A 461,373-nucleotide genomic window follows, 5' to 3' on the forward strand; every position below is an offset into this window, starting at 1 on the left:
CAGATCGAGTTCCCGATCGTCTACGCCTGCGCCCGCGACGGGCAGGCCTCCTTGGAGCGCCCCGCCGACGGGACCCCGCCGGACAACGGCAACCTCGTCCCGATGTTCCACACCCTGCTCGACACGGTGCCGGCCCCGGAGTACACCCCCGGCGCCCCGTTGCAGGCCCACGTCACCAACCTGGACGCGTCGCCGTTCCTGGGCCGCCTGGCGCTGTGCCGGGTGCACCAGGGCGAGATCCGCAAGGGCCAGCAGGTCGCCTGGATCAAGGGCGACGGCACCACGCAGAACGTGCGCATCACCGAGATGCTGATGACCGAGTCGATGGAGCGCAAGCCCGTCGACAAGGCCGGCCCCGGCGACATCATCGCGATCGCCGGAATCCCCGACATCATGATCGGCGAGACCCTCGCCGACCCCCAGGACCCGCACCCGCTGCCGCTGATCACCGTGGACGAGCCGGCCATCTCCATGACCATCGGCACCAACACGTCGCCGCTGGTGGGCAGGGTCAAGGGCGCCAAGGTCACCGCGCGGCTCGTCAAGGACCGGCTCGACCGCGAGCTGGTCGGCAACGTCAGCCTGCGGGTGCTGCCCACCGAGCGCCCCGACACCTGGGAGGTCCAGGGCCGGGGCGAGCTCGCGCTGGCGATCCTGGTCGAGCAGATGCGCCGCGAGGGCTACGAGCTGACCGTCGGCAAGCCGCAGGTGGTCACCCGCGAGATCGACGGCAAGCTGCACGAGCCGGTCGAGCGGCTCACCGTCGACGCGCCCGAGGACTACCTGGGCGCCATCACCCAGCTGCTCAGCGTCCGCAAGGGCCGCATGGAGCACATGACCAACCACGGCACCGGCTGGGTGCGCATGGACTGGCTGGTGCCTTCGCGCGGCCTGATCGGGTTCCGCACCGAGTTCCTCACCGAGACCCGCGGAACCGGCATCGCCCACCACGTCTTCGAGGGCTTCGAGCCGTGGTTCGGCGACCTGCGCACCCGCCCCACCGGTGCGCTCGTGGCCGACCGCACCGGCAAGGCCATGACCTTCGCGATGTTCAACCTGCAGGAGCGCGGCGTGCTGTTCGTCGACCCCGGCACCGAGGTCTACGAAGGCATGATCGTGGGCGAGAACTCCCGCGCCGACGACATGGACGTCAACATCACCAAGGAGAAGAAGCTCACCAACGTCCGCTCGGCCTCGGGCGAAGAGCTGGAGCGGCTGGTGCCGCCGCGCCGGCTGTCGCTGGAGCAGGCCCTGGAGTTCTGCAGCGAGGACGAGTGCGTCGAGGTGACGCCGGAGTCGGTGCGTATCCGCAAGACGGTGCTCGACTCCAAGGAGCGCGGCCGTATGGCCCACAAGAAGCGCGGCTGAGCGACGGGGCCGCTCCGCCCCGGTACCGCGTGCCGGACCCGGCCGCCCGGTCGGTTACGGCACGCGGCTCCGGAGTCCGGGGCTGGAGCGGGCCGGGCGGCCCCGCGAGCAGGGCCGCCGCACCCGGGCGTCCACAGGATCGGGCATTCCGTAGCGCCGCCGGGCCGTCGGCTCTAGCCTTGGAACCGACCACGGTTCCGCGCAGGCCCGGCCTCGGGACCGCAGGCGCGATTCCCGGAGGGGCGAGCCCATGGCACAGCCGCACGCCGTCGTCGTCGGAGGCGGAATCGGCGGCTTGGCCGCGGCGCTGGCCCTGCACCGCGACGGCTGGGCGGCCACCGTCTGCGAGCGCGCCCCCGGGATCGACCCCGCCGAGGTCGCCCTGGCGCTGGCCCCCAACGCCCTGCGCGCCCTCGACACCCTCGACCTCGGCGAAGACGTCCGCAAACGCTCCCCGCACCAGGGAATCGCCGCGATCCGCCGCAGCGACGGCCGATGGATCCTGCGCGTGTCGGCCGAGCGCACCCGCGAACGGTTCGGCGACGCCGTGTGCGTGCTGCGCCGCAGCGAACTGTGCACCATGCTGCTGGATCGGCTGCCCCCCGACGCCGTGCGTACGGGTGCCACGGTCACCGCGGTCGAGCCCGGCGACACCCGCCGCCCGGCCCGCGTGGTGACGAGCGCGGGCGAGCACACCGCCGACCTCGTCGTGCTGGCCGACGGTGCGCGTTCCGCGCTGCGCACCGAACTGTTCCTGGAACACCCCGGCGCCGTCTACGCGGGCTTCGCCTGCTGGAGCGCGGTCGTGCCGCGGCCCGATCCGGCCATGGCCTTCGGCGAGACCTGGGGCCGCGGCGGAACGGCCGGGATCCTGCCGCTCAGCGGCGACCGGGTGTTCTGCTACGCCACCGGAAACGCCCCTGCCGGCGGCAGCAGCACCGACGAACGCGCCGAGCTCGCGGCGCGGGTGGAGGGGTGGCACGACCCGCTGCCGCGCCTGGCCGGGGCCGCGAGCCCCGAATCGGTGGTGCGCTCGGACGTGTGGCACGTCGACACCCCGCTGCCCGCCTTCCACAAGGGCCGTGTGGCGCTGGTGGGTGACACCGCACACGCCATGACCCCCAACCTCGCCCAGGGGGGAGGCCAGGCGCTGGAGGACGCGGTCGTGCTGGCCCACCACATCAGCGGCTCGGTCGCCTACGTCCCCACCGCGCTGCAGCCCTACTCCGACACCCGGCTGCCGCGCACGACCGCCCTGGTGCAGCGCTCGGCCCAGTTGGCCGAGGCGGTGCAGAGCCCGTCGCCGCTGGCCGCCCGCGTGCGCGACACGGCGGCGGCCGCGGTCGGCGCCGCCGCACCCGCACTGCTGGCCCGCTACACCCGCCCCGTCGACGACTGGCAGCCGCCGGGAGTCCGGTAGCGGTCGCGGTAGACGGCCCCGCCGCAGGGTACGCGGCCGGACCCGGCCACCGGGCGTTACCGAGTTGTGTTTCCGCTCGGGGAACCTGGAAGCATCCCCGAACGCCTGAATCGCGAGGTCTGCGGCGAATGGCCGCCGACCGATCCGTCCCCCGACTGGAGAACCGTGCGCAGATGAGCCCGTCGATGCTGTTCGTCGTGATGCTGGCCGCCGTGATCGTCGCCGCGGCCGCGGTCGTAGTGCTCCGCGCGAGGCGCCGCGCCGCGCGGACGCAGGCCCCGTCGTCCCGTCCGGCCGACCCCTTCGCCGACATCGGCGAGACCGAAGGCGACCCGCTGCGCCTCAAAGCCGGGGACATGCTCGATTTCGGCGCCGAGCGCACCTGGATCCGGGGCTCGCTGCGGCTGTCCGAGGGCGGTGCCGTATGGGCCGAGCACTTCCTGGAGGTCGAGGGCGAACGGCGGTGGCTGTCCGTCGAGCAGGACCCGGACCTGCAGATGGCGCTGTGGACCGGCCGGCCCGACCTGGAACTCACCCCCCACGGCCGCGAAGTCGAACTCGAAGGCGTGCGCTACCGGCTCAGCGAGCGCGGCAGCGCCTCCTACCGCTCCGAAGGCACCACCGGGCTGCGCGCCGAGGGCGGCATGGACTACGCCGACTACGAGGCCGCCGACGGCAGCCTGCTGTCGTTCGAGCGGTTCGACCACGGCCGGTGGGAGCCCTGCACCGGAACGCCGGTGGGCCGCGCGGCCTTCACCGTCTACCCCTCCGGGAGCTGACCCGTGCCGACCGCGCTGTCCGCGCCCTTCGTCGACACCAAGGCCGCGGACCTGACCTGGACCCTGGACGCGCCCGCGGCGCCCGCGCTGCTCACCCGCACCCGCCGGCTGGCGGGCTACCGGGTGGAGCTGCGCGTGCTCGGCGCCTCCCACCAAGTGGCGCTGTCCGACGGCGCAGCGGTGCTGACCGAGACCGTGGCCTGCCTGCCGGGCGTCGACGCCGATCTCCCGGTCCGGGCCCGGCCCGCGGTGGCGGGGCTGGACTCCTACGAATTCACCAGCAGTGTGGCCGTACTGGATCGCGCGGCTTTCGCCGAACAGGTGGAGGGCGTGCGCGCGCGGGTCGAACGCGACCCGTGCGGCGTGGCCGCGGCCTTCCCCGGCGATCCACACGCCGTCACGGCGCTGCTGCCGCAGGCCGCCGGAACCGGTGTGCGGTGGCGGACCTGGCACGCCTACCCGCAGACGGCCGAGCTGGTGACCACCACGACCATCTGTGAACGGCCCGTCGGGCGTCACCAACCCGGAAAGGACGCGTGAGTGCCATGTCCGAAGACGGCAGCGCAGCCAAAGTAGGAAAGTACATCCTGATCGTCGGCCTCTTCGTGGGCGTGCTCGTGGTGGCGTTCGCGCTCCCCTCGTCCGGCTCGTCCTGCGGTGACTGGGACGAGGCGGACATCGGGGACCGCCTTGAAGGCGACCGCATCGAGGAGGGCAACGACGGCCGGTCCTACGAGTACGAACCCGACGACGGCGAGTACCGCAAGACCGGCCCCGGAGAGTTCGAGTACGTCGGCTGCTCCGACGGCTCCAGCCACTACAGCGGCTCCAGCAGCTCCAGCAGCTCCAGCGGGTCCAGCGGGTCCAGCGGGTCCGGAGGCCTCTTCCGCGGCGGAGGCCCGGGATCGGGCAAGTGAGCCCGCACCCGCTGCCGCCGTCCGCGCGACCGACTTACCACCACCCCCGACCGTCGCAGTAGACAAGGAATCAGCATGTCCGTCCTCCTCTACGAATCGGGCGCCAGCCTGGCCTACGGTGTCCTCGGCATCGTGCTCATGGTGCTCGGCTACCTGATCGTCGATGTCCTGACCCCCGGCAAGCTGCACGAACTCGTGTGGGTGCAGCGCAACCGCAACGCCGCACTGCTGGTGGCCTCCAACCTGCTGGGTGTGGCCGTCGTCGTGGCCACGGCCATCTACATCAGCACCGGCGCCCTGGCGATCGGCCTGGCGAGCGCCGCCGCCTACGGCATCGTCGGCCTCGTCCTGATGGCGCTGTCGTTCGTGCTGATCGACATGTTGACGCCGGGCAAGCTCGGCGAGGTGCTCACCAGCAGCGAGTCCCACCCCGCGGTGTGGGTCAACGCCTCCGCCCATCTGGCCATCGCACTCATGGTCGCCGCGGCCATCTCCTGATGACCGCCGTGGACGATTCCGCGGCCCCGATCGACAGCGGCCCCCGGCTGCCGGTGCGGCCCCGGCTGGCGCGCCTACTGGTGCTGTTCGCGGTGTTCGTGTGCGCCGCGTGCGGCCTCGTCTACGAGCTCGCCCTGGTCGCGCTCGGCAGCTACCTGCTGGGCGATACCGTCGTGCAGGCCTCGGTCGTGCTGTCGGTGATGGTGTTCGCGATGGGCGTCGGCTCGGTGCTGTCCAAGCGGCTCACCGACCGCCCGGCGTTCTGGTTCGCCATCATCGAGGGGACGCTGTCGCTCGTCGGCGGGCTGTCGGTGCTGGTGCTGTACTCCGCCTTCGCCTGGTTCTCGCTGTACCAGCCGGCGATGGTACTGCTGGCCTCGCTCATCGGCGCGCTCATCGGCGCGGAGATCCCGCTGCTGATGACGCTGATCCAGCGCATCCGCCGCCAGGAGGCCGCCGACGCGGCGGCGGACATGTTCGCCGCCGACTACGTGGGCGGCCTCCTGGGCGGCCTGGCGTTCCCGTTCGCGCTGCTGCCCGTGTTCGGGCTGCTCAAGGGCGCGCTGGTGGTGGGAGCGCTGAACGCCGTGGTGGGCGTGTGGGTAGTGCTGTGGCTGTTCCGCGGGTCGCTGTCGCCGCGCGGCCGGATTCTGCCCGCCGTCGGCCTGGTCGTGGTCCTGGCGGTGCTGGCGGCGTCGTTCGCGCTGTCCGGCCGGTTCGAGGTGAGCGCCCGTCAGGCGCTCTACCGCGACCCGGTCGTGCACGCGCAGCGGTCGGAGTACCAGCAGATCGTGGTCACGCAGAAGGTCTCGGGCGCCGACACCCGGCTGTTCCTCAACGGGGACCTGCAGTTCAGCTCGCTGGACGAGTACCGCTACCACGAGTCGCTGGTCCACCCGGCGATGAACGGCCCGCACGGCGACGTGCTCGTTCTGGGCGGCGGCGACGGGCTGGGGGTGCGCGAACTCGCCGGCTACAGCGACGTCGAGTCCGTCACCCTCGTCGACCTCGACCCCGCGGTGACCCGGCTGGCGCGCACGATGCCCGAGCTCCGCGAGCTCAACGACGACGCTCTGGCCGACCGGCGCGTCGACGTCGTCAACGCCGACGCCTTCACCTGGCTGCGGGACAACGCCCGCCGCTTCGACGTCGTCCTGGTCGACATGCCCGACCCCGACGACACCGGGACGGCCAAGCTGTACTCCACCGAGTTCTACACGCTGGCCCGGCGCGCCCTGGCCGAGGACGGCCGCATGGCCGTGCAGGCCGGGTCGCCGTACTTCGCGCCGGAGGCCTATTGGGGCGTGCGCGCCGGGCTGCGCGAGGCGGGCTGGAGCACCGCCGGCTACCACGTGGACGTGCCGAGCTTCGGCGACTGGGGGTTCTTCCTGGCCGTCCCCGACGAGCGCGGGAAACCCGACGTGGCGCTTCCCGAGGACCATCCGCCGCTGCGGTTCCTCGACGGCGCCACGCTGCGCGCCGCCCAGTCCTTCCCGAAGGACCGCCGACCCACCGGATCGGAACCTTCCACGCTGCTGCGGCCCCGCATGCTGGACTACGAGCGCGGCGCCTGGGAGGGCTACTAGGGCGCAGGGCCGGGGGAGCGGACCGCCGCCCGGAGACCGGACCTCGGAGACCGGAACCCGGCGCCCCGCCCCGGAGCCGCCCCTGCGCGGGGCGGCCCCGGGCCGCTTACCGCTCCGGAGCCGACGCGGGGGTGCGGGTGTTGGGCGGGAGAGGCGTGTCGGCGCCGGTGCGCAGGCCGATCTTGGACCCCAGCCACACCACCGGGTCGTACTGGCGGTCGGCCACGCGCTCCTTGAGCGGGATGAGCGCGTTGTCGGTGATGGCGATGTTCTCCGGGCAGACGTCGGTGCAGCACTTGGTGATGTTGCAGTAGCCCAGACCGAACTCCTCCTGGGCGATGCTGCGGCGGTCGGCGGTGTCCTCGGGGTGCAGCTCCAGCTCCGCGGCGCGCATCAGGTACCGGGGACCGGAGAACGCCTCCTTGTTCTCCTCGTGGTCGCGGATGACGTGGCACACGTCCTGGCACAGGAAGCACTCGATGCACTTGCGGAACTCCTGGGAGCGCTGCACATCGGCCTGGGACATCCGGAAGTCGCCGGGTTCGGAGCCCTCGGGCGGGGTGAACGAGGGGATCTCGCGCGCCTTCTGGTAATTGAAGGACACGTCGCACACCAGGTCGCGGATCACCGGGAAGGTGCGCATGGGGGTGACCGTGATGCTCTGGTCCGGTTCGAAGCTGCTCATCCGGGCCATGCAGGACAGCTGCGGGCGGCCGTTGATCTCCATCGAGCACGAGCCGCACTTGCCGGCCTTGCAGTTCCAGCGCACGGCCAGGTCGGGACACTGGGTGGCCTGGAGGCGGTGCAGGACGTCGAGAACGACCTCGCCTTCGTTGGCTTCGACCTCGTATCGGGTCAGGCCGCCGTCGTCGCCGCCGCCGCGCCACACGTGGAACGTCCGCTTGGTCATCAGTTGTCGTCCTCCTTCGCGGTGTCGGGGCCGTCGGACCGGTTCGCCGGCGGCAGCTCCTCCTCGGTGAGGTATTTGCCGAGCTCGTCGCGGTCGAACAGCTCCATCAGGTCCGGGCGCAGCGGGTCGAGCGGCCGGCGGTCCAGACGGATGCGCCCCTCCCGCAGCGAAACGACCAGGTTCACCCGCCGCCACTCGGCCGACATCGCGGGGAAGTCGTCGCGGGTGTGGCCGCCGCGCGACTCCTCGCGTTCCAGGGCGGCCTTGGCGACGGCCTCGGAGACCAGCAGCATGTTGCGCAGATCCAAGCTCAGGTGCCAGCCGGGGTTGTAGATCGTGCCGCCCTCCGCGCGCACCTCGGCGACACGTTCGCGCAGCTTGTCCAGTGCCTCCAGCGCCTGCTCGATCTCGGTGCCGCGCCGGATGATCCCGACGAGGTCGTTCATGATCTGCTGGATCTCCTGCTGGAGCCCGTAGGGGTTCTCGCCCGCCTTGCGCTCGAACGGGGCGGCGGCTTCGCGCCCCAGCCGGTCGATCACGGCGGGGTCGGTGGCGGGCCGCTCGTCGCCGAGCCCGTCCAGGTAGGCGGCGGCGCCGAGGCCGCAGCGTCGGCCGAACACCAGCAGGTCCGACAGCGAGTTGCCGCCCAACCGGTTGGAGCCGTGCATGCCGCCGGCCACCTCGCCCGAGGCGAACAGTCCGGGCACGGCCGAGGCGCCGGTGTCGGGGTCGACGTCGACGCCGCCCATCACGTAGTGGCAGGTGGGCCCGACCTCCATCGGCCCGGCCGTGATGTCGACGTCGGCCAGTTCCTTGAACTGGTGGTGCATCGACGGCAGCCGCCGCATGATCTCCTCGGCGGGAAGCCGGGTGGACACGTCCAGGAAGACCCCGCCGTGCGGAGAGCCGCGCCCTTCCTTGACCTCGTTGTTGATGGCCCGCGCCACTTCGTCGCGGGGCAGCAGCTCGGGCGGGCGCCGGTGCCCGGCGGGGTCGGCGTACCAGCCGTCGGCCTCGTCCTCGGTCTGGGCGTAGTGTTCGCGGAACACGTCGGGCACGTAGTCGAACATGAACCTCCGGCCCTCGGAGTTGCGCAGCACACCGCCGTCGCCGCGCACCGACTCGGTGACCAGGATGCCGTTCACCGACGGCGGCCAGACCATGCCGGTCGGGTGGAACTGCACGAACTCCATGTTCAGCAGCCTCGCCCCGGCCCGCAGCGCCAGGGCGTGGCCGTCGCCGGTGTACTCCCAGGAGTTGGAGGTGACCTTGAAGGAGCGGCCGATGCCGCCGGTGGCGAGGACGACAGCGGGGGCCTCGAACACCAGCAGGTCCCCGGTTTCGCGGACGTAGCCGTAGGCGCCGGAGACGCAGCTGCCCTCCTGGCCGGGTTCGCCTTCCAGCAGCAGTTCGGTGACGGTGGTCTCGGCGAAGACCCGCAGCATGGCCTCGGGGTGGCCGTATTCGGCGGCGTCGGCCTGCTGCAGCTGCACCACGCGCTGCTGCAGGGTGCGGATCATCTCCAGGCCGGTGCGGTCGCCGACGTGGGCCAAGCGCGGGTACTCGTGCCCGCCGAAGTTGCGCTGGCTGATGCGGCCCTGGGCCGTGCGGTCGAACAGCGCGCCCCAGTACTCCAGCTCCTTGATGCGGTGCGGCGCTTCCTGGGCGTGCAGCTCGGCCATGCGGGGGCTGTTCATGAACTTGCCGCCGCGGACGGTGTCGCGGAAGTGCGTCTGCCAGCTGTCGCTGCTGTTGACGTTGCCCAGCGACGCGGCGGCGCCGCCTTCGGCCATGACGGTGTGGGCCTTGCCGAACAGCGATTTCGAGATGACGGCGGTCTTCTTGCCCTGTTCGCGCGCCTCGATCGCGGCGCGCAGGCCGGCGCCGCCGGCCCCGATCACGACGACGTCGTAGCTGTGCCGTGTTGTCTCGGACATCTTCCTGACTTTCGGTTGCGCCGGTACCGGATTCCGCCGTGTGCGGTGCGGTGCGCCGGGTACCCGCGGTGGGGGTGCTTGCTGCGGTGCGGTGCCGCCGGGCCTAGTTGAAGATCCGCGGGTCGGCGATGGTGCCGCCGGCCACCAGCGCGACGTAGAGGTCGGTCAGCACGAGCGTGCCCAGCGTGATCCAGGCCCACAGCATGTGGCGGGTGTTGAGCCTGCTGATCCGCGTCCACAGCCAGTAGCGCACGGGCCGGCCGCCGAAGCTCTTGAGCCGGCCGCCGAAGACGTGCCGGCAGGAGTGGCAGCTGAGCGTGTAGAGCCACAGCAGCACGACGTTGGTGAACAGGACGAGGTTGCCGAGCCCGAGTCCGAAACCGCCGTCGCTGCCGTGGAACAGCGCGAGCACCGCGTCGTAGGTGTTGACGAGCGAGATGGCCACGGCGGCGTAGAAGAAGTAGCGGTGCAGGTTCTGCCCGATCATCGGGAATCGGGCCTCGCCGGTGTAGCGCCCGTGGGGCTCGCGTACGGCGCAGGCGGTGGGGGCCTGCCAGAACGACCGGTAATAGGCCTTGCGGTAGTAGTAGCAGGTGAACCGGAACAGCAGCAGGAACGGCAGGCTGAACAGCGCATAGGGCAGGAACCAGGGGAACTCCCAGGGCAGGGTGCCGAAATGCGCCGATTCCGGAATGCACGAGGCCGATACGCACGGCGAGTAGAACGGTGTCAGGTATCCGTAGTCGGCCACCCAGTAGTGGTCCTGCTGCAGTACGCGTACAAGGCCGTAGACCAGGAAGGCCGTCAGGCCCAGCACGGTCCACGCCGGTCCGGACCACCAGCGGTCGGTGCGCAGGGTCCGGGCCCGGATACGGGGGCGCGCGAGCCCGGCCGGCTCCGGCGGGGGAAGCGTCGATGTCATGTCGCAGGGTCTCCATCTCGGCGCGGGCGGCCCCGGCGATGGCGGAGCGCGGGGCGCGCGGGCCGCTCCCGCAGCCGTTTGCTCAGGCAGTGCGGACGGGTCAGGGGTGCCACATTAGGTGGCGTCGATCACAAATTCAGCTCGGAAATTGCGCGAATTGAATGTGAAAAATGCCACTGACTCGTTCAGTGTCCGAGCTTTTGTGCGGGAATGCGATGGAATGAGGTGTATGGGGTTTATGTTCCCATCGGGGTAAATGAAGATTTATGCCCGCTATGACTGTTATGCGAAACTAAGTCGAGCCTTCATGAAGACAACTTATCGAATTGTCGGGGTGGTGCGGTTCGCCGGGGCCGCCGGGGTCCGCCGCGTCAGTCGTCGTGCAGCGACGCGATGACCTCCAGGTCCTCACCCAGCTCGTCGCGCGTGAGGTGGGTCAGGTAGGCCATGAGGTGGCGGCGGAACGCCCGCGCCGTGTGCGTGGGGTCGACGTCCTTGCGGTGGGCCAGCGCGATCGTGCGCAGGAGCCGCGGCTGTGCCAGCGGGGTGCCGCGCAGGCCGGGCCGGTTCTTCAGCACCATGCTGGGCACCACCGCGATGCCCAGGCCGGCTTCGACGAAGCGCAGCACCGCGTCCATCTCGCCGCCCTCCACGGCCAGCCGGGGCTCGAAGCCTGCGGTACGGCAGGCGTGCAGGGTCGCTTCGCGGACGTCGTAGCCGTGCCGGAACATCACCAGCGGCCGGTCGCGCAGCTCGGTCATGCGCATCGACGCGCCCTGGGTGGGCGGCGGCGCGTCGGCCGCGTGCACCACCACCAGGTTCTCCCGCAGGATCGGCGTGGTCGCGAACGCGGGGTCGCTGCTCTGCAGGGGCAGGATGATCAGCGCCAGATCCAGTTCGCCACGGCCCAGCGCGCGGATGAGGTCGCGCGATCCGCTCTCCTCGACCTGGAGGTGGACCCCGGGGAAGCGGTCGTGGAAGCCCGCCAGCGCCTCGGCGAGCAGCCCCGCGCACAGCGAGGGCGTGGCGCCCAGCCGCAGCCGCCCTCGGCGCATGCCGGCCAGTTCCTGCACCTCGTGGCGCGCCGTCTCCATGTCGGCGACGATCCGCTGGGCCAGCGGCAGCAGCGCCTCGCCGGCGGGTGTGAGTGTGATATTTCCCCTGGCCCGGCTGAACAGCGACGCGCCGAGCTCCTCTTCCAGGTTGCGGATCTGTCGGCTCAGACTCGGCTGTGCGACGTGTGCAACCTCGGCTGCGCGGGTGAAATGGCGCGTCTCGGCCACCGCGAGGAAGTACTCCAGCTGCTGAAACTGCATGGCCATAGCGTAGGGCTATCGACACCAGCACTCTGATGACTTAGACGTTCTTCTTTATCAAGACTTAAAGTGACGAGCTGTGGCGAACAGTACCCTGACCAGACAGCGATCGGAGGCACTCGGCTCCACGGTGGCCCTCAAGTCCGCGATGGCGGTCACCGGTGTGATCCTCGTGCTCTTCCTGATCGCGCACATGTACGGCAACTTGAACGCGTTCGCGGGCCAGGAGGCCTTCGACACCTACTCCCACCACCTGCGTGAGCTGGGCGAACCCATGCTGCCCCACGGCGGCTTCCTGTGGATCATGCGCGTCGTGCTGCTGGCGAGCGTCCTCATCCACATCTACGCGGCGGTCGCGCTGTGGCGGCGGGCCGCCCGTGCCCGCCCGGTTCGCTACCAGGTGACCAAGCGTGTGCAGCGGAGCTACTCCTCCTACACCATGCGGTACGGCGGGATCCTGATCGCGCTGTTCACGGTGTTCCACGTGCTGCATCTGACGACCAACACCATCCACCCCGGCGGGCGCTCCGAGAGCCCCTACGAGCGGATGGTCACCGGCTTCCAGCCGGAGTTCTGGTACGTCACCCTCTTCTACGTCGCCGCCGTCATCGCCGTGGGCTTCCACCTGCGGCACGGCATCTGGAGCGCGCTGACGACGCTGGGGGCCAATCGGCAGAGCCGGCAGCGCTCGCTGAACATCATCGCGACGGTGATCGCGGCGGCCCTGACGATCGGCTTCCTGCTCACGCCGCTCTCTGTGACTTTCGGGCTGGTGACTTAAATGAAGGACCTCTACATCGAAGGCGACGAGATCCGCGACGAGAAGGCGCCCGCGGGGCCCGTCGCCGAGCGGTGGGACAAGCGCCGCTTCTCCGCGAAGCTCGTCAACCCCGCCAACCGCCGCAAGCTGTCGGTCATCGTCGTCGGTACCGGCCTGGCCGGAGCCTCGGCCGCGGCCACCATGGGCGAAGCCGGCTACCAGGTGAAGTCCTTCTGCTACCAGGACAGCCCGCGGCGCGCCCACAGCATCGCGGCCCAGGGCGGCATCAACGCCGCCAAGAACTACCGCAACGACGGCGACAGCATCCACCGGCTGTTCTACGACACGGTCAAGGGCGGCGACTTCCGCTCGCGCGAGTCCAACGTCTACCGGCTCTCCCAGGTCAGCGTCGAGATCATCGACCAGTGCGTGGCCCAGGGCGTGCCGTTCGCGCGCGAGTACGGCGGGCTGCTCGACAACCGCTCCTTCGGCGGCGTCCAGGTCTCGCGCACCTTCTACGCCCGCGGCCAGACCGGCCAGCAGCTGCTCATCGGCGCCTACCAGGCTCTGGAGCGCCAGGTGCAGGCCGGCACCGTGGAGATGAACACCCGGCACGAGATGCTGGAGCTGATCGTCGTCGACGGCCGCGCGCGGGGCATCGTCGCCCGCGACATGGTCACCGGCGAGATCGAGACCCACTTCGCCGACGCCGTGGTGCTCTCCTCCGGCGGGTACGGCAACGTCTTCTACCTGTCGACCAACGCCATGGGGTGCAACGTCACCGCGACCTGGCGGGCCCACCGCAAGGGCGCGCACTTCGCCAACCCCTGCTACACCCAGATCCACCCCACCTGCATCCCCGTCAGCGGCGACTACCAGTCCAAGCTGACGCTGATGAGCGAGTCGCTGCGCAACGACGGCCGCATCTGGGTGCCCAACGATGCCGGCGACAGCCGCGACCCGCGCGAGATCCCCGAGGGAGAGCGCGACTACTACCTGGAGCGCATCTACCCCGCTTTCGGCAACCTGGTGCCGCGCGACATCGCCTCGCGCGCCGCCAAGAACGTCTGCGACGAAGGGCGTGGCGTCGGCCCCGGCGGGCTCGGCGTCTACCTGGACTTCGCCGACGCGATCAAGCGCCTGGGCCGCCCCGCCGTCGAGGCCAAGTACGGCAACCTCTTCGACATGTACCAGCGCATCACCGGCGAGAACCCCTACGAGGTTCCGATGCGCATCTACCCCGCCGTGCACTACACGATGGGCGGGCTGTGGGTCGACTACGACCTGCAGAGCTCCATTCCGGGGCTGTTCGTGACCGGCGAAGCCAACTTCTCCGACCACGGCGCCAACCGCCTGGGCGCCAGCGCCCTCATGCAGGGCCTGGCCGACGGCTACTTCGTGCTGCCCAACACCATCAACGACTACCTCTCCGCCGGCCCCTTCGACGAGGTCGACGAGAACACGCCCGAGGCCAAGGAGGCGGCCGAAGCGGTGCGCGCGCGCATCGACAAGCTGCTGTCCATCAACGGCGACCGCACCGTGGACTCCTTCCACAAGGAGCTCGGCCACATCATGTGGGACTACTGCGGCATGGAGCGCAACGAAGAGGGCCTGCGCAAGGCCGTCGAGCGCATCCGCGAGCTGCGCGAGGAGTTCTGGCAGAACGTCCGCGTGCTGGGCGCGAACGAGGAGCTGAACCAGTCGCTGGAGAAGGCCGGACGCGTGGCCGACTTCTTCGAGCTGGCCGAACTGATGTGCATCGACGCACTCCACCGCAGGGAGTCCTGCGGCGGCCACTTCCGCTCCGAGAGCCAGACCGAGGACGGCGAGGCGCTCCGCCACGACGACGAGTTCGCCTACGTCGCCGCATGGGAGTTCGGCGGGACGGGCGAGCCGCCCGTCCTGCGCAAGGAGCCCCTGGAGTACGAATACGTCGAGATGAAGCAGCGGAGCTACAAGTGAACATCACCCTGCGCGTGTGGCGCCAGAAGGGCCCCGACGACAAGGGTCGGATGGTCACCTACAAGGTGGAGGACGTGTCGCCGGACATGTCCTTCCTGGAGATGCTCGACGTCCTCAACGAGAACCTCATCCTCGAGGGCGAGGAGCCGGTGGCCTTCGACCACGACTGCCGCGAGGGCATCTGCGGCGCCTGCGGCGTGGTCATCGACGGCGAGGCCCACGGTCCCGAGACCACCACCACCTGCCAGCTGCATATGCGCAGCTTCTCCGACGGCGACACCATCACCGTGGAGCCGTGGCGGGCCAAGGCGTTCCCGGTGATCAAGGACCTGGTCGTGGACCGCGGTTCCTTCGACCGGATCATCCAGGCCGGCGGCTACATCAGCGCGCCGACCGGCACCGCGCCCGACGCCCACGCCAGCCCGGTGCCCAAGGCCGACGCCGACCGCGCCTTCGACGCCGCCACCTGCATCGGCTGCGGCGCGTGCGTGGCCGCCTGCCCCAACGCCTCGGGCATGCTGTTCACCGCGGCGAAGGTCACCCACCTGGGCATGGTCCCGCAGGGCCAGCCCGAGCGGGAGGCCCGCGTCATCCAGATGGTGAACCAGCACGACGAGGAGGACTTCGGCGGCTGCACCAACATCGGCGAGTGCGCCGCGGTCTGCCCCAAGGGCATCCCGCTGGACACGATCTCCCAGCTCAACCGCGACCTTCTGGGCTCGCTGTCCAGCGGTTCGGCCGAGTAGCGGAGTAGCCGGACGACCGGCGGCCGGTGGTCCGGCGGCCGGGCGGGCGAACCGTCGGCACCGCCGGGCCGGCGGATCCGGTGTCCACCGTCAGGGCCGTCCCGTACCGCGGGGCGGCCCTGAGGCGTTTCCGGGGGCGGGGCGCGTGCGGTCGCGCGTCAGGGGCGCTGGTGGAAGACGTGGGCGCGGATCCAGGCGTGCATGGCGACGGCGGCCGCCGCTCCCGCGTTGATCGACCGGGTGGAGCCGTACTGCCCGATGGACAGCACCGGTTCGCACACCGCCCGGACCTCGTCGGACAGCCCCGGCCCCTCTTGGCCGAAGACCAGCACGCACGCGCGCGGCAGGGGGCAGGTCTCCAGCGGCACCGCCCCGGGAAGGTTGTCGATCCCGATCAGCGGGAGACCGCGCTCCTGGGCCCAGGCGACCAGGCCGGCACTGTCGGGGTGGTGGTGCACGTGCTGGTAGCGCTCGGTGACCATGGCCCCGCGGCGGTTCCAGCGGCGCCGCCCCACCACGTGCACGGCCTCGGCGGCGAAGGCGTTGGCCGTGCGCACCACGGATCCGATGTTGAAGTCGTGGTCCCAGTTCTCCACGGCCACGTGGAAGGGGTGCCGCGTGGTGTCGAGGTCGGCGACGATGGCGTCGCGCCGCCAGTACCGGTAGCGGTCGACGACGTTGCGCCGGTCGCCTTCGGCCAGCAGTTCGGGGTCGTAGTGCTCGCCCTCGGGCCAGGGGCCCTGCCACGGGCCCACGCCGACCCGGCCGCGGTCGGCGGATCCGTCTGCGGAGGCGGGGGCCGACGGGTCGGGCGTCGACGGGTCGGGAAGGGCCTGGTCGGTCACGCCCCCAGCTTAGAGGCGCACCGGGTCCGCCCGTCCCAGGGGTTTCAGGCGCGCGACCGGACGCCGCCCACCATGCGCTTGGCCTTGCGGCGCACGCGCTGGACGGTGGTGCGGGGCGACGCGACCCGGCGGTACTCGGCCATCCGCTGGCCGCGGGGGTGGCCCCAGTCGCCGATGTTGCGGAATTTCCAGCCGGCCACGTTGGCCGCCCACTCCATCTCGTAGGGCCGGTACTGGAACGGGTCCTGCTCCGGGTAGCGCTTCTTGAACGGCTTGTCGAACGGCTCGTCGGCGGGGGCCTCGAAGTAGGTGGCGAAGAACCGTCCGCCGGGCGGCATGACCTTGGCGACGCGGAACAGGCACAGCCGGATGTGGTTCAGCGGCAGGTGCGTGAACACCGACTGGGCGAGGGCGAAGTCGAACTTCACGCCGAAGTCGGCGTTGAACCGCGTGGTGACGCGCAGGTTCTCCTCGGGCAGGCGGTCGCTCAGCCCCGCGGAGGGCAGCTCGTACTCCAGGCCGGCCTTCACCAGCGCCGGGTCGACGTCGACGCCGTAGTAGTTGCCCTGGTCCAGGTAGCGGATGAAGTGGATCCCGCCGCGCAGCGATCCGCAGCCCACGTCGAGAAGCGTGGATCCGGGCGTGAGGCCCTGCTTGACCAGGAAGTCGAACTGGAGCTTCCCGATCTCGTCCCAGTAGGCCCCGACGCGCTTGCGGTGCGCGCCGGCGGCGATGTCTTCCGGGGTGTACTCCTCCAGGTGGCCGTACTTGTTGATGGCGCCGGTCGGTTTGGGCATCGGATACCTCTCCCGGTCGTCGATGTGCCAGCGTTTCGCGTCCGCGGCGGCGGATCGGCCGTGGACCCGCGGGACCGGTCCCATGTACGGATTCGGAACGACCGGAGGCGAAACCTGTGAGGACCCTGTGTATATCCTGAGTATAGCCTGAACGTCCAGTCGCTGGGGCGAGTTCCCGACGACGAACCGGTGTCGCGCGGCTTCGTCGGCGCGTCGGCGGGTGCAACCGGGGCGGGCGCGTATACCGGGTTCACGGAAGACGGCTCGCCGGGGCGGGCGCCGTCCTGACATGCCGGGGGTCCTCCCGTCGGCCGTGCCGGGGAGACCGGAAGGCCGGGGAGCCGAACGGAGGAGCCGCTTGCCCTACTCGGCCGCGGCGCGCCGGCGCGCCGCGGCGAGCAGTGCGAGACCGCGCCAGCCCAGCAGCGTGACGCCCAGGAAGGCCGCCGTCACGAGGAAGAACGCGAACGGGGTGCCGTCGCCTGCGGCGTCGCGCAGTTGCATCCCTCCGCAGACCGTTACCAACCACACGATCCAGCCGGTCGTCAGTAGGTTCTTCGGCGTGCGCCACGGCCGCCACGGAAGCGTCGCCAGCCATCCCCCGACGAGCGCGGCGGCGAAGGGCCAGAGGGTGAGTGCCACCCCGGCCGGCGTCAGCCCCTCCGCGTGGTCGGCGCGTCCGATCACCACGAAGGCGAGGACGCAGACGGCATCGGCGAGGAACGCGGAGAGGGCGAAGCGCATGGTCACAGTCTAGGAACGGAGCGCTGCGCTGCGGCCGGGGCGCGGCGGCGCGGAGCGGGTCGCTATACCCCTCGGGGGAGCCGGCCGGCGTTCTCGGGGAATGGATGCGGATGGGAGACGCCGGCCGGCCTCGCGCACCCGGGCGTAGCGATGCGCGAGACTCCGACGCCCTTGTCGGCGCCGGAGTGCTGGTGGAGCCGCCGGAGGGAAGGCGGATGCCGCGCGACCACCGGATGCGGTGCTCTCTGCGGCGCGTCCGCGACAATTCGGGCCGTTCCCGGCTTTCGTTGCATACCGACGAGCTTCAGCGGCAGCCTAGCCGCTAGGGAGGGCCGAGCCGAACCCCGGTGGCGACCGGATCGGCGAAGCCGCGGGGGTTCTCGCGTTTCGCGGGGGAGCGCTCGTCCGGGGTCGCGGCGCCCGCCGGCCCGGTGCTGCCGGACTCCGGGCGGTCGTCGGCGACGGAACCGGCGAGGCGGATGCGGAGCGGAGCGGCGTGCGGGACCGGTTCCGGAGCGGGAGCCGGGGACCGGGCCGTATCGGAACCCCTCGGCGGCGCCGCGGCCGCGGAACCGGCGCCTCCTGCGGACTCCGCGGAGACGACGATGTCTTGGGGTACGGCGGTGTTCTGGGCGGTCGACGCGGCGCCGCCGAGGACCAGTCCTACGGCGACGGCCGCGGTGCCGAGTGCCCAGGTGCAGAAGGATTGGCGCACTGCTGCTCTTTCAGGCTCGCGGAAGAAGGCGGGTCCCCGCCGAAGAGCGGGGGCTCAGCGGGGACCCGGCCATCGGCCGGCGGCCGCACGCAAAGGAGAGGGACACAGGGCCGCCGCGCCTGCTCACCGACCGTCGGTGAGCGTCGGGAAACCATAGGTCATCGGCGCCCGGTGCGACAGGTCGCCCCGGCGGTCGCGGCATCACCCGGCGTCGCGAACGGCGCCGCGGCGTAGGGGCCTCCGCGTGTCCCGGGGGCCGGTGAACGGGCCGGACGCGCCCCGTGGCCGCGGAACCCTGCGGTTGCGGGGGCCTGCCAGGACCGGTCGCACACCGTAGCTTGCGGCCGCGTGAGTGGCCGGATCCGGTCACCATTGTATGTCAACCGAAGTCGGTCCCATGCGACGTTCGCGATCCCTATGGCGGCCGCCGGCCGTCCGGTGCCGGCGCCGCGCCTGCGGCCGGCTCCCGCCCGTACGGCGGGTGCCGGCCCCGTCACCCCTCGGACCGGTGCGCCCCCAGCGACCGGTGCAGGAACTCCACCTGGAGCAGGAGGAGATTCTCGGCCGTCGTCTCCTCCGAAGCCATGTGGGTGATGCCCGACAGCGGCAGCACCGAGTGCGGACGCCCTGCCGCCAGCAGCGCCGAGGACAGCCGCTGGGTGTGGGCGAACACGACGTTGTCGTCGGCCAGACCGTGGATGAGCATCAGCGGCCGCGCGGGATCGGCCCAGCCCTCCAGCGCCGAGGAGCGGACGTAGGCGTCGGGCCGCTGCTGCGGGGTGCCCAGGTAGCGCTCGGTGTAGTGCGTGTCGTACAGGTGCCAGTCGGTGACCGGAGCCCCCGCCACCGCCGCGTGGAAGACCTCGGGGCGGCGCAGCACGGCCAGAGCCGCCAGGAAGCCGCCGAAGGACCAGCCGCGGATCGCCACCCGGTCCAGATCCAGGCATCCGAAGCGCGCCGCCGCGTCGTGCAGCGCCGCGACCTGGTCCTCCAGCACCGGAGCCGCCAGGTCGCCGTGGACCGCCCGCTCCCACTCGACGCCGACGCCGGGCGTGCCGCGCCCGTCGGCGATCAGCACCGCGAACCCCTGGTCGGCGAACCACTGCGAGGTCGAATACGCCGAACGGCTCCGCACTACGCGCTGGGCGTGCGGACCGCCGTAGGGGTCCATCAGCACCGGCAGGCGCACATGCGAATCGGGGTCGTACCAGGACGGCAGCACCAGCGCCGCGGGGATCCGCCGCTCGCCCGCCGCCCAGAACCGGACGTCGGGACGGGGGAGGTCGGGCACCTGTGCGTAGCTGTCGACGCCGCCGGACTCCTCGGCCGCCACGGTGCCGCCGTCGGCGCCGACGCCGACACCGGTGAGCACCACGGTGCGCACGCCGTAGCTGTCCATGTCGCGGCGCTGCAGCACCAGGGTGCCGCCGCGGAGCCGGCCCGCGACCACACCGCCCCCGGACCCGCCCCCGGCCGTCTCCGGCGCGTCGACACGCGCGGTTGCGCCTGTTCGGGTGTCCAGCAGCCACAAGCCGACCTCGCCGGGCGAACCGGCCGGCGAGGCCGAGTAGAGCACCCGGTCGCCGTCGACGTCGGCGACCGACCGCAGGTAGCAGCCGTCGGCGGGGCCCGCCTCGCGGCCGCCGACCAGCAGCACGCGGTGGGCGTCCCGCTCGCCGCCGCCGATCCACACCGTCTCGCCGCCGGCGGTGAAGGCGGGAACCCCCGGCATGATCTCGACCCAGGCGGGGTCGGTCTCGGTGCGCTCCCGCCGCACCCGCCCGGTGCCCGCGTCGGCGCGCATCAGAACGAGCGTGCGCTGGTCGCGGCTCTGGGCGGTGAATACCACCTCCGGCGCACCGGAGTCCTCGGCCGACCCGGCCGCACCGCCGCCCCCGGTCCAGCCCGCACGGGCCAGGTAGGGCAGCGCCGCGCGGTCCCAATCGATCCAGCGCGGCTCGGCCGCTCCGTCGCCGTCCAGGCTGAGCACCGCCAGACGCACGTCGGCGTCGCCGGTGCCCGCCGCGGGGTAGGCCGTGGTCTGCGCAGCGGCGCCGGGGTTGGCGGGGTCGCTGATGGTCCACCGGTCGACGGGTGCGTCGTCCACGCGCGCCGCGAGCAGCGCCGAACCGTCGGGGGCCCACCACAGCCCCCGGTACCGGCTCATCTCCTCGGCGGCGATGAACTCCGCCAGGCCCCAGGTGACGTCGTCGCCGTCCGGTTCGGCCAGTACGCGGTCGCCGCCGCCGTCCAATCCGACGACGTGCAGCGCACCGCCGCTGACGTAGGCCGCCGCCCCGCCCTGCGGCGAGATCGCGGGGTCGACCACGGGCGCGACCGCGTCGGCGACCTCGCGCGGCGCGCCGCCGGCGTTCAGGTCGACCGTGTACAGCCGTCCCGACAGCGTGAAAGCGGCGCGGGAGAACGCGGCGTCGACCGTGTAGGAGACGATGCCGCCGCCGGTCTCGCGCAGCCGTTCGCGGCGGGCGCGCTCCTCGGCGGGCAGGTCCTCGTCGCCGGTTCCGACGGTGCGCGGGTCGGCCGCGACGCGCTCGTGCCCGCTGTCGGCGTCGCGTATCCACAAGCAGGTCGCGGCGTCTTCGCCGTCCCTGCCGCGCAGGAACGCCATGCGCCGGCCGTCCGGGGAGATCTGGAACGCGCGCGGGACACCGATGGTGAACCGCCGAGTGCGGGCCTGTTGCCGGGGAAAACTCATAGGTCGATTGTGGCGTATCGGCCGCGCCTGCCGCGGACGCCGCCGAGGACGCCCGGCGTCGCGGCCGGGGCGGCGCGCGATGCCGTGTCCGCAGACCCGGCCGGGGTATCGTCCCCACCATGAAAGATCGGCGATTGCTGCTGGTGCACGCCCATCCCGACGACGAGAGCATCGTCACCGGCGCCACCATGGCCAAATACGCCGCCGAGGGCGCCGAGGTCACCCTGGTGACCTGCACGCGCGGCGACGAGGGCGAGATCATCCCGCCCGGGCTCGCGCACCTGGGGTCCGACCGCGACGACACGCTCGGTGCGCACCGGATCGGCGAGCTCGACAAGGCCTGCCTGGCGCTGGGGGTGCGCGACCACCGATTCCTCGGCGGTCCGGGCCGCTACCGCGACTCCGGGATGATGGGCGCGGCCACCAACGACCACCCCGGCTGCTTCTGGCAGGCCGACGTCGAGGATGCGGCGCACCTGCTCGCGTCGACGATCCGCGAGGTGCGCCCGCACGTCGTCGTCACCTACGACGACAACGGCGGGTACGGCCACCCCGACCACGTCCAGGCCCACCGCGTGACCGTGCGCGCATTCGAGAAGGCCGCCGAGCGCGCCCTTCCGGGAACGCCGTGGCAGACCCGCAAGCTCTACGCGATCGCCCAGCCCCGGTCGGTGCTGGAGGAGTCGGTCGAGCGCCTGCAGCGCGGCCCCGGGCCCTTCACCGCGCCGCAGGAGACCGGCGACATCGCGCCGGGCACGCCCGACGGACTCGTCACGGCCCGCATCGACGCGTCGGCGCACTGGGCGGCGAAGGCCCTGGCGATGCGCGCACACGCCACCCAGATCAGCGTCGAGGGCGAGCTGTTCGCGCTGTCCAACGGCGTCGCCCAGGAGATCCGGGCGGTCGAGTACTTCACCCAGATCGGGGGAGCCGCGGCGCGGCGGCGCGGACCCGAGGGCGTCGAGACCGACCTGTTCGCCTGAAGCCCCGCCGCCCCGGAGACGCGACGCGCGTCCGGCGGAGCCGGCGCGGCCGCAGCCCGCCGGAATCCGCGACCGCCCCGCGTCCGCCGCCCCCACGACACCGGAAGGAAGCACCGCCGTGTCCCCACCTCAGCATCCGCCTCCCCCGCCGCAGGCGCCGGCGGCCGCCGGCGGACCCCCGCGCCGCGCGTCGGCGGCCGCCCGCTTCGCCGATCCCGTCGTCACCGCTCTGGGGTATGCGGTGCTGCTCGCCGCCGGGGTCGCCGCCGGACTCGGCGGCACGGTCGCGGCCGGGTGGCTGTCCTATCTGTGGCGCGCGGGCGCGGCAGGGCAGGCGGTGGCCGCGGTCGCGCTGCCGGTCCTGCTGGCCGTGCTCTTCACCGGATGCCGGGCGGCGGGCTGGGGGATGGGTTCGCGGTTGGGGGCGGGCCTGCCGGCGATCGGCTGGGGCGGATCGGTGTTCGCCCTCATCGCGGTGACCTCCGGCGGAGACATGGTGCTGACCTCGACCGCGATCGACTACTGCTACCTCTTCGGCGGCCTCACCGCGGTAGGCGTCGCCGTCGTCCTGACTGAGCCCGGCTGACCGGGGCCCGCACGCTCCGGCCGCCGGGTCACGATGCCCAGAACCGCAGCAGTACCTCGCCGAATCCGACGTCGATCTGCGGCATCCCCAGTCCGGCGAACACCTGCATCAGCACCCCGGGCACCTCGACGTTGACCTGCGGAACCCACAGCAGGGCGAAGACCGCGATGACGCCGAACACGCCCCACGGGCGCATGCGCTTCTCCGCGTCGCCCGGAAGGTGCGGCGCGATGACGCCGAACCCGTCCAGGCCGGGGATCGGCAGCACGTTGACCAGCGCCGCCGTGACGTTGAGGTAGCACAGGTACATCAGTCCGCCGAGCATCCAGTTGTCGGTGTACATGTCGGCGGGAACCAGGACCGCGACGGTTGCGGCGGTGGCCGCGGCCACCGCCAGGTTGACGGCGATTCCGGCGGCGGCCACGAGGCTGCGCCGGCCCCTGCCCGGTACGGCGGAGGGGTCCAGGTAGGTGGCCGGTCCGGTCAGGCCGACTCCGCCCAGGAGGACGAAGGCCACCGGCATCAGCAGACCCGCGAACAGCTCCCGGAAACCGAACGGGTTGAGCCGCAGGTAGGCGCTGCCGCGCAGGGACCGGTCGCCGAAGCGGTAGGCGAGCACGGCGTGGCCGTACTCGTGCAGGGCCAGCGAGACGATCCACCCGGCGAGGATGAATACGAACGGCAGGTAGACGGTGGAGTCGTCACCGGTCCAGTCGACCTCGGCCCGGGTCCAGGAGAACCAGCCCGCCAGCCCGGCGATCCCCAGTAGCAGCACGAAGAACGGGCTGGGCATCAGGTCGGCGATGCCGCGGGCCGTCCCCCGGCCGCCGGAGTCCCCCGCGGCGTCGGGCCCCTGCGCGGCCGCTTCGTCCCGGTCGGTGGGTTCAGGCGCGGACATGGTGCTCCAGCTCGTGGGAAGACGGGTCACAGCATCCGTATCCGTGCGCACCCGCGGTGCGCGGGGGATCGGCGGCGGCGTCCCCAGGCTATGGGCACTCGGCGCGGACCGTGCACCGGCCCCGTCCGCTCCGGACGCGGCCCGCGGGGGACCCGCGCCGGGTGCGCCCGGGCTCGTGTCTACAGCGAGGTCGGGGGAGTGGTCGCCGACAGGTGCATGGAGGTCAGTGAGAACGCGTGGCCGGCCTTGGTCAACTGGCGGCTGCCGCCTTCGCCCAGCAGGTCGCCGCCGACGACCAAGCCCAGGGTCTCCAACAGCCAGGTGACGGTGATCAGCACCGAGCCGACCTGCTGGGTGTCGGGCAGTCGGCCGTCGCTGCCCCATCCGGCGTCGGCCAGCACCAGGCGGGCCTCCTCGGCGATGTCGGTGCAGGTGTCGCGGGCGTGGTTGCCCGTCGAGCGCGACGACAGCGACAGCAGCAGCCCCAGCAGGGTCTCGGTGGCGGCCTGGGCGAAACCGTCGGTGTCCAGCACGCTTTCGGCGACGGCGCGCCACAGCGCCTCGGTGTCGCCGTGCAGCCGCCGCCCGCGCCGCGTGAGTACCAGTCGGCGGCCCGACCGGCGTACCGCCCGCATGGTGCGCAGCAGCTTGTGCAGCGCGATGAGCTGAGTGGAGTCGGTTTCGCTGCGGGGCGGCGACGGCGAGGTCTCCCAGTCGAACTCCGCGCACAGCTCGCGCACCACGCTGGGCGAGATGTAGCCGATCTGGGTGAGCCCGATGCCGTCGTCGGCATAGTCGAGCAGCCGCACCACCGGCGCCAGCACGGCGGCGGCGTCAGGCGGGGTCTCGGCGCCGCTGATCAGTTGGCCCAGCAGCGGCCACAGCCGCTGGCGGTGGGGGTGGGAGGGCGAGGAGAGCCACGCGCGTACACGCTCCTCGCGGACCCGGTCGAGCCTGCTGCGGCCCTGGGAGTCGGGCTGGGTCAGAAACGCCCGGGTCTGCTGCTGCTGGGCGTTGCGCCAGGACGGGGTGCCCGGCCGCAGTTCGTCCAGCGCGACGGCCAGCTCCAGCGACGCGGCGGTGGCCTGGTACGCGGAGATCTCGGCGGAGCCCAGTGTGCTGCCCCAGGTCAGCTCGGGAAGGTCGGGCGGTTCGACACCCGAGGCGCGCATCGCCCGGCGGTAGGCCTGGCGGCCGGAGTCGTGGCTGACCCGGTGGTTCTCCAGGATCTCGCGGGTGACGCCGGAGGTGCAGATGGCGGCGTAGCGGTCCAACCCCAGCAGGCTGAACAGCCGGCCCAGCGACCGCGCCGCGAAGTGGTGCTCGGCGGAGTCGGTGGAGAAGCGCGCCGGCAGCACGAACCAGCAGAACTCCTGGACGGAGTGCTGGGTGAGCGCTTCGAGGTTGCGGCCGTCGGTCAGGGTCGACAGTGCGGTCTCGGCGATCCGGGCCGCGCGGGAGTCCGCGCGGGCGAGCTGGGCGAGGGCGGAAGCGACGGTCTCCTGCATGGCGTGAACTCGCCACCTCCCCCTTCGACATCAGCGGCGGGCGCTTAGCCGTCCGTCGGCGGCCTGCCGGACCCGCGCCTGCGTGTGGGTGGTTGCTGCGGCACGATACGGCTCCCCGCGACGTCGTCGGCAGTGACTTCAGTCACACTCCCGTCGCGCCGGCGGAGCCGCAGCAGGCCGTCCTGCCAGGACTCCAGGACTCCGACGATATCCTGGAATCCCCCGCCGGGGAGCCGTAGGCGCACGTTGGCGCGCCGCCCGACGTCGTGGGGAGTCAGCTCGGCACTCAAGCGCGGTGCGGAGTCCACGGGATCGACCCCCAATTACGTAAGAACGCTCGGTAGACGCAATACTGGATAGTGCGAATCGTGTGTCAGATGCCCGGCGGTTCCGCTCCGGGCTCTCCGGCATCGCCCAGGCTATGTGACAGCGAAGACACTTACACGCGGTCAACGTGGCGAAGACCGAGGAGGAGTACGACGTGACTTACGTCATCGCGCAGCCCTGCGTCGATGTGCTCGACAAGGGGTGCATCGAGGAATGCCCCGTCGACTGCATCTACGAGGGCAAGCGCATGCTCTACATCCACCCGGACGAGTGCGTCGACTGCGGCGCCTGCGAGCCGGTGTGCCCTGTGGAGGCCATCTACTACGAGGACGACCTGCCCGAGCAGTGGTCGGAGTACTACAAGGCCAACGTCGAGTTCTTCGACGAGATCGGCTCGCCGGGAGGCGCGTCCAAGGTCGGCCAGCTCGACACCGACCACTCGGTGGTCGCCAAGCTGCCTCCGCAAGCCGAATAAGGCGCGGACCGAGGCCGTGCGCGCGCTCGCGACCGGGGTGGCGCGCACGGCGGGTCCGCCGCCGGGGCGGACGCTCAAAGCGGCTTCAGCCGGTGAGCCCGCACTCCCGGCCCGTCGGCGGGTTCCGCCGGCGGCGAGACACCAGCCGCGCCGCGGCGGCCGAACCTGCCGCGTACCCGGTGCCGGACCGTGCCGCGCACCGGCCGAGACCGAGGAATGGACACGATGGCCGACCGCAGGCGCGTGGCGGACCGACTGCCGACTTTCCCGTGGGACCGGCTGGCCCCGCACAAGGCGACCGCCGCCGCCCATCCCGACGGTCCGGTGGACCTCTCGGTAGGCACGCCCGTCGACTCCGTGCCCGAACGCGTGCGCCAGGCCCTGGCCGCGGCTTCCGACAGCCCCGGCTACCCCGCCACCTACGGCACCCCCGAACTTCGTGCGGCGGCCTCCGACTGGCTGGCGCGCAGCCACGGTGTCACCGTCGAGCCCTCGGCGGTTCTGCCGTCGGTGGGCTCCAAAGAATTCGTCGCCTGGCTGCCCACGCTGCTGGGCGTGGGAGCCGGCGACACCGTCGTCTACCCCGAACTCGCCTACCCCACCTACGACGTCGGCATCCGCATGGCCGGCGCCGACCCCGTGGCCGCAGACGGGCTGACCGCCCTCGGGCCGGCGCCCGTGCGGCTGGTGTGGATCAACTCCCCGGCCAACCCCACCGGCCGCGTCCTGGGAGTGGAGCACCTGCGCAAGGTCGTCTCCTGGGCGCGCGAACGCGGAGCCGTCGTCGCCTCCGACGAGTGCTACATCGGCCTCGGCTGGGAGGGCGAGGAACCGGTCTCGGTGCTGCACCCCGACGTGTGCGGCGGCTCCCACGACGGCCTGATCGCCCTGCACTCGCTGTCCAAGCGCTCCAACCTCGCCGGCTACCGCGCGGCGTTCGCCGCCGGCGACCAGGCGCTGATCGACGAGCTGCTGGCGGTGCGCAAGCACGCCGGCATGATCGTGCCGGCGCCCGTCCAGGCCGCGATGCGCGCCGCCCTGGACGACGACGGCCACGCCGACGAGCAGAAGGCCCGCTACGGCGCCCGGCGCACGGCGCTGCGCGGTGCTCTGGAGGCCGCCGGCTGGGAGATCACCCACTCCCGGGCCGGGCTGTACCTGTGGGCGGCCCACCCCGATCGCGACGCGTGGGGGTCGGTGGAGCTGCTCGCCGAGCACGGTGTCCTCGTCGCGCCGGGAGAGTTCTACGGCCCGGCGGGGGCCGGCCACGTGCGGGTGGCCTTCACCGCGCCCGACGAGCGCGTCGACGCGGCGGTGAAGCGGCTGCGCGCCCTTTCCTGAGGCGCGGTGGACCCGCCTTCGCGCCCGAGCCGGCCCGCGGGAACCCGCGGCGCCCGCCCGGGACGCGGCCGTCCTGGCCATCCGGGCCGCCCGGTGTGCCGGACGCGCCCCGCCGGCGCCCTAGTTCAGCACGACCTCTCCGCGCGGTGCGGCGTCGGCCTCGGGAATCGTCGTCCAGCCCTTCTGACCCGCGGCGGCGCGCCAGCGCTGGTCCTGGTGGGTCACCGATCCGATGCCGTACTCCTTGGCGTTGGCCACCGCCCACTGCGCCATCGCCCAGCCCAGGTCGCCGGTGGCGTAGGACCCGCCGGGCGGCACCGCGCCGGGGTCGGCGCCGAAGATCCGGGCCATCTCCGCGCGGGCGCCCTCCAAGTCGGACTCGCCCACCCCGTCGGGCAGCACGCACGACACCGTCGGGCCCGAAGCGCCGGTGAACGCCTCGGCCATCTGCCGCGACACCGGCTCGTGCTGGTCGTAGGCGAAGCCGTCGGCGCTGCGCTGCACCGCCTGGGCCGCTTCGTAGACCGGCATGTCGTTGTAGTCCGTGATCTCGATCAGCTTGGCGTAGAAGGCCTCGGAGGCGTAGACGGGGTCTGTCAGCTCGTCGGGTTCGCCCCACTCCTGCGAGGGGCGCTGCTGGAACAACCCGACCGAGTCGCGGTCGCCGTACTCGATGTTGTAGAACTTCGACTCCTGCCAGACCGTCGCGTAGGCGATGACCACCGCCTCGCGCGGCAGGTCCCGGGCGAAGGCCACGCCGCCGATGGTCGCGGCGTTGCCGGCCTGGGCGGGATCGAGGGAGTCGGTGTCGCCGTCGGCGGTGAACGTGCAGGCTTCGACGGGGTCGGGTTCGCTGACCTCCAACGGTTGTACCGAGGTCAGCACGTAGTACCCGCCGGCGAGCAGTGCGCCGCAGATCAGCGTCAACACGACGAGGATCTTGAAGAATGCGGAGACTTTCCGGGGTTTTCCAGGCACAGGCAGACCGTAGGGGTTGGGGCGCGGGCGGAGCGCGCCTCGGCTGACAGGAGCGGTCTCGCGCGGTATCCGGCCGGGGGAGGCCGCCGCGCTGATCCGGGAAGGGGATCTGCACGCATAGTAAGGCGTAGCGGAAACCGGAGCCCGACGGCCGCGTGCAGCGGTGGTCCCGGTGCGCTCCGCCGGGCGCGGCCCCACGAGGCAGGGCGGAACCGGCGGCGCGGCGGGTGGACGGGAAACCGTCCGCACGGCGTTGCGGAGCGCCGCGCGGGCCGGGTTGGGGCGCACGGCGCCCGGCGGTAGGCTCCGGATCCATGACCACCGCGTTCACGAGCCCGCTTCCCGAGGATATCGACACCCTCTGGGAGCGCCGATCCGAACTGACCCCCGACCACACCGAAGCGCGCGACGTGATCGTCGGCGCGGTCGACGAGCTGGACACCGGCAAAGCCCGGGTCGCCTTCGTCGACGAGTCCACCGACGAGGTCGTCGTCGACGAGCGCGCCAAGCGCTCCATCCTGCTGAGCTTCCGCGTCCTGGCGATGGAGGAAGCCGAGGTGGGCGGCTTCCATTACCACGACCGCATCCCGCTCAAGACCCGCTTCGACGGCGTGCGCGTGGTACCCGGCGCCGTCGCCCGCTGGGGCTCCTACCTGGCGCCGGGCGTGGTGCTGATGCCCTCCTTCACCAACTTCGGCGCCTGGGTGGGATCGGGCACCATGGTCGACACCTGGGCGACCGTGGGATCGTGCGCCCAGGTCGGCGAGAACGTGCACCTTTCCGGCGGCGCCGGCGTCGGCGGCGTCCTGGAACCCCCGCAGGCCTCGCCCGTCGTCATCGAGGACGGCGCTTTCCTCGGTTCGCGCAGCATGGTCGTGGAGGGCGCCCGGGTGCGCCGCGGCGCCAAACTCGGCGCCGGCACCATCCTGACCTCCTCCACCCGCGTCTTCGACGCCGAGTCCGGCGACGAGTTGCCGCGCGGCGAGGCGCCCGCGTGGTCGGTGTGCGTCACCGCCAACCGCGTCAAGAGCTTCCCCGGCGGCGACTTCGGTATGCCGTGCCTGCTGGTGCTCAAGCGTCTGGAAGCCGGTGAGGAGCACGACAAGCTCGCTCTGAACGACCTGCTGCGGGAGCACGGCGTCAACGCCTGAGCCCGCCGCGGTCCGCCCCCGAGCCCGTCCCCGCCCGGCCGCCGGGCGGGGACGGCTCCGGCGGCACACGGGCGCGGCGCGCACCCGGGGCCCGACTCGGGCGTGCCGCGGACGCCGTGCCCCGACCGGCGCAGTCCCGACCCGCCACGAGACCCGCCCCGACCCGAAGGCAGCCGAAATGCTGGATCCGACTTCCGACGTCCGCACGCTCACGGCCGACCTCGTCGACACCGAGTCCGTCAGCGGCGGCGAACGCCCGCTCGCCGACGCCGTCGAGAGCGCCCTGAGCCGACTGCCGCACCTGACCGTCGAGCGCGACGGAGACGCGGTCATCGCCCGGACCGAGCTGGGCCGGCAGCGCCGGGTGGTCCTCGCCGGGCACATCGACACCGTGCCCGTCGTCGGCAACGTGCCCTCCCGCACCGAGGACGGGCGGCTCTACGGCTGCGGCGCCTCCGACATGAAAAGCGGCGTGGCGGTGCAGCTGCGCCTCGCCGCCTCGGTGCCGGAACCGGCGCACGATGCGACCTACGTGTTCTACGACTGCGAGGAGGTCGACGCCGAGCGCAACGGGCTGCGCCGGCTGGCCCGCAACCGCCCGGAGCGGCTGCTGGGCGACTTCGCGGTACTCCTGGAGCCCACCGGCGGCGTCATCGAAGGCGGCTGCCAGGGGACCATGCGCGTCGAGGTCATCTCCCGCGGCGAGCGTGCGCACAGCGCCCGGTCCTGGATGGGGTCCAACGCGATCCACGGCGCCGGGCCCGTCCTGGACGTGCTGCGGGCGTACGCTCCGCGCCGTCCGGTCGTCGACGGCCTGGAGTACCGCGAGGGCCTCAACGCGGTGTTCGTCGACGGCGGCGTGGCCGGCAACGTCATACCCGACGCGTGCACCGTGACCGTCAACTACCGGTTCGCGCCGGACATGACGCCCGTGGACGCCGAGCAGCACCTGCGCGACCTGTTCCAGGGATTCGACGTTCGGGTGACCGACTCCGCGGCGCCGGCGCGCCCGGGACTGGACGACCCCGCGGCGGCCGAGTTCGTCTCGGCCGTGGGCGGCGGCGACGTCCGCGCCAAGCTCGGCTGGACCGACGTCGCGCGGATGGCGGAGCTGGGGGTGCCCGCGGTCAACTACGGGCCCGGCGAACCCACGCTGGCCCACACCCGCGACGAGTGGGTCTCGCTGGACGCCGTCGCCGACGCCGAGGCCCGCATGACCGCCTGGCTCACCGGCGCGGCCTGATCCGCGGCGCGTACGGGTACACGTCCGATTGTGGTCGCGTGCGTGTGGCCTGGGATTCAGCATGCGGCAGCCCGAATCCGGATAGCGTTGCGGTATGACGGATTCTCGTAAAACCCGGAGTGCGGGACCGCTCACCTACCGAGGCGACGCGATCCCCGATACGACGACCGACCAGCGCCTCCTGGACCGCCGCGGTCCGGCCGACTGGGTGCACACCGACCCCTGGCGGGTACTGCGCATCCAGTCCGAGTTCGTCGAAGGCTTCGGCTTGCTCTCGGAGGTCGGCCACGCGGTCAGCGTCTTCGGATCGGCCCGCACCAAGCCCGGCACCCCCTATTACGAGACCGGCCAGGAGATCGGGACGAAACTGGCCTCGTCCGGCTACGCCGTGATCACCGGCGGCGGCCCCGGGGTCATGGAGGCGGCCAACCGCGGTGCGCAGAACGCGGGCGGATCCTCGATCGGCCTCGGTATCGAGCTGCCGTTCGAGCAGAGCCTGAACGACTACATCGACTTCGGCGTCACCTTCCGCTACTTCTTCGTGCGCAAGACGATGTTCGTGAAGTACTCGCAGGCGTTCGTCGTGCTGCCCGGCGGCTTCGGGACGATGGACGAGCTGTTCGAGGCCATCACCCTGGTGCAGACCGGCAAGGTCACCCGGTTCCCGGTGGTGCTGGTCGGCACCCGGTTCTGGTCGGGCCTGCGCGACTGGATCCGCGACACCCTCCTCGAAGAGGGGACGATCTCCGAGGGCGACCCGGAGCTGGTGCACCTGACCGACGACCCCGACGAAGTCGTCGAGATCATCCGCAAGTCCCACATCGATCTGGCCCGTCGCGAGTTCGAGGCGCAGCGCGTGGCCGACGAGGCGTCCGACCTGCACGCGGCCGAGGAAGCCTCCGAGTCCTCCTGACCCCGCAGAACCGCGTTCCCGGCGACCACGGGGTCCGCCCCGGCCGGGGGTTCCCGGGGCCCGGGGGTCACGCCAGGCCGCGGCGGGCCAGGGCAGGGGGCCTGCGGCCGCGGACCGAGGCGACCAGCGCCAGAGCCTGGCGCACCGCTTCCGGATGGGCGGTGGCGAAGACCCGCGCCCCGAGCCAGGCGTAGACCGATGCCACAGCCACCTCGGCCGCCTCGGCGGCGTGTGCGCCCCCGGCCCCCTCCGGCCCGGAGCCGCTGCCGGAGCCGTCCGGGGCCGTGCATCGGACGAGGACCGTGCTGCCGCGTTCGGCGCGTTCGCGCACCCGATCGGGGGCGGGGCGGTAACCGAGGTCCTCGGCACCCTCGACGATCGCCCCGGGTTCCACCACCCGGCCGTATTCGGTCTCCTCCGGCACCATGGCCCCCCGATCGCTGCGCGGTGTGCTGTCCGGCCGCCCCGCCCGCATGCCCGGCGCCGGCGGTGTCGGCCGCGGTGGCGCCGTCCGGGCGTGTGGCACCATTGAGGTTAATGTCTCCGATCATCGTCGCCCTGATCGCCCTTGCCGCGGTGGCCGTGCTCGCCGGCGTGGCGTACGTGGTCATGGGGAAGGGCGGCGAGCTGGCGCGTTTCGAAGCCGACCACCCGCCGTTGGAGCTGCCTTCCGGCCGGCCGTTGTCCGGTCCCGACGTGAGCCGGGTCCTGCTGCCGCTGGCTCTGTGGGGCTACCACGTGCGCGCGGTCGACGACGTGCTGCGCCGCGTCGTGGGCGCGCTGTCGGAGCGCGACGCCCGGATCGCCGACCTGGAGCGGCGCTTGGCCGAGGCCGGGCGGCCGGTTCCGCCCGACTCGGCGCCGGGGAGCGGTGCCGGTGCCGCGGGGGGAGACACCGGGCCCACCGCCGCCTTCCGTGCGGGCTCGCATCCGGGCGCAGGGACCGGCGCCGATCTCCGGGAATCCGGTCGTTCGGGCCCGAACGCCGGTGCCGCCGGGCCGTCCCGATCCCCCGCCGACTCCTCCGACTCCGCCGGCGCCTTCTCCGGTGCGGACGGTTCCGCCGAGGCCGGAAGCGCTTCCGGCGGCGGCCGGGAATCCGCAGCGGCCGCGCCGCAGCGGCCGCGCGCGTCATGAGCGTCGACGAAGCGACGGCCCGCCCCGGCCCCGACGGCCGGCGCCGGTGCCACTGGGCGCTGGGCGACGAGGCGCTGCTGCACTACCACGACACCGAGTGGGGCCTGGAGATCACCGGTGACGGCGCCATGTTCGAACGGATCTGCCTGGAGGGCTTCCAAGCGGGCTTGTCGTGGCTGACGGTTCTGCGCAAGCGCCCCGCTCTGCGGGAGGCCTTCGCCGGGTTCGCCCCCGAGGCCGTGGCCGACTTCGGTGCGGCCGACGTCGAGCGGCTGCTGGGCGACGCCCGCCTGATCCGCAGCAGGGCCAAGATCGAGGCCGTCATCCGCAACGCGCGGGCGGCACTGGAACTGCCCGGCGGTCTGGCCGCGCTGGTGCGGGGATATGCACCCGAGCGCCACCCGGCGCCCGAACGTGTCACGGACGTTCCCGCCTCCACGCCCGAGAGCGCCGCGCTGGCCAAGGCGCTCAAGCGGCACGGGTTCTCCTTCGTCGGGCCGACGACCGCATACGCGGCGATGCAGGCGACCGGTGTCGTCGACGACCATCTCACCGGGTGCTTCCGCCGGGGGCGGTCGGCGCGTCCCTAGCGAGGAGCCGATCACGCCCGCGGGCGTTGTAGGCTCCGGCTACAGGCGGATCCGCCGTCCGCGCGCCGCGTCCGCCGACGCGGCGCGCGGCCCGCCGATACGGCGCGGTCCGGTCCGCACCGCACGTCATCCCGTCCCTCTCCGCGGTCCGCCGCGCGCAGCGGGCGGCGACATGTCCGGCATCGGTATTTTCACCCAGTGTGCTCCACATCACCCCATGTCGGAGGCGGTGTCGGGATCTGTCGCTTATTCTCTGTCGCTATAGCCGCGAGCGGACGACGCCTGAGCCCGTACGCTTTGGAGGTCCACGCCATGATCACAGCCAACACCCCCGCCCCGGTGCGCCCCGGGAGCCCGCGGTGAGCGGCCTTTCCAGCGCGGACGCCAAGGGAGACGCCGACGAGAAGGGCGGCTCGCCCGTCCGGCACATCTCGCTGTGGCCGCCGCCGCGTTCCTCCCGGCACAGCGCCAAGCGCCGCCGGAACCTCGTCCTCGGGCTGGCCGCGGTCCTCGTCGTGGGGTCGGGCGTCGGTTCGGCCGCCGTGTGGGTGATGCAGCGCGACGGCTCCGCCGGCGGATCGGCCGTGCCGGAGTCGTATGCGGGCACCTGGCGGGGCGAGATGAGCCAGGTGAACGAGAACGGCCGGCATGTCGCCGACTGGGGCGCCGAGGTCAAGCTGGAGCGCGGCGAGGAGCGCGGCGTATCGGAGTGGTACACCTTCGACTGCCGCGGCAGCCTCACCCTGACCGAGCGCTCCGGCGACCGCCTCGCCTTCGACTACGTCGAGACCTACGACCCCGAGGAGCGCTGCGTGGACGAGTCCGACCTCGTTCTGGAACGCGGCGGATCCGCGGGCACGCTCGACGCCCGCTGGACCGCCGTCTCCCACAACGGCGTCCCGATGACCTCCACGGGGACTCTCCGTTAGGGTGGTCGCCGCTGAGGTCCGCGCGCCCGCCGCGCGCGGGACAGGGCCCCTGGAGGGAATATGACCGGCACCCGGCCCTTGGCCGATGACGATCCCGCGAGCATCGGCGGCTACACGCTGACCGCACGTCTGGGGCAGGGCGGCCAAGGCGTGGTCTATCTCGGCCGCGACGGCTCCGACGGCGCGACCGTGGCGGTCAAAACCCTGCACTCCGACGGCATCGACGCGGCGGGACTGCGCCGCCAGCTCTCCGAGGAGGTCGAGACCGCGCGCAAGGTCGCGCGGTTCTGCACCGCCCAGGTGCTGGCCGCCGACATCGACGCCGATCCGCCCTACGTCGTCAGCGAGTACATCGAGGGCCCGACGCTGCGCGAGGTGGTCCTGCGCGACGGCCCGCTGCGCGGCTCCTCCCTGGAGCGGCTGGCCGTGGGCTCGCTGACCGCCTTGGCCGCCATCCACCAGGCGGGCATCGTGCACCGCGACTTCAAGCCCGGAAACGTCCTCCTCGGCCCCGACGGTCCGCGGGTGATCGACTTCGGCATCGCCCGCGCGCTTGAGGGCACCGCCGTCCTCACCAGCCAGATCGCCGGCACCCCCGCCTATATGGCCCCCGAGCAGATCGCCGGAGAGGCGCTGGGCCCCGAGGTCGACCTGTTCTCGTGGGCGTCGACCATCGTCTTCGCGGCCAACGGGCGCAGCCCGTTCGGGCAGGACTCGCTGCGGGAGGTGCTGCACAGCGTCGCCGACGAGCAGCCGGAGCTGGGAGAGCTGGACGGGCGGCTGCGCGGGATCGCCGAGCGCTGCCTGGCCAAGGCTCCGAGCGAGCGGCCCACCGCGGCCGAGACCCTGATGGGCGTCCTCGGCGTGGCCATGTCCGGTCCCGCGGCCGCGGGCGCCGTGGAATCCGACGAGTCCGATGACTCCGGCGGGTCCGGTGCGGTACCCGTCCAGACGCTGGCGGCCGGCGCTGTAGCCGCCGCGGCGCCGGAGATGCGCGAGCACACGGCCGCCGGACTGCGCGACAGCCTGCCGCAGGACGCCGGGAGCGTGATCGACGCGGACGGTCTCTTCCGGTCCTTCCCGCCCGCGCCGTCGACCGGATCGGGACCGCAGCACCCGCACGGGCGGCAGTCCGCTCCCGCCCCGCCGAGCGGGCCGCAGACGCCGCCGGGGGCGCCGGCTCCGCCCCGCGGCGACTGGCGCGCGCCCGGTTCGGGTGCTCCGACCGGCACCCCGCCCGCGTCGGGCCCGCAGGGGCCCTACGGGGAGCCGCCCGCCGCGATGCCGCCGACCGGCGGTCAGCGGCCCTACGGCTACGGTCCGCCGCAGTCGGCTCCCGTGTCGGGACCGCAGCCGCCGCAGGCCTCCGGACCCGGCGGACCGGGCCACGGCCGGCAGCCCTACGGCCCGGAAGGCGCGGTACCGCCGCCCGGACCCTACGGTCCGGGAGCCGCGCCGTCCCCGACCGGGGGACAGCCTCCGCAGGGCCGGCCCGGTTCCGGGCAGCCGCCTGCGGGTCCCGGGCCCCGCGGTCCGGGTCCGGCGGCTCCCGCGTCGGGACCGCAGCCGCCCTACGGGCCGAGCGCTTCCGGCGGGCAGCCGCCGGCGCCGTCGGGCCCCCAAGCCGCCTACGCCCCGGGGCAGGGCGCTCCCGGCTGGGGGCCGCAACCGCCGTCGCCCTACGGGCCCGGCGGCTCCGCACCCGGACCGTCCTCGGGCGGCAGCGGAGCCGGCGTGATCGTCGGCGTCGTGGCCGGGGCGTCGCTGCTGGTGGTGATCGGGGTAGTGGTCCTCATCATCACGATCGTCGCCTGAACCGCCCTCGGAATCCGCCGGCTAATGGCCCTCGAACTCCGGCCGCTCCTTGTTCAGGAAGGCCACGGTGGCGTTGATGTGGTCGCGCGTCTCGGCGCACTGGTCCTGCAGGCTCGCCTCCATCTCCAAGGCGTTGGCCAAGTCCAGCCCCGAGCCGAAGGTGAGCTCGGCCTTGACGGCCGCGTAGGCCACCGTCGGGCCGCCGGCCAGGCGTTCGGCGAGCCGGCGTGCCGACGCCTCCAGTTCGTCGTCCGGAACCACCTTGCTCACCAGCCCGATGTCCAGGGCGCGCGTGGCGGGGACCGGCTCGGCCAGCATCAGCATCTCCATCGCGCGGGCGTGGCCCACCAGGCGCGGCAGCGTCCACGACGCGCCCGAGTCCGAGCCCAGGCCCACGTTGGCGAAGGCCATCAGGAACGATGCGTGCTCGGAGGCGATACGCAGGTCGCAGGCGAAGGCCAGGGACGCGCCGGCGCCCGCGGCCGTGCCGTTCACCGCCGCTACGACCGGCTTGGGCATGCGCGCCAGACCCAGCACGATGGGGTTGTAGTGGTCGCGGACGGTGCCGTTGAGGCCGTGCCCCTCGTTGAGGTTCTCGGCGTGCTCGCGCAGGTCCTGCCCGGCGCAGAACGCCTTGCCGCTGCCGGTGAGCAGCACCGCACGCGCCTCGGTGTCGTTCTTGGCGCGCTCGATCGCGGCCAGCAGGGCCTGTTTGGTCTGCAGCGTCAGCGAGTTCATCGCGTCGGGGCGGTTCAGGCGGATCGTCGCGACGCCGTCGGTGAGGTCGTAGCTGACAGGGGTGTCGCCGGTGTCGTCGGCACCGCCGCCCCCGCTGACTGTTTCGTCGTGATTGTCGGTGGTGTCGGCAGTGTCTGATTCGGACAAGCGGATCTCCCGATCTGGTCTGCTACTGGCGCGGTCCCCGAGACCGCGAAAGTGCCCTGCGGCTATAACCTTACTGTCCGGATTCTTCGGGGCCGATGGTCCCGGCACAGTCCGATCGTTCCCAATCGGTTCCCAAAACCGAGATAATGGAAGAACAGTGATTCGTTCCCTGAGTCACGCGGATGCGGCACGTCCCCGGACCGGCCGCCCCGAGGCAGGGGCACCTCCGCCGGAGCGGCCCATTCACCCGCGAGAGTTTCCTATGAAAGGGGATACGGCATGGCGGCGATGAAGCCGAGGACCGGTGATGGTCCGATGGAGGTCACCAAGGAGGGCCGCGGCATCATCATGCGGGTCCCGCTTGAGGGCGGCGGGCGACTCGTCGTCGAGCTCACGCCGGACGAAGCCGCCGAACTCAAGGAGGCTCTCGACGGCGTCGTCGGCTGACCGGCCGAGCCCCGCCCGGCGGCCGCACCGGCAGCCGCCGCACGTGTGCCGCAGCTACCGCAGGCCTGCGAGCCGCGGCCCTACCGAGAGCCCACCCCACGATTGCGAGCATCCGTGCCGATCGCTACGGAGATCCGCCCGGTTCCGGGCACCCTGATCGACTCCGCCGCCGACCTGGTGGCGATTCCCGTCGTGCGCGGCGGCGCGGCGCCGACCGCCCTGGCGGCGGGCGCGGGCGTCGAACCCGCCGAGCTGGACGCGCGGCTGCCGGCTCCGGCGGCCGCGCTGGTCGCGCACTACGAGCTGACCGGCAAACCCGGTGAGATCGCGCAGTTCCCCGCGGACCTCGGTTCGGGCCTGGTACGCGTCGTATTGCTCGGCGTCGGCGAGGGGGCACCCGCCGACCTGCGCACGGCCGGCGCCGCACTGGCCCGGGCGGCCAAGGGGCACGGCACGGCGGCGAGCACCGTCGCACTCCTGGAGCCGGTGGCCGACGGCGGCGCCGGCGCCGTGGAGGCGTTCGCCGAAGGGGCGCTGCTGGCCTCCTACCGGTTCAGCCTGGCCTCGGAGCAGAAGGGAGCCGCGCCGCTGGAGACACTCCTCCTGGTCGGCGCGGACTCCGCGGAAGCCGCCTCGGCACTGGGCCGCGGCGAGGCCCTGGCGCGAGCGACGGCGCTGGCGCGCGACCTGATCAACACCCCGTCGTCGGAGAAGGACCCGGCGTGGCTGGCCGCCCGGGCCGGCGTGGTCGCCGCCGAGTCCGGCCTGCACGCCGAGGTGTGGGACGAGGACCGGCTCGTACGCGACGGCTTCGGCGCGATCCTGGCCGTAGGCGCCGGCTCCGACCGCCCGCCCCGAATGGTGCGACTGGACTACCGCCCGCAGAACCCCGCGGCCCACATCGTGCTGGTGGGCAAGGGCATCACCTTCGACAGCGGCGGGTTGTCGCTGAAGCCCAACGACAACATGAAGCTCATGAAGACGGACATGAGCGGCGCGGCGGTGGTACTCGGCGTGATGTCGGCACTGGCGGGGCTGGGCAGCCGGGTCGCCGTCACCGGTCTGCTGCCCGTCGCCGAGAACGCCTTCTCCGGATCCGCGCTGCGTCCCGGCGACGTGATCCCCGCCTACGACGGGCGCACGATCGAGGTGCTCAACACCGACGCCGAAGGCCGGCTGGTCATGGCCGACGCTCTCGGCTACGCGGTGGCCCGGCTGGAGCCGGACGCTCTCGTGGACGTCGCCACCCTCACCGGCGCGGCCAAGGTGGCGCTGGGTACCGGGACGGGGGCCCTGTTCAGCGGCGACGACGCCCTCGCCGCGGCACTGGCCGAGGCCGGCGAAGCGTCGGGCGAACCGGTATGGCGGATGCCGCTGACCGAGGAGTACCGCGACGCGCTCCAGTCCCGGGTGGCCGACCTGGCCAACGTCGGCGACGGCGGATACGGGAGCCCCGGGGCCGCCGAGGCCGGGCTGTTCCTGCGGGAGTTCACCGGAGGCCTGCCGTGGGCGCACCTGGACATCGCCGGCCCCGGGCGCTCGGTGAGCGACGAGGGCGTGCTGAGCAAGGGCGGCACCGCGTTCTCCACCCGGCTGCTGCTGCGCTGGCTGTCCGCCGACGGTCCGGCCGCGGGACCGGGCGGAGCGTCGGGATAGGCCCGCTTTCCGGAAGGGACGCGTCCGCCGGAGAGGCACGTCCGGGGCGCGTCCCGACTATCGGGGCCCGGTCCGGCGGGCGCGGGCGCTTCGGCGTCCCTGCGGGGCCGATCCGCCGCTCCCGGGCCCGTTCCCGGAGCCCGTTCCCGAGGCCTCGGCGGCGGCCGTTCGGCGGCGGGTCCGGTGCGCTCGGCCGGCGCCGAACGGCTCTCAGGCGCTGTCGCGGGGCGCCTCGCGGATCGCCGCCAGGAGGCCCTCGCCGATGGGCAGCAGCAGCGGGATCAGGTCCTCGTCGTCGCGCACCTGGCGGGCGACCTCGCGTACCGCCGCAGTGCCCGGATCCGGAGCGCTCAACGGCCCGTCGGCGCTCGTGGCGGCCTCCAGCGCGTTGTTGAACACGACGATCCCGCCGGGGCGCAGCAGCCGCAGCGCCTCGGTGAGGTAGTCGGCGTAGGCGGCCTGCTCGGCGTCGACGAAGACCATGTCGTAGGCGCCGTCGGTCAGCCGCGGCAGCACGTGCAGCCCCCGCCCCAGGATCAGCCGCACGCGTCCGGCGGCGAAGCCCGCCCGTCGGTAGGCCGACCGCGCGAGCTCCTGGTACTCGGGTTCGATGTCGACGCTGGTCAGCACCGATTCGTCGCGCATGCCCCGCAGCAGCCAGATGCCGGAGCTGCCGCAGCCGGTGCCCACCTCCACGACGGAACGGGCGCCGATCGAGGCGGTCAAAAAGCGCAGGGCCGCGCCCCCGGAGGCGCTGACGGGCGGGGACTCGGCGCGCTGGCCGGCCTCGCGCGCCGAGGTCAGAGGGGCGTCCTCGACGGCGTACTGATCGATGTGGGCCAGTGTGTGGGCCAGTGTGTCGTCTCGGCTGGCGATGGCGGCCTCCCCGCGTGTGGTCTGACATGTCCCCGAGCCGGGCGGCCCCGTCGCGGGACCTGGCTCGGCCGGATGGCGGGACGCGGCGTGCGCCGGCTTGCCCGGACCGCGGCGCTCCGGGCGAACACCCGGTCACACTGCGTGCCGGTGCGCTCACCCCCAGGCCGGGTCCAGGGCACAGACTAGCCTGCCGAGGGCCTCTGAGGACGTGTTGGCGGCGCAGGGAACTTAATCACCGTCTCGCGACGTTGCAAACCGGGTAGGGACGGTTCCGTATCCGAACCGTCGGTGCCGGCCCCGGCACGACCGGCTTGACGACGCAGGGGCGGTGCGCCCGGACCCCGCGGGCGAACGCGAACCGAAGGGAGAGGCGGTGGCAGACTCCGACGCTGCCGTGGACTTCGAGCAGTGGGAGCCGCCGAGCTGGGACGAGGTCGTCCGCGACCACTCGGCGCGCGTGTACCGGCTGGCCTACCGCCTGACCGGGAACAAGCACGACGCCGAAGACCTCACCCAGGAGGTCTTCATCCGGGTGTTCCGGTCGCTGGCCAGCTATACCCCGGGCACGTTCGAAGGCTGGCTGCACCGCATCACCACGAACCTCTTCCTCGATACGGCGCGGCGCAAGCAGCGCATCCGGTTCGAGGGGTTCTCCGACAACGCCGACGACCGCCTCCAGGGCCGCGAGCCCTCGCCGGCGCAGTCGTTCGACGACCGCCACTTCGACGCCGACGTCCAGGCCGCACTCGACGACCTGCCCGCGGAGTTCCGCGCCCCGGTGGTGCTCTGCGACATCGAAGGCCTGTCGTACGAGGAGATCGCCGCCACCCTCGGTGTGAAGCTGGGGACGGTGCGCAGCAGGATCCACCGGGGCCGCGCGCAGTTGCGCAAAGCGCTCGAACACCGGCGGCGCCTGGCAGCCGCCCGCGAAGCCGAGCTCCGGGGCGGCGCCGATCGTGGTATCGGGGAGGTGGAGTGACCATGGACCATCCGGAAGAGCGCCTGTCCGCTCTCGTCGACGGCGAGCTCGGCCACTCCGAGCGCGACCGTATTCTGCGGCACCTGGCCGACTGCGAGGACTGCCGGTTCGAGGCCGAGACGCTGCGCGGCCTCAAGCGCCGCCTGCACGGTCTGGATGCGCCCGAGCCCTCCACCGACTTCCTGGGGCGCCTGACGTCGCTGAGCGGGCCGTCGGCCGACCCGCCGGAACGTCCGCAGGGACCGCCCGGGGGCATGTTCGGATCCGCGCCTCCGGGATCCGGCCGGCCGATCGGCGGCGGTCCCTCGGCGGCTGCGGTCGAATCGCCCCCCGCCGCACCGGCGCCCGAGCGCGCCCGCCGCCCGGCCGCCCGCCCCCGGCCGATGACGGTGCTGCGGCCGCGCTGGGAGCGCACGCGCTTCGCCGTCGCCGGCGCCTCGGTGCTGGCCGTCGCGCTGGGCACCGCCTTCGTCGCCGGCGGCGACTCCGCGGACGCGCCGGTGGTCACCCCGCCCGTGGAGGACTACATCGTCGAGCATGCCGTGACCTCCCGCGACCTCCCGGTGCCCGGAATCGAGAACGCGCGTTCCCAAGTGAGTACGGCGGTCGAGACCGGCGCGCCGACGTCCGCACCGCGGTGACCGGCGCGGGCCGCCCCTGAGCGGGCGCGCCCGTCGGCCGCCTCCCTCGAAGGCGACGCTGCGCGTCGTCCACCGCCGCCCACCGGAGACGCTCCGCGTCGGAGGAAGTCCCATGCGGATCCCGCTCGTCCTGCTGTCGCTGTCGCTGGCCGTCCTCGTGCTGCTGCCGTCCTCGGTGGCGGCCGACGCGGAGGAGGTCCCGGCACCGGGCGGGGACGACGCCTTGGAGCTGCTTCGCCGGACCGCCCAGTCCCTGCGCGAGGTCTCGTTCGAAGGCGTGCAGTCGGTGACCGCTCCCGGCGCCGGAACCGGCACCGTCGACGTGGTGCACCGCGCCGGCGAGGGCACCGACTACCGCTACGAGGCGAGCGTGCTCCCGGGCCGGGGACGCGACGTCATGGTCGGCGCGACCTCGCCCCTGCTGAAGTCCGACCGTGTGCTCCTGGACCAGCTGGCCGAGGTCTACCGGGTGACCCGTACCGGTCGCGGCCGGATGTGCGACCGGCCGGCCGCCGTGCTCGACGCGCTGCGCGCCGACGGCAGCGTCGCCGGCCGGATCTGGGTCGACGAGGCCACCGGGATACCGCTGCGCAGGGAGATCCGCGACGCCTCCGGCCGGATCGTGCACGCGGTCGAGTTCGTCGAGGTCAGTATGGGCGGCGAGCCCGATCGGCCGGAGGGTTCCGGCGTGCGGGCGCGCCCCTGGTCCGACGAGCTCTCGGAGGCGCAGCTGGCGCGGCTGCGCGCGGACGGCTGGAGCGTCCCCGAGCGCCCCGCCTGGAACCTGCGGTTGATCCGGGCGTGGACCACGGACACCGACAGCGGCCGCGCGGTCCACCTGGCGTACTCCGACGGGCTCTCCGTCGTGTCGGTGTTCGCTCAGCGCGGTCGCCTGCCCGGCGAATCGGAAGGAACCGGATCGGGGGCCGCGAAGGTCGTACCGGTGGACGGCGACGGCATGTCGGGCGTCGCGCAGCAGCGGATATGGGACTCCGGCGGTTTCGTCTACACAGCGGTGGGCCAGGCGCCCCCGGGACTGTTCGGCGCGGCGGCCGACGGCTTCACGGTTCCGGAGCCGCCCCGGTTCTGGAAGCGGATCCTGCGGGGGTTCGACCACCTCTCGGCGGCCGTTACCGACTGAACAGGGACGATGGTGGACCGGTCAGGTCCGTCATGGGGCGTTTTCGCCCTGCGAAGCGCGCATCCGGGGCATAGGATCCGCCGGTGGCGCTTCCCCCGACAGGCCACCTAACGGCCGGTTTATCCGAGCTGCTCCACGATTGGGGCGGCCGCGACAGACGGAGAGTTGGATGACCGACGACACCGGACCCCCCACCCCCGACAGCGGAGCGGACCAGAGCCGGGCGAATCCGCACGCGCCGGAGGAAGGGCGGACGGAGGCCGCGCAGGATCCCGCAGATCCGTCCCCGGCGGCCCCGCAGGGCGAGCCCGCGTCCGGGCACAGCGGCGACGCACCGGCCCCGCAGCAGCCCCGCCCCGGCGACCCCGGGAAGCAGCTCTCCGGGCCCCACAGCGCGCCTCACGCGCCGCAGAGCGGGCCCGTGCCCGGGATGCCGGGGGGACCTGCGAGTGCGCCCCAGGCGGGGCCGCGGGCGCAGCCGCCCCGCGCCCCCGCCGCCGGAAGCGGCCGGCGGCCGCCGCAGAGCACGGACGGTCCGGCGCCCGACCCGCCCCACTACGCGGGCCAGGGCGGCCCCGGCATGGCCGCCCCATCGGCGGGCGGCCCCGGCGGCCCTCCGCAGCCCGGCGGCCCCGGCGGCCCTCCGCAGCCCGGCGGCCCCGGGGGTCCCGCCGGAACGGGCGGCCCCGGCTTCCCCCCGGGCCCCGCGGGCGCCGGGGGACCTGCCGGCCCGGGCGGCCCCGCAGGGCCCGGACCCTACGGTCCGCCCGGCTTCCCGCAGCCCCCGCCCCGCCCGCCCAAGCGGCGCCGCGGCATGCCGCTGTGGGCCGTGCTGGTCCTCGTGGCCGTCGTGGCGGTCGGCTCCGCCGGCGGCGGCGGCCTGCTCGGCGGATCGCTGGGGGCGCACAGCACCGATCCGCCCGAACCCACCGACTCGCCGCGGCTCAACACCGACTTGCCTTCCGACGCCCCCAGTCGCGCCCCCGACACCGTGGCGGGCGTCGCCCAGCGGGTCAGTCCCAGCGTGGTCTCCATCCAAGACGGCGGCACGACGATGAGCGGCAACGGCTCGGGCTTCGCCATCGAGAACGACCACGTGGTCACCAACAACCACGTCGCTTCGGCGCTGGAGAGCGGCGAGCTGGAAGTCGCCTACAGCAACGGCCGCACCAGCGGCGCCGACGTCGTCGGAACCGAGCCCGACTCCGACCTGGCCGTGCTGCGGCTGGAGGACCCGCTCGACGTGCAGCCACTGGCGTTCGGCGGTTCCGGCGAGGTGACCGTCGGAGACGAGGTCGTGGCCATCGGCGCGCCGCTGGGACTGGCGGGCACCGTCACCTCCGGCATCATCAGCGCCGTCGACCGCCCCGTGCGCTTGGGCGAAGGCACTGCGGGCCAGGGGACCTCCATCAGCGCGCTGCAGACCGACGCCGCGATCAACCCGGGCAACTCCGGCGGTCCGCTGGTCGACGCGCAAGGGCGGGTGATCGGCGTCAACACCGCCATCGCGACCATGGGCGGGACCGCGGGCGAGCAGAGCGGCAGCATCGGCCTCGGCTTCGCCATCCCTTCGGACGAGGCCGAAGGCATCGTCGCCGACATCCTCAGCGGCGCCGGCGAGGACGGATCCGAGCCCGCCGACGAGGACCGGCCCCGGATCGGCGTCGCCTTGGACGGGGACTACGACCAGGGCGCGCTCATCGCGGCCGAGGAGGACGCCGGCGGCGACGCCGTCGAGCCCGGCGGCCCCGCCGACGAGGCCGGACTGCGGTCGGGCGACGTCATCGTCCGCTTCGACGGCCGCGACATCTCCGACGCCGACACGCTGATCCGGCTGATCGGCGACTACGAGTCCGGCGACCGGGTGGAGGTCGTCTTCGAGCGCGACGGCCGGCGCAACACCACCGACCTCACCGTGGGATCGGGCCCGGACTGACGCCGCCGGGATCCGGCGGCTCCGCTCACTCCGCGGCGCCGGAGCCGATGTCCTCGTGCCACAGCTCGGGGCGCGCTCGGACGAACGCGTCCATCATGGCGGCGCAGCCGGGGTCGTCGAGCACGACGACCTCGACGCCGTGCTCGGCCAGCCAGTCGTGCCCCCCGGAGTAGGTGCGCGCTTCGCCGACCACCACCCGCGGGATCCCGAATTGCCGCACCAGCCCGCTGCAGTACCAGCACGGCGAGAGCGTGGTGACCATGGTCGTGCCGGCGTAGCCGCGTTGGCGCCCGGCGGCGCGGAACGCCGCGGTCTCGGCGTGGGCGGACGGGTCGCCGTCCTGCACGCGCCGGTTGCGGCCGCGTCCCAGGACCCGCCCGTCGCCGCCGATCAGGGCGGCGCCGATGGGTACGCCGCCCTCGTCGCGGCCGGCGCGCGCCTCCTCGGCGGCCGCGGTGAGCCACTGCCGGTAGCGGTCGGTGTCCTCGGACGCGGGCAACGGTTCCTCCGGGGTCGCGGTGTCTGCGGTGCCGGCGCCCCGCCGGGGCGCGGCGGCGGGCTCCGAGGATACCGCCGGGCGCGCCGCGGCGGCCGGAACGCGGCCGTGCGCCGCCCGCGCCGCGTCCTGCGGACCGTATGCCGGCGCCGTGATCCGGCATACGAAGGGGCCGCCGTCGCCGACGGCGGCCCCTTGGAGCCCGGTTGCCCGGTGGTCGGTACCGGGTGTTACCGGCCGCCGCCGACCGGCGTGACCCCGAGCTGCATCCCCGACAGGCCCCGCGGCTTGCCGACGAGGTCGCCGGCGATCCCGCTGAGCACCTGCGAGGCGTCGGTGCTGGGCTCGCTGAGCACGAGCGGCTGGCCCTCGTCGCTGCTCTCGCGCAGGCGCATGTCCAGCGGAACCTGGCCCAGCATCGGAACCTCGGCGCCCAGGGACTTGGTCAGGCCGTCGGCCACGGTCTGGCCGCCGCCCTCACCGAAGAGGTAGGTGCGCTCATCGCTCCCCGGCGCGACGTAGTAGGACATGTTCTCGATGACGCCGGCGACGCGCTGGTGCGTCTGCCCGGAGATGGCGCCCGCCCGCTCGGCGACCTCGGCCGCGGCCTGCTGCGGAGTGGTCACGACCAGGATCTCGGCGCTGGGCAGCAGTTGGGCGACCGAGATGGCGATGTCGCCGGTGCCCGGGGGAAGGTCCATCAGCAGGATGTCCAGGTCGCCCCAGAAGACGTCGGACAGGAACTGCTGCAGGGCGCGGTGCAGCATCGGGCCGCGCCACACCACGGGCTGGTTGCCCTGGGTGAACATGCCTACGGAGATGACCTTGATGCCGTGCGACGTGGGCGGCATGATCATGTCCTCGACCTTGGTCGGGTGGTCGGAGACACCGAGCATCCGCGGCACCGAATGCCCGTAGATGTCGGCGTCGACCACGCCGACCTTGTGCCCGAGGTCGGCCAGCGCCGCCGCGAGGTTCACGGTCACCGACGACTTGCCCACGCCTCCCTTGCCGGAGGCGACGGCGTAGACCTTGGTGAGCGAGTTGGGCTTGGCGAAGGGGATCTCCTTGTCTTCCTGACCGCCCTTCAGCTTCGTCTGCAGTGCCTTGCGCTGCTCGTCGCTCATGACGTCGAGTTCGACGTTCACCCGGGTGACGCCTTCGACCTTGGTGACGGCGGTGGTGATGTCGCTTTCGATTCGCCCCTTCATGGGACAACCGGCCACCGTGAGGTAGATGCCGACGTTCACGACACCGCCGTCGGCGATCTCGACGCTCTTGACCATGTCGAGATCGGTGATGGGGCGGTGGATCTCGGGGTCCTGGACGGTCGCCAGAGCCGCGTTCACCTGCTCGGTGGTGGGTGTGGAGGACATACCCCCATGGTATGCAAGGAGGTCGCGCTACCCCGACGACCGCAGAGCGGGAGATTTCCCGGCGCCGGACGCGGCGCTCGGCCCGGGCTGCGCGGCGGGCGGATCAGGGCCGCACACGGCGCTGCACAGCTGAAACCGCGCCATGAATGTGAGGAGAATCACAATGGCCTCGCCTGGCGTACCGGCCGGTAACGATACTCGCGGCCAGGGGGCCGCCCGTCGGCGGAGCGTCGCCGTGCACCGCGCGCCGCGGCCGGAGCCGGCAGGAGCCGACGGTGTAGCGGCGCGGATGCGGTGCGTTCTTAACGCGGGCAATACAACCGCGAACGGTAATCTCGGCAACCGATGAGAAATCCGCCGCCGCCATCAGGCTCGTCCTGGTCGTCCGAACCGCAGGGGCCCGTCGGCCCGGAGCGGTCGGCCCACCAGCACGAGCAGGTCTGGGCGTGGCCGCCGGCGGCGGCAGCCCAGCACGCCCCCGCATGGGCGTGGCCTCCGCCGGCCGGACCGCGCCGCCCGGTCGGAACCGCCCGGCCCCCGGCCGGCGCTCCGTACCACCGCCTGGCCCGCACCCGCCGCCACCGCTGGTGGCGGCCGCCGCTGGCCGTCGGCACCGCCGTGGCGACCGTCGTGCTCGTCCAGGTGATCATCGCGACCGCCGCCGTGGTGGCCGCGATCGTCGCCGGCGTCGACGGGACCGGCGACGACATCTTCCGCTCGCCGCTGGCCAACGTCGTGCTGCAACTCGTCGTCATCGCGACGATGGCGCCGATCGTCCTCGCCGCCGCCTGGCTGATCCAGCGCCGGACCGTGGGGTCGGTGTTCTCGGTGGCCGGGCGGCTGCGTGTGCGGTGGCTGCTGCGGTGCCTGCTGCCGGCCCTGTCCGCGCTGGTGGTCTCTTTCGGGGTGCTGCTCGGCCTGCACCGGCTCTCCTCGCCCGATGCGCCCTTCGTCGGCGAGTACGCCGGAGGGCCCGGATTCGCCCTGACCATCGGGTTGTTCGTGCTGCTCGTGCCCTTCCAGGCCTCCGCCGAGGAGATCGCCCTGCGCGGCTTCTTGATGCAGGCCGTCGGCTCGATCGGGGCCGGGCCCGCCGAGTCCCGCGGAGCGAGACCGGTCTCCCGGTTCCTGCGCACCCCGGTCCTGGGCATCGTGATCAGCGGGACCGTATTCACCCTGCTGCACGACTACTCGGACTGGGGCCTGCTCGACGTCGCGGTGTTCGGCGTCGCTATGGCCTGGCTGACCTGGTACACCGGCGGGCTGGAGGCGGCACTGGGCCTGCACGTCCTGCACAACCTCCTGGCGTTCTCCATCACCGCCTACGAAGGCGGCCTCGACCGCGTCGCCTCCGGCAGCGGTTCGTGGCAGGGGGTCGTCAGCACCACGGTCGAGGTCGCCGTCTACTGCGCGCTGGTGGTGTGGACGGCCCGCCGCTCGGGTCTGAGCCGGTTCGCCCCCGAGGACGAGCCGGACGGGGACGCGCCGGGGGACACCGGAGCGCCCGACCAGGGTGTTCCTGCGCAGTGGCTGGAGCCGCGCGCCGACCGGCCCGGCGGCCCCGATGACGCTCCCGGCGCGTGGTACTCCGCGTCCGGGCATCCGCCCGGCTCTGCCGGCGTCCGGTACCGAGGACCGTCCGGCGGCTCCGGCGGGTCCGAGTGGACCGCGCCGGGATCGGGGGGTTAGCCGGGGAAGCGCTCGTCGGAGAGCGCGACCCCGGGACGGCGGTTCCCATGCCGCCGGTTCGGGGCCGCCGCCATCCGGGGCGGCTCCGGGACCGGCGGCGACAGCGGCGCCATCGCTTCGCCCCGATCGCGTTTCCGCACCGCAGGGACGGGTATCTTCCCGAAAATCATGAGGTCCGATCCTTCGTGTCCACGCTGCGGGCGCGCCGTCCACGCACCGGGATTGTGGTCGAGTGCGTGGCAGTGCGGCGCTCACGGCCCTGTCGCACCGCTCAATCCGGTGCGCGCACCCAACGCGGCTTCACTGGAGCTGGTTCTCGCGTCCACCCGGGTGCCCGTCTGGCTTCCGTGGCCGCTGCCGACCGGCTGGCTGGTGACCGGTTTCGCCGATGCCGGCGACGATCGCAGCGGAGCGCTCGGCACCGCCGTCGCGCTCTCGGGACCGGCGCCGCTGGGCGGCGTCGGCGAGATGGCGCTGGTGGCCGAGGATCCCGGCATCGGCCTGGGCGCGCGGTTGGCCGGGCTCGACGGCCCCGACCCCGGCAGCGGGTTCGGCGCCGGACCGCCCGACTCCAAGCTCCGCTACGACGGCCACGACATCGCGCTGTGGAGCGTCGAGACCGGGAGCGGGCGCGCGGCGTATGCCGGCGAGGCCTTCGCCGACTGGTTCTGGATCGTCTTCAGCGCCGCCGACACCGCCGTTCTCGTGGCCGAACTGGGCGACGTGCGCGACCTGCGCGACCGCCACGACGGCGGTGCGGCCCTGGAACCGCCCTTCGGCGCGCCCTCCCCGTTCCTCGCCTCGGCGTTGCAGCCCGCGTCCTGACGTGCTGCCGACCGGCGGTACGCGGGATCGTGGAATGATCGGCGCATGCGCATCGACTTGCACGCCCACAGCTCGGTCTCCGACGGCACCGAGCCGCCCGCCGACGTCGTCCGGCGCGCGGCGGCGGCCGGTCTGGACGTCCTCGCGCTGACCGACCACGACACCGTCGCAGGCGTCCCCGAAGCGACCGCCGCCCTGCCCGCCGGGACCACCCTGGTCCCGGGCATGGAGCTGTCATGCCTGCACGAGGGCGCGAGCGTGCACCTGCTCGCCTACCTCTTCTCCGCCGATCACCCCGAACTCGCCGCCGAGCTGCGGCGGATCCGCGACGACCGCGCCGTCCGGGCCCGCACCATGGTCGAGCGCCTGCAGACCGCCGGCGTCGAGGTCGCGTGGGAGCGGGTCCGCGCGCTGGCGGGGGTCCCCGACACACCCGCCGCCGGCGAGACCGGGCAGGCCGGCGGGGCCGGCAGCAGCGTCGTCGGGCGCCCGCACATCGCACAGGCGATCGTCGAAGCGGGCGCGGCCGCCGACGTGCCCGAGGCCTTCGACCGCTGGATCGGCGCGGGACGCCCCGGCTACGTCGCCCGCTACGCGCTCGACGCGCTGCGGGCGGTCGAGCTGGTGCGCGCCGCGGGCGGTGTCTGCGCCGTCGCCCACCCCGCCCGCGGCGAGTCCGCCCCCGACGGAGCGGTGCCGATGCGGCTGATCGAGGAGATGGCCGAAGCCGGGCTCGGCGGCGTCGAAGCCGACCACCCGGCGCACGACGACGATGAGGCCGCCTACTGGCGCGGTGCGGCCAAGCGGCTCGAACTGGCGGTCACCGGCTCCAGCGACGACCACGGCGATCTGACCGGCCACCGGCTCGGTTGCCGGACGACCGCCTTCGAGGAGTACGCTCGCCTGACCGAACCGGCGACCGGATCCGCGCCCGTCACCGCCGAATAGGGCGGGTCGAGCGGCGCGAATGCCGCGGCCGGGGGGCTTATCGGCGGTTTAGCCGCCGAACGGGACACTCGTCAGTCGCCTGGCCGGGTACCCGTACCGCCTGCGGGGCGGTGACAATGGTCCCGACAACCACCAGTGCTCGAAACGGACAGCGAAGGGTCGGCACCGTGTTCTGGAAGCGGAAGGGCAAGAAGAAGGACGGCGATGAGGCCGAGGGCTCCGGTGCGGAGTCGGCGGTGACGACCACGAGCACCGACACCGAGGACGCCGAAGCCGCCGGGAACGAGCGCGAGGAGGAGTCCGGCGCGGACGCTGCGGAGAGCGCGGACGCCGCCGGGAAGGGCGGCGCCGACGCCGACGACGGCGAGCCCGCGACCACCGGGTCCGACGTCGCTGAGGCCGACGCCGACGAACACGACGACGACGGGGACGACGAGGAGTCCGCCCCGGCCGCGGCCCCGCAGAAGGGCGCGTTCGCCGACGACGGCGAGCCCGAGACCGCCGGCGCTTCGGAGGTCGACGACGAGGGCGTGCAGCGCCTGCGCTCCGTCGGCGTACTCAAGGCCGAAGACCAGGAGGTCGACGTCGTCAGCAACACCTGGATCGTCGACGTCGACGACGAGGGCGTCGTGGTGATCGACCCGGCGCACGACGCCGAGGCCGTCATGGAAGCCGTGGGCGAGCGCGAGGTCTACCTCGTGGCCTGCACGAACGGCTACAACACCCACATCGCCGCCGCCGTGGAGGTGGCCGAGCGCGACGAAGCCCCCGTCGCTCTGCACCGGCGCGAGGTCCGCGCCTGGCGGCGGGTGCACGGCGCCGAGCGCCGGCCCGACCTGGAGATCGAGGGCGGCGGCGCGCTCAAGGCCGGCGACGTCGAGATCGACATCCTGCCGATCCCCGGCACCTCCAACGGCAGCGTCGCCTTCTACATCTCCGAGAAGGGAGTCGTGTTCACCGGCGACTCCCTGCGCAAGGACGAGGTCGGCACCGTCGCGGGCGGCTACATCGACTTCACCCAGCAGCTGCACTCCATCGGCGAGATGATCCTGACTCTGCCGCCGGACACCCGCGTGCTGGCGGACAGCGGCCCGGAGACGACGGTCGGCGAGGCGTCGGAGAACTTCGACAGCTGGGTCGCCACCAGGTAGAGGACGTCCGAGACGGCGCACGTACCGGCGGGTCCGGGCTCGCGCCCGGCCCGCGGGTACAGCGCCCGCCGCGGCCGGGCGGCCGGGCGCCGCCATAGCCGGGGACCGGGGGCCCGCGGTCGCTCGCGGCGGCGGGTCCCGCCGGAGATCCCGGCGTGCGCTCTGCGGCGGGGCGCTCGTTCGGCCGGTCGGGCGCCGCTACGCGCCGCCGCGCTCGTCGGCCTCGACCTGGTTCCAGAAGGCGGTCAGCGCTTCGGCCGTGGTCTCGGGCGCCTCGACGTTGGGGGAGTGGGCCGCCCCCGGGATGACGACCCGTTCGGCGGCCAGGTGGTCGGCCATCGCGGACTGGGCCTCGGGCGGCCAGGCGTCGTCGTTCTCGCCGTAGAGCACGAGCATGGGCAGCTCGGAGCGGGCCAGCTCGGGGGTGCGGTCGGCGGCGTCGAGCAGCTCCTCCGCCATGCGGACGAGCGCGTCGGGGTGGTTGGCGACCATGCGTTCACGCAGGAACGCGTGGATTTCGGGGGCGACGCCGCTGGCCCTGGTGGGGGCGTCGAAGTGTTCGGCCCAGATCTGCTCCAGGCGGTCACGCGTGCGCGTGTGGCCGATGGCCGCCACGAGCCTGCGGGCGTCGGCGGCACGGGTGCCGCCGATGGCCGAGGGGCCCGAGCTCATCAGGGTCGACGACAGCAGCGGAACCGTCGCCGAGATGACGGTTTCGCGGGTGACCAGCCCGCCGAAGGAGTGGCCCAGCAGGTGCACGGGGCCGTCGTCCAGTGTCAGTGCGACTTCGCCGACGATACGGCCCAGCCCGACGCGGGTGTACTCCCCGGGGTCGACGAAACCGGGGGACTGGTACTGCCCCGGCATGTCCACGGCCGTTACCGCGCGCCCCGCCGACGCCAGCGTCTGCAGTAGCGCGATGAAGTCCTCTTTGCTGCCGGTGTAGCCGGGCACCAGCAGCGCCGGTTGCCGTTCGCAGCCGCCGGCGGCCGGAGTGGCCTGCAGGGCGGCGACGTCGCCCATAGGGGTGCGGATGGTGGTGTGCCGGACACCGGGCGGCAGGCCCAGGAATCGAGGAGTACTCACGTCGGATCACTATATGCGTCGTATCGGACCTGGGGCGCGCCAGCGTGCGCCTGCGGAGCCGGGCGACGGGGCCGGTGCCCGCCCGCGGCGGCGGGGCCCCGCCGGCGGTCCTGTTCCCGCACGCTCCGGCCGCGGCTCGCGGTTCGCGACCGGTGCCGGTTCCGCCCGATCCGCCGCGGTGGCGTCCGGGCGGTCGCTGTCTACTGCCGGGGGCTTAGCGGTCCTGGTCCTTGCCGGGCTGCTCGACACCGCTGCGGGTGCGCCGCCGGCGGCGCCGCCGGGGAGCGGGCGACTCGCCCGACCCGCCGCTCTGGGCCTGGGCCGCGGCACCGGAGCCGGTGTCGGCGCCGGCAGTGTCGCCGGAGGATCCCTTGGTCGCCGTACCTCCGCCGGTCGAACTGCGGGTGCGCCGGCGGTTGCGGGAGCGTCCGCTCTTGGCGCCGCCCTCTTCGCGTCCGCCCTTGCCGGCGCCCTTGCCGCCCTTGCCGCTGCGCTCGCCCCGCTGCCCGGTGTCGCCGATGTCTTCGACTTCCTCGGCCTCCAGACCTGCGCGCTTACGCAGATCGGCCGCCAGCCGCCCCTTGCTGCCCGCCGGGATCCCCATCTCCTCGAAGAAGTGCGGGGAGGTGGAGTAGGTCTCGGCGGGGTCGGAGTGGGCCAGCTCCAGTGCGGTGTTGATCAGCTTCCACCGCGCGACCTCCTGCCAACTGATGAAGGTCACCGCGGTGCCCGAACGCCCGGCCCGGCCGGTGCGGCCGGTGCGGTGGGTGTAGGTCTTCTCGTCGTCGGGGCACTCGTAGTTGACCACGTGGGTGACGTCGTCGACGTCGAGGCCGCGTGCGGCGACGTCGGTGGCCACGAGCACGTCGATCTTGCCGCCGCGGAACGCCCGCAGGGCGCGTTCGCGCTGGCTCTGGCCGAGGTCGCCGTGCACGGCGGCGGCCGCGAAACCGCGGTCCTTGAGGTCGGCGGCGACCTTGTCGCAGGCCCGCTTGGTCTGGCAGAAGACCATGGTCAGTCCGCGCCCCTCGGCCTGGAGCAGGCGTCCGAGCATCTCGGGCTTGTCCATGGGGTGGGTGCGGAAGACGTGCTGGTCGACGTGGCTGATACGGGCCTGGCTGGGATCGTCGTCGTCGCCGGCGCGCACGTGTGTGGGCTGGCGAAGGTAGTTGCGCGACAGGGAGACGATCTCGCTCGGCATGGTGGCCGAGAACAGCATCACCTGGCGCTCGTCGGGGATCTTGGTGAGGATCTTCTTGATGTCGGGCAGGAAGCCGAGGTCGAGCATCTTGTCGGCCTCGTCCAGCACGACCGCCGACACGTCGCGCAGGTTCAGGTGCTTCTGATTCTCCAGGTCGAGCAACCGCCCGGGGGTTCCCACGACGACGTCGACGCCGTCCTTGAGCCCTTCGATCTGCGGCTCATAGGCGCGGCCGCCGTAGACGGTGACGATCCGTGCTCCGATGCGCTTGCCGGCCGTGCTGAGGTCGGCGGCGACCTGGATGGCGAGTTCGCGGGTCGGGACGACCACCAGCGCTCCCGGGCGCTTCGCCGATCCCGGCACCTGCTGCACGCGCTGCAGCAGCGGCAGCCCGAACGCGAGCGTCTTGCCGGTGCCGGTGCGGGCCTGGCCGATGATGTCGGAGGCGGAAAGGGCGAGCGGGAGGGCGAGGGTCTGGATGGGGAACGGTTCGACGATGCCTTCGGCTTCGAGTGCGTCGGCGATGTCGGGGGCGACACCGAGTCCGCGGAAGGTTCGTCGTTCTTCGTTGATTTCTGCGCTTGTCAGGGCTCATGCCTCCTCTGGGCGGGCCGCTTCTGCGTTCGTGGCCGTGGTGTATGGCGGACGGGCCCGGAGCGGCCGGGCCGGGTGATTCGCGCGGGGGCCCGATGGACGGGCCCGGCCGGCGCGGCTCGGGGGTCGGCTAGGACCTCCGGCGCGGCCCGGCGGCGCGGGTCGATAGCTTTCTTGTGGCCGTCCGCCGCCTGTCGTGGCGTCAGCGGGGACCGGTAGGCGGGCGGGCGCGTGTGCGCGGAATTGCTGCACTGCACGCTCCTTGCCTGCCGTGGTCCCGGCAGTCCCGGCACGTTAGGCGGTCGACGCTGACGCTCGCTTCGCGTTCGCGGCGCCGATGACGGTCGTTGTCACGGTTGGCCGCGGCGCCCACCGCACGGCGGCGGGCGCAGAGGGCCGCGCGGTGACCCCCGCGCGGGACCGTGCAGCAGCCCGCCCGCGCCTTCCGGCGAACGGTGCGGCTGCGGCGGGGGTGCCGCGCGATGGCCGACTCGCGGCGGCCACTGCGACCGATTCTAACCTGCCGTTCCTCTGCTGGATATGCCGCTTTCGGGCACGGAGCGGAAGAACGGTGTCACGCTCGCGAAAAGCCGTCCTCGCGCTACAACACGCGCCCGCCGGGGAAAAGTCCCGATCGGCCGCGGCCCGCGGGGTCCGCGCGGGGCGATAACCTGGCCGCCATGACCAAGCGTGCTCGCAACCGAGGGGAGCCGACGGCCCGGGCCGTTCGCGCCGGGGCCGGGACGGGCGGTGCACGGTGAGCGAGGAGTGCGGCGCGGCCCCGGGGGCGGCCGCCCCCTCCGCCGCCGGCCCGGGCGTGATCGACCTGCTGGGTCTGCTGGCCTATGCGCGCCTGGTCGCCTTCTTCCGGCTGGCCGGCGACGCCGAGTTCGCGCCGACGCTGGCCAGCAAGGGCGCGCTCGCCGACCTCGCCGGCGCCGAGCACGCGAATTACCGGCGGCTGCACGACCGCCTCGCCGAATTGGGTGTGCAGCCGGAGTCGGCCATGGAGCCCTTCACGGCCCCTCTGGACGCCTGGCACGCGCGCACCGAGCCGCAGGGCTGGGTGGAGAGCCTGGTCAAGGTCTACGTGGGCGACGGCATCGCCGACGACTTCTACAGCAAGCTCGCCGAGCTGTGCGACGAGCAGACCCACGCGCTGGTGCGTGGAACCCTGGTGGAGTCGGGGCGCGCCGAGTTCGTCGTCGCCCGGGTGCGCAGCGCTGTCGCCGAGGAACCCGCGCTGGCCGGGAGGCTGTCGCTGTGGGCGCGGCGGCTCGTGGGCGAGGCGCTGAGCCAGGCGCAGAGTGTGGCCGCACAGCGGCCCGAGCTGGCGGCACTGCTGGCTTCGGGTGTGGGCAAGGTCGCACCGGGGGCCGGAGCCGACGGATCCGGGCAGGACGAGGGAGCGTCCGCAGCGGGGGCGGAGGCGACCGATCTGGCGACGGTCGGCCGCGTGTTCGCCGATCTCACCGAGAGCCACACGGCGCGGTTGGAGGCCTTGGGCCTGAGCACGTGACCGGACCCGCCGCACGAGTGCCCAGCGCCTGCATTGTCGGCTTTGTAGCGCTGTGTCCAGCGGTGTCAGGTCTGTGCCCTCTGAAATGGAGCGTCACGATTTGCTCTTGGTTTCGTATATAGTCGGTCGCGTTCTTGTTTCGTCCCCTGTCTGAGGTAGCTCTCCATGCGTCCTGGGTACTTCGCCGAAGGTCCGCTGGCCCGGCTGACTCGTGAGTTCGGACTGTTCGGCCCGCTGGGCGACTCCACAGAACCCTGGATGACCGCTGAGCTGGACCAGCACGCCGCTGCGGTGCGCGATTCGATCGGTGCCGACGGCGACAGGCTGACCGGCCAGGGCCTGTCCCGCTACCTCGACGGCTTCATGGACGGCTGCCGCGAACGCGGCTGGCACTCCTCCTGCGACGGTTACGACTGGGAGACCCTGCGCGTGCTCGCGGTGCTGAGGCTGGCGAAGGAACACGGCTTCGTCCGCTAGGTTTGGTCCCACTCTCACCCGAACCCGGGGACGGGTCCCGGCGCAGCGGCGCCGCGGACCGCGAAGTACCCCGCGGACGCGGTGACTGAGCGTAGGCTTGACCCTCCGGGGGTGGCCACGCGGCTCTCTGCAGAGGCGCATGCGAACCGGAGCGGTGATCGTTCCGGTGCCGCGGCGCCGGCCCGCAGCGGCGCGCGAGGGACCGCACTCCGGGACGAGTACGCGCGGTGCCGGGCACCGCAAGAAAGGAAGAGCGCATGGGGAGCGGCCGGCATGGTGCGGCGCGACCGCCGATCGGCGTCCTGGTTCAGCAGGAGCGCGTCGAATTCTCGCTGTTCACCTCGATCATCGTGACCGCCTTGGCGGTAATGGTGCTCATCGGCATCGGCTGGGCGGGCACGGCCTTCTGGCTCGCCGTCGTCCCGGTCGTGATCGCCGGGGTGCTGATCGTCCGCCGCATCAGCCGGCTCGCTCGCGACGAACTCGGCAACGACGAGCTGCTCTGATCCCGCCCGCCGCGCCGGCGGGCGGGAACAAGCAGAGGGGGCGGGGCCGTCGGACGGCCCCGCCCCCTTCGCGTGCGTGGGATCGGATCGCCGGCGCACGCGGCGCCGGCGCCGCGCTCACCGCTCGGGCGAGTGCGGCGGCTGATCACCGCCGGGGCGGCTGCCCTGCGCGGGGCCGCCCATGGTCGCGGTGTCCCGTGCGCCGGATTCGCGCGGCGCCTGCTGCGGAGCGCCCTGAGGGCCCTGTTGCATGGCGTCGGAACGTCCGGCGCGGTAGGAGTCCTCGCGCATCCGCCCGGTCTCCTGTTCGGCGAGCTGGAGCCAGTTGCTCCAGCGCTCCTGCATCGGCCGGACCAGGCCTCCGCCGACACCGACGATGACGACACCGGCGACGGTGGCCAGCACGGCGATCAGCACCGGCTGGGTGACGGTGGTGGCCACGCCGATCTGGTTCAGCGCGGCGATCACCCCGAGGCCCATGATGAAGACCCCGGCGATGTTGCCCAGCAAGCGGCCGTAGCTCACACCGGCCAGAGCGTTGGAGACGATGTCGCGCGCCGCTTTCGCGATCATTCCGGCCACCACGACGATGACCAGCGCGACGATGGCGAGCGGAATCCACGCGACCACGTCGTTCAGCAGCTGCGTGATCGGGTTGTTCGGCCCGAAGACGCTGAACGCGAACTGCAGTGTGACCAGCAGCAGGACGTAGTAGACGATCTTGCCGCACAGTTGGCTCGCGCTGTAGCGGCTGCGTTGGAAGTACTCGCCCACGCCGCTGCGGTCCAGCCCGCGGTCGAGTCCGACCTTGCCCAGTCCTTTGCCCACCAGCCGACCGGCGATCTTCGAGATGATCCAACCGAGGACCAGGATCACGAGGAATCCGGCCAGCAGTGGAACGAAGGAGGCGACGGCGCTCCAGGCGTCCGTTAGCCCTTGCTGGATGTTCATGCGATTTCACCCCCATGGCGCCCCGCCGGTACCCGGGTTTCGCCCCGCGTCCGCCCGGCGAAACCGAGACGACTCATACTCACAACGCCGATTACCCGGTTATGGACACGCCGAATCACCGGAGGGTGACTGGTGAACACATAAAGTAACTTTTTGCCGCTCCTTGGTCGGAATTTGACCAACCGCCACCGACGGTGCGGATGTGCCGCCGGCCGTGCGCAAGCGGCGCGGAGCCCGGAGCGGACGGCGGGAGGAGCCGCGGACGCGGCTCCGGGAGGCGACGGCGAGGGGGAGGCGGGGCGCGGAGGCCCCGGCCCCGGGCCGCGCGTCAGCCGCGGGTGAGGTCCCAACCGCTGATCCCGCGCCAGGCCAGCCGGGCGATCAGCTGCTCGGCGGCCTCCTGCGGGATGCTGCCCTCGTTGTTGAGCCAGTACCGGGCGCTGGTCTCGGCCATGCCCACCAGCCCGATGCTGAGAAGGTGGGCCTCCTCGTCGGAGATGCTGGTGTCCTGGCGGATGACGTCGCTGATCAGCTCGGCGCAGCGCTGCAGCGTCTGCTCGGTCTTCTCGCGCACCGCGGCGACGTTGCGCAAGTCGGACTCGAACACCAGCCGGAACGCTTCGCCCTCGCCGGCGACGAATTCGAAGTAGGCGCGGAAACTGGCGGCCACCCGTTGGCGGTTGTCGTCGGTGCTCTGCAGCGCCTCGCGCTGCTTGTCGATCAGCGCCTCGGAGTGCTGCTCCAGCAGCGCCAGGTACAGCTCCAGCTTTCCGGGGAAGTGCTGGTAGAGCACGGGCTTGCTGACGCCCGCGCGCTCGGCGATCTCGTCCATCGCCGCGGCGTGGTAGCCGTGGGCGACGAACACCTCCTGCGCGGCGGCCAGCAGTTGGCGCCGGCGGGCCATCCGGGGCAGGCGGGTGCCGCGCGGACGGGCGTCTGAAGGAGCTGTCACAGCAACACCCTCCGAACTCCTCGCGGCCTGGAGCCTGCCGCGCTCGACGACCTTGCCTGGAACGCCCGTTCGCTTCCGGATACCTTCGGCCTCGACCCGGCGTACCGCCACTATCTTACTCGCCCGTAGGTTCGCCCCCGCCAACGGCCCGGCCGCGCCCTCGGCGGGGCCGCCGCACCGACCCGTCCGCGGCGGCCCGCGCGGCGCCGTCCTAGCGGTATTCGTCTTCGTCGATCTCGACCTCGCGCAGCTGCTCGACGGCGTCGGCCTCGGACACCTCGTCCTCGGCGTCGAGCCGGCCGCGGCGCGTCCAATCCGCCTCCTCGGAGGAGACCTCGGCGTTCTGCTCGCTGAAATCGGCGTCGCCGGTCTCGATGGGGCGCTCGGCGTCGTCCTGAGGCTGGGACACAGCTTCCCCCTGCGTGGTCGGTTGGTGCCAACGGTACTCGCTCTGCGCCGCGCCCTCCCGGTTTCCGGGGCACGCCGACGCGGGCCTGCAGGCGCCCCTACCCGGCCTTGCACACCTACGCACGCGTTGTGGAGCATAGAGGTGCGGGCGGCAGCGCCCCGCGCCCGCATGACGAACGGCGAAACCCGCACGCCGGCGATCCGCAGGAGGCCGCACCATGGCCGAGCCCATCGACCTCTGGCCCGGCGAGCCGCTCGACCTGGGCGGAGGACGGCGGGTATTCGTCCGCCGCGACCGCGCCCCCGCACACGGCCGAGCCCGCCCCCGCGCCGTCTACGTCCACGGGCTCGGCGGCGACTCCACCAACTGGACCGACCTGATGGGCATCCTGCACACCGAATGGGCCGGCGAAGCGCTCGACCTGCCCGGTTTCGGGCACTCGCCGCCCCCGCCGGGCGGCGACTACACCGTCGACGGCCACGCCGGCGCCGTCGCCCGGCTGATCCGCTCCGGCGAGGAACCGGTCCACCTGATCGGCAACTCCATGGGCGGCTCCGCGGCCGTGCGCCTGGCCGCCGAGCACCCGGACCTCGTGAAGTCGCTGACCCTGATCGCGCCGGCGATGCCGGACCTGCGGCCGCGCCCGGTGCCGTACCAGATGGCCGCGTCGGTGATCCCGGTCCTGGGTCCGGCCGCCTACGGGCTGATGCAGCGCCGCCCGCCCGAGGTCCGCGTACAGGACATGTTCGCCACCACCTACCACGACCCCTCCTCGGCGCCGACACGGCGCGTCATGGAGGCGCTGGAGGCCGCGCGCGAACGCGACACCCACCCCCACGCCGAGACCGCGGTCCTGCGTTCGCTGCGCGGGATGGTCGCCGAGTACGTGCGGCGCGGGCGCCGCAGCCTCTGGCGGCAGGCCGCGCAGGTGCGGTGCCCGGTACTGCTCGTCTACGCGACCGCTGACAAGTTCGTCGACCCGCGGATGGCCGCCCGGGCCGCGCGCACCTTCCGCCGCAGCCGGCTGGTGCTGATGCCCGAGGCCGGCCACGTCGCGATGATGGAGTTCCCCGAGCGGGTCGGGCGCGAGGTCGCAACGTTCCTGCGCGGTGTCGGCAGCGGCGGACCCGGCCGGACGGAGGCCGCACCGGCCGCCGCGGCCTCCGCCGGCGGCGTCCCCCGCCGACCGTGACGTAGGCGGCGCGAACGCTCGGGCCGGGGCGGGAATGCGAAAGCCCACCCCGTAGGTTGGCTATGAGTGCAAGCTCGTCACGTGCCCGTACGCCCCCGCGTCCACCGGCGACGCCCCGGGGACGTGACACCGAAGAGGAATGCTGAGGAGCTGCTGTGTCGCTGCCGCCGCTGGTCGAACCGGCCGACGAGCTCACCGTCGACGAGGTTCGCCGCTACTCCCGCCACCTGATCATCCCCGACGTGGGCATGGACGGCCAGAAGCGCCTGAAGAACGCCAAGGTTCTTGTGGTGGGCGCCGGCGGGCTCGGCTCGCCCGCGCTGCTGTACCTGGCCGCCGCCGGCGTCGGCACCTTGGGCGTCATCGACTTCGACGAAGTCGACGAGTCCAACCTCCAGCGCCAGGTCATCCACGGGCAGAGCGACGTCGGCAAGCCCAAGGCCGAGTCGGCGCGCGAAAGCATCGAGGAGATCAACCCGAACACGAAGGTCGTCCTGCACCAGGACCACCTCGACTCCGACAACGCGCTGGAGATCTTCGAGGGCTACGACCTCGTTCTCGACGGGACCGACAACTTCGCGACCCGCTATCTGGTCAACGACGCCTGCGTGCTGCTGAACAAGCCCTACGTGTGGGGTTCGATCTTCCGCTTCGACGGCCAGGTCAGCGTCTTCTGGAACGAGTACGGCCCGCAGTACCGGGACCTCTACCCCGAGCCCCCGCCGCCCGGGATGGTCCCCTCCTGCGCCGAGGGCGGCGTGCTGGGCGTGCTGTGCGCCTCGATCGGCTCGATCATGGTCAACGAGGCCATCAAGCTGATCTGCGGAATCGGCGACCCGCTGGTCGGCCGCCTGATGATCTACGACGCCCTGGAGATGACCTGGAAGACGGTCAAGGTCCGCAAGGACCCCGAGGGCGAGCCGGTCACCGAGCTCATCGACTACGAGGCGTTCTGCGGCCAGGTCTCCGACGAGGCCGAGCGGGCCGCCCAGGGGGCGACGATCACCGCCCCCGAGCTCAAGGACATGATGGACAAGGACGAGGACTTCTACCTCGTCGACGTCCGGGAGCAGCACGAGTACGAGATCGTCAACATCCCCGGCGCCGTCCTCATCCCCAAGGGCGAGTTCCTCAACGGCGAGGCGTTCGGCAAACTGCCCCAGGACAAGCGCATCGTCCTGCACTGCAAGTCGGGTGCGCGCTCGGCCGAGGCGCTCGGCGCGCTCAAGGGCGCCGGCTTCGACAGCGCCGTCCACGTCGGCGGCGGTGTGCTGGCCTGGGTCAACCAGGTCGACCCGAGCCTGCCCGCCTACTGAGGTACCGGCTCCCGGCACCGCTCCGTCTCCGGGCCGCCGCGGCACCGCGCCGCGGCGGCCCGTACGCGTGTCGGGCGCCGGTGCTCCGGCGGTGCCGCGTGGCGGTCCGCCGGTTCCGCGGGCCGCGCGGCGGGTAGGTGCGCGCAGACGACATCCGACGAGCATGGAGGTGCGGCGATATGCGAAGCGCCAGAACATGGGCGGACTGGCTGGCCCTTCTCGCGGGTAGCGCCGTTTCCGTGAGCCACATCTGGCACGGCCTGCTGGGAGTCGGGATGGCGGGGCTGTTCCTGCTCGGCGTGCTTCTGGTGTTCCTGTCCTGCCTGGCCGTCATCCACCCGGAGCTGTTCGTCGTCGAAGCGGCCACGGTCGTGACGGGCCTGCTCCTGATCGCGGCGCCGTGGCTGCTGGGCTTCTCCGGTACCGCCTCGGCGGCGCTGACCGCGTGGATCGCCGGCGCTGTCGCGGTGGTCACGGGCCTGGCCACCCTGCCGGGATCCGTCGCGCTGTACCGCCGCATCGTCCCGCCGCAGCCCACGGAGCACCTGCTGAGCGGTTAGACCGCGCTCCTGCGCCGCCGCCGGGGTGACCGCCCCCGCGCCCGGCGGTACTACGATCGGGCCATGCCGCACGCGTTCACTCGTCACACCGCTTATGTGGAGCGGGTCCTGGAGGTCGCCGAGGCGATCCCGGTCGGCATGGTCATGGGCTACGGCGACATCGCCGAGTACCTGGGTGAGGGCGGTCCCCGCCAGGTGGGCTCGGTGATGTCGGCGTGGGGCGGCGCCGTCTGCTGGTGGCGCGTCATCCGGTCCGACGGCAGGCCGCCGCCCGGTCACGAGGTCGAAGCTCTGCAGCATTACGCGGCCGAAGCCACCCCCATGCGCCCGGCCGGCGACCGGGTCGACATGCGCCGCGCCCGCTGGGACGGCGCAGCCCCGCCGGAGCACACGGACGTCCGGCCGGAGGGCCGCACATAGGTCCGCTTCCCGGCCCCTTTTTCCCGGGCACCCGGGCCCCGCGCTCCGGGAACGCCCCGGATCACGCCCGGTCGGCCGATGCAGGCCTACCGCTCCGATTCCATTCCGCGGGAGACGCCTGTTGCATTCGAGGCGCATAGGTGTCGGGACATAGGTTCGTCGGTTCTTTCTTCCGCGGCGCATGCGGCGGTGCATCCCGGCAAACCCGTCGGGGGTTTCCGATAGCGGCCGGAAGATTTCCGGTGCTCATGTGAACCGCAAAGACGTACGGGAGTCGGTGCCCCGTCCCCTCCGGTTCCGGTCAGCAGTTCCGTGTTTTCACTGAAGTGTTCGGGGAAGCACTGCTACATTCGTATTCGAACCTGCACGCTAGTCGCGCACAGCGCCGGTTCCGGGCCCGCGGACGGGCAGCACCCTCATCCCCCCGAATTTCCCTCGGACGCACACGCATTCGGATCGGCGTTCCCCGGTTCGCCCGTCACTCTCTCGGGCGCCGGTCCATCGGGCGGGGAGCCGGGCTCCGGTCCACGACACCGGGCGCGGTGGAGGGAGTCTGAGTGCTTACCGAAAGCACCGGCCGGATCCACGGCCGCAACGAAGCGGTCGAGGACCTCAGAAACCATATGAGACGCGCAGTCCCGGCGGAAAAGCGGCCCGGTCTGCTGCTGTACACCGGGACCGGCGGAAGCGGAAAGTCGGCCCTCCTCGGCAAGTTCGAGGATGAACTCCGTCAGATCGTTCCCTATGCGGCTTTCGATTTCGCCCGTGCCGGAAACGACTTCGGCCTCCCGGAGGTGCTTTCGGTTCTGGCGTTCCAACTGGGCCAGCGGTGCCCGGGGTACGGCCGCTTGCGGTTCCACCGGCTCGTGATGGGTCGGCTGGCGATGAAAGAGAAGGTCGACTTCACCGACCATGCGGGTGCGCGGCGCCACGTCCTCCACGTGCTGCGCAACTACCGCGGGAAAGGCCGGGTCTACGACGCCGTATGGGCGTTCACCCGCGAGAGCGCCGGCGGTCTGGCGGGGGCGGCCGGTCTCCCGGAGCCGCTGAAGTCCTCCGTCGGCGCGGTCGCGGCACGGGGAATCGACTTCATCGGATCCCGCGAATCGAGCGGTTCCTTCCTGCTGGGCGAGTCCTTCCGCTGGTACGAGCACCGCGGCCGGGGGGACACCGGAAAGCCGCTGGACTCCCTGGTCAAGCTCAGCGCCTACGCGGGAAATCTCGCCGACCCGGCGAAGCGCGAGTTCGTCGACACGACCCTGATCGAGGCGTTCCTGGCCGACCTCCGGGCGGCCTTCAGCCGCGGCCTGCGCGCCAAGCCGGGCATGTACGACTGCGTACTCCTGCTGGACAACATCGACAAGGAACTCGGCCAGGAATTCCGGTCCCGGTTCCTGGCGGCGGTCAAGAGGGAAGCCAACACCGCCCTGTCCCCGGCTCCGCTGGTGGTGGCGGCCACCAGCCGCAGGCCGAGCGTGGCGGAGACGAACGAGAGCCGGGTACGCGTGCACCCGCTGCGGGACCTCACCGCCGACGAAGCGGCCGACCTGGCACCCACCGCTATGCCCGGCGACGTCCACCGCAGGTTCCCCGGCCTGGTGCACCGCCTCACAGGCGGCCATCCGGGTGCGACGGCGCTGCTGTTCGAGACCGCGGCGGCCTGGCCGACGGCCGCCGAAGGCGGGTTGGCCAAGCTGCTGGCCCAGCAGCACCCCCGAGACGACGGTGACGGAAACGCGCAGGCGACCGTCGAGGAGCGCCTGCGGGACGACCTCGTGCGCGGCCTGTCCGGAGTCCCCGCAGCCGCGGACGTGGACCGCGGGATGCTGGCGACGCTGGCGGCCTTCGCCGCCGCGCGCAGCGACGAGGACGCCGCCTGGATCGTCTCCGAGTACCTCGGAGGCTCGCTGACCGGATTCATCGGAGCCGAGTCGCTGTGGCGGTCGTGCCTGTGGCACGAGGGCGCCACCACCGGCGACCGGGTGCTGCTGCGGCGACTGCTGTTGCGCTGGTCGTCCCAGCAGGGCGACGACCCCGTCCCGCGGCTGCGCGGCCGGCTGCGCGAGCGCTGCCGCACCGGCGGCGACACGGTCGGCGAGCTGTACCACGCCCTGGGCGCCGGCGACGTCGCCGCGTGCTCGCGCGGGCTGGCCGAGAAGCTGCCGGAGACGGGCGAGGAGACCGACTGGGTCGGGCTGCTGCACGCGGTCACCGCGGTACCGCGGGTGGCCGATGCGACCGGTCCGGCGCCGTCCGACCCGCAGACGGAACCGGCGGGCCGGGTGGGGGACACGTGCGACCACCTGGCCGCGGTCGCCCGCGTCGCCGTCGGCCTGTGGCGCGTCGGCGACCCCTTCACCGTCGACGGCCGCTGGTTCCTGCACAAGCGGATCGCCCGGGACCTACAGGAACTGGCCAACCACGCGGGCAACCCGATGGCCCTGTACCAGGAGGCCGAGCGACACGGCGAACTCGCTCGGGACTGGGAGGAGTAGCCGGCCGCACCCCCGTTCGGCGGACGGCAGAACCGAGGAGGATACGTGTCGCAGGAGAATTCGGCCGAGTCCACCGGAGACGACTCCGGCAACGAAGGAGCCATCCCGCGCCCATGGCCCGTGCGGCTCTGGGAGCAACGGCGCCGCATCCTGGCCTGGGGAGCGGCGGCCACGGCGCTCGTGCTCGTCGCGGGCGCCCTGTGGTGGGGCGTGCCCCGCCTGCGCTGCGGCGGGCTGGGCAACGGGGTCAGCCACGTCGACGGGGAATGCGTCGGAGTCACCGACGGCTCGTTCGTCTTCGCCGAGGAGGAGCTGGGGGAGGTCCAGCGCAACATCGACGCCGAGAACCGATGGGCCGCATCCCGGGCCGAGCAGACCGGCGTGCCGCTGGTCAAGGTCGCGCTGCTGGCGCCCCTGACCCCCGAACCCAACGGCGCGATCACCCCCGGCCAGGTGCGCAGCGCCTTGGAAGGCGCCTACGTGGCCCTGCGCCGGGCCAACCGCAGCGGGTTTCCGCGCGGCGACGATCCGCTGATCCAGCTCCGCCTCGCCAACGAGGGCAGCCGCCAAGCACAGTGGCGCACGACCGTGTCCCGAATCGAGGAGATGACCGAAGACGACGTCCCGCTGGTCGCGGTGCTGGGGCAGGCGCTGAGCACCACGCGCACGCGCCGGGCCGCCGAGCGGCTCTCGGACCGGGGGATCCCGATGGTCACCGGCGCCACCACGGCCGACGGCCTCGACCACGCCGAGATCCCCGGCCTGATCCGGGCGGCGCCCAGCAATACGGATTTCGCCGCGGCGCTGGACGGCTACGTCGACGGCCGCGACGACCTCGAAACGGCGGTAATGGTCTTCGACCGGGTCTCCGACGACCTGTTCGTCAACACGCTGCGCACGGCCTACGAGGAGAAACTCGGCGACCACATCGCCTTCCCCGACCAGCCGTTCTCGGGACGGGCGATCGCCGACGAAGGCACGAACGTCTTCTACCCCATCACCCAGAACATCTGCTCGGCCGAGCCGGACATGGTGTTCTTCGCCGGGCGGGCGACCGACATGCGGCTGTTCATCGACGCGCTGGCCAGCAGCGCGGGCGTGTGCACCGAGCCGCTGTCGGTGCTCTTCGCCGAGGTGGGCATGTATCCGTGGGACGACGAGGCCCTGGACACCCTGCACGACCGGGACATCACCATCCTCAACGCGTCGGGTTTCGACCCCCGCTGGGCCGAGGGCGGCGGGCAGGACCCGCCCGACGGGTTCGCCGCCTTCCGCGACCACTTCGGCGACCTGGTGGACCGCTCTCCCGAGGCGCTCGACAACGGTTACGCCGCGACCTATCACGACGCCATGGCGGTCACGGTGAACGCGATCCGCATCACCGACCCGCGGAACGAGGACGCTCCTCCGCCCGCGCCCCAGGACATCCGCGACCGGCTGCTGCTGCTCAACGAGCAGCACGACGTCCAGGGCGCGACCGGAACCCTGAGTTTCACCCAGGACCGCTCGGGCAACCCGGTGGGCAAGCACGTCCCGGTGGTGCCCGTCCCGTTCTCGGAGGAGGCCGGCGACAGCGCCACCTACGTCACCGGCTCGTAGCGCCCAGCGGCGGCGGGCCGCCCGGTTCCCGGAGTCCGGGCGGCCCCCGGCGGATTCCGCGCGCGGTACGTGGGGGTGATGCCCCGATTCTCCGGTAGCGCACAGTGATCGAGTGCTACCTTTCCGGTGAATCCGCGCGCGGCTCGCGCAGCGCGGCGGCTCCGGCCGCCCCCGACACCGGCGCACCGCCGGTCCCCTCGTTCCCACCGGACTTCCCGGCCGCGCCCCAGGATCCGGCCTCCTCGGAACACGGCACCGATCCGGGACGCCGGGCGGCGCCCGACCCGGCGGAACCCGGGCGACGACCCCCCGATACCCCAGCACTCCCAGAAGGAAGGTGAGGACGCCTGTGACACCGCACGCGACTCCGCACCGCGCGCCGCCCGGCTCCGCGGGCGGCGCGTTCCCCCCGCCGAAGCCGGTCTCCCTCTTCCGGTTCCTGATGCGGATCCTGGGCCTCGTCGCGGCCGGTGCGGCACTGGCGCTGGTCGCGTCCTCCGCCTGGTGGGCGGTGCCGGCCCTGCGGTGCGGCGGCCCCGTGGGCGCGATCCGGTCCGTGGACGGCCAGTGCGTCGGTGTCACCGACGGCTCCTTCGAGTTCTCGGACGACTTCGCCGGAATCCAGGACGACATCCGCGCCGAGAACGAGCGGGTCGCGCGGATGGTGGCCGAGGAGGGCGCCGCCGCCGTCAAGGTCGCCCTGCTGGCGCCGCTGACCCCCGTCGAGTCCGGGCCGATCTCGCCGGGTCAGGTCCGCAGCCTGCTCGAAGGCGCCTACGTCGGGGTGTACCGGGCCAACCGCACGAACGAGTTCGGAGACAAGAAGCCGCTCATCCAGCTCTACCTGGCCAACGAGGGCAGCCGGCAGCTCCAGTGGCGCTACCCCGTTTCCCGGATCGAGGACATGACCGACGACGACATCCCGCTCGTGGCGGTGATGGGCCAGGCCCTGAGCACGACGCGCACGCAGCAGGCGGCCGAGCGGCTCTCGGACCGGGGGATCGCCATGGTCACCGCCACAGCGACCGGGGACGGGCTCGACCACGGCGGCGTCCCCGGCCTGCTGCGCGCCTCGCCGAGCAACACCGACTTCGCCGCGGCGCTGGACCGCTACCTCACGGGCCGCGACGATCTGGAGTCGGGGATCATGGTCTACGACCGGGTCCAGGAGGACCTCTTCGTGTCCACGCTGCGCGCCGCCTACCAGCGGCGCCTGGGTGATCACTTCGATTTCCCGCACCAGGGGTTCTCCGGCGCCTCGGTCGTCGACGGCGGGGCCGACGTCTTCTTCCCCATCAGGCAGACCATCTGCACGGCCCGGCCCGACATGGTCGCCTTCGCGGGGCGCGCGACGGACCTGCGGACGTTTCTGAACGTGCTGAGCGAGCGGGTCTGCAACGCAGACCCCGTATCGGTCCTGTTCGCCGAGACCGGCCGCTACCCCTGGAGCGACGAGGACCTGGCGATGCTGCAGGAGGGCAACATCACCATCCTCAACGCCACCTCCGCCGATCCCCGGTGGGCCGAGCCGGGCGACCAGGGCGAGCCGGCGGGCTACGCCGACTTCCACGAGCGCTATCGCGGCCTGGTCAGCCGGGATCCGCAGAAGCTGGAGAACGGCTACGCCGTCGCGTTCCACGACGCCATGGCGGTCACGGTCCGGGCCGTGCGCATCGCCGACCCCTTCGGGGACGGTCCGCCGACCCTGCGCGAAGTCCGCGACCACCTGCTGCTGCTGAACGAGCGGCACACGGTCCGGGCGGCCACCGGGACCCTGAGCTTCAGCTCCGAGCGGGACGGCAACCCCGGCGGCAAACACGTCCCGGTGGTGCCCGTCCCGTTCTCGGAGGAGGCCGCCGACGACGCCCCCTACGTCACCGCCGACCCGTCGTAGGACCGCCCGGCGGCGGGGCGGCTTCGGCACGGTCTGAGCGCCTGTCGGGCGGGTCCGCCGGAAACGATCTCGGGGGTTGCACCGTTCTCCGGCGCCGCGCCGGTAACAACCCCGCGCTCGGCGGGACCGGGGCCGGGCCGCATCCCGGCGCCGCCCGCGCCGCCGGTCCGTGTGCTGGCACAATGTTGCGGTGACCCAATCCGATTCCTCCGGCGATGCGCGCCTGCTCACGCCCGGCGACGTGCGGCGGCTCGCCGAACGCACGGGGCTGCGGCCGACCAAGACGCTCGGGCAGAACTTCGTCGTCGACGGCGGGACCGTGCGGCGCATCGTGCGCACGGCCGAGGTCGGTGGCGACGACGCGGTGCTGGAGGTCGGCCCCGGGCTCGGGTCGCTGACCCTCGCGCTGCTGCCCCACGTCCGCGCCGTCACGGCCGTGGAAGTCGACCCGCGCCTGGCCGAGACGCTGCCGCAGACGGCGGCGGAGTTCTGCCCCGCCTACGCCCGCCGACTACGCGTGGTCACCGCCGACGCGGTGCGCGTCACCGCGATCCCGGGACCCGCCCCTACGGCGCTGGTCGCCAACCTGCCCTACAACGTCGCCGTCCCGGTACTGCTGCACCTGCTGGAACTGCTGCCGAGCTTGGAGCGCGTGCTCGTCATGGTCCAGGCCGAGGTCGCCGACCGGCTCGCCGCCGCTCCGGGCAGTCGGACCTACGGCGCGCCCTCGGCCAAGGCGGCCTGGTACGCCGAGGTGCGCAGGGCGGGGTCGGTCGGACGCGGCGTTTTCTGGCCGGTGCCCAACGTCGGGTCCGGGCTCGTCGCGCTGCGGCGCAGGAGCGCACCGCCCACCGGCGCCGACGGGGCGCGGCCCGACCGCCGCGCGGTGTTCGCGGTCGTCGACGCCGCCTTCGCGCAGCGGCGCAAGACCCTGCGTGCGGCGCTGGCCGGCTGGGCGGGCTCGGCGGCGGCGGCCGAACGAGTGCTGCGGGCCGCCGGAATCGACCCGGGCGCCCGCGGGGAGTCGCTGGACATCGCGGCATTCGCCGGGATCGCCGCGCACGCCGACCGCGCCGCCGACCCCGGCGAAGCCGGGAACGGGAGCGGCTGAACCGCGGGAGCGCGGCCCTGCGGGCCTCAGCCCGCCCGGGTGACGTCGGCGACGTCGACCACGGCGGGCGAACCGCCGTCGCCGCTGCTCAGGTGCAGCGTTGCGGTGGCGACGTCGTTCTCGTCGGAGACGATGAACACCAGCCGGCCCTCGGCCCGCTCCCCGCTCGGCACGGGATGCCACAGGGGAGCGCGGGCCTCGGTGCCCAGCGGCTCCGACGCCGGCAGGACCTCCTGGCGCCCCTCCAGCCGCTGCCGCTCGTGGTCCAGCGAGACGCGCTCGGGGCCGGTGTTGTGCACCGACAGCGCGAAGACGCAGTAGGTGCCGCGGTGCACCGTGGAGCGGCCCTCGATCTCGGCGGAGCACTCGTACTCCTGCACCGTGAACACCATGCGGCCGTCGCCGGCGGTGTCGGGCGCCGCCGTCGCGTCGGCGGCGCCCTCGTCCTCGCCCTCGTCCTCGGCGTCGGGAGCGGCTTGCGCACCGCCGCCGTCGTCGTCCTCGGACCGGCCGTCGGAGTCCTCCGCCCCCGACGCCGACCCCGACCCGATCAGGTTCTGCATCCCCAGCAGCGTGAGCGTGGTGAACAGCAGTACGACCAGGACCACGGCGGCCACCGCGGTGACGGCCACCCAACGGCGCCGCCTGCCCGGCTGCACGGGTCGGTGCGGCGGCAGCGAGGCGGGCGGCACGTACGGCTGAGCGCGCGGGCGTGCGTTGGCCCCGGGGCCGTGCTCGTGGCCGGGAGGCGGCCCCGTCTGGTTCGGTGCGGCCGCGGGGAACTGGCCGGTCTGGTGCCCCTGTGGCCCTTGGTGCTGCTGCGGTCCCGGGCCCTGCGGTGCGCCCGGCCCGCCCGGCCCCGGCCCCTGCGGGGGGCCCGGGCCGGGCTGCGGGGGAGCGGGCGCCTGCGCCGCCTGGGGACCCTGGGGCCCTATGCCCGCCGGGCGCTGCACGGGTTGGCTGTGGTGGTTGGGCTGCGCCGGCATCGGTGCCTGCTGGGGCGGTCCCGGGTAGGGCTGGCCGCCGCCGGGGGGCGGGCCGCCCGGCCCCGGCTGGGGCGGATGGGGCATGCCGGTGGCGGTCTGGTGCGGGTTGGGCGGCGGCCCCGGCGGGGGCATGGGCCCCGCGGGCGGCAGGTTGGGCCGCCACGAGTTGTGCAGCGCATGGCTGACCATCTCGTTGGCGTCGTCGCCGCCGCTGCCGCCCTCGTCGCCGCCGGCCAGCTCCAGCAGCAGGTCCTGGGCCTTGGGCCGGCGATCGGGCTCCTTGGCCAGAGTCTGCGCCACCAGGCGGTCCAGCGGACTGTCGAGCGCGCCGATCTGCGGGTCGGCGAACAGCACCCGCTTGCCCAGCGTCATGGCGTCGCCGTTGCCGAACGGGTGGACGCCGCTGCCCGCGAACGCCACCAGGCACCCCCAGGCGAAGATGTCGGCCGAGGTGGTGACGTTCTCCTCCAGCAGCTGCTCCGGCGCCATCCAGCCGGGGCTGCCCATGACGATGCCGGTCTGGGTGTGGTTGGTCGAGGTGTTCATCGCCCGAGCGATGCCGAAGTCGATCACGCGCGGCCCCGACAGCGACAGCAGCACGTTGGCCGGTTTCAGGTCGCGGTGCACCAGGCCGGTGCGGTGGATGGCCGCCAGCGCGGCGGCGATCCCCAGCGCGAAGCCGTGCAGGGTGCTGGAGTCCAGCGCGCCGTGCTCGGAGACGTGCTCGGCCAGCGCGGTGCCCGCGATGTACTCGGTGACCATGTACGGGCGGCCCTCGAAGGTCCCGTGGTCGAGCACTTTGGCCGTGCAGAAGGATGCGACCCTGCGGGCGTTCTCCATCTCGTCGCGGAAGCGCGCCCGCGTGGGCTCGTCGAAAGCGAGCTCGGGACGGATCACCTTGATCGCGACGTGGGCGCCCTTCTCGGGGGTGCGGCCGAGGTAGACCGACCCCATTCCACCGCTGCCCAGGCGACCGGACAGCACATAGGGGCCGATGGTCGCCGGATCTCCGGCGGCCAGCGGTTCCAGGTTCTTCGGGAGCCCATCCGACGGCAAGCGACCCTCCCCGACGGTGTCCAAACTCCGACGGTCCCCAAGGTAGCGGTGTTCGCGCCCAGATACCCACCCGGGCAGGCCACGGCGCCCGCATCCGGACGACCGGGATCCCGGGGCGGGCGGGAGCCCGCCGGCGAACCGCCCGCCGCCATCATGCGGCCGCGCCCGGGGCAGGGGCGACCGACATCGCGGTTGGGGGGTTCACGGGGGCGGGGATTCCTTTACGATCTAGGACTCGTGACCACTACGACCGCCGTGACCGTTCGGGTCCCCGCAAAGGTGAACCTTCAGCTGGCGGTGGGGCCGGCGCGCGAAGATGGATACCACGATCTGGTCAATGTCTTCCACGCAGTAGCGCTGTTCGACGAGGTTACCGTCACCGGCGCCCGAACGCGCGCAACAGGGGGCCCGGCGGAGCTGACGGCCGAGGACGCGAGCGGGGGCGCACTGGCCGCGCACGTGGCCCGCGTGCCGCTCGATTCCACGAACCTGGCCTGGCGCGCCGCCGAACTGCTCGCACACGAGGCCGGTGCGCGGCAGCCGGTGCGCCTGCACGTGCGCAAGGCGATCCCGGTCGCCGGCGGAATGGCCGGCGGCAGTGCCGACGCCGCTGCCGCTCTGGTGGCCTGCGACGCCTTCTGGGGAACCGGGCTGGATCGCGGCCGGCTGCTGGAGCTGGCCGCTCGGCTGGGCAGCGACGTCGCGTTCCCGCTGGTCGGCGGCACGGCCGTGGGTACCGGCCGCGGCGAGGTGCTCGCCCCCGCCCGCTGCGCAACGCGGCTGCACTGGGCCTTCGCGCTGTCCGAGGGCGGGCTGTCCACACCCGGGGTTTTCGGCGCCTACGATCGCCTGCGGCCCGACGCGCCACGGCCCCGGGCGGATCCGGCGCTGATGGCGGCGTTGGAGGCGGGTGACGCCGCCGGCGTCGGCGCCGCCCTGAGCAACGACCTGCAGCCCGCCGCCGTGTCGCTGCGCCCGGTGCTGGCGGAGTCTCTGGAGGCCGGCCGGGCGGCGGGGGCGCTGGGCGCGTTCGTCTCCGGATCCGGTCCGACGTGTGCGTTCCTGGCGGAATCCGCCGAGCACGCCGAGCGGGTCGCCGCGGCGGTGCGCACCGCCTCCGACTGCACGCACGCCGTCACCGCCTATGGGGACGTGCCGGGAGCGGTGATCCGCTGAGCGGCCCGCGGCGCTCCGGTCGGCCGCTGCCCCGGAAGGCCCCCGCACCGGAGCGCTCCGCAGCCCCTGCGCTGCCCGGAGGGGCGCGCGGCGCACCGGATTCGCGCGGGCGGCCGCCCGGGCCTTGACCTCACGTTCGGTTCAGGTATGAGACTGGCGCCATGCCTACCGCACCAGCGTTCACCAGGTACGCCGACCTTCCCGCGCTGTCGGGGCTGATGACCGGCGACGAGAAGCACCGCAGCGCCGCCGAGTCCACCCGCGAGGTCCTGTGGGTGCTCTACGACCGCGTCCTCGACGTTTCGCCGGAGACCGCCGACGACCCCGACCGCGACCGGTTCCTGCTGTCCAAGGGACACGGACCCGTGCCCTACTACGCGGTCCTGGCCGCGAAGGGCTTCATCGACCTGGCGACGCTGCGCCGCTGGGCCGAATTCGACTCCCCGCTGGGGCACCACCCCGACCGGACCCGGATCCCCGGTGTCGAGATCAGCAGCGGCTCCCTCGGCCACGGACTGGGACTGGGCGTGGGCACCGCGCTGGGACTGCGCGCTCAGGGCCGCACCCGCCCCCGCGTCGTCGTCCTCATGGGCGACGGCGAATTCGACGAGGGCAGCAACCACGAGGCCGTCGCCGCCGCCGGCCGCCTGGGCCTCGACAACCTCACCGCCGTCGTCGTCGACAACAGCTCGGCCACCCACGGCTGGCCCGGCGGCATCGGCACGCGCTTCTCCGCCGAAGGCTGGCAGACCCGCTCCGCCCCCGGCCGCGACCGGTCCGCCCTCGACGACGCCCTGACGCGGCCGCACCGCGGCCGGCCGCTCGCCGTCGTCGCCCGCGTCCGCCCGAAAGGATGACCGCCATGACCGCAGCACCGCCCGCACCGGCCCCGGCAGTGACCGCCCAGCCGATGCGCGACGTCTTCGCCGAGACCGCCGCCGCCGCGCTGGACGCCGACCCGCGGCCGGTCGTCGTCCTCGCCGACGTCTCCGCCGACCGCTTCACCGACGCGGCCCGGCGCCACCCCGACCGCGTCGTCAACCTGGGGATCCGGGAGCAGTCGATGATCGGCGTCGCCGGCGGCCTGGCGCTCACCGGCATGCGGCCGATCGTCCACACGTTCGCGCCGTTCCTGGTGGAGCGGCCGTTCGAGCAGGTCAAGCTCGACCTCGGCCACCAGGGGGTCGGTGCGGTCCTGGTCAGCTCGGGCGCCTCCTACGACGGCGCCCACTACGGCAGGACGCATATGGCGCCCGGCGACGTCGCGCTCCTGGACTCGCTGCCCGAGTGGACCGTGCACGTCCCCGGGCACGCCGCCGAGGTGCCGCCGATCCTGGAATCGGCGCTGCGCGGGGACGGCAACGTCTACGTCCGCCTCAGCGAGCGCGGCAACGCCGCCGCCCGCCCCGCCGGCCCGGGCACGCACCCGATCCGGTCGGGCTCGGGGCGCTCCAGCGGGACCGTGCTCGCGGTCGGCCCCATGCTGGACCGCGTGCTGGCCGCCACCGAGGACCTGGACGTCACCGTCGCCTACACCGCCACCGTGCGCCCCTTCGACCGTGAGGGGCTGAACCGCATCGCGGCGCGGGCCGGGCAGGCCGACGTGCTCGTGGTCGAGCCCTATCTGGAGGGCACGTCGGCCCACGAGGTCGCCGCCGCGCTGTCCGACCGCCGCCACCGGCAGCTTTCGCTGGGTGTGCGCCGCGACACCGAAGTCCGCGGCTACGGCACGCCGGCCGACCACGACCGGGCCCACGGCCTCGACACCGCCGGGATCGCCGAGCGGGCCCGTGCGTTCTTCCTGCTGTGACCGCCCTCCCGGGACCGCGCCACCCGCCTCCGCCGCGCCCGGGACCGTGGTCACGGGCACCCGCCAGGGCCACCACAATGGGAAGCACGATGACGAATCTGGTGAACCTGCAAGACGTGTCCCTGGCATACGGGCCGCTCGTACTCCTCGACCGGGTCTCCCTCGGTGTCGACGAAGGCGACCGCATCGGCGTGGTCGGGCGCAACGGCGGCGGCAAGTCCACTCTGGTCTCGGTCATGGCGGGCCGCACCGAGCCCGCCTCCGGGCGCATCGTGCACAGCCGCGGCCTGCGTATCGGCTTCCTCCAGCAGAGCGACACCTTCCCCGACACGACCGTCGGCGGGTTCGTCCTGGGCGACCTCGCCGAGCACGAATGGGCCGGCAGCGCCCGAGTGCGCGACGTGCTGCGGGGCCTGCTCAGCGGGTGGGACCTCGACGCCCCCATGGCCACGCTCTCCGGCGGCGAGCGCCGCCGCACCGCCTTGGCGCGGCTGCTGATCGACAGCCACGACCTCGTCATCCTCGACGAGCCCACCAACCATCTCGACCTCGAAGCCATCGCGTGGCTGGCCGAGCACCTGCGCGGGCGCCGCGAGGCGCTTGCGGTCGTCACCCACGACCGCTGGTTCCTCGACGCCGTCACCAACCGCACCTGGGAGGTCGTCGACGGCCGCGTCGAACGCTACGAGGGCGGATACGCCGCCTACGTGCTCGCCAAAGCCGAGCGCGAGCGGCTGGCGGCAGCGGCCGAGGAGCGGCGGCAGAACCTCATGCGCAAGGAGCTGGCGTGGCTGCGCCGCGGGCCGCCCGCCCGCACCTCCAAGCCCAAGTTCCGCGTCGAGGCCGCCAACGCCCTGATCGCGGGCGAGCCGCCGCCGCGCAACACCGTCGAGCTGGTGCGCTTCGCCAGCTCCCGCCTGGGCAAGTCGGTCATCGACACCGAGAACCTCACCCTCAACGCCGACAGCACCGTCCTGCTCGACCGGCTGGACTGGCAGCTGGGGCCGGGCGACCGCATCGGCCTGGTGGGGATCAACGGGTCGGGCAAGACCTCGCTGCTGCGGGCGCTGTCGGGCGAGCGCGACCCCGACGGCGGGAAGGTGCGCCACGGCAAGACCGTGAACCTCGCCCACTTGTCGCAGACCCTGGCCGAGCTGGCCCCCGAAAAGCGTCCGCTCGAAGCGGTCGAAGAGGTCCGCCGGCACATCACCTTCGGCGGCAAGGAGGTCACCGCCAGCCAGATGCTGGAGCGGTTCGGATTCCGCGGCGAACGCCAGTGGACCCCGATCGGCGACCTCTCCGGCGGCGAGCGGCGGCGCCTGCAGCTGCTGCGGCTGCTGATGAACGAGCCCAACGTCCTGCTGATGGACGAGCCCACCAACGACCTCGACATCGAGACGCTCACCGAGCTGGAAGACCTTCTCGACGGCTGGCCGGGAACCCTGGTGGTGGTCAGCCACGACCGGTGGTTCCTGGAGCGGGTCTCCGACCGCGTGATGGCGCTGATGGGCGACGGCGGCCTGCTGTTCCTTCCGGGGGGCGTCGACGAGTACCTGCAGCGCCGCGCCCGCCAGACCGACGCCGGCGCCGGCGTCCCGGGGCACCGCCCCGAGTCCGGCACCGAAGGCGCGGCCGCTGCCGCTCCGGACGCGGCCCCCAGGCTGTCGGCGGCCGAGCGCCGCTCCGTGCAGAAGGAGGCCCAGCGCATCGAGCGCCGTCTCGACCGCATCGGCACTCGCGAGTCCGAACTCCACGAGCAGATGGCCCAGGCGGCCGACGACTACACGCGCCTGGCCGAGCTCGACTCCGAACTCAAGACCCTCCGGTCCGAGAAGGAGGAGCTTGAGGAGCTCTGGCTCACCGAAGCGGAGAAGATGAGCGACTGACGGCGCGGGCCGGCGGGCGCCCGGATCGCCGGCCCGCACCGCACCACCGCCTGTCGCGCGGATCCCGCTGTGCGGGCGCTGTGCGCGGTGGGAATCGACCGCTGGATCGACGCCGCTCCGGCGGGTCCGTCACTCGTCGAGGGGCGCGAGCACCGACCGCAGCAGCGACGCCAGGGCTCGGCGGTCCTCGCGGGGCAGGCCGGACAGCAGCGACTCCTCGTAGTCGAGCAGGGCCGCCAGCGCCCCGTCGACGCGCTCGCGCCCTTCGGGGGCCAAGCGCACCAGGACGCCGCGCTTGTCGGCGGGGTCGGGGCCGCGCTGCACCAGCCCGGCGGCGGCGAGGCGGTCGATGCGGTTGGTCATGGTGCCGGAGGTGACCAGTGTGGCGCGCAGCAGCCTGCCGGGGCTGAGCTCGTAGGGCGGGCCCGACCGGCGCAGCTCGGCCAGGACGTCGAACTCCCAGGGCTCCAGGCCGTGTTCGGTGAAGACTGCGCGCCTGGCGCGGTCCAGGAGCCGCGCCAGGCGGGACACCCGGCTGAACACCTGGAGTGGCTCGATGTCGAGGTCCGGGCGCTCGGCACGCCAGGCCTCGACCAGACCGTCGACCTCATCACGCATGCCGACAGCCTATCTCTTGATATCAAGATAGTGGTGGTCCGGCGGGCGGTACGGCGCACCGGCGTCCGAGCGGCGCGGCAGGGACTCAGGGCCGGCCCTGCCCGCGCCTGGGGCCGCCGTGGTCCAGCTGCGGCCGGGTCTCCAGATTGGACAGTCCGTTCCACGCCAGGTTGACCAGGTGCGCGGCCACGATCTCGCGCTTGGGCTTGCGGACCTCCAGCCACCACTGCCCGGTCATCGCCACCATGCCCACCAGCGACTGCGCGTACATCGGCGCGAGCTTGGGATCGTAGCCCCGGCTGCTGAACTCCTCGGCGAGGATGTGCTCGACCTGGGTGGCTATGTCGCTGATCAGGCTGGCGAAGCTGCCCGTGCCCGAAGCGGCGTGGGAGTCGCGCGCCAGGATGCGGAAACCCTGGCTGTACTCCTCGACGTAGCCCAGCAGCGCCAGCGCGGCGTTCTCGATCTGGCCGCGCGGGGTGTCAGCGGTCAGCGAGTCGGCGATCATGCCCAGCAGCGTCTGCATCTCGCGGTCGACCACAACCGCATAGACCCCTTCCTTGCCGCCGAAGTGCTCGTAGACGACGGGCTTGGACACGCCGGCCCGGGCTGCGATCTCCTCGACCGACGTGGCGTCGAACCCGCGCTCGGCGAAGAGCTCGCGCCCGATCTGAAGGAGCTGCTCCCGGCGCTGCTTTCCGGTCATACGCCTGCGGCGCGACCGCGGTTGCTGCTCGCTCTCACTGACCGCTGCCATGGGGACCCACTTTAGCTCTCGGCGCTGACGCGCTTGGCGGAAAGCCGGTCGGCGTTGGGCCACCGGACTTTGCTCGCCCATCCGAGTTTCTCAAACACACGGATGACGCGTGCGGAAATGTCCACCTGGCCCTTGAGTACGCCGTGGCGGGCGCACGTGGGGTCGGCGTGGTGCAGGTTGTGCCAGGACTCGCCGAAGGACGGGATGGCCAGCCACCACACGTTGCGCGAGCGGTCGCGGACCTCGAAGTTCTCCTCGCCGATGGTGTGGCAGATGGAGTTGATCGACCAGGTGACGTGGTGCAGCAGGGCGACACGGACGAGGCCGGCCCAGAAGAACGCCGTGAGCGCACCCCACCAGGACATGGTGACCAGTCCGCCGACGATCCCCGGGCCCACCAGCGACAGCAGTACGATCGGGCCGAACCAGCGGTCGACGCGGCGGATGTCGGCGTCCTTGAGCAGGTCCGGCGCGAACCGCTTGGGCGAGGTCTTCTCCTCGTCCAGGTAGAGCCAGGCCATGTGCGCGTAGTACAGGCCCTTGGCCACCGAGCGCCAGTCGTCGCCGAAGCGCCACGGCGAGTGCGGGTCGCCGTCCTGGTCGGCGTACTTGTGGTGGCGCCGGTGGTCGGCGACCCACTTGATGACCGAGCCCTGGATTGCCAGGCTGCCGGCCACGGCCAGCGCGATGCGCAGCGGGCGGTTGGCCTTGAACGAGCCGTGGGTGAAGTGCCGGTGGTAGCCGACCGTGATGCCCAGGCCGCTGACGAGGTAGAACACCGCGCCGATCACGATGTCGGTCAGGGTGAGCCCCCAGCCCCATGCGAAGGGCACTGCGGCGGCCAGAGCCAGGAGCGGGATGAAGACGAAGGCGAAGACGGTGTAGCGCTCCAGCTTGCCCCGGCCTTCCGGGTCGATTTCGGGTTCGCGCTCGCGCTTGTTCCCCTGCGCGGGCGCGGCCTCGTCGGGTGCTGCGGTCATATGTCCACCTTGTTCGTGGGCCGGGTCGCGGAACCGGTGCGCAGCGGCGACTCCGCTCGCTCGTCCGCTGCCCGGTATTCAAGAACCTATACCTACGTAACCGTAACCTACGGTCTCGTAAGTTCCAAGCGGCGGGGACACCCGGGGCCGGATCGCCCGAGGCCGGAGGGTGCGGTGAGCGGGTACGGATGTGCCGACACCCGGGCGGAGCCGCTATCGTTGGCGTGCGGACCGGAAGCGCAGCCCCGCAGCGGGCCCGGACCGTTCTTCCCGGGTGGTCTAAGGGCAGGACACAGGCTTTTGGTGCCTTGAGGTGAGGGTTCGAATCCTTCCCCGGGAGCCCCTACGACACGCGGTGGGCCCCAGTCGGCCCATCGGGTATGTCACAGCGCGCCCGCCGCCCGGTGGGGCCCCGGCAGCAGCGCGGTGCGCCGCGCGTTCGTCCGCCGCGCCGCTCCCGCCGCACACCCGGCCCTGCACAGGCCGGCCGCCGCGGTACGCGCTCCGCCGCATCGGCGCCGTGCGCGGCGGTCGCAGCCTCGTCTGGCAAAGGCCGCATGTATCCTGCCCATGTCGGCCCTGAGCGGTCTGTCCGCCTTCGACGTCAGACTGCTCCCTCAGGCGCCGTCAGCCGTACGGACGCGTCGCGCCGGCCCGTGCTCGCCCGCGGGGACCGCGCCGTGCCGCGTCCGGGACACCCCGCCCGCGCAAGCGCGGGGATCATCCGCATCCGCCAGCGACATGAGGAGTCTCCGCCAGTGAGCGTGAGCCGCCCGGCTGCCGTCATCGTCCTTGCGGCGGGCGAGGGCACCCGAATGAAGTCCAGGCGTCCCAAGGTCCTGCACGAGATCTGCGGCCGCAGCATGCTCGGCCATGTACTGGCCGCGACCGACGAGCTCCGCCCCGAGCGCACCGTCGTCGTGGTCGGCCACGCCCGCGAGCGCGTGGTCGCCCACCTCGAAGACACCGCACCCGACGTGTCCACCGCCGTCCAGGAGACGCAGAACGGCACCGGCCACGCCGTGCGCATGGCCGTGGAGGAGCTGGAAGCCCAGGGCGCGTCCCTCTCCGGGACCGTGGTCCTGGCCTACGGCGACACCCCGCTGCTGCGCGGGCGCACCCTGTCCGACCTCGTCGCGGCCCACGAGAGCGCCGGCAACGCCGTCACCGTCCTCTCCGCCGAGGTTCCCGACCCCGCCGGCTACGGCCGGGTCGTCCGCGACGCCTCCGGGGGCTTCGCCTCCATCGTCGAGCACGCCGACGCCACCGACGAGCAGCGTGCCGTCAGCGAGATCAACTCCGGAATGTACGCCTTCGACGGCGCGCAGCTGTCCGCGGTCGTACGGCGCCTGTCCACCGACAACGCCAAAGGCGAGGAGTACATCACCGACGCCGCCGCGATCCTGCGCGGCGACGGCCGCCCCGTCGGCGCCTCCGTCGCCCGCGAATGGACCGAGATCCAGGGCGTCAACGACCGCGTGCAGCTGGCCGAGGCCCGCCGGCTGCTCAACGACCGCCTGCTGGCCGAGCACATGCGCTCCGGCGCGACCATCGTCGACCCCGCCTCCACATGGGTCGACGCCCAAGTCGAACTCGGCCCCGACACCGTCGTGGAACCCCAGACCCAGCTGCTGGGCCGCACCGTCGTCGACGAGGGCGCCGTGGTGGGACCGGGCTGCCGCCTGAACGCCACCCGCGTCGGTGCCGAAGCCGTCGTGCGCCACGTCTTCGCCGACGCCGCCGACATCGGCCCCGCCGCCGGCATCGGCCCCTACTCCTACCTGCGCCCCGGGACCGTCATCGCGTCCGGCGCCAAGATCGGCGCTTTCGTCGAAGTCAAGAACTCCGCCGTCGGCGAAGGTTCAAAGGTCCCGCACCTGACCTACGTCGGCGATGCCGACATCGGCGTGGGCGTCAACATCGGCGCCTCGTCGGTGTTCGTCAACTACGACGGCGTCGACAAGAACCGCACCACCGTCGGCGACCACGCCCGCACCGGCAGCGACAACACCTTCGTCGCACCCGTGCACGTGGGCGACGGCGCCTACACCGGCGCCGGAACCGTGGTCCGCGAAGACGTCCCGCCCGGTGCGCTGGCGGTTTCGGCCGGAAAGCAGCGCAACATCGAGGGCTGGGTCGGGCGCAAACGTGCCGGAACGGCGGCCGCCGAGGCGGCCGAGCAGGCGCAGGGCGGACGGTCCGAGTCCGCCGAGGAGCGCCGGGATGAAGATTGACTGCGTCAGTGTCTGTGGGGGATCTCTGAAGTGACCGGCATGAAGGCCGCGGGTCAGAAGAAGCTCATGCTGTTCGGGGGGCGTACGCACCCCGAACTGGCGGAGCAGGTGGCCGATCAGCTCGGCATCGAGGTCGCGCCGACGAAGTTCCAGGACTTCGCCAACGGCGAGATCTTCGTTCGCTACCTGGAGTCGGTGCGCGGGTGCGACGCCTTCGTGCTGCAGTGCCACTCCGATCCGATCAACGAGTCGATCATGGAGCAGATGATCATGGTCGACGCTCTCAAGCGGGCCTCGGCCAAGCGCATCACGGTGGTGACGCCGTTCCTGGGGTATGCGCGCCAGGACAAGAAGCACCGGGGCCGCGAGCCCATATCGGCGCGGCTGATGACCGACCTGTTCCGGACCGCGGGCGCGGACCGGCTGATGTCGATCGACCTGCACACCGACCAGATCCAGGGCTTCTTCGACGGCCCGGTGGACCACCTCTTCGCGCTTCCGCTGCTGGCCGACTACGTGCAGTCGCGCGTCGGCTCCCCCGACGAGGCCACGGTCGTCTCGCCCGACTCCGGGCGCGTGCGCACCGCCGACCGCTGGGCCGACCGCCTGGGATCGCCACTGGCGATCATCCACAAGCGGCGCGACCCCGACGTCGCCAACCAGGTCAAGGTGCACGAGGTCGTGGGCGAGGTCAGCGGCCGCACCTGTGTGCTGGTCGACGACATGATCGACACCGCCGGCACCATCGTGAAGGCGGCCGACGCCCTGTTCGAGCAGGGCGCGCGCGAGGTCATCACCGCGGCCACCCACGGCGTGCTCTCGGGGCCGGCGGCCGAGCGGCTGCAGAATTCGCGGATCTCCGAGGTGGTCATCACCGATTCGCTGCCCATCCCCAAGGACCGCCGGTTCGAGAAACTGACCCAGGTGTCGATCGCCCCGCTGCTGGCGCGGGCCGTCAGCGAGGTCTTCAGCGACGGATCCGTCACGAGCCTGTTCGACGGTTGACCGGAGCCGGCGATCGGTCCGGTTCCGGAGCCGGTCCCCGGGCCGGTTCCGGACCGGCGGCCGCGGCCGCCGGGCGGGGTGCGTGTTCGAGGGGACCGGTAGAGCCATTAGACTTGGCCGAGTGTCCCCAGCTCCCGCGGGGACGCGTTGGGCGCTGAACAGGAACGTGGCCGCACCGCCGCGGCCGGTGCGGCGCCGTCGGCGAGTGCTCGCGCCCGATGCGGGTGTGTTTCACGCGGCGCGGTCCGTTCCCGTCGTCGGAAGGCAGCGGACCTCGGCCCCTGAGGACGTCGCGCAAGCGAACCTTGCGCTCCCGCCTGACAGGGGGAACAGCACAACACGGGTACCGGTGGTCGATCGGGATCCCGGGGAACGCTCCCCGAATGCCTGCGGAGGCGGTGTGAGACCGCCCGGCCACGGCCGGGGGCAGTCGCCGGTGAAACAGGAAGTCTCCGCCGCGAGGCGGAGAATCCCCTTCCTTCAGGGAGGGGAGTAGTCAAGTAAAGTCGTGTTCCCCGCGGTTTCGCGGGGACGATCCCGAGGAGTTTTGTCGTGTCCGAGGTACGCATCGCTGCCGAGCCGCGCACGGAATTCGGCAAGGGCGCCGCACGGCGCGTCCGCCGCGCGGGTAAGGTGCCGGCCGTCCTCTACGGCCACGGCACCGACCCTCGCCATATCGCTCTGCCGGGCCACGAGATGATGCTGGCCCTGAAGACCCCGAACGTGCTCCTGCGCGTCGACGGCCTCGTCGGCACCGACAACCTCGTTCTGCCCCGGGCCGTCCAGCGCGACCCCATCAAGGGCTTCCTCGAGCACATCGACCTGCTCGTGGTGAAGAAGGGCGAGAAGGTCACCGTCGAGATCTCGGTGAACCTGACGGGCGAGATCGAGGCGGGCGGCGTCCTGACTCAGGAGCTGGTCACCGTCGAGGTCGAGACCGAGGCGACCCGCATCCCCGAGGGTGTCGAGTACAGCGTCGAGGGCCTGGGCTCGGACGCCCACGTCACCGCGGGCGACCTCGACCTGCCCCAGGGCACCAGCCTGGTGACCGACCCCGAAACCATGGTGCTGGCGATCTCCAACGAGCGCGGCGACGCCGACGCCGAGGAGGCTTCGGAGGAAGCCGGCGCCGAGGGCGAGAGCGAGGCGTCCGAGGAAGACGGCGAGGCCGCCGCGTCCTCCGCGGGCGAGTCGGCCGGCTCCGCCTGACGAATCAGCGTTCGGCACCGGTCCGGGGACCGCTCCGCGCGGGTGCCCCGGCCGTGCCCCCCTGTGCCGCCGGCCGTCGCGGCCGCGCGGCGCGCGCAGCACACGAGGGACGAAACGGCGGACGGCGATGCGCACTCTCCTGCAGCGGATACTGCGGGGCGGTGCGCCGCCGTCCTCCGGTGCGGCAGTGGACTCCGCCGCCGCACCGGCCGAGGAGCGGAGCGGTGACGTGGCCCCGGTCGAGACCGAGCGGTGGCTGGTGGCGGGGCTGGGCAACCCGGGTCCCTCCTACGCCGGCAACCGGCACAACGTCGGCTTCATGGTCGCCGAAGCGCTGGCCGAGCGCACCGGACAGCGGTTCAAGGCGCACAAGTCCCGTGCCGACGTCGCCGAGGCCCGCATCCGCGGGGTTCCCGCCGTGCTGGCCAAGCCCCGTTCCTACATGAACCTCTCCGGAGGGCCCGTGGCGGCGCTGAGCCGCTTCTACAAGGTTCCCCTGGAACGCATCCTCGTCGTCCACGACGAGCTCGACGTCGACTTCGGCGCGCTGCGGCTCAAGCGCGGCGGCGGCGCCGGCGGGCACAACGGTCTGCGCTCGCTCACCGAATCCCTGTCCGGGCCCGGCTACCTGCGCGTGCGCGTGGGCGTGGGCCGCCCGCCCGGCCGGATGGACCCGGCCGCCTATGTGCTCAAAGACTTCTCGGCGGCCGAGCGCACGGAGCTCGGCGTGATCGTCGAGCGCGCCGCCGACGCCGCCGAGACGGTCCTCACCGACGGCCTGGAGAAGGCGCAGAACCTCTACCACACCCAGGCCTGAGCAGGCCTGAGCAGGCCTGAGCAGGCCTGAGCGGAGCGTGCCCGGCGGCCCCGAACGGGTCCGGTCCGGCGTCGCCGCGGGGAGTTCCCGACCCCGTCGGGCGCCGTGCGGTCGCCGGGTGTACCGGGGCCCTGGCGGGGCCGTCCGGTCGGGCGGGCGGACGCGTGGACACGGCGGCCCGGGGAAAGCATCGGACGCGCAGGGCCGCCGGGAGGCTTATTCGGCCACGGGCCGTTACGGTACGCGACTGCGTCATCGCATTTAGCTAGTATCGCTGGCGTACGTTCGCGATTCCGCACCCCTTTCACCGCGTACCGCGGTCAGCCGTATCCGACGTCCGGAGGCCGATGCGGGCCGCCGGATCCGTGCGCCGGCCCGTGCCGCGCATCGTGGACGGGGGCTGTGCCGAGGTGGGGGTTTATGGTCGTCATCGAACGGGTCCCGGCGCAGGCCGCAGGCGCGCCGACCGTCCGCACACGGCCCGGGTGGATGCGTTCCTACGTGCACACGCTGCGGTGGATCGACGCCGCATCCGGGGCGCTCGCCGGGGTGTCGGCGCTGCAGATCCGTTTCGCCCATCCGCTGGATGCGGCGTCGGGCCCCTGGTATCCGCTGTTCTCGCTGGTGCTTCCCGCGGTCTGGGTGCTGGCGGTGGCGTCGGCGGGCGGCTACGCCCACCGGTTCGTCGGGCAGGGCACCGAGGAGTTCCGCCGCGTACTGACCGCGGGCCTGGTCCTCACCGCGGCGGTGGCCATATGCGCCTACGCCGCCCGGATCGACGTGGCCCGCGGGTATGTGCTGCTGGCACTGCCGACGGCGGTGGCAGCCAGCCTGGTGATGCGCTACGCCTGGCGCAAGCGGCTGCACCGGCTGCGTGCCCGGGGGCGGTGCATGCGCGGGGTGGTGGCCGTGGGACACCGGGAGTCGGCCCGCGACCTGGTGCACCGGTTCCGCCGCGAGCCCTACCACGGCATGCGGGTCATCGGCCTGTGTCTGCCCGGCGCCCAGCGGTGGCACGCCGCCCGCGACGACGTGGACGGCTGCCCGGTGCTGGGGTCGTTCGACGACGCCGCCGAAGCCGCCGAACGGGTCGGTGCCGACACGGTGGCGGTGCTGGCGTGCCCGGAGATGGACGGAACCCGGTTGCGCCGGCTGGCCTGGCGGTTGGAGAAGAGCGGAACCGACCTGACCGTGGCGCCCGCGCTGATGGACGTGGCCGGCCCGCGTACGACCATCCGCCCGGTGGCGGGGCTGCCGCTGCTGCACGTGGAGCATCCCGAGCTGGCGGGGGCCAGACGCGCGGTCAAGGGCCTGTTCGACCGGGCGGCCGCAGCGCTGGCCCTCGTGGCACTGGGGCCGCTTCTGCTGGCGCTGGCCGTGCTGATCCGCGCGCGCGACCGCGGGCCGGCCCTGTTCCACCAGACGCGGGTGGGCAAGGACGGAGTACAATTCACCCTCTACAAGTTCCGTACCATGGTGGCCGGGGCGGAGGACCTCAAAGGAGGGCTGCGCCCTGCCGACGAGCACGACGGCGTATTGTTCAAGATGCGCCGCGACCCCCGGGTCACCGCGTTCGGCGGCTGGCTTCGCCGCTACTCGCTGGACGAACTCCCGCAGCTGCTCAACGTGGTGCGGGGAGATATGTCACTCGTGGGGCCGCGGCCCCCGCTGCCCGAAGAGGTGGCGCGGTACGGCCGCGACGTTCGGCGGCGCCTGGTCGTCAAGCCGGGCATGACAGGGCTGTGGCAGGTCAGCGGTCGCTCGGACCTCTCCTGGGAGGAGTCCGTCCGACTGGACCTGCGATACGTGGAAAACTGGTCGTTGACCCTGGACGTCCAGATCCTGTGGAAGACATGGTCAGCAGTTGTCCGCGGAGCGGGAGCGTACTAAGGCCGGTGAGCAGCATCCGAAACGATCATGAAGTCGCGCGCGACCTGGCGAGCGAGGCGGGGCAGCAGTTGCTCCGGCTGCGGGCCCGGCAGGGGTTCGAGGAGCCCGAGGTCCTGCGCACGCTCGGCGACCGCACGTCGCACGAGTTCCTCTTCTCCAGCCTGGGACGCCTGCGCCCCAGCGACGCCGTGCTCTCCGAGGAGGGCATCGACGACCAGGCGCGGCTGACCGCCCGGCGGGTGTGGATCATCGATCCGCTCGACGGCACCCGCGAGTACTCCGAGTCGGGCCGCACCGACTGGGCCGTGCACGTCGCGCTGTGGGAGGACGGCGAGCTCGCGGCGGGCGCGGTGTCGCTGCCCGCTCAGGGCACCACCGTCTCCACGGTCGACCCGCCGTGGCTGCCCGACGAGCGCCCCGCCGAACAGCGGCTGCGCATCACCACCAGCCGCACGCGCCCCCCGGAGTTCGTGCAGCGCCTGGCCACCCAGATGGGCGCCGAGATCGTCCCCATGGGCTCGGCCGGAGCCAAGATCTGCGCCGTCCTGCTGGGGATCGCCGACATCTACGTGCACGCGGGCGGCCAGTACGAGTGGGACAGCGCCGCACCGGTGGCGGTCGCGCGCGCGGCCGGTCTCCATACGTCGCGTATCGACGGCAGCGAGCTCTCCTATAACAGGAAGGACCCCTCACTGCCGGATATTCTTGTCTGTCGACCGGAATTGTCGAATATGTTGTTGGCCAGCATCCGCGGCGTCGCCGAGCGCGACGACGCGGATCCGCACGCGGCGGGATGAATGCACAGCCGCAACCACCCATCGTGTGTGTCATAGGAGCGTGAGGCGGGTTCATGAGTCAGGCCAGTACGGCACCGCTCGGCAGGTACCAGCTGTCCCAGCTGGACTTCCTGGAGGCCGAGGCGATCTACATCATGCGCGAGGTTGCCGCCGAGTTCGAGCGGCCGGTTCTGCTCTTCTCGGGCGGTAAGGACTCCCTCGTCATGCTGCGGCTCGCCGAGAAGGCCTTTTGGCCGGGGGCGATCCCCTTCCCGGTGATGCACGTCGACACCGGACACAACTTCCCCGAGGTGATGGAGTTCCGCGACCGCCGCCTGGAGCAGGCCGGGGTCAGGCTCGTCGTCGCCTCGGTGCAGGAGCAGATCGACGCAGGCAAGGTCGTCGAGCCCACCGGCCGCCTGGCCAGCCGCAACCGGCTGCAGACGGCGGCGCTTCTGGAGGGGCTCGAAACCCACGGCTTCGACGCCGCGTTCGGCGGCGCGCGGCGCGACGAGGAGAAGGCCCGCGCCAAGGAGCGCGTCTTCTCCTTCCGCGACGAGTTCGGACAGTGGGACCCCAAGCAGCAGCGTCCCGAGCTGTGGAACATCTTCAACACCCGGATCAACCCGGGTGAGAACATGCGGGTGTTCCCGCTGTCCAACTGGACCGAGCTGGACGTGTGGGGCTACATCGCCCGCGAGCGGATCGAGCTGCCGCCGATCTACTACTCGCACCGGCGCACGGTGTTCGAGCGCGACGGGATCCTGCTCTCCGACGGTCCCTACATCACCCGCGGCGAGGACGAAGAGCTGTTCGAGGCCACCGTCCGCTACCGCACGGTGGGCGACATGACCTGCACCGGTGCGGTGCGCTCCTCGGCCACGAGCTTGGAGGAGATCATGGCCGAGATCGCCGCCACCCGGGTCACCGAGCGCGGCCAGACCCGCGCCGACGACCGCTCCAGCGAGGCGGCCATGGAAGACCGCAAGCGCGAGGGCTACTTCTAACGGCCCGGCGCCCTCTCCCCACCCACTTGGAACGCGTGCATATGAGTACAGACATTCTGCGGTTCGCCACGGCCGGCTCGGTCGACGACGGAAAGTCCACCCTGATCGGCCGCCTCCTGTTCGACTCCAAGTCGATCTTCGAGGACCAGCTCGACGCCGTGGAGCGCACCAGCCGCGGCCGCGGCGAAGAGCAGACCAATCTGGCGCTGCTCACCGACGGCCTGCGCGCCGAGCGCGAGCAAGGCATCACCATCGACGTCGCCTACCGCTATTTCGCGACGCCGCGGCGCACCTTCATCATCGCCGACACCCCCGGCCACATCCAGTACACCCGCAACATGGTCACCGGGGCCTCGACCTCCGACCTGGCGATCATCCTGGTCGACGCGCGCAAGGGCCTGCAGGAGCAGAGCCGCCGCCACGCCTTCCTCACCACCCTGCTGCAGGTGCCGCACGTGGTCGTGGCGATCAACAAGATGGACCTCGTCGACTACTCCCAGGAGCGGTTCGACGAGATCAAGGACGAGTTCACGGCGTTCGCCACCAAGCTCGACGTCAACGACCTCACCTTCGTCCCGATCTCCGCGCTGCACGGCGACAACGTGGTCGACCGGTCCATCAACATGCCGTGGTACGACGGCTCCTCGCTGCTGCACCACCTGGAGCACGTCCACATCGCCTCCGACCGGAACCTGATCGACGCGCGGTTCCCCGTGCAGAACGTCATCCGGCCGCAGCGCGCCGCCGACCCCGAGCTGCACGACTACCGCGGCTACGCCGGGATGGTGTCCGGCGGGGTGTTCAAGGCCGGCGACGAGATCATGCACCTTCCCTCGGGGCTGACCAGCCGGATCGCCAAGATCCTCACCGCCGACGGCGAGCTGGACGAGGCGTTCCCGCCCCTGTCGGTGACGATGCTGCTCGAAGACGACATCGACATCTCGCGCGGCGACATGCTGTGCCGGCCCAACAACCAGCCCGAGGCCTCCCAGGACATCGAGGCGATGGTCTGCTGGATGGCCGAGAGCCGCAAGCTCACGCCGCGCTCCAAGCTGGTCATCAAGCACACGACCCGCACCGCCAAGGTCATGGTGCGCGACGTCCGCTACCGGCTGGACGTCAACAGCCTGCACCGCGACGAAGAGGCGGAGGATCTCTCGCTGAACGAGATCGGGCGGGTCAGCATGCGCGCCACCCAGCCGCTGTTCGCCGACGAGTACAAGGACAACCGGCTGACCGGAGGGTTCGTCCTCATCGAGGAAGGCACCAACACCACGGTCGGCGCCGGGATGATCGTCCGGGCCGAGTGATCGGAACCGGGGTCGGACCGGTCGCCGGCGGCGCGCCCGGGAGGCCCCGGATTCCCGGATGCGTATCGTAGCCGTTCGGATGCGCACGGTACTAGTCTGCGCCTGTGGACGATTTCCGACTGCTCTACGTCGGCGGCATGGGGCGCTCCGGTTCCACCCTCGTCGAACGGCTGCTGGGTGAACTGCCCGGCGTCTGCTCGCTGGGCGAAGCGGTGCACATGTGGCGCCGGGCGCTGGTCGACGGCGAGCCCTGCGGCTGCGGCGCCCCGTTCGGCGAATGCGGATTCTGGCGGGACGTCGGCGAGGCGGCGTTCGGCGGCTGGGACCGGATCGACGCGGCGGAGGTCCTGGCGCTGAAGGCTTCCGTCGACCGCACCCGCTTCGTTCCGTCGCTGCTGGGCGCCCGCCCCCCGGCGCGTATGGCCCGGCGGCTGGCGGACTACACCGCCCTGTACCACCGGGTCTACGCCGCCGCCGCGCAGGTCAGCGGATGCCGGGTGATCGTCGACTCCAGCAAGCACGCCTCCCTGGCGGCCTGCCTGCGCCACCGCTACGGGCCGCGCCTGCACCTGGTCCACATGCTGCGCGACCCGCAGGCCGTCGCCCGCGCCTGGGGCAAGCGGGTGCCGCGGCCCGACGCCACCGCGACCAGTCCCGAGCAGGAGATGGCCCGCTATTCGCCCGGCCGCGCAGCGGTGCAGTGGGCGGTGCAGAACGAGGTGCTGGCGCGCGTGAGCCGACTGGGCGTACCGACGCTGCGGGTGCGCTACGAGGACTTCGTAGCCGATCCCGCCGGCGAGTTCGCGGCTCTGGCGGAGTTCGCCGGGCACGCCGGCGAGCTGCCCGTCGACGCGGCCGGAACCGCGCGGCTGTCGCCCGCCCACACGGTCTCCGGCAATCCGATGCGCTTCGACTCGGGCACCGTCCGGGTGTCCGCGGGCGCCGCTCCGAGCGGCGCCGTGCGGGCTCCGGGCCGGATCGCGGTATCCGTCCTGACCCGCCCCAGCCGGCCGAGGTTCGGCTACTGAGGCGCCTGGCCCCTCCGGCCGCGCCGCGCCGTGTCGGATTTATCGGGGATGCGGCGCGCCGATGGATTGTGACGTGATGTGACGATCCGTATTCGGGTGATAACTGTTGGACCATGAGGGAGCTGCGGAAGGGGGAAGGAGCCCGCCCGAGCAGCCGCGGCACTCGGCGGGCCCACGGGATCGGAACGCCCGGGCGCTGCGGCGGTACCGCGCTCGCGGTGGCGGTCGCGGTGACGGCGTGCGCCCCCGCCGGGGCGTTCACCTCCGCCCTCGCGCCTCCGGCGGACTCCGCAGGCGCCGTACCCGCCGGCCTCCCCGAAGAGAGCGCCGGCACCCTGCGCCCGTCGTCCGGCGCCTCCGGACCCGCGCCGCCCGACACGGCTTCCGGGTACGCGGCGCCGACGGGATCCGCCGAGGCGGAGTCGGCGCCGCCGCCGTCCGCGTCCCGGCCGCCGTCCGCCTCGCCGTCCCCGCCGCACCCCTCGGCCGACGCCTCCGCTCCGCCTGCGGGCGAGCCCTCCGGTCCCGAACCCGGCCCCGCGGTGCCGCCGCCGGGCGGGGACGCCGCCGACGGCGCCGATCCCGCCCCGCCGGCCACGGGATTCCCCTCGCATTCGGCGAGCGCGGAGCCGGAGCAGACCGCCCAGCCCTCGCCGGACTACCCCGGATACCCCGGCTATCCCGGCCCTGCACCCACCCCCGGGCCGTCGCCCGCGCCCACGCCGGCACCGTCCCCGCCGCCGTCGCCCGAGTGCACCGTCACCGCCCTCGTGGAACCGACCTGCGGCGTGTGGTGGGGAGCGAGCCCGTACCGCGGCGACGTGGAACCGCTGGAGACCGCGGTCGGCCGCCGGCTGGACATCGTCTACACCTGGCACGGCGTCGACCAGAGCCGTGTGCCAACGGACGAGGAGCGCAAGCTCGCCGAAGAGGGCCGCTTCGTCCACGCCAACATCGAAGCCAAGCGGTTCAACGCCGACGGGCACCCCGCGCAGAGCTACAGCGACATCGTCGACGGCCGTTTCGACGACGCGCTGCGGGGCCAAGCGCGCCGCATCGCCGATCTCGGCACGCCGTTCTTCGTCACCTTCGACCACGAAGCCGACGCCGACAAGCGCTACAACACCCGGGGCACACCCGAGGAGTTCGTCGGCGCCTGGCGGCACATCGTCGACCTCTACCGCGACAGCGGCGCCGGAAACGCCGTCTTCGTGTGGAACGTGACCGGCTGGCCGGCCAACCTCGACCGGCTGCCCGGGTTGTGGCCGGGCAACGGCTACGTCGACTGGATCAGCTGGGAGGCCTACAACATGACCGGGTGCCGGCTCCAGCCCGACTGGGACCACGTCGACACCTTCGAGGAGGCGCTGCGTCCGGCCTACGAGTGGATCCAGAACGAAGGACCCGAGCACGGAATCGCCCCGGAGAAGCCGGTGATGATCGGTGAGATGGGGACCGTCCCCATTCCGGGCGATCCCGAAGCCACCCGGGAGTGGTACGCCGACGTCCCCGGAGTGCTGGAGGACTACGAGCGCATCCGCGCCGTCAAGCTGTGGGACGGGATCACCGCGCCCACCTGCGACTTCCGGGTCCTGCAGGACCGCCACGCCACCCGCGGCTACCTTCAGGCCTCCGACCACGCCTACGTCGACGTCCCCCGCCGCGCCCGCGAGGCCGTCGGCGACGCCGTGGAGCTGGCCGACCGGGCGCGTCGGCCCGGCGATCCCGGCGCGCGGTGAGCGGCGACCGGGATCCCGGTGCCGTGCGCCGCGGGCGGGTCCGACCTCCGCGGCCGGCCGCCCGTCCGTCAGACCCCCCGGCCGCGCCTGTTCACAGCGCTCAGCACCGCGCCCGGCGGCAGCCCGCAGGCCACGGCCGCGGCCAGGACGGCGCGCGGTTCGCTCCACCTGGCCCGCAGCGCGGCCGCGGACCACCGCAGGGCGGCGCCGCGCCGGCCCGCTGCGGCCTCGGCGAAGGCGATCTGCCCGGCGACGCGCGCATAGCCGCGCGGGACCAGCCGGAACTCCGGGTAGGCGGTGAGCAGCCAGCGCAGCGCGGTGGCGATCGTCTGCCACCGGCCGCCGAAATAGGACCGCCGGTGCCACAGCACCCGCACGAGCGGCTCGCCCACGTTGCGGATCGGAGCGCGCCGGGACAGCCGCAGCAGCAGTTCGTAGTCCTCGCCGTACCCGCCGGGGATCCCCTCGTCGACGGTGCCGCACCCGCCGATCAGAGCGCTGCGCCGCAGCAGGAACGTCGAAGGGTGCAACTCGGTCAGCCGGGAGCGCAGCAGGTCGGCGAAGCCCACCGCGGTTCGCGGCAGCACCCGGTCGGACTCGGCGCCGTCGTAGGCGACGCGGATACCGCAGCAGACCACTTCGGTGTCGGGCTCGGCACCCAGCACCGCGGCCTGGGCGCGCAGTTTGCCGGGCAGCCAGAGATCGTCGTCGTCGCAGAAGGCCACCATTTCGGTTCCGGCGGCCAGGATGCCGGTGTTGCGGGCGCCGGCCAGCCCCGGCGCCGCCGTGCTGGCCAGCACGCGCACCGGCCGCCCGCCGTCGTCGCGCTCCAGCGAGCGGTCGGGGTCGGCGCCGTCGAAGACCACGAGGGTGTGCACCGTGCCCGGGTAGTCCTGTGCGCGGATGTGATCGAGGGTCTGCCGCAGCAGTTCGGGACGATCGCGGGTCGGTACGACCGCGGTGATAGCGGGCCACTGCTCGTGCGCGTGGGCGTCCGGACGCGGGAGCGGCAGGTCGGGGCGCGGGCGGTGGGCGCCGGTGAGCAGGTCGATGAGGCCGCCCGCCCGGTGGGCGGCGGCCGCGGTGCCGGCGCCCGCGCCGTCCGGCAGCCGGAAGTCGTCGGGCTGGGTCAGCGCCTTGTCGAGGGTGGAGCGGAACTGCTGGTAGCTGGAGCAGGCGCGCACCAGCCCGGCCGCGTCGAGGCGGCCGACGAAGCGCAGTTGGTGGTCGTCGACGTGCTCGCGCAACTCGGGGTCGCGTGCGACGGCGACGGGAAGGTGCCCGGCGTCGCGCGCTTCGGCGACGGTGGCGGGTCCGCCGTGGGTGACCACGGCCGCGGCCCCCGTCATGGCGGCGGCGAGGCCGCCTGGCTCGAAGTAGGCGGTGCCCGCGGCGGACGCGGGTGCGGCCGAGGCCCCGTGCTGGACCAGGACCTCTACGTCCGGCCGGTCGAGCGCGTAGGAGTCGGACCAGTCGATCAACCGGGTGAAGGGGTGGTGGTCGGTGCCCACGGCCACCAGCACCAGCGGACGGCGGCCTGCGTCCGGATCCGCATGCCGCTCCGCTGCGGCGTCGGCGGGGCCGGCGGCGTCGGCGGGGCCGCGCCCGTGCGGGCCCGCGCCGGTCACAGCAGCGGCCCCACGGTCACGGCGCTGGGAAGGAACGCGCGCTGCTCCTCCCACTGGGCGAGGTACAGCCGGGTGAAGGGGCGGCACAGCCGCGTCGTCAGCGGCGGCGTGTCGATGCGGTCGTAGACCTCGATGTAGACGGTGGGAATGCGCAGCAGCCACGCAAGTGCGAAGAACGGCAGCGCGACCCCGGCCCCGGTGGAGACCACGGCCGCGGGGCGGACGCGGGCCAGCGTGCGTACCGCGAGCACCGTGTTGCGCAGCAGGTTGCCCGGATGGCGGGTTGTGGGGTGGTGCGCCGGGCGGACGTCCTCGCCGTCGAGTCGCTGGAGCGCGTCGGCGGTGGGGAAGGTGACCCAGATCCGGCGGTGGCGGATCCACCAGGGCCGCAGTGACCACAACTGGGCGAGGTGGCCGCCGCTCGACGCGACGAAGAGGATCGGGGAGGTCGGCATGGCACCATCATTACACAGCGAAGAGTAATCAATTAATAGCTCAGAGTCATGTCGCGGGTCGGGGAGGGGCGCACCCGCCGATCAGCCGGCGGCGCCGACGGGGGCCCCGCCGCGCCGCAGCAGCAGATCCAGCTCCAGCGGGCCGCGCAGGAGCCACAGCGTCGCCGCGAATCCCGCCGATCCCGCGGCCAGCGCGGCGGCCAGCGACCCCGGCCCCGTCCCCAGCGCCGCGGCCGACAGCGCCGGGACCGCGCCGAACCACACCAGGCAGCTGCCCGTGGCCAGCGCCCATCGCCGGTCGAAGGGGTGTATCCCGGGCGAGCGCACCAGCTGGACCAGGGGGAGCGACTTGCGGACGGCGATCGCACCCGCCCACGCGGCCGCTGCGCCGCTCGCTCCGGCGGCCGGAACCAGGAGCAGGCACAGCGCGACGTCGGCGGCCAGCGCAAGCAGATTGTTGACCAGGTTCGACCGGGTCCGCCCGGTCATGGTCAGCACCAGGTCGCCCATCCCCAGCCCGGAAGCCAGCAGCTGCGCCAGGCACACCACGACGAGCGCCCGCGATCCTGCGGCGTAGTCCGGCCCGAACAGCTCCATCAGCAGCGGCGCGTAGACCATCGCGGGGAGGAACAGCGGCCAGGTCAGGCAGATCAGCCACGCGGTGCTCGCGCGGAACAGGGTCGAGGCGCCGCGGCGGTCTCCGGCCGCCAGCAGCTCGGCCAGCCGCGGCTCGGCCGCGAACTGCAGCGCCTGGGCGGCGAACTGGCCGACCACCGGGAAACGCGAGGCCGCCGTGAACACCGCCGCTTCGGCGGCTCCGGCCAATGCAGCCGTGAACACCACGCCCGCGCGTTGGATGCCCAGCTGGGCGATCCCGGCCGCCGAGCGGGGCAGCGAGAACGCCCAGAACGCGCGGGGCGATACCTGCTCCCCGGCACCGTCGGACGGCTCACCCGCCCCGGCCGTCCCCGGCGAGCCGGGGGAGACCGGAAGCACTGCGGGGCCGGGTGGTGCCTCCGGACGGTGCGCGCCGACGACACGGCGCATCCACCACCACGCCAGCACCGCCGCCGGCAGATACGGCCCCGCCCAGGCCACCGCCAGCAGGCCGGCGGACCCGGTCGCCGCCGCCGTGCAGACGAGGGCCAGCTGGCCCAGCGGGCGGCCGAGCTTGTCCAGCAGCACCCCCGCCCGCATCACGTGGTAAGCCCGGGTTGCCGCGAGCGCTGCTTCGGTGACCACCGCGAAAGGCAGGAAGACGGCCAGCAGCCGCAGGTAGGTCGCCGCGTCCGGCTCGCCGATGAGTCCGGCCAGGTCGTCGGCGAGTACCGCCATCGCGGCCGCGGCCCCCAGCGATGCGGCCACCGCCGGGCCCAGGGCGGTGCGCAGCACCCGCGCAGCCGCGTGCCCGGTACCGCGGGCCTGCATCCGGGACAGGAAGTAGACCAGGCCGCTGGGAGTGCCCAGGCCGGCCACGGCGGAGCCGATCAGGAACACCGAGGTCGCCGCGAACAGCACCCCCGCCGTATCCGGGGAGAACCCGCGAGTGATCGCGACGACGAGCCCCAGGTTCAGCAGAGCGCCGCCGGCGGCGCCGGCCATGTTCAACGCGCCGCCGCGGGCGACCCGGCCCAGTCCCGTCCGGTCGCGCGCCGCGGTGCTCACTCCCGCCATACCGGAGCCCGCCCCCACCACACGGCGAGCTCCCGGTCGGGACCGGCGAAATACGCGTCCAGCCGGGCGCGCATCCCGGCGGGCATCCCCTCGCGGGGGCGCGCGTTGCGCCGGCCGAACCGGATGCGTTCGCAGTGGGTGATGCCCAGGAAGTCCTCGACGCCGGCGAAGACGCGTTCGGGATCGGCGAAGAACGCCTCGCTCTCGACGAGGTGAATCCGGTGGCGCCCCAGGTGCCGCTCCAGCCGCTGCAGCTGCTCGGCGTAGCGGCCGCGCGCCAGGTAGGCGTGGTGCTGGTGGGAGTGCGAATGCGCCGCCGGGTCGGTGCGCAACCGCTCCTCCTCGCCGTTCAGCCGATCGGCCTCCAGCTCCAGCGCGCGCTCGAACGGCTCCGTCTCGAACCCGCGCGCGAGTTCGTGGCTGTGCGCCGAGTAGGCGCGCTCGGCCGGGTCGCGGAGCATGACCACCGCCTTCACCCCCGGCAGGTCGCGCGCCAGCCGCTCGGCCGCCAGCGGATGGAACAGGTAGTACGGGCTGGACTCGCCCACCTCGATGCGCGGGCGCCCGCTGCCCGGGCGGACCAGGACGCGCAGCGGGAAGTGCCCGCGGTACCAGTCCAGCCCGTGGTGGTAGCCGGTGTCGAAGTAGTGCACCCCCTTGCGCAGCGGCGGGCCCGCGACCTGGGGATGCTGGGCCAGGGATCGGAACAGCGACGTGGTGCCGCACCGCTGCGCGCCGGCCACGACGAACGTGGGCAGGGTGCGTACGCCGCGCGTCGCCTGCCCGAGCGCTGCGTGCACCGAGCGCACCGAATACTTGACGGGTTCCGGCAGCGGCAGCCGGCCGGTGGTGGTGTCGGGCATCGGGGACCTTCCCGTGGACCGTGCGTGGGGCCGGTGCCGCCCGCGGGCCGGAGCCGGTGCGGGCGGGCGGCCGGGCTCATCCGGCGTCGTGGATCTCGCGGGCGGCGCGGTCCTGCAGGCCGGCCAGCGCCGGAAGCAGCCAGTCGTCGACCGCAGCCATGCGCGAACCCGCCTCGGCCTGCCGGTCGTGCAAATACCGCGTCGCCAGGTCGATCAGGTACAGGGCCATGACCGTCGCCTCCGTGCCCGGGGCGACGCCGGCCGCGGACAGGAGCGGATCGCGCAGCAGGCGCGCACCGGTGTCCAGCCAGCGGTGCACACCCGGATGCACCCCGTGCTGCACGCACTCGTTGAGTTCGTAGTGCAGCGCGTCGAATCCCACGGGCACGCCGAAGGCGAGCCGCTCCCAGTCCCACACGAACGCGCGCCGCGGGGTGGCGGCGACGTTCCACCTGGTCAGGTCGCCGTGCCAGGCGCCGAACGGAAGGTGGGCGTCGGGCAGCCGGTCCAGGCACGCGCGCAGCGGAGCGGTCTCGGGACGCTCGCCCAGCGCCGCGATCCGCTCGGCCAGCGACGCGCGGTAGGGGCTCTGCGACAGCGGCAGCACCCGAACCGGCTCCAAGGCGCTGATCTGCACTACGCAGCGCAGCAGCTGGCGCGGGGTGGGCCGGTCGGTCTGGGAGCCGACCGGCAGCGCGTCCTGCACCAGCAGCGGACGGCCGTTCCATTCGCCCTCGTGCAGCAGCCGCGGCACGGTGATCTCCGGCAGGCGCGCGTGCGTCAGCCGCTCCAGCGCGCGGGTCTCCGAACGCACCAGGCGCGAGGTCAGCTCGTCGACCCCGATCTTCGCGTAGCCCACGGTGCGCCCCGCCGGAGTGAGCAGCAGCAGGACGGGCTTGCGGTTGGCCCGCGGCGGCCCGACATGGACCGCGATGACCACGCGGCGGTCCAGCGCCGCCGACAGCGCGTGCTCGACGGTGCGGCCGGGTCCCACGTGCAGTCGGTCGCGCAGCAGCAGCGGCGCCAGACCGCTGGCGAAAGCCAGCGTGAGTGCTGTCGCGCGCAGCCGCTCCCGGAGCGAGTGGCACTGGGAGAAGGCGGCGATCGCGCGGGTGGCGGCGTAGCGGTCGGCCACCGGCAGGATCACCCGCGGATCGTGTGCCGAGGGCACCGGAAGGTACGCGCGGGTCCCCGCGTGCGGCGAGCCGCCGCGGGTCCTCCGCGGCTCTCCGCGCCCCAGCAGCCCGCCGCACGGCCACAGCACCTCGGCCAGGCCGGTCAGATACGTCGTCTCGCCGTTCACCGCGCACCTCCCGGCACGGCCGAGGCGCCGCCGGCCCCGGCCGAGCGCCGCCACAGCAGGGCGACGCCGATCATCGTGACGGCCAGCGGCGCCGCGAGCGCGACGTAGAAGAACATGTACCAGAGCAGCAGCAGGATCGACAGCAGCGCCGCCGAACCCGTCACGGAGGTCGCGTGGCGGTAGCGCCACAGCGCCTGGGCGAAGAACGCGAGGAACAGCGCGGCGCCCACCCATCCGTTGGCCACCAGCAGCAGCCAGAACTGGCCGTTGTTGCCGATGGTGTGGTTGCCGCAGTCGGGGCAGTCCGGCGAGGGCCCGATCGCGATCGACTGCGGACTGCCCGCCATGTCCCGCGTCGTCCCCCAGCCCACCACCGGCGAAGCGTTGGCGGCCCGCACGGCCGCGGCGCTGCTCGCGGCACGGCCGCCGTCGCTGTGCGGACTGTCGAGCCGCTCGTGGACCACGTCCGTCAGCGGCGACAGCAGTACGGCCAGCAGCGCGGCGGCCGCGGCGGCGCCCGTGGCCGCCACCGCCGCGGCGTTGCCCCGCCGCAGCAGCTGGAGCAGCACGAAGGCCGAGGACAGCGCCAGGCCCGCCCACACCGCCCGGTTCAGCGAGTAGACGACCGGGACGGCCGCCGCCGCGATCGCCGCGACCGCGATGCAGACCCGCACCCGGTCGGCGCGGGAGCGCCGCGCCGCTCCCGCCCGGCCGGCCGCCGGCTCCCGGGCCCCCATCCAGCCCGCCACCAGCCACACCAGCAGCAGCGACAGCATGTTGCCCCAGGTGTTGGTGTACTCCCACGGGGCCTTCGGACGCGCGGACTCATAGCCGAGAACCTCCATGACCTGGGATGAAGCGGGGTGGATGAGGTCCTGCACGTAGGGGTGGGCGGCCAGCCCGGCCGGAAGCAGCAGTTCCATCGGCGACGTGAACTCGAAACGCGGAGCCGCCAGGCCCAGCAACCCGCCGGCGACGGTCGCCAGGCACAGCCACCCCAGCGCTCGCGCTACGTCCGTATCGCTCAGCTCGCGGCGGCCGAGGTTGCCGACGTAGAGGAGCAGGACGGTCAGCGCGAGATACCCGGCCAGCCGCGCCAACGCCCCCGCCGGGCCGCCGCTGCCGGGAACCGTGCCCGCAGGCGTGGCGCCGACGAGGGTGAGCCCGGCGGCGCACCACAGCAGGAACAGCGCCCACAGCCCGAACCCGGGCGGCAGCCGGAGGCCGACGGTCCGGTGGCGCCGCACCAGTGCGACGGCCATCGGTACGGCGAACACGACGAACGCGAACCGGCCCAGTCCCAGCGCCCACCACAGCGGGTACCCGGCCAGCAGCCACAGCACCGGCCATCCGGGGCGCAGCAGGCGGTGCAGCAGACGCGCCGGCGCGCTCTCCGCGGCACCGGCCGGATCGGGCCGTGCGGGAGAGGCGCCCGCGGCGGCCGCCGTGCCGCCGCCGGCCGGCGGGCGCCCGCCGGTGCGCACGGGGGACAGGTCGTCGGACATCGGGATCAGCGCTTCAGGGCAAGGTCGGCACGGTCCCGGTCGGCGGCGCCGTCCGGCGGCGCGGCGGACCCGTCGGCCGCGCCGCGTTCCCCGCTCCGGCGGTGGCGCTGTGCGCCGGACTCCTCCCGGTGCGGGTCGGCCGCACGCTCCGCCGTTCCGCCGCGCCTGCGCGCCGGCCCCCGCGTCGCCCGGGAGCGGCGAAGGGCCGCCACGGTTCCGGCCACGGGGGCGTCCACGCCCGCGAAGGCGGCCAGCGCCGAACGCAGGTCTTCGGCGCGGGTCGCGCCCAGCTCGACCACCGGGACGACGGCGTCGGCGCCGCGGGCCAGCGCGCAGGCGTCGGCGCGCTCGCCGGTGGGCGCGGTGGCGACGACGACGTAGTCGGCCTGCGTCCGCAGGCGGTCCAGCAATCGCGCCATGGCCGGGCGCTGCAGCATGCCGGCGGCGTCCGCGCCGCCGTAGTCGAGGATGCGCAGTCCGGGCGCGTCGGCGGTGCGCCGCTCCAGTTCGGCGGGCTCGGCTCCGCCGAGCAGCGCGTCGGCCAGCCCGGCGCCGTCGGCCGCGGCCGACGCGGCGGGGTCGGCGCGCACCAGCAGTACGTCGGCGCCCACGCGCGCCAGGGCGGCGGCGATGCGGGTCGCCGCGGCTCCGGAGTCGGTGCCGGGGGACACGCCCGGAACGAGTACGACGGCGCCGCCGCTGCGGTGCGTGCCGCGGTCGCCGATCCCGGCGGCCAGTCCCAGAGCGGCCCGGTTGGCCTCCTGCGCCTCCCGCTCGGTCTCCGGTGCGGCAGCCGGGCCGTCGGCGCGCTCCGCGCAGCGCGAGGGGCCGAGCAGTACCGCGGTGCCGGCGGCCCGCTCGGTGCCGCCCACGGTCCGCAGCCGGGGATCGCGCCGGTCCGCTCCCACGGCCGCCGCGAGTCCGGCGGCCAGCCCCAACACGCCGCCGGCGGCCGCCCACAGCTCCGGAACGGGAGCGGACGCCTCATCGGGCAGGGTGGCCGGGGTGATGATCCTGCCGGGCACGACCGAGGACCGCAGTGCGGCCAGGGGGCGGATCTCCTTGTTCAGCTCGGCGATCTCGCCCTGCACGGCGGCGGCGCGCCCTTGCCCGGCCGCGCCGCCGCCGTCGGCGATCCCGTCCAGCTCCGTGTAGCGGGCGTCGGCTTCGTCCCGCAGCGAGGACAGGACACGGCCGATCTTCTGGTCGGTCCGGTCCCGGCGGTAGGAGAGGTAGGCGTCGGCGAACGCGGCCGAGATGCGCCGGGCCGCCTGCGGAGAAGAGCCGGGATAGGAGATCTCCAGCACGCTGCTGTTGGGCGGCACGCCGACGTCGACCCTGCGCCGCAGTTCGGCGGGATCGGCGCCGGATCCGAGCCGGTCCGCGACCGCATCCGAGACCTCGGCCGACCGCACGATCTGCGCCTCGGTGTCGAGGTTGACCTCGCCGTCGGAGCGCCCGGAGAGTTCGCCGGTGAGTTCGGGTACGCCGGTGGGGTGGACGTGCACCGACGCGGTCGAGGTGTAGGTTCGCGGCGCCACCGCCAGGGCGGCCGCCGCGAGCGCCAGCCCGGCGGCGGTACACGCGGCCACCACGCGCCACCGGCGGCGCAGAGCGGCCGCCGTTTCAGCGAGGTCTCCTCCGGCGGAGGTGTCCATACCGGCCCGATCCTTTCCCCGGATACCACTTTCGGTGCTGCAACAAACACCAAGAGTAGTTGTTTTACGGTCACGTGCCGGTGATCCACACGCGCGTCCGGGAAATGGAGCCGGCCACTACAGAGGTTGCGGCAAGCCGGCTTGCTCGCTGGGCGAGCTGCGCCCCATTGCCGCAGCCGTTGTGGTGGCCGGTTCTATGTGGTTCCCGGAGGGTGCCTCTCCAGCCGCAGGCGCCCGGTGGGGGTCAGTGGCGCGTTACCGTGGCACACGAGGGCCTCCTGAGCATCGGTGCAGACGTGACATCCACACCGGGATCAGAAGGCCCTCTTCTTGTTCAACCGCTGTTCGAGGCGTGTCGGCTGTTACCAACGTGCCAGGACATCACATCAGGACGACGCCGGCGCCTCCCGTTTGCCGGGTTCGAAGACCGCCTCGACGAGTTCGCGGCACCACGTGAGCAGTTCCAGGTCGCGCAGCTGGCGGCCGCCCAGGCCGCCGGCCTTGGGGGCCGGGACCAGGAGGGTCTGGGCGGGTTCCTTGTACACGGCCTTCGGGTGCAGCCGCTTGAGCCGCAGGCGCTGGGACTCGCGCAGCTCGACCGGGGCGAACCGGATCTGGCTGCCCTGCAGCACGACGTCGCTGAGCCCGGCGCTCTTGGCCAGCACCCGGAACCGGGCGACCTCCATCAGGTTGCCCACGGCTTCGGGCAGCGGGCCGTAGCGGTCGACCAGCTCCTCCCGGGCCGCGGCGATGTCGTCCTCGCCGGTGACGCCGGCGATGCGCTTGTAGGCCTGCAGCCGCAGCCGCTCCCCGGGCACGTAGTCGTGCGGGATGTGGGCGTCGATGGGCAGCTCGACCCGGGTCTCGGTCTCGTCCTCGCTCGCGCTCGCGTCGCCCTTGAGCTCACGCACGGCTTCGCCGACCATACGCACGTACAGGTCGAACCCGACCCCGGCGATGCTGCCGGACTGCTCGGCGCCCAGGATGTTGCCCGCGCCCCGGATCTCCAGGTCCTTCATCGCCACGTACATGCCCGCGCCGGTCTCGGTGTGCTGGGCGACCGTGGCCAGCCGCTCGTGGGCGGTCTCGCTCAGCGGCCGCTCCGGCGGGTACAGGAAGTAGGCGTAGGCCCGCTCGCGCCCGCGTCCGACGCGGCCGCGCAGCTGGTGCAGCTGCGCCAGCCCGTAGGTGTCGGCGCGGTCGACGATCAGCGTATTGGCGTTGGGTACGTCCAGTCCGGACTCGACGATCGTCGTGGACACCAGGACGTCGTAGTTCTTCTCCCAGAAGTCGATCATCACCCGTTCGAGCTGCTGCTCGTTCATCTGCCCGTGGGCATAGGCGACCCGCGCCTCGGGCACCAGCCGGCTGATCGACGACGCGACCTTGTCGATCGACGCCACCCGGTTGTGCACGAAGAACACCTGGCCTTCGCGCATCAGCTCCCGCCGGACGGCCGCGGCGATCTGCTTCTCCTCGTAGGGCCCGACGAAGGTGAGTACGGGATGCCGTTCCTCGGGAGGGGTGAGGATGGTGGTCATCTCGCGGATGCCGGTCATGCCCATCTCCAGGGTGCGCGGGATGGGGGTGGCCGACATCGCCAGCACGTCGACCTGGGTGCGCAGCCGCTTCAGGGCCTCCTTGTGCTCGACCCCGAAGCGCTGCTCCTCGTCGATGATGATCAGACCGAGGTTCTTCATCTTGGTTTCGCTGGACAGCAGCCGGTGCGTCCCGATCACGACGTCGATGGCGCCCGTGCGCAGCCCCTCGCGCGTGGCCTCGACCTCGCCCTCGGTCTGGAAGCGCGACATCGCCCGTACCGTCACCGGGAACGAGGCGTAGCGCTCGGTGAACGTGGACATGTGCTGCTGGACCAGCAGGGTGGTGGGCACCAGCACCGCCACCTGTTTGCCGTCCTGCACCGCCTTGAACGCGGCGCGCACGGCGACCTCGGTCTTGCCGTAGCCGACGTCGCCGCAGATGAGCCGGTCCATCGGAACCGGCTTCTCCATGTCCCGCTTGACTTCCTCGATCGCCGCGAGCTGGTCGGGGGTCTCGACGTAGGGGAAGGCGTCCTCCAGCTCGGCCTGCCAGGGCGTGTCGGCTTCGAAGGCGTGTCCGGGGGAGGCCTGGCGGGCGCTGTAGAGGCGGATCAGGTCGCCGGCGATCTCGCGGACGGCCTTGCGCGCACGGCTCTTGGTCTTGGACCAGTCGGCGCCGCCCATCTTGGACAGGGTGGGCGCTTCGCCGCCGACGTGGCGCGTGACCTCGTCGAGCTGGTCGGTGGGGACGAACAGCCGGTCGCCGGGTTGGCCGCGCTTGCTGGCGGCGTACTCGATGACCAGGTAGTCGCGGGTGGCGCCCTGGATGCTGCGGCTGACCATCTCGATGAAGCGGCCCACGCCGTGCTGCTCGTGGACGACGTAGTCGCCCGACTTGAGCTGCAGCGGGTCGACGGTGCCGCGGCGCCGGCTGGGCATGCGGCGCATGTCGCGGGTGGAGGACCGCTGGCCGGCGAGGTCGGTTTCGGTCAGTACCACCAGGCGCACCGACCGCCACACGAACCCGTGCTCGATCATGCCGGTGGCGACCGTGGCCACCGCCGGTTCGGGCGGGGTGTCGACCTCCGAGCGCAGCCGGGCCCCGAGCCCGGCGTCGTGCAGCATGGACACGAGCCGCTCGGCGGGGCCGTGCCCGGGTGTCAGCAGTACGACGCTCCAGCTGTCGTGCAGCCACGACTTCACGTCGGCCAGAGCGCGCTCGGTATCGCCGCGGTAGGTGTCGGCGGCCGCCGCGCCCAGCTCCAAGCCGCCGTCGCCGCCGCCGTCGTCCTCGCCGGCCGCGTCCTGCGGCGCCTCGGCGACGCCGCCGGAGTCGAACGGCGAGATCGACCACCAGGCCAGCCCGCGCGCATCGGCGTCGGAGCGGACCTCGGCGATGGACTTGTAGACCGATCCGCCCAGGTCGATGGGGGCCTCGCCGCCGGAGGCGGCGTTGATCCAGGAGGCGTCGAGGAACTCCCGGCTGGTGGCCTCCAGCTCCAGTGCGCGACTGCGGATGCGCTCGGGGTCGCAGCCGACGATGTGGGCACCCTTAGGCAGGTAGTCGAACAGCGGTTCCATGCGGTCGGCCAGCACGGAGGCGAACGCTTCCATGCCTTCGACGGTCACGCCGTCGGCGAGCTTGTCCAGCACCTCCGAAACCGCCGGGTACTGCGCGGACAGCGCGCGGGCGCGCTCCCGCACCCGCGGGGTCAGCAGCAGTTCCCGGCACGGCGGCGCGAACAGTCCGGACTCGGCCTCGGCCCGGGCGTCCTCGCTGAGCGAGCGCTGGTCGGCGACCTGGAAGTAGCGGATCTCCTCGACCTGGTCGCCCCAGAACTCCAGGCGCAGCGGGTGTTCCTCGGTGGGCGGAAACACGTCCAGGATCCCGCCCCGAACCGCGATGTCGCCGCGCTTCTCGACCAGGTCGGTCCGGGCGTAGCCGGCGTCGACCAGCGACTGGACCAGATCCTCCAGGCCGACTTCGTCGCCTTGGCGGACGCGTACCGGGGTGAGGTCGCCCAGCCCGCCCACCAGCGGCTGCAGGACGCTGCGCACCGGTGCGACCACGACGCGCAGCGGAGCCGTGAGCGGGTCGGCCGGGTCCGGGTGGGCCAGGCGCCGCAGCACGGCCAGCCGCTGGCCGACCGTGTCGGAGCGGGGCGAGAGGCGCTCGTGCGGCAGCGTCTCCCACGCCGGGAAGTCGGCGACCGAGTTCTCCGGAAGCAGCGATTTCAGCGCCTCGGTGAGGTCGCCCGCCTCGCGCTCGGTCGCGGTGACGGCCAGCACCGGGCGCTCGGCGCCCACGGGAGCGTCGGCGGCCAGCGCCGCGATCACGAACGGGCGCAGCGATGCCGGCGCCACGAGGTCGAGGCGGGGGTCCCCGCCGGTACGGGCGGTCTCGACCGCCCGGCTGAGGGCGGGGTCGTCGGAGACCACGGAAAGGAGCCCGGTGAGCGGGCGCTGTGCGTCACCGTTGTGGGCGGTGGACGATTGCGAGGGCGTCATATCACCAGAGAGAAGACTGTGACAGGGATTGGGCCGTGCTGCGCTCCGCGGCGCGCGATCGGGGGAGCGGTTGCCCGGGACGTGCGGCTGCCGGGTGCGGCGCACCGGACGTGCTCCGCGGCGGATCGGTGCCCGGCCCTCGGCGGGGCGACGGGCTCCCCGTAGGCCAGCCTACGCCGCCCGGTGCCCGCGGGTGCACGGAGTCGCGCATCCGCGGCGTTTCCCAGGTCATGCCCCCTCCTTGGCTCCGTGTCGCGCACGCGGCGCCGCACCCGCGTGTGCGGCCCGGGCGAAGCGCTCGGATCGGGATCGGGATCGGGTGCGCCGGGCGGCGCATCGACGGCCGCGCGGCGCACATGTCCGCCGGTCCGATGCGTCGGGTCGCGGTCGGCGACCCGGTCGGCACCGGTCCGCTGCCCTGGCGCGACAGGAACCGGTCGCGCCGGGGCGGAGCGTATGGCACGTGCACTGATCACCAGGCACAACACCTGACCCGCCCGAGGTGTTCCCATGCGCGCGGCGTCGTGCTTCGGCGAGGGCGGCGGGCGGGCGTGCCGCCGACGCACCGGCGCGAATACGCTGTTGCGCAGAAGCCGCAGCGGAGACGATCAGGGAGGCCGGGTTGAGCGACAGTGGTGACCGCAGCGGAGGCGAGGCGGCGGCACAGGATTTCGCGCCCGATCCGGCGAGTCTGGCCCACCTGGAGCTGATCCTCAGCGGGGCGTATCCCCTGGCCGGGTTCATGACCCGCGAAGAGGCCGACTCGGTCACCAAGCACGGTCGGCTGCCCGACGGGAGCGCGTGGCCGGTACCGGTCACCCTCCCGGTGCCCGACGCGCTGGCCGACGCCGAGCGGCTGACCCTGACCGACCCCGAGGGCGCGCCTCTGGCGGAGCTGCGGGTCCGTGAGCGCTGGTGGTCCGGTGCGGAGGACCCGCAGGACGGCGACGGCGCGCCCGGCCACCGGCTGGCCGGCGAGGTGCGCTTCTGCCAGCCGCCCGTCTACGGCGCCCTGCGCCACCTGCGCAGCTCGCCCGAGCAGGTCCGCGGCCGGCGCGAGCTCGCCGGGGACGGGGGGATCCCGGTACTGGCCGTGGTTACCGACCGCCCGCTGCACCACCGTGAACTCCACCGGATCCGCGCCGCCGCCGACGATACGGGCGGCGGCGCCCGCGCGGAGGTGCTGGTGATCATCGACGCCCCGCTGGAGAGTGCGGGAACGGCGCCGGTGGTGCTGGCCGCCGAACCGCTGCTGCCGGCCCCCGCCCGCTTCGTCGTGGCGACGCTTCCCCGCGCCGGTGCCGGCGGTTCGGCCGCGTCCGAGCGCCGCGAACTGCTCCGGGCTCACGTCGCCGCCGCTTACGGCGCCACGCGGCTGCTGGCGCTCGGCGACCCGGTGCCCGCCGGCGACGAGCTGCCCGTACCGGCGGTGCGCGCGCCCGATCTGGCCTACGACACCGCACAGGCGCAGTGGCGGCCGGCCGGCGAGGTGGAGCCCGGGGCCGCCGCGCGGCTGCCGGACGAAGCCGAGGTCGAGGAGACGCTGGCTCTGGGCCGCGAGCTGCCCGCCTGGTTCACCCCCGCGCGGGTGGCCGCCGAACTGGCACGCATCCGCCCGCCGCGCACCGAGCGCGGGCTCACGGTGTTCTTCACCGGGCTGTCGGGGTCGGGCAAGTCCACGATCGCCCGCGGGGTGGCCGAGGGCATCCGCAAGTCGGGGCGCACGCTGACCCTGCTCGACGGGGACGTCGTACGCCGGATGCTGTCGGCGGGCCTGACCTTCTCGCGCGCCGACCGCGATATGAACGTGCGGCGGATCGGCTATGTGGCGTCCGAGGTCGCCCGCCACGGCGGTGTCGCCGTCTGCGCCCCCATCGCGCCCTACGCCGCCACGCGCGCCGAGGTGCGGGCGATGGTCGAAGAGGTGGGCGACTTCTTCCTCGTGCACGTGGCCACCCCGCTGGAGGTGTGCGAGGAGCGCGACCGCAAGGGCCTCTACGCCAAGGCCCGTGCCGGCGAGATCCCCGAGTTCACCGGGATATCCGACCCGTATGAGGAGCCGGAGGACGCCGAGCTGGTGCTCGGCACCGAGGGCCGTACCGTCGGCGAGTCGGTCGCCGAGGCGCTCGACGCCCTGCGCGCGGGCGGGTGGCTGCCGACCGAGCAGGACCGCGGCGCGGAGAACCGGGACGCGGACGAGCCGCCGACGCCGCAGGAGGCGTGATGAGCACCGAGACCGGCGGATCCGCGGAGAGCGGCGGCACTGCGCGCGGCGGCCGCGTGCTGGAACTGGTCGCCGTGATGGACGTGCTGCGGCGGGAGTGCCCCTGGGACGCCGCCCAGACCCATTCCTCGCTGGCCAAGTACCTCATCGAAGAGGCCTACGAGACGCTGGAGACCATCGAGCAGGGCGATCTGGCGACGCTGCGCGAGGAGCTGGGCGACGTGCTGCTGCAGGTCGTGTTCCACGCCCGGGTCGCCGAAGACCGCGGTGCGGAGGGCTTCACCGTCGACGACGTCGCCGCCGGCATCGTGGACAAGCTCACGCGGCGCCATCCGCACGTGTTCGGCGGCGCCGAGGTCGAGAGTGCCGACGACGTGCGCGCGAACTGGGAGACCATCAAGGCCGCCGAGCGCGTGGAGAAGGGCCGCGGGGATTCCGTGCTGGAGGGCGTCCCCTTCGGCCAGCCCGCTGCCCTGTTGGCCTACGAGCTGCAGAAGCGGGCCGTGCGCAACGGGGTGCCGGAGGAGCTGGTCGACGACGACGGCGACGGCGGTGGCGCGCTGTTCGCGGGCGTGGCCGAGGAGCGCCGCAGCGGCGCCGACCCCGAGATCGACTTGCGGTCGGCGGCGCGCCGCTTCGACGCCCGGGTGCGCGCCGCCGAAGGCCGCGCGCGGGCCGACGGGCTCGACCCGCGTTCGCTGACCCGCGAGCAGTGGCGCTCCTACTGGCGGTGAGGCCCGTTCACGGGGCTCGGAAGAGTGCCCGGGTCGGTTGCGGGCCCGCGTCGGGCATGCCGGCGGAGTCGCGGGCGGGGGCGGCCGAGCTCGGCCGGCGCGCGGTGTCGCTGAGTCGCAGCCACAACCCCAGGATCAGCCACGTCGACACCAGCGACGACCCTCCGGCCGACAGCAGCGGCGTGGTCATGCCGGTCATCGGGATGAGCCGCGTCACGCCGCCCAGCACCACGAACACCTGGAAGGACAGCAGGAACGCGCTTCCGGACGCGGTGAGCTTGGCGAAGACGTCGCGCGAAACCAGGGCGGTACGGTAGCCGCGCTCGGTCAGCAGGAGCAGTGTCACGAGCACGGCCGTCAGCCCTGCCAGCCCGAACTTCTCCCCGACGGAGATGAGGATCAGGTCGCTGTCGGAGGCGAAGAGCGCGGCGGTGCGCCCGTGCCCGAACCCGGTGCCCGTCAGGCCGCCGCCGGCCAGCGCGAACAGGCCCTGCACCAGCTGGCCGCTGCCGGCGGCGGAGCCGTAGAGCTCCGGGTCGAACGGGTCGATCCAGATTTCGACCCGCCGGCGCACGTGCCAGAAGACCGCCCAGGTCGCCGCGGCGCCGGCGAGGAACAGGACCAGGCCGATCCCCACCCAGGATTTGCGGCGGGTGGCGGTGTAGAGCATCGCCAGAAAGACTGTGAACAGCACGAGCGAGGTGCCGAGGTCGCGGGTGCCGGCCAGGAGCAGCAGGGCCACCGCCCAGGCCGCGATCATCGGTCCCAGGTCGCGCATGCGCGGGAGGCTGAAGATCTTCACGGGGCCCGCCCGCAGCTGGCGGGCGGTCAGCGCGAGGACGTCGCGCTTGTGGCCGAGGTAGCCGGCCAGGAAGACGACCAGCAGGATGCGGGCGAACTCCGAGGGCTGCACGGTGTAGCCGCCGAAGCCGATCCAGCGCCGCGCGCCGAACACCTCGATGCCGATGCCCGGCAGCATCGGCAGCACGATCAGCGCGAGACCGCCGGCGAGGGTGACGTAGCGGTAGCGCTGCAGGAACGCGGGCCGGCGCACCGCGGCGAGCACCGCGACGCAGCCGGCCATGCCCAGTGCGGTCCACAGCAGCTGCCGGTCGGACTCGGACGGTCCGGCCCCGGAGGCGGCGTGCAGCCCCCAGATCACGGTCAGTCCGATGCCGTTGAGCGCGGTCGCCAGCGGCAGGATCAGCGGGTCGGCCCAGGGAGCGAGGAAGCGCACCGCGATGTGGGCGGTGGCGGCCAGACCGCCGAACGCGCACGTGTAGAAGGGGAAGCGGGCGGGGACGCGGTCGTCGATCTGCAGCCCGGCCAGGCACAGGCACAGCGCGGACAGCCCCACCGCGATGAGGGTCAGCACCAGTTCGGCGTCGCGCCGCCGGGCCGGGGTGTTCGGCGGCGGCGCGCTTGCGCCCGTTGCTGGTGTGGCCATTCCGCCTCGCCTCGGGGCGCCGGTCTCTCCCGCGCCCCGCGCGGTGCGCGGCCGCCGTGGGGCGGGGCACCGGGGGCGCGAGGGGACGGACGCCGGTCGCGGTGGGTGGTTCGGGCAACTATAGGCGCGCGTGTGCGGCTTCCACCTTAGGCGCGACCGAAAACGCCGTTTCGGCGCCGGTCGCCGGACGCAGCGGTGTCCGGAAAAGGGGGGTCAGTCCGCGGTGGCCACCTGCTCGGCGGCCGTGGCGGCGGTCCGCCGCTCGATGCGGTGGGCACGCAGCGACCAGGCCACGGCGGCCGCCCAGGCGAGGGCGACGCCGACGTAGACGGCCGCCGTTACGCCGGGGGAGGCGTCGACGGCGTCGCTGGCCAGCAGCACTCGGGTGTTGGTGAAGACGATCAGCCCGCCCACCAGTGATCCGAGCATGCGCGGGGGTACGTGGCTGGCCAGCCACGCGGCGATGGGCGCGGCCAGCAGCCCGCCCAGCAGCAGCACGGCCACCCAGGTGATGTTGATGCCGGTGAATCCCAGACCGACGGCGAACCCGACACTGCCGGCGACCACGACCGCCGACTCGCCCACGCTGATCGATCCCACGACCTTGCGGGGCTCCAGCCGCCCGCTGGCCAGCAGCGCCGAGGTCCCCACGGGGCCCCAGCCGCCGCCTCCGGTGGAGTTCATGAATCCGGCGAACAGCCCGACGGGGGCGAGGAACCCGGCGCGCAGCGGCCGGCTGAGGTCGGGCCGGGGCAGATCGCGGAAGGTGAAGCGGGCGAGCAGGTAGGTGCCGAGGGCGAGCAGGATCGTCGACATCAGCGGGCCGGCCGCCTCGGTGGACAGCCGGCTGAGGAAGACCGCGCCGACGAAGGAGCCCGCGGCGCCGGGTACGGCGATGCGCCAGACCACCGCCCAGTCGACGTTGCCGAACCTCCAGTGGGCGAATCCGGAGGCGAATTGCGAGCCCACCTGGGAGAGGTTGACGGTGGCCGAGGCCAGCGCCGGGCTGGTGCCGATGACCAGCAGGGCGCTGGTGGTGCTGATCCCGTAGCCCATACCGAGGCTGCCGTTGATGAGCTGCCCGAGAAGGCCGACGAAACCCAGAAGCACGAGGGTCTGCATAGCGGGCGGCCTTCCGTGCCGGGTGTCGAAGCAACACCTCTATTTATACCTCTTTAGTAGGGATAGACGCCATGCGCCGGTGCCGGACCTCCCGCAACCGTCCCGCCCCCCGCTGCGGCCGGGATTTCGCCCGCTGTCCACCCCCGGACGCGAAACCGCGCGGCCGGTCCGGACGGCGGTGTGCCGGGCGTGTCGCGCGCAGCCCGCGGTCCGGACCCCGCCGAGCAGGGATCGCGGGCGGCGGCGCGGCGGACGCCCGGTGTGGACTAGACCAATTTCGGGCGGCCCGGGAGACCGCGCCGGCCGCCGATCGCTAGGGTGTCGGGTGGATGGGCGCTGGACGCGCCGCACACCGCGGGCGCCCGTCGGCGCGGGCGGCCGGCGGCCCGGCGGGCGCCCGCCGCATACGCCCGTGGCTCGGGGCGGATCGCACAGGGTGCGGGAGGGGCGTGTTCCACGCGGCCCGCCCGTCGGGTCCCGTCCGCGCATGCGCCCGAGCCGCGTCCGCACGCGAAGCTAAGGAGTTGCAACGTTGTCGTCGATCGAGGCAGTGCAGGCGAGGGAGATCCTCGACTCCCGCGGTAACCCGACGGTCGAAGTCGAGGTCCTGCTCGACGAAGGGACCACCGCCCGCGCGGCGGTCCCCAGCGGCGCGTCCACCGGGCAGTTCGAGGCGGTGGAGCTGCGCGACGGCGGCGACCGCTTCGGCGGCAAGGGCGTCGAGAACGCGGTGACCGCCGTCAATGACGACATCGCCGATGAGCTCGTCGGTTTCGCCCCCGAAGAGCAGCGGCTCATCGACCGCTCCATGATCGAACTGGACGGCACCCCCGGAAAGTCCCGGCTGGGCGCCAACGCCGTCCTCGGCGCGTCCCTGGCCACGGCCCACGCCGCGGCCGACAGCGCGGGCCTGCCCCTGTTCCGCTACATCGGCGGCCCCAACGCCCACGTGCTGCCGGTGCCGATGATGAACATCCTCAACGGCGGGGCCCACGCCGACACCAACGTCGCCATCCAGGAGTTCATGATCGCGCCCATCGGCGCGGGGAGTTTCCGCGAGGCGGTGCGCTGGGGCGCCGAGGTGTACCAGGCGCTGAAGTCGGTGCTCAAGTCACACGGCCTGGGCACCGGCGTGGGCGACGAGGGCGGGTTCGCGCCCGACCTCGCCGACAACCGCGCCGCCCTGGACCTGATCATCGAGGCGGTCCAGAAGGCCGGTTACACCCCGGGCCGCGACATCGCGCTGGCCCTGGACGTGGCCGCCACGGAGTTCTGCACCGACGGCGTGTACGACTTCGAGGGCGAATCCCGCAGCGCGGAGGACATGGCCGCCTACTACGGCGAGCTCGCCGACGCCTACCCGCTGGTCTCCATCGAGGACCCGCTGGACGAGGAGGACTGGGCCGGTTGGGCGCACCTGACGTCCACACTCGGCTCGCGCCTGCAGATCGTGGGCGACGACCTGTTCGTCACCAACCCCGACCGCCTCCGGCGCGGCATCTCCGAGGGCGCCGCCAACTCGCTGCTGGTCAAGGTCAACCAGATCGGCACGCTCACCGAGACCCTCGAAGCCGTCTCCATGGCGCAGCGCGGCGGGTACACCGCGATGATCTCCCACCGGTCCGGCGAGACCGAGGACACCACCATCGCCGACATCGCGGTGGCCACCAACGCCGGCCAGATCAAGACCGGCGCCCCGGCCCGCAGCGAGCGTGTGGCCAAGTACAACCAGCTGCTGCGCATCGAGGAGGAGCTCGACGACGCGGCGCTGTACGCCGGCGTGTCGGCCTTCCCGCGCTTCCGCAGTCAGGACTAGTCTGCCCGCTCATGCCCGAGGTGCCGGAGGAGCCGAAGCGGCCGCGCCCCGCGAAGGCGCGGCCGCCGGCCTCTGGTGCCTCGGGTGCGGCCGCCGGCGGCACGAAGAGCGGTACCGGAAAGAGCGGTACCGGAAAGGGCGCGAAGTCCTCCAGGGCCGCCGGCGCCACCGGGGGCGCGTCCGGCACGGGCGGGAGCTCCTCCGGATCGGCGAAGACCGGCGGCGGCGCCCCGACCGGCAAGCGCGGTAGAACCGCCACGACCACAACGGCCGGGAGCGGCGGCGCGAAGAGTGCGGCCGCCGCCTCGGGCACGAAGTCGGCGCGGAAGTCGGACGCGAAGCCGGCGCGGAAGCCGGACGCGAATCCGGCGCGGGCTTCGGGCTCTACGCCGAGCACGGCCGCGGGCGGCAAGAAGGGCGCGTCCGGCTCGAAAGTCGTGCCGATCGACGCCGCGCCTTCGTCCAAGGACCGCGGCGGCACGGCGAAGGAAGGCGCCCGCGGCGGGAACGGCGGCTCCGCCGCCGGGTCGGCCCGCGGCGGCGGGGGCGGCTCCGGTCCGCGCTCTCCCGGGCCGCGCAACGGCGGTCCGTCCGGCTCCGGCGGCGGGAAGCCCAGACCTGCCCTGACCAGCCGCGCCGCGATCCTCGCCCTGGTGATCTGCATGATCGCGCTCAGTCTGGCCTACCCGCTGCGCGAGTACCTGGCACAGCGGGCGCGCATCGCCGAACTGCGCGAAGAGAAGGCCCAGACTGAGCAGGCCGTCGGCGAGCTGCGAGAACGCCGCGAACACCTGCGGGACCCCGCCTACATCGAGCGCGAGGCCCGCACCCGGTTGCACTACCACTACCCCGATGAGCGCGCCTACGTCGTCGTCTCCGACGAGGACGAGCAGGACGCCGCCGACGACACCGGTTCCGGCGATCCGTGGTTCACCCGGCTGTGGAAGTCCGTGCTGGAGGCCGACGATCCGCAGCGGGAGCAGGGGATCCCCGAGGCCGAACCGACCGGCTGACACGCGGTCACAGCCGTGCGGCACCGTGCGGTCCCCTAGCCCGGGAGTACGGTCGGGGGGAAGGGCGGACCCCGTGCGCGCGCCGCGCGGCGGCCTCTGCGCGGCGCAGGTCGTGCGCGGGGAGGGGCCGCCGGGAGCTAGGCTGAGTGCGCGATGGATTCCGCCGACCGCAGCACAGCCGCCTCCGACCGCGTCTCCGACACCGACGCGGCGACCGTGCAGCGCCAACTGGGGCGCCCGCCGCGCGGCCTGCGGGCGGTGGCCCACCGCTGCCCGTGCGGGCTTCCCGACGTGGTGCGCACCGCGCCGCGCCTGGAGGACGGCACCCCGTTCCCCACGCTCTACTACCTCACCTGCCCGCGCGCGGCTTCGGCCATCGGCACCCTGGAGGCCGGCGGGACGATGCGCCGGATGCAGGAGCGCCTGGCCGAGGACCCCGAACTGCGGGAGGCCTACGAGCGGGCGCACCGCGACTACCTGGGCGAGCGCACCGAGCAGACCCGGCGCGACGGTTCCGCGCCGCTGCCCGAGGGGATGCAGAGTACCGGGGGCATGCCCGAGCGGGTGAAGTGCCTGCACGCGCTGGTCGCCCACGAGCTGGCGCGGCCGGGCTCCAACCCCTTCGGCCGCGAGGCGCTGGACGCGCTGCCCGAGTGGTGGGCCGACGGGCCCTGCGTGTGCGCCGGCGGGGACGGCGGCGACGGCGCAGCCGAAAGCGCGGCGGGGCATCCGCACGCGGACGACGACATCGAGGGGACGACCAGGTGACCACCGTGGCCGCCGTGGACTGCGGCACCAATTCCATCCGGCTGCTCATCTCGGCGCTGATCGGGATGGAGGACGAGGAAGTCGGGCTCGTCGATCTCGAACGGCGCATGGAGGTGGTCCGCCTGGGCCAGGGCGTCGATCGTACCGGCGAGTTCACGCCCGAGGCGCTGGAGCGGACGTTCGCCGCGCTGCGCGGGTACGCCGACCTGATGCGCGAGAACGGTGTGGAGCCGGGACCGGAGTCGGTGCGCATGGTGGCCACCAGCGCCACCCGCGACGTGCGCAACCGCGACGAGTTCGTCGAGGGTGTGCGCGGGATCATCGGCGTCGAGCCCGAGGTGGTCACGGGTGACGAGGAGGCGGAGCTGTCCTTCGTCGGCGCGACCGCCGAGCTGGAGGACGACGACGCCGGATTCGCCCCTCCGTTCCTGATCGTCGACATCGGGGGCGGCTCCACCGAGTTCGTGCTCGGCCGGCCCGACCCCGGCGACATTCCCGACGGCGAGGGCGCGGTACGCGCGGCCCGCTCGGTCGACGTCGGCTGTGTGCGCCTCGCCGAGCGCCACCTCGCCGCCGACCCGCCCACCGCCGAGCAGATCGCCGCGGCCACGGCCGACGTCGACGCCGCGCTGGACGAGGCCGCCGAGTCGGTGGCGCTGAAGGAGGCCGCCTCGCTGGTGTGCGTGGCCGGCACCGCCACGACGGTCGCGGGCATCGCCATGGAGCTGCCCGAGTACGACGCCGAGCGGATCCACCACAGTTGGGTCCCGGCTGCGCGGGTGCACGAGATCGCCGAGGAACTGCTGGCGATGGACCACGACCAGCGGGCCGCGATCGGTGTCATGCACCCGGGCCGGGTCGACGTGATCGGTGCGGGTGCACTCGTCCTCTCCCGCGTGGTGGCGCGTACCGGCGCGAGCGGGTTCGTGGCCAGCGAGCACGACATCCTCGACGGAATCGCCTGGGGCCTGTGCCTGGACGATACGGACGAGGCGGACGAGACGCCGCAGGGCGCCGCCGGCGAGTGAGCCCGGGCCGCAGGCCCCCGGCGGGACCGTCCCCGGCCGCCGCGGGGCCGCGCCCCAGTGCCGCGGCCTTCGCGGAGCCCGCCCCCGTGGCTCCCGGTGAGACGCGTCACGCGCGAACTGACGCGTGAATCCGTTCACAAGGTCGCTGACCTGCACGGATGGACGTCAATGCAGGCATATCATGGTCTAAACCTGTACTACTCCTCGCTTTAATGTTACGCGGGGCTTGTGAAAGAATGCACAAGCAAGGCGAGGGAGAGATCCTCGGCTCCCTTGGCAAAGAAGAGCATTCTTTCCTTCGAAAGCCGAACGGGAACATGCCAGTCAACGAAGACTTACCGATCTTTGCGTCCTGGACGAGGGGCGTAGAACGGGACTCAGGGGCGGATGCGCGATGACCGAAGGCAGGAACTACCGCCTGGTGCACGGCGGCGGTGACGATGAGAAGATCCCGCATGTACTCGTCGTCGGCGGCGGGTACCTGGGGATGTACACCGCTAGGCGGCTGGAGAAGCAGCTGGGGCCGGGCGAAGCCCGCATCACGATCGTCGACCCCAACTCCTACATGACCTACCAGCCGTTCCTCCCCGAGATCGCTGCGGGCAGCATCTCCCCGCGCCACGTCGTCGTGCCGCTGCGCAAGGTCTTCGAGCGGGTGCGGGTGCTCACCGGGCGCGTCATCCACGTGGACCACGAGAACCGCTCGGTCGACTTCGAGCCCGTGGTCGGCGAGCCGCGCGCGATCGGCTACGACTACATCGTGATGGCCGCCGGCGCCGTGTCCCGCACGCTGCCGATCCCCGGGCTGGCCGAGTGGGGGATCGGGATCAAGACGGTCGAGGAAGCCGTGTTCCTGCGCAACCATGTGCTGGACCAGTTGAACATCGCCGACTCCACCGACGACCCCGAGATCCGGCGCAAGGCGCTCAACTTCGTCTTCGTCGGCGGCGGTTTCGCCGGCGCCGAGGCGATCGCCGAACTGGAGGACCTGGCCCGCGACGCCACGTCCATGTACGCCTCCATCGACGTCGACGACCTGAACTTCTACCTGGTCGAGGCTGCCGACAAGATCCTTCCCGAGGTCGGCCCCGACGTCGGCGAGCGGACCCTGAACCAGCTCAAGCGCCGCGGCATCGACATGCGGCTGTCGACGTTCCTGGAATCGGCCGTCGACCAGCGCATCAAGCTCAGCGACGGCGCCGAGTTCGACGCGGGCACGCTGGTGTGGACCGCCGGTGTCAAGCCGAGCCCGGTCGTGCAGGCCGGTGACCTGCCGCTGGGCCCCAAGGGCCATATCGATACCAGCGACTACCTCACCGTCAACGGTGTGGACAACGCCTTCGCCGGCGGCGACAACGCGCAGGTGCCCGACGGCAAGGGCGGCTTCTACCCGCCCAACGCCCAGAACGCGGTGCGCCAGGCCCCGGTGCTGGCCGACAACGTCATCGCCGCCCTGCGCGGCCGGGAGATGACCCGTTACGCGCACGGCAACCTGGGCGCCGTCGCGGGCCTGGGGCTGCACAAGGGCGCCGCCCAGCTGTTCGGCAGGATCAAGCTGACCGGCCGGCTCGCCTGGTACGCGCACCGGGCCTACCACCTCTACGCGGTGCCGACCTTCAACCGGAAGGCCCGTGTCCTCGCGGACTGGATCGTCGGCTTCGTTCTGCGGCGCGACTACGCCGCGCTTCCGGAGATGGACGAGCCGCGCCAGGCCTTCGAGGAAGCGGCCACACCGCAGGTGGAGAACGGCCAGCTGCTGCGCCGGGTCAGCTGATGCTCCGGCGCCGCAGGCGCCACGAACGTCGGCCGGTCCCCGAAAGGGGGCCGGCCGCTTTTGTCGGGTGCGGTTCCGCCTGTGCCGCGGCGCGGTCCTCCGCGGTTGCGGACCTGTCGGTTCGCAGGCCGTGGCGCGCCGAAATCGGCGACGAGTACGGCGCAGAGCGGCCGTTTCCTCCGTCGCCAGGCCGAAGCCGCGCGAATCCCGCTGAATCGACCATCCCCGGTATGATGGTGCCGCCCTCGTAGCCCAATGGTAGAGGCAGGCCCCCTAAAAGGGTCACAAGTGTCGGTTCGAGTCCGACCGGGGGTACGACGCTGCGCGCGCCGGCGGCGGCGCGCGCACCAGTGACCGCACCGCGAACTCCGGGAGCGGCATCGGCTTCAGGGCGCGGCAGAACACGCGGCCGCGGGGAGACCGGCGGGACCTGTGCCCCGTCCCGATCCGGCGCCGACCGGGCTCGTGGCGGGGCAGCGGCCGGATCCGGCCGCGCGCGGGACTCGGGCGGGCGTTGACAGCCGTGCGCGCGTGGGGTTGGGTATCCCGTGTGCCGACCGCCGCCGGGGACGGATGCGGCGTGTGGGCGGCACCCTGAGCGTCCGAGGGGGATGATGTCGTGAGTATCCGATTCACCGGTGCCGCCTGACCCTCTGCGAAGCCGCGCGTCGTCCCCGCTTCCCGCGGTGCCCCGCACCGCCTGAGGCGTCCCGCGTGTCGCCGCCCTCGACGGCGGCGCCGTGCGCCGTGCCTCCGCCTCTCGGCACACCGCCCGCACCCCTCCGAGCCCGACGCAGCCGAGCGCCGGGACGCTCCGGTGCGCTCCAGCCCTGGTCCCGCCGCGATTACGGCCGGTGAGCAGCGTCGACGCGCCTTCGCCGAACCACCGATCGACGAGTGCCCGCGCACCCGTCCCGCTTTCCTGCCGAGCGGACCGTGCGCGCTGCCGCCGGACCCGGTGCCGCGGCAGCCGATCACATTGTTTGGAGCGACACACCGCATGACCGATGAGCACACCCCTGGCCACGCCGACGCCGCCGATTTCAACACGGCGGTCATCGAGGAGTTCCGCGCCAACAACGGCCGCGTCGGCGGCATGTTCGAGGGCGCCCGCCTCGCGCTGCTGACCACCACCGGAGCACGCTCCGGCGAGCCCCGCACCGTTCCCGTCGCCTATCTGCCCGACGGTGGGCGCAGCGTCGTCATCGCCTCCGCCGGCGGCGGCCCCCGCCACCCGGCCTGGTTCCACAACCTGCGTGCCGATCCGCGCGTCACCGTCGAGAACGGGGTCTTCACCGTCGAATGCGACGCCGTCGTACTCGAAGGCGAGGAGCGCGACGCCGTGTTCGCCCGCGCCGTCGAAGCCGACCCCGGTTGGGCCGAATACCAGGCCATGACCGAGCGCACCATCCCCGTCGTCGCCCTCGAACCCGTCGGCGGCGAGGCCGTCGAGCAGCGCCCGGGCCAAGGGCTGCTCGCCGTCCACGACGCGTTCCGCCGCGAACTGGCCATCGTCCGCGACGAGATCGCCCGCTCGGGTCCGGGACTGGGCGCCCAGCTGCGCATCAACTGCCTGACCGTCTGCCAAGGGCTGGCCCACCACCACACGATGGAGGACACCGGCATGTTCCCGGTCATCGCCCAAGCCCGCCCCGAGCTCGCCGGCGTCGTCGCCCGCCTCGGCGAGGAGCACAAGCGCGTCGACACCCTGCTGGAGCAGCTGCGCTCCCAGCTCGACGGCACCGCACCGGATCCGGCCGCCGTCCAGGCGGAGGTCGAGCGGCTCACCGCCGAGCTGGAGGCCCACCTCGCCTACGAGGAGGAGCAGTTGGTCCCGATCCTCGACACCATGACGCCGTGAGCACCGGAGCCGGGCGGAAGGCGCGCCCTACCGCCCGGCGGCCACGGCGCCGCGGCGCCGATGCGCCGATGCGCCGATGCGCCGCAGATCCCTGAAGCCCGGTGCGGCCGAGCACGAAACGCAGTCGAAGCTTCCGGCGCTGGTGCGCCGAAGCGGAGGAAGCGAAGATCTCGCACGGGGCACGGTGCAGTCCCTCAGCAGGGTGCTCACGGCATGAGCGAGCCCCGGGGCCGGCTACGGGTTTACGGTCTGTCGGGTGGTTTGCGGTATCAGCGGCCGCGCGCGTTCGCGGCGTGTCATGTTCCCCGCTCCATCAGCAGCTGCAGGTGGGTGAACAGCCGCTGGGTCGGATCGGACAGGTCGATGCCGCTGACCGACTCGGCCCGGCGGACCCGGTAGCGCAGGGTGTTGGGGTGGATGTGCAGCCGGGAGGCTGCGGTGCGGACGTCGCCGAAGTCCTCCAGATAGGTCAGCAGCGACGCCACCAGGTCCGACCCCTGCGCGGTGTCGTGCTCGGCCAGGGCGCTGACCCGCGGATCGCGCAGGGCCGGCGTCCCGCGCAGGTAGGCCAGGGTCTCGCTGATGAGCACGTGGGTGCGTACGTCCGACATCGTCGCGACGTCCAAGGCGAGGTCGCGGCCCATGGCGTCCAGGATCCGGTCGGCTTCGGCGCGGGAGCCGGGGACGGCGGCCAGGGACTCCACCGGCGAACCCACCGCGCCCTGCACCGTGACCCCCAGGGTGGAGCGGGCCGCCTCCACCGTCTTGCGGGTCAGCGCCAGCACCGCCGACTCCGCGGAACTGCGGGCCGCTTCGCCCGCGGAGTCCGTGCCGCCCGGGCCCGCGCGGGACAGGTCGGGCATGAGCACGTAGATCCGCCCGCCCACGAGCGTGACCAGCGACGTGCGGCGGTAGGCGGCGGTGTGCACGGTGATCAGGTCCACCAGCCGCCGCCGGTTCAGCTCCCGGCCGGATCGGTCGGTCTCCTCGGCGCCGGCGGAATCGCCCCGTGCGTCGGTGCCCGACGCCAGCGCGAACGCCGCCACCAGCGCGGGCCGGTCGCGGCCGACCTCGATGGTGTCGGCCAGTGCCGCGGCCTCGACGCCCCCTTCCAGCAGGCTCGCGAGGAGGTCGTCGCGCAGCCGCAGCCCCACCGTCGCCTCGGTGCGGTGGCGCACCATGTGCAGCGCCGCCATCCGGGCCGCGCCCAGCAGCGCTTCCTCGGCGTCCCCGGCGAACGGGGCGGAACCCTCCTGCACCCAGATCGTGCCCAGCGGCTGGGTCCCCGCGTGGATGCCCGCCGCGAGGCGCCGCCGGATGCCGAACTCGGGGTGCTCGTCGATGCGCACCACCTCCTCGCCGGCGCGCAACCGGGAGAACACCCCCCACTCGCGCAGCAGGGCGAGGTACTGCTCGGGGCCGCGGCGGCCCAGTACCGACAGCCGCCGCAGCTCGTCGGCCTCCTCGCCGCTGGAATGGGCCAGGACCCGGCTCGCGGCGTCCTCGATGGTCACCAGTCCGCCGGTCAGCGCCGAGATCGTCTGCGCCAGCGAGTACAGGTCGCCCGTAGACTCGCCCAGGTCGGCATCGGCGGTCAGCCGGGCGTCGTCGAGCACGCTGCGGCACAGCGACTGCAGCTGGTCCCAGCGCACCTCGGGGCGCACCCCCAGCAGCGCCACGCCGGCGTCGCCGGCCTCGCTGCGCAGCAGAGCGGTCTCGTCGCCCCCGCGGCGCGCCTTCGAAGCGGCCGCCCAACCCTGCGGCGGGGGGTAGGCGGGTTCGTCGGAATGCACCTTGACCGCCACGGCGGCGGCGCCGCGCCGCGCGGCAGCGCGCACCAGGTGGCGGGCGGCGCTGCCCCGCGCCCCGATCAGCAGCACCAGGTCGCCGGCGAACGCCTCGGCCTCGTCCTCGGGGTCGACGATGACGACGTTGTCCACTCGCACATCCAGCCCGGCCGGCGCCGCCAGCACGTCCACGAGCGGGTCGCCCACCGCCAGCAGCAGCCTGCGCAGGGGGATACCCGCGCCCTCGCCTGCGGCGTCGGCCGCGGCGGAGGTTCCGTAGGGATCTGAGGGAACGTTCATGGCGGTCCATTGTGGACCATCGCGCTTTGTCTCATCGGCCAAACGCACTCGGTGAATCGTGGCTTTCGCGACAAGGTGGACCGATGGGTGGGTCTTCTAGTTTTGTCCGGTTCCACCGATGAATCGAGGGAGGGCCCATGGACGCCGTGACCAACGTCCCGACGCCGGTCAACGAGCCGGTACTGAGCTACGCGCCCGGGAGCCCGGAGCGGGACGAACTGACCGCTGCGCTGGCCGAGCTGGCCGAGGAACCCGTCGATTTGACCATGACGGTCGACGGCGAGCGCCGCATGGGCGGCGGGGAGCGCGTGGACGTCGTGCAGCCGCACAACCACGCTCACGTCCTGGGCACCCTCGGCACCGCCACCACCGACGACGCCCGCCGGGCCGTCGCCGCGGCCAAGCGGGCGGCGCCGGCGTGGCGCGACATGCCCTTCGACGAGCGCGCCGCGGTCCTGCTGCGCGCCGCCGACCTGCTGGCCGGCCCATGGCGCCAGACCATCAACGCGGCCACCATGCTCGGCCAGTCCAAGACCGCCGTCCAAGCCGAGCTCGACTCCGCCTGCGAACTGATCGACTTCTGGCGCTTCAACGTCTCCTACGCCCGCACGCTGATGGCCGAGCAGCCCTACAGCCCCGCCGGGCAGTGGAACCGCGTCGAGCAGCGCCCGCTGGAGGGCTTCGTCTACGCGGTGACCCCGTTCAACTTCACCGCCATCGCCGGCAACCTGCCCACCGCCCCGGCGCTGATGGGCAACGTCGTGGTGTGGAAGCCCGCCGTCACCCAGCAGTTCGCCGCCCACCTGCTGATGCGGCTGCTGGAGGAAGCGGGCATGCCCCCCGGCGTCATCAACATGGTCACCGGCGACGGCGCGGACGTATCCGAGGTCGTGATGGCCGACCCGGACCTGGCCGGCGTCCACTTCACCGGATCCACCCGCGTGTTCCGCCGGTTCTGGCGCACCGTCGGCGAGAACATCGACACCTACCGCTCCTACCCGCGCATCGTCGGCGAGACCGGCGGCAAGGACTTCATCGTCGCCCACTCCTCGGCCGACCCCGACGTGGTGCGCACGGCCGTCGTCCGCGGCGCTTTCGAGTTCCAGGGCCAGAAGTGCTCGGCCGCCTCGCGCGCCTTCATCGCGCGCTCGGTGTGGGAGCGGATCCGCGACGACCTGGTCGCCGAGGTCGAGGCGCTGCCCATGGGCGACGTCACCGACCTGGGCAACTTCCTCGGTGCCGTCATCGACCGCCGGTCCTTCGACACGCTGTCGGGCGTCCTGCGGCGGGCGCACGACGACGAGACGCTGGAGATCATCGCCGGCGGCTCCTGCGACGACTCCACCGGCTACTTCGTGCGGCCCACGGTCATGGTCGGCACCGATCCCGACAACGACGTGTTCCGCACCGAGTACTTCGGGCCGGTGATCGCCGTGCACGTCTACGAGGACCACGACTACGAGCGCATCCTCTCCGTCGTCGACCAGGGCTCGGCCTATGCGCTGACCGGCGGGATCATCGCCGACGACCGCAAGGCGGTCGAGACCGCGCAGCACGCGCTGCGCTTCGCCGCGGGCAACTTCTACGTCAACGACAAGCCGACCGGATCGGTCGTGGGCCAGCAGCCCTTCGGCGGCGCCCGCGCCTCCGGCACCAACGACAAGGCCGGAAGCGCCCAGAACCTCGCCCGCTGGGCCAGTCCGCGCTCGATCAAGGAGAACTTCGTCCCGCCGAAGGCCTCGTCCTACCCCCACCAGAGGTAGGGCGCGCCCCGCCGGGGCCGCGGCCCGACCGGCCGCGGTCCCGGCGGGCACCAGCTGAGCAGCGCCGCCGGTCCGCGATCGGGCCGGCGGGCACGACGAGAACGAGGTCACACATGCTTCGTACGACACTGCTGGCCGCGGCGCGGTCGCGTGCCTGCCGCACGCTCGTGGAGCGCGCGCCCGTCACCCGCGGGCTGGTGTCCAAGTACGTCGCCGGCTCCGGGCTGGAGCGGGCGCTGCCGGTCGTCGAGCAGCTCACCGCGGACCGCCTCGTCACCCTGGACCACCTGGGTGAGGACACCACCGACACCTCCCGGGCGCGCGACACCGTCGAGGCCTACACCCGGCTCCTGGCCGAGCTGGACGCCGCCGGCGTCGCCGGGCGCGCGGAGGTCTCGGTGAAGCTGTCGGCGGTGGGGCAGTTCCTGCCGCAGGACGGCGAGAAGATCGCGCTGGACAACGCCCGGCGGATCTGCGACGCCGCCGCGCGGGCGGGTACCACCGTCACCCTGGACATGGAGGACCACACCACCGTGGACTCCACGCTGTCCATCCTGCGCGAGCTGCGCGTGGACTTCCCGTGGGCGGGGGCGGTGCTGCAGGCCTACCTGCGCCGCACCGAGGGCGACTGCCGCGATCTCGCCGGCGCCGGTTCGCGGGTGCGGTTGTGCAAGGGCGCCTACGACGAGCCCGCGTCGGTCGCCTACCGCGACAAGGGCGAGGTCGACCGCTCCTACGTGCGGTGCCTGCGTGTGCTGATGGAGGGGGAGGGCTATCCGATGGCGGCTTCGCACGATCCCCGGCTGGTGTCGATCGCCGGGGTACTCGCCGACTCCAGCGGCCGCGGCCCCGACGACTACGAGCATCAGATGCTCTACGGGATCCGGGAGAACGAGCAGCGCCGGATCGCCGCCGACGGGCGGCGGATGCGCGTCTACGTGCCCTACGGCGACCAGTGGTACGGCTACTTCATGCGCCGGCTCGCCGAACGCCCGGCCAACGCGGCCTTCTTCGCCCGCTCGCTGCTCACCCGGGGCTGACCCCCGCCGGGGCCGCCCGGCGGCCCCGCCGTCCGCCCGCGGGCGGACGGCGGGGAGCTGTGCCGAGTTCCTTCTCACCGCCGCAATCGGCGGATCCGACCCGGTCCGGGGCGCCCCGGGCGTGTCCGCGCCGCGCGCCGGAGTTCGCCGCAGCCGAGCTGTGACCGCCGCCGGGAACCCGGCAGGGGCCCCGTACGTTACGTTGGCGGCAGACACGTCACGCCCCTGGAAAGGCTTACTCAGACATGGCGATGAGGAGTTCGAACCCCGCTCTCCAGCGGGCGATGCGGTCCGGCAAGGCCGGATACGGTCAGGCGCCGTATGGCCAGGGCGCCCCGTATCAGGCCGGGCACCCGTCGCCCCAGCCCGGATACGGCCACCCCCAGGGGGGCTCCCCCCGCCCCGGCTACGCGCCCGAGTCCCCCTCCTCCGCGGACCGCATGACCATCGACGACGTCGTGGTGCGCACCGCGATGTCGCTGGGCCTGGTCGTGCTGACCGCGGCGCCCACCTACTTCCTGGCCGTGTCGGGCAGCGCCCTCGGCATGGGCCTGGCGCTGATCGGAGCCCTGGGCGGACTGGTCCTGGGCTTGGTGATCGCGTTCAAGCAGTCCACCAATCCGGCGCTGATCCTGACCTACGCCGCCCTCGAAGGCCTGCTCGTCGGCGGCCTCAGCGGCATCTTCGAGATGTCGCTGATGGCCCAGAACGGCATGGCCATGGGCGCGCTGGTGACCCAGGCGGTCATCGGCACGCTGTTCGCCGCCGGATCGGTGCTGGCCGTCTACAAGCTCCGGATCATCCGGGTGACCGGCACCTTCGTCAAGGTCGTCACGGCCGCCACCATGGGCCTCGTCCTGCTGCTGATGGTCAACTTCGTGGCGGCGATGTTCATGGGCGGCGGCGGTCTCGGTCTGCGCGAGCCCTCCTGGCTGGGCCTGGGCATTTCGCTGCTGGCGGTCACTCTGGCCGCGGCCATGCTGATGATCGAGTTCCGCCAGGTCGAGGACGCGCTGAACGCGGGGCTGCCGCGCACGTACTCCTGGCAGCTCGCCTTCGGCCTGACGGTCACTCTCGTCTGGCTCTACATCGAGATCCTGCGCCTGCTGTGGATTCTGAAGTCGCTCTTCAGCGAGTAGTCGGCGGGTAGTTCGACGGGAAGGGCCGCCCCGCCCGACCCCGCCCCCGCGCAGCGGGTACCGAAACACCGACGCCCCGCCCGGTCGGACCGGGCGGGGCGTCGCCGTGCTCACAGTGCCGGCGCGGGCGCGGGGTGCGGGAATCATCGGCTGCTGCTGCCGGTGCGCTGGTCGGGGACGGGCATGCGGTTGCGGCGGCGCCGGTCGTGCTCCTGGACGATCGCCTGTGCGTAGCCGTGACTGAGGCCGTACTCGTCGGCGAGCCAGTTGGTGCGTTCCAGGCAGCGGGTGAGACCGGGGCCCTTCTCCAGGGTGTCGAACCACTCGCTGAGTTCGCGGCCGGTGACGGTCGGGATCCTTTCGATCAAGCGCGCGTGCAGCTCCGGCGAGTGGGTTACCGACATTGGCACCTCCGTAGGTGAGTGGCACTTACCTGCGACACTGCACCAGCATCACGGTTCGGACAAGACCTCCGGGCGGTCTTTTACCCGGTGGATTCGTCGGACCCGCGTCCCGTCCCGATCACCCTCCGTTCGCCTCGGCGACACGTTCGCGCGCATCGCCCGTGTCGCCGGGCCTGCCGCGGCCGGAGGCGGGAGCCGTCCCCGCCGCCCCGGCCGCGGCTGCCGGTCGTGCCGGTCGGGTCAGTTGAGGCGCTCGAAGACGGCGGCCATCCCCTGGCCGCCGCCCACGCACATGGTCTCCAGCCCGAAGGTCGCGTCGTGGAAGTCCAAGCCGTTGAGCAGCGTTCCGGTGATGCGGGCGCCGGTCATGCCGAAGGGGTGGCCGACGGCGATCGCACCGCCGTTGACGTTGAGCTGGGAGTCGATGTCGATGCCCAGTTCGTCGGCGGCGGGCAGCACCTGCGCGGCGAAGGCCTCGTTGATCTCGACGAGGTCGATGTCGCCGACGCTCATGTTCGCCCGGGCCAGCGCCTGGCGCGAGGCCTCGACCGGGCCCAGGCCCATGATCTCCGGGGACAGGCCGCTCACCCCGGTGGAGACGATGCGCGCGATGGGCGTCAAGCCGAGCTGGGCGGCCTTGGTGTCGCTCATGACGACCAGCGCGGCGGCGCCGTCGTTGAGCGGGCAGGCGTTGCCGGCCGTCACGGTGCCGTCGGGACGGAAGACCGGCTCCAGCTGGGAGACCTTTTCGTAGGTGGTGCCCCGGCGCGGCCCGTCGTCGGTGTCGGCGACCGTTCCGTCGGGCGTGGTCACCGGGGTGATCTCGCGGCCCCAGAACCCGTTGTCGATGGAGCGCTCGGCCAGGTTCTGCGAACGCACGCCGAACTCGTCCTGGCGCTGCCGCGAGACGCCGCGGATCTGGGAGACGTTCTCGGCGGTCTGGCCCATCGAGGTGTAGACGTCGGGCAGCCGGTCGTCCTCGCGGGGGTCGTGCCAGGTCTCGGCGCCGCCCTCGGCGCGCTTGGCGGTGCGCTCTTCGGCGTCGGCGAACACCGGGTTCTTGGTCTCGGGCAGGGAGTCGCTGTTGCCCTTGGTGAAGCGGCTGACCATCTCCACGCCGGCCGAGACGAACACGTCGCCCTCGCCGGCCTTGATGGCGTGGTAGGCCATCCGGGTGGTCTGCAGCGACGAGGAGCAGTAGCGCGTCAGCGTGGTTCCGGGCACGGTGTCCAGGCCGAGCTGCACGGCGACGACGCGGGCGAGGTTGTTGCCCTGTTCGCCGCCGGGCAGTCCGCAGCCCAGCATGAGGTCGTCGATGGAGTTCGGGTCCAGCTGCGGGACCTGGGCGAGCGCGGCGGAGACGATCTGGGCGGTGATGTCGTCGGGGCGCAGGTCTTTGAGGGAGCCTTTGAACGCGCGTCCGATCGGCGAACGGGCGGTTGCGACGATGACGGCTTCGGGCATGTCCGCGGCCTTTCTGGTACGGGACGGTTACCGACCAGTAGGTCGGTCGGTGTGGTACCCGACGTTAGCCTGTCGCGGAGCCTTCGCTCATCTCCGGGGCCGGATAGCCGGGCGCATCCCGACCGCTACCCCCCGCCGCGGCGGCGCTATCCCCGCCGGTGCCCTCGGCGTCCGCCGCACGGGCCCCGCCGCGATCCGCACCCGCGGTGCGGGGCCGCCGGACGAGCGCCGCCCACCGGCGTCCCCGCGGCGCCTGCCCGCGGTCGTCGGCGCCGGCCCGGCTGACTTCGCTGCCGCCCGCCTCGGCGGCCTCGGTCGCGGCCCGGTCCACCGGCAGCGGAGACTCCCGGATCCCGGCGGCGGGCCCGGCGGTCTCGGGCAGCAGTTCCAGTGCCGCACACGCTGAGGGCAGCACCGCCGCCGCGGCGTAGGCGTAGCCCTTCGCGGACGGGTGGAAACGGTCCGGACCGAAAAACTCCTCCGGCTGAGCCAGAAAGTCGGACGCCAGGAGGTCGCTCAGGGACACCGCCCGGCCGCCCTCCTCGACGACCGCGATCGTCTGGGCGGCGGCCAGCTGGCGTGAGGCGCGGCGCGCGAGGGACCGCAGCGGTTGCCCGATCGGCTGGACCGTGCCCAGGTCCGGGCAGGTACCCACCACGACCGCGGTGCCGGCGCCGACCAGCTCGCGCACGACACCGCGCAGCTGCGCCACCGCCTCGGTCGGGCGCTGCCGGCGGATGACGTCGTTGGCGCCGATGAAGATCACCGCGAGGTCGGGCGGATGGTCGCGCAGCTTGTCCAGTTGGACGGGAAGGTGCGCTGAGACGGCGCCCGTACGGGCCAGGCGGCGCAGCCGCACCGGGCGGTCGGCGACGGCGGCGATGCCCGACGCCAGCATGCTTCCCGGCGTCCGGTCGGCCTCGGCGACGGCGAACCCCGCCGCGGTGGAGTCGCCCATCATCGCGAACCGGATCGGCCGGCCCCCGCCGTGCCCGTAGACGCCGTTGACCCGGGGCGCCTGCCACCGGGTGGATCCCACCGTCTTCACCGCATGGCGGGCCTGCACGTACAGCAGACCGACGGTCGACGCCCCCAGCAGAGTCAGACCGCCGCCGCCGAACGCGGTGGCCGTCGCGATCCGCCGGGCACGTGCGGCGCGCAGCATCATGTCCGCCTCCCTGCTAAGCGCGGTCGGTCCTCGCGGCCCGCCCGAGCGGTGCGGGCGACGGTTCCCGTGCAGGACCGCACCCGCTGGAACGGCGTTCCGACCGTCGGTGTTCCCGCACGCGCGACGGTTCACGTGCCCGGCGCCGCCGCGACTGCGAAGTGTCACCGCCGAGTCAGCCGGGTAGACCCGATGGTCCGCGCAAGGGGGCGGCGAAGCCGTTGGGATTCCCTGCTCGTGCGGGGAGCGCGGCGGAGTGCCTCCGGTTTAGAGTCGGGTCAGCGGCGGCCCGCCCCCGATCGGGCGCGGGCGGCCTTCAGCAACGGCGCTGAACGTGAGAGGGGCACAGCAATGCGGGTGCACAACACCCTGATCGACCTCGTAGGGGACACCCCCCTGCTCCAGATGAACAAGGTCACCAGTGGGCTCGCCCCGACCGTTCTGGCCAAGGTCGAATACTTCAACCCCGGCGGATCGGTCAAGGACCGCATCGCCCTGCGCATGGTCGAGGAAGCCGAGAAGAGCGGCGCGCTGCGCCCCGGCGGGACCATCGTCGAACCCACCTCGGGCAACACCGGTGTCGGCCTGGCGATCGTGGCCGCCGAAAAGGGCTACCGCTGCGTGTTCGTCTGCCCGGACAAAGTCGGCAACGACAAGCTGTCGGTCCTGCGGGCCTACGGCGCCGAAGTCGTGGTCTGCCCGACCACCGTCGCTCCCGACCACCCCGACTCCTACTACTCGGTCTCCGAGCGCATGGCCGAAACCGTCCCCGGAGCGTGGCGGCCCAACCAGTACGCCAACCAGGCCAACCCCGACTCGCACTACCACTCCACCGGCCCGGAGATCTGGGAGCAGACCGGCGGCCGCATCACCCACTTCGTATGCGGCATCGGCACCGGCGGCACCGTCACCGGGGCCGGGCGCTACCTCAAGGAGGTCTCCGACGGCCGGGTGAGCGTCATCGGCGCTGACGCGGAGGGATCGGTCTACTCCGGCGGCAGCGGGCGGCCCTACCTCGTCGAAGGCGTGGGCGAGGACATCTGGCCCGAGACCTACGACCCCTCGGTCTGCGACGAGGTCATCCCGGTCAGCGACAAGGAGTCGTTCCTGATGACCCGCCGCCTGGCCCGCGACGAGACGCTGCTCGTGGGCGGCTCCTGCGGGCTCGCGGTGGTCGCCGCCCTGCGTGTGGCCGAGCGGGCCGGCCCCGACGACGTCATCGTGGTGCTGCTGCCCGACGGCGGCCGCGGCTACCTGAGCAAGATCTTCAACGACGAGTGGATGGCCGACTTCGGTTTCCTCGCCGAGGAGACCGGCGAACCCGCCGCCGGCGACGTCCTCGCGGCCAAGGGCAGCGAACTGCCGGAGTTCGTGCACATCCACCCCCACGAGAGCGTCGGGACCGCGGTGTCGGTGATGCGCGAATACAGCGTCTCCCAAGTGCCGGTGATGAAGGAGGAGCCGCCCGTCATGGCCGCCGAGGTCGTAGGCGCCCTCGCCGAGCGCGACGTGCTGGACGCGCTGTTCAGCCAGCGGGCGCAACTGGAGGATCCGGTCGAGCGGCACATGGGCCCGCCGCTGCCGGTGGTCGGCTCCGGCGAGCCGGTCAGCCGCTGCGTGGAGCTGCTGCGCCAGGCCGGGGCGGTCGTGGTGCTGCGCGACGGCAAACCTTCGGGCGTGGTGACCCGCCAGGACGTGCTCAAACACCTGTCGGGCTGAGCCGGAGGCCGGCGGACCGGTGCCCGCGCGGCGCCGCTCCGCCGGCGCGGTCCCGTCCGGCGCCGCCGTGCCCGGCGTCCGGCGGCGCAATGCCAGAATGGCGGTTTCAGCGCAGGTCTCCCACCGCCGGACACGGCGGGATCCGCGATCACGAGGAGTACGGGTGGGTTTGTTCGACCAGGGCGGCGACGCAGCGGGCGGAGCGGAGCAGCCGCAGGACACGTCGCAGCTGCTGGAACGGGCGGCCGCGGCCTTCGACGCCGGGGACTACGCCGCCGCGGAGCCCCTGTTCGCCGAGGCGGTCCGGGTGCTGAGCGATCAGCCCGCCCACGGCCCCGAAGAGGGGGCCGAGCTCACCTTCCAGGTGATCGCCGTGTGCATGATGCTCGCCCGGGCCCGCGAGCACCTCGGCGACGACAGCGGGGCGCAGAGCGCCGCCACGACCGCCGAGTCGGCGGTGCGCGACCTCGTCGACGTGGACCGGCTGGACGAGATCGCCCGGCGCGCGCCCGATCTCGCGCGCGAGTACCTGTCCATCGCCGACTTCCTGGCGGCTCTGGCGGTCAAGTCGATGTTCGCGCGCATGGACGACGAGTCCCTGGACGAGCCCGAGCTGGAGGGCTACCTGGGGTGGACCGGCAACGCGGTGGGCGCGTTCGTGCTGGCGGCCCGGGGGGACCCGCGGCCCGAGGTGTGCACCGGACTGGGCCGGGTGCTGGTGCGGCACGCCCTGGTGGCGCTGACCGTCAACCGCCTGGACGAGGCCCTGGACCACCTCGACCAGGCGATGGGGCTCATGCCCGACTACGAGCCGCAGCAGTGGTGGTTCGGCACGGTCCGCGAGGCCCTCGACTCGATCGAGGCGGTCCAGCCCGGCGTTCTCGACCGCCTGGCAGCCGACTCCGACCTCGCCCGCTTCCGCCGCGGCGAGGTGACCGAACCCGGGCGGGACTGACGGGGCGCGTCGCCCTACCGGGGCGGCCGTCGCCGGCGCCGAGGGCGGCCACGGGTACGCGGTCGCCGGGGCACCGGCCGTAAACTGGGCATCTCCTCATTACCGACCAGTAGATTTGGGGATGCGGGTGTCACGACTGGTGTCCTGGATCCTGCGCCGACTGTGGGCGTGGGCGCGGAGCCATGCCGATATCCGTTCCGGCTCGCGCGCGGCGCGCCGCTTCGCCGCCTACGGGACGGGGACCTCGATCGCCTTTCCGCCCGCGACCGTCTTCGGTGAACCGTGGATCGCGCTGGGCGCCCACACGCTGGTGGGCGCCGATATGACCCTGACCGCGGGCATGGTGCCCGGCCAGGAGCTGGGTTCCGGCGGGCCGCTGATCCGCATCGGCGACGGGTGCACGATCGGTCGCGGCTCGCACCTGGTCGCCCACCGCTCGATCGAACTGGGCGACGACGTCTTCACCGGGCCCTACGTCTACATCACCGACCAGAACCACGTCTACGCCGACGTCGACGTGCCGGTGGGCCGGCAGTGGCCCGCCGACGACCCGGTGCGCGTCGGCGACGGCACCTGGATCGGTGCCCACGCCGTCGTACTGCCCGGCGTGCGGCTGGGTCGCAACTGCGTCGTGGCGGCCGGATCCGTGGTGCGGCCGGGCGCCTACCCCGACCACAGCGTCGTCGCGGGCGTCCCCGGGAAGGTCGTGCGCCGCTACGATCCCGAGTCCGGCTGGGTGCCGCCGCTGCGCAGCGACGCGGCCGACGGCGGCGGGAGCGACGGTGCGCCGGTGGACGGCGCGGACATGGCGCAGCCGGAGGTGTAGGACCCGGCGCGCCCCTCCGAGAGCCGTTCCGGGCCGGGGCCACCGCCCCGAGGGTTCGGCGCTCGGCCGAGCGTGCGGGCTCAACCGGCGGACGCGTCGCCCCGCCCGCCGCCGGCCTCCGCCCCGCCCGCCGGGGGAGGGGCGGGACGCGGTCCGGCGGCCGAGCGGGTGACCGCCAGCGCGCCGCCGGCCCACACCAGGTCGGCGGCGGTCATGGACAGGCGGGACAGTGCTGCCACCACCAGCGCGGATCCGGGGTCGAGCACCGGCGCCAGGCACACCACCAGCACCAGTTCGCGCACGCCCAGCCCGGCGGGGGCGACGACCACCAGCAGTCCCAGTGTCCAGGCCAGCGCATAGGCGCCGGCGGCGACCGGTAGGGCGCGGACGTCGGCCCCGCCGCCCGCGGCGGCGACGAGCACCCACACGTGCACCGACAGCGGGACCCACGCGGCCAGCGACCAGCCCAGCGCTCCGGCCATGCCGCGGCCGGACGCGCGTTCCAGCTCTGCGGCCGCCGGCAGCGAGCCGCTCCCGGTTCCGTCCCGCGGCCCCCGGATCCGGCGCACGAGCCGCAGGACCGCGTTGATCAGCCCCGTCACCACCCGCGGATGGAGCAGGGCGAGCAGGAACGGCGCCAGCGCCAGCAGCCACCACCAGCGGCGCGCCGCATCGGTGCTGACGAACGGCAGGGTTCCGGCGGCCACCGCGAGGTTCACGGTCAGTGTCGCCGCCACCGCCAGCACGGTCGCGGCGGCCCCGCGCTGCCGCGCGACATCGTGGTCGCGGGCCAACTCGACCTGGGCCACGAACGCCCACACCGACCCCGGAAGATACTTGCCGAGCTGCCCCAGGAACATCACCCGCGCAGCCGTGCCGACCGGCAGCCGGGACCCCAGACCCGCGAGGATCGCCCGCCAGGCCAGCATCTGCGCGCCGAGCGCGGCCAGCGCCGCCGGCAGCGACGCGGCCACCGCCCACGGCGACAGCGCCGCCAGCGCTTCGCGCGCCTCCTCCCAGCGGCTGTACAGCGCGAACCCGGCGCACGCCAGCACGACCACGACGACGGCCAGGCGCACCCACCGGTTGCTGCGAAGGCGGTTCAGCACCCCGCCAGCCTAGTCCCGCCGGCGTCCGGGAAAGCGGTTGTAGGGGCCGGGGCCGCGACGGCGGCCGCGGCCCCCTACCCCGATGCGGGGCCGGTGAGGAAGGACTCGATCGCGTCCGCGACCGCTTCCGGCCGGGTCATGTGGGCCGGGTACGGCGCGGCGAGCCGCTGGGCGCTGCGGTTGGCCCGCGGCGGGGCGGCGAGTTCGCCGGCGGCCCGGGCGGCGAGGACCTCGCGGAGGAGGGCGGGGGCGCCGGGAATCGGCGGGAAGGCTCCGTCGCCGACCACCGCCAGCGTGGGGACCCGCGGGTCGGCGGCCGGCCCGTCGGTTTCACGGGCGTCGAGGTCGGCCGACATCGCCCGTACGGCGCGCGGGCCCGGGCGCAGCGAAACGAGGCGGTCCTCGCGCACCGACGCCCGCAGCGCCGTGGCCTCCGCCACCGCGCCGGGCACTTCCCAGACGCCGGTGCGGTAACCGGCCACCAGCCGGTCGAACACCTCGGCGGGCATCGGCGAGCAGGCGGCGGCCAGCTGGTCCACCAGGAACGCGCGGACCGTCGCCGCGGCGGCTGCGGCCCGCTCGACGGCGATACCGAGGTGCGCGGCGACGACGTCTGCGTCCGGCCGGGCGAAGCCGTCGATGCTCACCGCCGCCGTGAGGTCGGCGCGCCGGGCGGCGAACAGGGCGGTCACCGCGCCGCCGAGGCCGTATCCCGCCACCGCCGGTGCGCGGAGCCCGAACCGCTCGATCACGCGGGCCAGGTCGTCGACACAGCCGTCGACCGTCCAATCGCCGTCGGCTGAGCGTCCGTGGCCGCGCAGATCGTAGGTGTAGACGGGGTGCCGCGGCGCGAGCAGCCCCGCAACCGGATCCCACTCCTCCAGGGTGCCGCCCAGCCCGTGCAGCAGGACCACGGGCGCCCCGGGGCCGTCGCGCCCCCGGACCGCGAGGCTCGGGGAGTGCGGCCCGCCCTCGACGAGGGCCTCCCAGGGCGGCGCCGTCGCCATCGTGCACCACCTCCCGTTTCGCGTCCGCTCCGAGGCGGCCGTCGGACGCAAACGCTAACCGCCGCCGCTGCCGCCGCCCTGACAGATCGCTGATGCGGGGCGTGCAGGTCTTCCGCGTTCCGCGGGAACCTCCCGCGGTGCCGGGGATCCCGTACCGTAGGCTGTGGCGCGTGGGAATGCCTGACGTCGTCGCCTTCGCCGGTAACCAGGTCCATGTCTGCCGCTACCGCGAGGCCACTACACTGTTGCGCTGGTTGGGGCCGGACCTGCGCGGCCAGACCGTGCTGGACGTCGCCGGGGGCGACGGATACTGGGCCGGCCGGGCCCGGCGCCGCGGGGCCGATGCGGTATCCGTGGACCTGGCGCGCGCCAAGATGGAGCGCGGCGCCAAGCTGCGCCATGCGCCGGAGCTCGTGGAGGGCGACGCGCTGCGCATGCCGCTGCGCGACGCGTCGGTGGACAAGGTGCTGTCCATCTGCGCCATCGAGCACTTCGACGACGGCCCGGCGGCGCTGGGCGAAATGGCGCGGGTGCTCAAACCGGGGGGCGAACTGGTGATGTCGGCCGACTGCCTGTCCCGCCGCGAGCGCTGGCCGCACCTGTTCGCCGCGCACAGCACCCGCTACCGCGTCAAGCGGACCTACACCCACGAGTCGCTCGCCGGCCTGCTCGACGAGCAGGGCCTGGAGGTGCTCGACCACAGCTACCAGTTCCGCGGTCCGCTGGCCGAGCGCACCTACCTGTCGGTCTCGGCCAAGGGCGGCCGCGTCGGATTCAACGCCGCCGCCCCGCTGGTGCCCCTGATCGCCCTGGGCGACGCCAGGAGCCCCAACACCCGCGGCAGCATCGTGCTGATCCGCGCGCGGAAGAGGTCAGGCACCCCTGCCTGACCGGTGCCGGATGCCCGGTTCAGCCCCCTTCGTCGCCATGTTCCTTCCGTCGATCTTGTAGCTACGGTGCGTGAAAGCGATTTCCCGTGACGGTAGCTACAAGATCGACGACCACCGGCGGGCGGGGGTCGGCGGGCGTCGGGACGGAACCGGCACCGACCGCCGTCCCCCCGTGCGTTCGCGCACACGTGCCGGCCCCCGGCGGGGCGGGATGGGGAGCGCGCGGGCCCCGCCGTATCGTGCCGACCATGACTCGTGCCGGACATCGGAACAGCGAACCCGACGAATCCGCCCCCGCTCCCTCGTCCATGCGCCGCGCGCTGGCCCGGGCCCGTGACGGAAAGACCCTCGACCCCGCCGAAGCCGAGGTCCTGCTGCACGCGCGCGGCGACGACCTCGACGCACTCCTCGGCCACGCCGGCCGTGTCCGCGACGCCGGGCTGGAAGCCGCGGGCCGCCCCGACACCATCACCTACAGCCGCAAAGTGTTCATCCCGCTCACCCGGCTGTGCCGCGACCGCTGCCACTACTGCACCTTCGCCACCGCCCCCGGCCACCTCGACGCCCCCTTCCTGTCGCCCGACGAGGTGCTGGAGACCGCCCGCCAAGGCGCCGCCATGGGCTGCAAGGAGGCGCTGTTCACCCTCGGCGACCGCCCCGAGGACCGCTGGCGGCAGGCCTCGCAGTGGCTGGACGAACGCGGCTACGAGGACACGCTCTCCTACGTCCGCGCGATGGCGATCATGGTCATGGAGGAGACCGGCCTGCTGCCCCACCTCAACCCCGGGGTGCTGAGCTGGTCGGACTTCCAGCGGCTCAAGCCGGTCGCGCCCTCCATGGGGATGATGCTGGAGACCACCTCCGAGCGGCTGCACACCGAACGCGGGCAGCCGCACTACGGCAGCCCCGACAAGGACCCTGCGGTGCGGCTGCGTGTGCTGGAGGACGCCGGCCGCTGCACCGTCCCCTTCACCACCGGCATGCTCATCGGTATCGGTGAGACCACGGCCGAACGCGCCGACACGATCTTCGCGATGCGCCGGGCGGCCCGCGAGTACGGGGCGGTCCAAGAGGTCATCGTGCAGAACTTCCGGGCCAAGCCCGACACCGCGATGATGCACCGCCCCGACGCCGAACTCGCCGAACTGGCGGCCACCATCGCCGTCACCCGCCTGGTGATGGGCGCCAAAGCGCGTATCCAGGCTCCGCCCAACCTCATCGGCGACGAGTACGCGCTCATGGTGCGCGCGGGCATCGACGACTGGGGCGGCGTCTCGCCGCTCACGCCCGACCACGTGAACCCCGAGCGCCCGTGGCCCCAGATCGAGGAACTGTCCGAGCGCACCGGACAGGCGGGATTCCGGCTGCACGAGCGGCTGACCGTCTACCCCGAGTACGTCCGGCAGGGGGAGCCGTGGCTGGACCCGCGCGTGCTGGGCCACGTCGCCGCACTCGCGGATCCCGAAACCGGTCTGGCCCGCGAGGACGCCGAGGTGGTGGGCCGCCCCTGGCAGGAGCCCGAACCCCAGCACACGTCGAGCGGACGCACCGACCTGCACACCGCGATCGACTCCCAAGGCCGCACCGCCGAGCGCCGCGGCGACTTCGACGCCGTCTACGGCGACTGGGACGAACTGCGCGAGCGCATGCCCCGCCCCGAACCGGGTGCCGGCGCGCCGCGCCGGTTCGACCCCGAGATCCGCGACGCCCTCAAGCACGCCGAACGCGACCCCGCCGGGCTCGACGACGAGGAGTCGCTGGCGCTGCTGCACGCCGACGGACCCGAGTTGGAGGAACTGACCGGCCTGGCCGACCGGGTGCGGCGCGACACGGTCGGCGACGACGTCACCTTCGTCGTCACGCGCAACATCAACTTCACCAACGTCTGCTACACCGGCTGCCGCTTCTGCGCCTTCGCGCAGCGCCGCAACGACGCCGACGCCTTCACCCTTTCGCTGGATGCGGTCGCCGACCGCGCCGCCGAAGCGTGGGAGGCCGGCGCCGGTGAAGTGTGCATGCAGGGCGGCATCCACCCCGACCTTCCGGGAAGCGCCTACTTCGACCTCGCCCGCGCGGTCAAGGAACGCGTGCCCGGCATGCACGTGCACGCGTACAGCCCGATGGAGGTGGTCAACGGCGCCGCCCGCACCGACTCTTCGGTGCGGGCGTGGCTGGAGCGGGCGCGTGAGGCCGGCGTCGACTCGCTGCCCGGCACCGCCGCCGAGATCCTCGACGACGACGTGCGCTGGGTGCTGACCAAGGGCAAACTGCCCGCCTCGGCGTGGATCGACGTCGTCACCACCGCCCACGACCTCGGCATCCCGACCACGTCGACGATGATGTACGGCCACGTGGACTCTCCCGGGCACTGGGTGGCCCACATCAAGCTGCTGCGGTCGCTGCAGCAGCGGTCGCTGGAGCGCAACGGCCGCCCGGGCTTCACCGAGTTCGTTCCGCTGCCGTTCGTGCACACCGGCGCGCCGATCTACCTCGCCGGGCTGGCGCGCACCGGGCCGACCGTGCGGGAGAACCGCGCGGTGCACGCGCTGGCGCGCCTGCTGCTGCACGGCAGTATCGACAACATCCAGTGCTCGTGGGTGAAGATGGCCGAGGACACCTGCCGCGAGCTGCTGGCGGGCGGTGTCAACGACGTTGGCGGCACGCTGATGGAGGAGACCATCAGCCGCATGGCCGGTTCCGACAACGGCTCGTTCAAGACGATCAGCGACATCCGGGCGCTGGTCGGCCCCACCGGCCGCCCGCTGCGCCAGCGCACCACCCTCTACGGGGAGGTTCCTCCCGAGCGCCGCGAGGCCGCCGAGGCCAGCGACGGCGTGGCCGCGAGCATCCGGGGGGTCGGCCTGCCGGTGGTCTGAGGCCGCCGGTCCGATCAGCCGGTACCGCCTCGGGGCGGTCGCCGCCGGCGGTGTGCGGGACAGCCCGGTTCCGCACGCCGCCGGCCCGGCGCCCTCCGGCCTGCCCGACGGTCCGCGGGGGACGCCGCGTCGGAGGGCCGCACCCGGATCGATCTGACCGGCGACGACGACGCGCTCGTCATCGAGGACGTCGTTCCGGCTCAGGGGATGCGGCACCGGCCGACGTTCCTGCCCGTCGGGGGCGAGCCCCCGGCGTGCGACCCGGTCCCCTACGGCGCACACCGCGACGTCGGCGCGTAGCCGCCGGCCGGGGACGCGACCGCCGGGAGCGGCGGCGGTCCGGCCGCGGTGGGGGTCCGGCCGCGGTGGGGGTATGCCGCGGCCGGGCCGCCGCCTGGAGGGACGGTTGCGAACGCTACGCCCGCGCTGTCCGCGGCGGCGCGCGATGCGGCCGGTCGGCTGTGGCCGCTGTGCGGATCAACCGGTCCCCAGCCGGGCGCCGACCGTGTCGGCGAAGGCGTAGCCGTTCGTTGCGTCCCAGTTGATCGACCACGTCATCGCGCCGCCCATCGGCCCGTAGGGCTCGCTGGGGCGAAGGAGCCGCAGTCGCGCCCCTCTTCGAGGCAGTTCAGGGCGCGGACGACGTCGCCGGCCGGCTGGTGGCCGCCGCCCGCGGCGTCGGGGGTGGCGGGCAGCCCCAGTCCCACCTGGTCGGGGCGCAGCCCCAGCTCCACCTGGATGCAGGCCTGGGCGGTCAGGAAGTCGACCGTGCCCTGCGCGTGGACCTGGTCGTCGCAGCCCAGCATGGTCCCGGAGTTGTAGTACTGCATGTTGACGATGGTCAGGATGTCGCCGATGTTCTCTGCGAGTTGGTAATAGGCGAAGCTGGGCGCCTGGAAGTCGATGGTCTGCGGCGCCATCGTGATGATGAGATCGGAGCCGGCGTCGGCCCGCAGCGACCGCAGCGCCTCTTCCATGTAATGGGCGTTCATGCCGTGTTCGAGGTCGATGTCGATGCCGTCGAACCCGTACTCCTGCATCAGTGCGTAGGCGGAGTCGGCGAAGTTGGCGGCTTCGGCGGCGTCGGTGACGTCGACGTGGCCGTTCTGGCCCCCGACGGACAGGACGACCTTCCGGCCCTCGGCCTGGACCGCGGCCACGTCGTCCTTGAACTGCCGGTCGGTGTATCCGTCCAGCTCTCCTTCGGCGACGTCGAAGGTGATGCCGCCGGGGGAGGAGGCGTTGCCCGCGAAGGCCACCGCGATCATGTTGTAGGCGGAGGGGACCTCGCTGATCGGCAGCGTGGTAGAGCCGTTGTCGAAGTTGTGCCAGTACCCGGTGAGCCACTGGCCTTCTGCCGCCGCGGCGGGGGCGGCTGAGGCGGGGGCGGGGCCGTCGAGCAGGGCGGGAGCGGCGGCCGCGGCGACGCCGAGCGTGGCCAGTGCGGCGGCGCCCGCCAGGGTCGCGGAGAGCCGCGGGAAGCGGGCGAAGGGGCCGGCGGGGCGGCCGCTACGGCGGGTGTGCCGGGGAGGTCGGGGAGCGTTCACGAGGGGGGCTCCTTCCAGTGTCCGTGCGTCCGTGAGCGGGGAATGGGCGGGAATCCGGGGGTATTCCGACGGATTCGCCCTGAGTGATCGGATCCGCACGTGAAGTGTCAAGAAACCTAAGAGTTCTCGTGCTGCCCCGTCAACAGATCAGGAAGGATTATTTCCAAAAACATCGGGTGTCCGGTGGCGGCGCCGTCCGTGGGCGCACCCTTCGGGCAGGGCGAGCGGCGAGCGGGCCGCCGGCGGGATGTAGGCAACCTTCGGGGGAGGCGGGGCCGGGGAAGACTTCCTTTTACCTGCGGGTAACTGGTTCCCGGCGCCGCATCGGCGGGAACGCCGATGCTATGGACCTCCCCACCCAAGCCCGGGCGCACCGCTTAGCCGCAAGCGGCCGCGGCCCCGCCGGCGACGAACGTGCGCACGCCGGCCTCACCCCTTCCACAGCCCGGTTCCGGAAGTCGAGCTACTCCTTCCGGGAGAACTGCGTCGAAGTCGCGAACGATCCCCGAACCGGCGTCGCCGTCCGCGACTCCGCGCACGCCGCCGCCGCGCACCTGACGTTCGCCCGGCCCGCATGGACCGCGCTGCTGGGGCTGGTGAAGGCGGGGCGGCTCTAGGCGGCGCGGTGGCCCGGTCCGCAGGCCGGCGGCCGGGCCGCCTGCTCAGCGTTGTGTCCTGCCCCGGGCATTCCCGGAGGCAGGACCGCTGCCGGATGCGCAGATCCGTTGAGTCCGAGCAGGCTCGGCGCCTCAGCTCAGGACCGCGCGGACCTCGTCGGACACGTCGTCGTCGGTCACGAATGAGGTATGGCCCACGCAACCGGCGTAGCGGTTGTCGGCGCCCGTGATGGTGACGTTGTAGGAGGGGCGGACGATGAGGTCGCACAGGGAGCGGAACGTGGTGTAAGAGACGTCACCGGGGGTGGGGTCGCCGGAGTTGAGCTGCGTCAGGAAGGACGATCCTTCGACCACTTCCTGGCACGACGGCTCGGTCTGCACGCACGGCAGTTCCACCGAGGAGCCCTCGTTGGGCCCGGCCAGTGAGACCCAGTCGCCGACGTGTGCGTCGCCGCCGAGGAACTTCAGGTACCAGCGGGAGGACAGCGACCCCATGGAATGGGCGACGATGTCCACTTCGGAGGCTCCCGACTCGGCGCGGAGGGCGTCCGCCTCGTCGGCGATGAGCTGGGCGGTCTCGACGTTGGAGGCGTTGTAGTCGTAGCTGATCGGATGCAGGTCCGCGGCCGGCCAGCCGTCGGCGACGAAGTCGGCGACCATCGAGTCCCAGTTGCCGGCGTCGCCGCCGTAGCCGTGGACGAACAGCACGGGAGTGCGCTCCTGGGCGTGGGCCGAAGCCGGCGCCAGGACGAGGGCGGCCAGCACCAGCCCGGACAGCACGGGGGTCAAAAGACGCATCGGGGGCTCCTTTCGCTAGGGCCCCGAGCTTCCACCACGTACGTCACGCGGCGCATCCGTCGAATCACGGGTCGTCGCACCCGGCTGGGCGACCGGTTCCGCGGCGTCCGGCGGGCCCGGGTCAGCCGCGGAAAGGAACGTGCAGCCACGGGCTCTGCGGGTGCGACATCATCAGGTGGTGCACGTCGAGCGGCGTCGTGTACCAGTGGCCGAACTCGCCGTTGTCGAAGTGCAGGCACCGGCCCAGGATGTAGCTCGCGGAGAACTCCGCCCATGTGGCGTAGTGCCGGCGGGCCTGCTCGCTCGCGTGCACCGCATACGTCTGCGACGTGTGCATGTCCGAGTAGCCGCATTGCACGCCCCACCGCGCCATGTTCGCGCCCCGGCCGAAATCCCAGGCCTTGATCGAGGGGACGATCGCGCCGGGCGGCAGCAGGCCGTCGGCCGTGAAGCGCTCCTCGTAGCTCAGGATCAGCCGGGCCAGGTCCACCCACTGCCGGTAGGAGGCTTCGTCGATCCCGTGCTGCCAGCACATGTGGGCGATGCCGTCGCGCCAGACCCCCGGGTCGATCGGTTGTCCGACCGCCTGTGACGACACCCGGCGCAGCTCCAGCAGGACACTCGCGGCGAAGTTGCTGTCCCGGTCGCCGATCAGCGACTCGGTCTGCCGCCGCCAGTCGTCGGGAGAACCGATTCCCCAGTCCTCGTACAGTCCGGCCCGCTTCTGCTCGGGTCCGCAGCAGGCGCAGCCGACCGGATTGTTCCACTCGCCGCCGCCGGCGACCTGGATGTGCGCGCCGCACGCGTAGGCGTGGGCGAGCGGGCCGTGGAAAGGTCCGTGGGGGTCCGCGTTCAACCCGAGTCCGCCGTGCTGCACCGTGGCACCCTGCCAATCCGCCGCCGCACCCGGCACGCCGGCACGCGTATCGATCGCGGCCCCGGTATACCACGCCGCACGCCGCGGAGCAGCCAGGCCGCCGAGCGTGGCCGGCCGACTCCCCGCTGCGGCCTCAGCACTCGATGACGTTGACCGCCAGGCCGCCCCTGCTGGTCTCCTTGTACTTGTCCATCATGTCGCGGCCGGTGTCGCGCATGGTCTGGATGGCTTTGTCGAGGGAGACGAAGTGGCTGCCGTCGCCGCGGACGGCGATGCGGGCCGCGCTGATCGCCTTGATCGACGCCAGGGCGTTGCGCTCGATGCACGGGACCTGAACGAGCCCGCCGATGGGGTCGCAGGTCAGGCCGAGGTTGTGCTCCATGGCGATTTCGGCGGCGTTCTCGATCTGGGCCGGGGTGGCGCCCCAGGCCTCGGCGAGGCCCGCCGCGGCCATCGACGACGCCGAGCCGACCTCGCCCTGGCAGCCGACCTCGGCGCCGGAGATCGAGGCGTTGTGCTTGTAGAGGATGCCCACCGCCCCCGCCGCGAGCAGGAACCGGACCGCGCCCTCGTCGTCGGCGCCCGGGGTGAAGTGCGCGTAGTAGTGCAGCACCGCCGGGATGATGCCGGCCGCGCCGTTGGTGGGGGCGGTGACCACGCGGCCGCCGGCGGCGTTCTCCTCGTTGACCGCCAGGGCGTAGAGCGTGATCCAGTCGGTGCCGCGCATCGGGTCGCCCGGGTCGCTGTGGTCGGGCCCGGACAGGCCCGCGGCCTCGCAGTGGCCGCCGAGCTGGCGGTACAGGCGCGGCGCCCGCCGGGTGACCTTCAGACCGCCGGGCAGGGTGCCCTCGGTGGTGACGCCCCGGCGCACGCACGCGCGCATGGCGCGCCAGATCTCCAGTAGCCCTTCGCGGATCGCGGCGTCGGAGCGGCCGAACGCCCGCTCGTTGGCGAGCATGACCGCGCTGATGGACATCCCCGTCTCGCGGCAGATCTGCAGCAGCTCGGCGGCGCTGGCGAAGGGGTAGGGCTGGTCGGTGTCGTCGGCCGTGATCCTGTCGGCGCCCACCGCTTCGTCGTCGACGACGAAGCCGCCGCCCACCGAGTAGTAGGTGTGCGCCCGGAACTCGCCGCCGCCGGAGTCCGCGGCGACGAAACGCATCCCGTTGGGATGGCCCGGCAGCGTCTCGGTGCGGCGGAACTCCAGGTCGGTGTCGGGATCGAACACCGCCTCGTGCCGCCCGCCGCCCAGCGCCAGCCGGTGCCGGGAGCGCACGTCCGCCACCAGTGCCGGTGCCGCGTCGATGTCGACGTCCTCGGGCGTCCGGCCGAGCAGGCCGAGGACGACGGCGCGGTCGCTGCCGTGGCCCTTGCCGGTCAGCGCGAGCGAGCCGTAGAGCTCGACGCGCACCGCGGCGGTGTGCTCCACCAGCCCGGACGCGTCCAGCCCGTCGGCGAACCGGCGGGCGGCCCGCATCGGTCCGACGGTGTGCGAACTCGACGGCCCGATACCGATGGTGAACAGGTCGAAAACGCTGATTGCCATGGTCCTGCCCTCCTTGCGGGCGCAGGAACGATAGTGGTGTTCGGCACGGCCGGGACGCAACGCCGACGCGCCCCGGCCGCACCAGGAGGGCAGGCTGCGCCCCCCTACAGCTCCGGGTAGAGCGGGTGCTTGCGCACCAGTGCCTCCACGCGGCTGTGCAGCGCGGCGGCGTCGTACTCGGGCTTGAGCGCCTCGGCGATGACGTCGGAGACCTCGGCGAAGTCCTCGTCGCCGAACCCGCGCGTGGCCAGCGCGGGGGTGCCGACCCGCAGGCCCGAGGTCACCATGGGCGGCCGCGGGTCGTCGGGCACGGCGTTGCGGTTGACGGTGATGCCGATCTCGTGCAGCCGGTCCTCGGCTTCCTTGCCGTTGAGCCGGCAGTTCACCAGGTCGACGAGTACGAGGTGGACGTCGGTTCCGCCGCTGAGCACCCGGACGCCGTTGTCCACCGCGTCCTGGCGCATGAGCCGCTCGGCCAGGATCTTCGCGCCGGAGACGGTGCGGCGCTGCCGGTCGGCGAAGTCGTCGCCGGCGGCCATCTTCAACGCGACGGCCTTGCCCGCGATCACGTGCTCCAGCGGCCCGCCCTGCATACCGGGGAAGACGGCGGAGTTGATCTTCTTGCCGAACTCCTCCTTGCTCAGGATGAGTCCGCCGCGCGGACCGCCGAGGGTCTTGTGCGTGGTGGTGGTCACCACGTCGGCGTGCGGCATCGGGCTGGGGTGCAGCCCGGCGGCCACCAGACCGGCGAAGTGCGCCATGTCCACCATGAACAGCGCGTCGATCTCGTCGGCGATCCGGCGGAAGCGCTCGAAGTCGAGCTCGCGCGGGTAGGCCGACCACCCGGCGACGATCATCTTCGGCCGGTGCTCCTTGGCCAGCGCCTCGACCTCGTCGTAGTCGACGGTGCCGTCCTCGGGGCGGACGTGGTAGGCGACCGCGTTGAGGATCTTGCCGGAGTAGTTCAGCTTCATGCCGTGGGTCAGGTGCCCGCCGTGGGCCAGGTCCAGGCCCAGGATGGTGTCGCCCGGCTTGAGCAGTGAGAAGTACACCGCCGTGTTGGCCTGGGCGCCCGAGTGCGGCTGGACGTTGGCGTGCTCGGCGCCGAACAGTTCCTTGGCCCGGTCGATCGCGAGCTGCTCGATCACGTCGACGTGCTCGCAGCCGCCGTAGTAGCGCTTGCCGGGGTAGCCCTCGGCGTACTTGTTGGTGAGGACCGTGCCCTGGGCCTCCAGCACCGCCTGCGGAGCGAAGTTCTCCGAGGCGATCATCTCCAGGGTGTCGCGCTGCCGGCCGAGCTCGGCGTCGACGGCTGCGGCCACCTCGGGATCGAGCTGGTCGAGGGACTGATCGAGCAGATTCCGCTGAGAGGGCATGTGATCAACCTTCGCCTTCGGTCAACTGCGTGTACTGCTCCGGAGAGAGCAGGTCGGACGGTTCTTCGGCGACCTCCACCTTGAAGAGCCACCCTTGGCCGTAGGGATCGGTCCCGATGACCTCGGGATTGTCCACCGCCGCCTGGTTGACGTCGACGACCTCGCCGTTGACCGGCGCGTACAGGTCGCTGACGGACTTGGTGGACTCCACCTCCCCGCAGGTCTCGCCGGGGGCGACGGTGGCGCCCGTCTCCGGCGGCTCGACGTAGACGATGTCGCCGAGCGCTTCGGCGGCGAAGGCGGTGATGCCGATCGTGGCGACACCGTCGTTGATCGCCACCCACTCGTGCTCGCTCGTGTAGTTCAGCTCTGCGGGAACGCTCAATTCAACTCTCCAGGAGGTCGTCGTTGTCCGGGTATGGCGCGGCGCCGTGCGCGCAGGGCCGTCCGGCCCGGTCGGCGCGTGGACCGCCGGCGGTCGGGCTTTCGCCGAATTCTGCCGCCTCGGCCTGCGGCCCCGCACGCGGTGTGCGCGGTTTCGGCCCGCTGAAGCTCAGCGGTCCCGCTGGTAGAAGGGCAGGTCGACGACGTCGACGGCCTCGGCGCGGCCGCGCACGTCCACCGTGGTCTCGCCGGCGGACGGGTCGGCCCCGCTGTCGATGTAGGCCATGGCGACGGGCGTGCCCAGGGTGGGCGAGGGAGCCCCGCTGGTGACCGTGCCCACGGGTTCGCCGTCGAGCAGGACGGGGTTGTCCTTGCGCAGCGGACGGCGGCCGCGGGCCACCAGGCCGACCAGGCGGCGCCGCGGGCCGGAGTCCGCGACACGCTGCAGCGCGTCCCGGCCCACGAAATCACCCGGCTTGTCCAGTTTGACGACGCGGCCCAGATTGGCGTCGAAGGGGGTGGTCCCCGTGCCGAGTTCGTTGCCGTAGAGGGGCATACCGGCTTCCAGCCGCAGCGTGTCGCGTGCCGACAGCCCGGCGGGGACGAGGCCGTGCGGCTCGCCGGACTCCAGCAGGGCCGCCCACACGTCGGGCGCGGCGTCACCGGGCGTGAGGAAGATCTCGAAGCCGTCCTCGCCGGTGTAGCCGGTGCGGGCCAGCAGCGCCGGGTGCCCGGCGACGTCGTAGGAGTAGCCCGCGAAGTACCTGATGGTGCTCAGGTCGGCGTCGGTGAGGGGGGCGAGGATGTCGGCGGCGGCCGGCCCCTGCACGGCGACCAGGGCGTAGTCCGGGGAGCGGTCCTCGACCAGGCAGGCGAAGCCCGCCGCGCGCTCGCTGAGCGCGGTCACGACGGTCTCGGCGTTGGCGGCGTTGGCCACCACCATGTACTCGTCCTCGGCCAACCGGTAGACGATCAGGTCGTCGAGGACGCCGCCGTCGGCGTCGGTGATCATGGTGTAGCGGGCGCGGCCCGGCGTGACCTTGGACAGGTGCCCCGCCAAGGAGTAGTCCAGCATGTCGGCGGCCTGCGGCCCGCTGACGGTGATCTCCCCCATGTGGGACAGGTCGAAGAGTCCCGCGGTCTCGCGCACCGCCGCGTGCTCGGCGCGCTCGCCGCTGTAGCGCAGCGGCATCTCCCACCCGGCGAAATCGACCAGGGTGGCCCCGGCCTGTTCGTGGACGGCGTGCAGCGGTGTCGTTCGCAGTGCCGATCCCTGGTCCGGCGCAGTCATTCTCACTCCCGAGAGGATGGACGTCGTTTCGTCACAGGCGTTGCCATCCTCCCCCTCTGTCATGATGCCTGAGAGCTTCGCCGCGCGGACGCGGCTTGCACCTTCGGCGAGGGACCGAACGCCCCTGCTTTCCAGAGTGGTCTCGACCGTACGGTCCGTCGCGCCTGAGAGGTTCACTGGGGAGGAATTGCTCCTTCGGCGGCCCGTGCCGGCTGCACGGACTCTCTCCCGTACGGATTCAACGACCGGTTCCAGGCTAACAGCGCCCCTTTCGGACGAACAGTTAAGGGCACGCGAAGCGCCCCGGTCAGCGTGCCGACCAGCGCGAACGCGGGACGGAGTCGACGCGGGGCGCAACAGCGGAACCGGGGACGGCCCGACCGGTGGCGGGGCGCCGGCCGGAGCCCCGCTGACCGGTCCGGCCGGTGCTGCGGGAGGCCGCGGCAGGGCCCGGCGGATCCCGGGACAGGCGGCGCCGCCCGGACGCGGCGGTCCTGCGGAGCGGGGCTCAGGCCGAGCGGCGCTTGCGCACCGCCTCGGCCAGCCCGCCCAGCACGTCCGCGGTGGTGGCCCAGTCCATGCACGAGTCGGTGATGGAGCGTCCGTAGGTCAGGTCGGCGGGGTCGCCCAGCTTCTGGGCGCCGTCCTCGATGAAGCTCTCCAGCATCACGCCGACGATGCCGCGCTGGCCCTCGGCCACCTGGGCGGCGATCGCTTCGGCGACCCCGGGCTGGCGGGTGTGGTCTTTGCCGCTGTTGGCGTGGCTGGCGTCGATCATCAGCCGCCGCGGGAGCCCGGACGCCTCGACCGTGTCCAGCGCCGAAGACACACTCGCGGCGTCGTAGTTCGGGCCGGGCCGGCCCCCGCGCAGGATGACGTGGCAGTCGGGGTTGCCCTCGGTGACGACGACCGACCCCGCGCCGGCGGGGTCGACGCCGAAGAACGTGTGCGAAGCCGCCGAGGCGCCGCAGGCGTCCACGGCCGCCTGGACGTCGCCGTCGGTGCTGTTCTTGAAGCCCACCGGCATGCTCAGGCCGCTGCCGAGCTGGCGGTGCACCTGGCTCTCGGTGGTACGGGCGCCGATGGCGCCCCAGGCGACCGCGTCGGCGATGTACTGCGGTGTGATGGGGTCGAGGAATTCGGTACCGGCCGCGACGCCGATGGAGCCGATGTCCAGCAGCAGCTTGCGGGCGGTGCGCAGGCCGCGGTGCACGTCGTAGCTCTCGTCCAGGCCCGGGTCGTTGATCAGGCCTTTCCAGCCCAGCGTCGTACGCGGCTTCTCGAAGTAGACGCGCATCACCACGCACAGGTCGTCGCCGACCGAGGGGATCAGTTCCTTCAGCCGCTGGGCGTAGTCCAGCGCGGCCTCGGGGTCGTGCACCGAGCAGGGCCCCGCGATGACCAGCAGGCGGTCGTCGGTTCCGTCGAGCACCCGCGTGACCTCGGAGCGGGCGTCCTCGACCAGGGCCGCGCGCTCGGGCCCCATCGGGAGCTCGGCGAGGAGGTCCTTGGGCGCGATCAGCGGCTGGTAGCTGGCGACGCGTGTGTCGTTCGTGTTGGGCATGCCTCTGTGTCCCTCTTCCGTTTCCCCTGCGACCCACGGAAACACTAACGCGACACGTGCCCGCGCACGCCTCCGGCGCCGGTGCGCGGCGCTGCGCGCGCGGACACCGGCGCCGATCCGGCGGCGGGGCACGTCCCGGGCCATGCGGGGGATGTGACCCTGATCACTTCCGCAATGCGGCGGGTGCGGCCCCGGAGCGGTGCCGCCCGGAACGGGCGCCGCCGAGCCCGGCCGCCCCCGCATACCGGGCCGCGGACGTGCTGCCGTGCCCAGGAGGGAATCGGGGGCGCCGGCGGTGCGGGTTCGCCCGATCCCGGGACTGCGGGCGGTTCCGGCGCACGGCGGCGCGCCCGGAGGCGGCGGGGAACGGCTCCGCGGCCGACGCTCCCGGTTCTAGGATTGACGCGGCCACATCTGCGACGAAGGACGCCTCACCCATGCGCACGCTGTATCCGTCCATCGAACCCTACGACTCCGGCATGCTCGACGTGGGCGACGGACACCGGATCTACTGGGAACTGTGCGGGAACCCGGCGGGCAAACCGGCGGTGTTCCTGCACGGAGGACCGGGGGCCGGGTGCAGCCCCGACCACCGGCGGCTGTTCGATCCCGAGCGCTACCGGGTGCTGCTGTTCGACCAGCGCAACTGCGGCCGCAGCACCCCCCACGCCAGCGGCGCGGACGTCGATCTCGACACCAACACGACCTGGTCGCTGCTGGAGGACATCGAGCGGCTGCGGGTCATGGCCGGAGTCGACAGGTGGCAGGTCTTCGGCGGCTCGTGGGGCAGCGCCCTGGCGCTGGCCTACGCCCAGGAGCACCCCCGCCGGGTCAGCGAACTCGTGCTGCGCGGCATCTTCACCCTGCGCAACGAAGAGCTGCTGTGGTTCTACCAGAGCGGCGCCTCCTACCTCTTCCCCGACCTGTGGGAGAACTACCTGGCGCCCATCCCCGAGGACGAGCGCGACGACCTCATCGGGGCCTACGCGCGCCGGCTGAACTCGCCCGACCCCGAGGAGCGGTTGGCCGCCGCCCGCGCGTGGAGCACGTGGGAGGGTTCGACGATCACGCTGCTGCCGAACGAAGAGATCCGGGCCCACCACGCCGAAGCCGACTACGCGCTGGCGTTCGCCCGTATCGAGAACCACTACTTCGCCCACGGCGGGTTCTTCACTCCGGGCCAACTCGTCAACAACGCCGGCCGCCTGCGCGGCATCCCCGGCGTGATCGTGCAGGGGCGCTACGACGTGTGCACACCCGCCAAGACCGCCTTCGACCTCGGCCGCGCCTGGCCGGAGGCGCAGTTCCACCTGGTCGACGACGCCGGCCACGCCTTCAGCGAGCCCGGCATCCTGCACCACCTCATCGAAGCGACCGACGCCTTCGCCCGCACCTGAGACCGCGGCCGGCCGGGTGCGGCGGGCCCGTGCGCGCGAACGCCCGCCGCGCCCGGCGTTAGGCTCGGGTGCGAATCAGCGGGCAGCGAGCGCAGAGCGAGGAGAACCATGCGGGTGAGCGTCGACTTCGACCAGTGCGAGAGCAACGCGGTGTGCATGGGCGTCGTGCCGGAGGTCTTCGAGGTGGACGAAGACGACTTCCTCAACGTCCTGCAGGAGGAGCCCCCCGAAGACCTGCGGGCCGAGGTCACCGAGGCCGCCCGCATGTGCCCCAAGCAGGCGATCACGGTCGAGGGCTGACCGCGGCCATCGCGTCCTGCCACGTGGTGGGCTCGCTCAGCAGGCGGCGGTAGCGCATCACCTTCGGGGTGGAGCGCAGCCCCAGCACGCCCACCAGCATCCCGGCCCGGCCGAGGAACGCCACGAATTTGCGGTCCTCGGCCGATCCGTGCACGATCTCGGCGGTGTCGGCGGGTGCCGCCTGCCCCAGCAGCTGGATCTTCATCCCGTACTGGTCGGACCAGAAGTAGGGGACCGGTGTGTACGGGGTTCCCGCGCCGTCGCCCGCAAGGAGGTTGGCCACCGCGGCGGCCGCCTGCTCGCCGGCGTTCGTCCAGTGCTCCAAGCGCATCAGGCCGCCGTAGCGCCGGTACGGCCAGGCCGCGACGTCGCCCGCCGCGTACACGCCGGGAACCGCGGTGCGGCAGTACTCGTCGCAGAGCACCCCGCCGGTGTCGGCGGCGAGATCCACGCCCGACCCCTCCAGCCAGCCCGTTTCGGGAACCGCGCCCAGACCCGCTACCACCAGCGGCGTCTCGATCGCCGTGCCGTCGCCGAGCCGGACGCGCTCGACGTGCCCGTCGCCCTCGAACCCGGCCACTCCCACGCCCAGCCGGACGTCGACGCCCTGGTCCCGGTGCAGCTCGGTGAACACGCCGCCGACGCGCGGGTCGACCACGCGGGTCAGCGGGGTGGCGGCGGCCTCGACCAGTACGACGTCCAGCCCGGCGGTGCGTGCACTTGCGGCGACTTCGGCGCCGATGAATCCGGCTCCCACGACCACGACGCGTTCGGCGGTGGCGAACGCGTCGCGCACCGCTTCGGCGTCGTCGACGGTGCGCAGCACGTGGACTCCGGACAGTGCCGTCGAGGGGCGGCGTGCGCGGGATCCGGTGGCCACGACCACGCGGTCGGCGGTCACCGCGGAGCCGTCGTCGAGCTCGACGGCGCGTTCGTGCGGGCGCAGCAGCCGTGCCCGCCGCCCCAGCCGCAGGTCGAGGTCCAGAGCCTCGAACGCGGACTCCTCGCGCAGGTCCACGCCGGCGGGCCCGCCCTTGCCGGTGAGGAACTCTTTCGACAGCGGCGGGCGCGAGTAGGGCCGGTGCCGCTCCTCACCGATCATCGTGATGCGGCCTTCGAACCCGGATTCGCGCAGGGACTCGGCCGTGTGCAGCCCGGCCATTCCCGCCCCGGCGATCGCGACGTCGCCGATCTCGCCCATCTGCCGCCCTTCGTCGAACGTGTCCCGTGCGGGGCCGCGGGCGCGGTCCCGCACGGTGACAACGCGGCCCGAAGCGCCCCGATTCCGCGTGCGGCGCCGGTTCCCGCGCCGCCGGGGCGGCGGTCACACCGACCGGAGGCGCCCCACCGGTTCGTCACCGCCGCGGATTTCCGATTCGGCGAGGTCGCGTACCGCGTCGACGTCGGCGCCGGCGGCCTCCAGTGCGTCGAGGACCGCCATGGTGCGGGCCCGGAACCAGGGGTCGCCGTCGCTCAGCTTGACCGCCGCGGCCTCGCCGGTGGGTGCGGTCACGGCCAGGACCCCTTCGGCGCCCATCTTGGCGGCCGCGCCCGGCAGCCGCCGCATCAGCAGGGTGTCGATCCGGCCCTCCCCGGCGACGTTCGCGGGGAACTCCCGCATGGCGTCCAGCACCCGGGCCTCGGGAGAGGAGTCCGGCGCGAACGCCATGGCCCGCAGCCCGCGCGCCAGCCCGGCCAGGGAGACGGCCAGTTGCGGCGCTCCGCACCCGTCCACGGCGGTGTGGGCGACGCGCTCGCCGCACGCCTCTTCGATCACCTGGCGCACCAGCTCCTGCACCGGGTGGCCGGGTTCGAGGTAGTCGCCGGTGCTCCATCCGCCGGCGACGCAGGCGGCGAGCATGGCGGCGTGTTTGCCGGAGCAGTTCATCAGCAGCCGGGTGGGGGCGCCGCCGGCCCGCAGCAGCCGGTCGCGTTCGCCGCCGTCCAGCGGCCAGTCGGCGGGACAGCGCAGCGCATCGGTGTCCAGCCCGGCGTCGGCCAGCATGCCCACCACGGTTTTGACGTGGTGGGGTTCGCCGCTGTGGCTGCCGGCGGCGAGCGCGGTCTGGGCGGGTTCGAGCCGGGCTCCGGCGCGCAGCGCGGCCGCCGCCTGGAACGGCTTGGCCGAGGAGCGCGGCAGCATGGGTGCGCGGACGTCGCCCCGCGTGTAGCCGATCTCACCCTGGCGCGTCAGCCCCACGGCCGTGCCGAAGTGCACCCCCTCGCCGAATCCCGATCGGACCACTTCGACCAGCGGGACGTAGTGCGGCTGCGGATTTCGGGGCATGGGAACTCCTCGGTCAGGGGAAGCTCGGGTCTTCGGGGCGCGCCCGCAGGGACGCGGGGGAGCGGCCGGTGGTTCAACGTCTCCGGGGGCGTCGCTCTTCCCCGCGTGTCGTAGTGTCGGCCCGCGGGAGGTGCCGCGATGACGATCGGACGGGGGCTGGACGAAGTGCTGGACGCCGAACCCGACGCGGGGCGGATGGTCCGGATGGGGTCTGTGACCCGCCGCCGGAGCTCCGCCCGCAGCGCACGCGAGCTTGAGTACGCCGTTGTGGACGTGGAGACCACCGGTCTCTACCCCGGCGAGGGCGCCCGGATCTGCGAGATCGCGGTGGTGCGCATGCGCGGCGACGGAACCCTGCTGCGCGAGTTCAGCACGCTGGTCGACCCGGGCCGCGCCATCAGCGGCCAGGAGTTCCACGGCATCGGCGCCAGCGACGTCGTCGGCGCGCCCAAGGCCGCCGAGCTGGTGGGCGTGCTGCGGGGGTTGTTCTCCGGCGCGGTGCTGGTGGGCCACAAACTCGACTTCGAAGGCCGCTTCCTGGCCTCGGAGCTGCTGCCGGCAGGGTTGCCGGGCGGGCTCCCGGGGCTGTGCACACTGCTGGCGCTGCGGTCGCAGGTCGACCTTCCCCGCTATTCGCTGCCGCGGGCCTGCCACACCCTCAGCGGGCACTGGCCCACCGGCCAGCACACCGCGCTGGGTGACGCCCGCGCCTGCGCCCAGCTGCTGGCCGAGTTGCTGGCCAACGCCCCGGGAACGCTGCGTTACACCGGCCCCGACCCGGTCGAGTCGGATTCGGGCGAACCGGATCCCGGCCCGCTCAAGTCGCGCTCCTCGTATGCGTCCACGCCCGGGGCCGTCGCGCTGCGCGGTCACCCTGAGCGCCCGCCGGCGGTGTGGCCGCGCCGCTGGCGCAGGCTGGAGCTCGACCCGCGCGACTGCGTGGGCCGCTTCACCGCCGAGCAGCGCGCGGCCGCCCAGCGCGAAGCGGAGTACCGCAGCGCCGCACGTGAGGCGGCGGCCGCTTCGGCGGCGCTGACCGCGACCGCGGCCGCCACCGGTGCCGCGCGCCTGCTGGGGCGCCGACTGCGTGCGCTGCTGTCCTGAGTCGCGGCGCGTCGCCGGAGCCGCCCGCCGCGGCCCTGCGCCGGTGCGGGATCAGACGCCCGACAGCGCCAGGAAGAAGGCGATGATCAGCGCGCTGCCGCCCACGGCGGTCAGTGCGGCCCGGCCCGCTTCGGTCAACCGGGCCCGGACCAGGTGAGGTGCGCGGCCGGCCGGAATCCGCGGGACGCGGTTGGACATCGCGACGGCGACCAGGACGGCACCGGCCAGGATCAGCAGCAGGGACACCGGGGTCCTCCGGGGGCGGGGGCTGGGCGATGCCCGATTCTGCCGCACCCCGCGGATCGCTGCGCGACCGGAGACCGGCCGCGACCGGGTTCCGGGCCCGCCGCTAAAACCCGGCGTGTGCAAGCCCCTACACGGTGTCGCCGACAGCGCCGGCCGCGGCCGGACTCAGCGCACGCAGCGTGAAGTCCGACACCAGCCGCGCGGCGTCGGCGGCGGTGGTCTCGCCGTGCAGCAGCGGCACGCGCTGTGCGCCCAGCATCGCCAGCACGAGCCGCGCGACCGGCTCCACCGGTGCCGCGGCGAACTCGCCGTCGGCGACGCCTTGGCGCAGGATGCCGGTCAGCAGACGCTGCATCGGCGCGACGTGGTCGGCCAGCGCCTGGTAAGCGGCGGGCCCGAGGCTGGCGCCCAACTCGGCGGCGGCGGGGTGGGGGTGTTCGGCCAGTGCCTCGACCTGGAGGCGGACGAAGGACTCCAGCCGCTGGGCGGCGCCGGCGCTGTCGGGGAGTTCGCGCTGGAAGCGGTCGACGAACCCGGCGGTGGCCTGCTCGGTGAAGGCCAGCAGCAGTGCCGGCTTGTCGGGGAAGTAGTTGTAGAGGACGGTGCGGGTGATTCCCGCTGCGGCCGCCACATCGGTCATGGAGATCTCGTCGATGCCCTGATCCCGTGTGAGAACGGCCACCGCTTCCAGGATGCGCTCGCGGGTCTGGGCGCGGTGCGCGGCGATGGTGGGCGCCGAGATCTTGGGCATGGCTCCATGGTGGCACGCGCGGTCGCGGGCGCGGAGCCGTATTCGGCGGCCCTGCCGGTGTGCGGCCGCCGGGTGCGCCCGCGGGTCAGGCGGCGGTTTCGGGGGCGAACTCGGCGCCGAGGCCGGCCAGTACCGCCACGTTGAGCCGGTAAGCCAGCCGGGTCTCGTCCACGACGCGGCGGCGGGCCGCGGCGTCCAGATCCAGCACGTCGAGCTGTGCGCGGTAGCGCGCCTTGAACCGCGGCAGGCTTCCCAGGGCGGAGAAGTCGTAGAAGGAGGTACCGCGGTGCTCGTCCAGGCCGTAGGCGCGTTCCGCGGCCGTGCGGACGAACTGCCCGCCGGAGAGGTCGCCGAGGTAGCGGGTGTAGTGGTGGGCCACATAGCGGGCGGGGTCCTCGGCGGTGCCTTCGATGCGGGCGGTGTAGGCGCGCGTGGCGGCGGTGGGGGCGATGCGCCTGCGCCAGCCGGTGCCGTACAGGGCGGCCAGGTCGCGCTCCAGGGCCGTGACCCGGAACAGGGCGGGGTCGACGACGCGGCCGGCGACGGGGTCGGCGGCCAGCGAACGGCCGACCTCCTCCAGCGCGACGTAGGCGAAGTAGTGCTGGGCGACCATCGCCGCGTAGCCTTCGCGGGGAAGCGCGCCCTGCAGAAGGGCGCGGCTGAATCCGTGCTGCTCGGCGTCGTCGTGCGCCGACCGGGTGGCCTGTTTCAGCTGTTCGGAGAACGGCGGTCGGACCGCCGCGCCGGTGCGGCGGGGGGCGGGGGCGGGATCCTCGGTGGGGTGGCGGCCGGCTTCAGCGGGCACGTGCCCTCCTTCGTCGCCTGTCGTCCCGAGCGGGATGCTGACATGATGTCAGCACATCCGGGGGTGTTCAAGGGTGAGATGACACGGTGTCGACAAAGCACGCTCGCGGAGGGCGGGTAGCCTGGGGCCGCACGCAGGTGCGATCGAGCGCACCGAAGGAGCGGTGCCCCAGCAGCCGCCACCGATGTTCTCCCGTGCAATCCCGCTAGCGACAACACGTGCAGGGCGACTATCGTTTGACTGCCACAACGGCTGACGACGTGCACCGCGCACCGGTCGACGTAGAGGCGATGTGTGGATACCAGGAAACCAGGACACGATCCCGTGACCATGACCGATACCGAGCGAACGTGGCCGGCCGACGCCGGCCGCGCTGCTGAGGCCGTCATGGAGCGGCAGTCCCCCTCGACCGCCGAGGCGGTCGACGTCCTCCTCGTGGAGGACGACACCCAAGACGCGTTCCTGGTCGAGGAACTCCTCGCCGACGCCGCGCTGGACACTCGCATCACCTGGGTGAGCAGCCTCGCCCAGGCCCGGGAGCACTTCGCCGGGTTCCGCGGCTGCGTCCTGCTCGACCTCAACCTCCCCGACGCTCGGGGCATGGAGCTGCTGCGCGAGGTCCTGACCACCGCGTCCGCGGCGGCCGTGGTGGTGCTGACCGGCTTCAACGACGAGCACGAGGGTATCGCCGCCGTCGCCGCCGGAGCCCAGGACTACCTGGTCAAGGGCCAGGTCGACGGCTCCTTGCTGGCGCGCAGCCTGCGCTACTCCGTCGAGCGCCAGCGTGCCGATGAGAACGCGCGCCAACTGCGCGAGGCCGAGCTCTACGCCCGCGAGAACATGCGCCTGGAGCGCGGCCTGCTGCCCCAGGTGCTGCTGGACAGCTCCCCGCTGAGCCACCGCTCCTTCTACCGGCCCGGCCGCAAGCGCGCCCTGGTCGGCGGCGACTTCTACGACGCGGTGCAGAAGGGCGGCACCACCCACGTCCTCTGCGGCGACGTCAGCGGCCACGGCCCCGACGAAGCCGCGCTCGGCGTCAGCCTGCGCATCGCCTGGCGCGCCCTGGTCATGGGCGGTGTGGCCGAAGAGGAGCTGTTGCCCGCCCTGGAGGGGATCCTCATCAGCGAGCGGGCCCAAGAGGAGATGTACGCCACCCTGTGCCAGGTCAGCCTCGACGCCGGAAGCGAGGACGCCAGGATCCGGCTGTTCGGGCACCCGCCGCCGCTGGTCCTGCAGGACGGCGGCGTCGAGGAGGTCTCCGTCGCGCCCCGCCCGCCGCTCGGCGTCTTCCCCGACCGCGAAACCGAGGTCGAGGACTTCCGGCTGCCCCGCGGCGCCACCCTGATGCTCTACACCGACGGCCTGGTGGACGCCTACGACGGCAGCCCCCCGAACCGCCTGGAGGTCGGCGGCCTGCGCCGCATGGTCGGTGACGTGCTGGCGCGCGGCACCTCCATCGTCGATCTGCCCGAGCACCTGGTCGACGAGGCCGAGCACTACAACGGCGGCCCGCTGCAGGACGACGTCGCCATGCTGCTGATCACCCATGAGGACCGGCCGTGAGAAGGTGGCCGCTGCGCCGCCGTGTGACCGTCCTGCTCGCCTCGGTGGCGGTGGTGCTGGTCGCGTCGGTCTCGACGATCACCCTCGCCGCCTTCGACGCCCGCGAGTCCCTGAACCGGCAGGTCGACGAGCTGACGCCGGCCCAAAGCGCCGTGCGCCAGACCATGGCGGCCTACCTCAACATGGACAACGGCATCCGCGGCTACGCCCTCACCGACGACCTCGACTTCCTCGCGCCCTACCAGCAGGGCAAGGAGGACCTCGGTGAGAGCCTGCCGCAGCTGCGGTCCGTGGCCGAGCGGAACGGCGACGTCGACGGCTACATCAACCGGCTCCTCAAGGCCGGCGAGGCCTGGCAGGAGGACTACGCCGACCCCACTCTGGAGAAGGCCTACGCCGACGAGGAGATCTCCTCCGAGGACTACCGCTTGGGCCGTGAGCGCTTCGACGACCTGCGCGCGGCGGGCGCCCGCGCCGAGCAGCGCATCGACGAGGAGCTGGAGCAGGCCCGCGACGGACTGACCCTGGCCACTCAGCAGGTCGTGGCGCTGCTCGTCCTGGTCGGCGCGGTCGTGGTGGTGCTGTGCTGCTTCCTGTGGGTCATGCTGCAGAGCTGGGTTCTGCGGCCGCTGGACGAACTCGGCAGGCACTTGGTCCAAGTCTCCGAGGGCTACTACGCCCACCGCATCGAATTGCACGGCCCGCCCGAGATCGAGCGCGTCGGCCGCGACGTCGACGCCATGCGCGAACGCATCGTGCACGACCTCGACGAGGTCGGCACCGCCCGCAGGACCCTGCAGGAGCAGTCGGAGCTGCTGGAGCGCCAGACCGACGAATTGCGCCGCTCCAACCTGGAGTTGGAGCAGTTCGCCTACGTCGCCTCCCACGACCTGCAGGAGCCGCTGCGCAAAGTGGCCAGCTTCTGCCAGCTGCTGCAGCGGCGCTACCAGGGCCGGCTCGACGAGCGCGCCGACGCCTACATCGACTACGCGGTCGAGGGCGCCAAGCGGATGCAGACCCTCATCAACGACCTGCTGGCGTTCTCGCGCGTGGGCCGGACGAAGGACGACGCGCCGGTCGATCTGGGCGAGGCGCTCGGCGACGCGCTGAGCAGTCTGGAGACCCGGCTGGAAGAGGCCGGGGCGACCGTCACCGCCGACGACATGCCCACGGTCCGCGGTGACCGCACCCTGCTCACGCAGGTCTTCTTCAACCTGGTCGGCAACGCCGTGAAGTTCCGCGGCGAAGCCCCGCCGCGGGTGCACGTCAGCGCTCGCCGCCAGGGCGAGGAGTGGGTGTTCTGCTGCACCGACAACGGCATCGGGATCGAGTCGCAGTACGCCGAGCGCGTTTTCGTGATCTTCCAGCGGCTGCACACCCGCGACAGGTACGGCGGTACCGGCATCGGCCTGGCGATGTGCAAGAAGATCGTGGACTTCCACAACGGCCGCATGTGGCTGGACACGGCTCCCGGCGCGGATGACGGCGAGTGCGGCGGCGAAGGCGGCGAGTGCTGCGACGACGGCGAACGGTCGCAGGGAACGCGCATCTGCTGGTCGCTGCCCGTCGACGACACCGCCGCCGTCGAGGCGGCCGCCGTCGCCGCCGGGGACGGGAGCGCGGGGACCGGCGAGGACGCGGGCGAAACCGCGTCCGGAACCGGCGGTGAGGAGCAGGAGCGGGGCCCGGGTGCTGCCGCGGGAGGGGGCGCCGGCGGAGGCGCTTCCGCCGGCGGCGAGCCTTCCGGATCCGGGCCCGCGACCTCCGGGGCCCGGCCGGGCGGCGGTCCGGGCGGCGCGGATGCCGCGAGTGGACGAGACGGCGCGCCCCCGGGCGCCTCCGACGACGATGCGGGGCAGGGCGGACGAGAATGAGCGAGGACAACGTGGTGCACGCCATAGAGGTGCTGCTGGTCGAGGACGACCCCGGAGACGTCCTGATGACCAAGGAGGCCTTCCAGGAGCACAAGGTGGGAAACCGCCTGCACGTGGTCTCCGACGGCGTCGAGGCGCTGCGCTTCCTCCGGCGCGAAGGCGAGTACTCCGACGCGCCCAAGCCGCACCTGGTGCTGCTCGACCTCAACCTGCCCCGCAAGGACGGCCGCGAGGTGCTGGAGGAGGTCAAACGCGACGAGGAGCTCTCCCACATCCCCGTCGTCGTGCTGACCACCTCCGAGGCCGAAGAGGACATACTGCGCAGCTACCGCCTGCACGCCAACGCCTACGTCGCCAAGCCCGTCGACTTCGAGCAGTTCATCCGGGTGGTCCGGCAGATCGACGACTTCTTCGTCACCGTGGTGCGCCTGCCCAACGGGTGAATCCGGCCCGGCCGCGGTCCGGCGGGGCACCGCCGTCCTGGGCTAACGTGGGGACCATGAGCCTGCCGGATCCCCTCGCCCCCACAGGTCCCTACCGCGTCTCGGTGGTGTGCCTGGGCAACATCTGCCGCTCGCCGATCGCCGAAAAGGTCCTCACCGCCGAGCTCGAACGCGCCGGCGTCGCCGACGCGGTCGCCGTGGACAGTTCCGGCACCGGCGGCTGGCACATCGGATCGGGCATGGACCCCCGGGCCGCCGCGGTCCTGCGGGTGCACGGCTACCCGACCCACCACTCCGCGCGCAGGTTCGACCCCGCCTGGTTCGGCGACCGCGACCTGATCCTCGCGATGGACCTGGACAACCTGGACGAACTCGTGCACCTCGCCCCCGACCCGGCGATGGAGGGGGAGCGGCTGCGGCTGTTCCGCACCTTCGCGCCCGACGCCGGCCCCGGCCCCGAGGTCCCCGACCCCTACTACGGAGGCGACGACGGGTTCACCACCGTGCTGGGCATGATCGAGGCCGCCGCGGCCGGCCTGGCCGCCGAGCTCGCCGCCCGCTTCGGCCCCGGCGCTGCGCGCTGATCAGCCCCGGGACAGGCGTTCCGGCACCGCGCGCGTGCCGAGCATCGACATGCTGGTCAGGGGTTCACGCACCGGCGTGTCCGGCTTCCAGGGCCAGGAGCGCGCGCTTCGCTTCGACGCCTCCCGAGTACGGCCCGAGGGCGTCGGGGTAGCCGTCGGCCACCACGCGGTGGCAGGGCAGGAACAGGCACAGCGGGTTCTCGGCGAGCGTGCTGGCGACGGCGCGGCGGGCGTTGGGGCGGCCGATGCGCGCTGCCAGTTCGCCCGGCGTGATCGTGGACCCGTAGGGCACGTCCAGCAGCGACCGCAGCACCACGCGTCCGAAGTCGCCGGTCAGCCGCAGGTCCAGGGGGACGTCGAAGGCGGATCTCCGACCGGCGAAGTAGGCGTTGATCTCGCGGCGCACCGGTTCGAGGCCGGCGTCGTGCGGCACGACGTCGGGCGAGACCGCCCGTTCGAGCCGGTCGATCACGGTCTCTTCGGGGGCGAACGAGCACGCGGCCAACCCGGCGTCGGTCAACGCGCAGAACAGGAAGCCCACCGGGGTCTCCGCCACTCCGGTGACGACGTCGAAGGGGACGCCGCGCGCCTCCACGGGTGTCGCGGCGGGTTCGGGGAGCGCGCCCCCGCGGCCCTGCCCGGACCCCGGCGACGTGGCGCGGACCAGCGCGTCGATGTCGTCCGCGCCGGCCCTGAACCCGTCGGTGCCGTCGGAACCGGGGTAACGGTCGCCATGCCACATGCCGGACGTGATCCTCCCGCGTCTCGCGTGTCCGGACCGAGGATGCCACGGCGGGCCCGCGGCTGTCGGCGAGGCGGGCCGGGCACCGCGGATTCCGGCGACGCGTCGGCGGGGAAGGGCCGCGGCCCCTACAGCCGCTGCTGTGCACGCACCGGTCCGGACCTCCGGCGGCGCCGGATGCGGCCGAACGGTTTGGCGGCCGGCAGCACGGTGACCCCGACCAGTACCGACAGCGCCACCGACAGCGCCACGACGAGGCTGAGGCGGTCGGCGCAGGCCGGCAGCACCGTGCCGCCGCGGGTCGCCTCGGACATCCCGGCGGCCACCGGCGTGCCCGCCGAGCCAGCCCGCCGAGGCGACGGCATGCGTGCTCACCGGAGTCGTGCGGGGGAGTCCCGGCCGCACGCTCACGTGCGGCCGCCGCTGCGTTCGCCCGGCGTCCAGTTCAGCGCGCTGGCGCGCTCCAGGAACTCGTCGACGGTGACGTCGCCGCGGGCGAGGCGCTCGGCGAGTACCGCGCGGGCGGCGCGTTCGGGCGGCTCGGCCGCCGGCGCCCACGGCGGGCGGCGGCCCGTGGACCGCGAGATCCACAGGTAGGCGAGCAGACCCGGCAGAACCAGTACGAGGAGCATGGCGGCTCCGATCATCGGCGGGAACGGCGGCGGGTGGTGGAAGCGGTCGGCGGGTCCGGCCGCGAGGACGGTTTCGGCGGCAGCGTCGGCCGCCGCCGTCAGCGCTGTGGTCATGCCTCCAGCGTGCGGCGCCGCACGCCCGCGGCGCGTCGGCCGTGCAGCGGCGGTCGCACTACGCACTGCGCCGTACGCCGCCTGCGCCTCCGGGCCGACGACTCCGGTCGGCGGCACCCGCTACCGTCGTGCCGATGAGCCAACGCACCGCGCGCGTCCTCGCCGCGGACGTCCCGATCGCCCTCGCCGTGACCGCCGTCTCGCTGGTCGACGCGCACGTGCGGAGCGCTATGCCCCGGTCCCCGTCCGGAAACCCGTGGGGGCCCGACGGCCCGGACTCCGGGCAGCCGCCCTGGGCCGGCGGGGCGCCCTTCGCCGCCGGCGCCGAGACGCTGCCGCCGGCCGCCTACCTGTGCATCGCGGCGGTGGCCGTCTGCCTCGCCGCGCGCCGCTTCTACCCCCGCTCGGCCTTCGCCGGCGCGATGGCCGCCGTCGCCGCCTTCTACGCCCTCGGTCCCGACAGCGGCCTGCTCCGGCTGGGGCCCATGGTGCTGGCCTACACCATGGCGGTACGGCTGCCGCTGCGGAAGTGGGCCGCCCTGACGGCGCTCGCCGTTCCGGTGCTCCTGGCTACGCGCGCCGACCTGCCCTACTTCGGGCTGCTCTACCCCGGAGCCGCCGGCGCGATCGTGGCCGCACTGGCGGTCCTGCTGGTGCCGGCGGCGCTGGGTGCCATCGTCCGCTCGCGCCGCGAGAACGCTCGCCGGGAACGCGACGGCGAACTGCGCCGCTCCGTCTACGAGGAACGGTTGCGCATCGCCCGGGAAGTGCACGACGTCGTGGGCCACAGCCTGTCGGTCATCAACATGCAGGCGGGGGTGGCGCTGCACGTCCTGGACCAGCGCCCCGAGCAGGCCGAGCCCGCGCTGCAGGCGATCCGCCAGACCAGCAAGGACGCGCTGGAGGAGTTGCGCGGTACGCTCGCGGTGTTCCGCGAACCCGGCGGTGCGGAACCCGGCGGGGCTGGAGGGGACGGCGCGACCCGCACACCCGGCGACGCCGGAAGCCGGGCCGGCGGCGGCGCGGAGCCCGCGGGTTCCGGCCGCGAACCCGTCCCCGGGCTGGACCGTATCGACGAGCTCGCAGCGGGTATCGACCCTACGGGGCGGCGCGTGGCGGTGCACACGCATGGGGAGCGCGCCGCGCCGCCGGCCGCCGTCGACCACGCCGCCTACCGCATCGTCCAGGAAGCGCTGACCAACGCGGTCCGGCACGGCGGCGGCGCCGCGACCGTCGTCATCGGATACCACCCCGAGGAGCTGACCGTGGAGATCACCGACAGCGCATCCGCCCGACCCCGCCGCGAGTACGCGGAAGGCAGCGGGATCGCCGGCATGCGCGAACGCGCACGTGCCGTCGGGGGCCGCCTGGAAGCCGGTCCGCGCACCGAGGGCGGGTTCCGGGTGCGCGCGGACCTGCCGCTGGGGCAGCGGTGAGCGCGCTCCGGGTCGCCCTCGCCGACGACCAGGCCCTGGTGCGCATGGGCCTGCGCGTGCTGATCGACGCCGAGGACGACATGGAGCCCGCCGGCGAGGCCGCAGACGGCCGCGAAGCGGTCGACGTCGTGCGCCGCGAACACCCCGACGTGATCCTGATGGACGTGCGCATGCCCGGCATGGACGGCATCGCCGCGCTGCGCGAGATCGCGGCCGACGACGCCATGGCGGGCACCCGTGTCGTCGTTCTGACGACCTTCGAGCTGGACGAATACGTGTTCGACGCCTTGCGCGCCGGCGCCGCCGGGTTCCTGATCAAGGACAGCGACCCCGGCGAGCTGCTGCGGGCGATCCGGCTGGCGGCGGCGGGGGAGTCGCTGCTGTCGCCCTCGGTCACCTGCAGCGTCATCGCCTCTTTCGCCTCGCGCGCCCCCTCCGGGGGCCCGCGCCCGGATCTGAGCGAACTGACCGAGCGCGAGCAGGAGGTCCTGGCCCTGGTCGGTGAGGGCCTGTCCAACGCCGAGATCGCCGAGCGGCTGGTCGTCAGCCCCGCCACGGCGCGCACCCACGTCAGCCGCGCGATGGTCAAACTGCACGCCCGCGATCGCGCACAGCTGGTGGTGACCGCCTACCGGGCGGGGCTGGCGGGATGAAACGGGGCAGTCGAACCGAGGTCGACGGTATTTTCCCAGGTCAACGACTTGCAGGATCGATCGCCCACAGCGAACACAGAAGGGGGAACAAAACGGGGCTCTTCTTTATTGAGTGATAGTGACTCAACAAGGAGGGTCTGATGACTGAAGCGCAGTCCAACACGACGTTCCCCGTGCTTCCCCTCGACGACGAGGTCGTGCTCCCCGGCATGGTCGTGCCGGTGGACATCTCCGACTCCGAGGTGCGCGCCGCCGTCGACGCCGCGCGTGCCGTGAGCGAGGGCGCGGCCGAGGCTCCAGGGAGCCACTCCGGCTCCTCGGCCAAGCCGCGAGTGCTGATCATCCCCCGGCTCGACGGCAACTACGCCGCGGTCGGGAGCGTCGCCGTCATCGAACAGATCGGACGCACCCCCGAGGGGGAGCCGGCCGCGGTCCTGCGGGGAACCGCGCGCGCCCGTGTCGGCAGCGGAACCACCGGGCCCGGAGCCGCCCTGTGGGTCTCGGCCGACGTCCACGACGAAGAACCGCCCGAAGGCGGCTACCCCGGCAGGGTCGACGAGCAGGCCCGGGACTACAAGGCGCTGCTGACCACCTACCTGCAAAAGCGCGGCGCCTGGCAGATCCTGGACGGGATCCAGCAGCTGGAGGACGCCGGCAGCCTCGCCGACCGCGGCGGATACTCCCCCTTCCTCAAGACCGCGCAGAAGCTGCAGCTCCTGGAGACCTACGACGTCGCCGAGCGGCTCCGGCTGCTGAGCGAGTGGACCCGCGAGTACCTGGCCGAGCTCGACGTCGCCGAGACCATCGACCAGGACGTGCAGAAGGGCGTCGACAAGCAGCAGCGCGAGTTCCTGCTGCGGCGCCAGCTGGACGCCATCCGCACGGAGCTCAACGAGCTCTCCGGCCGCCCCGGCAGCGAGGAGGACGACTACCGCGAGCGCGTGGAGTCGGCCGAACTGCCCGACCACGTCCGCACGGCGGCGCTGGAGGAGGTCGACAAGCTGGAGCGGGCCGGCGACTCCTCGCCGGAGTCGGGGTGGATCCGCACCTGGCTCGACACGATCCTGGACATGCCCTGGAACACCCGGACCGAGGACGCCTACGACATCCCCGGCGCACGCGAGATCCTCGACGCCGACCACGCCGGCCTCGACGACGTCAAGGAGCGCATCGTCGAGTACCTGGCGGTGCGCAAGCGCCGCGAGGAGAAGGGCCAGGGCGTGGTCGGCGGTCGGCGCAGCGGCGCCGTGCTGGCACTGGTCGGCCCGCCCGGCGTGGGCAAGACGTCGCTGGGCGAGTCGGTGGCGCGCTCCATGGGCCGCACGTTCACCCGCGTGGCCCTGGGCGGCGTGCGCGACGAGGCCGAGATCCGCGGCCACCGGCGCACCTACGTCGGCGCGCTGCCGGGGCGCATCGTCCGCGCCGTCAAGGAGTCGGGGTCGATGAACCCGGTCGTGCTGCTCGACGAGATCGACAAGGTCGGCAGCGACTTCCGCGGCGACCCCACCTCGGCGCTGCTGGAGGTGCTCGACCCGGAGCAGAACCACACGTTCCGCGACCACTACCTCGAAGTCGACCTCGACCTGTCCGACGTCGTCTTCCTGGCCACCGCCAACGCGCTGGAGACCGTTCCCGCCCCGCTGCTGGACCGCATGGAGGTGGTGCAGCTGGACGGCTACACCGAGGACGAGAAGGTCACCATCGCCCGCGACCACCTGCTGCCGCGCCAGCTGGAGCGGGCGGGTTTGGAGCCCGGCGAGGCCGAGCTCGGCGACGGCGCGCTGCGCCGGATCGCGGCCGAGTACACCCGCGAGGCCGGTGTCCGGGAGCTGGAGCGCACCGTCGCGCGGGTGCTGCGCAAGGCGGCCTCGGGCGTGGCGCTGGGCGAGCGCGAGCTGCCGCTGTCGGTCGGCGCCGACGACCTGACCGGCTTCATCGGGCGGCCCAAGCACACCCCGGAGACGGCCGAGCGCACATCGGTTCCGGGGGTGGCCACCGGACTGGCGGTCACCGGTACCGGCGGCGACGTGCTCTTCGTCGAAGCGTCGCTGGCCGACCCGGAGTCCGGCGCCGACGGACTGACTCTGACCGGCCAGCTCGGCGACGTGATGAAGGAGTCCGCCCGGATCGCGCTGTCCTACCTCCGCTCGCGCGGGGCGGAACTGGAGCTGCCGGTGGGCGACCTCAAGGAGCGCGGCATCCACCTGCACGTGCCCGCGGGGTCGATCCCCAAGGACGGGCCCAGCGCCGGGGTCACCATGACCACGGCCCTGGCTTCGCTGCTGTCGGGCCGCTCCGCGCGCTCCGACGTGGCCATGACCGGCGAGGTCTCCCTCACCGGCCGGGTGCTGCCGATCGGCGGCGTCAAGCAGAAGCTGCTGGCTGCGCACCGGGCGGGGATCACCACGGTGCTCATCCCCGCGCGCAACGAGCCCGACCTGGACGACGTCCCCGACGACGTCCGTGAACAGCTCACGGTTCACCCGGTCAGCGACGTCCGCGAGGTCCTCGACCTGGCCCTCAGCCCGGCCGAGGCCCCGCAGCCGCTGGCGGCGTAGTTCCGGGCAGACCGAGACGCGATGGGGTTGTCGGCCGCGACCGACAACCCCATCAAGCTGATCAGCTGATCACGGGTCCGTGCAGACCGAGTGGTCGCCGATCCGGCGCCAGACCATGAGCGGTTCTCCTCGAGGTCGAACGACTCAGCAGCGCAGGAGGGATTCGTCCCCCTGCGTGTCCGGATTTTCCTTCGACTGCCGGCGGACGGTTCCTCCGCCCGCGCCTCGACCGGTTCCGCGCCTGGACCTGGCTACCGTGGGGGCATGACCTCTGCGAACGACGCTGAACGAGAACTGCGGGTCGCCGTCATCGGCTACGGCAAGGGCGGCGAGGTGTTCCACGCGCCGCTGGTCGACGCGACCGCCGGGTTGCGGCTCGCGGCGGTGGTGACCGGCAACCCCGAGCGGCAGGCGGCCGCGCGGGAACGCTATCCCGGAGTCGAGGTGATCCCCTCGGCCGACGAGCTGTGGAAGCGCTCCGGGGACATCGACATCGCGGTGGTCACCACGCCCAACGAGACGCACGTGCCGCTGGCGAGGGCCGCGATGGAGTCCGGGTTCGCCGCGGTGGTGGACAAGCCCTTCGCGCTGACCGCGGACGAAGGGCGCGCGCTGGCCGAGGAGTCCCGCCGGTCGGGGCAGGTGCTGACCGTCTACCAGAACCGCCGCTGGGACTCCGATTTCCTGACGCTGTGGCACCTGGTGGAGGATCGCGCTCTGGGCCGGGTGCACCGGTTCGAGTCGCGGTTCGAGCGCTGGCGCCCCGAGGCCAAGGACACCTGGCGCGACAGCGGCGATCCCGGAGCGGGCGCGGGGATCCTCTACGACCTCGGTCCGCACCTGATCGACCAGGCCGTGAACCTGTTCGGGCCGGTCGATTCGGTCTACGCCGAGCTCGACGCACGGCGCGGGGCGGCCGCCGACGACGACGCGTTCGTCGCGCTGACCCACACCGGCGGGGTGCGCTCGCACCTGTGGATGAGCGCCGTGGCCGCGCGACCGGGGCCGCGCTTCCGGGTGCTGGGCGACCGCGCCGCGTTCACGATCGACGGGCTGGACTCCCAGGAAGGGCGCTTGGAGCAGGGCGAGCGGCCCGACGCCCCCGACTGGGGCGTCGAGCCGGAGTCGGCATGGGGCCGGCTGGGCACCGTCGACGAATCGCGCCGGGTGCGCAGCGAGCGCGGCGCCTACCCGGCGTTCTACGAGGGCGTGCGCGACGCGGTCGGCGAAGGCGAGCCGCTTCCGGTCGAGCTGCACGAGGTCGTGCACGGGCTGGAAGTCATCGAGGCGGCCCGCCGCAGCGCCGGCGCCGGTCGGGTGGTGGCGGTGGGACCGGCCTGACGGCGGCCCCGGACACGGTCCGGTGAACCGGATCCAACCGAAAGGTTGATTCCGGGTGGCCGGAGGCGTCCTTCGGGCGGCTCCGGTCACTGCCGGCCGCCGTCGCCGGCGGATGTGTGGGCCGCGCCCCGCACCGCCGCGTCGGCCATGGCGACGACGTGCGCCCGAAGGTCGGCCGAGCCCTGGGCGGTGAGCACCCGCGGGCCGACGACCAGGCGTGTCATCTGCGGCATCGCGGACGGCCACGCCCCCATTCCGACCAGCGCGAGCAGGGTCATCGCCGCCGCGCCGTCGGGTTCGATCCCCAAGCTGTCGGCCAGGGCCAGCACCTTGGCGGCGTAGACGTCGGAGCGGGACTCGTCCGTGGGCAGCGGGCGGTCCTCGAAGTACAGCGCCTCCCACATCATGAGCCGCACCATCGTGCGGTTGGCGGCGTGGGCGTCGTAGAGGCGGCCCACCCATTCGCCCGCGTTCTCGCCCGGCTGGGGCAGCGACGCGGCGTGCTCGGCCTTGACCGCCTCCAGGACCGCCTGGAACAGCTTCTCCTTGCTTCCGAAGTGGCCGTAGACCCGCTCCTTGTTCACGCCGGCGCACTCGGCGATGCGGTCGATGCGCCCGCCCGCGATCCCGTGCTCGGCGAACTCCTCGCGCCCGGCCTCCAGCAGCTTGCGCCGGGTGGCCGCACTGTCCCTCGGTGCCATGTCACAAGCATATCCGATTGACACCCAACTAGTTGGTTGGTTTCCATGGTGGCATGCTCAAGCAGACCTCCGATCCCCCGGCCTCCGGCTCGCTCCCGTCGACGGACCGTGCACCGCGCCTGACCGCGCAGATCCTGGTCGTCTCCGCCGCCGCACTCGTCGTGACCGGGCAGCTGTATCTGGCCCTGCCGCTGCTCTCCCCGATCGCCGACTCCACCGGCGCGACCGTCGACCAGGCCAGCTGGTCCGTCACCGCGTTCGGCGCCGCCTACGCGCTGGGATTTCTGGCCGTGGGCCCGCTCGGCCCGCGCGTGGGCTACCGCCGACTCATCGTCGGCGGCGTGGCCGCCACCGCCCTGTTCGCCTGGGTCACGGCGTTCATGCCCACCGTCGAGGCGGTCATCGCGGCGCGCGCCCTGCAGGGCTGTGCCGCGGCGGCGTTCGCTCCCACCGCCATCGCCTACCTGGCGCACAACATCCCGCCGCACCGCAGGCCGCTCGCCTTCACCGCGCTGACCAGCTCCTTCCTGGCCGCCGCGGTCGTCGCCCAGGTCGCCGCCCAGCTCATCACCGCCCGTTGGGACTGGCCGGCGGTGTTCCTGGCCTCGGGCGCGGCAACCGCCGCAGTCGCGGTCCTGGCCCGCTACCTGCTGGTGCCCGACGCCCCCGAGCGGGCCGTATCGCCCGGCGCGGCGTACCGCAATCTCGCCGCCTCCGTCGCGCGACCGCGCCTGCTGCCCTTCTACGGGATCGCGCTGACCCTGCTCTTCGGCTTCGTCGGACTCTACGCGGCGATCCGGCTCGCCGACCCGCTCGGTGTCGCCGCCGACGACGGCGCCCTGCTCGTGCTGCGCGCCAGCGGTCTGCCCGCCATCCTGCTCGCCCCCTTCGTGACGCCGCTGCTCTCCCGGCTCTCGGCGCTTCACCGGCTCGCGGCGGGCCTGACGGCCGCGGCCGCCCTCATCGCGGCCGCCGGGCTGTCCGTGCCGCTCGTGGGATCGGTCGGCCTGTTCATCCTGCTGCTGGCGGGCTACGTGCTGGCCACGGCCGTGGCCCTGCCCGCCGCGATGCAGGCCTCGCAGGCCGCCGCGGGCGAGTTGTCCGCCGCGGTCGGCGCGATGTACGGCTTCTGGCTCTACATCGGATCAAGCATGGCGGCGCCCGTCGTCGCCGCCGCCTCCGGACTCGGATTCGCGGTCCTGAGCGCGCTGTTCGCCGGAGCTCTGCTGGTCGGCACGGCGCTCGCCCTCCTCACCGCCGCGAATCAGCGCCGCCCGCCGGCGGCGGAGAGCCGCTGAGCGTTCAGCCGCCGCGAACGGACCGGAACCGCCGCGCGCGGGCGCCGGCGAGCGGGGTGCTCGGGCCTGCGGAACGGTTCGCACCGCCGTCGGGCCCCGGCCACCGCCGATGCGGCCCGGTGCTCGCCGAGCGCGTCCCACCGCCGCCGCCGGCGGCGGGGTTAACGTCGGACGGGTGGATGACGGGACAGCCGTGAGCGGCCACAGCGGCCACCGGGCCGGCAGCAGCGGGTACCGGCGCATCGTCGCGGCGATGACCGCCGCCGGCGTCGCCACCTTCGCCCAGCTGTACGCGGTCCAGGCGGTGCTGCCGGGCCTGGCCGACAGCTTCGCCGCGTCGGCCTCGGGCGTGGCGCTCAGCGTCTCCTTCGCCACCGGCGGCTTGGCCGCGTTCGTGCTGGTGTGGAGCGGAATCGCCGATCGCGTCGGCCGGGTCCGCGTGATGGCGGCCGCGCTGACCGTCTCCACCGCGCTGGGGCTCGCCGCACCCTTCGCCCCCGAGCTGTGGGCCCTGCTGGTGCTGCGCGGCCTGCAGGGGGCCGCGCTGGGCGGGGTGCCGGCCGTCGCCATGGCCTACCTCGCCGAGGAGGTCCACCCCGCGCACCTCTCCCGTGTAGCGGGGATCTACATCGCGGGCAACACCGTCGGCGGGATGAGCGGCCGCCTGGTCGCCGGCGCCGTCGCCGACCTCGGCGGGTGGCGCTGGGGCGTGGGGGCCGACTCGCTGCTGGCACTGGCTGCGCTGGTCGTGTTCGCCGCGACCGTGCCGGGCACCCGCGGCTTCGTCCCCCGGCCCCGCGGTGCGTCCGGCCCGGGCCTGCTGCGGCGGGTGGGTGCGGCCGTGGCCGACCCCGGGCTGATCGCGCTCTACTGCCAAGCGCTGTTCCTCATGGGCGCCTTCGTCACCGTCTACAACTACCTTGCGTTCCGGATGACCGGTCCGCCCTTCGGGTTCTCCCAGACCGTGGCGGCGTTCCTGTTCGTCGCCTACCTCGCCGGCACCGCCGGGTCGGCCGCCGCCGGGCGCCTGGCGGAGCGGCTGGGGCGGCGCGCCGTGCTGCTGTCCGGGGTGGGCGCCATGGCGGCCTCCGCCGCGGTGCTGCTGCTTCCCGCCCTGAGCGCGGTCGTCGCCGGGCTGCTGGTGTTCACCTTCGGGTTCTTCGCCGCCCACGCCACCGCGTCGGCCTGGGTGGGCCACCGGGCCACGGCCTCCCGCGCCCAGGCGGCGGCGCTCTACACCCTGGCCTACTATCTGGGCTCCAGCATGTTCGGCTGGCTCGGCGGCGTCTTCTACGACGACGCCGGATGGCCCGCCGTCGTGGGCTACGTCCTGGCGCTGTGCGCCGCCGCGGTCCTGGCCGGAGCGGCGCTGCGCGAACGCACGGGATGAGAGGGTCGGAGCACGCGGACGGCGTCGCCCCGGGCGCGGCCGAGCCGCTGCCGACACGCGCCCGCCGGGACCGCGCGTCATCCGCGCATCCGGCACAGCGCAGAAGGAAGGGAAGGAAGCCGTGGCCCAGGTTCTCGTCGTCGCCGACGACCTCACCGGCGCCAACGCCACCGGTGCCCGCTTCGCGCGCGCCGGCATGCGGGTCGCGACCGTCACCCCCGAACATGTCAGCTCCGTCGCCGAAGAGTACGACGCGGTGGTGGCCAACCTCGACAGCCGCTACGCCTCCGCCGAGCAGGCCGCCGACCTGGTGGCCGACGTCGTCGAGGCCATCTGGCCGGTCGGACTGGTCGTCAAACGCCTCGACAGCACCCTGCGCGGCAACGTCGGAGCCGAGCTGGAGGCCGCCTGGCGGGCCGTGCGCGAACGGGTGAACTCCCGCTACGCGGTGCGCGCCCTGGTCGTGCCCGCCTTCCCCACCGGAGGCCGCACCACCGTCGACGGCGTGCAGCTGCTGGGCGGGCGCCCCTTGGGCGAGACCGAGCTCGCCCGCGACCCCTTCTGCCCGATGGACACCGGCGACGTCGCCGGGATCATCGCCCGCCAGTCCGGGCTGTCCGTGCGCCGCCTGCCCGACCGGCCCGTCACCGAGACCATGCTCTCCGCCGACCTGCGCACCGGCGACGAACCCGTGCTGGTCTGCGACGCGTCGGACGAGCAGCGTATCGAGAGCCTCGCGCGCGCCGCCGCCGAGGTGCACCGCGAAGACGGCACCGTATGGGTGGCCGCCGACCCCGGACCCAGCGGCGCGCTGCTGGCCTATGCGCTGCGGTTGGGCGGTCAGACCGGTGCGCCGGGGCCGCTGCTGGCCGTCGACGGCAGCGCCACCGAGCTCGCCCGCCGCCAGTTCGGCGCGCTCGCGCGTTCGGGGCCCGGCCATTTCGTCGACGCCGACCCGCTGCTTTTGGGCAGCGGCGACCGCGAACACGCCCGCGAGGTCGTGCGCCGACTCGTCGACCGGCTCACCACCGCCGTCTTCCCCGACCTCGTGGTTCTGCGGTTGCTCGAACCCGAGTCGGAGCCGACGCGGGCGGCCGAGCGCGCGCTGCCCGCGCGCATGGCCGAGCTGCTCGCCGAGGTGGTCTCCCGGGTGGAGGAGGACGCCGGCAGCCACGCGCTGCCCAGCGGGCTGTTCATCACCGGCGGCGACACCACCTCCAGCGCGTTCGACGCCCTGGGCGTGCACGGCTTCGACGTCGCCGGCGAGGTACTGCCCCTGGCCGTGCTCGGCACACTCGGCGGCGGCCTGCTGGAGGGGGTGCCCGCGGTGGTCAAGGGCGGGCACGTCGGCGACGAGTCGGCCGCGGTGGAATGCCTCGGCCGGTTGCGCCGCGCCGCGCGGGCCCGTCTGCAGCAGGTGCATTCGGAGGTCTCCGAGCACGTCCTGCCGCCGGCGGACCCGTCGCCGCCGCTCGGGGCCGGCTGAAGCGCCGTCGCCGTCGGCGGTAGCCGCCCCTCCGGGGGTGCGGACGCTCCGGTGCGGCGGGTCCGCGCCGTGGTGGGCAGTGGGCGGCGTCACCCCGGGGCGCGCCTCCCGCGCGCGAGAGTGCCGGTCTAGACTGCCGGGAAATTTATCCGGATGAGGGCGCTCGCCTTCAGCGACCGGAGACACGACCGCACCGAGGAGGACGATGACACCACTGGACCGCGATACCGTCCGGCACCTGCCCAAGGTGCTGCTGCACGACCACCTCGTCGGCGGGCTGCGCCCGGAGACCGTGCTGGATCTGGCCGCCCGCACCGGCGCCGCCGACCTGCCCGCCGCAGATCCCGAACGGCTGCGCGCATGGTTCCGCGCCGCGGCAGCCACGCCCGAGGAGCGGGGCCGGCGCCTCGCCCCGGTCGTCGCGCTGCTCCAGGACGCCGAGTCGCTGACCCGGGCCGCCGCCGAATGCGTCCAGGACCTCGCCGCGGACGGCGTCGTCTACGCCGAAGTCAAGCTCGCTCCCGAGCAGCACACCGAGGGCGGTCTGACCCGCGGGCAGGCCGTCGACGCCGTGCTGGAAGGGCTGCGGGTGGGCCGGGCCAAAGCCCGCCTGTTCGGCGGCGACGTCGACGTGCGGCTGCTGCTGACGGCGATGCGCCAGGCTGCGGACTCGCTGGAGATCGCCGACCTCGCGGTGCGTTACCGCCACCGCGGCGTGGCGGGCTTCGACATCGCCGGCCCGGAAGCCGGCTACCCGCCCACGCGTCACATCTCCGCCTGCGAACACGCCAAGCGCGCCAACTTCCACGTGACCCTGCACGCCGGCGAGGGGTTCGGGCTCTCCTCCATCTGGGAGGCGATCCAGTGGTGCGGCGCCGACCGGATCGGCCAGGGCGTGCGCATCGCCGACGACATCGCGGTCGCCGAGGACGGATCGGCCAAGCTGGGCGAGCTCGCCGCCTACATCCGTGATAAGCGGATCCCGCTGGAGCTGTGCCCCACGTCCAACGTCAACACCGGGGTGCTGCCGTCGCTGTCCGCGCACCCCGTGGACACGCTGCGGCGGCTGCGGTTCCGTGTCACCGTCAACACCGACAACCGGCTGTTGGACAGTTCCGGCCTCACCGAGGAGCTGGCGCGGTTGAGCGCGGAGTTCGGCTATACCCCCCAGACACTGCGCTGGCTGACGGTCAACGCGATGAAGTCGGCCTTCATCGGCCACGACGAGCGGTTGGCGCTCATCGACCGGGTGATCAAGCCCGGCTACGCCGAACTGGAGAACCGTCGGGCCGGTGCGGCGTTCTTCCGCCGAGAGGACCCCTGGTAACCGCGACCGACCGGGTCCGCGGCGCGGCTGCGGCCGGTGCGGCCGCCGGAATCATGCGCACCGCGCGCCCCGCGCTCGCTGCGGAGCGCGGGACGCATCGGCGCGTGCCGGAAGCGGACGGTCCCCTCATGTCTGATCCGCCTCCGGACGGCATTCAGTCGTCGGGCGCCACCTGCGGCACCGCGAACGGCGGGGTCCCGGTGCCGACGATGCGGTAGCCGCCCCACACGTTGGTCTCGGTGAGCTTGCCCTCGGCTGCGTAGCCGTCGGGCGTCCGGACCACGGCCGCGGTATCGCCGGCCGCGTAGGCGGCGTCGACCGCCGGGTCGGCGCTGATGCGGCCCACCCACCGGTAGCCGCCCACCAGCGGATCGAAATGCCCGGAAACGTGCACCTCGACCGCGGCCTCCGCGCCGCCGGCGACCACGGTCGCCGGGCCGTGGTACTCCTCCTCGTCGTCGCCCATACCGCTCACGGCGACCTCCTTTCGGCTTCCGGATCCGGCCGGCGGCCCTTCGGCCGGGCCCGATCTCACCCCTGCGCGGGCTGTGCGCCGACCGCGTGCTCGGCTGCGTCGGGCCGGCTGCGTGCGCGCCCGGAGCCGGGGGCCGTGCGCAGGTGGTAGTTGCCGGGGTCGAAGCGTCTGGTGCGCAGCTTGTAGTCCCAGGTGAATCCGGGCCACAGGGTGGTGTTGCGGCCCTGGTCGTTGAGGTACCAGCTGTCGCAGCCGCCGCTGACCCACACGGTGCCTTCCATCTTCTTCTGGACCCACCGGGTGTAGGCCTCCTGCGCCTCGGCGCGCGGTTCCAGCCGGTCGGCGCCGCGGTCGTGGGCGTAGCGCAGTGCGGCCATGGTGTAGCCGATCTGGGCTTCGAGCATGAACAGCTGGGAGGTGTGGCCCAGCCCGGTGTTGGGGCCGGCCAGTACGAACAGGTTGGGGTAGCCGGACACTGTGGTGCCCCGGTGCGCGCTCATGCCCGCACCGCTGTTCCAGCGGTCGGCCAGCAGCACACCCTCGGCGTCGCGGATCCGGTGGGCGATGGGGCTGTCGGTGACGTGGAAGCCGGTGCCGAAGATCAGCGTGTCCACCTCGTGGCGGGTGCCGTCGGCGGTGACGACGGCGTCGGCCTGGACCTCGGAGATGGAGTCGGTGACCACGTCGACGTTGGGCGCGGCGAGCGCCGGATAGTAGTCGTTGGACAGCAGGATGCGCTTGCAGCCGATGGTGTAGTCGGGGATCAGCTTGCGGCGCAGCTCGGGGTCCTGCACACCGCGCCGCAGGTTGGCCAGCGCGAGCTTCTCGACGAGCTTGAGCAGCCGCGTGTTCTTGGCGAAGCCGAAGATGTAGTTCTCCCGGCCCCAGTAGATGAGGGTGCGGGCCAAGCGCTGGACCGCAGGAACGGCGTTGTAGATCCGCTGCTCGACGGCGGTGATGTCGCGGTCGTGGCGCGGGATCACCCACGCCGGGGTGCGCTGGAACACCCGCATCGTGTCGACGTCGGGCTGGATCTCGGGGACGAACTGGATCGCCGAGGCGCCCGTGCCGACCACACCGACCTTGCGGCCGGTGAGGTCGTGGCCGTGGTTCCAGGTCGCGGAGTGGAAGACCTCGCCTTCGAAGGCGTCGAGCCCGGGCAGGTCCGGGATGGCGGGATCGGCCAGTGGGCCGCAGCCGGTGACCAGGAACTGGGCGGTGACGGTGCCGCCGGTGGTGTGCACCCGCCACCGGTTGCCTTCGGGTTCCCAGCGGGCCTCGGTCACGTCGTGGCCGAAGCGGATGTGGCGTACGACGTCGTAGTCCTTGGCCACCCGGCGCAGGTAGTCCCAGATCTCGGGTTGCGGCGAGAAGCTGCGGCTCCAGTCCGGATTGGGGGCGAAGGAGAAGGAGTACAGGTGCGAAGGGACGTCGCACGCGGCACCGGGGTAGGTGTTGTCGCGCCAGGTGCCGCCGACGTCCTCGGCGCGCTCCAGCAGCACGATGTCGTCGAGCCCGGCCTGTTTGAGCCGGACGGCCGTTCCGATTCCGGCGAACCCGGTGCCGATGACGGCGACCCGGTAATGGGGAGTCGCCGCCTCCCGGGTGTCGGTCGCATCCTGTGCTTGGGTCACGTCAGCCGATCCTTTCCGGCCGGTCGAGCGGGCGGTCGGCCCGCCGGGCCCGCGTGCAGCGCAGCGGGTCCCGGCGGGGCGGCCGGCGGGGGAGCCGGCCCGGTCGCTCAGGCGCGTTGAGCTTCCGGGCCGGCGGTCGTGGGGGCGGATGCGCCGCGGCGGCCCAGCAGTCCGGCCTTGCGCCAGAAGTACCTGCCGGGGCCCGAGATGGCGCCCGCGCGGTCGAGGGTGTCCACGACCTTGCGGGCCGCCCAGGTCTTGGTGTCGATCCAGTGCGGGTTGCGGCGGGCCGCCTTGCGGGCTTCCCGGGGATCGAGGCCGACGCGCTTATAGACCGCGGGGTTGATCAGCCGGGTCGCCGAGTAGTACACGACCAGGCTCAGCATGATCCTGCTGTAGTGCTGGACGACGGGGCCGCGCTTGTTCCAGTCGCGCGCGAACTCCTCGCGGGCGTAGCGCATGTGCCGCGCCTCTTCCACGACGTGGATGCGCGAGACCGCCCGGGTGAGGGGCTCCAGTTCCTCGTCGGCCATGATCTCGCGCTGGAGCTGGTCGAGGATCTCCTCGACGAACAGGGCGCCGCTGAAGGTCAGGGGGCCGTTGGAGATGGTCTTGAAGACCTTGCCCAGGAAGTGGGCGACGGGATCGAGCCGGTAGTAGGGGGCGTCGAGCTTGCCCAGCAGCTTGGCGAACATGACCGAGTGGCGGCATTCGTCGGCCACTTCGGTGTAGGCGTACTGCACGTGGTTGCTGGTGGGGTCGCGGTCGTAGGCGTGGCGCACGAGCATCTGCATCAGGATCGTTTCGAACCAGATCCCGATGCTGGCGACGCTGGCGATCTCCTGGCGGCTGAGCTCCTTGCGCTGTTCCTCGGTGAGCGACTCCCACAGTTCGGTCCCGTAGAGGGAGATCCGCTCGGGCCGGATGGCGTAGCGGTCCGGGTCGACGGGGGCGTCCCAGTCGATCTCGACGAGGGGGTCGAAGGACGCCTTGGCCGACGAGCGCAGCAGGCGTTTGGCGATGTCTTCGCGGTCGGTCGTGCGGGTCTGCGGCTCAACGGTCAACGTCGGTCCTCCTTGTCCTCATCCGGCGGCGGCCCGGCGGCTGCCGACGGCGGTGGACCCGGTGGGTTCGCCGCCGGACCGCGCCCTGAGGGGCGGATGTGATCTCGTCCACACCGTGGATGCCGAAACATTACAACGGCCATTGTCACAATTCAAGCGGTAAGCCGAATCGGGAGGAAGCGGCGCTACACGGGCGGCCGTGTCGGAGCCCGCGCGTTTCCCCGCGGCCGCCGGATCCCGCCCGCGACGCCCTAGGCTTGGGGCATGGCCGAATACCGCATCGACGAGTTGGCGCGGCTCGCGGGTACGACGGTGCGTAACGTCCGCGTCTACCAGGACCGGGGGCTGCTCTCCCCGCCCCGCCGCGAAGGGCGTGTGGGCATCTACACCGAGTCCCACCTGGCGCGGCTGCGGCTGATCGGCCAGTTGCTCAAGCGGGGCTACACCTTCGCCAACATCAGCGAGCTCGTCACCGTCTGGGAACGCGGCGGCGACCTGCACGACATCCTCGGATTCGAGTCGGCCGTGGGCGATCCGTGGTCGGACGAGATTCCCGGATACATCACCATGTCCGAACTGCGCGACACGTTCCCCGGGCAACTCAGCGCGCCGAACATCACCCGGTCGCTGCGGCTGGGCCTGATCGAGCGCGAAGGGCTGCGCTTCCGGGTGCCCAGCCCCCGGCTGCTCAACGCCGGCGCGGAGCTGGTGGCGGCGGGCATGGAACTCAGCACCGTCCTGGACATCTCCGAGCGGCTGAAGGAGCGCGTGGGCGACCTCGCCGGCGAGCTGGTGCGCTCGGTCGCCGACCACATCCTCGCCCAGCACGCCCCGCAGGGGATCCTGCAGGGCGAGGAGATCGCCGAGACCGCCACGCTGGTACGCCGGCTGCGGCCCCTGGCCCAGACCGCGGTCGACGCCATGCTCGCCGACGCCATGGCCCGCAACCTCCAGGAGGTGCTGGGCGAGCACTTCGCCGAGGTGCTCGAACACATCAACGAGCGCAAAAGCACCGCGGAGGCGATCGAGGCGGCGGACGGAGCCGGACGGGGGGACGACGGGTCGGACGGAGCGGACGGCGCAGTCGCCGACGGGTCGGACGGCGCCGCCGGAGGCGCGGTCGGCGGGACCCCGGCCGCGGAGCGGCCCTCGGCCTGACCCACGGCGCCCGTGGGCCCTCCCACTCCCGCGCACGCACCGCTCCGCCGCCCGCGGCCCCGGGGGACGAGGGGACGCGGGCCGCGGAGCGGACCGGGTCAGGTCCGGCGGGCGGCGCCTTCGGACTCGCCGGCGGTCTCGCCCGGTCCGGCCACGCTCAGCGGCAGCGGTGCGGTGAAGCGCAGCTCGGCCATCGCCCCGGCCGGGACCGCCGGATCGTTCGGGAACACCGGGGTGATGCGCCGATAGGCCTCGCCGGCCGCGGGCCGGGGGTCGTCCTCGCCCTTGTTGGGCCAGTACGACATCGCCCGCTCCGCCTGAGCGGTGATGGTCAGCGACGGGTTCACGCCGAGGTTCGCCGAGACCGCCGAGCCGTCGACCACGTGCACACCGGGGTGCCCGTAGAGCCGGTGATAGGGATCGACGACCCCCTCTTCGGGGGACGCGCCGATGGGGCACCCGCCCAGGAAGTGCGCCGTGAGCGGGATGTCCAGCACTTCGCCGATCGTGCCGCCGGCGTGTCCGCCGATCTCGTCGGCCAGGCGGGTCATCACCTCCTGGCCCTGGGGGATCCAGGTGGGGTTGGGCTCGCCGTGGCCCTGGCGCGAGGTCAGCACCCGGTTGCCCAGCGCCCCCCGCTTGGTGAACGTCGTCAGGGAGTTGTCCAGGGACTGCATGACCAGGCCGATGATCGTGCGCTCGGAGAAGCGGCGCACCGAGAGGCTGCGGGCGAAGACGCGGGGCCGGCGCGCGGCGATCCCCAGGAACCGCAGCCACCGCGGGATGCGTCCGCCGCCGGGCACCTGCACGGTGGCCAGCAGGCCCATCGCGTTGGAGCCCTTGCCGTAGCGGACCGGCTCCACGTGAGTGCGGGAGTCGGGATGCATCGACGAGGTGATCGCCACCCCTCGGGAGAAGTCCTCGGCGGGTGCGGCGTCCTTGTCCATCGCCCCGGCCAGCGACTCGGAGTTCGTCCGCGTCAGCGTGCCCAGCCGAGCGGAGATCCGCGCCAGTGCGCCGGTCTCGCGCATGCGGTGCAGCAGCGTCTGGGTGCCGTAGGTGCCGGCGGCGACCACCACATGGCGGGCCGTGAAGGTGCGTGCGTTGGCGCGCTTGCGCGGAGCGCCGGTGGAAAGGGCGTCGACCGCGTAGCCGGTTCCGCCGGTGCCCTCGCCGGGCAGTTCGCGCAGCCGCTCGACGGTGGTCATGGGGTGGATCACCGCGCCGTCGCGCTCGGCGAAGTACAGGTAGTTCTCGGTGAGCGTGTTCTTGGCGCCGTGACGGCAGCCGGTCATGCACGCGCCGCACTCGATGCAGGCTTTGCGGTCGGGTCCGGCGCCGCCGAAGTAGGGGTCGCCGCCGTCCTCGCCCGGTGCCGCGCGGTGCTCGCCGTCGCCGTCGTCGGCGTCGCCGAAGTAGACGCCCACCGGCGCCATGTGGAAGCTCGCGCCCACCCCCATGTCGTCGGCGACCTTCCTCAGGTGCGCGTCCGAGGGGGTCACGGTCGGGTTGGTGCGCACGCCGAGCATGCGGCGGGCCTGGTCGTAGTGGGGCGCGAGCTCCGAGCGCCAGTCGGTGATGCCGCGCCACTGGGGGTCGTCGTAGAAGTCGTCGAGCGGCGTATAGAGCGTGTTGGCGTAGTTCAGGGAACCGCCGCCGACGCCGGCCCCCGCCAGGATCATGACGTCGCGCAGCAGGTGGATGCGCTGGATGCCGTACATGCCGAGGCGGGGCGCCCATATGAAGTTCTTCACATCCCACGAGGTCTCGGGGAGGGTCTCGGGGGTGAAGCGCCGCCCGGCTTCGAGGACGCCGACGCGGTAGCCCTTTTCGGTCAGTCTTAGGGCGCTTACGGCACCGCCGAAACCAGAGCCGATGACAACGACGTCGTAGTCGAAGTCGCCGGAGCGGGGGGCCGCCTCGGGGTGCTTCTCGGGTGCTGTGCTTGCGCTGTGCGTTGCCACGGCCTCGCCTTCCTGTGCCGTCCATGCTGCTGAGGGTCGTCCTCGCGGCGAATTCGCACGTGAGGCAGACGGTTGGAAATGTGACATCAACTATTGTAATGTTCATCACCTACCCGCGGGTAAGGTGGCCTGATCAACACAAGGGCGCACATACCTCACACCCCCTCGCCCCCATCGCGGACACCGGCTGATCGATGTCCGTAAAGGAGGAAGTTCAATGGCAGAGGAGACGGCTGCGGAAGCCCCCCGGGCGTCCGGCGGCACCGCCTGGAAGCGGTTCGCTCTCACCTTCATCCCGGCGCTGGGCGCCGCGGGAATCCTCGTCGGCCTGACCGCCCAGGGCACCCTCGCCGCTTCGTTCGCGGTCTCGGGCGAGAGCTTCAAGGTCTCGGCCGACCAGCTCAGCGGAGACGGCTTCGCGCAGTTCCCCGAGACCGCGACCTCCGCCGACGGCACGGAGCACCCCGTCGCCCTCTCCGTCATCGACCATGCAGAGCTGAGCAACCTCTGCCAGTCGGTGCTGATGGACACCGGGGTCGGCGAGGTGACCCTGCTCGTCAAGGCCGGCCAGGGCGACCAGCCCGCGGTCGCCGAGAACATGGTCATCGACGTCGAGCAGCTCTCCGGCGACGCCGAGTTCACCCAGATGGAGATCGGCCGCGACGCCAGCACCCTGGAGAACGCCAGCGGCGAGAGCGGCGAGGTCGGCGCCTTCGGCCAGCAGGCCGACACCATCACCGTCGACGGGCTCCGGCAGACGGCATGGTCCGTCAACGCCGGCACCTTCAGCCTCACCGGTCTGAAGCTGAACGTGAAGCCCGGTAATCACGAGTGCTACTGATCCCATGACCCGAAACGGCACCTCACGCAGGTGGCAGACCGCCCGCGCGGCGTTTCGGCAGTGGCGCGGCAGCCGCCCCTTCTGGGGCGGTCTGCTGATCGTGCTGTCCGGAGCCGTCATCGTCGCCGCGCCCGCGCTGAACCCCCTCGACCTGATCGTCAAGCAGGGCGTCGCGGGCATCTCCGGCTACTTCGCCGGACTGCTGCTGATGGCGGTCGGCGTGCTGGCGTGGCTGCAACCGCCGCAACGCTTCTTCTACGGCATCGCGGCGATGCTCCTCGCCCTCGTCTCCTTCGTCACCTCGAACTTCGGCGGCTTCGTCTTCGGGATGCTCTTCGGCCTGGTCGGCGGTGCGCTGACCGCCTCCTGGGTTCCCGACCGCGCCCGCGCAGCCGCGTCGCCGGGCACGTCCGCGCCGGGCCGCACCCGCCTGGCCGGGCTGCGCGGCCGCCGCACGGGACGGGGCGGCGGGGCCGCGGCGGCGGAGACCGCGGTCCAGCCTGCTGACGCGGACGCCGCGGACGAGTCGGACACCGGATCCCGGGACACCTCCGCAGCCGGGACCGGGCCGGCCGGTGCCGGGACGGATCCCGCGCAGGGGCCCGACGCCCCTGCGCAGGACTCCGCCCGCGACGCCCCGGACACGGACTCCGGCGAGCCCCGGGCCGACGGTGCCACCTACTTCACGTCGCCCGGTTCCCCGTCCGGCGACACCGCGGCCGGGCGGCGCCGGCGGACCGGTGACGGTCCCGCGCCGGGCGACAGCCCGGGGGGCGGCCGGATGCACTCGCTGGCCGCGGTCGCCGCGGCGCTGGTCGTCGCGGTCCCCGCCCCCGCTACCGTCACCTGGCCCTGGGACGACTGGTTCGGCGGCGACGAAAGCGGCGAGGAGACCTCCGAGCCCGACCCGTCGCCGACTCCGACCGCCTCTCCGACGACACCCGCGCCCTCCGGCGGCCCGGACGGCGGAGGCGGGGGCGACGGAGGGGGCGACGGAGAGGCCGCGGGCGGACAGGACGGTTCCGCTGAGGACGACGGCGAGGACGAGGGCGACGAGGAGTCCGAGACCGCCGAGGAGTGCTCGGTCCAGGAAGGCTCCTCCTCGATGGGCGAGGACGAGTACCGCGCCCTGCTCGAAGCCTGCCGCCAGGCCAAGGAGGACGGCCAGGATCCCGAATTCGAGGTCCGGCAGGGCGACGCTCCGGAAGGCGACGGGCCCTGGCTCGCCCACACCGACCCCTCCGGGCTCGACGCCGACTCCCTCAGCATGAGCGGTGCGGCCTTCGAAGGCGTGGTCGAATACCCCGTCCACGGCGGCACCGTGCGCTACCTGAAGCTGTCCATGGACACCGCGGAGCTCAGCGGCGCCCGGCAGTGGGCGGAGCACGACGGGACGACCACGTCGCTGGGGATCCCGGAGATGACCATGTCCGGTGACGTCGTCATGCACGTCACCCGGATGAAGGTGCGGATTCTGGGCATCCCGCTGGAGTTCACGCCGGACTTCCCGCCTCCGCTGCTGCTCCCGTCGATGACGGTCACCGATCTGGAGGCCGACCAGCCGCTGGCCCGGGCCCAGACGGTCACCATCGCCGGGCTCGACGAGCAGGTGGGGGACTGACCGGAGGGCGGCGGCACTCCGGCGGAGGCGGAGTCCGGTCGGCAGCCGTCCGGGCGTGCCGAAGCGGTGATCGGGGCCCGGCCGCGGGCACCCGCGGTGGGGCGGTCCGCTGACCGGCCCACCGCGGCGCCGTACCGGCCCGTGCCGCGGCCCGGTTCAGGTTCCGGACAGGGCTCCGGCGGACGCCCGCGGACCGGCCTGCGATCCGGGGCCGGCGATCTGGGGAAGCAGTCGGCTGGGCGTGCCGACGTAGGAGACGTACAGAGCGTCGCGGGCGCGGGTGCAGGCGACGAACAGCAGGTTGCGCTCCTGCTGGTACACCTGATCCAGCGCGACGGGGTCGCCCTCGGCGGAGTCGACGGCGGCCTGGGGCGGCAGCAGCGGCTCGCTCATGCCCACGATCGCCAGGCAGCGGAACTCCTGGCCCTTGAGCCGGTGCAGCGTGCCCACCCGCACGGCGCTGACGTCCTCGGCGGAGTCCACGGCGGCGGTGGGCACCCCGCGGGCCTGCAACTCCTTGGTGATGGTGCGGACGACCCAGTGGTTGCGGCCGGCCACGGCGATCGAGGCCGGGTCGACGCCCGCCTCCAGCCAGACGCGCACCCACGCGCCCACCGCGGTGCGCTCCACGGACCGCGAGGGGCATTCGCGCACGACGGGTTCGGGGCCGTGCAGCAGCGAGCGGTATCCGGAGGGCGTGTCGGCGGCGCCGTCCGGACCCGCCGACGCGTGGCCGGCCAGCATCGGTTCGGCCCAGTCGAGGATCTCCTGGGTGACCCGGTAACTGACGCGCAACCGGTGGCTGCGCCCGCGTACGTCGATCCCGATCGAGGCCAGCGACACCCGGGGGTCGTGGATGCGCTGATGCGGGTCGCCGGCGACGAACAGGTCGTCGGGCCCGCCGGGCACGGCGGCGCGCAGCATCCGCCACTGCGCCGGGTGCAGGTCCTGGGCCTCGTCGACGACGACGTGCCGGTAGAGCGGCCCGGAGCGTGCCAGGGCCCGGGACGCCTCCAGCGCGACCTGCGGGTAGCTCCACTCGGCGGCGACCTCCATCGCGCCGGTGTAGCGCTGGAGCGCCTCCCAGACGTGGGTGCGGTGCTCGGGGGCGAGGTGCAGAACGCGGCCGCTGCGCTCGCAGCGGATGTAGTCGGACAGGCGGGTGATGTTCTGCGCGAGGATCACCTGCTCCCATTCGTCGACGAGGAACCGCCCGGAGAAGGGCAGCCCTTCGGCGCGGGCGGCGTCTCGCCAGCGTTCGCTCAGCTCGTCGCGACCGAGCGTCTGGGGGCGGTGCCCGGTCCGCTCCTGGGCCAGGGAGCGCGCGAGGCTGTCGGCGGTGGCGACCTCGACGCGGTCGCGCAGGTCGGGGTCGGGCAGGATGCGGTCCAGCCGCTGGGCCAGATTCCGGGCGAGGACGCGGCTGAAGGTGGTGAGCAGGACGCTGCGGCGGCCGTCGTGAGGGTGGCGGTCGGCGTCGCGGCGGGCGAGGTGCGCGGCCCGGTGCAGGGCGAGCACGGTCTTGCCGGTTCCAGGGCCGCCGGTCACCTGGGCCGACCCGGCGTAGTGCGCCTCGGCGAGGCGGCGCTGCCGGGGGTGCAGGGTGATCTGCCAGTCGGCGAAGGACCGGTCCAGCTCGGCGGCGAGTTCCCGCGGGCCGGCGACATGCGGGGGCTCGCTGCGGGGAGCGGGGACGGGGCCGCCGCCCCGGACGGCTCCCGACGAGCCGGGCCCGGCACCGGCTGCGGTGGTGTGCGCGGACGGCCCGGCGGCCGGGAGGCCGCGGGCGAAGGACGCGGCCTCTTCGTGCGGGCGGACCGCGATCAGCCACGCGGAGCCCTCGGAGTCGGGGGTGACGACCCCGGCCCAGGCCGGCCCGAGGCGCAGCAGGCGGATCCGGGGATCGGCGGCCCCGGCGACGGCCTCGATCCGGGCGTCGCCGCCCGACATGTACTGCTGCACGGCCGCGAGCGCGGCGTCCTGGATCCCTTGGTCGAGTCGGGAGAATTCAGCGAGGAACGTCGGGGAAATGGCGATCTTGGGCACGTCTGCGTATTCCTCCGGTCGCATTCCGGGCGCGGTACGCCGTGGACAGGGGGGAAGGGTGCGGGGCGAATCGTCTGCCGGCCGGTGCGGTCACCCGCAGTCATACTCGTGCCTGAATTTGGGCAAACGCGGCCGACTGCCCGATTCCGGGACCGGTTCGGCGCATGGTGCTCGCGATCGAATATGCAGGTCAAACGTACTGTTTCGGAGGTGTATTCGAACGCGGGCCTGCTGGTGTCCCCACTCCGCGAGGAGAAGGGTGTTGTGTCGGGGAGTACGGAGCCCGTAATCCCTGATCCGGACTGTCCTAAACCAGGATCCCGGCCTCGGGAAGGGCGCTTGCAACGGCGAAAGCTGCGTGCGATGCACGGGCCGGGCGGGCGCCCCGCTTCGGGCGGGGCTCACACCCGCCGTTGCACGCCCTGTGCGGTGGCCGTCAGTTCGGACTCGGGAAACCGCGCGGTGTCGAGCCGGACCTCGGCCGCGGTTCCCGGATCCACCAGCCAGAACGCCAGGACACCGGCGCGGTGCCCGGGTGCGTCGCCGTGCTGGAAGGGGTGCAGTCGCCAGGTGTCGGGGTCGTGCTCGTGGTACTCGGCGAGGAACGCCCGCAGCGCCGGCAGGTCCGCGAGGCGCTCGCCCCGCAGGATGTTGATCTTCAGGTCGACGCTGTAGCCGCCTTCGGGCAGCTCGCGTTCCCACACCCGGGAGGCGAAGGCGACGCCGCCCCACTCGGTGCGGAAATCCGCTACCTCCGCGCCGATCCCTTCGGGCAGGTGACCGACGGTGAATCCCGACAATTCGCTCATTCCGGCCTCCTCGGTCACGACACCGGCCGCCGGCGGCGACAGCGGACCGGTACCGACAGCGAGCACGGCGAAGACGAGCACAGTGAACACAGCACGGGAGGTCGAACCCATGGCGCACCTTTCGGAGAGGCCGCCGGGCACCCCCTGCGGATGCCCGGTCGACTTCCATACTCGAAAGCGCACCGCCCGGCCCGCCAGCGGGATTGTTCCCCTGTGGAAAAGCGGCGCCCGCGCGGGCGCCGGCCCCGTCTTCGCGCCGCCGCGCCCGCGGACCGGCCGACCCGGGGCATCCACCGGTCGCCCCTACCCCGCGGACCGGCTGTTCAGACGCGCAGAGCGCGCGCGTACCAGCCGTCCCGCTGCGCCAACTGCGCATGGGTGCCGTGCTCGACGATCCCGCCCTCGGCGACCACGTAGATGTCGTCGACCCGGTCCAGACCCGCCAGATCGTGGGTGATCAGCAGGGTGGAGTATCCCCGGGCCGCCGCCAGCAGGTCCGCCGTCACCGCGTCGCGGGTGCCGGGGTCCAGGTGCGCCGTCGGCTCGTCCAGCACCAGCACCCGCGGGGCCGCCAGTACCGCCCGCGCCAGGGCGAGCCGACGGCGCATGCCGCCGCTCAGCTTCATCCCGTGCGAGCCCGCATCGGTGCCGAGCCCGTGGGGCATCGCCCGTACGTCGGCGGCCAGGCGCGCCCGCTCCAACGCCTCCCACAGCCGGTCGTCGTCGGCGCCCGGAGCGGCCAGGCGCAGGTTCTCGCGCACCGTGCTCGCGAACACGTGCGGGTCCTGCGGTACCCCGGCGACCGCGGCGCGGATCTCGTCGGCGGGGAAGGCGGTGATGTCGGCGCCGCCGAGCTCCACCGTCCCTTCGTCGGGGTCGCGGAACCGCAGCAGCACTTCGGCCAGCGTGCTCTTGCCGGCCCCGCTGGGGCCGACCAGCGCGACGGTGCTCCCCGGTGCGACGTCGAGGTCGACTCCGCGCAGCGCCCACGGCTCGTCGGGGGCGTAGCGCACGCTCAGCGACCGCACCCGCAGCGCCTCCGCCGGTGCCGCCTCCGCACCGGCGGTACCGCCCGCACCGGCGTCGGCGGGCAGGCGGCGCTGCGGATCCGTCGGCGGCGCGACCGCCGGCGGCGCGTCCAGAATCCCGAACAGCCGCTCGCCCCCCGCACGGATCGCGCCGAGCCGCCCCGCGACGGCGGGCAGCGGGGACACGATCTCGAACGCCGCGAGAGCCGTCAGCACCAGCACGGCCAGCGGCACCGCGCCGAGCGAGCCGCCCTCCACCGCGGCCACGCCGAGCAGCAGCGTGCCCCAGACCGTCAGACCGGTGATCAGCGCCGAAGCGCCGGCCCCGAAGCCCAGCACCGCGGCGTCGCGCCGCGCGACACGGGTCAGCTCGGCGTCCGCGTCGTTCACCCGCTGCACCGCGCGGTCCATGGCGCCGTACGCCACCAGGTCGGGAGCGCCGTAGAGCGTGTCGACCAGGGCCGTGGCCAACTCGCCCCGCGCGGCCGCCTGGCGCCGCCCCGGCCCGCGCCCCAGGGCCGCTGAGATCAGCGGCACCGCCAACCCGGCCGCAAGCAGGCCCGCGCCGAGCAGGAGCCCTCCGGGAACCAGCAGGGCCGTGCACAGCGCTACGGCCGCGCTGCCGGTGAGCAGCGCGGCCAGCGGCGGCGTCAACCCGCGCACCAGCAGGTCCTGGGTGGCGTCGGTGTCGCTGACCAGCCGCGAAACCAGGTCGCCGGAGCGGAAGCGGCGCACCGGCTCGGTGCGGGCCAGGCGTTCGTAGACGCGCACACGCACGTCCGCGAGCGTGCGGAACGCGGCGTCGTGGGTCACCAGCCGCTCCAGGTAGCGGGTGAGGCCCCGCGTGATCCCCAGGGCCCGTGTGGCGACCACGGCCACGCTCAGTGCCGTGATGGGGGGATGCTCCGCCGCACGTGCGATGAGCCACGCTGCGACGCTCAGCAGCGCCACGCCCGACCCAGCTGCGAGGGCACCCAGTGCCACGCCGAGTAGGAATCGGGCGCTGCGCGGCCGCGCGAGCGCGATCATCCGCCACAGCGGGTCCCGGCCCGCACCGGCAGGGGCGTCGGCGTCCGCGGCGCGGTCCGGCCCCCGGCCCCGTTCCGGGTCCGCGGTCTCGTCGCTCATCGGGCGTCCTCCGCTTCGACGCGTCCGTCGCGCACCGGGACCACCGCGTCTACGGCGTCGGACCAGCGCGTGTCGTGGGCGACCACGACACCCGTGCGGCCGGCGAGCAGCCGGGTGACCGCCGTGCGTACGGCCGCGGCGTTGTCGGGGTCGAGGTGGGCGGTGGGCTCGTCCAGCAGCACGATGGGGGCGTCGAGCAGGAACGCCCGGGCGAGGGCGATGCGCTGCCGCTGCCCCGCGGACAGGCGGGCGCCGCGCTCGCCGAGGCGCGTGGCGTAGCCCTCGGGAAGGGCGCGGACGAACGTGTCGGCTTCGGCACGCTCTGCCGCCAGCCGGACCTCGTCCATACCGGCCTCGGGCGCGCCCAGCCGGATGTTGCCGGCGACGGTGTCGTCGAACAGGTAGGGCGACTGCGGCACCCACGCGATGCGCCTGCGCCACTCGTCCACGGGGACGCCGTCCAACGGCACCCACTCCGCCTCCGCTCCGGAGCCCGCGGCGCCGGCCTCGGCGTCGCGCACCCGGATGCGCCCCGCCACGGGATCGGCGAACCGCAGTAGCAGCGACAGCAGCGAACTCTTGCCGGATCCGCTCGGGCCTGCGAGGAGCACCGAGCGGCCGGGTTCGATCAGCAGATTCGCCCCGTCGAGCGCGGGAGCCTCCCGGCCCGGATAGACGAGCCGGACATCCTCCAGCTCGATCCACGCGGCACCGGAGGACCCGATGCGCGGGCGCTGCTTGTCGGCGGTGCGGTCGGCATCGCCCACTCCGCTCGCTCGTCGCCTCTCCAACTCGGTGTTGTCTGGGAGTGTTCGGCTTCTCGCTCGGCTGCGCGGGCGCTGCTTGTCGGCGGTGCGGTCGGCATCGTCCACTCCGCTCGCTCGTCGCCTCTCCAACTCGGTGTTGTCTGGGAGTGTTCGGCTTCTCGCTCGGCTGCGCGGGCGCTGCTTGTCGGCGGTGCGGTCGGCATCGCCCACTCCGCTCGCTCGTCGCCTCTCCAACTCGGTGAACACCTGCTCGGCGGCGGCTACCCCTTCCATGCTGGCGTGGAAGCGGGATCCCACCTCGCGCAGCGGGAGGTAGGCCTCCGGCGCGAGGATCAGCACCAGCAGAGCGGTCTGGTAGTCCAACACCCCGTACATCAGACGGATGCCGATCTCCACCGCCACCAGGGCCACCGCCAGGGTCGAGAGCAGCTCCAGCACGAACGCCGACAAGAAGGCCACCCGCAGTGTCGCCATGGTGGTGCGCCGGTGCTCGTCGGTGATCCGCCGGATGATGGCGGCCTGGGCCTTGGCGCGGCGGAAGATCGCCAGTGTGGGCAGCCCTTCCACCACGTCCAGGAAATGGCCGCCCAGCCGGTTGAGCAACTGCCACTGGCGCCGGGTGCGCGCCTGGGTGTGCCATCCCACCAAGGCCATGAACAGCGGGATCAGGGGAAGCGTCACCGCGATGACGGCGGCCGAGATCCAGTCCGCGCCCGCTACGACGACGAGGACCGCGCAGGGGACGAGCACCGCCAGCACCAGCTGCGGGAGATACCGGGCGAAGTAGTCATCCAGCGCGTCCAGGCCACGTGTGGCGAGCGTGACCAGTTCGCCGGCGCGCGGCGTGCCCGTCCCCTCGTCGGAACCGGCCTGCCCTGACAACCAGACCGCTTCCGCCCCCGACGGCCCTGCGGGCCGGGGGGAGTCTTCCGATTCCCCGTCCTGTCCGTCTTCGCCGCCCGTTCCCGTCACATGCGCCACCAGGCGCCGGCGCAGCTGGGACTTGGCCCGGGCCGCCGAGCGCAGTGCCGCGGTCTCCTGGGCGTAGGCCGTGGCCGCACGCGCGAGGGCCACGGCGGCGACGGCGCTGATCGCCCAGCCCAGTTCGGCCGTGCCGGCGCCCTCCGCCGCTCCGGAGATCACGTGTGCCAGCAGCCAGGCCTGGGCGAGGACGAATCCGGTCACGAGCGCGCCGGCGACCACGGTGACGGCCACGTGCACGCGCACGGCGCGCGCCGCGCGCACGAGGCGGGGGTCGAGCGGCTTCATCGGCTGATCCCTCCGGATGGTCAGGCGTCGGCCGGGCCGGGCGGCGGTGCCTGCTGCGCCGCCGCGGCGCCTGTTCCGCCCGCCCCCGCGGAGCCGCCCGTGCCGCCCGCTGCAGAGTCACCATAGGCGGGTGCGGGGTCGATCTGCTCACGGCTCACGCGCCTGCGGAACACCCAGTAGCTCCACGCCTGGTAGGCCACGACGATCGGCAGGAAGACCACGGCCACCCAGGAGATCACCGTGAGCGCGTAGGGAGCCGAGGACGCGGAGGCCACGGTCAGATCGAACGCGGGGTCGGTGGTCGAGGGCAGCACGGCCGGATACAGCGCCCCGAACAGGGTGACGGCCGTCGCGCCGATCGCGGCCATCGTCGCGGCGAACGACCACCCTTCGCGCCCGGCCGCGGCCAGCCGCGCGCCGACGGGCAGCGCCGCCGCGGCCGCCGCGGCGACGGGCAGCGTCCACCCGGCGCCGTACGCGTACTGCGTCCACGCCAGGAACACGGCGCCCGCCGGGACCGCGACCGCCGACGCGCGCAGTGCGGCGGTGCGGGCGCGTGTCCGCACGGGACCGGAGGTCTTGAGGGTCAGGAAGACCGCGCCGTGCAGCGTGAACAGGGCCAGCGTGGTCAGCCCGCCCAGGAGCGCATACGGGTTGAGCAGGTCCGGCACGGTGCCGGTGACGATGCCGTCGGCGTCCATCGGAACGCCGCGCACGATGTTGCCGAAGACCACGCCCCACAGCACCGCAGGGACCGTGCTGCCGGCGACGATCGCCCGGTCCCACCAGGCGCGCCACCGGTCGGTGTCGCCTTTGCCGCGGTATTCGAAGGCGACGCCGCGCACGATCAGCGCGAGCAGGATGAGCAGCAGAGGCAGGTAGAAACCGCTGAACGTCGAGGCGTACCAGGCGGGGAACGCGGCGAACATCGCCCCGGCCGCGGTGATCAGCCAGACCTCGTTGCCGTCCCACACCGGGCCGATCGCGTTGATCATGACCCGCCGGTCGGTGTCGTCCCGCCCGATGAACGGCAGCAGGACGCCCACGCCGAAATCGAAGCCTTCGAGGACGAAGTAGCCGGTCCACAGGACGGCGATGGCGATGAACCAGATGTCGGGCAGTTCCATGGTCGTCGCTCCTAATAGACGAAGGCCGGAACGGGCGCGTCGGAGTCCGGTTCGTCCTCGTCCTCCCGGTCGGGGACCACGTGCGAGGGGCCGGCCTTGATATAGCGCCACAGCAGTGCTCCCTCGACGACCGCCAGTACGCCGTAGACCAGGGTGAACAGGGTGAGCGAGAACGCGACCTGGCCGAGGCCGACGCCGGGGGAGACACTGGCGGCGGTGAGCAGCTCACCGTGCACGGTCCAGGGCTGGCGGCCCATTTCGGTGAGGATCCAGCCCAGGATGTTGGCGGCCAGGGCGCTGGGCAGTGCGAGCACGGCCGCGTAGTAGAACCAGCCGCCGCGGGGCAGCCGGCGCTTCCGGGTGAGCCACAGCCCTAGGGCGGAGACGGCGACCGCGGCCATGCCCAGCCCGATCATCAGGCGGAACGACCAGTACAGGACGAACACGTCGGGGACGTAGTCGCCCTGGCCGTAGAGTTCCGTGTATTGCTCCTGCAGGTCGTTCATGCCCTGCACGGTGCCGTCGACGGTGCCGGTGGCCAGGAAGCTGAGCACGTGCGGCACGTTCACGTCGATGACGTTGAGCCGCTCGTCGGTGTCGCCCACGGCGAAGGTGGAGAAGGGCGCGCCCTCTTCGGTCTCCCAGTGGGCCTCGGCTGCGGCCAGCTTCATCGGCTCGTAGGCGGCGGCCAGTTTGGCCTGGTGGTCTCCGGAATAGACGGCCAGTACACCGGCGATCAGCGTGACGACCATGCCCGCCCGCAGCGTCGTGCGGAACAGCTCCCGTTCGCGTCCGGCCGGGGTTCCGGCGGCGGGCGCTTCGTCCTGCGCGCCGTCCGCGGGCCGCTCTCGGCGCGAGCTCCACAGCTTGTAGGCGCTGACCGCCGCGACGAACATGCCGGCGGTGATGAAGGCCGCCGCGACCACGTGCAGGTAGGTCGACCAGGCTTGGGTGTTGCTCAGCACGGCCCAGATGTCGGTGAGCCGGGCCTGCCCGGTCTCGGGGTCGCGGGTGAAGCCGACGGGGTGCCGCATCCAGGCGTTGGCCGCGAGGATGAAGTAGGCGGAGAGGTTGGTGCCGATGGCCGCGGCCCAGATGCAGGCCAGGTGGACGCGGCGGGGCAGCCGGTCCCAGCCGAAGATCCACAGCCCGATGAACGTCGACTCCAGGAAGAAGGCCAGCAGCGCCTCCATGGCCAGGGGAGCGCCGAACACGTCGCCGACGAAGCGGGAGTACTCGCTCCAGTTCATCCCGAACTGGAACTCCTGGACGATGCCGGTCACCACGCCCATGGCGAAGTTGATCAGGAAGAGCTTGCCGAAGAACTTCGTCGCGCGCAGGTAGCGGTATTTGCCGGTGCGGTACCAGGCGGTCTGCAGCGAGGCGACGATGACCGAGAGGCCGATCGTCAGCGGTACGAACAGGAAGTGGTAGATGGTCGTGATGCCGAACTGCCACCGTGCGAGATCGAGAGCCTCCATGCCCGCCTCTCCCAGCGTCCTTCGGTAGACGGCCAGTAGTACTACAAGACGTAGTTCTACAAACTGTAGTGCTACTAGGCGTCGTAGTCGACCGGTGGGGGAGAGGCGCACATCACCGGATCCGGCCCGATGCGCACCGGACGGCGCCCCGACGCCGTGCGCCCGCCCGCCGCCGGACCGCCGGCAGCGGGCGGGCGCGCTCCGCCCCGCAGCGCCCTCTACTCGGGTTCGGCGCCGCGCTCGCGCAGCATCTTCTCCATCAGGTCGATCTCGCTCCGCTGCGCTTCCGACATCCCCGCGGCGAAATCGGCCACCATCGCCTTGCTGCTCAGGTCCGCGCCGGCGTCGGCCATGTCGATGCCGCCCTCGTGGTGGTCGATCATCAGCTGCAGGAAGAGGATCTCGGCCTGCTCGCCCTCGGCCTCGCGGAGGTCGGTCATCTCCGACTCCGACGCCATGCCGGCCATCCGCCCGGTCGCGTCGTCGCCCGATCCCTCGCCGCCCTGGCCGCCGCCGTGCCCGCCGTGGCCCTCCATCCAGGCCATGGCCGGCTGCGCGCCGCGAGCGGGAAGGTCCCACTGCACCAGCCACCCCTGCATCCGCCCGATCTGCTCCTGCTGGGCGCGCAGGATGTCGGTGGCCAGGGTCCGCAGCAGGCGGTCGTCGGCCTCCTCCAGCACGATCAGCGACATATCCACCGCTTGGGAGTGGTGCACGCTCATATCGCGCAGGAACCCCGCCTCGGGCGAACTGTCGATCGGCTGGGCGGGACGCCCGGCCAGGTAGCCGCCCAGCAGCGCGACGACGACGAGCGGCACCGCGATCAGCAGCGGAACCGAACGCCTCCGGCGAGCGGGTTCGGAGCCGTCGCCCTCGGCCCGGGTATGGTCGTCCGCCGTCTGTGTCATATGCTCTTCGCCACCCATGGGAACCATTCTGACGGTGCGGGCGTTCGGAATGGCGCACCGGACTATGAGCGTAGCGGTGCACGACGCGTGACGACCCACCCTGGAGAGGCACAGTGGCCAAGAACGCATCCGAACGCCGACGTAAGGCCGAAGAGCGCCGCAAGGAGCGCGAACGCGCGGAACGCCGTGCCCGGATCCTGCGTGTGACCGCGTTCGCGGGCGCCGGAGTGCTGTTCGCCGGGATGGTCGGGTTCGGTATCTGGGTCGCCTACGAGCGCGGTGCCGGAGACGCCGCCGCCAGCGTCGAGGCGTCCGACATCGAGAACCTGCAGACCTACGACGGACTGACCAACCAGCACGTCGCCCAGCCCGTCGACTACGAGATGACCCCGCCCGCCGGCGGCGACCACCACGCCGTCTGGCAGAACTGCGGCGTCTACGGCGCTCCGATTTCGAGCCTGAACGCGGTCCACTCGCTGGAGCACGGCGCGGTCTGGATCACCTACTCCCCGGATCTGGCCGATGAGCAGGTGGAGGAACTGGAGTCCCTCTACAGTCAGGGCAGCTACATCATCGTCAGCCCGTACGACGAGCAGGACATGCCGGCCCCGATCGTGGCCAGCGCCTGGGGCAACCAGATCGAGGTGCAGTCGCCCGGCGACGAGCGGCTCTCCCAGTTCCTGCGCTCCTTCGAGCGCAGCCCCGACGTCCCCGAGCCCGGTGCGGCCTGCACTCAGGGCCTCGACCTCAACGCCCAGGAGCTGGAGGAAGCCGGCGGGATCGAAGCCCTCGGCCAGGGCATGCAGCGCTGATCCGCCGGTACGGCCGGGGCGGCGGCGACCCCGGCCGCACCGGGGATCCTCCGCCGGCGGTCTACAGCTCGCCCGAGGGCAGCGCGGGGATCTCGGCGGAGACCAGGCCGCTGATCTCCACCAGGCCTTCGGCCGGGGCGCCGTACGAGGGCGGGAGGATCATCTCGACGTAGGCTTCGCGGCCGACGGCGGTGTACACGTCGGGTTCCTCGGGCAGCCAGGCGATCCCGTCGACCACCGTCAGTTCGGAGTCGGGGCGCAGCTGCCCGGGGCGCCCCACACCGCAGCGGAGCGCGATCGGAGGATCGCCCCACGCCGCCGCATAGGGGGTATCGGGCCGCACCTCGACCCGGTCCCGGTCGAACAAGCGCTCAGGGGCCCGGTCCACCAAGGCGCGGCACATCTCTTCGACCGCCGCGTCCGGCGAGGGCTCCGGCATCTCGACAGTCCGGGCCGAGCAGCCCGCGAGCACGCCTGCGGCGGTGAGCGCGGCCAGTCCCGCTGCGGCACGTCGCACCGTCCCCGCCCTTCGGACCTCGGATCCGCCCCGTGTGAAACCGTGCCCGGTCGCCGTCAGATGTTGACGATCGGGCAGGTGAGCGTGCGGGCGATGCCGTCGAGCCGCTGGATGCGCGCGACCACCATGCGCCCCAGCGCGTCGACGTCCTCCGCCTGCGCGCGCACGACCACATCATAGGGCCCGGTGACGTCCTCGGCCTGAGTGACCCCGTCGATCGCCGCGATCTCGCGGGCGACGTCGGCCGCCCGGCCCGCCTCGGTCTGGACCAGCACGTACGCCTGCACCATGGAACCTCCGTCTGCTCGTCTTCGCCCGGCCGTGCCGATCCCCGCAGGGGCTCGGCCGGTCCCGCGCCGCCGTGTCCCCGTGCGGGATCGCACGTGTGGTGCCGCAGGGTCTAGACCACTGGCGCCGAGGCGTCACCGTATCCTGAGAGCTGTGTGGAGCACCATTGGGGAACTGGGCGAATTCGGCCTGATCGAGCGCGTGACGGCGAGATTCCCGGGAACGGGCGATGTAATCCTCGGTCCCGGAGACGATGCGGCGATCGTGGCCGCATCCGACGGGAGGGTCGTGGCCACGACCGATCTTCTGGTCGAGAACCGGCATTTCCGCCGGGACTGGTCGTCGGCCGAGGACGTCGGACGCAAGGCCGCTGCCCAGAACATCGCCGACATCGCCGCCATGGGTGCGCGCCCCACGGCTCTGCTCGTCGGGTTCGCCGGGCCGCCGGAGCTTCCGGTGGCCTGGGCCGAGGAGCTCTCGGAAGGCCTGCGCGCCGAGTGCGCCGCCGCCGGGGCCGCCGTGGTCGGCGGCGACACGGTCGCGGCCGGCGAGATCACCCTGGCGGTCACCGCGCTGGGCGATCTGGGCGGTCATCCGGCCGTCCGCCGCGACGGCGCTCTGCCGGGAGACGTCGTCGCCGTCTGCGGCCGCCTCGGGATGTCCGCGGCCGGCTTCGCGCTGCTGGAAGCCGGGGTGCACGACGCGGACGACGCCGAACGGGCTCTGGCCGGCCGCGCCCCGGAACGCGGCGCCGGCAGCGGATCCGGAACGGCCGGACCGGACGCGGCCCGCTCTTCGGCCGGGGAGGCCCCCGACTGGCCGGACTGCCTGAATGAGCACCGCAGGCCCCGCCCGCCCTACACCGACGGTCCCGGCGCCGCGCGCCTGGGTGCCCGCGCGATGCTCGACATCAGCGACGGCCTGGTCCAGGACCTCGGCCACATCGCCCGGGCCGGCGGCGTTCGGATCGACCTCGACTCCGCGGACCTCGTGCCCGAATCCGCCCTGTGCGAGGCGGCGGCGCTGCTGCGCGAACTGGGCCGCACCGACCGCACGGCCCGCGAGCACATGCTCTTCGGCGGCGAGGACCACGCCCTCGCGGCCGCCTTCCCGCCCGAGGCCGAGCTGCCCCCGCAGTGGTGCCCGATCGGTACGGTGGCCGCCCCCGGGGCGGACGGGCCCCGGGTCACCGTCGACGGCGCCGCCGCGGACGCACGGGGATGGGAGCATTTCCGGTGACGACCGCCGGGCTCCCGGCGCCGGCACCGGAATCCGGAACCGGAAACCCGGCGCGGCCCGAAATCACCGAAGCCGTGTCACCGGTCGCGTACGGGAGGTTACGATGTCGGCTTCGGACGCCGATTCACGCTAAGCTCTGCCTGTTTCTTCAGTCTGCACCGGAACGGGGTCACCGTGCGGCTACGTGGGAGGGACGACCGGTCCCGGTCGGGACCGCCGGAACCGCGCCAGGACATATCCGAGCGCATGCGGTCCGCCCGCCGCGATCCGCTCGACCGTCCGCAGCGCGGCCTGCACCGCTCCGAACCCGCGGACAAGACCCGCCTGGCCGCTGTCGGCTATTTCCTGGGCAGCACCGTCCCACGGCACGTCCAGCCGCCCCGCCTGCTCAACGTGGCGCTGATCTCCGGCGTCACGTTGGCGCTCACCCTCTTCGGCTACAGCACGACCCAGATCTACCTGCGCTTCAGCGAACCGCCGGCCGCGCAGCAGGCCGGTCCCACGAGCCCCGACACGAGCGAGCGCCTCGACCCCAGCGCAGAGCCCGGGACGCGGGAGAGCGAGGAGGACGCAGCCGAGATGGTCAGCGTCGTCTCCTACGAGGCGGTGGAGGCCTCGGGAACCGGGTTCACGGGTGAGGTGACCGTCACCAACACCGGATCGGCCGCGCTGGAGGACTGGGAACTCGCACTGGAGTTCGCCGAGGCGCGGGTGACCTCGGTGGCCGACGCCGAGTGGCGGGCCACCGAGAACGGCGTCGTCGCCAGTGAACCCGCCGGTGCCGGCGGTCTGGCGCCCGGCGACTCCGTGACGTTGAACTTCAGGGCCGAAGGACGCGCTCAGAATCCCGTATCGTGTTCGCTCAACGGCAACCCGTGCGACTGGGCCGGAGCGGATTCGGCCGCGCGAAGCTGAGGTCGCGGGCGCGGCGGCGGATCAGCCGGGACCCGCCCGGGCCGCGGACGGGAACCGTCGACGGCGGCCCGCCGGAGGGGTGCACACGCCGAAAAGCGCCACGGTCCGAAACCGTGGCGCTCATGGACGCCGTGGATCGCGGAAGGGCTCCGCGGTCAGCGATCGACCTTGCCGGCCTTGATGCAAGAGGTGCACACCTGCATGCGCTTGGGCGTACCGCCCACGCGGGTGCGCACGGTCTGGATGTTGGGGTTCCAGCGGCGGCGGGTGCGGCGGTGCGAGTGGGAAACACTGTTACCGAACCCTGGTCCCTTGCCGCAGACGTCGCAGACGGAAGCCACGGTAACTCCATTCAAGCGCTCGGACCCGCACCCGCTGACGCGGTGCGGACAACCCGAGAGAGGTCTGATGAACAGGTCGGCGCGGCGCGCCAACCGTCGGAGCGTACACGACGACCTGCAGCGACTTCCAATCGCGGAATCGCTGCAAGGCGCAGGTGTGCACACGGGAAACGGGCCGCCGGAGAGTCCGGCCCCGGCCGGGAACCCGGCGCGGACGCCGCGTGTCCGCAGACCACTATACCGGCTCCGTTCGACCCGCAAGACCGCACCGGATCGCGTGCGCACCCTCCCGTCGTCGGCGCCGGGGTGTAGAAACGCCCTAACGTGTCCGCACAGGCGAGCCGCCACCGGGGAGAAGGGGAGATCCCGAGTGATCGACTGGGACGAGCCGCTGCGTACGCCCCTCGGCGCCAAGACCGCCAAGAAGCTCGCCGACGAACTCGGCCTGCATACCGTGGGCGGGCTGCTGCGCTACTACCCGCGCCGCTACGCCACCCGAGGCGAACTCACCGACCTGTCCTCGCTGGCCGAAGGCGAACAGGTCACGGTCGTCGCCGAAGTGCACTCGGTGCACAAGCGCGACCTGCGCCGGGGCCCCGGCGGCAAGCCGCGCAGCCTGCTCGAAGCCGTGATCACCGACGGCACGGGCCGGCTCACCCTCGCGTTCTTCGCCAAAGTCGGCTACCACCAGCGCGAACTGGTCACCGGGCGGCGCGGCATGTTCGCCGGCCGCGTCTCCGCCTACCGCGGGAAGCAGCAGCTGGCCCACCCGGTCTACGAGATGCTGCCCGAGGACTCCGCCTCCGACGAGCGCGCCCGCGAGTTCGCCGAACGCCCACTCCCCATCTACCCGGCCACCAAGGACCTGCCGTCGATGACGATCGCCCGGTGTGTCGGCCCGGTCCTGGACCAGGCCCGCGAGGCCGGGCTGGCCGACCCGCTGCCGGAGGACCTGCGCTCGCGCCACCGCCTGCTCGGCCTGACCGAGGCACTGGAGCGCATCCACCGCCCCGTCGACTCCGACGACATTCCCCCCGCCCGCCTCCGTCTGAAGTGGGACGAGGCGTTCGTGCTGCAGGCGGCCCTCGCGCGGCGCCGCCGCGAGGCCGCCGAGGTCGCCGCCGTGCCGCGGCCGGGGGATGCGGGCGGGCTGCTCCAGGCGTTCGACGCCGCACTGCCCTTCGAACTCACCGAGGGCCAGCGCGAGGTCGGCTCCGCCGTCGCCGAGAGCCTGGCCTCCGCCCACCCCATGCACCGGCTGCTGCAGGGCGACGTCGGCGCCGGGAAGACGCTGGTCGCGCTGCGGGCCATGCTGCAGGTCGTCGACTCCGGCGGCCAGGCCGTCCTACTGGCCCCCACCGAGGTGCTGGCCCAGCAGCACCACCGCTCCATCACCGGGATGCTGGGCCCTCTGGCCCGCGCGGGCCGGCTCGACGGCGCCGAGAACGCGACGAAGGTCGCCCTGCTCACCGGGTCGCAGGGCGCCGCCGCCCGCCGCCAGGGCCTGCTGGACGCCGCCTCCGGCGACGCGGGGATCGTCGTGGGCACACACGCGCTGCTGCAGGAGCACGTCTCCTTCGCCGACCTCGGATTCATCGTCGTCGACGAACAGCACCGCTTCGGCGTCGAGCAGCGCGACGCCCTGCGCGAGAAGTCGGCCGAAGGCCGCCCCCACGTGCTTGTGATGACTGCCACGCCCATCCCGCGCACGGTCGCCATGACCGTCTACGGCGACCTCGACGTGGTGGCGCTGAACCAGCTGCCCTCCGGCCGCGCGCCGGTGTCCACCCACGTGGTGCCGGCGGCGGAGAAGCCCCGCTTCCTGGAGCGCGCCTGGGAGCGGATCCGTGAGGAGGCCGCGCAGCGGCGCCAGGTCTACGTGGTCTGCCCCCGCATCGGCGACGGCGACGGCGACGGGCAGGCGGGCGAAGCCCCGGCCGCCGGCGACGGCGGGTCCCCGGGGGCCGAGGCGGACGGCGAGGAGGGCGCGCGGCGCGCCCCGTCGGCGGTGACCGAGGTCGCATCCGAGCTCGCCGCGGGTCCGCTGGCCGGGCTGACCGTCGAGGCGCTGCACGGCCGCCTCGCTCCCGAGGAGAAGGACGCCGCGATGCGCCGCTTCGCCGACGGGCGGATCGACGTGCTCGTGGCCACGACCGTGATCGAGGTGGGTGTGGACGTGCCCACCGCCACGGCCATGGTGATCATGGACGCCGACCGGTTCGGCGTCTCCCAGCTGCACCAGCTGCGCGGCCGCGTGGGACGCGGCGGCCTTCCGGGACTGTGTCTTCTGGTGACCGAGGCCGAGGCCGGCACTCCGGCGCGCGAGCGGCTGGACGCGGTGGCCGCGACCACCGACGGCTTCGAACTCTCCCGTGTCGACCTGGAGCAGCGCCGCGAGGGCGACGTCCTGGGCGGCGCCCAGTCCGGGCGGCGGTCGTCGCTGCGCATGCTCGCCCTGCTGCGCGACGAGGAGCTGATCGGCCGGGCCCGCGAGGAGGCCGCCCGCTACATCGACGAGGATCCCGAGCTGGCGGCCCACCCGCAGCTGGCCGCGGCCCTGGAGGAGCTGCTCACCGAAGACCGGGCGGAGTACCTGGAGAAGACGTAGGACGGACGTGGCGGGGCCCGGACGGCAGCCACCGGGCGGTCCGCGGAGTGCGCCTGAAGCACCGCCGCGGGCGGCGGACTCCGGAACCCGTCCCGCCGCGCTACCGTGACCGGCATGAGCCGCATCATCGCCGGCGCCGCCCGCGGCCGCCGAATCGCCGTTCCCGGCGGCCGCAACACCCGGCCCACCAGCGACCGCGCCCGTGAGGCGCTGTTCGCTTCGGCGCTGTCGGATCTGGGCACGTTCGAGGGGGCGCGGGTGCTCGACCTCTACGCGGGTTCGGGGGCGATCGGGCTGGAGGCGCTTTCGCGCGGCGCCGAGCATGCGCTGCTGGTGGAGTACGACCGCAAGGCGGTCGCCACCCTGCGGTCCAACATCGCCGCGCTGGGGCTGCCCGGTGCGCGTGTAGCGGCGGGGCGGGTGCTCCGGGTTCTGCAGGAGGGCCCCCGCGACGGCGCCTACGACGTCGCTGTGGCCGATCCGCCCTACGCCGCGGACGACGGCGAGATCGCGTCGGTGCTGGAAGGGCTGCGCGCCGGCGCGTGGCTGCGGCCGGGTGCGCTGGTGGTGGTCGAGCGCGCCAGCCGCGGCGGCGATTTGGCCTGGCCCGAGGGGTACACGCCGGACCGGGTCCGCCGATACGGGGAGGCCGCCCTTTGGTACGGTCACGCAGCAAGCCGTCCCGGCCTGCGCTGAGCACCGCGGTCCGCGTTCCGCGGGGCCGTTCGCGGCGGTACCCCATGCACGTCGAGAGGAACGATCCAGTGCGTCGCGTCGTCTGCCCCGGATCCTTCGATCCGGTCACCAACGGACACATCGACATCATCGGGCGTGCCGCGCGGCAGTACGACGAGGTGGTGACCGCGGTGCTGACCAACGTCAACAAGCGCGGCCTGTTCAGCGTCGACGAGAAAGTCGCGATGCTGCGCGAGTGCACCGCCGATGTGAGCAACGTGACCATCTCCCAGTTCAGCGGGCTGCTGGTGGACTTCTGCCGCGACAACGACATCGGCGCGATCATCCGCAGCCTGCGCTCGGTCAGCGACTTCGACTACGAGCTGCAGATCGCCCAGATGAACTACCGCCTCTCGGGAGTGGAGACGATGTTCATGACGGCCAACCCGCAGTACTCGTTCCTCAGCTCCAGCCTCGTGCGCGAGATCGCCCAGTACGGCGGCGACGTCAGTAGCCTGGTCACGCCGCACGTCGAGCAGCGGCTGCGCGACAAGTACACGGGCGGCGACTCCGCCTGAGGGCCGCCCGGCCCGGATCGGCGACGGATTTGGGACGGGTCTGCGGGCGTAGCTATACTGGCTGATCGGCTACGTCTTCGTTCCGAGCGTGGCCGTTCTTCCTTGTTCACGGTTGTCCGCGGTTGTCCGCGGTTGTCCAAGGGAGTCCCACCGTCCGAGAGGCCGTTGCGACGGTCGCCGAACCGCCGTTTCCCGTGCGGACGCGGCTACTGCTGAAAGCGCGATCACTCTGTCTCGTCTAGACGCCCGAGCCCCTCTGGTGGTCGATACCCGGCCGCTGGGGCGCCAGCCCGGCTCCATGCGGACCGTGCAGCGGTCCGCGCCAGCACCCGCGCAGCTCGCGACTGCCATGGCGCGCGTGCCCGAGGGCGCGCCGATCGAGCTCGACCTGCGGCTTGAGGCCGTGATGGAGGGTGTTCTCGTCACCGGCAGTGCCGAAACCGGCTACGAGGCCGAGTGCTCCCGGTGCCTGGATCCGATCCAGGGCACACTGGAGGCGCCGTTCCAGGAGCTGTTCCGCTACCCCGGCGAGGACGGCCTGGGCCCCCAGGACACGGACACCGAAGACGAAGAAGAGGACTACTATCTAGAGGGCGAACTTCTCGACCTCGAACAGGTGGTGCGCGACGCGGTCGTGCTCGCGCTGCCGCTGTCGCCGCTGTGCCGGGAGGACTGTCCCGGGCTGTGCGCGGAATGCGGGGAGAAGCTCGCCGAGGCCGGGCCCGAGCACGGTCACGGCGAGGGCATCGACCCCCGCTGGGAGGCGCTGCGGAACCTCGGCGAGGAGTTCGGCGACCGTTGACGACCCCTGCTTCGCGGGGCGCCTCGTTCACGCCTCCGGGCGGAGGCGGACCGCCGGAGCACCGCGGTGCACCCCGCTGTCGCGGGGCGCGCCCATGCCAGTAACGCTCCCGCGACCGCGCGGGATGACCCAGGAGGATTGACGTGGCTGTCCCGAAGCAGAAGAAGTCGCGGAGCAACACGCGCAAGCGCCGTTCCCAGTGGAAGGCCGCGCGTCCGGTGCTGGTCACCTGCCCGCGCTGCCGCGACCACAAGCTCCCGCACACCGCGTGCCCGTCGTGCGGCACCTACAACAACCGCCAGGTCCTCGACGTCTGAGGTTCCCGGCCGGTTACGAGCCGAAGCCGCGGATGCGCGGACCCGGGCGGCGGCGCGGAGACCAGCGCGTCCCCGCGAACGCCCGGCCCGGGTCCCGCCCCGGTTCCGGTGATCCGCGACAATCGAACACGACCGCGCCGGTTCGGGCTTATCCCGAGGCCGTGGTGGCCGCCGGGCAGGGGCAGCGCCTCTCCGCGACGCTCACCTCGCCCTCGAGCGTCCCTGATCGGCTTTGTCGAGCGCAGCCGCGCGCGTGACCGCGCGCCTGGGCCGAGCGAGGATCAGGAGTGTGAACGTCGGTGGCCACACAACTCAACGCGGCCGAGGCCCGCGAGATCTACCGTGCGATCGGGGTCGAGCTCGACGCGAAAGTACTGGCGCGGGCGCTGACGCACCGCTCCTACGCCTACGAGAAGGGCGGTCTGCCCACCAACGAGCGCCTGGAGTTCCTGGGCGACTCCGTGCTGGGGCTGATCGTCACCGACACGCTCTTCCGCGAACACCCCGACCTGCCCGAGGGCCAGCTCGCCAAACTGCGGGCGGCCGTGGTGAACATGCGGGCGCTCGCCGACGTCGCGCGTGAGCTGGGGCTGGGCGAGTACATCCGGTTGGGCCGCGGCGAGGAGGGCACCGGCGGGCGCGACAAGTCCTCCATCCTCGCCGACACGCTGGAGGCCGTCATCGGCGCGGTCTACCTCGACCGCGGGCTCGACGTCGTCTCCGACTTCGTGCACCGGCTGTTCGACCCCCTCATCGCCACCGCCTCCGGTCTGGGCGCGGGGCTGGACTGGAAGACCTCCCTGCAGGAGCTCACCGCCTCGGAGATGCTCGGCGTCCCCGAGTACCACGTCGAGGAGAGCGGCCCCGACCACCAGAAGACCTTCCGCGCCACCGTGCGCGTGGCCGGCGACGACTACGGCCTGGGCGAGGGCCGCAGCAAGAAGGAAGCCGAGCAGCAGGCGGCCGAGTCGGCCTGGAAGGCCATCCGCGCTTCGGCGGCGCGCGCGGCCGAAGCCGCCGACACCGCCGAGGCGGCCGGGGACGCCGACGCCTCCGACGAGGACTGAGCCGGCCGTGCCCGAACTTCCCGAGGTCGAGGTCGTCCGCGCCGGTCTGGAGCACTGGGTGCGCGGCCGCACCGTCGATGGCGTGGCGGTGCTGCACCCCCGCTCGGTGCGTCGGCACGCCGCCGGAGCCGACGACTTCTCGGCGCGGCTGGACCGGTGCACCGTCGCCGGCGCGCGCCGCCGCGGAAAGTACCTGTGGCTGGAGTTGGACTCCGGCGACGCGCTCCTGGCCCACCTGGGCATGAGCGGACAGCTGCTGGTGCAGCCGCGCGAGCGCGCGGCCGAGCGCCACCAGCGGGTGTGCATCGGACTGGGCCCGGCCGAACGCGAGCTGCGCTTCGTCGACCAGCGCACCTTCGGCCATCTCATGGTCGATCCGCTGATCGACGACGCCCGGGGGGACTCGGCCGGCGTGCCTGCGGCGATCGGCCACATCGCGCCGGACCCCATCGACCCCGCGTTCGACGACGAGGCGTTCGCCGCCCTGCTGCGGCGCAAGCGCACCGAGGTCAAGCGCGCGCTGCTGGATCAATCCGCGATCAGCGGGGTAGGCAACATCTACGCGGACGAGGCGCTGTGGCGTGCGGGGCTGCACTGGGCGCGGCCCACGGAGAACCTGCGCCGCCGGCAGGTCGGCGCTCTGCTGGAGCACGTGCGCGACGTGCTGCGCGAGGCGCTGGCGGCGGGCGGCACCTCGTTCGACAGCCTGTATGTCAACGTCAACGGCGAAAGCGGGTACTTCGAGCGCGGTCTGAAGGCCTACGGGCGCAGCGGGCAGCCCTGTGAGCGCTGCGGGGCGCCGATCCGGCGCGAGGCTTTCATGAACCGCTCGTCCTACAGCTGTCCGCGCTGCCAGCGGGCGCCGCGCCGCTGAGTGCGGACCCCGCGCCCCGTATACGCGAAACCGGGAGGACGAGCCCGTGGGAGGCGAGACACACGACCGGGCACGGCTGCTGGCGTGGGTGCGCGGCCGTGTGCAAGGGGTCGGATTCCGCTGGTGGGTGCGCGCCCGCGCGCTGGAGCTGGGGTTGACCGGTGCCGCGACCAACCTCCGCGACGGCAGGGTCGAGGTGGTGGCCGAGGGGCCCGGCGACGACTGCCGGCGGCTCCTCGACCTGCTGCGCGGCGGCGACACCCCCGGGGAGGTGGCGGGGGTCGTCGAGAGATGGGAGAATCCCAGGGGCACCTTCTCCGGGTTCACCGAGCGGTGAGTATCCTTGGGAGAGGCGACGCGATCCGCGGGCACCCGTCCCGGCGCCGGAAGCGGCGGTCGGGATGCGCGCACGGGAGTGCCCGTTTTCGAGGATCACGCGTCGCGGCATGTCTGATTACAGCGCGTAACCAACTGTTTCGTACAACCTTGACCAGCAACACCCGCGGTGAGACTCTGGAAAGTAGACCGCGCGCCTTTCCTACCCGGGGCAGCCGAGCAGTACGGGCGCTCCCGAGGCTCATACGGGCGTGAATCGAAGCTGGTCACTCAGTGTGGAGGACCCACATCATGGCGAAGGCTCTGTTTGGCCACGTCGGAGGTCCTGATCCTCAGATGGTTCAGGAAATGCGGCGGCTGCAGAAACGAGTAAGTGACCTCGAAGACGAGATCAGTCGGCTTCAGGCGCGAAACGACCAGCTCTCGGCGGCTGTGACCGAAGCCGCTGTCCCCGCGACCGACCGCGAGCCCGCGCTCGCCTGAAGCCCCGCGACCCGCGGACACGACTCAGGGGCGCCACTGTCGGTACCGGCGCCCCTCAGCGGGGCGCAGGGGGAGCGATTCCCCCGCGAACCGACGAACGAACCCGTCGACGACGCGTTTCCCGGTTCCCGGAACCACTCGGGATCCCCGTCGTCCGATCCCGGCGGACGCGCCCGTCGGCCCGTCGGGCCGAGGAGCGCCCACCCGGTCGGCCCGGGAAGCACCGAAGGCGACACGCTCCGTCGCCTGCCGACCGGAGACCGCTACCGCACCCGGCGCCGCTCTCCGCCGCCTGAAACCGCCGCGCGGTCACCCGCCGGCGTCTCGAAGGCGGCGCTCGGCGCCGCCCGTCGTCCGCGCCCGGCCCACCCGCGCGCCCGCCGCCCCGGCGGCACGGGGCGCCCTCGGGTGGGCGGTGTGGTCGGCGAAGGCGCGCGATCAGGGCGGTTACGCAGACGCGGCCCCCCGGTCCGTGGCACTCTTGATCCCCGAGCCGCACCGAGGCGGCATGCGGACACCGGCGTAAGGGGGGCCAGTGGCGTGTATCTGAAGAGCCTCACGCTGCGCGGCTTCAAATCCTTCGCCTCGGCCACCACACTGCGGCTCGAACCCGGGATCACCACGGTCGTGGGCCCCAACGGCTCCGGAAAGTCCAACGTCGTCGACGCGCTCGCCTGGGTCATGGGCGAGCAGGGCGCCAAGTCGCTGCGCGGCGGCAAAATGGACGACGTGATCTTCGCGGGTACGTCGTCCCGCCCCGCCCTGGGCCGCGCCGAGGTGAGCCTGACCGTCGACAACCACGACGGCGCACTTCCCATCGACTACACCGAGGTCACCATCAAGCGGACCATGTTCCGCAACGGCGGCTCGGAGTACTCCCTCAACGGCGACACCTGCCGGCTGCTGGACATCCAGGAGCTGCTCAGCGACTCCGGCATCGGCCGGGAGATGCACGTCATCGTCGGCCAGGGCCAGCTCGACACGGTCCTGCACGCCGGACCCGAGGAGCGCCGCGGCCTCATCGAGGAGGCCGCCGGCATCCTCAAGCACCGCAAGCGCAAGGAGAAGGCGCTGCGCAAGCTCGACGCGATGCAGGGCAACCTCGATCGCGTCACCGATCTCACCTCCGAACTGCGCCGCCAGCTCAAACCGCTGGGCAAGCAGGCCGAACTCGCCCGGCGCGCCGCGGTCATCCAAGCCGACCTGCGCGACGCCCGACTGCGCCTGCTCGCCGACGACATCGTCACCCTGCGCGAGGCGCTGGAGAAGGAGGAGGCCGACGAAGCGGCCGTGCGCACCCGCCGGGAGGCCGCCGAGAAAGCTCTGGCCGACGCGCAAGCGCGCGAGACCGAGCTGGACACCGCGGTGAGCGAGGCGGCACCCGCGGTGTCCCGCCTGCAGGACACCTACCACGGCCTCTCCCGGCTCAAGGAGCGCCTCAGCGCCGTGGCGTCGCTGGCCGCCGAGCGCCACCGCAACCTCGCCGCCGAACCGCAGGAGGAGCGGTCCGGGCGCGACCCCGACGAGCTGGAGCGCGAGGCCGAAGAGGCCCGCGCCCAGGAAGAGGAGCTGCAGTACCGGCTCGACGACGCCCGCGAGAACCTTGAGAGCGCCGTGGCCGAGCGGACCGCCGCCGAGGAGGCGCTCAAGACCGAGGAGGAGCGCGTGGCGGCCGCCGCCCGCGCCGCCGCCGACCGCCGCGAGGGCCTGGCCAAGCTCCGCGGCCGGGTGGATGCGCTGCGCAGCAGGCTGGCCGCGAGCGAAGCCGAAGTCGAGCGGCTCGACACCGCGGCCGTCGAGGCGCGCGAGCGCGCCGAGGCCGCCCGGGCCGAGTACGACCGCGCCCAAGCCGAGTCGGACGGGCTCGACGAGGGCGACGCCGAGCTCGACACCGAGCAGGAATCGGCCAAGCGGCGCTTGGACGCCATGGACGCCCGGCTCAACGAGCTGCGCGAGACCGAGCGCACCGCCGAGCGGGAACGCGCCGCGCTCGCGGCCCGCAAGGAAGCCCTGGAAAGCGGCCTCACCCGCAAGGACGGCGCCGCAGCGCTGCTGGCGGCCCAGGAGCGCCTGCCCGGGCTCACCGGATCGGTCGCCGCGCTGATCGAGGTCGAGTCCGGCCACGAGACGGCGGTCGCCGCCGCCTTCGGAGCCGCGTCCGAGGCCGTGGCCGCCGATGACGCCGACACCGCCCGGGCCGCCGTCGAACTCCTCAAGAACGAGGACGGCGGGCGCGCGAGCGTGGTGGTGGCCGGCGGCGGAACGGGTGCCGCGCCGCGCGCGCACTGGCCGTCGCTGCCCAGCGGGATGCGCTACGCCGCCGACGCCGTGACCGCGCCCGAGCGCCTGGAACCGGCGGTCGGCGCGCTGCTGGAGCGCGTGGTGCTGGTCGCCGACGCCGACCGGGCCCGCGACCTGCTGACGGCACAGCCCGACCTGCGCGCCGTCACCGCCGACGGCGACCTCTACAGCGCCGGACTGGTGCAGGGCGGATCGGCCACGGCTCCCAGCCTGCTGGAGGCGCAGGCGGCCGTCGACGAGGCCGCCGAGCGGCTGGACGCCGCGACGGTCGCGGCCGAGGACGCCGCCGAGCGGCTGGACGCCGCCAAGAGCGAGCGCACCGAACTCGCCGCCGTTCTGGAAGAGGTCACCGCCCGCCGGCGGGCCGCCGACAAGCAGCGCAACGACACCGCCCAGCAGCTGGGCAAACTCGGCGGGCAGGCCCGCGCGGCCGAGGCCGAGGTCGAACGCTACACGTCGGCCGCGGCCAAGGCCGCCACCGCCCGGCAGAGCGACCTGGACGACCTCGCCGGCCTGGAGGAGCGGCTGGCCGAGGCCGAGGCGCAGCCCGCCGACGAGGGCGAACCCGACACCGGGCACCGCGACGGACTCGCCGAACGCGCCAGTACCGCCCGCGCCACCGAGACCGAGACCCGCCTGGCCGTGCGCACCGCCGAGGAACGGGTGCGTTCGATCGCGGGACGCGCCGACGGGCTGCTGCGCTCGGCCGAAGCCGAACGCGACGCCCGCCGCAAGGACGCCGAGCGCCGTGCCCGCCGGCGCAGCCAGTCGCGCGTGGCCGAGTCCGTCGCCGACGCGGCCGACCGCGCCCTGGAGCGGATCGAGTCCTCTCTTGCCGACGCCGACGCCCAGCGCAAGCAGGCCGAGGAGGAGCGCGCCGCCCGCGACGCCGAACTCAAGACCGTGCGGGCGCGGGTGCGCGAACTGTCGGTGGAGCTGGAGAAGCTCGTCAACACCGTCCACGGCAGCGAGGTCGCCCGCGCCGAGCGCAAGCTGCGCCTGGAGCAGTTGGAGACCAAGGCCGTCGACGAGATGGGCGTCGAGGTCGCGGTGCTCGTCGAGGAATACGGGCCCCGTGTACCGGTCCCGCCGCCCGCCGATGCCGAAGAGGACGAGGCGGTGGCCGTGCCCTACGTCCGCGAGGTCCAGGAGAAGCGCGCCCGGTCCGCCGAGAAGCAGCTCAACCAGCTCGGCAAGATCAACCCGCTGGCACTGGAGGAGTACGCCGCGCTGGAGGAGCGCCACGCCTTCCTCAACGCCCAACTGGAGGACCTGAAGAAGACCAAGCGGGACCTGCTGGACGTGGTGGAGCAGGTCGACGCGCGGGTGCAGGAGGTGTTCTCCGGCGCCTTCGCCGACGTCCAGCGCGAGTTCGCCCAGATCTTCGGCCGCCTCTTCCCCGGCGGCGAGGGCAAGCTCGTGCTCAACGAACCCACCGACATGCTCGGCACCGGCGTCGAAGTCGAAGCCCGCCCGCCGGGCAAGAAGGTCAAGCGGCTGTCGCTGCTGTCCGGCGGCGAACGGTCCCTGACGGCGGTGGCCTTCCTCGCCGCGATCTTCAAGGCCCGGCCGTCGCCGTTCTACGTCATGGACGAGGTCGAAGCGGCGCTGGACGACACGAACCTGCAGCGACTGCTGGTGATCTTCGACGAGCTGCGGGAAGCCTCGCAGCTCATCGTCATCACCCACCAGAAGCGCACCATGGAGGCGGCCGACGCCCTCTACGGCGTGACCATGCACAACGACGGCATCTCCCAGGTCATCAGCCAGAAACTGGACCGGTCGGCTCCGGGCCCGTGACGCGCGCCCGCGCGTGCGGCCGCCGGACGCGGCACACGGCACGCGGCGAGCGGCGAGCGGCCGACTTGGCAGGCGCGGCGGATGCGTGTGACGAACGCCGCGCCGTTTCCGTATCCGTGCAGGTCACGGTGTCCACCGTCCCCCGCCCGCGGATGAGCGGCGCGCAGCGGCTAAAGTGGACACGGTGCTCTGCGGTGCGAATCCGCAGGGCAACGGCACCGCGCGAGCGAAGTCCGGTGCGGGACCGCCCCTCGTCCCGCGAATCCGGCGCTGCCCCGCAACTGTGAGCCCCGCCCCGGCGGGCGAGCCAGGTCGCCTCCGCGGTGCCGCGGCCGATTGTCCTCGCGGGAGGGCGGACCGCACCGCGCAGCGCGCGGGCTCCGTCTCTCTGCCGCGCCCATCGAGACCCAGAAGGAGCCCCGTGCCAAGCGCACGCCGCCTGTCCGCCGCACTGCTGCTGGCAGCACTCACGCTCTCCGCCTGCGGCGGCCCGCAGAACTCCGGCCAGGACCAGGACCCCTCCGAAAGCCAGGACGCCGGTTTCCCCGTGACCGTGGAGGACGCCTCCGGCGAGGTCACCCTCGAATCCGCGCCGGAGCGCATCGTCTCCCTGACGCCCTCGGTCACCGAGATGCTCTTCGCGATCGACGCCGGCGACCAGGTGACCGCCGTCGACGAGCACTCCGACCACCCCGAAGAGGCGCCGACGACCGACCTGTCCGGTTTCGAGCCCAGCGTCGAGGCCATCGTCGAGTACGAACCCGACCTGGTGGTGCTGGCCCGCAACGCGGCCGAGACCGCCGACCAGCTCAAGGAGGTCGACGTCCCGGTGCTGATCCTGCCGTCGGCCGCCGACCTCGACCAGGCCTACGACCAGATGCGCACACTCGGCGAGGCCACCGGGAACGCCGACCGCGCCGGCGAGGTCGCCGATCGGGTCGAGTCCGACGTCGACGCGATCGTCGAGGAGACCACCGCCGAGATCGGCGAATCGGATCTGACCTATTACCACGAGCTGGACTCCGGGATGTACTCGGTCACCTCCGAGACGTTCATCGGCCAGGTCTACGACCGCTTCGGCTTGCAGAACATCGCCGACTCCACCGAAGACACGGCCGGCGGCTACCCGCAGCTGTCCGCGGAGTACGTCGTCGATCAGAATCCCGACCTGGTCTTCCTGGCCTACCCGGGCGAAGGGGCCGTCGAGGACCTCGGCGAGCGCCCCGCGTTCGACAGCATCGACGCTGTGAGCGACGGGGACGTCGTCCACCTCGACCCCGACATCGCCTCGCGCTGGGGCCCGCGCGTGGTGGACCTGGCCGAGAGCGTCTCCGCGGCCGTCACCGACGCCGCCCAGGAGGGGTAACGGGGCCGTGCGACATAAGCGGACCGCCTGGCTGTGGCTACCGCTGGGCCTGGCGGTGCTCGGCGCCTGCATGCTCCTCGGCGTGGCCGCCGGGGCCGCCTCGCTCGGCCCCGGCGACATCGCCGCAGCGCTGCTGAGCCGCATCCCCTTCAGCCCCGTCGGTTCCCCGCTGAGCGGGCTGCAGGAGTCCGTGCTCCTCGAACTGCGGCTGCCCCGCGTGGTGCTGGGTGCGCTGGTGGGCGGGCTGCTCGCCAGCGCCGGCGCCGCCTACCAGGGGGTCTTCCGCAACCCGCTGGCCGACCCCTACCTGCTCGGCGCCGCCGCCGGCGCGGGCCTGGGCGCCACCCTCGTGCTGGCCTTCGGCCGGGAGGTGCTGAGCTCGCCCGGGTCCGTGGTGCCGGTCGCGGCGTTCGCCGGCGCGCTGGCGGGGGTGGCCGCGGCCTACGCGCTCGGTTCCGCGGCGGGCGGAAACGGCACCGCCACCCTGGTGCTGGCCGGTGTCGCCGTGTCGTCGTTCCTCTCCGCGGCGCAGAACCTGGTGCAGATGATCCGCGTCGAGGAGCTGCGGCGCATCTACTCGTGGATGCTCGGCGGCCTCGGTACCGGCGGCTGGGACGACGTGACGATGATCGCGCCCTACGCGGCGGCGGGCCTGCTGGTCCTGATGGGGTGCGGCTACCTCCTCGACATGCTCGCGCTCGGCGACGAGAAGGCGCTCAGCCTGGGGCTGAACGCCACCGGCGTGCGGCTGCTGGTGATCTCGGCCGCGTCGCTGGCCACCGCGGCGGCGGTGTCGGTCAGCGGACTGATCGGTTTCGTCGGGATCGTGGTTCCCCATATCGTCCGGCGCCTGGTCGGGACCGGGTACCGGATGATTCTGCCCATGTCGCTGCTGAGCGGCGCGGCGTTCCTGGTGCTGGTCGACATAGCAGCCCGGACCGTGATCGCGCCCGCCGAGCTGCCGCTGGGCGTGGTGACCGCGTTCGTGGGCGCCCCGTTCTTCGTGTTCATCCTGCGGGCGACACGCAGCAGAGCCACCTGAGGCGCCGGCGCGGGACCTGATCCGAAGGCGTGATCTGGGATACTGGGCGCCGTTGTGGCTCCTCCCCGGGCCGAGGATCGCGCGCGGCATCGGCGTCCAGGGCGCACGCACACGCTAGGAGACTGATGGACTACACGATCTTCGCCGTAATCATCTTCGCCGTCGCCCTGCTCGTCGTCGGCGGAGCGTTCCTGATTCGGCCGCGCCGTACCGGGGCCCCTCCGGAGCCGCCGCCCGACGAGCGTGCCGACGGTACCGCGGGCGCGGCGACGGCGGAGCCCGAGGCGCCCACCGGCGAACAGGAGGGCACTCCCGAAACCGCCCCGGTAGAACCGGCCCCGGCGGCCCCGGAGATCGAGACCCCGCCGCCCTCGGCGGGCCGGCTGGTGCGGCTGCGCGCCCGCCTCGCGCGGTCGCAGAACGTATTCGGCAAGGGCCTGCTGAGCCTGCTGGCGGCGGACCGGCTCGACGAGTCCTCCTGGGAGGAGATCGAGGACATCCTGATCACGGCCGACGTGGGCGTCACCTCGGCCGCCCAGATCGTCGAGAACCTGCGGACCAAGGTCAAGGTGCTGGGCACCCGCACCCCCGACGACGTGCGCGAGCTGCTGCGTGCGGAACTGCTCGCCCAGATCGGCACCGACCGGGACCGCACCGTGCACACCGAGCAGCACGCGGGCGGGCCCGCGGTGGTCCTGATCGTCGGCGTCAACGGCACCGGAAAGACCACCACCGCCGGCAAGCTCGCCCGGGTGCTCGTGGGCGACGGCCGCAGCGTGGTCCTGGGAGCGGCCGACACCTTCCGCGCCGCTGCGGCCGACCAGCTGGAGACCTGGGGTTCGCGCGTCGGTGCGCCGGTGGTGCGCCGGGACGAGGGCGCCGACCCCGCGAGCGTGGCCTTCGAGGCGGTTGCGCGCGGCATGGACGACCGCGCTGACACGGTCATCGTCGACACCGCCGGGCGGCTGCACACCAAGACCGGCCTGATGGACGAACTCGGCAAGGTCAAGCGGGTCGTGGAGAAGAAGAGCAGCGTGGACGACGTGCTGCTGGTGCTGGACGCCACCACCGGCCAGAACGGGCTGCGCCAGGCACGGGTGTTCGCCGAGGCGGTCGACGTCTCCGGCATCGTGCTCACCAAGCTCGACGGCACGGCGAAGGGCGGAATCGTCGTCCAGGTCCAGCGTGAGCTGGGCGTTCCGGTCAAGCTCGTGGGACTGGGGGAGGGCCCCGACGACCTGGCGCCCTTCGACCCCGAGGGGTTCGTCGACGCCCTCCTCGAAAACGTCGAATAACCCGGTCGAACAACCCGGTCGAACAACCCGGTCGAACAACCCGATCGACCGGCCCGGTCGGACAACCGCGCGGGGCGGCTGCAGCCGGGGCCCCGGCAGTCTCCGAGCGCCACGTGGCCGGGCCGTCCTGGAAGCTGCGGGCACGGGCTGACGCGCCCCGCGCTCTCAGCCCGTGCCCGCAGCCCCGCGGTGTCCGATGAAAGGGCCGGGCCGCTCCGCGCCCCCGCTCCGGTCGGCCGGTTCACCGTCGCTTAACACACCGGGCCGTCTCTTCATGCCGGTGCAACACACCTGGCGGCGCTGGGAAACACATGCCTCCGATCGTGGTGCCCGTGGTGATCTCCGGGCCCGATGACGTGCTCGCCGATCCATCCCTCGGACGAACGAATCGATCCCCCGCCCGATCTATGGAGGCGACACGATGGAAGGCATCGACAGCGGTACCACCGCGTGGCTGCTGATCTCATCGGCACTGGTGATGCTGATGACCCCCGGACTGGCTTTCTTCTACGGCGGCATGGCCCGGGCCAAGAGCGTGCTGAACATGATGCTGATGAGCTTCGCGAGCATCGCGCTCGTCAGCGTCCTGTGGGTGCTCGTCGGCTATTCGCTGGCCTACGACTCGGCAGGCCCGTTCGTCGGCGGCCTGGGCTACCTGGGAGTCACCGGACTCGTCAACGACGTCAGCGGCGGCATCCCGGTCCTGCTCGACGTCGCCTTTCAGATGATGTTCGCGGTCTTGACGGTGGCCCTGATCAGCGGCGCCATCGCCGACCGCGCGAAGTTCGGCGCCTGGCTGCTGTTCGTGCCGATCTGGTCGGTGCTGGTCTACTCCCCGGTGGCCTACTGGGTCTGGGGAGACGGCTGGGTCAGCGCCCTGGAGATCGGCGGCTACGAGGTCGTCGACTTCGCCGGCGGCACCGCGGTCCACATCAACGCCGGCGCCGCCGCCCTCGCGCTCACCTTCGTGCTGGGCCGCCGCAAGGGCTTCGGGTCGGAGTCCATGCGCCCGCACAACCTGCCGTTCGTGCTTCTGGGCGCGGCCCTGCTGTGGTTCGGCTGGTTCGGCTTCAACGCGGGCTCGGCCTACGCCGCCGACGGCGCCGCCGCCCTGGCGCTGCTCAACACCCAGGTCGCCACGGCCGCCGCCACCGGCGCCTGGATGCTGGTCGAGCGCATCCGCTACGGCAAGGCCACCGCGCTGGGCTTCGCCTCGGGCGCCATCGCGGGTCTGGTCGCCATCACCCCGGCCGCGGCCGACCTGACCCCGCTGGGCGCGGTCGTGCTGGGCCTGATCGCCGGTGCCGTCTGCGCCTACGCGATCAGCTGGAAGTACAAGTTCAAGTACGACGACGCCCTCGACGTCGTCGGCATCCACATGGTCGGCGGCATCATCGGCTCGCTGCTCATCGGTCTGCTGGCGGCCTCCTCGGCCGGCGGCTCCGCGGGCCTGCTCTACGGCGGCTCCGCCGGTCTGCTGGCCGTCCAGGCCATCGGTGTGGTGGGCGTGCTGGTCTACTCCTTCGTGGTCACCTACGTCATCGCCAAGGTCATCGACCTGGTGATGGGCTTCAGGATCCCCGAGCACGTGGAGACCAACGGCATCGACGCCGAGCTGCACGACGAGACCGCCTACGCCTTCGACGAGCTGGACGAGTTCGAAGGCGGCGAGTCCTCCTCACCGACGCCTCCGGGTGGGGAGCTGGCCTCACGGCAGGCGCGGTCCTGATCCCGACTCAATGTAGAGGCGGTGCGGCCGAGCCGCAGCGGTGAGGCTGACGCCGGGCCGGCGGGGAGCGATCCCCGTCGGCCCGGACGCGTGTGCGGCGGCGTGGGCTGCCTCACGTCCGCACCCCCGCCGGAGCCCGGCCGCGACGCGCCGGCCCCGCCCGCATACGCCGACACCGCGGCCGGGACCGGCCAGCACCGTCTGCGGGCGCGTCGGCCGTGTAGCGCGTCGGTGCCCCGACCCGTTGGGTACGCTTAGCCGCAACAACGAGGGCGCCGGACATGCGCCGCGGCCCCTGCCCGCCTCCCGCAGCATTCCGCGCCCTCTTGGCAGAACGTGCCCGGAGCCGAATCGACGGCCCGCGCGTCCCATTCATCCAGCCAAGTTCCCCAGACACCACATGCACCCCATGGCAAGGGGGCAGGAGGCAAGATGTCGTCGGCTCTTCGCACCACCCGCCGATCGCGCGGATTCCCCGCATTCGCGGCGGCGGCCGCTGTCGTGATCGGCGCGTCCGGCTGCTCCATCGACCTCAGCGAGTTCCGCCCCGGAGCCGACAGCGAGGAGCCCTCTCCCTCGCCCACGCCCGTGGAGGCGGCTCCGCTGCTGGAATCGGCGCTGGACAGTCTGCGCGGGCAGTCCGCCGTGGCCGTGCAGGGCCGGATGTCCGAGGGCGAGGACGGCGTGGTCAGCGACGTATCGCTCACCACCACCGGCGCCGGAACCGCGCATGGCACGGTGCAGACCAATGAGAACGAGGCCGAGGTCCTGCAGGCCGACGGCAAGCTCTTCGCCAACGCGCCCGACGCGTACTGGCTGGACAAGAACATCACCAACCCGGACGCCGACTCCTACGCCGGCTCCTGGGTGCGGTTGGACGGCGGACAGCTGGGTGTCGACCCCGCCTCCATGCTGGCGCCCGCCGCGGTGGCCGACATCCTCGGCGCCATGGCCCCGCCCGGCGGCGAGGCCGAGCTGGAGAACCTCGACGGCACCACCGCCTACCGCGTCGATCTCAACGGCGGCGACAGCAACCGGGTGTGGATCGGGGAGGACTCCGGGCGGCTGCTGCGCGCCGAGATCGAGGAGCTGACCCCTGAGGGCGCCGACTCCGGCCCCCGCACCCGGTTGGACTTCACCGTCCCCGAGGACCCGGACGTGCAGACCCTCTACGACGATGTGCTGACCGTCGCCGAAGACGGGCTGAAGGGCGTGCCCGACGCGCGGATGAGCGTCAACTGGAGCGAACAGCTGAACCTGGACTGCCAGACCGGCGGTGCCTGCGAGGTATCGGGGACCGCCGAGGACACCTCCGACGGCGGCGGGGACACCAGCGTCACCGTACGCATGGACGCCACGGTGGAGAACGACGAGCTCGGTTCCAAGGAGTGCGACGACTCCGCCGAGCTGAAGGCGGGCGAGAGCACGGACCTGTCCTGCGGCGTCAACTTCAGCCTGCAGCCGAGCACGTCGCCGGTGAGCTACGAGATGAGCGGCGACGCCCGGCTGTCCACGCGCGGGCTCGGCGGCGACGCCCGCACGGCCCTGGTCTCGGCCGTGCAGGACGAGCGCGACAGCGCCTCCGCGGGCGGAGAGCCGTCCGGGGACGCCTCCGGATCCCCCGACGAGGGCGACGCGAGCGGCGGCTGATGCACCCCGCATGCCGGACGCGCTTCCGCCGGGGCGCGTTCGGCGTGTTCCGGCAGGTAGCCTGGGAAGTCAATCCCGAGACGAAGGACTGGCCAAACTCGTGTTCGAGACGCTATCCGACCGGCTGACCTCGGTCTTCACCTCGCTGCGCGGCAAGGGACGGTTGTCCGAGGAGGACATCGACACGACCGCGCGGGAGATCCGTCTCGCGCTGCTGGAAGCCGACGTCGCGCTTCCCGTGGTCCGGGCGTTCATCGCGCGGATCAAGGAGCGTGCCCAAGGCGCCGAGGTCTCCAAGGCGCTGAACCCGGCGCAGCAGGTCATCAAGATCGTCAACGACGAGCTCATCGACATCCTCGGTGGCGAGACCCGTGAGCTCCGCTTCGCCAAGAACCCGCCGACGGTCATCATGCTCGCCGGCCTTCAGGGCTCGGGTAAGACCACGCTGGCGGGCAAGCTCGGGCGGTGGCTGGCCGCCGAGCGCAACACCCCGCTGCTGGTGGCCGCCGACCTCCAGCGCCCCAACGCCGTCACCCAGCTGCAGGTGGTGGGCGAGCGCGCCGAGGTGCCCGTTTTCGCGCCCGAACCCGGGAACGGCGTGGGCGACCCCGTCGAGGTCGCGCGGGCCTCGGTCGAGCAGGCCGAGCACAACAACCACAACGTGGTCATCATCGACACCGCCGGCCGCCTGGGTGTCGACAGCGAGATGATGCAGCAGGCCGCCGACATCCGCGACGCGGTCACTCCCGACGAGATCCTGTTCGTCGTCGACGCCATGATCGGTCAGGACGCGGTCAACACCGCCCAGTCCTTCCTCGACGGCGTCGGCTACGACGCGGTGGCGCTCACCAAGCTCGACGGCGACGCCCGCGGCGGTGCCGCACTGTCGATCCGCCACATCACCGGCCGGCCGATCATGTTCGCCTCGACCGGCGAGAAGCTCGACGACTTCACCCTGTTCCACCCCGACCGGATGGCCTCGCGCATCCTCGACATGGGTGACGTGCTCACCCTGATCGACAAGGCGCAGAGTACGTTCGAAGAGGACGAAGTCGCCAAGATGGCCGGCACGCTGGCCTCCGACGACGATTTCACCCTCGACGACTTCCTGCAGCAGATGGGCATGCTGCGCAAGATGGGTCCCATCAGCAACCTGCTCGGCATGATGCCGGGCATGGGGCAGATGAAGGACCAGGTCGAAAACGTCGACGAGAAGGACCTCGACCGCATCACCGCGATCATCCGGTCGATGACCCCGGCCGAGCGCGGCAACCCCAAGATGATCAACGGGTCGCGGCGCCTGCGCATCGCCAACGGTTCGGGTACCCAGGTCAGCGACGTCAACGGGCTGGTCACCCGCTTCTTCGAGGCGCAGAAGATGATGCGTCAGATGAAGAACAGCGGCATGCCGGGCATGGGAGGCGCGTCCGGCGCGGGCGGCGGTGCGAGCCGCAAGAAGGCCAAGGGCCAGGCGAAGAAGGCGAAGAAGGGCAAGCAGCGCAGCGGCAACCCGCTCAAGGCCAAGCAGCAGGAGGCCGAGCGCGAAGCCGAACGCGAGCGCCGCCGCGAGGAGGGCGGGGACGACCAGGCGCCGCAGCTTCCTCCCGGCCTCGGCGGCGGTCAGCAGCTGCCCCCCGGCCTGGGCGGCGGTGACATGCCCGACCTGTCGAACTTCAAGCTGCCCAAGAAGTAGGGGCGGAGCGGTCCCGGAGCGGCCCGCCTCCGCCCCGGGGACCCGCCCGGGCCCGCCTTCCGCGCGCGGAAGGCGTCCGGGCAGGTCGGCGGTGAGACGGCTCTCATGCCGGCTCGACCCGCCGAACACCTCGGCGACGCGCGTTGCGCACGTCGAGTTCTGGCACAATATGTAGTTGACCAACGGTGTGATGGGCCGGCCCTCTAACTAGCCCGGGCACCTAACGTCCCCGCCTGAACACTCGGCCGCATCCCCACGCGGCACGATGACGGGCAATCGCATCGCAACTGGGAGATACCACACCCGTGGCTGTCAAAATCAAACTCAAGCGTATGGGCAAGATCCGTACGCCGCAGTACCGCATCGTCGTCGCCGACGCCCGCACCAAGCGCGATGGCCAGTCCATCGAGGAGATCGGGAAGTACCACCCGAAGGAAGAGCCGAGCTTCATCGAGGTGAAGTCGGAGCGGGCGCAGCACTGGCTCTCTGTGGGGGCGCAGCCCACCGGCCCGGTCAAGACCATCCTGAAGCTGACCGGTGACTGGCAGCGTTTCAAGGGGCTGCCGGAGCCGCAGTCGCCGGTGAAGGTGGCTGAGCCTAAGGACAAGGAGGCCGAGGAGGCCGCCTTCCAGGCTGTGCTCAAGGAGATGGTGCTGCCGGACAACGAGTCCGCGAAGGGCGGCGGCAAGTCCAAGAAGTCCTCAGGCTCGGAGAAGAACTCCGGCAAGTCCGAGAAGACCGCCGAAGACACGACCACGGAGCCTGAGGGCGAGGCCTGACGTGCTGGAAGAGGCGCTTGAGCACCTGGTCCGAGGCATCGTCGTGAACTCCGACGATGTCCAGGTGAGAGCCCGCAGGCTCCGCAAGGGCAAGGTACTCGAAGTCCGGGTCCACCCCGACGACCTCGGGAAGGTCATCGGCCGCAACGGGCGCACCGCCAAGGCGCTGCGCACCGTCGTCGGCTCGCTGGCGGGCGGGCGCTACGTCCGCGTCGACCTGTTGGACCTGAACGAAGTGCGCTGAGCGCCGGTTCCGGTTCCGGCCGTCCCGCACCGCGGGCCGTGCGGCCGGAACCGGGGCCTCCGCGCCGTTCCCCGGGAGCGGCGCGGCGCCGTCATGCGCGCGAAGCGTTTTCGCGCGCCCGGAACCGCAGGAGGACGATGCGTCTCGTAGTCGGCCTGATCGGCCGCGCCCACGGGATCCGCGGCGATGTGGCCGTCGAGGTGCGCACCGACGACCCCGATGCGCGTTTCGCACCGGGAGCCCTCCTGCACACCGACCCCCCGGGGACCGGTCCGCTCACCGTGGCCTCCGCGCGCACGCATGCGGGCCGTCTGCTGGTGCGGTTCACCAGCGTCCGCGACCGCACCGCGGCCGAAAGGCTGCGCGGCACCACCCTGCTCGTCGACTCCGCCGACGTCGCCTCGACCGGCGATCCCGACGAGTTCCACGATCACGAACTCGTCGGTCTGCGGGCCGAAACCACCGAGGGCACCACCGTGGGCACCGTCGCCGACATCCTGCACAACGCCCAGGACGTCCTGGTCATCACCGGCACCGACGGCGCCGAAGTGCTGGTGCCCTTCGTCCGCGAGCTCGTTCCCGAGATCGACACAGACGCGGGCCGCTTGGTGCTCGACCCTCCGCCCGGACTGCTCGACCTGGGCGAATGATCCCCGGGCGCAGTGCCGGAGCGACCGCCGGCATCCGCCCCTGACCGCATCGTCGGCGGCCGCGCGCCGCACCCGCCGCCGGGAGCATCCGCACGCCTATGCGCATCGACATCATCACCATCTTCCCCGACTACTTCGCGCCGTTGGAGCTGTCGCTCATCGGCAAGGCGCGGGCGGCGGGCATCCTCGACATCCGGCTGCACGACCTGCGGACCTGGACTTACGACCGGCACAGCACCGTCGACGACACCCCCTACGGCGGCGGTCCCGGCATGGTCATGAAACCCCAGCCCTGGGGCGAGGCCCTGGATTCGGTCACCGCCGGCGCAGAGGCGCCGCCCCGGCTGGTGCTGCCCACGCCCAGCGGGGCCCCGTTCACCCAGAACGACGCCAAGCGGCTGTCCGCGGAGCCGTGGCTGGTGCTGGCCTGCGGGCGCTACGAGGGCATCGACGCCCGCGTGCCGGCCGACGCGGCGCGGCGCATGCCGGTCGAAGAGGTGAGCATCGGCGATTACGTGCTGGCCGGCGGCGAGTCGGCGGCACTGGTCGTCGTCGAGACGGTCTCCCGGCTGCTGCCGGGGGTGCTGGGCAACGCGGAGTCGGCGGTGCAGGACTCGTTCGCGTCGGGGGCGATGGAGAACCTGCTGGAAGGCCCCGTCTACACCAAGCCGGCGCAGTGGCGCGACCAGGAGGCGCCGCCGGTGCTGCTGTCGGGCGACCACGGTGCGGTGGACCGCTGGCGGCGCCACGAGGCGCTGCGCAAGACCGCGCGCAACCGGCCCGAACTGCTGCGTGAACTGGCCGCCCGGCGCCTGGACGAGCTGGAACGCAGTGACCGTGAGCTGGTGCTGGAGCTGCTGGAGCGAGTCCCGGAGGAGTAGCGCCGAGCCCCCGCGGCCGGTGCCGCTACCGGGCGGGTCGACGGGCCGGGCCGGTCGACGGACCGGGCGCCCCTATGCAGGTCGCCCGGCGGAGGCGGTCGGGCTCGGTTACAGAGTGGTGGCGAACCTGTGGCAGACTGGGGGAGTTGCCCTTGCCGTCGCGCGTCGTTCGCATGCCGCCGTTTCACTCCTGGCGGCCGCGCAGACCCGGCAGAGGCGCACCGTAGGACCCCAGCAGCAGATCCGCCCGCGCGAACCGCACTGTCCGTCGCCGGCGCGCAATCGATGAGGAACAGCTGAGATGCACACCGCTATTCAGGAAATTGAGAAAGCCCAACTGCGCTCGGACATTCCCGATTTCCGCCCGGGCGACACGCTGAACGTGCACCTGCGCGTTACCGAGGGGAACCGCTCGCGCGTCCAGGTTTTCAAGGGCGTCGTGATCCGGCGCCACGGCGCAGCCAACCGCGAGACGTTCACCGTCCGCAAGATCAGCTACGGCGTGGGGGTGGAGCGCACCCTGCCGGTACACAGCCCCGTGATCGAGAAGCTCGAGGTCGTCCAGCGCGGCCGTGTCCGCCGGGCGAAGCTCTACTACCTGCGCCACCTGCGCGGCAAGAAGGCCCGCATCCCCGAGCGCCGCTGAGGCCCGACCGCGCCCGACGCATCGCGGCTGTGGCTTTCCCGACACGCAGTGCCGCGCTCGGATAGGCTTCGGTTCCGATGGACAACGAAGATTCGGCCTTCGGTGCGGCGGTCTGCGCAGTGGTTCGCGCCGGCGGCACTCGGTCCCGCAGTTCTGGCTCTCCCGTGCGTCTGCACGGGGGAGCCAGAGTCGTGTCGGGACGGTGTGTGCCACCAGGGCCGGTACAGCGGGCGAGGCCGAGGCCGAGAGCGGGGGTTCGATGAACGCCAAGCGTGAGAGCACGGACGAGAAGGCGCAGAAGTCGGGGTCGTTCTGGAAGGAACTGCCCCTGCTGATCGTCATCGCCCTCGTCCTGGCTTTCGTCATCCGCACCTGGATCGCCCAGCCGTTCTGGATCCCTTCGGGGTCGATGGAGAACACGCTGCTCGTCGACGACCGGGTGATCGTCAACAAGCTGGTCTATCAGGTACGCGATATCGAGCGCGGCGAAGTCGTGGTCTTCAACGGCGAAGGTTCCTGGGACGTCGGTCCCAGCATGTCGGTACCCGAGGAGTCGACCAACGTCGTCGCCGACGCGTTCACCTGGGTCGGCCAGCAGTTCGGGCTGACCCCCAACGGCCGCGACTACATCAAACGCGTGATCGGCGTGCCCGGTGACACGGTAGCCTGCTGCGACGCGCAGAGCCGGGTCACGGTCAACGACCAGCCGCTGGACGAGCCCTACCTGTTCCCCGGAAGCGTGGAGAGCCATCGGGAGTTCGGGCCGGTGACGGTACCCGACGGCCACGTGTGGGTGATGGGCGACCACCGCATCGCGTCCCAGGATTCGCGCAAGCACCAGAAGGATCCGGGCGGAGGAGCGGTTCCCATGGACCACGTGGTCGGGCGCGCGTCGGTGATCGTATGGCCCGTCGACCGCTGGAGCACCCTGCCCGCACCGGAGACCTTCGACGGCATCGGGGACAGCGGATCGGCGGAAGCCGGCGGCGAGGACGGGCAGGACGCTCAGGCGACCGGGGGTTCCGGGGCCGCGGGGGACTGAACCGCCCGCGCGGTGCTGACCGGCGGTGCCGCGCGCCAACCGCCCGTGCGCGGTCCGCTTCCCGGGCGGTTGACACGTAGCGCATCATGGTTGCTGTGAGTTGACAGCACGACGCGGGATCCCGTTCTCGCGAGACCCCACAGGCGAAGGGGGCCGGGCCGCTCAACCGGGACTGCACGACGAAAGCGAGCGCGAAATGAGTTCTGAGGACCTGGAGAAGTACGAGGCCGAGATGGAGCTGCAGCTCTATCGCGAGTACCGCGACGTCGTCGGCCTCTTCAGCTACGTGGTCGAGACCGAGCGGCGGTTCTACCTCACCAACCACGTGGATCTGCAGCCGCGCAGCACCGAGAACGGTGAGATGTACTTCGAGGTCACGATGGAGGACGCCTGGGTGTGGGACATGTACCGCCCCGCCCGGTTCGTTCGGAACGTGCGCGTGGTGACGTTCAAGGACGTCAACGTCGAGGAGATCACGAAGTCCGATCTGGAGGTCCCCGCAACGGGCAGGCCCCAATAACCGGCACAGCCCCTTCGCCGCCGGGTCGCGCTCGCACAGTGCGCCCCGGCGGCGTTCGTGTGTCGTGCGGGGCGTGATCCGCACCGCGTCACGGATCGCGGTAGGCGCGCCAGCCTGAAGCGCCGCGTTCGACGAATCCGGCTGCGGCGAGCAGCCCCAGGCTGCTCAGCGCGGTATCGATTCCGGTGCTGGCGGCTTCGGCGATCGATGCGGTCCCGGCGCAGGTGCGCTTCGGCACCGCGGCGAGCACCCGCCGGGCCGTGTCGTCGAGGACGCCGCCGCCGACGGCACCGCCGTCCCCCGCCTCGCGCAGGTCGGTGCCGATGCTGCCGACCTGTTCGACGACGTCGTCGGTGTTGGTGACACAGACCGCGGCGCCGTCGCGCAGCAGCCGGTGGCACCCCGCCGACAGCGCCGAGGTGACCGGTCCCGGAACGCCCATGACCGCGCGGTGCAGTCGGTGGGCGTGGCGCGCCGTGTTGAGGGCGCCGCTGCGCGCCCCCGCCTCGACGACCACGGTGCCGGGGGTGAGCGCCGCGATGATCCGGTTGCGCACCAGGAACCCGTGCCTGCTGGGCGGCGCACCGGGCGGATGCTCGCTCACCAGCGTTCCGCGCGCCGCGATGTCGGCGAAGAGGTTCTCGTTGCCGCGCGGATAGGAGAGGTCCAAGCCGCAGGCGAGGACGGCCACCCCGGGCGCCGCTGCGGCGAGGCCGCCGCGGTGCGCCGCCGCGTCGATGCCGTAGGCACCGCCGGAGACCACCGTCCACGACCGCTGCCCCAACCCCCAGGCGAGGTCGGCCGCCACGTGCAGGCCGTAGGCCGTGGCCGCCCGCGCCCCCACGACCGCCACCGAGCGCAGGCACGCGTGCCGCAGGTCGCGCGTGCCGCGCACCCACAGCGCATACGGGCGCTCCCGGCCGAGCTGGTCGAGCTGGGTGGGCCATCCGGGGTCGCCCGGTACGACGAGCCGGCTGCCGATCTCCGCGGCCGCCGCCAGGAGCGCGTCGGTGTCCACCCCGGCCGCCCGCTGCCGCCAGCGTGCGGCCCGATCGGCGGCGCCGCCGCGGGCGTCCGGCGGTGCCGGCGGGGTACGGCCGCGCCGCAGCGTCTGCCAGACGGCGGCTGCGCCGTGCTCGTCGAGCAGGGCACCCATGGCCGGGTCGCCGGGACCGGCGACGGCGGTCAGGCCGGCGCGCGCCGCGGCGTCGTCGGAGGTGTCGGCGGTTGCGGCGGGCGGATGCCCGGTAGGGGCGCCGGCGGGGCGCTCATCCGGGATCCGGGGCGGTTGGGACGGGGGCTCGGGACACGGCATGGTAGCGGCGGCGCCGCGTGGCCGGAGCACGGCCGGCACCGGCGCCGCCTTCCTCCCTTCGCGGGCGGGGCGGACGGGATTGCGGCGGGCGGGCGCGCATGCGCGGCCGGTCCGCAGGTGCGGTGCCCGGGGCGGATAGGGCGGGGCGCGGCGCTCATTGCGCGCGTCCCGTCCACAGGGCGTAGGCGAAGGCGGTGTCTGCGGCGACGGGTTCGGGCCGGTCGGCGAGGTCGGCGAGGGTCCAGGAGACCCGGAGGGAGCGGTCGAGGCCGCGGGCGCTGATCTCACCGCGTTGCAGGGCGGTGGCGAGGACGCCCATCGCCGCGGGGGCGACGGGGAAGCGGCGGCGCAGCTCGGCGCCGGGGACCGCGGCGTTGGTGGTCCACGGGGTGCCCGCCAGGCGCGCGGCGGCGCGTGCGCGGGCCTTGGCGACACGCTCGGCGACGGTGGCCGAGGACTCCGCGTAGCTGCGGTCGGCGAGCAGTTCGGCGTGGGCGACGGGCTGAAGCTCGACCTTGAGATCGACCCGGTCCAGCAGGGGCCCGGACAGCCGGGAGAGGTAGCGGCGGCGCTGGGTGGAGGAGCAGGTGCAGGCGTTGCCGGGTTTGCCGCAGGGGCAGGGGTTGGCGGCCAGCACGAGCAGGAAGCGGGCGGGGAACCGCACCGTCGCCGCCGAGCGCGCGACCGTGACCTCGCCGGTCTCCAGCGGCTGGCGCAGCGAGTCGAGCACGCCCCGCGCGAACTCCGGGGCCTCGTCGAGGAACAGCGCGCCGCGGTGCGCCAGAGACACGCAGCCCGGGCGCAGCCGGGTGCTGCCGCCCCCGACGACGGCGGCGCGGGTGGCGGTGTGGTGGGGCGCGCAGAACGGCGGTTCGACGATCAGCGGCCACCGGTCGGGCAGCAGGTCCGCCGCCGAGTGGATCGCGGTGACTTCGAGGGACTCCTCGGCGGCCAGCCGCGGAAGCACGGTGGGCAGGCGCTCCGCGAGCAGGCTCTTCCCGGTTCCGGGCGGGCCGATCATCATCAGGTTGTGGCCGCCCGCCGCGGCGACCTCCACGGCCCGCCGTGCCACGGGCTGTCCCAGCACGTCGGCGAGGTCGGGTGTGCGGTGGTCGGAGGCGGCCTCGGTAGGATCACTGTGCTCGGGCTCGGATCCGTCCTCCGCGTCGAGCGGATCGTCGACGGGCTCGCCGCGCAGCCGCGCCAGCAGTTCGACCAGGGAGGAGACCCCGACCACGTCCGCTCCGGGAACCAGGCGGGCTTCGGCCGCGTTGCCGCGGGCGACCACAAAACTCGTGCATCCGCATCGGGTCGCGGAGAGGACGGCGGGCAGCACGCCGCTGACCGCGCGCGTGCGGCCGTCCAGTCCGAGTTCGGCCAGGACCACGGTGCGGTGCAGCCGCTCCGCCGGTACGGCGCCGGCGGCCGCCAGTACGGCGGCGGCGATCGCGAGGTCGAACCCGCTGCCGCGCTTGGGCAGACTGGCCGGCGACAGGCTCACCGTGATGTGGCCCTCGGGCCAGTACTCGCCGGAGTTGACCACGGCAGCCCGGATGCGGTCGCGGGCCTCGCGCAGGGCGGTGTCGGGGAGACCGACGATGGTGAGCCCCGGAGGGCCGCCGCCCAGGTGGGCCTCGATCTCGACGATGTGCCCGTCGATGCCGATCAGCGCGGTCGAGCGGGTGCGGGCCAGCGCCATCACGCCACCCCCCGGTGGTGGCGGATGAACACGCGGCCGTCGCGCGGGGCGAGGACGCAGACGACGTCGATCCGGAGCGGCCGACCGGCGGCGCCGTGCTCCGCGGCCCACCGCCGCGCGAGCCGGCGCAGGCGTCGGCGCTTGGCCGCGGCGACCGCCTCCAGCGGGGATCCGAACCGTAGCCCGGTGCGGGTCTTGACCTCGGCGACGACGATGGTCGGGCCGTGGCCGGCCACGATGTCGATCTCGCCCTCGGGGCGGCGCCAGTTGCGCGCGAGGATGCGCAGGCCGGACCGCGCCAGGTAGGCAGCGGCGGCGTCCTCGCCTTTCCGGCCGAGCGCGGTCGTGCGGGGCGGCGGGGCGGGAGCGGGGGAGGAGGCGGTTCCGGTGTCGTGGCCGCGGTGCGGGCGAGTGCCCATGCAAGGGCGGAAGGGACTCATACGTCCAGCGTGATCGGACCGCGCCGGCGGCTCCAGGCGGATTCTGCGGCTGTGGACGACGTGAGGGTCCGGGTGGAAGGGGCGCCGGGGGTGCGGCGACGGGGACCGGACCGCTCAGCGGGCGAGCCGGCGTGCCGCCGAGCGCACGCCGGGCGCTTCAGCCGGACGGCCCACCGCCGGGAACCCCGCGGCACCCGGCGCGAGCACCGCCCGGCCGGGGCCCGGGAGGTCGCGGCACTGGGGCGGCCCGATCCGTGCGGGAACCCGGAGGGCCCTCCCGGGCGGTGCACGCCGGGCCGACGCCGGGAATGGGCTTGCGCCGAGGGGGCGGCGTGTTCCACGTTTGGCGAAGGCGGGCTTCAGCAGCGGGCGAGGGGGACGCATGGCGAACAGGGGCGACGCCGCCGTGGCCGGCGGTCCGCTGGTGTTCGTGTCGGGGCAGGCGCCGATCGACGCCGACGGCGCCGTCGCCGACGGCGACGCCGCGGCCCAGGCCCGGCAGGCCTTGCGCAACGTGGCCGAGGTGCTGGCCGAGCACGGAACCGACGCCCGCCACCTGGTGAAGCTCACGTACTACCTGCGCCATACCGCCGATCTCGGCGACGTGCGCCGGGCCTCCGCGGCGTATCTGGACCACGGCCCCCGCCCCGCGAGCACCCTCGTCGAGGTCAGCGGTCTGGAGGACCCGCGATTCCTGATCGAAGTGGACGCGGTGGCGTGCCTGCCGCGCGAAACCGGTGCGGGGCTCCGATGAGCGGCGACCCCGAAGGGCGGCGCGAGCTGCTGGAGGAGCTGCGCGGACACGTGGCGGTGGACCGGTCGCCGCACACGGTGCGCGCCTACCTCGGCGACGCCCGCGCGCTGCTGGACCACCTCGACGAGACCGGCCGCGGCGTCGACGGCCTCGACCTGGCGGCGCTGCGCGACTGGCTGGCCCGCATGCACGACCGGGGGGCGGGACGCTCGACCATGGCGCGCCGGGTCGCCGCCGCCCGGGTGTTCACCGCGTTCCTGTACCGCACCGGGCGGATCGGGCACGACCCCGGCCCCCATCTGTCGGCGCCGCGCCGGAACCGTCCGCTGCCCGAGGTGCTGGACGAGCGCGAAACCGCCGCCGCCCTCTCCGGAGAGCGGGCGGCGGGTGTCGGCACCGACCCGGCCGGGCTGCGCGGCCGCGCGGTGGTCGAGCTCCTCTACGCCACCGGCATCCGCGTCGCCGAGCTGTGCGCGGTCGACGTCGACGACGTCGACCGCGAGCGCCGCACCGTGCGTGTCCTGGGCAAGGGCGACAAGGAGCGGGTGGTGCCGGTGGGGGTGCCCGCGCTCGAAGCGCTGGACGCCTGGCTGCGGCAGGGCCGCCCGCGGCTGGCCGCCCCGGCCGCCGGCCCCGCCCTGTTCCTCGGTGCGCGCGGGGGGCGGCTGGGGACGCGTTCGGCCCGCCGCGATGTGCACGCCTACCTGCGGGCGCGCGGCACCGACTCCGCCCCCCACGGCCTGCGCCACAGCGCGGCCACCCATCTGCTCGACGGGGGAGCCGACCTGCGCAGCGTGCAGGAGATCCTCGGCCACGCGTCGCTGTCCAGCACCCAGATCTACACCCACGTCTCGATCGAGCGCCTGACCCGGACCTACAACCGGGCGCACCCGAGGGCGTGACCGCCGTGGCGAGTGCCGGATCACCGCGCCGCTCCGAGCGGCAGCAGCCGTACCCGGCCCAGCCCCAGCGCGGCCAGCGGGTCGAGGTAGGTGCCGCCGTGCCGGAGCCCCCAGTGCAGGCAGGTGCGCGCGCCGCAGTGCGCCCCGTCTTCGGCCACGGCCGCCAGTTCCTGTCCCGCCGCGACCCGCGAGCCCCGCTCCACCCGCGGATCGACCGGCAGGTGGGTGGTGCGCAGGCCGCCGTGGTCGACGCTGACCACACCGGTCCCGGCGACGGTCCCGGCGAACGCCACGCGGCCGGCCGCGGCGGCGCGCACTGCGGCGCCGGGGTCGGCGGCCAGGTCGACGCCCCGGTGGCCCGCGAGCCAGCGCTCGGCCGGCGGATCGAAGGGCCGCAGCACGTGCACGGGCCCGTCCAGCGGGGCGCGCCACCGCCCCTCCCGGGCCCCCGCGGGCGCCGCGCCGACGAACGGGGCGAATGCGAGTGCCGCAAGGCAGCACGCCAGGGCGCGACGGGTGCGGTGCGGGCGGGAGCGCGGGCGGTGCGGTGCCGGCATGGTTTCATCCTGATCCGCCCGCCGCCCGCCCCGCCAGGCGGACGGGCGGCCTGTGGACACGGGGCCGTCGCGCACTCCGGATCCGCATGCGTGCCCGGATCCCGGTGCGCGGTCCCGCGCCGGGGCGCCGGAGGGCGAACCGGACGATCGGAGGTCCTTGACACACACCGGGGCCGCCGATAGGCCCCGACGCACCCCGAGGGCGGCTAGAATTCCAGGAGGTTCACCAGAGCCGACCAATACGCACGCCTCCGTGCCTTCCGAGGAAGGGGCCGCTCTTACGGTCCGTACCGCCGCGGCGGTACGGCGGGGCGGCCGGGGCGTCAGGAACTAACCGGGGCGGGACGGACCCGCCGTACAAGGAGGACCGAGTCATGGCCACAGTCGTGACCATCCGGCAGCTGCTGGAAAGCGGTGTGCACTTCGGGCACCAGACGCGGCGCTGGAACCCGAAGATGAAGCGCTTCATCTTCACCGAGCGCAACGGCATCTACATCATCGACCTGCAGAAGTCGCTGTCCTACATCGACCGCGCCTACGAGTTCGTCAAGGAGACGGTGGCCCACGGCGGCACCATCCTCTTCGTCGGCACCAAGAAGCAGGCGCAGGAGGCCATCGACGAGCAGGCCCGCCGCGTGGGGATGCCCTACGTCAACCAGCGGTGGCTGGGCGGCATGCTCACCAACTTCTCCACCGTGCACAAGCGGCTCCAGCGCCTCAAGGAGCTCGAGGAGATCGACTTCGACGACGTCGCCGCCTCGAACTGGACGAAGAAGGAGCTGCTGGGGCTGCGCCGCGAGAAGGACAAGCTGGAGCGCACGCTCGGCGGTATCCGCGACATGGCCCGCGTGCCCAGCGCGGTGTGGATCGTGGACACCAAGAAGGAGCACATCGCGATCAGCGAGGCGCGGAAGCTGAACATTCCGGTCGTCGCGATCCTGGACACCAACTGCGACCCCGACGAGGTCGACTACCCGATCCCGGGCAACGACGACGCGATCCGCAGCGTCAGCCTGCTCACCCGGGTGGTCGCCGACGCCGTGGCCGACGGTGTGCTCGCCCGCTCGGGCGCCTCCGCCGGCGCCGGTGCGGAGAAGGCCCCCGAGGAGCCGCTGGCCGAGTGGGAGCGCGAGCTGCTGGAGAAGGGCGAGACCAAGGCCGAGGCGCCCGCCGCCGCTGCTGAGGCGCCCGCTGCCGAGGCGCCGGCCGCCGCTGCTGAGGCGCCCGCTGCCGAGGCGCCGGCCGCCGAGGCCGCTCCGGAGCAGGCCGCTGCTGAGGCGCCCGTCGCCGAGGCCGTTCCGGAGCACGGCGCCGAGGCCCCCGCGGCTGAGGCCGAGGGCTCCACGGAAGCCTGACGCCCCTCAGGCGATCGCCGGTTCCCCGCGCCCGCAACGGGCGCGGGGAACCCCGCCCGGGTCGTTTCCGGCTCGGGACCTGTGAGACCCGTCGACCCATACCAAGGGGATTAGAGAACAGCCATGGCGAACTACACCGCCGCCGATGTGAAGAAGCTCCGCGACCTGACCGGCGCGGGGATGATGGACTGCAAGAAGGCGCTGGAGGACAGCGACGGCGACTTCGACAAGGCCGTCGAGTTCCTGCGCGTCAAGGGCGCCAAGTCCGTCGGCAAGCGCGCCGAGCGCACGACCACCAACGGGCTGGTCGTCCTCAAGCAGGACGACGACACCGCGGCCGTGCTGGTCGAGCTGGGCTGCGAGACCGACTTCGTCGCCAAGAACGAGCAGTTCCAGAAGCTGGCCGACGACATCGCCGAGTTCGTGGCCGCCAACGACGCCGACGACCTCGCCGCCCTGGGCAACAGCGAGTACTCCGACGGCAAGACGGTGCAGACCGTCATCGAGGAGCACAGCGCCGTCATCGGCGAGAAGATCGAACTGCGCCGCTTCGCCAAGTACGAGGGCGCCTACGTCGCCAGCTACCTGCACAAGTCCGACCCGGACCTGCCGCCGACCATGGGCGTCCTGGTCGAGCTGGACACGGCCGACGCCGAGGTCGGCAAGGATCTCGCGCAGCAGATCGCCGCGCTCGCGCCGAGCTACGTGAGCAAGGACGACGTCCCCGAGGAGACGGTCGAGAGCGAGCGCCGCATCGCCGAGGCGACCGCCCGCGAGGAGGGCAAGCCGGAGCAGGCGCTGCCCAAGATCATCGAGGGCCGCGTCAACGGTTTCTTCAAGGACGCCACGCTGCTCGCCCAGCCGTTCGTCAAGGACGGCAAGAAGACGGTCGGCCAGGTCGTCGAGGAAGCCGGCGTCACCGTCCGCCGTTTCGCGCGGTTGAAGGTCGGCCAGTCCTGATCTGTTTGACATGATGGAGGTGTCGGGGTGCACAGCGCCCCGGCACCTTCGGTGGATCAGGCGGGATTTCGGTCGGCGCGCACCCGGCCGCCCCGCATTCGCACAACCACTCGGGGGAACCAGAAGGAGGCCGAGCGCCGTGTCGGAGACCGAAGGCCATGCCGCTGCGGAGGCCCCAGCCATGCATATGCACGACTCCGGCTGGGACCGTGTCGTACTGAAACTGTCCGGTGAGGCGTTCTCCGGCGGTGAGGACCTCGGTATCGATGCCGCGGTCGTCGAATACCTCGCCGAAGCGATCGCGGTCGCAGTGGCCGAGGGGATCGAAGTGGCCGTGGTCGTCGGCGGCGGGAACATGTTCCGCGGCGCCGCGATGTCCGAGCGCGGTATGGAGCGCGGCCGGGCCGACTACATGGGGATGCTGGGCACGGTCATCAACTGCCTGGCGCTGCAGGACTTCCTGGAGCGCCAAGGGGTCGAGACCCGCGTCCAGACGTCCATCCACATGAGCCAGGTCGCCGAGGCCTACATTCCGCGCCGCGCGGTCCGCCATCTGCAGAAGGGCCGCGTCGTGATCTTCGGCGCCGGCTTGGGCGCCCCGTTCTTCTCCACCGATACCACGGCCGCCCAGCGGGCCCTGGAGATCGGTGCGCAGGCCGTGCTCAAGGGGACCCAGGTCGACGGGGTCTACGACTCCGACCCGCAGCGCAATCCCGACGCCGTCAAGTTCGACCGCCTTGAGTACAACGAGGTCCTGACCCGCGGCCTGAAGGTCATGGACGCGACCGCGGTCAGCCTGTGCATGGACAACGGCCTGCCCATCGTCGTCTTCGACCTGATGGGCGAAGGCAACATCGTCCGCACGGTGCGGGGGGAGAAGATGGGCACCATCGTGTGCCCGGCCGACCACCGCTGACACGGCGCCGACCTCCGACAGCCCGACAGATGGACTGAAGCGACACACGGGAGCCGCAATGACCGAAGAGACACTCCTCGAAGCCGAGGAGAAGATGGAGAAGGCCGTCGTGGTCGCCAAGGAGGACTTCGCCGCGATCCGCACGGGCCGCCCGGGACCGGCGACCTTCAACAAGATCACGGCCGAGTACTACGGCACCCAGACCCCGATCAACCAGCTCGCGTCGTTCGCGGTCCCCGAACCGCGCATGGTGGTCGTGTCTCCGTTCGACAAGTCGTCGATGCAGGCGGTCGAGAAGGCCATCCGCAACAGCGACCTGGGGGTCAATCCGGCCAACGACGGCAACGTCATCCGGGTGGTCTTCCCCGAGCTGTCGGAGGAGCGCCGCAAGGAGTACGTCAAGCTGGCGCGCAGCAAGGCCGAAGACGCCCGCGTATCCATCCGCAACATCCGGCGCCACGCCAAGGACTCGTTCGACAAGTCCGTCAAGTCCGGCGAGATCGGCGAGGACGAGGGCCACCGCGCCCAGGAGGAGCTCGAGGAGATCACGCAGAAGCACGTAGCGGAGGTCGACGAAATGCTCAAGCACAAGGAATCCGAGCTGCTCGAGGTCTAGCCCCCGTGACGTCCATAGATCCCGGATCAGAGCAGGACGACGATCACGGGAGAGCCGATCCGCCGCCCGCCGATTCCGGCGCCTCAGGGGGCGCTTCAGGCGGCTCCGGTGCCGCCGGAGCCGCCTCGGAGCCCTCCGGCCGCAGCGGCGACCGCGAACCGCAGCAGAAGGCTCGGCCGCACGCGTCCGGCGCCGCCCCTGCCGACCCTGCCGAGTCCGGCGCCGACGACGCCCGCCAGCGCTTCGTGCTGCACAAGCCCGACGGCGATCCCGTACGCACCGGCCGCAACCTTCCGGTGGCCGTCGCCAGCGGTGTGGCGCTGGGCGCGCTCGTCCTGCTGTCGATCTACCCCTTCTCGGCCGTGTTCGTCGCGATCACCGCCGCCGCGACGCTCATCTGCCTGCGCGAGCTGAACCGCGGGCTGGGCGCCCACGGCGCGCGGCTCGCGCTGTGGCCGCTGGGTGCGGGCGGTGCGGCGATGCAGGTGTGCGCGTACTTCGGCGGCGCCGAATGGCTCGTGGGGGCGACGGCCCTGACCGCAGTCGCAGCGCTCGCGTGGCGCCTGCGCGACGGCGCCGAGGGATACGTCCGCGACGCCGCCGCCGATCTGCTCACCCTCGCCTACGTCCCTTTCCTCCTGGCGACCTGGCAGTTGCTCATCGCCACGCCCGGCGACGGCCAGGAACGCCTGATCGCGTTCATCATCGTCACCATCAGCAGCGACATCGGCGGCTACTTCGCCGGGATCCTGATGGGCCGGCACAAGATGGCACCGGTGATCAGCCCGAACAAGACCTGGGAGGGCTTCTCCGGTTCGGTGCTGGCCTGCATGATCGCGGGGGCGCTGGCCGTGGGGCTGATGCTCGACGGCCCCCTGTGGGCCGGGGCGGTGCTGGGCGTCGCCGTGGTGCTGGCCGCCACGGTGGGCGACCTGATCGAGTCGCTGCTCAAACGCGACTTGGGGGTGAAGGACATGGGCCGGTTCATGCCCGGCCACGGCGGTCTGCTGGACCGGGTGGACTCGCTTCTGATCGCGGGTCCGGTCGCCTGGATCGTGCTCAGCCTGCTGGTTCCCTGACTCCGCCGCGCCCGGGCCGGTTCTGTTTCAACACCGGGTGAGCGTGCGCACGCCGGGCACGCTGATCGTGACCAGGCAGGCGGCGGCGACGAGCGCCGCACCTCCGGCCAGGGCCGGGCGCATGCCCACCAGGGCGGCCAGCGGCCCGGCCAGCGTTTCGCCGACGGGCAGGGCCACGAAGGACCCCAGCGCGTCGTAGGAATACACCCGCGCCAGCTTGTCCGCCGGGATGTTCTGCTGGAGCGACACCTCCCAGGCCACGCCGAACTGCTCCAGCGCGAGGCCGGTGAGGAACATGGCGGGAAGCAGGAACGGCACGGTCGGCGCATAGCCCAGGGTCAGCAGCGGAAGCGCGTCCATCGCGGTCAGCGACACGCCGAACAGCAGCGCCCGGCGCGGCTGCCAGCGCGCCGCGAGCAGACCGCCGACCAGGGCGCCCGCGGTCTCCGCGGACAGCACGACGCCCCACAGGCCGCGTCCGATCGTCGCGTCGGCGACGGTGGGTCCGAGCACCTTCACGCCGCCCGACCAGACCGCGTTGACGATCATGAACTGCAGCACCACGATCCACACCCACGGCCGCGACACGAACTCGGACCAGCCCTCGGCGAGGTCGCGCAGCGGGCGGGCGGGCCCGGTGGATGCGGGTGCGGCGACGCGGACCGCGGCGAAGGCCGCGCCCGCGGCGGCGAAGACCGCGGCGTTCAGGGCCAGCGTCCAGCCCGGACCCGCCAGCCCGACCGCGCCGCCGCCCGCCGACATCCCCACCGCCATGCCGAGCATGATGCCCATGCGCGCCACCGCGTTGGCTTGGCGCAGCAGGCGGGCGGGCACGGTCTGCGGGGTCAGCGAGACCGCCGCGGGCAGCCCGACGGCGGCAACCGCTCCGTTGACCAGGCTGAGGGCGGCCAGCAGCGGGATCGAAGCCGCACCCGTCAGTACGCTGGCGGCGATGGCGGCCTGGGAGGCGGCAGTGAGGGCGCAGGCGCCCTGCAGGATGACCGAGCGCGGCAGCCGGTCGGCGAGCACGCCGCCCGTCAGCGCGAAGACGACCAGCGCGACCGATCGGGCGCCCAGCACGATCCCCAGGGCCACCGGTGACCCGGTCAGGTCGAGCACCGCGAAGGCCAGTGCGACGGTGGCCAGCGCGTTGCCGAAGTACATCAGGCTCCGCCCGGCGGCCAGCCCGCGGAAGTTCCGGTAGCGCAGCGGAGCGCGCACGCCCGCCGGCGCGTCGGTGTGCTCGGCGGGCTCCTCGGGGGCGCTCACCGGTCCTCGTGCCCGTCCGGGACGCCGCCGCCGTCGCCGTCCGCGGGGGCGGCCGCGGCGAGCGCGAACATGACCAGGGTGGTGCCGGTGGGGATCGTGCCGGGGGTGTGCGGGGGCCGGGCGGCGGCGTGCAGGCGGTCGGCGGCGTCGGCGACGGCCCGGATCAGGCTGCGCCATTCGGCGGGGTCGATCCACACCTCGGCGTCGGTGAGGTGGCTGGGGCCGTCGGGGTGCACGAGCCCGGCGCGGCGCCGGAGCTCGGCGGCCATGGCCGCCGCGGCCTCCCGGTGGCCGCCGGGGGCACCCGCTTGGGCGGCGAGGGCGGGAGGGCCGCTGGAGGGGTCGTGGCGGTAGCGCCGCGCGAGCCCGCCCGAGACCCGAACCCGCTCGGCGATCTCCAGCAGCCCGCCCTCGTGCAGCCGGCGCAGGTGGTAGCTGACGTTGGCCTGGGTTTCGCCGAGCTCGCGCGCGGACTCGGCCGCGCTCATCGCCTGGGCGGTGAGCAGCGACAGCAGTCGCAGGCGCAGCGGGTGGGCGAGCAGCCGCAGACCGGCGATGTCGGGGTCGTAGGAGGGTGAAGGCACAGCGGGGACGCTACGCCGCGGCCACCCTTCCGTCAAAGAGTTATTTGGGGGATGGGGTGCGAGTGACGCGGGTCGCTCGTGCGGCGTACCGCACGCCGCGGACGGAGTTTTTCCGAGTGCCCGGCCCGAAAGCCCCGGTCCTGGCACGCTGGTGCCCCGACGATGCGAGGAGAGCAGATGGAATCCTGGCCGCCGCGCGACACCCTGGGCCGGATCCTGATGGATCTGGCCGGACTGAAGATCATCGATTACCACAGCACCGAGGAGGCGCCCGAAGGCCGCGTCCACCGGATCACCACCGCCCACGGCTACGAGGTGGCGCTCACCGACGGCGACGTCGCCCCCTTCGCCCTGGGCGCCGGAGCCGCCGAGTTCAACCAGACTCACACCTACAACGCCGTGTCCGACCTCATCGACGAGGTCGTCGCGCAGCGCTGGCCGTCCTGACCGGGCGCCACCGCCGAAAGCCTCCCGAACTCTCCGAAGTCCCCGTTGCTCCACCGCCGCCGGTGTGACCGACGCCCCGGCCCCGGAACCGTCCGCCGTGCGCGGCTCCGTGCCCGGCCGTCCCCTAGTCCAGGATCCAGCTGCGCCCCTCGGCGGCGAGCTTGGCGATCAGCGTTGCCGAGTCGTGCTCCTTGGCGAAGAGGTGCTCGGGCCGGGTGATCGGGACGATCCACAGCCACGTGACCGGATCGCCGTGGAAGGTCAGGCCGGAGGTGTCGGGCGGCAGCCGCCCGGACGGGCCGTTCAGCGGTGCGGGATCGGCCACCAGCAGCACCGCGGCGCTGTCGCCCCGCATGGCCGCGTCCTCGGAATTGTCCAGCCATTTCACGCTGTGCCCGGCGCCGAACCAGGTCACCGCCCGCCAGGGGAAGGCCCCGATCCAGCGGAAGATGCGCGCGGCCACGTGGGCCCGGGTCGTGGTGGCCAGCGCCAGCTCGATGCGGGCATAGCCCGAGGTGTCGGCCATGTAGCGGTCGAGCGTGGGCATGCGCTGGCCGCACATGCCCACCGTGCTGAGCACCGTGTAGGGCCGGTCCTCGGTGGGCGGCCGCTCGGATACCCGGATCAGCGGGGCGTGGCCGTCGGAGACGTCCCAGTAGTGGCCGGCGGGCCCGACGGTGCGGGTGAGGTGGTTGAACACGGTCCGCTGGACGCTGCGCCAGGCGTTGGGCGCCGCCCGCCAGTCCCAATACGCCTCGGCGTGGACCACCCGCGGCCACAGCTGCCGGGCCACCGGATCCAGCGCCCAGGCGTAGGGGGACCGGCCGATCGCCTCGCGGGCGTAGCCGGGCAGGCCGCTGTCGGCCTCGGCCCAGCCGGGGATGATCGCCAGCAGGCCGTCGTCGTCGAGCAGAGCGACACCGTCGCCCTCCTCGAACCACACGGCGCGCAGCGCGGATCCGTCGAAGGGCGCGCGCCCCTGCGGATGCTTGGTCTGGGCGGCGGGCATCAGGGGCGCCTCGCCGCGGTAAAGACCTTCGGGGTCGCCGGTTTCCGGAGCTATCCCGTGGTTGGCCAGCCACACGGGTACGCGGATCGAGCCCCGGGCGTCGAGGAGGTAGGCCGCCGTGGTGCGGGAGTCCTGCTCGACGATGACGCGGCGGCTGCGGTAGGGGCTGTACTGGTCGAGGAGGACGTGCGCTCCGGCCACCTGCCCTCCTTGTCGGCTCTCGTCGTCTTCGGCTGCGGTCGGTGCCGGAACGGTCCCCGGGGTGGGGACCGGCCGCCACCGGACGGCGCCCGCGTGAGCGCCGCATAGTATGAAAGCCAGTGCCCGACCGGGCGGCTCCGGCGGTACCACGGCTTCCGTCGCCAATGGCCGTACAGGCCCCTAAAGTACCGCGATTCGCCGGTCCCGTCTGCGGCTGCCGCCCGCCTCCGATCCGCCTTGGATACCGATGCCTGCCGAGCTCACCTTCGCCGCGCCCCGCGGGGCCAAGCCGCCGCGCCACCTCGCCGACCTCAGTCCCGAGGAGCGCAGCAGCGCCGTCGCCGATCTCGGCGAGAAGCCGTTCCGCGCCAAGCAGCTCGCCCAGCACTACTTCGGCCGGCTGGAGTCCGACACCGCGGCCATGACCGACCTGCCGTCCGGGGTCCGCGAACGGCTCGGCGAGGAGCTGCTGCCGACGCTGCTGACCCCGGTCCGCCATATCGACTGCGACGACGGGATGACCCGCAAGACGCTGTGGCGGGCTTTCGACGGCGTGATGTTCGAGTCGGTGCTGATGCGCTACCCCGACCGGGTCACGCTGTGCGTCTCCTCGCAGGCCGGCTGCGGCATGAACTGCCCCTTCTGCGCCACGGGCCAGAACGGCCTCACCCGCAACCTGTCCACCGGCGAGATCACCGACCAGGTGGTCGCCAGCGCACGCGATCTGGCGCGCGGCGACGTCGCCGGCGGCCCTGGACGCATCAGCAACGTGGTGTTCATGGGCATGGGCGAGCCGCTGGCCAACTACCGGCGCGTGCTGGATTCGATCCGCCGCATGACCGATCCGGTGCCCGGCGGGCTGGGCATGTCCCAGCGCGGCGTGACCGTCTCGACGGTGGGCCTGGTGCCGGCCATCGAGAAGCTGATCGACCAGCGCATGCAGGTCCGGCTGGCGATCTCGCTGCACGCGCCCGACGACGAGCTGCGTGACGAGCTGGTTCCGGTCAACACCCGCTGGAAGGTCGCCGAGGTCCTCGAATCGGCCTGGCGCTACGCCGACACCACCGGCCGCCGCGTCTCGATCGAGTACGCGCTCATCCGCGACATCAACGACCAGGCCTGGCGGGCCGACCTGCTGGGGCGGCTGCTCAAGGGGCGCCTGGCGCACGTCAACCTGATCCCGCTGAACCCGACCCCCGGATCGAAGTGGACCGCCTCCCGTCCCGAGGACGAGCGGGAGTTCGTGCGCCGCCTGGAATCGCACGGGATCTCGGTCACCATCCGCGACACACGCGGCCAGGAGATCGACGGCGCCTGCGGCCAGCTCGCCGCCGCCGAGAACTAGCGGCAGCGCCGCGCGGATCCCGCGTCCCTCCCGGAGCCGAGAGTGCCCTCCACCGTCGCCGAGGCCGCGATGGCCTTCGTGTTCGGGCTGGCCTCCGGGGTGGTCCCGGTGCTCAACGTCGAGCTGTACCTGCTCGGCCTGGGGACGCTGGGCGGCGGGACGCTGCTGATGGGCGCGGCGGCGGCCGGACTCGGCCAGACGCTGGGCAAGATCCCCTACTTCTACATCGGGCGCGGTGCGTTGAACGTGCCCTGGCTCAAGCGCCGCGCCCGGACCCCGCCGCGCTGGGCGGAGCGGGCCGAGCGCTGGCGCGCCAAGGCCGAAGGCCGGCCGCTGTGGGCGCTGGGCCTGGTGGGTGTCAGCTCGCTGGCCAGCGTGCCGCCGTTCATGGTCGTCTCGGTCCTGGCGGGAACCGTGCGCATGCCGGTGTGGAGTTTCGCTGCGGTGACGTTCGTCACCCGCACGGTCCGCTTCGCGGTCGTGGTGTATGCGCCGGGGGCGGCACTGTGGCTGCTGTAGGCGTGGCCGGGCGACAGGGCCGGGCACCCGAGGGCGCCGGCGGCGGCGTGCCGGTTCGGGCGTGCCTGTTGCTCCGGGGCCGCCGAAAACGATCTCGGGGTTATCACCGTTTTCCGGCGCTGCGCCGGTGGAAACCCCGCGCTCGGCGTAGGGGCGGGTGGGGACGCGCCGCGGTTCGCGGCCGGTGCGGGAGCTGAGCCAGGCGGTCATGCGGAGCCTCCGGATGTCGGCGAGGGGCCTGCGGCGGTGGAGGCATCCTCCGGGAACCACGTGGAACCGGCTACCCCAGAGGCTGCGGCAATGGGGCGCAGCTCGCTCAGCGAGCGAGCCGGCTTGCCGCCGAGCGCACGCCGCACACGGCAACGGGACCCGCCGCCTACCGTCGGCGACCTCGCCCGACACCGCACCGCGGTGGACGATCCGCGGCGCATCGAACGGGGAGAGTCATGGCGGTTGTGACCGAGATGTACACCTACCCGGTGAAGGGATGCGCGGGAGTTCCCGTGACCGAGGCGCCGCTGACCGAAGCGGGATTGGCGCACGACCGCACCTTCATGGTGGTCAGCGAGAGCGGAGTGTTCCGGAGCCAGCGCGGGGAGCCGCGGCCGGCTCTCGTTCGCCCCGACATCGTGCTCGACGGCTGGGACCGACCGCACCTTGAGGACGAGGTCCGCCGGGTGTCCATCGGCGGCAGCGAACTGAGCTATGCCGAGCTCGCAACCCGGTGCGCCGTCACAACGGTCGACCAGAACACGGGCGCCAAGTCGGGCCGCGAACCCCTCCGTGCGCTCTCCGCCTACCGCCGGGCGTCCGCGGGCGGGGTGGTGTTCGGCGCCAAGTTCTCCGTGGTGCGCTCCGGCACACTCGTCCTGGGCGAAGATGCCGTCGTCACCGGCTGGGGAGAATCGGAACGCTAGTCGCGGATCCAGGGGGGCCGCACGCTGGTGCGCCCGGCCGTACGGGCAGCAGCCCTATGCTGCGGCCGCTCACGCCGGGCGGGTGCCCCCGGGCGCGGATCCGCGTGTGCAGCGTCGGGGACAGGTCCCAACCGCGGTTCCGCCCGGGCCGGCCCGGTCAGGAGGAGAGCCGTCCCCGGACCGAGTCCAGCGACAGCAGCGCCACGTGCAGCGACAGGCAGGTCTCGACGGAGTCGAGGTCGGCTTCCAGCACGTGGGAGATGCGGCGCAGCCGCTCGTAGAACGCCGGGCGCGACAGGTGGGCGTTGGCCGCCGCCAGCGCTTTGTTGCGGCCGCTGGAGAGGTAGTGGCGCAGCATCCCGGTCAGGTCGCTGCCGTGGCGGGCGTCGTAGTCCAGCAGCGGCCCCAGCTCGCGCTCGACGTAGGTCTGCAGCCGCTCGTCGTCGCGGAACAGGTGCAGCAGCCCGCGCAGGTGCAGGTCGGGCAGGCGGTAGAACGGGCGGCCGCCGTCTCCCCTCTGCTGGTGCAGCGCCACGTCGCCGACCTGGCGCGCCTCCAGGAACGAGCGGCGCACGTCGCGGATGCTCTCGGCCACCGAACCCACCGCCAGCACCGACTCGGCGCTGACCCGTTCGCGGATCCCCTCCGACAGCCGGTGCAGGTGCGGCTCCAGCCCGCCGGTGCCCGGAACCGCCAGCAGCACGCCGACCCGCAGGTCGTCGATCGAGCCCACCAGCGCGGTCAGGCGCAGGGCCCGGCAGGCGCGGGCCACCCCTTCGGCGGTGTCGGACAGGCGCGCCTGCGCCGCCAGGCCCGTCCCCGGCTCTCGCAGCCGCAGCGTCAGCCCGACCAGCTTGCGTCCGGCCAGCGGAACCCCCACTGCGCGGGCGCGAACCAGGGCCTCGTCGGGGTCGGAGTAGGCGCGGTCGATGATGCCGGCGATGATGGTGCGGTGGGTCTGGCGCTCCAGACTCTCCTCGTGGCGTTCCAGCAGCCGTCCGAGCGCCAGGGTGGTGGCGGCCCGCTCGATCAGCATGATCTGGCGCGGCGCCGATGCCGCACCGGTGAACAGGATCAGCCGCCCCCAGTCCTGGCCGCGCGCGCCGACCATGGTCACCAGCCAGCCGGTGGGGGAGTCGTGGGACGTGCGCCCGTTGATGCGCACGCCGCGCGAGCGGCTCTCCCACGAAGCCAGCAGCCGCCCGGGATCCTCGCCGTTGAGATCGCATACCAGCACCTGGTGGGCGAGGTTCTCCAGGACGACCGGACAGCCCGACAGCTGGGCGACTTCGCGAAGCACCCGCTCGGGTCGGGCGCCCTCGACGGAGAGTTCGGTGAAGGCCTCGTGCAGCCGCTCGGATTCGCGCAGCTCCTCCAGCTGCCGGTTGACCACACGGCTGTGCACCGCCTCGGTGATCTCGACGAAGCGCGCCTCGCGCTCCAGGGCGACCACCGGGATCCGGGCTTCGCGGGCCGGGCGCAGCAGCGCTTCGGGCAGCTCGCCGTGGTACTTGCGGCCCAGCTCCACGGCGATGCCCGCCACGCCCGCCGAGGCGAGCCCGTCGATGTAGGTCTGCAGCGACTCGGGATCGGCGGGTAGCGCGATCCCCGTGGTCAGGACCAGTTCGCCGCCGCGCAGCAGGTGGGCCAGATCGGTGACTTCGGCGATGTGCACCCAGCGCACGGAGACGTCGAGCAGGTCGGTGCCGACGGCGACCCGCGGGCGTGCGCGGCGCACGGGGGGCAGTTCCAGCACGTCGGCGAGGGTGGGCAGCACGGTGCCGAGTCTAGGGCCGAAACGGCCGTCGACCGGGGAGAACGACTCCCGCCGCCGGTCGGCCGCCGCGGCGCCCCGACACGTCGGCGGTGACACCCTGTCAATCACGGAGGTGTGAAACCGACACTCTGGCGGTGGCGGGGCGCGGCGCATGCGGGTGAGACTGAGGTCATGTCGGAACTTCTCGCTCGTCACCGCGCCGTCATGCCCGCGTGGCTGTCCCTGTACTACGACCACCCCATCGAGATCGCCGGCGGCAAGGGCGTCCGCCTCACCGACGCCGACGGCGACACCTACCTCGACTTCTTCGCCGGCATCCTGACCAACATGCTCGGCTACGACGTGGCCGAAGTGCGTGAGGCGGTGGAGCGCCAGATCGCCACCGGCGTGGTGCACACCTCCACGCTGTACCTGCTGCGCGGCCAGGTCGAGCTCGCCGAGAAGGTCGCCCGGCTCTCCGGCATCCCCGACGCCAAGGTCTTCTTCACCAACTCCGGAACCGAGGCCAACGAGACCGCGCTGCTGCTGGCCACCTGTGCGCGCGGCAGCGACCAGGTGCTCGCCATGCGCAACAGCTATCACGGCCGCTCTTACGGCACCGTCGCCGTCACCGGCAACCGCGGGTGGAAGAACTCGTCGTTGTCCCCGCTCAACGTGCACTACCTGCACGGCACCGACCGCGACGCTCCCGCGTTCCGCGCCATGTCCGACGCCGCCTACGTCGACGCCTGCGTGGCCGACCTGCGCGACGTGCTGGCCACCGCGACCGCCCGCGACGTGGCCTGCCTGATCGCCGAGCCGGTCCAGGGCGTCGGCGGCTTCACCATGCCGCCGCCGGGGCTGCTCGCCGCGTACAAGGAGGTCCTCGACGAGCAGGGCGTGCTGTTCGTCTCCGACGAGGTGCAGACCGGCTGGGGCCGCACCGGCACCGGATTCTGGGGCTACAGCGAGCACGGAATCACCCCCGACGCCATCACCTTCGCCAAGGGGCTGGGCAACGGATTCGCGGTCGGCGGGGTCGTGGCGCGCGGCGACTTGATGGACGGCCTGACGGCCAACGGCGTCTCCACCTTCGGCGGAAACCCCGTCGCCATGGCCGCGGCCAACGCCACGCTCGACTATGTCCTCGACCACGACCTGCAGGCCAACGCCGCCCGCCTGGGGCCGGTCATGCTGGACGGGCTGCGGCCGCTGACCGATACGGCCGTGGTGGGCGCCGTGCGCGGGAAAGGGCTGATGTTCGGGGTGGACATGGTCGACCCCGAAAGCGGGGCTCCTTCGCCCGAGCTGGCCGCGGCGGTGCTGGAGGGGGCGCGGCGCCGCGGCCTGCTGATCGGCAAGGGCGGGCTGAACGGCAACGTGCTGCGTGTGGCGCCGCCGCTGACCGTGGACGAGTCCGACGTCGGCGAAGCCCGCGACATCCTCGTCGATGCCGTCCGGGAGGTCGCCTCCCGCGCGGGCTGATCGCGCCCGCGATCCGGAGGCCGGCGCCGGGAATCCGATCGGAGAGATTTTTCTTACCCGGCGTTTTCGCAGTGACACACGCAGTATCGTTGGGGTGGGCCGCCGCGGTGCCTCCACCCCCGGCGCCGCGGCCGGCGGCGCGGACGGCCCTTCTCTGCGCGCTCACCCTCCTCCCCCCTGGACGCGGGTGCGCAGGCAGGGTGGCGCTCCGGGTGCGGATTCCCGATCCCGGAGCGCCCCGCGTCTGCGGCGGCGGAACGACCCTCGATCCCGCCGCGGCCGTCGCTCCCGGCGCCTGCCGGAGGCGCCTCCGGCAGGCGACCCTCGCCCGGGCGCGGCATTCGGGCCCGTCGGAGTCAGCGGGCTACCAGGGCGCGTTGCGACGCGCCGGAGTCGTGGTCGGCCGCGATTTCGGCACACTCGCGACACCCGAACAACTCGTCGTCCTCCGACGACGCGCCGATCCGGTGGCGGGGCCGGGGCCACCGCGCATGGCAGACGGCACAGGCCTCACCCACGAGCTGCGCGATGGTGAGTGCCTCCGCATCAAAGAGGTGAATGTCGCCTGTGTCTGCATTTTCGATGTCTGAATCGCACATAATGCTCAGACCGCTCAACGTCCCTGCTCCCCCCGTGGTTTAGGACAGTCTGGCGGGCTTGCCGTGATCGGGTCTTATTGAATCAGAAGCACTCTGTTACCGGAATAGCTCAGGCCGATTTTTGTTACTCAGCGACTAAGTTTGGTGACCATGTGTAACGATCAGCGGGATTGTGTGGCCGCGCAATCAGGGGCAAAGAGGGGGAATTTCGGACACAGTTCCGTCAGGGAGCCTCGGTGACCGTGAACCGGCGTAGCCGCAGGGCGGGGTTCTTCGTCCGCACTTGTTCCAAGCGGTCGAGGGAAATAGGTGTGACCGCAACCCCGGTCTGCTCACCCAGGGCGACGGTCCGCGTCCCCATGGGGTCGACGACCATGCTGTTTCCCGCGCCGGTCGGAGCGTTCTGCCCCGCCGCGGCGACATACAGGGTGTTCTCGATGGCGCGGGCGCGCACCAGCGTGTCCCAGTGGTCTTCCTTCTGCGCTCCCGGAACCCATTCGGCCGCCAGCAGCAGAACCTGGGCGCCCGCGTCGGCGATACGCCGGGTCACCTCGGGGAACCGCAGGTCATAGCAGGTCTGTAGGCCGAATGTCACGCCGTCCGCGGAGAACGTCTGCGGAGCCTCGATCGCACCGGGCTCCACGACCTCGGACTCGATCACCCCGAACGCGTCGTACAGGTGCAGCTTGCGGTACAGGGCCGCGATCGAGCCGTCGGGGCGGATCGCCACCAGGGTGTTGCGGAAGCGCTCGCCCCCGGGTACCTCCTCGTTGACGCCGGCGACGACGACCGCCGCGGACTCGGCCGCCAAGCGCGCCAGTCCGCCGACGAACGCGCCGTCCAGCGGCTCGGCCGCCTCGACGAAGCGGTGATCGGTCCGGGGCGCGGTGAACATCGCGTACTCCGGCAGCAGCACCACGCCCGCTCCGCGCTCGGCGGCTTCGGCGACCAGTCGGCCCGCCGTCGCCAGATTCCGAGACTTGTCCTCGCCCGGTGCGAACTGGGCGACTGCCACGTTGACCACGGGACCCCCTGCTGCGGCTCGACGGATCCGGCGGCCCCGACGCGCCCTCCGGCGCGGCCGAACCCGCCGCGCAGCGTCCCGCCGGACGGGGCGGGAGGCGACTGCGGCTTTCCATACCGGATTCTCCCCGAAGCGGATGCCGCCGACCCTCCCGGGGCCGCGTCGCCGATGGGCCGATTCTCCCGTCTTCCTGCGGGGATGCGGGAAGCGGCCGATAATAGCGGCATCCGTACGTGTTCGCATCGATACATAGCGGAATGGAATCAGCCCAGTCCGACAGCGAGGTGCGCGATGCGCTTGTCACCATCCGGTCCCGCCGTCGAGCGGTCCCCGGCCGCCGGCACCGCCGATACCGCCGGCGGCACGGCGGTCGCTGCAAGCGCCGGGCCGCCGCCGGTGGAGTACTCGCCCGAGTTGATCGCCTACTATCGCCGCTGCCTGCGGCGCGAGTCCGAGCTGGAGACCGGGTGCCGCCTGGAGCCGGGTCCCCCGCCCCCGGACGGCGGATCCGCCACCGCCGCTCTCGGCGCCGTATGCCTGCCCGCCCGTCCCGAGCCCCTGTTCAGCGGCGCTGAGGACGCCCCACCGCTGCCGCCTGAGGCCCGCCCCCTGGTCCGATCGGCTGCCGGCGAGGGGCGGACGCTGCTGTACGGGTACCCGCTCGTTGTGTTCGAGTCCAGGGCGAACGGGCGCGGGCCGACCGTCCGCGCGGCGCCGCTGCTGGTGGCCGGCGTCGAGGCCGTCGACGACGGCGGCCGCCTGCGCGCGCGGGCGGTCTCGCGAGCAGACGTCAACCCGGCGCTGGTGCGCGCCCTGGGCGTCGACTCCGCCGCCGAGGCCGCCGAGCTCCGCCGGTGGCTGCACCGCGGCCCGGATCCCGGCGGCCGCGCCGATACGGGAGGCCGCGCCGCCGTGCCGCGCGATCTGGAACAGACGGTGTGCACGCTGCTGGCGCGGCTCGGGATCGAACGCATCGAGGCGATCCGGCCGTCGCGGCTGCGCGGCACCCTGCCCGAGCCCGGTGCCGCGCGCGGAGCCCGCAACGTCGCCGTCGTCTATCCGGCCGGCGCGGACGCGGACGCCGGGGCGGGGCTGGGCGGACTGATCGCCGCGCTCGCCCCCGGTGCCGCCGGCGGTCTTCGCCTGGACGGCGACGTCGGCCCCCGCACCGCCTTGGGCGCGCTGCTGGGAGCACCGGGGCCGAGTCCCGAAAGCCGGTCCGCGGTCGTGCCGGCCGGTGGCGCGCCGCTGGACGAGTCCGGGCACCGGATCGTCCGGCAGGCTCTGCGCGCGCCCCTTACCGTCGCCGCCGCACCCGCCGGCGCCGGCGGGGCGGAACTGGTCGACACGGTCGTGGCAACGGCGGCCGCGGCGGGCCTGCGGGTCGTCGTCGGCGGCAAGGACGACACCGTTCTCGACCGCATCGCGCACCGCGCAGGCGAGCCGCCGGGCCATGCGGTCATGCGCGCCGGCGGCCCCGAGCACCGCGCTGCCGAGGCGCGCTTGCTGGAGCGGTTGCGCGACCGGGTCGGCCCCGGCCGCGCCACCGCGACCGGAACCGACGTCGCCGCCCGGTACGCCGAGGCCGCCGAGGACTGGGCGCGGGTCGAGGACCTGCGCGACCGGCTGAACCGGATCGCCCTCGCCGGGCGCGACCTCGCGTCGCTGGCCGCCGAACGGCGGAGCATGGCCGACACCGGCTGGCGGCCCGATCAGCTCTTCGCGGCCGGCGGCAGCGGCCCCCAGCACTGGCTCGACCGGGCCGAGCGGGCCCTGGAGGGCGGCTGGTCCGGCGCCAAGCACCGTTCGGCCGTGCGCCGCGGACTCGGCGTCGACCCGTCGCCGGAGAACCTGCGCAAGCTGTGCTGGGCGGCCCGCGTCGAACGCGACTGGCGCGGCGCCCTGGACCGGCGCACCGGAGCCGCACCGCCGGACCGGCTGATCCGGGACTTGGACGCGGCCCTGCAGCGCCACCGGGCTTCGTCGGCGGCGCTGGCCGACAGCGCGGCCGAGCGGCGCGTCGCCCGCAGCAGATCGGCAGTCCGCAGCCGTCTGGAGAGCCTCAATTGGCACGGGAACGGCTACGGGCCGGCGGCGCCTGCGGTCGAGGCCGCCGGTGCGGCCGCCGCCCGCCCGGGTTCGGGGCGGCTGCTGACCGCCTTTCCCGCCTGGGCGGTGAACACGCGGGCCGCCGGCTCCCTGCCCGCCGAGGAAGGGCTGTTCGATCTCGCCGTCGTCGTCGACGCCGACCAGCTGTGCGTCCCCGAGCTCCTACCGCTGCTGTACCGCGCTAAGCAGGCCCTGATCATCGGCGATCCGGTACGCCCGGCGCCGTGGAGCGCGCTGGAGCCCGCCGAGGACGACCGGCTCCAGCGGGAGGCCGGGCTGTCCCCGGCACGGTTGGGCCGGCGCGGGCTGGCCTACACCCGCGACTCCGCCTACGACGCCGGCGCGGCGGCGGCCGCGGCCGCGGGCCGGGCTCCGCTGTGGCTGGAGGAGCGCCGCAGGGGCCGCCCGGAGATCGCGGGCGTCGCGGCGCGGCACTGCTACGGCGGGCGCGTCGGCGTGCTGAGCCGCCCGGGGGAGCGGCCTGCGGACGGCGCGCAGGCCCCGTCGGAGCCGCAGTACGCTCCGGACCCGAAGCGCAGCGGGGAGGCGTCCGACGGGTTTTCGGAGAATGGCGGACGCGTGGAATGGCGCCACGTCATCGGTGCGTGCGAACCGCTTCCGGGCGGCACGGCGCTGAACCGCGCGGAGGCCCGCCGCGCGGTGGTGGCCGCGCAGCAGGCCGAAACCGGACTGCCGGCGGAAGCGCGCCCGGCCGTGTTCGCGCCGGTGCAGCCGCAGCGCGCGCTGCTGCGCCGGCTGCTGGAGGGGCGGCGGCAGGGGCGCGGGATCGGGGTGTACGGTCCGGCGGACCTGCTCGACGACGAGGGCGACGCCGTCGACACGCTTGTGGTCTCTCCGGTCTGCTCGGGTGCGCTGCTCCCCGACGTCCTGCTGGAGCGGGCACGCAGGGCCGATACCTGGTCGGGTGCGCTGGGCCGGACCGTCGAGCGGTTGATCGTCGTCGGCGACCGCGCGTTCTGGCGGGGCGAGAGCGGACCGCTGGCCGAGCTGGCGCGCAGTTCGGAGGCGGGCAGCGGGCCGGTGCCCGCCACCGCGGCGTCGGCGACGCTGTGCCGCGTGCTGCGCGAATCCGGTGCACGGGTGCAACCGGGCCCCTATCTGCACGGCTACCGCGCCGACCTGCGGGTCGCCACCGCGCGCGGGCCGCTGCTGGTGCTGGTCGACCACGCGGGCACCGGTGCCGAGCTGCGCCGCCTGGCCGTGCGCGCCGGGTTCCTCGCCGAAGCGTCGGGTGAGCGCGTCGCGCGCGTGCCGGAGTGGCGCTGCCTGCACGAGCCCGAGGCGGTGGCGGCGGAAATAGCCGACGGGACGCTGCGCGCGGCACCGTGAACGTGGAGTGCGCCTGCCGCCGCAGAGCGGGGCGGACCGGGGCGCCCGGCACCGCGCCGGCTGCGGCGGTGCAGCCGGCGCGGTGCGCGGGGAGTGCGGCGGGTCAGTCCCCGACGGGGTACTCCTCGGTGATGCGGACGCCGTTCTCGTCTTCGAACCCGGAGACGAGGCGCTCGGCCTCGGTACCGGTGTCGGCCCGCTCCAACCGCCGGTGGACGGCCGCGAGCTGTTCGGTCTGCTCCTGGACCCCGGCCGCGCGCAGTGCCGCCGCGGTGTCGGTGCCGGACCCTCCGAACTGGCGCACGGCCGAGTAGTAGATGTCGGCTGTGCCCTGGCACAGCCAGTCCCCGGCGCAGATCCCGTACAGGTCGTCGCGGAAATTGTCGTCGATGGCCAGCCGGTTCGCTTCGGTGAACCGGTTCTGCAGCTTGTAGTTGCGGTATCCGAAGTCGTGGCGGGTGCAGCCGGGGTCGAAGTCGTAGCCGATCGGCTGGTCGGGTGACCAGCTACAGGAATCGGTGCTCCAGTCGAGCTGATCGTTGTAGGGGGCCTGGGCGCGAACGTCGAGGAAGCTGTTCAGCGAAACGTCGTAAAGGTAGGTGTCGGTGACCCGCTGGAGCTCACCGGGGGGAAGTGCGGCGGCGTTCGCGATACCGGATCCGGTGAAGGCGAGAATGCCGGCGGCCGTCGCCGCGATCACGGCTCGTCCGACACGTCGAGCGGGGTGACGCAAGGGGGATCCCCTTCCGGGGGTCGGCGCGGATAGTGCGCACCCAGATTCCACAGTGACCGCCCGGGCACGAAAGGGCGACACGGATAACAGCCGGTTATGATTGTGTAGCGGAACGGATGCGGCGCCGAGTGCCCCGCCGCCGGCGGTCTATTCGCCGGGCTGGAGGCGGCGGGCGATGACACCCTCGCTCAGGGACCGCACGACCTCGTCCAGGTCGCCGAGGTGGCCGACGTGCCCGGTGCGCCTGCGGACCTCGGCGCGGACCGCGGAGGCGACGGGATCGCTGAGCAGTACCTCGGCCAGCGGGTGGGGCTCCATTGCGGACCGCCAGGCGCGCAGCTCCTCCAGGCGGCCGTGGGCCACGGCCTCGCGCGCCAGCGGCAGCAGCGCGTCGACGCGCTTGTGCAGCGGGGAATCCGCGAGCAGGTCGACGTCGAGGATCAGGCCGGCGCCGGCGCCGCCGTCGCCGACGTGGTGCACCTGCCACACCCGGCCGTTGGTCAGTACGACCCACGCGATCCCTTCGGCATCGGCGTGCAGTTTCGCTTGGCGCAGATTCCGGGCGTCGAGTCCGGTGGTGCACGGTTTCACTTCGATGAAGGCGAAGAGCTCGCCGTCCAGGGTGATCCCGTAGTCGACGGATTCGCCTTTGGTGCGGTATTCGGTGGTCAGTTCCCCGTACTTGTCGAAACCCAGGCCCGTGGTCAGGAAATCGGTGACGAGCATCCGCGTGTCGCCCTCGTTGGCGTCGCGTTCCAGAAGTTCGCCGAGTGGTCCGGTGAACCGTTCGACGGCTCCGGAGAGGCGGCTGCGCACCTCGGACTCCCATTCCGGAGCCGAGTCCCCGAATTCCGGGAATTCCGCGGTTCTGGTGAGGATCTGCGTGTCGTCCGAATCCATGGGGCGCCGCCGTTCCCGTTTCGTGTTTTCCGGTTGCCTTTTCCGGGCCGCCGGCCCGGAAGCTGAGAATAGACCGCCGGTGCGAAACGATAACCCCGCCCGGTGGTCTTGGCAAAACGAGCCGGGTATGGGCGGGGCCGGGTGTGCTGCGGCTGCGGGGCCGAAACCGGCCCCCGCGCCCGGACGGTGCCTGGAACTGCGAATCCGGGGCGGCGGATCCTCGCGTTCCAGTGCGGCGGTCGGTGCCTCCGGCGTCCCGCGCGGCGCCTCCGGCTCCCGCGCCGCCCGCGAATCCCCGGTCACCTCCGGATTCTCGCAGCACATCCCATGGTCAGGCATTGACCCGGTGTGGACGTGTTCCTAACATCCATAGGGAAGGTGAATCGGTTCAGTAGCTTCGGCGACCCGAGAGCGCGCCGAACACTGAAGCGTTTCGATCCGTGCAGGAGTCGAGAAGGGTGAGCGTGGCGGCAGTGCGAGCCGAAGCAGTGCGCCGGCCACGGGCATCCGATCCCCCGCGCCGGCCCCGGTGCCTCGCCGCGCTCCTGTTCGATCACCGGTCCCCTCGCGCGCGATCACGCGGAGCCCGCTCGATCGCGGTCTCCGCCGCTCGCGGTGCAGGGGTAGGGAGTCCGCAGCCGTACCCCGGCTCTCCTACGCTGCTTGGGAGCGCTCCCAAGGCGCGACGTCCCGAACCCGCCGCCGCGCCGACCGTGCGGCGGAGATGACGACGACTGAGGAACGACGATGACTTCGAACGGACTCCCCGAACTGCCCCCCGACTTCCTGCTGGGGGCCGCCACCGCCTCGTACCAGATCGAGGGCGCCGTCCACGAGGGCGGCCGCGGCGCCTCCATCTGGGACACCTACAGCCACACGCCCGGGGCCGTCGACCGCGGCGAGACCGGCGACGTGGCCTGCGACCACTACCACCGGTACCGCGAGGACGTCGGGCTGCTGCGGGACCTGGGCGTGGACGCCTACCGCTTCTCCGTCGCCTGGCCGCGGATCCAGCCCGACGGCCGCGGCCCGGCGAACCCCGAAGGGCTGGCCTTCTACGACCGCCTCGTCGACGAGCTGCTGGCCGCCGGCATCGAACCCGTGGCGACCCTGTACCACTGGGACCTGCCCCAGGCGCTGGAGGACGAGGGCGGCTGGCGCGTGCGCTCCACCGCGGAGCGCTTCGGCGAGTACGCCCGCATCCTCGCCGACCGCCTCGGCGACCGGGTCGGCCGGTGGATCACGCACAACGAGCCGTTCTGCGCCGCCTTCATCGGCCACGCCGTCGGCCGCCACGCCCCCGGAACGCGCGAGGGCACCCCCGCACTCGCCGCCGCACACCACCTGCTGGTCTCCCACGGCCTGGCCGCCCGCCAGCTGCGCGCCTCTGCCGCCGAGCACGGCCGCAGCGCGGAAGTCGGCATCACGCTGAACCTGGACCGGATGATCCCGGCCACCGACTCCGCCGAGGACCGGGCGGCCGCCGACCGCGCCGAGACCCTGCACAACCGCGTCTGGCTGGATCCGCTGCTGCGCGGCCGCTACCCGGAGAACGAGGCCGATACCTGGGGCGTGCTCGCCGACGGTTCCTACCGCCGGGACGGGGACCTGGACATCATCGGCCAGCCCCTGGACTTCCTCGGAATCAACTACTACCGGCCGGGCAAGGTCAAGGACGCCCCGCACGACGAGCCCGATCCCGCCCGCCGCACCGCCGACGACATCCGGGTGTCCGACGTGCCCTTCGACGGGGTGCGCCACACGCAGATGGACTGGCCGGTGGTGCCGGAGACCTTCACCGACCTGCTGGTCGACCTCCATCGCCGCTACCCGAACCTGCCGCCCGTGCTGATCACCGAGAACGGGTCGGCCGAGGCCGACACGGACCGCAGCGACGAAGGACGGGTGCGCGACACCGACCGCATCGACTACATCCGCGGCCACCTGGACGCGGTCGCCGAAGCGATCAAGGCGGGGGTGGACGTCCGCGGCTACTTCGTATGGTCGCTGATGGACAACTTCGAGTGGGCGTTCGGCTACGACCGCCGCTTCGGGATCGTCCGGGTCGACTACGAGACCCTGGAGCGCATCCCCAAGGACAGCTACCACTGGTACCGCGGCCTCGTCCGGGAGCACACCGCCAAACGCGGGTGACCGGCGGGCGCCGGCCCTCGCGGCGACGGCACCGCCGCCGCGAGGGCCGGCGCGGTCCGGCCGCGCCGGGAATGACGGCTGTCACGGCCCGACGCTGACATCGGCGACTACAGGGCGGATCCGCGCCGCGGGAGACTGGCGCCATGGAACACGGCGCCCCCGCACCCCCGCCCCCGGCCGAAACCGCCCGGCGACGCCCGAAGACGGCGCTGCCTGCGCGCGCTCCGGGCCGCGTGTGGGCGGGTGCCGGAGCCCTCGGCCTCGCCGCGGCGGTGGCCGCCTACCTGGTCATGCCCGGGAAACCGCCGGCCGAGCCCGGCGGGGCGGAGTTCGACGGGGACCCGGTCCTGGCGGATTCGGTGGCGGCGAGCGTCGACGGGCGCGAGGACCGCGTGCAGGGGCTGTCGGTGCTGGAGATCGACGGCGAAGAGACCCGCACCCTGGTAGGCGGCACGACCGGTGCCGGGGAGGCGGTGAGTGAAGAGACCCGGTTCGAGACGGGATCGGTGTTCAAGGTCGTCACCGCGATGACGCTCGCCGACCTCGCCGAGTCCGGCGGGACCTCGCCGGACCGCACCCTCGGCGAGGTGTTCGGCGACCTGGACTTCGCCTCGCCCGCAACGGCCGAGATCACCCTTGAGGAACTCGCCTCCCACCGCTCGGGGCTGCCGCGCATCCCGGCCGAGGCCACGGCCGCCGGCGTGGCCACCCCCTTCACGGTCACCGATCCCTACCGCGGCATGCCGCCGGTCGAGGAGTCGCTGGCGGCGGCGGTGCCCGCGCAGGGCGAGCCCGAATGGAGCTACTCGAACTTCGGCTACGCCGTGCTGGGCGCCGCGCTGGCCGAGGAATCCGGGACCGCCTACCCGCGACTGGTGCGCGAACGCATCTTCGACCCGCTGGGTATGGACGACACCGTCATGCGCGGAGCCGGTATCGACGGGCTCCCCGATGATGCGGCGCCGCCGCATGCGGTGCCGGGCAAGCGCACCGAACCGTGGCGGTCGCAGGACTACCTGCCCGTGGGCATCGGCACCTGGACCACTGCGGGCGACCTGGAGCGGTTCCTGCGCGCGGTCATGGACGGCACCGCACCCGGCGCCGCGGCCGCGGAACCGGCCCACCGCGGGCCGGCCCCCGAGAGCCGGATCGGTCTGGGCTGGATCACCACCGACTTCGGGGACGGCGTCGAGGTCGTGCAGCACGGCGGGGGGACCTACGGGTCCACAGCGTTCATCGGCTTCCAGGGGGAGCGCGGCGTGATCGTGCTCTCCAACAGCTTCGCCGCCGACGCCGCCGTGATCGGGCCGCGCCTGATGGGCGCGCCCGACGTGCCTCCGCTGTCCGCCTCCCCGGCGACGTCGCCGGTGTGGGGGCTGGCAGCCACACTGCCGCTGGTGCTCCCGCCGCCGCTGCTGGCGCTGTCGCTCATGCTGCGCCGGCGCACCCTGGTGGGGCAGCGCCCCCTGGACCGGCTGCGTGTGGTCTCGATGACCGCGGGAACGGCCGCCGTGCTCGCGGCGGCGCTGGTGACGGGCGACTGGGTCGCCGCACCGCCGGTCGTGTGGGCGGCGTCCGCCGGCGCTGTAGTCGCGGCGGCCGCGGTCGGCGCCTGGCGCTGGCCGCGCGCCGCGGTCGAGGCCGGTCGGTGGCGGTGGCTGCACGTCGCGTTCTTCTGCCTGTCGGCGTCCGTCTCCGCGGCGGTGGCGCTGACCGCGGCCGATGCGCTGCTGGCCGCCTACGGGTAGCCGCCGGCCGCCGCGGGCCCCGCCGGCTCAGGCCGCCGGGAGGCGGTCGCAGACCTCCAGCAGCCGGGCCCGCAGGTCGCCGGAGCGTTCGGCGAAACCGCGCTGGGCCTCGACATAGGCGGCCTTGCCCTGCGGGGTTTCGATCTCGACCGGTTCGTAGCCGTGGCCGCGCAGATCGTAGGGTGAGGCCCGCATGTCCAGTTCGCGGATGTCGCGGGCCAGTTCGAAGCAGTCGGCCACCAGTTCGCCGGGGACCCCGGGCGAGAGTTTGTAGGCCCACTTGTACAGGTCCATGTTGGCGTGCAGGCAGCCGGGCTGGTCCGTCTCCACCTGGGACTCGCGAGTGGGCTGGAGCGTGTTCCGGGGGCGGGCGGCGTCGGTGAAGAACCGGAACGCGTCGAAGTGCGAGCAGCGGACGCGGTGCGATTCGACGACCCGGTCGGTGCCTTCGGCGCCCAGCCGCAGCGGAACCTGCGCGTGGCGCATTTCGTCGGCGGGCAGCCGGTAGACCATGGCCCACTCGTGCAGCCCGAAGCAGCCCAGATGGGCGGGCCGCTGCTGCACGGCGCCCAGCAGCGCGCGCACGAACTCCACCGTTCTGCCGCGTTTGGCGGCGAACGCCTCCGTGTCCAGGGCGGCGCCGCGCACCGTGCGCCCGCGCGCGTCGGCGGCGCCGGCTTCGCGGTACCACCCGCCGGCGCCGGAGGGGGCGCCGCCTTCGAGTAGCACCCCCGGGCCGGGGTGCCAGCGCCGCAGCTGCGCGGGACGGTGGCTGTAGTAGGTGAAGAGGAAGTCCTCCACCGGGTGGGCGATGCCGCGGCTGCGCCGGTCGAGGTGGCCGGCCAGCAGCGCGTCGACGCGCTCGTGGTGGCGCCGCTCGCGCTCGCGCCAGGTGGCGGCGTCGAGCACGCCGAGCGCATCGCGCGCGTCGGGGCCGCCCTCCGGAAGGGCCGCCGTCGCTTCACCGCTGTGCTCCATCGCCCCCAGGGTAGGGCGCCGCGCCGCCCCGGCCGTCCGGACGGCCGGGGCGGCGCGGCGGAGGATCGCGAGCGTGAGCGTCGTCTCCCTCGCGCCCCCGCGGCGACCGCACGTACGGGCCGATCGCGGCAGTGGGCGGGCGAAGCGGCGCCTCGGGCGGGATTCCGGCGGGCGCGCCCGGGCCCGTCGCCGTCCGCGCGCCTTCGCGCACGGGACGTAGCATTGCGGAGCTGACCTCGGTGGGGACCGCGCCCGGCGCGGCCGGCCGGTCGGCGCCACCTCCTCACGGGAAAGGAACACCGGGCATCTGATGTCACCCGAAGCGATCGGTTTCGCGCTCCTGCTCATCGGCGTCGTGCTGCTGGCGGCCAAGCTGGTCCGCGTGCGATGGAAGCTGGCCCAGCGGCTCTTTTTGCCCAGCTCGATCATCGGCGGCGGCATCGCGCTGCTGCTGGGCCCCGACGTTTTCGGGCGCGTCGCCTCGGCGCTGGGCACCGACCGCTTCGCCGAAGGCGGGCTATGGGGCGGCGGCGTACTGGAGGTCTGGAGCGCCCTGCCCGGTCTGCTGATCTCCGTCGTCTTCGCCGGGCTGTTCCTGGGCCGGCGCATCCCCAACGTGCGCGAGGCGGGGCGCCTCGCGGGGCCGCAGATCACCCTCGGGTTCGCGTTCAGCTCCGGCCAGTACGTCGTGGGCCTGCTGCTGGCGCTGCTGGTGCTGGGGCCGGTGTTCGGCCTGCCGCCGCTCACCGGCGCACTCATCGAGATCGGCTTCGAGGGCGGCCACGGCACCGCGGCCGGCCTCAGCGGGACCTTCGCTCAGGCGGGCTTTCCCGAGGGCGAGGACCTGGCGCTGGGCATGGCCACCATCGGTCTGCTCACCGGCATCGTCGCCGGTGTCATCCTCATCAACTGGGGTGTGCGCACCGGACGCACCGCCGAGCTGTCCGCCTCGGCGGAACCGTCCGTGACCGAGCGGATGGGCGTGGTCGAGCGGGAGAACCGGACGGCGGCGGCGACCCTGACCGTGCATCCCTCCTCGGTCGAGCCGCTGGCGCTGCACTTCGGACTGCTGGCGATCGCCGTGCTCATCGGGCAGCTGCTGCTGTGGGGCCTTCAGGCGCTGGAGGCCGCGTTGTGGGCCGACACCGTCGAGCTGTTCGCGTACGTGCCGCTGTTCCCGCTGGCGATGATCGGCGGTATCGCCATGCAGGTGGTCCTCGACCGCACCGACCGGCTGCAGGTCGTCGATCGGCAGATGGTCGAGCGCATCCAGGGCTTCTCGCTGGACGTGCTGGTCGTCTCGGCGCTGGGCACCCTGTCGCTGCAGGTCCTGGCCGCCAACTTCGTGCCGTTCGTGCTGCTGGCGCTGGTGGGCGTCGTCTACTGCATCGCGGTGTTCGTGTTCCTGGCGCCGCGGATGCTGCCGGACTACTGGTTCGAGCGCGGTATCGGCGACCTGGGCCAGTCGCTGGGCGTCACCGCCACCGGACTGATCCTGATGCGGGTGGCCGACCCCGAGCTGCGCACGCCCGCCTACCCCGCTTTCGGTTACAAGCAGCTCATCCTCGAACCGTTCTTCGGAGGCGGGCTGGTCACCGCGGCCGCGATCCCGCTGATCCTGCAGTTCGGCGCGGTTCCGCTGCTGGTGGTGATGGCCGTGCTGCTGGCGGCCTCGCTGCTGCTGGGCTTGCTGTACTTCGGCCGCCGTCGCGGGCCGGCCGGGGCCGCGGCCCCCCGTACCTGACCCGGGAGGCCCGGGCCCGCGGTCCGGGCCCGCGGTCAGAACGACTGGGCGCGCTCGAAGAGCGTTTCGGCGGCGCCGCCCAGGTGGGGGCCGTACTGGGTGCGGCTGTCGTCGGCGTATTTGAAGCTGATCACCGAGACCACGGTGCCGGTGCCCGTCTCCGGGTCGAAGTCGTTGAGCCACGGGCCGCCGCTGGAGCCTTCGGTCATGGCACAGGCCATGCCCTCGGCGGTGGTGCCGCCGTCGTCGCCGACGGTGTCGCCCGTGCAGTAGCGCAGCCGGCGGCCCTCGAACCGGCCGGTGGCCGGGTACCCGAACGCGTAAGTGGGGTCGTCGGGCTCGGCGCCGAAAGCGATGGGCTGGGCGCCGACCCGGTCCTGGACGTGCTCGCCGTCCGAGGGATTGAGTACCGCCATGCCGAAGTCGTAGCTGTCGTCGGCCTGCTGCGACCACTCCGGGGCCACGAACATCTGCCGTGCGGTGTAGCGCCCGTCGGGGCTCTCGCCGTCGTCGTAGCCGGGCACGAACGACCAGTTCTCCACCCACGGGCCGGTTCCGTCTTTGAGGCAGTGCCCGGCGGTGAGGACCGTGTCGCGGTTGTCGGCCGAGACGACCGCGGCGGAGCAGGTGAAGTCGCGCCCGTCGAGAGTGAGGAAGACCTTGCCGGTGGTCGCGGCGACGCGTCCGCCCCCGGTCCAGGGCCGGGCGGCGCCGGCGTCCCCGGACGCCTGCGGCTCGGGGGCGTCGGGCAGGACTCCGCCCGCGAGGTCGTCGAGGCCGGGGATCAGCGGGGTCGCCCCGGCCATGCGCCGCGGGGTCCAGTAGTCCAGGACCGCGCGGCGCTCGTCGTCGCCCACGGCCGCGGCCTGGCGCACGAATCCGGGGGCCCGCTCGACGGGCGCGGTCCGGTCCTGCGCCGGCTCGGGGGAAGGAGCGACGGCCGCGGTCGACGCTCCACCGCCTCCGCCCTGGTCGGCGTGGTCCTGCGCGGGCTGGGTGTCGGCCGAACCGGTCAGCGCAGTGACCGCGCCGAGCAGGGAGGCGATGAGTTTGCGGGAGGCGGGTGAGCGCATGGCCCAGAATCATGCCACACTTTGCGTAATCGTGTGACTACTTTAAGAGAGTTGGCGGGTCGCTCCGGCGTCCGCGGGCCGTCGGCCCGCTCGCACGTGCGGTTCGGGCGCCGCCGGACGTGTCGGGATCGGCGACAATGGCAGTGTGCGAATCGCGGAGCAGCTTCTTGCAGACGTCCCTGCCAAGCGCCGGCGCGAGGTCGTGATCCTCGGCTCCACCGGCTCCATCGGAACCCAGGCGATCGACGTCGCCACCGCCGAGCCCGACCGCTTCCGCGTCGTGGGGCTGGCCGCGGGCGGCGGCCGGCCCGACGTGCTGGCCCACCAGGCCGCGGTGCTGGGGGTCGAGGCGGTGGCCGTGGCCGACGAGCGCGCCGCCGGCGACGTCTCCGCGCGCCTGCGCGAGCACGGGTCCGCGGCCAAGGTCCTGGCCGGTTCCGAGGGCGTGGCCGAGCTCGCGGCCTGGCAGTGCGACGTGGTGCTCAACGGCATCACCGGCGCGCTGGGCCTGGAGTCCACGCTGGCGGCGCTGCGGGCCGGGCGGCTGCTGGCGCTGGCCAACAAGGAGTCGCTGATCATCGGGGGTCCGCTGGTGCGCGATGCCGCCCAGCCCGGCCAGATCGTGCCCGTCGACTCCGAGCACTTCGCGCTGGCCCAGTGCTTCCCGCGGGCCGCGCCGGGCGAGCTGTCCAGCCTCGCCCAGGGCCAGGTCGCCGCACCGCTGAAGGAGGTCCGCCGACTGGTCATCACCGCTAGCGGCGGCCCGTTCCGGGCCCGCACCCGCGACCAGTTGGCGCGGGTGACCCCCGCCGAGGCCATGAACCACCCGACGTGGGACATGGGTCCGGTGATCACCGTGAACTCGGCCACGCTGGTCAACAAGGGGCTGGAGGTCATCGAGGCCCATCTGCTCTTCGACATCCCCTTCGACAGCATCGAGGTGGTGGTGCACCCGCAGTCGGTGATCCACTCGATGGTCGAGTACGTCGACGGATCCACCCTGGCCCAGGCCAGCCCGCCCAGCATGCGCATCCCCATCGCCTACGGCATCGGCTGGCCCGAGCGCGTCGGAGCCGCCGCACCGCCCGTCGACTGGACCGCCGCCCATACGTGGACCTTCGCCCCCCTCGACGGCGAGGCGTTTCCCGCGGTGGCGCTGGCCTGCGAAGTCGGGGCGGCCGGAGGGACCGCGCCCGCGGTCTACAACGCCGCCAACGAGGAGGCCGTGGCCGCCTTCCTCGGGGAAACCCTGGCATTCCCCGCCATCGTGGACACGGTGGCACAGGTAGTCTCAGAACACCGGGCGGGGGCCGCAGCGTCCCGGCTGTCGACGGCCGAGCTGTACGCGGCCGACGACTGGGCGCGCCGCCGCGCCCGGGAGCTGATCGCGCGGGCGGTATGACGAGAGGTACGGGGAGAAGTCCATGGTCGCGCTACTGACCGCAGCGGGGATCGTGCTGTTCTTCCTCGGGCTGCTCTTCTCCATCGCTTGGCACGAGCTGGGCCACCTCGCCACCGCCAAGATGTTCGGAATCCGCTGCACCCAGTACATGGTGGGCTTCGGCACGACCCTGTGGTCGCGCACGCGCGGCGGCACCGAGTACGGCGTCAAGCTGGTGCCGCTGGGCGGCTTCGTGCGGATGGTGGGCATGATCCCGCCCGCCGCGAAGCCCGCCGACGACTCGGCCAAGCCCATGTCGCGCTGGCGGGCGATGATCGAGGACGCGCGCGAAGCCAACAACGTCGAACTCGAACCCGGCGACGAGCACCGCCAGTTCTACCAGCGTGCGCCCTGGAAGCGGATCATCGTCATGGCCGCCGGGCCCGGGATGAACGTGATCCTGGCCGTGGCGCTGTTCGCCGCCATCATGATGGGCATCGGCGTTCCGCAGAACACCACCACCGTCAACACCGTGACCAAGTGCGTGCTGCCCGCCGACGCCGCCAGCACCGACTGCGCCCCCGGAGCCGAGCCCAGCCCGGCCATGGAGGCCGGAATCCGGCCCGGCGACGACATCGTGGGCGTGGCCGGCAACCCGGTCGACGACTGGCACGAGGCCAACACCGCGATCAAGCGCAGCACCGGGGCCACCGACATCACCGTCGAGCGCGACGGCCGGGCCCGCACTCTCACGGTCGACCTGATCGAGAACCGGGTGGTGGCCCGCGACGACGCCGGGGAGGTCGTCTACGAGACCGGCGCCGACGGCGAGCCGGTGACCGACGACCGCGGTTTCCGGGTGCCCGAGACGGAGGAGGCCGGGTTCCTGGGCATCACCTTCGCCCAGGAGCGCGATCCGCTCACGCCCGCGCAGTCCGCCGGGCGGATGTGGGAGACGACCGTGGGTGTGTTCGACGCCCTGATCGGTCTTCCCGGCAAGGTCGACGACGTCTTCCGCGCGGCGTTCATGGGGGAGCAGCGCACCGTCGACTCCCCGGTGGGGATCGTGGGCGCTTCGCGCATCGGCGGGGAGGTGCTGTCCCAGCCGATCCCGCTGACCGACCGCGTCGTTTTCCTCGCCAACATGCTCGCCGGAGTCAACCTGTTCCTGTTCGCGCTGAACATGGTGCCGATCCTGCCGCTGGACGGCGGGCACATCTTCGGGGCGCTGTGGGAGTCGGTGCGCCGGGGTCTGGCCCGGCTGTTCCGGCGGCCCGACCCCGGACCCTTCGACGTGGCGAAGCTGATGCCCGTGGCCTACGTCGTGGTGGCCTGCTTCGTGGTCTTCAGCCTGATGCTGCTGGTCGCCGACGTGGTCAACCCCGTACGCCTCACGCAGTGACACCGGGCGGCCCGGCCCGCGTGCGCGGTGCGGCCGGGCCCCTGCCCGTTGTGACGGCGGACGCCCGCCGTGTCGGCGATGCCGCTGTGCTCCCGCTATCGTGCTGGATGGTGCGCATGGGGCCGGCGGGGCGGATATGATCGCCGTTCATCCGGCGTGTGCTTCCGCATGGCCCCGCTTCGCCGGTGATCTCCGGATCCCGATGCGGGGCGAATCACCGCAATCACGCTGCGAACGGTCACCCTCTGTTTTCCCGTCCAGGGCGTAACGTCCCTGTCGATACGGGTAGCCTTGGCGGCGTGTCGGAGCGTCCGGAGTCCGATCCGGCGCCCCCGGCGGCGGCTCTTCGCTGTCCGCTGCCCAGTTTTCAAACCGACTTCGAACGACGCTGCCGGCCGAGCCCCCGGCAGCCGTGAGGTGAGAACGCGTGACCGTCGATCTTGGAGTTCCCGCCGCCCGCCCCCGGCCGTTGGCCCAGCGGCGGCGATCGCGGCAGATCATGGTCGGCAATGTCCCGGTCGGTGGGGACGCCCCCGTTTCCGTGCAGTCGATGACGACCACCGTCACGTCCGACATCAACTCCACGCTCCAGCAGATCGCCGAGCTGACCGCATCGGGCTGCCAGATCGTCCGCGTCGCGGTTCCCAGCGCCGACGACGCCGAGGCGCTGCCGATCATCGCCAAGAAGTCCCAGATCCCGGTCATCGCCGACATCCACTTCCAGCCCAAGTACGTCTTCGCCGCGATCGACGCCGGCTGCGCCGCGGTGCGCGTGAACCCGGGCAACATCCGCAAGTTCGACGACCGCGTCGGCGAGATCGCCAAGGCCGCGAACGACGCCGGGGTACCCATCCGCATCGGCGTCAACGCCGGTTCGCTGGACAAGCGGCTGCTGGAGAAATACGGCAAGGCCACGCCCGAGGCCATGGTCGAGTCGGCGCTGTGGGAGTGCTCGCTGTTCGAGGAGCACGGTTTCCGCGACATCAAGATCTCGGTCAAGCACAACGATCCGGTCGTGATGATCAACGCGTACCGCCTGCTGGCCCAGGAGTGCGAATACCCGCTGCACCTGGGCGTCACCGAGGCCGGGCCCGCCTTCCAGGGCACCATCAAGTCGTCCGCGGCCTTCGGCGCCCTGCTGTCGGAGGGGATCGGCGACACCATCCGGGTATCGCTTTCGGCGCCGCCGGCCGAAGAGGTCAAGGTCGGCAACCAGATCCTCGAATCGATGGGCCTGCGCGAACGCGGCCTGGAGATCGTCTCCTGCCCCAGCTGCGGCCGTGCGCAGGTCGACGTCTACAAGCTGGCCGACGAAGTCACCGCGGGCCTGGAAGGCATGGAGGTCCCGCTGCGCGTCGCCGTCATGGGATGCGTGGTCAACGGCCCGGGGGAGGCCCGCGACGCCGATCTGGGCGTGGCCTCCGGCAACGGCAAGGGCCAGATCTTCGTCAAGGGCGAGGTCGTCAAGACCGTCCCCGAGGAACGGATCGTCGAGACGCTGATCGACGAGGCGCAGCGCATCGCCGAGGAGATGGAGACCGACGGCGCTGCCTCCGGCGAGCCCACGGTCTCCGTCGCGGGCTGACCCGCGGCGCCGGCCGCGCCGTTCGCCCCCGGGCCGGCCCGCAGCCGCCCCACCGCCCCACCGCTGTCGGCCCCGGCGGGCACCGCGCCCGCCGGAGCCCGCCGCTGTCCGGATCCGCGCGGTGCCCCGCCCGCCGTTCCGCGCGGCTCCATGCCGTGTCGCTTCCGTATGCCCACTCCGGATACGGAGAGAATTCACTCGATGACACGACGTCGAAAGGGTGTGGGTGTGGCTGCTTCCCGACGGGCTGCCGCAGTGGCCCTGGCCGCAGCCGCCGCCGTGCTGGCGCCCGGAGCGGTCGCGGCCGACACCGGACCGCGGCCGCAGCCGCAGCCGGAGTGGGGGGAATGCACCGACCTGGACGTCCCCGACGGCATCGGGATGCGCTGCGCCCGGCTGACCGTCCCCCTCGACCACGACGCGCCGAGCGCCCGCGGCGCCACGGCCGAGCTCGCACTGTCCCGCGTGCCCGCACGCGCCGAGCGCCGGGGCACGCTGGTGGTCAACCCCGGCGGGCCGGGCAGCCCCGGCCGCCTGTGGGCGGCGCGCACCGCCGCCTCGCTGCCCGACGAACTGCGCGAGCACTACGACGTCGTCGGCTTCGACCCCCGCGGTACCGGGGCGAGCACCCCCGCCGTCTCCTGCGACCCCGCCCACTTCGAGCCGCCGCGCCCCGACACGGTGCCTCGGACCCCCGCCGACTCCGCCAGGATGACCGACCGCGCCGCGGACTACGCCGCCGCCTGCGCCGACTCCTCCGCCGGGCTGCTGGAGCACATGACCACCGCCGACTCCGCGGCCGACATCGACGCCCTGCGGACGTCGCTGGGCCTGGAGCGCATCGACTTCCTCGGCTACTCCTACGGCAGCCTGCTGGGCGCGGTCTATGCCACCCTCCACCCCGACCGGGTGCGCCGCCTCGTGCTGGACAGCGTCGTCCACCCCGGACGGCCCTGGTACGAGAGCAACCTGCGGCAGAGCCGCTCGCTCGACGACGCCGCCCAGAACTTCTTCGCCTGGGTCGCCCGCCACGACGACGCCTACGGCCTGGGCACCACCTCCGACGAAACCGCCGCCGCCTACTACGGCACGCGCGCGCAGCTGGCCGACCGCCCCGCCGGCGGTGTCGTGGGCCCCCACGAACTGGAGAGCGCCTACCTCCCCGCCGCCTACAGCACCGCCGCCTGGCCCGACCTGGCGGGCGCCCTGGCCGACCACGCCGCAGGCGACGGCGCCGCCCTCGCGGACGTGTACGACACCTACGGGCAGAGCCCGGAGGACGACGCCTCCTACGGCGCCTACCTCGCCACGCAGTGCACCGACGCCCACTGGCCGAAGGACTCGCGCACGTGGCTCGCCGACGGCGCCGAGACCCACGCCCGGGCCCCGTTCCACGCGTGGAACAACACGTGGTACAACATGCCGTGCGCCTCCTGGTCCGCCCCGAGCCGCACCTGGTTCGATGTCGACGGCGCCGCCGTCGACGACGCCCTGCTCGTCCAGGCGAGCGAGGACGGACCCACGCCTCTGCCGGGCGCCTTCGCCATGCGCGACCGCTTCCCCGGATCCCGGCTCGTCGTAGAGCGGGGCGGGCTCTCCCACGGTGTCGCGCTGGGCGGCAACCCCTGCGTCGACGGCGCGGTCGCCGACTACCTGGGCGAGGGGATCCTGCCCCCGGCCGCGGACGGAACCGGCGCCCCCGACCTCTCCTGCCCCGCCGAGCCCGCCCCCGAGCCGGCCGCCCCGGAGGACTCTTCCGGCGGAGCGGACCGCGAACCCCAGTCCGCGCCGCGCCCCCTCCTGCTGCGGTGATCGGGCGCCGCACTCCGCAGCCGCCGCGCGCGGGCGACGGATGCGGCGGGGGAGCGCACCGGGAGCGGCACGGCGCCCGGGGTCGTTTAGTCTGGGAAGCGAGGACATGACTGTTCACGGCGCGGGCCCGACCTTTCGGGCCGCTACCCGGCGGCCGCGCCCATGCCGGCGGACCGCTTGCGACCGGACGGGGTGATGCGGGTGCTGCGGACCTCATCGGTGCGTGTACTCGGCGAAGGAGATCGCGACTCCGTCCGGGCCCTGCTCGACGCCGACCCCGTCGGCAACGTCTTCGTCAGTTCGCGGCTGCGCAGCGCCGGCATCGACGCCGGCCGGCTCGGCGCCGAACTGTGGGGCTACATCGAAGGCGGCCGCATCACCGCCCTGTGCTACGCCGGGGCGAACCTGGTGCCGGTCGGTGCCGGGCCCGACGCCGTACGCCAGTTCTCCGAGCATGCCCGTTGGCAGGGCCGACGGTGCTCCTCCATCGTGGGCCCCGTCGACACGGTCACCGACCTGTGGAACCGCCTCAGCCCCGCCTGGGGCCCGGCACGGGCCATCCGCGAGCACCAGCCCGTAATGGAGATATCCCGGATGCCCGCAGTCGGCGCCGATCCGCTGGTGCGCCGGGTGCGTCCGAGCGAGATCGGCATCCTGCTGCCGGCCTGCGTAGCCATGTTCACCGAGGAGGTCGGCGTCCCGCCCGACACCGGCGACGGCGGGTCGCTCTACCGCGCCCGCATCGAGGAACTGGTGCGCACCGGCCGCGCGTTCGCCCGCATCGAAGACGGCCGGATCGTGTTCAAAGCCGAGATCGGGGCCGTCACCGAGTACGCCTGCCAGGTGCAGGGCGTGTGGGTGCATCCCGAACTGCGCGGGCGCGGGCTCTCCAGGACGGGGATGGCCGCGGTCGTGCAGTACGCCCTCGCCGAGATCGCCCCGCGCGTCACCCTCTACGTCAACGACTACAACACCCCTGCCCGCGCCGCCTATCGCAGTGTGGGCTTCCGCGAGGTCGGAGCCGTGCGCTCGGTACTGTTCTAGTCCGTTGCGGCGCCCACGCGCCCGCAGGCCGCCACCACCGTCGATCTTGTAGCTACGGTGCGTGAAACCGTTTTCCCGTGACGTTAGCTACAAGATCGACGGCTCTGGGCGGCGCGGAGGGTGCGTTAGCGGGCGCGTTGGGCCTCCAGCGCTTCCGGGCCCATCGTGAACTCCGGGTCGATCTGGGACTCCAGGTCGGCTCCGATGGCCGCGTCGGCCCACGCGCGTGCGTTGCGCGCGTGGAACTGGGCGCTCTGGCGGGTGAATCGGGCCCAGTCCTTGGGGGCGGTGTCGGCGCTGTCGCGCATCCACGCCAGCGTTTTGACGTTGTCCTCTTCCAGTTCCGCCAGGCCGGGGTGGCGGCCCTTCTCCATGGCCCGCACGAACGGCGATTGGCCGAAGCACGCCGACAGCGCCGATCCCACGTGCTCGCGCAGGAACTCCACGTCGCCTTCGTCCTGCACCTTGTTGCCGATGACGCGGATCTCCACGTCGTGGTCGCGCGCGTAGTCGGCGTACTGGCGGTACACGCCTACGCCGCGCAGGGTGGGTTCGGCCACCAGAAAGGTGACGTCGAAGCGGGTGAACAGGCCGGAAGCGAAGGAGTCGGCGCCGGCGGTCAGGTCGACCACCGCGTACTCGCCGGGCCCGTCGACCAGGTGGTTGAGGTACATCTCGGCGGCGCCGACCTTGGAGTGGTAGCAGGCCACGCCCAGGTCGTCCTCGTTGAAGGGGCCGGTGGCCATCAGGGTCGCGCCCGCGGCGGGCCGGCCGAAGCGGCGGTGGATCGGGTTGCCGGGGTCCATGTCCAGCAGCCGCGAGCCGCGTCCGGGCGGTGTGGTCTTGATCATGGTGTCGGCGGAGGCGATGCGCGGGTTGCCGCCGCGCAGGATCTCTTTGATCTCGGACAGGTGCGCCCCCAGCGGAGGGACGTCGGCCTGCTCGTCGGGCGCCAGTCCCAGGGCCGCGCCCAGGTTCTGGTTGATGTCGGCGTCGACGGCGACGACGGTGGCGCCCGCAGCCGCCAGGTAGCGGGTGAACAGGGCCGACAGCGTCGTTTTGCCGCTGCCGCCCTTGCCGGCGAATGCGATTTTCACGGGGCCTCCCGGGTATGCGGTGACGGATCACGGGGCCGCGGCGCGCCGCCGTCCCGCGGCGGCACGCCCGACAACGGAAACGATTATCGTTCCTGATGGGGGTGTCTGTCACTCGATTCACCGGATCGTGTCCTGGCGGCCCGGTGGGCCGGCCGCCGGGTGGGCGAGGCAGGTGCCAGCACATCCACGCCGCAGCTGCGCGTACCATGAACAGGCAGGTCACAGGGTCTTTCCGGTGTCGTTCCGGCCTCCCCCGGGCTGGGCCCGGTCCGACACGGTTCCGTGTTCTGCGGGGTATGCGGGAGTCATCGCGGCCGGATGTGCTGTCCTGGTGGAGGTGTGGCGTTGTCTAAGGTGAGGCCGTCGGCTGTCGCCCGGTGGTGATGGGGAGTGAGACGGGAATGAGCGATTCGCAGCGACTCCGCGAACACGCCGCTGCCGACACGGCCACCGGCCTCCGTCCGGGCGCCCGCGGGCGCGGCGGCCCCGAGGACTCCGCAGAGGAGATCGAATCCGAGGCCGGTGCCCTGGAAGCGAGTGAGGACGCGGGAGCCGCTACCGACCACACCGTGTGGAGCTGTGTCGGCAACCTCACCGCAGTGCGTTCGATACGCGCCCGCGTACGGGAGTTCCTGGAGCGCTCCAAGCCGCCGCAGAACGTGTTGGACGACGCCGAGCTCGCCTCCAGCGAACTCGCCACCAACGCGCTGCTGCACTCCCGTTCGGGCCAGACCGGCGGGGTGATGACGCTGTTCATCCGCTCGGGCCGCGACCGCGTGCGCGTCGCCGTCGCCGACCAAGGCGAGAAGAACCAAGCGCCCGACTCCGGCGACACCGGTGCCGGCCGCACCGACACCGACGACTACGGACGCGGCAAGCTCATCATCGAGAGCTGCACCACCCGCAGCGGGGAGTACTTGACCGACACCACCCACGTGGCGTGGTTCGAGATCGATATCGACGACGGGGCCTGACGTCCCGGCGCCCGGCACCGCAACCGCCCGCCGCGTGTTCAGCCCGCCGCGTGCCGGACGGCGATCCGGCGGGGCGTCGGCGAGCACCGCACAGTGGCGCCGTGGGTATCGGCTACGGCGGCGACGCCGCGGTCGTCGGCGGTGGTCGTGGTGACCACCGAGGCGCCGGCCCACAGCGCGGCGGCGCCGAGCACGGCGCGCTCGGACTCGTCGCATCCGCCGTCGAGCACCACGCTGTCCCACCGGGTCAGCGCGAGCTCGCGGCTGACGGTGTGGAACCGGCTCAGCAGCTCGCGGTGGCCGTGCAGCGTGCTCTCGATCCCCGACGCCCCCGCGGAGCAGCTCAGGATCCCGTTGTCGAAGAGCCCCCGCGCGGGGTCGTAGCCGCTGCCGTCGGGGCTGGGCTGCAGGAGTTCCCTGAAGGGCGTGGTCTCGGGCGCGTCGCCGAAAGCGACCACCTGGCGCACCCGGGAGCGGTCGGCCAGTTCACGGGCGATGCCCGCCAGCGGCGCGGTCACCAGGACCATCCGGGCGTCGACGGCGGTGAGGATGTCGGTGATGGTCTCCAGATCCGAATCCAGATCCAGTGGCAGGGCCAGTCCGCCCATCGCCATGACGGTGTATACGGCGGTCAGCCGATCGGGTCCGACCGGCGCGAGGACGCCGATGATGTCGTCGGGACACATGCCCCGCCGCCCCAGTCCCGCAGCGGCCCGCTCGACCGTGGCGGCGAAGTCCGCGGCCCCCACCGCGGTCTCCCCGTCGCCGGTCACGGTCGGGCGGGCCTCGGTGCGGCGCAGCCGGGCCAGCAGGCCGCCGGTGAGCGAGCCCACCGGTGCTGCGCCGCCGAGAAAGGGCGGTCGGTCGTCGTCGGCTCCGTCGGCCCTCATCGGTCCCCCATCTAGCGTTCGCGGGCCGGGCTCGTCACGCCCCCTCCACGTGACGAGCCCGGCGCTCCCCGCGCGGCCGGTGCTCGGGCGCCTCCCCTCTGCGCGCCCGAGACCCCCGCGCGGGTTCCCAGCGTCCGCCCTGGACCGACCCGCGGTCGGCGCCATCGGCCCCGCGCCCCCGATCGGCACGACGGGGGCGCGGCCGGGGCCTACCGCCGGCGCGGCGTCCACGGCGTCCCCGGAGGTTCCCCCCGGGGGGTTCGGGCCGCGTCCGCGTCGTCCGCCGGGGGCGTTGTTCCCGGACGCGATCCGATGTCTACGACTCTAGCGTTTTACTGCGCGTTTGCACATGCATAAACCCGTGCAGCTGCATATGTAGTTTCGGGTGGTCCGCTATGTAGTGCACGCAGATGCAGGTCATCCGCCGGTCACGAGGAGACCGAGTGTCGGCTCACCCATGAGGAGATCTGCCGGCGGGAGTTGAAGCCCATCTTGCGGTTGATGTTGGCGACGTGCCGCGCCACCGTCGCCGGAGCGATGACCAGCCCGTCGGCGATCGCGCGGTTGCTGCGGCCCTCGCCGACGAGCTCGGCGATCTGCTGTTCGCGGGGTGTGAGCGCCGCCCGCGGCGGCGCGGAGGACGGGGACGGATCCGGACGGGCACGCGGCATCCGCCCGGACTCGGCGACGTTGGAAGCCAGCTCCACCGCCTCCTCCAAGGCGAGCCCGCGACCCTCCTCCCACCAGGCGCGGCCCTCCCCGGGCGCGCCCGGGGAGGTCGTGTCGACCGACAGGGGGAAGCGGGGCGAACCCGGCCCCGTCCCGCCGGCGTTCTCCAGCAGCGCCGACGCCGCGCCCGCGCACCGTGCCGACTCGGCGGCCATCCCCTGCCCCGCGGCGACACCGGCGATCGAGACCAGCGCGTCGGCGATGCCGTCGCGCTGGCCCGTGGTGTGGCTGAGTTGGAGGCTCTCGCCGAGGTAGTCGTAGGCCTGGGCCACCGACCCGAGCCGGGGAGCGATCCGGCCCACGCCGGCCAGGCAGGCCGCCAGCTCCGGGAAGGCACCGATGGTGCGGTGGATGTCCATCGCCTCGCGGTAGCAGCGGTCGGCCGTCTGCACGTCGCCCTGGGCCTCGGCCACCGTCCCCTGGACGGTGAGCGTCGTTCCCACGCCCCAGCGGTGGTCCATGCCGCGCATGATCATCAGAGCGGTGTTGAACCGCCCCTCGGCTTCGGCGAAGGCGCCGGTGCGGGCGGCCAGCGCCCCCTGGACGTTGAGCGCGATCGCTTCGTGCCACAGGTCGCCCGCGGAGCGCGCGAGCTCCAGCACCTCGTCGGCGATCCGGTGGGCTTGGGGGTCGGTTTCGGTGCCGCCGCGGACCGTGGCGAGCATGGCCAGCAGGGCCTTGGCGAGGCACACCGAGCCGAGGTCGCCCGCCGACCGGCACAGCTCCGCGCCCTCGCCCGCCTGCGCAGCGGCGTCGTCGAAGCGATTCCGCGGCCAGGAGAGCTCGGCCTGGTGCACCATCACCTTCCCGCGCAGCGCGTCGGTGCCGGGACCGTCGTCGCCGGCCGGCTGCGAACCGCCGTCCATGGCCAGAAAGGCCGCGGCCCACTCCTGGCCCTCCGTGAACCGGCATCCGGTGAACCACAATGGGCGCAGACCCGCGCAGATCCGCAGACCGTCGCGGACCCGCCCCTGCCGCGCCGACCAGTGCAGGGCGGCGCGCAGGTTGTCGTACTCGGCCCACGCGCGGTCCCAGTAGGCGTACCGCTCGCTCCAGGGCATTGCGCGGCTCGACAGCGCCACGCCGCCCAGATCCTCGGCGAGGGCGATCATCCGGCCGGTGTGCCGGGCGTGCACGGCCTCCTGCTCGCCGGACTCCGCCAACCGCGCGCAGGCGTGCTCGCGCACGGGCCCGGGCAGGCGGTAGCGCACACGGTTCTGGTGCTCGCCCGTCAGGGTGATCAGCGACCGGTCCAGCAGCGCCGAAAGCAGGTCGAGGACGTCGGCCTCCGCCAGTGGCGCGTCCGCGCAGACCTGCTCGGCCAGCTCCAGGCACCAGTTGGGAAAGACCGAAAGCCGGCGCAGCAGTGCGCGCTCGGGATCGCTCAGCAGCGAGCAGCTCCAACCCACGACGGCGTCCAGCACCCGCGAGCGCGGATGGCCGTTGCGCTGATCGCCGGTCCCGGCGCCCTTCAGCGCCGCGGCCAGCCCGGCGTCGATCGCCTCGGCCCCGAGATGCCCGGCCCAGGCGGCGGCCAGCTCGACGGCCAGCGGGATGCCGTCCACGCGGCGGCAGATCCGCTTGGCCGCCGCCAGCTCCTCCGGAGTCTCGGCGTAGTCGCCGACCGCGGCGCGCGCCCGGTCCAGGAACAGCCGCACCGCGCCGTCCGCGGCGGGCTCGGCGCCCTCGGCGGAGGGCGGGACGGGCAGCGGCGGCACCCGCCAGACCGTCTCGCCGGCGATGCGCAGTGACGCACGCCCGGTCGTCAGCAGCGAAACCTCGGGGCACGACGCCACCAGCCGCGCGCCGACCTCGGTCACGTGCTCGGCCACACCGTCGACGCCGTCGAGAACGAGCAGCAGGCGGCGCCCGCGCAGCGCGTCGCACAGGGTCTCCAGCGGGTCGCGGCGACCCTCCTCGGTGATGCCCAGCGCGCCGCAGATCCGTGTGGCCACCTCGGCGCGCGTCGCGGAATCGGCCAGGGCGGCCAGCCACACGCCGTCGGAGAACAGCGCCGTGGCCTGCGCGGCCAGCCGCAGCGCCAACCGGCTCTTGCCGACGCCGTCGGCGCCGGTCAGCGTGAGCACGCGATCGGCCTCCAGCAGCCTGAGCAGGTCGCTCAGGTCGCGGTCGCGGCCGATGAGGCTGTCGGATTCAACGGGGAGATTCTGCCGCGCGGGCGCGGTCTGAGGTGCCATGGCCTTCACGCGAGTAGGCGGTTCGGGGGCCGCACTCACCTTGCCTGGAGGTAAGGGCGGGGTCGGGGACCGGGGGTGGTGCGTGCTCTCGTGCCTAGGGCTCTGTCTTATTAGGCCCACACTCGGTATGCAAGCGGAACGGTGGAATCGGCGGCGCCGATCGCGTCGGCACAGGCGGCGATCGCGGCGCCTCCCCCCGCCTCCGCCCTCCGCGCGGGCGGGGCGCGCGCCCGGACCGGGTGCTGGGCGCCACGGCCTACTCCTCGGCGGCGATCCGGTCCCATCTGCGCCGGCGCACCGGTGGCGACCAGATACGACACGCGGGCCGCGGTCTATGACGGCACGGTCCAACTCGCCGCGATCCGGATCCGGCTGCGCGACCTCACCCGTTCGAAAACACGCCCCGGATGTAATCTCCCGACGTGCGACGTTCCGGAATGTTCCCGAAAATTTCTTGACGTCGAGCGCGTTATCACTCACATTCAGCGGCAAGGGCATCGACGCCCCCGACCTTCCGGGTGGGTCTGTCGCATCGGAGTCACGTCCAGGAATGCGGCAGGCCGCCCGGAGAAATGTTAGCGCTAACATCCCCCAGTGCAGGCCTAGAGTTCGCGTCGGCCCCCTCCAGGCGGACCGTGCAGCTCCAGGCCTCGAGAGGAAGGATCATGTCTACGTTGAGTAGGTTTCCGATCGCGCCGCCCGTGCGGCTGCGAGGGGTCCTGCGAGCCGTCATCGCCGGCGTGATGGTCATGGTGGTCGGCAGTGCCGGCACCGTGGTCGAACCGGCACCCGCCGCGGCCGCGACAGTCGACACGAACGCGTCGTACGTGCTGGTGAACCGCGAGAGCGGCAAAGCGCTGGATGTGTACAACCGGGACACCGACAACGGGGCGCGGATCACCCAGTGGACCCGGAACGACCAGCCACAGCAGCAGTGGCGGTTCGTCGACTCCGGCGACGGTTACTACCGTTTGCAATCACGGATTTCGGACAAGGTGCTTGACGTCTACAACTGGTCGACCGCCAACGGTGCCGATATCGTCCAGTGGACCGACTACGACCAGGCCAACCAGCAGTTCCGGCTGGAAGACTCGCCCGGCGACTACGTCCGGTTGATCAACCGGAACAGCGATAAGGCCGTCGAGGTACAGGGCGCCTCGAACGCCGACGGTGCCGACATCGTGCAGGCCGACGACACGGGTGGCGACCACCAGCAGTGGCGACTCGTCCGGGTCGACGACGAGGGGGCGGATGACACGTGCGCTCTCCCCTCGACGTACGACTGGACCTCGACCGGCCCGCTGGCGCAGCCGAGGCAGGGATGGGCTTCGCTCAAGGACTTCACCTACGCCCCCTACAACGGCCAGCATCTCGTCTATGCGACGAACCACGACACGGGATCGTCATGGGGCTCGATGAACTTCGACCTCTTCAACGACTGGTCCGGCATGGACTCGGCCGGCCAGAACCCGATGCCCTTCTCCGCCGTCGCACCGACTCTCTTCTACTTCGCCCCCGGGGACGTCTGGGTGCTCGCCTACCAGTGGGGCGGACCCGCCTTCTCCTACCGGACATCAACCGATCCCGCCGACGTGAACAGCTGGTCGCAGGCGCAGACCCTCTTCGACGGAAGCATCGCCGACTCCGACACAGGCCCCATCGATCAGGCGCTCATCGGCGACAGCACGGACATGTACCTGTTCTTCGCCGGAGACAACGGCCGGATCTACCGGGACAGTATGCCTATCGGCGACTTCCCGGGCAGCTTCGGCTCGACCTCGACGACCGTCATGTCCGACAGCACCAACGACCTGTTTGAAGCGGTCCAGGTCTACAACGTCGAGGGCCAGGACCAGTACCTCATGATCGTCGAAGCGATCGGCGCGCAAGGAGACCGCTACTTCCGCTCGTTCACAGCCGACAGCCTGGACGGCACGTGGACACCGCAGGCCACCACCGAAAGCAACCCCTTCGCCGGCCAGGCCAACAGCGGCGCCACCTGGACCGACGACATCAGCCACGGCGAGCTGATCCGCACCGACCCCGATCAGACCATGACCGTCGATCCCTGCAACATGCAGTTCCTCTACCAGGGGCGCTCCCCCGAGTCCGGCGGCGACTACGGTCTCCTGCCGTATCGGCCGGGTCTGCTGACACTGCAGCGCTGACAGGCAGCGTCGGACTGCGGGGGCCGGCTCGTCGTCGGTGGCGACGTTGAGCGGCTCCCAACACGAGAGGATGCGGTGGCGTCGGTCGAATCCGGAGCGTCGCCCTGCGAAAGCAGGGTCCCGGCGGTGCACCCGCGGGTGGAGCCGCCGTTCGGCGGTCGGTCCGACCGGCGCCGCCGCTCACCCACAGCGCTAGGCGGTGGCTCCGCTTAGGGTCTGTTTTTCGGAATCGGGAGTGAGGCAGGGCCCGCCCCGGCACACTCGACGGCCGTGTCCGGTCGTTTCGAGCTCACCGGTGCCGAGCGGGCCCTGCTCGCCCCGTTCATGCCCGCCTACCGGATCGCCGCCGAGGAGTAGGCCGCCAACGTCGCAGGAGCAAAGGTGCGGCGGGCGACCCGTTCGAAAACCACGCTCTAGCGCCGCAGCTTGTGGTCGTCGACCCACTCGGCCAGCTGCGCGCGGGAGGTGATCAGCAGCTTGCGGAAGATGTTGGCGATGTGGCGGGCCGCGGTCGCCTGGCTGATGGTCAGCTCGTCCGCGATCTGCCGGTTGGACATCTCCTCGCCGACCAGGGCGGCGATCTCGCGTTCGCGCCGGGTCAGCAGCGACGGCAGCGGCTTGCGCGGCGCCGGGAAGGAGCAGGCCTGCTCGACGACGTGGTCCAGCGGCAGCGTGCGCCAGGCCTTCCACGCCTTGTCGGCGACGTCGGACGCCAGTACGCGCTCCACCCGCTCGTAGAGTCGCTCCGCGCGCGGCGAGGGCTGCTGCAGCGCCGAGTACAGCCGCGCGGCCACACCGGCCAGCGAGGCTGCGCGCTCGGCCTGCTCTTCGACGAGCGCGAGCTCGGCCAGCGCCTCCAGCGACCGCGCCACCGCGCCGCGCCTGCCCGCCGCGGCGCTGATCCGCAGGGACCCGGCGAAGCGGCGCCGGGCGCCGGAGACGTCGCCGCGGGCCAGCTCCAGATGGCCCATCGACGCCGAGCAGCGGGCGGTCTGCGGCTCGACCCCCATCTCGGTGAGGATGCGCATCGCCTCGCCGAGCAGGTCGGCCGCCGCCTCCAGGTCGCCGCGCTGGGTGGCCAGAACACCCAGGCCGTTCAGGCACCGCGCCACGCACCAGCGGTCGTCCAGCCGGTCGGCCACCGCGATGCTGCGCTTGAGGTAGCCCTCGGCGATGCCGGTGTCGCCGCGCCGGCGCGCCAACCGCCCCAGCGTTCCCAGCGCGGAGACTTCGGTGAAGTGGTCGGGCACCTGCTCGGCGGCCGCCAGCGCCGTGTGGGCGTTGGCGCTGCAGGCGTCGTCCTGGCCCATGCGCAGCGCGGCGGCCGTCAGCACTCCGAGCGCGATCGCCTCGGCCGGGGTGTCGTCGCAGCCGCGGGCGGTCTCCAGCGCCGTCGCGGCGATGGAGGAGGCGGTGCCGGCGCCTTCGACCTCCAGGCACAGCTCGGCGTGCACCGCCAGCGCGCGGGCGCGCACCCGCGGAGGCTGGGTCTCGGGCGCGACCCACAGCAGCTGCCGCAGCGAGCGGGTGCCGTCGATGAACAGTCCGCGTACGACCCAGTAGGGCCGCAGCGCGACGCACAGCCGCAGTCCCTCTTCGGCGCGGCCGTTGTGCTGGGCCCAGGTCAGCAGCCTCGCCGTGTTCTCACGGTGGTGGTCCAGGAGGTTCAGGTACTCCAGGCGGCGCTGCCAGGGCAGCGGCCGGGCGATCCGGGCGGCCAGATCCTCCATCCGCGCCACGGCCTCGTCCAGGCACCGCTGCCAGATCTCGGCCTCCTCGCCGGCCGCCGCCAACCGTTCGGCGGCGTAGGCGCGCACCGTGTCGGGCATCCGGTAGAACACGGTGCCGTCGAGCTCGGTGTCGAGCATGATCAGCGACTTGTCCAGCAGGCTCGACAGCAGGTCCAGCACAGCGCCGGGTTCGACCCCGCTGTGGGCGCACACCCGTTCGGCCTGGTCCAGATTCCAGGTGCCGAAGACACTCAGGCGGCGCAGCAGCACCTGCTCGGAGCGGCCGAGCAGATGGTGGCTCCACTCCAGAACGGCGCGCAGCGTGCGCTGGCGGGCCGGAAGCCCGCTGCCGGAGGCGACCAGCAGCCGGAACCGGTCGTCGAGGCGGTCGAGGATCTGGGGGACCGACAGCACCCGCACACGCGCCGCGGCGAGCTCGATGGCCAGCGGGACGCCGTCGAGCATCCGGCAGATACTGACGATGCCGTCGGCGTTTTCGGCGGTCACCGTGAACCCCGGCCGCGCCTGGCGCGCGCGGGCCGCGAACAGCCGCACCGCCTCGAACCGGTGGGCCTGGTCGGGCGTGGTCGCGCCGGGCGGGGAGCCGTCGGCGCCCCCGCGCGTCGGCGGGGGCAGCGACATCGGCGGCACGCGCCAGACGGTCTCTCCGGGCAGGCGCAGCGGCTGGCGGCTGGTGGCGAGGATGTGCACGCCCGGGCTGGAGGACAGGACCGCGCGGCACAGCTCGGCCAACGGCTCGACCGCGCGTTCGCAGGTGTCGAGCAGCACCAGGGCCTGCTGGTCGCGCAGGTCGGTGACGATCGCGTCCAGGGGCGGTTTCTCGCTGTTCTCGAGGACCCGCAGCGAGCGGGCCACGGCGCGTACGACCTGGTCGGGCGAGGCGGCCTCGTCGAGGTCGACGAAGCGGACGCCGTCGGCGAAGGCCGGTGCGACGAGCTCGCTCACGCGCACGGCCAGGCGGGTCTTGCCCATGCCGCCGGTTCCGGTGAGGGACACCAGGCGGTTTCCGTCGACGACCCGGCACAGGTCGGCGATGTCGCGTTCGCGGCCGATGAGCGGGCCGGCCGCAGGGGGCGGGATTGAGCGCGGGGTGGTCATGGCCTCGTTCGCTAGGCAGCCGCGTCGTCAAGGCCGCACCGGGGGTGCGGCGGCGCCGGCACCGGTGTCGAGCCTGCCCGGCAGTGTTGCACGCGCCTGCCCCGGTGTCTTGCGAATGGCCGGTTCCGGCACAGGCACCGAACCGCCGCGACGTGGGCGCCCGCGCGTGGTAGACCGCGCGGTCCCCGACCGGGGCCGCCGCAGGCCGCCCCGGCCGGGGGTCGGGTCACGGGCGCCAGGACTCCGGGTCGGCGGTGGTCTGCTCGCCGCTGCCCAGGTTCTTGACCTCGTGCTCCCCGCCGTCCTCGAACGGCGGGAACCAGACGTGGCCGATGCCCTTGCGCGAGGCGTACTGGATCTGCTTGCCGATTTTGGCCGCCTGGTGGAACACCTCGGTGTTGATACCGCGGTCGCGCAGCTGGGCGCCGATGCGCAGCGCATCGCCGCGGCGCTCGGCCGAGGGCACCGCCACCAGCACCTCCGTGGGGCAGGAGCGCCCCGGCGTGATGCGGCCTTCGGCCACGAGCTTGGCGAAGATGCGGGTCAGCCCGATCGAGATGCCCACACCCGGCAGCCGGCGTCGGATGAACTCCCCGGCCAGGTCCTCGTAGCGGCCGCCCGCGCAGATGCTGCCGTAGCCGGGGTCGTCGTCGAAGGCCGCCTCGTAGACGGTCCCGGTGTAGTAGTCCAGCCCGCGGGCGATCGACAGGTCGGCCACCACGCTGCCGGCCGGCAGGTCGTCCAGGGAGTCCAGCACGAAACCGAGCTCTTCCAGCCCCTCGTCCAGCAGCTGCGACTCGACGCCCAGCCGCTTGACCTCGGTGACCACTGACGCGTCGGCGCTCTTGACGGCGGCCAGCTCCAGGCACGCCGCCGCCTGGCGTTCGCTCAGGCCCACCTGGTCCACCAGGATCGCGCGCACGCCGTCGGCGCCGATCTTGTGGAGCTTGTCCACGGCGCGGATCACCGCGACCGGGTCCGTGATCCCCAGGCCCTCGTAGTAGCCCTGCAGCACCTTGCGGTTGTTCACGCTGATCGTCCAGGCGGGCAGGTCCAGCCCGGTGAGCACCTCGTGGACGATGCGCGGCAGCTCGGCGTCGAAGTGCAGCGGCACCTGGTCGGCGTTGATGACGTCGATGTCGCACTGGGTGAACTCGCGGAAGCGGCCCTCCTGCGGGCGCTCGCCCCGCCATACGCGCTGCATCTGGTAGCGCTTGAACGGGAACGTCAGCTCGTTGAAGTGCTGGGCGGCGTAGCGCGCGAACGGCACCGTCAGGTCGAAGTGCAGACCGAGGCGGGCGTCGGAGGAGTCGCCCTCGGCGCCCTCCTGCAGCCGGTGCAGCGTGTAGACCTCCTGGGAGGTCTCGCCCTTGGCCATCAGCACGTCGAGGCTTTCCACCGACGGCGTTTCGACCGAAGCGAAACCGTAGCGCTCGAACCCCGTGCGGATATGGTCCAGCCAGGCCTGCTCCACGGACCGGATCTCCGGCGACCACTCGGGGAAGCCGCTGATGGGTTTGGGGCGGAGGATGCGCTGGTCGGACATGGGTTCGGGTGGCTCCTTGAGGCCGGTATGCGGAAACAGCCCAATGGTAGGCCCTGTGCGCTCCGCGGGAGGAATCCCCGGACCGGTCGGCCCGTTTCGCCGGCGGTGCGCGTGAGCGCCGCCTCCTGCTCGCGCGGACTGCTCGCGCCGGGCCCGCCGGAATCGAGCGCTGGGCATTCACCGTTCTCCGCCACTGCGCCGGTGCGAATCCCGCGCTCGGCGCTCGGGGCCAGGGCGGCCGGGGCCGCCGCCACCGGCCCGCGTGGACGGTACACGGGCCGGTGGGGCCGTCGAACCGCGCGGAGCATCGACCGATGCGGACCGACGTCGCCTGGGCGACGTCGGCGAACGGCCCCACGCTCTGCGTGCCGACGAGGACCAGCCCGTTGGGCAACCGGACGGCGTCTCGTGCCAGGAGAGCGACGACGGTCGCCTCGTGCGGGCCCTCGACTTCAAGGTAGACCGCACGATGCGAGCCGCCCAGTATTCGCGACGGCCGAAATGGGCCGCTCACAATGTCATAAAGCGCGGAAGAGGCGGGAGCGGCCCGGCGCCCCCGCCGCGCCGGCACGGGCGCGGCGGGGGAGCGGTAGACGGGAACCGCGGGAGTCAGGCCTCGGGGAACGAGACGTCGCTGCAGGCGTAGAACACCTGGTCGTAGTGGCTCGCCTGCCAGATCATGTAGACGATGTGGTCGCCGGTGCGGCCGGGGGCGCTGACGTCGACGTCCATGGCGGCGCCGCCCAGGGACGGGTCGCCGGACCCGGAGCCCTCGCCGGGCGGGATGGTCCCGGTTTCGGCGGCCGGTTCCAGGTCGTCCCAGGCCAGGCGCTGGGTGGCGGGGTCGAAGCCCTGCTCGGTGACGAAGATGCGGATGTAGTCGGCGCCGTGCCGGGCCTGGTCGTGGACGGTGGCGGTGAATTCGTTGTCGACCGGGGTGGTCTTCCAGGGGCCGGGTTCGTCCAGTGCGGCGTAGCGGTCGCCGCCGGTGCGCCCGGCGCTGCACAGTTGGCCGTCGGGGATGGCGCCGCGGTGGTCGCCGCCGACGTTCTCGCGGTAGAGGCCGTTCCAGTTCCACATGGCCGTGCTGTCGGCCTGCCAGGCCTGCCAGCACATGGGGTCCTCGTCGGCCATGTCGGGGTTCTGGAAGTCGTCGCCCCAGCGCTCCCAGCAGCCGTAGTTGCGCGAGGCGGGGTCGACGGTCGAGCCGTGGGCGAAGGCGCTACCGGAGAAGACGGTGGTCAAGGCGATCGGGACCGCGGCGCCGATGACGAGGGTGCGGCGCAGTGCGGTGCGGGCGGGGGACGAAGGGCGCGGTACACGGAGGGATTGCGCAGACATGAGTCCTCGAAGCGGTTCGACAGTGGGCGAGTCTCGCGGCCTCGACCCCCGGGGGTCCACTTCGTTCGAACTTTTATCGTAGGTCCGGCACGGCGCGCGCTCACGAGGCGGCACACGGTGTCCGCGGCGGCTCCGGGGCGTTCATGCGCGGTGCGCTCTTCGGTGCCGCGGCGGCTTCGGCGCGTGCGGCCGCGGGCGTCTGGGCGGGGTGCGGGCGGCGAGGCTGAATCCCCTGCGGGGCGGGGCGATCGCGGATATCGTATACGTCACTGTGTCCGGGCGGACCCGCCCCGGACGCGCGGACCGGGCAGGGGACGTCCCACGCGTGTGCGCATCGTCTGAATCGTGCGGAAGGCCCGGATTTATCGATTCGGGACGTATTTCGGAGTGTTGTCGCTCTCTCGTAATCTGCTCCGGTAGTCGAGCGGTCACTTGGCGCTGCCGGGCGGTGCTAGGTTCGCTCCGTGGTGTCCCAGCGCCACCGCGCCGACCCGCATCTCCGTAGTCGCAGGCGTTTTCGCGTCGTCTGACACGGTCCGCTACGAACGCCATGATTTGGCCCAGCGTCGTGAGGGAGCCGAGATCCACGTGAGCGAAACACCGAAACTGTCAACGAAGATCATCGTCGCCGGCGGATTCGGCGTGGGGAAGACGACCTTCATCGGTGCCGTTTCGGAGATCCCGCCGGTGCGCACCGAAGCGGCGGTCAGCGCCGCCAGTGCCGGCATCGACGACCTCTCCCACACACCCGACAAGACCAGCACGACGGTGGCGATGGACTTCGGCCGCATCTCGCTGGAGACCGACCTGACCCTCTACCTGTTCGGCACCCCCGGCCAGCAGCGCTTCTGGTTCATGTGGGACGACCTGGTACGGGGCGCACTGGGCGCCATCGTGCTCGTCGACACCAGACGGCTGGAGGACTCCTTCCAGGCGCTGGACTACTTCGAGAAGCAGTACCGCCTGCCGTTCCTGGTGGCGCTCAACGACTTCGACGACGGCCCCGGCCACTCGACCGAGGAGCTGCGCGACGCCCTCGACCTCGGCGCCGACGTGCCGATCGTGCGCTGCGACGCCCGCGAGCGGCAGTCGGTCGCCGACACTCTGGCTTCCCTCGTGCGCCACGCGATCGCCGTGGAGGCGGCCCAGCGCGACGGCGGGCAGGGCCAGCCCGGGCAGCACGGACAGCTCGTTCGCTGAGCCCGCCGGCGCCGCACACCGCGGACCGCGCGGGCTCCCCGGGGCCTCCCCGAGTCCGGTCGCCGAAATCTCGGTCGGCCGGATGGAACTGTGAAGCGTGTGTCAGCGTTACCCTTGCGTGGTGTTCGGACGAATGGCTGATAGCGTCCGCCGTCTGCTGGGCAAGCCCGGCGCGGTGGATCTGCGCCCCTATACCAAGCTTCTGGAACCGATCGAGGCCCGCGAGCCCGACCTCCGCGAGCTCAGCGACGCCGAGCTGAGCGAAAAGGCGACGGAGCTGGGCAACGCGGATCTGCCGTACGACCGCCGAGACCTCGTCGAACTGTGCGCGGTCGGTCGCGAGGCGGCCCGCCGCACCCTCGACGAACGCCCCTACGACTCCCAGATGCTGGGCCTCATGGCCCTTCTGGACGGCCATATCGCCGAGATGGCCACCGGTGAGGGCAAGACGCTCTCCGGTGCGCTGGCCGCGGCCGGGTTCGCCCTGCGCGGGCAGCGCGTGCACGTCCTCAGCGTCAACGACTACCTGGCGCGCCGCGACGCCGAGTGGATGTCGCCCCTCTACGACATGCTGGGCGTGGCCGCTTCCTGGATCGGCGAGGACTCCACCCGCGACGAGCGCCGCGCGGCCTACTCCGCCGACGTCACCTACGCCTCGGTCAGCGAGCTGGGCTTCGACGTGCTGCGCGACCGCATGGCCACCGACCTCGACCAGCGCGTGGTTCCCGACCCCGGCATCGCGCTGATCGACGAGGCCGACTCCGTCCTGGTCGACGAGGCCCGCGTGCCGCTGGTGCTGGCAGGCTCCGCCGAGACCGCCGACCCCGACGCCGAGATGGCCGAGCTGGTGCGCCGCCTCACGCCCACCCTCGACTACGAGGTCGACGCCGAGGGACGCAACGTCCAGCTCACCGACGCCGGCATCGACAAGGTCGAGAAGGAGCTCGGCGGCATCGACCTCTACGACGAGGACGACACCTCGGTGCTGCCGCGGGTCAACCTGGCCCTGCACGCCCACGCCCTGCTCCAGCGCGACGTGCACTACGTCGTCCGCGACGACGAGGTCCGCCTCATCAACGAGTCCCGCGGCCGGATCGCGATGCTGCAGCGCTGGCCGGACGGGTTGCAGGCCGCCGTCGAAGCCAAGGAGAAGGTCGCGGTCTCCGACACCGGCGAGGTCCTCGACTCCATCACCGTGCAGGCGCTGGTGCTGCGCTACCCCACGCGCTGCGGCATGACCGGCACCGCCATGGCCGTGGCCGAGCAGCTGCGCGAGTTCTACGAACTCGAAGTCGCGGTCGTCCCGCCGAACAAGCCCTGCATCCGCGAGGACGAGGGCACCCGGCTCTACGCCACCCTCGAAGAGAAGGAGGACGCCCTCGTCGAGGAGGTCGGCGAGGTGCACGCCACCGGGCGGCCCGTCCTCATCGGAACCCAGGACGTGGCCGAGTCCGAAACGCTGGCCAAGCGCCTGGCCGACGAGGGCCTGGAGTGCGTCGTCCTCAACGCCAAGAACGACGCCGACGAGGCCTCCGTCATCGCCGAGGCCGGCACCCACGGCGCCGTCACCGTCTCCACCCAGATGGCCGGGCGCGGTACCGACATCCGGTTGGGCGGCAGCGACATGGCCGACCGCGACCGGGTGGTCGAGGCGGGCGGCCTCTACGTCATGGGCTACGGCCGCTACCCCAGCAGCCGGCTGGACGACCAGCTGCGCGGGCGCGCGGGCCGCCAAGGCGATCCCGGCGCCTCCGCCTACTTCGTCTCCGTCGAGGACGACCTGGTCGCCAACAACGCCCCCGAAACCCGCGGCTACGAGGCCCAGGGCGACGGTGCCATCACCGACGACAGCTGGCTGCGGATGGTCGACCACGCCCAGCGGGTCTCCGAGGGCAAGCTGCTGGAGGTCCACCGCAACACCTGGCGCTACAACAAGCTCATCGACGTGCAGCGCGGCGTCGTGCTGGAACACCGCGAGGCCGTGCTCTCCGACGATCTGGGCGACCGCCAGCTGCGCGTGGACTGCCCGGCCCTGCACGCCGAGCTGGTGGAGGCGGCCGGCGGGGAGGAGACCGCGCGGGCCGCGCGGCTGATCACCCTGTACCACCTCGACCGCGGCTGGACCGACCACAACGCGTACCTGGCCGAGCTGCGCGAGGGCATCCACCTGCGCTTCCTCGGCCGGCGCGACCCGCTGGACGAGTTCAACGCCGACGCCGTCCCCGCGTTCAAGGGCTTCCTGGACGAGGCCCGCGCCCGTGCCGCCGAGACCTTCGCCGAAATCGAGGTCGGCGAGGACGGCACGATCGACGTCGCCGAGGTCGGCGTCAAGCGCCCCACCATGACCTGGACCTACATGGTCCACGACCACCCGTTCTCCTCCGGGCTGGAGAACGCGGCCGGCCGCTTCCGCGGAAAGCTCTCCGGGTCCGGTCAGATGGCCTGATACCGGGCGACTCGTCCGCGGGGCCGGGCACCGCCGTATACGCGGCCGGTGCCCGGCCCCGCTTGTGGTTCGAACGTCGACACGCGGCCCCCGTCGTTGCGGTGCATGTCCCGAGCGTTAAAGTTCTGCGCGCCACGTCCGGTACTGGCGCGGTTCCGGAACGTGCGTACCTGACGCAGATATTCAGAGAACGGGGAAGTATGCGCATCGGCAGTAGGATCGCATCCGTCGCGGCGACCGTCGCACTCACGGCCGGGGCGGGGCTGGCCCTGGCCACGCCGGCCGCCGCAGCGGGGGACTGCTGGTACAGCGACGGCAAGTGGTGGTGCAACAACGTGTCGGGCGCGCCGGTCTACGGCACCGTCGGCAACGGGACGGGCTTCCAGCCCGATCCGGACAACGTCGTCGGGTACATGAACACGAACCCGAGCTGGTTCGACTGCCGGCGGAAAAGCTTCCACTACGTGGGCGGTCCGCACCCGTACCGCTGGGAGCTGACCGTCGCCGACAACGGCGAGCTCGGTTTCATGAAGGACACCGACATCGCCAGCGAAACCGACCCGCTGCCCGTCTGCTTCCAGTGACGCCGAAGGCCGGGTGATCCCGGAGGGGCGTGCCCCCTTCGGGCCCGGCACCGCCGGGCGCCCGCCGAGATCCTCCACCGGGGCGGTCGCCGACCGATCTCGGAGAGTGACGTTTCCGGCGTTCTGCGGTCCTTTCCGGTTCGTCGCATGCGTCTGTATGCTGCCCTGGCCGCCCCCTTCGAGCTCCGACGCCTAAATGCAATTGCACGGTGGACGGGGTAAGGTTCGAATCACTCAAGGGCGGACCACCCTGCCCGGATCCCGCCCGCCCCCGCATGGGCGGAACCGGGACTTCTCGTATGACGGGAGACGGTCGGACGTGGAGCACGAAATCGGTGCGGAAGAGCGGATCACCTACGGCCGGAACGATCGCTTCGTCGGCGGTCCCGTCGGTGGCGGGCGCTTCTGGCTGGAGAACGACGGCACCCCGGCGGCCAAGCTCGGAGGTCCGGACGAATGGGCGGATCGGGGCATGATCGACGTGCGCAGAGGTGACACGTTCACCGTCGGCGGCCAGACGTGGCGCGTCGCCGACATCGTCGCCGCCGGCTCCGACGACGCCTACCTCACGGCGGTTCGCGTGAGCTGAGAGGTGCACGGACGCCGGTGCCCGGGCCCGCGTGCCCGGGCGCACGTGTGTTCGGAGCGCCGACGGGGCGTTGCGCCCCGGCCGCGCCGGAACGGAGTCCGCCGGGCGCGGCCGAGTCCGTCCGCGCAGCCCGCGGATATTCCCTTATATCCGGTTTATCCGGGCAGGTCACGCCGAACGGTTCGGCGGCCCCGAGTAAGCAATCGAGACATTCCGGTTACCGGATCAGACCGTTCGCGTGACCCGGGCCCGGTTACCGTCGTCAGCACGCGGTGCCCCATCGCGCGGCCCCATCCCCCGACCCCGCACGGTCGTCAGGCCGCGCAGCCGCGGTTCAACCCCCGTGTGCCGGCCCCAGGAGCTGTCCCCCGCCCCTGGGGCCGGATCCGGCTTCCCGTCCGCCCCGCGGTGCCGCCGCGGGCCCGGCGGGGCGCGTCCGGTAGCTTCGTGCTCATGGCACTTAGGCACATCGCACTGTTCCGCTGGTCCGAGGGCGTCACGCCCGCGCAGATCGCCCGGGTCGAGGAGGCACTGGGGCGCCTGCCCGGTCTGATCCCCGCGCTCGACGGCTACTCCTTCGGCCGCGACCTCGGCATCGGCCCCGACACCTACGATTTCGCGGTGGTCGCCGACGTCGCCGACGAGGACGCGTTCGCGGCCTACCGCGACCACCCCGAGCACCAGGCCGCCCTGGGTGTCATCCGCCCGCTGCTCGCCGACCGGGCGTCGATGCAGTTCCGCGCCGACTGAGTCGCGGCCGCCGCCGGATCCCGTTCTCGCCGGCCGCGACCGCCGCAGCGGACCGGTATGGGAAACGGAGCACCGCCGCAACCGGGATCCGGCGGAAGCATTGCGGTGAAACCGGCTCTAGAGCTGGCTTCGGTAGTGAGGCCCGGCAGGGTGAGACCGGACGGCGGGGACCCTCCGCCGCCCGGCCGGCCACCGGGCGCCTGCGCGCCGCCTGCCGGCGTGGAACGCGCCCCGCCGCCGGCGGGTGGCGCCCCGGGATCCGGCAGCGCGCCCGTCAGTCGAGCAGCCGGCCCATCTCCCGAACGGTGGGGCAGGGCCAGCGCAGCATGCAGCAGCGGCAGCGCCGTGCTCCCGGTGCGCCGGCGCTGCCGAGGGCGCCGGCGTCGCGCGGGCGGTGGGTCTCCAACAGCGCCAGGCACAGGTCGGCGAAGGAGGCGATCTCCTCGCGGGCGTTGGCGTAGAAGGCGATGTCGTTGACCCGCATGAGCCCGTTGCCGTCGGCCTGGGTCGGGACACCGACCGTATCGGGGGCCCACGGGACCGCTTTGGCCGCGCGTTCGCGGATGCCCTCCACGTGGATGCGCAGCCGCTCGTGGTCGTCGAGCCGACCGGCCGTGGACGCGAAGATGTCCGAGATCGACATGCGGCCTCCCCGTGCGGCGCCGGCCGCCCGCGACGAGCCGGGGCCGGCGACGGTGTTACCCCGAACCGGGATTGTCGCAGGCTACCGACGGTAATGATGCGTGAGCACGCCGTTTCGCCGCGTGTCCGACGTGCGCGCAGACCAGGGCGGCGGAGCGGAACCGGCCGCCGGCTCCGGTGCCCCGGAACCGGCGGCCGCGGCGGTCAGCTGCAGCCGCCGCCGCAGTTGCACGGACCGCCGCTCTGGCAGCCGCAGCCGCAGCTCGATCCGCAGCTGCAGCCGCCGGGCACCGGGGCTGCGGGGGACGTCTCGGGCATGGTGCCTCCTCGGAAGGGGGTGGCCGACGCCTACCGGGGCAGACATCGCACTGCGTCGGCACAGATGCCCGCTGGGATCCGCCGCCAACCGGTCCGCGGGGTGCGATGAGGGTTGCCGCCGGGGTGGGAGCCGGTTCCCGCCCGGTCATCCGAAGAAGCCCGGATCCGGCGCCGGTCGGCGCACCATCCGGTACAGCCAGACCTGGCCCAGCACCATGAACGGCACGACGGGTGCCAGCGCCGACCAGAACAGTACGGCGGTGCCCGCCGGAACCGGCTCCACGGGAAGATCCACGGCCGCCGCGATGAGCAGCGGAACCGACGCCAGCGCCGCCGCCGACGTGTGCCGCGACAGCCGCGGCCCCGACAGCCCCGACGTCGCCGCCGGCGCGCCCAGCACGACGAGCGCCGCCGCAGCGGCCGCCAGCGGGCGTTCGGCCGCGACGCCGCCCGGAAGCGCCGACGCCCCCGCCGCGACGGCGCCCGCGGCCAGCGCCGTACGCGCGAGCGGCCGCGTCGCCCGGGCCGCCGTGTCGGCAGACACCGGAAGCAGCCGCTCGGCGCCGAAGGCCGCGCCGCGCAGCGCGAACAGCGCCGCGGCGGCCGGTGCGCACGCGAGCGCGACCGGGCTCAGCACGCCGCCGCCGGCCAGCAGCCCGCCGACTACCGCGCCCCAGCTCAGCGCCAGCGCCCAGCTGCCCCCGACGATCCCCGTGTCGCAGACCGCCCGGGCCGCACCCGTGCGCATGCGCCCGCGCATCCACAGCCCCGCGTCCCGCAGCAGCCACCCGGCCAGCAGCGCAGCGAAGACCGGCCACAGCCCCGTGAACACGTGGGACTTCAGGGCGGGCAGCAGCCCCATGGCCACCCCCACCGCGCCGATCAGCCACACTTCGCTGCCCAGGAAGTAGGGCGCCATGGCCGAGACCGCGCGCCTGCGCTCGGCACCCGTGCGGGCCACGTACGGCATGAGCATGCCCAGCCCGATGTCGCATCCGGCGAGCACCAGGTACCCCGCCACGAGGCCGGCGAGGAGGAGGGCGGCGAGGAATTCCACGGCAGGCTCCTTCGGTAACGGGCCGTCGCGCATGCGGGCGCGACAGTCCGGGTCAGAACGTGGCGACGGGCGGGGGCCCGGTGCCGCCTTCGGCCGACCCGCCGGTGTGCGCGGGTGCGAGCGGGCCGCGGTACGGACCGAGCCGCGCGACGCGCACCAGCAGCAGATACGTCACGGCCGCCAGCGCCGCGAACGCGACGGTGAACAGCGAGAACGAGACCGCCGCCATCGCCGGCGTCAGGTCCGTCATCGCGTCGGCGGTGGTCAGCAGGTCCTCCACGGCCCAGGGCTGGCGCTGGGTCTCGCGCAGCACCCACCCGCCGACACTGGCCGCATACGGCAGGAGCGGCAGCAGCACCAGCGGCCACAGCACGCCCCGCCAGCGGTCCAGCCGGCGCAGCGCCCACACCGCCAGCAGCACCAGCATGACCATCGACATCACCGACCAGGACCCCATCATGAGCCCGTCGCCGAACGCGTCGAAGGAGTCGGGAGCGGCGCCCTCGGCCTCGATGGCGGCGATCTCGCCGGCCGAATAGGTCAGCCCGCTGCCGGGCGGGGACCGCTCGTGCAGGGAGAACTGCAGGTAACCGACGTGGGCCGTGGGATACAGCGCCAGCGAGAACACGGCCGTTCCCCACCGGATGCCGCGCCCGAACATCCGGTCGGGGTCGGTGCGCCGGGCCAGGTGGTAGGCGCTGACCGCGATGAGCACCGTCGATCCCAACAGCAGCGCACCGAAGCAGATGTGGGCCAACGCCAGCAGCGTCGACGGATTGGTCATCAGCGCCGCCGGGTCGCCGACCCGCGCCGTGCCGTCCTCGATCCGCAGGCCGCCCACCGGATAGCGCAGGAACCCGTTGGCCACCAGCACCCAGTAGGCCGACAGGTAGGCGGTCGCGGTCACCACCGCGAAGCACCCCAGGTGCGCCCACCGGTTCATCCGGTCCCAGCCGAAGATCCACAGACCCAGGAACGTCGATTCGACGAAGAAGGCCCCCATGGTCTCGACGGCCAGCGGAGCACCGAAGGCGTAGCCGAACATGTCGCCGAGCCCGCTCCAGTTCAGCGCCAGCTGCAACTCCATGACCAGGCCGGACAGTACGCCCATGGCGTAGTTGACGACGTAGAGGCCGCCCCAGAAGCGCACCGCGCGCATCCGGCCCTCGTCGCGGCGCACGGTGGCGCCCAGTTGGCCGGCCAGGATGAACGGGGCCAGGCCCAGGGTCAGGGCCACGAAGAGGTAGTGCACGCTCGCGGTCAGCGCGAACTGCATGCGCGCCAGCAGGAGGGGATCGTCGAACGGGGTCGGCATGGCGGCGGCGCCTCACGGGTCGGCTCGAACTGGCGGCTACGAGCATGGCCGCGCGGCGCCTCGCGGGGCATCGCCCGGAGGGAGGCTCTGCGGCTGCGCCCACGGGCGCGGACGGCGGCGTCCGGCTACCGCCCGCGGCGTAGGGGAACCCGCAGACCGACTCGGGGACCGGCGGGTGACGGCCCCGCGGTCGGCGACGGCTCTACGCCGCCGGGAGTATGCGGGGCGGAGAGGCCGGCCTCAGCCCGTTCCGGACCGGCGGCGGCGCCGGCGGCGGTTCAGCACTCCGGCGGCGTAGTCCGTGCCCATCGCGGCCGTGAGCACGGCGGCGCCGGCCGCGCCGATCGCGGTCATCTCTTCGCCGAGCAGTGCCATGGACAGCAGCGCCGCGGTCAGCGGCTCGGTGATCGTGCCGACGGCGGCTCCGGCGTCGGAGGCCCGGCTGACCCCGCCGAAGTAGGCGAGGTAGGCCAGCACCGTGGGCACCAGACCCAGGTAGGCCAGCAGAGCAAGCGGCGCGGGCTCCAGCGGGACGGCCATGCCCGCGTAGAGCCCCGCCGGCAGCAGCAGCACCCCGCCGATCAGCAGCCCCGCTCCGGCGTTGACCAGCGGGTCCAGCCCGACCACGGGCGTGCGGTTGATCAGCGTCATCGCGGAGAACGTCAGTCCGGCCGCGAGCGCGCAGGCCATGCCCAGCGCCAGATCGGCGGGGCTCGCGTCGGTCGCGGGGAATCCGACCAGCAGCGCCATCCCGGTCACCGCGAGCAGGACCGAGACCGCCAGGCGCGGAGTGGGCGCGCGCCGGGCCAGCAGGCAGATGCCGGCCGCCACGAACACCGGCACGCTGCCGATCTTGACCAGGGTCGCCAGTCCGACGGGCACCAGGGTCAGCGAGGCGAAGTAGAAGCACTGGAAGGCCGCGTGCAGTAGGCCGTTGACCAGCAAGCGGACGGCCACCCGGCGGTTGCGCGGCAGGCGGAGCAGCCGCCCCGACAGTGCGAGGTAGCCGCTGATGGCCACACCCGCGAACAGCAGCCGGTAGCAGGCCACGGCCAGAACGGTGACACCCGCCGCTTGCAGGCCGTGACCGGCGATCCCGCTGGTTCCCCACAGCAGGCCGGCGGTCACCAGCAGGACGAATCCCCGCTGGGCGGTATCGGGGCCCGCGGCTCCGCCGGGGCGGTCGGCGCGCACCGGCTGCGCCGCCGCCGGTGCGGATCCGGCCGCGGCGGAGGACGAGGGTACGGACGGTTCGGACACGGTCGGCCACTCCGGTGTCGACGGCGGCGGTCGGGGATTCGTCGGTGGGGCGGACGCCCCGTCAGGCCGATGGAGGGGGAGTGGCGACGTGTCGGGTCCGCATGCCTACGAGGCTAGCGCACCATGACCGATCATGGGATGACCGGGACATTCGTGGGCGCCGCACTGCGGACGGGGCGGGGAACGGGTGGGATACTGCAGGCGAGTGCGACGGCCCCGGCCGTCCGCCGAACGCTGTCCGCCCAGGAGCGAGCCTCTCCGCGATGAACTCCCCGTCCGACCCCCGACCGCACGGGCGGTCCCTGCCCGCGTCCGGTGTGCACAGCCGCCTGCTCGCCGAGCCCTACGCCGCAGCTGCGCCCTACCTGCGGATCATCCTCACCGGCGACCCGTCCGAGCTGGGCACCGACAAGCTCGCCTACTCCGTCAACCCGCAGTTGACCGCACTGCTGTGCTACCGGACCGACCCCCGCACTTACGAAGCGGCGGTGTTGGACCACCGCCACGCCCGGGCGTGGGGTGTCGCCAAACAGGACCTGTGGTTCGCGGCCATGGGCAACCTCGCCCACGAGCCCGTCGACCTGCAGAGCTTCCCCGCCGGCGCCGACACCCCGGTCAACATCGTGCACGGGATCGGGTGGCCGGGATCGGCGCACGTCATGCGGCTGGTCGACGTGGCCCGCGAGCCCCTGCCCTACGGCGCGGTGGTCATGCTGCCCTCGCCCAACACGATGCTGTACGCCGTGCTGCGCAGCAAGCGCTCCGTCGCGCTCATCCCGTTCCTCTACCGGACGTTCCACAGCCTGCTGCAGGACGGCGGACCCGTCACCGACCAGATCATCTGGTGGCGCAACGGGCGCGTCACCGGGATGGGAACCCGGCCCGACCCCGGAGGCGGCGTCGGCATCAGCCAGACACCGGAGTTCTCCCGCCTGCTGGACCACGAGCTGCCCGACTGACGGGTATCCGGACGCTCAGCGCGCGAACACGTCGTCGGGCGGCGCCGGCGAATCGGTCGCCGAAGCGTCGCGCACCGCGGGCGCGCCTGCGACGAACCGCTCCAGCGTCTCGCCCTCCAGAACCCGGGCCATATCGGGATCGCGGTGCGCGCGCCGCGTGAGCTCCTCCGCAGGCAGAGGGCGCTGCGACCCCAGCAGCACGAAATTCCCGAACCGCCGGCCGCGCAGCACCCCCGGAGCGGCGATCAGCGCTGTGTGGGCGAAGACCGCGCCCAGCGTGGCCGCCTGCGCGCGCACGTGCCGCAGCCGCCGGCCGTCGCCGACGTTGGCCGCGCACACCCCGCCCGCCTCCAGCACCCGGTCGGCGTCGGCGAAGAACTCCACCGAAGTCAGTGCGGCCGGTGTCTGCGCTCCGGCGAACACGTCGCAGACCACCAGGTCGGCGCTGTCGCTCTGGCGCCGGGCCAGCCACTCCCGCGCGTCGCCGGTCCCCACCCGCAGGTCGGTGCGGCGGTCCCACGGCAGCGATTCGCGCACCAGCTCGATCAGCCGCGGATTGTCGTCCACGGCGCGCTGCCGGGAACCGGGCCGGGTCGCCGCCACGTAGCGCGCCAGGGTCAGCGCCCCTGCGCCCAGGTGCAGCGCGCGGATCCGCCCGCCCGCCGGGAACGCCAGGTCGACAGTGTGGCCGATCCGCTGGACGTATTCGAAGTCCAGGTAGGCGGGGTCGGACAGGTCGACGTGCGACTGCGGGGTGCCGTCGACCATCAGCAGCCAGGATTCGGCGCGGTCGGCGTCGCGCATCAGCTCCACCTCGGGCTGCCGCGTGTGTGCTCCGCCGCCGTGCGCCGCCATGCCGCTCCCGCCCGATCGCCTGCCGCTTCGCCGTGTACCGAACCGGTTCCAACGGTACGGGCTCCGGCGGGTTCGCGGTGCCGGGGCGTGCCCGCCGGCCGCTAGCCTGGAACCCCTCGGAGTATCGCCCGCGGCGGTCGGTCCCCGTCTTCCGCGGACCGCCGATCTCGAAGGCACGACCCGGGGCCGGATCCCGGTGCGGCCGGACCGGCCCGCGGATCCGACTGGACTTGCTGACTGACGTGAGGAGTGGCCGTGCTGCGGATGTCGACCCTGTTCCTGCGCACCCTGCGCGAGGACCCGGCGGACGCCGAGGTGCCGAGTCACAAGCTGATGGTGCGCGGAGGCTACGTCCGCCGCGCCGCGCCCGGCGTCTACTCCTGGATGCCGCTGGGCAAGATCGTGCTCGACAACGTCGCCGCGGTGATCCGCGAGGAGATGAACCGCATCGGCGGCCAGGAGATGCTGCTGCCCACGCTGCTGCCGAGCGACTACTACGAGGCCACCGGCCGCTGGACCGAGTACGGCGACGCGCTGTTCCGGCTCAAGGACCGCAAGGGCGGCGACTACGCGCTCACCCCCACCCACGAGGAGCTGTTCACCTCGCTGGTCAAGGGCGAGTACAGCTCCTACAAGGACTTCCCGGTGATCCTGTACCAGGTCCAGGAGAAGTTCCGCGACGAAGCCCGCCCGCGGGCCGGCGTGCTGCGCGGCCGCGAGTTCCACATGAAGGACTCCTACTCCTTCGATCTCGACGACGAGGGCCTGCAGCACTCCTACGATCTGCACCGCCAGGCCTACGTCCGCATCTTCGGCCGGCTCGGTCTGCGCTTCGCCGTCGTCTCCGCGCAGTCGGGCGCGATGGGCGGTTCGCTTTCCGAAGAGTTCCTGGCCGAAACCCCCACCGGCGAGGACACCTTCGTCCGCAGCACCGGTTCCGACTACGCCGCCAACGTCGAAGCCGTCGACACCCCCGCGCCGCCCGCCGCCTCCGTCGAGGGCCGGCCACAGGCGCAGGTGCACCACACGCCCGACACCCCCACGATCGAAACGCTCGTCGGCTTCTTCAACGCCGCCGGCCTGGGGCGCACCTTCACCGCCGCCGATACGCTGAAGAACGTCCTGGTCAAAACGCGCCGACCCGGCGACGACGACTGGGAGATCGTGGGCGTGGGCGTGCCCGGCGACCGCGAGGTCGACATGAAGCGCCTGGAAGCCGCGCTGCACCCCGCCGACGTCGCGCTCCTCGACGAGGCCGACTTCGAAGCCAACCCCTTCCTGGTCAAGGGCTATGTCGGTCCCAACGGGCTGCTCGCCAACAAGCTCCGCTACCTCGTCGACCCCCGCGTGGCCCCGGGTACCGCCTGGGTCACCGGCGCCGACAAGCCCGACCACCACGTGATGGACCTCGTCTGCGGGCGCGACTTCGTCCCCGACGGCACCGTCGAGGCCGCCGACGTCCGCGAGGGCGACGCCTCGCCCGACGGGCAGGGCACCCTCTACACGGCGCGCGGCATCGAGATCGGCCACATCTTCCAGCTGGGCCGCAAGTACACCGACGCCTTCGAGCTGGACGCGCTCGGCGCCGACGGCAAGCCCAAACGGGTGACCATGGGCTCCTACGGCATCGGCGTCTCCCGCGTGCTCGCCGCCGTCGTCGAGCAGTCCCACGACGGAAAGGGCATCGTCTGGCCGCGCGAGATCGCCCCCGCCGACGTGCACGTCGTGGGCACCGGCAAGGGCGATCAGATCGAGACGGCCCTGCGCATCGCCGAGGAGCTGGAGCAGCGCGGCGTTCGGGTGCTCGTCGACGACCGCAAGGGCGTCTCGCCCGGCGTGAAGTTCACCGACGCCGAACTGCTGGGCGTTCCCACCGGCCTCATCGTGGGCAAGGGGCTTTCCGAGGGGGTGCTGGAGCTGCGCGACCGCGCCTCGGGCGAGAGCGAGGAGATCGCCCTGGACGCGGCCGTGGACCGCGTGGCCTCCGCCGTCGCGGCGGGCTGACGGCCCCCGGGCGGGCCCGGGGGACCGGCGGTGCGGGCGGCCCCCGGGCCCGCCCGCACCGTCAGCCGCCGTCGCGGGACGGCGGCTCGCCGTCGGCGAAGCCCGGGAACACGCCCGGTTCGCCGCCCCACTCCATACCGCGCAGTGTCGCTTCCTGCAGGCAGCGCAGCGCCAGGTCCCGCACCGCCGGTTCCGGCGAGGCCGCCAGCTCCAGGTACGTCTGCGCCCCTTGGCGCTCCACGCGCCGGGCGTAGCCGTCCAGGTCCGATTCGCCGTCGCTCTCGGGCAGCTCGTAGGCGGTGTCGCCCGCGTCGGGGCGGGCGTCGCGGTCGCCGATCTCCACCCGCAGCGTGTCCCGCTGGGCGCGGTGGGCGTCGAGGTGTTCGTAGCAGCGGTCGCGCCGGCCGCCGTCGGACCGGGCGCCGACGTAGGTGTAGGCGTAGACCGCGGCGTGCTCGGCGCGCAGCGCCGCCTGCAGCGCTGCGACGGTGTCGACCCCCTCGCCCGTGCCGGGCGTCGCCGTCTGCGGGTCCTGCGGTGTGGCGGTCATCGGGCCTCCGCGAGCAGTCGGGCGTGTCCGGTCTCGCAGGCGCCGATGGAGGCGACGAGCTGAGCCAGACCGGAATCGGACAGGCGGGCGAGCTGGCGGGAGCGTGCAGCGGCGGCGCTCTGCTCCGCCACCTGCAGGCCCTCGACCGGTACCGGGCCGTCGCCGACGGGCTCGGGGCTGGGCCGCGGGCTCTCCTCATCGGCGTCGCGCGGACGCCCCGGTTTCTCGGGAAGCCGCTCCCGCAGCGCGGCGAGGTGCTCGCGGTGATGGCCCGCCACCCGCTCCAGCAGCTCGGCCGGGCCGTCCCCGGCGGCGATGCTCGCCTCGTACCGCTGGATCAGGCGCCGCTTCTCGGTGATCGCCGAGCGCAGCACGTACTCGTCGGGGCTGATCTCGCTCGGGTACCACCGGGGCCCCCGGCAGCCGCTCAGCGCCGCGGCCGCGATCCCCGCGAGCGCGCCGGCGACGGCAGTACGGCGGCTGATGGCGCCGTCGTCGTTGGCCACCTTCCCTCCTCACCAGGAAGTCCCCGAATCCTGCCGGGGTGAGATGCGTTCGCCGTGCCGGCGGGGTACCGCACGCGTGCGGGAGGTGCGGCCGACGTCGCCGACATCCCGGACACCAGGGTGCGGATCGGTCCCCATCCTTCCATGATCGGCGCCGTGTGCGCGCGAGGCCCGCTCGCCGCCCGCCACCCCCCCCGCCCGCCGAAGGCGGCGCCGCGCGCCGTCTGCGTGTCCCGTGCCCGTTCCACCGCGCGCACGCCGCACCTCCGGCGGGGGATGTCCGCTGACGAGCACCGATGTTCGGGCATGGGCAAGGGTCGACAGTGGATACCCTTGGCATCACACGACGTCGCCGCGACGTGCGGACGACGACTGCTATAGCTGGACCGCCCCGGACACCGGTTCCGCGGGCGGAATTCGCCGAGGAGGATCACCGATGGGCGCGCAGGCTCGCCAAGACCGCATCGCCGAACTGGTGCAGCCCGTGCTTGCCGAAGTCGGCCTGGAGCTGGAGGAGGTCGAGCTCACCCCGGCGGGCAAGCGCCGGGTGCTGCGGATCGTCGTCGACTCCGACGACGGTGTCGACCTCGACTCCGTGGGCGAGGTGGCACAGGAGATCTCCGCGGTGCTCGACGGGTCCGACGCCATGGGAAAGGCGTCCTACACGCTGGAGGTGACCTCTCCCGGGGTCGACCGCCCGCTGACCCGGCCCCGCCACTGGCGGCGTTCGCGCGGCCGGCTCGTGCGGGTGGCGATCGCCGACGGGAGCGAGGTCGAAGGGCGCGTGGCCGACGCCGACGACTCCGGTGTCACCGTGGAGGTCGACGGGCAGAACTGCTTCTATGGCTATTCTGACCTGGGGCGCGGAAAGATCCAGGTGGAATTCCGCCGCGGTGCCGACGTTGACGCGGCGGACTAGAGGGGGAGCCCCGTGGATATCGATATGAGTGTCCTGCGCAGCCTTGAGCGCGAGAAGGACATCTCGGTTGACCTCGTCGTCAAGGCGATCGAGGACGCTCTGCTGATCGCCTACCACCGCCAGGAGGGAAGCCAGGTCCGTGCGCGCGTCGAATTGGACCGCACCAGCGGGCACGTGACCGTCTGGGCGGCCGAGACCGACGAGAACGGAACCAGGGTCGGCGAGTACGACGCTACGCCGACCGGTTTCGGGCGCATCGCGACCTCGACGGCCAAGCAGGTCATCCTGCAGCGCCTGCGCGATGCCGAAGACGAACTGACCCTGGGCGAATTCGCGGGCCGCGAGTCCGAGGTCGTCTCCGGGCTGATCCAGCAGGGCAAGGACCCGCGCAACGTGCTGGTGGACCTGGGCAAGGTCGAAGCGATCCTGCCGCCCCAGGAGCAGGTGCCCGGCGAGACCTACGGCCACGGCGAGCGGTTGCGCGCCTACGTGGTCCAAGTGCGCAAGGGCCACCGCGGCCCCTCGGTCACGCTCTCGCGCACCCACCCGCACCTGGTGCGCAAGCTCTTCGAGCTGGAGGTGCCCGAGATCGCCGACGGCACGGTGGAGATCTCGGCGATCGCCCGGGAAGCCGGCCACCGCACCAAGATGGCGGTGTTCTCCCACAAATCCGGCGTCAACGCCAAGGGCGCCTGCATCGGCCCGCTGGGCAGCCGGGTCCGCAACGTCATGGCCGAACTCAACGGCGAGAAGATCGACATCATCGACCACTCGGAGGACCCCGCCGCCTTCGTGGGCAACGCGCTCTCCCCGGCACGGGTCAGCGACGTCGAGGTACTGGACGAGGCCGGAAAAGTGGCCCGCGTCACAGTTCCCGACTACCAGCAGTCGCTGGCGATCGGCAAGGAAGGGCAGAACGCCCGGCTTGCTGCCCGGCTGACCGGATGGCGGATCGACATCCGGTCCGACTCCGACCCGGGCGACCTGGACGAAACGTCCATCGACGCCTCTCCCGACGACGACCCCGGAGGGCCCGCCGGGCACGCAGATGCGCCGACACGCTAGAATGGGGGGCCGCGGCCGTTCCCGGCCCGTACGCACGTGCGTCGGGTGCAGGTCGCGGGCAGCTCAGTCCGACCTTATGCGGCTGGTGGCCGACTCCGGCGCGGTCGTGCCGGACCCCGCCGGGCGTATGCCTGGTCGTGGTGCGTATCTGCACACGGAACCCGGTTGCTGGGAGTCGGCGAAGCGGCGGAGAGTCTGGCAGCGGGCGTTTCGAACCGCGCAGAGCCTCGACACGTCACGCGTCGACGCCCTGTTCGCCGTCGCTTCGCGCGTTGGCGACGCATCTGGATCCGGATAGGGTTGGAATGATCACGCCGCCCCGTTGGTTGTGAAGACTGTACGGCGGCGGGTCTCGCCATGTCGGCATGAAGACGTGGCCGACCCATTGTTGTGTAACGACGAGGAAGCGGGTCGAGATTGCGATGAGCGCTCGATGAGTACGCAGCGATGAGTACGTCAAGCTAGCGACGGTCCGGAACAAGCCCATGTCCCGGACCGAGTAGAGGAGAGCAGTGGCCAAGGTCCGGGTATACGAACTCGCCAAGGAGTTCGGAGTCGAGAGCAAGGCTGTTCTGGCCAAGCTCAACGAGATGGGTGAATTCGTCCGGTCGGCGTCATCGACCATCGAGGCGCCCGTCGTTCGTCGTCTCAAGGAAGCTTTCAACAACGGTTCCGGTTCCGGTTCCGGCGAATCGAGCCCCAAGCAGGAATCCGGGCAGGAGAAGGCCGGCGGCGGCGAGAGCGAGGCGCGTCCGCAGGCCCCCGCGAACGCGGCGGCCGAGACGGATTCCGCTCCTGCCGCGCGTCCCGCGGCGCCCAAGCCGGGCCCCAAGCCCGGCCCGCGCCAGGAGCCCGCGAGCCCCGTTCCGTCCGCGAGCGCGGGCGAGACCGCCACCGCGGGCGAGCCTGCGAGCGCGGCCGAGACCGAGACCGCGGGCACCGGCCAGGCCGAGAGCACCGGCCAGCAGGCGCCGCAGCCCGGCCCGCGCCCCGGTGCAGGCGCCGGTTCCGGCCCGCCCAAGGGAAACGCGCCCAAGCCGGGCCCCAAGCCCGGCCCGCGCCAGGGGCAGCAGTCCAAATCCGACAAGAACGAAAAGCCTGGTGGCCGCTCGGACAAGAGCGACCGCCCCGGGTCCTCGTCCGACGGCGGCAAGGCCCCGCGTCCGGGACCGCGCCAGTCCGGCCCGCGCCCCGGCAACAACCCGTTCGCCTCGACCGCCACCGGCATGGGCTCCAAGCCCGCGCCGCGTCCCGGCCCGCGTTCGGACAAGCAGGGCGGCGGCCAGGGCCAAGGCGGCCAGGGCGGTCAAGGCGGCCAGGGCCAAGGCGGCCAGGGCGGCCAGGGCGGTCAAGGCGGCCAGGGCCAAGGTGGCCAGGGCCAGGGCGGCCAGGGTGCCGGCACGCGTTCCGGCGGCGGTGACCGCGGCGGTGCGCCGCGTCCGGGCCCGCCCAGCGGCGGCGGCCCCCGGCCCACGCCGGCCAACGTCCGCCCGTCCGGTCCGCGCCCCAGCCCGATGAACATGCCCTCGTCGCGTCCGGCGCCTTCCGGCGGCCGCGGCGGCGGAGGCGGCCGTCCCGGCGGCGGTGCCGCAGGCGGCGGCGGAGGCCGCGGTCGCAGCGGCGCCCCCGCCGGTACCGGCACGGGCGCGCGTCCCGGCAGCGGTGGCGGCGGCGGCCGTCCCGGCGGCTTCGGCGGCCGGCCCGGTGCCGGTCGCGGCCGCGGCGGCGGAACGGCAGGCGCCTTCGGACGCCCCGGCGGCCGTCCGGGACGCCAGCGCAAGTCCAAGAAGCAGCGTCGCCAAGAGTTCAACGACATGCAGGCGCCGTCCTTCGGCGGCGTGAAGATCCCCAGCGGCAACGGGCAGAGCATCCGGCTGTCGCGCGGGGCGTCCCTGGCCGACTTCGGCGACAAGATCGGTGTCAACCCGGCGTCGCTGGTGCAGGTGCTGATGCACCTGGGCGAAATGGTCACGGCCACGCAGTCGCTGAGCGACGAGGTGCTGCAGCTCATCGGTGACGAGCTGCGCTACACCGTCGAGGTCGTCAGCCCCGAAGACGAGGACCGCGAGCTCCTGGAGTCCTTCTCCATCGGGTTCGGCGACGTCGGGACCGAATCCGACCGGCGCCCGCGCCCGCCCGTGGTCACCGTCATGGGCCACGTCGACCACGGCAAGACGAAGCTGCTCGACACCGTCCGCAGCACCAACGTGGTCGGCGGCGAGGCCGGCGGCATCACCCAGCACATCGGCGCCTACCAGGTCTCCACCGAGGTCGACGAAGAGGATCGCAAGATCACCTTCATCGACACCCCGGGCCACGAGGCCTTCACCGCCATGCGTGCGCGCGGTGCCCAGGCAACCGACATCGCCGTGCTCGTGGTCGCGGCCGACGACGGCGTCAAGCCGCAGACGGCCGAGGCCATCGACCACGCCAAGGCGGCCGAGGTCCCGATCGTGGTCGCGATCAACAAGGTCGACGTCCAGGGGGCCGACTCGCAGCGGGTGCGCGCCCAGCTGACCGAGTACGGCGTCGTGGCCGAAGAACTCGGCGGCGACGTGCAGTGCGTGGAGATCTCCGCGCTTCGCGGCGAGAACCTGGACGCGCTGCTCGAAGCGGTCGTGCTGACCTCCGATGCGGCGCTGGACCTGCGGGCCAACCCCGACATGGAAGCCCAGGGGCTGGCGATCGAGGCCTACCTCGACCGCGGCCGCGGCTCCATGGCGACGGTCCTGGTGCAGCGCGGCACGCTGAACGTCGGCGACTCGATCGTCTGCGGCGACGCCTACGGCCGCGTGCGGGCGATGCTGGACGAGCACGGCGCCAACGTGAAGAGCGCCGAGCCTTCGCGTCCGGTGCAGGTGCTGGGTCTGACCAACGTGCCCAGCGCCGGCGACAGCTTCCTGGTCGTCAAGGACGACCGGGTGGCCCGCCAGATCGCCCAGCAGCGCGAGGCGCGCGAGCGCTTCGCCCAGCAGAGCCGGTCCACCCGCCGGGTCACCATCGACACCTGGAAGGACGCGCTGGCCGAGGGCGAGCGCAACGAGCTGCTGCTGATCGTCAAGGGCGACATGTCCGGGTCGGTCGAAGCGCTTGAGGAGTCGCTGTCCAAGATCGACGCCGGCGGCGAGGAAGTCGACATCCGCGTCATCGGCCGCGGTGTCGGTGCGATCACGCAGAACGACATCAACCTGGCCGCGTCCGCGGGTGCGATCATCGTCGGGTTCAACGTCCGGCCGGAGGGCAAGAACAGCCAGCTCGCCGACCGTATGGGCGTCGACATCCGCTACTACTCGGTCATCTACCAGGCGATCGACGAGATCGAGGCCGCGGTCAAGGGGCTCCTCAAGCCCATCTACGAGGAGGCCCAGCTCGGCTCCGCCGAGATCCGCGAGGTCTTCAAGGTCCCCAAGATCGGCAACATCGCCGGTTCGATCGTCCGCGGCGGCACGATCCGCCGCAACACGAAGGCGCGGATCATCCGCGAGGGGATCGTCATCTCCGAGAACCTCAACGTCGAGTCGCTCAAGCGGTTCAAGGACGATGCCACCGAGGTCCGCGAGGGCTACGAGTGCGGCATCGGCGTCGGCTACAACGACGTCCGCGTGGGTGACACGATCGAGACCTACGAGATGCGCGAGAAGCCGCGGGAGTGACCGCACCCACGGGTGCGCCCCGCCGCCGCCCCGGCCGTTCGGGCCGGGGCCGGCGGCGGGCCGCCCCGCCGGTACCACCGTCGCGAACGGCCCGGCCGCTCCGTGATGCGGCCGCCACATGACATCTGAATCGCGATCCGCGGCGCGCGGCACACGGGGTGAGCGCATGTTCGTCGGGGCTTTGACGCTGGACATCCTGCTCGGTGACGTGCGTTCCCTGAAGCAGAAGCGCTCGGCAGTGCGGCCTATCGTGGCCGAGCTGCAGCGCGCGTGCTCCGCGTCGGTCGCCGAAACCGGCGACCAGGACCTGTACCGCAGGTCCGAGATCGGTGTGGCCGTCGTGGCCGCAACCGCCGCCCACTGTTCGCACCTGCTCCAGACTTGCGAGCAGCTCGTCGCGGAGCGCCCCGAGGTCGAGCTGCTCTCCGCGAGGCAGCGGCTCTTCAGCCCAGAGGAAGACTAGACACGATGGTTGACGCCGCACGAGCGCGCAAACTCGCCGACCGTATCCAGCGGATCGTGGCGGAGATGCTGGAGCGCCGGGTCAAGGACCCGCGCCTGGGCTTCGTCACCGTGACCGACGCGCGGCTGACCAACGACCTGCGCGATGCCACGGTGTACTACACGGTGTTCGGCACCGACGACGAGAAGGCCGGTACCGCCGCCGCCCTGGACAGCGCCAAAGGCATCATCCGCACCGAGGTCGGCCGCCAGACCGGGCTGCGCCATACGCCCAGCCTGACGTTCAAGAGCGACGACGTGCAGCGCAACGCCGCACACATCGAGTCGCTGCTGGATGAGGCCCGCCGCTCCGACGCCGAGGTGGCCCGCGCCGCCTCCGGAGCCGCCCCGGCCGGCGATCCCGATCCCTACAAGACACCGCGCCAGCCCGAGGACGAGGAAGACTGACCCCGGGCAGTCGCGCGCCCCATCCGACCCGACGCCTCCGCTGTCGGCGCGGCCCCGTCCGCCCGGCCGGCGGCGGCGTCCCGTGCCGACGAGGAAGCCTCAGCTCCATGACCGACAGCGGTGTCGCGATCGTCGACAAGCCGGCCGACTGGACCTCCCACGACGTGGTCGCCCGCACGCGCAGACTCGCCGGCACCCGCAAAGTCGGCCACGCCGGCACGCTCGACCCCATGGCCACCGGCGTGCTCGTGCTCGGCATCGGCAAGGGGACCAAACTGCTGGGGCACCTCACCCTCGCCGAGAAGGCCTACACCGCCACACTGCGCCTGGGACTGGCCACCGACACCGACGACGCCGAAGGCCGGCCCGGCGAGCGCACCGACGCCTCCGGGATCGCCGAGGAGGCCGTGCGGGCCGGCGCCGCCGCGCTCACCGGCACCATCAGCCAAGTACCGCCGCAGGTCAGCGCGATCAAGGTGGACGGAAAGCGCGCCTACAAGTCCGCGCGTGAAGGAAAGAGCGTCGAGCTGTCCGCCCGCGAGGTGACGGTCGCGGAGTTCGCGGTGGACGGGATCCGCCGCGTCGACGACGCCGACGGGGCCTTCGTCGACGTCGACGCCCGCGTCTCCTGCTCCAGCGGCACCTATATCCGCGCCTTGGCCCGCGACCTGGGCGCCGCGCTGGGCGTGGGCGGCCACCTCACGGCGCTGCGCCGCACCCGGGTGGGGCCCTACGGCGCGGACCAGGCCCGCACCCTGGAGCAGCTGGCCGAGGAGTTCACCGCGGTACCGCTGGCCCAGGCGGTGGCGGCGGCGTTCCCGGTGCGGCTGCTCAACGCCGAGGAGGTCCGCAGGATCGCCCACGGCAACCGCATCTCCCGCGGCGAACTCGGCCCCGGCCCGGTCGGGCTGTTCGCGCCCGACGGCGCGGTCGTGGCCCTCGCCGAGGACCGCGCCGACCACGCCAAACCCATCGTGGTATTCGAAGCGGCCTGAGAAGCCGCCGGGCGCCCGCTCGGGTTCTCGGCGGGACGGCCGCCGTCGGCCGCTTCCTACCGGACGGTACGGTTGGGCCGGACGCAGCCGGGCCGGGCCTCCGGCCCGACGGCGCCGAGCGCCCGCAGGACCGGACACGGCGGCCCGCCGCGCACGGTGCCCGCCGGTGCCGTGCGAAGCTGGTCGGCGGACGCGGCCACGTACCGGAGGGGAGCTGTTGGACGTGCGGTCTTGGCACGGTCTGGAGGAGGTGCCTCGCGACTGGGGCCGGTCCGTCGTGACCGTCGGCGTCTTCGACGGCGTGCACCGCGGGCACCAGGCCATCATGCGCGCCGCTGTGGAGCGCGCCCGCGCCGCGGAGCTGCCGGTCGTGGTCGTCACCTTCGATCCGCACCCCGATTCGGTCGTGCGCGGCGGCGACCCGCCCGCGGTGCTGACCCCCGAGCCGCGCAGGGCCGAACTGCTGGCCGAGTGCGGAGCCGACGCCGTGTGCGTGGTGCCGTTCACCTCCGAGCTGTCGCGGCTCAGCGCCGAGGACTTCGTGCGCCGGGTGCTGGTCGAGACGCTGGGGGCGGCGGCCGTGGTCGTGGGCGAGGACTTCCGCTTCGGGTACAGGGCCGGCGGCACTGTGGAAACGCTGCGCCGCCTGGGGGAGGAGTACGGTTTCACGGCCCAGGGCCTGGAGTTGGTGACCGGGGGCGACACCGTGAGCTCCACGCGCATCCGTGCCTGCCTGGAGGCCGGCGACGTGGAGGGGGCCGGCCGGGAACTGGGCCGCCCGCACCGCGTCGAGGGCATGGTGGTGCACGGCGCGGCGCGCGGCCGCGAACTGCTGGGCTTTCCCACGGCCAACCTGGACTGCCCGCCCGCGACGGCGGTGCCCGCCGACGGCGTCTACGCCGGGCGCATGCTGCTGGGCGACTCCGGTGCGGACGCCGCACCGTCCTGGCCCGCGGCGATCTCGGTGGGCACCAATCCCACGTTCGAAGGGGCGGCGCGCACCGTCGAGGCCTACGCGCTCGACCGCGACGACCTCGCCCTCTACGGTCGGCGCGCCGCCATCGACTTCACCCACCGCATCCGGGGGCAGCTGCGCTTCGACAGTGTCGAGGAGCTGCGGGAGGCGATGGCGCGCGACGTCGACACGGCCCGCGGGCTGACCGCCGCGAACTGACCGCTGGCCCGCGGCGCCCCCGTCGGGGCGCCGGTCGGCGCATGTCATCGGGAGCCGCGCGGTGCTATAGACTGGAGCGGCAAGATCGCATGCGCATGTCCGGATCCTTTTCCGGGCTAGCGGCCGGATGCGGCGCCCGCTGAGTTCGCGCGGGCGATCCCGGGCCGCTGACGGTGACTGTTCGTACGCGTGGTCACCGGCCCGTGCGCGATTTCCGACCGGCCTGCGACCGGATCGGCCGTTTCGCGCCCGGGGTCCCTGACGTCTGCGTACCGAGAACGCGAGAAGGAGCGACGTGTCGACCGACACCGCCACCAAGCAGCAGATCATCGCCGACTTCGGCACGAAGGAAGGCGACACCGGTTCCCCTGATGTCCAGGTCGCGCTGCTGACGCACCGCATCACGGAGTTGACCGAGCACCTGAAGACCCACAAGCAGGACCACCACAGCCGCCGCGGGCTGCTGCTGATGGTCGGCCGGCGCCGGCGCCTGCTCAAGTACATCGCGAAGCACGACATCAACCGCTACCGCCGCCTTATCCAGCGGCTGGGCCTGCGCCGCTGACGACGCAGGGATCGGGGAGTGGCCTCGGCCACTCCCCTTCTTAGTAGTGTGGACCTATCGGCCAGACCCCTGGCCAGCGGGTATCGTCCGAATGGACGATGCGTCGCATGACGCAGTCCACAACCGCATCCGAACCGCACGGCTCGTGGCAGAGTGCTCTCGCGCTCCCGACCTCGGCTGCCGCGTCGAGGCCGGTCCTCGGTAGTGGTCTGCGGCCTTCCCGTTACCGGGCGAGCCGCAGGCTTCGATCGATGGCCGGCCGCTGGCGGTCCCGCTGCGCCGGCAGGCTTCGCTCTGCCCGCGCCGCCGGGCGGCAGCGACTCTCGACGAATCCTCCGGGGCTGCGAACGCGGGACGACCGAACAGCCGTAACCCTTATGAGGAGGACGCCCATGGAGGGCGCGTATTCCGCCGAAGCTGTGATCGACAACGGCACCTTCGGCTCCCGGACCATCCGCTTCGAGACCGGACGCATGGCGGGGCAGGCCGCCGGCTCTGCCGTCGTCTACCTCGACGGTGAAACGATGCTGCTTTCGGCGACGTCGGCGTCCAAGCGTCCGAAGGAGAACCTGGACTTCTTCCCGCTGACGGTCGACGTCGAGGAGCGCATGTACGCCGCGGGCCGCATCCCCGGCTCGTTCTTCCGCCGCGAAGGGCGCCCGTCCGAGGACGCGATCCTGACCTGCCGGCTGATCGACCGCCCGCTGCGTCCGTCGTTCAAGCACGGCCTGCGCAATGAGATCCAGGTCGTCGAGACCGTTATGGCGCTCGACCCCGAGCACCTCTACGACGTGGTCGCCATCAACGCCGCGTCGATGTCCACCCAGCTCGCCGGCCTGCCCTTCTCGGGCCCGGTCGGCGGCGTGCGGGTGGCGCTGATCCGTGGCCAGTGGGTGGCGTTCCCGACCCACACCGAGTTGCAGGAGGCCACCTTCGACATGGTGGTGGCGGGCCGCGTCCTCGACGACGGCGACGTCGCCATCATGATGGTCGAAGCCGAGTCCACACCGCACACGCTCCAGCTGGTGGACGACGGCGCCGTGGGCCCCAACGAGCAGACGGTCGCCGAAGGCCTGGAGGCCGCCAAGCCGTTCATCAAGGTGGTGTGCCGGGCCCAGCAGGCGCTGGCCGATCAGGCCGCCAAGGAGACCGGCGAGTTCCCGATCTTCCTCGACTACGAGGACGACGTCTACAACGCGGTCGACTCCGCGGCGCGCGAGCAGCTGACCCAGGCGCTGACCGTCGCCGACAAGCAGGAGCGCGAAGACGAGCTGGAGCGCGTCAAGGCGCTGGCCGCCGAGAAGCTCGGCGAGGACTACGAGGGCCGCGAGAAGGAGATCGGCGCGGCGTTCCGATCGCTGACCAAGCAGCTCATGCGTGAGCGCGTGATCCGCGACAAGGTCCGCATCGACGGCCGCGGCCCCAAGGACATCCGCCAGCTCAGCTCCGAGATCGGCGTGGTGCCGCGCGTGCACGGCTCGGCGCTGTTCGAGCGCGGCGAGACCCAGATCCTGGGCGTGACGACGCTGAACATGCTGCGCATGGAGCAGTTCATCGACACGCTGAACCCGGATCGCACCAAGCGCTACATGCACAACTACAACTTCCCGCCCTACTCGACCGGCGAGACCGGCCGGGTGGGTTCGCCCAAGCGGCGCGAGATCGGGCACGGCGCGCTCGCCGAGCGGGCGATCCTGCCGGTGCTGCCGTCGCGGGAGGATTTCCCTTACGCCATCCGGCAGGTGTCGGAGGCGATCAGCTCCAACGGGTCGACGTCCATGGGGTCGGTCTGCGCCTCGACCATGTCGCTGATGCAGGCCGGGGTGCCGCTGAAGGAGATGGTCTCGGGCATCGCGATGGGCCTGGTCAGCGACGGCGACGAGTACGTCACGCTGACCGACATCCTCGGTGCCGAGGACGCGTACGGCGACATGGACTTCAAGGTCGCCGGCACGCGCGAGCTGATCACCGCACTGCAGTTGGACACCAAGCTCGACGGCATCCCGGCGTCGCAGCTGTCCCAGGCGCTGCAGCAGGCACGCGGCGCGCGGCTGGCCATCCTGGAGGTCATGCAGGAGGCCATCGAGCGTCCGGCCGACATGAGCCCCAACGCGCCGCGCGTGCTGACCGTGAAGGTCCCCGTCGACAAGATCGGTGAGGTCATCGGCCCCAAGGGCAAGATGATCAACACGATCCAGGAGGACACCGGCGCCGACATCACGGTCGAGGACGACGGCACGATCTACATCGGCGCCACCGACGGCCCGTCGGCCGAGGCGGCGCGCGACACGATCAACGGCATCGCCAACCCGACCATGCCCGAGGTCGGCGACCGCTACCTGGGCACCGTCGTCAAGACGACCGCCTTCGGCGCGTTCGTGTCGCTCCTGCCGGGCAAGGACGGCCTCCTGCACATCTCGCAGATCCGCAAGCTGCACGGCGGCCAGCGGATCGAGAACCTGGAGGACGTCGTCAGCATCGGCGAGAAGATCCAGGTCGAGATCCGCGAGATCGACGACCGCGGCAAGCTCTCGCTGGTGCCCGTCGAGGTGGTCGAGGCCGACTCCGCCTCCGCCTCCGCCGACGGCTCCGGGACCGACTCCGAGTCGGGTGCCCAGGCCGAGGAGGACGGCGAGACCGACTCCTCCGGCGGCGGCACGCGGCGGCGCCGCCGTACCCGCAGCAGCAGCGGTGAGAACACCTGACCGCTGTTCATGACCGACGGGGCGGTCGCACCTGACGGTGCGGCCGCCCCGCGTCTTTGCGGCCCCCTGTGCGGTCGTGTACGGAGGATCCGTGCGCTGCCGCCGCCGACCGCACGACCACACGAACGCCACCCGACGAGGAAGGCGAACCCGAGTATGAGCTCTGTGCCCATCGCCGCCGAGCAGGAGCCCGGCAGCACCGTCACCGTGATGGAGCCGGGTACCGGTTCCGGCCTGGTGCGGCGGACGGTCCTGCCCGGCGGGCTGCGGGTGGTGACCGAGGCGATGCCCGGCCTCCGTTCGGCGGCCTTCGGGATCTCGGCCACGACCGGCTCGCGCGACGAGGACCGCGATCACGCCGGCTCCGCCCATTTCCTGGAGCATCTGCTGTTCAAAGGCACCCGCAAGCGCGACGCGATGGCGATCTCGGCGCTGCTGGACAGTGTGGGAGCCGACCACAACGCCTACACCGGCAAAGAGCACACCTGCTACTACGCCAAGGTCCTGGACCGGGACCTGCCGCTCGCGGTGGACGTGGTGGGCGACATGGTGGCCGATTCGGTGCTGGACGCCGGCGAGGTCGAGACCGAGCGCGGGGTCATCCTCGAAGAGATCGCCATGAACGAGGACGAGCCGGCCGACCTCATCGACGACGTCTTCGCCGAGCACGTCTTCGCCGATTCCGCACTGGGCCGGCCCATCCTCGGCACCAACGACACCATCGGCGCCCTGACCCGCGACCGCATCATGGAGCAGTACCGCAGCGCCTACGTTCCCGGTGAGCTGGTCGTCGCCGCGGCCGGAAACCTGGACCACGACGCCGTCGTCGCCCAGGTCGAGGCCCTTTTCGCCCGCCAGTCGGCGGCCGCGGGCGACGCACGCCCCGCGCGCCCCCGCGTCGGCGGCGATCCGGTGCGCGCCTACACCGGTACCACCCTGGTCGGCCGCGACACCGAGCAGGCGCACCTCATACTGGGCCGCGAAGGGCTGGCGCGCACCGACGAGCGCTGGTACGCGCTGCGGGTCCTGGGCTCGGCGCTGGGCGGGGGGATGTCCTCCCGGCTGTTCCAGGAGGTACGCGAGAAGCGCGGGCTGGCCTACGCGGTGCAGGCGTTCCACAGCTCCTACGCCGAAACCGGCGCGTTCCAGATCTATGCGGGCTGCCTGCCCGACAAGATCGACGAGGTGCTGGGCGTGTGCCGCGAGGAGCTGGCCAAGGCGGCCGCCACCGGGATCGGCGGCGAGGAGCTGGAGCGCGCCAAGGGCCAGATCAAGGGTTCCTGGGTGCTGGGCAGCGAGGGCAGCAACTCGCGTATGGGCCGGCTGACGGTCCACGAGCTCGACTACCCGCGGCACTTCTCGCTCGACGACGACCTGGCGCTGTTCGACGCGGTGACGGAGGAGGACGTGGCCGAGGCGGCCGCCGACGTCCTGAACCGCCCGGAGATGCTCGCGGTCATCGGCCCCTACGAGCAGGGGCGGGCCTTCTAGGGAGCCGCCGCCGGCGGTGCCGCGCGGCGCCGCGCGGCACCGCCGGGCGTACACGAAGGCGCCCGGCCGAACGGATCGGCCGGGCGCCTGGGCGCTGGTGCGCGGAGCGGAAGCGGCGGCTAGCGCTGCTGCTTCTTCTGGCTCGTCACCTGGATGGTGCGCGGCCCTTCGGCATCGGCCGCACCCTTCACGCGGACCGTGAGGAGGCCTTCGTCGAAGGTGGCCTCGATCTCGTCGTCGTCGACGCCCGTGGGCAGGGTGATCTCCCGGCGGAAGGTCCCCAGGTAGCGCTCCGAGGCGTAGTAGATGATCTCCGAGTCGTCCCGCATGCGCTCACCGGCGATGGTCAGCGTGCCGTGGGAGAACGACACCTCCAGGTTCTCGGCGAGGATCCCCGGCAGGTCGCACCGGATGTAGAGGTCCTCGCCCTTGGCGAAGATGTCGGTGGGAGGGCTCCAGGCGTCGGAGTGCCCGCGCGGCGTGGCCGTCGCGGAGCTGGTCTCCAGGTTCGACATGGTGTCGGAGATGCGGTTCATCTCGCTCATCATGTCGATGACGCCGCGGAACGGATTGTTCCACTTCTTCTTGGTCGGCATGCCCGTCATTCCTCACTGAATCTCAAGCGCCGCTGTCACTGCTGTCCGACGGGCCCGAATTGTCCACGGTGCCCGAAGCCGACGTGGAGCCCGATTGGGCCTTGGAGCGGTCCACGTCCCCGGGAGGGGCCACGTGCACCTTCGATTCGCCTCCGCGGGAGGGAGGAGTCGTCCCGGGGACCTGTACCCGCACGTCCTCGGTCCGCAACGCCTTGAGGATGCCGAAGCAGATGATGATGAGGACGACGGCGAACGGCAGGCCGGTGATCAGCGAGGCCGATCGCAGTGCGTTCAGCGGGTCGGTATCGCCTGCGGCCATGCCGGCTCCAGCCGCGATCAGCACGATGGTCACCAGGCCCTCGGTGACGGCCCAGAAGAACCGTTGCAGCTTGATGGGGTGCGGGTCGCCGCCGTTGGTCAGCATGTCGATGACCAGCGATCCCGAGTCGGACGATGTCGCGAAGAACAGCACGACGACGACGATGGTCAGGACCGACAGCAGCCCGGCGAGGATATCGGGCATGGGCAGGTTGCCCAGAAGTTCGTACATCGCCAGGTCCGACGACACGTCGGCGATGCCGGTGTCGCGCACGTTGTCGTAGTACAGCGCGGCGCCGCCGAAGACGCTGAACCACACGATGGAGGCGCCGACCGGGGCGAACAGGGTGCCGGTGATGAACTGGCGGATGGTGCGCCCGTAGGAGATGCGCGCGATGAACATGCCCACGAACGGCGACCAGGCGATCCACCAGCCCCAGTAGAACAGGGTCCAGGCCTGCTGGAACTCGAAGCCGTTCGGGTCGGTCGCCGGATCGGCGACGTGCAGACTGGTCTGCGGCAGGTGCTGGATGTAGTAGCCGGCGAAGTCGGCCATGCCCGTGAGGATGTACAGCCGCGGTCCGAACAGGAACACCGCGACCATCAGGGTGACGGCCAGCCAGAGGTTGATCACCGACAGGCGGCGGATGCCTTTGTCGATGCCCAGCATCACACTGAGCACCGCGACGCTGGTGATCGCCGCGACGATGAGGGCCTGCACCCACCAGACGTTGGGGAGACCGAACAGTTCGCTCAGGCCGGCGTTGACCTGCCGGGAGCCGAGGCCCAGGGATGTGGCGAGGCCGAACAGGGTGCCGAACACGGCCAGGATGTCGACCAGGTTGCCGAGCCAGCCGTAGATGCGGTTGCCGATCAGCGGGTACAGCGCCGAGGCCGGCCGCATCGGCAGGCCCTTGCGGAAGCAGAAGTAGCCCAGAGCCAAGCCGAGCACGATGTAGATGGCCCACGGGTGCACGCCCCAGTGGAACAGCGTGAAGTTCATCGCCTCGGAGGCGGACTCCGGCGTATTGGGCGTGACCTCGTCGGGGTTGGGGCCGCCGCCGGCGTTGTAGCCCGCCGGCTCGCTGACGCCGTAGAACACCAGGCCGATACCCATACCGGCGGTGAACAGCATGGCGAACCAGGCGGTGGTTCCGAACTCCGGCCGCGACGAGTCAGGGCCCAGGCGGATGTTGCCGAACCGGCTGAACATCAGCCAGAGGACGAAGACCAGGAAGAAGGTCGCCGTAATAATGTAGAACCAGCCGAAGTACGTGGTGATCCACGTGAGGGCGTTGCCGGCGACTGTGGCGAGCCCACCGGTGAACAGGGCGCCCCAGATCAGGAAAGCCAGGATGACGGCGCCTGAGATGAAGAAGACCGGTGGGTTCGTGTGTTCTTGTATGTAGGACCTGAATCGAGAGATGACAACTCCTTCCCGAGGTCCGGACCGGGAGTCCCGGCGCAGGTACCGTCTTCGAGACGCGCCTTCGCTGTGCAGGGCCTGGCCCTCTCCTCCCGACCCCGTGAAGGTGCCTGCACGGGACCGCAGCTGGTTCCGGAGTACATTCCGTTGCGCTATTCGCAGTCCTCGACCGGAAACCCTACGGCCAAACGGGACAGACTTCGCTATTGCCTGCCGGATGGTTATAGGATATTGACCCCGGCGCTGTCGCGCCGGAGCAATGAACGCCCCGGTTCGTGCGTGTTGACGTTAGCGCAGCGGCTACTGCGCTCCGCGGTTGCGACACGGAGTCGAAATCGCGAGATTCATCGCTTCTTCTTCGCCTTCGCAACGCTCCTCTCGTTCGCCGTCGAGCGGTTTCGCGGCCCGCGACTCGCGGGTGCCGCCGAACGGGCTGTCGCCGCCGGGGCGCCATGATAGGCCCGATCCGGCAGCGGCCGGTGTGTCCGCTGGGGAGCGGCCGGGCCCATGCGGCACACGGGGATCCTCCCAGACCGCGGCGGCGCCCGGAGTTCCGATCCCCGCTGCGCAGTGGGAACGGCCCGGTGCACCTGTGCGCTCTTTACCCCGTAGCGCCGGGTTCATGTCGCAACAGGTGCGATATTCGTCGCAGGTGGTGACGGTCGCAGCCATCGCGGTGCGTTCGGTCGGAGCGGCGTCTGGGCCGGCGGCCGTTCCCGGGGGCGGCGGGGCCGGAGCCGGCCCCGAGGCCGTTTTTGTGCCGCAGTGCGCGGTACGTCCGGACCGTTGCCGCCCCTCGGCGGTCACCAGTCGGGCAGTTCCCGGCGGATCAGTTCCGACCACAGTTCCTCGACGCGCGCGGGGTCCGGGTCGACGGCGCGCGCGGACCGCCCGGCGCGGTCGTCGTCCGCCGCGGCGCGGAGCGCGTCGGCGGGCAGGATGGGGCACAGCCAGACCCCGCCTGTCAGCAGCCGGCGCACCGCCGAGCGGAGCGATTCGAGGGTCAGCGTGGGCAGCATGCCGCCTTTTTACCCGCTGAATGCCAGGGGATCCACCGCCGCACCCGCCACTCGGCGGAGTCCCCGCCCGCCCCGCCGGCGCTCTCCTTCCGGTTCCCGCACGACGTCGCATCACACGAGTGCGCATATACGCACATGTTTGTTATGTTGGCGCCGTCCGGAGGGCGGCCGGGGCCGTGCGGTGAGGAGGCGCCATGCTGGGGTTGCTACTGCGAGCGCGAACCTACCGGCGGCTGCTGGCCGCGCAGGTGGTCGCTCTGGCCGGCACGGGCCTCGCGACCGTCGCGCTGGGACTGCTCGCCTTCCGGCTCGCCGGCGACGACGCCTCCCGCGTCATGGCCACAGCACTGACGATCAAGATGGTCTGCTACGTCGTGGCCGGGCCGCTGCTGGCAGGGCTGACCGTGCGCCTGCCGCGGCGCGCCGTCCTCGTCGGCTCCGACGCCGTGCGCGCCGGCGCCGTCGCGGTTCTGCCCTGGGCCGACCAGCTCTGGCAGGTGTATGCGCTCGTGGCACTGCTGCAGACCGCCTCGGCCGCGTTCACCCCCGCCTTCCAGGCCCTCATCCCCGAGATCGTCGACGACGCCGACTACACCTCCGCCCTGGCGCTGTCGCGCCTGGCTTACGACCTGGAGGCGGTCGCCTCCCCGGCACTGGCCGCCGCACTGCTGCTGGCCGTGCCGTTCAGCGGCCTGTTCGTCTGCACCGCCGCCGGGTTCGCCGCGTCGGCGCTGCTGGTGGCGGGCACCCGGCTGCCCGGCTCCACCGGCCGCGGGTCGCCGTCGCGGCTGGCGGGTGCGCTGGGCGGGATGCGCGCCTTCGCGGCCCGGCCGCCGCTGCGGGCGCTGGCGGCGCTCAACCTGGCCGTCGCCGCTCCGACGGCGCTCGTGCTCGTCGACACCGTCGTCTACGTCCGCGGACCGCTCGGCGGGACCGACACCGGCGTCGCCCTGGCTCTGGGGTGCTTCGGCGCCGGATCGATGGCCGTGGCACTGACCCTGCCGCACCTGCCCATGCCCGCCGGTGTGCGGCCGGTGATGCTCGCGGGCCCGGTGCTGGCGGCGGCGGCCGCGGGGGCGCTCGCCGCCGGGTGGGCGATCGCGCCCGGCCCTGTACCGCTGGCCGCCGCCTGGGCCGCACTGGGCGCGGGATGCTCGCTCGTGGCCACCCTCACGGGCCGGGTGCTGCGCGACAGCGGCGCGGACTGCGGCCTGCCGCCGCTGTTCGCCGCGCAGTTCTCCCTGTCCCACGCGTGTTTCCTGGCCACCTACCCCCTGGCCGGATGGGCGGGTACCCAGCTCGCCCCCGAGGCGGCCTTCGCGGGCACCGCCGCGGTCTCCGCCGTGGCGGGCGGCGCCGCCGCGCTGCTGTGGCGCGGTGCGGTGCCGACGCCGGCTCCGGTGGCGGTGCGCACCCGCGCGGCGGCGGGCCGCAGCTGATCGCGGCACCAGGCCGGCGGCGCCGCGTCGCCCCCGATGCCCGGCGCGGACCTAGACTGCCCGTATGGAGACCCGAGAGACCGCGGCCCCGAGCCTGTCCCACGAGACGCCGCCCGAGGCGGAGCGCCTCGCCGTGGCCGCCGACGTCTTCCGGCTCCTGTCCGACCCCACCCGGCTGCACCTGCTGTGGGTCCTGGGCAACCGCGAAGCCGACGTCACCGAGCTCACCGAGGCCTGCGCCGCTTCACGCACCGCCGTCTCGCAGCATCTGGCCAAGCTGCGCCTGGCCGGGCTGGTGGAGTCGCGCAAGCAGTCCCGGCGCGCCATCTACCGCCTGCGCGACGGACACCTGCGCCGCCTCGTCCTCGAAGCCGTCAACCACGCCGACCACGTCGTCACGGGCGAACCGCCGCACCGGTAGATCCGCGGGCGTCAGTCTGCCATCTCGAAGCCGGCCACGACCTTCGCCGGGCGCACGCGCACGACCAGTTCCCCCGGAGCGCCGTTGCGCCGGCCGAACTCGTCGGCGCGCTCGGCCCCCATGTAGCGGCCCGCGATGACGGTGGCGGTGCGCAGGAGCTCATCGGGGTCTTCGGAGACCTCGGCGACGCCTTGGACCTGCACGAACGCATACGGCGGCGTCTCGACGTCGACGACCAGCGCCAGACGCGGATCGCGGGCGATGGCCCGGCCCTTGGCCGTGTCCGCGCCGGTGTTGAAGACGATCGTGTCGCCTTCGAGGACGAACCAGATGGGCGCGGCCAGCGGACGGCCGTCGGACGCCGTGTAGGCGAGCGTGCCGGTGCGTGTGCCCTCGTTCAGGAGTTCGCGCACCCGGGGATCGGTGATGGAAGCCATAGCGCCACCTTAGCGGGGATCGCGCGGCACCCGCCGACCGCACCGCGGCATGTCGGACCCCGGCGCCGCCCCGGAAACGGGGGAGCCCGGCGGTCCGTGCGGGACCGGCCGGGCCGAGTCGTGTCGGGCGGGTTCAGCTCACCTCGGCGGTGTGGGCCTCGCCCATCACGCCGGAGTGTGTGACCGAGACCGGCTCGGAGGAGCCGGGGAAGAGCACGACGCCGCTCTCGCTCTCGCCGTCGGCCAGGTCGAGCGCCTCGAACGCGTCGTCCTGGGTGGTGGTTTCGAACAGGTCGGCTTCGACGGTCTGGCCGTCGGCGTCCTCCATGCTGAAGTACAGCGGATTGACGTCGAGGCTCTCACCGGTGTTGTTGGTGAGGGTGACGTTCACGGCGACGTAGTCGTCGCCGTCGCTCAACACGGTGGTCTGGTACTCGGCGGATTCGGCGGTGATCTCGACGGGGGCGCCGCTGTCGGCCGGCTCCTCGTCGGCGGGCGCCGTGTCCCCGCCCTGGCCCTCGCCCTGCTCCGGTGCGGAGTCGCCCGAGTCGCCGCCGGAGCCCCCGCCGGCTTCGTCGTCGCCGCCGGTGTTGACGATGACGGCGAAGATGATGACGATTCCGAGGACGAGGGCCAGCGCGCCGCCGCAGCCGAAGCACCCCACGAGCCAGTAGTTGGGCTTCTTCTCGGGCTGGGGCGCCGGGTAGGGCTGGGGCTGGGGTGGATACTGAGAGTACACGGAGGTCCCTGTGAGTCGTGAGTGCGGCTTTTGCGGCTTATGCGCATTCTGGGGGCCAGAAAAGCGTACAGCGGGCCGGTGAAGCCGGGTGCTGAACGGCCCGACCCGCCGTCGTCGGCCGGTCGGGCCACCGGTCGGCCACTGCCTGACCGCCCGGCGTCGCGGCATCCCGTAGGACGGTCGTCATCCGGTGCCGGTTCCGTCCGTTCCGCCCGCTCTTCGCCGACGGATGCGACACCTCCGCCGACACCGGAACCCCCGCCTCTGACCGCATCCGGTCAGCCGCGGCATCCGATCGGACACCGCCGCCGGCCGCCCGTCCGCTCGGCCGGGCTCAACCGAATCCGGCCAGCTCGGCGGCCGTGGGCGGGTCGGCGCCCGGGCGGGTGCAGTTGATCGCGGCGCAGGCGGCGGCCGACGCCAGCAGCGCCCGCAGATCCTCCGCACCCGTCGGCACCGCGCCGCCCGAGGCGCACTCGCTGACCAGGGCCGCCATGAACGTGTCGCCGGCACCGATCGTGTCGTGCACCGCCACCCGCGGTGTGGACACGTCGGCGCGCCCTCGGGCGCTGAGCGCGAAGGCGCCCGCGCCGCCGAGCGTGACCACCACCGCTTGCGGACCCAGCCCCAGCAGGTGCCGGGCCGCTTCCTCGGCGGAGGTACCGGGATACAGCTCGGCGAGGTCGTCGTCGCTGGCCTTGACCAGATGGCTGACGCGGCAGAAGTCCTCGACGCGGGCGCGGGCGCGGTCGGGACCGGGCAGCGTCGCCATACGTACGTTCGGATCGAAGGTGACGATGCGGCGCCGCCCTTCGCTGCGGGCCAGCTCCAGAAGTTCGGCGTCGCCGGGCGGACGCAGCGCCGCGATCGACCCCAGATGCAGCGCCCGCACCGAGTCCGGAAGCGCGCCGGCGAGTTCGGCGCGCGTCCACGACCAGTCGGGGGCGTCCTCCAACCAGAAGTCGTAGCGCGCGGACCCGTCGTCGGCCAGCGTCGCCACGGCCAGCGCCGAGGAGCCCAGACCGGCCGGGCAGCGGCTCAGGTCGACCGACTCCGCGGCCATCCGCGCGCGCAGCCGCTCGGCGAAGGCGTCGCCGCCGAACCGCGACAGCAGCATCGTGGGTGTGCCCAACCGGGCGGTGGCCACGGCGATGTTGGCCGGTCCGCCGCCGGGCACCGGCCGCAGCACGCCGCCCGCCTCCGGCAGCAGGTCCATCACGTGCTCGCCGGCGATCGCCGCCTGCGGAGCCTCCTGCGCCGCCGCCCGGTGCTGCGCGGCCTGCGCGTGTCCGTGCGTGCTCACGCGTGCGTCCTCCCCTCGGGTGCGGCCCCGGCCCCGCGTACCGCGTAGCCGGGGATCGGCGTTCCCGCCGCGAACGACAGCGCAGTGTAAGCGTGGTACACGTCGGGCCGGCCGCTCCAGACGGTGGCGCTGGGACGCCCGTGCGGGTCGGTCTCGTGGCGCCAGTTCTGCGCGGTGTCGACGAAGTACTCCCGCACGTGGGCCCACCACCGCCGGGCCGAGGAGGCGTAGCCGGGGTCGCCGGTGCGGGTGTGCAGGGCGTGGGCAGCGGCGCACGCTTCGGTGGCCACCCAGTGCATGCGCTCGCCGATCACCGGGCGGTCGTCCCAGTCCAGCGTGTAGCAGAACCCGTCGGCGCCGTCGGGCGCCCAGGACGCCGCGACCGCGGTGGAGAGCAGATCCTCGGCCGCCGGCGCCAACCAGGCGGGCGGCTCCTCCAGAGCGGCTTCGACGTGCAGCAGCAGGCGCGCCCACTCCAGCGAGTGGCCGGGGGTCCAGCCGTAGGGGCGGAACGGATCGGCCGGGCGGTCGCGGTTGTAGTCGGGCAGCACGCGCCAGTCGGCGGTGTAGTGCTCGGGCAGCCGGTAGCCGTGCGCGGCGGCCTGGCCGCGGATGAGGAAGTCGGCGATCGACAGCGCCCGCTGCGCCCAGGCGGGGTCGCCGGTGGCCGCGCCCGCGGCGAGGAACGCCTCGACCATGTGCATGTTGCTGTTGGCGCCGCGGTAGTCCTCGCCGCGGGAGAAGGAGCGGTCGAAGGATTCGGCCGCGCGCCCGGTCTCGGCGTCCCAGAACCGGTCGAGCACCGTCGCCGCCGCGTCGTCGAGGAGGCCGGCGGCGCCCGGGACGTCGGCGGAGGCCGCGGTGGAGGCGGCCAGCAGGACGAAGGCGTGCTGGTATCCGGCCTTGTCGGTGTCGACGGGGGAGCCGTCGAAGGCCACGGTGGACAGCCAGCCGCCGTGCTCGGCGTCGCGCAGCGACCCGCGCAGGCTGCGTACGCCGTGCTCGGCGAGACCGGCCGCCGCACCGCCGTGTGCACGTGCGTGCAGCGCGCTGACGTGGGTGGTGCGCGCGGTGATCCAGGCCTGTACGCCCTGCTCTTCGCGCGCCCGCCCGTCGTCGTCCAGCCAGGCGAACCCGTGCTCCTGCCGGGAGCGCCCGGCCCAGGCGACGAGTCCGTCCCCCTGCTCTCGCGTCCACTCCGGCGGGGCCGGATCGTCGGCGGAGAAGTCCATATGGCGGCGTCCTTCCTACACACGTGTACCCGTCCGCGGCGGATGGCCGCGCGGGGTCCGGTCGGCGGCCGGGTGGTCCGCCGACGACCGGAACAGCCGGGCGCTGAACCGGTTACGTTCTACGATTCCTCAGGTCATGGCCGCCTGGTCCGCCCCCGGTCGCCGTCCGGGAGCGTACACCCGGCCCTGCGGGGACCCGCGGGCGCCGGGCCCCGGAGCGGGTCCCGCCGGCACTACCGCGCCTCCGGCGGGCGGGCGGTGCTCGCGCGCGGCACCAGACCCGCGTCGGCGGCGCGCCGGTCCTCGGCCGGGCGGCCGGCGAGCACGTCCAGCAGCGCCCGGGCCGCCTGTTCGCCGAACCCGTTCACGTCGCGGGCGATCGCCGTCAGGGCCGGTCGGGTCATGCGGCACAGCGGGGAGTCGTCCCAGGCGACCACCGACAGGTCGGCGGGCACCGCGAATCCCATCTCCTGGGCCACGCTCAGCCCCGAGACCGCCATCAGGTCGTTGTCGAACATCACCGCCGTCGGCCGCGGCGCCTGCGCGAGCAGCCCGCGCGTGGCCCGGGCGCCGGCCTCGTCGGTGTAGTCGGCGTGCACCACGGCGCGGCCGTCCATCCCCAACTCGGCCGCCGACTCCTCGAACGCCCGCGTCCGCCGCGACGTGTGCATCAGCGTCGGGGGACCGGCCACGCGCGCGATGCGGCGGTGGCCCAGGTCGGCGAGGTGGCGCAGGGCCATCGCCATCCAGGCGGCGTCGTCGGACCACACGCACGGTTGGGCCGCGTCCGGCAGCGGCCCGCCCACCAGCACCGCCGGCAGGCCCATCTCCTCCAGAGCCGCGGGCCGCTTGTCGTCGTCGACCAGGTCCAGCACCAGCACCCCGTCCACGCGCCGCTGCGCGTGCCACTGGCGGTAGGTGCGGATCTCGTGGTCCTGGTCGGCGGCCACCTGCAGCAGCAGCGACGTCGAGGTCGGCGACAGCGCGGTCTGCACCCCCGACATCAGCTCCATGAAGAACGGCTCCAGGCCCAGTGTGCGCGCGGGGCGGTCGACGACCAGCCCGATCGCGTCGGCGCGGCCGTCCGACAGCGCGCGTGCCGCCGTGCTCGGTGCCCAGCCCAGCTCTTCGGCGATGGCCAGTACCCGCAGCCGGGTGGCCTCGGAGACTCCGGGTCTGCCGTTGAGCGCGTAGGAGACCGATCCCTTGGAGACTCCCGCTGCCCGGGCGATATCGGCGATGGTGGGACGGTGCACGGTGAACTTCCTTTGCGATTCGGCGGACCGACGGTACCGGCTGCGGCCGCGCCGCACCGGGGGCCGGTCCGTGCCCACCGGCCGGGGCGGAGGTACCCCGGAGCGCGCGGGCGCAATCCCCGACACCTCCGAACGTAGCGTTTCCCGGGCCCGGTATCGGGACGGCCGGCGCGCCCGAACAGCACGGACGGCGCGAACCGCCCGGGCGGTCCGACGCGTGCGGGCGGCCCGAACGGCCCCACCGGGCCCCGCACGGGGATCCGCCCCGCCGTCACACGGCAGCGTGTACCCCCGGGCGGGCCGTGCTTCCCCGAGGGGTGATGCGGGCGGGCGGCGACCGGCGGTCGGCTACCGGCCCGCCGCCGGCGGCCTCCAGGACCGACTCGGCGACCGCGGCCCCGTACTGGTGGACGTCCACGCTCATCGTGGTCAGCGGCGGCGACGACAACCGGCACTGCGTCGAGTCGTCCCAGGCCACCAGGCTCACCTGCGCGGGTACCGAAACTCCCAGGTCCGCGGCCGCCTGCAGGCCCGCCACCGCCATGACGTCGTTGTCGTACAGGACGGCGGTGGGCGCGTGCGGCCGCCGCAGCAGCGCGGCGGTCAGCTCGGCCCCGGACTCGGCGGAGTAGTCGCCCTCGACGACGACCGGCGGCTCCGCGCCGGCCGCGCGGCACCCCTCGTCCAGCGCAGCGGTGCGCCTGTGGGTGTGCAGCAGGGAGGCGGGCCCGCTGACCCGGGCCACACGGCGGTGGCCCAGGCCCAGCAGGTGCTCCAGCGCCTCGTGCACCGGAGCGGCGTCGTCGGTGCGCACACACGCGGCGGGCGGCTGCCCGTCCCAGGAGCCGACGAGCACCGCGGGCAACCCCAGCTCGGACAGCACGCCCGGACGCTCGTCGCCGACGGTCAGGTTGACCACGGCCACCGCGTCGACCAGCCCCCGCGCCGCCCACCGGCGGTACGTGTCCAGCTCGGCCCGCTGGTCGGCGACGATGTGCAGCAGCACCGACATGTCGAGCCGGGCCAGGCGCTCTTCGATCCCGCCGATGAACTCCATGAAGAACGGTTCGACGCTGAGCAGGTGCGCCGGCCGCGCCAGCACCAGCCCGATCGCGCCGGCCGCGGCGGGGCGGACCGGCGGGCTCATGCAGCGCCGGTCGGGTGCGCGGCCAGCCCGTTGGCGCAGCGCAGCACCTGCGGGTCGGTCAGCCGTTCCGGCGCGATGCGCGCGGCGGTGCGCACGGTGAACGAGTGCGTCCGCCCGGCCGGGACGGACACCAGCATGTCGTCGGCCTCGGCGTCGGGAGCGACCCGGTCGGCCAGGATCGCGACGTCGCGGGCGAAGCTGTGCGCGTGCACGTCCACGCGGTAGCCCTCCGGAACGGCGGTGACCTGCGCGCTGAGCGGAGCGGGGTCGTAGGACAGCTCCACGTCCTCGCGGAAGGTGTGCACGGTGCGCGCGTCGTCGGTGGCGGCCACGAGTAGCTCCTTGCTCGGATCGGCCGGGGTGAGCAGGGACGCGGGAACCTCCAGGCGGACGGCCGACCGTGCCCCTGCGGCCAGCCCGATACTAGCGGTGTCCAGCACCGCGCCCGAGAAGTCCTGCCGCTGGAGCTGCACGCCGCCGTGCCACTCCGCGTCGGTGTCGTTGACCGCGATCAGCGCCTGCCCGCTGTCGCGCGGCTGGAACGTCAGCAGGCGCGGCGCGTACGCACGGCGCAGGGCGTAGTACAGCGGCTTGGGGCGCCCGTCGCCGTCGACCGCCGCCCACGACGTCACCGGCCAGCAGTCGTTGAGCTGCCACACGAGGGTGCCCGCGGTGCGCGGCCACCACGACCGGTAGTGCTCGACCCCGAAGGCGACGGCCCGCGCCTGGTTGAGCTGGGCGGCCCAGTGCCAGTCGGCGAAGTCCTCCGGCACGGGCAGGTGGCCCTGCATCCCGCGGTGCAGCTTGCCGTTGCCGTCCGCGGCCTTCTGGTGCATCAGGAACGCCGGTGAGGTGGGCGTGAGCGGAGCGTCGTGGATCCACGTGGTGAGGGTCGTCCAGGTGGGCGGGCCCTGGAAGCCGAACTCGGCGCAGAAGCGCGGCACCGTGTCGCGGTAGTGGGTGTAGTCGACCTGGTTCCACACCTCCCACTCGTGGCGGCAGCCGTGGTCGGGATCGTTGGGGTGCACCCCGCCGGGCCGGTGGCCGGGGCTGCACGGGCTGCCCTCGACATAGGGGCGGGTGGGGTCGAGCTCGGCGACCACGCGCGGGAACAGGTCGTAGTAGTAGCCCTCGCCCCACGTGGCTCCGGCCAGTTCCCGCTGCCAGCCCCAGTCGGCGAAGCCCCACAGGTTCTCGTTGCCGCCGTTCCACACCGCCAGCGACGCGTGCGAGGACAGGCGGGCGACGTTCTCGCGCGCCTCGGCCTCGAACTCCACGGCCAGCGGCTCCTCCTCGGGATAGGCGGCGCAGGCCAGCGCGAAATCCTGCCACACCAGTACGCCGCGCTCGTCGCAGACGTCGTAGAAGTCCTCGGTCTCGTAGATGCCGCCGCCCCATACCCGCAGCATGTTCATGTGGGCGCCGAGCGCCTGGTCGACGCGGCGCTGCAGGTGCTCGCGGGTGATGCGGGTGAGGAAGTGGTCGTCGGGGATCCAGTTGGCGCCCTTGACCGCGACGGGCCGGCCGTTGACGGTCACCGTGAAGCCCGCGCCGTACGCGTCGGGGGAGGTGTCCACGGCCACCGTGCGGAACCCGATCCGGCGGTGCGCGGCATCCAGCCCGGCCTGCGGATGCGCGGCGCCGCCGGCGTCGGACAGCGCGACGTCGAGGTCGTAGAGCGGCTGGTCGCCGTAGCCGGCCGGCCACCACAGGCGGGCGTCGGGTACCTCGATCACGGCCACCGCCTCGCTCGCTCCGGCGGGCACCGCGACGCGGGCCTCGCGGCCGCCCGCGCGCGCGGTGACGACCGGGGCGGCGCCGGCGGGGTCGGCGTGCTCGACGCCAACATGCGCCTCGACGCGGCCGGTTCCGTCGTCGCCGACGGTGACCAGCGGGCGCACCCCGGTGATGCGGGCGCCGGTCCAGCGCTCCAGCCGCACGGGCCGGAAGATGCCGGCCGTCTGCAGGTCGGGGCCCCAGTCCCAGCCGAAGGAGCAGGCCATCTTGCGGATCATGTTGTAGGGGTGGGCGTTGGTGTGCGGGCGGTGGCCCAGCCGCTCGCGCTCCCGCTCGGCGTGGTCCAACGCGGGGGCGAAGTCGACGGTGAGTTCGTTGGCGCCCCCGCGCAGCGCGTCGCGGACGTCGAAGCGGTAGGTGCGGTGCATGTTGGCGGTGCTGCCGATGCGGTGGCCGTTGAGGCGCACGGTGGCGACGGTGTCCAGTCCGTCGAAGGCCAGGTCGACCCGCTCGCCGGGCTGCGGCGCCTCGGCGTCGAAGGCGAGGGTGTAGCGCCACGCCGTCCGGTGGATCCAGGTGAGGCCGGCCTCGGCGGTGTCGAGGTAGGGGTCGCCGATGAGGCCGGCGGCGAGCAGGTCCGTGTGCACGCTTCCGGGTACCTGCGCCGGGACGGTGCGCCCGGCGATCTCCTCGGGCACCGGTCCGGCCGTCGCGGCCAGCAGCCAGTCCTCGTGCAGGGTCTGACGCTTCATGTGCTTATCACTCCAGGATCGGCCGCCGCGGTCGGCGGGGCAGGGGCGGCGCGTGCGCCGACGGCAGTTGGATTCTTACGTCACCAAATTAAGTAAGTCAATCAACGACGCCGCCCCGGGGGCAAGGATCGCGCCGCGGCCGCACGACGACGCCGGCACCCCCGCGCCGTGCGCGGGGGTGCCGGCGTATCCGCTGCGGACCGGGCCGCAGCGCCCCGCCGCGGCCCTGCCGGGAGGCCGGGGCGGGGCGCTCAGGATCCGGGCGTCAGCCCTCGCAGACCGATCCGTTGACCCGGAACTCCTCGGGCGCCGGGTTGCCGCCGTCGAACGTGCCCTGGACGCCGAACCGCCGCGATTCGCCCGCCGGGATGGTCGCGTTCCACCCCAGGTCGGCGGCCGAGACGGTCGTGCCCTCCTGGGTGATGTCGGCCTGCCAGCCGTCGGAGACCTGCTGGCCGCCGGTGTAGTCCCACCGGGCGGTCCAGCCTTCGACCGGATCCTCGCCGGTGTTGGTCACCTCCATCGACGCGGTGAACCCGTCGCCCCACTCGCTGTCCACGGTGTAGTCGACGGTGCAGTACACGGGCGGGGGCAGCGCCTCGAACCCGACCCGGTGCAGGCCGCCGGGCAGGTCGGTGACGGCGTAGAGCTCGCCGGAGGCGTCGGCGCCGAACGCGGTGACCTGGATGGGCAGCTCGCCGATGCGCTCGGTGGTGTAGTCGCCGTCGCCCGTGGGGCGGATACCCCAGGCGTTTCCGCTGCAGTAGTCGGCCATGACGTAGGTGCCGTCGGCGATGCCGGCGTACTCGCCGCCGCGGTAGACCGTGCCGCCGGTCACCGAGCAGTTGCCGTCCAGGTGGTCGTAGGAGAACACCGGATCGGTGTAGTCGCCGCCGCTCTCGCAGCGGTCGGCGTCGAACTCGTCGGGTCCTTCACGGCAGGGCCAGCCGAAGTTGGTGCCGCCGTCGCCGGCCTCCAAGTGGTTGACCTCCTCCCAGCTTCCCTGGCCCACGTCGGCGATCCACAGCGACCCGTCGGCCGGGTCGAAGGAGAACCGCCAGGGGTTGCGCAGCCCGTAGGCCCAGATCTCGGACCGGGCGTCGTCGTCGGAGACGAACGGGTTGTCCTCGGGTACGCAGTAGGCGTCGCCGCAGGAGTCGCGCACGTCCACGCGCACGATGGTGCCCAGCAGGCTGGTGAGGTCCTGCCCGTTGTCCAGGCTGTCGCCGGCGTCGCCGCCGTCGCCCAGGCTCCAGTAGAGGTGGCCGTCGGGGCCGAACTCCACCTCGCCGCCGTTGTGGTTGGTGTAGTCGCCGTGCTCCTCGGTGAGCAGCACCTCTTCGCCGTCGGCGGGAACGGTCGCCTGGTCGGGGCTGTCCATCGGGAAGCGGGCGAGGGTGAGGGTGCCGTCCTCGGCGGCGGTGTAGGCGACGTAGATCTCGGGGTCGCTCGCGAAGTCGGGCGGGGCGGCGATCCCCAGCAGTCCCTGCTCGTTGCCGTCGCTGGTGATGCGGTCGCCGATGTCCAGCAGCGGGTCGGCGGCGAGGCCGGTGTCGGGGTGGTAGACGCGGACGGCGCCGTCCTCTTTTTCGGTGACGAGCATGCGGCCGCTGCCGTCGCCCGTCGACTCGATGTCGGTGGGCCGGGCGAGGCGGTCGGCGCCGGTGCGCGTGTCGGTGACCTGCAGCCGCTCCAGCGGGAGCCGGGTATCGGCGGCGGACGCGTCCTGGCCGCCCGCGGCGGGGGAATCGTCGGCGGCGGCGGTTCCCGCCTGGCTCAGTGCTGCGAAAACGAGGGCGCACGCGGCTGCGGTCAGCCGCCGCGCCCGTGGGTGGTTCGGCATTTACGGCTCCTGGGAATACGGAATACACCCGCTCGGCGCGCGAATCCCCCCAGTGTGTGCCACCTCGCCCGGAGGGGTGATTGCAGCACGAGGGTAAACCGGTATAGCTCCCCGCCGCCAGGGATGTTCCGCACTCCGCGGCGGATTCCCGCGGATCGCCGCAGGTCGTTTCGGATAAACGCCGCGGAAATCGCGCGCGGAAAAGGGCCGGCGAGCGCCCCGGACGAGGAAGGGGAGCGCTCGCCGGCCCGTGAGGGGAGCCGGAGGAATGGCCTCTACTACAGGTTGCGCCGGCGGACGTCCCAGTCCGTGGAGCACAGGCCGCAGTCGGATCCGGTGAACGCACCGCCCGCCTGCCCGTCGCCCGTGAGCTGCCACTTCAGCCACGCGGCGCCCACGCGGCCGTACTCGCCGCCGTTCGGTTCGCCGAAGGTGCCGGTGTGTCCCACGTCCAGACTGCCCATGAACGCCGGCAGGTCCGACGGGATCCGGTCCCAGTCGTCCACCGCGTTCTCGTGGGCGATGTCGTCGGGGCCGCCGGTGAAGTAGGCGATGGGCGCCTCCAGCCGGTTCAGCCGCCAATTGTCGAGGTCGCTGAGCATGCCGCTGTTCCACAGCACCGTGGTGTCCACGCGGTCGTCGTCGGAGGCCTCGTAGGCCTCGATGCCGCCGCAGGACTGGCCCATCACCGCGATCGCGCCGGTGTCGAGGTGGCCCCGGTAGGAGCCGAACAACCGGTCGTTCTCGTCGACGGCCCAGTCGATCGCGTCGGTGAGCATGTCGGCGTCGGTGCTGCCGGAGCCGCCCGGGCGGCCGTTGGCGATCACCAGGAAACCGTGCGAGGCGATCTCCAGCAGGAATTCGTCGAACATGGTGCCGTCGGCCATGCAGCCGCCGTTGCCCCAGACGACGATCGGCAGCTGTTCGTCGTCGGGCAGGTTCGCGGGGCGGTAGATCGTGTGGCCGTAAAGCCGGAACGTGGTCTCGTATTCGGCGTCGTAGGGGCCGGTTCCGGCGGCTGCCGCGGGCGCGGCCGAGCCCGCGAGCAGGGCCGCGCCGGCCGACAGCGCGACGAGCGCTGCGGAAATCCGGTGGGCGGGTTTTCGCTGTCGCATATCACCGCTCCTTCGAGAGCCGTGCGGGGGAAAGCGTCCGGCGGTATTCCGGCGCCTGCCGTCGAAATATTAAGTACCGCGGAGAACACGTCAACGGGACATCCGCCGAAACGGGTCGTTTCGCCGATACCGGCCGGTCGGAAAAAAAGAACGCTTTATCCGGAGTGCGGAATCGGCCGGCGGGCGCGGCCGCCGGCGCCCCGAGCGCAGGCGCGCGGCCGTCCCGCTCCCGGCCATCCGCGGCGGCGCCGCCCGGCGCCGGTAGACTGCGCACGTATCCGGAGGCATCCGGGCGGGTCGGCGCCGCTGCGCCGGGCCGCAGGGGACGTGAAGCGGAGGTCGCACGTGGGCGCGCCGGCTCGGGCCATACCGCACGCGAGCAGCCGGGCCGCGGTACTCGACGTCGTCCGCGCCGCCGGCACCATCAGCCGCGTCGGCCTCATCCGCGCCACCGGCTTCACCGGCGCGACCATCTCCACCGTCGTGCGCAAGCTCATCGAGGACGGGCTGGTCCTGGAAACCGGCCGTGCGGAGTCCACCGGCGGCAAGCCGCGCGTGCTGCTCCAGCTCAACCAGTCCTCGCGCTACGCCGTGGGCGTGCACCTGGACCACTCCGGAATCGCCTACGTGCTCACCGACCTCGGCGGATCCGTCGTCGCTCGGATGACCCGCGCCGGCGCCGGCACCGACGACCCGCCCGCGGTCGTGCAGCGCATGGCCGCCGAGGTCGCCGCCCTGATCGACGGCGTCGGTGTCGACGAGGCCCGTGTGCTGGGTATCGGCCTGGTCTCGCCGGGGCCGCTCACACCCGCCTCCGGCATGGGGCCGGCCCCGCCGATCATGCGGCAGTGGGAGGACTTCCCGCTGGACGAAGAAGTGCGGCGGGCCACCGGACTGCCGGTCGTGCTCGGCAACGACGCCACCGCCGCCGCGCTGGGGGAGTACTGGTCCGGCGCGGTCAGCGGCTCCTCGACCTTCGCCGCCGTCTACGTCTGCACCGGGATCGGCTCCGGCATCCTCATCAACGGCATCCCCTACCACGGCAGCAGCGGCAACGCCGGCGAGATCGGCCACATCTGCCTGGATCCCGACGGCCCCGAGTGCTGGTGCGGGGCGCGCGGGTGCACCGAGACGCTGGCCGGCCCGGCCGCGGTCGTCGCCCGGGCCCGCGCCGACGCCGGGGCCGCCCGCGCCGCGGGGCTGGACGACGACGGCGGCGGACCCCGGCGCTCCTCGGTGGCCGCCGACTTCGCCGCCGTGGCCCGCGCCGCCCGCGGCGGCGACCCGGGGGCCCGCGCCGTCGTGGACCGCTCCGCGCGCTACCTGGCGGTGGCCACCCGCACGCTGGCCAACGTGCTCGACCTGGACCGGGTCGTGCTCACCGGCCAGAGCCTGGCCGTGGCGGGTTCGCTGTACCTGCCGGTCGTCCAGGAGGAGCTGGACCGCGCGTTCTTCTCCCGCGCCACCCACCCGGTCGCCGTGCATCTCTCCACGTCGGCCGCCACGGCCCCGGCCATCGGCGCGGCCACCACGGTGCTGCAGTCGGAACTGGTGCCGCTGCAGCCCGGCACCCGCATCCCCGGCGACCTCGCCGAACCCGAACAGGCCGCTCCCGGCCCGGTCGGAGCCTGAACCCGCCGGCACCCGCCGGGCGCGGCGTCCTCATTCCAGCTTCAGCGTCTCACCGGACTCCAGCAGCGTCTTCATGTTGGACAGGATCGCGGGCCAGCCCTGGCTGATGCTGTCCAGCATCACGCTGCCCGGATCGAAGCCGTCGTGGGTGACGGTCAGTTTCACGGCCGAACCGGCGGGCTCGATGTCGAAGGCGACCTTCGAGCGCCGCTCGTGGCGGTGCGCCTCGATCTCCTCCAAGCTCATCCCCGTGTGCTCGGCCATCTCGGGCTCGAAGCCGTGCCAGCTGTAGGAGAGCCGGCGCGGCGGATCGGCCTCCAGCACCTCCTGGCCCCAGTCGTGCTGCCGGTCGTCGGCGGTCACCTTCCACAGCACGGGCGATCCGACCTTCCAGTCGGAACTGGGGCCGCCGCCCTCGAAGTAGCGGGCGATGAACGCGGGGTCGGTCAGCGCCTGCCACAGGCGTTCGGGCGTGGTGCTGATGTAGGTCACGTAGACGAAGCTCGTCGCGCCGCCGGTGTCGTCGCCGCTCATGGGACTCTCCTCCAAGGCCTGTTTCAGGTCGGCGAGGGCGCGGGCCCTCGCGCGGTCGTAGCGGTGGATCCAGCGGTCGGCGATGTCGTTGATGGGCGCGGCGTTGAGGTAGTGCAGCTTCTCCCGGCCGCTGCGGGCGGTGGTCACCAGCTCGGCGGACTCCAGCACCGCCACGTGTTTGGCGACGGCCTGGCGCGTCATGTCCAGGCCGGCGCACAGCTCGCGCAGGCTCTGCCCGTTGCGCGCGTTCAGCGCGTCGAGCAGCCGCCGCCGGCTGGGGTCGGCCAGTGCCTTGAAGACCTCGTCCATCTCCACCCGACGATCATAAACGCAACCGCTTGGTTGCCTGCTAATTTATGCAACCTATCGGTTGCCCGTCAAGGGTCGGCGGGTCTCGGCGCAGGGGGCTGCGACACAGGAACGCCCCGGCGCCGCGGCGCCGGACCCGCACGGGCCGCGGCGCCGGGGCACGAGGAACGCTCACCGGGCCCGTGTCACCCGCCCGGCGGCGGATCGGTGTCGCCGAGGGGCGTCACCAGCGGTGGTGCACCTGCGGGCGCACCAGCTCGTCGTAGACCTCGTGCACGGCGGTGTGCACCTGCTGCGGCAGCGGGTCCAGGAAGGCCGCTTCCGCGTTGCCGCGCGCCTGCTCGGCGTTGCGGGCGCCGGGGATCACCGTGCTGACGCCGGGCTGGTCCAGGATCCAGCGCAGCGCGAACTGCGCCATCGTCATGCCCTCGGGTACGACCGCGCGGACCCGCTCCACCGCCTCCAAGCCGGTCTCGAAGTCGATGCCGGAGAAGGTCTCGCCCACGTCGAACGCGTCGCCGGAGCGGTTGAAGTTGCGGTGGTCGTCCTCGCCGAAGGACGTCTGGGCCGTGTACTTGCCCGACAGCAGGCCGCTGGCCAGCGGTACCCGGGCGATGATGCCGACTCCCGCCTCGCGCGCGGCCGGCAGCACCTGCTCCAGCGGCTTGTGCCGGAAGGCGTTGAGGATGATCTGCACGCCGGCCACGCCCGGACGCTGGATGGCGGCGAGCGCCTGCGCGCAGGTCTCCACGCTCACCCCGTAGGAGCGGATGCGGCCCTCGGAGACCATCGCGTCCAGGTCGTCGAAGACCGCCTCGGAGGCGATGACCTCGTCGGGCGGGCAGTGCAGCTGCACCAGGTCGATGGTGTCCACGCCCAGCTCGGAACGCGAGCGGTCGTTCCAGGCCCGGAAGTTGCCCGGACTGTACGCGCCGAGCTCCTGGGGCCCGCGCCGGCCCATCTTGCTCGCCACCGTCAGGTGCGGGTACTCCTTGAGGATTTGACCGACCAGCCGCTCGCTGCGGCCGTCGCCGTAGACGTCGGCGGTGTCGATGAAGTCGACACCCGACTCCACCGAGGTCCGCAGCGCCGAGAGCGCGTCCTCCTCGCTGACGTCTCCCCACGCCGCGCCGATCTGCCACGCGCCGAACCCGATCGCGCTGACGTTCCTGCCGGTCTTGCCGAGCTTGCGTTTCTCCATGGCAACCGAGCCTAACGCCCGCTGAACCGCTCCCGAAGCCCGCTCGCACGGGGCCGCAGGCGGGGCCGCGCCGGCGACGCGGCGACAGGACCTATGCAATTTCGTCGGCAGTTGTGACGTAAACCCTCGTAACCGGGTAGGTAGATGCATAGGATGCTGCTACCACGTCGATCCGTTCGCCCGAACCGTCCGCTCGGCCCCGCCGGGCGGCTCATCGTGCGCAGGGGTGCGCTGAAGGAGGACCGGCCATGCTGCTGCGGTTCCGCGTCGCCAACCACCGATCCATCCGTAATGAGCAGGAGCTGTCCCTGGTCGAGGTCCCCAAGAGGGGAGAGGACAAGCCCAAGGCCGGCGAGATCCCGCCGACTGTTCAGGTCGCCGGCATCTACGGTTCGAACGCGTCGGGGAAGTCCAACGTCCTGGACGCGCTGCGGTGGATGAGTTGGGCCGTGCGCACCTCCTACACGCGATGGGAGCCGGAAGGCGGTGTGCCCCGGTATCCGTTCCTGCTGGACGACGACGGGCCTGAAGCGCCGTCTTTCTTCGAAGTAGACATACTCCACTACGGGACCCGCTATACCTACGGTTTCGAAGTAGACGACACTCAGGTCCGAGAAGAATGGCTCTACGCGTACCCTCGGGGGCGTCCGCAGCGATGGTTTGAAAGGAAGATTTCCGAGGACGGCGACCATGTATATCATTTTGGTCGCTCACTCAAGGGTAAAGTTACACAAACAAGTAAGCTTACGAGGTCCAACTCTCTTTTTCTTTCGGCTGGCGCATCGCATGGAAATGACCAACTCTCCGTAGTGTACCAAGGCATACGGGGTGGATTTCGTGTCGCCGATCAAAATGTCGCCGACCAGGATATTCGTGCGTCGGTCACGCGGAGTCTTCTTGCCGATTCGAATTCGAGCGCTCAGGTGTTCAAGCTTATCGGGTTGGCTGATCTCGGTGTAACGGGGTGGCGACTCGAGGAAAGGGATTACTCGGAAGCCCTAAAGAAGACTTTTTCGGAAAGCTATGAAACCTTGGCCAAGGATCTCAATCTGACGAGTCGGAAACAGGAGTTGCTACTGCTCGAACGGGGCGAGGGGGAGTACCGGCGAGCGCTGTCTCCGGACCAGGAAAGTGACGGAACCAAGGCTTGGCTTGGACTGGTCGGACCGCTCGTCGAAGTGTTCCGCTCCGGAGCTTCGTTCCTCGTCGACGAGATCGACTCCAGTCTCCACCCAATGATCTCTTCGACCGTGCTCAAGATGTTCAAGGATCCCGAGGTCAACCCGAAAGGCGCGCAGTTGATCTTCGCGTCTCACGACACCACCCTGCTCGGGCATATGCTGGACAGTGAACTTCTCAGGCGCGATGAGGTATGGTTCACGGAGAAGGACGCGGCGGGCGCCACGGAACTGTACTCCCTCGCTGAGTTCCATCCCCGCGGTGAAGAGAACTTCGAACGGGGCTACCTTCAGGGGCGATACGGCGCGGTACCGTACGTGCCCTTCGAGGATATACGCTCGGTGTTCGCTGATCTGCATAAGGAATCAGATGAATCGTCCTCCTCGAGCAAAGAAGAGCCTCGCTCGGAGTACACGAACGCGTAAGGCGAAGGCGCGCTTTCTGATCGTCTGTGAGGGCTTGGTAACCGAGATCGAATATCTTGGTGGACTAAAACGCCTACTCAAGTCGCGACCGGTCGAGGTCGTCGATATGGGAATCGGTCGTGATCCGCGGTCGCTGGTCAATCGTGCGATCCAGGAGCGCGACAAAGCGGAGAAGTATGCGCAGCGGGAAAACGACGAGAACCGTCGGTTCGACGACACTTGGGTGCTGCTCGACGTAGACGAACACTCCAACCTGTCGGAAGCCCTGCGTATCGCGGACCGAGGCGGCATCAACATCGCCTTGTCCAACCCGTGCCTGGAGTTGTGGCTCCTCTACCACTATTGTGACTACACCACCACTGTCCACAGGCAGGTCTTGTGCACGGAGAAACTCCCTAAGTACATCAGCGGCTACAAAAAGCACCTCCCTGCGGATTTCCCTTTCGAGGCGCATCCCGAAGCCAAGAAGCGCGCTATCCGGGCCGCCAAGGGGCATGACAGCCCGCGCATCGAACACCGCAACCCCTCCACCGATGTGTGGAAACTCGTCGAGGCCATCGAGAAGGCCGGACAGACCGGACCGGCAAGCGGCGGATCGGCATCGGGCAAGGGTCGCCGGGCATAGGGGGCGGCGCCCGGCGGCTCCTTTCCGGGCCGGTGACTACCCGGATGCGGCCGCTGCCGGGTGGCCGAACTTTTCCAGGCGGGTGCGGGCCTTGGACAGCTTCGGGTCGGCGAACAGCGGGGTGAACTTCGGCTGGAGGGCGACCGCATCGACCGTCGGGTCCAGCCGGCCCGCGCTCCCACAGGTCGATCCGTTCGTCGCCTCTCCGCGCGCGCATTGCGAGGGTCTCACATTCTGTCCGATACGCCGGACCTCACTCGATGCTTGTGAGGGGGAATCGCTCAATCACTTTGTCCGCCAGTGCGTTCGTCCGCTCATCGATGTCGTCGGCCGTCCACGACTTCCGACCGGCGAGGTCAGAATTCAGCGGCAGCCCGTTGCGGTATCCGATGGGCCTCCCCTGAGGATCCCGGCGGTCCCGCTTCTCGAGGAAGGACTTGTTGCCGAGGTTGCTGTTGTAGGCGGTGATCGTGAGGTTGCCGAGTCTGTGGCGGTGCTCCTCCTGCACCTTTTTGGCGTTGTCCTCGCCCCCGAGCATCTCCTGCCACGCCGACGGCAGGTTGTCGCCCTGCGGGAGAATGTGTTCGATCGTCCAGACGTAGTGGTTCGAATCCCGACGCCACAGATTGACATCCGTCTCTCTGGTCATCGCGTCCTCGGTCAGGGTCGTGAGAATGTAGCGCGCGACGTCGGTGTTCTCCTCATAGATTCGTCCCAGTAGATTCTTTCGAAAATCCTCATCGGTGGCCGAGGCCTCCGTCAAGCGCTTAGTGATCAGCCTCAGGACATCTTCGCCTCGCGTACCACCGATTTCCTCGATCGTGGTCATGAACAGCTTGTCCAACTCGTACGTCTGCGGATGCCCGGTGAGATTGCGACGGACGAAGAAGCTGATCAGCCGGTCCACGACTTGCTCCATATGGGAATCCGTCAGCTCCAGTTCGCGTTGCTTCGACATCAACCGGATGACCAGGACGTAGGACGGCGCACCTTGGGCACGCATCAATCGCTGAAACGCTCGATCAAGCGATGTCGGCTGGTCAAGCTCCACCACACAGTTGATCCGCCCGTAGATCCGACTGGCGTCGACCAGCTGGCCGACGACTCGCTGAAGATCCTCACGGAGAAGAGATTCGTAGATTCGGATCAGATTGGATTTCTTTGCCACAGACGCGTTCGGCACGTTCGGAAGTTCGGCTTTGAACGCGTTGTAGTAATGGCGCAGGAACCGCTCCTGAACAACATAGTGGTCGCCCAGGCTCGTGAGTATGGCGTTCCAATTATCGAACGCCTCGTCGACGTTCATGACCTGCTTCTTCTCCGACTCGGCGAGCAGGTGGGTCTTGATGAGGTCGACTGGCGAGAGGGGCATTCCGCGGTTGTTGAGCGACTCGAACAGCGAAAAGGCGTCAGCGTGGTTGGCGACCTCGATCTTCACGATCACCGCTTGCAACGCCGCCTCGTGGACCCTCAGCGCAGCCTCCGGCTCCGTGATCTGCTCAGTCTCGGCGAGCTTGACGATGGCCGACCGGAAGTAGCGATAACACTTCGCGATCCTGCGGCTGGGATAGTACGGCCTACATTCACCCCGGACCGGCAAGCCGGCCTCCTCCAGGGTCCGTCCGTAGTCGTCGAAATTGTGCCCCTGTTTCTGCGGCGTCACCCTCGGCTGCTTGTCGGTTTTGTGTACCAGCTGTCGGCTCAAGTTCGTCACGTCAGTTCGAGTGTCATCGTCGAGCTGATCGATATGGTTCCTGAGTACTGAATGCACTGCAGCGAGCAGCAGAGTAAGCGTCGTCAGCCTCTGCTGGCCGTCGATGACCTGCAGAACGTTGCTGTCGAGCGAGTCCGTGGTCTGATCCAGCGTGATGATCGTGCCCAGGAAGTGCGCCCCGTCAGCCTCGATGAGGTCTTCGAAGAGGTCCTCCCACTGCGGCTTGTACCAGGAGTACTCACGCTGATACGGCGGCACGCTGTACATCACATTGCCCTCGTGGCTGAGGAGCGTATGCACGGGGTACTGGTTGGCCGACTTGATCATCGGGCACCTTCCGAACTGTCGACGATGTCGAGAAGAGACCGGCTCTGTACGGTTCTCTTTGTTTCCACTGATGACACGGCGAGGGGCAGCAGGCCTTGGCTGGGCCCGGTCGGCGTCGGCGCCGACCACGGCCAGGAAGCGGAACTCCAGCCCCATCATGCGGTGCACGGTCCCCATCGGGACCGCCTCGTCCTCGGCCCGGCATCGGGCAAGGGCCACCGGGCGTAGGTAGGGCGGCGCCCGGCGGCGCCTGTGGCCGGTCCCGGTCGGCTAGCTCGCCGCTGCCGGGTGGCCGAACTGTTCCAGGCGGGTGCGGGCCCTGGACAGCTGCGGGTCGGTGAACAGCGGCGCGAACGTCGTGTTGAGCGCCAGCGCCTCCACCGTCAGGTCCAGGCGGCCGCGCTCCCACAGGTCGCCGAAACCGTCGGAGACCGCCGGCGCGTTGAGCAGTTTGCGGGCGGTCTCCAGGGGCGTCAGGTCGTAGAGCATGTTCAGGAAGCGCGGGTCGTTGTGCCCCGCCTCGTCGCGGGCGCGCCGGTAGAGACCGTGCATGGCGGCGTCGAACTCCCGCAGCAGGGCGTTCCCGCCGGGGGAGCCGACCGGTTCGGCACCGTCCGCGTCCTCCGTCGGATCCGGCCCTTCCTGCGACTCGGCGGTCGCCTCTCCGGCCGCTGCGGCGTTCTGCCGGTCCACGAACCCGCGCAGCGCGTCCGTCGAGGTGAACACGGCATAGCCCAGCTCCGTGAGCCGGCGCACGTCCGCATGGTCGGAGTCGAGCTCCAGCACCACCGGCGCCCCCTTGCCCGGCTGCAGGCCCTCGGGCCAGAACGCTTCGGCCACGGCCAGTTCGCGGCCGGTGTCGGGGTCGCCGATGCTCGTGTCGGTGGAGGGCTCGGCGTAGCCGTCGCGCTGCAGTTCCTCGATCAGTTCGCGGACCTGTACTACCCGGGGGTTGTCGTCGGCGGGGTCGGTGACCAGCTGCACCGGCGCAAGCTCGGTGTCGTCGCCGCCGGGCCGGGTCCCGTCGTGCAACCCGGCGAGGAAGTCCCGGGCCGCCTTGGCCAGCAGCTCGCGCCGTTCCTGCAGGAAGTCCGGGTAGCGCTCCACCCGCCACAGGTCGGGGTCGGCGGGGATCCACTGCGACTCCAGCACCCCGGGATGGCGCTCCTCGGCCTCGGCGAAGTAGTCCTGCGGAGCCTTCTTCCCGATCTCCAGGTTCGACTGCTGGGTCAGGAAGCAGAAGTTGGCGAGGGCGTTGACCTGTCCCGCGCTGTAGCTCTTGTCGAGCAGGGCCTTGGGGAAGATGTGGTGCATCTGCAGCGACGTCAGCTTGCCCAGCGACTCCGCCTTCAGCTCCAGCCCGCTGCCGAAGTCCCGTGCGCCCATCACCCGCGTCAGCATGTACAGCAGCGGGTAGAAGCGCGCCCCCCGGGTGAAGGCCTCGAAATCGTGGGCGCGGATGTCGAGGTTCCCGCCGCGCCACCGCTCCAGGGTCTCGATGAGTCCGTCGACCCCGCTGTTCGCGGCGGCCTTGTAGTCCTCTTGGAGCGAGGTCTCCGTCGATCCGCTGAACCGGCCCCGCAGCGCCGAGTGGATGTACCAGAACAGGACCTTGTCGCGCCGGGCGCTGTCCTTGAAGGCGTCGCCGTCGACGCTGAGCAGCCGGGCGACGACCGGAATCGCCGAGCGGCCCATGAGGACCCGGTCGTGGTCCAGCCCCAGACGGCCCGAGGCCGCGTCGAGGAACGTGTCGGTGTGCTCGACGGACGTGCGCAGAGCGGTCCCGAATTCCGCGGCGGACACGCCCCTGAGGGCCTTGAAGTCCGCTTGGCCGGTGGCGACCGCCGTGGCGTTGCGCAGCAGCCAGTCAAGCGAGAACGAGAAACCCGCCGCCTCCCAGCGGTCCAGGTGGCCGCGCATCTCTTCGCGCGTTTCCGGCCGCTCCGCGCACAGCCTGGCCAGTGCCAGATCGCCCTTGGACAGCTTGGTGCCGCCGCTGTTGACCCGGTTGAAGATGTCGACGACCTCGTCCACGGTCTTTTCGGCCCCGTCGATCTTCTCCTGGTGGAGCTCCCGGTCGGTGATCTGCGCCAGCCGGTTGAGCCGGTCCAGGTACCGCTGTCCCTTGTCGGGCCGGTCGGCGAAGGTCGCCAGGAACGGCACCGGGCCGGAGGCGAACAGATCGGTGACGCCGATCCAGGTGTCGTCGCCGCTCATCTTGCTCGCCGCGTAGAACTCGAACGCTTCGGACTCCACGTTGAAGTACAGCCCGGTGAACACTTTCGGGTCGCCGCGGAAGAACGCCGGCGGCCTACCGCGGATGACGGCGTACAGCGTCGTCACCCGCTGCTGCCCGTCCAGCAGCAGCAGGTGCGTCCCGTTTCCGGGGATGCCGCCGGTCACCGCGACCTCGGCCGCGGTCTCCCACATCAGCAGGCTGCCGACGGGATCGCCGCGGTACATCGACGTCATCAGCGCGCGCACCTGCTCGCGGTTCCACACGTAGCCGCGCTGGAACTCCGGCAGCTGCACCGTGCCGACCTCGATCTGGTCGAGCAGCATCGACAGTTTGGTCATCGTCCACCTTCCTGCTTCCTGCTTCTTGGGGGGACGTTCGCGAAAATGCGGCGGGGGACACGCGGGCGACGGACCGCGCCGCTCACCCCGCCTTCGGCAGGAACGGGCTGGGCTCGCCCTGCCAGGTGACGTTGAGGAGTTCGCGCGCCCGGGTGCAGGCCACGAACAGCAGGCAGCGTTCGCGCTGCAGGTCGTTGGCGTGGGCGACGGCGTCCTCGGATTCCGGGGTGAGGGCCTTGGCCGAGGGGATCCGGTCGGCGTCGGCGCCGACCACCGCCAGGCAGCGGAACTCCAGCCCCTTCATGCGGTGCATGGTCCCCACCGACACCGCGTCCTCCTCGGCTTGGCCGCCGCGGAGCATGCGCGCCGCGACGCCCGCCTGGACCAGGGCGTCGGCGGCTTCCTCGGCCAGGCGGTTGGAGCGCGCCGCCACACCGATCTCGCTCGGCAGCACGTCGGCGCCCAGCCACTCCCGCACCGTGTCGGCCAGGGCGCGCAGCTCGGCGGCCCGGTTCGCGAACCCCGTGAGCTGCGGCGGCAGGCCGCTGACCTCGGAGCGGCAGCCCGCCAGCGTCTCCAGGCCGCCGTCCATGTCGTCGATGCTCTCGCCGTGCAGCAGCTCCAGGCTCCACCCCAGGATCTGGGCGGTGGTGCGGTAGTTGACCCGCAGCCGCCGCGACCGGCCCGTGACGTCGACGCCGACCTCGCGCAGGCTGACCCGGTTGGCGTAGATGCGCTGGTGGGTGTCGCCGGCGATGAAGACGTCGTCGGGGGCGTGGGGAACGGCCGCCCGCAGCAGCCGCCACTTCTCCGGGCCCAGATCCTGGGCTTCGTCGACGACCACGTGCCGGTAGGGCTTGTCGTCGTCGGCGCGTTCGGCGAGGATGCGTGCGGCTTCGGCGCACACCGACTCGTGGGTCCACAGGCCGCCGTCGCGCAGCTCGCGCTGGAATTCCCACACCGCCTGCCACACGCGGGCCTTCTGCGCGGCGCCCAGCCGCCGGCCGCGCCCGGTGCGCTTGGCGGCCAGGTAGGCGTCGGCGGAGTCGATGCGCTTGGCCAGGATCACCTGGCGCCACTCCTCGGCCAGGAACGCGGGGCTGAACCCGGCCCCGGTGTGCTCGGCGGCCGCGGTCCACAGCTCCCGCTCGCGCTGGTTCTGCAGCAGCTGCGGCGGCCCGTGCACCTCGCGGAAGACGCGGTGGGCGAGCTTGTCGACGTGCTCGACCGTGACCGCCTCCAGCGGCTCCGGGGTGTCGGCCAGCACTTTCATCCCCGCCGCCAGTGACTCCGCCAGCGTCGACGTGAACGTCGTGACCAGCACCGGCCCCGCGCCGCGCTCGGCGAGGGCGCGGGCGCGGTGCAGCGCGACGACGGTCTTGCCGGTTCCGGGACCGCCCGTGACCCGCGCCGGGCCGCTGTGGCGGGCCTCGGCCGCGTCGCGCTGCATCGGGTGCAGGTAGACCCGCCACAGGTCGAACGGCCGGGCGAAGACCGCCATCAGCTCGCCCGGTCCGTCCACCAGGACGACGCGGTCGGGGCTGCGCCGCACGGCCGCGTCCAGGTCCTCCGGGTCGAACCCGTCGCCGCCGGAGGTGATGGCCGCGCCCAACTCGTCCCACACCTGCTCCGGCGCCATGCCCGTGGCCAGCCCGTACAGCACCTGCCACTGGGTCGTCGGCAGGAACATCCGGGCCGTCTCCAGCTGCACCGGGTCGGTCAGCACCCGCGCGAACTCCAGGGTCTGCGGGTCGATGCCGAGCCGGTGCATGTCGGCGTCGGCGACCTCCGCGAACAGCTCCGCCGGCTCCTCCCGCTGCCGCGTGGCCGCCATCTGCTCCAGGTGCGGCCGGACGGTGTCGATGGCCTCGCTGTCGCGGATCTCGATGCGCCCGGTGGCGGAGTTGACCGAGGCGGTGCGCCGCGCCGCCCACGCGTAGGCCTCGTCGTGCGGCAGGACCTTCAGCAGCGTGTAGATGTCGCCGGACTCGGGCGCGAGCACGACGCCGCGGTGGGATTTGCCGATGCGGATGGTGCGGAACCGCCGGTCGCGGGCGTGGGTCACCTTCTCCAGATGCAGGCCGGTGTGGGTGGCGCGGTCGAACTTGGCGAACACCTCCTCCACCCGGTCCTGCACGGGCTTCTCCAGGTCGGCGAACTCGCGGAGGAAGTCGCGGTCGATGGCGAGCGTGGGCAACGGGGGAGCTCCTTGTAGCGGGGGGCGGGTGCGGTGGGCGGCCGCGGACCGGGGCCGGCCGGGGTCAGCCGCCGTCGGATTCGCCGAGGGGGGCGTGCAGGAGGCCGAGGACCTGCCTGAGCTGGGGGTGGTCGGGTCCGTGAATGCGCCTGAGGTCGTCGGCGAGGGAGCGCAGCGTGCGTTCGGCCCGCGTGTGGCGGCCGGCGCCGCGCTCCAGCAGGCCGATCTGGCGGCGCAGCTCCAGCGGGCGCTGGTCGTCGGGGCCGTAGACCCGCTCTTCGTCGGCCAGCAGCCGCCGCAGCGTCTCCAGCGCCGCGTCGGTCTCGCCCATCAGCGCCCGGCACGTCGCGTTCTGCAGGCGGCAGCGGAAGACCAGCGAGTCGTCGGAACCGTCGCGTTCGGCCAGGTCGCAGGCGAGGTCGTAGAACACCGGCGCGGCGTTGCGGAAGTCGCCGCCTTCGAAGAGGACGTTGGCCCAGTCCATGCGCAGGTCCACCACGTCGCTGTCGGCGCCGCCGAAGACGGTGACGGCGGTGCCTACGGCGGCCCGCAGCACGTCGGCGGCCTGGCGGTAGCGCGACGAAGCGGCCAGGTCGGCGGCGCGCTCCCGGGTGCCGGCGATGTCGGTGCGCGCCATGCCGGTGCCGGTCGCGGCACCGCCGGCGGCGGAGCCGTCCGGCCCGGGCCGGACGTCCACGGGGTCGGGGATGTCCGGGGCGCCCGGGTCGTCGGGGGTGCCGGACGCCGCCGGCGGGGAGGTGGAGCCGCCGGCGAAGACCCGGTCGAGCACCGCCGCCTGCATCCGCACCGGGCTGGGCAGCGCCGGCGGGTGCAGCACACCCGGGATCGGCCCGAGGTCCGCGGCGTGGGGCAGCAGCGACCGGTAGACCTCCTCCGCTCCCGCGGGGCGGTCGTCCGGCGACTTCTCCAGCAGGGACTCCACCACCCGCAGCAACCCGTCGGGCACGTCGGGGCGCAGGCTCTGCAGCGGCCGCGGAGCTTCGCCGACCTGCTTGTGCATCACCGCATACGGCGTCGAACCGCTGAACGCCCGCGCGCCCGCCAGCATCTCGTAGAGCACGCACCCCAGCGAGTACAGGTCGCTCTGCGGCGTGGAACCGCCGGTCATCAGCTGCTCGGGCGCCATATAGGCCGGGGTGCCGGGCGTTTCGCCGCTGCGGGTGATGCGGGAGGTGTCCGCGCCCTCCATCGCCACGGCCAGCCCGAAGTCCAGCACCTTGACCGTGCCGTCGGGCTCCAGCATCAGGTTGACGGGTTTGAGGTCGCGGTGCACCAGCGAGGCGCCGTGCGCGGCGGTCAGCACCGAGCACACCTGCGCGGCGACCGCCGCCGCCCACCCCGCGTCCAGCCGCTCCTGCTCGGCCACCAGGTCGGCGAGGCTGATGCCGTGCACCCGCTGCATGACCAGGTACGGGCGGGCGTCCAGGCTCCCGGCGTCGTAGACCGCGGGCACACCGGGGTGGCGCAGCCGCGCCGTGATGCGCGACTCGCGCACGAACCGCCGCACCATCTCCTGGTCGTGCTCGCCGTCGGGGAACCGGATGAACTTGACAGCGACCTCGCGGTCCAGGCGGGTGTCGTGGCCCTCCCACACCTCGCCCATGCCGCCGCGGGCCAGCGGCATCGGTCTGAGCTCGTAGCGCCCGTCCAGCATGTCGCTGTGCGGGTCGGACGCGTGCTCCGGGCTCATGGGGGCGCCTCCTGGGGGAAGTGTCGTCGTCGGGGTGCGGGACGGTGCGCGGTGCGGCCGGAAACCGCAGGTGTCAGGCGGTGACCGCGGTTCTCGGACGTCTGCGGGAAACGAGGGGGCCGTGGTCCCGGGGACGGGCGCCCCACCGAGGATGGCAGGCCGCGGGCCGTCGCGCCGCCCCGTCATGTCGGTTCCTCGGGGGCGAGCGCGCCGTCCGCCAGACCGCCCCCGCCCGTGCGCGCGAGGTGCTCGCCGAGGTCGGCCAGCCGGGCCAGGCCCGCGCGGGTGCCGGCCAGCCGGTCCATGGCCGCCGCGCGGGCGCGCTGGCGCTCCACCGGCACCGCGGGAACCCGCACCGCGCGCGGATCGAACCGCCCCGAGTGCGCGCGCCGCCCCGGCCGCTTCTCGGCGGCCGCCGCGGCCGAGACGACCCCCGCGAGGTAGCCGGGATCGACGCGTTCGGCGTCGCAGCGCAGCAGCATCAGCCGCGGACCCAGCGCCGCACCCGCGTCGGCCCCGCCGGCCAGCCGCGCCGGGCAGCGCCCGGCGAGTGCCGCCACCACGTCGCCGGGGCGGACCACCACCCGGCCGGGCACCTCCTCGCCCCGCCCGCTCGGCGCCGCGCCCGCACGCAGGTCCCGGTGGGTGAGCACGGCCAGCGGCCCGCGGTCGGCCCCCGCGCCCAGCGGCGCCTGATGGATCTCCACCGCCCCGGCGGCGGCCAGCTCCGCGACCGTGGGCGCCGTCCCGTCCTCGGCCGCGCCGCCGCCGTCCTCCGGAGCGGGCCCCAGCTCGGGCACCAGGTCGGCGACCGCGCCGAGCGCGGCGATCAGCTCCGACCGCAGCCGCACGTAGGTCTCACCGGCGGTTTCCGCCCCGGCTTCCTGCGCCGGGGCGGGCCGCAGGTCCATGTCGCACTCCAGCAGGTCGGAGACGGGCACCGCGGCGGCCGCCGGGCCCTCGCCCGCCGCCTCCGGCCGGTCCCGGTGCTGCCACAGCCGCACCAGCTCGCGGGCGTCGCGCACCCCGGCGGCCGTCAGCACCGGTGCGGCGGCGCCGCGCTCGGCCCCGTCGGGACGGTCCAGTACCCACAGGTGCGCGGTGGGCGGGGCGTCGCCGCCGGGCAGTTCGGCGACCATGCGCAGCGCGCCCGCCGACACCAGCGCCGCACGCACCCGCCGCCCCGACGGCCGGTCGGCCGCCGCCGCGGGCATCCGCACGACCACCCGGCCGCCGGGCCGCACCCGCGCCAGGCAGTGCTGCACCCACGCCAGCTCGCCCTCCCCGCGCGGCGGCTGCCCGTAGGCCCACCGGGCGTCCTCGGCCAGTTCGGCGCAGCCCCAGTCGCGGTCCCGGAACGGCGGGTCGCACAGCACGGCGTCGGCGGCGCGGCCGGCGAACCCGTCGGCGCGCAGCGCGTCCCCGCTCGCCGTCTCGCAGCTCAGCCCCGCCAGCAGCATCCGGCAGCGCGCGATGACGGCGTGCGCGGGGTCCAGGTCCTGGCCGTGCAGCGGCTGCGCGCCGCACGCGGCGGCGGCGTGCAGCAGCGTCCCCGTGCCGCAGGCCGGGTCGAGCACGGTGGAGCCCGGTCCCGCCCCGGCGATCGCGGCCATCGCCGCGGCGACGCCGGCGTCCAGCGCGCCGGCGCGTTCCCGCTCGGCGGTGAACCGGGCGCACAGCCGCTCGTACAGCTGCGGCGCCGGGCAGGACTCGGCTGTTTCGGCGGAGCCGGCGGTTCCGGTGACCGCGGCCAGCAGCGGCGCCCACCCCGGGTCGGGTCCGGCCAGCCCCGACCCGGCGGCCGCACCGCCGGCCAGCGCCAGTCCGGCGTGGGCGAGGAATTCCGCGGTGCGCACCCCGTCGACCCCGGCCTGCACCCGTTGCCACACCCGTTCGGCGGCGTCGGCCTCGAACGGTTTGCCGTGGTCGCGGCACCACCGCTCCACGTCCTCCAGCGCGAACCGCGGGTTGGTGGAGCTGCCCGCGACCGGGCGGGGGAAGTCGGCGTAGCGGCGCCGCCAGTTGCTGACCGCGGGCCGGCGCACCCCGGTCAGCCGCGCGATGTCGCCCGCCCCGAGCACGGCCCGCTCGCCGTCACGGCCACTCACAGCGGCCTCCGTCGGGGAAGGGAGCGCGGGAGGGGAAGGGGGCGGGGGCAGACGACGGCCCTCATCGAGCGCGCGGTTTCAACCACTGTGCGGCCCGCAGAGTGGTTGAAACCGCGCGCTCGATGGGCGCGGAACGCGTGTGCGGATCCGCGGTGACGCTGATGGACCGCGCGGCCCGACAGCTCTCCCAGCTCCCCGGCTATCCGTGTCATGAACGCCCACCCCCGTACAGCGGGGCGAGGACGCCGCGGGTGCGGAGTTCGGCGACGTGTTCGGCGATGCGGCGGGGCGCGTCGCCGCCGCGGATGAGCAGGCCCGCCTCGATGTTGTCGGTCACGCCCGACTGGGTCAGGTTCGCGCTGGAGACCAGCAGCACCCGCCGGTCGGCCGCGGCGAGCTTCGCGTGCGCCTTCGCCCTCTCCTGCTCGCGCTGCCCGGGCGGCCAGTGCCACAGCTCCACGCCCGCCAGCCCGGCGAACGCCCCCGCCGGTTCGGCGCCGCTGATGGCGCCGCCCGCGCCCTGCAGGGTCTCCACCACCACGTCCACCCGCACCCCGCGCCCGGCGGCCGCCGCCAGCGCTTCGCGGATGCGGTCGTGCGGGCGGGCGGAGTAGGTCATCAGCACCAGCTCGCTCTCGGCCTCGGCGATGACCTCCAGCAGCGCCTGCGCCGTCGCGCGCACCGGCACGGCGTGGCTGGCTGGGCCGCTCCACACCGTCTCCACGCCCACGGCGCCGGACCCGCGGGCGTACCCGGCGGCCAGCCCGCGCAGGTAGGCGGCGGCTGCGCCGTCGCCGACACCGGCGTCCCGGCGCGCCGCCAGCACCGCGGCGGCCGCCTCCTCGTCGCGCACGGACGCCAGGATCGCCTGGTCGGGCCAGCCCCCGCCGATCCGCGCCGCCAGCCCGCGCAGCGCCGCACCGCCGAGCGCGGGTGCGGCCCGCTCGGCGGCCCCCTCGAAGGCGGCCGCCGCGGCCCCGGAATCCTCCGCCGCCATAACCACGCCCTCCTACTGCACCGGCTCGCGGTACAGCGCGAGCTCGGGGTCGTCGATGGGCACCACGAACCGCCGGTCCAAGAACCGGTTGCCGCGTTCGCAGGTGGTTTCGGACACGAACAGGCACACGTGGCAGGCGGCGCCGTGCAGGAAGTCGGCGTGCGGCTGGGGCAGCCGCTCCGCGCACAGCGGGTCCGACGAGCACCGCATCGCATCGCCCAGGGCCCGCCGCACCAGCCGCACCAGCCGCTCCGGCTCGGCCTGGGACACCAGACCGCCCAGCGTCCCCTCCGCGTCGGGCACCGCCGTGTAGATGAGGATGCCGCCGCGCGGGTCGTCCTCGTCGCCGGCGTAGATCCGCTCGGACAGGCTGGCCGCGCTGTAGCCGCATTCGGCCGCGATCCCGCGGATCAGCAGGTGCGACAGCGTGTGCAGCGCGATGTAGCGCGACCCCGGCCAGTGCCGCATCGGGTCGAACCCGCCCGGCAGCCGGTCGGAGTAGCGGTTCATCCGGAACTGCCGGTAGGCGTCGCGGTGCAGCCCCAGCGCGTCCGAGCCCGCGACCCGCTTCTCCCACGCGGTCAGCAGGTCCTCGCCCACCCGCAGGAACACGCCTTCGCCGCGCACTTCGCTCGCCGGCACCCACGTCGTCTCCGACCGCGACAGCGGCGCCTGCGCGACCAGGTCGGGGTCGTCGGGGTCGGGCGCGTCCAGCCGGGTGAACGCCGTCAGCGCCCGCACTTCGCGCAGCCGCTCGGCCTGCACCACGTCGCTGAAGATCCCGCGCAGCGGCGCGGGCACCCCGTCCGGGTCGCGCCGCAGCGTGAAGTCGGCGGTGGGTTCGGGCGCCTCGGGCGCGGAGAACACGTCCCACTCGGGTTTGCGCAGGTCGGTGTCGTCGTCCTTAGCGGCGTCCTCGCCACCGGCCTCCTTGCTTTCGCGGACCTTGCCGATCATCTCCGACACTTCCGCGTCGCTCCACTTGGCGAACTGGCGCAGTGCCGGAAGGGTCTCGCGGGCCCAGGTGATGAACTCGGGACTGGTCGAGGGCATGCCTTTGAACGTGGTGTCCCAGTGCTCCTCGACCTTCGCGCGCAGCTCGTTCTCCCCGGTGCGGGGCACCGCCAGCACCGACAGGGTCTGGGCGAACCACTGGTTGGACGCGCCCACCACCAGCACCGTCGGCTCGGCCGCGCACCCGTCGGGATCGAACGTGCCCAGGTGCGGGTGGCGTCCCCGGCACCGCGGCAGGTTCTCTTTGCCGCGGCTGCCCATCGCGTCGCGCATGTTGCGCTGCTCGCCGCAGTTGACGCACTGGATGGCGACGTTGGCGCCGATGTTGCCGCCGCGGTCCTCCATCCGCATCTTGGGGTGGGTGGCCTTGGGGCAGGCCGCCCCGTAGTGCACGAAGTAGGCGTAGGGGAAGTCGTCCAGGTGCCCGCGGGTGCACGCCAGCAGGAACCGCGCGGCCACCGCCAGCGGCTTGTCGCGGCCCTTCTTGGTCGTGCACCCCTCGTGCACGAACTTGGCCTCGTGCGGCGCCCGCGGCTTGTCGTTCTTGAACGCGAACACCCGCGAGTCCAGCGCCGCCAGCTCGTTGCAGGCGGTGCAGCGCAGCCACGCCGGGAACGGTTCGACCGGCACCCCCACGCGCGAAGCTTCGCCGTTGGGGTCGGAGTCGACGCCGTCCAGCCACGGCGCCGACCACATCGACGTGACACGCCGGTGCCGGCGCGCGACCGCCGCCAGCAGCCGCGGCTCGGTGATCGGCTCCAGATTGGGGACGCTGCTGTAGCTCCAGTCGTCCAGCCCGCGCACCAGCACCGAGAAGTTCGGCAGGTCCACCAGTGCGCCGACACCGCCGGTGAACATCAGGTGGCTGGGACGCACCGCGCCGACCCGGCGCCGGTACTGCCCGTCGGCTTCGGCCCGTGCGCTCATCGCCGCCTCCTCTTTTCGCCCGGCCGCGTGAGGGCGCTGTCGCCCATCTCGTCGCCGTCGCTTTCCCGGTCGTCGTCCGCTTCCGCCTGCCCGCCGGCGGGTGCGGCACCGTCGCCGCGGCCCGCAGGCGCCGCCGACCACGCGGGCGCGTTCGCCGGCGGCTGGAAGAACCGGCCGTCGCCGGGCAGCAGCAGGTTCACCTCGTTCTCGGTCTCGCGCATGGACATGCCGACCGTGGTCTCGTCCCAGGGCCCCTCACCCGGCCGGTGCAGCAGCGGCACGAGCCGCTGCTCCTTCCTGTTCTCCGGCCGGTAGCCCAGCCGGGCCGACGCGTGCCGGCCCCGGTCCCAGGCGTCCTTGAGGGTGTTGAGGCGCTCGGCGAGGTAGTCGCGCCCGCGCGGGCCCGCGACGAACTCCGCCCGGTCCAGCATCCGCCGGGCGACACCGTCGGCCACCGGCCCGTCGAGGTCGACGTCGTGGGCGTCGCCGTTGCGCGAGTGCTCCTCGGCGGTGTTGCGCACCGCCGCGATGAACGCCGCCGCCGTGCCGCGGTCCAGCGACCGGCGGGTGTAGGGCGTCACCGACAGCGACTCCACCCGCCGGTAGAAGGACGCGTGGTAGTTGCGGAAGTCCTCGAAGTGCGCCAGGTCGCGCGGGCGCGTCCAGTTGTACAGCGCCACCACCAGCCCGGGCCGCTTCGGGTCGCGGCCCACCCGCGAGGACGCCTGGATGTATTCGGCGGTGCTCTTGGGCTGGCCGGTCACCACCATCAGCCCGAACCGCGACACGTCCACACCCACCTGCAGCATGGAGGTCGCCAGCACCACGTCGACGGGGTTGGCGTCGTCGCTGCGGCGCTGCGACCACGCCTGGGCCACCGGGTGGAACGCCGCCTGTGAGGGGCGCGAGGAGTTCCGGGGGCGGCGGCTCAGCGTGTCGGCGACGTTCGCGCGGATCGCCTTCGTCCGCGCGGAGGTGTCCAACTCGGGGTCGAAGCCGCCCTCCAACCGCCGCAGCACCCGGCTGATCTCGCCCGAGGAGATGCGCGAGGTCAGCTCCTGGACCTCCAGCATCGACGCGGGCCCGTGCAGCCGGTCCGACAGGCCCTTCGCGCGCCCGTGCCGGCGCACCCGGGTGACGACGTCGTCGTCGACGTAGCGCCGCATGCCCGCCAGCTCCCGGGTGGCGTTGAAGTAGCCCACCATCGTCATGTACGGGTCGGCGGCGGCGCCGTGCGTGTCGAACATGGTCTGCCCGGCCAGCAGCAGGATCTCCGCCAGCCGGATCTCCGCGGATTTCAGCCGCACCCCGTGGGCGCACACCCCCAGGTAGCGCCGCCCCGGCGTCTGCTCGGTCACCGGCACCTGCCGCGAGAAGAACGTGTCGGCCACATCGGTGACCTGCGGCGGGAAGATCTCCAGGTCGCGGGCGAACACCCCGCGCACCTGGGCGGCGGCGTTCTTGGTGGTGGCGGTGGACGCCACGATCTTGGGCGCGGCCTCGGCGCCGCTGGGCGTGGTCCACGTGCACAGCTGGTCCACGGCCGACTCGAACAGCCCCACCGTGGTGCCCAGCGCCCCCGAGATCAGGTGCAGCTCGTCCTGGATGATCAAATCCGGCGGGCGCAGCCGCACCACCGGGTGCGCCGACACGGCGGGCAGGGCGCCCTTGGCCTGGTGCCGGCTGCCGCAGCCGGTGCGCGACTCCAGGTCCGCGTGCTGGTAACCGTGCCGGGGGCAGCGCCGGCTGACCCGCCCGAACAGCATGCCCGCGTGCCCCTGCCAGGGCAGCTGCGCGAGCTTGTCCACGGTGGCGATGACCAGGCCGGGCGTGTAGCGGTAGATCTCCTCGTCCACGGTGAGGATCGGCAGGCCCTCGGCCGCGCGCGTACGGGAGAACGGGCACGCGTCGGCGCCTTCGGCGTTGGGGCAGAACAGCAGCACCCGGCGGGTGTCGGGGTCGGGTTCCAGGTCGCGGTGGGCGGCCAGCGCGGCGCCGCACCAAGGGCAGGCCAGCGTCTGCAGGACGGTGGAGCGCTTCTGCCCGCCCTGTTCGCGGGCCTGGGCGATCTCGGCGGCGGCGTCGTCGTAGGAGTTGGGCGAGACCCGCCCGCCGACCCACAACCCGATGCGGAACGGCTCCTCGCCCCACACCTCGGGGTGCTCCCGGCGGGCGACCTCGGCGCCGCACACCAGCGCTGAGGCCCGCTGGAACTGCTGGGCTGTCAGCAGCCGCAGGGTGTAGCGCATCAGCACCGCCACCCCGGCCTCGCCGCTGCGCGCCTCAGCGCCCGAACCCACGGTGCCCTGCAACCGGCGGATCGCGAACGTGAACGCGGTCAGCCCCAGGTAGGCCTCGGTTTTGCCGCCGCCGGTGGGGAAGAACAGCAGGTCCACCTTGGCCTCGGGCGAGGCGGCCCGCTCGGGGTGGTCGTAGTCGCCCAGCGGCGGCAGGTTCAGCAGCACGAACGCCAACTGGAACGGCCGCCACGAGGCGACCTCGTCGCCGCGGCCGCGCACCGCGCGCTCGGCGTCGGCGTAGGTCACCGAGGGGTCCTCGCGCAGCCGCGCGATCTCGGTGTGGCGGCGCTGATCGGCCATCACCCGGTTCGCGAAGTTGAACGCGCGCAGCGCGTCGCCGTGGCCGGGCGCAGCCGGGTCGCTCAGCAGCTCGATCCCGGCGCGGATGCGGTCGGCGGCCCGGCGCGCGGTGAACACGGCGCTCTCGGCGGTCTCCCGCAACCGCTCGGGGAGCGACCCGATCTCGGCTTCGCGCTCGTCTAACCAGGCGGTGTAGCCCTCGGCCAGCGGCGCCAGGCCGCGGCGCAGCTCCTCGGGTTCGGCGGTGGCCAGCGCGTCCATGCGCAGCTCGGTGCCGGCCAGCGGCGTGCCCGCGCCCATCGGCGCGGTCGTGGCGGCCACGTCGTAGTAGGGCAGCCAGGTGGTTTCCAGCTTGCGGGCGCGGCGCAGCCCGTGGTCGGCGTCCTCGTGCACGGCGACGTTGCGGCCCTGGGCATAGGACAGCCGCTCGCGGTACAGCAACCGCAGGTGCAGCTCCTCGGCGCTGTCGGCGGAGGAGCCGTCGGGCGCCGCGGTGCCGGGGTCGAGGGGGTCGTCGACCGGGAGGAACACGGCGGCGTCGCCGTCGAGCGCGGTCACCGACAGCTTCGCCTGGAACAGCCACGCGGTGTCGGGGTTGGAGCTTGGCTCGGCCTGGTTGTTGACCAGCGTCAGCTCCACGGTCCGCCGCCCGCCGCGCGGGCGCACCGCCACGTCCAGGTAGACGCCGGGGGAGGAGGTGTCGTCGGGCGTGGGGGTGGTCAGCCCGACGCGCTGGTCGAGGGATTCGGGACCGGCGCCGTCCAGCCGGATCTCGCGGGTGAACACCCGCGGTTCCCGGCCCCACGTCTGGCGCTTGCGTCCGTCGTCGTCACTGGCCTCGCGGCGGCCGTACTCACCCCAGGAGGCGGTGACCGCGACGGCGCCGGTGTCGTCGCCGACGGTGAACGCCATCCCCATGGAGGACGCCCAGATCCGGCCCAGGTTCTGCGTGGTGACGACGTCGGGGAGTTCGCTCGCACCCTCGCCGCCGGGATCGCCCTCGGCCTGAGCCTGGGGATCGGCGGCCTCGCCGGCGCCGGGGCGGGAGGTCGCGGGCTGGTGCTTGGGGCCGAGCATCCCCACGAGGTAGCGCTCCCGGGGACCCTTGGCGCTGGGGTTGAACTCCTCCCGGTCACCGCCCCAGGGGCCGAGGAGGTCGAGTTCCACGATGCGCTGGAACTCGTCGCGCACGTGGTAGGAGTTCTGCCCGCTGAAGTTCTGGGGGGCCTCCAGGCGGGAGATGATCTCGGCGGTTTTGGCTTCGGCCTCGGTGCGGCCGTCGTCGGAGGCGGAGTCCTTGCCGGCGGTGGTGTCGGTGTCGAGGGATTGCTGCTGCCCGTTGGGATGGTCGAACAGGCCGTCGCCGTCGCTGCCGTCGGAGGTCATCTAGAACAGCGTCCCTTCGTCGTCGGCCTTGCCTTTGGACTTCTTGTTCTTCTTGTCGTGCAGCCCCTGGGCTTCCTCTTCGGCGTAGCGCTCGTGGTTCAGCTCCAGCAGGCTGTCGAGGATCTCGCGCTGGGCGGCCGGACCGATGGTGTAGCGGGTTTCGTGGCCCCCGACCTGATGGAAACCGTGGTCCAGGCCGCCGACGGATTCGACCCGGTCCTCCCACCCGTAGGCGCGGACGGTGGCCTCGTCGATGGCCCGGTGGATATCGCGGAGCTCCTGGATGTCGGAGTCCGTGACGGTGGGGTCGAAGACCATGTTGTAGGTCTTGGTGAGGCCGGATTGGCGGGAAAGCATGACGTCCCGGCGGTAGGTGTCGAGCCGGTCGCCGAGAGTGCGGAGTTCCTCGGTGAGGGGAGGAAGGGGGAACGTTTCGAAGACGTCGGAGGGGGTGTAGCGGAGATCGGCCTTCATGGAGGAGGCATGTGATTTCGCCCACCAGTAGTGGAGTGACCCCGACAAGGTGGCGAGTAATGCGGAACTTCCACTGGCAAAAATTACGACCGCCTCACTGAATACTGGGCCCGTCGAAATTCTCGCCGGAAGTACAAACCTATTGACCCTGGTCAATGCGATTACGCTACTCAAATTGGAAATGGCGGAGTATAGTCCGGGTGCTGTCTCCGCAAAGACCCACCATCGCTCACGCCTGATTTTCCTGTTATTGTTTTCGCGCTCGGGCTTCACGAGTCGCCGAGTTTGCTCATAAGGTTTTTTGTATTGAAGGGCTTTTTCGTGAGGCCAGTTTCTGAAGTCTATTACCCAGCGGCTTGCATCGTGCGTAGAGATCGTATTTAAATCTTTTCCGTTCAAAAACGGAAAAAGGACATCCCTATTCTTGGGATCTTGGGAGATCCATTCTTTGGCGGTTTCCTCTGAAAGTGTAAATCCAAGTCCATCGATTTTTGATGCTTGGAATGCTATCTTGATGTTGGCGTTCAGTTTATGAGGATTTCCTGTGCTTCGCGACTCCGGGCTAAGGGTGGGGGTGATTGCTCGGACTGGCTGGCCATCCAAGGTGATTTTTGCCGTGGTGCTTGGTTTGCTTACTGACGTCCAGACTGTGCAGAACTCTAAGGCGGCAGACTTTGACGGCCAAGGAGAGCTTTTTGTAGCTCTTCGGATGGTTATTTCTTGGGTGGAGAGCTGGTCGAGTCCAACTTCCCTTGTGTCGCCCTGAGAGAGGGTGTTTGTTGCTATAATGCCGCTTTGGCCATTGCTGCTCAGTAATTGGTGTGCGCGAAGAACGAAGAAGGCGATTAGATCGGCGTTTCCCTTCTTGTTATTTGCGATATCCAATGTAAGTATGTCTCGGTATGACGGCCCCATGGATCCGCTTATCTTGGAGCCTCCCAAAAATGGTGGGTTTCCAATTATGGAATTGAATCCTCTGTCAGCAAATACCTCGGGGAACATGAGAGGCCAGTGGATCGGCCGGCGTGGGAAGCTCCCAACCGGGCGCTCGATATCCAACCACTCCGCCGCCGCGCTACGCGCCTCTGCACCATCCCCTTCAACCGCCCGCTGCCCCAGTTCCGCGGCTTCCAGCGATCCCCGCGCCAACGCCCGCTCACCATGTCCCGCATTGGCCAGCGCCGCCCCCACGGTCAGGTCCGCGAGCAGTTTCGCCTGCCCCGTCTTCTCTTCCGCCTCGCGCAGGGCCTCGCGCTTGCGCTGCAACCCTTCCAGCGACGTCCCGTCGATCTCCGCCAGCTCCCGCCGGGTCTCCGCGACCTCGCTCACCAGCTCCCGGACACCCGCTGTGAAGTCGACCAGTGCGCCTTCTTCGTGCAGTTCCCGGCCCTTCTTCGGGTCCATGTGCATGTATTCGAGCTGCTCGATCGACGTGATCCCCAGGAGCGAGTCCCCCGCCGCCAGCCGGTCGTCCAGGAAGGTGAATGGGCGCCGCGGGTCCATCGACACGAGCCACAGGGACAGCTTGGCCATCTCCACCGCCATGGGGTTGATGTCCACCCCGTACAGGCAGTGCTCGATGACGTGCCTCCGCGCCTCGATCACCAGCGGGTCGTCGTCGGTGCTCGCGCTCGCGCCGGCGCCCACACCCCCCTGTGCGGCACCGCCCGCGCCCGCTTCCGCGTGCTCGCGCACGCGCGGGTCGTTTTCGGCGGTCCACGCCTCGATCAGCCGGGCGCCCAGGTAGCGGGCGGCCGCCACCAGGAAGGCGGCCGAGCCCATCGCGATGTCGGCGACCTTCAGGCCCAGGATCTGTTCGCTGGACTTCAGCCGCCACGTGTCCTTGTCGGCGGTCTGCAGCGGTCCCGGTTCGTAGACCAGCGGCTCCAGCGCGCCCTCCACGACCTCTTCGGCGAGGAAGCGCGGCGTGTAGTGCGTGCCGGTGTTCTTGCGCAGCGCCGACTCGGTCACGTACAGCTCGCCGGACATCACCACCATCGGCAGGCCCCGCAGGTCGGTGCGCAGCATCCGGTAGAACGGCAGCAGCCGTTCGGCCAGCGGGTAGTCCCTGCGCGTGACGGCGAGCAGCAGGCTGCGCGCCTCCTCCTTCTCCTGCCCGGACAGCGGCGCCAGCTTCTTCTCCAGCGCCCGCTTCGACCCGATCCCCGAGTCTTTGAACTCGGCGGCCGCCGCTTCCGCCAGCGCCGCAACGTCGGTGTGCCGGGCCGCCAGCTCCTCCAGGCGCCGCAGCGGCACCTCCTCCTCGCGGCCCTCCTTGCCGACCAGCCCGACGACCAGTTCACCGGCCCGGAACCCGTCGTAGGACAGCAGGCCCTCGTACACGTAGCCGATCTGCTCGACGTCCAGCGCGCGGAACGACAGCGTGCGCCGCTCCTTGTTCTTGCCGGTGCCGACCTCCACGTGCTGCACCGCGTTGAGCATGTGCAGCACCGTCTGGTCGTCGATGATCAGCGGCATCCACGCGAACGCCTGCGGATCGAACAGCGACCCGTCGTGGGCGTGCATCTGCAACCGGGGGTGGTCCACGCCCGCATACACCGCCTGGAACAGCGCCAGCAGCCGGTGCCAGGCGGTGTAGGTGTTCTGCAGCTCGTCCTCGCTGCCCTCCAGTGCGCGCCGCTCCAGTTCCGCGTTGAGCCCGCCCGCGGAGTACGCCTTGGCGTACAGGTCGTTGTCGGAGGGCAGCAGCCCGCGCTCCTCGGCGAACAGCACGAACACCACGCGCATCATCACCGACACCGCGCCGCGGTAGACCTCGTGGGCGTCGACGTCGGACAGGTCGGGCTCGCCGCGGGAGCGCAGCTCGGTGTCGGCGCGGCCGAAGGCGGCGACCAGCATCTCCACGGCCTGGCGCACCTGTACGCCCAGGGCCTCGGTGATGTCCTCCTGCGAATCCTGGCTCTGGGCCAGCAGCCGGGGCAGCCGGGTCTCCTCGGGCACGCCGAAGAAGCGGGTGCGGCACAGCAGCGCGTGGAACGCGTCGAGCACGTCGCGCTCGACCCGCTCGGGCCACACCGCCGCGTCGAACACCGCCGTGGTGGTGACGCCGCCGCTCGGCGCCCACACCAGGGTCCACCACCGGCCGTCGGTGACCAGGCCCAGCTCCACGCCGTGGTGGCGGCACAGCTGTGCGAGCCGGTCGGCCGGTGTCGCCGCCCAGGACTCGCCGGGCACGCGGGCGCTGGGGCGCTGCCCCGGCGCGCACAGCAGGCCCAGCACCCGCACGGTGTCGGGCTTGACGGCCTCGCCCGGGTCGGTGAGCACGAACGACGGCACCACCCGCGTGTCGTGCTCGGGCACCTCCAGCCCGAGCGCGTCCAGCGCCGCGCCGTCGTCGTCGACGGCCCCGTCGGCGGGATCGGCGCCCCCCTCCGGCGCCGATCCCGCCGAGCCCGTGTGTCGGCCCTCCGCCGATCGGTCACCCGCCCGGTCGTCCATATGCAGGTCGTCGCCCCAGGCGAGCATGCCGCCCAGCACATAGCCCACCCACTCCCGCTGGGTCCCGGCCATGTCGGCCATCCAGCGGGCGTGCTGCCTGCGCAGCTCGGCGCGCTGCCGCTTGTCCACCGGGTCCAGCCGGACGGGCCAGGTGGCGCGCAGCACCGGCAGGGTCAGGAACGGCCCGCTGACCTCGATCAGGCCGAGCCAGTTGCGGTGCTGCTCGGCGCTGTCTCCGGCGCTCGGGCGGGGACGGGCGTTGCGGATCATCGGATTGCCTCCCGCTGGGGAACGACGAAGACGACGGCGACGGGGAAGGAGTGCGGCTCCTGGCGGCTGTAGCGGGCGGCGATCGCGTCCAGCTCGCGGTCGCGTTCGGCGTCCAGCCCGGCGAGCCGGCGCTCCCAGTTCGCCCGGTCCTTGCGGTACTGCTCGCGCTCCTCGCGCGTCTGGTTGGTTTCGCGCACGTCGGCGGTGCTGAACAGCGCGTCCTCGGCGTCGCCGGAACCCTCGGCCAGCGCGTCGCGCAGGCTGGCGGCGAAGTGGTCGATGACGGCGGTGATGCGGTCGCGCTCGGCCTGCTCGCGCTGCTCCAACCCCTTGCGCAGGGACTCCTGCCGGGTCTGTTTGCGCCGCTCGACGGCGTTGCGCAGCCCGTCGCCGATGCGCGGCCAGCGCTGGGCGATGCGGTGCCACACCGGCTCCGGCAGCGGGCGGCCCCCGGTCAGCGCCCGGTCGAGGATGCCGCGCAGCGTGCCCAGGTTCTCCAGGCGCCGGAACCGGCCCTCGGCGGGCGCCCAGCCGCCGGCCTCCAGCACCTCCTCGTGCAGCCGCACGCCGTCCGCGCCGACCAGCACGAACCGGGAGTAGGCGCCCACGAGCACGTCCTCCAGCTCCGGGTCGTCGCTGACGACGGCGGTCACCCGGTCCAGGCCCACCCGGTCGTTGGACACCGCCGCCCGCAGCAGCCGGGTGGACATCGCCACCAGCGGGTGGTTGAGGTGGGCCAGTACGACGTCGTCGCGGTCGCGCGCGGTCTCCTGGTCGAAGGTCACCGGCAGCCGGCGCGGCTCCGGGAGCTTCGCCTTCCGGCCGCCACCGCCACCGTCACCGGTCCCGGAGCCGCTCCCGGCCCCGGCCCCGGCCCCGGCCAGTTTCTCCGTCAGCCCGGCGGTGGCGCGCACCCACGAACCGGTCAGCGCCGGCACGTCGTACAGCCCTTCCGCCAGGTGCTTCTCGTCGGTGTGCTGACGCAGCGGCTGCTGGCGGGCCAGCTCCAGGGCGGTGTCCACGACCCGCTTGATGCGCTCGGGTCGCAGCCCCAGCTGGTCCACGGTCTTGTCCAGGTCGGCGCGGAGCTTGCGCACCTGGCCGCCGACGTCGGACTCGGCGGGCAGCGTCGGGCGGCCCTGGCCGGCCGCGGCGACGTCCACGCTCGCGTTCTGGCCCAGCATCCGCCGCTGCACCGCGTCCGACAGCACCGCGTTGACCGAGCCCAGGTCCTCCTCCATCGCGGCGACCTTGGTGGCCACGCGGGACAGGAACTCCAGGTCGGCCTCGTAGGAGTCGACGGCCCCCTCCCAGCCGGTGCCCACGAAGTGCCGCACCTCGGGGGTCATGGTCTGGCCGTAGCGGTCGATGCGGCCGATCCGCTGCTCCAGCTTGTTCGGGTTGAACGGGATGTCGTAGTTCACCAGCCGGTGGCAGTGCCGCTGCAGGTCGATGCCTTCGCTGGCGGCGTCGGTGGCCAGCAGGATCCGTACCGGGTGCTGGGCCGGGTCCTTCTGGAACGCCAGCCGCAGCCGCTCGCGCTCGTCGGTGTCCATGCCGCCGTGCAGCACCTCGACCCGGTCGCCGCCCAGGCCCTGCTGGTGCAGCAGGCCGCGCAGCCAGTCCAGGGTGTCGCGGTACTCGGTGAACACCACCACGCGCTCGTCCGTCCAGTGCTCGTCCGGTTTGCACACCGCGGTGAGGTACTCGATCAGCTGGGTGGCCTTCGCGTCGGGCTGGGCCTCGTGCGCCAGCGCCCAGTCGCGCATCCGCACCAGCAGCGACTCCTCGTCGTCGTCGGCGTCGGGCTGCAACGGGCGGGTGCCCTCCAGCGCGTCGTCCTCGGCCTGGGCCAGCTCCTCGTCGCCGTAGGCGGCGACGTCGTCGAAGAACTCGTCGAGCCACTCCGGCGCGTCCTCGTCCAGCGCGTCGTCCGCCAGCTCGGCGGGCCCGCGGCCGCGCGAGCGCAGGGTCTCCAGGTACACCTGCACGGTGTGGGCCAGAGCGGCCGGGCTGGAGAACAGCCGCTTCTTCAGCAGCAGGGTGACCAGGTCGGTGGCCTTGCGGCCGCCTTTGGTGGTGAGCTTGTCGCGGCGCGCCCGGGCGAAGCGGGTCAGCAGCCCGTGGATCTCGCGCTCGCTGTCGGGGTAGGCGACCGGGATCGCGCGGGCGTCGCGCTCGGCGAAGCGCGGGTTGCCGTCGGCGTCGGTGATGTCGCGCTTGAGGCGGCGCACCACCGTGTCCTTGACGGCGCCGCGGTCGGCGGACACGCCGCGGGCGAAGCGCTGGTCGTCGAGGATCTCCAGCAGCGCGGTGAACGACGCCTGGTAGCCGTTGTGCGGGGTGGCCGACAGGAACAGCCGGTGGGTGAAGTGCGGGGCCAGGCGGCGCACCAGCTTGGTCTGCTGGGAGTCCACCGCATAGACCTGCTTGGGTGCGGCCGGGGCCACGTGGTGGGCCTCGTCCAGGATCAGCAGGTCGAACGCGCGCTCGTGGGCGGCGCCGGTGCTGTCGTAGCCCGTGCCCTCGCTCCCGGCGGGCAGCACCTCGTCGAGCAGCCGCTGGGCCTTGGCGCCGCGCAGCCACGGCAGGCTGACGATGGTCTGCGGGTAGACCTTGAACGGGTTGGCGGCGCTGCCGAGGTCCTTGCGGACCTGGGCGCAGCGCTCGGAGTCGATGATCGTGAAGTCCAGGCCGAACTTCTCGAACATCTCGTCTTTCCACTTCGCCGTGAGACCGGCGGGGCAGACGATCATGATGCGCCGGCTGCGGTGGCGCAGCAGCAGCTCCTGGGCGACCAGCCCGGCCTCGACGGTTTTGCCCAGGCCCACGTCGTCGGCCAGCAGCAGGTTCACGCGGGGCGCGGCGACGGCGCGGGCGACCGGCTCCAGCTGGTAGTCCTCGATGGCCACACCGGAGCGGAAGGGTGCTTGCAGGGTGCGCACGTCTGCGGAGGTGACGGCCGACCAGCGCACCGAGTCCAGGAACGCGGCCAGGCGCTCGGGCGGGTCGTAGTGGGCGGGGGAGACCTCGGGCAGCGAGCCGCTGGGCAGGATCTGGCGGCCGGGTTCGATCTCCCAGACGACGTCGAGGGTTTCGCCGTAGCGGCCGTCCTCGACGCTCTGCAGGGTGACGACCGTCCCGCCGGGCGGAGGCGGGGCGCCCGGTTCGGGGGGAACGGGATCGACGCCGCTGACCACCCACTTCTGGCCGCGTACCGCGACGAGCGATTCGGTCTCGGGTATTTCGACGTGGGGTGTCTCGGGGGATGCGGTTGTCTCAGGCATGGAGGTTCCTGCTCACGCTCGTCTGCGGGCTGTGCGACCGCGCGGCTGGGGGCTCCGGCGGCGTCGAGCCTTGGTGCAGCCAAGCTATCGGAGTGTGAATCCGGTTAACAACCGATATTGGGAAACCTGAGAACTCTGAGAATCGGGGTGTTGGCGGAGCTTTCGCGCAGTGGGCATGCAGTGGGCGCGCAGTGACGGGGCGCGTGCGGCAGCGGGGCGGCGCGGGAGGGTGCGGCGCGGCGCGTGCGGCCGGAGGGTGCTGCGAAGCGGTGGGTGCGGGGGCGCCCCACCCGATCACTTCCCAGGAAGACGCCCGGCGCACGGGTGCGGTTTACACCCGTTGACCGGCGGGGCGGGCGGCCGCCGACGCGGCGCCGGCCCGCCCCGGACGCGCCGGGGGCCGACGCGGCGCTACGGTGCCGGACTGGTGGACTCGGGAAGGGAGAAGAGTTCGCGCAGCCCTTCGACGAGGCCGGCGGGCCGGCGCCCCAGCAGCAGCTCCAGATCGCCGCTGGTCTCGTCGAGCCGATTGTCGCGGATGTCCCGGTAGAACCCGAGGACGTTGTTCGCGACCTCCTCGGGGGTGCCCGACCGCACAGCGCCCGCGATGTACTCCTCCTCCGTGACCCGGATGTAGGACAGCGGCCGACCCGACACCTCGCCGAGCGCGGCCGCGACGTCGTCGAAGCCGTAGGTCACGGGCGCGGCGACGACGTAGGTGCGGTTCTCGCCGCCGTGGTCGAGCATGGCGTTGGCGATCGCCTCACCCATCTCCCGGCGCAGCGCGTAGGCGACCCGGCCCTCGCCGACCGGCACCCGCAGGCCGTTCTCGAACACCCCCGCACCGCCGACGTACAGCGGAACCGTGTCCATGTACAGGCCGTTGCGGAAGAGCGCATGCGGCAGGCCGCTGCTGCGGATCCGGTCCTCGGTCGCGAAGTAGTCGCCCATCAGCGGGGTCTGCGACGCGTCCGCGTTCTGCATCGACCGGCCGGCGAACCCGATCAGCGACACACCCGCCCGCTGGGCGGCGTCGATCACGTTCCGGTGCTGCTGAACCCGGGCTTGAGGGGCGGTGCCCGCGATGAGCAGGACACGGTCGACGCCCTGCATGGCCCGGTCGAGGGCGTCGGGGTCGTCGTAGTCGCCGACGCGGACCGAGACGCCCCGGGCCGCGATGCCGGCGGCTTTGTCCGGGTCGCGCACGAGCGCCGCCACCCCGGCGGGGTCGGTGCGCTCCAGCAGGCGGTCGATGACGGCCGAACCGAGCTGTCCGGTGGCTCCGGTGACGAGGATCACGAGCACGTCTCCTTCTGGTCGGGGGATGGGGCATGGGGGATGCGGGTGATACGGGTGTCCCGACTCTGCGGGGGAATAGCAGCGTGGCACGGGTGCGGTGCGTCGCGCAGCGCGGGGGAGCCCGCGCGCGGAGATCACGCGGGTGTGCCCGGCGGCTGGATCGCGCCGAGGGTGTCCTCAGTGACACGTTCGACGCCGAGAGTGCCCCTGAGGACACCCTCGGCGGAAGACAGGCGGGTCGAGCAGGAGCGGGCAGGAGCGCGCAGGGGAAGCGGACTACACCTCGGCCGCCTTCGCCGCCGTGAGGAAGGCCGCCCACTCACCGGAAGGGAAGTCCAGGTGCCCCAGCGGGCGGTGCTGGGTGTCGCGGACGCCGACCACATCAGACTCCGCCCGCGCATTTCGGACCTCTACGCAGTTCGCGCCGGTCCCATTGCTGTAGCTGGACTTAGTCCATCTCTCCATGGTGGTCACCGTTAATCGTGCCTATGAGTTCGAGCGAGGCCGAGGGGGACAAGGCCTCGCTCAGTAGCGTCTCAAAGAAGGTGATCAAGTCCTCTACCTGCTGCGGAAGCGCCTTGACCTCTCCTCCCAGGGCATGCTCAACATACCCGATGGTGTTGGCCCCATCGAGGGTCATTACTCGGAACGCCTCGCACAACGCCGCTGGTGCAGGTGCGGAATCGGGAATGATCTGGATCCTGGCGGTGCCCTCCGTTCCGAGTTTGATCAGGTGTGCCAGCTGTCCCCGGACGATCGCGGAGTCTCCCAAGTTCGGGGTCAGGGCAGCCTGGCGGACCACGCACCACAGCAGCGGAAGCGACCCTTCGCGAAGCTTAGCGAGCCGCCCTACACGGGTTTCGACCAGGTGGTCTACCTCCTCCTTCGACGCCGTGATCTTGCGTGCTCGGATGAGGGCGCGCGCATAGTCGGGCGTCTGGAGGATGCCCGGAAGCATCTGGGCGTTGAACTCCCTGATCTGTCGGGACCTCTGCTCCAGGTGCAGCACGTCGCGAAAGCCAGCGGGAACGTTCCACTCCGTGGTGAGTTCATCCCATATCTGGCTCAGGACACCGCCTGTTGCCAAGATAGTGTCGAAATCTTCCACTTGTTCCTTTTGTGGTCGGCGCTGAGCCCGCTCGATAGCGCCGACCATCCCATGGGAGAGGCCAACCTTCGATCCGAGATCGCGTTGCGTCATCCCTGCTGACGAACGACTTTTCCGTAGCTCGTCACCGAATCTCGACCAGCGTGCTTGCTCTTCGCGGGACATGGAAACACCGTGCCACGGTCTGGATACATCTGGCTACAGATTTCCAGAACAAGCAACAACAATGTTGCCCTTATGGATAGGTTCGATCACGGGTGACACCGTGGTTCACGAACAAAACGGCCCTGGCCGGCGCTTGCGACACCGAACCAGGGCCTTGATCCCCGACCTGATCGACCCAGGTGGAGACCCATGATCGACACTATCGGTTCATCCCGGACGCAGACCCGCCCGCCTCACGAGCCCCGACCCTCCCGTCCGCAGCGGCCGCGCCACGCGCGCCGCCGCCACCGTCGCCGGCCCGTGCTCTCGCCCCGTATCCGCCCCTACGTCCTCGCCATGCAGCAGCGCGGCGAGCTGTTCTACTCCGACAGTGCCGCCCGCCGCAACGGGGGTGTGCGATGACCCCCGGAAACCACACCCGCACCCGCACCCGCACCGGCACCCGAACCTCCGCCCGCACGCACACCCGCACGTTCCCGGGTGTCGCCTCCGGCGTCGCCGATTCCCGGCACTGGCTGGCGGACCTCCTCCGCACAGCCACCGCCCCGCCCGTCCCGGAGCCCGTCGTCGACACCGCCGCGCTCCTGCTGTCCGAGGCCGCCTCGAACGCGGTGCGCCACACGGCGTCGGGCAGCAGGCCGGGCGGGCGCTTCACCGTGCACCTGCACACCGGCGCCGACGCGCTCACCGTCGACGTCGAGGACGACGGCGCCGCCGCCACCGTCCCGACGCTCGCCGCTCCCGGCGACGACGCCGAATCCGGGCGCGGGCTGGTGCTGGTCGACACGTTCGCCGACGCCTGGGGAGTTCCGTCCCGGGGCGGCGGCCTCTACTTCACGCTCACCCGAAACGACTCTCCGACGGTGGTGCAGCCATGACGACACGCGAACCCGACTCCGACTCCGTCCCGCCCGACGACACCACGGTCATCGACAGCCCGCGCATCGGCGGCCTGGACATCTGCTTCGACGCCGACAGCAGGGTCTTCACCATCACGCTCGCGCCGGGTGTCCAGGCGCAGCTGGGGATGGCGGCCGACGACGCGCACGAGCAGCGGCGCTGGCTCGTCGAGCTGATCAACCACCTGACCGTCACCGAACGGTCCATGCGCTGGGGCTGGGTCCCTCCGGCCATGCGCACGACCCGCGGGTGACACCGCCCGCGCCTTTCACTGTTGATCTTGTATCTAACGTCACGCAAAATCGTTTTTACTCACGGTAGCTACAAGATCAACGGGTTTGGGGGGTGGACAGGGTCGGCCCGGAAGGGAGCCGGCCGCGCCACCCCCGTCGAGGAACCTCGAACACTGGCCGCGGGCAGGAGCGGTGGATATACTGAATCAACGTAAGCAGTGGTGATTCAATCCTGGTGAGGGGGTGGCCGACGGTGACGCATGTCGGCGCGCGGATCGAACGCGCCCGCATGGACGCAGGGACGAGTCAGCGCGCCCTTGCGGATCGATCGGGTATTTCGCAGGCGACCCTCTCGCGGATCATCTCCGGCGAGCGGACGGCGAAGATGCCCGAAATCGTGGCGATCGCGTGGGCCACCGGGCGTACGGTCGCCGAACTCGCGGGAGTCGCGAGGACGGCCGACCGGGCCCAGTGCGCGGCTCGGGCTACCAACGGCTCGGATGCGGACGGCATGCGGCAGAAACTGCTGAGCTTCCTGGAGCTGAACGACTTCCTGGACGATCAGGCCATCCCCGCCACCATCGGCGGCGACACCGAGGACCGTTGAGTACCGAGGAGCACGGCCGCGCCGCCGCCCTGCGCTTCCGCCGGGAACACCACCTGGGAGTCCAGCCCTTGGGCGATCTCGTCGCCATCATCGAGCAGGTCACCGGGTACGACGTTGCGGTTCTGGATGCGGAGCCGGACGAGCACGGGCTGACGGTGCGCGACCCCGAGCGCGGCACCGTGTTCATCGGCGTGGCCTCTACGCCCAATCCGATGCGGCAGCGCAGCACACTCGCGCACGAACTCGGGCACGTGCTGTTCGGAGACTGGCTCGACAGCGACACGGGGCACTGGTCCGCCCGGCGCGACGAGGAGATCCGGGCCGACGCATTCGCCCGACACCTCCTCGTGCCGCGGGAAGGCCTGCAGGAGTTCCTCGGGGATCGCGAGTTCGCGTCCGAAGCCGATCTCTCGTCCGTGGTCCAGCGGTTCGTGGTCTCGCCCCCGATCGCCGCGATCGCACTGCACGGTGCGGGGTACATCGATACGTCCGCCAAGCGGGAATGGTTGGAGTCCCGTACACCGCAACTGGCGTTCCGGTTCGGGTGGATCGACCACTACCGTGCCCTGCAAGCCGACTCCCAGCAGACCAGAGCCCCGCAACGGCTCCTCGCCCGCGCCATCACCGGCTACACCGAGGGCATACTGCCGGCCCAATCCATCGCCAACCTCCGCGGCATCACCGCGGAACAAGCCGAAAAGGAACTCGAAGCGGCCGGGGTGGCCCCGACCGTCCGCCCGGCGGCGTGGTCCGACGCCGAAGACCTGCCGGACGTCGACGTCGACCTGGGGGCATTGGACGAACTCCTGAACGCCCCGGATGATGGCGGTGATTCTTCGGATGGGACAGCGAAAGACGACGGATGAACCACCGGCCGATCATCGACGCCGGCCCCGGCCTCAATTTCCTCGCCATCAACAGGGAGCGGCTGCTCATCGGGGTCCTGGGCAAATTGAGCGCACCGGAGGCCGTCGAGCGCGAAGTGCTCGACAAGGCCGGGCGCGACCGACGCTTCCGCACTGCCGAGAAGACCTGGCGGAAGCTGACTCCGCACGGATGGATGCGAATCCTCTCGGACGACACGACGCCTGAACTCGCGGCGGTGGTCGATCGGATCACCGGCACGTCGATGGCAGCGCGGTCGAAGGAACCGAAGGATCTCGGCGAGATCATGGTGGTCGCCCATGCGGTCGTCGCAGCCGAATCAGGAGCGACGGTCATCGTGCTCATCGACGACGGGCAAGGAGCACGCATCGCTGACGCGGAGATTCGCCGGCTCGACCGGCTCCGCTCCTCGGGACGATCGGTCGGCCGGATGGGTCTGGTGAGTACGGTTACCGTCTTGGAACGCGCAGCCGGAAAGCACATCGCGGACCGGGCCGAGATGCGCAGCGTCTACGAACAGCTACGCGGGATCGACGACGGGTTGCTGCCGATTGACGCCACCGGCTTGCTCTCACGCGGCCTCTGGTCCCCCGACCCGCCTCCGTGAAGGCCGGCTGGGACCGGACGCAATCTTCCACCGTCCCCTACACCGTCGATCTTGTAGCTAACGTCACGCAAAATCGTTTTTACTCACCGTAGCTACAAGATCAACGGGTTTGGGGATGCGGACGGGGGCGGTGGGATCGGCGGGCGGGCGCTCAGGACTCAAGCTGTCCGGTCGTGCCCTGGTCGCGGGTCCACAGGTGGGCGGTGACGGTGGCGGCCATCATCAGGGCGCGGGCGTTTTCCTCGCCCTCGCCGCATAGCAGGCAGGACAGGTCGTGCTTGGGTTTGGTGACCTCCGGGGCGTCTTCCTCGGTGGTGTTGATGCGCAGATGGCCGTTCCCGCTGTCGGTCGCGGGGACCCATTCGACGTCGGTGATGTCGGCGAGGGCGAATACGCGGCGCTGGGTCTTCTTCTTGTGGGACGAGGTCATGCCGCCGCTCCAGATCAGCCGCACGGCGGAGCCGTCGAAGGCGGCCGTTCCCTCCGACGTCTGGATGTGCAGCGGCAGCGGCGGGACCAGGCGCCTGGCCAGGTGCGGGCCGGGGGCGGCGGAGCCGGCCGGCTCGGCCTGCCCGGGTCCCGCCTGGGCGGGCTGGGCGGACTGGGCGCGCTCCTCGGCCGCACGGCCGGCGGCGAAGCGGATCTGGTCGGCCAGGTTCTCGGCGATCAGCTCCGAGTCGGCCCGACCCACGAGATAGAACGGCTGGGACTTCTCCGTGAGCATCGCGCCCACGGCCGTATACGGGTCGGTCCGATCGTGCATGCGCAGCCGCAGCGCCCAGCGTTTGCGCTTGCTGTCGGACAGGTGGAAGTCGACGGAGGAGACGGCCGCCACTGGGACCGTGCACCGCCCCAGTTCCTTGAGCATGGCGTTCTTGAACGTCCCGGTGTGGAAGCGGATCGATACCGCCTCCCCGTCGAAGGTCCAGACCGCCCGGTCGCCGCGCAATTCGTCCATGGCGCGGAGCTTAGACGCCGCCTCCCGCTACCGCCGAACCGTGCACCCCCAGCCGGCTCTGGTGGCCGGTTCCGGCCCGGGGGGCGCGGCGTTTCGGATACTCGGTATGCCGTCGGCGTTTAGCTAGGGCAGCGCTGGTCTAGCAGGTCACGTACGTACAGCGGCAGCACGACAGCCGAGGGGGAGACACCGATGGCAGCATCAGAATCCGCCGAACCCGCCGAACCGGAATCCGAAAAGGCGGTCCGCTCGGACACGCCGGCCGTGCGGATCGGTCTGCGCCCCATGGCCAGCCCCGCGCCGTTGGGGTTCGCGGCGCTGGCCGTGGCCACACTCCTGCTCAGCCTGCTGCAGCTGGACGTGCTGTCCTACGGCGACGGCTCGCACGTGTCGATGGCGTTCATCACCTTCTCGTTCCCGCTCCAGCTGATCGCCTGCCTGCTCGCGTTCCTCGCGCGCGACGGCGTCGTCGCCACCGCCACGGGAATCCTCGGCGCCACGTGGCTGGCGACCGGGGTGATCAGGCTGACCCTGCCGGTCGGGACCGTGACCAGTCCGACGCTGGGGGTGCTGATGCTGGCCGCGGCGATCGTCCTGTTCGTGCCGGTCGCGGCCGGTGCCGAGAGCGGGAAGCTGCTGTCCTCGGTCGTGCTGCTGACCGCCGCTGTGCATTTCCTCTTCACGGCCGGCTACGAGATCACCGGGGCGGAGCTGTGGTCGGCGGTCGCCGGCGTCGTCGGGCTGGTGGTGTTCGTCCTCGGCCTGTACGCGGCGCTGGCCCTGCTGCTGGAGGACGTGTGCAAGCGGACCGTGCTGCCCGTGTTCCGGCGCAGCGTCGACGGCACCTCCATGGGGGGCGACGTCCGCGACGCGCAGGGCGGCGTCGAAAGCGAAGCGGGTGTGCGCGAGCGGTTGTGACCGCGCGTGAATCGAATTCAATTTCCGGAGCGGGAGATCCGGAAACGGATGCGGGAGTCCGGTATTCTGATTCCGGACCTCCCGAACCGGGGCGGTGGTGAAACCGGTCGCCCCGCCACCGGGGGAACCGGTTGGACGAATCGGGTCAACCGCCGTGTTGTCCGGCGTTACCGTCATCCTATTTATTTCCCTGCGAATGCGACGAATTGCGGTGCGATTTTCTCGGGTTTGCGGTGGATTGCGGTTTAATCGATGCGCAGAGCGCGTGAACGAACCGCTGGCCGCGCACTTTCGGGTTTCGTTGGAACGGTGGACTGCCGCGAGCTGAGTGGTAGCGTTATCGGTGAAGCTTCGCATTCCCCGGTGCCGCGGCGATCCGGGTGTCCATCGCTTGTTTATGAAAGGTCGGAAATGGCGAGTAACGTGAAAGAGCGCGAGCGCCTGAACGAGCGGTTCGTCCACTGGGACAACAACGGCGACGGAACCATCGACCGATCCGACTTCGAAGCCGAGGCGCGCGAGATCATGCGCAATCTCGGTGAGGACGAGACCTCACCTCGCGGGCGCGCGGTCTACGACGCCTACACCCAGATGTGGGACTTCCTGGCCAGCAAGGCCGGGCGCAGCTCCCTCAACGCCGAGGAGTTCGCAGAGGTCGCCGAGGCGGAGATCATCAGCCAGGGCGACGCCGGCTTCAGCCGCGTCCTGCGTCCGACCATCCACGCCATCGTCGATCTGCTCGACACCGACGGCGACGGCCGCGTCAGCCCGGACGAGTTCAAGCGCTGGCTCGACGCGGTCGGCGTCTCCGAGGACTACGACGACATCTTCGCCACCATCGACACCAACGGCAACGGTTACCTCAGCATCGAGGAGCTCATGGTCGCCGTGCGCGACTACCACCTGGGGCGCTCCGACGTCCCCCTCCTCGGCCGGTAGTAGACACGGCCGTGCCGGTCCGCCCGTTGCAGAGGGGGCGGGCGGACCGGCCGCCGCCGCCGAGCGCGCCCCGGATCCCCTCGGGCGCGCCCGGCGGCGAAAGCGTGTCCGGTCGGCGGAGCGGACGTCAGCCCGGTCCGCCCTGGTGCCGGAGCGCCTGCGCCGGCGCCGAATCCGCGTCCCGGGCATGTGGCGGGGCCGGTGCGAACTCCACCCGGTCTTCGGGCGCGAGGCCGAGCTCGGCGCCGGTCAGAGGTCGGGGACTGTGCACCAGAATGTTGTAGTGGTTGGGGGAGTGGCAGCCGTCGAACCCCAGGACGGTGCCCACAACCCGGCCGTTCACCAGCAGCTCGTCGCCGCGGTCGAGGACCCCTGCGCAGGCGATCTCGGCGAAGCCGAGGAACGCCACCCGGTCGATCCGCGCCCCCGCAGCGGTCTCGGTGTGGTCGGTCGCGACCAGTTCGTGTACCTCGCCTGGCTGCACACACCGGCTCGCGAACTCCAGCAGCCGCATGCCGCGCTCACTGCGGCGGTGGACCAGCACCTTGACCACCGCGCCCGCGACCGTCCTCTTGGCGCCGTCTTCGCCGATCACCGGTTCCCCCGTTCCGCATCGACCGCCTCTTCCGGCGGCGCCGGCTCCGCGCTGCCGGTCCGCGTAGCGCGCTCGGCCTGGTAAGCCGCGTCCACGAGCCCCAGCGCCGCCGGACCCGCTTCGTCCACCTGCGCGATCGGGCTGCGCAAGCGGCGCTCGAAGTCGTGCAGCACGCCCGCGTACTCGTGCCACAGCGACTCCTTGAACCCCGGATAGCCGTCGAGCATGTCGGCGGAGTCGGTCCGCCCGTCGGCCAGCCGCACCCACACGTCCTTCACCTCGCCGCGGTAGGACCAGTCCAGCTCCACCTCCCCCGTCGCCCGCGACGGCGAGCGAAGCCGTACCGACGCGCACCGGTCGATCCCGTCGGCGTCGCGGGCGATGTCGGCCTCGGTCACCGATAGCTCGCCCAGCAGCATCCGCGCCAGGTCGAAGGCGTTGGGGCCGTTGTCGGCGACGCATCCGCCCCCGCAGCGTTCCGGGTCCAGATACCAGGTGTCGCCGGCGACGTGGTCCTCGATGCGCTCCAGGTAGCGCACCCGCACAGCGGTCACGGCGGCGTCGCGCGGCAGCCGGTCGATCAGCGCGCGCACCGGGCGGTTATAGCGGCGGTGGAAGGCCGTGAACAGGGTGACGCCGCGCAGTCGGGCTTCGGCCTGCAGCGCCGCACCGTCGAACGGCAGCGTCGCCAGGGGTTTCTCCACGCACACCGGCACACCGGCCGCCAGAGCGTCGCGGCACAGGGTCGCGTGCAGGTGGTTGGGGGCGCTGACCACGACCGCGTCCAGATCGGCGCCGCCCAGCAGGTCGCGGTGGTCCAAGTAGCAGGGGAGGCGGCCCCGCAGCGGCGACAGCGCCTCGGGGTCGCGGTCGCACACCGCCGCCGCCTCCAGCGACGGCAGGCGCTCCAGCGCGGCCAGGTAGAACCGCGAGATGGCGCCCAGTCCGATGACGCCGATACGCAACGGGGAGTCGGGCATCAGCGGCCCCCGATCACAGCGGGAGGCGCGGTTCCGGCGGCGTCGGCGACCGCGTCCAGCTCCCGCAGCAGCGGTTCCGGCAACGGGACTCCGTCGCTGCGGCGCCGACGCGCGAGCTCGGCCTCGTGCCAGCCGGGGTAGCGCACCGGCCGGTCGCCGTCGGCCGGCGGGCAGGACAGCACCGCGGAGAACAGGGCGCGGGCGTCGGCGCCGAAGCCCTCACGCAGCCGGTCCGGAGCCACGGCCGCGGCGAGGAAGCCGATGTCGTCGTCGCGGCGGCCCGCGCCTGCGTCGTCACCGCCGTCGTCCCCGGCGGCTCCGCGGTCGCCGGGGCCGAGTCCGGCGCCGGGCAGCAGCGCCGCCAGCACCTCCACGGCCAGGCCCAGCCCGAACCCCTTGTAGGCGCCGCCGGAGTGCGTGTCCGCACCGGCGCCCAGCCACTGCAGATGCGCCTCGCCCCGGTCGAAGGCGGCGGCGTCGGTGACGGGCGCGCCGCCGGAGTCGGCCAGCCAGCCCGCAGGTACGTCGCGCCCGGCGCGCGCTGCCTCGCGCACCCGGCCCGTGGGTGCCGCCGTGGTACTCATGTCCAGCACGAACGGGTAGCCGGGCACGGCGGGCGCGGCGACGCTCAGCGGGTTGGTGCCCAGCAGCGGCGCGAGCCCGCCCGGCGGAGGCGCGATGCGCTGGCGCCCGCAGTTGGCGGCGACGATGCCGATCGTGCCGCGCTCGGCCGCCCGCGCGGCGTGGTGGCCGGCGCAGCCGAAGTGGGTGGCGCCGCGCACCGACACCAGCCCGACGCCGTGGCGCTGCGCCCGCTCCACGGCGGTGTCCACGGCGGTGCCGGCGTGCCACAGGCCGGGGGCGCGGCGGGCGTCGACGAGGACGGAGGCGCCGTGGTCGGTGCGGGTGACCGGTTCGGCATGGGGGTCCATGCGGCCCTCGGCGAGGGCGGGCAGGTAGATGCGGGTGAGGTTGGCCGTGCCGTGCGAGGGGTGGCCGCACAGGTCGCCGTAGCAGAGGGCTTCGGCGGCGGGCCGCGCGCGCTCGGCGGGCAGGCCGTGGGCGGTGAGGATCCGCTCGGTGAACGCCAGCAGGTCGGCGGCGCAGACGCGGGGCCGATGGGGCCCGCCGGTGTCGGGGCCGTTCGGGCCGGTTTCGGGGGCGGGTCGTTCGGGTCGGTGCGCAGGGGCCGCGGGCCGGGTGTCAGGGGCTGCCACGGTGGATACCGCCTTCTTTCGTGTTCGTGTGGCCGGGGGAGTGCGGGGCGTCGGCGCGGTGGTCGCGGGCGAAGGCGGTGAGGACGCGGGCGACGGCTCCGGCGAAGTCCTCCAGATCGCCCACGGAGGCGAATTCGCCGTCGGCGTGGGCGTTGTTGCCGGCGAGGTCGCCGGGGCCCAGTACCGCTGCGGCGGCGCCGTCCACACCGTCCATCCAGATGGCGTCGCAGGTGAAGGCCGGTTCGTCGGCGGGCCACCGGTGCAGGCCCGCGTCCTCGCCCAGCAGGCGGTGCATCCACGGGTCGGTGCAGTCGAGGGTGGGCAGGCCGCGCTTGAGCCAGTCCAGGCGGGTGACGGTCCGGGCGTCGGCGGCGGTCAGCGCGAAGGCGGGGGTGCCGGCGAAGCGGGCGGAGAACTCCGCCAGGCCCTCGTCGAGGACGGACTCGACCGCCGCGCCGAGGCGGTGCCCGGCGCCGGTGTCGGTGTAGGGCAGGTTCAGCAGCAGCTCGCCGGTGCCGTACACCCGGTTGTGCCGGGCGCCGGTGTGCAGGCCGCCCACGCACATCCGCTCGCCGCCGCCGGCGCGGGCGGGCAGCCGCGCGGCCAGGTACTGGGCGAGGAACCCCAGCAGCACGGTGGCGTTGTGGCCCTCGCCCGGCCGGTCGTCGACGGCGTCGTGTCCGGCGACGCGCACCCGGGCGGTCATGGCGGCGGTGGAGCGCGGCAGATAGCGCATCCCGGTGGGTTCGCAGAACAGGTTCAACCGTCCGACGAAGCCCTGTTCGACCAGGGGGCGGGTGCCGAAAGCGCCCATGGCGCCGCCCTCCTCGCCGGCGACCGCCTGGATCAGCACACCGGTGCCGGCGGCGGTCCCGATGGCGGGGTCGCGGTGCAGCGCCGCCCGCACGCCCGCCAGCAGCGCGACGGCCGGTCCCGTGGCGTCGGCGGCGCCCCGGCCGTACACGTCGGCGCCGTCGAAGCGCGGCGGTTCCCAGCCCGCGACGGTGTCGAGGTGGACGTTGAACATGACGGTGGCCGCGCGCGGACGCGGCGGGCCCAACCGCAGCACCAGGCTGGGTTCGGCGTCCAGGAGGCCGGGGTGGTCGGCGGCGGCCTCGCGCACGGCCAGCGGGACGCCGGCGCGTTCCAGGGCCTGCGGTGGCGGCGGCGCGTGGTGGACGGCAGCGAAGCCGAGTTCGGCGGCGGCGTCGGCGTAGGCGTTCTGGGCTTCGCGCAATCGGGGCGGCGCCGCATCGGGCCCGGTCTCCAGGCGCCCGGCGGTGGGCAGTTCCAGCAGCCGCAGCAGCAGCCGGCGGTCGCGGTCGGCGAGGGCGACGGCGGTCACCCCGGCGCCCCGGTGCCGGCGGCCGGTTCCGGACGGGCGGCGGCGACGGTTTCGGCGGCGAGGCGCTGCAGCGCCTCTCCGGCGGCGGTGAACCCGTCGGCGTCGCCGCTGCCGGCGGCGTCGCGGCGGTGGGGCAGCAGCGACAGGTGCGGCTCGATCGACCAGGTGCCGCGGTAGCCGTGTTTCAGTAGCAGGCGCAGGCACTGCGCGACGCCCGCCCGGCCCTGCCCCGGCACGGTGTAGACGGGTTCGCCGCCGGCGGGGCCGGGCAGCGCGTCCTTGACGTGCACATGGGCGACGCGGTCGGCGACGTCGGCGAGCAGCGCAGGGGCGTGGTAGCCGTGGGCGAGGCCGTTGCCGGTGTCGAACAGCAGGCCCAGGGCGGGGCTGGCGACGGTGTCGAGCAGGTCGAGCATCCGCTCGGCGTCGTCGGCGGCCCATCCGGCGCAGTTCTCGGCCAGCAGCACGATTCCGCGGCGTTCGGCGAGGTCGCACAGTCGGCGGACGCGCTCGACGGCGCGGCGGCGCCACTCGGGTCCGCCGAGGCCGTCGCCGGGATAGGTCATGATGCGCACGGCGGGGGCGCCCAGGGTGGCGCAGCGCGCGGCGAGGATCTCCAGCTCGTGCAGGTCGGTGTCGAAGGGGCCGGTGATCGGCCGGGCCCAGTTGCCGATCCGCGAGTCGAGGCAGCACACCCGCACGCCGCGCGCGTGGAGGTCGGCGGCGAGCGCGGCGAACGGGGCCGCGCCGAGGTCGGCGACGGCGCGGCCGTCGACGGTGCGCAGCTCCAGGCAGCGCCAGCCGAGCCGGTCGAGGGCGCCGATCTGGTCGGCGGGGTCGCCGCCGGCTTCGTCGCCGATGCCGGCGAAGGCGATGCCGGGGGCGGGACCGGGCAGGTCTGCGGCGGGTTCCAGGACGGGGCCGGGGCTCCGGTCAGACGGGGTCGGCACGGCTGGTCATCCCTTCTGCGGCCAGGGGGCCGCCCGTGTCCGGGGCGGAGGGTGTTCCGGCGCATAGCGCCTTGGCGGCGGTGAGCAGGCGCACCGCGCGTACCTGCAGGCCCAAGGCGTCCCGTTCGGGTAGGCGGCGCAGGCCGGCGAAGTGCTCGTAGGCGGCGAGTACGAAGTCGGGCAGCGCGTCGTCGTGGAAGACCAGGTGCAGCGAGCCGTCGTCGGTGGCGGTGCGCAGCTGGGCGGTGTCGTCGTCGGCGCTGCACGGGTAGTGGCCGACCAGCGTGCCGTGGTCGAAGTCCAGGGTGATGCGGCGCTCGCGGGTGGGTGCGGTCAGGTCGGAGAAGACCTCGGTGGTGGCGCCCGCGCCGTGCTCCAGTGTCAGTCCGGCCCGGCCCAGGCGGGGGACCTCGACGTTGCCCAGGGACATGTCGCTCCACCAGGCGGACCGCACGCGGGCGGCGCCGCCCAGGGCCAGCGCCACCCCGACCGAGTGGGGGAGTTCGACGTCGAAGGCGGTGGGGTGGGACCGGCTGGTCAGTGAGCGCAGGAAGCGGGGTTTGCGCTGTACGACGGCGACCTTGCGCAGGCGGCCGAGGTCGGGCGCGCGGTCGCGCTCGGCTCCGCCGCCGTGCGGGCCGAGCCCGTGCAGGCGCCCGTCGCGTACGGCGGCGCGCAGCCGGTGGGTGAGGGCGCTGGTCAGCCATTGGGACACCACGACCAGCCGCAGGCCGAAGCGGCGGCGCAGGGCCAGAACGGCGGCGAGTTCGCGTTCGTCGGCGGCCAGCGGTTTCTCCACGAGGATGCGGCGGTAGCCGAGTTCGGCGAGTTCTTCCAGCAGCGCGGTGCGCACGCCGGGCGGGGTGCACAGGTGGACGACGGTGCGGGCGGGGTCGGCGGCCGCGGCGGCGGCGCGCAGCGACGCGACCGGCCGCGTGTCCGCGGCGGGGTCGGGGCCGGGGGCGCGCGCCGGGGACGGGTCGAAGCACAGGATGGGTCCGGGGGCGAACACGCGGCGGCGGCCGGCCAGGGCCCCGGCCCGCGCCAGAGCCGGCAGGTGCAGGCCGCGCCCGGAACGGCCCGCGCCGACGACGAGCGTGTGCAGCATGGCGGCTGCACCACCTCCTTTTCCGCGTTCTGCTCCGGGCGCGCACCGCTGCGCGTGCGGAATCCCTGCGGGGGTCGAGAATCGGACGGCATTCGGACGCGCGCGGGTCCGCCGAAATATGAATGGTTCTTCGGGGGTGCGGGGGCGGCGCTTCGTGCGGCGCGGTCGAATCCAGGTTCAGGCCGCGCCGATGCGGTTGTCAACCGTTGTTTCGGGGCTGTGGATCGCGTGTGCGATTGATTCTGTGCATTTGCTTCCTAGCTTGCGGTGGAGCGCGGTGAAGTGCGGTTTCTGTCAGTGCTGCGCCGGAATGAGGTGAAATATCCGCGTCGGTTGCCGCGCTGCGGTACGGATGGGCCGAGTTTGTGGATTCCGCTGTCGGTGGATCCGGATGTGGGGCATAATGGCGGGCGGATCTGGAAAACCGGCGACCGGAAAACGCGGCCCCCGTCGTTATCGTCGTTTCCGCCGGGCCGAATTCGACCGAAGGTGACGTATGGATCCGCGAAGTGCACCTGCTCCTCCGAAGGCCGCGGCGCCGGCGGGCGACGGGCGGGCCCCCGCCCCCGGCGCGGCCCGCACCCGGGCGGCGCCGGCGCCGGACCCGCCGCCGATTCCGTTCTTCGGCCAGCGTGAATCCTTCGCGCGGCTCTGGCCCGACATCCGCCGCCACTGCGGCGACGTCCTCGACGACGGCAAGTTCTCCCACGGGGCCAAGGTCGCCGAGTTCCAGACCGCGCTCGCGCAGTGGACCGGAGCCCGCCACGTCGTCGGCACCAACTCCGCCACCGACGCGCTCGTGCTGCTGCTGCGCGCCGCCGGTCTGCGACCCGGCGACGACGTCGTGGTGCCGGCCTTCAGCTTCATCGCCTCGGCGTCGTCGGTGGCCCTCGCCCGCGGACGCCCGGTCTTCGCCGACATCGACCCGGTCACCTACGCCCTCGACCCCGCCGGCGCCGAGGCCGCGGTCACCGACCGCACCACCGCGCTGATGCCGGTCCACCTGTTCCACCAGCTCGCCGACATGGACGCACTGGGCGCGCTGGCCCGGCGCCGCGGCCTCACCGTCGTCGAGGACAGCGCCGAGGCCGTCGGCATGCGCTGGAACGGCGTGCACGCCGGTCTCCTCGGCGCCGGCGGGGTGCTGTCGTTCTTCCCCGCCAAGACCCTGGGGGCCGTCGGCGACGCCGGGGCGGTCCTCACCGACGACCCCGGGATCGCCGACACCGCGGCCGCGCTGGGCCACCACGGGCGCCGCGGCGACACCGTCGCCGACTTCGCCCGCATCGACACACCCACCAGCCTGGTCGGCCACAACAGCAAGATGGACGACCTGCAGGCGGCGGTGCTGCTGGCCAAACTGCCGCACCTGGACACCGACATCGACCGCCGCGCCGAACTCGCCGCCGCCTACACCGAACGGCTGCGCGGCCTGCCCGGCGTCCTGCGCCTGCCCACCGTGGTCGAGCGCGCCGCCGAGACCGGTCCCGTCTTCTACGTCTACCTGGCCGAATTCGACCGGCGCGACGAGCTCGCCGCCCACCTCGCCCGCCACGGCGTGGGCACCGAGACCTACTATCCGGTGCCGCTGCACCTGCAGCCCTGCTTCGCCCATCTGGGCTACCGCAAGGGCGACTTCCCCAACGCCGAAGCCGCGTGCGAGCGCGCGCTGGCGCTGCCGCTCTACCCCGACCTCACCGTCGACGAGGTCGACCGGGTCTGCGCGCTCGTCGCCGGCTTCTACACCGGAAAGGGGCAGCCGTGATCCCGTTCTTCCCGCCCGACCTGTTCGAGGCCGACGGGGCGGACCTGCTGGAGATCGTGCGCTCCGTCGGCACCGACCCCGGCCAGCGGTTCATCCTGGGCGAGCGCACCGCCGCGTTCGAGGACGCGCTGCGCGAGCGTACGGGGGCGGCCGACGTCGTCGCCTGCTCCAGCGGAACCGGCGCGCTGAGCCTGGTGCTGTCGGCGACGGGCGTCGGCGAGGGCGACGAGGTCGTGGTGCCCGCGCTGGGCTGCGCGCCGCCGGCCGCCACCGTCGCCGCGCTCGGCGCCGTCCCCGTCTTCGCCGACGTCGACCCGCACCGGCTGGTCGTCGACCCCGACGCGGCCGAAGCCGCCGTCACCGGCCGCACCCGCGCGCTGATGCCCGCGCACCTGTTCTCGGTGATGGCCGACATGCCGCGCTTCGCCGACATCGCGCGCCGCCGCGGCCTGCGCCTCCTCGAGGACTCGGCGCTGGCTCAGGGCGGCGAGCTCGCCGGAACCCCCGCCGGGCTGTGGGGCGAAGCCGGGGTCTACTCGTTCGTGCAAGTCAAGACGTTCGGCACCGCCGGCGAGGGCGGCGCCGTCGTCACGCGCGATCCCGGCCTCGGCCGGGCGGTGCGGACCCTGCGCAACCACGGCCAGGACGGTTCGCAGCGCTTCGTGCACCACCGTGTCGGCTACAACAGCCGCTTCGACGAGATCCTCGCGGCGTTCCAGCTGCACCGGCTCCCCGGATTCGACGAGCGGCTGGAGCGCCGCGCCCGCATCGCCGAGTACTACACCGACCGCTTCGCCGACCTGGTCGGGGACGGCATCACCGCGCCGCCGCCGGGGCGCGAGGGCCGCTGCTTCTACGTCTACACGCTGCTGGCCGAGGACCGCGAAGGGCTCGCCGCCCATCTCGCGCGCGCGGGCGTCGGCAGCCACGTGTACTACCCGCGCCCGCTGCCGCACCAGCCGGCGTTCGCCCCTTACGCGCCTGCGGCCGGGCGCTGGCCCGCAGCCGAGTCCGCCGCACGGCGCAACCTGTCGATCCCGCTGTACCCGCACCTGAGCGACGCCCGGGTCGAGTACATCGCCGACACCGTCCGCGCCTTCGCCCGTCCCGGCCGGCACGCCCGGGACGGAGCCGCCGTCCAGAGTCGCCGAGCAACATAGGAGCGTCCATGGCCCCCGACGAGCGCACCGCGTCCACACCCCCGACCGCCCCGCACTCCCCGAGCCCCGTGGGATCCGGCAAGCTCGGCGCCTACGCCCGACTGGCCAAGCTCGACATCATCGACTACTACCTCGGCCTGCTGATCGCCTGGAGCCTGCTGGTGCCCGCCGCACGGTTCGAACCCGGCGTGCTGGCGGCCCTGGTGCTGCTGCTGGCCGGCGAACTGTGCATGGTCGCGGCCATGACCTCCTTCGACGACGTCACCGGCCTGCGCGACGGCAGCGACGCCGCCAACTACGGGCCCGACGCGCCGCGGCGCAAACTCGTCCGCAAACCCCTGATCGCGGGCACGCTCACCGAGAACCAAGCGATCGGGTTCGGCCGGCTCGCCGCCGTCGCCGCGGCGCTTCTGTGGGCCGGGGCGGTGGTCGTCGCACCCCACGGCCCGCTGTGGGCGATCGCCGCGATGGCGCTGTGCCTGGTGTGCGCGGTGCAGTACTCCTCGAGCCTGAAACTCAGCTACCGCGGATGGCAGGAGCTCTTCCTCGTCGCGCTGGGCGTGGGCCTGCTGGCCGGCCCCTACGGGCTGCTGTCGGGCACCGTCGGCGCGTTCGTGCTGGTCCAGGGCGTGCTCTTCGGGCTGGGACCGCTGCTGTTCGGGGTGTACTCCAACACCAACGACATCCCCGGCGACGCCCGCGTGCACCGCCGCACCGTCGCCGTGCTGGCCTCGCCGCGCGGAAACGCGGCCTTCGTCGCAGCGGTCTCGGCGGCCGAGGCCGTGCTCATCGCCGGCACCGCCGCCCTCGGGGTCGCGCCGTGGTGGTTCGCGATCGCCCTGGCACCCACGATGGTGCTGCGCGCCGCCCAGTGGACCATCGGTTTCGTCCGCGGCGACATCCTGCGCGCCCGCAACCTCGGCATCACCATCCACCGTGTGACGGTGGCCCTGCTCATCGCGGTGAACCTGCTGGGCCCGCTGATGCCGGGAGGCCGCCTGTGACCGCCGCGGTCGGGCGGCGGCACGACCGCGCGCAGCCGGTGCGTGCCGCCTGCCCGCCCGCCCGCGGGTCCGCCCGCCGGGGATCGGTACGGCCGGGCGGTGGCCCGTGACACCCGCGCCCCCCGATATCGACACCGCCGTCGTGGGCGCCGGCGTCAGCGGGCTCGCCACCGCCCGCGCCTTGGACCGCGCGGGCCGCGACGTCCGCGTCTTCGAGGCGGCCGACGCCGTCGGCGGCCGGATGCGCACCCTGCACAGCGACGGCTGGCGCATCGACACCGGCGCCGAGATGCTCCCGTCGGCCGGCTACCCCGCCACCTGGGCGCTGATCCGCGAACTCGGCATGGCCCCGGCCGACGTGCCCCGCGTTCCCCGCGCCCTGGCGCTGTGGCGCGGCGGGCGTGCCCGCCCCCACGCAGGCCGGCCGCTGGGGCTGGTCACCGGCGCCGGCCTGTCTCCGCGCGCCCGAGCGGAGCTGATGCGGCTGCAACTCGGCGGCGGGGAGGCCGGAGGGCCGGCGGACGCGGCCACACTGGAGGAGTTCGCCGCCGCCTGCAGCCCCGAGCTGCGCGAACGGTTCCTGTACCCGCTCGCCGCCGGATTCTTCGGCTGGCGCCCCGACCGGTCGGCGGCCGCGCCGCTGCTCACCCACCTGCGCGCCACCGGCAGCACGGCGCGCTGGCGCACCTACCGCGGCGGAATGGACGCCCTCGCCCGCCGCCTCGCCGCGGGCCTGCACGTGTCCACCGGCACCGCGGTTCACGGGGTCGCCGCGGTGCCGGGGGGCGCCCGCCTCACCCTCGACGGCGGCACCGTCACCGCGCGTTCGGCGGTGCTGGCGGTGCCCGCGCCCGCGGCCGTGCACCTGCACCCCGGCGCACCCGACGACGAGCACGCGTTCCTCGCCGCGTGCTCGTTCGCCCCGATGCTGCGGGTGAGCCTGGAGCTGGAGCGCCGCCCCGACGCCGCCGGCGGCATGCGCGGGTTCGCCACCCTGATCCCCGCCGCCGAGGACGATGTGCTCAACGTCGTCACCCTCGACCACAACAAGCACCCCGACCGCGCCCCCGCCGGGCGCGGCCTGGTCTCGCTGGTCGCCGCGCCGCCCGCCACCGCCGCCCTCACGGGCGCCGACGACACCGAGACCGCCGCCGCGCTGGTCGGGCGCGCCGAACGCTACCTGCCGGGGCTGGGCGGGCTGGTCCGCCGGACCCGCGTCCACCGGTTCTCCCACGGTCTGCCCGAAGCCACCCCGGCGGCGCTGCGGGCCCGCCGCGCCTTCCACGGCCGCCCGGCGCGCGCCGTCGACTACGCCGGCGACTGGACGCTGCTGCGCCCCTGCAGCGAAGGCGCCGTCGCCTCCGCCGAAGTCGCCGTCGCGCGCATCCTCGCCCACGTCGCCGACCACCCGTCGCCCGCGCACCGCGCCCCTCCGGGAAGGACCCTGTGATGAAGCGGCTCGACGTCGCCACGCTGTTCGACACCCTCGCCGACCGGCACAGCCCCACCACCGCCTACTTCAGCCGCCCGCTGGACATCGATCCCGGAGCCGCGGCCGCCCTGGGCGTCGCCGACCTCGCCGGGCTGGTCGAAGACGCGTCCGGGTGGCTGGCGGCGGCGGGCGCGGGCCCGGGCGACCGCGTCGCCATCGTCAAGGACAACCACTGGGACATCGTGCTGCTGGCCATGGCGGCGGTGCGCATCGGCGCGGTTCCGGCGCCGCTGGCCGCCCACCTCGCGCCGGCGACCCTCGGCACGCTGCTGGCGCGGCTTCAGCCCGGACTCGCGGTCCTCGACGGCGCCGCCGCCGAACGGTTCGCCGCCGTCGGGATCGAGCCGACCGCCCGGCGGGTGCTGCTGCTCGACGGCCCGCCCGAGGTCCTTCCGGGTGCGGTGCCGCTGTCGGACGTGCGGGGCCGCCGCGCGCCGGCGCCGCGCCGGCGCCGCGACGACGAACCGCTGCTCGTCGTGCACACCTCGGGCACCACGGGCACCCCCAAACTGGTGGTCCACTCCGGCGCCACGATCGTGCGGCGCCTCATCGGCTTCGAGGCCCGCCGCTGGCCGGTGCTCAGCAGCCGCCCCGACGACACCGTCGCCGCCGCCACCTCGTTCGTGCACGGGCGCGCGTTCGCCTGGACGGCGAGCGTTTTCTGGCTGCGTCCGCACGCGGTCGGCCTCATCGCCGACCACGACCCCGACCGGGCCGGGCCGTTCCTGCGCGAGCACCCGCCCACCACGCTGGAGGCCCTCCCGGCGACCTATGTGCGCTGGCAGCACCTGGCCCGCGGCGAGGGCGGCACCGATGTGTTCGGCCGGGTGCGGCTCTACATCAGCACGTTCGACGCCGTGCACCCGCCGGCGGTGCGCACGTTCCTGGCGGCCAGCGGGCACCGCCGCCCGGTGTGGCTGCAGGGGTGGGGCCAAAGCGAGACCGGGCCGCTGACGTTTCGGCTGCTGACCCGCGCATCCGTGGCCGAGGCGGGCGGACGCAGCCCCACCACCCGCGACCTCGGCCGCCCCGTCCCGGGCCGCACCCGCCTCAGCGTGGTCGACCCCGCGACACTGCGGCCGGTGCCGCGCGGCCGGCCCGGGCTCATCCTGGCGCGTACGCCGGCATTGGGCCTGGGCTATGTCGGCGAACCCGAGCGGTGGGCGGCCAAGGCGCCGGGGCGGTGGTGGAACACCGAGGACATCGGGATGAAGACCCGGACGGGTTCGGTGCGGGTGCTCGACCGCGAAATCGACTCCGTTCCGGGCATGAGCTGCGTGGAGGTCGAGGACGTCGTCGACGACCGGATCCCCGGGGTGCTGGAGTGCGTCGTCCTGCGGCCCGCGGAAGGGCCGCCCCTGCCGGTGGTGGTCACCGAGTCCGGTCGGCTCGACCTGGAGACCTGGCGGCGTGCCACCGCCGACCTGCCGACGATGACCGACCCGCTGGTGATGGCCTGGGACGACCTCCCCCGCACCGGTACCGGCAAGGTCCGCCGCCCCGAACTGCGCGCCCGCCTGTTGGGCACACCCCGCTGCGTCCCCCACCCCCGCACCGCCGGACCCGAGGCGGCCGAGCTGTGACGGACACGGACCGACCGGGACGAGGACGAGGAGGTGCGATGACGCCGTCGAGGACGCGGGCGCCGTCTTCGGAGAACGACACCGCCCCCGCCGCCGGCACGGCGGCGCCGCTCGCGGGATGCACCGCAGAGCGCTCGGGCGGCTCCGTCGCGGCGGGGGTGGCCGAGAACCGCCTGCGCCTGCTCGGTGCCGGCCCGGCGCCCGCCGCCGGCACGGGGCCGCCTGCGGATCCCGCGCCGCCGTCCGCGTCCGCGGGCCGGCTGCTGGTCGAGGCTCCCGACGGGCGCATCACCTGCGACATCGGATGGTCCGGTCCCGTCGCCGCCCCGCTGGGCGACGAATCCGCCGTCCAAGCCGCCTGCGGAATCATGCACGTCCACGGCCGCTCCGCCGGCGCGCCCCTCCCGCTCGGCATCGACTACGCCGGCGCGGTCGGCGGGGTGCTGGCCGTCCACGGGGTGCTGGCCGCGGCCATCGCGCGGCGGCGCGGCGGCGCCGCGCCCGGTGTGCGCACGTCCGTGGCGCAGGCGGCGCTGCTGAGCGTGGGCCAGTACCTGGCTGCGGCGACCGCCCCCGGCTCCGGCACCGAGGATCGGCGGCCCGGCGGCCCGCCGTTCACCTCCGCCGACGGTGTGCGCTTCGAGATCGAGGCGTTCGACGCCGAACCCTGGCAGCGGTTCTGGTCGCTGCTGGGCGCCGATGGCGCCGCGCTCGCCGCCGGGTGGGGCCCCTTCCTGCACCGCTACGCCACGGCGATGTGTCCGCTTCCGCCCGACTTGCATCGCACCGCTGCCGCACACGTGTTCCACGGCATCGCCGGCGCCGCCCGAACCGCCGGGATCAGCCTCGTACGGGTCCGCGGCGGCGCCGACATGCCCGCCCCCGCCATCGGCGCCGCCCCGTGGAGCTTCGCCCCTGCGGCACCGGGCGGGGACCCCGACCCTCCGCGGCCGCACCCGGGCGGCGCGGCGCTTCCTCTGGAGGGTCTGGTCGTCGTCGAATCCACCCGGCGCCTTCAAGGGCCGCTGGCCGGGCACGTGCTCAGGCTGCTGGGCGCCGACGTCGTCCGCATCGAACCGCCCGGCGGCGACCCGCTGCGGTGGATGCCGCCGACGGTGGGCGCCTGCTCGGCCCGGTTCCTCGCACTCAACCGCGGCAAGCGGGTCGTCGAGATCGACATCAAGTCCGCCGCCGGGCGGCGCGGCGTCCGCGAACTCGCCGCCGGCGCCGACGTCTTCCTGCACAACTGGGCGCCGGGCAAGGCCGCCTCGTTCGGGCTGGACGCCGCCGACCTGCACGCGGTGCGGCCGGAGCTCGTGTACGCGTACGCGTCCGGCTGGGGCGGAGCCGAGGGGGCGGGGTCGGCCATGGGCGGGGCCGAACCGCTGGGAACCGACTTCCTGGTGCAGGCGCACAGCGGGCTGGGTGCGCTGGTGCGCCCGCGCGGCGAGCCGCCCGCGCCGTCGCTGATGACCCTGACCGACGTGCTGGGCGGTCTGGTCAGTGCCGAGGGCGTCCTCGCCGCGCTGCTGGGGCGCTGTCGCGGCGGTCCGGGCGCCCGCGTGGACTCCAGCCTGTATTCCGCCGCCGAGTCGCTGACCGGCGCGGCGGCCGGTCCGGGGCCGCAGGCGCGGCGCGGCGCCCGGCGCCCGCTGTGGGGGCCGCTGCACACGCCCGTCCCGACCCGCGACGGCCACCTCGCGCTGGGCGCCCGCGCCCGCAGCGCCCCCGAGCGTCTCGCCCGCGCCCTGGGGGCGGACCCGGGCGGCGACCCGTCTGCGGCCGTGGCCGCGCACTGCCGCGACCGCGGTGCCGCCGACCTCGCCCGGCGGCTGCACGGCGCCGGGCTCGACGCCGAACCCGTGTGCACCGACTTGGCGGCATTGGCCGCCGACCCCCGGTTCGCCGGCGCCCTGGAGACCGACGGTGCCGCATTCGTCCGCTCACCTTGGGAGTTCTCACCGTGACCGATGCCTGGATCTCTGCCAATGGGATCGTGCTGGCCGACCTCGTCCCTGGGGAACTGCGCCGCATGTGGGTGCAGCAGGGGTACTGCCCCGACGCCGACCTTTACACGCTGTTCCGCCGCCGGGTGCGCGGCCATCCGCACCGCGACGCCGTCGTGGACCCCGAGGGCACGCTCGACTACGCCGGGCTGGATGCGCGCGTGCGGGGGATCGCCGCGGCCCTGGCCGCTGAAGGGTTCGGCGCGGGCGACATCGTCGCCGTCCAACTGCCCGACGGGTGGCGTGCGGCGGTCGCCGAACTGGCGGTCGCCGCGGTGGGGGCGGTGTCGCTGCCGTACCCGGCCATGCGCGGACGCGCCGGGATCACGGCGCTGCTGCGGCGCTCACGGGCGAGCGCGGTGATCGCCGGCGACCCCTCCGGCCGCACCGACCCGCTCACCGAGCTGGCGGGGCTGCGCCGGGACCTGCCCTGCCTGCGGCGGGTGTTCTCCCTCGGCGACTCCCGCGGCGCCGGCTCCGTGCCCCTGGACCGGGCCGCCGAGGAGGGCGGCGCGCAGGGCGCCGACGGGGTCGGGGGCGAGGGCCCGAGCGCAGCCGTGCATCCCGACGGGCCCGCCCGCATCCTGGTGACCTCGGGTTCGGAGGCCGAGCCGAAGATGATCGCCTACTCCCACAACGCGTTCGCGGGCGGGCGCGCCAACTACGTCGCGGCGCTGCACGACGGTTCGGCGCCCATGCGCAACCTGGTGCTGGTGCCGCTGGCTTCCTCCTACGGTTCGCTGGGGGTACCCGTGACCCTCGCGGGGTTGGGCGGGACCCTGATCGTGCCGGGCTCCACCGACCCCGACGCGGCGCTGCGCGCGCTCGGCGAGCACGCCCCCACCCACCTGTTCGCGGTGCCCACCCAGCTGCAGCGGATGTCGGCCCGCCCGCGCCTGCCGCAGGAGCGCGCCGCTCGGTTGCGCACGGTGGTCACCAGCTCGGCGGTGGCCGACGCCGGTGTCATCGACGCCGCCCGCGAGCGGTTCGGCGTTCCGGTCCTCAACGTCTACGGCTCCGCGGACGGGATGAACTGCCACACGCCCGCCGGTTCCCACGCGCGCCCCGGCGGGGTCACCGGCCCGCCCGACCCGGCGGTGGCCGATATCCGCGTCGTGGCGCCCGACGGGCGCGACGCCGATCCGGGCGGCGACGGCGAGATCTGGGCGCGCGGGCCCATGAGTCCGCTGTGCTATGTGAACGCCCCGGAACTGGACGCGCATTACCGGTCCGCGGACGGCTGGGTGCGCAGCGGTGACCGCGGCCGGTTCGACCCCGACGGCGCGCTGCGGGTGATCGACCGGATGAAGCGGATCGTCAAGCGCGGCGGGTACTCCATCAGCCCGCGCGAGGTCGAGCGGCACGCCGCCGCCCATCCGGCGGTCGCCGAGGCGGTGTGCGTGGGGGTGGCCGACGCCGACCTGGGCGAGCGTCTGTGCGCCTGCATCGTGCAGCACGACGGCAGCGAGGCGCTGACCCTGCCGGAGTTGAACGCATTCCTGGAAGAGCGGGTCGGGCTGGAGCGCGTGAAGCTTCCGGAGGCGCTGCTGCGGCTGGGTGCGTTTCCGCTGGGGGCTACGGGCAAGGTGTGCCACCGCACCCTGGCCGCGTGGGGGGTCGCCGACGCGGAGCGGACGCCCGGCGTCGGCGCGGGCCCGTCCGAGCACGCCGGTTAGGGGCGGCCGTGGCGGATGCGACCGAGGCGGCGGCAGTCGCGCGGCCGGACGCGCCCGGGGTTCCGGGCGGCGGCGCGGGCTACGTCTTCGACAACGACAGCGACCACGCCGGCGAGCAGCACGCCTGTTTGGCCGCGGCCTACGACCCGGTGACGACCGGGCGCCTGGCGGACACGGGGGTCGGGCGCGGCTGGCGGTGCCTGGAGGTGGGGGCCGGCGGCGGCAGTGTCGGCATGTGGCTGGCGCGGCGGGTCGTCCCCGACGGCTGGGTGGTGGTCACCGACGTCAAACCCGTGCGCATGCCGCAGCAGGCCGGTATGGCGGTGCTGCGCCACGACATCGCCCGCGACCCGCTGCCCCAGGGGGCGTTCGACCTGGTGCACGCGCGGCTGGTGCTCATGCACCTGCCGGAGCGGGAACGGGTGCTGGCCCGGCTGCTGCGGGCGCTGCGCCCGGGCGGGCGGCTGCAGCTGGACGAGCTCGACGCCACCCACGCGCCGGCCCTGGTGCTGCCGGAAGCGGCGCGCTCCCCCGGTCCCGACGCCGCCGCGGACTTGTACGCGCGGTTCCAGCGGGCGAAGGTCCGGGCGCTGACGGCGGCCGGCGCCGACCCGGCGTGGGGCTCCCGTGCCGCAGCGGCGATGCGCCGGACCGGGTTCACCGACGTCGACCCGCGCCCGCACGTCCAGCAGTGGCGCGCCGGTTCCCCCGGCGCGCGCCTGCAGGCCCACCACACCCGCCACCTGCACCGTTCCCTGGCCGAAGCGGGCATGACCGAAGCGGATCTGGCGGGCGTGCGCGACCTGCTGGACCACCCGGATTTCTGCGCCTGCTCACCGGTCTTCTACACCGTTCAGGGGCGGCGGCCGGCGTGACCGCCGGGACGGCGCCCCGTCCCGGCGGCGGAGCGGCGGGCGTCAGCCGATGGAGAAGCTGAAGGGCCCGGTGAGGCCGCTCGCGGGAGCGTGCCATCCGTGGTCGGGTTGAACCGGGACACCGGGGAACATGCAGCCGGGCTCGGAATGGATGGTGACGATCGAATCGGTCTGGTTCATCAGAACGTGGGCGGTTCCGGGAAGCGAGTAGCACGCACCGTCCGCTGGATTCTCATAGGTCTCCAACCGCTCCAATTCGGTCTTGAATACGACGACGTCGCCGGTTGCGGCCTGTGACGTGCCGGCGGTGGCCAGCACCAGGGCACCGGCCAGTGCTGTGGTGGACAGGACGGACCAAGGCAGGCGCATGAAAACTCCGAATTACTCGATGCGGAATATTCGGACACGTGCTGGATTTCGTGGCCGAAGGTGTTTCCGATTCTGTTCGCGCTGCCGTGTGCGCGTCAACCGGTCCGCATGTCCGGTCCCGATTCCAGCGGAACGGTTTCGCTTTGCGGGCGGCCGGAAATTCCGCCGGTGATTCCCTGGGCCGGCAATCGGTACGGGCGATCCGCGCGTGCGTTCCCGCGGGCATGCGCCGGTTCCGCGCCGATCCGAGGGCGTCGACCCCGGCGGGTTCAGAGATACGGGCCGAGCAGCGCCAGCAACGGCGCCGCCAGCTCCGCGAGGATGCCCACGAAGAGCGCGCCTACGCTACCGGCCTGGAGCGTGGTGAGTACCACGGTCTCCTGCCACGTGTGGGCGTCGTCGTCCTCGCCGAACGCGCGGGGGATCCACAGGCCGACCGCCAAAGCGATCCCGAGGGCGACAGCCGAGCCCAGCCAGAAGCGTCGGAACAGGGCGGCCGCCTCGCCGGGGTTCAGGAACATCAGGGCGATAGTCGCCACACCGGCCCCGAACACCAGGCATACGCCGACGCTCAGCACGACACCGAGCACGAGGAAGACGTTGGGGCACCTCAGTACGGCCCGGCGCGACCAGTTCCGCGGCCGCACCGCCTGCGCGGGCTCCGCGCCGTTGCCGCGTCCTCGTGCCACCGGCCCTCCCGACCATCCCGACCATCCCGACCATCCCGATGGTGCTACCCGCGGAAGAAGCCGCCCACTCCGCGACGGCACCCCCGTCCGGTGGCGCACACGCCCGGCACCGGGGCGGGCGATCCCTCCGGCGGCGCAGGACCCGAACCCCCGAAGTTCCCGGTGCGGCCGGTCGCGGGTGAGCGGCGCCATGCACGCGCACGTGCACCATCGCCGCCGACAGCGCCCAGACTGTCCCCGGGGCAACACCGGCCTCTCATCTTCTTCTCATCTACGTCGGATTCGCTGGACGGCCGATGACCAGACCCAGGATCCTCGTCGTCGACGACGAGCCCAACATCGTCGACATGGTGACCACCGTGCTGGAGTTCCACGGCTTCGAGATGTCCTCGGCCGCCACCGCAGCCGAGGCCTACACCGCCGCCGACACCCACCACCCCGACCTGGTGGTGCTCGACGTCATGCTGCCCGACGGCGACGGCTTCGAGGTGTGCCGCACACTGCGCCGCCGGCTGCCGCGCGTCGGCGTCGTCCTGCTCACGGCCAAGGACACCCACAGCGAACGCGTCGCCGGACTCACCTTCGGCGCCGACGACTACGTCGCCAAACCGTTCAACATCGACGAGCTGCTGGCCCGCGTGCGCGCCGTGCTGCGGCGCATCCTGCCCGACCCCGCCGAGCAGCCCGAAAGCGCGCCGCTGCGCTTCGCCGACGTCGAACTCGACGAGCAGGCCTGCACGGTCCAGCGCGCCGGCCACCCCCTCAACCTGTCGCGCACCGAGTTCGAGCTGCTGCGCTACCTGATGCTCAACCGCGGCCGCGTGCTCTCCCGCGGCCAGATCATCGACGCCGTCTGGAGCGCCGACTACACCGGCGGCTCCAACATCGTCGACACCTACATCGGCTACCTGCGCCGCAAGCTCGGAGCGTTCGGCCCCAACCTCATCCAGACCCAGCGGGGATTCGGCTACGTGCTGCGCACGGACGAGCAGGCATGAGCGCCGCCCGCCGCCCGCGGCTGCGCCCGCGCACCCTCAGCGGCCGCATGGTGGCCGTCAACGCCGTGCTGATGGCGCTGACCCTGGCCGCCGTCGCCGGGTTCAGCGCGGCTTTCCTGCGCTCCTACCTCCTCGACCGCGTCGACGAGCGCCTCGAAATCGCCGCCGGATTCGCCCGCGCCAACCAGGGCGACATCTTCGCCGGCGACTCCGCCAACAACCCCGCCGACCTCGTCGAACAGGTGCGCACCCCCAGTGACTTCATCGTGGAGTTCACCGAGGGCGGCGCCCCCGGCACACCCGATGCGCAGTTCCACCGGCTCCAAGGCGCCGGACCCGTCCTGCTCCGCGACATCGACACCGCCTCCGCGCCCGGCGGCCCCTTCACCGTCCGCCGCGACGGCGCCGACTACCGGGTCGCCATCGTGCACCTGCCCTCCTACGACACCGTCGCGCTGATCGGCGAACCGACGGAGCCGGTCGACGAGACCGTGCAGCGCCTGGTCGCGGTCGAGGCGGTGGCGGGTTCGGTGATGCTGCTGGTCGCGCTGGGGGCCGGTGCGGCGGTGATCCGGCGCGGTCTGCTGCCGCTGGGCGACGTCGTCGACACCGCCGAAGCCATCGCCTCCGGCGACCTGGAGCGCCGCGTCCCCGCACCGCAGGACGCCGACGCCGACGAGACGCGCCGGCTGACCCTGTCGATCAACCGCATGCTCGCGCGCCTGCGCACCGCCTTGCACGCCCGCGCCTCCTCCGAGGAGCGGATGCGCCGGTTCGTCTCCCACGCCTCCCACGAGCTGCGCACCCCGCTGACCTCGGTCCGCGGCTACCTGCAGATGGTCGCCCAGGGTGTGGTCGACGTGTCCCAACGCCCCGACGTGATCACCCGCTCCCAGCAGGAGTCGGAGCGCATGGCCGCCATCGTCGACGACCTGCTGTACCTGGCGCGCCTGGACGAGCGGCCCGAACCGCGGCGCGAAGTGGTCGAGCTCGGCCGTGTGGTCGCCGACAGCGTCGCCGACGCCCGCGCCGCCCAGCCCGAACGCGAATGGAGCGCCGACCTCGCCGCCGAAGGCCTGGTCCTGGGCGACGAGCAGGAACTGCGCCAGGCCGTGGCCAATGCGCTGGCCAACGTGCGCGTGCACACGCCCGCCTCCAGCCCGGCGAGCGCCGCCCTGCGCCGCGTCGACGGGCGCGTGGTGCTGGAGATCTCCGACGCCGGTCCGGGCGTGGCCGAGGAGACGGCGGAGTTCGTGTTCGAGCGGTTCTACCGCGGCGGCCCGTCGGCGCAGCGGCCCGGAAGCGGGCTGGGGCTGCCCATCGTCCGGGCGGTGATGCGCGGCCACGGCGGCGACGCGGTCTTCACCTCCGCGCCCGAAGGCGGGACCACGGTGCGGATGGAGTTCCCGCCGCTGGGCGGAACCGGCGGCGAGACGTCCGGCGGCGTCCGCGCGGACGGTTCCCCGAACGGACGTGAGGACGGTCTCGCCGCAAACGGCGGATTCTCATCGGATTCTCATCCTCCTCCCGACACCGCCTCATCGGGGCCCGATGAGGTGGCCGCGGACCACCCGACGGGGACGAGAGGACGAGGGAGCATGGCACGACTGCTGTATCGCCTGGGGGGATTCGCCTACCGCCGCAGACGGCTGGTGGTGGCTGCGTGGCTGGTCGTGCTGATCGCCGCGGTCGCGGCCGCCGTCCAGCTGCGCACCCCCATGGACGACACCTTCAGCATCCCCGGAACCGAGTCGGACCAGGCCACCGAGCTGATGGACACCCGGTTCGACGGGCAGGGCGCGACCGTCACCGCGGTGCTGCGCGCCCCCGGCGGCGCCGACGTCGTCGACAACGACGACTACGCCGGCGCCGTGGCCGACACCGCCGCCGAACTCGACGAGATCGGCGGCGTCGAATCCGTCGACACCCCGCACGGGGCGCTGGCCGACGCCCGCGAGCAGTACCGCGACGGGATCGCCGACGCCGAGGAGGAGGCGCGTGAACGCGCGCGCGACAGCGTCGAGGAGCAGATCCCCGAGGGCACCCCGAACCGCGAGGCGCTCATCGCCGAACAGTTGCCCGGCGCCGAGCAGCAGGCCCTGGACAAGGTCGAACAGGAATCGCCGGAGTTCGACGAGAGCGAGGTCGTCGACGAGATCCCGCTGTTCTCCGACGACCGCACCACGGCGATGCTGAACGTCCAGCTGACCGAGCACGCCGACTCCGTCGACCAGGAGACCGTCGACGCGATCCTCGATACCGGCGACAGCGCCCGCGACTTCGGCATGGACGTCGAGTTCAGCGGCCAGGCCATCTCCATGTCGCCCCCCGAGGTCGGGTCGGGCGAAGCCGTCGGCGTCGTCGCCGCCCTGGTCATCCTCGCCATCAACTTCGGCGCGGTGGTCGCCGCCGGGCTGCCGATCGTGGTGGCGCTGTTGGGCGTGGGCCTGGGCATGGCGCTGCTGTACGCGGCCACGGGCTTCGTCGAACTCAACAGCACCGCCCCGATCCTGGCGATGATGCTGGGAATCGCGGTCGGCATCGACTACGTGCTGTTCGTGCTGTCGCGCCACCGCAAGCAGGTGGGTGAAGGCATGGACCCGGCGGAGTCGGCGGCACGCTCCATCGGCACCGCCGGCAGCGCCGTGGTCTTCGCCGGCATCACCGTCGTCATCGCCCTGGCCGGGCTCTCCGTCGTGGGGATCCCGTTCCTGACGATGATGGGCGCCGCCGCGATGGTGACGGTCTCGATCGCCGTGCTGCTGGCGATCACGCTGCTGCCGGCCCTGCTGGGCTTCATCGGCCACCGGGTCGCGGCCGGGCGCCTGCCGTGGCTGGGCCGGCGCGCCGACGCCGCCCTGCACGCCCGCCGCCCGATGAGCGCCCGGTGGGTGCGCACCGTCACCCGCCGCCCCGTCGTGACCGTCGTGGCCGTGCTGGCGGTGCTGGTCGTCGCGCTGATCCCGGTGCGCGACCTGCACTTGGGGCTGCCCACCGACGCCACCAGCGCCACCGACACCACCCAGCGCCAGGCCTACGAGATCATCAGCGAGAAGTTCGGCCCCGGGCACGCCGCGAAGCTGGCGGTGGTCGCCGACCTCACCGGCCTGTCCGACACCCCGGCCGCCGCCGACGACGTCGCCGAGCGCCTGGAGGAGGTCGACGGGGTCGAGGAGGTCCTGCCGCCCCAGCTCAACGGCGTCGAGGACACCGCGATCATCGCCGTGGTGCCCGAGACGGGGCCGTCGTCGTATGCGACCGAGGACCTGCTGCACGATGTGCGCGGCCTGTCCGACGAGATCGACGAGGACATCGGCGCGCGGATCTCGGTCGCCGGAGCCACCGCCACCGCCATCGACGTCTCCGAGAGCCTGGCCGATTCGCTTCCGGTGTTCGTCACCGTGGTCATCGGGCTCGCCCTGATCCTGATGGCGGTCGTGTTCCGCTCGATCGTCGTCCCGGTCAAGGCCGCCTTGGGTTTCGTCCTCAGCGCGGGAGCCGCGCTGGGGCTGACGGTCGCCGTGTTCCAGTGGGGCTACGGTGCCGGGCTGCTGGGGGTCGAACCGTCGCCGACGCTGCTGGCGTTCATGCCGACCCTGCTCATCGGCATCCTGTTCGGACTGGCCATGGACTACGAGGTGTTCCTGGTGTCGCGGATGCGTGAGGACTTCGTGCACGGCGGCGACGCCCACAAGGCCGTGGCCACCGGGTTCCGCCAGGGCGCACGGGTCGTCACCGCTGCGGCGGCGATCATGGTGATCGTGTTCACGTCGTTCGTGTTCGGCGACAACGAGATGGTCAAGCCCATCGCCTTCGTCCTGGCGGCCGGGGTGCTGTTCGACGCGTTCCTGGTCCGGATGACGCTGGTGCCGGCGGTGATGGCACTGTTCGGCCGGGCCGCCTGGTGGCTGCCGAAGTGGTTGGATGCGCTGCTGCCCGACGTGGACATCGAGGGTGATCGCCTCGACGCGGCCCACCCGGCTTCTTCGGGGCAGCAGGCCGCCGATCAGGTCGGCGCCGAGTCCTCGGAGGCCGCGGAAGCGCCGGCCGGCAGCTCCGCCGACCGGTAGCACCCGCGGGTTCCCGACCGCGGCGGCGGGGGACGGCTTCGGCCGGCCCCCGCCGCCGCTTCGGCCGCCCCAGCGGGGGGCTCGGCCGCGGCCGTCAGCCCAGGACGTCCACCACGACCTCGGCCGCATCGGCGAGGAGGGCGTCCTCGCGGGCCGCATCGGGATCGTCGCGCTTGGTCAGCACCGCGACGACGATCGGGGCGCCCTCGGGCGGCCACAGGACGGCGATGTCGTTGCGGGTGCCGTAGTCGGCGCTGCCCGTCTTGTCGCCGACCTCCCACGTGTCGGGAACCCCCGCGCGGATCACGTCGTCGCCGGTGGTGTTGCGGCGCATCATGTCCACGAGGATCGCGCGCGCGTCCTCGGTCAGCACGTCGCCGAGGGCGTAGGCGCGCAGGCTCGCGGCCAGCCCCTGCGGGGTGCCGGTGTCGCGTGTCTCGCCGGGCTCCCAGTCGTTGAGGCCGGGCTCGATCCGGTCGACGTTCGTGGTCGCGTCCCCGATGCCGCGCAGCTCCTCCTGCAGCTTCGCGGGCCCGCCCAGCTCCTCGAAGAGCAGGTTGGCCGCCGTGTTGTCGCTGTAGCGCAGCGCGGCGTCGATCACCTCGCGCAGCTCCATGCCCTCGTCGACGTGCTGCTCGGTGATCGGGGCGTAGTCGAGCAGGTCCTCCTCCGTGTAGGTGATGCGCTCGTCGAGCTCGTGCGCCGGTGTCTGATCCAGCACCGCGCCGGCGGAGAACACCTTGTGCGTGGACGCGTAGGCGAACCGCTCGTCGGCGTTGAAGGACACGGCCGCGCCGGATCCGGTGTCGAGCGCGTAGACCCCCAGTGTCGCGTCGTACTCCTTCTCCACGTGCCGGAAGTCGGGCACGTACGCGCCGCGTGGGGGCCCGGATGCGGCGGCGGACGCCGAACCGGGCTCCGCTCCCGATGTCGCTGCAGGCGCGGGGTCCGCGCCTGCCGTGCAGGCGGCGAGCGGGACCAGGGCCAGTACGGCGGCCGCGGCCGGCGCCGCGCCCCGGCGGAATCGGACGGTCATGGGTGCAGCCTTCCTCTCCTGAGATGTTCCGGCCGCCTCGCAACGGCCGTGCGGCAGAGTCTGGCCGCGCCCGACGATGCCGTCGAAGACGCGAACGGCCGTTTCCATGCGTTCCCGGCATAGGATCAGCGTATGGACCTCGTCGGCGCCTGTTCCGCCTTCGTGTACGTGAGCGAGCGCGGCAGCTTCACCCTCGGCGCGGCGGCCGCCCGCATCCCGCAGCCGGTCGCCAGCCGCCGCATCGCCGCGCTGGAGCGGCACCTGGGCGGACGGCTGTTCGACCGCTCGACCCGCCGCGCCGCCCTCACCCCGTTCGGCCGCGACTTGCTGCCCTCGGCCCGGCGGCTGATCGCCCTGGCCGAGGCGATGGAGCACGACGCCGAACGGGCCAGGCTCGCGCCGCTGCGCCTGGCTGTGCCCGACGTGTGCGGCACGCGCGAGCTGGCGCTGCTCGGCGCCGCCGCGCTGCGCCGGGGGATCCACCTCGACCTGCACCCCGCACCGCCTTCGGAGCGCGACGACCTGCTGCGCACCCGGCAGGTGCGCGCCTGTACCGCCGCGGTTCCCGCCGACGCGGCCGTCTGGACGGTCCCGCTGGGCCTGGCCGCTCGTGCCGAGCCCCGCGCCGCCGCCGTCCACCTGGAGACGCTGCGGACGGGCCGGGGCGACGTGGAAGAACGGCGGCGCGTGTGGATCCAGCCGGAGGACGACGTGCCCCACGTCCGCGACCGCGTCCGGCGGCTCGGCGCGTCGGTCGGCCTCGCACCGGCCCAGATCGCGGTGGCACCCGCCTACACGGCGGCAGCGGCGCAGGTGCTGGACTCGGCCGACCTGCTGCTGTGCTCGGCGGTCCAAGCCGGCGAACTCGGGCTGCACTGGCGGCCGGCGGGCGGGATCGACCCGGTGCGCGGCTACGCGGTGGCGGCGGCGGACGGCGGGGACGCCGAGCGCATCGAGCGCGGCCTCGGCGACGGGCTGGCGCGCTGCCTCGGCGCCGCCGGCGACGAGGCCGGCACCGATGCCGGCGGTGCGGGGGTGCGCGGGTGAGCCCGCTCCCCGGCGGCGAAGCCGCCCTGGTCCGCGATATCGGCCGCGAACTCGACGACGGCGGGCTGCACGGCTCCTTCCTGGTGCGCGACCTCGACACGGGAGAGGAAGTCGGCATCGAGCCCGACCTCGTATTCCCGGTCGCGTCGCTGGTGAAGGTGCCGCTGGCCGCGGCCACGCTGGAGCGGCTGCGCCGGGGAGAACTGGACGGGGACCGGATCCTGCGGGTGGAGCCGGGACGGGTCACCACGCCGGGACCGCTGGGGCTGACCCGGTTCCGCCACCCCGCGTGGGTGGCGCTGGAGGACCTGCTCTACCTGAGCACCTGCCTCAGCGACAACTCCGCCGCCGACGCGCTCTTCGGGCTCACGCCTCCCGCCGGGGTCGCCCGCTGGCTGGAGACCGCGGGGCTGCGCGGCCTGGCCGTGCGCCACACCATCGGCGAGCTGCACGCGACCCCGGCCGAGCGCCTCGACGCGGACGAAGCCCACCTGGCCCACACGCTGGCCATCGAGGCGGGTACGCCGGGGCGCGGCCACGACCTGGCGCTGCTCGACACGACCCGCGCCAACTCCGGTTCGGCGCGCTCGCTCGTGGAGCTGCTGCAGGAGTTGTGGCGCCCGTCCGCGATCCGCTCCGGGGTCGCCGGTGGGGTGCGGGAGCTGATGGGCGCCAACGTGCTGCGGCAGCGGCTGGCTCCGGATTTCGGCTCCGACGCGGCCCGGTGGTCGTCCAAGACCGGGACGCTGCTGAACCTGCGCCACGAGTTCGGCGTCGTCGAGCACGACGACGGCCAGGCCTTCGCCGTCGCCGCCCTGACCGCCTCCCGGGTTCCCGCGACCGCCCAGCCCGCGGCCGAGGCCCTGATGGGCCGCACGGCCCGCCGCCTGCGCGATCACCTGCGCGGAGGGTAGGCCGGCCCGCCCCGGCTCCGGCTCTTGTATCAGGGGGAGACGCGCCGCAGCCCCCTGCGGGCCACGACCGGCGTGCGGGAGAACGACTCGCGTGGCGCCAGGTACGGGATCACCGGCCGGACGGCGCCCCGTTCCTCCGAATTCAGGGGCCTTGCACGGGTTGCCCCGATTGGGGGAGTGTCGTGGCATCGCACTATGCCGCGGCATGATCACCCGGAGCGACCTCCCGGAAGGGGGACGTGTGGCGCAGCAGGAGCAGCAGGATCAGCACAGAGCACGGTGGAGGTCCATCGGACCGGGAATCGTCGTCGCGGCCACCGGTGTGGGCTCGGGCGACCTGGTCGCCAGCCTCGTGGCGGGGGAGCGGTTCGGATACACGCTGCTGTGGGCGGTCGTGGTCGGCTGCATCGTGAAGATCGCGCTGGCCGAGGCGGTCGGCCGCTGGCACCTGGCCTCGGGCCGGACCGTTTTCGACGGCTGGCGCGGCATGGGCGTGTGGACGTTCGTCTTCTTCGGCCCCTACATCGTGCTGTGGGGCTTCGTCTACGGAGCCACCGCGATGTCGGCGACGGCGCTGCCGCTGCAAGCGCTGTTCCCCGCCGTCCCGCTGTGGGTGTTCGCGGTCCTCGCCGGGCTCTCCGGCCTGGCCTTCGTCTGGTTCAACCGGTACCCCGCCCTGGAGCGGGCGATGACCGTCCTGATCGGCATCCTGTTCGTCACCGTCGTCGGTCTGGCGATCTACCTCCTGCCCGACCTGGGTTCGATGGCCGCGGGTCTGGTGCCGAGCGCACCGCCGGACTCGCTGTTCTACACCCTCGGGCTGATCGGGGGCGTCGGCGGCACGATCACGATGGCGGCCTACGGCTTCTGGGTCAACGCCAAGGGCTGGCGCGACGCCGGGTGGATCCGGATGATGCGCCTGGACAACCGCGTCGCCTACATCACCACGGGTGTCTTCGTCGTCGCCATGCTGATCGTCGGGGCGGAGCTGCTGAGCAGCGCCCAGGTCGCGCTCTCCGAGGGCGACGAGGACCTGGTCCAGCTCGCCGACGTGCTTCGGGAGCGCTTCGGCACCGTCCTCTCGGTGGTGTTCCTCGTCGGTTTCTTCGCCGCCGCCTTCTCCTCGCTGCTGGGGGTCTGGCACGGCGTCAGCCTGATGTTCGCCGACTTCGTCGGCAAGATCCGCGGGCACACCGACCGGCCGGTGGAGGAGCGCGAATCGAGCTGGGCGTTCCGCGCCTTTGTGCTGTGGCTGACCTTCCCGTCGATGCTTCTGCTGCTGTTCGACCGGCCGATCACGCTGGTGATCGCCTACGGCGTGCTCGGGGCGGCGTTCATGCCCTTCCTCGCCTTCACGCTGATGTGGCTGCTGAACACGCGCCGGACGCCGGCCGCGTGGCGCAGCGGCGTCATCAGCAACGTCGGGCTGACGATCGCGGGCGCGCTGTTCCTCGTGCTGTGCGCCAACGAGATCTACAGCCGGCTGACCGGGGCGTGACTGGCCGGTGCTGGGGGCGTCAGGGGCGCGGCACGGCGGTGACCTGCGGAAAACAACAGCCTCCTGCCCGGGAGGACTGGGCAGGAGGCTGCACGGACCCGCACGCCGGACGCCCTACAGGAACCGCCCTCACGGCCCCTCAGCCCGACGTGCGGGCGCCTCTCAGGCCGCCCCGTGCAGGGCGGCCAGGTTCTCCTCGTTGCGGCGGCACCGCTCATCCAACTCGGCGACCGTGTCCGCCTGCTTGGCGCACTGGTCGGCGAGCCCTTCCCAGGTGGTGTCTATGAGGACGTTTTTGATGCCGCATGTGGCCTGGTCGTACATCTGGCGGCGGGACGCGAGAATGTAGGGGGCGCCATCGCCGCTGAACTCCCAGATGATGCCGTGCTCGTCGCGCACCGACTCCGGTGTGGCGGTCATGGCGCCACCTCCGTCCGGGCCAGGGTCCCCGCCAGCTGATCCAGGGTCCGCGCCGTCACCGTGGTGCCCCGCTCCTGGTGTTCCGCCGTGAAAACGGTCCGCCCCACGGGGTCCTCGGTGTAGCGGATCGCCCACTCCGTGTGGGTCAGGGACAGGTCCACGAGCCGGGTGTACTCGTCCTCGGGGAGCGGGCGGGGGGTGTACTCGCGCTGCTGCGGAACCATCAGCATCACCGGACCCCAGCCGGCTCGCGCACGCGGCCTTCGGCGGGGGCCGGGGACGTGAGGTCGGGTCGTGCGGCGGCGAGCGCGCGGATGGGCCCGGCCAGCGCCTGGCGGACGTCGTCGAGGGTGTCGCCCGCGGGCTTCTTCTCGGGGCAGTCGCCCGTCCGGTGCCAGTTGAAACAGCTCGCGCACCAGATCAGGTCGTCGCGACCGGCCGTCGGGACGGTCTGCTGTTCCCAGCGCTCGTACCACGGGCCGACGATGCGGCCGGTCTCAGCGGGCGGCACCGGCGGACGCGTGTCGGCGGCGGCGCTCCGGATGACGTAGGGCCGGACGCGGTCGGCGGCGCGGGCGCCGCGGTGCGGTTCCGTGAGCCGCCCGAGACGGTCTCGGACGGTCCTGGACAGTTTGCGCATGCGCTACCCCTGCGGGGTCGGGCCGGGGTGGGTGGCCCCGGCGGGAATGAGTGACACCCCTTATGGTGGACTCTGATTCCTCAGACTTCAAGGTCTCATGACCGGAAAGCCTCAAGATCCAACGCGCCATGACCAGATAAATCACGGATGACCGATTCACAGCATGGCGCTAGCATCGGCGGGTACGCGCACCAGGGGGAACAACCAATTGGCCACCAGTCCGCTCAGTGTCCGCAGGCGACGCCTGTCCGAGGAGCTACGGCGTTTGCGGGTAGAAGCTGACCTCACGCACGCCGAAGTCGCGAAGCGGCTCGAATGGTCGACCGGCAAGGTCTCCAACATCGAGACCGGCGTGTCGAAGAAGCCGTCCGTGCACGACATCCGGGGGCTCCTCGACGTGTACGGGGTCCGGGAAGGGCCGATGCGGGAGGCCCTGTTGGAGCTGGCCCGCAAGTCCCGCGAACGCGGCTGGTGGACCAAATTCTCAGACGTGGTCGGCGAGTACCCCGCTCTGGAAGCCGACGCGTCCCACATCTCGACTTACGAGCCGCTGCTGCTGCCGGGGCTACTGCAAACCCCCGACTACGCGGCACTCGTGACACGGGCGAGCCTGGTACGCGACCCCGTGGACATTCAGCGTGCGGTGGACGCCCGCAAACAGCGGCAGGAGATCCTGACCCGCTCGGACCCGCCGGCGCCTGAGGTGTGGGCCGTCATCGATGAGGCGGCCCTCATGCGGGTCGAGTCTGAGCGGGGCGTCTACCGTGAGCAGGTGCAGCACCTCATCGACGTGGCGGAGGAACCGAATAAGGTGACGTTGCAGGTGCTTCCTATGGCGTCGGGGGTGCACGCTGGCCTGCGCGGCCCGTTCGTGATCATGGATTTCGCGGGGCCGTTGGCGGGTCCCGTGGTGTTCATCGAGACGGATATGGACGGGCTGTACCTCGAAGACGATGAGGAGATCGACCGGTACCGGCGGCTCCTCACGCACGTCCAAACCGCGGCATTGCCTGAGGATGCCTCCACGAGGTTCCTGAAGGGCAAGATCGCAGCTTAGAAAGCAGATCCACGATGAGCTCATTCCCGAACCCTGTGTTCCGCACGTCCTCCTACAGCGACCGTGTGAACTGTGTGGAGGTCGCTGACCTGCCGGAGGGGGCAGCGGTACGCGACTCGAAGGACCGTGACGCCGGCGTGCTGGAGTTTCCCGCGAGTGAGTGGCGGGCGTTCCTGGACGCGGCGCGGGATGGTGACCTTTAAGACGACGAAGGCCCCACCGGTTGGTTGACCCGGTGGGGCCTTGTCACTCATTCCCGGCGGTGAGTGTACCTGTCGGGGGTGGTGGGGGTCTACGACGTGGCTGTGGCTGCCCGCACGGACCCGGTGCCTCCCATCACCGTCCCGGACCCGGCCAGCACCTGTTCCAGCGGGACGACGTCTCGCTCCGAGGGCAGCGTGATCTCCTCGGATGGATCCAGGGCGGCGAGCACGCACAACCCCTGCCGGTCACCGAGCATGCCCACGGCGCCAGCTCCTCGGGGAGGTTGGCCGGCGGTTCGGCGTCGGTCTGTCGCGATGCCGATCGTCGGGGCGGAGCTGCTGAGCAGTGCCCAGGTCGCGCTGGGCGCAGCGGCGCCGTCAGCAACGTCGGGCTGACGATCGCGGGCGCGCTGTTCCTCGTGCTGTGCGCCAACGAGATCTACAGCCGGCTGACCGGGGCGTGACGGGGCGGTGCCGCAGCGGCGGCGGCCGGGGCACCGGTACGCGCCGCCCGCTGCGGCACCCGCGCCGGTCTACTCCTCGGTCATGGCCGAGTCCGACACCTGCTCGCGCAGCCGGTCGTTGGCGTCCTCCAGCGCGTCCACGAGCGCCTCGCGCTGCTCCGGCGGTATCCCGCCCAGGATCTCCTCGGCGAGTTCGTCCCAGACCGCTTCGATGCGCGGCACCAGCCGACGGGCCTCCTCGGTGAGCACGATGCGCACCTGGCGGCGATCCGTGGGCACGGGCTCGCGGCGGAACAGTTCGCGCTTCTCCAGCCGCGCCAGCGTGCGCGTGGCCGTCGGCGGCTCGATGCCCAGGCGCGCCGCCAGTTGCGAGACGGTCGTCCCGCCCTCCTGCTGGGCCAGGAGCCACAGCAGCACGTCCTGTCCGGGGTGCAGGCCCAGGTCGGCGAGCTTGCGGGACTTCACCTCCCGGTAGAGCTTGCTCATCTTGTTCAGCGCGCGGTTAACGCGTCTGGCCTCTTCGCTTTCCACGCACCCATGATAATGATATATAGTCGACTATTGATTAGTCGGCTATATAGTGGAGTAGAGCGATGGAACTCGGTCTCGACGGCAGGACTGTCCTCGTCACCGGCGGATCCGGCGCCATCGGCCGCGCCGTCGTCGCCGCCTTCGCCGCCGAGGGCGCCGCCGTGGCAGTGGGCTGGCACAGTGACCGCCCGGCCGCCGAGCAGGCGGTACGCGCAGACCGAGGGCGCGGGCGGCCGCGCCGTGGGCGTGCGTATGGACCAGGGCGACCCGGAATCGATCAGCGCGGCCGTGGCCGACGTCGAGCGGACGCTGGGCGGACCCCACGTCCTCGTGGCCAACGCCGTGGCCTGGCCCACGTCCTCCGAGCACAGCTGGACGGACCTCACCGCGGGGCTGGCCGCGAACGCCGCCGGCCCCGTGGCGCTGGTCGAGGCGGTGCTGCCGGCGATGCGCAGCGCCGGATGGGGGCGCGTCGTACTGGTCTCCACCGACATCGTCGACCAGCCCCTGGCCTCGGCCGCCGCCTACCCGGCCGCCAAGGGCGCCCTGGAGGCGGCGGCGCGGGTCTTCGCCGTGCGGGAGGCCCGCCACGGCGTCCTCACCAACGTGGTGCGGCCCGGATTCACGCTCACCGAACGCGCGCTGAGCACGCCCGGACTGGGGCAGGCGGTCGTCGACGCCGAAGGGGAGCAGACGCCCACGGGCCGCGTCTGCACCCCCGAGGACGTGGCGAGCGCCGTGACCTACCTCGGCTCGGGCGCCAACGGACACGTCAACGGCGAGCTGCTGTCCGTGGCCGGGGGGCGGCAGTTGACACGCTGAGCGACCGCGCACGGAGAGCGCGGAGCACGCCGCCCCGGCGCCCGGAAGCGGCCGGGGCGCTGTCGAAAAGCCGAAACGGCCGGGGATCGCGGGATCGGGCGGCGGCCTCTAAAGTGGCGGACACCCGACGGTTCACCCCCGAGTCGGGCATACCTCCCACTACGTACGGAAACGGGTTCCGCCATGACCGACGCGCCTTCCTTCCCCGACCCGGCCGCCCCCGCCGGAATCGACACCACGGTCCCCAGCTCGGCCCGCCTGTACGACTACTATCTGGGAGGAAAGAACAACTACGCGGTCGACCGCGAGATGGGCGACCGGATCATGCAGACCCTGCCGGAGACCCGGCAGAGCGCCGTGGCCAACCGGATGTTCCTGGGGCGGGCCGTGGACTTCCTGTGCGAGCAGGGCGTCGACCAGTTCATCGACATCGGATCGGGGCTGCCCACCCAGGACCCCGTCCACGAGGTGGCCCGCCGGCACCACCCCGGGGCGCGCGTCGTCTACGCCGACTACGACCCCGCGGTGCGCGTGCACGCAGAAGCGCTGCTGGCCGACGACCCCGAGCTCACCAGTGTGGTCCAGGCCGACATGCGCGACCCCGAAGCGGTCTACACCCACCCCGCGGTGGCCGCCCACCTGGACTTCGACCGCCCGGTGGGCCTGCTCATGCTGGCGGTCCTGCATTTCGTCACCGACGACCAGCACCCCTACGAGCTGGTGCGCCGCCACCTGGAGTACCTGGCGCCCGGCTCCTACCTCGTCATCAGCCACGCCGAGTCCGACACCAGCCCGGAGCGGGCCGACTACGCCACCGACGAGTACCGCGCCTCCAGCGCGAACCTGCGGGTGCGCACGCAGGAGGAGATCGCGGCGTTCTTCGCGGACGTGTCGCCGGTGCCGCCCGGCATCGTGCACGTGTCCGACTGGCGCCCGCGCGACGACCAGCCCTACTACACCTCGCAGCAGGTCTCCGGGCTGGCCGGGGCCGCCCGTTGGGACGGCCCGAAGAGGTGAGCGCTCAGCCGCGCGCCGGCGCCCTGCGGGCGATGCGGAACCCCAGGTCGTCGGTGCGCAGCGTGGGGTGGCTCTTGCGGCGGCACGAGGCGCGGCAGCCGCGGGGGAGGTCGTTCCACCCGCCGCCGCGGAACACGCGGTAGGGGCCGTAGACCCGCGGGTCGTAGAGGTCCCAGCACCACTCCCACACGTTGCCGACGGTGTCGTACAGCCCCCAGGCGTTGGGCGCCCGGGTGGCGGCCGCACGCGCACGGCCGCCGGAGTTGCCGCGGTGCCAGGCGATTTCGTCCAGTTCCCCGTAGCGGACGCCGGAGTCGCCGGCCCGGCAGGCGTACTCCCACTCCGCCTCGGTGGGCAGCCGGTAGCCCGAAGCGGTCCGGTCGCAGTCGATCCCCAGGCCGTCGGGGCCCGGCTCGCCCGAGTAGCAGGGGGTCAGCCCCGCGGAGCGGGAGAGCCGGTTGCAGAACCGCAGAGCCTCGATCCACGACACGTCGGAGACCGGTGCGCGCGGCTCCCCGGCGTCTGCCGGGGTTTCGCCCGAAACGGCGGCGTATAGCTCCCGGGTGACCGGTAGCGCCGCGATGGCGAAGGCCTCCAGCGACATCGGGAGGTCGCGTTTGGCCGCCTCGTCGCGCAGCACGAACGCTCCGGCGGGCACCGCGACGAGCGTGTCCTCGGCCGCGCGGTGCGCGGTCGTTTCGGGATTCGCCATGCCGTCACGGTAGCGGCGGGGACCGTCGCCCCGGAGCGGGCTCCGTGCCGCGGTCCACCAGGTACGTCGGCACGACGTGGTTCGACGTCTCGGCGCCGGGCGACTCCAGCCGGCGGAACAGCATCTCGGCGGCCAGCCGTCCCAGCTCGCGGGTGTCGTAGCCGACCACGGTCACCGGGCGCGGCAGCAGCGGCGCGAACTCGAAGTCGTCGAAGGCGGCCAGGCGCAGCCGGGTGCGGCGCCGGACCATCTCCTCGACGACGCCGAGCAGGATGCGGTTGTTTCCGCAGAACAGGGCAGTGGGCGGGTCGGGGGCGTCGAGCATGGCGCCCACGGCGTCGCCGGCGCTGCGGGGGCGGTCGGAGTGGAGCCGCGCTGCGTGCCGGCCGCCGTCGATCCCGGCTTCGCCGAGCGCTTCCCGTGCCCCGGCCCGGCGCTCGCCCATCGTGTAGGCGTTGAGGGTGTCGGTGACCGTCCCGATGCCGCGGTGGCCTTCGGCGATCAGGCGGCGCACGAGGTCGCGGGTGCCGGTGCGGTTGTCGAGCAGGGCGGTGTCGGCGCGGCACCCGTCGGGCGGGCTGTCGATGAACACCGCGGGTGTGCCGCGGTCGATCTCGGTGCGGAAGTAGGACTGGTCGTCGCCGCTGGGTACGACGATGAGCCCGTCGACGCGGCGCTCGAACAAGTCGAGGACCAGTTCCCGTTCGCGCGCGGGGTCCCAGCCGGAGCTCGCGGTGATGAGCCGGGTGTCGAAGCGTTCGGCCACGGCCGTGGCCGCCGCGGCGATCGTCGAGTAGAAGGGGTTGGCCAGGTCGCGGATGATCAGGCCGATGGTGGCGGTCGTGCGGCCGCTGCGCAGGTTGGCGGCGACGTGGTTGCGTTTGAAGCCCAGTTCGGCCATCGCCCCCTGTACCCGCTCGGCGAGGTCGGCGCGCACCGTGGGTACCTCGTTGGCGACCCGCGAGACGGTTTTGAGGCTGACCCCGGCGGCCCGTGCGACGTCGACCATCGTCGGACGGCGCCCGGGGTCCGAACCGTCGGCCTGGTCGGTCATGGGCCTCCCCCGGTCGGGGCGGCGGCGCGTCGGCGCTGCCTCTGTACGCGCCGTCGCCTCCGCCCGCAGCGGTTTCGGTTCCGTCAAGCTACTCGATCCGCCACGGCCGAGGCAACGTTGTCTTTCCGGTCTCGACTCGGACCGGCGCGCCTCAAGTTGCGAAGTGTTGTGAAACCGCTGCAGCCAGCATGAATGTCAGCACACATCTTGACATGGGTGAGTGTTCCGGATCACTGTGCGGGGACAACGTTGTCTGACCTGGAGGAGGAGCGCATGGGTCCACAGCGGAGGCCCGTCGCGGTGGCGCGCCGCTTCTCCTGCGGCGGTGCGGCCGTCGCGGCCCCGCGTGGCGGTCCGGCGCGATGTGAACGCTCACCCGAGGCGTGGCCGGCGTCGACGACGCAGCGCCGCCCGGCGGCGCGGACCACGGGCCCCCGCAGTCGCCGGTACCCCGCCCCGGCCCCCGTCCCCTGAATCCGTCCCCCGAACCCCGTCCGCTGCGACCGGGACCCTCCCCGTGCCGGCCCCGACCCCGGCGCCCCCGACCCGCGAAGGAGTCCGATGTACCGCCTTCCCACGCCCACGACCGTCGCCGCCGCCCTGGCCGCGGGAACGCTCCTGCTGTCCGGATGCAGTGCGGAGAGCCCCGTCGACGGCGCCGACAGCGGTGGCGAGATCGAGACGATCGGCCTGATGGTCCAGGATCTGAGCAACCCGTTCTTCACCGCGATGCAAGCCGGTGTCGAGAACGCCGCCGAGGACATGGAGGCCGAGGTCGTCACCGAGGACGGCCGCCAGGACCTCGGTGCACAGAACGAGCAGATCGACGCCTTCATCCAGCAGCAGATCGACGTCCTGCTGCTCAACGCCGTCGACTCCGAAGGGATCGGCCCGGCCGTGCAGCGCGCGATCGACGCCGGGATCACGGTCGTGGCCGTCGACGTCACCGCCAAGAACGCCGACGCCTTCATCACCTCCGACAACGTCCAGGCCGGACGGCTCGCCTGCGAGCACCTGTTCGAGTCCATCGGCGGCGAGGGCAGCATCCTGATGATCGACGGCACGCCCATCTCCTCGATCCAGGACCGTGTGACGGGCTGCGAAGAGGTCATGGAGGACTACCCCGACATCGAGGTCGCGGGCCACCAGCACGGCGACAACAACCGCGAGGAGGCGCTGACCGTCGCCACCGACATGCTCACCGCCAACTCCGGCGTGGACGGGATCTTCGCCGTCAACGACCCCACCGCGCTGGGCGCCGGCCTGGCCGCCGAGCAGACCGGGGTCGAGGACCTGGCGATCGTGGGGGTCGACGGATCTCCCGCGGCCGAAGAGGAGCTGGCCGAGTCCGACTCCATGTTCGAGGCCACCGCCGCGCAGGACCCCAAGAGGCTCGCCGCCGACGGCCTGGAGATCGCCACCGAGCTGCACGGCGGCGGGGAGGTCGAGAACACCGAGCAGCTCGTCGAGACCGAGCTGATCACCCGCGACAACCTCGACGGATACGAGGGCTGGGAGTGAGCACGCCGCCGCTGCTGCGCATGAGCGGGGTGAGCAAGGCCTTCCCCGGCGTGCAGGCGCTCACCGGCGTCGAGTTCGAGCTGCGCGCGGGCGAGGTCCACGCGCTGATGGGCGAGAACGGCGCCGGCAAGTCCACGCTGATCAAGATGCTGGCCGGGGTGCACACGCCCGACTCCGGCGGCGTCGAGATGGACGGGCGGCCGGTGTCGGTGACCACGCCGCAGCGTTCGGTGGACCTCGGTATCGCGGTGATCCACCAAGAGCTCAACCTCGCGCCCAACCTGACGGTGGCGCAGAACCTCGCGCTGGGCCGCGAGCCCCGTACCCGGCTGGGGACGGTGGACCGCAAGCGGCTGCGGCGCGAGGCCGCCGCCAAGCTGGAGCGCGTCGGCGGCGGTATCGACCCCGACACGGTCCTGGGCGGCCTCAGTGTGGGCATGCAGCAGGTCGTGGAGATCGCGCGGGCCGTGGCCCAGAACGCCCGCGTGCTGGTCCTGGACGAGCCCACCGCCGCGCTGTCGGAGGCCGAGGCCCAGCGCCTGTTCTCGCTCGTGGAGGAGATGCGCGGCCAGGGCATGGGCCTGCTCTACATCAGCCACCGCATGGAGGAGGTGTACCGCCTCGCCGACCGGATCACCGTCTTCCGCGACGGACACTGGGTGGGGACCGCCCCCCGCTCGGAACTGGAGCCGGAAGACATCGTCGCCCGCATGGTCGGGCGCACCCTGACCGACCTCTACGCCCACGAGCGGCACGAACCGGGCGAGGCGACGCTGGAGGCCGAGGGGATCGGCGACGGCGCCGGTATCGGCCCCCTCGACCTGACGCTGCGCGCCGGCGAGATCGTCGGTCTGGGCGGCCTCATCGGTGCGGGGCGCACCGAGGCGGCCCAGCTGATCTTCGGTGCCGAGCGCATCCGGACCGGGCGGCTGCGCGTGGGCGGGCGGGCCGTCGACCACCGCAGCCCGCTCGACGCCATCAGAAACGGCGTGGGGTACGTGCCCGAGAGCCGCAAGGAGCAGGCGCTGTTTCCGGAGATGTCCATCCGCGACAACGTCGTCACGACGGGGGTGGGGTTGGACCGGGTCAGCGACTTCGGCGTGTTGCGGAGCGGCCGCATCTCCCGGCGGGTGGCCGCCCAGGTCGAGGCGTTGCGGGTGCGCTGTTCCTCGGCCCTGCAGCGGATGACCGAATTGTCGGGAGGCAACCAGCAGAAGGTCGTGCTGGGTCGGTGGCTGGCCATCGCCCCGCGCGTGCTGCTGCTGGACGAGCCCACCCGCGGCGTCGACATCGGCGCCAAGCAGGAGATCTACCGGATCATCGACCGGCTGGCCCGGGACGGCGTCGCCGTCCTGATCATCTCCTCCGACCTGCCGGAGCTGCTGGGCGTCAGCGACCGGGTGCTGGTCATGCGCAACGGGTCGATCGCCGCCGAGCTCACGCGCGAGGAGGCGACCGAGGAGACCGTCATGCTGCACGCCACCGGTGTCGCCGCCGGGAGCCGATAGGGCCTGCGGTGCCGCCGGACCCGGGATACGGGCCGGCGGCGCTGCGCGGAGTCCCCGACCAGCCCCCTGTCCCCATCGACCCTTCCTGAGAACCAAGGATCACTATGACCGAGACGAGTCGTGCCGACGAGTCGGCACCTGCCGCCGAGGCGGGCGCCGTAGCCCCGCCGCAGGCGGGGCGGCCGCAGTTCGCGAGGCTGTGGGACCGCTACGGCATCCTCGGCGTGCTCGTATTGATGATCGCGCTGATGGCGGTGCTCGCGCCCAACTTCCTGTCGTTCGACAACGTCTTCAACGTCGCGCGGGCGGCTTCGGTCAATGCGATCCTGGCCGCGGGGATGACCCTGGTCATCCTCACCCGCGGCATCGACCTGTCCGTGGGCTCCAACCTGGCGGTGTGCGGCATCGTCTCGGTCCTGCTGTGGACCTCGGGCATGCCCGCCGCCGTGTGCGTACTCGGCGGCATCGCCGTAGGCGCCCTGTTCGGCCTGCTCAGCGGCGCGCTCATCGCCTACCTGGCGCTGCCGGCGTTCATCGTCACCCTCGGCGGACTGACCTACCTGCGCGGTACCGCCTACCTGCTCACCGACGGCCAGCCGCTCATCGCCGACGACCTGGGCTTCCGGCTGATGGGCAGCGGGTTCATCGCCGGCGTCCCGGTGCCGGTGGTGCTGATGCTGGCGGTGTTCGCCGTCCTGTGGTTCGTGCTGCGCCACACGCGCTTCGGGACCCAGGTCTATGCGATCGGCGGCAACCCCGAAGCGGCCCGCCTCGCCGGCATCAAGGTCAAGTGGACGATCGTGCGGGTCTACATCATCGCGGGCGCGTGCGCCGGACTGGCCGGCGTCATCTTCTCCGCGCGCGTGATGTCGGGACAGCCCACGGCGGGCGAAACCTACGAGCTCGACGCGATCGCCGCGGTCGTCCTCGGCGGAACCAGCCTCATGGGCGGCATCGGCAACGTGCAGCGCACCCTGATCGGCGCCATGATCATGGGCGTGCTCAGCAACGGCCTGCTGCTGATGAACGTGCCCTACTTCTACCAGCTGATCATCAAGGGCGCGGTCATCGTGTTGGCCGTGGCCATCGACAGCCTGAAGAATTGGAAGAGGGCGTGAGGACCGGACCGCCGCGCCTCCCGCGCTGATGGAGGCGCAGCGGCCGGGCCGCGCCGTGCGGACCGGCGCCGGAACGCGCCGCCGCCCCGCTCCGATACGGCACGGGGAGCGGGGCGGCGGGCTGTTCAGCGGGGTGCGGCGGGCCCGGGCGCCCGAGCCCGCCGCGGCCTCGGGCCTACCGGGCGTTGCCGGCGCCGGCCTTGGCCTTCACCAGGCCGGGAACCGCCCAGGACGGGTGGATCTTGCCGTGCAGCGACGGAGTCCAGCTGTCGTCCGCCTCCAGTGTGCTGTCGGGATTGGCGGCGTTGAAGGCGTCCAGCAGGTCGACGCGCTTTCCGTTGAACACGCTGCCCTCCTCGTGGATGGCCGAGCCGCGCCAGTTCGCGATCACCTCGCCGGGCTCGACGCCCTCCAGTTGGAAGTTGTTGTTCTGGGCGTAGATGTGCGACTCCGCGCCCACGCCCAGCGAGTACAGGTAGTCGTAGGGCGAGTCGGCGGAGTGCGTGTAGAGGTTGTTGTAGACGTGCACGTCGCCGTAGCGCACCCGCGGGGCGCGCTGGGTGATGTTAGCGAACCGGTTGTGGTGCACGGTGACGCGCAGCTTGTCCCACTCGTCGTAGCGGTCGCTGTCGGTGTTGCCGAACAGCATCGTCTTGTCGTGGGCCTGGATGTCGTTCCAGGAGATCGTCACCATGTCGCTGGCGCGTACCACGTCCAGCAGGCCGTCGTGGTGCTCCACGCGCGCGCCGTGGACGACGGGGAAGTCCCGGTCGTAGGTCCCGCCGTCGGAGAGCGTGAGGTGATCGAGCCACACGTGCTCGGTGCGGGAGACCTCGATGTTGTCGTACTGGGCGTCCCAGGCCTCGCCGTCCCAGCTGGGGAAGCAGTCGTAGGCGTCGTGGACGCCCAGGTTGCGGATGATGAGGTTCTCCACGCTCTCCATCCGGATGAAGCCGTCGCTGATCGAGGCCTCGCCCTCGCCCACGATCGTGGTGTTGGAGCCCGGCTCCAGCATCACGTGGGAGCGGTGGGCGTCGTAGGAGCGCTCGCGGGCCTCCTCCAGCGGGCCCGAGGCCTCGCCCTCCCAACCGGCGTCGGGATCGTAAGTCTCGACGTAGTCGTCCCAGGTGTAGGCGGGGTCGTTGAAGTCCGCGCAGGAGAGGGAAGAGCCGTCAGCGCCGGTCATGGCGCTGATGTCGCCCTCGACGTAGACGATCTTGGGTTGGTCGCCCTGGACGGCCTCCTGCAGTCCGGCCCAGGTGTCGACGCGGAAGACGTTCTCGGCGTCGGCGTCGGCCCCGCCGGTGGTTCCGCCCTGGGCGGCGCCCCAGCCGTCGTTCGGTCCGAGCACCTCGCGCCCGATGTCGCGGCCGTGGTTCCCGTGGCCGGGGCCGTGGCCGTTGCCGCGGTCGGATCCGTGCCCGTCCCCGGGATGGGCGGCGGCGGGTAGTGCGGTGGCTATCAGCGCCGCGCCGGCGACGGTGGCGATGAGACCGGCTGCTCTGTTCACTCGGGTTCCCTCCGGCAGTGGGTGAGCGGTCGGATCCCCCAATGTAGGTAAGCGATTTCCAGGTGATTAGAGAATTTTGTGGGGATTTACAGGATTGATTGGGGGATAGGAGTTGGAAATCGCTTACCGGGATACCTTGAACCGTCGTCCCGGCGTCGTCAAGGGGGCCGCACGCCCGCGATTCCGCGCCCCAGCGCCCTTAGCGTCCCCGGCCACCGGTGCCGCCGGGCGCGCGGCCCGGCCCACGCAACCGACGCGCGGGGAGCCGAGAAACGATTCAGGCCGGATTCCGTCCGCGATGTGCGGGATCCTCGGTCGTATGGCCAACACCAGTGAACGGACGCTGCGCCTGCTGTCGCTGCTGCAGACGAGCCGGTTCTGGCCGGGTGCCGAGCTGGCGGCGCGGCTGTCGGTGAGCGAGCGGACCCTGCGGCGCGACGTGGACCGCCTGCGCGAACTCGGCTACCGAGTGGACGCCGCGCCCGGCGTGGGCGGTGGCTACCAGCTGCGCGCCGGCCGCGCCATGCCGCCGCTGCTGCTCACCGACGAAGAGGCGGTCGCCATCGCCGTGGGGCTGCGCACCGCGGCGGCCGGCAGCGCGGCGGGTTTCGCCGAGGCGGCGGTGCAGGCGCTGGCGAAGGTGGTCGACATGATGCCCGCGGGCGTGCGGCGGCGTATCGACGCGCTGCGCGCCTCCGCCGTCGCGCCCGAACCGAGCGGGCCGCGTACCGACCCCATGGCCCTGCTGTCGGTCGCGCGGGCCTGCCGCGACACCGAGCGGCTGCGCTTCGGCTACACGGCCTCCGACGGCCGCCGCACCCGGCGGCTCGTCGAACCGCACCGCCTGGTCCAGATCCACCAGCGCTGGTACCTGCCGGCCTGGGACACCGAGCGCTGCGACTGGCGCACCTTCCGCGTCGACCGGATGAACGGCCCCGAACCGACCGGTACCCGGTTCGGCCCGCGCTCCCTCCCGGGCGGCGACGCCGAAGCCTTCGTCCGCGCCCGCCTGGCCGCGGTGCCCGCGCGGTACCGGATCGTGGCGCGGGTGCACGCGCCGGTCGGCGACGTCGCCCCGGCGGTGGAGTCCTGGGGGACCGTCGAGGACGCCGGCGGCGGCTCGTGCCGCGTCGTCGTCCACGCCGACGACCTGGATTGGCCGGCCCTGGTGCTGCTGGGTACCGGCGCCGAGTTCGCGGCGGTCGAACCGGCGGAATTCCGCGAGCGCCTGCGCGCGGTGGCCGGGCGGTTCGTGCGCGCCGCCGGCCACGGCGGCTGACAGCCGGTGCACACGACTGCGGGTGCCCGGCGAATACCGGGAGCTGCGGGGGAACTAGGGTGTGCCACGGGTCTGTCCGCGTTCGGCGGCGCATTCGCGTGCGCCCCGCGGCCGATGCGCGAAGCGGCTTGGAGCGAGCCGCGCGTCGCGCAGGAGGACAGCGACCCGCCAAACGCGCCTACGGCCACAGGGGCGGCGTCCGCGCCGTCCGCAGGCGCGTGCCGGACACGGAGGCAGGGAGACGCAGATGACCACGGGATCGTCGGACGGTGACAGCTTGCGGCTGACCGCGAAGGTTTTCTCCGACATAGAGCGGCGCGACTACGACCAGGCCGAGTTCCGCCAGGCCGTACACGAAGTACTCGAGTCGCTGGAACCGGCACTGGAACGGCACAGCGAGTATCTGGACAGCCAGGTCCTGGAGCGGATGTGCGAGCCCGAGCGACAGATCATCTTCCGCGTGCCCTGGACCGATGACAGCGGCGTCATCCGGGTCAACCGCGGATTCCGGGTGGAGTTCAACTCCGCCCTGGGCCCCTACAAGGGCGGGCTGCGGTTCCATCCTTCGGTGGACCTGGGCATCGTCAAGTTCCTCGGATTCGAGCAGACCCTCAAGAACGCGCTGACCGGGCTGCCCATCGGCGGCGGCAAGGGCGGCTCCGACTTCGACCCCAAGGGCCGCTCCGACGCCGAAGTGATGCGCTTCTGCCAGTCGTTCATGACCGAGCTGCACCGCCACATCGGCGAGTACACCGACGTGCCCGCCGGCGACATCGGGGTCGGCCAGCGCGAGGTGGGCTACCTGTTCGGCCAGTACAAGCGGATCACCAACCGCTACGAGTCCGGCGTGCTCACCGGCAAGGGCCTGAACTGGGGCGGCTCTCAGGTGCGCACCGAAGCCACCGGCTACGGCACCGTCTACTTCGTCGACGAGATGCTGCGGGCGCGCGGCGACGGGTTCGAGGGCCGCCGCGTGGTGGTCTCCGGTTCCGGCAACGTGGCGATCTACGCCGCGCAGAAGGCCGCCGAGCTGGGCGGAACCGTCGTGTCCATGTCCGACTCCGGCGGCTACATCGTCGACGACTCCGGCATCGACCTCGACGCCGTCCGCGAGATCAAGGGAGCGCGCTCGGGCCGCATACAGGAGTACGCCGACCGCATCGGGGGCGCCAAGCACGTCGAGGGCGGCTCGATCTGGGACGTGCCCTGCGACGTCGCGCTTCCGTGCGCCACGCAGAACGAGCTGGACGGCCGCTCGGCCGAGACCCTGGTGGGCAACGGTGTCGCCGCGGTGGGCGAGGGCGCGAACATGCCGACCACGCCCGCGGCGCTCAAGGTGTTCGGCGACGCCGGCATCGCGTTCGGCCCGGGCAAGGCGGCCAACGCCGGCGGCGTGGCCACCTCGGGCCTGGAGATGCAGCAGAACGCCTCGCGCGACTCCTGGCACTTCGACTATACCGACCGCCGGCTGGCCGAGATCATGGCCGACATCCACACCATGTGCCGTGAGACCGCCGAGAGTTACGGCGCGCCGGGCAACTACGTGCTGGGCGCCAACATCGCGGGATTCATCAAGGTCGCCGACACCATGCGCGACCTCGGCGTCATCTGAAGCCCGCTTCGCCACCGTCGGCACCGGAAGCGTTCCGGCCCCGGGCTCGCCGCCGAGCGCCGGGGCTTGAGCAGCAACCGAACGGTCAGTGGCGTTAGCGGGTCGCGCCAGGCGGATGTACCGCCACCCAGCGTTCCGATGCGGGTGGCGCCGACACACCCCAGGGGTTGGTAACGGTTCGGTCGCTCTGGGTTGGTTACTGGTCGGTCGGCCCTACTTTGCGGCCTATGCCAGTGGAGTTCCTGACCGATGACGAGGCGACCGCTTACGGGCGGTACGCGGGGCCGCCGTCGCGGGCGGATCCGGAGCGGGTGTTCTTCCTCGATGACGAGGACCGGGCGCAGGTCGCGCAGCGGCGCGGCCAGCACATGAAGCTCGGGTTCGCGCTCCAGCTGGTGACGGTTCGGTGGCTGGGGACGTTTCTGGAGGACCCGCTGGACGTGCCGGGCACGGTGCTGGAGTTCGACGCCCTCGGCGCTGCGCCGCCATCCGGACGGCCGCCGGCTGGCGACACTGCTGGCCGCGGTCCGCCACCTGGAGTCCAAGCCCTCGCCCTGGCCGAAGACCGGCGCCGCGACATCGTCCGCAAGACCAGCAACGGCCTGGGCGCCGCCCGCCGCTGCGGCCGCAGCGGCGGGCGGCGCCCCGTGGTCGATGACGACAAGCGTGCCGTGATCCTGGCCCGCCGCCGGCGCGGAGACTCCATCCGCACCATTGCCGCCGGGGTCAAGGTCTCGGTCGGCGTCGTCCACAAGACCCTCGCAGCCGCCAAGGAGTCCTAGGCCGCTCCGCGGACACCTGGGTCCGAACGGCCAGTGGCGGTAAGCCGCGGATCTATCTTTCACCACCGTCGGCGGTGAGTTCGGTGCCGGTGACGAAGCTCGATTCGTTGCTGGCCAGGAACAGGACGGCGGCGGCGATCTCCTCGGGGTGGGCGACGCGTCCCAGGGTGGTGGCGTCGGCCGTCTGCTGGAGCATCGCGTCTTGGCCGTCGGGGTTGAGTCCTCGCAGTCCCGGGGTGTCGGTGGTGCCGGGGACGATGGTGTTGATGCGGATGCCCCGGGGGGATAGCTCGGCGGCCCAGACGCGGACGAACTGGCCCAGTGCTGCCTTTGAGGCTGAGTAGGCCCCGAAGTTCGGGACGCCGCGGTGGGCCGAGGACGAGCCGGTGACGACGATGCTCGCCGAGTCGTTGAGCAGGGGCAGGGCTTTCTGGACGGTGAAGACGGTGCCGCGGACATTGGTCGCGAAGATGCGGTCGAACCCGTCGGGTGTCAGTTCGTCGAGGGCGGCGAACTCGCCTCCTCCCGCGTTAGCGAACACCACGTCGAGTCCCTGCCCGTCCAGCTTGATGCGCTCGAAGAGCTGTTCCAGGTCGGCGTTCTCGGAGACGTCGGTGCGGACCGGGACAGCGCTGGGTCCGAGGTCGCGAGCCGCGCTGTCCAGCTCGGCCTCCCGTCGTCCCGTCAGGTAGACCCGTGCGCCCTCGGCGACGAACCGCCGGGCCGTCGCCAGGCCGATGCCGCTGCTTGCTCCGGTGACCAGGGCCGTCTTGCCCTTCAGTTGATCCACGGGTACCGCCTCTCCTCAGAGTTATAGACCGATCGGATCATAACTTGTTGTGGACCGTTGCGTCTAGAACCTGGGTAGGATGAGAGGCATGGCACGTCCCAGAACGTTCGACGAGACGGCGGTGGTCGCGGCGGCCCGTGACCGGTTCTGGTCCTCGGGCTACGCCGGCACCGGCATGAGCGACCTGATGGACGCGACCGGGCTGAGCAAGGCGAGCCTGTACACCATCTTCGGCAACAAGCACGCGCTCTACATGCGGGCGTTCGCCGACTACTGCAGCGGAACCCTCGACGCGATCGAGGCCGAGCTCGACGTGCCCGACGATGAGGCCGCGGGCAGGTTGTGCCGCCTCATCGAGCGTCTCGCCGACAGCCCCAGCGGTTCAGGCGGGGAACAACCGCCGCCCACGGCCTGCTTCCTGGCCAAGGCGCCCGCCGAGCTCGCTGCCCAGGATCCCGAGGTCGCGCACGCCGCGCGGCAGACCTACGGCAGGTTCGAAGAGATCCTGGTGCGCGGCGTCGCGGCCGCTCAGCGGGCCGGCGCGGTGCCGGATTCCCACGACGCCCGCTCCATGGCGCGCCACGTCCTGGTTGCCCTGCGCGGGATCGAGGCCCTCACCTCGGCCGGCGTCGAGCACACCGTGGTCGCCGATGCTGCCGCCAGCCTCATCGAGACCGTGTTCCGAGACGCCGCACCACGAAATCGTTGAGCCTCGACAGCGGACCACGTCCGCCCGGTCGATCGACTGACGCTGGTGGTTCACTTCCCCGGCTCGACGAGCGCACGCTCGCCGTCCTCGGCCCGCGCGTCACTCCCGAGGTCGTGGCCCGGCTGTGCACAAGAAGCGAGGGCCACGACGTCCGGGCGCGCCGAAGGAGCCGTCGGCGGCGATGACCCGCTAACGCCACTGGCCGTTCGGTTGCCGCTCAAGCCCCGCGCCCCGGGTCGACGTGCGGGCGGCGCGGATCCGGAGGTCGGCGATCGGCCCTGACGGGCGGCCCGACCCGGATTCCGGCGGTGCCGTAGCGGTCGGCGGCGGGTGTGCTCAGATCCGGCCGACCCCTCCGAACAGGTAGACCTCGTTCGGGGCGCCGGCGCCGGAGTGTTCCGGGCGCCAGAGGGAGCAGGAGACCACGCCCGGCTCCAGCAGTGCGGTGCCGTCGAAGAAGCGCTCGATCTGCTCGCGGCTGCGTGCGGTGATCGGCGTGCCGCCGCGTTCGTTCATCTCGCGCATGACGTCCAGCATCGGCTCGCCGTGGACCTCGGCCGTAGAGTGGGTCAGGGCGAGGTAGCTGCCCGCGGGCAGGGCGCGCACGAGCCGGGCGACGGCCCCGTAGGCCGCGGCGTCGTCCATGATGTGGTTGACCACGCCCAGCAGGATCAGCCCGACGGGCGCCGCGAAATCCAGGGTTTCGGCGCTTCTGTCCAGGACGGTGCGGGTGTCGCGCAGGTCGGCGCGGAAGTAGTCGGTCGCGCCTTCGGGCGTGCTGGTCAGCAGCGCCTGGGCTTGCACCTCCACCAGGGGGTCGTTGTCGACGTAGGCGACCCGGCTCTCGGGTGCCAGCCGCTGGGCCACCTCGTGGGTGTTGTCCGCGGTGGGCAGACCGGTGCCCACGTCCAGGAACTGGCGGATGCCCGCATCGACCACGAGGTGGTGCACCACGCGCTTCAGGAACGCCCGCTCGGCGCGCGCCCCTTCGGCGATGTCGGGAAGCCGCTTCAGCACCTCGTCCCCGGCGACGCGGTCGGCGGCGTAGTTGTCGTCGCCGCCCAGCCAGTAGTTCCACACGCGCGCCGAATGCGGCACCGACAGGTCCACGGGCGGGCGCGGGGCCTCGCCGGACGCGCCGGAACCGCCGGGGGCGCCGGGGGCGCCGGGTGTTCCGGGGCCGGGGTCGTGTTCGCTCATTCGTGCCTCCCTCAGCGGTGTTCGTGTGCGTATCGTAATCGTGTACGCACGGGATATGCCCGCATGGGCGCCACGAACGCGGGGGCGCCGCCCTTCGGCACAGGCGGCCGTCGGGGTCAGGCGCGATCCCGCAGGTTCTGCAGGAGGTCGCGGCCGGCGGTGCTGACCAGTGGGGCCACGCCCAGGTCGGTGAGCATGTCGGTGGCGGCCTGCATCTCGTCGGCGCGGCGGGCGGCGTGCACGCGGCTCCCCTCGACCAGGCGCTGCACGGTGCCGGCGTCGGCGCGGTTCAGCTCGTCGGCGATGTTGTCGCGCAGCCAGTCCTCGCAGCCGGCCGCGCGTCCGGCCTCCAGGGCTTCGACCACGGCCGCCGCCAGGCCTTTGAAGAAGACGCTGCGCAGCAGCTTGCGTTCGGCGGCCGACCCGGACGGCGCGTCCATCGCCTCGACGCCGGCGCCCAGCGCGCCCATCAGCTCGGCGTAGCTGGCGGCGCCCGGACCGGAGGCGAGCATCGGGGTGTGCAGGCCGCGCCCCGGTACCGGGCTCATCAGGGAGACGTCGGCGAAGGTGATCCCGGCCGCGGCGGCGGTCTCGCCCAGGTGGCGCTTGAGCTGGGGCGACGCGGTGTTCAGGTCGGCCCACACGGTGCCGGGGCCGGTTCCGGCCAGGCCGGCCTCCAGCGCCTCCGGGGCGGCCTTGGAGCTGTTGACGCTGAGTACGAGGTCGCAGCCGGATGCGGCCGCGGCTTCGCCGGGAAGGTCGGCGACGCCGTCCGGAGCGCTGCGGGCCGGGTCGTAGCCCTGCACCCGCGCTCCCGCGTCGCGCAGGTCGGCGGCGATCAGCCCGCCCGCCTCTCCCAGGCCCAGCACGGCGATCCGGACACTCGGCACTTGCTCACCGCTCACGTTCAGCTCCCCATCGTCGTGGATCGGACGGGTCTACACTAATGTGACGACGAAATTGGCGACAATATTGCCGCCGGGCTCCCGGGGGTCGGCGGAGCACAGGGGAAGCGAGGGAACGTGGCTACCAACCGCGGAGATTCGGGCTCGCGGAGTACGGCGAAGACGCAGGGGGGTTCGGGGGGCTCCGTCGCCGCGGCGATCCGCGAGGCCATCACCGACGGCGAGTTCGCCCCCGAGCAGCGGCTGGTCGAGGCCGACCTGTCCGCTCGGTTCGCGACCAGTCGCAGCGCGGTGCGCGCGGCGCTGCTGCAGCTCACCGAGGAAGGGCTCGTCGAGCGCGAGCAGAACCGCGGTGCGCGGGTGCGCGCGGTCTCGCTGGAAGAGGCAGTGGAGATCAGCGAGGTGCGCATGATGCTGGAAGGGCTGTGCGCCGCCAAGGCCGCCGAGCGGATCGACGACGAGCAGGCCGCCGAGCTGCGCGAGATCGGCGGGCGGATGGAGCGCCTGGTCGGCGAGGGCGACGTGCTGGGCTACTCCGAAGCCAACCAGTTGCTGCACCGCCGGATCCGCGAGCTCAGCGGGCAGCAGGCCGCGGGAGCCGTGTTGGAGCGGCTGCGCGCCCAGAACGTGCGCCACCAGTTCCGGCTGTCCCTGCAGCCCGGCCGGCCCACCACCTCGCTGCCCGAGCATCTGGCGATCATCGCGGCCATCAGCGGCCACGATTCCGAGGGCGCCGAGCGCGCCATGCGCGCCCACCTGAGTAGCGTCATCGACGCGCTCAAAGAGGCCACGTCGGTGAGCAACCTGCGGGTGTAGGCCCGCGGCCCGGTCCGTCGGCGCGGTCGGCGCGCCCCGCTGCAGGGGGTGCGCCGGCCGCGCATTCGTGTATCGGGCGGCGGTCGGCGGCGGCGCCGCGACCAGGGGAGATCCACGTCTCGTGAGCCTTGACACATGTCATCAAAATTGTTAACAATTTCTTCAGGCATTATGTCGACACGATTTGAGGCGGTATGACGGAGCATCCGACGCCCTCTCCTCGGGCGCGGGAACTGGTCGAGGGGGCCTACGACACCCACATCCACGTCGCACCCGACGTGATGCGGCGGCGGATCGACGACCTCTCCCTGGCGCCCCGCTTCGCCGCGGCCGGCCTCGCCGGATTCGTGCTGAAGTCGCACTACGCCCCCACGGCCGAGCGGGCCGCAGTGGTCAACGCGGCCGTGCCCGAATGCCGCGCCGTCGGCGCCATCACGCTCAACGGCTCGGTCGGCGGGCTCAACCCCATCGCCGTCGACATCGCCGGCCGCGGCGGTGCCCAGGTCGTGTGGCTGCCCACCGTCGACAGCTCCAACCAGCGCGCCTGCACCGCGGCCATGCCCGAAGGCGCCACGCCACCGATGTGGGCGCAGCTGCAGGACGAACTGCGTGCCGACGGCATGGCCGCCGACCCCGTCGAGGCCCTCGACGAGCACGGCGAGGTCCGCGCCGTCACCCGCCAAGTGCTGCGGGTCGTCGCCAAACACGACATGACCCTGGCGACCGGCCACCTCAGCACCGCCGAGATCGACGTCGTCGCCCGCGCCGCCCTCGACGAAGGCGTGCGGCGCGTCGTGGTCACCCACCCCGAGTTCACCTCCCAGCAGGTGGCCGCCGAACGCCAACGGCGGCTCGCGGAACAGGGCGTCCTGCTGGAGCGCTGCTTCACCACCCCCTACACCGGCAAGGTCGAGTGGCGCACCTGGGTGGACAACATCCGGGCCGCGGGCCCGGAGAACTCCGTGCTCTCCAGCGACCTCGGCCAACCCTTCAATCCCCCCGTCGAGGACGGTCTGGCGATCCTGGCCGACCGCCTGCTCGCCGAGGGCTTCACCGAATCCGAGATCCGCACCATGGCGGTGGCCAACTCCCGCTGGCTGGCCGGTGCCGAAACCGAGCGGGCCGGTGCCGCCACCGCCGCCGCCCAGGAGGGAATCCGATGAGCAACCGCCGCATGATGGTCGTCGGCGCCCACAGTGCCGACTTCGTCTGGCGCGCCGCCGGCGCGGTCGCCTGCCACACCGCCGCGGGAGGCGAGGCCGTCGTGGTCGCGCTGTCCTACGGCGAACGCGGGGAATCCGGGAAGCTGTGGGAAGAGCCCGGCCAGACCGAGGACAACGTCAAGCGCATCCGCCATGCCGAGGCGGAGAAGGCCGCAGGTGCGGTCGGCGCCCGGTTCGAAGCCCTCGACCTGGGCGACTACCCGCTGGAACCGGGCAAGGAGGCGATCGACCGCCTCGCCGAGATGATGCGCGGCTTCGCGCCGAACGTGGTGCTCACCCACCCCGAGAAGGACCCGTTCAACCCCGACCACCCCGCCGCCCACGCCGCGGTGGCCAAAGCCCGGCTGCTCACCTCGGGCGCCGGGGTGGCCAGCGGGTTCCGCACCGCGCCCCCGTCGGAGTTCCTCGTCTTCGAGCCGCACCAGCCCGAATTGTGCGGGTTCGTCCCCACGGTCTACGTCGACATCAGCGCCGTCTTCGAGCAGAAGGTCGAAGCGATGTCGGCCATGCAGGCCCAGCAGTACCTGCAGGACTACTACCGCCAGCGCGCCGACCAGCGCGGCAACCACGCCCGCAAGGTCACCGGCGACTCCGGCATCCGCCAGGCCGAGGCCTTCCACCGGCTGCTGCCCAACGTGGTGGGTGCGCTGTGAGCGGGCCGGCCGACGAGCCCGTGCGGGAGCTGACCGAGGCGGGCGTGGCCACCGTCTACGAGGCGGCCGGGCGCGCGGGCCTGATCGACCTCGACCTGGAGCCCCTGCTGCCCGGAACACGCGTGGGCGGGCCCGCCCGCATCGCGCTGTGCGGCCAGGACGACAACCGCGCCGTGCACGAGGCCGTGGCCTACCTCCGGCCCGGCGAGATCCTGGTACTGACCATGCCCCACCCCCGCCCGGTGGCCCTGTTCGGCGACCTTCTCGCCACCCAGGCCAAACGACGGGGCGCGGCCGGCGTGCTGGTCGACGCCTCGGTGCGCGACGCCGCCGACCTGCGGGAGATGGGCCTGCCGGTGTGGGCGCGCTGGCGGCGGGTCCGCGGCGCCACCAAGGACGTCCGCGGCACCGTCGACACACCCGTGGAGCTCGGCGGCACCACCGTGGCGCCGGGCGACGTGGTGCTGCTCGACGACGACGGCGCCGCAGCCGTGCCGGCCGACCGTGTCGCGGCCACCGCCGAGGCGGTCCGCGCGCGCATCGCCAAGGAGGACGGCCTGCGGGAGCGCTGGCGCTCGGGCGAACTCAGTTACGACGCCTACGGCCTGCGGGCCGAGGACGAGACGGCGGGCAGGGTGCGAACATGAGCACGCTACTGGACGTACAGGGGCTGACGAAGCAGTTCGTCAAGGACGACACCGGCATCGTCGCCCTCCGCGACTTCGATCTTCAGGTGGACCAGGGCAGCTTCGTCACCGTTCTGGGGCGCAGCGGATGCGGCAAATCCACCGCCCTCAACCTGCTGTCCGGGCTGATCCGGCCCACGTCGGGAACCGTGGCCTACCGCGGCGATCCCGTCACCGGCCCCCGCACCGAAATCAGCTACCTCACCCAGAGCGACACGCTGATGCCCTGGCGGGACGTGCGCCGCAACGTCGAGATGCCGATGGAGATCGGCGGCGTCGGCGTCCAAGAGCGGCGCGGACGCGCCGTGGAACTGATCGAGCGCGTGGGACTGACCGGATTCGAGCGCCACTACCCCCGCGAGCTGTCCGGCGGCATGCGGCGCCGGGTCAGCCTCGCCCGGATGCTGGCCGGCGACCCCGAGACGCTCCTGATGGACGAGCCGTTCGGGGCCTTGGACGCCCAGCTGCGCATGGACCTGCAGGCCGAGCTGCTGCGGCTGTGGCACGACGGCGGCCAGACCGTGGTGTTCGTGACCCACGACATCGAGGAGGCCCTGCTGCTCGGCGACCGCATCGTGGTGCTGGGCCTGCGCGGGCGCTGCATCCTCGACCGCGAACTCGACCTGCCCCGCCCGCGCGACCCCGACGACCTGCGTGTGGATCCGGACTTCGTCGCGCTGCACCGGGAGATGACCGAAGCCCTGCGCGAGGGGGCGAGATGAGCGCCATGACCGAATCCCACAAGACCGACCCGCCGGAAACCGGATCAGCGGCGACCGGCGCCGACTCCGACACCCGGCCCGGAACCGTGGCCCTCCAGCGCACCTGGTGGGAGCGCAACGGCCGCACCACGTCCGTCTGGGCCGCCCGGCTGCTGCTGATCACCGGCATCGTCGCGGTCTGGCAACTGGCCGCCGGCACCGTGTTCGATCCCAGCTTCACCAGCCGGCCCAGCGACATCTGGGGCCGCCTGGTCGACTGGAACGCCGACGGCACCCTGTGGATGCACTCCTGGATCACCCTGCAGGAGATCGTCTACGGCTACGCGCTCGGCTCGGCCGGGGGCGCGGTGCTCGGCTTCGCGCTGGCCACCCTGCCGACCGTCTACCGGGTGCTGGACCCCTTCGTCATGGCGCTGTACTCCATCCCGAAGGTGGCGCTGGCACCGCTGTTCATCGTCTGGTTCGGCATCGAGATGGACATGAAGATCCTGCTGGCCGCGGTCACCGTGTTCTTCCTCGTCTTCTTGAACACCGCCGCCGGCGTGCGCGAAGTCGACCGCGGCCTCATCGACGCGGTGCGGCTGATGGGCGGCGGGCGCCGCGACATCGCCCTCAAGGTGATGCTGCCCGCGTCCATGACCGGGATGCTCACCGGACTCAAGGTGGCGATCCCCTACGCGCTGATCGGGGCCGTGATCGGCGAGCTCGTGGCCTCCAACCGGGGGCTGGGCTACCTGATCAGCAACTCCGCGGCCACGTTCGACACCGCCGGCGTGTTCGCCACGCTCGTGGTGCTCAGCGTGATCGCGGCGATCCTCAACTTCCTCGTCGGACTCGTCGACCACCGCGTGAGCCGGTGGAAACCAGCGGAGGCCCAAGCATGACAACCACGACCACGGAGCGCCGCGTGCGCGCGACGGCTGCGGCCGCCCTGTCGGCCCTGCTACTGGCCACCGGGTGCGCCGGCGGCGGCGCCTCCGACACCCCCGACGGGACGCTCAACGTCGGCCAGATCAGCGACTCGGTCGCCTTCTTCCCGCTGTATGTCGCCGAAGAGCGCGGCTACTTCGCGGACGAGGGCGTCGAACTCGGCGAGCGCCCGCGCATGGGAACCGGGGCCAAGCTGGCTGCCGCTCTGCAGTCCGGCAGCATCGATCTGGGCGCCGGCGTCCTGACCGACGCTCTGAACCTGTACGGCAACGACGACTCCGCCGAGCTGGCGGCCAGTCTGATCGAGAAGTACTACGTCGACATCGTCGTCGGCGCGGATTTCGACGGGCCGGGCGCGGACGCGCCGCTGGAGGAGCGGATCGCGGCGCTGGAGGGCAAGAAGATCGGCATCACCGGTCCCGGAAGCGGGACCGAGGCGCTGGTCGGCTACACCTTCCAGCAGAACGGGATGGACCCCGCCACCGACGCCGAACTGGTGAACCTGGGCGCGGACCCGCCCGCGGCCCTGGGGGCGCTGGAATCCGGGCAGGTCGACGCGCTGTCGTTCTTCCAGCCGGTTCCCCAGCAGGCCGAGGCCACCGGGGTGGGCACCACCTACATCTCGCCGTCGCGCGGCGACATCCCCGGCTTCGAGGACACCGCCCACGGGGTCGTTTTCACCACCGCCGACGTGCGCGAGGACAAGCCGGACGAGGTCGCCGCCTTCCAGCGGGCCATCGAACGGGCCAACACCGACATCCGCGAGGGCACCGAGGTCGAGGAGCTGCTCGCCAGCTACATGGAGGGCATCGACGTCCAGGCCCGCGCGGACCTGCTGCCGATCATGCAGGAGGAGACGGCCGCCGACGTCGGCTTCTCCGAGGACTCCGTCGAGACCGCCCTGGAGTTCCACTCCCAGACCGGTCTGGTCGAGGATCCGCCCGGCTACACCGACATCGTCCCGGAGGACCTGCGGACGCAGTAGTGGCCGCTTCCGCAGCGGCCTCCCGCGGGGCCGGACCGCAGCCCCGGATCCGCGCCCGCCCGCGACGATCCCCTCGTCGCGGGCGGGCGTATTCATGCCGCGGCGCGGTACCGGTCCGGAACCTGCGGGTCCGGGCGCCGCCGGGACGGGAGTCCTACGCCTGTGCGGTGTCCGGCGGGTCGGCCCGGTCCGGTTCGGGACGCGTCTGGATCTCGTGCAGGGTGACTTCGAGGTGGTGCTCCATCGCCGCCACGGCGCGGGCGGGATCGCCGGTCAGCACGGCTTCCAGGACGACGTCGTGCTCGTCGGCCGAGGCGGCCGGGTCCTCGGCGGTGGCCAGGAACCTGCGGTGGCTCTGCTCGCGGCTCTGGGCCAGTGACTGCTCCAGCGCGTCGAGCATCTGAGTGAGGCTGCCGTTGCCGGAGGCGGCGGCCAGCGCCTGATGGAACTGGACGTCGGTGCGCAGCCGGGTGGGCACGTCGAGCGGGTCCGCACGCATATCGGCGACGGCGCGGCGGGCGCGGGCGATGTGCTCGCGGGTGTGCTCCTCCTCCGGTCCGGCGATGCGCTGTGCGGCCAGCCGGGCGCCGTGCACCTCCAACGCTTTGCGGATCTCGGTGAACTCCATCAGGGCGCGCCGGTCGCGCAGCACCGACAGGGCGATGAAGTTCTCCACCGGCAGGGCGTTGGGCGAGGCGATGACCGCCGGTTTGCCCTGGCGGCGGTGCACCAGCCCCTTGGCCTCCAGGGTCTTCATCGCTTCGCGGAGCACGACCCGGCTGACACCGAAGCGTTCGGCGAGCTCCTTCTCCGCGGGCAGCCGGCCCCCCGGGGTGGCGTCGGGCCCTACGCACAGTTCCTCGATGAAGTCGACGACCTGGGCCGTCAGCGAGTGCGGACGCGCCCGCTGCGGTCCGTTCCGCCCCGCGGGCTCCTGATCGGACGGCTCCACCGGAGCTGCTCCCATCTGTTCGCCTCGCCCTTCGCTGGAGGATGTGCCGACGCCTTCAGCCTACAGAGCCGCGCCGCGGGTTCCCGGTCCCGCGGAACGTGCGCGGCCGCGGCGGGACGCGGATGCGGGTGGCCCGTGTCACGGTTCGCGTTCCGGCGGCGACGCGGAGGATTCGTCGCACGAATCCGTTGACTGCTTATCAGCTTGTATTACAGGATGATTCACGGCTCCGCGCCTTCTTCCCTGCGCACGGCCCGAACAGGCCGTTCCGGGGCGCGCGGGGTGAACGTGCGGCGGGCGGGGCCGTGCCGCCACAAGCGGCGGAAACCGCCGCCGCACATCCGCGGCCGCACCGGTTGGATTCGGGGGAGCAGGGTTGAACGGCACCGACAGGGAAATCTGCATGGGCCCGTGGGACGGGCCCGGGCACGAGACCGGCGCGGTCACCCCGCCGGTGTTTCAGACCAGCCTCTTCACCAAGCCCTCGTTCCGGACGTTCGTGCAGCAGCAGGCCGCCGAACACGACGAATACGTCTACAGCCGCGGCACCAATCCCACCGTCGCGTTCCTGGAGCAGCGCCTGGCCCTGCTCGAAGGCGGCGAAGCCGCCAAGTGCTTCGGTTCGGGCATGGGGGCCATCAGCGCCGTGCTGGCGGGCCTGCTCGGCAGCGGCGACCACGTGCTGTTCGTCAACAACGTGTACGGCCCCACGCTGGAACTCGCCGAGCGCCTGGGCGCCTTCGGCATCGAGCACACGGTCCTGACCGAGGACACCGGCCCCGACGCCGTCGAGGCCCACATCCGCCCGGACACGGCGCTCATCTACCTGGAGAGCCCCGGAACGATGCGGATGAAGGTCCTCGACCTCCCCGCGATCACCGCCGTCGCCCGGCGCCGCGGCGTGCGCACGGCCATCGACAACACCTGGGCGACCCCGCTGTTCCAGAAGCCGCTGGCCCTGGGAGCCGACCTCGCCATCCATTCGCTGACCAAGTACATCGGCGGACACAGCGACGTCGTCGGCGGAGCCGTGGTCGGCACGCGGCCGCTGATCCGCGAGATCTTCTACAACGGCCACCAGCTCTTCGGCTCGGTGATGTCGGCGACGGAGGCCTCGATGGTCCTGCGCGGGCTGCGGACCCTGCCCGTGCGGATGGAAGAGCACCGGCGCAACGCCGAGCGGGTGATCGACTACCTCGCCACGCGCCCCGAAGCGGCGGTGGTGCACCACCCCTACGCCGAGCACGGCCCCGACGCCGAGATCACCGCCCGGCAGTTCAGCGGGTTCTCCGGGCTGCTCAGCTTCGAGTTGGCCGAGGCCACCTTCGAACGGGTGGCCCGATTCATCGACGCGCTTTCGCTGTTCCGCACCGGTGTGAGCTGGGGCGGCTACGAAAGCCTCGTCACGTCGCCGCTGCGGCCCGACAACGAAGCCCAACTGCGCGCGAAGGGAGTACCGCCCGGGACGGTCCGCCTGTCCGTCGGGCTCGAAGGCGCCGACCGCCAGATCGCCGACCTCGAAGCGGCGTTCACCACGCTCTAGCGGCCGCCGAACCACCAGTACCGAGAGGATTCCCTATGACCGCCCCCCAGGAGGAAACCCGGCCCCTGCCCCAACCGGGTGTGGCACTGGCCCTGGTCCCCGTGGCCATCACCGTTGCGATCTTCGTCGGCGGTATCGGGGTGATGCAGTACCCGGCCGAGCTCATGCTGATCTTCGCGGGGGTGGTGTTCGCCGTCTTCGCCGTCTGGCACGGCAGAAGCACGGCGCAGATCCTCACCGACATGGGGGAGAAGATCAAACGGGCCCTGCCCGCGATCCTGATCCTGCTCAGCATCGGCATGCTCATCGGCACGTGGATGATCGCCGGAACCATCCCCCTGATGGTCTCCTACGGACTGGAGCTCATCGACCCCTCCTACCTCTACGCCCTGGCTTTCGTCGTCACCGCGATCGTGGCGACCTTCACAGGAACGTCGTGGGGCGCGGCGGGCACGATCGGCGTCGCGCTGATCGGCGTCGCCGCCACGATGGACGTGTCCCTGGCGATCACCGCGGGCGCCGTGGTCTCCGGCGCCTACTTCGGCGACAAGCTCTCCCCGCTGTCCGATACCACCAACATGAGCTCGCTGGCGGCCGGCGCCGACATCTACGAGCACATCCGGCACATGCTCTACACGGCCGTGCCGTCGTCGCTGCTGGCGATCGCCGTCTTCTGGTTCGCGGGATCCTCCATCGACGCCGGATCGGTCGACCTGGACGTCGTCGACAGCACCCTGGCCGAGTTGGACGGGCTGTTCGAGCTGAACCCGCTGCTGCTCCTGCCCCCGGCGGTGGTGCTGATCGGATCGATCATGCGCAAGCCGCCGCTGGTGGTGCTGTTCGTGTCCTCGATGTCGGCGCTGGTGCTGGCGGCGCTCGTGCAGGGCTTCAGCGTCGCCGACCTGTTCGCCGCGGCCGTGTCCGGATTCACCGCCGACATGCTGCCCGCCGCCGACGGCGTCTCCGACACCCTCGGCGAACTGCTGGAGCGGGGCGGGCTGTACTCGATGTACAGTTCGGCGTTCTTCGTCTTCTGCGCGTTCTTCTTCGCCGCGGCCCTGGAGAACTCCAACGTGCTGCGGGTCCTGCTCAGCCGGATGATCGAGAAGCTGCGCTCGACCGGCGGGCTGGTTTCGGCCACCCTGCTGTCCGGGTTCGCCATCATCAACGGCACGTCCAACGCGCTGGTCACGTTCTTCCTGGTCAACGATCTCTACGGAGAGGCCTACAAGAAGCGCGGCCTGCACCCCGTCAACCTCTCCCGCAGCATGGAGGACTCGGTCACCATCACCGAGGTCCTGATGCCCTGGACGGTCTCCGGCGTGTTCTTCGCGACCACGCTCGGGGTGGGCAACTTCGAATTCCTGCCGTGGGCCGTCTTCAACTGGGGCGGGTTCGTGTTCTCCGCGCTCCTGGCGTTCCTGGCGCCGCTGACCGGATCGTTCGGCGTCCGCCGCAGGGAGCCCGACCCCGACCCCGAGCCGGCGGGGCGCTGACCGCCGCCCGCATACGGCCGCGCCGCCATCGACGCCGAACGGGGGCGGCGGCGCGGTCGCGGGCGGACGCCGGCGGGGTCAGGGCCGGCGCCCGCTGTCTGCGACCCGGCGCCGGCTACGTCAGGTTCACGACGGCGGGCTCGTCGATGCTGAGGAAACTGCTCAGCTCGATCCGGGTGGGCTGTACATCGGTGGGAATGTCGAAGGCGATTCGGCCCTCGACGGTGTTGCCGGGGTTGATCTCGTTGAGGAACGCGTTCTGATCACCGGTCATGATCGGGGCCTGGGAATCGGCCGAGTACTCGTTGCCGTCGCCGTCGAAGAGCTTCTGGCCCGAAGCGTCGAAGGTGCCGGACTCGTCGCCGACGTTCTCCACGGTGACGTGCACGATCACGTACTGGCCCTGGGGCGTCTCGGTCATGACGCCGGTGTCGTCGGACAGCTCGGTTACGCCGTCCTCGACCTCGGTGACGGTGAAGGCGAACGCGCCGGACTCGACGGTCTCGCCGATTCCGGCGGCGCTCCCGCCGCCGTCACCGCCGTTGCCACTACCGCCGCCGTCACCGCTGCCGTCTCCGGAGTCCTCGGAGCCGCCGCCCGCAAGCACGACGGCAAGCACGATGACGAGCACCAGGACGGCGAGGCCGCCGCAGCCCAGGCAGCCGAACAGCCACCCCTTGCCCTTCTTCTGCGGCGGAGCGGCGGGTGGCGGTTGCTGTTCGTTCACGAGGGATTCTCCTTAGCTCGTCCGGTTCTGCCAAGCTCCGGGCGCCGCCACGGGGGTCCGTGGGCGGTGGCGCACGCGCCGCCTGCCCTTCCGGGGCCGGGGCGGGAGGCCGACGGGCCCGCTGTGCGCGCCGCAGCCGGGCGACGCGGTGCAGGGTGAGCGTCGCCCGGCCTTCCGGATTTCGAAAGCAATGGCAGTAGAGCAATAGTTGAAAACTATGTCAAACGATTGGGTGTGTCCGGGGTGGTGTATAAACTCAGGACAGTCCGTCCGTTCCACCCCGGGTAGGAGCACATGAGTCCGCAGGCCGACGCCCTGGTGACCGCCGCAGAGATCTCCCGCTTGGCCGGCGTCACCCGCGCCACCGTCAGCAACTGGCGCCGTCGCCACACCGATTTCCCCGACCCGGCCGGAGGTACGGAGTCCAGACCCAGCTACGAGCTGGCCGCCGTGCGCACCTGGCTGAAAGAACGCGGCCAGCTGCCCGAAGACTCACCCGCCGACGAGCTGCACAGCGAACTCCGGTCGCGCACCGACCCCGGCCGCACCGCCGCCGCGCTGCTGCCCTGCGTCGTGGCCGCGGCCGGCCGCACCGGCGCGGAGCTGGCGGAACTCGAGAACGGTACCGACACCGGCCTGACGGCCTGGGCGCACAGCGCCGCGGCCGACCCCGCCACCGCGATCCCCGGCGCCGGCCCCCTCCCCGACGACCCCGAGACGCCCGGCCTCCTGCGGACCCTGCTGCGCTGTTTGTCCACCGCCGGAACCGAGGCGGTCCTGGGCGTGGCCGCCGACCACCTCGACCCCGGGCTCGGCAGCGCCCACACCACCCCCGAGCCGCTCGCCGAAACCATGGCCGGACTCCTGGACGACGCACCTCCGGCCGTATTCGACCCCGCCTGCGGCAGCGGCTCTCTGCTCGCCGCGGCCGCCCGCGCCGGCGCCGTACGCCTGCTCGGCCAAGAGCTCCACCCGGGCCCCGCGGCCCTGGCCGCCGCACAGCTGCGGCTGTCGGCACCCGGTGCCGAGGACGTCGCCGTGCGCCTGGGCGACAGCCTGCGCGACGACGCCTTCGCGACCGACACCGCCGACGCCGTACTGTGCGTCCCGCCCTACGGCGATCGCGACTGGGGCCACCGCGAGCTCGCCTACGACCGGCGCTGGCTGTTCGGCCTTCCTCCCAAAGGCGAACCCGAACTCGCCTGGATCCAGCACTGCCTGTCCCACCTCCCGCCCGGCGGTCGCGCGGTCCTGCTGCTGCCGCCGGCGGTCGCCTCCCGCGCCTCCGGTCGCCGCATCCGCGCGGAACTGCTGCGCAGCGGCGCACTGCGCGGCGTCGTCGCCCTGCCGGCGGGCGCCGCCCAGCCCGCCCACATCGGCCTGCACCTGTGGATTCTGCGGCGCCCGGCCGAAACCGACGGCCACACGCCCCCGCCGCTGCTGCTCGCCGACGCTGCCGCCGCCGACCCCGCGGCCGCGGCGGGCTCCGACCGGCCCGCGCTGCACACCGGCGTCTGCCGGACCTGGCGGATCCACCGCGACGGCGGCGACCTCGCCGAGGCGCCCGCGCCCGCCCGCGCCGTGGCCGTCGTCGACCTGCTGGACGACGCCGTCGACCTGACCCCGGCCCGCCACACCGCGCTCGGCGCCACCCCCGCCACCCCTGAGGAGGCGGCGGCCCAAGCGCGCGAAGCGGGGGAGCGCCTGCAGGGCGCCGCCGACCGGTTCGCCCGGCTGAGCGGGCAGGCGGCCTGGTCGGGGCCCGCCGCCGAACCCCGGACCTGGCGCCGCGCGGCCGTGGACGATCTGGTCCGCGGAGGAGCCCTGGAGGTGCTGCGCGCCGGCTCCCCAGCACGCCACAGCGGTGCGGACGGCGATGAGTCCGTGCCCGCAGACGCCGCTGTGCTCACCGAAGAGGACCTCGCCCGGAGCCGCCCCGCCTCCGGCGGCGATACCGACCTGGCGGGGGCGGCCCCTGTGGGGATCCGGCAGGGAGACGTGCTCCTGCCCGAGGTCCTGCGGGGCGCGGGCACGGTTCAGGTACGGGTCGCCGACGCCGCCGACGCCCGCTGCCTGCTGGGGCGCAACATCCTGCTGCTGCGCCCCGACGCCGACCGCTTCGACCCGTGGTTCCTCGCCGGTTTCCTCGCCGACCGCGGGAACGTGCGCGCTTCCACCACCGGCACCTCCGTCGTGCGTATCGACCCGCGCCGGTTGCGGGTCCCGCTGCTGGAGTCCGCCGAGCAGCGGCGCTACGGGGACGCCTTCCGCCACCTGCACACGGTCCGCACCACCGCCCATCACGCCGCCGGCCTCGCCGACGAGACGGCCCGCGCCCTCACCGCCGGCCTCGCCACCGGATTGCTGCAGCCCCCGGAAGACGGAGGGTGAACCCGGGCCGCCGCGCACCGCGGCCGCCGGCGCCACCCGGTGCGGCGACCGCCGGCGGCGGCCTCACCCGGCGCGCAGACCCCGGTCGGCGAAGGCGATGAGCCACTCGAAGCTCTCGTCGACGTCGGCGCTCCACTGGAACCCGTCGGCGGCCTGCAGCGTGGCGAAGCCGTGGCAGAGGCTGCGGAGCATGCGCAGGGCGTGGTCCATGTCGGACTCGTCGATCGCGTAACCGCGCAGGACCGCCGTGAACGCGTCGAGCAGCCGCCGGCCCGCGACGGCCAGCGGATCGTCCGGGGCCGACGGTTCCACGCCGATCGTCGCGGCGTAGCGGCCGGGGTGGGCCACCACGAAGGCGCGGAAGGCGCGTGCCGCGGCCGCCAGGGCGTCGCGGCCCGCGCGGCCCCGGACCGCGCCGCCGACGGCGTCGGCGGCCTCGCTCAGCGCCAGAGCCGCGATGCGCCGGTTGAGGTCGCCCAGGCCGCTGACGTGCTTGTACAGCGACGGGGTGCGCACACCCACCCGCTCGGCCAGCAGCCCCATCGTCACGTCGGCGGGGCCGACCTCGTCGGCGAGGGCGGCCCCGGCCGCGACCACGGCCGCCGGGTCCAGGCCGGCCCTAGGCACGGGCGGCGTCTGAGCGGAGGAAGGCGAGCATGAGCGCAACCACCCGGTCGGGGAACTGGTCGTGCGGGTAGTGCCCGGCGCCCTCGATCATCTCCAGGCGGCCCAGGCCCGGCGGCAGGTCGGCGACGACCGCGGCCCCCTCGGCGTGCGGGTCGGCCCAGTCGGGGTCGAGCGTGCCCATCACGACCAGGACCGGGCAGCCGACGTCGCCGAGCCGGGCGCCGGCGTCGGTCGGGGCGCTGCGGCCCATGCCCTGCACGGCTTTCATCCGTCCGGGTTCGCGCAGCAGGGCGTCGATGCGGTCGAGCCGCTCGGTCCAGTCGGCCGGCTTCGCACCGGGGTAGGCCGTGTCGAGGTAGGAGCGCCACATCCCGACGCTGCCGAACAGGCCCGCGCCGAGCAGCCGCAGCATGCCCCGCCGGAAGCGCTTCACCCGCAGGTCGCCGAGGCGTACCGACTGCTTGCGGGTGAACGGAGCCAGCTCGACGGCCGCGGTGATCAGCGAGGGCTCCTGTGCCGCGGCGATCGTGGCGGCGCCGCCGGAGACCGAGTGGCCGACGAGTACGGCCGGGCCGCCCAGGTGGTGGATCACGGCGAGCAGGTCGCCGGCGATGGCGGTGCGGCTCCAGGCCGGCCAGTCGGTGCTGGAGGCGCCGCAGCCGCGGAGGTCGACGGCGGCGACCCGGTAGCCCGCCGCCACCAGCTGCGGGATCACCCGACGGTAGGCGGCGCGGCTGTCGCCCATGCCGTGGGCGAGGACGATCAGCGGACCGGACCCCGCCACCTCGTACGCGATGGTGCCGTCGTCGACGGCGAGGTACTCGGGCATGGCATCCCCTCAAAGCTAAAGTTGTTAGCCAAAAGCTAAAGGGATTAACCGATCCTGTCAACGGCGGTCAGTGCCCGCCGGCGCCGAAGAGGCGGGCCGCGTCGCCGTGCGGCATCGCGCGCAGCCAGTCCTCGTCCCGCCCCCAGTCCGCCCGCACAGGGCCTGGAGCTGTTCCGGACCGGGGCAGGGGATGTCGGGGAAATCGGCACCGGGCAGGATCCGGTTCCGGAGGTCCGCCAGGCGCGGCGGTTCAGCGGCGGGCCTCCTCCTCGGCTCCACGGCTCCGCCCGCACGCGTCGGGGCGGCCGCTGCGGGGATCCGCGGTGCGTGAATACCAACCGGACGGTATGTACGGTTGATGCGGTGCGCCAGGCGTTTGGCGCCCGTGCCGCTGCGAGCGCCGGCCGCGGGGCCGCAGCACGACGACAAGGAGGCCGTGATGGCAGTCGACCCTTCCGGTGCCGACCTCGCCCGCTTGCTCGACGAGGACCCCGGCGGTCCCGTGGTGATGCTCAACCTGCTGCGGTTCGCCCCGGGCGGACGGCCCGCCTATGAGGAGTACTCGCGCAAGGCGGGCCGCTTCCTGAAGAAGTACGGCGGCGAAGTGCTCTACGCGGGCGACGGCGCCTCGCCCCTGGTGGCCGAGGAAGGCCAGGACTGGGACGCCGTGCTGGTCGTGCGCTATCCCAGCCGCGAGGCGTTCAGCCGGATGGTCTCCGACCCCGAGTACCAGGAGATCACGCATCTGCGGTCGGGCGCGCTCAGCGAGGCCGTGCTCCAGCCGACCGTGCCGTGGGGATCGGGCCGCGGCGACTGACCGCGCGCAGCCGGGCGGCGACGCGGGGGGCGCCACCCGGTAGAGCGGGGAGCGGTCCGACGTTGCGGCCGCCGGTGGCGGGTGCTGTGCTTGGTCCGTTCGCAGGCCCCGGGCCGGAGCGCGCGGTGCGGTACGCGCCGGCGGCCGTGCCGGCCCGGACCGCGGCGTGTTCCGTTCCGCCGCCGACGACGATGGAGACGACGAGATGAGCTCTGCGGGTTCGGCCCCCGACGCACAGCCGGATGCGGCGGGCGGCGCCGAATTCGCCGTCGAACCCGTCGGCGCGTGCGCGACGATGCTGCGGCCGTGCTGCAGCTGGACGGCCTGGGGAGCTGCCTACTACGTGGTGATGGCCGCGTCCGAGGGGGAGCCGTTCGGGTGGCCCCTGCAGGCCCTGGCGCTGTTCGTCGCGGCGGGGATTCTGCGCGGGCTGTACCTGCTCGTGTTCTTCGGCGGCCACGCGCTGCGGATCGACGGTGACGGCGTGGAGCTGGCCACGCGGAGGAGGAGCCGCCGGATCCCCGCCTCCGTCGTGACCGAGCTTTCGTTGAAAACGCCCCACCAGGGGTGGGGATTCTCCTGCGTCGAGGTGGAAACCGTGCGGGACAAGCGCATCGTGCACAGGATCGCCGTGTTCGGCGGCGGGATGACCGACAAGCAGACGGAGTTCGAGAGGGTCGCTCCGCGGCTCGGATTCCGCATGCTCGACCGCCCGTGGACGTGGGCCCGGTGACGACCGCCGCCCGCGGGCGCGCCTCCCGGCGCGTTCCCGTGCGGGCCTACCCGGTGCGCCCCGCACGATGATCCGGAAGCCGTTCGAAACAGTCGGGTAGCCACAGCTGCGGGAGCGCGCGGGATCGGGCCCAGGTGTGCGGCGGGCACGCAGCAACTGCGGTCGAAAGTATTCCGAAACGTTCCGGAAATTATTGACAGCACGGCGTGGCCGCCCGAACACTGTCACTACCGACAGAGCCTTCTCTGTGCACAACCGAGACCGGCCACAGCGGCCCGATCGCTCGGTTGGTCGGCGCAGGCCGCACGGGCCGCCTCGCCGCGCCCTGCAGCGCCGACCCGCGACGGCGGCCGATGCCGCCGTCAGTCCCGTCGTCCTTCACGAGGAGGAAGACCGCAGATGACCACATCCCCCACACGCCCGAGCCGCACTCCCGGCCGAGTCAAGCGCGTCGCCGGCCGCGCCTTCGTCGCCGCGGTAGCGGTCGTCACGGCCTCGACCGTGCTGCCCAGCGGCGCCAGCGCGGCCATCACGTCCAACCAGACCGGCACCCACGACGGCTACTTCTACTCGTTCTGGACCGATTCCGAGGGAACCGTCTCCATGGAGAACGGGTCCGGCGGCAACTACAGCACCTCATGGAGCGACACCGGCAACTTCGTCGCCGGCAAGGGCTGGAGCACCGGCGGGCGCCGCACCGTGGACTACTCCGGAAGCTACAACCCGTCCGGGAACTCCTACCTGACGCTCTACGGGTGGACCACAGACCCGCTCGTGGAGTACTACATCGTGGACAACTGGGGCAGCTACCGTCCCGACGGCGAGTACCAGGGCACCGTCACCAGCGACGGCGGCACCTACGACATCTACCGGACGATGCGCTACGACAAGCCCTCCATCGAAGGCACCGCGACCTTCCCGCAGTACTGGAGCGTCCGACAGAACCGCAGGACCGGCGGAAGCATCACCACCGGCAACCACTTCGACGCCTGGGCCGGCCACGGCATGGACATGGGCAACCACGACTACATGATCATGGCGACCGAGGGCTACGAGAGCAGCGGCAGCTCCGACATCACCGTGGGCACCACCTCCGGAGGCGGAGGCGGCGGCGGTGGCGGCGGCGGTGGCGGTGGCGGTGGAGACTGCACCGCCTCGCTGTCCGGAGGCCAGCAGTGGGACGACCGCTACAACCTCTCCGTCGACGTCAGCGGATCGAGCGACTGGACCGTGACGGTGGACGTGCCCTCGCCCGCCAAGGTCTCGGCGACGTGGAACGTCGACGCCGACTACCCCGACGCCCAGACGCTGGTCGCCACCCCCAACGGAAACGGCGACAACTGGGGCATGACGATCGACCACAACGGCAACTGGAACTGGCCGACCGTGTCGTGCAGCGCCTAGCGGACGACTTCTGAACCCGGCCCGTACCTCCACCCGTGGCGCGGCGGTCTGCGAACCGCCGCGCCACGGCGCGCTCCGCCCCCGCCGTGGCACTACCCGCCGGTTCCGCCCGGATCCGCGGCGCGGACGACCCCCTGCCGCGTCGTGACGGTGAAGGCGCCCTCGGCGGCGATCGCCGCCTCCAACCGCTCGCGGGCGCGGTTCACGGCCGCGTCGAACGGCACCCCGGTCTGGGCGGCCCAGACGCGGTAGGACCCCAGGTGCTCCAGCACCGGAGCCGGATCGCCGGCCGTAATGGTGCCGGTGAGTTCCCGCACGCTGACGTCGGCGAAGTGCTCCTCGATCTGCGCGGCCGCCGTTTCCAGCGGGAAGCGGTCCGACAGGTGCACGGGGCGCGGCCCCTCAGCGGTGCCCAGCACGTCGGCGGCCGCGGCCTGGAAGAGGTCGTCCAGCTCCCGCTTGTCGTCCGCGGCGTTGGTCGAGGCGACCAGGACGCCGCCGGGCTTGAGGACGCGGGCGGCCTCCGCCAGGGCGGCGTCGATGTCGGGCAGGTGGTAGAGCGCGTGCAGCGCCAGTACCGCGTCGACGCTTTCGGTCGTGACCGGAAGCTGCGCGGCGGCCGCGCACAGCACGGGAGGGGGCAGGTCCTCAAGCCGGCCCGGTTCGGCGTCGACCCCGACGACCGTCGCCGCCGGGCGTTCGCTGCGCAGCCGGGCGAGGTGGGTGCCGTCGCCGCAGCCGAGGTCGAGCACGGTGCGGTGGACGTCGGAGAGCGTGCCGGCGACGAGGGCGGGCAGGTCGTGGGACGGCCGCTGAAGATCGTAGAGCGTGGGCCGCGCCGCGGCGCCGCGGCTGTCGCGGTCAGCGGGGAGGCGATCGGTAGTTGCGCGGATCCGGTCGGCGTTCATCACTCCCATCCTGCCGCCGCGGGAACCCGGAGGGAAGCGTCGTCACAGGAGCCGCAGGGCCGGTGCGGGTGTGCCGGCCCGCGGTGTCGCACGGCCGTACGCGGCGGCTGCGGGAACATCTCCCGCTGCGGGTACGTTGCAGTGGACAGGTACACGGCTGAGTTTTTCCAATGCGGACACACCGGCGGGCACCCGGACGGGGCCACTCGTGCCAGGTGCTCCTGGATCGGCGGAGGTTCAGCAAGCCGAGGCCGCGACGACGCGACCCCTTCTCCCCCTCGCCCAGGAGACCCGTATATGCCCCATGGCACAGTGCAACGATGCGACGCCGACACCGGAACCGGAAGCGTCGCCCCCGACGACGGCACCGCCGAAATCTCCTTCCGGACCTCGCCCGAGGCCTGCGCAGGCGGCCGGATCACCGAAGGACGCCGCGTGGCCTACCGGGCCGGTCAGGGCCCCGACGGCCCCGCGGCCGAGGACCTCCGCCCCCTGGACGCCGACGACCGGGCCCTGGAACTCGCGGCCGTCGGCGCCGCCGCCGGCGAGCCGGCCCGCGCGGAGCCGGGCGGATCCCGGCCCGAACGCCGCGGCAGCGACTACGCCGTGCTCTCCCGCGAGGTCAAGGCCGCCGGGCTGCTGAACCGGCGCCCCCTGTCCTACGCGGTGCGCATCGGCGTGAACCTGCTCCTGCTGGCAGCGGGATGGACCGCGTTCGCGCTGATCGGCGCGTCCTGGTGGCAGCTGCTGACGGCCGCGTTCCTCGGGATCGTCTTCACCCAGACCGCGTTCCTCGGTCACGACGCCGGGCACCAGCAGATCTCGTCCTCCAAACGCGTCAACGACTTCATCGGGCGCGTGCACGGCGACCTGCTGGTCGGGCTGAGCTACGGCTGGTGGAACTCCAAGCACAACCGCCATCACGCCCACCCCAACCAGGTCGAGCGCGACCCGGACATCGCCGGCAACGCGATCGCCTTCACCGAGGAGCAGACCCGGGCCCGCACCGGCGTCGGGGTCTGGGTGGCGCGCAGGCAGGCGTGGCTGTTCTTTCCCATGCTGCTGCTGGAAGGGCTCAACCTGCACGTCTCCAGCGTGCGGGCGCTGTTCGGCAGCACCGCCGCCACCCGCGGCACCAAGCTGGCCGAGGCCGTGCTGCTCACCGCGCATCTGGGCGGCTACCTCGCCGCCGTCTTCGTCGTGCTCTCGCCGCTGCAGGCCGTGGCCTTCATCGCCGTTCACCAGGGCCTGTTCGGGCTGTACATGGGATGCTCGTTCGCGCCCAACCACAAGGGCATGCCGATCATCGCCAAGGGCGAGAAGATCGACTTCCTGCGGCGGCAGGTGCTGACCTCGCGCAACATCCGCGGCGGCCGCTTCACCGACGTGGCCCTGGGCGGGTTGAACTACCAGGTCGAACACCACCTGTTCCCTTCGATGCCCCGCTCGGCGCTGCCCCGGGTCCAGCCGATGGTGCGCGAGTTCTGCGCCAGGCACGGCATCGAGTACTACGAGACCGGTCTGGTGGAGTCCTACCGCCAGGTGCTGCGGCACTTGAACACCGTCGGCGGGGGGTCGCTGCGCCCCGACCTGGAGTACTGAGCCGGACCCGGCGCCGCTCGGCCGCGCGCGACCGGGCACGCGGCCGCGCGCACCGCGGATGAGGAGGAGACGGCCCCGGACCGCGGTCCGGGGCGCACCGCCGCCGACCGCGGCGGTCAGCCCCCGCCCCAGCACAGGCAGAACGGGTGGCCGGCCGGGTCGGTGTAGACACGGAACCCGGTTCCGGACTCCGCCCGCAGGCCCTGGTCGACCTCGTGCCGGGAACTCCAGGGCAGCCGGGTCGCGCCCAGAGACAGGGCAGCGGCCTCGGCTTCGTCGATGTCGTCGACCTCGAAGTCCAGGTGGATCTGCATCGCACCGGAGTCGTCGGGCCATACGGGCGGCTCGTAGCGGGGCGAGTGCTGGAAGCTCAACGTCGTGGTCGCGTCGTCGCCGATGTCGAACCAGTCGTCGTCGGCCCGGGTGATCCGCACGCCGAGCAGGTCGGCGTAGAACCGCGCCAAGGCGCGGATGTCGCGTGCCTCCAGCACGACCGTCTGCAGCCGGATGGCCATGCGCTCTCCTTCGTCCGTTCTCCGTCGAACCGTCGCCGCCGATCCTGCCGCACGGGTACGACACGCCACCCGGGGACCGCGCCGAGCCGCCGGGCCCGGTCCCCGGGGCCGACCCCCGCCGAGTGCCTCCAACCTTTTTCTAGCCTTCCGCGTCTACGCTCGCGCCCGGACCGCGCAGGCCACGACCGAGGAGGACGAACGGGATGAGCGAGCGAACCGAGGCGGCGGCCGCCGATCCGGCGACCCGCGTCCTCCTCGTCGAGGACGACCCCAACATCCGGGAACTGCTGACCTCCTCCCTGGAGCTCGGCGGCGACACTCCCCGCGGCGTCGCCGACGCGGACGCCGCCGTGGCGGCCCTCGGCGCGTTCACCCCCGACATCGCCGTGGTCGACGTCATGCTGCCCGGCCGCAGCGGGCTGGATCTGGTCACCGACCTGCGCGGGGTGCTGCCCGACCTCCCGGTGCTGCTGCTGACCGCGCGGGGCGCGGTGGAGGACCGCGTCGCGGGGTTCCGGGCCGGCGCGGACGACTACGTCACCAAACCCTTCAGCCTGGACGAGGTCCTGCTGCGGATGAAAGCCATCCTGCGCCGCACCGGCGGCCGGTCCGAATCCGAGGCGTCGCCGCTGCGCTACGCCGACCTCGAACTCTGCGAGGAAGTCCACGAGGCCCGCCGCGGCGGCACGCCGATCCCCCTGTCGCGCACCGAACTGGCGCTGCTGCGCTACCTGATGGTCAACGCGGGCCACGTCGTCGGCAAGCCCCAGATCCTCGACCGCGTGTGGGGCGGAGGCGCCGACGACACCCGCGTAGTGGAGACCTACATCAGCTACCTGCGCCGCAAGCTCGACTCCGGCCGGGTACCCCTGATCCACACCGTCTGGGGCGTGGGCTACACCCTGCGGCTCAGCGCGCAGGAGCGCTGATGGGGCCGCGCCTCCGGAGTCCGCTGCCCCGAGGGCTGGGGGCCCGGTTGACCACCGTGGTGCTGTGCCTGACGACGGTGTGCCTGGTGGTCTTCGGAAGCGCCGGAACCGCGCTGCTGCACCGCTCCCTGGTGCAGGAGATCGACACCCGCCTGTCGACGATGGCCGGGCCCGCGCCCGGGCCCCCGGAGCCGGAGGAGGACCGCGGCGGTGGCCGCCCGCCGCCCTTCCCCACCGACCTGCGCACACTGACCGTCGGCGCCGACGGCGACGCCGCCGACGTGGTCGGCCGGACCTCCTCCGACGCGTCGATGCCCGACGTCTCCGCCGTGGGCGTGCAGCGGCTGCGGGAACGGGCCGGCCGTCCGTTCACGGTGCCGGGTACCTCCGGCGGCCGGTGGCGCGTGGTCACGTCCGTCCGCGACGACGGAACCGTGTCCGTAGCGGCCCAGTCGCTGACCGGCCTCGAACGGACCCTGCACCGGCTGGTGCTGATCGAAGTCGCGGTCGGGGTCGTCGTTCTGGTGCTGCTGGGGTTCGCGGCGGTGGCCACGGTCCGCTTGGGGCTGCGTCCGCTGCACGGGATCGAGTCCACCGCCCAGGCCATCGCAGGCGGCGATCTGGACCGCAGGATCCCCGACCAGGACCCCGCAACCGAGACCGGCCGCCTGGGAGCCGCGCTGAACGCCATGCTTTCGGGACTGTCGCAGGCCGTGCGGGAGCGCGACCGCTCGGTCGCGGCCACCCGGCGCTTCGTCGCCGACGCCTCCCACGAGCTGCGCACGCCCCTGTCCTCCATCCGCGGATTCGCCGAGCTGTACCGGCAGGGCCGCGCCCAGGGAGTGGTGGCCGAAGACGCCAAAGCCGACCGCTGGATGTCGCGGATCGAGGACGAAGCCGGACGGATGGCCGTCCTCGTGGACGACTTGCTGCTGCTGGCCCGCTTCGACGAGGTGCCGCTGCTGGAACACACCGGCATCGAACTGGCGGAGGTCGCCGAGCACGTGGCCGCGGGGGTGCGGGCGCGCACGCCGCAGGCGCGCGTCGAGGTCGACGCGCCGGCGCCGGTGCACGCCCCGGGAGACGCCGACCGCCTGCGCCAGGTCCTGGAGAACCTGGTCGGCAACGCGGTGGCGCATACGCCGCAGGGGACACCGGTGCGCGTAACCGTGCGGCGGTCGGGCCCCGAACCTCCGGAGGGCGCGGCCTCGGTCGGTGCGCTCGCCGAGGGCACCGCCGAGACCGCCGTCGTGGCCGTCGCCGACGAAGGACCGGGCATCGCCCCGGACCGGCTGGTGCACGTCTTCGACCGGTTCTACCGCGTGGACGAGTCGCGCTCCGGCCGGGGCGCCGGGCTGGGGTTGTCGATCAGCGCGTCGTTCGTCGCCGCCCACGGCGGTGTCGTCGCGGTCGACTCCGTCCGCGGGCAGGGCACCGTGTTCACGGTCGCCCTGCCCGCGGACCGGACCCGTCCGAACGGGGCGGTCGGCGGGGGACCCTAACCGGAGGTGCCCTCGGTGCCCTCGGTGCCCTCGGTGCTCGCGGCGTCGTCCGCCGTCTCCGGGATCGACGCGATCTGCTCGGAGAGCTGCTCGCGGGCCTGGGACGCGTCGTCGCCGCCGGCGGCCTGTGCCTGTGTGGCGGCCTGGTCCAGCAGCGAAGCGGCCGTGCCGCTGTCGACGAGGTCGGCGTACAGGTCGGCGTAGGCGTCCTCGTAGAGCTTCGCGAAGTCCGCGTCGGCCATGAAGCGCACCACCGACAGTGCGCCGACGAGGGCGACGCGCGGGCGATGTTAGAGCCCACCACGAGCATGATCAGGGTGATCAGCGTGGCCAGGCGACGACCATGCTGGCAGCGAACGCCAGGGCCAGGGACAGGGCCACGTCCAGCACGCTGAAGGTACCGGACAGGTCGGTGACGCTGAAGTCGAGATTCATGGCCGGTATCGGTGCTTTCTCACGAGGCCGCGGGTCGGATCGGGTTCACGGACGGTGTGCCGCATCGGGGCGGCGGGTGTTCACAGCTGCCACGGCTGCGGGGCGGTGCGCGGCCGCGACTCGGCGACCGGATCCTCCTCGGGCACGTGGAAGACCGAGCGGGGCGCCTCGCCGAACGCCTCGACGCTCTGGCAGTACTGGGAGATGTGCTGCACCTGCAGGAGGTGCCGGGCGGCCATGTCGGTGACCCGGCGGGGGTGCGTTCGTCGGTCTTGACCTCCATGACCGCGAACCGCAGGCTGACGATGTAGCGGCTCTCGGCCTCGGACCGGATGTCGAAGTCGCGGTCGCGGCAGTACAGGCTCCACACGCCGTAGCCGTTGTCCGCGGCGTTGCGGTCGGCGTCCATGCGCGCGGTGAGCTCGGCGCGGACGTCGCCGACCTGTTCGACGGGGACGAGGTACTTCAGTTCGTAGCGGTTGAAATCGTGCTGCGTGCCGGGTCCGCGCCGGAGCCCGGCGCCGGTGCCGCCGGGGGCGTCGTCGCCGTTCCGGTCCGTCCGGCCGGCGCCTCCTCCGGTCCCGAGGGTCGTCATACGGTCTCCCTCCGTCATCGGTGACTACGCGGTGCACGAAAACCCGCAGAACCGGGAACAAGTCTGGAGATTCCTGGGAAAAATCTGGGGATCGGTGTGTAATCCCAGGTCAGGAGTGCCGAAGGTGCCCGGGTAAGAATGTGATAAGTCCCCTCGGAGGCCGGTTTCGCGTCCGCCGCCGACGGTGCCGCGGTCGGCGGCGGACGCGCGGCGCCCGGCCGCGGGGGGCGGGAGTGCGCACGGATCGTTCCTGTTCACAGGGCTGCGCGTGGTCCGCCGGCGTCCGGCGCGCTCGGGGTGCGCGGCGACCGCCGCACCCGTCGTGGGCCGGTGTGCGGCGGATGTCCGGCGCGCCCGGGGGGAGGGAATCCGAGCGGAGGGAATACTCGATGCTGTAGGTTGTTGTATCGAGCGATCGCGCGTTTTCTTCGTACGTGTTTGACTTCGTGTTTTGCACTCGCAGTTTCCAACGCGAGTGATCCTGCAGCCAGGGATGGTGGGTGGGCGCTCGAATTGCGATCGCGGATCCGGATCACGGATCCGAACCCGTCTACCTAGGAGGCAGCATGGCTCAGGGAACAGTGAAGTGGTTCAACGGCGAAAAGGGCTTCGGCTTCATCAGCCAGGACGAGGGCGGCCCGGACGTCTTCGTGCACTACAGCAACATCGACGGCACCGGTTTCCGGAACCTCGATGAGAACCAGCGCGTCGAGTTCGACGTCACCGAGGGCCCCAAGGGCCCGCAGGCCGAGCGCGTCCGCGGCGCGTAGCGGCGGCGCGGCCCCGGTCCGCCGGACGCTCCGCGCCCTTCGCTGATGCGACTGCCCCCGCCGTGATCGGCGGGGGCAGTCGTCGTCTGCGGCCTCGGCCGCCGCGCGTCAGCGCCAGCCGAGCTCCGGCGCGACGTAGCGCAGCAGGCTGTCGAGTACGTGGGCGTTGTAGTCCACGCCCAGCTGGTTGGGCACCGTGAGCAGGAGCGTGTCGGCGGCGGCGACGGCCTCGTCCTGGGCCAGGTCCCGGACGAGCTGCTCGGGTTCGCCGGCGTAGGTCTTGCCGAACCGGGCCAGTCCGTCGTCGAGGTGGCCGACCTGGTCGGTGCTGGCGGTCTCCCGGCCGAACAGCTGGTGGTCCAGCTTGCTCACCAAGGGGAAGACGCTGCGGCTCACCGAGACGCGGGGCTCGTGTGCGTGGCCGGCGGTCGTCCACGCGTCCCGGAAGAGCTGGATCTGCTCGGCCTGCAACCGGTGGAACGGCACACCGGTCTCCTCGGTGAGCAGGGTCGAGCTCATCAGATTCATCCCCTGCTCACCGGCCCATTGCGCGGTGGCGCGGGTGCCGGCTCCCCACCAGATGCGCTCGCGCAGCCCCGGCGAATGCGGCTCGATCCGCAGCTTCCCGGGCGGGTTGGGAAACATCGGGCTCGGGCTCGGCTCGGCGAACCCTTCGCCGCCGAGGACGTCGAGCAGCCTCGCGGTGTGCTGCCGGGCCATGTCGGCGTCCGTGGCCCCCTCCTGCGGGACGTGTCCGAAGTGCTCGTAGCCGTTGACGGCCTGCTCCGGCGAGCCGCGGCTGATCCCCAGCTGCAGGCGCCCGCCCGAGATCAGGTCGGCCGACCCGGCGTCCTCGGCCATATAGAGCGGGTTCTCGTAGCGCATGTCGATGACGCCCGTGCCGATCTCGATCCGGCTGGTGCGCGCCGATCGCCGCCAGTAGCGGGAAGGGCGACGCCAGCTGCCGGGCGAAGTGGTGCACCCGGAAGTAGGCGCCGTCGGCGCCGACCTCCTCGGCGGCGACGGCCAGCTCGATCGACTGCTGCAGGGCGTCGGAGGCCGACCGCACCTGCGAGCGCGGCGACGGCGTCCAGTGTCCGAAAGACAGGAATCCGATGTTCTTCACGGCTGCGTCAACACCACGCAGGCTCTGGTATTCCGACTCGCCTGCCGGCGCGGCGGTCGCCGCCGCTGTGAACCGGCCGTTCCCCGCCTCTCCCGGCCGGTCCGGGCCCGGGCCCGCGTCGCCCCGCAGGCGGTGCTGCGGCGCGGTTCCCCCGTTCGCCGGGCCCGCACGTCGCCCCGCAGCCGACCGCTCCGAATAGCCCGGTGTAGGGCGCCCGGCGGGCGGCGCCCGGACTCGGCGGCCGCCGGAGCGCGGCGCGGACGGAAGAGGTGACCATGGAACGCATTCCCTTCGGCATCCTGGCCCCGGCGGCGGCGGTGGCGGCCGTGCTGGCGGCCGGCTGCGGCGCCCCGGACGGCGCCGGCGGCGCAGCCGGGCAGGGCGGCGCGAGTGCCGACGGCTCCGGCGGTGCGGAAGGCACCGAGCCCGGCGCGGGCTCCGACCGCGATGCGGGCGGCGGTGCGGCCGCCGGGGCGTTGGACTTCACCGCCCCTGAGGTCGGCGGGGACGAGATCTCCGGAGCCGAACTGCGGGGCGAACCGGTGGTGCTGTGGTTCTGGGCCCCCTGGTGCACGGTGTGCCGCGGCGAAGCGCCCGGCGTCGCCGAGACCGCCGAACGCTACGAGGGCGAGGTGGAGTTCATCGGCGTCGCCGGCCAGGGCGAACCCGACGCCATGGCGGAGTTCGTCGAATCCACGGGCACCGGCGGCATGCGCCACATCATCGACGAGGACGGCTCCATCTGGTCGGGGTTCGAGGTGACCACCCAGCCCTCTTTCTCGTTCCTGCGGAACTCGGGGAGCTTTTTGACCTACACGGGAACGATGACCGATCAGGAGATCGACGAGCGCGTCGAATCCGAGGTCCTGGGCTGATCGATGGAGCAGATCCCGTTCGCGATCGCCGTGGCCGCCGGCATGCTCGCGGTCCTCAACCCCTGCGGCTTCGCACTGCTGCCCGGATACGTGGCGCTGCTGGTGTCCGACGCCCCCGACGCGCGGTCCGGGCGCTTGCCGGCCCTGGGACGGGCCCTGGCCACCACCGCCGCGATGACCGGCGGTTTCGTCGCTGTGTTCGGCCTGTTCGCGCTGGTCGCCACACCGCTGGCGCTGTCCCTGGAGCGCTACCTGCCCTGGACGACGATCCTCATCGGCGGGGTCCTGGTCGTCCTGGGCGTGTGGCTGCTCAGCGGCCGGCCGCTGGCCGTTCCGGGGATCCGCGCGCCCTCGCCGGGGCGTGCTACCCGTTCGCTGCGGTGGGCCGCGGCTTACGGTACCGCCTTCGCGGCCGCGTCCCTGTCCTGCACCGTCGCCCCGTTCCTGGCGGTCGTCACCAGCGCGGCCGCCACCGGGGGCGCGGCCGGGATCGCGGGCGTGCTCACCGCCTACACCGCCGGCATGGGCCTGGTGGTGGGGGTGCTGACGGTGGCGACCGCGCTGGCCCGGGACGGGGTGGCCGCGCGCATGCGCAGCGCCTTGCCGTTCGTGAACCGGGCCGGGGGAGCGCTGCTCGTTCCGGCTGGGCTCTATGTGGCCTACTACGGGTGGTTCGAGGTGCGGGTGCTGTCCGGGCAGGCGGTGTCGGACCCGGTCGTGGGGGCGGCCACGCGCGTGCAGTCGACGCTGGCCCGGGCACTGGAGCAGGCCGGCCCGGGGGCGTCGCTGGCCGTGCTGGCGCTGCTGGTCGCGGTCGCCGTCGCCGCCGGTGCCGTGCGCCGCCGGGGCCGCCTGCGGGCGGAGCAGGGGTGAGCCGGGCGGGCGATGTCGGGGCCGTCAGCGCGGGGTGGAGGCGGTTCCGGCCGGTGGTGCGGGAGTGCGCGGGCGCACGGCGGCGGTCCCCCGCACGAGGCTTCAGGCCGCCCGTCCACCACCGGCGGTGCCCGCTCGGCGCTCCGCAGGAGTACCGTTCCCGGCGATCGCCCGGCTCCTGTCCGACCTCCAGGAAGCCCTGGTCCGTATCAGCGGCGGGGCCGGGCCAGCGCCGCGGGCAAGGGTTCGGTGTGCACGATGTGCAGGGTGCTCACCGCGCGGGTGAGCGCGACGTAGAGGCGATGCAGCCCGCGGGCTTCGGCCGCGGCGATGCGGGCGGGTTCGGCCACGACCACCGTGTCGAACTCCAGTCCTTTGGCCAGGGTCGCGGGCACGCATACGAGCCGGTTGGCCTCCAGTGCGTCGTCGGATTCGCCGGCGATCCCGCTGTCCAGGCCCTCGTCGCCGAAGATCCGGTGCAGGGCCGCCGCGTCGGCGTCGGCGGTGACGACACCGACCGAGCCCTCGTCCTTGAGCGCTTCACGGCAGGCCTGCACTACGGCGTCGGCGTAGCCGTCGCCGTCGGTTCCGGTGACATGGAGCGACCCCGGCGCACTGCGCACCCCGGTCGGCGCGTCCAGGCCGGGCGCTATCTCGGGCAGCAGCCCGGCCGCGTAGTCGATGATCTGGGCGGGCACGCGGAAGCCCCGGTCGAGCACGGCGAGGTGCGCGTCGGGCTGGCCCAAGTGCTGCAGCACCTGCTCCCACCGGTCGGCCGCAGCGGGACTGGTGGCCTGGGCGATGTCGCCGAGGACGGTGAGAGAGCCGCGGGTGCAGCGCCGGCTGATCGCGCGGCAGTGCATCGGGCTGAGGTCCTGGGCTTCGTCGACGACGATGTGGCCGCAAGTGTCGGGACGCTCGATGAGGGTGGCGGCCTCGTCGATCAGTGCCTGGTCGGCCGCCGACCACTGCGCCGACTTCGGGCTGCGCGGCTTGCCGGGAAGGAGGACCGCCTTCTGTTCCTCGGGGGTGAGCAGGCCGTCGGCGGCCCGGGCGAGGCGGTCGGGGTCGGTGAGCAGGCCCAGGACGAGCTTGAGCGGATCGGCTTTGGGCCACATGCGGCGCACCGCGGCGGTGACGGCCTTGTTGCGGCGCAGCTGGGCGAGGGTGCCCGGTTCGGCGGCCTCGCCGTCGTTCTCGATGCGGCGCATGACCACGTGGGCGATGCGCTGGGAGAGGAGGTTGGGTCCGGCGCCGTAGGCGATGTCGCGGGAGCGCAGCTCGTCCAGCACCTCGGCCAGTTCGTCGGCGGGCACGCGCCAGCGGCGCGATCCGCGCTCCACGATCAGGGTCTCCTCCGGCGGCCGGGGCTGGTTCCACAGGTCGCGGCGGATGACCTCGGCCATGCGGGCGTCGCCCTTGACGCGCTCGCTCTCGGTGGATTCGGTGCGGCGCACCGGGGCGCGGCCGATCAGCTCCTCGATCGTGTTCTGGCGGACGCCGACCTCCCCCAGGGCGGGCAGGACGCGGCGGATGTAGGACAGGAACGAGCGGTTGGGGCCCAGGATGACCACGCCGCCGTCCTGGCGGAGCCGCTCGCGTTCGGTGTAGAGCAGGTAGGCGATGCGGTGCAGGCCCACGGCGGTCTTGCCGGTGCCGGGCGCGCCCTGCACGCACAGGGTGGGCCGCATCGGAGCGCGTACCAGGTGGTCCTGTTCGGGCTGGATGGTGGCGACGATGTCGCGCATCGGCCCGGTGCGGGGCCGCTCGATCTCGGCCGCCAGGAGCGAGCGGCCGGCGTCCCCGTCGTCGGCTGCCGCGGCACCGGTCAGCGGCTCGTCCTCGTAGGCGGTGATCTCGGCCTCGTCGGAGAAGCCGTAGCGCCGGCGCAGCACCACGCCCTGGGGATCGTCGGGGCCGGCCCGGTAGAACGCCGCGGAGACGGGGGCGCGCCAGTCGACGACCAGGGGCGAGCCCGCGCTGTCGTGGACGTGGCGCCGTCCGATGTAGACCCGGTCGGCCTCGCGGTCGCGCGTGTGGGTGACCGGATCCTCCGGGGCGCGTTCGAAGACGGCGCCGCAGGGATAGTCCAGGCGCCCGAAGAACAGCGGGGTGTCGCCGAGGCCGGTCAGGGCGTCGGCGCGGCGCTGCCGGTCCATACGCAGCAGCCGGTTGGTGAAGGTGTAGTCGGCGTCCTCGGAATAGTCCTGGACGGTCTCGGTGGTGACGACGTCGGTGTGCATGCTCTGGAGCGCGGCGCGGGCCTCGGCGAGGAAGGTCCGCTCGGTCCGGAGTTCGGGGTCCTCGGCGGAGGGCGGAGTGGGCTGGGACATAGCGGCTCCCTGGTTGCGGGTGGGGCGACGGTAGGCGGGACCGGCGGTGCGGGTGTGCCTTCGGGAGGGCGGCGCGGCGGTGGGCTTCGCCGCGCGCGGGTTGCCGCCGAACGACTCTACCCCTACGTCAGACTTGCATGGGTGTGCGGGGCGGCGGAGGCGGCCCCGTTCCTGTCGGTCCGCCCGGCCGGGCTTCGCTTCTCGCTTCTCGAATCCTCACGGGAGGCGGTGCGCCGATGCGCCGGCACCGGGCCCGGGCACCCCGGCAGCGCCGAGAGCGGCCGCCCCCGGAGGGTGCCGCGCCCCGCTCCACGGGCCGGAGCGTTCCCCGATCCCGGCCTCCGCGGTGCCTCCGGTGGCGCACCGAGGGCCGGGCGGCGGTGCACAGCGGTCCGCGTACCGGTCGCCGGCCCGGTGATGTCCGCCCCCTGCGCCGGGCCCCGCGCCGGAACGCCCCGTGCTCGGGAGTAAGGTGCGGGGGCCGCCCATACGCCACGCAGGCGTCCTCCTCCGTCCCACCGGTTGCGGGGACGGCGTCTTCGCCGGTATCCGACCGCGCGCGATGAAGGGGACCATGGCCTATTTCCGTGTCCGCATGACCGACGGATCGGTGCGCACGCAGAAAGCTCTGCGCATGCGTACCGATGCGCACAACCTCTACTTGGAGGACCGCACCGCCGGAGCCTGGCGGCCGGTGCTCGAACGGAGCCTGCACGAGGTCGAGCAGCTCCAGCGCCGCTTCACCGAGAACAACGGCAACTGGGTCTGGGGGCCCGAGCCCCTGCCCGCACCGTCCTCCGGGACGGAAGCGTAAGCGCGGGCGCCGCCCGGCCGCCGGTAGCGAGGCCGGCGGCCGGGCGGCGCCATCGGGTCAGTGGTCGGCGCGGATGAGGTCGGCGGCGCGTTCGCCCACCGTCAACACGGTCACCATCGGGTTGGGCGAGGGCATCGTGGGAAACACCGACGCGTCGGCCACCCGCAGCCCCGACAGGCCCCGCACCCGCAACCGCGGATCGACCACGGCGCCGGGATCGTCCGCGGCCCCCATCCGGCACGTGCCCGCGGGGTGATACACCGTGTGCGCGGACCGCCGCCCGAACTCCGACAACTCCGCGTCGGTGGCCACCGACGGCCCCGGCGCCACCTCCCGCTCGATCCAGGACGCGAACGGCTCGGTCGCCGCGATCTCCCGGGCGATGCGCAGCCCGTCCACGATCGTGGCGGCGTCGTAGTCGCCGGGATCGGTGAAGTAGCGGAAGTCCAGCGCCGGCTTCTCCTCCGGGTCGGCGCTGCGCAGCCACATCTTCCCGCGCGAACGCGACCGGGGGACGTTGGGCGTCATGCAGATCGCGTTGCGCGGGCCCGGGGAGTCGTAGCCCAACCGGGCCGTGTTGTCGTCGAAGGGCACCTGGTAGATGTGGAACATCAGGTCCGGGCGCGGGTCGGAGGCGTCGCGGCGCACGAACAGGCCGCCGTCGGAGGACATCACCGTGGTGTCGGGCACCTCGCGGGCGGTCTCCCACATGATGACGGACTCGGGGTGGTCCAGCAGGTTCTCGCCCACCCCGGGCAGGTCGTGGCGCACCCCGACGCCGGCCGCGGCCAGGTCGGCGGCCGGGCCCACGCCCGAGAGCATCAGCAGCCGCGGCGTGTCGATCGCCCCCGCGCACAGCACGACCTCGTTTCGGGCGGTGACGGTGCGCCGCTCGCCGTCGGCGGTCGCGACCCGCACGCCCGTGGCCCGCTCGCCCTCCAGCACCAGTTCGTAGGCGCGGGTTTCCAGCATCAGGGCGAGGTTGGCGCGCAGGCCCGTGATCGGGTGGAGGTAGGCCACCGAGGCCGAGGACCGGTGGCCGGTGTGGGGGTCGTAGGAGACCGGGAGGAAGCCCGCGCCCTGGCTGAATCCGCCGCGGTGGGAGGTTTCGGCGTTGAAGTCCTCGATGACGGGGGCGCCGGTGGCGGCCGCGGCGGCGGTGATCCAGTCGGCGACGATCGGGTTGCGGTGGTGGGGGGCGACGGGGGTGATGTTGTTCTTGAGCCGGTCGGCGTAGGACTGGACGGTGGCGTTGTCCCAGCCGTGGGCGCCGGCGGCGACCCAGTCGTCCAGGTCCCGGGGGAAGGGGCGGAAGCTGATCAGGGTGTTGTGGGAGGAGCAGCCGCCCAGGACGCGGGCGCGGGAGTGGACGATGTGGGAGTTGCCGCGGGGCTGTTCGACGGTGGGGTAGGCGTAGTCGAGGTCGCTTTCGAGCAGGTCCAGCCAGTCTTTGAGGCGCAGTACGCGTTGCAGGCCCTGGTCGGAGGGGCCGCCCTCGATGACGCACACGCTGGTGGCGGGGTCCTCGGTGAGCCGGTTGGCGATCACCGAGCCCGCGGTTCCGCCGCCGACGATGACGTAGTCGTATTCGTGGGTCGTGTCGTTATCGCGTGCGGACACCTGAACAACTCCTTCGTTTCGGGCCGGGCCCGGGATCGGCCGGGCCCGGCGTGCTCTGCCGGGTCCGGGGCAGGGCCGGATCCCGCAGCGCCCCCTGCCTGCGAACGGCTCCGGCGAACGGACGCGCGCCCTTTCCCGGTCCGCCGGTGCCGGAATACCGGGAGGGCGGCGAATATTCTGAATCCGTGGGATTTGCGGTGAGATTCCTCATGCGGCGAGGGCCGCCCGCATTCGGATAACGGTCCCCTCATTCTGCACACGAGTTCGGGATCCGCAACCTCCGGGGGCGCTGGAGTGTCGGACGTGCGGTCCTGCCGCCGGGGCCGCGGGGGCTCCGGCGGCAGCGGCAGCCCGAGCTCCGCCGGATCCGCGCGCGGGCGCCGAACGGTCCGGGAATGCGGCCGACGACCGGTGTGCGGGTACGTTAGGGCAGGTCAGCGCTCTCCAGTAGGGGGTCGTTGAATTGAATGTGTATTTTCTATATTCTTCTATAGAATCGTTCTATACGGACAAACAAAGATCGATATGGCTTCTATTGGAGTAGGTGTTGATGTCCTGTTCTTTTTGCGTCATGATCGTTCAATGCCAATTTCGCGGCCTCTTCGCCGGGTAGCGAGGAGGCCGCCCTCGGTGTTCGCATGGCAAAGGAAGGTGGAAATGGGAAGTGCACGCGCGCTTGCCGAACGGGGGCGCCTTGAAGGATCTGCGCCGCCGTGATTTTCTCCGACTGGATTGGAAGTAAAGATATGGATTCGATGCAGCGTCGTGTCGCATCGGCCTCGGTCATCGCACTCAGCTCCCTGATGGTCGCCGCTTGCGGCGGCTCCGACGGCGGCTCCGGTGGCGGTTTCGGCTCCGACGGCGGTGCCGAAACGAAGGTCACCCTCGTCGAGCAGCCGTGGGAAGACCTCATGGTCGAGAACGAGATCGCCGCCCAGGTTCTGGAGGGGGCCGGCTACAGCGTCGAGATCGAGGACCTCTCGGTCCCGCTCACCGCCCAGGCGCTCGCCAAGGGAGACGCCGACGCCTACCTCGGCAACTGGTGGCCCAGCCAGGAGGAGGTGTTCTCCGACCCCATCGACAAGGGCGATGTCGAAGTCATGTCCACGCTCGTCACCGGGGTCACCTACGAGCCCGCCGTGCCGAAGTACGTCGCCGAGGAGCACGGCGTCACCTCCCTGGCCGACCTGTCGGACAGCGCCGAAGAGTTCGACGGCGAGATCCTGGGGATCGAGCCCGGGTCCCCCGGAAACAACTCCATCCAGCAGGCGATCGACGACGACGCCTACGGGCTCGGCGACTTCACGCTCGTGGAGTCGAGCACACCGGCGATGCTGGCCGAGGTCGAGAAGCGGGCCGAGCAGGAGGAGCCGGTCGTGTTCCTCGGATGGGAACCCCACTGGATGAACATCGAGTGGGACCTCGTCTACCTCGACGACCCCGAGGAGGTCTGGCCGGGCGCCGGCGAGATCCGCGCCGCGTCCCGCGAAGGATTCTCCGACGACAACCCGAACGTGGCGCGCTTCCTGTCCCAGATGGAGATCGACCGCGAGACCGCGTCCGACTGGGTCTACAGCGTGAGCCAGGACGACCGGTCCGCCGCCGACGTCGCCGGCCAGTGGGTCGAGGACAACCCCGACACGGTCCAGAAGTGGCTTGAGGGCGTCGAGACCGCAGAGGGCGATCCCGCGGAGGCCACCGCGTGATCGAAATCCGCAATCTCACCAAGGTCTTCGATCTCGCGCCGGCCCGGGCGCGCCGGGCACTCGAATCCGGAAGCGACCGCGAAAGCGCGGTCCGCGACGCCGGCGGCGTCCTCGCCGTCGACGACGTCTCCTTCACTGTCGGACGCGGAGAGCTCTTCGCCGTCATGGGCCTGTCCGGGTCCGGCAAGTCCACGGTCGTACGGATGATCAACCGGCTGGTGGAGCCCACCGCGGGCACCGTCTCCTTCGAAGGCGCCGACGTCGGCAGCATGACGCGCCCGGAGCTGCGGGAGCTGCGCAACCGGCGCATCAGCATGGTCTTCCAGCATTTCGCGCTGTTCCCCCACCGCACGGTCCGGGAGAACGCCGCCTACGGGCTCAAGGCCCGCGGCGTCGGCAAGCGCGAGCGGCTCGAACGCGCCGACACGGCGCTGGACCAGGTCGGGCTCGCCCATCGCGGAGACGCCTACCCCGACGAGTTCAGCGGGGGGATGAAGCAGCGCGTGGGGCTCGCACGCGCCCTGACCACCGACCCCGACGTCCTGATCATGGACGAGCCGTTCAGCGCGCTCGACCCGCTCACCCGGCGGGCCATGCAGGAGCAGCTGCTCCAACTCCAGCAGGACCTGGGCACGACCATCGTCTTCGTCACCCACGACCTCAACGAGGCCATGCGCATCGGCGACCGGATCGTGGTGATGAAGGACGGCCGGCCCATCCAGCTCGCCACCGGACCCGAGATCATCTCCGATCCGGCGACCGACTACGTCCGCGACTTCGTATCCGACGTCGACCGCACGCGCGGGCTGACGGCGAGCACGGTCATGCAGAGCCCGTGGGTCACCGCGGCCGTCGACGAGAACCCCGCCGACGTACTGGCCCGGCTGGAGCGGGCGCCCGGAGCGTGCACCTACGTCACCGACGCCGACGGCCGCATCGCCGGCGTCGCCACCGCCGAGGCCCTGGTCCGGGCCGCGGACGAGCGCGAGCCCGACCTGGGCTCGTGTGTCCGCGACGACTACGCCGCGGTCTCCGGCGACACCCCGATCGTCGAGTTCTGCCACCTGACCGGGGGCCACGCGGCGCCGCTGGCGGTCGTCGACGGCCAGCGGCGCCTGGTCGGCGTCCTACCGCGGAGCCGGGTCATGAATGCGATCGCCGCGGTTCCCGAGGAGGTGGTCGAGCGTGGGTAGGATCCCCGTCGGAGACGCGGTCGAGGCCGGTCTCCAGTGGCTCACCGACAACGCCGGAGGGTTCTTCGACGTCGTCTCCTCGGCGCTGCTGTTCATGGTGAACACGGTCTACACCGTGCTGTCGGCTCCGCCCTCGGCGGTGCTGATCGCGATCTTCGCCGTCCTCATGATCGCCGCGACCCGCAGCATCGGCCTGACCCTGTTCACGGTGCTCGCGTTCGCCCTGGTCGTCAGCATGGACCTGTGGCCGCAGACGCTGGAGACGCTCGCGGTGGTGATCATCGCGGCCGCCGCCTCCGTCCTCGTGGGCGTGCCCGTCGGCATCCTCGCCGCGAGCAGCGCACGGGTCAGCTTCGTCGCGCGCCCGGTCCTGGACTTCATGCAGACCCTGCCGGTCTTCGTCTACCTGGTGCCGTCGGTGTTCCTGTTCGGCATCGGCGTCGTCCCGGGCATCGCGGCCACCACGGTGTTCGCCATCCCGCCGGCGGTCCGGCTCACCGAACTGGGCATCCGCCAGGTCGACGGCGAAGTCCTGGAGGCCTCCCGCGCGTTCGGATCGCGCCCCGCGCAGGTGCTGCGCGAGGTGCAGCTGCCGCTGGCCCTGCCCTCCATCATGGCCGGCGTCAACCAGGTCATCATGCTCGCGCTGTCGATGGTCGTCGTCGCCGGACTGGTCGGCGCCCAAGGGTTGGGCGGCGTCGTCGTCAACGGCGTGACGCAGTTCAACATCGGCACCGCTTTCGAGGGCGGCATCGCCGTCGTCGTCCTCGCGATCTTCCTCGACCGGGTCACCGGAGTCGTGGGACGCAGCGGGAGCGCACGCCGCCGGCCGGTGGCCGCCCTGCTCGCGCTGGTCCGCCCCAAGGGCCGCCGGAAGGAACCGGAAGCCGAGCCGGCACCGGCGTGATCGCACCACCGGGGGCCGCCGCACCACGGCCCCCGGAAACGTCAGGATCCCCCATACAACGGGAGAGGAGAACTCCTTGCGCGATTCAGGTCCGAATCGGAACAACCTGCCGATCGAGGGGCGGGGGCACGCTCCGGCCACGTCGATCGACGCCCGCGAGCAGGACCCGCCGTACCAGCCGGCGGACCCGCTGCGGCCGCCGGAGGGCGCACCCAACGTGGTGCTCGTCCTCCTCGACGACATGGGCTTCGGCGCACCCAGCGCGTTCGGCGGACCGTGCGAGATGCCCACCGCCGACCGGCTGGCCCGCGACGGTCTGCGCTACACCCGGTTCCACGTGACCGCGGTCTGCTCGCCCACCCGCCAGTCGCTGCTGACCGGGCGCAACCACCACTCGGTGGGGATGGGCGTCACCACCGAGATGTCCAGCGCGGCGCCGGGCTACTCCGGCATCCGCCCGCGCAGCGCCGCGACCGTCGCCGAAACCCTGCGGGCCAACGGCTACAACACCGGCGCGTTCGGCAAGTGGCACCAGACCCCCGCGCGCGACGTGAGCCCGGCCGGCCCGTTCGACCGCTGGCCCACCGGTGAGGGCTTCGAGAAGTTCTACGGCTTCCTGTGCGCCGAGATGAACCACTGGTACCCCGCGCTGTTCGACGGAACCGTCCCCACCGAGCCGTCGACGACGCCGGAAGAGGGCTACCACCTGTCCGAGGACCTGATCGACCGGGCGGTCGAATGGGTCGGTCAGCAGCACAGCCTCAAGCCCGACGTCCCGTTCTTCGCCTACCTGCCGTTCGGCGCCACCCACGCGCCGTACCACGTGCCCAAGGAGTACCGGGAGAAGTACCGCGGCAAATTCGACCACGGGTGGGACCGCCAGCGCGAGATCACCCTGGAGCGGCAGAAGGAGCTCGGCGTCGTCCCGCAGGACGCCGAGCTGGCGCCGTGGGCCGAGGGCGTGGCGCACTGGGACGAGCTGTCGGAGGAGGAGCAGCGGTCGGCGGCCTCGCTGATGGAGCTCTACGCCGGCTTCGCCGAGCACACCGACGCGCAGGTCGGACGCCTGGTCGCCGCGCTGGAGGAGAGCGGTCAGCTCGAAGACACGCTGTTCATCTACATCCTGGGCGACAACGGCGCGTCGGCCGAGGGCGGCCTGGGCGGCACCCTCAACGAGCACCGCTACGCCAGCGGGATTCCCGACAGCCCGGAGTTCATCAACGCCCACGACGACGCGCTGGGCGACGAGACGACCCACGCCCACTACCCCGTGGGGTGGGCGCTGGCGATGAACACGCCCTACCAGTGGACCAAGCAGGTCGCCTCGCACTTCGGCGGCACGCGCGACGGCATGATCACGCACTGGCCCAACGGGATCTCGGAACGCGGCGGTCTGCGCCACCAGTTCCACCACGTGATCGACGTGCTGCCGACCATCCTCGAAGCCGCCGGGGTACCCGAGCCCGACTCGGTGGACGGGATCGCCCAGCAGCCCGTCGAGGGCACCAGCATGCTCTACAGCTTCAACGAGGCCGACGCCGCCGACCGCCGCCGTCTGCAGTACTTCGAGATGGTCGGCAACCGCGGCATCTACCACGACGGCTGGATGGCGGTCACCCGCCACGGCACGCCCTGGGAGATGGTGCAGACCGGCCGCCGGTACTTCGACGACGACGTGTGGGAACTCTACGACACCAACGTCGACTGGACCCAGGCGCGCGACATCTCCGCCGAGCATCCCGGCAGGCTGCACCAGCTGCAGCAGCTGTTCCTCTCCGAGGCGGCCAAGTACAACGTGCTTCCGCTGGACGACCGCATGACCGAGCGGGAGAATCCGCGCGAAGCCGGGCGCCTCGACCTGTTCGGCGACCGCAGCACGGTCACGTTCGACGGGCCCGGGCTGCGGCTCACCGAGGAGACCGCTCCCAACGTCAAGAACCGTTCGCACACCGTCACCGCGTGGGTCGAGGTCCCCGAAGGCGGGGCCGACGGCGTGCTGGTGGCCCAGGGCGGCCGGTTCGGCGGGTGGTCGCTGTACGTCCACGAGGGATGCGCGCGCTACGCCTACAACTACTTCGGGCTGCAGGTGCACACGGTCGCCGACGACGAGCCGCTGTCGCCCGGAGAGCACGAGGTCCGCGTGGACTTCTCCTACGACGGCGGCGGCGTCGGCAAGGGCGGACACGCGTCCCTGCTGGTCGACGGCACCCGGGTCGCCGAAGGCCGGGTGGACGGCACCATCCCGTACTACTTCGCCTTCGACGAGACCTTCGACCTCGGCGTCGACCGGCTCTCGCCGGTGACCGACGACTACCCCACGGCCGACAACGCCTTCACCGGTCGGCTGCGCCGGGTGCGCGTCGACCTCGGCGACGACCTGTGCAGCGACTCCGACAGCGAGGCCGAGCGCGAGCAGTTCCGAGCGGCACATGAGTGAGGAGACCGGATCGTGCTGCGCCCCGTCCAGGGATCGGCGGGGCGCCGCCCCCTCCCCGGGCGGCGCGCCTGCGGCGGGCGGCGGCACCGGCAGTACCGAAGGGATGGTGTTCCTCGACGGAGCGGAGTTCCTCATGGGAAGTGAGGACGACCGCGCCTACCCCGACGACGGCGAGGGGCCCGTCCGCACCGTCGAGCTCAGCCCGTTCTGGATCAGCCCGACGGCGGTGACCAACACGCAGTTCGCCGCGTTCGTCGACGCCACGGGCTACCGGACCGAGGCCGAACGCTTCGGGTGGTCCTTCGTGTTCGGCGGGCTGCTGCCCGACGACTTCCCGCCCACCCGCGGCGTGGTCGGTACCCCCTGGTGGCGCCAGGTGGAGGGCGCGAGCTGGCGCCACCCGTTCGGCCCGCAGTCCGGAACCGACGGCATCGCCGACCATCCGGCGGTCCACGTGTCGTGGAACGACGCCCAGGCCTACTGCGACTGGGCGGGGCTGCGGCTGCCCACCGAAGCCGAGTGGGAGTACGCCGCCCGCGGCGGCATCCGGGGGTGCGCCTTCCCGTGGGGCGACGAGCTGGAGCCCGCGGGCGAGCACCGGATGAACGTGTGGCAAGGGGCGTTCCCCCGGGAGAACACCCGCGCCGACGGGTGGTACGGCACCTGCCCGGTCGACACGTTCCCGGCCAACGGGTTCGGGATGTACAACATGACCGGCAACGTGTGGGAGTGGTGCCGCGACCGGTTCGACCCGGGCACCGCCGCCACGGACACGCGGCGGGACCCGAGCGGACCCGCCGAGGGGGCCCGCCGCAGCGCCCGCGGCGGTTCCTACCTGTGCCACGAGTCCTATTGCCGCCGGTACCGGGTCAGCGGCCGCCAGGGAATCGCCCCCGACTCCTCCATCGGCAACACCGGATTCCGCTGCGCCCGGCAGGCGTAGCGGTGCGGCGTCCGACGGCGGTCGGTCCGCAGCCCCGGCTGCGGACCGACCGCCGGACGCCGTGCGGGCGCTCCGGACCGCGCGCGGGCCTCGGGGCCGCCCGGGACGCGCGCCGCTACTGCCGGGCGGCGGTGTCGGCGGCCAGGTCGTCGAGGTGGTCGCGCCACCAGTCCGGGCAGGCGGTTTCGCGACTCCGCGGCATGTCCTGCCGAAGCGATGCCCTGTACTCGGCGATGTCCGCGCCCCGGCGGACGGTGGCGGCCTCGGCCGGGCGCCGCGAGGCCCAGACCAGGACGCGGGTGCCGGCTTCGACGGCACCGTCGAGGTCGCCGTAGGCGGGGTCGGGCACGGTCAGACGCGCTTTCCCTTCGCCGGAGGCGGGCACGATCCAGTCGGTCGCCGCCAGCTCTAGCGTCACGGTATGCGGCCGTCCGCCCGGGCGCACCGACGTGACGTCGCCTTCGACGATCACCTGTGCGCAGGCGATCCGCTCCGGCCCCGACAGTGCCCGGTCCTCGACGGGGCCGGTGCCCGCGCCGTCCGGAGCGGTCGCCAGAAGCACGGCCACCGCTCCTGCGCAGGCCGCGGCGGCCGCAGCAGGGCCCGCCGCCGACGCGGGCCGACGGATCCGCCGCCCGGGGGAGGTACTGCGATCGGTCATATGCCGGTCCTTCCCGATTTTCCTCCTGCGACGGGTACGGACCGCGAAACGTTCACCCCCGCGTCTTCGACGTCCGGGCGGCGGTGTCGGCCCAGAGGGCCAGGATCAGGGTGTCGGAGTCGGGCGCTTCGACGAGGCCGGCGGGTGTGAGGGCCCAGTAGGACCGGGTGGCCTGGCCGAACCACACGGCCAGGCGGGGGTACTGCGCCTGGATCGCGGCGGCAGTGCGGTGCTCGGCGGCGAACTCGGCGGTGCGGCCGCGGCGCGGCACTTGGCGCGCGGAGCGTCGGGTGCGGCAGGGCGGATGGGCACACGACGGGCAGGTCGCCCCCGGGGCGGGGGCCGAACGGCCGCCGTCGGGACGGGGCGGGCGCGCCTGCGCGGGCACGCGAACGGCGGCGTGCGTATCCGCGGATTCGTTCCGGGCGGTCGTCGAGGAAACGGCCGCGGCAGGCGCGGGTGCGGCGGTGATGTTGAACATCGGTTCCCTTGCTGTAGGAGGTTTCCCGAGAGGAGGTGCGGGCCGGGCGGCCGGTGGGGGAGGGCCGCCCCGGTCCGCGTCGTCGAGGGCGGGGTCGGCGCTTGGGGCCGGAGGCTCAAGCGCCGAACCACCGGCCGCCGGTCAGGTCGTAGGCCAGGTGGAACCACACGTGGCGGTGGGTGGGCAGGCCGTTGTCGCCCCACCCGGTGGCCAGGGCGTCGACCAGGGCCAGTCCCCGCCCGCCGTCGGCGTCGGGATCCAGGCCGCGGGGATCGGGCGCCAGGTGGGCGCGGTCGCGGCGGTCCCAGAGGCCGATGTCGGGGGTACCGCCGTCCCGGCAGGTCAGCGTCATCCCGTCGGCGGTGCGGTCCACGCGCAGCGTGTAGCTGCCGCCGGGCTGGCCGGAGCGGGAGTGGCGGACGGCGTTTGCCGCGAGTTCGGTGCCCAGCAGGTCGAAGACGTAGCGGTAGTCGGGCCCCTGGCCGGCCGCGCACGCGCCGAGGAAGGCGTGGACCAGGGGGAACAGTGCGGTGTCGCCCCAGAAGGTGAAGGCGCGGCTGCGGAACCGCGTGCGCGGGGCGGAGGGGTCGAAGTAGTGCTGCTGCTGCCACGGGATGAGCAGAGCGAGCGGTACAGTCACGGACTGTAGTTGATTGAGAGCAGCGGTGGCCGGCATGAGGACTCCTTGAGCCTGGTGCGGGTGTGTGCGCGGGTGTGTGGAGCGGGCGCCCGTGGGTGGGACCGTTTTCCGGACAGGACGACGGGCGGTTAGTAGCTTGGCCACTGGGTGCGCTGGGTGGTGGAGCGGTGACCTGTTACATACACATAGTGAAACTCGAATTTCGGGTTGTCAATGACATGACTCGATTTTCGAGCACACGTCTCGTAGGATCATGCCCATGCACCAACCCCTCAGCCCCACAGTTCGGCGACGCCGCTTGGCGACAGAGCTTCGGCGACTACGCGAGTCCCAGGGATTCAAGCTTTCGGAAGCGGCCAAGCAGGCAGGCGTGCCTGCCTCGACCCTCAGCAACATCGAGACCGCAGAGGCCAGGCGCATCAAAGTCCGCGACATAGATGCGCTCGCTAACCTGTACAAGGCTCCGGGCGAGGTGCGAGAGGCGCTCCAAGAGCTCGCCCGAGAGTCGAAGGAGCAAGGTTGGTGGTCCAAGTACAAGGACGTCTTCGGAGGCAACGCACTGCCTGACTTCGAGGTCGAAGCTTCGATGATCCGCACCTACCAGTGCCAGGTCATCCCAGGGCTGCTTCAGACCCCCGAGTACAGCGAAGCTGTGTTTCGGGCCGGCCGCGCATATACAGAGAGCGAAGTCCAAAGGCACGTCGACGCCCGACTTCAGCGCCAGCAGATCCTCAACCGCCACGACCCGCCTCAGCTCTGGGCAGTGATCGACGAGGCTGCGCTTCGTCGGAAGCTGGACGATCCCCAAATCATGCGTGGCCAACTCCAGCACTTGCTCAACATCGCGACTCGCCACAACGTGGACATCCAGGTCCTGCCGTTCACCGCCGGAATGCACGCCGGACTCGCGGGTTCCTTCGTGATCTTGGACTTTCCAGCCTCGGCCGACCCCAGCATCGTCTACACCGAAACCGCCACCGATAGCCTCTTTGTGCAAGATGCGGCCTCTGTGCAGCGGTTCGTGACGATTTTCGCCAACTTGAACTCAGCCGCGCTTCGGGCACCGCATACCCTAGAGTTCGTCCGCCAGATCATGGAGTCCGAGCATCAGCATGACTATTGAGCCATTGGCCTTCTTCAAGTCCAGCTACAGCAGCGACCGCGTGGACTGTGTTGAGGTCGCCCACGTCCCCGCGTCCTTCCGCAAGAGCAGCTACAGCGGCGTCAACGGCGACTGCGTCGAAGTAGCCGACCTCCCCGCCGGCGCGGCCCTGCGCGACTCGAAGCATCCCGAGGCCGGACATCTCTCCTTCCCCGCCGGCGAGTGGGACGCCTTCCTCACCGCCGCTCGGGCCGCCGAGCTGTAGCCAACGTCCCCGTTGGGCCTTGGCCCGGCAGGCGCTGTGGGCGGCGACTTCCTGCGCGGCGGCCTCGGCGAGGTTGTGCCAGAGGTGCCATCGGTCGGTGACCTGCTGGGCGTCGGGCAGGGTGCGGCGCACGGCCTGGGCGTAGGTCAGCGAGTCGTCGCGGACGACGATCTCGACGCCGGGAGGCAGAGCCGATTAACTTGCAGTCCCGCCTCCGGTGCTGGAGGAGTCGGGTAGGTGGATCGGAGGCAGACTATGGACGACTCGGAATTCCACGGCGCGGCTGGTGCGCTCCTGCCCGACGTTTGGGAGCGGGTGGCCCGGCGCCATCCGCTCCTGCCACGTCCCATCAGGATCGCCGAAGCTCCCGTCCGAGAGCCGCGGCGAGTGCTCGTTGGTGAACGAGGCCGGTGCGTACGACTCTCGCCTCAGCGGTGAAGCAATCCACTATGGTCATGTGATTGGCAGCCGGGCATATCCCTCCGTCGACGATGACGGGGGCGGTGACGCCGGACGCCGCGAGGAAGTCGTGGACCTCGTCGAGGGTCACAGCAGGACCACGGTCCTCCGGGCCGGCGTCGCCGGAAATGTTGGCCGTGGTTGCAGCGACAGGGACCGCCGTCCGCGCTGCCAGCTCGCCGAGGACGCCGGAAGCCACAGTAGCGAGCCCGGGTGAACCCACGGCTGTGTGCTGGGCTGCGTCCTCAGGGTGCCGCCACGGTAGGAGAAGTGCCAGATCGCCCGGCCAGAACTGCTGGGCGAGTTTTCTGGCCTCAGCTCCGAGCTGGAAACGCTGTTCACAGACGGCGAGGGAGGGGGCGACGTAGGCGAGCGACTTGCCGCTGGGGCGACGCTTGGCCTTGAAGATGCTGCCGCAGGCCTCCGCGTTGCTGGCGTCGGCACAGACCATGTACCAGCGGCTAGGCCCTGTTTAAGAAGGTGTCGCTGCGAGGTCGCGCAGCCAGATGTCGATCACGGCGACCTGGATCGTGGCCTCGTAGCGCAGGGCGAGCTTGTCGAAGCGGGTGGCCACAGCACGGAACTGCTTGAGCCGCCCGATCCCGCACTCCACCACGTGGCGCTGCTTATACGCCTGTCGGTCCACCCTCGGCGGCCGGCCGCCCGCCGACCCCTTCGCCTTGCGATGGCACCGCTGGTCGCGGGGCTCGGCGATGGTCGCCGGGATCTTGCGCCGCCGCAGGTAGGCCCGGTTGGCCCGCGAGGAGTAGGCCTTGTCGGCCAACACCCGCTCGGGCCGAATACGCGGGCGCCCCGGCCCGGAGCGGGCCACACGGATGCGCTCCAGAACCCGCGCGAACTGCGGGCTGTCACCGCGCTGGCCCGCCGTCAATACCACCGACAGCGGTTTGCGGTGCTGCTCTCCGGCCAGGTGGAGCTTGGTGGAGAACCCGCCGCGCGAACGCCCCAGCGCGTGGTCGCCGGGTTCGTCGCCGGGCGGCTCGGCCTGGCGGCCGGGACGGCGGCGCGCCCCGGCGGCGTGGGGGTGGGCACGGCAGGTGGTGGAGTCGACCGCGACCGTCCAGCCGATGAGCCCGGCGGCATCGGTCCAGGCCCGCAGCTTGGCCGCGATCAGCGCCCAGATCCCGGCGCGCTGCCAGCTCCGCAGCAGATGGTAGACCGACTGCCAATGGCCGTAGCGTTCGGGCACGTCGCGCCAGGGCACACCGGCGCGGGTGCGCCAGCGGATGCCGTCCAGCAGTTGGCGCCGCGTCCATGTCGGCGGCCTCCCGCCTGCGGGTCGCGGGGGCAGCAGCGGTTTCAGGGCCCGCCACTGCTTGTCGGTCAGGTCTTTACGTCCTCCGATCGGTACCCTGGCCACCGAGGTCTCCGTGTAGATGGGCTGCTTGGTCGTTGCTCCATTTACCGGAGACCTCGCTTGTGCGCAGTCCCGACATGCCGGGCAAGCCCGATCAACCAGGGCTTCTTAAACAGGGCCTAGTGGGGACGATGACCGGCTCGCCGGCTTCGATGGCGCGGGTTGCGGCGTCGAGTTCGTCGGGGTGGACGGTGTGCATGGTGCTACTCCTCGAAGTTCGACGCGGGTACGTCCGCGAGGGGCGGGTAGTCCAGCCAGGGGTCGCAGAGAGCTTCGAGCCGACGGCCCGCATGATCCGGGTGGGAGACGCGGAAGTACGCCATCACCCGGGGGAACGGCATGAGATTGCGTGCCACCGAGTGCGGGACGAGGTGGTGCATGAGCAGTACGTCCCCAGGCCTGCCGAGGAACGGGGTCCCGTTTTCGCGGTCGATTTCGGGCGGAACCTGTTGGGTCATTCCGAGTGACCACTCATCGGCGAACCAACGCGCCATGGCGAGGTGGCCACCGGGCAGGTAGCGCAGCGCCCCGCCCCGCGGGTCGCTGATGTCAGACAGCACGACGCCGACGAGCAGGGAGAACGTGCGCAGTTCCCGCGGATCCAGGTGGGGACAGGAGACCCCGTCGACATGCATGGCCTTCTCCGCCTGCACGCCCGGGAACTCGCTTTCGGGCACGCGGATCTGGACCTGGGCGGTTGTGACCGGACTGGTGTCGCCGAGCAGGTCGGCGGCATGTGCAGCCGCGCCGGTCTCCGTGTACAGGGCGAGCAGTTCGGCGTGCTCGGCCAGCTCGGGGGCGAAGGTGCGCTGAGAATACGCGGGGATGTCATCAGGCGCCATGGCCTCGCGATACGACGATTCGATCAAGGAGACGGCTCGTTTGACCTGCTCTGGGTTAGCCAGGCCACGGCGCACGAGTACTCCGTCTTGCTTGAAGGTGGCCTTCTCTTCAGTAGTGAGGGGCATGGGTCCTCCGTAGATCACTCGGTTCGTGAGCTATGAGTGCGACGAGCCGGTCGAGGACGCCGACGCACGCATGCAGGGCAGTAGCGAGGAGCGCCTGGCCGTGTGCCGCGGTCGCTTGGCGCGGGTCGCCGCCGATGACGCCGTGCGAGGAGATCGCGGGGTCGTCCGATGACCAGGGCCATGTGATGCTCCGGCCGAGGGCGATGCGCTGGAACTCCTCACGCTGGCCTGGATCGGGGAAGGACCCGTTCGGGAAAAGGTCCAGCCGTACGTGGTCGGCGGCGAGGGCGAGCATCAGGGAGGTCTCGCGGATGCCGGCGTGGACCTCGGGCAATTCACCATCGCTCCGACGTTGGCTGGCGGCGAGGGAACTGGGGTTGACCACACAAGTGGCGATGCTGTGCGCTCGTTGGAGCTGGTGCGCAAGTGCCTCTAGCGCGCCGCTGTTGCCGCCGTGGCCGTTGACGATGAGTAACGCACGGACTGGCGTGGAGCGGGCGTACTCCCCCACGAGCGCATCGATCAGCGCGGTGTAGAGCGGCACGTCGAGAGTGATGGTGCCAGGTGACCACGCGTGCTCTGGGGAGAGCCCGTAGGGCACCGGAGGCACGACCCACAGGTTGTGCCGGTCAACGGCCTCGGCGGCCAGGTAGGTGGCGAAGCGTTCGGCGATGACCGTGTCGGTGTTGAGCGGCAGGTGCGGGCCGTGCTGTTCCAGCGAGCCGACAGGCAGGCAAAGGAGCGACCGTTCGCTCAGTTCGGCCGTGAGGCGCGGTGCGGTCAGCCGCCCATAGGATCGCTCCTCGCTCTCAGCCGACATCGCTGCTGCGCCGTCCCAGACGGATGAGGAACGCGTTCTCCTCGGGGAACGTATCGTCGTCGCTGAACTCGGCCAGCTGGGCTTTCATCGTGGCCTCGAATTCCCTCACCCGGTCCCCGAAGAGGTGGGGTGCGGCGAAGGATGTGGAGTAGAGGTAGCCGAGGATGCTCTCCGCGGTCCAGGTGCGCTCGACGGGTACGCGGACTTCCTCGACTTCGTCGAAGGGTGATTCCGCCAGGAGGTCGCTATAGGGGCGGTTGTGGTGCTGGAACGTACCGGAACCCGCGCGCCGCTCCTCGCCGAGAAAGCTCTGCACGACGTCACGGACGGCTTCCTTCCACGGGCTGCCGGCGGCCCAGAAGCTGCTGTCGCTGAAGATGGCGACCACGCCGCCGGGAGCGACCTGCTCGTCCAACAGGGACAGGACCGCGCCCTGGTCGAGCCAGTGAAACGCGCGGCAGACGGTGACGAGCTCGGCCTGCCAGCCGGTGGGCGGAGTGAAGTCCTCGGCCGTGCTCTGGACGAGGGACAAGCGGGAGTGCTCGGGAAGCGTGGGCCGCAGCGCCGACTCGGCGGCGGCCAGCATGTCGGCGTCGCTGTCGACGCCGATGATGTCGTCGAAGCGATCCAGCAGGGCTTCGGCAACCAGGCCGGTCCCGGTACCGAGGTCCAGGAGGCGGCGCCCACTTTTGGGACGTGTTGGGGCGGCGTGGTCGAGGACCGACGCCACCTCGTCCGGAATGCCGGGGCGGTACCAACGGTAGTACGTAGCGGTTCCGGTGAAGAGACTCATGCGTCGCTCCCATCTGTGAGGTGTTCGATGTGCTCGGCGGCCGCCGCCAGGTCGGTGGCGACCAGTACGGCGTGGTCGATGACAAAGGATTCATCGGGAATCCGACGTCTGCGGGAGACCCAGACGGGCTTGATGCCGGATTCCACAGCCCCCACGATGTCGCAGGTCCAGTCGTCGCCGATGTGGACCACTCGATCCGCGACGATTCCGCAATGGTCGATGACGGATTGGAAGGCGCGCGGGTCCGGCTTGGTGTGGCCGATGCGGCAGGACGGAAAGTAGTCGCTCACCCATGGGGAGAGGAGCTCGCGCAGCCCATCGGTGTCGGAGTCGACGCAGGTGACGTTCGACAGCGTGACCACGGTCGCCACAGAACTGAGGCGGCACAGGGCTTCTACCGTGCCGGGAAAGAGACGGAACGGAGCCGGGGCAAGCTCGTGGGGAAACGCTTCACGCGGAATCTCCAACTCCTTGCAGACATCGGCCACCAGCTCATCGGTGAGTGCGGGCCGAGTGTGGAGGCCGGCCCGCATGACCGCGCGCGCTCGCTCCGCCGGAAGTGGGGAGAGTTCGGCCAGGCGCGTTGCCAGCCCGGCCCCCTCGGTTGCGCCGAGGGTTCCGCCGACGTCCACCGTGACCAGCAGCGAGGTTTGCCTGATCACTCGGGGGTCCCGGCAGACGCCGGCAATGCGGAGACAATGGCTTCGACGCGGGCCTGGCGGATGGCGCTGGTTGTGGACTCGGACAGGAACGTCAGGGCATAGCGCAGTTCCGCCTCGTCCACCCCTTCGAGGGACCGCTCCTGATCTGCGGCTCTCTCCTTCAAGTCCGGGGGAACGGTCCGCGGTCGCAAGCCGTGCGGCAGGTGGAGTGTCCCGTGCCACCGCATGCCCGCTTCGAGAATGCCGGCCAGGTCCTCGGGATAGAGCACGGTGGCGTCGTCGAAGGACATGATGCGGACGGGAACCGACGAACCCCAGACGTCAAGGCTCCCCGTGAGGAAGGTGTCGTGTCCATCGAGTCGGCTTGACAGCACTAGCAGGGGCCCGTCGGGGCCGTAGCTGATATGGCCGGAAACGGGGAGGTTCATCGAGGTGCTGGGCATGTACTACTCCTCGGGACGGTGCCGAGGCCTGGGGCGCTCGGCAGGCCGATGCGGCCGTGCTCGGGCTGGAGCGGCACCTCGTAGAGATGCTGACGCCATGGCTCCCACTGGAGCCGGTACTCCACGGCCGGCGCTGCCTCAGGGAAGGCCGCAGCGAGGTGGAGGCCAGGGACGATCGAGCGGCCGTGCGGGTATACGGGGACGTTCTGCGACAGGGCGAGTTCGAGGATCTGCCTTGCGCGGGTCAGACCGCCGCAGCCGACGACGTCCAGGGTCAGAGCGGTCGGTCGAACGGACTCGATGAGCGGCCCCGGGGGCTCGTCGCAGCGCGTGAGCTCGCCGACGGCGACAGGCAGGCGGGTGGCCGTGACAAGCGCGTAGGCGTTCAGGTCGTGGTGCGGCAGCGGGTCTTCCAGCCAGAGGAGGCCGACGGTATCGACGCTCCGCGCGAAATCCGTGGCCAGTGGCGGGGTCCAGGTGCCGACGGCGTCGACGGCGACCGGGGCGCCGATGGCATCGGAGCAGCGTTCCACAGCTCGTGTCATACGCGCAGCGGCTCTGTCGGAACAGTCCTCGGCTCCTCGGCGCAGCCCCCACTTGGTGAAACGCCAGCCGTCCGCCGTGACCTTGCGTACGGTTTCCATGTCGTCGCATGCGGTGAGGTCGTGGGCGAGCCACGAGGCGTAGGCCGGCACCAAGGGCGAAGGGCTCCCGGTCGCGAGGAGGTCGGCGACCGGGTATGCAGCGACGCGGCCGTGCAGGTCCCAGGCGGCGCAGTCGACCGCGCCGACCGCCCAGGAGGCGGTCTCGGAAGGTGCGGTTCCGATAGCTGCCAGCAGTCGGATCAGCAGGCCACGGTGGTCGGCAGCGTCGTTCCCCAGCGCCACTGACGCCAGCGTGTCCCTCGCATACCTGCCGATCCGTTCGCTGATCGGACCGTAGTAGCCGACCTCGCCAGCGCCGCGAACCGTGACGAAATGGGCGTCGTCTCTCGGGCCCACGCCCTCGCGCACCTCAACGAGCGCCAATCCTTCGATGGTCACCGCGGTCATCGGACCACCTCGCGGGAAGCGAGCAGAAGCTGGCCGGCCGCCCGCTCTAAGCCTGCCCGGTCCATGCCGAGCGCGGCGGCGAGCTGTCGCTGGGGGAGGGGCTCTGGGGGGTCCTGCCATCCGATGACGTCCACGGGACGGTGGAGCCGTCCGGCCAGCAGGCCCCAGACAGCGGAGGGGTGGCCGAGGGTGAGCACTAGGACGGCGGCGCGTGTACCGAGGTAGTGATCGGTTTCCGCGGTACCGAGTCCGCGGGGCCACGGCGGGGCGGAGCCGAGAACGGTCAGGTCGAGCAAGTTGACCACGCGGATGCGGCAGCCGTGCTGTTCGCGGAGGTGCCCCACCGCATCAGCGGCGACGGTTGCCGGGATGTCGCCCGCGGTGACGATCGTGAGGTCCGGTTCTCCCTCGTCGCTCAGGTGGGGCCAGATCGCGAGGCCCCGCTCATGTTCCTCTTCGACGGTGCTTGCCGGATGAGCGGCGCGGGTGTGCTTGCCCGCCACGACGAGGTTGACTCTGTCGAGCGAGTCGAATGCCTCGTCCAAGGCGGCCGCGGTTCGTGCCGGATCTGCCGGCGTCAGCACGCGCACCGATGGAAGGCCCAGACCGAGGAGCGTGGTGGTAAGCGACGGGTCACCGTGGCTGTGGACGTTGTGCCATCCATAGGACGTGAGCAGAAAGTTGAGACTGGGCAGACCATTGGCTCCGGCCATACGCCGTTGCTTGATGTGGCTCACCAAGCCGGCGATCAGCAGAGGGGCGAACGCTTCGTAGGAGATCACCCCGCCCCGGCGCCCGCAGGCGGTCCACCCGGCGAGCCACTCCAGCAGCACTTCCTCCGCTAGGAGTTCGTGTGTCCACGGCTCGTCGCGGAGATGCGGGAGCCGGTTGGACGCCAGTTCGTCCGGGCTGAAGATCCGGAAGTCCCCACGCCTGGCATGGCTTGTGGCGACGTCGGTGACCGCCTCGCTGAAGGTGCTCACGTGCCGGTGGGCGGTCCTGGCACCTTCATCTACGACAACGCGTTTGACCGGAGTGAAGGAACACCAGTGCGCGGTAGCCACAGCTTCCGCCAGTTCATCGCGGGCACTCCCGTCTGGGCCGAAGAGATCTGCGGGCCCGTACGAGGCGAGCCACTGGGCCAGTTGCGTGAGCTGATCCGGGTCGGTGCGCGGACTGGTCAGCGGGGTCTTGTGCAGGTCCGGAGTCCCTAGCAGGACACGGTCTCCGAGTGACTTCGGTCCGCCCCATCCCTTCACGCAGCGCAGGACCAGTACCGTAGGGCGGGCCGCGAGCACCTCCTCCACCGCCTTCCGCAACGCAGTATGGAAGGCCCTGTGCTCCTGGGTGGATCCGGCCACGACGTGGATCACCAAGGCGCCCCACCCCAGTCCGCGGAAGTAGGCGCGCAATGCATCGTCATCCATCGCGCCGAGCAGCGACCCATTGCCCATGCAGAAACCGTTGACCTGCACGACGGGTAGGACCGAGGAACCGGGGACCGCCCTATGCCCCAGCCAACTCGCGGCGGTGGTGGGGGTTTCACACTCTCCGTCCCCGATGATGGGCACGGCGACCTTGGCCGACGAGTCCAGGGCAGCGCCCTGGGCGAAGGGCAGACAACCACCGAGCCGTCCGCCGAGGAACGCGCCGGCGGGGAGAGCGGGAGAGACTTCGGGGCCCAGACCACCCACGTCCGGGAACGCCTGGACCAGTCGACGCAACCCTTCCGCATCCGAGCCGAACTGCGACCGTACTTCCTCCAGCGCTCCGCTTACCCACGACGCGGCGAACTGGACGACACCGGCGTGCCCCGCACCGAGCAACGGCACCAGATCGACTCGCCGGCGCAGTTTCCCGGCAGCGATTGCGATGTGGGACAACACCCACGCAGTGCCAGGCACGGTGCCCCAATGCCCGGAGGGGTGTTCCTTGACGTGCTCGGCCATCAAGCGTTCTGTCAGCAGGACATTGTCGCGCAGATGAAGTTGACAGACCGCGGCGTAGACGGTTGCCCGCCATAGAGCCCCGGCCAGTACGGCGGCCTCGGTCACCGTGCACCAGGGGGGTTCCCCCGTGAGTGTGGACACCCGGTAATCAGGCAGCCAGGTGCAGCTTAGCGGTTCGGTGCTCGTAGACGGCGGGGGCGAGGTAGCCGATCGCCGAGTGCCTGCGGCGGGTGTTGTAGCGGTTGATCCAGGAGAACACCGCCATGCGCGCCGTGTGCGGGCTGGGCCACCGCTTCAAGCCGGGCCCCTGGAGGGTTTCGCGTTTGAGAGTGGCGTGGAAGGCCTCGGCCGCGGCGTTGTCGGCCGAGGAGCCCACCGCGCCCATCGAGCGCACCACCCCCAGCTCCGCACACTGTGTCTGGAACCGCCGGGAGGTGTATTGGGCGCCGTGGTCGGTGTGGAAGACCGCGCCGTCCAGGCAGCCGCCCCGCGCGCGCCGGGCCCCCTCCAACGCATCGCAGACGAGTTCGGCGCGCATATGGTCGGCGATGGACCAGCCCACCACCCGCCGCGAGTACAGGTCGATCACCGTGGCCAGGTACAGGAACCGGTCGCCGTCCACGGGCAGGTAGGTGATGTCGCCGACATAGCGGGTGTTGGGCGCCTGGGCGGTGAAGTCGCGGCCCAGCAGGTCGCCCGCCGGGGCCGTGGCGGGCTCGGGCACCGTGGTGCGCACTTTCCTGCGCAGGTGCAGGCCTTCGATGCCGGCGGTGCGCATCAGGCGCTCCACCCGCTTGTGGTTGA

General features: G+C 72.5%; 394 protein-coding genes, 2 tRNA genes, 2 pseudogenes and 1 riboswitch (2 of these 399 running past the window's edge). Of the genes and pseudogenes, 223 read left to right on the forward strand and 175 right to left on the reverse strand.

The window, feature by feature from the left end:
- The 7 genes from typA to HNR25_RS15895 form a co-directional block, all read left to right on the forward strand.
- Positions 1–1,368, forward strand: the 3' portion of a protein-coding gene (typA, locus tag HNR25_RS15865) for a translational GTPase TypA (RefSeq protein ID WP_184636266.1). It extends 516 nt beyond the left edge of the window; the window shows 1,368 of its 1,884 coding nt (coding positions 517–1,884); the start codon falls outside the window, past its left edge; it ends in the stop codon at positions 1,366–1,368.
- Between the two features lie 250 nt (positions 1,369–1,618).
- On the forward strand, positions 1,619–2,788 hold the full coding sequence (locus HNR25_RS15870; protein ID WP_184636268.1) for an FAD-dependent monooxygenase: 1,170 nt from the start codon (positions 1,619–1,621) through the stop codon (positions 2,786–2,788).
- A gap of 173 nt (positions 2,789–2,961) precedes the next feature.
- Positions 2,962–3,567, forward strand: a complete 606-nt coding sequence (locus HNR25_RS15875) for a DUF4178 domain-containing protein (RefSeq protein ID WP_184639388.1) — start codon at positions 2,962–2,964, stop codon at positions 3,565–3,567.
- A gap of 3 nt (positions 3,568–3,570) precedes the next feature.
- Entirely contained in the window at positions 3,571–4,107 is a 537-nt protein-coding gene (locus HNR25_RS15880; protein WP_184636270.1) for a DUF2617 family protein, read from the forward strand.
- Positions 4,104–4,484, forward strand: coding sequence for a hypothetical protein (locus HNR25_RS15885; protein WP_184636272.1), 381 nt, complete (start codon positions 4,104–4,106; stop codon positions 4,482–4,484). The genes HNR25_RS15880 and HNR25_RS15885 overlap by 4 nt, the downstream gene beginning before the upstream one ends.
- 75 nt (positions 4,485–4,559) lie before the next feature.
- Entirely contained in the window at positions 4,560–4,982 is a 423-nt protein-coding gene (locus HNR25_RS15890; RefSeq protein ID WP_184636274.1) for a DUF350 domain-containing protein, read from the forward strand.
- Positions 4,982–6,568: a polyamine aminopropyltransferase gene (locus tag HNR25_RS15895; protein ID WP_184636276.1), complete on the forward strand. Its 1,587-nt coding sequence runs from the start codon at positions 4,982–4,984 to the stop codon at positions 6,566–6,568. The genes HNR25_RS15890 and HNR25_RS15895 overlap by 1 nt, the downstream gene beginning before the upstream one ends.
- Positions 6,569–6,674: 106 nt before the next feature.
- Here the strand turns inward: HNR25_RS15895 and HNR25_RS15900 are convergent, their stop codons facing one another.
- The 4 genes from HNR25_RS15900 to HNR25_RS15915 form a co-directional block, all read right to left on the reverse strand.
- Positions 6,675–7,478 carry a succinate dehydrogenase/fumarate reductase iron-sulfur subunit gene (locus HNR25_RS15900; protein ID WP_184636278.1) on the reverse strand — a complete coding sequence of 268 codons (804 nt, stop codon included), beginning with the start codon at positions 7,476–7,478 and terminating at the stop codon, positions 6,675–6,677.
- Positions 7,478–9,415 (reverse strand): fumarate reductase/succinate dehydrogenase flavoprotein subunit, encoded by a 1,938-nt coding sequence (locus tag HNR25_RS15905; RefSeq protein WP_184636280.1) that lies wholly within the window; start codon positions 9,413–9,415, stop codon positions 7,478–7,480. The genes HNR25_RS15900 and HNR25_RS15905 overlap by 1 nt, the downstream gene beginning before the upstream one ends.
- Positions 9,416–9,518: 103 nt before the next feature.
- Positions 9,519–10,337, reverse strand: a complete 819-nt coding sequence (gene sdhC, locus HNR25_RS15910) for a succinate dehydrogenase subunit SdhC (RefSeq protein ID WP_184636282.1) — start codon at positions 10,335–10,337, stop codon at positions 9,519–9,521.
- A gap of 371 nt (positions 10,338–10,708) precedes the next feature.
- Positions 10,709–11,653, reverse strand: coding sequence for a LysR family transcriptional regulator (locus HNR25_RS15915; RefSeq protein WP_184636284.1), 945 nt, complete (start codon positions 11,651–11,653; stop codon positions 10,709–10,711).
- A 79-nt stretch (positions 11,654–11,732) separates the two neighbouring features.
- On the opposite strand from HNR25_RS15915, the gene HNR25_RS15920 reads away from it, so the two are divergent.
- Genes HNR25_RS15920 through HNR25_RS15930 form a run of 3 tightly spaced genes read left to right on the forward strand, consistent with a single transcriptional unit; the run spans position 11,733 to position 15,121 of the window.
- Complete coding sequence (locus tag HNR25_RS15920) at positions 11,733–12,434, forward strand: succinate dehydrogenase cytochrome b subunit (protein ID WP_184636286.1); 702 nt, start codon at positions 11,733–11,735, stop codon at positions 12,432–12,434.
- Positions 12,435–14,375, forward strand: a complete 1,941-nt coding sequence (locus HNR25_RS15925) for a fumarate reductase/succinate dehydrogenase flavoprotein subunit (RefSeq protein ID WP_184636288.1) — start codon at positions 12,435–12,437, stop codon at positions 14,373–14,375. It abuts the gene before it with no gap.
- Entirely contained in the window at positions 14,372–15,121 is a 750-nt protein-coding gene (locus HNR25_RS15930; protein ID WP_184636290.1) for a succinate dehydrogenase/fumarate reductase iron-sulfur subunit, read from the forward strand. Before HNR25_RS15925 ends, HNR25_RS15930 begins: the two co-directional genes overlap by 4 nt.
- A 158-nt stretch (positions 15,122–15,279) precedes the next feature.
- Here HNR25_RS15930 and HNR25_RS15935 read toward each other — a convergent pair whose 3' ends face one another.
- From HNR25_RS15935 to HNR25_RS15955, 5 genes are all read right to left on the reverse strand, one after another.
- Positions 15,280–15,876, reverse strand: coding sequence for a TrmH family RNA methyltransferase (locus HNR25_RS15935; RefSeq protein WP_312862731.1), 597 nt, complete (start codon positions 15,874–15,876; stop codon positions 15,280–15,282).
- Positions 15,877–16,010: 134 nt separating this feature from the next.
- Positions 16,011–16,763: a class I SAM-dependent methyltransferase gene (locus HNR25_RS15940; protein ID WP_184636294.1), complete on the reverse strand. Its 753-nt coding sequence runs from the start codon at positions 16,761–16,763 to the stop codon at positions 16,011–16,013.
- Between the two features lie 363 nt (positions 16,764–17,126).
- On the reverse strand, positions 17,127–17,507 hold the full coding sequence (locus HNR25_RS15945; RefSeq protein ID WP_184636296.1) for a DUF3054 domain-containing protein: 381 nt from the start codon (positions 17,505–17,507) through the stop codon (positions 17,127–17,129).
- Between the two features lie 322 nt (positions 17,508–17,829).
- Positions 17,830–18,222 carry a hypothetical protein gene (locus HNR25_RS15950; RefSeq protein ID WP_184636298.1) on the reverse strand — a complete coding sequence of 131 codons (393 nt, stop codon included), beginning with the start codon at positions 18,220–18,222 and terminating at the stop codon, positions 17,830–17,832.
- A 493-nt stretch (positions 18,223–18,715) separates the two neighbouring features.
- Complete coding sequence (locus HNR25_RS15955) at positions 18,716–20,938, reverse strand: prolyl oligopeptidase family serine peptidase (protein ID WP_184636300.1); 2,223 nt, start codon at positions 20,936–20,938, stop codon at positions 18,716–18,718.
- A gap of 119 nt (positions 20,939–21,057) precedes the next feature.
- Here HNR25_RS15955 and mshB point away from each other — a divergent pair, with 119 nt between their 5' ends.
- Positions 21,058–21,921: an N-acetyl-1-D-myo-inositol-2-amino-2-deoxy-alpha-D-glucopyranoside deacetylase gene (mshB, locus tag HNR25_RS15960; RefSeq protein ID WP_184636302.1), complete on the forward strand. Its 864-nt coding sequence runs from the start codon at positions 21,058–21,060 to the stop codon at positions 21,919–21,921.
- A gap of 118 nt (positions 21,922–22,039) precedes the next feature.
- Positions 22,040–22,507, forward strand: a complete 468-nt coding sequence (locus HNR25_RS15965) for a hypothetical protein (protein ID WP_184636303.1) — start codon at positions 22,040–22,042, stop codon at positions 22,505–22,507.
- 28 nt (positions 22,508–22,535) lie between these two features.
- Here the strand turns inward: HNR25_RS15965 and HNR25_RS15970 are convergent, their stop codons facing one another.
- From HNR25_RS15970 to HNR25_RS27225, 3 genes are all read right to left on the reverse strand, one after another.
- Positions 22,536–23,405: a site-2 protease family protein gene (locus HNR25_RS15970; RefSeq protein ID WP_184636305.1), complete on the reverse strand. Its 870-nt coding sequence runs from the start codon at positions 23,403–23,405 to the stop codon at positions 22,536–22,538.
- A 179-nt stretch (positions 23,406–23,584) separates the two neighbouring features.
- A complete protein-coding gene (locus HNR25_RS15975) occupies positions 23,585–24,913 on the reverse strand; it encodes a hypothetical protein (RefSeq protein ID WP_184636307.1) in 1,329 nt (442 codons plus the stop codon).
- 44 nt (positions 24,914–24,957) lie between these two features.
- Positions 24,958–25,221, reverse strand: a complete 264-nt coding sequence (locus HNR25_RS27225) for a putative acetyltransferase (RefSeq protein ID WP_425579740.1) — start codon at positions 25,219–25,221, stop codon at positions 24,958–24,960.
- A 173-nt stretch (positions 25,222–25,394) separates the two neighbouring features.
- Between HNR25_RS27225 and fdxA the strand changes: the two genes are divergently transcribed.
- The gene (gene fdxA, locus HNR25_RS15980) at positions 25,395–25,715 is read left to right on the forward strand and encodes a ferredoxin (protein WP_040269768.1); all 321 of its coding nucleotides are present in this window, start codon (positions 25,395–25,397) and stop codon (positions 25,713–25,715) included.
- A 225-nt stretch (positions 25,716–25,940) separates the two neighbouring features.
- A complete protein-coding gene (gene dapC / locus HNR25_RS15985) occupies positions 25,941–27,056 on the forward strand; it encodes a succinyldiaminopimelate transaminase (RefSeq protein WP_184636309.1) in 1,116 nt (371 codons plus the stop codon).
- A 120-nt stretch (positions 27,057–27,176) separates the two neighbouring features.
- On the opposite strand, the gene HNR25_RS15990 is transcribed toward dapC, so the two are convergent.
- A complete protein-coding gene (locus HNR25_RS15990; RefSeq protein WP_184636312.1) occupies positions 27,177–28,034 on the reverse strand; it encodes a hypothetical protein in 858 nt (285 codons plus the stop codon).
- A 314-nt stretch (positions 28,035–28,348) separates the two neighbouring features.
- Between HNR25_RS15990 and HNR25_RS15995 the strand changes: the two genes are divergently transcribed.
- The 3 genes from HNR25_RS15995 (at position 28,349) to HNR25_RS16005 (ending at position 31,341) form a co-directional block, all read left to right on the forward strand.
- Positions 28,349–29,185 (forward strand): 2,3,4,5-tetrahydropyridine-2,6-dicarboxylate N-succinyltransferase, encoded by an 837-nt coding sequence (locus tag HNR25_RS15995; RefSeq protein WP_184636314.1) that lies wholly within the window; start codon positions 28,349–28,351, stop codon positions 29,183–29,185.
- Between the two features lie 178 nt (positions 29,186–29,363).
- Entirely contained in the window at positions 29,364–30,428 is a 1,065-nt protein-coding gene (gene dapE, locus HNR25_RS16000) for a succinyl-diaminopimelate desuccinylase (RefSeq protein WP_184636316.1), read from the forward strand.
- 94 nt (positions 30,429–30,522) lie between these two features.
- Entirely contained in the window at positions 30,523–31,341 is an 819-nt protein-coding gene (locus HNR25_RS16005; protein WP_184636318.1) for an LOG family protein, read from the forward strand.
- 67 nt (positions 31,342–31,408) lie between these two features.
- Here the strand turns inward: HNR25_RS16005 and HNR25_RS16010 are convergent, their stop codons facing one another.
- Positions 31,409–31,768: a hypothetical protein gene (locus HNR25_RS16010; protein WP_184636320.1), complete on the reverse strand. Its 360-nt coding sequence runs from the start codon at positions 31,766–31,768 to the stop codon at positions 31,409–31,411.
- A gap of 110 nt (positions 31,769–31,878) precedes the next feature.
- On the opposite strand from HNR25_RS16010, the gene HNR25_RS25980 reads away from it, so the two are divergent.
- From HNR25_RS25980 to HNR25_RS16030, 4 genes are all read left to right on the forward strand, one after another.
- A complete protein-coding gene (locus HNR25_RS25980; protein ID WP_246463689.1) occupies positions 31,879–32,478 on the forward strand; it encodes a hypothetical protein in 600 nt (199 codons plus the stop codon).
- Complete coding sequence (locus HNR25_RS16020; RefSeq protein WP_184636321.1) at positions 32,475–33,068, forward strand: DNA-3-methyladenine glycosylase I; 594 nt, start codon at positions 32,475–32,477, stop codon at positions 33,066–33,068. Before HNR25_RS25980 ends, HNR25_RS16020 begins: the two co-directional genes overlap by 4 nt.
- A gap of 359 nt (positions 33,069–33,427) precedes the next feature.
- Positions 33,428–33,997, forward strand: a complete 570-nt coding sequence (locus HNR25_RS16025) for a hypothetical protein (protein WP_312862569.1) — start codon at positions 33,428–33,430, stop codon at positions 33,995–33,997.
- 60 nt (positions 33,998–34,057) lie between these two features.
- The gene (locus HNR25_RS16030; protein ID WP_221457618.1) at positions 34,058–35,812 is read left to right on the forward strand and encodes a serine/threonine-protein kinase; all 1,755 of its coding nucleotides are present in this window, start codon (positions 34,058–34,060) and stop codon (positions 35,810–35,812) included.
- 21 nt (positions 35,813–35,833) lie between these two features.
- Here the strand turns inward: HNR25_RS16030 and HNR25_RS16035 are convergent, their stop codons facing one another.
- A complete protein-coding gene (locus tag HNR25_RS16035) occupies positions 35,834–36,697 on the reverse strand; it encodes an enoyl-CoA hydratase (RefSeq protein ID WP_184636323.1) in 864 nt (287 codons plus the stop codon).
- A gap of 279 nt (positions 36,698–36,976) precedes the next feature.
- On the opposite strand from HNR25_RS16035, the gene HNR25_RS16040 reads away from it, so the two are divergent.
- A complete protein-coding gene (locus tag HNR25_RS16040; protein WP_084722758.1) occupies positions 36,977–37,144 on the forward strand; it encodes a DUF3117 domain-containing protein in 168 nt (55 codons plus the stop codon).
- Between the two features lie 114 nt (positions 37,145–37,258).
- Entirely contained in the window at positions 37,259–38,800 is a 1,542-nt protein-coding gene (locus HNR25_RS16045) for a leucyl aminopeptidase (protein WP_184636325.1), read from the forward strand.
- A gap of 210 nt (positions 38,801–39,010) precedes the next feature.
- On the opposite strand, the gene HNR25_RS16050 is transcribed toward HNR25_RS16045, so the two are convergent.
- A complete protein-coding gene (locus tag HNR25_RS16050) occupies positions 39,011–39,634 on the reverse strand; it encodes an O-methyltransferase (protein WP_184639392.1) in 624 nt (207 codons plus the stop codon).
- 370 nt (positions 39,635–40,004) lie between these two features.
- On the opposite strand from HNR25_RS16050, the gene sigE reads away from it, so the two are divergent.
- The 4 genes from sigE (at position 40,005) to HNR25_RS25990 (ending at position 44,373) form a co-directional block, all read left to right on the forward strand.
- Positions 40,005–40,655 carry an RNA polymerase sigma factor SigE gene (gene sigE, locus HNR25_RS16055; protein ID WP_312862570.1) on the forward strand — a complete coding sequence of 217 codons (651 nt, stop codon included), beginning with the start codon at positions 40,005–40,007 and terminating at the stop codon, positions 40,653–40,655.
- 2 nt (positions 40,656–40,657) lie between these two features.
- Positions 40,658–41,296 carry an anti-sigma factor family protein gene (locus HNR25_RS16060; protein ID WP_184636329.1) on the forward strand — a complete coding sequence of 213 codons (639 nt, stop codon included), beginning with the start codon at positions 40,658–40,660 and terminating at the stop codon, positions 41,294–41,296.
- Positions 41,297–41,408: 112 nt separating this feature from the next.
- The gene (locus tag HNR25_RS16065; RefSeq protein WP_184636331.1) at positions 41,409–42,437 is read left to right on the forward strand and encodes a sigma-E factor regulatory protein RseB domain-containing protein; all 1,029 of its coding nucleotides are present in this window, start codon (positions 41,409–41,411) and stop codon (positions 42,435–42,437) included.
- Positions 42,438–43,251: 814 nt separating this feature from the next.
- The gene (locus tag HNR25_RS25990; protein WP_246464423.1) at positions 43,252–44,373 is read left to right on the forward strand and encodes a S1C family serine protease; all 1,122 of its coding nucleotides are present in this window, start codon (positions 43,252–43,254) and stop codon (positions 44,371–44,373) included.
- 25 nt (positions 44,374–44,398) lie between these two features.
- On the opposite strand, the gene HNR25_RS16075 is transcribed toward HNR25_RS25990, so the two are convergent.
- Together HNR25_RS16075 and HNR25_RS16080 are read right to left on the reverse strand one after the other, a co-directional pair.
- Positions 44,399–44,872, reverse strand: a complete 474-nt coding sequence (locus HNR25_RS16075) for a nucleoside deaminase (protein ID WP_184636335.1) — start codon at positions 44,870–44,872, stop codon at positions 44,399–44,401.
- Positions 44,873–45,099: 227 nt separating this feature from the next.
- Entirely contained in the window at positions 45,100–46,245 is a 1,146-nt protein-coding gene (locus HNR25_RS16080) for an Mrp/NBP35 family ATP-binding protein (RefSeq protein WP_184636337.1), read from the reverse strand.
- A gap of 345 nt (positions 46,246–46,590) precedes the next feature.
- Here HNR25_RS16080 and HNR25_RS16085 point away from each other — a divergent pair, with 345 nt between their 5' ends.
- The 4 genes from HNR25_RS16085 to HNR25_RS16100 all read left to right on the forward strand — a co-directional run bounded on the left by HNR25_RS16085 (position 46,591) and on the right by HNR25_RS16100 (position 50,858).
- A complete protein-coding gene (locus HNR25_RS16085) occupies positions 46,591–47,934 on the forward strand; it encodes a CPBP family intramembrane glutamic endopeptidase (RefSeq protein ID WP_246463690.1) in 1,344 nt (447 codons plus the stop codon).
- A gap of 168 nt (positions 47,935–48,102) precedes the next feature.
- Positions 48,103–48,759, forward strand: coding sequence for a DUF6758 family protein (locus HNR25_RS16090; RefSeq protein ID WP_184636340.1), 657 nt, complete (start codon positions 48,103–48,105; stop codon positions 48,757–48,759).
- 45 nt (positions 48,760–48,804) lie between these two features.
- Positions 48,805–49,707 carry a PHP domain-containing protein gene (locus HNR25_RS16095; RefSeq protein ID WP_184636342.1) on the forward strand — a complete coding sequence of 301 codons (903 nt, stop codon included), beginning with the start codon at positions 48,805–48,807 and terminating at the stop codon, positions 49,705–49,707.
- A 167-nt stretch (positions 49,708–49,874) separates the two neighbouring features.
- Positions 49,875–50,858 (forward strand): MBL fold metallo-hydrolase, encoded by a 984-nt coding sequence (locus HNR25_RS16100; RefSeq protein ID WP_184636344.1) that lies wholly within the window; start codon positions 49,875–49,877, stop codon positions 50,856–50,858.
- A gap of 198 nt (positions 50,859–51,056) precedes the next feature.
- On the opposite strand, the gene HNR25_RS16105 is transcribed toward HNR25_RS16100, so the two are convergent.
- Together HNR25_RS16105 and HNR25_RS16110 are read right to left on the reverse strand one after the other, a co-directional pair.
- On the reverse strand, positions 51,057–51,944 hold the full coding sequence (locus tag HNR25_RS16105; protein WP_184636347.1) for an alpha/beta fold hydrolase: 888 nt from the start codon (positions 51,942–51,944) through the stop codon (positions 51,057–51,059).
- A gap of 214 nt (positions 51,945–52,158) precedes the next feature.
- Entirely contained in the window at positions 52,159–53,643 is a 1,485-nt protein-coding gene (locus HNR25_RS16110; protein WP_312862732.1) for a DEAD/DEAH box helicase, read from the reverse strand.
- Between the two features lie 853 nt (positions 53,644–54,496).
- On the opposite strand from HNR25_RS16110, the gene HNR25_RS16115 reads away from it, so the two are divergent.
- The 3 genes from HNR25_RS16115 to HNR25_RS16125 all read left to right on the forward strand — a co-directional run bounded on the left by HNR25_RS16115 (position 54,497) and on the right by HNR25_RS16125 (position 56,241).
- The gene (locus HNR25_RS16115) at positions 54,497–55,258 is read left to right on the forward strand and encodes a ferritin-like fold-containing protein (RefSeq protein ID WP_312862571.1); all 762 of its coding nucleotides are present in this window, start codon (positions 54,497–54,499) and stop codon (positions 55,256–55,258) included.
- 165 nt (positions 55,259–55,423) lie between these two features.
- Positions 55,424–55,735 (forward strand): DUF6401 family natural product biosynthesis protein, encoded by a 312-nt coding sequence (locus tag HNR25_RS16120; RefSeq protein ID WP_184636349.1) that lies wholly within the window; start codon positions 55,424–55,426, stop codon positions 55,733–55,735.
- A gap of 257 nt (positions 55,736–55,992) precedes the next feature.
- Entirely contained in the window at positions 55,993–56,241 is a 249-nt protein-coding gene (locus HNR25_RS16125; protein ID WP_184636350.1) for a hypothetical protein, read from the forward strand.
- A 117-nt stretch (positions 56,242–56,358) separates the two neighbouring features.
- On the opposite strand, the gene HNR25_RS16130 is transcribed toward HNR25_RS16125, so the two are convergent.
- The 3 genes from HNR25_RS16130 to HNR25_RS16140 all read right to left on the reverse strand — a co-directional run bounded on the left by HNR25_RS16130 (position 56,359) and on the right by HNR25_RS16140 (position 58,553).
- Entirely contained in the window at positions 56,359–57,192 is an 834-nt protein-coding gene (locus HNR25_RS16130) for a mechanosensitive ion channel family protein (protein ID WP_184636352.1), read from the reverse strand.
- A gap of 328 nt (positions 57,193–57,520) precedes the next feature.
- Entirely contained in the window at positions 57,521–58,144 is a 624-nt protein-coding gene (locus tag HNR25_RS16135; protein ID WP_312862572.1) for a TetR/AcrR family transcriptional regulator, read from the reverse strand.
- A 211-nt stretch (positions 58,145–58,355) separates the two neighbouring features.
- Positions 58,356–58,553: a hypothetical protein gene (locus tag HNR25_RS16140; RefSeq protein WP_184636354.1), complete on the reverse strand. Its 198-nt coding sequence runs from the start codon at positions 58,551–58,553 to the stop codon at positions 58,356–58,358.
- Between the two features lie 217 nt (positions 58,554–58,770).
- Between HNR25_RS16140 and HNR25_RS16145 the strand changes: the two genes are divergently transcribed.
- The 8 genes from HNR25_RS16145 (at position 58,771) to rsmA (ending at position 69,140) form a co-directional block, all read left to right on the forward strand.
- Positions 58,771–59,745 (forward strand): alpha/beta fold hydrolase, encoded by a 975-nt coding sequence (locus HNR25_RS16145; protein ID WP_184636356.1) that lies wholly within the window; start codon positions 58,771–58,773, stop codon positions 59,743–59,745.
- A 155-nt stretch (positions 59,746–59,900) separates the two neighbouring features.
- Positions 59,901–61,061: an adenylyltransferase/sulfurtransferase MoeZ gene (gene moeZ / locus HNR25_RS16150; RefSeq protein ID WP_184636358.1), complete on the forward strand. Its 1,161-nt coding sequence runs from the start codon at positions 59,901–59,903 to the stop codon at positions 61,059–61,061.
- A 179-nt stretch (positions 61,062–61,240) separates the two neighbouring features.
- Positions 61,241–61,621, forward strand: a complete 381-nt coding sequence (locus HNR25_RS16155; RefSeq protein WP_425579739.1) for an SPW repeat protein — start codon at positions 61,241–61,243, stop codon at positions 61,619–61,621.
- Positions 61,622–61,684: 63 nt separating this feature from the next.
- Positions 61,685–62,041: an MGMT family protein gene (locus HNR25_RS16160; RefSeq protein WP_184636362.1), complete on the forward strand. Its 357-nt coding sequence runs from the start codon at positions 61,685–61,687 to the stop codon at positions 62,039–62,041.
- A gap of 623 nt (positions 62,042–62,664) precedes the next feature.
- Positions 62,665–64,536 carry a hypothetical protein gene (locus HNR25_RS16165; RefSeq protein WP_184636364.1) on the forward strand — a complete coding sequence of 624 codons (1,872 nt, stop codon included), beginning with the start codon at positions 62,665–62,667 and terminating at the stop codon, positions 64,534–64,536.
- Between the two features lie 45 nt (positions 64,537–64,581).
- Positions 64,582–66,135, forward strand: coding sequence for an ABC transporter substrate-binding protein (locus HNR25_RS16170; protein ID WP_184636366.1), 1,554 nt, complete (start codon positions 64,582–64,584; stop codon positions 66,133–66,135).
- A gap of 349 nt (positions 66,136–66,484) precedes the next feature.
- Positions 66,485–68,029: an ABC transporter substrate-binding protein gene (locus tag HNR25_RS16175; RefSeq protein ID WP_184636368.1), complete on the forward strand. Its 1,545-nt coding sequence runs from the start codon at positions 66,485–66,487 to the stop codon at positions 68,027–68,029.
- Positions 68,030–68,219: 190 nt separating this feature from the next.
- Entirely contained in the window at positions 68,220–69,140 is a 921-nt protein-coding gene (rsmA, locus tag HNR25_RS16180; RefSeq protein WP_184636370.1) for a 16S rRNA (adenine(1518)-N(6)/adenine(1519)-N(6))-dimethyltransferase RsmA, read from the forward strand.
- Between the two features lie 26 nt (positions 69,141–69,166).
- On the opposite strand, the gene HNR25_RS16185 is transcribed toward rsmA, so the two are convergent.
- Positions 69,167–71,182: a serine/threonine-protein kinase gene (locus tag HNR25_RS16185; protein ID WP_184636372.1), complete on the reverse strand. Its 2,016-nt coding sequence runs from the start codon at positions 71,180–71,182 to the stop codon at positions 69,167–69,169.
- Positions 71,183–71,419: 237 nt separating this feature from the next.
- On the opposite strand from HNR25_RS16185, the gene HNR25_RS16190 reads away from it, so the two are divergent.
- The 4 genes from HNR25_RS16190 to HNR25_RS16205 all read left to right on the forward strand — a co-directional run bounded on the left by HNR25_RS16190 (position 71,420) and on the right by HNR25_RS16205 (position 76,054).
- Complete coding sequence (locus HNR25_RS16190) at positions 71,420–72,358, forward strand: 4-(cytidine 5'-diphospho)-2-C-methyl-D-erythritol kinase (RefSeq protein WP_312862573.1); 939 nt, start codon at positions 71,420–71,422, stop codon at positions 72,356–72,358.
- 161 nt (positions 72,359–72,519) lie between these two features.
- Entirely contained in the window at positions 72,520–73,215 is a 696-nt protein-coding gene (locus HNR25_RS16195; RefSeq protein WP_184636376.1) for a thiamine pyrophosphate-binding protein, read from the forward strand.
- A 53-nt stretch (positions 73,216–73,268) separates the two neighbouring features.
- On the forward strand, positions 73,269–74,168 hold the full coding sequence (locus tag HNR25_RS16200; protein ID WP_184639402.1) for a transketolase family protein: 900 nt from the start codon (positions 73,269–73,271) through the stop codon (positions 74,166–74,168).
- Between the two features lie 89 nt (positions 74,169–74,257).
- The gene (locus tag HNR25_RS16205) at positions 74,258–76,054 is read left to right on the forward strand and encodes an ABC-F family ATP-binding cassette domain-containing protein (protein ID WP_184636378.1); all 1,797 of its coding nucleotides are present in this window, start codon (positions 74,258–74,260) and stop codon (positions 76,052–76,054) included.
- 129 nt (positions 76,055–76,183) lie between these two features.
- Here HNR25_RS16205 and HNR25_RS16210 read toward each other — a convergent pair whose 3' ends face one another.
- The 3 genes from HNR25_RS16210 to HNR25_RS16220 form a co-directional block, all read right to left on the reverse strand.
- A complete protein-coding gene (locus HNR25_RS16210; RefSeq protein ID WP_184636380.1) occupies positions 76,184–76,672 on the reverse strand; it encodes a MarR family winged helix-turn-helix transcriptional regulator in 489 nt (162 codons plus the stop codon).
- Between the two features lie 85 nt (positions 76,673–76,757).
- Positions 76,758–77,429, reverse strand: a complete 672-nt coding sequence (locus tag HNR25_RS16215; RefSeq protein WP_184636382.1) for a TetR/AcrR family transcriptional regulator — start codon at positions 77,427–77,429, stop codon at positions 76,758–76,760.
- 11 nt (positions 77,430–77,440) lie between these two features.
- Positions 77,441–78,409, reverse strand: a complete 969-nt coding sequence (locus HNR25_RS16220) for an acyl-CoA desaturase (protein WP_184636384.1) — start codon at positions 78,407–78,409, stop codon at positions 77,441–77,443.
- 268 nt (positions 78,410–78,677) lie between these two features.
- Between HNR25_RS16220 and HNR25_RS16225 the strand changes: the two genes are divergently transcribed.
- The 11 genes from HNR25_RS16225 (at position 78,678) to HNR25_RS16275 (ending at position 91,424) form a co-directional block, all read left to right on the forward strand.
- A tRNA-Gln gene (locus HNR25_RS16225) sits at positions 78,678–78,749 on the forward strand.
- Between the two features lie 418 nt (positions 78,750–79,167).
- Complete coding sequence (glmU, locus tag HNR25_RS16230; protein ID WP_184636386.1) at positions 79,168–80,643, forward strand: bifunctional UDP-N-acetylglucosamine diphosphorylase/glucosamine-1-phosphate N-acetyltransferase GlmU; 1,476 nt, start codon at positions 79,168–79,170, stop codon at positions 80,641–80,643.
- 30 nt (positions 80,644–80,673) lie between these two features.
- Positions 80,674–81,648: a ribose-phosphate diphosphokinase gene (locus HNR25_RS16235; protein WP_184636388.1), complete on the forward strand. Its 975-nt coding sequence runs from the start codon at positions 80,674–80,676 to the stop codon at positions 81,646–81,648.
- Positions 81,649–82,200: 552 nt separating this feature from the next.
- The gene (locus HNR25_RS16240; protein ID WP_184636390.1) at positions 82,201–82,857 is read left to right on the forward strand and encodes a 50S ribosomal protein L25/general stress protein Ctc; all 657 of its coding nucleotides are present in this window, start codon (positions 82,201–82,203) and stop codon (positions 82,855–82,857) included.
- Positions 82,858–82,984: 127 nt separating this feature from the next.
- A complete protein-coding gene (gene pth / locus HNR25_RS16245; RefSeq protein ID WP_184636392.1) occupies positions 82,985–83,674 on the forward strand; it encodes an aminoacyl-tRNA hydrolase in 690 nt (229 codons plus the stop codon).
- Positions 83,675–84,094: 420 nt separating this feature from the next.
- Positions 84,095–85,564, forward strand: coding sequence for a sugar transferase (locus tag HNR25_RS16250; protein ID WP_246463692.1), 1,470 nt, complete (start codon positions 84,095–84,097; stop codon positions 85,562–85,564).
- Between the two features lie 5 nt (positions 85,565–85,569).
- Positions 85,570–86,361: a 3'(2'),5'-bisphosphate nucleotidase CysQ gene (locus tag HNR25_RS16255; protein ID WP_312862575.1), complete on the forward strand. Its 792-nt coding sequence runs from the start codon at positions 85,570–85,572 to the stop codon at positions 86,359–86,361.
- 53 nt (positions 86,362–86,414) lie between these two features.
- Positions 86,415–87,347, forward strand: coding sequence for a sulfate adenylyltransferase subunit CysD (cysD, locus tag HNR25_RS16260; protein ID WP_184636396.1), 933 nt, complete (start codon positions 86,415–86,417; stop codon positions 87,345–87,347).
- 41 nt (positions 87,348–87,388) lie between these two features.
- A complete protein-coding gene (locus tag HNR25_RS16265; RefSeq protein ID WP_184636398.1) occupies positions 87,389–88,657 on the forward strand; it encodes a sulfate adenylyltransferase subunit 1 in 1,269 nt (422 codons plus the stop codon).
- Positions 88,658–88,794: 137 nt separating this feature from the next.
- Entirely contained in the window at positions 88,795–89,685 is an 891-nt protein-coding gene (locus tag HNR25_RS16270; protein WP_184639406.1) for a sulfotransferase, read from the forward strand.
- 218 nt (positions 89,686–89,903) lie between these two features.
- Positions 89,904–91,424, forward strand: coding sequence for a glycoside hydrolase family 26 protein (locus tag HNR25_RS16275; protein WP_312862576.1), 1,521 nt, complete (start codon positions 89,904–89,906; stop codon positions 91,422–91,424).
- 68 nt (positions 91,425–91,492) lie between these two features.
- Here HNR25_RS16275 and HNR25_RS16280 read toward each other — a convergent pair whose 3' ends face one another.
- From HNR25_RS16280 to mfd, 8 genes are all read right to left on the reverse strand, one after another.
- Positions 91,493–92,947 (reverse strand): glycosyltransferase, encoded by a 1,455-nt coding sequence (locus HNR25_RS16280; RefSeq protein WP_312862733.1) that lies wholly within the window; start codon positions 92,945–92,947, stop codon positions 91,493–91,495.
- Positions 92,948–93,048: 101 nt separating this feature from the next.
- A complete protein-coding gene (locus HNR25_RS16285; protein WP_184636402.1) occupies positions 93,049–93,507 on the reverse strand; it encodes a glycosyltransferase family 28 protein in 459 nt (152 codons plus the stop codon).
- 81 nt (positions 93,508–93,588) lie between these two features.
- Complete coding sequence (locus tag HNR25_RS16290) at positions 93,589–95,181, reverse strand: lipopolysaccharide biosynthesis protein (RefSeq protein ID WP_184636404.1); 1,593 nt, start codon at positions 95,179–95,181, stop codon at positions 93,589–93,591.
- The gene (locus HNR25_RS16295; RefSeq protein ID WP_184636406.1) at positions 95,169–96,044 is read right to left on the reverse strand and encodes a sulfotransferase family protein; all 876 of its coding nucleotides are present in this window, start codon (positions 96,042–96,044) and stop codon (positions 95,169–95,171) included. Before HNR25_RS16295 ends, HNR25_RS16290 begins: the two co-directional genes overlap by 13 nt.
- Before the next feature lie 76 nt (positions 96,045–96,120).
- Entirely contained in the window at positions 96,121–97,347 is a 1,227-nt protein-coding gene (locus HNR25_RS16300) for a phosphotransferase (RefSeq protein WP_184636408.1), read from the reverse strand.
- The gene (locus HNR25_RS16305) at positions 97,344–98,852 is read right to left on the reverse strand and encodes a ligase (protein ID WP_246463694.1); all 1,509 of its coding nucleotides are present in this window, start codon (positions 98,850–98,852) and stop codon (positions 97,344–97,346) included. The genes HNR25_RS16300 and HNR25_RS16305 overlap by 4 nt, the downstream gene beginning before the upstream one ends.
- Before the next feature lie 5 nt (positions 98,853–98,857).
- Positions 98,858–100,510, reverse strand: coding sequence for a Wzz/FepE/Etk N-terminal domain-containing protein (locus tag HNR25_RS16310; RefSeq protein WP_184636410.1), 1,653 nt, complete (start codon positions 100,508–100,510; stop codon positions 98,858–98,860).
- 386 nt (positions 100,511–100,896) lie between these two features.
- The gene (mfd, locus tag HNR25_RS16315; protein ID WP_184636412.1) at positions 100,897–104,559 is read right to left on the reverse strand and encodes a transcription-repair coupling factor; all 3,663 of its coding nucleotides are present in this window, start codon (positions 104,557–104,559) and stop codon (positions 100,897–100,899) included.
- 622 nt (positions 104,560–105,181) lie between these two features.
- Here mfd and cysC point away from each other — a divergent pair.
- Entirely contained in the window at positions 105,182–106,783 is a 1,602-nt protein-coding gene (cysC, locus tag HNR25_RS16320) for an adenylyl-sulfate kinase (protein WP_246463697.1), read from the forward strand.
- A complete protein-coding gene (gene mazG / locus HNR25_RS16325) occupies positions 106,783–107,517 on the forward strand; it encodes a nucleoside triphosphate pyrophosphohydrolase (RefSeq protein ID WP_184636415.1) in 735 nt (244 codons plus the stop codon). Before cysC ends, mazG begins: the two co-directional genes overlap by 1 nt.
- 7 nt (positions 107,518–107,524) lie before the next feature.
- Here mazG and HNR25_RS16330 read toward each other — a convergent pair whose 3' ends face one another.
- Positions 107,525–108,964 carry an FtsW/RodA/SpoVE family cell cycle protein gene (locus HNR25_RS16330; RefSeq protein WP_184636417.1) on the reverse strand — a complete coding sequence of 480 codons (1,440 nt, stop codon included), beginning with the start codon at positions 108,962–108,964 and terminating at the stop codon, positions 107,525–107,527.
- Positions 108,965–109,177: 213 nt separating this feature from the next.
- Positions 109,178–110,086 carry a sulfite exporter TauE/SafE family protein gene (locus HNR25_RS16335; protein ID WP_184636419.1) on the reverse strand — a complete coding sequence of 303 codons (909 nt, stop codon included), beginning with the start codon at positions 110,084–110,086 and terminating at the stop codon, positions 109,178–109,180.
- 532 nt (positions 110,087–110,618) lie between these two features.
- On the opposite strand from HNR25_RS16335, the gene eno reads away from it, so the two are divergent.
- The 7 genes from eno to HNR25_RS16370 all read left to right on the forward strand — a co-directional run bounded on the left by eno (position 110,619) and on the right by HNR25_RS16370 (position 118,346).
- Positions 110,619–111,902 (forward strand): phosphopyruvate hydratase, encoded by a 1,284-nt coding sequence (gene eno, locus HNR25_RS16340; protein ID WP_184636421.1) that lies wholly within the window; start codon positions 110,619–110,621, stop codon positions 111,900–111,902.
- Positions 111,903–112,339: 437 nt separating this feature from the next.
- Positions 112,340–112,915, forward strand: coding sequence for an FtsB family cell division protein (locus HNR25_RS26860; RefSeq protein WP_312862578.1), 576 nt, complete (start codon positions 112,340–112,342; stop codon positions 112,913–112,915).
- 153 nt (positions 112,916–113,068) lie between these two features.
- Positions 113,069–113,683, forward strand: a complete 615-nt coding sequence (locus HNR25_RS16350) for a DUF501 domain-containing protein (protein WP_184636426.1) — start codon at positions 113,069–113,071, stop codon at positions 113,681–113,683.
- A complete protein-coding gene (locus tag HNR25_RS16355; RefSeq protein ID WP_184636428.1) occupies positions 113,680–114,711 on the forward strand; it encodes a Ppx/GppA phosphatase family protein in 1,032 nt (343 codons plus the stop codon). The genes HNR25_RS16350 and HNR25_RS16355 overlap by 4 nt, the downstream gene beginning before the upstream one ends.
- A 394-nt stretch (positions 114,712–115,105) precedes the next feature.
- The gene (locus HNR25_RS16360; RefSeq protein WP_184636430.1) at positions 115,106–116,485 is read left to right on the forward strand and encodes an NAD(P)/FAD-dependent oxidoreductase; all 1,380 of its coding nucleotides are present in this window, start codon (positions 115,106–115,108) and stop codon (positions 116,483–116,485) included.
- Between the two features lie 241 nt (positions 116,486–116,726).
- Positions 116,727–116,800: transfer RNA gene (locus HNR25_RS16365), tRNA-Leu, on the forward strand.
- A gap of 685 nt (positions 116,801–117,485) precedes the next feature.
- Positions 117,486–118,346 (forward strand): nitroreductase/quinone reductase family protein, encoded by an 861-nt coding sequence (locus HNR25_RS16370; RefSeq protein ID WP_184636432.1) that lies wholly within the window; start codon positions 117,486–117,488, stop codon positions 118,344–118,346.
- Between the two features lie 296 nt (positions 118,347–118,642).
- On the opposite strand, the gene HNR25_RS16375 is transcribed toward HNR25_RS16370, so the two are convergent.
- Complete coding sequence (locus HNR25_RS16375) at positions 118,643–120,367, reverse strand: PucR family transcriptional regulator (RefSeq protein ID WP_312862734.1); 1,725 nt, start codon at positions 120,365–120,367, stop codon at positions 118,643–118,645.
- Positions 120,368–120,570: 203 nt separating this feature from the next.
- Here HNR25_RS16375 and pruA point away from each other — a divergent pair, with 203 nt between their 5' ends.
- The 3 genes from pruA (at position 120,571) to HNR25_RS16390 (ending at position 124,375) form a co-directional block, all read left to right on the forward strand.
- Positions 120,571–122,196 (forward strand): L-glutamate gamma-semialdehyde dehydrogenase, encoded by a 1,626-nt coding sequence (gene pruA, locus HNR25_RS16380; protein WP_184636437.1) that lies wholly within the window; start codon positions 120,571–120,573, stop codon positions 122,194–122,196.
- Between the two features lie 113 nt (positions 122,197–122,309).
- On the forward strand, positions 122,310–123,236 hold the full coding sequence (locus tag HNR25_RS16385) for a proline dehydrogenase family protein (protein WP_184636439.1): 927 nt from the start codon (positions 122,310–122,312) through the stop codon (positions 123,234–123,236).
- Between the two features lie 245 nt (positions 123,237–123,481).
- A complete protein-coding gene (locus HNR25_RS16390; protein WP_184636441.1) occupies positions 123,482–124,375 on the forward strand; it encodes a Bax inhibitor-1/YccA family protein in 894 nt (297 codons plus the stop codon).
- A 143-nt stretch (positions 124,376–124,518) separates the two neighbouring features.
- On the opposite strand, the gene HNR25_RS16395 is transcribed toward HNR25_RS16390, so the two are convergent.
- The 3 genes from HNR25_RS16395 to HNR25_RS16405 all read right to left on the reverse strand — a co-directional run bounded on the left by HNR25_RS16395 (position 124,519) and on the right by HNR25_RS16405 (position 127,408).
- Positions 124,519–124,779 (reverse strand): DUF4287 domain-containing protein, encoded by a 261-nt coding sequence (locus HNR25_RS16395; RefSeq protein ID WP_184636443.1) that lies wholly within the window; start codon positions 124,777–124,779, stop codon positions 124,519–124,521.
- Between the two features lie 240 nt (positions 124,780–125,019).
- Positions 125,020–126,243 carry an acetyl-CoA C-acetyltransferase gene (locus tag HNR25_RS16400; protein ID WP_184636445.1) on the reverse strand — a complete coding sequence of 408 codons (1,224 nt, stop codon included), beginning with the start codon at positions 126,241–126,243 and terminating at the stop codon, positions 125,020–125,022.
- Positions 126,244–126,307: 64 nt separating this feature from the next.
- Positions 126,308–127,408 carry an SGNH/GDSL hydrolase family protein gene (locus HNR25_RS16405; RefSeq protein WP_184639412.1) on the reverse strand — a complete coding sequence of 367 codons (1,101 nt, stop codon included), beginning with the start codon at positions 127,406–127,408 and terminating at the stop codon, positions 126,308–126,310.
- Between the two features lie 351 nt (positions 127,409–127,759).
- On the opposite strand from HNR25_RS16405, the gene HNR25_RS16410 reads away from it, so the two are divergent.
- From HNR25_RS16410 to HNR25_RS16420, 3 genes are all read left to right on the forward strand, one after another.
- Positions 127,760–129,127: a cystathionine beta-synthase gene (locus HNR25_RS16410; protein ID WP_184636447.1), complete on the forward strand. Its 1,368-nt coding sequence runs from the start codon at positions 127,760–127,762 to the stop codon at positions 129,125–129,127.
- Between the two features lie 163 nt (positions 129,128–129,290).
- Positions 129,291–130,082, forward strand: coding sequence for a hypothetical protein (locus HNR25_RS16415; RefSeq protein WP_184636449.1), 792 nt, complete (start codon positions 129,291–129,293; stop codon positions 130,080–130,082).
- Positions 130,083–130,203: 121 nt separating this feature from the next.
- Positions 130,204–130,908 carry an acyltransferase gene (locus HNR25_RS16420; protein WP_184636451.1) on the forward strand — a complete coding sequence of 235 codons (705 nt, stop codon included), beginning with the start codon at positions 130,204–130,206 and terminating at the stop codon, positions 130,906–130,908.
- Positions 130,909–130,988: 80 nt separating this feature from the next.
- Here the strand turns inward: HNR25_RS16420 and HNR25_RS16425 are convergent, their stop codons facing one another.
- Entirely contained in the window at positions 130,989–132,017 is a 1,029-nt protein-coding gene (locus tag HNR25_RS16425; protein ID WP_184636453.1) for a lysylphosphatidylglycerol synthase domain-containing protein, read from the reverse strand.
- A gap of 74 nt (positions 132,018–132,091) precedes the next feature.
- Positions 132,092–133,024: an alpha/beta fold hydrolase gene (locus tag HNR25_RS16430; RefSeq protein ID WP_184636455.1), complete on the reverse strand. Its 933-nt coding sequence runs from the start codon at positions 133,022–133,024 to the stop codon at positions 132,092–132,094.
- Positions 133,025–133,200: 176 nt separating this feature from the next.
- On the opposite strand from HNR25_RS16430, the gene HNR25_RS16435 reads away from it, so the two are divergent.
- Together HNR25_RS16435 and HNR25_RS16440 are read left to right on the forward strand one after the other, a co-directional pair.
- Positions 133,201–133,914: a class I SAM-dependent methyltransferase gene (locus tag HNR25_RS16435; RefSeq protein ID WP_184639414.1), complete on the forward strand. Its 714-nt coding sequence runs from the start codon at positions 133,201–133,203 to the stop codon at positions 133,912–133,914.
- A gap of 248 nt (positions 133,915–134,162) precedes the next feature.
- Complete coding sequence (locus HNR25_RS16440; protein ID WP_184636457.1) at positions 134,163–136,790, forward strand: bifunctional FO biosynthesis protein CofGH; 2,628 nt, start codon at positions 134,163–134,165, stop codon at positions 136,788–136,790.
- Positions 136,791–137,267: 477 nt separating this feature from the next.
- On the opposite strand, the pseudogene HNR25_RS16445 reads toward HNR25_RS16440, so the two are convergent.
- Positions 137,268–138,250 (reverse strand): annotated as a pseudogene (locus tag HNR25_RS16445) (chitinase).
- Positions 138,251–138,681: 431 nt separating this feature from the next.
- On the opposite strand from HNR25_RS16445, the gene HNR25_RS26865 reads away from it, so the two are divergent.
- Complete coding sequence (locus tag HNR25_RS26865) at positions 138,682–138,954, forward strand: DUF397 domain-containing protein (protein ID WP_184636460.1); 273 nt, start codon at positions 138,682–138,684, stop codon at positions 138,952–138,954.
- Positions 138,955–139,086: 132 nt separating this feature from the next.
- Here HNR25_RS26865 and HNR25_RS16455 read toward each other — a convergent pair whose 3' ends face one another.
- The 7 genes from HNR25_RS16455 to HNR25_RS16485 all read right to left on the reverse strand — a co-directional run bounded on the left by HNR25_RS16455 (position 139,087) and on the right by HNR25_RS16485 (position 146,790).
- Positions 139,087–139,752: an esterase/lipase family protein gene (locus HNR25_RS16455; RefSeq protein WP_184636462.1), complete on the reverse strand. Its 666-nt coding sequence runs from the start codon at positions 139,750–139,752 to the stop codon at positions 139,087–139,089.
- 121 nt (positions 139,753–139,873) lie between these two features.
- Positions 139,874–140,629: a DUF1266 domain-containing protein gene (locus tag HNR25_RS16460; protein ID WP_184636464.1), complete on the reverse strand. Its 756-nt coding sequence runs from the start codon at positions 140,627–140,629 to the stop codon at positions 139,874–139,876.
- 133 nt (positions 140,630–140,762) lie between these two features.
- A complete protein-coding gene (locus tag HNR25_RS16465) occupies positions 140,763–142,175 on the reverse strand; it encodes an L-serine ammonia-lyase (protein ID WP_184636466.1) in 1,413 nt (470 codons plus the stop codon).
- Positions 142,176–142,279: 104 nt separating this feature from the next.
- Entirely contained in the window at positions 142,280–143,551 is a 1,272-nt protein-coding gene (gene glyA, locus HNR25_RS16470; protein WP_184636468.1) for a serine hydroxymethyltransferase, read from the reverse strand.
- A gap of 4 nt (positions 143,552–143,555) precedes the next feature.
- Positions 143,556–143,936, reverse strand: coding sequence for a glycine cleavage system protein GcvH (gcvH, locus tag HNR25_RS16475; RefSeq protein ID WP_184636471.1), 381 nt, complete (start codon positions 143,934–143,936; stop codon positions 143,556–143,558).
- 168 nt (positions 143,937–144,104) lie between these two features.
- Positions 144,105–145,226: a glycine cleavage system aminomethyltransferase GcvT gene (gene gcvT / locus HNR25_RS16480; protein WP_184636473.1), complete on the reverse strand. Its 1,122-nt coding sequence runs from the start codon at positions 145,224–145,226 to the stop codon at positions 144,105–144,107.
- 46 nt (positions 145,227–145,272) lie between these two features.
- A riboswitch (glycine riboswitch) is annotated at positions 145,273–145,371 on the reverse strand.
- 363 nt (positions 145,372–145,734) lie between these two features.
- Positions 145,735–146,790: a 3-deoxy-7-phosphoheptulonate synthase gene (locus HNR25_RS16485; protein ID WP_184636476.1), complete on the reverse strand. Its 1,056-nt coding sequence runs from the start codon at positions 146,788–146,790 to the stop codon at positions 145,735–145,737.
- Between the two features lie 437 nt (positions 146,791–147,227).
- On the opposite strand from HNR25_RS16485, the gene pip reads away from it, so the two are divergent.
- Positions 147,228–148,187: a prolyl aminopeptidase gene (pip, locus tag HNR25_RS16490; protein ID WP_184636478.1), complete on the forward strand. Its 960-nt coding sequence runs from the start codon at positions 147,228–147,230 to the stop codon at positions 148,185–148,187.
- 108 nt (positions 148,188–148,295) lie between these two features.
- On the forward strand, positions 148,296–148,487 hold the full coding sequence (locus HNR25_RS16495; protein WP_184636479.1) for a ferredoxin: 192 nt from the start codon (positions 148,296–148,298) through the stop codon (positions 148,485–148,487).
- Here the strand turns inward: HNR25_RS16495 and HNR25_RS16500 are convergent.
- Together HNR25_RS16500 and HNR25_RS16505 are read right to left on the reverse strand one after the other, a co-directional pair.
- Positions 148,471–149,688 (reverse strand): NAD(P)/FAD-dependent oxidoreductase, encoded by a 1,218-nt coding sequence (locus HNR25_RS16500; protein ID WP_184639416.1) that lies wholly within the window; start codon positions 149,686–149,688, stop codon positions 148,471–148,473. The genes HNR25_RS16495 and HNR25_RS16500 overlap by 17 nt on opposite strands.
- A gap of 123 nt (positions 149,689–149,811) precedes the next feature.
- Positions 149,812–150,774, reverse strand: a complete 963-nt coding sequence (locus HNR25_RS16505; RefSeq protein WP_184636481.1) for an asparaginase — start codon at positions 150,772–150,774, stop codon at positions 149,812–149,814.
- A 138-nt stretch (positions 150,775–150,912) separates the two neighbouring features.
- Between HNR25_RS16505 and HNR25_RS16510 the strand changes: the two genes are divergently transcribed.
- The gene (locus tag HNR25_RS16510; RefSeq protein ID WP_246463699.1) at positions 150,913–151,878 is read left to right on the forward strand and encodes a 3'-5' exonuclease; all 966 of its coding nucleotides are present in this window, start codon (positions 150,913–150,915) and stop codon (positions 151,876–151,878) included.
- Positions 151,879–151,929: 51 nt separating this feature from the next.
- On the opposite strand, the gene HNR25_RS16515 is transcribed toward HNR25_RS16510, so the two are convergent.
- The 3 genes from HNR25_RS16515 to HNR25_RS16525 form a co-directional block, all read right to left on the reverse strand.
- Positions 151,930–152,124, reverse strand: coding sequence for a hypothetical protein (locus tag HNR25_RS16515; RefSeq protein ID WP_184636483.1), 195 nt, complete (start codon positions 152,122–152,124; stop codon positions 151,930–151,932).
- Between the two features lie 127 nt (positions 152,125–152,251).
- A complete protein-coding gene (locus tag HNR25_RS16520) occupies positions 152,252–152,875 on the reverse strand; it encodes a TetR/AcrR family transcriptional regulator (protein WP_184636485.1) in 624 nt (207 codons plus the stop codon).
- Positions 152,876–152,960: 85 nt separating this feature from the next.
- The gene (locus tag HNR25_RS16525) at positions 152,961–153,587 is read right to left on the reverse strand and encodes a biliverdin-producing heme oxygenase (protein WP_221458888.1); all 627 of its coding nucleotides are present in this window, start codon (positions 153,585–153,587) and stop codon (positions 152,961–152,963) included.
- Positions 153,588–154,010: 423 nt separating this feature from the next.
- On the opposite strand from HNR25_RS16525, the gene HNR25_RS16530 reads away from it, so the two are divergent.
- Genes HNR25_RS16530 through HNR25_RS16545 form a run of 4 tightly spaced genes read left to right on the forward strand, consistent with a single transcriptional unit; the run spans position 154,011 to position 158,144 of the window.
- Positions 154,011–155,243 (forward strand): PP2C family protein-serine/threonine phosphatase, encoded by a 1,233-nt coding sequence (locus tag HNR25_RS16530; protein WP_184639421.1) that lies wholly within the window; start codon positions 154,011–154,013, stop codon positions 155,241–155,243.
- The gene (locus HNR25_RS16535; RefSeq protein ID WP_184636489.1) at positions 155,240–157,117 is read left to right on the forward strand and encodes a sensor histidine kinase; all 1,878 of its coding nucleotides are present in this window, start codon (positions 155,240–155,242) and stop codon (positions 157,115–157,117) included. Before HNR25_RS16530 ends, HNR25_RS16535 begins: the two co-directional genes overlap by 4 nt.
- Positions 157,114–157,560 (forward strand): response regulator, encoded by a 447-nt coding sequence (locus HNR25_RS16540; RefSeq protein WP_184636491.1) that lies wholly within the window; start codon positions 157,114–157,116, stop codon positions 157,558–157,560. The genes HNR25_RS16535 and HNR25_RS16540 overlap by 4 nt, the downstream gene beginning before the upstream one ends.
- A 56-nt stretch (positions 157,561–157,616) precedes the next feature.
- A complete protein-coding gene (locus HNR25_RS16545; protein ID WP_184636493.1) occupies positions 157,617–158,144 on the forward strand; it encodes a low molecular weight protein-tyrosine-phosphatase in 528 nt (175 codons plus the stop codon).
- A gap of 64 nt (positions 158,145–158,208) precedes the next feature.
- Here the strand turns inward: HNR25_RS16545 and HNR25_RS16550 are convergent, their stop codons facing one another.
- The 3 genes from HNR25_RS16550 to HNR25_RS16560 all read right to left on the reverse strand — a co-directional run bounded on the left by HNR25_RS16550 (position 158,209) and on the right by HNR25_RS16560 (position 159,632).
- Positions 158,209–158,886: a methylated-DNA--[protein]-cysteine S-methyltransferase gene (locus tag HNR25_RS16550; protein ID WP_184636495.1), complete on the reverse strand. Its 678-nt coding sequence runs from the start codon at positions 158,884–158,886 to the stop codon at positions 158,209–158,211.
- A 128-nt stretch (positions 158,887–159,014) separates the two neighbouring features.
- Positions 159,015–159,200 carry a hypothetical protein gene (locus HNR25_RS16555; protein ID WP_184636497.1) on the reverse strand — a complete coding sequence of 62 codons (186 nt, stop codon included), beginning with the start codon at positions 159,198–159,200 and terminating at the stop codon, positions 159,015–159,017.
- Positions 159,201–159,293: 93 nt separating this feature from the next.
- On the reverse strand, positions 159,294–159,632 hold the full coding sequence (locus tag HNR25_RS16560; RefSeq protein WP_184636499.1) for an SHOCT domain-containing protein: 339 nt from the start codon (positions 159,630–159,632) through the stop codon (positions 159,294–159,296).
- A gap of 134 nt (positions 159,633–159,766) precedes the next feature.
- On the opposite strand from HNR25_RS16560, the gene HNR25_RS16565 reads away from it, so the two are divergent.
- The 4 genes from HNR25_RS16565 to HNR25_RS16580 all read left to right on the forward strand — a co-directional run bounded on the left by HNR25_RS16565 (position 159,767) and on the right by HNR25_RS16580 (position 165,620).
- Positions 159,767–161,068, forward strand: coding sequence for a sensor histidine kinase (locus HNR25_RS16565; protein WP_184636501.1), 1,302 nt, complete (start codon positions 159,767–159,769; stop codon positions 161,066–161,068).
- Positions 161,065–161,721, forward strand: a complete 657-nt coding sequence (locus HNR25_RS16570; protein ID WP_184636503.1) for a response regulator — start codon at positions 161,065–161,067, stop codon at positions 161,719–161,721. The genes HNR25_RS16565 and HNR25_RS16570 overlap by 4 nt, the downstream gene beginning before the upstream one ends.
- A gap of 140 nt (positions 161,722–161,861) precedes the next feature.
- Complete coding sequence (gene lon / locus HNR25_RS16575; RefSeq protein ID WP_184636505.1) at positions 161,862–164,279, forward strand: endopeptidase La; 2,418 nt, start codon at positions 161,862–161,864, stop codon at positions 164,277–164,279.
- Between the two features lie 264 nt (positions 164,280–164,543).
- A complete protein-coding gene (locus tag HNR25_RS16580) occupies positions 164,544–165,620 on the forward strand; it encodes a Gfo/Idh/MocA family oxidoreductase (RefSeq protein ID WP_184636507.1) in 1,077 nt (358 codons plus the stop codon).
- Between the two features lie 86 nt (positions 165,621–165,706).
- Here the strand turns inward: HNR25_RS16580 and HNR25_RS16585 are convergent, their stop codons facing one another.
- Complete coding sequence (locus HNR25_RS16585; protein ID WP_184636509.1) at positions 165,707–166,321, reverse strand: TetR/AcrR family transcriptional regulator; 615 nt, start codon at positions 166,319–166,321, stop codon at positions 165,707–165,709.
- A gap of 53 nt (positions 166,322–166,374) precedes the next feature.
- On the opposite strand from HNR25_RS16585, the gene HNR25_RS16590 reads away from it, so the two are divergent.
- From HNR25_RS16590 to HNR25_RS16605, 4 genes are all read left to right on the forward strand, one after another.
- Entirely contained in the window at positions 166,375–167,619 is a 1,245-nt protein-coding gene (locus HNR25_RS16590) for an MFS transporter (RefSeq protein WP_184636511.1), read from the forward strand.
- 253 nt (positions 167,620–167,872) lie between these two features.
- A complete protein-coding gene (locus tag HNR25_RS16595; protein WP_246464438.1) occupies positions 167,873–169,009 on the forward strand; it encodes an MFS transporter in 1,137 nt (378 codons plus the stop codon).
- A gap of 121 nt (positions 169,010–169,130) precedes the next feature.
- Complete coding sequence (locus HNR25_RS16600; protein WP_184636515.1) at positions 169,131–170,495, forward strand: four-carbon acid sugar kinase family protein; 1,365 nt, start codon at positions 169,131–169,133, stop codon at positions 170,493–170,495.
- Positions 170,496–170,700: 205 nt separating this feature from the next.
- Positions 170,701–171,822: an adenosine deaminase gene (locus HNR25_RS16605; protein ID WP_184636517.1), complete on the forward strand. Its 1,122-nt coding sequence runs from the start codon at positions 170,701–170,703 to the stop codon at positions 171,820–171,822.
- A 154-nt stretch (positions 171,823–171,976) separates the two neighbouring features.
- On the opposite strand, the gene HNR25_RS16610 is transcribed toward HNR25_RS16605, so the two are convergent.
- The 3 genes from HNR25_RS16610 to HNR25_RS16620 form a co-directional block, all read right to left on the reverse strand.
- On the reverse strand, positions 171,977–172,288 hold the full coding sequence (locus HNR25_RS16610; protein WP_221458892.1) for a DUF4873 domain-containing protein: 312 nt from the start codon (positions 172,286–172,288) through the stop codon (positions 171,977–171,979).
- 65 nt (positions 172,289–172,353) lie between these two features.
- Positions 172,354–173,931: a flavin-containing monooxygenase gene (locus HNR25_RS16615; protein ID WP_184636522.1), complete on the reverse strand. Its 1,578-nt coding sequence runs from the start codon at positions 173,929–173,931 to the stop codon at positions 172,354–172,356.
- A 107-nt stretch (positions 173,932–174,038) separates the two neighbouring features.
- Complete coding sequence (locus HNR25_RS16620) at positions 174,039–174,995, reverse strand: AurF N-oxygenase family protein (protein WP_184636525.1); 957 nt, start codon at positions 174,993–174,995, stop codon at positions 174,039–174,041.
- 264 nt (positions 174,996–175,259) lie between these two features.
- On the opposite strand from HNR25_RS16620, the gene HNR25_RS16625 reads away from it, so the two are divergent.
- Positions 175,260–176,153 (forward strand): MerR family transcriptional regulator, encoded by an 894-nt coding sequence (locus tag HNR25_RS16625; protein ID WP_184636527.1) that lies wholly within the window; start codon positions 175,260–175,262, stop codon positions 176,151–176,153.
- 98 nt (positions 176,154–176,251) lie between these two features.
- Here the strand turns inward: HNR25_RS16625 and HNR25_RS16630 are convergent, their stop codons facing one another.
- Positions 176,252–178,117, reverse strand: a complete 1,866-nt coding sequence (locus HNR25_RS16630) for a GMC oxidoreductase (protein ID WP_376767511.1) — start codon at positions 178,115–178,117, stop codon at positions 176,252–176,254.
- 217 nt (positions 178,118–178,334) lie between these two features.
- Here HNR25_RS16630 and HNR25_RS16635 point away from each other — a divergent pair, with 217 nt between their 5' ends.
- Entirely contained in the window at positions 178,335–178,958 is a 624-nt protein-coding gene (locus HNR25_RS16635) for a DUF6230 family protein (RefSeq protein WP_184636531.1), read from the forward strand.
- A 4-nt stretch (positions 178,959–178,962) separates the two neighbouring features.
- A complete protein-coding gene (locus HNR25_RS16640) occupies positions 178,963–180,579 on the forward strand; it encodes a DUF6114 domain-containing protein (protein WP_184636533.1) in 1,617 nt (538 codons plus the stop codon).
- Between the two features lie 156 nt (positions 180,580–180,735).
- Here HNR25_RS16640 and HNR25_RS16645 read toward each other — a convergent pair whose 3' ends face one another.
- The 7 genes from HNR25_RS16645 to HNR25_RS16675 all read right to left on the reverse strand — a co-directional run bounded on the left by HNR25_RS16645 (position 180,736) and on the right by HNR25_RS16675 (position 191,142).
- A complete protein-coding gene (locus HNR25_RS16645; RefSeq protein WP_184636535.1) occupies positions 180,736–182,625 on the reverse strand; it encodes a UvrD-helicase domain-containing protein in 1,890 nt (629 codons plus the stop codon).
- Positions 182,626–183,026: 401 nt separating this feature from the next.
- Positions 183,027–183,545 (reverse strand): hypothetical protein, encoded by a 519-nt coding sequence (locus tag HNR25_RS16650; RefSeq protein WP_184636537.1) that lies wholly within the window; start codon positions 183,543–183,545, stop codon positions 183,027–183,029.
- 212 nt (positions 183,546–183,757) lie between these two features.
- Complete coding sequence (gene cydC, locus HNR25_RS16655) at positions 183,758–185,590, reverse strand: thiol reductant ABC exporter subunit CydC (protein WP_184636539.1); 1,833 nt, start codon at positions 185,588–185,590, stop codon at positions 183,758–183,760.
- Complete coding sequence (locus tag HNR25_RS25380) at positions 185,587–187,626, reverse strand: ABC transporter ATP-binding protein/permease (RefSeq protein ID WP_221457631.1); 2,040 nt, start codon at positions 187,624–187,626, stop codon at positions 185,587–185,589. The genes cydC and HNR25_RS25380 overlap by 4 nt, the downstream gene beginning before the upstream one ends.
- 20 nt (positions 187,627–187,646) lie before the next feature.
- Entirely contained in the window at positions 187,647–188,753 is a 1,107-nt protein-coding gene (gene cydB, locus HNR25_RS16665) for a cytochrome d ubiquinol oxidase subunit II (protein ID WP_184636541.1), read from the reverse strand.
- A gap of 11 nt (positions 188,754–188,764) precedes the next feature.
- Positions 188,765–190,234 (reverse strand): cytochrome ubiquinol oxidase subunit I, encoded by a 1,470-nt coding sequence (locus HNR25_RS16670; protein ID WP_184636543.1) that lies wholly within the window; start codon positions 190,232–190,234, stop codon positions 188,765–188,767.
- Between the two features lie 218 nt (positions 190,235–190,452).
- Positions 190,453–191,142, reverse strand: a complete 690-nt coding sequence (locus tag HNR25_RS16675; RefSeq protein ID WP_246463701.1) for a DUF305 domain-containing protein — start codon at positions 191,140–191,142, stop codon at positions 190,453–190,455.
- Between the two features lie 113 nt (positions 191,143–191,255).
- On the opposite strand from HNR25_RS16675, the gene HNR25_RS26005 reads away from it, so the two are divergent.
- On the forward strand, positions 191,256–191,954 hold the full coding sequence (locus tag HNR25_RS26005) for a thioredoxin-like domain-containing protein (RefSeq protein WP_184636547.1): 699 nt from the start codon (positions 191,256–191,258) through the stop codon (positions 191,952–191,954).
- A gap of 61 nt (positions 191,955–192,015) precedes the next feature.
- Here HNR25_RS26005 and HNR25_RS16685 read toward each other — a convergent pair whose 3' ends face one another.
- Positions 192,016–192,471 (reverse strand): DUF3515 domain-containing protein, encoded by a 456-nt coding sequence (locus HNR25_RS16685; protein ID WP_184636549.1) that lies wholly within the window; start codon positions 192,469–192,471, stop codon positions 192,016–192,018.
- A 56-nt stretch (positions 192,472–192,527) separates the two neighbouring features.
- The gene (locus HNR25_RS16690; RefSeq protein ID WP_184636551.1) at positions 192,528–192,761 is read right to left on the reverse strand and encodes an Lrp/AsnC family transcriptional regulator; all 234 of its coding nucleotides are present in this window, start codon (positions 192,759–192,761) and stop codon (positions 192,528–192,530) included.
- 151 nt (positions 192,762–192,912) lie between these two features.
- Here HNR25_RS16690 and HNR25_RS16695 point away from each other — a divergent pair, with 151 nt between their 5' ends.
- Positions 192,913–193,998 carry a thiamine-phosphate kinase gene (locus HNR25_RS16695; protein ID WP_312862579.1) on the forward strand — a complete coding sequence of 362 codons (1,086 nt, stop codon included), beginning with the start codon at positions 192,913–192,915 and terminating at the stop codon, positions 193,996–193,998.
- A 246-nt stretch (positions 193,999–194,244) separates the two neighbouring features.
- Positions 194,245–194,913: a cellulose binding domain-containing protein gene (locus HNR25_RS16700; RefSeq protein WP_184636555.1), complete on the forward strand. Its 669-nt coding sequence runs from the start codon at positions 194,245–194,247 to the stop codon at positions 194,911–194,913.
- Between the two features lie 155 nt (positions 194,914–195,068).
- Here HNR25_RS16700 and rpmB read toward each other — a convergent pair whose 3' ends face one another.
- A complete protein-coding gene (gene rpmB / locus HNR25_RS16705) occupies positions 195,069–195,254 on the reverse strand; it encodes a 50S ribosomal protein L28 (protein WP_184636557.1) in 186 nt (61 codons plus the stop codon).
- 370 nt (positions 195,255–195,624) lie between these two features.
- On the opposite strand from rpmB, the gene recG reads away from it, so the two are divergent.
- From recG to HNR25_RS16820, 23 genes are all read left to right on the forward strand, one after another.
- Positions 195,625–197,862 (forward strand): ATP-dependent DNA helicase RecG, encoded by a 2,238-nt coding sequence (gene recG, locus HNR25_RS16710; RefSeq protein ID WP_184636559.1) that lies wholly within the window; start codon positions 195,625–195,627, stop codon positions 197,860–197,862.
- Between the two features lie 114 nt (positions 197,863–197,976).
- Positions 197,977–198,558, forward strand: coding sequence for a 16S rRNA (guanine(966)-N(2))-methyltransferase RsmD (rsmD, locus tag HNR25_RS16715; RefSeq protein ID WP_184636561.1), 582 nt, complete (start codon positions 197,977–197,979; stop codon positions 198,556–198,558).
- Positions 198,559–198,626: 68 nt separating this feature from the next.
- Positions 198,627–199,115 (forward strand): pantetheine-phosphate adenylyltransferase, encoded by a 489-nt coding sequence (gene coaD / locus HNR25_RS16720; protein ID WP_312862580.1) that lies wholly within the window; start codon positions 198,627–198,629, stop codon positions 199,113–199,115.
- Positions 199,116–199,338: 223 nt separating this feature from the next.
- Complete coding sequence (locus HNR25_RS16725) at positions 199,339–199,917, forward strand: YceD family protein (RefSeq protein ID WP_312862736.1); 579 nt, start codon at positions 199,339–199,341, stop codon at positions 199,915–199,917.
- A 143-nt stretch (positions 199,918–200,060) separates the two neighbouring features.
- The gene (gene rpmF, locus HNR25_RS16730) at positions 200,061–200,234 is read left to right on the forward strand and encodes a 50S ribosomal protein L32 (protein WP_184636565.1); all 174 of its coding nucleotides are present in this window, start codon (positions 200,061–200,063) and stop codon (positions 200,232–200,234) included.
- A gap of 299 nt (positions 200,235–200,533) precedes the next feature.
- A complete protein-coding gene (rnc, locus tag HNR25_RS16735) occupies positions 200,534–201,301 on the forward strand; it encodes a ribonuclease III (RefSeq protein WP_184636567.1) in 768 nt (255 codons plus the stop codon).
- Between the two features lie 7 nt (positions 201,302–201,308).
- Positions 201,309–202,175, forward strand: a complete 867-nt coding sequence (gene mutM / locus HNR25_RS16740) for a bifunctional DNA-formamidopyrimidine glycosylase/DNA-(apurinic or apyrimidinic site) lyase (RefSeq protein WP_184636569.1) — start codon at positions 201,309–201,311, stop codon at positions 202,173–202,175.
- Positions 202,176–202,221: 46 nt separating this feature from the next.
- Complete coding sequence (locus HNR25_RS16745; RefSeq protein ID WP_184636571.1) at positions 202,222–202,512, forward strand: acylphosphatase; 291 nt, start codon at positions 202,222–202,224, stop codon at positions 202,510–202,512.
- A gap of 290 nt (positions 202,513–202,802) precedes the next feature.
- Complete coding sequence (locus tag HNR25_RS16750) at positions 202,803–202,994, forward strand: hypothetical protein (protein ID WP_184636573.1); 192 nt, start codon at positions 202,803–202,805, stop codon at positions 202,992–202,994.
- A gap of 540 nt (positions 202,995–203,534) precedes the next feature.
- Positions 203,535–207,095: a chromosome segregation protein SMC gene (gene smc / locus HNR25_RS16755; RefSeq protein ID WP_184636575.1), complete on the forward strand. Its 3,561-nt coding sequence runs from the start codon at positions 203,535–203,537 to the stop codon at positions 207,093–207,095.
- Between the two features lie 421 nt (positions 207,096–207,516).
- Complete coding sequence (locus HNR25_RS16760) at positions 207,517–208,461, forward strand: ABC transporter substrate-binding protein (protein ID WP_184636577.1); 945 nt, start codon at positions 207,517–207,519, stop codon at positions 208,459–208,461.
- Between the two features lie 7 nt (positions 208,462–208,468).
- Positions 208,469–209,503 (forward strand): FecCD family ABC transporter permease, encoded by a 1,035-nt coding sequence (locus HNR25_RS16765; protein ID WP_376767513.1) that lies wholly within the window; start codon positions 208,469–208,471, stop codon positions 209,501–209,503.
- Between the two features lie 125 nt (positions 209,504–209,628).
- Positions 209,629–210,798 (forward strand): signal recognition particle-docking protein FtsY, encoded by a 1,170-nt coding sequence (gene ftsY, locus HNR25_RS16770; protein ID WP_184636579.1) that lies wholly within the window; start codon positions 209,629–209,631, stop codon positions 210,796–210,798.
- 421 nt (positions 210,799–211,219) lie between these two features.
- Positions 211,220–212,527, forward strand: coding sequence for an ammonium transporter (locus HNR25_RS16775; RefSeq protein ID WP_184636581.1), 1,308 nt, complete (start codon positions 211,220–211,222; stop codon positions 212,525–212,527).
- Between the two features lie 432 nt (positions 212,528–212,959).
- Entirely contained in the window at positions 212,960–214,177 is a 1,218-nt protein-coding gene (locus HNR25_RS16780; RefSeq protein ID WP_184636583.1) for a LolA-like protein, read from the forward strand.
- Between the two features lie 100 nt (positions 214,178–214,277).
- Positions 214,278–215,870 (forward strand): signal recognition particle protein, encoded by a 1,593-nt coding sequence (ffh, locus tag HNR25_RS16785; protein WP_184636584.1) that lies wholly within the window; start codon positions 214,278–214,280, stop codon positions 215,868–215,870.
- Between the two features lie 305 nt (positions 215,871–216,175).
- Positions 216,176–216,649: a 30S ribosomal protein S16 gene (rpsP, locus tag HNR25_RS16790; protein WP_184636587.1), complete on the forward strand. Its 474-nt coding sequence runs from the start codon at positions 216,176–216,178 to the stop codon at positions 216,647–216,649.
- Position 216,650: 1 nt separating this feature from the next.
- Positions 216,651–216,893, forward strand: a complete 243-nt coding sequence (locus tag HNR25_RS16795; RefSeq protein WP_179769298.1) for an RNA-binding protein — start codon at positions 216,651–216,653, stop codon at positions 216,891–216,893.
- Positions 216,894–217,030: 137 nt separating this feature from the next.
- A complete protein-coding gene (gene rimM / locus HNR25_RS16800; RefSeq protein ID WP_184636589.1) occupies positions 217,031–217,543 on the forward strand; it encodes a ribosome maturation factor RimM in 513 nt (170 codons plus the stop codon).
- A 98-nt stretch (positions 217,544–217,641) separates the two neighbouring features.
- On the forward strand, positions 217,642–218,424 hold the full coding sequence (trmD, locus tag HNR25_RS16805; protein WP_184636591.1) for a tRNA (guanosine(37)-N1)-methyltransferase TrmD: 783 nt from the start codon (positions 217,642–217,644) through the stop codon (positions 218,422–218,424).
- 301 nt (positions 218,425–218,725) lie between these two features.
- The gene (rplS, locus tag HNR25_RS16810) at positions 218,726–219,070 is read left to right on the forward strand and encodes a 50S ribosomal protein L19 (protein WP_184636593.1); all 345 of its coding nucleotides are present in this window, start codon (positions 218,726–218,728) and stop codon (positions 219,068–219,070) included.
- Between the two features lie 259 nt (positions 219,071–219,329).
- Positions 219,330–220,112 (forward strand): signal peptidase I, encoded by a 783-nt coding sequence (gene lepB / locus HNR25_RS16815; RefSeq protein ID WP_184636595.1) that lies wholly within the window; start codon positions 219,330–219,332, stop codon positions 220,110–220,112.
- 196 nt (positions 220,113–220,308) lie between these two features.
- Positions 220,309–220,632 carry a DUF2469 domain-containing protein gene (locus tag HNR25_RS16820; protein ID WP_040274759.1) on the forward strand — a complete coding sequence of 108 codons (324 nt, stop codon included), beginning with the start codon at positions 220,309–220,311 and terminating at the stop codon, positions 220,630–220,632.
- Between the two features lie 88 nt (positions 220,633–220,720).
- Here HNR25_RS16820 and dprA read toward each other — a convergent pair whose 3' ends face one another.
- From dprA to HNR25_RS16835, 3 genes are all read right to left on the reverse strand, one after another.
- Positions 220,721–221,947, reverse strand: a complete 1,227-nt coding sequence (gene dprA, locus HNR25_RS16825) for a DNA-processing protein DprA (protein WP_184636597.1) — start codon at positions 221,945–221,947, stop codon at positions 220,721–220,723.
- A 154-nt stretch (positions 221,948–222,101) separates the two neighbouring features.
- Positions 222,102–223,646: a YifB family Mg chelatase-like AAA ATPase gene (locus tag HNR25_RS16830; protein ID WP_184636599.1), complete on the reverse strand. Its 1,545-nt coding sequence runs from the start codon at positions 223,644–223,646 to the stop codon at positions 222,102–222,104.
- On the reverse strand, positions 223,646–224,065 hold the full coding sequence (locus tag HNR25_RS16835; RefSeq protein ID WP_184636601.1) for a YraN family protein: 420 nt from the start codon (positions 224,063–224,065) through the stop codon (positions 223,646–223,648). Before HNR25_RS16835 ends, HNR25_RS16830 begins: the two co-directional genes overlap by 1 nt.
- A 403-nt stretch (positions 224,066–224,468) precedes the next feature.
- On the opposite strand from HNR25_RS16835, the gene HNR25_RS16840 reads away from it, so the two are divergent.
- Together HNR25_RS16840 and HNR25_RS16845 are read left to right on the forward strand one after the other, a co-directional pair.
- Complete coding sequence (locus HNR25_RS16840; RefSeq protein ID WP_184636603.1) at positions 224,469–224,840, forward strand: RidA family protein; 372 nt, start codon at positions 224,469–224,471, stop codon at positions 224,838–224,840.
- On the forward strand, positions 224,837–225,742 hold the full coding sequence (locus HNR25_RS16845; protein WP_184636605.1) for a tyrosine recombinase XerC: 906 nt from the start codon (positions 224,837–224,839) through the stop codon (positions 225,740–225,742). Before HNR25_RS16840 ends, HNR25_RS16845 begins: the two co-directional genes overlap by 4 nt.
- A 20-nt stretch (positions 225,743–225,762) precedes the next feature.
- Here the strand turns inward: HNR25_RS16845 and HNR25_RS16850 are convergent, their stop codons facing one another.
- The gene (locus HNR25_RS16850; RefSeq protein WP_184636607.1) at positions 225,763–226,299 is read right to left on the reverse strand and encodes a peptidoglycan DD-metalloendopeptidase family protein; all 537 of its coding nucleotides are present in this window, start codon (positions 226,297–226,299) and stop codon (positions 225,763–225,765) included.
- Positions 226,300–226,673: 374 nt separating this feature from the next.
- Here HNR25_RS16850 and rpsB point away from each other — a divergent pair, with 374 nt between their 5' ends.
- The 5 genes from rpsB (at position 226,674) to HNR25_RS16875 (ending at position 231,225) form a co-directional block, all read left to right on the forward strand.
- Entirely contained in the window at positions 226,674–227,654 is a 981-nt protein-coding gene (gene rpsB / locus HNR25_RS16855; protein WP_184636610.1) for a 30S ribosomal protein S2, read from the forward strand.
- 123 nt (positions 227,655–227,777) lie between these two features.
- Complete coding sequence (gene tsf, locus HNR25_RS16860) at positions 227,778–228,614, forward strand: translation elongation factor Ts (RefSeq protein ID WP_184636612.1); 837 nt, start codon at positions 227,778–227,780, stop codon at positions 228,612–228,614.
- Between the two features lie 187 nt (positions 228,615–228,801).
- Positions 228,802–229,530, forward strand: coding sequence for a UMP kinase (gene pyrH / locus HNR25_RS16865; protein ID WP_184639431.1), 729 nt, complete (start codon positions 228,802–228,804; stop codon positions 229,528–229,530).
- 58 nt (positions 229,531–229,588) lie between these two features.
- On the forward strand, positions 229,589–230,146 hold the full coding sequence (gene frr, locus HNR25_RS16870) for a ribosome recycling factor (protein ID WP_184636614.1): 558 nt from the start codon (positions 229,589–229,591) through the stop codon (positions 230,144–230,146).
- 245 nt (positions 230,147–230,391) lie between these two features.
- A complete protein-coding gene (locus tag HNR25_RS16875) occupies positions 230,392–231,225 on the forward strand; it encodes a phosphatidate cytidylyltransferase (RefSeq protein WP_184639433.1) in 834 nt (277 codons plus the stop codon).
- Positions 231,226–231,252: 27 nt separating this feature from the next.
- Here HNR25_RS16875 and HNR25_RS16880 read toward each other — a convergent pair whose 3' ends face one another.
- Together HNR25_RS16880 and HNR25_RS16885 are read right to left on the reverse strand one after the other, a co-directional pair.
- Positions 231,253–232,494: an MFS transporter gene (locus tag HNR25_RS16880; RefSeq protein ID WP_184636616.1), complete on the reverse strand. Its 1,242-nt coding sequence runs from the start codon at positions 232,492–232,494 to the stop codon at positions 231,253–231,255.
- A complete protein-coding gene (locus HNR25_RS16885; protein WP_312862581.1) occupies positions 232,491–233,078 on the reverse strand; it encodes a helix-turn-helix domain-containing protein in 588 nt (195 codons plus the stop codon). Before HNR25_RS16885 ends, HNR25_RS16880 begins: the two co-directional genes overlap by 4 nt.
- 177 nt (positions 233,079–233,255) lie before the next feature.
- Between HNR25_RS16885 and HNR25_RS16890 the strand changes: the two genes are divergently transcribed.
- The gene (locus HNR25_RS16890; protein WP_184636618.1) at positions 233,256–233,525 is read left to right on the forward strand and encodes a hypothetical protein; all 270 of its coding nucleotides are present in this window, start codon (positions 233,256–233,258) and stop codon (positions 233,523–233,525) included.
- Positions 233,526–233,649: 124 nt separating this feature from the next.
- Here HNR25_RS16890 and HNR25_RS16895 read toward each other — a convergent pair whose 3' ends face one another.
- Positions 233,650–234,735 (reverse strand): suppressor of fused domain protein, encoded by a 1,086-nt coding sequence (locus tag HNR25_RS16895; RefSeq protein WP_184636620.1) that lies wholly within the window; start codon positions 234,733–234,735, stop codon positions 233,650–233,652.
- Between the two features lie 247 nt (positions 234,736–234,982).
- On the opposite strand from HNR25_RS16895, the gene rlmN reads away from it, so the two are divergent.
- The 3 genes from rlmN to HNR25_RS16910 all read left to right on the forward strand — a co-directional run bounded on the left by rlmN (position 234,983) and on the right by HNR25_RS16910 (position 237,516).
- Positions 234,983–236,080: a dual-specificity RNA methyltransferase RlmN gene (gene rlmN / locus HNR25_RS16900; RefSeq protein WP_184636622.1), complete on the forward strand. Its 1,098-nt coding sequence runs from the start codon at positions 234,983–234,985 to the stop codon at positions 236,078–236,080.
- Positions 236,081–236,149: 69 nt separating this feature from the next.
- Positions 236,150–236,599 (forward strand): VTT domain-containing protein, encoded by a 450-nt coding sequence (locus tag HNR25_RS16905; protein ID WP_184639436.1) that lies wholly within the window; start codon positions 236,150–236,152, stop codon positions 236,597–236,599.
- 446 nt (positions 236,600–237,045) lie between these two features.
- Positions 237,046–237,516 carry an MOSC N-terminal beta barrel domain-containing protein gene (locus tag HNR25_RS16910; protein ID WP_184636625.1) on the forward strand — a complete coding sequence of 157 codons (471 nt, stop codon included), beginning with the start codon at positions 237,046–237,048 and terminating at the stop codon, positions 237,514–237,516.
- A gap of 157 nt (positions 237,517–237,673) precedes the next feature.
- Here the strand turns inward: HNR25_RS16910 and HNR25_RS16915 are convergent, their stop codons facing one another.
- A complete protein-coding gene (locus tag HNR25_RS16915) occupies positions 237,674–239,293 on the reverse strand; it encodes a PucR family transcriptional regulator (RefSeq protein WP_184636627.1) in 1,620 nt (539 codons plus the stop codon).
- 171 nt (positions 239,294–239,464) lie between these two features.
- Here HNR25_RS16915 and HNR25_RS16920 point away from each other — a divergent pair, with 171 nt between their 5' ends.
- Positions 239,465–240,757 carry an aspartate aminotransferase family protein gene (locus HNR25_RS16920; protein ID WP_184636629.1) on the forward strand — a complete coding sequence of 431 codons (1,293 nt, stop codon included), beginning with the start codon at positions 239,465–239,467 and terminating at the stop codon, positions 240,755–240,757.
- Positions 240,758–241,113: 356 nt separating this feature from the next.
- On the opposite strand, the gene HNR25_RS16925 is transcribed toward HNR25_RS16920, so the two are convergent.
- Both HNR25_RS16925 and HNR25_RS16930 read right to left on the reverse strand, forming a co-directional pair.
- Positions 241,114–241,374 (reverse strand): hypothetical protein, encoded by a 261-nt coding sequence (locus tag HNR25_RS16925; protein WP_246463703.1) that lies wholly within the window; start codon positions 241,372–241,374, stop codon positions 241,114–241,116.
- A 205-nt stretch (positions 241,375–241,579) separates the two neighbouring features.
- Positions 241,580–242,380: a carbon-nitrogen hydrolase family protein gene (locus tag HNR25_RS16930; protein ID WP_184636631.1), complete on the reverse strand. Its 801-nt coding sequence runs from the start codon at positions 242,378–242,380 to the stop codon at positions 241,580–241,582.
- 291 nt (positions 242,381–242,671) lie between these two features.
- Between HNR25_RS16930 and HNR25_RS16935 the strand changes: the two genes are divergently transcribed.
- Positions 242,672–245,839: a DEAD/DEAH box helicase family protein gene (locus HNR25_RS16935; RefSeq protein ID WP_184636633.1), complete on the forward strand. Its 3,168-nt coding sequence runs from the start codon at positions 242,672–242,674 to the stop codon at positions 245,837–245,839.
- Between the two features lie 103 nt (positions 245,840–245,942).
- Here HNR25_RS16935 and HNR25_RS16940 read toward each other — a convergent pair whose 3' ends face one another.
- Entirely contained in the window at positions 245,943–246,539 is a 597-nt protein-coding gene (locus tag HNR25_RS16940) for a phospholipase (RefSeq protein WP_312862583.1), read from the reverse strand.
- Between the two features lie 180 nt (positions 246,540–246,719).
- On the reverse strand, positions 246,720–247,472 hold the full coding sequence (locus HNR25_RS16945) for a hypothetical protein (RefSeq protein WP_184636637.1): 753 nt from the start codon (positions 247,470–247,472) through the stop codon (positions 246,720–246,722).
- Between the two features lie 747 nt (positions 247,473–248,219).
- On the opposite strand from HNR25_RS16945, the gene HNR25_RS16950 reads away from it, so the two are divergent.
- Together HNR25_RS16950 and HNR25_RS16955 are read left to right on the forward strand one after the other, a co-directional pair.
- Positions 248,220–249,626 (forward strand): GH1 family beta-glucosidase, encoded by a 1,407-nt coding sequence (locus HNR25_RS16950; protein WP_184636639.1) that lies wholly within the window; start codon positions 248,220–248,222, stop codon positions 249,624–249,626.
- A 143-nt stretch (positions 249,627–249,769) separates the two neighbouring features.
- Positions 249,770–251,374, forward strand: a complete 1,605-nt coding sequence (locus HNR25_RS16955; RefSeq protein WP_184636641.1) for a serine hydrolase domain-containing protein — start codon at positions 249,770–249,772, stop codon at positions 251,372–251,374.
- A 27-nt stretch (positions 251,375–251,401) separates the two neighbouring features.
- Here the strand turns inward: HNR25_RS16955 and HNR25_RS16960 are convergent, their stop codons facing one another.
- Positions 251,402–252,352: a 3-methyladenine DNA glycosylase gene (locus tag HNR25_RS16960; RefSeq protein ID WP_246463706.1), complete on the reverse strand. Its 951-nt coding sequence runs from the start codon at positions 252,350–252,352 to the stop codon at positions 251,402–251,404.
- A gap of 310 nt (positions 252,353–252,662) precedes the next feature.
- Between HNR25_RS16960 and HNR25_RS16965 the strand changes: the two genes are divergently transcribed.
- Positions 252,663–254,096, forward strand: coding sequence for a sodium/glutamate symporter (locus HNR25_RS16965; RefSeq protein ID WP_184636643.1), 1,434 nt, complete (start codon positions 252,663–252,665; stop codon positions 254,094–254,096).
- Positions 254,097–254,131: 35 nt separating this feature from the next.
- Here the strand turns inward: HNR25_RS16965 and HNR25_RS16970 are convergent, their stop codons facing one another.
- A complete protein-coding gene (locus HNR25_RS16970; RefSeq protein ID WP_184636645.1) occupies positions 254,132–255,169 on the reverse strand; it encodes a trypsin-like serine peptidase in 1,038 nt (345 codons plus the stop codon).
- A gap of 202 nt (positions 255,170–255,371) precedes the next feature.
- Between HNR25_RS16970 and dxr the strand changes: the two genes are divergently transcribed.
- The 5 genes from dxr to HNR25_RS16995 all read left to right on the forward strand — a co-directional run bounded on the left by dxr (position 255,372) and on the right by HNR25_RS16995 (position 262,393).
- Complete coding sequence (dxr, locus tag HNR25_RS16975) at positions 255,372–256,571, forward strand: 1-deoxy-D-xylulose-5-phosphate reductoisomerase (protein ID WP_312862737.1); 1,200 nt, start codon at positions 255,372–255,374, stop codon at positions 256,569–256,571.
- A 22-nt stretch (positions 256,572–256,593) separates the two neighbouring features.
- Positions 256,594–257,952 carry a M50 family metallopeptidase gene (locus tag HNR25_RS16980; protein WP_184636647.1) on the forward strand — a complete coding sequence of 453 codons (1,359 nt, stop codon included), beginning with the start codon at positions 256,594–256,596 and terminating at the stop codon, positions 257,950–257,952.
- A gap of 427 nt (positions 257,953–258,379) precedes the next feature.
- Positions 258,380–259,537 (forward strand): flavodoxin-dependent (E)-4-hydroxy-3-methylbut-2-enyl-diphosphate synthase, encoded by a 1,158-nt coding sequence (gene ispG, locus HNR25_RS16985; protein ID WP_184636649.1) that lies wholly within the window; start codon positions 258,380–258,382, stop codon positions 259,535–259,537.
- Positions 259,538–259,765: 228 nt separating this feature from the next.
- A complete protein-coding gene (locus HNR25_RS16990) occupies positions 259,766–261,349 on the forward strand; it encodes an alpha/beta hydrolase (protein ID WP_312862585.1) in 1,584 nt (527 codons plus the stop codon).
- Between the two features lie 201 nt (positions 261,350–261,550).
- Entirely contained in the window at positions 261,551–262,393 is an 843-nt protein-coding gene (locus tag HNR25_RS16995; RefSeq protein WP_184636653.1) for a GNAT family N-acetyltransferase, read from the forward strand.
- Between the two features lie 125 nt (positions 262,394–262,518).
- Here the strand turns inward: HNR25_RS16995 and HNR25_RS17000 are convergent, their stop codons facing one another.
- Positions 262,519–263,490 carry an ATP-binding protein gene (locus HNR25_RS17000; RefSeq protein WP_184636655.1) on the reverse strand — a complete coding sequence of 324 codons (972 nt, stop codon included), beginning with the start codon at positions 263,488–263,490 and terminating at the stop codon, positions 262,519–262,521.
- A gap of 401 nt (positions 263,491–263,891) precedes the next feature.
- Between HNR25_RS17000 and HNR25_RS17005 the strand changes: the two genes are divergently transcribed.
- Positions 263,892–264,464, forward strand: coding sequence for an ATP-binding protein (locus tag HNR25_RS17005; RefSeq protein WP_184636657.1), 573 nt, complete (start codon positions 263,892–263,894; stop codon positions 264,462–264,464).
- A 38-nt stretch (positions 264,465–264,502) separates the two neighbouring features.
- On the opposite strand, the gene HNR25_RS17010 is transcribed toward HNR25_RS17005, so the two are convergent.
- Both HNR25_RS17010 and HNR25_RS17015 read right to left on the reverse strand, forming a co-directional pair.
- Positions 264,503–265,354, reverse strand: a complete 852-nt coding sequence (locus HNR25_RS17010) for an AMP-binding protein (protein ID WP_184636659.1) — start codon at positions 265,352–265,354, stop codon at positions 264,503–264,505.
- Between the two features lie 428 nt (positions 265,355–265,782).
- Positions 265,783–268,281, reverse strand: coding sequence for an ATP-binding protein (locus HNR25_RS17015; protein ID WP_184636661.1), 2,499 nt, complete (start codon positions 268,279–268,281; stop codon positions 265,783–265,785).
- A 743-nt stretch (positions 268,282–269,024) separates the two neighbouring features.
- On the opposite strand from HNR25_RS17015, the gene HNR25_RS17020 reads away from it, so the two are divergent.
- Positions 269,025–270,449, forward strand: a complete 1,425-nt coding sequence (locus tag HNR25_RS17020; RefSeq protein ID WP_184639445.1) for a non-reducing end alpha-L-arabinofuranosidase family hydrolase — start codon at positions 269,025–269,027, stop codon at positions 270,447–270,449.
- A 413-nt stretch (positions 270,450–270,862) separates the two neighbouring features.
- Here the strand turns inward: HNR25_RS17020 and HNR25_RS26575 are convergent, their stop codons facing one another.
- From HNR25_RS26575 to HNR25_RS17035, 3 genes are all read right to left on the reverse strand, one after another.
- Positions 270,863–273,298, reverse strand: coding sequence for an ATP-binding protein (locus HNR25_RS26575; RefSeq protein ID WP_184636664.1), 2,436 nt, complete (start codon positions 273,296–273,298; stop codon positions 270,863–270,865).
- 226 nt (positions 273,299–273,524) lie between these two features.
- On the reverse strand, positions 273,525–274,844 hold the full coding sequence (gene hisS / locus HNR25_RS17030) for a histidine--tRNA ligase (RefSeq protein WP_184636666.1): 1,320 nt from the start codon (positions 274,842–274,844) through the stop codon (positions 273,525–273,527).
- Between the two features lie 609 nt (positions 274,845–275,453).
- A complete protein-coding gene (locus tag HNR25_RS17035) occupies positions 275,454–276,185 on the reverse strand; it encodes a lytic polysaccharide monooxygenase auxiliary activity family 9 protein (protein ID WP_184636669.1) in 732 nt (243 codons plus the stop codon).
- Positions 276,186–276,773: 588 nt separating this feature from the next.
- Here HNR25_RS17035 and HNR25_RS17040 point away from each other — a divergent pair.
- From HNR25_RS17040 to HNR25_RS17060, 5 genes are all read left to right on the forward strand, one after another.
- On the forward strand, positions 276,774–277,385 hold the full coding sequence (locus tag HNR25_RS17040) for a GTP-binding protein (protein ID WP_184636671.1): 612 nt from the start codon (positions 276,774–276,776) through the stop codon (positions 277,383–277,385).
- Between the two features lie 133 nt (positions 277,386–277,518).
- A complete protein-coding gene (gene secA2, locus HNR25_RS17045; protein WP_184636673.1) occupies positions 277,519–279,831 on the forward strand; it encodes an accessory Sec system translocase SecA2 in 2,313 nt (770 codons plus the stop codon).
- 200 nt (positions 279,832–280,031) lie between these two features.
- Complete coding sequence (locus HNR25_RS17050) at positions 280,032–280,415, forward strand: hypothetical protein (RefSeq protein ID WP_221457646.1); 384 nt, start codon at positions 280,032–280,034, stop codon at positions 280,413–280,415.
- Between the two features lie 319 nt (positions 280,416–280,734).
- Positions 280,735–281,004, forward strand: a complete 270-nt coding sequence (locus tag HNR25_RS17055) for a DUF6406 domain-containing protein (protein ID WP_184636675.1) — start codon at positions 280,735–280,737, stop codon at positions 281,002–281,004.
- 453 nt (positions 281,005–281,457) lie between these two features.
- A complete protein-coding gene (locus HNR25_RS17060; RefSeq protein ID WP_184636678.1) occupies positions 281,458–281,754 on the forward strand; it encodes a Dabb family protein in 297 nt (98 codons plus the stop codon).
- Between the two features lie 274 nt (positions 281,755–282,028).
- Here the strand turns inward: HNR25_RS17060 and HNR25_RS17065 are convergent, their stop codons facing one another.
- From HNR25_RS17065 to HNR25_RS17080, 4 genes are all read right to left on the reverse strand, one after another.
- Positions 282,029–282,397 carry a hypothetical protein gene (locus HNR25_RS17065; protein WP_184636680.1) on the reverse strand — a complete coding sequence of 123 codons (369 nt, stop codon included), beginning with the start codon at positions 282,395–282,397 and terminating at the stop codon, positions 282,029–282,031.
- A 462-nt stretch (positions 282,398–282,859) separates the two neighbouring features.
- A complete protein-coding gene (locus tag HNR25_RS17070; RefSeq protein WP_184636682.1) occupies positions 282,860–283,771 on the reverse strand; it encodes a cytochrome d ubiquinol oxidase subunit II in 912 nt (303 codons plus the stop codon).
- Between the two features lie 52 nt (positions 283,772–283,823).
- Positions 283,824–285,086, reverse strand: coding sequence for a cytochrome ubiquinol oxidase subunit I (locus HNR25_RS17075; protein ID WP_184636684.1), 1,263 nt, complete (start codon positions 285,084–285,086; stop codon positions 283,824–283,826).
- 240 nt (positions 285,087–285,326) lie between these two features.
- Positions 285,327–286,346 carry a DMT family transporter gene (locus tag HNR25_RS17080; RefSeq protein ID WP_312862586.1) on the reverse strand — a complete coding sequence of 340 codons (1,020 nt, stop codon included), beginning with the start codon at positions 286,344–286,346 and terminating at the stop codon, positions 285,327–285,329.
- 263 nt (positions 286,347–286,609) lie between these two features.
- Here HNR25_RS17080 and HNR25_RS17085 point away from each other — a divergent pair, with 263 nt between their 5' ends.
- Positions 286,610–287,305, forward strand: coding sequence for a hypothetical protein (locus HNR25_RS17085; RefSeq protein ID WP_184636686.1), 696 nt, complete (start codon positions 286,610–286,612; stop codon positions 287,303–287,305).
- 15 nt (positions 287,306–287,320) lie between these two features.
- On the opposite strand, the gene HNR25_RS17090 is transcribed toward HNR25_RS17085, so the two are convergent.
- Entirely contained in the window at positions 287,321–288,160 is an 840-nt protein-coding gene (locus tag HNR25_RS17090; RefSeq protein WP_184636688.1) for a spermidine synthase, read from the reverse strand.
- 264 nt (positions 288,161–288,424) lie between these two features.
- On the opposite strand from HNR25_RS17090, the gene HNR25_RS17095 reads away from it, so the two are divergent.
- The gene (locus HNR25_RS17095) at positions 288,425–290,164 is read left to right on the forward strand and encodes a proline--tRNA ligase (RefSeq protein ID WP_184639451.1); all 1,740 of its coding nucleotides are present in this window, start codon (positions 288,425–288,427) and stop codon (positions 290,162–290,164) included.
- A 61-nt stretch (positions 290,165–290,225) separates the two neighbouring features.
- On the opposite strand, the gene HNR25_RS17100 is transcribed toward HNR25_RS17095, so the two are convergent.
- Both HNR25_RS17100 and HNR25_RS17105 read right to left on the reverse strand, forming a co-directional pair.
- Positions 290,226–290,714 (reverse strand): ferritin-like domain-containing protein, encoded by a 489-nt coding sequence (locus HNR25_RS17100; RefSeq protein WP_184636690.1) that lies wholly within the window; start codon positions 290,712–290,714, stop codon positions 290,226–290,228.
- The gene (locus HNR25_RS17105) at positions 290,711–291,220 is read right to left on the reverse strand and encodes a ferritin-like domain-containing protein (protein WP_184636692.1); all 510 of its coding nucleotides are present in this window, start codon (positions 291,218–291,220) and stop codon (positions 290,711–290,713) included. The genes HNR25_RS17100 and HNR25_RS17105 overlap by 4 nt, the downstream gene beginning before the upstream one ends.
- A 436-nt stretch (positions 291,221–291,656) precedes the next feature.
- Here HNR25_RS17105 and rimP point away from each other — a divergent pair, with 436 nt between their 5' ends.
- The 11 genes from rimP to HNR25_RS17160 all read left to right on the forward strand — a co-directional run bounded on the left by rimP (position 291,657) and on the right by HNR25_RS17160 (position 304,696).
- Entirely contained in the window at positions 291,657–292,139 is a 483-nt protein-coding gene (gene rimP / locus HNR25_RS17110; protein ID WP_184636694.1) for a ribosome maturation factor RimP, read from the forward strand.
- A gap of 24 nt (positions 292,140–292,163) precedes the next feature.
- Entirely contained in the window at positions 292,164–293,204 is a 1,041-nt protein-coding gene (gene nusA, locus HNR25_RS17115) for a transcription termination factor NusA (protein ID WP_184639454.1), read from the forward strand.
- Position 293,205: 1 nt separating this feature from the next.
- Positions 293,206–293,502 (forward strand): YlxR family protein, encoded by a 297-nt coding sequence (locus HNR25_RS17120; protein WP_184636696.1) that lies wholly within the window; start codon positions 293,206–293,208, stop codon positions 293,500–293,502.
- 214 nt (positions 293,503–293,716) lie between these two features.
- Positions 293,717–296,857: a translation initiation factor IF-2 gene (infB, locus tag HNR25_RS17125; RefSeq protein ID WP_184636698.1), complete on the forward strand. Its 3,141-nt coding sequence runs from the start codon at positions 293,717–293,719 to the stop codon at positions 296,855–296,857.
- A 166-nt stretch (positions 296,858–297,023) separates the two neighbouring features.
- On the forward strand, positions 297,024–297,320 hold the full coding sequence (locus HNR25_RS17130; RefSeq protein ID WP_184636700.1) for a DUF503 domain-containing protein: 297 nt from the start codon (positions 297,024–297,026) through the stop codon (positions 297,318–297,320).
- 5 nt (positions 297,321–297,325) lie between these two features.
- A complete protein-coding gene (gene rbfA / locus HNR25_RS17135) occupies positions 297,326–297,766 on the forward strand; it encodes a 30S ribosome-binding factor RbfA (protein ID WP_184636702.1) in 441 nt (146 codons plus the stop codon).
- 107 nt (positions 297,767–297,873) lie between these two features.
- Positions 297,874–298,761, forward strand: a complete 888-nt coding sequence (gene truB / locus HNR25_RS17140; protein ID WP_184636704.1) for a tRNA pseudouridine(55) synthase TruB — start codon at positions 297,874–297,876, stop codon at positions 298,759–298,761.
- Between the two features lie 223 nt (positions 298,762–298,984).
- On the forward strand, positions 298,985–299,935 hold the full coding sequence (locus HNR25_RS17145) for a bifunctional riboflavin kinase/FAD synthetase (protein WP_184636706.1): 951 nt from the start codon (positions 298,985–298,987) through the stop codon (positions 299,933–299,935).
- Positions 299,936–300,230: 295 nt separating this feature from the next.
- A complete protein-coding gene (gene rpsO, locus HNR25_RS17150) occupies positions 300,231–300,500 on the forward strand; it encodes a 30S ribosomal protein S15 (protein WP_184636708.1) in 270 nt (89 codons plus the stop codon).
- A gap of 392 nt (positions 300,501–300,892) precedes the next feature.
- Positions 300,893–303,205, forward strand: coding sequence for a polyribonucleotide nucleotidyltransferase (locus HNR25_RS17155; RefSeq protein ID WP_184636710.1), 2,313 nt, complete (start codon positions 300,893–300,895; stop codon positions 303,203–303,205).
- Between the two features lie 156 nt (positions 303,206–303,361).
- A complete protein-coding gene (locus HNR25_RS17160) occupies positions 303,362–304,696 on the forward strand; it encodes a M16 family metallopeptidase (protein WP_184636712.1) in 1,335 nt (444 codons plus the stop codon).
- Positions 304,697–304,815: 119 nt separating this feature from the next.
- Here the strand turns inward: HNR25_RS17160 and HNR25_RS17165 are convergent, their stop codons facing one another.
- The 3 genes from HNR25_RS17165 to HNR25_RS17175 all read right to left on the reverse strand — a co-directional run bounded on the left by HNR25_RS17165 (position 304,816) and on the right by HNR25_RS17175 (position 308,055).
- Positions 304,816–305,292 carry an Hsp20/alpha crystallin family protein gene (locus HNR25_RS17165; protein ID WP_184636714.1) on the reverse strand — a complete coding sequence of 159 codons (477 nt, stop codon included), beginning with the start codon at positions 305,290–305,292 and terminating at the stop codon, positions 304,816–304,818.
- Positions 305,293–305,314: 22 nt separating this feature from the next.
- Complete coding sequence (locus tag HNR25_RS17170) at positions 305,315–307,015, reverse strand: BCCT family transporter (RefSeq protein ID WP_376767546.1); 1,701 nt, start codon at positions 307,013–307,015, stop codon at positions 305,315–305,317.
- Positions 307,016–307,839: 824 nt separating this feature from the next.
- Positions 307,840–308,055 carry a hypothetical protein gene (locus HNR25_RS17175; RefSeq protein ID WP_184636716.1) on the reverse strand — a complete coding sequence of 72 codons (216 nt, stop codon included), beginning with the start codon at positions 308,053–308,055 and terminating at the stop codon, positions 307,840–307,842.
- Between the two features lie 194 nt (positions 308,056–308,249).
- Between HNR25_RS17175 and HNR25_RS17180 the strand changes: the two genes are divergently transcribed.
- Together HNR25_RS17180 and HNR25_RS17185 are read left to right on the forward strand one after the other, a co-directional pair.
- Positions 308,250–309,494, forward strand: a complete 1,245-nt coding sequence (locus tag HNR25_RS17180) for an MFS transporter (RefSeq protein ID WP_184636718.1) — start codon at positions 308,250–308,252, stop codon at positions 309,492–309,494.
- 64 nt (positions 309,495–309,558) lie between these two features.
- Positions 309,559–309,915 carry an ArsR/SmtB family transcription factor gene (locus tag HNR25_RS17185; protein WP_184636720.1) on the forward strand — a complete coding sequence of 119 codons (357 nt, stop codon included), beginning with the start codon at positions 309,559–309,561 and terminating at the stop codon, positions 309,913–309,915.
- Between the two features lie 11 nt (positions 309,916–309,926).
- Here HNR25_RS17185 and HNR25_RS17190 read toward each other — a convergent pair whose 3' ends face one another.
- The 9 genes from HNR25_RS17190 to HNR25_RS17230 all read right to left on the reverse strand — a co-directional run bounded on the left by HNR25_RS17190 (position 309,927) and on the right by HNR25_RS17230 (position 321,476).
- Positions 309,927–310,352: a PPOX class F420-dependent oxidoreductase gene (locus HNR25_RS17190; RefSeq protein WP_184636722.1), complete on the reverse strand. Its 426-nt coding sequence runs from the start codon at positions 310,350–310,352 to the stop codon at positions 309,927–309,929.
- A 133-nt stretch (positions 310,353–310,485) separates the two neighbouring features.
- Positions 310,486–311,091, reverse strand: a complete 606-nt coding sequence (locus HNR25_RS17195) for a DUF4352 domain-containing protein (RefSeq protein ID WP_184636724.1) — start codon at positions 311,089–311,091, stop codon at positions 310,486–310,488.
- 334 nt (positions 311,092–311,425) lie between these two features.
- Positions 311,426–312,394 (reverse strand): PfkB family carbohydrate kinase, encoded by a 969-nt coding sequence (locus tag HNR25_RS17200; protein ID WP_312862589.1) that lies wholly within the window; start codon positions 312,392–312,394, stop codon positions 311,426–311,428.
- A complete protein-coding gene (locus HNR25_RS17205) occupies positions 312,391–313,626 on the reverse strand; it encodes an AGE family epimerase/isomerase (RefSeq protein ID WP_184636726.1) in 1,236 nt (411 codons plus the stop codon). The genes HNR25_RS17200 and HNR25_RS17205 overlap by 4 nt, the downstream gene beginning before the upstream one ends.
- Before the next feature lie 233 nt (positions 313,627–313,859).
- The gene (locus HNR25_RS17210) at positions 313,860–314,882 is read right to left on the reverse strand and encodes a LacI family DNA-binding transcriptional regulator (protein WP_184636728.1); all 1,023 of its coding nucleotides are present in this window, start codon (positions 314,880–314,882) and stop codon (positions 313,860–313,862) included.
- A gap of 271 nt (positions 314,883–315,153) precedes the next feature.
- Entirely contained in the window at positions 315,154–316,029 is an 876-nt protein-coding gene (locus HNR25_RS17215) for a LacI family DNA-binding transcriptional regulator (protein ID WP_184636730.1), read from the reverse strand.
- The gene (locus tag HNR25_RS17220; RefSeq protein ID WP_184636732.1) at positions 316,026–318,518 is read right to left on the reverse strand and encodes a glycoside hydrolase family 2 protein; all 2,493 of its coding nucleotides are present in this window, start codon (positions 318,516–318,518) and stop codon (positions 316,026–316,028) included. The genes HNR25_RS17215 and HNR25_RS17220 overlap by 4 nt, the downstream gene beginning before the upstream one ends.
- A gap of 265 nt (positions 318,519–318,783) precedes the next feature.
- A complete protein-coding gene (locus HNR25_RS17225) occupies positions 318,784–320,361 on the reverse strand; it encodes a PQQ-dependent sugar dehydrogenase (protein WP_184636734.1) in 1,578 nt (525 codons plus the stop codon).
- Between the two features lie 278 nt (positions 320,362–320,639).
- Complete coding sequence (locus HNR25_RS17230; RefSeq protein ID WP_184636736.1) at positions 320,640–321,476, reverse strand: alpha/beta hydrolase; 837 nt, start codon at positions 321,474–321,476, stop codon at positions 320,640–320,642.
- A 345-nt stretch (positions 321,477–321,821) separates the two neighbouring features.
- Here HNR25_RS17230 and HNR25_RS17235 point away from each other — a divergent pair, with 345 nt between their 5' ends.
- Complete coding sequence (locus tag HNR25_RS17235; protein ID WP_184636738.1) at positions 321,822–323,108, forward strand: ROK family transcriptional regulator; 1,287 nt, start codon at positions 321,822–321,824, stop codon at positions 323,106–323,108.
- A 30-nt stretch (positions 323,109–323,138) separates the two neighbouring features.
- Here HNR25_RS17235 and HNR25_RS17240 read toward each other — a convergent pair whose 3' ends face one another.
- Positions 323,139–323,951, reverse strand: coding sequence for an ArsR/SmtB family transcription factor (locus HNR25_RS17240; protein ID WP_184639459.1), 813 nt, complete (start codon positions 323,949–323,951; stop codon positions 323,139–323,141).
- Positions 323,952–324,174: 223 nt separating this feature from the next.
- Positions 324,175–325,152, reverse strand: coding sequence for an aldo/keto reductase (locus tag HNR25_RS17245; protein WP_184636740.1), 978 nt, complete (start codon positions 325,150–325,152; stop codon positions 324,175–324,177).
- A gap of 248 nt (positions 325,153–325,400) precedes the next feature.
- On the opposite strand from HNR25_RS17245, the gene HNR25_RS17250 reads away from it, so the two are divergent.
- Together HNR25_RS17250 and HNR25_RS17255 are read left to right on the forward strand one after the other, a co-directional pair.
- Positions 325,401–326,756 carry an AAA family ATPase gene (locus HNR25_RS17250; protein WP_184636742.1) on the forward strand — a complete coding sequence of 452 codons (1,356 nt, stop codon included), beginning with the start codon at positions 325,401–325,403 and terminating at the stop codon, positions 326,754–326,756.
- Entirely contained in the window at positions 326,701–327,381 is a 681-nt protein-coding gene (locus HNR25_RS17255) for an RloB family protein (protein ID WP_281387571.1), read from the forward strand. The genes HNR25_RS17250 and HNR25_RS17255 overlap by 56 nt, the downstream gene beginning before the upstream one ends.
- A gap of 36 nt (positions 327,382–327,417) precedes the next feature.
- Here the strand turns inward: HNR25_RS17255 and HNR25_RS17260 are convergent, their stop codons facing one another.
- The 14 genes from HNR25_RS17260 to HNR25_RS26580 form a co-directional block, all read right to left on the reverse strand.
- Positions 327,418–327,612 (reverse strand): hypothetical protein, encoded by a 195-nt coding sequence (locus HNR25_RS17260; protein ID WP_184636746.1) that lies wholly within the window; start codon positions 327,610–327,612, stop codon positions 327,418–327,420.
- 22 nt (positions 327,613–327,634) lie between these two features.
- On the reverse strand, positions 327,635–329,581 hold the full coding sequence (locus HNR25_RS17265; protein WP_221457653.1) for a DUF262 domain-containing protein: 1,947 nt from the start codon (positions 329,579–329,581) through the stop codon (positions 327,635–327,637).
- 111 nt (positions 329,582–329,692) lie between these two features.
- Positions 329,693–331,999: a GmrSD restriction endonuclease domain-containing protein gene (locus HNR25_RS17270; protein WP_184636748.1), complete on the reverse strand. Its 2,307-nt coding sequence runs from the start codon at positions 331,997–331,999 to the stop codon at positions 329,693–329,695.
- Positions 332,000–332,081: 82 nt separating this feature from the next.
- Positions 332,082–334,196, reverse strand: coding sequence for a UvrD-helicase domain-containing protein (locus tag HNR25_RS17275; RefSeq protein ID WP_184636750.1), 2,115 nt, complete (start codon positions 334,194–334,196; stop codon positions 332,082–332,084).
- A 64-nt stretch (positions 334,197–334,260) separates the two neighbouring features.
- Positions 334,261–335,907 (reverse strand): serine/threonine-protein kinase, encoded by a 1,647-nt coding sequence (locus HNR25_RS17280; protein WP_246463712.1) that lies wholly within the window; start codon positions 335,905–335,907, stop codon positions 334,261–334,263.
- Positions 335,908–336,089: 182 nt separating this feature from the next.
- Positions 336,090–338,015: an N-6 DNA methylase gene (locus HNR25_RS17285; RefSeq protein WP_184636752.1), complete on the reverse strand. Its 1,926-nt coding sequence runs from the start codon at positions 338,013–338,015 to the stop codon at positions 336,090–336,092.
- Positions 338,016–338,223: 208 nt separating this feature from the next.
- Positions 338,224–339,012 (reverse strand): DISARM system phospholipase D-like protein DrmC, encoded by a 789-nt coding sequence (gene drmC, locus HNR25_RS17290; RefSeq protein ID WP_184636766.1) that lies wholly within the window; start codon positions 339,010–339,012, stop codon positions 338,224–338,226.
- Between the two features lie 12 nt (positions 339,013–339,024).
- Positions 339,025–340,953 (reverse strand): MrfA Zn-binding domain-containing protein, encoded by a 1,929-nt coding sequence (gene drmB / locus HNR25_RS17295; protein WP_184636768.1) that lies wholly within the window; start codon positions 340,951–340,953, stop codon positions 339,025–339,027.
- Positions 340,950–344,939, reverse strand: coding sequence for a DISARM system helicase DrmA (gene drmA / locus HNR25_RS17300; protein WP_184636770.1), 3,990 nt, complete (start codon positions 344,937–344,939; stop codon positions 340,950–340,952). The genes drmB and drmA overlap by 4 nt, the downstream gene beginning before the upstream one ends.
- Complete coding sequence (locus HNR25_RS17305; RefSeq protein WP_376767547.1) at positions 344,940–348,272, reverse strand: Eco57I restriction-modification methylase domain-containing protein; 3,333 nt, start codon at positions 348,270–348,272, stop codon at positions 344,940–344,942.
- A gap of 866 nt (positions 348,273–349,138) precedes the next feature.
- Complete coding sequence (gene drmD / locus HNR25_RS17310) at positions 349,139–352,429, reverse strand: DISARM system SNF2-like helicase DrmD (RefSeq protein ID WP_184636774.1); 3,291 nt, start codon at positions 352,427–352,429, stop codon at positions 349,139–349,141.
- Positions 352,430–352,840: 411 nt separating this feature from the next.
- A complete protein-coding gene (locus tag HNR25_RS17315; RefSeq protein WP_221457655.1) occupies positions 352,841–353,734 on the reverse strand; it encodes an SDR family oxidoreductase in 894 nt (297 codons plus the stop codon).
- Positions 353,735–354,004: 270 nt separating this feature from the next.
- Entirely contained in the window at positions 354,005–354,193 is a 189-nt protein-coding gene (locus HNR25_RS17320; protein ID WP_184636776.1) for a DUF397 domain-containing protein, read from the reverse strand.
- Positions 354,177–355,001: a helix-turn-helix domain-containing protein gene (locus HNR25_RS26580; RefSeq protein ID WP_184636778.1), complete on the reverse strand. Its 825-nt coding sequence runs from the start codon at positions 354,999–355,001 to the stop codon at positions 354,177–354,179. The genes HNR25_RS17320 and HNR25_RS26580 overlap by 17 nt, the downstream gene beginning before the upstream one ends.
- A gap of 398 nt (positions 355,002–355,399) precedes the next feature.
- Between HNR25_RS26580 and HNR25_RS17330 the strand changes: the two genes are divergently transcribed.
- The 5 genes from HNR25_RS17330 (at position 355,400) to HNR25_RS17350 (ending at position 358,233) form a co-directional block, all read left to right on the forward strand.
- Positions 355,400–355,879 (forward strand): ATP-binding protein, encoded by a 480-nt coding sequence (locus HNR25_RS17330; protein ID WP_184636780.1) that lies wholly within the window; start codon positions 355,400–355,402, stop codon positions 355,877–355,879.
- On the forward strand, positions 355,876–356,154 hold the full coding sequence (locus HNR25_RS17335; protein ID WP_184636782.1) for a hypothetical protein: 279 nt from the start codon (positions 355,876–355,878) through the stop codon (positions 356,152–356,154). Before HNR25_RS17330 ends, HNR25_RS17335 begins: the two co-directional genes overlap by 4 nt.
- Before the next feature lie 233 nt (positions 356,155–356,387).
- Positions 356,388–356,741: a helix-turn-helix domain-containing protein gene (locus HNR25_RS17340; RefSeq protein WP_312862591.1), complete on the forward strand. Its 354-nt coding sequence runs from the start codon at positions 356,388–356,390 to the stop codon at positions 356,739–356,741.
- Positions 356,738–357,607: an ImmA/IrrE family metallo-endopeptidase gene (locus HNR25_RS17345; protein ID WP_184636784.1), complete on the forward strand. Its 870-nt coding sequence runs from the start codon at positions 356,738–356,740 to the stop codon at positions 357,605–357,607. The genes HNR25_RS17340 and HNR25_RS17345 overlap by 4 nt, the downstream gene beginning before the upstream one ends.
- Positions 357,604–358,233 carry a PIN domain-containing protein gene (locus tag HNR25_RS17350; protein ID WP_184636786.1) on the forward strand — a complete coding sequence of 210 codons (630 nt, stop codon included), beginning with the start codon at positions 357,604–357,606 and terminating at the stop codon, positions 358,231–358,233. The genes HNR25_RS17345 and HNR25_RS17350 overlap by 4 nt, the downstream gene beginning before the upstream one ends.
- A 151-nt stretch (positions 358,234–358,384) precedes the next feature.
- Here the strand turns inward: HNR25_RS17350 and HNR25_RS17355 are convergent, their stop codons facing one another.
- On the reverse strand, positions 358,385–359,191 hold the full coding sequence (locus tag HNR25_RS17355; protein WP_184636788.1) for a DUF4429 domain-containing protein: 807 nt from the start codon (positions 359,189–359,191) through the stop codon (positions 358,385–358,387).
- Positions 359,192–359,383: 192 nt separating this feature from the next.
- Between HNR25_RS17355 and HNR25_RS17360 the strand changes: the two genes are divergently transcribed.
- Both HNR25_RS17360 and HNR25_RS17365 read left to right on the forward strand, forming a co-directional pair.
- Positions 359,384–360,109 carry a GPR1/FUN34/YaaH family transporter gene (locus HNR25_RS17360; protein ID WP_184636790.1) on the forward strand — a complete coding sequence of 242 codons (726 nt, stop codon included), beginning with the start codon at positions 359,384–359,386 and terminating at the stop codon, positions 360,107–360,109.
- A gap of 411 nt (positions 360,110–360,520) precedes the next feature.
- The gene (locus HNR25_RS17365; RefSeq protein WP_184636792.1) at positions 360,521–361,048 is read left to right on the forward strand and encodes an EF-hand domain-containing protein; all 528 of its coding nucleotides are present in this window, start codon (positions 360,521–360,523) and stop codon (positions 361,046–361,048) included.
- A gap of 127 nt (positions 361,049–361,175) precedes the next feature.
- Here the strand turns inward: HNR25_RS17365 and HNR25_RS17370 are convergent, their stop codons facing one another.
- The 6 genes from HNR25_RS17370 to HNR25_RS17395 are packed head-to-tail and all read right to left on the reverse strand — an operon-like array spanning position 361,176 to position 367,243.
- The gene (locus HNR25_RS17370) at positions 361,176–361,643 is read right to left on the reverse strand and encodes a DUF6917 domain-containing protein (RefSeq protein ID WP_312862594.1); all 468 of its coding nucleotides are present in this window, start codon (positions 361,641–361,643) and stop codon (positions 361,176–361,178) included.
- Complete coding sequence (locus HNR25_RS17375; RefSeq protein ID WP_184636794.1) at positions 361,640–362,623, reverse strand: Gfo/Idh/MocA family protein; 984 nt, start codon at positions 362,621–362,623, stop codon at positions 361,640–361,642. Before HNR25_RS17375 ends, HNR25_RS17370 begins: the two co-directional genes overlap by 4 nt.
- Positions 362,623–363,840, reverse strand: a complete 1,218-nt coding sequence (locus HNR25_RS17380) for an Ldh family oxidoreductase (protein ID WP_184636796.1) — start codon at positions 363,838–363,840, stop codon at positions 362,623–362,625. The genes HNR25_RS17375 and HNR25_RS17380 overlap by 1 nt, the downstream gene beginning before the upstream one ends.
- On the reverse strand, positions 363,827–365,185 hold the full coding sequence (locus HNR25_RS17385; protein ID WP_184636798.1) for a M20/M25/M40 family metallo-hydrolase: 1,359 nt from the start codon (positions 365,183–365,185) through the stop codon (positions 363,827–363,829). The genes HNR25_RS17380 and HNR25_RS17385 overlap by 14 nt, the downstream gene beginning before the upstream one ends.
- The gene (locus HNR25_RS17390; RefSeq protein ID WP_221457657.1) at positions 365,182–366,135 is read right to left on the reverse strand and encodes a sugar phosphate isomerase/epimerase family protein; all 954 of its coding nucleotides are present in this window, start codon (positions 366,133–366,135) and stop codon (positions 365,182–365,184) included. The genes HNR25_RS17385 and HNR25_RS17390 overlap by 4 nt, the downstream gene beginning before the upstream one ends.
- Complete coding sequence (locus HNR25_RS17395; protein ID WP_184636800.1) at positions 366,119–367,243, reverse strand: Gfo/Idh/MocA family oxidoreductase; 1,125 nt, start codon at positions 367,241–367,243, stop codon at positions 366,119–366,121. Before HNR25_RS17395 ends, HNR25_RS17390 begins: the two co-directional genes overlap by 17 nt.
- 496 nt (positions 367,244–367,739) lie before the next feature.
- Here HNR25_RS17395 and HNR25_RS17400 point away from each other — a divergent pair, with 496 nt between their 5' ends.
- From HNR25_RS17400 to HNR25_RS17435, 8 genes are all read left to right on the forward strand, one after another.
- Positions 367,740–369,008 carry a DegT/DnrJ/EryC1/StrS family aminotransferase gene (locus HNR25_RS17400; RefSeq protein ID WP_184636802.1) on the forward strand — a complete coding sequence of 423 codons (1,269 nt, stop codon included), beginning with the start codon at positions 367,740–367,742 and terminating at the stop codon, positions 369,006–369,008.
- On the forward strand, positions 369,005–370,168 hold the full coding sequence (locus HNR25_RS17405) for a DegT/DnrJ/EryC1/StrS family aminotransferase (protein WP_184636804.1): 1,164 nt from the start codon (positions 369,005–369,007) through the stop codon (positions 370,166–370,168). The genes HNR25_RS17400 and HNR25_RS17405 overlap by 4 nt, the downstream gene beginning before the upstream one ends.
- A gap of 8 nt (positions 370,169–370,176) precedes the next feature.
- Entirely contained in the window at positions 370,177–371,172 is a 996-nt protein-coding gene (locus HNR25_RS17410) for a UbiA family prenyltransferase (RefSeq protein WP_184636806.1), read from the forward strand.
- 106 nt (positions 371,173–371,278) lie between these two features.
- The gene (locus HNR25_RS17415; protein ID WP_184636808.1) at positions 371,279–372,622 is read left to right on the forward strand and encodes a protoporphyrinogen/coproporphyrinogen oxidase; all 1,344 of its coding nucleotides are present in this window, start codon (positions 371,279–371,281) and stop codon (positions 372,620–372,622) included.
- Positions 372,622–374,247: a class I adenylate-forming enzyme family protein gene (locus HNR25_RS17420; protein WP_184636810.1), complete on the forward strand. Its 1,626-nt coding sequence runs from the start codon at positions 372,622–372,624 to the stop codon at positions 374,245–374,247. The genes HNR25_RS17415 and HNR25_RS17420 overlap by 1 nt, the downstream gene beginning before the upstream one ends.
- Positions 374,248–374,285: 38 nt before the next feature.
- Positions 374,286–376,214 carry a CoA transferase gene (locus HNR25_RS17425; protein ID WP_184636812.1) on the forward strand — a complete coding sequence of 643 codons (1,929 nt, stop codon included), beginning with the start codon at positions 374,286–374,288 and terminating at the stop codon, positions 376,212–376,214.
- Positions 376,211–377,929 (forward strand): class I adenylate-forming enzyme family protein, encoded by a 1,719-nt coding sequence (locus HNR25_RS17430; RefSeq protein ID WP_184636814.1) that lies wholly within the window; start codon positions 376,211–376,213, stop codon positions 377,927–377,929. The genes HNR25_RS17425 and HNR25_RS17430 overlap by 4 nt, the downstream gene beginning before the upstream one ends.
- An 8-nt stretch (positions 377,930–377,937) precedes the next feature.
- Entirely contained in the window at positions 377,938–378,804 is an 867-nt protein-coding gene (locus HNR25_RS17435; RefSeq protein ID WP_184636816.1) for a class I SAM-dependent methyltransferase, read from the forward strand.
- A 42-nt stretch (positions 378,805–378,846) separates the two neighbouring features.
- Here the strand turns inward: HNR25_RS17435 and HNR25_RS17440 are convergent, their stop codons facing one another.
- Both HNR25_RS17440 and HNR25_RS17445 read right to left on the reverse strand, forming a co-directional pair.
- A complete protein-coding gene (locus HNR25_RS17440; RefSeq protein ID WP_184636818.1) occupies positions 378,847–379,173 on the reverse strand; it encodes a hypothetical protein in 327 nt (108 codons plus the stop codon).
- A gap of 269 nt (positions 379,174–379,442) precedes the next feature.
- On the reverse strand, positions 379,443–379,862 hold the full coding sequence (locus HNR25_RS17445) for a hypothetical protein (RefSeq protein WP_184636820.1): 420 nt from the start codon (positions 379,860–379,862) through the stop codon (positions 379,443–379,445).
- A gap of 296 nt (positions 379,863–380,158) precedes the next feature.
- Between HNR25_RS17445 and HNR25_RS17450 the strand changes: the two genes are divergently transcribed.
- Complete coding sequence (locus HNR25_RS17450) at positions 380,159–380,860, forward strand: response regulator transcription factor (RefSeq protein ID WP_184636822.1); 702 nt, start codon at positions 380,159–380,161, stop codon at positions 380,858–380,860.
- Positions 380,857–384,930, forward strand: a complete 4,074-nt coding sequence (locus HNR25_RS17455; protein WP_246463716.1) for an MMPL family transporter — start codon at positions 380,857–380,859, stop codon at positions 384,928–384,930. The genes HNR25_RS17450 and HNR25_RS17455 overlap by 4 nt, the downstream gene beginning before the upstream one ends.
- Positions 384,931–385,024: 94 nt before the next feature.
- Here HNR25_RS17455 and bla read toward each other — a convergent pair whose 3' ends face one another.
- Positions 385,025–385,966, reverse strand: a complete 942-nt coding sequence (gene bla, locus HNR25_RS17460; protein ID WP_184636824.1) for a class A beta-lactamase — start codon at positions 385,964–385,966, stop codon at positions 385,025–385,027.
- Positions 385,967–386,098: 132 nt separating this feature from the next.
- Here bla and HNR25_RS17465 point away from each other — a divergent pair, with 132 nt between their 5' ends.
- The 3 genes from HNR25_RS17465 to HNR25_RS17475 all read left to right on the forward strand — a co-directional run bounded on the left by HNR25_RS17465 (position 386,099) and on the right by HNR25_RS17475 (position 389,425).
- Entirely contained in the window at positions 386,099–387,013 is a 915-nt protein-coding gene (locus HNR25_RS17465) for a LysR family transcriptional regulator (RefSeq protein ID WP_184636826.1), read from the forward strand.
- Complete coding sequence (locus HNR25_RS17470; RefSeq protein ID WP_184636828.1) at positions 387,010–387,927, forward strand: serine hydrolase; 918 nt, start codon at positions 387,010–387,012, stop codon at positions 387,925–387,927. Before HNR25_RS17465 ends, HNR25_RS17470 begins: the two co-directional genes overlap by 4 nt.
- A 205-nt stretch (positions 387,928–388,132) precedes the next feature.
- Positions 388,133–389,425, forward strand: a complete 1,293-nt coding sequence (locus HNR25_RS17475) for an Nramp family divalent metal transporter (protein ID WP_184636830.1) — start codon at positions 388,133–388,135, stop codon at positions 389,423–389,425.
- 162 nt (positions 389,426–389,587) lie between these two features.
- On the opposite strand, the gene HNR25_RS17480 is transcribed toward HNR25_RS17475, so the two are convergent.
- From HNR25_RS17480 to HNR25_RS17490, 3 genes are read right to left on the reverse strand one after another with little or no spacing between them, the layout of a single operon-like run.
- On the reverse strand, positions 389,588–389,845 hold the full coding sequence (locus HNR25_RS17480) for a hypothetical protein (protein ID WP_184636832.1): 258 nt from the start codon (positions 389,843–389,845) through the stop codon (positions 389,588–389,590).
- On the reverse strand, positions 389,842–390,075 hold the full coding sequence (locus HNR25_RS17485) for a hypothetical protein (protein WP_184636834.1): 234 nt from the start codon (positions 390,073–390,075) through the stop codon (positions 389,842–389,844). The genes HNR25_RS17480 and HNR25_RS17485 overlap by 4 nt, the downstream gene beginning before the upstream one ends.
- Complete coding sequence (locus HNR25_RS17490) at positions 390,075–390,485, reverse strand: hypothetical protein (RefSeq protein WP_184636836.1); 411 nt, start codon at positions 390,483–390,485, stop codon at positions 390,075–390,077. Before HNR25_RS17490 ends, HNR25_RS17485 begins: the two co-directional genes overlap by 1 nt.
- A 163-nt stretch (positions 390,486–390,648) precedes the next feature.
- Between HNR25_RS17490 and HNR25_RS17495 the strand changes: the two genes are divergently transcribed.
- Both HNR25_RS17495 and HNR25_RS17500 read left to right on the forward strand, forming a co-directional pair.
- Positions 390,649–391,542 (forward strand): helix-turn-helix domain-containing protein, encoded by an 894-nt coding sequence (locus tag HNR25_RS17495; RefSeq protein WP_312862595.1) that lies wholly within the window; start codon positions 390,649–390,651, stop codon positions 391,540–391,542.
- A 14-nt stretch (positions 391,543–391,556) separates the two neighbouring features.
- Entirely contained in the window at positions 391,557–391,745 is a 189-nt protein-coding gene (locus HNR25_RS17500; RefSeq protein ID WP_184636840.1) for a DUF397 domain-containing protein, read from the forward strand.
- 89 nt (positions 391,746–391,834) lie between these two features.
- On the opposite strand, the gene HNR25_RS17505 is transcribed toward HNR25_RS17500, so the two are convergent.
- Both HNR25_RS17505 and HNR25_RS17510 read right to left on the reverse strand, forming a co-directional pair.
- A complete protein-coding gene (locus tag HNR25_RS17505) occupies positions 391,835–392,008 on the reverse strand; it encodes a hypothetical protein (RefSeq protein ID WP_184636842.1) in 174 nt (57 codons plus the stop codon).
- Between the two features lie 270 nt (positions 392,009–392,278).
- The gene (locus HNR25_RS17510) at positions 392,279–392,740 is read right to left on the reverse strand and encodes a MarR family winged helix-turn-helix transcriptional regulator (protein ID WP_184636844.1); all 462 of its coding nucleotides are present in this window, start codon (positions 392,738–392,740) and stop codon (positions 392,279–392,281) included.
- A gap of 180 nt (positions 392,741–392,920) precedes the next feature.
- Here HNR25_RS17510 and HNR25_RS17515 point away from each other — a divergent pair, with 180 nt between their 5' ends.
- Positions 392,921–393,562, forward strand: a complete 642-nt coding sequence (locus HNR25_RS17515) for an SDR family NAD(P)-dependent oxidoreductase (protein ID WP_221457659.1) — start codon at positions 392,921–392,923, stop codon at positions 393,560–393,562.
- Between the two features lie 183 nt (positions 393,563–393,745).
- Entirely contained in the window at positions 393,746–394,579 is an 834-nt protein-coding gene (locus tag HNR25_RS17520) for an SAM-dependent methyltransferase (RefSeq protein WP_184636846.1), read from the forward strand.
- A gap of 4 nt (positions 394,580–394,583) precedes the next feature.
- Here HNR25_RS17520 and HNR25_RS17525 read toward each other — a convergent pair whose 3' ends face one another.
- Positions 394,584–395,291 (reverse strand): formylglycine-generating enzyme family protein, encoded by a 708-nt coding sequence (locus HNR25_RS17525; protein ID WP_184636855.1) that lies wholly within the window; start codon positions 395,289–395,291, stop codon positions 394,584–394,586.
- Between the two features lie 4 nt (positions 395,292–395,295).
- Positions 395,296–396,345, reverse strand: a complete 1,050-nt coding sequence (locus HNR25_RS17530; protein ID WP_221457661.1) for a LacI family DNA-binding transcriptional regulator — start codon at positions 396,343–396,345, stop codon at positions 395,296–395,298.
- 561 nt (positions 396,346–396,906) lie between these two features.
- On the opposite strand from HNR25_RS17530, the gene HNR25_RS17535 reads away from it, so the two are divergent.
- The 3 genes from HNR25_RS17535 to HNR25_RS17545 all read left to right on the forward strand — a co-directional run bounded on the left by HNR25_RS17535 (position 396,907) and on the right by HNR25_RS17545 (position 400,492).
- Positions 396,907–397,866, forward strand: coding sequence for an ABC transporter substrate-binding protein (locus tag HNR25_RS17535; RefSeq protein ID WP_184636857.1), 960 nt, complete (start codon positions 396,907–396,909; stop codon positions 397,864–397,866).
- Positions 397,863–399,374, forward strand: coding sequence for a sugar ABC transporter ATP-binding protein (locus tag HNR25_RS17540; RefSeq protein ID WP_312862596.1), 1,512 nt, complete (start codon positions 397,863–397,865; stop codon positions 399,372–399,374). The genes HNR25_RS17535 and HNR25_RS17540 overlap by 4 nt, the downstream gene beginning before the upstream one ends.
- 104 nt (positions 399,375–399,478) lie before the next feature.
- A complete protein-coding gene (locus tag HNR25_RS17545) occupies positions 399,479–400,492 on the forward strand; it encodes an ABC transporter permease (RefSeq protein ID WP_184636860.1) in 1,014 nt (337 codons plus the stop codon).
- A 175-nt stretch (positions 400,493–400,667) separates the two neighbouring features.
- Here the strand turns inward: HNR25_RS17545 and HNR25_RS17550 are convergent, their stop codons facing one another.
- Entirely contained in the window at positions 400,668–402,002 is a 1,335-nt protein-coding gene (locus HNR25_RS17550) for a pectate lyase family protein (RefSeq protein WP_184636862.1), read from the reverse strand.
- A gap of 319 nt (positions 402,003–402,321) precedes the next feature.
- Here HNR25_RS17550 and HNR25_RS17555 point away from each other — a divergent pair, with 319 nt between their 5' ends.
- The 3 genes from HNR25_RS17555 (at position 402,322) to HNR25_RS17565 (ending at position 405,675) form a co-directional block, all read left to right on the forward strand.
- Positions 402,322–403,281 (forward strand): helix-turn-helix transcriptional regulator, encoded by a 960-nt coding sequence (locus HNR25_RS17555; protein ID WP_184636864.1) that lies wholly within the window; start codon positions 402,322–402,324, stop codon positions 403,279–403,281.
- A gap of 247 nt (positions 403,282–403,528) precedes the next feature.
- Positions 403,529–404,893, forward strand: a complete 1,365-nt coding sequence (gene gdhA / locus HNR25_RS17560; RefSeq protein WP_184636866.1) for an NADP-specific glutamate dehydrogenase — start codon at positions 403,529–403,531, stop codon at positions 404,891–404,893.
- Positions 404,894–405,120: 227 nt separating this feature from the next.
- On the forward strand, positions 405,121–405,675 hold the full coding sequence (locus HNR25_RS17565) for a DUF4158 domain-containing protein (RefSeq protein WP_184636868.1): 555 nt from the start codon (positions 405,121–405,123) through the stop codon (positions 405,673–405,675).
- Positions 405,676–405,727: 52 nt separating this feature from the next.
- Here the strand turns inward: HNR25_RS17565 and HNR25_RS17570 are convergent, their stop codons facing one another.
- The gene (locus HNR25_RS17570; protein WP_184636870.1) at positions 405,728–406,465 is read right to left on the reverse strand and encodes an SDR family NAD(P)-dependent oxidoreductase; all 738 of its coding nucleotides are present in this window, start codon (positions 406,463–406,465) and stop codon (positions 405,728–405,730) included.
- An 88-nt stretch (positions 406,466–406,553) separates the two neighbouring features.
- Here HNR25_RS17570 and HNR25_RS17575 point away from each other — a divergent pair, with 88 nt between their 5' ends.
- Positions 406,554–407,174, forward strand: a complete 621-nt coding sequence (locus tag HNR25_RS17575; protein WP_184636872.1) for a TetR/AcrR family transcriptional regulator — start codon at positions 406,554–406,556, stop codon at positions 407,172–407,174.
- A gap of 336 nt (positions 407,175–407,510) precedes the next feature.
- Here HNR25_RS17575 and HNR25_RS17580 read toward each other — a convergent pair whose 3' ends face one another.
- Positions 407,511–408,374, reverse strand: a complete 864-nt coding sequence (locus tag HNR25_RS17580; RefSeq protein ID WP_184636874.1) for an SAM-dependent methyltransferase — start codon at positions 408,372–408,374, stop codon at positions 407,511–407,513.
- A 116-nt stretch (positions 408,375–408,490) separates the two neighbouring features.
- The gene (locus HNR25_RS17585; RefSeq protein WP_184636876.1) at positions 408,491–409,279 is read right to left on the reverse strand and encodes an NAD(P)-dependent oxidoreductase; all 789 of its coding nucleotides are present in this window, start codon (positions 409,277–409,279) and stop codon (positions 408,491–408,493) included.
- Positions 409,280–409,396: 117 nt separating this feature from the next.
- On the opposite strand from HNR25_RS17585, the gene HNR25_RS26870 reads away from it, so the two are divergent.
- The 7 genes from HNR25_RS26870 to HNR25_RS17620 all read left to right on the forward strand — a co-directional run bounded on the left by HNR25_RS26870 (position 409,397) and on the right by HNR25_RS17620 (position 415,294).
- Positions 409,397–410,095, forward strand: coding sequence for a GntR family transcriptional regulator (locus HNR25_RS26870; protein ID WP_184636878.1), 699 nt, complete (start codon positions 409,397–409,399; stop codon positions 410,093–410,095).
- Positions 410,096–410,289: 194 nt separating this feature from the next.
- The gene (locus tag HNR25_RS17595; RefSeq protein ID WP_184636880.1) at positions 410,290–411,258 is read left to right on the forward strand and encodes a DUF6282 family protein; all 969 of its coding nucleotides are present in this window, start codon (positions 410,290–410,292) and stop codon (positions 411,256–411,258) included.
- A complete protein-coding gene (locus tag HNR25_RS17600; RefSeq protein WP_184636882.1) occupies positions 411,255–411,971 on the forward strand; it encodes a PIG-L deacetylase family protein in 717 nt (238 codons plus the stop codon). The genes HNR25_RS17595 and HNR25_RS17600 overlap by 4 nt, the downstream gene beginning before the upstream one ends.
- Entirely contained in the window at positions 411,968–412,618 is a 651-nt protein-coding gene (locus HNR25_RS17605; RefSeq protein WP_184636884.1) for a 4-carboxy-4-hydroxy-2-oxoadipate aldolase/oxaloacetate decarboxylase, read from the forward strand. Before HNR25_RS17600 ends, HNR25_RS17605 begins: the two co-directional genes overlap by 4 nt.
- Entirely contained in the window at positions 412,615–413,379 is a 765-nt protein-coding gene (locus HNR25_RS17610) for an ABC transporter ATP-binding protein (protein WP_184636886.1), read from the forward strand. The genes HNR25_RS17605 and HNR25_RS17610 overlap by 4 nt, the downstream gene beginning before the upstream one ends.
- The gene (locus HNR25_RS17615) at positions 413,376–414,263 is read left to right on the forward strand and encodes an ABC transporter permease (protein ID WP_221457662.1); all 888 of its coding nucleotides are present in this window, start codon (positions 413,376–413,378) and stop codon (positions 414,261–414,263) included. The genes HNR25_RS17610 and HNR25_RS17615 overlap by 4 nt, the downstream gene beginning before the upstream one ends.
- A complete protein-coding gene (locus HNR25_RS17620) occupies positions 414,260–415,294 on the forward strand; it encodes an ABC transporter substrate-binding protein (protein ID WP_184636888.1) in 1,035 nt (344 codons plus the stop codon). Before HNR25_RS17615 ends, HNR25_RS17620 begins: the two co-directional genes overlap by 4 nt.
- Before the next feature lie 154 nt (positions 415,295–415,448).
- On the opposite strand, the gene HNR25_RS17625 is transcribed toward HNR25_RS17620, so the two are convergent.
- Positions 415,449–416,261, reverse strand: coding sequence for a FadR/GntR family transcriptional regulator (locus HNR25_RS17625; protein ID WP_184636889.1), 813 nt, complete (start codon positions 416,259–416,261; stop codon positions 415,449–415,451).
- 388 nt (positions 416,262–416,649) lie between these two features.
- Here HNR25_RS17625 and HNR25_RS17630 point away from each other — a divergent pair, with 388 nt between their 5' ends.
- Both HNR25_RS17630 and nhaC read left to right on the forward strand, forming a co-directional pair.
- Positions 416,650–417,789: a trans-sulfuration enzyme family protein gene (locus HNR25_RS17630; protein WP_221457670.1), complete on the forward strand. Its 1,140-nt coding sequence runs from the start codon at positions 416,650–416,652 to the stop codon at positions 417,787–417,789.
- A 35-nt stretch (positions 417,790–417,824) separates the two neighbouring features.
- On the forward strand, positions 417,825–419,285 hold the full coding sequence (gene nhaC / locus HNR25_RS17635) for a Na+/H+ antiporter NhaC (protein ID WP_184636893.1): 1,461 nt from the start codon (positions 417,825–417,827) through the stop codon (positions 419,283–419,285).
- A gap of 115 nt (positions 419,286–419,400) precedes the next feature.
- Here nhaC and HNR25_RS17640 read toward each other — a convergent pair whose 3' ends face one another.
- Complete coding sequence (locus tag HNR25_RS17640; RefSeq protein ID WP_312862599.1) at positions 419,401–420,012, reverse strand: DUF4352 domain-containing protein; 612 nt, start codon at positions 420,010–420,012, stop codon at positions 419,401–419,403.
- Between the two features lie 294 nt (positions 420,013–420,306).
- Here HNR25_RS17640 and HNR25_RS17645 point away from each other — a divergent pair, with 294 nt between their 5' ends.
- Complete coding sequence (locus tag HNR25_RS17645; protein ID WP_184636895.1) at positions 420,307–422,403, forward strand: N-6 DNA methylase; 2,097 nt, start codon at positions 420,307–420,309, stop codon at positions 422,401–422,403.
- A 63-nt stretch (positions 422,404–422,466) separates the two neighbouring features.
- Here HNR25_RS17645 and HNR25_RS17650 read toward each other — a convergent pair whose 3' ends face one another.
- Positions 422,467–423,030: a TetR/AcrR family transcriptional regulator gene (locus tag HNR25_RS17650; protein WP_221457672.1), complete on the reverse strand. Its 564-nt coding sequence runs from the start codon at positions 423,028–423,030 to the stop codon at positions 422,467–422,469.
- A complete protein-coding gene (locus HNR25_RS17655) occupies positions 423,023–423,859 on the reverse strand; it encodes an alpha/beta fold hydrolase (RefSeq protein ID WP_184636897.1) in 837 nt (278 codons plus the stop codon). The genes HNR25_RS17650 and HNR25_RS17655 overlap by 8 nt, the downstream gene beginning before the upstream one ends.
- 439 nt (positions 423,860–424,298) lie before the next feature.
- Here HNR25_RS17655 and HNR25_RS17660 point away from each other — a divergent pair, with 439 nt between their 5' ends.
- The 3 genes from HNR25_RS17660 (at position 424,299) to HNR25_RS17670 (ending at position 426,813) form a co-directional block, all read left to right on the forward strand.
- Positions 424,299–424,676, forward strand: a complete 378-nt coding sequence (locus HNR25_RS17660; RefSeq protein ID WP_184636899.1) for a DUF1330 domain-containing protein — start codon at positions 424,299–424,301, stop codon at positions 424,674–424,676.
- Between the two features lie 166 nt (positions 424,677–424,842).
- Positions 424,843–425,409 (forward strand): hypothetical protein, encoded by a 567-nt coding sequence (locus HNR25_RS17665; RefSeq protein WP_184636901.1) that lies wholly within the window; start codon positions 424,843–424,845, stop codon positions 425,407–425,409.
- Positions 425,410–425,808: 399 nt separating this feature from the next.
- On the forward strand, positions 425,809–426,813 hold the full coding sequence (locus tag HNR25_RS17670; protein ID WP_184636903.1) for a glycoside hydrolase family 11 protein: 1,005 nt from the start codon (positions 425,809–425,811) through the stop codon (positions 426,811–426,813).
- 92 nt (positions 426,814–426,905) lie between these two features.
- Here the strand turns inward: HNR25_RS17670 and HNR25_RS17675 are convergent, their stop codons facing one another.
- Entirely contained in the window at positions 426,906–427,721 is an 816-nt protein-coding gene (locus tag HNR25_RS17675) for a class I SAM-dependent methyltransferase (RefSeq protein ID WP_221457674.1), read from the reverse strand.
- A 297-nt stretch (positions 427,722–428,018) separates the two neighbouring features.
- On the opposite strand from HNR25_RS17675, the gene HNR25_RS17680 reads away from it, so the two are divergent.
- On the forward strand, positions 428,019–429,323 hold the full coding sequence (locus HNR25_RS17680) for a fatty acid desaturase (protein WP_184636908.1): 1,305 nt from the start codon (positions 428,019–428,021) through the stop codon (positions 429,321–429,323).
- A 116-nt stretch (positions 429,324–429,439) separates the two neighbouring features.
- Here the strand turns inward: HNR25_RS17680 and HNR25_RS17685 are convergent, their stop codons facing one another.
- Positions 429,440–429,838: a VOC family protein gene (locus HNR25_RS17685; RefSeq protein ID WP_184636910.1), complete on the reverse strand. Its 399-nt coding sequence runs from the start codon at positions 429,836–429,838 to the stop codon at positions 429,440–429,442.
- A 203-nt stretch (positions 429,839–430,041) separates the two neighbouring features.
- On the opposite strand from HNR25_RS17685, the gene HNR25_RS17690 reads away from it, so the two are divergent.
- Together HNR25_RS17690 and HNR25_RS17695 are read left to right on the forward strand one after the other, a co-directional pair.
- Entirely contained in the window at positions 430,042–430,767 is a 726-nt protein-coding gene (locus HNR25_RS17690) for a response regulator transcription factor (RefSeq protein WP_184636912.1), read from the forward strand.
- Positions 430,767–432,269 carry a sensor histidine kinase gene (locus tag HNR25_RS17695; RefSeq protein WP_184636914.1) on the forward strand — a complete coding sequence of 501 codons (1,503 nt, stop codon included), beginning with the start codon at positions 430,767–430,769 and terminating at the stop codon, positions 432,267–432,269. Before HNR25_RS17690 ends, HNR25_RS17695 begins: the two co-directional genes overlap by 1 nt.
- Here the strand turns inward: HNR25_RS17695 and HNR25_RS17700 are convergent.
- Together HNR25_RS17700 and HNR25_RS26030 are read right to left on the reverse strand one after the other, a co-directional pair.
- Positions 432,266–432,511 carry a hypothetical protein gene (locus HNR25_RS17700; RefSeq protein WP_184639737.1) on the reverse strand — a complete coding sequence of 82 codons (246 nt, stop codon included), beginning with the start codon at positions 432,509–432,511 and terminating at the stop codon, positions 432,266–432,268. The genes HNR25_RS17695 and HNR25_RS17700 overlap by 4 nt on opposite strands.
- A gap of 273 nt (positions 432,512–432,784) precedes the next feature.
- Positions 432,785–432,943: a hypothetical protein gene (locus HNR25_RS26030; protein WP_246463718.1), complete on the reverse strand. Its 159-nt coding sequence runs from the start codon at positions 432,941–432,943 to the stop codon at positions 432,785–432,787.
- 922 nt (positions 432,944–433,865) lie between these two features.
- On the opposite strand from HNR25_RS26030, the gene HNR25_RS17715 reads away from it, so the two are divergent.
- Entirely contained in the window at positions 433,866–434,069 is a 204-nt protein-coding gene (locus tag HNR25_RS17715) for a cold-shock protein (protein ID WP_184636916.1), read from the forward strand.
- A 108-nt stretch (positions 434,070–434,177) separates the two neighbouring features.
- On the opposite strand, the gene HNR25_RS17720 is transcribed toward HNR25_RS17715, so the two are convergent.
- On the reverse strand, positions 434,178–434,954 hold the full coding sequence (locus tag HNR25_RS17720) for an LLM class flavin-dependent oxidoreductase (RefSeq protein WP_246463720.1): 777 nt from the start codon (positions 434,952–434,954) through the stop codon (positions 434,178–434,180).
- Positions 434,955–435,470: 516 nt separating this feature from the next.
- On the opposite strand from HNR25_RS17720, the gene HNR25_RS17725 reads away from it, so the two are divergent.
- Both HNR25_RS17725 and HNR25_RS17730 read left to right on the forward strand, forming a co-directional pair.
- Positions 435,471–436,070 carry a redoxin domain-containing protein gene (locus HNR25_RS17725; RefSeq protein ID WP_184636918.1) on the forward strand — a complete coding sequence of 200 codons (600 nt, stop codon included), beginning with the start codon at positions 435,471–435,473 and terminating at the stop codon, positions 436,068–436,070.
- 3 nt (positions 436,071–436,073) lie between these two features.
- Entirely contained in the window at positions 436,074–436,943 is an 870-nt protein-coding gene (locus HNR25_RS17730) for a cytochrome c biogenesis CcdA family protein (protein ID WP_184636920.1), read from the forward strand.
- Positions 436,944–437,152: 209 nt separating this feature from the next.
- On the opposite strand, the gene HNR25_RS17735 is transcribed toward HNR25_RS17730, so the two are convergent.
- Positions 437,153–439,276, reverse strand: coding sequence for a HelD family protein (locus tag HNR25_RS17735; protein ID WP_184636922.1), 2,124 nt, complete (start codon positions 439,274–439,276; stop codon positions 437,153–437,155).
- A 574-nt stretch (positions 439,277–439,850) separates the two neighbouring features.
- On the opposite strand from HNR25_RS17735, the gene HNR25_RS17740 reads away from it, so the two are divergent.
- Positions 439,851–440,090 carry a hypothetical protein gene (locus HNR25_RS17740; RefSeq protein ID WP_184636924.1) on the forward strand — a complete coding sequence of 80 codons (240 nt, stop codon included), beginning with the start codon at positions 439,851–439,853 and terminating at the stop codon, positions 440,088–440,090.
- Positions 440,091–440,147: 57 nt separating this feature from the next.
- On the opposite strand, the gene HNR25_RS17745 is transcribed toward HNR25_RS17740, so the two are convergent.
- A complete protein-coding gene (locus HNR25_RS17745; RefSeq protein WP_184636927.1) occupies positions 440,148–441,710 on the reverse strand; it encodes a GMC family oxidoreductase in 1,563 nt (520 codons plus the stop codon).
- A 746-nt stretch (positions 441,711–442,456) separates the two neighbouring features.
- On the opposite strand from HNR25_RS17745, the gene HNR25_RS17750 reads away from it, so the two are divergent.
- From HNR25_RS17750 to HNR25_RS17770, 5 genes are all read left to right on the forward strand, one after another.
- The gene (locus HNR25_RS17750; protein ID WP_184636929.1) at positions 442,457–443,416 is read left to right on the forward strand and encodes an ABC transporter substrate-binding protein; all 960 of its coding nucleotides are present in this window, start codon (positions 442,457–442,459) and stop codon (positions 443,414–443,416) included.
- Entirely contained in the window at positions 443,413–444,609 is a 1,197-nt protein-coding gene (locus HNR25_RS17755; protein WP_184636931.1) for a quaternary amine ABC transporter ATP-binding protein, read from the forward strand. The genes HNR25_RS17750 and HNR25_RS17755 overlap by 4 nt, the downstream gene beginning before the upstream one ends.
- The gene (locus tag HNR25_RS17760; protein ID WP_312862600.1) at positions 444,602–445,516 is read left to right on the forward strand and encodes an ABC transporter permease; all 915 of its coding nucleotides are present in this window, start codon (positions 444,602–444,604) and stop codon (positions 445,514–445,516) included. Before HNR25_RS17755 ends, HNR25_RS17760 begins: the two co-directional genes overlap by 8 nt.
- Positions 445,517–445,592: 76 nt before the next feature.
- Entirely contained in the window at positions 445,593–447,953 is a 2,361-nt protein-coding gene (locus HNR25_RS17765; RefSeq protein WP_184636935.1) for an arylsulfatase, read from the forward strand.
- On the forward strand, positions 447,946–448,896 hold the full coding sequence (locus HNR25_RS17770) for a formylglycine-generating enzyme family protein (RefSeq protein ID WP_184636937.1): 951 nt from the start codon (positions 447,946–447,948) through the stop codon (positions 448,894–448,896). The genes HNR25_RS17765 and HNR25_RS17770 overlap by 8 nt, the downstream gene beginning before the upstream one ends.
- A 115-nt stretch (positions 448,897–449,011) precedes the next feature.
- On the opposite strand, the gene HNR25_RS17775 is transcribed toward HNR25_RS17770, so the two are convergent.
- The 3 genes from HNR25_RS17775 to HNR25_RS17785 form a co-directional block, all read right to left on the reverse strand.
- Complete coding sequence (locus HNR25_RS17775) at positions 449,012–449,557, reverse strand: hypothetical protein (RefSeq protein WP_184636940.1); 546 nt, start codon at positions 449,555–449,557, stop codon at positions 449,012–449,014.
- Positions 449,558–449,609: 52 nt separating this feature from the next.
- The gene (locus tag HNR25_RS17780; protein ID WP_184636942.1) at positions 449,610–449,828 is read right to left on the reverse strand and encodes a hypothetical protein; all 219 of its coding nucleotides are present in this window, start codon (positions 449,826–449,828) and stop codon (positions 449,610–449,612) included.
- 325 nt (positions 449,829–450,153) lie between these two features.
- Positions 450,154–450,678: an ATP-binding protein gene (locus HNR25_RS17785; protein ID WP_312862601.1), complete on the reverse strand. Its 525-nt coding sequence runs from the start codon at positions 450,676–450,678 to the stop codon at positions 450,154–450,156.
- 259 nt (positions 450,679–450,937) lie between these two features.
- Here HNR25_RS17785 and HNR25_RS17790 point away from each other — a divergent pair, with 259 nt between their 5' ends.
- Both HNR25_RS17790 and HNR25_RS17795 read left to right on the forward strand, forming a co-directional pair.
- Positions 450,938–451,801 carry a helix-turn-helix domain-containing protein gene (locus tag HNR25_RS17790; protein WP_184636945.1) on the forward strand — a complete coding sequence of 288 codons (864 nt, stop codon included), beginning with the start codon at positions 450,938–450,940 and terminating at the stop codon, positions 451,799–451,801.
- A complete protein-coding gene (locus HNR25_RS17795) occupies positions 451,791–452,045 on the forward strand; it encodes a DUF397 domain-containing protein (protein ID WP_184636947.1) in 255 nt (84 codons plus the stop codon). The genes HNR25_RS17790 and HNR25_RS17795 overlap by 11 nt, the downstream gene beginning before the upstream one ends.
- Here HNR25_RS17795 and HNR25_RS17800 read toward each other — a convergent pair.
- The 11 genes and pseudogenes from HNR25_RS17800 to HNR25_RS17850 all read right to left on the reverse strand — a co-directional run.
- Positions 452,031–452,228: pseudogene (locus HNR25_RS17800) on the reverse strand (transposase); the annotation flags it as partial. The gene HNR25_RS17795 and the pseudogene HNR25_RS17800 overlap by 15 nt on opposite strands.
- 166 nt (positions 452,229–452,394) lie before the next feature.
- Positions 452,395–452,955 carry an L-threonylcarbamoyladenylate synthase gene (locus HNR25_RS17805; RefSeq protein WP_184636950.1) on the reverse strand — a complete coding sequence of 187 codons (561 nt, stop codon included), beginning with the start codon at positions 452,953–452,955 and terminating at the stop codon, positions 452,395–452,397.
- A gap of 21 nt (positions 452,956–452,976) precedes the next feature.
- Positions 452,977–453,885, reverse strand: a complete 909-nt coding sequence (locus tag HNR25_RS17810; protein ID WP_184634998.1) for an IS5 family transposase — start codon at positions 453,883–453,885, stop codon at positions 452,977–452,979.
- Between the two features lie 200 nt (positions 453,886–454,085).
- Complete coding sequence (locus HNR25_RS17815; RefSeq protein ID WP_184636952.1) at positions 454,086–454,850, reverse strand: phytanoyl-CoA dioxygenase family protein; 765 nt, start codon at positions 454,848–454,850, stop codon at positions 454,086–454,088.
- A complete protein-coding gene (locus HNR25_RS17820; protein ID WP_184636954.1) occupies positions 454,834–455,670 on the reverse strand; it encodes a creatininase family protein in 837 nt (278 codons plus the stop codon). Before HNR25_RS17820 ends, HNR25_RS17815 begins: the two co-directional genes overlap by 17 nt.
- Positions 455,660–456,463 carry a class I SAM-dependent methyltransferase gene (locus HNR25_RS17825; RefSeq protein ID WP_184636956.1) on the reverse strand — a complete coding sequence of 268 codons (804 nt, stop codon included), beginning with the start codon at positions 456,461–456,463 and terminating at the stop codon, positions 455,660–455,662. The genes HNR25_RS17820 and HNR25_RS17825 overlap by 11 nt, the downstream gene beginning before the upstream one ends.
- Positions 456,460–457,125 carry an HAD family hydrolase gene (locus HNR25_RS17830; protein WP_184636958.1) on the reverse strand — a complete coding sequence of 222 codons (666 nt, stop codon included), beginning with the start codon at positions 457,123–457,125 and terminating at the stop codon, positions 456,460–456,462. The genes HNR25_RS17825 and HNR25_RS17830 overlap by 4 nt, the downstream gene beginning before the upstream one ends.
- Positions 457,122–457,568, reverse strand: coding sequence for a hypothetical protein (locus HNR25_RS17835; protein WP_184636960.1), 447 nt, complete (start codon positions 457,566–457,568; stop codon positions 457,122–457,124). The genes HNR25_RS17830 and HNR25_RS17835 overlap by 4 nt, the downstream gene beginning before the upstream one ends.
- Positions 457,550–458,611: an enolase C-terminal domain-like protein gene (locus HNR25_RS17840; protein WP_184636962.1), complete on the reverse strand. Its 1,062-nt coding sequence runs from the start codon at positions 458,609–458,611 to the stop codon at positions 457,550–457,552. Before HNR25_RS17840 ends, HNR25_RS17835 begins: the two co-directional genes overlap by 19 nt.
- A gap of 5 nt (positions 458,612–458,616) precedes the next feature.
- A complete protein-coding gene (locus tag HNR25_RS17845; RefSeq protein ID WP_184636965.1) occupies positions 458,617–460,674 on the reverse strand; it encodes a phosphoketolase family protein in 2,058 nt (685 codons plus the stop codon).
- 43 nt (positions 460,675–460,717) lie between these two features.
- Positions 460,718–461,373, reverse strand: a protein-coding gene (locus HNR25_RS17850; RefSeq protein ID WP_184639040.1) for an IS3 family transposase; it runs 555 nt beyond the window's last position. Within the gene, positions 460,718–461,373 belong to an annotated coding region that runs on past the window's edge; the region does not span the whole gene.

Origin of the sequence: Streptomonospora salina, from assembly GCF_014204715.1 — a bacterium.
Taxonomy (GTDB): Bacteria; Actinomycetota; Actinomycetes; order Streptosporangiales; family Streptosporangiaceae; genus Streptomonospora; species Streptomonospora salina.

Excerpts from the sequence above, each read along its gene's own strand:
- HNR25_RS15870 (WP_184636268.1), top strand. The coding sequence starts at position 1,619 with ATGGCACAGCCGCACGCCGTCGTCGTCGGAGGCGGAATCGGCGGCTTG.
- HNR25_RS15875 (WP_184639388.1), top strand. The coding sequence starts at position 2,962 with ATGAGCCCGTCGATGCTGTTCGTCGTGATGCTGGCCGCCGTGATCGTC.
- HNR25_RS15890 (WP_184636274.1), top strand. The coding sequence starts at position 4,560 with ATGTCCGTCCTCCTCTACGAATCGGGCGCCAGCCTGGCCTACGGTGTC.
- HNR25_RS15895 (WP_184636276.1), top strand. The coding sequence starts at position 4,982 with ATGACCGCCGTGGACGATTCCGCGGCCCCGATCGACAGCGGCCCCCGG.
- HNR25_RS15900 (WP_184636278.1), bottom strand. The coding sequence starts at position 7,478 with ATGACCAAGCGGACGTTCCACGTGTGGCGCGGCGGCGGCGACGACGGC.
- HNR25_RS15905 (WP_184636280.1), bottom strand. The coding sequence starts at position 9,415 with ATGTCCGAGACAACACGGCACAGCTACGACGTCGTCGTGATCGGGGCC.
- sdhC (WP_184636282.1), bottom strand. The coding sequence starts at position 10,337 with ATGACATCGACGCTTCCCCCGCCGGAGCCGGCCGGGCTCGCGCGCCCC.
- HNR25_RS15915 (WP_184636284.1), bottom strand. The coding sequence starts at position 11,653 with ATGCAGTTTCAGCAGCTGGAGTACTTCCTCGCGGTGGCCGAGACGCGC.
- HNR25_RS15925 (WP_184636288.1), top strand. The coding sequence starts at position 12,435 with ATGAAGGACCTCTACATCGAAGGCGACGAGATCCGCGACGAGAAGGCG.
- HNR25_RS15940 (WP_184636294.1), bottom strand. The coding sequence starts at position 16,763 with ATGCCCAAACCGACCGGCGCCATCAACAAGTACGGCCACCTGGAGGAG.
- HNR25_RS15945 (WP_184636296.1), bottom strand. The coding sequence starts at position 17,507 with ATGCGCTTCGCCCTCTCCGCGTTCCTCGCCGATGCCGTCTGCGTCCTC.
- HNR25_RS15955 (WP_184636300.1), bottom strand. The coding sequence starts at position 20,938 with ATGAGTTTTCCCCGGCAACAGGCCCGCACTCGGCGGTTCACCATCGGT.
- mshB (WP_184636302.1), top strand. The coding sequence starts at position 21,058 with ATGAAAGATCGGCGATTGCTGCTGGTGCACGCCCATCCCGACGACGAG.
- HNR25_RS15970 (WP_184636305.1), bottom strand. The coding sequence starts at position 23,405 with ATGTCCGCGCCTGAACCCACCGACCGGGACGAAGCGGCCGCGCAGGGG.
- HNR25_RS15975 (WP_184636307.1), bottom strand. The coding sequence starts at position 24,913 with ATGCAGGAGACCGTCGCTTCCGCCCTCGCCCAGCTCGCCCGCGCGGAC.
- dapC (WP_184636309.1), top strand. The coding sequence starts at position 25,941 with ATGGCCGACCGCAGGCGCGTGGCGGACCGACTGCCGACTTTCCCGTGG.
- HNR25_RS15995 (WP_184636314.1), top strand. The coding sequence starts at position 28,349 with ATGACCACCGCGTTCACGAGCCCGCTTCCCGAGGATATCGACACCCTC.
- dapE (WP_184636316.1), top strand. The coding sequence starts at position 29,364 with ATGCTGGATCCGACTTCCGACGTCCGCACGCTCACGGCCGACCTCGTC.
- HNR25_RS16005 (WP_184636318.1), top strand. The coding sequence starts at position 30,523 with ATGACGGATTCTCGTAAAACCCGGAGTGCGGGACCGCTCACCTACCGA.
- HNR25_RS16010 (WP_184636320.1), bottom strand. The coding sequence starts at position 31,768 with ATGGTGCCGGAGGAGACCGAATACGGCCGGGTGGTGGAACCCGGGGCG.
- HNR25_RS25980 (WP_246463689.1), top strand. The coding sequence starts at position 31,879 with ATGTCTCCGATCATCGTCGCCCTGATCGCCCTTGCCGCGGTGGCCGTG.
- HNR25_RS16020 (WP_184636321.1), top strand. The coding sequence starts at position 32,475 with ATGAGCGTCGACGAAGCGACGGCCCGCCCCGGCCCCGACGGCCGGCGC.
- HNR25_RS16030 (WP_221457618.1), top strand. The coding sequence starts at position 34,058 with ATGACCGGCACCCGGCCCTTGGCCGATGACGATCCCGCGAGCATCGGC.
- HNR25_RS16040 (WP_084722758.1), top strand. The coding sequence starts at position 36,977 with ATGGCGGCGATGAAGCCGAGGACCGGTGATGGTCCGATGGAGGTCACC.
- HNR25_RS16060 (WP_184636329.1), top strand. The coding sequence starts at position 40,658 with ATGGACCATCCGGAAGAGCGCCTGTCCGCTCTCGTCGACGGCGAGCTC.
- HNR25_RS16065 (WP_184636331.1), top strand. The coding sequence starts at position 41,409 with ATGCGGATCCCGCTCGTCCTGCTGTCGCTGTCGCTGGCCGTCCTCGTG.
- HNR25_RS25990 (WP_246464423.1), top strand. The coding sequence starts at position 43,252 with ATGCCGCTGTGGGCCGTGCTGGTCCTCGTGGCCGTCGTGGCGGTCGGC.
- HNR25_RS16080 (WP_184636337.1), bottom strand. The coding sequence starts at position 46,245 with ATGTCCTCCACACCCACCACCGAGCAGGTGAACGCGGCTCTGGCGACC.
- HNR25_RS16085 (WP_246463690.1), top strand. The coding sequence starts at position 46,591 with ATGAGAAATCCGCCGCCGCCATCAGGCTCGTCCTGGTCGTCCGAACCG.
- HNR25_RS16090 (WP_184636340.1), top strand. The coding sequence starts at position 48,103 with ATGAGGTCCGATCCTTCGTGTCCACGCTGCGGGCGCGCCGTCCACGCA.
- HNR25_RS16095 (WP_184636342.1), top strand. The coding sequence starts at position 48,805 with ATGCGCATCGACTTGCACGCCCACAGCTCGGTCTCCGACGGCACCGAG.
- HNR25_RS16120 (WP_184636349.1), top strand. The coding sequence starts at position 55,424 with ATGCGTCCTGGGTACTTCGCCGAAGGTCCGCTGGCCCGGCTGACTCGT.
- HNR25_RS16125 (WP_184636350.1), top strand. The coding sequence starts at position 55,993 with ATGGGGAGCGGCCGGCATGGTGCGGCGCGACCGCCGATCGGCGTCCTG.
- HNR25_RS16130 (WP_184636352.1), bottom strand. The coding sequence starts at position 57,192 with ATGAACATCCAGCAAGGGCTAACGGACGCCTGGAGCGCCGTCGCCTCC.
- HNR25_RS16145 (WP_184636356.1), top strand. The coding sequence starts at position 58,771 with ATGGCCGAGCCCATCGACCTCTGGCCCGGCGAGCCGCTCGACCTGGGC.
- HNR25_RS16155 (WP_425579739.1), top strand. The coding sequence starts at position 61,241 with ATGCGAAGCGCCAGAACATGGGCGGACTGGCTGGCCCTTCTCGCGGGT.
- HNR25_RS16160 (WP_184636362.1), top strand. The coding sequence starts at position 61,685 with ATGCCGCACGCGTTCACTCGTCACACCGCTTATGTGGAGCGGGTCCTG.
- HNR25_RS16165 (WP_184636364.1), top strand. The coding sequence starts at position 62,665 with ATGAGACGCGCAGTCCCGGCGGAAAAGCGGCCCGGTCTGCTGCTGTAC.
- HNR25_RS16195 (WP_184636376.1), top strand. The coding sequence starts at position 72,520 with ATGCCTACCGCACCAGCGTTCACCAGGTACGCCGACCTTCCCGCGCTG.
- HNR25_RS16200 (WP_184639402.1), top strand. The coding sequence starts at position 73,269 with ATGCGCGACGTCTTCGCCGAGACCGCCGCCGCCGCGCTGGACGCCGAC.
- HNR25_RS16205 (WP_184636378.1), top strand. The coding sequence starts at position 74,258 with ATGACGAATCTGGTGAACCTGCAAGACGTGTCCCTGGCATACGGGCCG.
- HNR25_RS16210 (WP_184636380.1), bottom strand. The coding sequence starts at position 76,672 with ATGCGTGATGAGGTCGACGGTCTGGTCGAGGCCTGGCGTGCCGAGCGC.
- HNR25_RS16215 (WP_184636382.1), bottom strand. The coding sequence starts at position 77,429 with ATGGCAGCGGTCAGTGAGAGCGAGCAGCAACCGCGGTCGCGCCGCAGG.
- HNR25_RS16220 (WP_184636384.1), bottom strand. The coding sequence starts at position 78,409 with ATGACCGCAGCACCCGACGAGGCCGCGCCCGCGCAGGGGAACAAGCGC.
- pth (WP_184636392.1), top strand. The coding sequence starts at position 82,985 with ATGCGCACTCTCCTGCAGCGGATACTGCGGGGCGGTGCGCCGCCGTCC.
- HNR25_RS16250 (WP_246463692.1), top strand. The coding sequence starts at position 84,095 with ATGGTCGTCATCGAACGGGTCCCGGCGCAGGCCGCAGGCGCGCCGACC.
- cysD (WP_184636396.1), top strand. The coding sequence starts at position 86,415 with ATGAGTCAGGCCAGTACGGCACCGCTCGGCAGGTACCAGCTGTCCCAG.
- HNR25_RS16265 (WP_184636398.1), top strand. The coding sequence starts at position 87,389 with ATGAGTACAGACATTCTGCGGTTCGCCACGGCCGGCTCGGTCGACGAC.
- HNR25_RS16270 (WP_184639406.1), top strand. The coding sequence starts at position 88,795 with ATGGGGCGCTCCGGTTCCACCCTCGTCGAACGGCTGCTGGGTGAACTG.
- HNR25_RS16285 (WP_184636402.1), bottom strand. The coding sequence starts at position 93,507 with ATGCCGACCTCCCCGATCCTCTTCGTCGCGTCGAGCGGCGGCCACCTC.
- HNR25_RS16290 (WP_184636404.1), bottom strand. The coding sequence starts at position 95,181 with ATGGCGGGAGTGAGCACCGCGGCGCGCGACCGGACGGGACTGGGCCGG.
- HNR25_RS16295 (WP_184636406.1), bottom strand. The coding sequence starts at position 96,044 with ATGCCCGACACCACCACCGGCCGGCTGCCGCTGCCGGAACCCGTCAAG.
- HNR25_RS16305 (WP_246463694.1), bottom strand. The coding sequence starts at position 98,852 with ATGTCCGACGACCTGTCCCCCGTGCGCACCGGCGGGCGCCCGCCGGCC.
- HNR25_RS16310 (WP_184636410.1), bottom strand. The coding sequence starts at position 100,510 with ATGGACACCTCCGCCGGAGGAGACCTCGCTGAAACGGCGGCCGCTCTG.
- mfd (WP_184636412.1), bottom strand. The coding sequence starts at position 104,559 with ATGACGCCCTCGCAATCGTCCACCGCCCACAACGGTGACGCACAGCGC.
- mazG (WP_184636415.1), top strand. The coding sequence starts at position 106,783 with ATGAGCACCGAGACCGGCGGATCCGCGGAGAGCGGCGGCACTGCGCGC.
- HNR25_RS16330 (WP_184636417.1), bottom strand. The coding sequence starts at position 108,964 with ATGGCCACACCAGCAACGGGCGCAAGCGCGCCGCCGCCGAACACCCCG.
- HNR25_RS16335 (WP_184636419.1), bottom strand. The coding sequence starts at position 110,086 with ATGCAGACCCTCGTGCTTCTGGGTTTCGTCGGCCTTCTCGGGCAGCTC.
- HNR25_RS16350 (WP_184636426.1), top strand. The coding sequence starts at position 113,069 with ATGGATTCCGCCGACCGCAGCACAGCCGCCTCCGACCGCGTCTCCGAC.
- HNR25_RS16360 (WP_184636430.1), top strand. The coding sequence starts at position 115,106 with ATGACCGAAGGCAGGAACTACCGCCTGGTGCACGGCGGCGGTGACGAT.
- HNR25_RS16370 (WP_184636432.1), top strand. The coding sequence starts at position 117,486 with ATGACCGATGAGCACACCCCTGGCCACGCCGACGCCGCCGATTTCAAC.
- pruA (WP_184636437.1), top strand. The coding sequence starts at position 120,571 with ATGGACGCCGTGACCAACGTCCCGACGCCGGTCAACGAGCCGGTACTG.
- HNR25_RS16385 (WP_184636439.1), top strand. The coding sequence starts at position 122,310 with ATGCTTCGTACGACACTGCTGGCCGCGGCGCGGTCGCGTGCCTGCCGC.
- HNR25_RS16390 (WP_184636441.1), top strand. The coding sequence starts at position 123,482 with ATGGCGATGAGGAGTTCGAACCCCGCTCTCCAGCGGGCGATGCGGTCC.
- HNR25_RS16395 (WP_184636443.1), bottom strand. The coding sequence starts at position 124,779 with ATGTCGGTAACCCACTCGCCGGAGCTGCACGCGCGCTTGATCGAAAGG.
- HNR25_RS16400 (WP_184636445.1), bottom strand. The coding sequence starts at position 126,243 with ATGCCCGAAGCCGTCATCGTCGCAACCGCCCGTTCGCCGATCGGACGC.
- HNR25_RS16405 (WP_184639412.1), bottom strand. The coding sequence starts at position 127,408 with ATGCTGCGCGCCGCACGTGCCCGGCGGATCGCGACGGCCACCGCGTTC.
- HNR25_RS16410 (WP_184636447.1), top strand. The coding sequence starts at position 127,760 with ATGCGGGTGCACAACACCCTGATCGACCTCGTAGGGGACACCCCCCTG.
- HNR25_RS16420 (WP_184636451.1), top strand. The coding sequence starts at position 130,204 with ATGCGGGTGTCACGACTGGTGTCCTGGATCCTGCGCCGACTGTGGGCG.
- HNR25_RS16430 (WP_184636455.1), bottom strand. The coding sequence starts at position 133,024 with ATGGCGACGGCGCCGCCCTGGGAGGCCCTCGTCGAGGGCGGGCCGCAC.
- HNR25_RS16435 (WP_184639414.1), top strand. The coding sequence starts at position 133,201 with ATGCCTGACGTCGTCGCCTTCGCCGGTAACCAGGTCCATGTCTGCCGC.
- HNR25_RS16440 (WP_184636457.1), top strand. The coding sequence starts at position 134,163 with ATGACTCGTGCCGGACATCGGAACAGCGAACCCGACGAATCCGCCCCC.
- HNR25_RS26865 (WP_184636460.1), top strand. The coding sequence starts at position 138,682 with ATGGACCTCCCCACCCAAGCCCGGGCGCACCGCTTAGCCGCAAGCGGC.
- HNR25_RS16455 (WP_184636462.1), bottom strand. The coding sequence starts at position 139,752 with ATGCGTCTTTTGACCCCCGTGCTGTCCGGGCTGGTGCTGGCCGCCCTC.
- HNR25_RS16465 (WP_184636466.1), bottom strand. The coding sequence starts at position 142,175 with ATGGCAATCAGCGTTTTCGACCTGTTCACCATCGGTATCGGGCCGTCG.
- glyA (WP_184636468.1), bottom strand. The coding sequence starts at position 143,551 with ATGCCCTCTCAGCGGAATCTGCTCGATCAGTCCCTCGACCAGCTCGAT.
- gcvT (WP_184636473.1), bottom strand. The coding sequence starts at position 145,226 with ATGACTGCGCCGGACCAGGGATCGGCACTGCGAACGACACCGCTGCAC.
- HNR25_RS16485 (WP_184636476.1), bottom strand. The coding sequence starts at position 146,790 with ATGCCCAACACGAACGACACACGCGTCGCCAGCTACCAGCCGCTGATC.
- pip (WP_184636478.1), top strand. The coding sequence starts at position 147,228 with ATGCGCACGCTGTATCCGTCCATCGAACCCTACGACTCCGGCATGCTC.
- HNR25_RS16495 (WP_184636479.1), top strand. The coding sequence starts at position 148,296 with ATGCGGGTGAGCGTCGACTTCGACCAGTGCGAGAGCAACGCGGTGTGC.
- HNR25_RS16500 (WP_184639416.1), bottom strand. The coding sequence starts at position 149,688 with ATGGGCGAGATCGGCGACGTCGCGATCGCCGGGGCGGGAATGGCCGGG.
- HNR25_RS16505 (WP_184636481.1), bottom strand. The coding sequence starts at position 150,774 with ATGCCCCGAAATCCGCAGCCGCACTACGTCCCGCTGGTCGAAGTGGTC.
- HNR25_RS16510 (WP_246463699.1), top strand. The coding sequence starts at position 150,913 with ATGACGATCGGACGGGGGCTGGACGAAGTGCTGGACGCCGAACCCGAC.
- HNR25_RS16520 (WP_184636485.1), bottom strand. The coding sequence starts at position 152,875 with ATGCCCAAGATCTCGGCGCCCACCATCGCCGCGCACCGCGCCCAGACC.
- HNR25_RS16530 (WP_184639421.1), top strand. The coding sequence starts at position 154,011 with ATGACCGATACCGAGCGAACGTGGCCGGCCGACGCCGGCCGCGCTGCT.
- HNR25_RS16540 (WP_184636491.1), top strand. The coding sequence starts at position 157,114 with ATGAGCGAGGACAACGTGGTGCACGCCATAGAGGTGCTGCTGGTCGAG.
- HNR25_RS16545 (WP_184636493.1), top strand. The coding sequence starts at position 157,617 with ATGAGCCTGCCGGATCCCCTCGCCCCCACAGGTCCCTACCGCGTCTCG.
- HNR25_RS16550 (WP_184636495.1), bottom strand. The coding sequence starts at position 158,886 with ATGTGGCATGGCGACCGTTACCCCGGTTCCGACGGCACCGACGGGTTC.
- HNR25_RS16555 (WP_184636497.1), bottom strand. The coding sequence starts at position 159,200 with ATGTCCGAGGCGACCCGCGGCGGCACGGTGCTGCCGGCCTGCGCCGAC.
- HNR25_RS16560 (WP_184636499.1), bottom strand. The coding sequence starts at position 159,632 with ATGACCACAGCGCTGACGGCGGCGGCCGACGCTGCCGCCGAAACCGTC.
- HNR25_RS16565 (WP_184636501.1), top strand. The coding sequence starts at position 159,767 with ATGAGCCAACGCACCGCGCGCGTCCTCGCCGCGGACGTCCCGATCGCC.
- lon (WP_184636505.1), top strand. The coding sequence starts at position 161,862 with ATGACTGAAGCGCAGTCCAACACGACGTTCCCCGTGCTTCCCCTCGAC.
- HNR25_RS16580 (WP_184636507.1), top strand. The coding sequence starts at position 164,544 with ATGACCTCTGCGAACGACGCTGAACGAGAACTGCGGGTCGCCGTCATC.
- HNR25_RS16585 (WP_184636509.1), bottom strand. The coding sequence starts at position 166,321 with ATGGCACCGAGGGACAGTGCGGCCACCCGGCGCAAGCTGCTGGAGGCC.
- HNR25_RS16590 (WP_184636511.1), top strand. The coding sequence starts at position 166,375 with ATGCTCAAGCAGACCTCCGATCCCCCGGCCTCCGGCTCGCTCCCGTCG.
- HNR25_RS16595 (WP_246464438.1), top strand. The coding sequence starts at position 167,873 with ATGACCGCCGCCGGCGTCGCCACCTTCGCCCAGCTGTACGCGGTCCAG.
- HNR25_RS16605 (WP_184636517.1), top strand. The coding sequence starts at position 170,701 with ATGACACCACTGGACCGCGATACCGTCCGGCACCTGCCCAAGGTGCTG.
- HNR25_RS16610 (WP_221458892.1), bottom strand. The coding sequence starts at position 172,288 with ATGGGCGACGACGAGGAGGAGTACCACGGCCCGGCGACCGTGGTCGCC.
- HNR25_RS16625 (WP_184636527.1), top strand. The coding sequence starts at position 175,260 with ATGGCCGAATACCGCATCGACGAGTTGGCGCGGCTCGCGGGTACGACG.
- HNR25_RS16635 (WP_184636531.1), top strand. The coding sequence starts at position 178,335 with ATGGCAGAGGAGACGGCTGCGGAAGCCCCCCGGGCGTCCGGCGGCACC.
- HNR25_RS16640 (WP_184636533.1), top strand. The coding sequence starts at position 178,963 with ATGACCCGAAACGGCACCTCACGCAGGTGGCAGACCGCCCGCGCGGCG.
- HNR25_RS16650 (WP_184636537.1), bottom strand. The coding sequence starts at position 183,545 with ATGGGTTCGACCTCCCGTGCTGTGTTCACTGTGCTCGTCTTCGCCGTG.
- cydC (WP_184636539.1), bottom strand. The coding sequence starts at position 185,590 with ATGAGCGACGAGACCGCGGACCCGGAACGGGGCCGGGGGCCGGACCGC.
- HNR25_RS25380 (WP_221457631.1), bottom strand. The coding sequence starts at position 187,626 with ATGAAGCCGCTCGACCCCCGCCTCGTGCGCGCGGCGCGCGCCGTGCGC.
- cydB (WP_184636541.1), bottom strand. The coding sequence starts at position 188,753 with ATGGAACTGCCCGACATCTGGTTCATCGCCATCGCCGTCCTGTGGACC.
- HNR25_RS16670 (WP_184636543.1), bottom strand. The coding sequence starts at position 190,234 with ATGGAGGCTCTCGATCTCGCACGGTGGCAGTTCGGCATCACGACCATC.
- HNR25_RS16675 (WP_246463701.1), bottom strand. The coding sequence starts at position 191,142 with ATGACACAGACGGCGGACGACCATACCCGGGCCGAGGGCGACGGCTCC.
- HNR25_RS16690 (WP_184636551.1), bottom strand. The coding sequence starts at position 192,761 with ATGGTGCAGGCGTACGTGCTGGTCCAGACCGAGGCGGGCCGGGCGGCC.
- HNR25_RS16700 (WP_184636555.1), top strand. The coding sequence starts at position 194,245 with ATGCGGTCCGCCCGCCGCGATCCGCTCGACCGTCCGCAGCGCGGCCTG.
- rsmD (WP_184636561.1), top strand. The coding sequence starts at position 197,977 with ATGAGCCGCATCATCGCCGGCGCCGCCCGCGGCCGCCGAATCGCCGTT.
- HNR25_RS16750 (WP_184636573.1), top strand. The coding sequence starts at position 202,803 with ATGGCGAAGGCTCTGTTTGGCCACGTCGGAGGTCCTGATCCTCAGATG.
- ftsY (WP_184636579.1), top strand. The coding sequence starts at position 209,629 with ATGGACTACACGATCTTCGCCGTAATCATCTTCGCCGTCGCCCTGCTC.
- HNR25_RS16775 (WP_184636581.1), top strand. The coding sequence starts at position 211,220 with ATGGAAGGCATCGACAGCGGTACCACCGCGTGGCTGCTGATCTCATCG.
- HNR25_RS16780 (WP_184636583.1), top strand. The coding sequence starts at position 212,960 with ATGTCGTCGGCTCTTCGCACCACCCGCCGATCGCGCGGATTCCCCGCA.
- rimM (WP_184636589.1), top strand. The coding sequence starts at position 217,031 with ATGCGTCTCGTAGTCGGCCTGATCGGCCGCGCCCACGGGATCCGCGGC.
- trmD (WP_184636591.1), top strand. The coding sequence starts at position 217,642 with ATGCGCATCGACATCATCACCATCTTCCCCGACTACTTCGCGCCGTTG.
- rplS (WP_184636593.1), top strand. The coding sequence starts at position 218,726 with ATGCACACCGCTATTCAGGAAATTGAGAAAGCCCAACTGCGCTCGGAC.
- lepB (WP_184636595.1), top strand. The coding sequence starts at position 219,330 with ATGAACGCCAAGCGTGAGAGCACGGACGAGAAGGCGCAGAAGTCGGGG.
- HNR25_RS16820 (WP_040274759.1), top strand. The coding sequence starts at position 220,309 with ATGAGTTCTGAGGACCTGGAGAAGTACGAGGCCGAGATGGAGCTGCAG.
- dprA (WP_184636597.1), bottom strand. The coding sequence starts at position 221,947 with ATGCCGTGTCCCGAGCCCCCGTCCCAACCGCCCCGGATCCCGGATGAG.
- HNR25_RS16830 (WP_184636599.1), bottom strand. The coding sequence starts at position 223,646 with ATGGCGCTGGCCCGCACCCGCTCGACCGCGCTGATCGGCATCGACGGG.
- HNR25_RS16835 (WP_184636601.1), bottom strand. The coding sequence starts at position 224,065 with ATGGGCACTCGCCCGCACCGCGGCCACGACACCGGAACCGCCTCCTCC.
- HNR25_RS16840 (WP_184636603.1), top strand. The coding sequence starts at position 224,469 with ATGGCGAACAGGGGCGACGCCGCCGTGGCCGGCGGTCCGCTGGTGTTC.
- HNR25_RS16845 (WP_184636605.1), top strand. The coding sequence starts at position 224,837 with ATGAGCGGCGACCCCGAAGGGCGGCGCGAGCTGCTGGAGGAGCTGCGC.
- HNR25_RS16850 (WP_184636607.1), bottom strand. The coding sequence starts at position 226,299 with ATGCCGGCACCGCACCGCCCGCGCTCCCGCCCGCACCGCACCCGTCGC.
- rpsB (WP_184636610.1), top strand. The coding sequence starts at position 226,674 with ATGGCCACAGTCGTGACCATCCGGCAGCTGCTGGAAAGCGGTGTGCAC.
- tsf (WP_184636612.1), top strand. The coding sequence starts at position 227,778 with ATGGCGAACTACACCGCCGCCGATGTGAAGAAGCTCCGCGACCTGACC.
- pyrH (WP_184639431.1), top strand. The coding sequence starts at position 228,802 with ATGCACGACTCCGGCTGGGACCGTGTCGTACTGAAACTGTCCGGTGAG.
- frr (WP_184636614.1), top strand. The coding sequence starts at position 229,589 with ATGACCGAAGAGACACTCCTCGAAGCCGAGGAGAAGATGGAGAAGGCC.
- HNR25_RS16890 (WP_184636618.1), top strand. The coding sequence starts at position 233,256 with ATGGAATCCTGGCCGCCGCGCGACACCCTGGGCCGGATCCTGATGGAT.
- rlmN (WP_184636622.1), top strand. The coding sequence starts at position 234,983 with ATGCCTGCCGAGCTCACCTTCGCCGCGCCCCGCGGGGCCAAGCCGCCG.
- HNR25_RS16905 (WP_184639436.1), top strand. The coding sequence starts at position 236,150 with ATGGCCTTCGTGTTCGGGCTGGCCTCCGGGGTGGTCCCGGTGCTCAAC.
- HNR25_RS16910 (WP_184636625.1), top strand. The coding sequence starts at position 237,046 with ATGGCGGTTGTGACCGAGATGTACACCTACCCGGTGAAGGGATGCGCG.
- HNR25_RS16920 (WP_184636629.1), top strand. The coding sequence starts at position 239,465 with ATGTCGGAACTTCTCGCTCGTCACCGCGCCGTCATGCCCGCGTGGCTG.
- HNR25_RS16935 (WP_184636633.1), top strand. The coding sequence starts at position 242,672 with ATGCGCTTGTCACCATCCGGTCCCGCCGTCGAGCGGTCCCCGGCCGCC.
- HNR25_RS16945 (WP_184636637.1), bottom strand. The coding sequence starts at position 247,472 with ATGGATTCGGACGACACGCAGATCCTCACCAGAACCGCGGAATTCCCG.
- HNR25_RS16950 (WP_184636639.1), top strand. The coding sequence starts at position 248,220 with ATGACTTCGAACGGACTCCCCGAACTGCCCCCCGACTTCCTGCTGGGG.
- HNR25_RS16955 (WP_184636641.1), top strand. The coding sequence starts at position 249,770 with ATGGAACACGGCGCCCCCGCACCCCCGCCCCCGGCCGAAACCGCCCGG.
- HNR25_RS16960 (WP_246463706.1), bottom strand. The coding sequence starts at position 252,352 with ATGGAGCACAGCGGTGAAGCGACGGCGGCCCTTCCGGAGGGCGGCCCC.
- HNR25_RS16965 (WP_184636643.1), top strand. The coding sequence starts at position 252,663 with ATGTCACCCGAAGCGATCGGTTTCGCGCTCCTGCTCATCGGCGTCGTG.
- HNR25_RS16970 (WP_184636645.1), bottom strand. The coding sequence starts at position 255,169 with ATGCGCTCACCCGCCTCCCGCAAACTCATCGCCTCCCTGCTCGGCGCG.
- HNR25_RS16980 (WP_184636647.1), top strand. The coding sequence starts at position 256,594 with ATGGTCGCGCTACTGACCGCAGCGGGGATCGTGCTGTTCTTCCTCGGG.
- HNR25_RS17005 (WP_184636657.1), top strand. The coding sequence starts at position 263,892 with ATGAGCGATTCGCAGCGACTCCGCGAACACGCCGCTGCCGACACGGCC.
- HNR25_RS17010 (WP_184636659.1), bottom strand. The coding sequence starts at position 265,354 with ATGAGGGCCGACGGAGCCGACGACGACCGACCGCCCTTTCTCGGCGGC.
- HNR25_RS17015 (WP_184636661.1), bottom strand. The coding sequence starts at position 268,281 with ATGGCACCTCAGACCGCGCCCGCGCGGCAGAATCTCCCCGTTGAATCC.
- HNR25_RS17020 (WP_184639445.1), top strand. The coding sequence starts at position 269,025 with ATGGTCATGGTGGTCGGCAGTGCCGGCACCGTGGTCGAACCGGCACCC.
- HNR25_RS26575 (WP_184636664.1), bottom strand. The coding sequence starts at position 273,298 with ATGACCACCCCGCGCTCAATCCCGCCCCCTGCGGCCGGCCCGCTCATC.
- hisS (WP_184636666.1), bottom strand. The coding sequence starts at position 274,844 with ATGTCCGACCAGCGCATCCTCCGCCCCAAACCCATCAGCGGCTTCCCC.
- HNR25_RS17035 (WP_184636669.1), bottom strand. The coding sequence starts at position 276,185 with ATGTCTGCGCAATCCCTCCGTGTACCGCGCCCTTCGTCCCCCGCCCGC.
- secA2 (WP_184636673.1), top strand. The coding sequence starts at position 277,519 with ATGGCTGATAGCGTCCGCCGTCTGCTGGGCAAGCCCGGCGCGGTGGAT.
- HNR25_RS17050 (WP_221457646.1), top strand. The coding sequence starts at position 280,032 with ATGCGCATCGGCAGTAGGATCGCATCCGTCGCGGCGACCGTCGCACTC.
- HNR25_RS17060 (WP_184636678.1), top strand. The coding sequence starts at position 281,458 with ATGGCACTTAGGCACATCGCACTGTTCCGCTGGTCCGAGGGCGTCACG.
- HNR25_RS17065 (WP_184636680.1), bottom strand. The coding sequence starts at position 282,397 with ATGTCGATCTCGGACATCTTCGCGTCCACGGCCGGTCGGCTCGACGAC.
- HNR25_RS17075 (WP_184636684.1), bottom strand. The coding sequence starts at position 285,086 with ATGCCGACCCCGTTCGACGATCCCCTCCTGCTGGCGCGCATGCAGTTC.
- HNR25_RS17085 (WP_184636686.1), top strand. The coding sequence starts at position 286,610 with ATGAACTCCCCGTCCGACCCCCGACCGCACGGGCGGTCCCTGCCCGCG.
- HNR25_RS17090 (WP_184636688.1), bottom strand. The coding sequence starts at position 288,160 with ATGGCGGCGCACGGCGGCGGAGCACACACGCGGCAGCCCGAGGTGGAG.
- HNR25_RS17095 (WP_184639451.1), top strand. The coding sequence starts at position 288,425 with ATGTCGACCCTGTTCCTGCGCACCCTGCGCGAGGACCCGGCGGACGCC.
- HNR25_RS17100 (WP_184636690.1), bottom strand. The coding sequence starts at position 290,714 with ATGACCGCCACACCGCAGGACCCGCAGACGGCGACGCCCGGCACGGGC.
- rimP (WP_184636694.1), top strand. The coding sequence starts at position 291,657 with ATGGGCGCGCAGGCTCGCCAAGACCGCATCGCCGAACTGGTGCAGCCC.
- nusA (WP_184639454.1), top strand. The coding sequence starts at position 292,164 with ATGAGTGTCCTGCGCAGCCTTGAGCGCGAGAAGGACATCTCGGTTGAC.
- HNR25_RS17120 (WP_184636696.1), top strand. The coding sequence starts at position 293,206 with ATGGGGGGCCGCGGCCGTTCCCGGCCCGTACGCACGTGCGTCGGGTGC.
- HNR25_RS17130 (WP_184636700.1), top strand. The coding sequence starts at position 297,024 with ATGTTCGTCGGGGCTTTGACGCTGGACATCCTGCTCGGTGACGTGCGT.
- rbfA (WP_184636702.1), top strand. The coding sequence starts at position 297,326 with ATGGTTGACGCCGCACGAGCGCGCAAACTCGCCGACCGTATCCAGCGG.
- truB (WP_184636704.1), top strand. The coding sequence starts at position 297,874 with ATGACCGACAGCGGTGTCGCGATCGTCGACAAGCCGGCCGACTGGACC.
- HNR25_RS17155 (WP_184636710.1), top strand. The coding sequence starts at position 300,893 with ATGGAGGGCGCGTATTCCGCCGAAGCTGTGATCGACAACGGCACCTTC.
- HNR25_RS17160 (WP_184636712.1), top strand. The coding sequence starts at position 303,362 with ATGAGCTCTGTGCCCATCGCCGCCGAGCAGGAGCCCGGCAGCACCGTC.
- HNR25_RS17165 (WP_184636714.1), bottom strand. The coding sequence starts at position 305,292 with ATGCCGACCAAGAAGAAGTGGAACAATCCGTTCCGCGGCGTCATCGAC.
- HNR25_RS17175 (WP_184636716.1), bottom strand. The coding sequence starts at position 308,055 with ATGCTGCCCACGCTGACCCTCGAATCGCTCCGCTCGGCGGTGCGCCGG.
- HNR25_RS17180 (WP_184636718.1), top strand. The coding sequence starts at position 308,250 with ATGCTGGGGTTGCTACTGCGAGCGCGAACCTACCGGCGGCTGCTGGCC.
- HNR25_RS17185 (WP_184636720.1), top strand. The coding sequence starts at position 309,559 with ATGGAGACCCGAGAGACCGCGGCCCCGAGCCTGTCCCACGAGACGCCG.
- HNR25_RS17190 (WP_184636722.1), bottom strand. The coding sequence starts at position 310,352 with ATGGCTTCCATCACCGATCCCCGGGTGCGCGAACTCCTGAACGAGGGC.
- HNR25_RS17205 (WP_184636726.1), bottom strand. The coding sequence starts at position 313,626 with ATGGACTTCTCCGCCGACGATCCGGCCCCGCCGGAGTGGACGCGAGAG.
- HNR25_RS17215 (WP_184636730.1), bottom strand. The coding sequence starts at position 316,029 with ATGAGCCCGCCGGTCCGCCCCGCCGCGGCCGGCGCGATCGGGCTGGTG.
- HNR25_RS17220 (WP_184636732.1), bottom strand. The coding sequence starts at position 318,518 with ATGAAGCGTCAGACCCTGCACGAGGACTGGCTGCTGGCCGCGACGGCC.
- HNR25_RS17225 (WP_184636734.1), bottom strand. The coding sequence starts at position 320,361 with ATGCCGAACCACCCACGGGCGCGGCGGCTGACCGCAGCCGCGTGCGCC.
- HNR25_RS17230 (WP_184636736.1), bottom strand. The coding sequence starts at position 321,476 with ATGCGACAGCGAAAACCCGCCCACCGGATTTCCGCAGCGCTCGTCGCG.
- HNR25_RS17240 (WP_184639459.1), bottom strand. The coding sequence starts at position 323,951 with ATGGACGAGGTCTTCAAGGCACTGGCCGACCCCAGCCGGCGGCGGCTG.
- HNR25_RS17245 (WP_184636740.1), bottom strand. The coding sequence starts at position 325,152 with ATGGAGAAACGCAAGCTCGGCAAGACCGGCAGGAACGTCAGCGCGATC.
- HNR25_RS17250 (WP_184636742.1), top strand. The coding sequence starts at position 325,401 with ATGCTGCTGCGGTTCCGCGTCGCCAACCACCGATCCATCCGTAATGAG.
- HNR25_RS17255 (WP_281387571.1), top strand. The coding sequence starts at position 326,701 with ATGAATCGTCCTCCTCGAGCAAAGAAGAGCCTCGCTCGGAGTACACGA.
- HNR25_RS17265 (WP_221457653.1), bottom strand. The coding sequence starts at position 329,581 with ATGATGGGGCTGGAGTTCCGCTTCCTGGCCGTGGTCGGCGCCGACGCC.
- HNR25_RS17270 (WP_184636748.1), bottom strand. The coding sequence starts at position 331,999 with ATGACCAAACTGTCGATGCTGCTCGACCAGATCGAGGTCGGCACGGTG.
- HNR25_RS17280 (WP_246463712.1), bottom strand. The coding sequence starts at position 335,907 with ATGAGCCCGGAGCACGCGTCCGACCCGCACAGCGACATGCTGGACGGG.
- drmC (WP_184636766.1), bottom strand. The coding sequence starts at position 339,012 with ATGGCGGCGGAGGATTCCGGGGCCGCGGCGGCCGCCTTCGAGGGGGCC.
- drmB (WP_184636768.1), bottom strand. The coding sequence starts at position 340,953 with ATGAGCGCACGGGCCGAAGCCGACGGGCAGTACCGGCGCCGGGTCGGC.
- drmA (WP_184636770.1), bottom strand. The coding sequence starts at position 344,939 with ATGACCTCCGACGGCAGCGACGGCGACGGCCTGTTCGACCATCCCAAC.
- HNR25_RS17305 (WP_376767547.1), bottom strand. The coding sequence starts at position 348,272 with ATGCTGGTCGCCGCCTTCGGCCGCGCCGACACCGAGCTGCGCTCCCGC.
- drmD (WP_184636774.1), bottom strand. The coding sequence starts at position 352,429 with ATGCCTGAGACAACCGCATCCCCCGAGACACCCCACGTCGAAATACCC.
- HNR25_RS17320 (WP_184636776.1), bottom strand. The coding sequence starts at position 354,193 with ATGGAGAGATGGACTAAGTCCAGCTACAGCAATGGGACCGGCGCGAAC.
- HNR25_RS26580 (WP_184636778.1), bottom strand. The coding sequence starts at position 355,001 with ATGTCCCGCGAAGAGCAAGCACGCTGGTCGAGATTCGGTGACGAGCTA.
- HNR25_RS17330 (WP_184636780.1), top strand. The coding sequence starts at position 355,400 with ATGACCCCCGGAAACCACACCCGCACCCGCACCCGCACCGGCACCCGA.
- HNR25_RS17335 (WP_184636782.1), top strand. The coding sequence starts at position 355,876 with ATGACGACACGCGAACCCGACTCCGACTCCGTCCCGCCCGACGACACC.
- HNR25_RS17350 (WP_184636786.1), top strand. The coding sequence starts at position 357,604 with ATGAACCACCGGCCGATCATCGACGCCGGCCCCGGCCTCAATTTCCTC.
- HNR25_RS17355 (WP_184636788.1), bottom strand. The coding sequence starts at position 359,191 with ATGGACGAATTGCGCGGCGACCGGGCGGTCTGGACCTTCGACGGGGAG.
- HNR25_RS17360 (WP_184636790.1), top strand. The coding sequence starts at position 359,384 with ATGGCAGCATCAGAATCCGCCGAACCCGCCGAACCGGAATCCGAAAAG.
- HNR25_RS17365 (WP_184636792.1), top strand. The coding sequence starts at position 360,521 with ATGGCGAGTAACGTGAAAGAGCGCGAGCGCCTGAACGAGCGGTTCGTC.
- HNR25_RS17375 (WP_184636794.1), bottom strand. The coding sequence starts at position 362,623 with ATGCCCGACTCCCCGTTGCGTATCGGCGTCATCGGACTGGGCGCCATC.
- HNR25_RS17395 (WP_184636800.1), bottom strand. The coding sequence starts at position 367,243 with ATGCTGCACACGCTCGTCGTCGGCGCGGGCCGTTCCGGGCGCGGCCTG.
- HNR25_RS17400 (WP_184636802.1), top strand. The coding sequence starts at position 367,740 with ATGGATCCGCGAAGTGCACCTGCTCCTCCGAAGGCCGCGGCGCCGGCG.
- HNR25_RS17410 (WP_184636806.1), top strand. The coding sequence starts at position 370,177 with ATGGCCCCCGACGAGCGCACCGCGTCCACACCCCCGACCGCCCCGCAC.
- HNR25_RS17420 (WP_184636810.1), top strand. The coding sequence starts at position 372,622 with ATGAAGCGGCTCGACGTCGCCACGCTGTTCGACACCCTCGCCGACCGG.
- HNR25_RS17425 (WP_184636812.1), top strand. The coding sequence starts at position 374,286 with ATGACGCCGTCGAGGACGCGGGCGCCGTCTTCGGAGAACGACACCGCC.
- HNR25_RS17440 (WP_184636818.1), bottom strand. The coding sequence starts at position 379,173 with ATGCGCCTGCCTTGGTCCGTCCTGTCCACCACAGCACTGGCCGGTGCC.
- HNR25_RS17450 (WP_184636822.1), top strand. The coding sequence starts at position 380,159 with ATGACCAGACCCAGGATCCTCGTCGTCGACGACGAGCCCAACATCGTC.
- HNR25_RS17455 (WP_246463716.1), top strand. The coding sequence starts at position 380,857 with ATGAGCGCCGCCCGCCGCCCGCGGCTGCGCCCGCGCACCCTCAGCGGC.
- bla (WP_184636824.1), bottom strand. The coding sequence starts at position 385,966 with ATGACCGTCCGATTCCGCCGGGGCGCGGCGCCGGCCGCGGCCGCCGTA.
- HNR25_RS17465 (WP_184636826.1), top strand. The coding sequence starts at position 386,099 with ATGGACCTCGTCGGCGCCTGTTCCGCCTTCGTGTACGTGAGCGAGCGC.
- HNR25_RS17475 (WP_184636830.1), top strand. The coding sequence starts at position 388,133 with ATGATCACCCGGAGCGACCTCCCGGAAGGGGGACGTGTGGCGCAGCAG.
- HNR25_RS17480 (WP_184636832.1), bottom strand. The coding sequence starts at position 389,845 with ATGACCGCCACACCGGAGTCGGTGCGCGACGAGCACGGCATCATCTGG.
- HNR25_RS17485 (WP_184636834.1), bottom strand. The coding sequence starts at position 390,075 with ATGCTGATGGTTCCGCAGCAGCGCGAGTACACCCCCCGCCCGCTCCCC.
- HNR25_RS17490 (WP_184636836.1), bottom strand. The coding sequence starts at position 390,485 with ATGCGCAAACTGTCCAGGACCGTCCGAGACCGTCTCGGGCGGCTCACG.
- HNR25_RS17495 (WP_312862595.1), top strand. The coding sequence starts at position 390,649 with ATGGCGCTAGCATCGGCGGGTACGCGCACCAGGGGGAACAACCAATTG.
- HNR25_RS17500 (WP_184636840.1), top strand. The coding sequence starts at position 391,557 with ATGAGCTCATTCCCGAACCCTGTGTTCCGCACGTCCTCCTACAGCGAC.
- HNR25_RS17520 (WP_184636846.1), top strand. The coding sequence starts at position 393,746 with ATGACCGACGCGCCTTCCTTCCCCGACCCGGCCGCCCCCGCCGGAATC.
- HNR25_RS17525 (WP_184636855.1), bottom strand. The coding sequence starts at position 395,291 with ATGGCGAATCCCGAAACGACCGCGCACCGCGCGGCCGAGGACACGCTC.
- HNR25_RS17530 (WP_221457661.1), bottom strand. The coding sequence starts at position 396,345 with ATGACCGACCAGGCCGACGGTTCGGACCCCGGGCGCCGTCCGACGATG.
- HNR25_RS17535 (WP_184636857.1), top strand. The coding sequence starts at position 396,907 with ATGTACCGCCTTCCCACGCCCACGACCGTCGCCGCCGCCCTGGCCGCG.
- HNR25_RS17545 (WP_184636860.1), top strand. The coding sequence starts at position 399,479 with ATGACCGAGACGAGTCGTGCCGACGAGTCGGCACCTGCCGCCGAGGCG.
- HNR25_RS17555 (WP_184636864.1), top strand. The coding sequence starts at position 402,322 with ATGGCCAACACCAGTGAACGGACGCTGCGCCTGCTGTCGCTGCTGCAG.
- gdhA (WP_184636866.1), top strand. The coding sequence starts at position 403,529 with ATGACCACGGGATCGTCGGACGGTGACAGCTTGCGGCTGACCGCGAAG.
- HNR25_RS17565 (WP_184636868.1), top strand. The coding sequence starts at position 405,121 with ATGCCAGTGGAGTTCCTGACCGATGACGAGGCGACCGCTTACGGGCGG.
- HNR25_RS17575 (WP_184636872.1), top strand. The coding sequence starts at position 406,554 with ATGGCACGTCCCAGAACGTTCGACGAGACGGCGGTGGTCGCGGCGGCC.
- HNR25_RS17580 (WP_184636874.1), bottom strand. The coding sequence starts at position 408,374 with ATGAGCGAACACGACCCCGGCCCCGGAACACCCGGCGCCCCCGGCGCC.
- HNR25_RS17595 (WP_184636880.1), top strand. The coding sequence starts at position 410,290 with ATGACGGAGCATCCGACGCCCTCTCCTCGGGCGCGGGAACTGGTCGAG.
- HNR25_RS17600 (WP_184636882.1), top strand. The coding sequence starts at position 411,255 with ATGAGCAACCGCCGCATGATGGTCGTCGGCGCCCACAGTGCCGACTTC.
- HNR25_RS17610 (WP_184636886.1), top strand. The coding sequence starts at position 412,615 with ATGAGCACGCTACTGGACGTACAGGGGCTGACGAAGCAGTTCGTCAAG.
- HNR25_RS17615 (WP_221457662.1), top strand. The coding sequence starts at position 413,376 with ATGAGCGCCATGACCGAATCCCACAAGACCGACCCGCCGGAAACCGGA.
- HNR25_RS17620 (WP_184636888.1), top strand. The coding sequence starts at position 414,260 with ATGACAACCACGACCACGGAGCGCCGCGTGCGCGCGACGGCTGCGGCC.
- HNR25_RS17625 (WP_184636889.1), bottom strand. The coding sequence starts at position 416,261 with ATGGGAGCAGCTCCGGTGGAGCCGTCCGATCAGGAGCCCGCGGGGCGG.
- HNR25_RS17630 (WP_221457670.1), top strand. The coding sequence starts at position 416,650 with ATGGGCCCGTGGGACGGGCCCGGGCACGAGACCGGCGCGGTCACCCCG.
- nhaC (WP_184636893.1), top strand. The coding sequence starts at position 417,825 with ATGACCGCCCCCCAGGAGGAAACCCGGCCCCTGCCCCAACCGGGTGTG.
- HNR25_RS17645 (WP_184636895.1), top strand. The coding sequence starts at position 420,307 with ATGAGTCCGCAGGCCGACGCCCTGGTGACCGCCGCAGAGATCTCCCGC.
- HNR25_RS17655 (WP_184636897.1), bottom strand. The coding sequence starts at position 423,859 with ATGCCCGAGTACCTCGCCGTCGACGACGGCACCATCGCGTACGAGGTG.
- HNR25_RS17660 (WP_184636899.1), top strand. The coding sequence starts at position 424,299 with ATGGCAGTCGACCCTTCCGGTGCCGACCTCGCCCGCTTGCTCGACGAG.
- HNR25_RS17670 (WP_184636903.1), top strand. The coding sequence starts at position 425,809 with ATGACCACATCCCCCACACGCCCGAGCCGCACTCCCGGCCGAGTCAAG.
- HNR25_RS17675 (WP_221457674.1), bottom strand. The coding sequence starts at position 427,721 with ATGAACGCCGACCGGATCCGCGCAACTACCGATCGCCTCCCCGCTGAC.
- HNR25_RS17680 (WP_184636908.1), top strand. The coding sequence starts at position 428,019 with ATGCCCCATGGCACAGTGCAACGATGCGACGCCGACACCGGAACCGGA.
- HNR25_RS17685 (WP_184636910.1), bottom strand. The coding sequence starts at position 429,838 with ATGGCCATCCGGCTGCAGACGGTCGTGCTGGAGGCACGCGACATCCGC.
- HNR25_RS17690 (WP_184636912.1), top strand. The coding sequence starts at position 430,042 with ATGAGCGAGCGAACCGAGGCGGCGGCCGCCGATCCGGCGACCCGCGTC.
- HNR25_RS17695 (WP_184636914.1), top strand. The coding sequence starts at position 430,767 with ATGGGGCCGCGCCTCCGGAGTCCGCTGCCCCGAGGGCTGGGGGCCCGG.
- HNR25_RS17700 (WP_184639737.1), bottom strand. The coding sequence starts at position 432,511 with ATGGCCGACGCGGACTTCGCGAAGCTCTACGAGGACGCCTACGCCGAC.
- HNR25_RS26030 (WP_246463718.1), bottom strand. The coding sequence starts at position 432,943 with ATGGCCGCCCGGCACCTCCTGCAGGTGCAGCACATCTCCCAGTACTGC.
- HNR25_RS17715 (WP_184636916.1), top strand. The coding sequence starts at position 433,866 with ATGGCTCAGGGAACAGTGAAGTGGTTCAACGGCGAAAAGGGCTTCGGC.
- HNR25_RS17720 (WP_246463720.1), bottom strand. The coding sequence starts at position 434,954 with ATGCGCTACGAGAACCCGCTCTATATGGCCGAGGACGCCGGGTCGGCC.
- HNR25_RS17725 (WP_184636918.1), top strand. The coding sequence starts at position 435,471 with ATGGAACGCATTCCCTTCGGCATCCTGGCCCCGGCGGCGGCGGTGGCG.
- HNR25_RS17730 (WP_184636920.1), top strand. The coding sequence starts at position 436,074 with ATGGAGCAGATCCCGTTCGCGATCGCCGTGGCCGCCGGCATGCTCGCG.
- HNR25_RS17735 (WP_184636922.1), bottom strand. The coding sequence starts at position 439,276 with ATGTCCCAGCCCACTCCGCCCTCCGCCGAGGACCCCGAACTCCGGACC.
- HNR25_RS17740 (WP_184636924.1), top strand. The coding sequence starts at position 439,851 with ATGGCCTATTTCCGTGTCCGCATGACCGACGGATCGGTGCGCACGCAG.
- HNR25_RS17750 (WP_184636929.1), top strand. The coding sequence starts at position 442,457 with ATGGATTCGATGCAGCGTCGTGTCGCATCGGCCTCGGTCATCGCACTC.
- HNR25_RS17770 (WP_184636937.1), top strand. The coding sequence starts at position 447,946 with ATGAGTGAGGAGACCGGATCGTGCTGCGCCCCGTCCAGGGATCGGCGG.
- HNR25_RS17775 (WP_184636940.1), bottom strand. The coding sequence starts at position 449,557 with ATGACCGATCGCAGTACCTCCCCCGGGCGGCGGATCCGTCGGCCCGCG.
- HNR25_RS17790 (WP_184636945.1), top strand. The coding sequence starts at position 450,938 with ATGCACCAACCCCTCAGCCCCACAGTTCGGCGACGCCGCTTGGCGACA.
- HNR25_RS17795 (WP_184636947.1), top strand. The coding sequence starts at position 451,791 with ATGACTATTGAGCCATTGGCCTTCTTCAAGTCCAGCTACAGCAGCGAC.
- HNR25_RS17805 (WP_184636950.1), bottom strand. The coding sequence starts at position 452,955 with ATGGTCTGTGCCGACGCCAGCAACGCGGAGGCCTGCGGCAGCATCTTC.
- HNR25_RS17815 (WP_184636952.1), bottom strand. The coding sequence starts at position 454,850 with ATGCCCCTCACTACTGAAGAGAAGGCCACCTTCAAGCAAGACGGAGTA.
- HNR25_RS17820 (WP_184636954.1), bottom strand. The coding sequence starts at position 455,670 with ATGTCGGCTGAGAGCGAGGAGCGATCCTATGGGCGGCTGACCGCACCG.
- HNR25_RS17825 (WP_184636956.1), bottom strand. The coding sequence starts at position 456,463 with ATGAGTCTCTTCACCGGAACCGCTACGTACTACCGTTGGTACCGCCCC.
- HNR25_RS17835 (WP_184636960.1), bottom strand. The coding sequence starts at position 457,568 with ATGCCCAGCACCTCGATGAACCTCCCCGTTTCCGGCCATATCAGCTAC.